The organism is Chloroflexota bacterium (genome assembly GCA_026706485.1).
Lineage (GTDB): Bacteria > Chloroflexota > UBA11872 > UBA11872 > UBA11872 > JAJECS01.
In genome coordinates this window covers 1-445,156 of sequence record JAPOYR010000004.1, presented here as the reverse complement: position 1 = coordinate 445,156, position 445,156 = coordinate 1, and the positions used below count along the sequence as shown (strand labels likewise).

385 protein-coding genes, 8 tRNA genes and 1 pseudogene are annotated in these 445,156 nt (G+C 68.6%); 217 read left to right on the top strand and 177 right to left on the bottom strand.

Annotated elements, in window-relative coordinates; genetic code table 11:
• Positions 1 to 402: 402 nt before the first annotated feature.
• From dnaB to OXG79_04515, 9 genes are all read left to right on the top strand, one after another.
• A complete protein-coding gene (dnaB, locus tag OXG79_04555) occupies positions 403 to 1,737 on the top strand; it encodes a replicative DNA helicase (GenBank protein MCY3783038.1) in 1,335 nt (444 codons plus the stop codon).
• 20 nt (positions 1,738 to 1,757) lie between these two features.
• Positions 1,758 to 2,936, top strand: a complete 1,179-nt coding sequence (locus OXG79_04550; GenBank protein MCY3783037.1) for an iron-containing alcohol dehydrogenase — start codon at positions 1,758 to 1,760, stop codon at positions 2,934 to 2,936.
• 230 nt (positions 2,937 to 3,166) lie between these two features.
• Positions 3,167 to 5,809, top strand: a complete 2,643-nt coding sequence (secA, locus tag OXG79_04545) for a preprotein translocase subunit SecA (protein MCY3783036.1) — start codon at positions 3,167 to 3,169, stop codon at positions 5,807 to 5,809.
• A gap of 11 nt (positions 5,810 to 5,820) precedes the next feature.
• Positions 5,821 to 6,952 (top strand): peptide chain release factor 2 gene (gene prfB / locus OXG79_04540; GenBank protein ID MCY3783035.1). Its coding sequence is split into 2 segments (ribosomal slippage): positions 5,821 to 5,904 and positions 5,906 to 6,952, totalling 1,131 coding nucleotides; the frame shifts between segments, so codons are not numbered across the junction.
• Positions 6,949 to 8,250, top strand: a complete 1,302-nt coding sequence (locus OXG79_04535; protein ID MCY3783034.1) for a peptidase MA family metallohydrolase — start codon at positions 6,949 to 6,951, stop codon at positions 8,248 to 8,250. Before prfB ends, OXG79_04535 begins: the two co-directional genes overlap by 4 nt.
• 66 nt (positions 8,251 to 8,316) lie before the next feature.
• Positions 8,317 to 8,997: an ATP-binding cassette domain-containing protein gene (locus tag OXG79_04530; GenBank protein MCY3783033.1), complete on the top strand. Its 681-nt coding sequence runs from the start codon at positions 8,317 to 8,319 to the stop codon at positions 8,995 to 8,997.
• Complete coding sequence (ftsX, locus tag OXG79_04525) at positions 8,990 to 9,880, top strand: permease-like cell division protein FtsX (protein ID MCY3783032.1); 891 nt, start codon at positions 8,990 to 8,992, stop codon at positions 9,878 to 9,880. The genes OXG79_04530 and ftsX overlap by 8 nt, the downstream gene beginning before the upstream one ends.
• A gap of 11 nt (positions 9,881 to 9,891) precedes the next feature.
• Positions 9,892 to 10,593: an ATP-binding cassette domain-containing protein gene (locus OXG79_04520; protein ID MCY3783031.1), complete on the top strand. Its 702-nt coding sequence runs from the start codon at positions 9,892 to 9,894 to the stop codon at positions 10,591 to 10,593.
• Positions 10,594 to 10,703: 110 nt separating this feature from the next.
• On the top strand, positions 10,704 to 12,020 hold the full coding sequence (locus tag OXG79_04515; GenBank protein ID MCY3783030.1) for a S41 family peptidase: 1,317 nt from the start codon (positions 10,704 to 10,706) through the stop codon (positions 12,018 to 12,020).
• Positions 12,021 to 12,089: 69 nt separating this feature from the next.
• Here the strand turns inward: OXG79_04515 and OXG79_04510 are convergent, their stop codons facing one another.
• The 7 genes from OXG79_04510 to OXG79_04480 all read right to left on the bottom strand — a co-directional run bounded on the left by OXG79_04510 (position 12,090) and on the right by OXG79_04480 (position 21,316).
• Positions 12,090 to 13,178, bottom strand: coding sequence for a PASTA domain-containing protein (locus OXG79_04510; GenBank protein ID MCY3783029.1), 1,089 nt, complete (start codon positions 13,176 to 13,178; stop codon positions 12,090 to 12,092).
• 80 nt (positions 13,179 to 13,258) lie between these two features.
• Complete coding sequence (smc, locus tag OXG79_04505) at positions 13,259 to 16,846, bottom strand: chromosome segregation protein SMC (protein MCY3783028.1); 3,588 nt, start codon at positions 16,844 to 16,846, stop codon at positions 13,259 to 13,261.
• Between the two features lie 3 nt (positions 16,847 to 16,849).
• Complete coding sequence (gene rnc / locus OXG79_04500) at positions 16,850 to 17,575, bottom strand: ribonuclease III (protein MCY3783027.1); 726 nt, start codon at positions 17,573 to 17,575, stop codon at positions 16,850 to 16,852.
• 102 nt (positions 17,576 to 17,677) lie between these two features.
• Positions 17,678 to 18,631 carry a branched-chain amino acid transaminase gene (locus OXG79_04495; protein ID MCY3783026.1) on the bottom strand — a complete coding sequence of 318 codons (954 nt, stop codon included), beginning with the start codon at positions 18,629 to 18,631 and terminating at the stop codon, positions 17,678 to 17,680.
• Between the two features lie 87 nt (positions 18,632 to 18,718).
• On the bottom strand, positions 18,719 to 19,255 hold the full coding sequence (locus OXG79_04490; protein ID MCY3783025.1) for a GNAT family N-acetyltransferase: 537 nt from the start codon (positions 19,253 to 19,255) through the stop codon (positions 18,719 to 18,721).
• On the bottom strand, positions 19,252 to 20,460 hold the full coding sequence (locus OXG79_04485; GenBank protein ID MCY3783024.1) for a CoA transferase: 1,209 nt from the start codon (positions 20,458 to 20,460) through the stop codon (positions 19,252 to 19,254). The genes OXG79_04490 and OXG79_04485 overlap by 4 nt, the downstream gene beginning before the upstream one ends.
• Before the next feature lie 31 nt (positions 20,461 to 20,491).
• Entirely contained in the window at positions 20,492 to 21,316 is an 825-nt protein-coding gene (locus OXG79_04480; protein MCY3783023.1) for a sulfite exporter TauE/SafE family protein, read from the bottom strand.
• Positions 21,317 to 21,395: 79 nt separating this feature from the next.
• Between OXG79_04480 and OXG79_04475 the strand changes: the two genes are divergently transcribed.
• The 4 genes from OXG79_04475 (at position 21,396) to tatB (ending at position 27,025) form a co-directional block, all read left to right on the top strand.
• On the top strand, positions 21,396 to 23,384 hold the full coding sequence (locus OXG79_04475; GenBank protein ID MCY3783022.1) for a glycogen debranching enzyme N-terminal domain-containing protein: 1,989 nt from the start codon (positions 21,396 to 21,398) through the stop codon (positions 23,382 to 23,384).
• 5 nt (positions 23,385 to 23,389) lie between these two features.
• Positions 23,390 to 24,277, top strand: a complete 888-nt coding sequence (locus OXG79_04470) for an alpha/beta hydrolase (protein MCY3783021.1) — start codon at positions 23,390 to 23,392, stop codon at positions 24,275 to 24,277.
• Positions 24,278 to 24,568: 291 nt separating this feature from the next.
• Positions 24,569 to 25,657, top strand: a complete 1,089-nt coding sequence (locus tag OXG79_04465; GenBank protein MCY3783020.1) for a tartrate dehydrogenase — start codon at positions 24,569 to 24,571, stop codon at positions 25,655 to 25,657.
• An 87-nt stretch (positions 25,658 to 25,744) separates the two neighbouring features.
• Positions 25,745 to 27,025, top strand: a complete 1,281-nt coding sequence (gene tatB / locus OXG79_04460) for a Sec-independent protein translocase protein TatB (protein ID MCY3783019.1) — start codon at positions 25,745 to 25,747, stop codon at positions 27,023 to 27,025.
• Positions 27,026 to 27,070: 45 nt separating this feature from the next.
• On the opposite strand, the gene OXG79_04455 is transcribed toward tatB, so the two are convergent.
• From OXG79_04455 to OXG79_04445, 3 genes are all read right to left on the bottom strand, one after another.
• A complete protein-coding gene (locus tag OXG79_04455; protein MCY3783018.1) occupies positions 27,071 to 27,487 on the bottom strand; it encodes a RidA family protein in 417 nt (138 codons plus the stop codon).
• Between the two features lie 57 nt (positions 27,488 to 27,544).
• Entirely contained in the window at positions 27,545 to 28,300 is a 756-nt protein-coding gene (locus OXG79_04450; protein ID MCY3783017.1) for a hypothetical protein, read from the bottom strand.
• 140 nt (positions 28,301 to 28,440) lie between these two features.
• Positions 28,441 to 29,661: a pentapeptide repeat-containing protein gene (locus OXG79_04445; protein ID MCY3783016.1), complete on the bottom strand. Its 1,221-nt coding sequence runs from the start codon at positions 29,659 to 29,661 to the stop codon at positions 28,441 to 28,443.
• 143 nt (positions 29,662 to 29,804) lie between these two features.
• Between OXG79_04445 and OXG79_04440 the strand changes: the two genes are divergently transcribed.
• Together OXG79_04440 and OXG79_04435 are read left to right on the top strand one after the other, a co-directional pair.
• Complete coding sequence (locus OXG79_04440) at positions 29,805 to 30,767, top strand: ABC transporter permease (protein ID MCY3783015.1); 963 nt, start codon at positions 29,805 to 29,807, stop codon at positions 30,765 to 30,767.
• Between the two features lie 11 nt (positions 30,768 to 30,778).
• Positions 30,779 to 31,753, top strand: coding sequence for an ABC transporter permease (locus OXG79_04435; GenBank protein ID MCY3783014.1), 975 nt, complete (start codon positions 30,779 to 30,781; stop codon positions 31,751 to 31,753).
• Between the two features lie 273 nt (positions 31,754 to 32,026).
• Here the strand turns inward: OXG79_04435 and OXG79_04430 are convergent, their stop codons facing one another.
• The 3 genes from OXG79_04430 to OXG79_04420 form a co-directional block, all read right to left on the bottom strand.
• Entirely contained in the window at positions 32,027 to 33,919 is a 1,893-nt protein-coding gene (locus OXG79_04430) for an ABC transporter substrate-binding protein (GenBank protein MCY3783013.1), read from the bottom strand.
• Positions 33,920 to 34,077: 158 nt separating this feature from the next.
• The gene (locus tag OXG79_04425; protein MCY3783012.1) at positions 34,078 to 34,878 is read right to left on the bottom strand and encodes a phytanoyl-CoA dioxygenase family protein; all 801 of its coding nucleotides are present in this window, start codon (positions 34,876 to 34,878) and stop codon (positions 34,078 to 34,080) included.
• Positions 34,879 to 34,922: 44 nt separating this feature from the next.
• Positions 34,923 to 35,873: an aldo/keto reductase gene (locus tag OXG79_04420; protein MCY3783011.1), complete on the bottom strand. Its 951-nt coding sequence runs from the start codon at positions 35,871 to 35,873 to the stop codon at positions 34,923 to 34,925.
• 130 nt (positions 35,874 to 36,003) lie between these two features.
• On the opposite strand from OXG79_04420, the gene OXG79_04415 reads away from it, so the two are divergent.
• Positions 36,004 to 37,101: a Gfo/Idh/MocA family oxidoreductase gene (locus OXG79_04415; protein ID MCY3783010.1), complete on the top strand. Its 1,098-nt coding sequence runs from the start codon at positions 36,004 to 36,006 to the stop codon at positions 37,099 to 37,101.
• Here the strand turns inward: OXG79_04415 and OXG79_04410 are convergent.
• Complete coding sequence (locus OXG79_04410) at positions 37,098 to 38,147, bottom strand: sialidase family protein (GenBank protein ID MCY3783009.1); 1,050 nt, start codon at positions 38,145 to 38,147, stop codon at positions 37,098 to 37,100. The genes OXG79_04415 and OXG79_04410 overlap by 4 nt on opposite strands.
• Before the next feature lie 156 nt (positions 38,148 to 38,303).
• On the opposite strand from OXG79_04410, the gene OXG79_04405 reads away from it, so the two are divergent.
• Positions 38,304 to 39,911 (top strand): sialidase family protein, encoded by a 1,608-nt coding sequence (locus OXG79_04405; protein MCY3783008.1) that lies wholly within the window; start codon positions 38,304 to 38,306, stop codon positions 39,909 to 39,911.
• A gap of 30 nt (positions 39,912 to 39,941) precedes the next feature.
• Here the strand turns inward: OXG79_04405 and OXG79_04400 are convergent, their stop codons facing one another.
• The 8 genes from OXG79_04400 to OXG79_04365 all read right to left on the bottom strand — a co-directional run bounded on the left by OXG79_04400 (position 39,942) and on the right by OXG79_04365 (position 48,241).
• A complete protein-coding gene (locus OXG79_04400) occupies positions 39,942 to 40,754 on the bottom strand; it encodes an endonuclease/exonuclease/phosphatase family protein (protein ID MCY3783007.1) in 813 nt (270 codons plus the stop codon).
• 259 nt (positions 40,755 to 41,013) lie between these two features.
• Positions 41,014 to 42,147, bottom strand: a complete 1,134-nt coding sequence (locus OXG79_04395) for a hypothetical protein (GenBank protein ID MCY3783006.1) — start codon at positions 42,145 to 42,147, stop codon at positions 41,014 to 41,016.
• Positions 42,148 to 42,300: 153 nt separating this feature from the next.
• Positions 42,301 to 43,149 (bottom strand): hypothetical protein, encoded by an 849-nt coding sequence (locus OXG79_04390; GenBank protein MCY3783005.1) that lies wholly within the window; start codon positions 43,147 to 43,149, stop codon positions 42,301 to 42,303.
• 468 nt (positions 43,150 to 43,617) lie between these two features.
• A complete protein-coding gene (locus OXG79_04385; GenBank protein ID MCY3783004.1) occupies positions 43,618 to 44,103 on the bottom strand; it encodes an HIT family protein in 486 nt (161 codons plus the stop codon).
• Between the two features lie 10 nt (positions 44,104 to 44,113).
• Entirely contained in the window at positions 44,114 to 46,909 is a 2,796-nt protein-coding gene (gene fdhF / locus OXG79_04380) for a formate dehydrogenase subunit alpha (protein MCY3783003.1), read from the bottom strand.
• 52 nt (positions 46,910 to 46,961) lie between these two features.
• On the bottom strand, positions 46,962 to 47,204 hold the full coding sequence (locus tag OXG79_04375) for a hypothetical protein (protein MCY3783002.1): 243 nt from the start codon (positions 47,202 to 47,204) through the stop codon (positions 46,962 to 46,964).
• A 1-nt stretch (position 47,205) separates the two neighbouring features.
• Complete coding sequence (locus OXG79_04370; protein ID MCY3783001.1) at positions 47,206 to 47,673, bottom strand: DUF4395 family protein; 468 nt, start codon at positions 47,671 to 47,673, stop codon at positions 47,206 to 47,208.
• Positions 47,674 to 47,677: 4 nt separating this feature from the next.
• The gene (locus OXG79_04365) at positions 47,678 to 48,241 is read right to left on the bottom strand and encodes a mechanosensitive ion channel (GenBank protein ID MCY3783000.1); all 564 of its coding nucleotides are present in this window, start codon (positions 48,239 to 48,241) and stop codon (positions 47,678 to 47,680) included.
• Between the two features lie 105 nt (positions 48,242 to 48,346).
• Between OXG79_04365 and OXG79_04360 the strand changes: the two genes are divergently transcribed.
• Positions 48,347 to 49,834, top strand: coding sequence for a hypothetical protein (locus OXG79_04360; GenBank protein MCY3782999.1), 1,488 nt, complete (start codon positions 48,347 to 48,349; stop codon positions 49,832 to 49,834).
• A gap of 122 nt (positions 49,835 to 49,956) precedes the next feature.
• Here the strand turns inward: OXG79_04360 and OXG79_04355 are convergent, their stop codons facing one another.
• Positions 49,957 to 50,694 (bottom strand): hypothetical protein, encoded by a 738-nt coding sequence (locus OXG79_04355; GenBank protein ID MCY3782998.1) that lies wholly within the window; start codon positions 50,692 to 50,694, stop codon positions 49,957 to 49,959.
• A 131-nt stretch (positions 50,695 to 50,825) separates the two neighbouring features.
• Between OXG79_04355 and OXG79_04350 the strand changes: the two genes are divergently transcribed.
• The 10 genes from OXG79_04350 to OXG79_04305 all read left to right on the top strand — a co-directional run bounded on the left by OXG79_04350 (position 50,826) and on the right by OXG79_04305 (position 59,352).
• A tRNA-Tyr gene (locus OXG79_04350) sits at positions 50,826 to 50,909 on the top strand.
• A gap of 49 nt (positions 50,910 to 50,958) precedes the next feature.
• Positions 50,959 to 51,035 (top strand) — tRNA-Asp (locus OXG79_04345).
• Positions 51,036 to 51,060: 25 nt separating this feature from the next.
• Positions 51,061 to 51,136: transfer RNA gene (locus tag OXG79_04340), tRNA-Ile, on the top strand.
• 49 nt (positions 51,137 to 51,185) lie between these two features.
• The gene (locus tag OXG79_04335; protein MCY3782997.1) at positions 51,186 to 51,392 is read left to right on the top strand and encodes a type II toxin-antitoxin system prevent-host-death family antitoxin; all 207 of its coding nucleotides are present in this window, start codon (positions 51,186 to 51,188) and stop codon (positions 51,390 to 51,392) included.
• Positions 51,393 to 51,658: 266 nt separating this feature from the next.
• Entirely contained in the window at positions 51,659 to 53,113 is a 1,455-nt protein-coding gene (locus tag OXG79_04330) for an SDR family oxidoreductase (GenBank protein MCY3782996.1), read from the top strand.
• Positions 53,114 to 53,268: 155 nt separating this feature from the next.
• On the top strand, positions 53,269 to 55,203 hold the full coding sequence (locus OXG79_04325; protein ID MCY3782995.1) for a purine/pyrimidine permease: 1,935 nt from the start codon (positions 53,269 to 53,271) through the stop codon (positions 55,201 to 55,203).
• 793 nt (positions 55,204 to 55,996) lie between these two features.
• Positions 55,997 to 56,398 carry a hypothetical protein gene (locus tag OXG79_04320; protein MCY3782994.1) on the top strand — a complete coding sequence of 134 codons (402 nt, stop codon included), beginning with the start codon at positions 55,997 to 55,999 and terminating at the stop codon, positions 56,396 to 56,398.
• 39 nt (positions 56,399 to 56,437) lie between these two features.
• A complete protein-coding gene (locus OXG79_04315) occupies positions 56,438 to 59,053 on the top strand; it encodes a hypothetical protein (GenBank protein MCY3782993.1) in 2,616 nt (871 codons plus the stop codon).
• A 133-nt stretch (positions 59,054 to 59,186) separates the two neighbouring features.
• Positions 59,187 to 59,261 (top strand) — tRNA-Met (locus OXG79_04310).
• A 4-nt stretch (positions 59,262 to 59,265) separates the two neighbouring features.
• Positions 59,266 to 59,352, top strand: a tRNA-Leu gene (locus tag OXG79_04305).
• Positions 59,353 to 59,571: 219 nt separating this feature from the next.
• Here the strand turns inward: OXG79_04305 and OXG79_04300 are convergent.
• Complete coding sequence (locus tag OXG79_04300; protein ID MCY3782992.1) at positions 59,572 to 61,605, bottom strand: hypothetical protein; 2,034 nt, start codon at positions 61,603 to 61,605, stop codon at positions 59,572 to 59,574.
• 427 nt (positions 61,606 to 62,032) lie between these two features.
• On the opposite strand from OXG79_04300, the gene OXG79_04295 reads away from it, so the two are divergent.
• Complete coding sequence (locus OXG79_04295; GenBank protein ID MCY3782991.1) at positions 62,033 to 62,302, top strand: hypothetical protein; 270 nt, start codon at positions 62,033 to 62,035, stop codon at positions 62,300 to 62,302.
• A complete protein-coding gene (locus tag OXG79_04290) occupies positions 62,299 to 63,690 on the top strand; it encodes a class I SAM-dependent methyltransferase (protein ID MCY3782990.1) in 1,392 nt (463 codons plus the stop codon). The genes OXG79_04295 and OXG79_04290 overlap by 4 nt, the downstream gene beginning before the upstream one ends.
• Before the next feature lie 119 nt (positions 63,691 to 63,809).
• Here the strand turns inward: OXG79_04290 and OXG79_04285 are convergent, their stop codons facing one another.
• The 6 genes from OXG79_04285 to OXG79_04260 all read right to left on the bottom strand — a co-directional run bounded on the left by OXG79_04285 (position 63,810) and on the right by OXG79_04260 (position 69,877).
• Positions 63,810 to 64,979: a sialidase family protein gene (locus tag OXG79_04285; GenBank protein ID MCY3782989.1), complete on the bottom strand. Its 1,170-nt coding sequence runs from the start codon at positions 64,977 to 64,979 to the stop codon at positions 63,810 to 63,812.
• A gap of 42 nt (positions 64,980 to 65,021) precedes the next feature.
• Positions 65,022 to 65,468 carry a hypothetical protein gene (locus OXG79_04280; protein ID MCY3782988.1) on the bottom strand — a complete coding sequence of 149 codons (447 nt, stop codon included), beginning with the start codon at positions 65,466 to 65,468 and terminating at the stop codon, positions 65,022 to 65,024.
• A 482-nt stretch (positions 65,469 to 65,950) separates the two neighbouring features.
• Positions 65,951 to 67,765, bottom strand: a complete 1,815-nt coding sequence (recQ, locus tag OXG79_04275; protein MCY3782987.1) for a DNA helicase RecQ — start codon at positions 67,763 to 67,765, stop codon at positions 65,951 to 65,953.
• A 49-nt stretch (positions 67,766 to 67,814) separates the two neighbouring features.
• The gene (locus tag OXG79_04270) at positions 67,815 to 68,249 is read right to left on the bottom strand and encodes a DUF2203 domain-containing protein (protein MCY3782986.1); all 435 of its coding nucleotides are present in this window, start codon (positions 68,247 to 68,249) and stop codon (positions 67,815 to 67,817) included.
• Positions 68,242 to 69,609 (bottom strand): hypothetical protein, encoded by a 1,368-nt coding sequence (locus tag OXG79_04265; GenBank protein MCY3782985.1) that lies wholly within the window; start codon positions 69,607 to 69,609, stop codon positions 68,242 to 68,244. Before OXG79_04265 ends, OXG79_04270 begins: the two co-directional genes overlap by 8 nt.
• A 46-nt stretch (positions 69,610 to 69,655) precedes the next feature.
• Positions 69,656 to 69,877 carry a hypothetical protein gene (locus OXG79_04260; protein ID MCY3782984.1) on the bottom strand — a complete coding sequence of 74 codons (222 nt, stop codon included), beginning with the start codon at positions 69,875 to 69,877 and terminating at the stop codon, positions 69,656 to 69,658.
• 142 nt (positions 69,878 to 70,019) lie between these two features.
• On the opposite strand from OXG79_04260, the gene OXG79_04255 reads away from it, so the two are divergent.
• Both OXG79_04255 and nuoF read left to right on the top strand, forming a co-directional pair.
• A complete protein-coding gene (locus tag OXG79_04255) occupies positions 70,020 to 70,550 on the top strand; it encodes an NAD(P)H-dependent oxidoreductase subunit E (GenBank protein MCY3782983.1) in 531 nt (176 codons plus the stop codon).
• The gene (gene nuoF, locus OXG79_04250; GenBank protein ID MCY3782982.1) at positions 70,550 to 71,848 is read left to right on the top strand and encodes an NADH-quinone oxidoreductase subunit NuoF; all 1,299 of its coding nucleotides are present in this window, start codon (positions 70,550 to 70,552) and stop codon (positions 71,846 to 71,848) included. Before OXG79_04255 ends, nuoF begins: the two co-directional genes overlap by 1 nt.
• Positions 71,849 to 71,851: 3 nt before the next feature.
• Here nuoF and OXG79_04245 read toward each other — a convergent pair whose 3' ends face one another.
• The gene (locus OXG79_04245) at positions 71,852 to 72,598 is read right to left on the bottom strand and encodes a PD-(D/E)XK nuclease family protein (GenBank protein ID MCY3782981.1); all 747 of its coding nucleotides are present in this window, start codon (positions 72,596 to 72,598) and stop codon (positions 71,852 to 71,854) included.
• Between the two features lie 125 nt (positions 72,599 to 72,723).
• Between OXG79_04245 and OXG79_04240 the strand changes: the two genes are divergently transcribed.
• Positions 72,724 to 73,500 (top strand): hypothetical protein, encoded by a 777-nt coding sequence (locus OXG79_04240; GenBank protein MCY3782980.1) that lies wholly within the window; start codon positions 72,724 to 72,726, stop codon positions 73,498 to 73,500.
• On the opposite strand, the gene OXG79_04235 is transcribed toward OXG79_04240, so the two are convergent.
• The 6 genes from OXG79_04235 to OXG79_04210 form a co-directional block, all read right to left on the bottom strand.
• On the bottom strand, positions 73,433 to 74,134 hold the full coding sequence (locus OXG79_04235) for a hypothetical protein (protein MCY3782979.1): 702 nt from the start codon (positions 74,132 to 74,134) through the stop codon (positions 73,433 to 73,435). The two genes, OXG79_04240 and OXG79_04235, sit on opposite strands and share 68 nt — an antisense overlap.
• Positions 74,135 to 74,240: 106 nt before the next feature.
• Positions 74,241 to 74,561: a metal-sulfur cluster assembly factor gene (locus OXG79_04230; GenBank protein ID MCY3782978.1), complete on the bottom strand. Its 321-nt coding sequence runs from the start codon at positions 74,559 to 74,561 to the stop codon at positions 74,241 to 74,243.
• 69 nt (positions 74,562 to 74,630) lie between these two features.
• Entirely contained in the window at positions 74,631 to 74,771 is a 141-nt protein-coding gene (locus OXG79_04225) for a hypothetical protein (GenBank protein MCY3782977.1), read from the bottom strand.
• A 382-nt stretch (positions 74,772 to 75,153) separates the two neighbouring features.
• Positions 75,154 to 75,852: a hypothetical protein gene (locus OXG79_04220; protein MCY3782976.1), complete on the bottom strand. Its 699-nt coding sequence runs from the start codon at positions 75,850 to 75,852 to the stop codon at positions 75,154 to 75,156.
• A 106-nt stretch (positions 75,853 to 75,958) separates the two neighbouring features.
• Positions 75,959 to 76,279, bottom strand: coding sequence for a metal-sulfur cluster assembly factor (locus tag OXG79_04215; protein MCY3782975.1), 321 nt, complete (start codon positions 76,277 to 76,279; stop codon positions 75,959 to 75,961).
• Between the two features lie 69 nt (positions 76,280 to 76,348).
• Positions 76,349 to 77,077: a metallophosphoesterase family protein gene (locus tag OXG79_04210; GenBank protein MCY3782974.1), complete on the bottom strand. Its 729-nt coding sequence runs from the start codon at positions 77,075 to 77,077 to the stop codon at positions 76,349 to 76,351.
• A 482-nt stretch (positions 77,078 to 77,559) separates the two neighbouring features.
• Between OXG79_04210 and OXG79_04205 the strand changes: the two genes are divergently transcribed.
• The 7 genes from OXG79_04205 to pheT all read left to right on the top strand — a co-directional run bounded on the left by OXG79_04205 (position 77,560) and on the right by pheT (position 87,877).
• Positions 77,560 to 79,380 carry a hypothetical protein gene (locus OXG79_04205; GenBank protein MCY3782973.1) on the top strand — a complete coding sequence of 607 codons (1,821 nt, stop codon included), beginning with the start codon at positions 77,560 to 77,562 and terminating at the stop codon, positions 79,378 to 79,380.
• Between the two features lie 530 nt (positions 79,381 to 79,910).
• Positions 79,911 to 82,811, top strand: coding sequence for a hypothetical protein (locus OXG79_04200; GenBank protein ID MCY3782972.1), 2,901 nt, complete (start codon positions 79,911 to 79,913; stop codon positions 82,809 to 82,811).
• Between the two features lie 141 nt (positions 82,812 to 82,952).
• Positions 82,953 to 83,147, top strand: coding sequence for a 50S ribosomal protein L35 (locus tag OXG79_04195; GenBank protein MCY3782971.1), 195 nt, complete (start codon positions 82,953 to 82,955; stop codon positions 83,145 to 83,147).
• Positions 83,148 to 83,159: 12 nt separating this feature from the next.
• Complete coding sequence (rplT, locus tag OXG79_04190; GenBank protein MCY3782970.1) at positions 83,160 to 83,513, top strand: 50S ribosomal protein L20; 354 nt, start codon at positions 83,160 to 83,162, stop codon at positions 83,511 to 83,513.
• Between the two features lie 13 nt (positions 83,514 to 83,526).
• Positions 83,527 to 84,345, top strand: a complete 819-nt coding sequence (locus tag OXG79_04185) for an RNA methyltransferase (protein MCY3782969.1) — start codon at positions 83,527 to 83,529, stop codon at positions 84,343 to 84,345.
• Positions 84,329 to 85,351: a phenylalanine--tRNA ligase subunit alpha gene (gene pheS / locus OXG79_04180; protein ID MCY3782968.1), complete on the top strand. Its 1,023-nt coding sequence runs from the start codon at positions 84,329 to 84,331 to the stop codon at positions 85,349 to 85,351. Before OXG79_04185 ends, pheS begins: the two co-directional genes overlap by 17 nt.
• Positions 85,352 to 85,354: 3 nt before the next feature.
• Entirely contained in the window at positions 85,355 to 87,877 is a 2,523-nt protein-coding gene (gene pheT / locus OXG79_04175; GenBank protein MCY3782967.1) for a phenylalanine--tRNA ligase subunit beta, read from the top strand.
• Positions 87,878 to 87,968: 91 nt separating this feature from the next.
• On the opposite strand, the gene OXG79_04170 is transcribed toward pheT, so the two are convergent.
• Both OXG79_04170 and OXG79_04165 read right to left on the bottom strand, forming a co-directional pair.
• Positions 87,969 to 88,232 carry a hypothetical protein gene (locus OXG79_04170; GenBank protein MCY3782966.1) on the bottom strand — a complete coding sequence of 88 codons (264 nt, stop codon included), beginning with the start codon at positions 88,230 to 88,232 and terminating at the stop codon, positions 87,969 to 87,971.
• 113 nt (positions 88,233 to 88,345) lie between these two features.
• Positions 88,346 to 88,693: a glutaredoxin gene (locus tag OXG79_04165; GenBank protein MCY3782965.1), complete on the bottom strand. Its 348-nt coding sequence runs from the start codon at positions 88,691 to 88,693 to the stop codon at positions 88,346 to 88,348.
• A 200-nt stretch (positions 88,694 to 88,893) separates the two neighbouring features.
• On the opposite strand from OXG79_04165, the gene OXG79_04160 reads away from it, so the two are divergent.
• Positions 88,894 to 89,025 (top strand): hypothetical protein, encoded by a 132-nt coding sequence (locus OXG79_04160; protein MCY3782964.1) that lies wholly within the window; start codon positions 88,894 to 88,896, stop codon positions 89,023 to 89,025.
• Between the two features lie 15 nt (positions 89,026 to 89,040).
• Positions 89,041 to 89,352, top strand: a pseudogene (locus OXG79_04155) (redoxin domain-containing protein).
• A gap of 7 nt (positions 89,353 to 89,359) precedes the next feature.
• Here the strand turns inward: OXG79_04155 and OXG79_04150 are convergent.
• From OXG79_04150 to OXG79_04130, 5 genes are all read right to left on the bottom strand, one after another.
• Complete coding sequence (locus tag OXG79_04150; protein MCY3782963.1) at positions 89,360 to 90,382, bottom strand: malate dehydrogenase; 1,023 nt, start codon at positions 90,380 to 90,382, stop codon at positions 89,360 to 89,362.
• A gap of 17 nt (positions 90,383 to 90,399) precedes the next feature.
• Positions 90,400 to 91,155: an aldolase/citrate lyase family protein gene (locus OXG79_04145; protein ID MCY3782962.1), complete on the bottom strand. Its 756-nt coding sequence runs from the start codon at positions 91,153 to 91,155 to the stop codon at positions 90,400 to 90,402.
• Positions 91,156 to 91,382: 227 nt separating this feature from the next.
• The gene (locus tag OXG79_04140; GenBank protein MCY3782961.1) at positions 91,383 to 91,850 is read right to left on the bottom strand and encodes a redoxin domain-containing protein; all 468 of its coding nucleotides are present in this window, start codon (positions 91,848 to 91,850) and stop codon (positions 91,383 to 91,385) included.
• A gap of 104 nt (positions 91,851 to 91,954) precedes the next feature.
• Entirely contained in the window at positions 91,955 to 92,281 is a 327-nt protein-coding gene (locus tag OXG79_04135) for a hypothetical protein (GenBank protein MCY3782960.1), read from the bottom strand.
• A gap of 128 nt (positions 92,282 to 92,409) precedes the next feature.
• On the bottom strand, positions 92,410 to 94,266 hold the full coding sequence (locus tag OXG79_04130; protein ID MCY3782959.1) for an ABC transporter ATP-binding protein: 1,857 nt from the start codon (positions 94,264 to 94,266) through the stop codon (positions 92,410 to 92,412).
• A 202-nt stretch (positions 94,267 to 94,468) separates the two neighbouring features.
• On the opposite strand from OXG79_04130, the gene OXG79_04125 reads away from it, so the two are divergent.
• The gene (locus OXG79_04125) at positions 94,469 to 95,680 is read left to right on the top strand and encodes an MFS transporter (GenBank protein MCY3782958.1); all 1,212 of its coding nucleotides are present in this window, start codon (positions 94,469 to 94,471) and stop codon (positions 95,678 to 95,680) included.
• A 63-nt stretch (positions 95,681 to 95,743) separates the two neighbouring features.
• Here the strand turns inward: OXG79_04125 and OXG79_04120 are convergent, their stop codons facing one another.
• From OXG79_04120 to recA, 9 genes are all read right to left on the bottom strand, one after another.
• Positions 95,744 to 96,616 (bottom strand): heme o synthase, encoded by an 873-nt coding sequence (locus OXG79_04120; GenBank protein MCY3782957.1) that lies wholly within the window; start codon positions 96,614 to 96,616, stop codon positions 95,744 to 95,746.
• Positions 96,616 to 97,503 carry a COX15/CtaA family protein gene (locus OXG79_04115; protein ID MCY3782956.1) on the bottom strand — a complete coding sequence of 296 codons (888 nt, stop codon included), beginning with the start codon at positions 97,501 to 97,503 and terminating at the stop codon, positions 96,616 to 96,618. Before OXG79_04115 ends, OXG79_04120 begins: the two co-directional genes overlap by 1 nt.
• Positions 97,504 to 97,516: 13 nt before the next feature.
• Positions 97,517 to 97,717 (bottom strand): hypothetical protein, encoded by a 201-nt coding sequence (locus OXG79_04110; protein ID MCY3782955.1) that lies wholly within the window; start codon positions 97,715 to 97,717, stop codon positions 97,517 to 97,519.
• A 129-nt stretch (positions 97,718 to 97,846) separates the two neighbouring features.
• Positions 97,847 to 99,316, bottom strand: coding sequence for a DUF3179 domain-containing protein (locus OXG79_04105; protein MCY3782954.1), 1,470 nt, complete (start codon positions 99,314 to 99,316; stop codon positions 97,847 to 97,849).
• Between the two features lie 91 nt (positions 99,317 to 99,407).
• Positions 99,408 to 99,656: a NifU family protein gene (locus tag OXG79_04100; protein MCY3782953.1), complete on the bottom strand. Its 249-nt coding sequence runs from the start codon at positions 99,654 to 99,656 to the stop codon at positions 99,408 to 99,410.
• Positions 99,650 to 101,338: a gamma-glutamyltransferase gene (locus OXG79_04095; GenBank protein MCY3782952.1), complete on the bottom strand. Its 1,689-nt coding sequence runs from the start codon at positions 101,336 to 101,338 to the stop codon at positions 99,650 to 99,652. Before OXG79_04095 ends, OXG79_04100 begins: the two co-directional genes overlap by 7 nt.
• Positions 101,338 to 102,294 (bottom strand): ribose-phosphate pyrophosphokinase, encoded by a 957-nt coding sequence (locus OXG79_04090; GenBank protein MCY3782951.1) that lies wholly within the window; start codon positions 102,292 to 102,294, stop codon positions 101,338 to 101,340. Before OXG79_04090 ends, OXG79_04095 begins: the two co-directional genes overlap by 1 nt.
• A 30-nt stretch (positions 102,295 to 102,324) precedes the next feature.
• Positions 102,325 to 102,759, bottom strand: coding sequence for a universal stress protein (locus OXG79_04085; GenBank protein MCY3782950.1), 435 nt, complete (start codon positions 102,757 to 102,759; stop codon positions 102,325 to 102,327).
• Between the two features lie 15 nt (positions 102,760 to 102,774).
• A complete protein-coding gene (recA, locus tag OXG79_04080; protein MCY3782949.1) occupies positions 102,775 to 103,800 on the bottom strand; it encodes a recombinase RecA in 1,026 nt (341 codons plus the stop codon).
• A gap of 146 nt (positions 103,801 to 103,946) precedes the next feature.
• Between recA and OXG79_04075 the strand changes: the two genes are divergently transcribed.
• The 3 genes from OXG79_04075 (at position 103,947) to OXG79_04065 (ending at position 106,791) form a co-directional block, all read left to right on the top strand.
• Positions 103,947 to 104,990 carry an alcohol dehydrogenase catalytic domain-containing protein gene (locus OXG79_04075; protein ID MCY3782948.1) on the top strand — a complete coding sequence of 348 codons (1,044 nt, stop codon included), beginning with the start codon at positions 103,947 to 103,949 and terminating at the stop codon, positions 104,988 to 104,990.
• Between the two features lie 150 nt (positions 104,991 to 105,140).
• Positions 105,141 to 106,283, top strand: a complete 1,143-nt coding sequence (locus tag OXG79_04070; GenBank protein ID MCY3782947.1) for a hypothetical protein — start codon at positions 105,141 to 105,143, stop codon at positions 106,281 to 106,283.
• Positions 106,284 to 106,338: 55 nt separating this feature from the next.
• The gene (locus tag OXG79_04065; GenBank protein ID MCY3782946.1) at positions 106,339 to 106,791 is read left to right on the top strand and encodes a RidA family protein; all 453 of its coding nucleotides are present in this window, start codon (positions 106,339 to 106,341) and stop codon (positions 106,789 to 106,791) included.
• Positions 106,792 to 107,305: 514 nt separating this feature from the next.
• Here the strand turns inward: OXG79_04065 and OXG79_04060 are convergent.
• Positions 107,306 to 108,367 carry an NAD(P)-dependent glycerol-3-phosphate dehydrogenase gene (locus tag OXG79_04060; GenBank protein MCY3782945.1) on the bottom strand — a complete coding sequence of 354 codons (1,062 nt, stop codon included), beginning with the start codon at positions 108,365 to 108,367 and terminating at the stop codon, positions 107,306 to 107,308.
• A gap of 119 nt (positions 108,368 to 108,486) precedes the next feature.
• Here OXG79_04060 and OXG79_04055 point away from each other — a divergent pair, with 119 nt between their 5' ends.
• Complete coding sequence (locus OXG79_04055; GenBank protein MCY3782944.1) at positions 108,487 to 109,560, top strand: Mrp/NBP35 family ATP-binding protein; 1,074 nt, start codon at positions 108,487 to 108,489, stop codon at positions 109,558 to 109,560.
• Between the two features lie 240 nt (positions 109,561 to 109,800).
• Here the strand turns inward: OXG79_04055 and OXG79_04050 are convergent, their stop codons facing one another.
• Together OXG79_04050 and OXG79_04045 are read right to left on the bottom strand one after the other, a co-directional pair.
• Complete coding sequence (locus OXG79_04050; GenBank protein MCY3782943.1) at positions 109,801 to 110,490, bottom strand: endonuclease III domain-containing protein; 690 nt, start codon at positions 110,488 to 110,490, stop codon at positions 109,801 to 109,803.
• The gene (locus OXG79_04045; protein ID MCY3782942.1) at positions 110,487 to 111,002 is read right to left on the bottom strand and encodes an adenine phosphoribosyltransferase; all 516 of its coding nucleotides are present in this window, start codon (positions 111,000 to 111,002) and stop codon (positions 110,487 to 110,489) included. Before OXG79_04045 ends, OXG79_04050 begins: the two co-directional genes overlap by 4 nt.
• Positions 111,003 to 111,135: 133 nt before the next feature.
• Here OXG79_04045 and OXG79_04040 point away from each other — a divergent pair, with 133 nt between their 5' ends.
• Both OXG79_04040 and OXG79_04035 read left to right on the top strand, forming a co-directional pair.
• A complete protein-coding gene (locus tag OXG79_04040; GenBank protein MCY3782941.1) occupies positions 111,136 to 111,360 on the top strand; it encodes a zinc ribbon domain-containing protein in 225 nt (74 codons plus the stop codon).
• A 180-nt stretch (positions 111,361 to 111,540) separates the two neighbouring features.
• The gene (locus OXG79_04035; GenBank protein ID MCY3782940.1) at positions 111,541 to 112,341 is read left to right on the top strand and encodes an SIMPL domain-containing protein; all 801 of its coding nucleotides are present in this window, start codon (positions 111,541 to 111,543) and stop codon (positions 112,339 to 112,341) included.
• A 120-nt stretch (positions 112,342 to 112,461) separates the two neighbouring features.
• Here the strand turns inward: OXG79_04035 and OXG79_04030 are convergent, their stop codons facing one another.
• Both OXG79_04030 and OXG79_04025 read right to left on the bottom strand, forming a co-directional pair.
• Positions 112,462 to 114,387: an ATP-dependent DNA helicase gene (locus OXG79_04030; GenBank protein ID MCY3782939.1), complete on the bottom strand. Its 1,926-nt coding sequence runs from the start codon at positions 114,385 to 114,387 to the stop codon at positions 112,462 to 112,464.
• Positions 114,388 to 114,397: 10 nt separating this feature from the next.
• A complete protein-coding gene (locus OXG79_04025) occupies positions 114,398 to 115,099 on the bottom strand; it encodes a PIG-L family deacetylase (GenBank protein MCY3782938.1) in 702 nt (233 codons plus the stop codon).
• Positions 115,100 to 115,194: 95 nt separating this feature from the next.
• Between OXG79_04025 and obgE the strand changes: the two genes are divergently transcribed.
• From obgE to OXG79_03970, 11 genes are all read left to right on the top strand, one after another.
• Positions 115,195 to 116,493: a GTPase ObgE gene (gene obgE, locus OXG79_04020; GenBank protein ID MCY3782937.1), complete on the top strand. Its 1,299-nt coding sequence runs from the start codon at positions 115,195 to 115,197 to the stop codon at positions 116,491 to 116,493.
• Positions 116,494 to 116,682: 189 nt separating this feature from the next.
• On the top strand, positions 116,683 to 118,449 hold the full coding sequence (gene thrS, locus OXG79_04015) for a threonine--tRNA ligase (protein ID MCY3782936.1): 1,767 nt from the start codon (positions 116,683 to 116,685) through the stop codon (positions 118,447 to 118,449).
• A 108-nt stretch (positions 118,450 to 118,557) separates the two neighbouring features.
• Complete coding sequence (locus OXG79_04010) at positions 118,558 to 120,342, top strand: ABC transporter ATP-binding protein (protein MCY3782935.1); 1,785 nt, start codon at positions 118,558 to 118,560, stop codon at positions 120,340 to 120,342.
• A complete protein-coding gene (locus OXG79_04005) occupies positions 120,339 to 122,120 on the top strand; it encodes an ABC transporter ATP-binding protein (GenBank protein MCY3782934.1) in 1,782 nt (593 codons plus the stop codon). Before OXG79_04010 ends, OXG79_04005 begins: the two co-directional genes overlap by 4 nt.
• Before the next feature lie 88 nt (positions 122,121 to 122,208).
• Positions 122,209 to 123,033: a hypothetical protein gene (locus tag OXG79_04000; protein ID MCY3782933.1), complete on the top strand. Its 825-nt coding sequence runs from the start codon at positions 122,209 to 122,211 to the stop codon at positions 123,031 to 123,033.
• A gap of 195 nt (positions 123,034 to 123,228) precedes the next feature.
• Positions 123,229 to 124,737, top strand: coding sequence for a carboxypeptidase M32 (locus OXG79_03995; GenBank protein MCY3782932.1), 1,509 nt, complete (start codon positions 123,229 to 123,231; stop codon positions 124,735 to 124,737).
• Between the two features lie 75 nt (positions 124,738 to 124,812).
• Positions 124,813 to 125,064 (top strand): type II toxin-antitoxin system prevent-host-death family antitoxin, encoded by a 252-nt coding sequence (locus OXG79_03990; protein MCY3782931.1) that lies wholly within the window; start codon positions 124,813 to 124,815, stop codon positions 125,062 to 125,064.
• Positions 125,061 to 125,462 (top strand): type II toxin-antitoxin system VapC family toxin, encoded by a 402-nt coding sequence (locus OXG79_03985; protein MCY3782930.1) that lies wholly within the window; start codon positions 125,061 to 125,063, stop codon positions 125,460 to 125,462. The genes OXG79_03990 and OXG79_03985 overlap by 4 nt, the downstream gene beginning before the upstream one ends.
• Positions 125,463 to 125,598: 136 nt before the next feature.
• Complete coding sequence (locus OXG79_03980; protein ID MCY3782929.1) at positions 125,599 to 126,708, top strand: amidohydrolase family protein; 1,110 nt, start codon at positions 125,599 to 125,601, stop codon at positions 126,706 to 126,708.
• Complete coding sequence (locus OXG79_03975; GenBank protein ID MCY3782928.1) at positions 126,689 to 127,054, top strand: Rieske (2Fe-2S) protein; 366 nt, start codon at positions 126,689 to 126,691, stop codon at positions 127,052 to 127,054. The genes OXG79_03980 and OXG79_03975 overlap by 20 nt, the downstream gene beginning before the upstream one ends.
• A gap of 25 nt (positions 127,055 to 127,079) precedes the next feature.
• Positions 127,080 to 128,198: a hypothetical protein gene (locus OXG79_03970; protein MCY3782927.1), complete on the top strand. Its 1,119-nt coding sequence runs from the start codon at positions 127,080 to 127,082 to the stop codon at positions 128,196 to 128,198.
• 862 nt (positions 128,199 to 129,060) lie between these two features.
• On the opposite strand, the gene OXG79_03965 is transcribed toward OXG79_03970, so the two are convergent.
• Entirely contained in the window at positions 129,061 to 131,145 is a 2,085-nt protein-coding gene (locus OXG79_03965) for an AAA family ATPase (protein MCY3782926.1), read from the bottom strand.
• Positions 131,146 to 131,150: 5 nt separating this feature from the next.
• The gene (locus OXG79_03960) at positions 131,151 to 131,351 is read right to left on the bottom strand and encodes a hypothetical protein (protein ID MCY3782925.1); all 201 of its coding nucleotides are present in this window, start codon (positions 131,349 to 131,351) and stop codon (positions 131,151 to 131,153) included.
• A gap of 194 nt (positions 131,352 to 131,545) precedes the next feature.
• On the opposite strand from OXG79_03960, the gene OXG79_03955 reads away from it, so the two are divergent.
• The 4 genes from OXG79_03955 to OXG79_03940 all read left to right on the top strand — a co-directional run bounded on the left by OXG79_03955 (position 131,546) and on the right by OXG79_03940 (position 134,961).
• A complete protein-coding gene (locus OXG79_03955) occupies positions 131,546 to 132,211 on the top strand; it encodes a GNAT family N-acetyltransferase (GenBank protein ID MCY3782924.1) in 666 nt (221 codons plus the stop codon).
• Positions 132,212 to 132,291: 80 nt separating this feature from the next.
• A complete protein-coding gene (locus OXG79_03950; protein ID MCY3782923.1) occupies positions 132,292 to 133,593 on the top strand; it encodes a homoserine dehydrogenase in 1,302 nt (433 codons plus the stop codon).
• Positions 133,590 to 134,654, top strand: coding sequence for a threonine synthase (thrC, locus tag OXG79_03945; protein MCY3782922.1), 1,065 nt, complete (start codon positions 133,590 to 133,592; stop codon positions 134,652 to 134,654). Before OXG79_03950 ends, thrC begins: the two co-directional genes overlap by 4 nt.
• Positions 134,655 to 134,778: 124 nt before the next feature.
• Positions 134,779 to 134,961 (top strand): hypothetical protein, encoded by a 183-nt coding sequence (locus OXG79_03940; GenBank protein ID MCY3782921.1) that lies wholly within the window; start codon positions 134,779 to 134,781, stop codon positions 134,959 to 134,961.
• Here OXG79_03940 and coaE read toward each other — a convergent pair.
• Together coaE and OXG79_03930 are read right to left on the bottom strand one after the other, a co-directional pair.
• On the bottom strand, positions 134,958 to 135,578 hold the full coding sequence (gene coaE / locus OXG79_03935; protein MCY3782920.1) for a dephospho-CoA kinase: 621 nt from the start codon (positions 135,576 to 135,578) through the stop codon (positions 134,958 to 134,960). The genes OXG79_03940 and coaE overlap by 4 nt on opposite strands.
• Positions 135,579 to 135,581: 3 nt before the next feature.
• Positions 135,582 to 136,286 carry an HAD-IB family hydrolase gene (locus OXG79_03930; GenBank protein ID MCY3782919.1) on the bottom strand — a complete coding sequence of 235 codons (705 nt, stop codon included), beginning with the start codon at positions 136,284 to 136,286 and terminating at the stop codon, positions 135,582 to 135,584.
• Positions 136,287 to 136,551: 265 nt separating this feature from the next.
• Here OXG79_03930 and ribD point away from each other — a divergent pair, with 265 nt between their 5' ends.
• From ribD to OXG79_03905, 5 genes are read left to right on the top strand one after another with little or no spacing between them, the layout of a single operon-like run.
• Positions 136,552 to 137,688, top strand: a complete 1,137-nt coding sequence (ribD, locus tag OXG79_03925) for a bifunctional diaminohydroxyphosphoribosylaminopyrimidine deaminase/5-amino-6-(5-phosphoribosylamino)uracil reductase RibD (protein ID MCY3782918.1) — start codon at positions 136,552 to 136,554, stop codon at positions 137,686 to 137,688.
• A 3-nt stretch (positions 137,689 to 137,691) separates the two neighbouring features.
• Entirely contained in the window at positions 137,692 to 138,351 is a 660-nt protein-coding gene (locus tag OXG79_03920) for a riboflavin synthase (protein ID MCY3782917.1), read from the top strand.
• Complete coding sequence (ribA, locus tag OXG79_03915) at positions 138,348 to 139,547, top strand: GTP cyclohydrolase II (protein ID MCY3782916.1); 1,200 nt, start codon at positions 138,348 to 138,350, stop codon at positions 139,545 to 139,547. Before OXG79_03920 ends, ribA begins: the two co-directional genes overlap by 4 nt.
• Positions 139,537 to 140,067 (top strand): 6,7-dimethyl-8-ribityllumazine synthase, encoded by a 531-nt coding sequence (gene ribH / locus OXG79_03910; GenBank protein MCY3782915.1) that lies wholly within the window; start codon positions 139,537 to 139,539, stop codon positions 140,065 to 140,067. The genes ribA and ribH overlap by 11 nt, the downstream gene beginning before the upstream one ends.
• 14 nt (positions 140,068 to 140,081) lie before the next feature.
• The gene (locus tag OXG79_03905) at positions 140,082 to 141,071 is read left to right on the top strand and encodes a DUF3500 domain-containing protein (GenBank protein MCY3782914.1); all 990 of its coding nucleotides are present in this window, start codon (positions 140,082 to 140,084) and stop codon (positions 141,069 to 141,071) included.
• A gap of 3 nt (positions 141,072 to 141,074) precedes the next feature.
• Here OXG79_03905 and OXG79_03900 read toward each other — a convergent pair whose 3' ends face one another.
• Positions 141,075 to 142,640 carry a gamma-glutamyltransferase gene (locus OXG79_03900; GenBank protein MCY3782913.1) on the bottom strand — a complete coding sequence of 522 codons (1,566 nt, stop codon included), beginning with the start codon at positions 142,638 to 142,640 and terminating at the stop codon, positions 141,075 to 141,077.
• Between the two features lie 123 nt (positions 142,641 to 142,763).
• On the opposite strand from OXG79_03900, the gene OXG79_03895 reads away from it, so the two are divergent.
• Complete coding sequence (locus tag OXG79_03895) at positions 142,764 to 143,873, top strand: aminotransferase class V-fold PLP-dependent enzyme (GenBank protein ID MCY3782912.1); 1,110 nt, start codon at positions 142,764 to 142,766, stop codon at positions 143,871 to 143,873.
• Between the two features lie 37 nt (positions 143,874 to 143,910).
• Here OXG79_03895 and OXG79_03890 read toward each other — a convergent pair whose 3' ends face one another.
• The 4 genes from OXG79_03890 to OXG79_03875 all read right to left on the bottom strand — a co-directional run bounded on the left by OXG79_03890 (position 143,911) and on the right by OXG79_03875 (position 147,408).
• A complete protein-coding gene (locus OXG79_03890) occupies positions 143,911 to 144,252 on the bottom strand; it encodes an RNA-binding protein (GenBank protein ID MCY3782911.1) in 342 nt (113 codons plus the stop codon).
• Positions 144,253 to 144,521: 269 nt separating this feature from the next.
• A complete protein-coding gene (locus OXG79_03885) occupies positions 144,522 to 145,937 on the bottom strand; it encodes an aspartate ammonia-lyase (GenBank protein MCY3782910.1) in 1,416 nt (471 codons plus the stop codon).
• Positions 145,934 to 146,998 (bottom strand): SAM-dependent methyltransferase, encoded by a 1,065-nt coding sequence (locus tag OXG79_03880; protein ID MCY3782909.1) that lies wholly within the window; start codon positions 146,996 to 146,998, stop codon positions 145,934 to 145,936. Before OXG79_03880 ends, OXG79_03885 begins: the two co-directional genes overlap by 4 nt.
• A 74-nt stretch (positions 146,999 to 147,072) precedes the next feature.
• Complete coding sequence (locus OXG79_03875) at positions 147,073 to 147,408, bottom strand: zinc ribbon domain-containing protein (GenBank protein ID MCY3782908.1); 336 nt, start codon at positions 147,406 to 147,408, stop codon at positions 147,073 to 147,075.
• 127 nt (positions 147,409 to 147,535) lie between these two features.
• Here OXG79_03875 and OXG79_03870 point away from each other — a divergent pair, with 127 nt between their 5' ends.
• From OXG79_03870 to OXG79_03795, 16 genes are all read left to right on the top strand, one after another.
• The gene (locus OXG79_03870; protein MCY3782907.1) at positions 147,536 to 148,048 is read left to right on the top strand and encodes an FmdB family transcriptional regulator; all 513 of its coding nucleotides are present in this window, start codon (positions 147,536 to 147,538) and stop codon (positions 148,046 to 148,048) included.
• A 12-nt stretch (positions 148,049 to 148,060) separates the two neighbouring features.
• Positions 148,061 to 148,528, top strand: a complete 468-nt coding sequence (gene dtd, locus OXG79_03865) for a D-aminoacyl-tRNA deacylase (GenBank protein MCY3782906.1) — start codon at positions 148,061 to 148,063, stop codon at positions 148,526 to 148,528.
• A 30-nt stretch (positions 148,529 to 148,558) separates the two neighbouring features.
• Positions 148,559 to 149,887 (top strand): histidinol dehydrogenase, encoded by a 1,329-nt coding sequence (gene hisD, locus OXG79_03860; protein ID MCY3782905.1) that lies wholly within the window; start codon positions 148,559 to 148,561, stop codon positions 149,885 to 149,887.
• 18 nt (positions 149,888 to 149,905) lie between these two features.
• Positions 149,906 to 150,529, top strand: coding sequence for an imidazoleglycerol-phosphate dehydratase HisB (gene hisB, locus OXG79_03855; protein ID MCY3782904.1), 624 nt, complete (start codon positions 149,906 to 149,908; stop codon positions 150,527 to 150,529).
• Positions 150,530 to 150,538: 9 nt separating this feature from the next.
• A complete protein-coding gene (locus OXG79_03850) occupies positions 150,539 to 151,279 on the top strand; it encodes a TlyA family RNA methyltransferase (GenBank protein MCY3782903.1) in 741 nt (246 codons plus the stop codon).
• A 30-nt stretch (positions 151,280 to 151,309) separates the two neighbouring features.
• On the top strand, positions 151,310 to 152,173 hold the full coding sequence (locus OXG79_03845) for an NAD(+)/NADH kinase (protein ID MCY3782902.1): 864 nt from the start codon (positions 151,310 to 151,312) through the stop codon (positions 152,171 to 152,173).
• 5 nt (positions 152,174 to 152,178) lie between these two features.
• The gene (gene recN, locus OXG79_03840) at positions 152,179 to 153,954 is read left to right on the top strand and encodes a DNA repair protein RecN (GenBank protein MCY3782901.1); all 1,776 of its coding nucleotides are present in this window, start codon (positions 152,179 to 152,181) and stop codon (positions 153,952 to 153,954) included.
• Positions 153,955 to 154,054: 100 nt separating this feature from the next.
• Positions 154,055 to 155,611 carry a hypothetical protein gene (locus tag OXG79_03835; protein MCY3782900.1) on the top strand — a complete coding sequence of 519 codons (1,557 nt, stop codon included), beginning with the start codon at positions 154,055 to 154,057 and terminating at the stop codon, positions 155,609 to 155,611.
• 18 nt (positions 155,612 to 155,629) lie between these two features.
• Positions 155,630 to 156,619: a MoxR family ATPase gene (locus tag OXG79_03830; GenBank protein ID MCY3782899.1), complete on the top strand. Its 990-nt coding sequence runs from the start codon at positions 155,630 to 155,632 to the stop codon at positions 156,617 to 156,619.
• A 6-nt stretch (positions 156,620 to 156,625) separates the two neighbouring features.
• The gene (locus OXG79_03825) at positions 156,626 to 157,519 is read left to right on the top strand and encodes a DUF58 domain-containing protein (GenBank protein ID MCY3782898.1); all 894 of its coding nucleotides are present in this window, start codon (positions 156,626 to 156,628) and stop codon (positions 157,517 to 157,519) included.
• Positions 157,516 to 159,354 (top strand): VWA domain-containing protein, encoded by a 1,839-nt coding sequence (locus OXG79_03820; protein MCY3782897.1) that lies wholly within the window; start codon positions 157,516 to 157,518, stop codon positions 159,352 to 159,354. The genes OXG79_03825 and OXG79_03820 overlap by 4 nt, the downstream gene beginning before the upstream one ends.
• 4 nt (positions 159,355 to 159,358) lie before the next feature.
• Positions 159,359 to 162,007: a VWA domain-containing protein gene (locus OXG79_03815; GenBank protein MCY3782896.1), complete on the top strand. Its 2,649-nt coding sequence runs from the start codon at positions 159,359 to 159,361 to the stop codon at positions 162,005 to 162,007.
• A gap of 15 nt (positions 162,008 to 162,022) precedes the next feature.
• A complete protein-coding gene (locus OXG79_03810) occupies positions 162,023 to 163,405 on the top strand; it encodes an HD domain-containing protein (GenBank protein ID MCY3782895.1) in 1,383 nt (460 codons plus the stop codon).
• A gap of 4 nt (positions 163,406 to 163,409) precedes the next feature.
• Entirely contained in the window at positions 163,410 to 163,646 is a 237-nt protein-coding gene (locus tag OXG79_03805) for a hypothetical protein (protein ID MCY3782894.1), read from the top strand.
• Positions 163,647 to 163,740: 94 nt separating this feature from the next.
• Entirely contained in the window at positions 163,741 to 165,387 is a 1,647-nt protein-coding gene (locus OXG79_03800; GenBank protein MCY3782893.1) for a GMC family oxidoreductase, read from the top strand.
• On the top strand, positions 165,384 to 165,842 hold the full coding sequence (locus tag OXG79_03795; protein MCY3782892.1) for a gluconate 2-dehydrogenase subunit 3 family protein: 459 nt from the start codon (positions 165,384 to 165,386) through the stop codon (positions 165,840 to 165,842). The genes OXG79_03800 and OXG79_03795 overlap by 4 nt, the downstream gene beginning before the upstream one ends.
• A 30-nt stretch (positions 165,843 to 165,872) precedes the next feature.
• On the opposite strand, the gene OXG79_03790 is transcribed toward OXG79_03795, so the two are convergent.
• The 11 genes from OXG79_03790 to OXG79_03740 all read right to left on the bottom strand — a co-directional run bounded on the left by OXG79_03790 (position 165,873) and on the right by OXG79_03740 (position 179,208).
• Positions 165,873 to 166,133, bottom strand: a complete 261-nt coding sequence (locus tag OXG79_03790) for a hypothetical protein (protein ID MCY3782891.1) — start codon at positions 166,131 to 166,133, stop codon at positions 165,873 to 165,875.
• Positions 166,134 to 166,333: 200 nt separating this feature from the next.
• Positions 166,334 to 167,137: a dihydroorotate dehydrogenase electron transfer subunit gene (locus tag OXG79_03785; protein ID MCY3782890.1), complete on the bottom strand. Its 804-nt coding sequence runs from the start codon at positions 167,135 to 167,137 to the stop codon at positions 166,334 to 166,336.
• Entirely contained in the window at positions 167,134 to 170,355 is a 3,222-nt protein-coding gene (gene carB, locus OXG79_03780; GenBank protein MCY3782889.1) for a carbamoyl-phosphate synthase large subunit, read from the bottom strand. The genes OXG79_03785 and carB overlap by 4 nt, the downstream gene beginning before the upstream one ends.
• Before the next feature lie 27 nt (positions 170,356 to 170,382).
• Positions 170,383 to 171,585 carry a glutamine-hydrolyzing carbamoyl-phosphate synthase small subunit gene (gene carA, locus OXG79_03775; protein MCY3782888.1) on the bottom strand — a complete coding sequence of 401 codons (1,203 nt, stop codon included), beginning with the start codon at positions 171,583 to 171,585 and terminating at the stop codon, positions 170,383 to 170,385.
• Positions 171,575 to 172,933, bottom strand: a complete 1,359-nt coding sequence (locus tag OXG79_03770; protein ID MCY3782887.1) for a dihydroorotase — start codon at positions 172,931 to 172,933, stop codon at positions 171,575 to 171,577. Before OXG79_03770 ends, carA begins: the two co-directional genes overlap by 11 nt.
• On the bottom strand, positions 172,926 to 173,546 hold the full coding sequence (locus tag OXG79_03765; GenBank protein ID MCY3782886.1) for a hypothetical protein: 621 nt from the start codon (positions 173,544 to 173,546) through the stop codon (positions 172,926 to 172,928). The genes OXG79_03770 and OXG79_03765 overlap by 8 nt, the downstream gene beginning before the upstream one ends.
• A complete protein-coding gene (locus OXG79_03760; GenBank protein MCY3782885.1) occupies positions 173,543 to 174,481 on the bottom strand; it encodes an aspartate carbamoyltransferase catalytic subunit in 939 nt (312 codons plus the stop codon). The genes OXG79_03765 and OXG79_03760 overlap by 4 nt, the downstream gene beginning before the upstream one ends.
• Positions 174,471 to 175,046, bottom strand: coding sequence for a bifunctional pyr operon transcriptional regulator/uracil phosphoribosyltransferase PyrR (pyrR, locus tag OXG79_03755; GenBank protein ID MCY3782884.1), 576 nt, complete (start codon positions 175,044 to 175,046; stop codon positions 174,471 to 174,473). The genes OXG79_03760 and pyrR overlap by 11 nt, the downstream gene beginning before the upstream one ends.
• A 434-nt stretch (positions 175,047 to 175,480) precedes the next feature.
• Positions 175,481 to 176,779 (bottom strand): adenylosuccinate synthase, encoded by a 1,299-nt coding sequence (locus OXG79_03750; GenBank protein ID MCY3782883.1) that lies wholly within the window; start codon positions 176,777 to 176,779, stop codon positions 175,481 to 175,483.
• Between the two features lie 92 nt (positions 176,780 to 176,871).
• Entirely contained in the window at positions 176,872 to 178,569 is a 1,698-nt protein-coding gene (locus OXG79_03745; protein ID MCY3782882.1) for a CTP synthase, read from the bottom strand.
• A 6-nt stretch (positions 178,570 to 178,575) separates the two neighbouring features.
• Complete coding sequence (locus OXG79_03740; GenBank protein MCY3782881.1) at positions 178,576 to 179,208, bottom strand: MBL fold metallo-hydrolase; 633 nt, start codon at positions 179,206 to 179,208, stop codon at positions 178,576 to 178,578.
• A gap of 122 nt (positions 179,209 to 179,330) precedes the next feature.
• Between OXG79_03740 and OXG79_03735 the strand changes: the two genes are divergently transcribed.
• The 19 genes from OXG79_03735 to OXG79_03645 all read left to right on the top strand — a co-directional run bounded on the left by OXG79_03735 (position 179,331) and on the right by OXG79_03645 (position 204,283).
• Complete coding sequence (locus tag OXG79_03735; GenBank protein MCY3782880.1) at positions 179,331 to 180,173, top strand: ABC transporter permease; 843 nt, start codon at positions 179,331 to 179,333, stop codon at positions 180,171 to 180,173.
• Positions 180,174 to 180,179: 6 nt separating this feature from the next.
• Positions 180,180 to 181,895 carry an ABC transporter ATP-binding protein gene (locus OXG79_03730; GenBank protein MCY3782879.1) on the top strand — a complete coding sequence of 572 codons (1,716 nt, stop codon included), beginning with the start codon at positions 180,180 to 180,182 and terminating at the stop codon, positions 181,893 to 181,895.
• On the top strand, positions 181,892 to 183,310 hold the full coding sequence (locus tag OXG79_03725; protein ID MCY3782878.1) for a glycosyltransferase family 2 protein: 1,419 nt from the start codon (positions 181,892 to 181,894) through the stop codon (positions 183,308 to 183,310). Before OXG79_03730 ends, OXG79_03725 begins: the two co-directional genes overlap by 4 nt.
• On the top strand, positions 183,307 to 184,896 hold the full coding sequence (locus OXG79_03720) for a glycosyltransferase (GenBank protein ID MCY3782877.1): 1,590 nt from the start codon (positions 183,307 to 183,309) through the stop codon (positions 184,894 to 184,896). The genes OXG79_03725 and OXG79_03720 overlap by 4 nt, the downstream gene beginning before the upstream one ends.
• Positions 184,897 to 184,902: 6 nt before the next feature.
• On the top strand, positions 184,903 to 187,182 hold the full coding sequence (locus OXG79_03715) for a hypothetical protein (GenBank protein MCY3782876.1): 2,280 nt from the start codon (positions 184,903 to 184,905) through the stop codon (positions 187,180 to 187,182).
• A 20-nt stretch (positions 187,183 to 187,202) separates the two neighbouring features.
• Complete coding sequence (locus OXG79_03710) at positions 187,203 to 187,424, top strand: Trm112 family protein (protein MCY3782875.1); 222 nt, start codon at positions 187,203 to 187,205, stop codon at positions 187,422 to 187,424.
• Positions 187,421 to 188,509, top strand: coding sequence for a radical SAM/SPASM domain-containing protein (locus tag OXG79_03705; protein MCY3782874.1), 1,089 nt, complete (start codon positions 187,421 to 187,423; stop codon positions 188,507 to 188,509). Before OXG79_03710 ends, OXG79_03705 begins: the two co-directional genes overlap by 4 nt.
• A gap of 72 nt (positions 188,510 to 188,581) precedes the next feature.
• Positions 188,582 to 189,754 carry a glycosyltransferase family 4 protein gene (locus OXG79_03700; GenBank protein MCY3782873.1) on the top strand — a complete coding sequence of 391 codons (1,173 nt, stop codon included), beginning with the start codon at positions 188,582 to 188,584 and terminating at the stop codon, positions 189,752 to 189,754.
• Positions 189,751 to 190,881 carry a glycosyltransferase family 4 protein gene (locus tag OXG79_03695; GenBank protein MCY3782872.1) on the top strand — a complete coding sequence of 377 codons (1,131 nt, stop codon included), beginning with the start codon at positions 189,751 to 189,753 and terminating at the stop codon, positions 190,879 to 190,881. Before OXG79_03700 ends, OXG79_03695 begins: the two co-directional genes overlap by 4 nt.
• A complete protein-coding gene (locus OXG79_03690; protein MCY3782871.1) occupies positions 190,878 to 192,023 on the top strand; it encodes a glycosyltransferase family 4 protein in 1,146 nt (381 codons plus the stop codon). Before OXG79_03695 ends, OXG79_03690 begins: the two co-directional genes overlap by 4 nt.
• Positions 192,016 to 193,755, top strand: a complete 1,740-nt coding sequence (locus OXG79_03685) for a hypothetical protein (GenBank protein ID MCY3782870.1) — start codon at positions 192,016 to 192,018, stop codon at positions 193,753 to 193,755. The genes OXG79_03690 and OXG79_03685 overlap by 8 nt, the downstream gene beginning before the upstream one ends.
• A gap of 11 nt (positions 193,756 to 193,766) precedes the next feature.
• The gene (locus OXG79_03680) at positions 193,767 to 194,963 is read left to right on the top strand and encodes a glycosyltransferase family 4 protein (GenBank protein MCY3782869.1); all 1,197 of its coding nucleotides are present in this window, start codon (positions 193,767 to 193,769) and stop codon (positions 194,961 to 194,963) included.
• Complete coding sequence (locus tag OXG79_03675) at positions 194,906 to 197,518, top strand: hypothetical protein (protein ID MCY3782868.1); 2,613 nt, start codon at positions 194,906 to 194,908, stop codon at positions 197,516 to 197,518. Before OXG79_03680 ends, OXG79_03675 begins: the two co-directional genes overlap by 58 nt.
• Entirely contained in the window at positions 197,515 to 198,645 is a 1,131-nt protein-coding gene (locus OXG79_03670) for a glycosyltransferase family 4 protein (protein MCY3782867.1), read from the top strand. The genes OXG79_03675 and OXG79_03670 overlap by 4 nt, the downstream gene beginning before the upstream one ends.
• A gap of 1 nt (position 198,646) precedes the next feature.
• Entirely contained in the window at positions 198,647 to 200,134 is a 1,488-nt protein-coding gene (locus tag OXG79_03665; GenBank protein MCY3782866.1) for an oligosaccharide flippase family protein, read from the top strand.
• Positions 200,134 to 201,291 carry a glycosyltransferase family 1 protein gene (locus OXG79_03660; protein MCY3782865.1) on the top strand — a complete coding sequence of 386 codons (1,158 nt, stop codon included), beginning with the start codon at positions 200,134 to 200,136 and terminating at the stop codon, positions 201,289 to 201,291. The genes OXG79_03665 and OXG79_03660 overlap by 1 nt, the downstream gene beginning before the upstream one ends.
• Positions 201,276 to 202,343 carry a glycosyltransferase gene (locus tag OXG79_03655; protein MCY3782864.1) on the top strand — a complete coding sequence of 356 codons (1,068 nt, stop codon included), beginning with the start codon at positions 201,276 to 201,278 and terminating at the stop codon, positions 202,341 to 202,343. Before OXG79_03660 ends, OXG79_03655 begins: the two co-directional genes overlap by 16 nt.
• Positions 202,324 to 203,172, top strand: coding sequence for a methyltransferase domain-containing protein (locus OXG79_03650; protein MCY3782863.1), 849 nt, complete (start codon positions 202,324 to 202,326; stop codon positions 203,170 to 203,172). The genes OXG79_03655 and OXG79_03650 overlap by 20 nt, the downstream gene beginning before the upstream one ends.
• 1 nt (position 203,173) lies before the next feature.
• Positions 203,174 to 204,283 carry a glycosyltransferase family 4 protein gene (locus OXG79_03645; protein ID MCY3782862.1) on the top strand — a complete coding sequence of 370 codons (1,110 nt, stop codon included), beginning with the start codon at positions 203,174 to 203,176 and terminating at the stop codon, positions 204,281 to 204,283.
• Between the two features lie 30 nt (positions 204,284 to 204,313).
• Here OXG79_03645 and dgoD read toward each other — a convergent pair whose 3' ends face one another.
• Both dgoD and OXG79_03635 read right to left on the bottom strand, forming a co-directional pair.
• Positions 204,314 to 205,462, bottom strand: coding sequence for a galactonate dehydratase (gene dgoD / locus OXG79_03640; protein MCY3782861.1), 1,149 nt, complete (start codon positions 205,460 to 205,462; stop codon positions 204,314 to 204,316).
• 315 nt (positions 205,463 to 205,777) lie between these two features.
• Entirely contained in the window at positions 205,778 to 206,974 is a 1,197-nt protein-coding gene (locus OXG79_03635) for a hypothetical protein (protein MCY3782860.1), read from the bottom strand.
• A gap of 112 nt (positions 206,975 to 207,086) precedes the next feature.
• Here OXG79_03635 and OXG79_03630 point away from each other — a divergent pair, with 112 nt between their 5' ends.
• Together OXG79_03630 and OXG79_03625 are read left to right on the top strand one after the other, a co-directional pair.
• Positions 207,087 to 208,469, top strand: a complete 1,383-nt coding sequence (locus tag OXG79_03630) for an aspartate aminotransferase family protein (GenBank protein ID MCY3782859.1) — start codon at positions 207,087 to 207,089, stop codon at positions 208,467 to 208,469.
• Positions 208,457 to 209,227 carry a methyltransferase domain-containing protein gene (locus OXG79_03625; GenBank protein ID MCY3782858.1) on the top strand — a complete coding sequence of 257 codons (771 nt, stop codon included), beginning with the start codon at positions 208,457 to 208,459 and terminating at the stop codon, positions 209,225 to 209,227. Before OXG79_03630 ends, OXG79_03625 begins: the two co-directional genes overlap by 13 nt.
• On the opposite strand, the gene OXG79_03620 is transcribed toward OXG79_03625, so the two are convergent.
• The 8 genes from OXG79_03620 to OXG79_03585 all read right to left on the bottom strand — a co-directional run bounded on the left by OXG79_03620 (position 209,224) and on the right by OXG79_03585 (position 219,626).
• Positions 209,224 to 210,639: a sugar transferase gene (locus tag OXG79_03620; protein ID MCY3782857.1), complete on the bottom strand. Its 1,416-nt coding sequence runs from the start codon at positions 210,637 to 210,639 to the stop codon at positions 209,224 to 209,226. The genes OXG79_03625 and OXG79_03620 overlap by 4 nt on opposite strands.
• A 1-nt stretch (position 210,640) precedes the next feature.
• Positions 210,641 to 211,756: a glycosyltransferase gene (locus OXG79_03615; GenBank protein ID MCY3782856.1), complete on the bottom strand. Its 1,116-nt coding sequence runs from the start codon at positions 211,754 to 211,756 to the stop codon at positions 210,641 to 210,643.
• A gap of 35 nt (positions 211,757 to 211,791) precedes the next feature.
• Positions 211,792 to 212,760 carry an NAD-dependent epimerase/dehydratase family protein gene (locus OXG79_03610; protein ID MCY3782855.1) on the bottom strand — a complete coding sequence of 323 codons (969 nt, stop codon included), beginning with the start codon at positions 212,758 to 212,760 and terminating at the stop codon, positions 211,792 to 211,794.
• Positions 212,761 to 212,836: 76 nt separating this feature from the next.
• Positions 212,837 to 213,967, bottom strand: coding sequence for a glycosyltransferase (locus OXG79_03605; GenBank protein ID MCY3782854.1), 1,131 nt, complete (start codon positions 213,965 to 213,967; stop codon positions 212,837 to 212,839).
• Positions 213,964 to 215,181: a glycosyltransferase family 4 protein gene (locus OXG79_03600; GenBank protein ID MCY3782853.1), complete on the bottom strand. Its 1,218-nt coding sequence runs from the start codon at positions 215,179 to 215,181 to the stop codon at positions 213,964 to 213,966. Before OXG79_03600 ends, OXG79_03605 begins: the two co-directional genes overlap by 4 nt.
• Positions 215,182 to 215,232: 51 nt before the next feature.
• A complete protein-coding gene (locus tag OXG79_03595; GenBank protein MCY3782852.1) occupies positions 215,233 to 215,688 on the bottom strand; it encodes a DUF5069 domain-containing protein in 456 nt (151 codons plus the stop codon).
• A 4-nt stretch (positions 215,689 to 215,692) separates the two neighbouring features.
• Complete coding sequence (locus OXG79_03590; GenBank protein MCY3782851.1) at positions 215,693 to 218,095, bottom strand: penicillin acylase family protein; 2,403 nt, start codon at positions 218,093 to 218,095, stop codon at positions 215,693 to 215,695.
• 4 nt (positions 218,096 to 218,099) lie between these two features.
• Complete coding sequence (locus tag OXG79_03585) at positions 218,100 to 219,626, bottom strand: hypothetical protein (protein ID MCY3782850.1); 1,527 nt, start codon at positions 219,624 to 219,626, stop codon at positions 218,100 to 218,102.
• 105 nt (positions 219,627 to 219,731) lie between these two features.
• Here OXG79_03585 and OXG79_03580 point away from each other — a divergent pair, with 105 nt between their 5' ends.
• On the top strand, positions 219,732 to 220,715 hold the full coding sequence (locus tag OXG79_03580; protein MCY3782849.1) for a Gfo/Idh/MocA family oxidoreductase: 984 nt from the start codon (positions 219,732 to 219,734) through the stop codon (positions 220,713 to 220,715).
• A gap of 236 nt (positions 220,716 to 220,951) precedes the next feature.
• Here the strand turns inward: OXG79_03580 and OXG79_03575 are convergent, their stop codons facing one another.
• Positions 220,952 to 222,124 carry a Fic family protein gene (locus OXG79_03575; protein ID MCY3782848.1) on the bottom strand — a complete coding sequence of 391 codons (1,173 nt, stop codon included), beginning with the start codon at positions 222,122 to 222,124 and terminating at the stop codon, positions 220,952 to 220,954.
• A 261-nt stretch (positions 222,125 to 222,385) separates the two neighbouring features.
• On the opposite strand from OXG79_03575, the gene OXG79_03570 reads away from it, so the two are divergent.
• The 11 genes from OXG79_03570 (at position 222,386) to OXG79_03520 (ending at position 231,566) form a co-directional block, all read left to right on the top strand.
• A tRNA-Arg gene (locus OXG79_03570) sits at positions 222,386 to 222,461 on the top strand.
• Between the two features lie 70 nt (positions 222,462 to 222,531).
• The gene (locus tag OXG79_03565) at positions 222,532 to 223,134 is read left to right on the top strand and encodes a TlpA disulfide reductase family protein (GenBank protein MCY3782847.1); all 603 of its coding nucleotides are present in this window, start codon (positions 222,532 to 222,534) and stop codon (positions 223,132 to 223,134) included.
• Positions 223,135 to 223,831: 697 nt separating this feature from the next.
• Positions 223,832 to 224,692, top strand: a complete 861-nt coding sequence (locus OXG79_03560; protein ID MCY3782846.1) for a phage major capsid protein — start codon at positions 223,832 to 223,834, stop codon at positions 224,690 to 224,692.
• Between the two features lie 162 nt (positions 224,693 to 224,854).
• Positions 224,855 to 225,082 (top strand): hypothetical protein, encoded by a 228-nt coding sequence (locus tag OXG79_03555; GenBank protein ID MCY3782845.1) that lies wholly within the window; start codon positions 224,855 to 224,857, stop codon positions 225,080 to 225,082.
• 13 nt (positions 225,083 to 225,095) lie between these two features.
• On the top strand, positions 225,096 to 225,902 hold the full coding sequence (locus OXG79_03550; GenBank protein MCY3782844.1) for a hypothetical protein: 807 nt from the start codon (positions 225,096 to 225,098) through the stop codon (positions 225,900 to 225,902).
• Positions 225,903 to 228,233 (top strand): hypothetical protein, encoded by a 2,331-nt coding sequence (locus OXG79_03545; protein MCY3782843.1) that lies wholly within the window; start codon positions 225,903 to 225,905, stop codon positions 228,231 to 228,233.
• 10 nt (positions 228,234 to 228,243) lie between these two features.
• Positions 228,244 to 228,924 carry an H-type lectin domain-containing protein gene (locus OXG79_03540; GenBank protein ID MCY3782842.1) on the top strand — a complete coding sequence of 227 codons (681 nt, stop codon included), beginning with the start codon at positions 228,244 to 228,246 and terminating at the stop codon, positions 228,922 to 228,924.
• A complete protein-coding gene (locus OXG79_03535; protein MCY3782841.1) occupies positions 228,924 to 229,937 on the top strand; it encodes a hypothetical protein in 1,014 nt (337 codons plus the stop codon). Before OXG79_03540 ends, OXG79_03535 begins: the two co-directional genes overlap by 1 nt.
• Positions 229,934 to 230,182, top strand: a complete 249-nt coding sequence (locus tag OXG79_03530) for a hypothetical protein (protein ID MCY3782840.1) — start codon at positions 229,934 to 229,936, stop codon at positions 230,180 to 230,182. Before OXG79_03535 ends, OXG79_03530 begins: the two co-directional genes overlap by 4 nt.
• A gap of 16 nt (positions 230,183 to 230,198) precedes the next feature.
• Positions 230,199 to 231,206: a peptidoglycan DD-metalloendopeptidase family protein gene (locus OXG79_03525; protein MCY3782839.1), complete on the top strand. Its 1,008-nt coding sequence runs from the start codon at positions 230,199 to 230,201 to the stop codon at positions 231,204 to 231,206.
• 99 nt (positions 231,207 to 231,305) lie between these two features.
• Positions 231,306 to 231,566: a hypothetical protein gene (locus tag OXG79_03520; protein ID MCY3782838.1), complete on the top strand. Its 261-nt coding sequence runs from the start codon at positions 231,306 to 231,308 to the stop codon at positions 231,564 to 231,566.
• A 319-nt stretch (positions 231,567 to 231,885) separates the two neighbouring features.
• Here the strand turns inward: OXG79_03520 and OXG79_03515 are convergent, their stop codons facing one another.
• Positions 231,886 to 232,881: a Gfo/Idh/MocA family oxidoreductase gene (locus tag OXG79_03515; GenBank protein MCY3782837.1), complete on the bottom strand. Its 996-nt coding sequence runs from the start codon at positions 232,879 to 232,881 to the stop codon at positions 231,886 to 231,888.
• Between the two features lie 687 nt (positions 232,882 to 233,568).
• Here OXG79_03515 and OXG79_03510 point away from each other — a divergent pair.
• The gene (locus OXG79_03510) at positions 233,569 to 234,744 is read left to right on the top strand and encodes a DEAD/DEAH box helicase (protein MCY3782836.1); all 1,176 of its coding nucleotides are present in this window, start codon (positions 233,569 to 233,571) and stop codon (positions 234,742 to 234,744) included.
• A 170-nt stretch (positions 234,745 to 234,914) separates the two neighbouring features.
• On the opposite strand, the gene OXG79_03505 is transcribed toward OXG79_03510, so the two are convergent.
• The 4 genes from OXG79_03505 to OXG79_03490 all read right to left on the bottom strand — a co-directional run bounded on the left by OXG79_03505 (position 234,915) and on the right by OXG79_03490 (position 238,708).
• Positions 234,915 to 236,429 (bottom strand): hypothetical protein, encoded by a 1,515-nt coding sequence (locus OXG79_03505; protein MCY3782835.1) that lies wholly within the window; start codon positions 236,427 to 236,429, stop codon positions 234,915 to 234,917.
• Positions 236,429 to 237,070, bottom strand: a complete 642-nt coding sequence (locus OXG79_03500; GenBank protein ID MCY3782834.1) for an L-threonylcarbamoyladenylate synthase — start codon at positions 237,068 to 237,070, stop codon at positions 236,429 to 236,431. Before OXG79_03500 ends, OXG79_03505 begins: the two co-directional genes overlap by 1 nt.
• Positions 237,071 to 237,095: 25 nt before the next feature.
• Positions 237,096 to 237,740 (bottom strand): NYN domain-containing protein, encoded by a 645-nt coding sequence (locus tag OXG79_03495; protein ID MCY3782833.1) that lies wholly within the window; start codon positions 237,738 to 237,740, stop codon positions 237,096 to 237,098.
• Positions 237,741 to 237,877: 137 nt separating this feature from the next.
• Entirely contained in the window at positions 237,878 to 238,708 is an 831-nt protein-coding gene (locus OXG79_03490) for a Cof-type HAD-IIB family hydrolase (protein MCY3782832.1), read from the bottom strand.
• Between the two features lie 201 nt (positions 238,709 to 238,909).
• Here OXG79_03490 and OXG79_03485 point away from each other — a divergent pair, with 201 nt between their 5' ends.
• Positions 238,910 to 241,828 carry a hypothetical protein gene (locus OXG79_03485; GenBank protein ID MCY3782831.1) on the top strand — a complete coding sequence of 973 codons (2,919 nt, stop codon included), beginning with the start codon at positions 238,910 to 238,912 and terminating at the stop codon, positions 241,826 to 241,828.
• A 238-nt stretch (positions 241,829 to 242,066) separates the two neighbouring features.
• Complete coding sequence (locus OXG79_03480; protein MCY3782830.1) at positions 242,067 to 243,386, top strand: YvcK family protein; 1,320 nt, start codon at positions 242,067 to 242,069, stop codon at positions 243,384 to 243,386.
• Here OXG79_03480 and OXG79_03475 read toward each other — a convergent pair.
• Positions 243,383 to 244,417: a polyprenyl synthetase family protein gene (locus tag OXG79_03475; protein MCY3782829.1), complete on the bottom strand. Its 1,035-nt coding sequence runs from the start codon at positions 244,415 to 244,417 to the stop codon at positions 243,383 to 243,385. The two genes, OXG79_03480 and OXG79_03475, sit on opposite strands and share 4 nt — an antisense overlap.
• 235 nt (positions 244,418 to 244,652) lie before the next feature.
• On the opposite strand from OXG79_03475, the gene OXG79_03470 reads away from it, so the two are divergent.
• The 4 genes from OXG79_03470 to OXG79_03455 all read left to right on the top strand — a co-directional run bounded on the left by OXG79_03470 (position 244,653) and on the right by OXG79_03455 (position 247,318).
• Positions 244,653 to 245,405 carry an SDR family NAD(P)-dependent oxidoreductase gene (locus tag OXG79_03470; protein ID MCY3782828.1) on the top strand — a complete coding sequence of 251 codons (753 nt, stop codon included), beginning with the start codon at positions 244,653 to 244,655 and terminating at the stop codon, positions 245,403 to 245,405.
• Between the two features lie 63 nt (positions 245,406 to 245,468).
• Positions 245,469 to 246,524, top strand: a complete 1,056-nt coding sequence (locus OXG79_03465) for a type I restriction enzyme HsdR N-terminal domain-containing protein (protein ID MCY3782827.1) — start codon at positions 245,469 to 245,471, stop codon at positions 246,522 to 246,524.
• Between the two features lie 10 nt (positions 246,525 to 246,534).
• The gene (locus OXG79_03460; protein MCY3782826.1) at positions 246,535 to 246,768 is read left to right on the top strand and encodes an AbrB/MazE/SpoVT family DNA-binding domain-containing protein; all 234 of its coding nucleotides are present in this window, start codon (positions 246,535 to 246,537) and stop codon (positions 246,766 to 246,768) included.
• Between the two features lie 109 nt (positions 246,769 to 246,877).
• Positions 246,878 to 247,318, top strand: coding sequence for a DUF5069 domain-containing protein (locus OXG79_03455; protein ID MCY3782825.1), 441 nt, complete (start codon positions 246,878 to 246,880; stop codon positions 247,316 to 247,318).
• Between the two features lie 65 nt (positions 247,319 to 247,383).
• Here the strand turns inward: OXG79_03455 and OXG79_03450 are convergent, their stop codons facing one another.
• Both OXG79_03450 and OXG79_03445 read right to left on the bottom strand, forming a co-directional pair.
• Positions 247,384 to 248,526 (bottom strand): mandelate racemase/muconate lactonizing enzyme family protein, encoded by a 1,143-nt coding sequence (locus OXG79_03450; protein MCY3782824.1) that lies wholly within the window; start codon positions 248,524 to 248,526, stop codon positions 247,384 to 247,386.
• Between the two features lie 24 nt (positions 248,527 to 248,550).
• Complete coding sequence (locus tag OXG79_03445; GenBank protein ID MCY3782823.1) at positions 248,551 to 249,243, bottom strand: TIGR00266 family protein; 693 nt, start codon at positions 249,241 to 249,243, stop codon at positions 248,551 to 248,553.
• A 206-nt stretch (positions 249,244 to 249,449) separates the two neighbouring features.
• On the opposite strand from OXG79_03445, the gene OXG79_03440 reads away from it, so the two are divergent.
• Genes OXG79_03440 through OXG79_03430 form a run of 3 tightly spaced genes read left to right on the top strand, consistent with a single transcriptional unit; the run spans position 249,450 to position 252,709 of the window.
• Positions 249,450 to 250,106, top strand: coding sequence for an RDD family protein (locus tag OXG79_03440; protein ID MCY3782822.1), 657 nt, complete (start codon positions 249,450 to 249,452; stop codon positions 250,104 to 250,106).
• A gap of 40 nt (positions 250,107 to 250,146) precedes the next feature.
• A complete protein-coding gene (locus tag OXG79_03435; GenBank protein MCY3782821.1) occupies positions 250,147 to 251,028 on the top strand; it encodes an MBL fold metallo-hydrolase in 882 nt (293 codons plus the stop codon).
• Between the two features lies 1 nt (position 251,029).
• The gene (locus OXG79_03430) at positions 251,030 to 252,709 is read left to right on the top strand and encodes an exo-alpha-sialidase (GenBank protein ID MCY3782820.1); all 1,680 of its coding nucleotides are present in this window, start codon (positions 251,030 to 251,032) and stop codon (positions 252,707 to 252,709) included.
• Here the strand turns inward: OXG79_03430 and OXG79_03425 are convergent.
• Both OXG79_03425 and OXG79_03420 read right to left on the bottom strand, forming a co-directional pair.
• The gene (locus tag OXG79_03425; protein ID MCY3782819.1) at positions 252,706 to 253,692 is read right to left on the bottom strand and encodes a Gfo/Idh/MocA family oxidoreductase; all 987 of its coding nucleotides are present in this window, start codon (positions 253,690 to 253,692) and stop codon (positions 252,706 to 252,708) included. The genes OXG79_03430 and OXG79_03425 overlap by 4 nt on opposite strands.
• 220 nt (positions 253,693 to 253,912) lie before the next feature.
• Positions 253,913 to 254,320 carry a hypothetical protein gene (locus tag OXG79_03420; GenBank protein ID MCY3782818.1) on the bottom strand — a complete coding sequence of 136 codons (408 nt, stop codon included), beginning with the start codon at positions 254,318 to 254,320 and terminating at the stop codon, positions 253,913 to 253,915.
• Between the two features lie 253 nt (positions 254,321 to 254,573).
• Between OXG79_03420 and OXG79_03415 the strand changes: the two genes are divergently transcribed.
• The 3 genes from OXG79_03415 (at position 254,574) to OXG79_03405 (ending at position 259,062) form a co-directional block, all read left to right on the top strand.
• Positions 254,574 to 256,028, top strand: coding sequence for a sulfatase-like hydrolase/transferase (locus OXG79_03415; GenBank protein MCY3782817.1), 1,455 nt, complete (start codon positions 254,574 to 254,576; stop codon positions 256,026 to 256,028).
• A gap of 191 nt (positions 256,029 to 256,219) precedes the next feature.
• Positions 256,220 to 257,638 (top strand): hypothetical protein, encoded by a 1,419-nt coding sequence (locus OXG79_03410; protein MCY3782816.1) that lies wholly within the window; start codon positions 256,220 to 256,222, stop codon positions 257,636 to 257,638.
• Positions 257,635 to 259,062, top strand: a complete 1,428-nt coding sequence (locus tag OXG79_03405) for a hypothetical protein (protein ID MCY3782815.1) — start codon at positions 257,635 to 257,637, stop codon at positions 259,060 to 259,062. Before OXG79_03410 ends, OXG79_03405 begins: the two co-directional genes overlap by 4 nt.
• A 34-nt stretch (positions 259,063 to 259,096) precedes the next feature.
• Here the strand turns inward: OXG79_03405 and OXG79_03400 are convergent, their stop codons facing one another.
• The gene (locus tag OXG79_03400) at positions 259,097 to 259,582 is read right to left on the bottom strand and encodes a hypothetical protein (GenBank protein MCY3782814.1); all 486 of its coding nucleotides are present in this window, start codon (positions 259,580 to 259,582) and stop codon (positions 259,097 to 259,099) included.
• Positions 259,583 to 260,951: 1,369 nt separating this feature from the next.
• On the opposite strand from OXG79_03400, the gene OXG79_03395 reads away from it, so the two are divergent.
• Entirely contained in the window at positions 260,952 to 262,112 is a 1,161-nt protein-coding gene (locus tag OXG79_03395; protein MCY3782813.1) for a Fic family protein, read from the top strand.
• A gap of 28 nt (positions 262,113 to 262,140) precedes the next feature.
• Here the strand turns inward: OXG79_03395 and OXG79_03390 are convergent, their stop codons facing one another.
• The 7 genes from OXG79_03390 to OXG79_03360 all read right to left on the bottom strand — a co-directional run bounded on the left by OXG79_03390 (position 262,141) and on the right by OXG79_03360 (position 269,093).
• Positions 262,141 to 263,439, bottom strand: a complete 1,299-nt coding sequence (locus tag OXG79_03390) for a hypothetical protein (protein MCY3782812.1) — start codon at positions 263,437 to 263,439, stop codon at positions 262,141 to 262,143.
• Between the two features lie 77 nt (positions 263,440 to 263,516).
• Positions 263,517 to 263,753 (bottom strand): hypothetical protein, encoded by a 237-nt coding sequence (locus tag OXG79_03385; protein ID MCY3782811.1) that lies wholly within the window; start codon positions 263,751 to 263,753, stop codon positions 263,517 to 263,519.
• Positions 263,750 to 265,432 (bottom strand): hypothetical protein, encoded by a 1,683-nt coding sequence (locus OXG79_03380; GenBank protein MCY3782810.1) that lies wholly within the window; start codon positions 265,430 to 265,432, stop codon positions 263,750 to 263,752. Before OXG79_03380 ends, OXG79_03385 begins: the two co-directional genes overlap by 4 nt.
• A gap of 165 nt (positions 265,433 to 265,597) precedes the next feature.
• A complete protein-coding gene (locus tag OXG79_03375) occupies positions 265,598 to 266,353 on the bottom strand; it encodes a polyprenol monophosphomannose synthase (GenBank protein ID MCY3782809.1) in 756 nt (251 codons plus the stop codon).
• Positions 266,354 to 266,449: 96 nt separating this feature from the next.
• Complete coding sequence (locus OXG79_03370) at positions 266,450 to 268,396, bottom strand: glycoside hydrolase family 127 protein (protein MCY3782808.1); 1,947 nt, start codon at positions 268,394 to 268,396, stop codon at positions 266,450 to 266,452.
• Positions 268,397 to 268,463: 67 nt separating this feature from the next.
• Positions 268,464 to 268,751 carry an NYN domain-containing protein gene (locus tag OXG79_03365; protein MCY3782807.1) on the bottom strand — a complete coding sequence of 96 codons (288 nt, stop codon included), beginning with the start codon at positions 268,749 to 268,751 and terminating at the stop codon, positions 268,464 to 268,466.
• A 9-nt stretch (positions 268,752 to 268,760) separates the two neighbouring features.
• Positions 268,761 to 269,093 carry a hypothetical protein gene (locus OXG79_03360; protein ID MCY3782806.1) on the bottom strand — a complete coding sequence of 111 codons (333 nt, stop codon included), beginning with the start codon at positions 269,091 to 269,093 and terminating at the stop codon, positions 268,761 to 268,763.
• Positions 269,094 to 269,307: 214 nt separating this feature from the next.
• On the opposite strand from OXG79_03360, the gene OXG79_03355 reads away from it, so the two are divergent.
• The 3 genes from OXG79_03355 (at position 269,308) to OXG79_03345 (ending at position 271,155) form a co-directional block, all read left to right on the top strand.
• The gene (locus OXG79_03355) at positions 269,308 to 269,763 is read left to right on the top strand and encodes a phosphoribosyl-AMP cyclohydrolase (GenBank protein ID MCY3782805.1); all 456 of its coding nucleotides are present in this window, start codon (positions 269,308 to 269,310) and stop codon (positions 269,761 to 269,763) included.
• Positions 269,764 to 269,809: 46 nt separating this feature from the next.
• The gene (locus OXG79_03350; GenBank protein MCY3782804.1) at positions 269,810 to 270,649 is read left to right on the top strand and encodes a hypothetical protein; all 840 of its coding nucleotides are present in this window, start codon (positions 269,810 to 269,812) and stop codon (positions 270,647 to 270,649) included.
• 149 nt (positions 270,650 to 270,798) lie between these two features.
• Positions 270,799 to 271,155: a tetratricopeptide repeat protein gene (locus OXG79_03345; protein ID MCY3782803.1), complete on the top strand. Its 357-nt coding sequence runs from the start codon at positions 270,799 to 270,801 to the stop codon at positions 271,153 to 271,155.
• A gap of 10 nt (positions 271,156 to 271,165) precedes the next feature.
• Here the strand turns inward: OXG79_03345 and OXG79_03340 are convergent, their stop codons facing one another.
• The 5 genes from OXG79_03340 to OXG79_03320 all read right to left on the bottom strand — a co-directional run bounded on the left by OXG79_03340 (position 271,166) and on the right by OXG79_03320 (position 278,860).
• The gene (locus OXG79_03340; GenBank protein ID MCY3782802.1) at positions 271,166 to 272,122 is read right to left on the bottom strand and encodes an adenosine deaminase; all 957 of its coding nucleotides are present in this window, start codon (positions 272,120 to 272,122) and stop codon (positions 271,166 to 271,168) included.
• A 76-nt stretch (positions 272,123 to 272,198) separates the two neighbouring features.
• The gene (locus OXG79_03335; GenBank protein MCY3782801.1) at positions 272,199 to 273,101 is read right to left on the bottom strand and encodes an aldo/keto reductase; all 903 of its coding nucleotides are present in this window, start codon (positions 273,099 to 273,101) and stop codon (positions 272,199 to 272,201) included.
• Positions 273,102 to 273,216: 115 nt separating this feature from the next.
• A complete protein-coding gene (locus OXG79_03330) occupies positions 273,217 to 275,610 on the bottom strand; it encodes a bifunctional (p)ppGpp synthetase/guanosine-3',5'-bis(diphosphate) 3'-pyrophosphohydrolase (GenBank protein MCY3782800.1) in 2,394 nt (797 codons plus the stop codon).
• Positions 275,611 to 275,622: 12 nt separating this feature from the next.
• A complete protein-coding gene (recJ, locus tag OXG79_03325) occupies positions 275,623 to 277,311 on the bottom strand; it encodes a single-stranded-DNA-specific exonuclease RecJ (protein MCY3782799.1) in 1,689 nt (562 codons plus the stop codon).
• Between the two features lie 46 nt (positions 277,312 to 277,357).
• Complete coding sequence (locus OXG79_03320) at positions 277,358 to 278,860, bottom strand: sodium/proline symporter (GenBank protein ID MCY3782798.1); 1,503 nt, start codon at positions 278,858 to 278,860, stop codon at positions 277,358 to 277,360.
• 247 nt (positions 278,861 to 279,107) lie between these two features.
• Between OXG79_03320 and OXG79_03315 the strand changes: the two genes are divergently transcribed.
• The 4 genes from OXG79_03315 to OXG79_03300 all read left to right on the top strand — a co-directional run bounded on the left by OXG79_03315 (position 279,108) and on the right by OXG79_03300 (position 283,157).
• Positions 279,108 to 279,950: a hypothetical protein gene (locus OXG79_03315; protein ID MCY3782797.1), complete on the top strand. Its 843-nt coding sequence runs from the start codon at positions 279,108 to 279,110 to the stop codon at positions 279,948 to 279,950.
• Between the two features lie 193 nt (positions 279,951 to 280,143).
• The gene (locus tag OXG79_03310) at positions 280,144 to 280,995 is read left to right on the top strand and encodes a hypothetical protein (GenBank protein ID MCY3782796.1); all 852 of its coding nucleotides are present in this window, start codon (positions 280,144 to 280,146) and stop codon (positions 280,993 to 280,995) included.
• Between the two features lie 110 nt (positions 280,996 to 281,105).
• Positions 281,106 to 281,894: a hypothetical protein gene (locus tag OXG79_03305; GenBank protein ID MCY3782795.1), complete on the top strand. Its 789-nt coding sequence runs from the start codon at positions 281,106 to 281,108 to the stop codon at positions 281,892 to 281,894.
• Positions 281,895 to 281,936: 42 nt separating this feature from the next.
• Positions 281,937 to 283,157 (top strand): phosphotransferase, encoded by a 1,221-nt coding sequence (locus OXG79_03300; GenBank protein ID MCY3782794.1) that lies wholly within the window; start codon positions 281,937 to 281,939, stop codon positions 283,155 to 283,157.
• Between the two features lie 75 nt (positions 283,158 to 283,232).
• Here OXG79_03300 and OXG79_03295 read toward each other — a convergent pair whose 3' ends face one another.
• From OXG79_03295 to OXG79_03285, 3 genes are all read right to left on the bottom strand, one after another.
• Positions 283,233 to 284,048: a hypothetical protein gene (locus tag OXG79_03295; GenBank protein ID MCY3782793.1), complete on the bottom strand. Its 816-nt coding sequence runs from the start codon at positions 284,046 to 284,048 to the stop codon at positions 283,233 to 283,235.
• 313 nt (positions 284,049 to 284,361) lie between these two features.
• The gene (locus OXG79_03290; protein MCY3782792.1) at positions 284,362 to 285,165 is read right to left on the bottom strand and encodes a hypothetical protein; all 804 of its coding nucleotides are present in this window, start codon (positions 285,163 to 285,165) and stop codon (positions 284,362 to 284,364) included.
• A 262-nt stretch (positions 285,166 to 285,427) separates the two neighbouring features.
• A complete protein-coding gene (locus tag OXG79_03285) occupies positions 285,428 to 286,603 on the bottom strand; it encodes a M20/M25/M40 family metallo-hydrolase (GenBank protein ID MCY3782791.1) in 1,176 nt (391 codons plus the stop codon).
• A 74-nt stretch (positions 286,604 to 286,677) separates the two neighbouring features.
• Between OXG79_03285 and OXG79_03280 the strand changes: the two genes are divergently transcribed.
• Positions 286,678 to 287,667 (top strand): Gfo/Idh/MocA family oxidoreductase, encoded by a 990-nt coding sequence (locus OXG79_03280; protein ID MCY3782790.1) that lies wholly within the window; start codon positions 286,678 to 286,680, stop codon positions 287,665 to 287,667.
• Here OXG79_03280 and OXG79_03275 read toward each other — a convergent pair.
• Positions 287,664 to 288,764 (bottom strand): Fic family protein, encoded by a 1,101-nt coding sequence (locus OXG79_03275; protein MCY3782789.1) that lies wholly within the window; start codon positions 288,762 to 288,764, stop codon positions 287,664 to 287,666. The genes OXG79_03280 and OXG79_03275 overlap by 4 nt on opposite strands.
• A gap of 339 nt (positions 288,765 to 289,103) precedes the next feature.
• Positions 289,104 to 289,613: a GNAT family N-acetyltransferase gene (locus OXG79_03270; protein MCY3782788.1), complete on the bottom strand. Its 510-nt coding sequence runs from the start codon at positions 289,611 to 289,613 to the stop codon at positions 289,104 to 289,106.
• 120 nt (positions 289,614 to 289,733) lie between these two features.
• Between OXG79_03270 and OXG79_03265 the strand changes: the two genes are divergently transcribed.
• A complete protein-coding gene (locus OXG79_03265) occupies positions 289,734 to 290,384 on the top strand; it encodes a GPP34 family phosphoprotein (GenBank protein MCY3782787.1) in 651 nt (216 codons plus the stop codon).
• 24 nt (positions 290,385 to 290,408) lie between these two features.
• Here OXG79_03265 and ilvD read toward each other — a convergent pair whose 3' ends face one another.
• Together ilvD and OXG79_03255 are read right to left on the bottom strand one after the other, a co-directional pair.
• Entirely contained in the window at positions 290,409 to 292,097 is a 1,689-nt protein-coding gene (gene ilvD / locus OXG79_03260; GenBank protein ID MCY3782786.1) for a dihydroxy-acid dehydratase, read from the bottom strand.
• A 337-nt stretch (positions 292,098 to 292,434) separates the two neighbouring features.
• The gene (locus OXG79_03255; protein MCY3782785.1) at positions 292,435 to 292,788 is read right to left on the bottom strand and encodes an L-rhamnose mutarotase; all 354 of its coding nucleotides are present in this window, start codon (positions 292,786 to 292,788) and stop codon (positions 292,435 to 292,437) included.
• 12 nt (positions 292,789 to 292,800) lie between these two features.
• Here OXG79_03255 and nudC point away from each other — a divergent pair, with 12 nt between their 5' ends.
• The 12 genes from nudC to OXG79_03195 all read left to right on the top strand — a co-directional run bounded on the left by nudC (position 292,801) and on the right by OXG79_03195 (position 303,719).
• Positions 292,801 to 293,712, top strand: coding sequence for an NAD(+) diphosphatase (gene nudC, locus OXG79_03250; GenBank protein ID MCY3782784.1), 912 nt, complete (start codon positions 292,801 to 292,803; stop codon positions 293,710 to 293,712).
• Between the two features lie 95 nt (positions 293,713 to 293,807).
• On the top strand, positions 293,808 to 294,056 hold the full coding sequence (locus tag OXG79_03245; protein MCY3782783.1) for a type II toxin-antitoxin system prevent-host-death family antitoxin: 249 nt from the start codon (positions 293,808 to 293,810) through the stop codon (positions 294,054 to 294,056).
• A complete protein-coding gene (locus OXG79_03240; protein MCY3782782.1) occupies positions 294,053 to 294,439 on the top strand; it encodes a type II toxin-antitoxin system VapC family toxin in 387 nt (128 codons plus the stop codon). Before OXG79_03245 ends, OXG79_03240 begins: the two co-directional genes overlap by 4 nt.
• Positions 294,440 to 294,715: 276 nt before the next feature.
• A complete protein-coding gene (locus OXG79_03235) occupies positions 294,716 to 296,791 on the top strand; it encodes an ABC transporter substrate-binding protein (GenBank protein ID MCY3782781.1) in 2,076 nt (691 codons plus the stop codon).
• Positions 296,792 to 296,873: 82 nt separating this feature from the next.
• Complete coding sequence (locus tag OXG79_03230; GenBank protein ID MCY3782780.1) at positions 296,874 to 298,025, top strand: ABC transporter permease; 1,152 nt, start codon at positions 296,874 to 296,876, stop codon at positions 298,023 to 298,025.
• Positions 298,022 to 298,972, top strand: a complete 951-nt coding sequence (locus OXG79_03225; protein ID MCY3782779.1) for an ABC transporter permease — start codon at positions 298,022 to 298,024, stop codon at positions 298,970 to 298,972. Before OXG79_03230 ends, OXG79_03225 begins: the two co-directional genes overlap by 4 nt.
• Positions 298,969 to 300,183: a sulfite oxidase gene (locus OXG79_03220; protein ID MCY3782778.1), complete on the top strand. Its 1,215-nt coding sequence runs from the start codon at positions 298,969 to 298,971 to the stop codon at positions 300,181 to 300,183. The genes OXG79_03225 and OXG79_03220 overlap by 4 nt, the downstream gene beginning before the upstream one ends.
• Positions 300,184 to 300,279: 96 nt before the next feature.
• Positions 300,280 to 301,215, top strand: coding sequence for an ABC transporter ATP-binding protein (locus tag OXG79_03215; protein MCY3782777.1), 936 nt, complete (start codon positions 300,280 to 300,282; stop codon positions 301,213 to 301,215).
• Positions 301,215 to 302,225, top strand: coding sequence for an ABC transporter ATP-binding protein (locus OXG79_03210; protein MCY3782776.1), 1,011 nt, complete (start codon positions 301,215 to 301,217; stop codon positions 302,223 to 302,225). Before OXG79_03215 ends, OXG79_03210 begins: the two co-directional genes overlap by 1 nt.
• 262 nt (positions 302,226 to 302,487) lie before the next feature.
• Positions 302,488 to 302,775: a putative addiction module antidote protein gene (locus tag OXG79_03205; GenBank protein ID MCY3782775.1), complete on the top strand. Its 288-nt coding sequence runs from the start codon at positions 302,488 to 302,490 to the stop codon at positions 302,773 to 302,775.
• Positions 302,776 to 303,024: 249 nt separating this feature from the next.
• Positions 303,025 to 303,315, top strand: coding sequence for a type II toxin-antitoxin system Phd/YefM family antitoxin (locus OXG79_03200; protein ID MCY3782774.1), 291 nt, complete (start codon positions 303,025 to 303,027; stop codon positions 303,313 to 303,315).
• Positions 303,315 to 303,719: a PIN domain-containing protein gene (locus OXG79_03195; GenBank protein MCY3782773.1), complete on the top strand. Its 405-nt coding sequence runs from the start codon at positions 303,315 to 303,317 to the stop codon at positions 303,717 to 303,719. Before OXG79_03200 ends, OXG79_03195 begins: the two co-directional genes overlap by 1 nt.
• Positions 303,720 to 303,753: 34 nt before the next feature.
• Here OXG79_03195 and OXG79_03190 read toward each other — a convergent pair whose 3' ends face one another.
• The 4 genes from OXG79_03190 to OXG79_03175 form a co-directional block, all read right to left on the bottom strand.
• Complete coding sequence (locus OXG79_03190) at positions 303,754 to 304,020, bottom strand: type II toxin-antitoxin system RelE/ParE family toxin (GenBank protein ID MCY3782772.1); 267 nt, start codon at positions 304,018 to 304,020, stop codon at positions 303,754 to 303,756.
• The gene (locus OXG79_03185) at positions 304,004 to 304,231 is read right to left on the bottom strand and encodes a CopG family transcriptional regulator (GenBank protein MCY3782771.1); all 228 of its coding nucleotides are present in this window, start codon (positions 304,229 to 304,231) and stop codon (positions 304,004 to 304,006) included. Before OXG79_03185 ends, OXG79_03190 begins: the two co-directional genes overlap by 17 nt.
• Before the next feature lie 226 nt (positions 304,232 to 304,457).
• Positions 304,458 to 304,550: transfer RNA gene (locus tag OXG79_03180), tRNA-Ser, on the bottom strand.
• Positions 304,551 to 304,577: 27 nt separating this feature from the next.
• Positions 304,578 to 304,667: transfer RNA gene (locus OXG79_03175), tRNA-Ser, on the bottom strand.
• Positions 304,668 to 304,850: 183 nt separating this feature from the next.
• On the opposite strand from OXG79_03175, the gene OXG79_03170 reads away from it, so the two are divergent.
• The 14 genes from OXG79_03170 (at position 304,851) to OXG79_03105 (ending at position 326,235) form a co-directional block, all read left to right on the top strand.
• On the top strand, positions 304,851 to 305,267 hold the full coding sequence (locus OXG79_03170) for a DUF309 domain-containing protein (protein MCY3782770.1): 417 nt from the start codon (positions 304,851 to 304,853) through the stop codon (positions 305,265 to 305,267).
• Between the two features lie 138 nt (positions 305,268 to 305,405).
• Positions 305,406 to 306,173 carry an SDR family oxidoreductase gene (locus OXG79_03165; GenBank protein MCY3782769.1) on the top strand — a complete coding sequence of 256 codons (768 nt, stop codon included), beginning with the start codon at positions 305,406 to 305,408 and terminating at the stop codon, positions 306,171 to 306,173.
• Positions 306,174 to 306,375: 202 nt separating this feature from the next.
• Positions 306,376 to 307,548 carry a S1 RNA-binding domain-containing protein gene (locus OXG79_03160; protein MCY3782768.1) on the top strand — a complete coding sequence of 391 codons (1,173 nt, stop codon included), beginning with the start codon at positions 306,376 to 306,378 and terminating at the stop codon, positions 307,546 to 307,548.
• Positions 307,549 to 307,593: 45 nt separating this feature from the next.
• Complete coding sequence (locus OXG79_03155; protein MCY3782767.1) at positions 307,594 to 310,053, top strand: ATP-dependent Clp protease ATP-binding subunit; 2,460 nt, start codon at positions 307,594 to 307,596, stop codon at positions 310,051 to 310,053.
• Between the two features lie 97 nt (positions 310,054 to 310,150).
• Complete coding sequence (radA, locus tag OXG79_03150) at positions 310,151 to 311,485, top strand: DNA repair protein RadA (GenBank protein ID MCY3782766.1); 1,335 nt, start codon at positions 310,151 to 310,153, stop codon at positions 311,483 to 311,485.
• Entirely contained in the window at positions 311,482 to 312,216 is a 735-nt protein-coding gene (gene ispD / locus OXG79_03145) for a 2-C-methyl-D-erythritol 4-phosphate cytidylyltransferase (GenBank protein ID MCY3782765.1), read from the top strand. Before radA ends, ispD begins: the two co-directional genes overlap by 4 nt.
• Positions 312,217 to 312,281: 65 nt before the next feature.
• Positions 312,282 to 313,133: a hypothetical protein gene (locus OXG79_03140; GenBank protein MCY3782764.1), complete on the top strand. Its 852-nt coding sequence runs from the start codon at positions 312,282 to 312,284 to the stop codon at positions 313,131 to 313,133.
• 32 nt (positions 313,134 to 313,165) lie between these two features.
• Positions 313,166 to 313,645 carry a 2-C-methyl-D-erythritol 2,4-cyclodiphosphate synthase gene (ispF, locus tag OXG79_03135; GenBank protein MCY3782763.1) on the top strand — a complete coding sequence of 160 codons (480 nt, stop codon included), beginning with the start codon at positions 313,166 to 313,168 and terminating at the stop codon, positions 313,643 to 313,645.
• A 33-nt stretch (positions 313,646 to 313,678) separates the two neighbouring features.
• Entirely contained in the window at positions 313,679 to 315,082 is a 1,404-nt protein-coding gene (cysS, locus tag OXG79_03130; GenBank protein MCY3782762.1) for a cysteine--tRNA ligase, read from the top strand.
• On the top strand, positions 314,974 to 315,810 hold the full coding sequence (gene rlmB / locus OXG79_03125; protein MCY3782761.1) for a 23S rRNA (guanosine(2251)-2'-O)-methyltransferase RlmB: 837 nt from the start codon (positions 314,974 to 314,976) through the stop codon (positions 315,808 to 315,810). The genes cysS and rlmB overlap by 109 nt, the downstream gene beginning before the upstream one ends.
• Positions 315,811 to 316,011: 201 nt before the next feature.
• Entirely contained in the window at positions 316,012 to 316,383 is a 372-nt protein-coding gene (folB, locus tag OXG79_03120; GenBank protein ID MCY3782760.1) for a dihydroneopterin aldolase, read from the top strand.
• Positions 316,384 to 316,574: 191 nt separating this feature from the next.
• The gene (locus OXG79_03115; protein ID MCY3782759.1) at positions 316,575 to 318,563 is read left to right on the top strand and encodes a hypothetical protein; all 1,989 of its coding nucleotides are present in this window, start codon (positions 316,575 to 316,577) and stop codon (positions 318,561 to 318,563) included.
• Between the two features lie 341 nt (positions 318,564 to 318,904).
• Complete coding sequence (locus tag OXG79_03110) at positions 318,905 to 321,280, top strand: hypothetical protein (GenBank protein MCY3782758.1); 2,376 nt, start codon at positions 318,905 to 318,907, stop codon at positions 321,278 to 321,280.
• 260 nt (positions 321,281 to 321,540) lie between these two features.
• Positions 321,541 to 326,235, top strand: coding sequence for a hypothetical protein (locus tag OXG79_03105; protein MCY3782757.1), 4,695 nt, complete (start codon positions 321,541 to 321,543; stop codon positions 326,233 to 326,235).
• 12 nt (positions 326,236 to 326,247) lie between these two features.
• Here OXG79_03105 and OXG79_03100 read toward each other — a convergent pair whose 3' ends face one another.
• On the bottom strand, positions 326,248 to 327,825 hold the full coding sequence (locus tag OXG79_03100; GenBank protein ID MCY3782756.1) for an extracellular solute-binding protein: 1,578 nt from the start codon (positions 327,823 to 327,825) through the stop codon (positions 326,248 to 326,250).
• A 305-nt stretch (positions 327,826 to 328,130) separates the two neighbouring features.
• On the opposite strand from OXG79_03100, the gene OXG79_03095 reads away from it, so the two are divergent.
• Both OXG79_03095 and OXG79_03090 read left to right on the top strand, forming a co-directional pair.
• Positions 328,131 to 329,222, top strand: a complete 1,092-nt coding sequence (locus OXG79_03095; protein ID MCY3782755.1) for a Gfo/Idh/MocA family oxidoreductase — start codon at positions 328,131 to 328,133, stop codon at positions 329,220 to 329,222.
• 3 nt (positions 329,223 to 329,225) lie between these two features.
• Positions 329,226 to 330,332 (top strand): Gfo/Idh/MocA family oxidoreductase, encoded by a 1,107-nt coding sequence (locus OXG79_03090; protein MCY3782754.1) that lies wholly within the window; start codon positions 329,226 to 329,228, stop codon positions 330,330 to 330,332.
• Here OXG79_03090 and OXG79_03085 read toward each other — a convergent pair.
• The 3 genes from OXG79_03085 to OXG79_03075 form a co-directional block, all read right to left on the bottom strand.
• On the bottom strand, positions 330,329 to 332,914 hold the full coding sequence (locus tag OXG79_03085) for an alpha-L-rhamnosidase N-terminal domain-containing protein (protein MCY3782753.1): 2,586 nt from the start codon (positions 332,912 to 332,914) through the stop codon (positions 330,329 to 330,331). The genes OXG79_03090 and OXG79_03085 overlap by 4 nt on opposite strands.
• Positions 332,915 to 332,979: 65 nt before the next feature.
• A complete protein-coding gene (locus tag OXG79_03080) occupies positions 332,980 to 334,545 on the bottom strand; it encodes a DUF2723 domain-containing protein (GenBank protein MCY3782752.1) in 1,566 nt (521 codons plus the stop codon).
• 24 nt (positions 334,546 to 334,569) lie between these two features.
• Positions 334,570 to 336,129 (bottom strand): DUF2723 domain-containing protein, encoded by a 1,560-nt coding sequence (locus OXG79_03075; protein ID MCY3782751.1) that lies wholly within the window; start codon positions 336,127 to 336,129, stop codon positions 334,570 to 334,572.
• 146 nt (positions 336,130 to 336,275) lie between these two features.
• Here OXG79_03075 and OXG79_03070 point away from each other — a divergent pair, with 146 nt between their 5' ends.
• Genes OXG79_03070 through OXG79_03060 form a run of 3 tightly spaced genes read left to right on the top strand, consistent with a single transcriptional unit; the run spans position 336,276 to position 339,231 of the window.
• Positions 336,276 to 337,991, top strand: a complete 1,716-nt coding sequence (locus tag OXG79_03070) for a PQQ-dependent sugar dehydrogenase (GenBank protein MCY3782750.1) — start codon at positions 336,276 to 336,278, stop codon at positions 337,989 to 337,991.
• 29 nt (positions 337,992 to 338,020) lie between these two features.
• The gene (locus tag OXG79_03065; protein MCY3782749.1) at positions 338,021 to 338,395 is read left to right on the top strand and encodes a hypothetical protein; all 375 of its coding nucleotides are present in this window, start codon (positions 338,021 to 338,023) and stop codon (positions 338,393 to 338,395) included.
• A complete protein-coding gene (locus tag OXG79_03060; GenBank protein ID MCY3782748.1) occupies positions 338,395 to 339,231 on the top strand; it encodes a phytanoyl-CoA dioxygenase family protein in 837 nt (278 codons plus the stop codon). Before OXG79_03065 ends, OXG79_03060 begins: the two co-directional genes overlap by 1 nt.
• 21 nt (positions 339,232 to 339,252) lie before the next feature.
• Here OXG79_03060 and OXG79_03055 read toward each other — a convergent pair whose 3' ends face one another.
• Positions 339,253 to 340,629 carry an aminotransferase class III-fold pyridoxal phosphate-dependent enzyme gene (locus OXG79_03055; protein MCY3782747.1) on the bottom strand — a complete coding sequence of 459 codons (1,377 nt, stop codon included), beginning with the start codon at positions 340,627 to 340,629 and terminating at the stop codon, positions 339,253 to 339,255.
• A 330-nt stretch (positions 340,630 to 340,959) separates the two neighbouring features.
• Between OXG79_03055 and holA the strand changes: the two genes are divergently transcribed.
• Entirely contained in the window at positions 340,960 to 341,943 is a 984-nt protein-coding gene (gene holA / locus OXG79_03050) for a DNA polymerase III subunit delta (GenBank protein ID MCY3782746.1), read from the top strand.
• Here the strand turns inward: holA and rpsT are convergent.
• Positions 341,940 to 342,227 (bottom strand): 30S ribosomal protein S20, encoded by a 288-nt coding sequence (gene rpsT / locus OXG79_03045; GenBank protein MCY3782745.1) that lies wholly within the window; start codon positions 342,225 to 342,227, stop codon positions 341,940 to 341,942. The genes holA and rpsT overlap by 4 nt on opposite strands.
• Positions 342,228 to 342,330: 103 nt before the next feature.
• Between rpsT and OXG79_03040 the strand changes: the two genes are divergently transcribed.
• The gene (locus tag OXG79_03040) at positions 342,331 to 343,383 is read left to right on the top strand and encodes a DUF933 domain-containing protein (GenBank protein ID MCY3782744.1); all 1,053 of its coding nucleotides are present in this window, start codon (positions 342,331 to 342,333) and stop codon (positions 343,381 to 343,383) included.
• Here the strand turns inward: OXG79_03040 and OXG79_03035 are convergent.
• A complete protein-coding gene (locus tag OXG79_03035) occupies positions 343,297 to 344,340 on the bottom strand; it encodes a dihydroorotate dehydrogenase (GenBank protein MCY3782743.1) in 1,044 nt (347 codons plus the stop codon). The genes OXG79_03040 and OXG79_03035 overlap by 87 nt on opposite strands.
• Positions 344,341 to 344,505: 165 nt before the next feature.
• Between OXG79_03035 and OXG79_03030 the strand changes: the two genes are divergently transcribed.
• From OXG79_03030 to OXG79_02980, 11 genes are all read left to right on the top strand, one after another.
• Positions 344,506 to 344,835 (top strand): XdhC family protein, encoded by a 330-nt coding sequence (locus OXG79_03030; GenBank protein ID MCY3782742.1) that lies wholly within the window; start codon positions 344,506 to 344,508, stop codon positions 344,833 to 344,835.
• Positions 344,805 to 345,650: an XdhC family protein gene (locus OXG79_03025; GenBank protein MCY3782741.1), complete on the top strand. Its 846-nt coding sequence runs from the start codon at positions 344,805 to 344,807 to the stop codon at positions 345,648 to 345,650. The genes OXG79_03030 and OXG79_03025 overlap by 31 nt, the downstream gene beginning before the upstream one ends.
• 51 nt (positions 345,651 to 345,701) lie before the next feature.
• Entirely contained in the window at positions 345,702 to 348,389 is a 2,688-nt protein-coding gene (polA, locus tag OXG79_03020; protein ID MCY3782740.1) for a DNA polymerase I, read from the top strand.
• 146 nt (positions 348,390 to 348,535) lie between these two features.
• Entirely contained in the window at positions 348,536 to 349,486 is a 951-nt protein-coding gene (locus OXG79_03015) for a GTP-binding protein (protein MCY3782739.1), read from the top strand.
• Entirely contained in the window at positions 349,446 to 350,018 is a 573-nt protein-coding gene (locus tag OXG79_03010) for a hypothetical protein (protein ID MCY3782738.1), read from the top strand. Before OXG79_03015 ends, OXG79_03010 begins: the two co-directional genes overlap by 41 nt.
• Entirely contained in the window at positions 350,015 to 350,770 is a 756-nt protein-coding gene (locus OXG79_03005) for an NYN domain-containing protein (GenBank protein MCY3782737.1), read from the top strand. Before OXG79_03010 ends, OXG79_03005 begins: the two co-directional genes overlap by 4 nt.
• A gap of 363 nt (positions 350,771 to 351,133) precedes the next feature.
• Positions 351,134 to 352,195, top strand: a complete 1,062-nt coding sequence (locus OXG79_03000; GenBank protein MCY3782736.1) for a site-2 protease family protein — start codon at positions 351,134 to 351,136, stop codon at positions 352,193 to 352,195.
• Positions 352,196 to 352,265: 70 nt separating this feature from the next.
• Entirely contained in the window at positions 352,266 to 353,099 is an 834-nt protein-coding gene (locus OXG79_02995) for an NYN domain-containing protein (GenBank protein ID MCY3782735.1), read from the top strand.
• Positions 353,100 to 353,111: 12 nt separating this feature from the next.
• Complete coding sequence (locus OXG79_02990; protein MCY3782734.1) at positions 353,112 to 353,972, top strand: sugar phosphate isomerase/epimerase; 861 nt, start codon at positions 353,112 to 353,114, stop codon at positions 353,970 to 353,972.
• Positions 353,969 to 355,126, top strand: a complete 1,158-nt coding sequence (locus OXG79_02985) for a hypothetical protein (protein ID MCY3782733.1) — start codon at positions 353,969 to 353,971, stop codon at positions 355,124 to 355,126. Before OXG79_02990 ends, OXG79_02985 begins: the two co-directional genes overlap by 4 nt.
• Positions 355,127 to 355,134: 8 nt before the next feature.
• A complete protein-coding gene (locus tag OXG79_02980; GenBank protein MCY3782732.1) occupies positions 355,135 to 356,526 on the top strand; it encodes an HTTM domain-containing protein in 1,392 nt (463 codons plus the stop codon).
• Here the strand turns inward: OXG79_02980 and OXG79_02975 are convergent.
• From OXG79_02975 to OXG79_02960, 4 genes are read right to left on the bottom strand one after another with little or no spacing between them, the layout of a single operon-like run.
• On the bottom strand, positions 356,523 to 357,608 hold the full coding sequence (locus OXG79_02975) for an imelysin family protein (protein MCY3782731.1): 1,086 nt from the start codon (positions 357,606 to 357,608) through the stop codon (positions 356,523 to 356,525). The two genes, OXG79_02980 and OXG79_02975, sit on opposite strands and share 4 nt — an antisense overlap.
• Before the next feature lie 2 nt (positions 357,609 to 357,610).
• On the bottom strand, positions 357,611 to 359,020 hold the full coding sequence (locus tag OXG79_02970; GenBank protein MCY3782730.1) for a c-type cytochrome: 1,410 nt from the start codon (positions 359,018 to 359,020) through the stop codon (positions 357,611 to 357,613).
• A 53-nt stretch (positions 359,021 to 359,073) separates the two neighbouring features.
• Positions 359,074 to 359,814 (bottom strand): hypothetical protein, encoded by a 741-nt coding sequence (locus tag OXG79_02965; protein ID MCY3782729.1) that lies wholly within the window; start codon positions 359,812 to 359,814, stop codon positions 359,074 to 359,076.
• 51 nt (positions 359,815 to 359,865) lie between these two features.
• Positions 359,866 to 361,020, bottom strand: a complete 1,155-nt coding sequence (locus OXG79_02960; GenBank protein MCY3782728.1) for an iron-regulated protein — start codon at positions 361,018 to 361,020, stop codon at positions 359,866 to 359,868.
• Between the two features lie 460 nt (positions 361,021 to 361,480).
• Between OXG79_02960 and OXG79_02955 the strand changes: the two genes are divergently transcribed.
• Positions 361,481 to 364,852 carry an O-antigen ligase family protein gene (locus OXG79_02955; GenBank protein ID MCY3782727.1) on the top strand — a complete coding sequence of 1,124 codons (3,372 nt, stop codon included), beginning with the start codon at positions 361,481 to 361,483 and terminating at the stop codon, positions 364,850 to 364,852.
• Positions 364,853 to 364,873: 21 nt separating this feature from the next.
• On the opposite strand, the gene OXG79_02950 is transcribed toward OXG79_02955, so the two are convergent.
• From OXG79_02950 to folE, 4 genes are all read right to left on the bottom strand, one after another.
• Entirely contained in the window at positions 364,874 to 365,755 is an 882-nt protein-coding gene (locus tag OXG79_02950) for a site-specific DNA-methyltransferase (protein MCY3782726.1), read from the bottom strand.
• A 279-nt stretch (positions 365,756 to 366,034) separates the two neighbouring features.
• Positions 366,035 to 367,420: a tRNA uridine-5-carboxymethylaminomethyl(34) synthesis GTPase MnmE gene (gene mnmE / locus OXG79_02945; protein ID MCY3782725.1), complete on the bottom strand. Its 1,386-nt coding sequence runs from the start codon at positions 367,418 to 367,420 to the stop codon at positions 366,035 to 366,037.
• Between the two features lie 338 nt (positions 367,421 to 367,758).
• Complete coding sequence (locus tag OXG79_02940) at positions 367,759 to 369,558, bottom strand: TIGR03960 family B12-binding radical SAM protein (protein ID MCY3782724.1); 1,800 nt, start codon at positions 369,556 to 369,558, stop codon at positions 367,759 to 367,761.
• A gap of 804 nt (positions 369,559 to 370,362) precedes the next feature.
• Entirely contained in the window at positions 370,363 to 370,980 is a 618-nt protein-coding gene (gene folE / locus OXG79_02935; GenBank protein ID MCY3782723.1) for a GTP cyclohydrolase I FolE, read from the bottom strand.
• 221 nt (positions 370,981 to 371,201) lie between these two features.
• Between folE and OXG79_02930 the strand changes: the two genes are divergently transcribed.
• The gene (locus tag OXG79_02930; protein ID MCY3782722.1) at positions 371,202 to 372,521 is read left to right on the top strand and encodes a hypothetical protein; all 1,320 of its coding nucleotides are present in this window, start codon (positions 371,202 to 371,204) and stop codon (positions 372,519 to 372,521) included.
• A gap of 212 nt (positions 372,522 to 372,733) precedes the next feature.
• Here the strand turns inward: OXG79_02930 and OXG79_02925 are convergent, their stop codons facing one another.
• The gene (locus OXG79_02925) at positions 372,734 to 373,693 is read right to left on the bottom strand and encodes a 3-hydroxyacyl-CoA dehydrogenase NAD-binding domain-containing protein (protein ID MCY3782721.1); all 960 of its coding nucleotides are present in this window, start codon (positions 373,691 to 373,693) and stop codon (positions 372,734 to 372,736) included.
• An 82-nt stretch (positions 373,694 to 373,775) separates the two neighbouring features.
• Here OXG79_02925 and OXG79_02920 point away from each other — a divergent pair, with 82 nt between their 5' ends.
• The 5 genes from OXG79_02920 to OXG79_02900 all read left to right on the top strand — a co-directional run bounded on the left by OXG79_02920 (position 373,776) and on the right by OXG79_02900 (position 379,232).
• Positions 373,776 to 374,726 carry a hypothetical protein gene (locus tag OXG79_02920; GenBank protein ID MCY3782720.1) on the top strand — a complete coding sequence of 317 codons (951 nt, stop codon included), beginning with the start codon at positions 373,776 to 373,778 and terminating at the stop codon, positions 374,724 to 374,726.
• A gap of 421 nt (positions 374,727 to 375,147) precedes the next feature.
• On the top strand, positions 375,148 to 376,293 hold the full coding sequence (locus tag OXG79_02915; GenBank protein MCY3782719.1) for a M20 family metallopeptidase: 1,146 nt from the start codon (positions 375,148 to 375,150) through the stop codon (positions 376,291 to 376,293).
• 54 nt (positions 376,294 to 376,347) lie between these two features.
• Positions 376,348 to 377,766: a dihydrolipoyl dehydrogenase gene (lpdA, locus tag OXG79_02910; protein MCY3782718.1), complete on the top strand. Its 1,419-nt coding sequence runs from the start codon at positions 376,348 to 376,350 to the stop codon at positions 377,764 to 377,766.
• A 129-nt stretch (positions 377,767 to 377,895) separates the two neighbouring features.
• On the top strand, positions 377,896 to 378,912 hold the full coding sequence (locus OXG79_02905) for a sugar kinase (protein ID MCY3782717.1): 1,017 nt from the start codon (positions 377,896 to 377,898) through the stop codon (positions 378,910 to 378,912).
• The gene (locus OXG79_02900; GenBank protein ID MCY3782716.1) at positions 378,909 to 379,232 is read left to right on the top strand and encodes a YbjQ family protein; all 324 of its coding nucleotides are present in this window, start codon (positions 378,909 to 378,911) and stop codon (positions 379,230 to 379,232) included. Before OXG79_02905 ends, OXG79_02900 begins: the two co-directional genes overlap by 4 nt.
• Here the strand turns inward: OXG79_02900 and OXG79_02895 are convergent.
• Positions 379,229 to 380,662, bottom strand: coding sequence for an amidase (locus OXG79_02895; GenBank protein ID MCY3782715.1), 1,434 nt, complete (start codon positions 380,660 to 380,662; stop codon positions 379,229 to 379,231). The genes OXG79_02900 and OXG79_02895 overlap by 4 nt on opposite strands.
• Positions 380,655 to 381,236, bottom strand: a complete 582-nt coding sequence (locus OXG79_02890) for a nitroreductase (GenBank protein MCY3782714.1) — start codon at positions 381,234 to 381,236, stop codon at positions 380,655 to 380,657. The genes OXG79_02895 and OXG79_02890 overlap by 8 nt, the downstream gene beginning before the upstream one ends.
• Positions 381,237 to 381,460: 224 nt before the next feature.
• Here OXG79_02890 and OXG79_02885 point away from each other — a divergent pair, with 224 nt between their 5' ends.
• The 3 genes from OXG79_02885 to nadA all read left to right on the top strand — a co-directional run bounded on the left by OXG79_02885 (position 381,461) and on the right by nadA (position 384,746).
• Positions 381,461 to 381,802: a hypothetical protein gene (locus OXG79_02885; protein MCY3782713.1), complete on the top strand. Its 342-nt coding sequence runs from the start codon at positions 381,461 to 381,463 to the stop codon at positions 381,800 to 381,802.
• A gap of 493 nt (positions 381,803 to 382,295) precedes the next feature.
• On the top strand, positions 382,296 to 383,327 hold the full coding sequence (locus tag OXG79_02880; GenBank protein MCY3782712.1) for an ATP-dependent 6-phosphofructokinase: 1,032 nt from the start codon (positions 382,296 to 382,298) through the stop codon (positions 383,325 to 383,327).
• A 351-nt stretch (positions 383,328 to 383,678) separates the two neighbouring features.
• Entirely contained in the window at positions 383,679 to 384,746 is a 1,068-nt protein-coding gene (gene nadA / locus OXG79_02875; GenBank protein MCY3782711.1) for a quinolinate synthase NadA, read from the top strand.
• Positions 384,747 to 384,874: 128 nt separating this feature from the next.
• Here the strand turns inward: nadA and OXG79_02870 are convergent, their stop codons facing one another.
• Positions 384,875 to 385,873 (bottom strand): sigma-70 family RNA polymerase sigma factor, encoded by a 999-nt coding sequence (locus OXG79_02870; GenBank protein ID MCY3782710.1) that lies wholly within the window; start codon positions 385,871 to 385,873, stop codon positions 384,875 to 384,877.
• Between the two features lie 198 nt (positions 385,874 to 386,071).
• Here OXG79_02870 and OXG79_02865 point away from each other — a divergent pair, with 198 nt between their 5' ends.
• From OXG79_02865 to OXG79_02850, 4 genes are all read left to right on the top strand, one after another.
• A complete protein-coding gene (locus OXG79_02865) occupies positions 386,072 to 386,686 on the top strand; it encodes a helix-turn-helix transcriptional regulator (GenBank protein ID MCY3782709.1) in 615 nt (204 codons plus the stop codon).
• Positions 386,670 to 387,887: a cysteine desulfurase family protein gene (locus OXG79_02860; GenBank protein MCY3782708.1), complete on the top strand. Its 1,218-nt coding sequence runs from the start codon at positions 386,670 to 386,672 to the stop codon at positions 387,885 to 387,887. Before OXG79_02865 ends, OXG79_02860 begins: the two co-directional genes overlap by 17 nt.
• Before the next feature lie 36 nt (positions 387,888 to 387,923).
• Positions 387,924 to 388,334, top strand: a complete 411-nt coding sequence (locus tag OXG79_02855) for an iron-sulfur cluster assembly accessory protein (GenBank protein ID MCY3782707.1) — start codon at positions 387,924 to 387,926, stop codon at positions 388,332 to 388,334.
• Positions 388,335 to 388,687: 353 nt separating this feature from the next.
• A complete protein-coding gene (locus tag OXG79_02850; protein MCY3782706.1) occupies positions 388,688 to 388,900 on the top strand; it encodes a hypothetical protein in 213 nt (70 codons plus the stop codon).
• A 74-nt stretch (positions 388,901 to 388,974) separates the two neighbouring features.
• Here the strand turns inward: OXG79_02850 and OXG79_02845 are convergent, their stop codons facing one another.
• Positions 388,975 to 389,715, bottom strand: a complete 741-nt coding sequence (locus OXG79_02845; GenBank protein ID MCY3782705.1) for an SDR family NAD(P)-dependent oxidoreductase — start codon at positions 389,713 to 389,715, stop codon at positions 388,975 to 388,977.
• Positions 389,716 to 389,792: 77 nt separating this feature from the next.
• Between OXG79_02845 and OXG79_02840 the strand changes: the two genes are divergently transcribed.
• On the top strand, positions 389,793 to 390,848 hold the full coding sequence (locus OXG79_02840) for a GNAT family N-acetyltransferase (protein ID MCY3782704.1): 1,056 nt from the start codon (positions 389,793 to 389,795) through the stop codon (positions 390,846 to 390,848).
• Positions 390,849 to 390,859: 11 nt separating this feature from the next.
• Positions 390,860 to 391,180, top strand: coding sequence for a Rieske 2Fe-2S domain-containing protein (locus OXG79_02835; protein ID MCY3782703.1), 321 nt, complete (start codon positions 390,860 to 390,862; stop codon positions 391,178 to 391,180).
• On the opposite strand, the gene ileS is transcribed toward OXG79_02835, so the two are convergent.
• Both ileS and OXG79_02825 read right to left on the bottom strand, forming a co-directional pair.
• Positions 391,177 to 394,371: an isoleucine--tRNA ligase gene (ileS, locus tag OXG79_02830; protein MCY3782702.1), complete on the bottom strand. Its 3,195-nt coding sequence runs from the start codon at positions 394,369 to 394,371 to the stop codon at positions 391,177 to 391,179. The two genes, OXG79_02835 and ileS, sit on opposite strands and share 4 nt — an antisense overlap.
• Positions 394,372 to 394,749: 378 nt before the next feature.
• Positions 394,750 to 395,472 (bottom strand): alanyl-tRNA editing protein, encoded by a 723-nt coding sequence (locus OXG79_02825; GenBank protein MCY3782701.1) that lies wholly within the window; start codon positions 395,470 to 395,472, stop codon positions 394,750 to 394,752.
• A 747-nt stretch (positions 395,473 to 396,219) separates the two neighbouring features.
• On the opposite strand from OXG79_02825, the gene OXG79_02820 reads away from it, so the two are divergent.
• Positions 396,220 to 397,917 carry a hypothetical protein gene (locus tag OXG79_02820; protein MCY3782700.1) on the top strand — a complete coding sequence of 566 codons (1,698 nt, stop codon included), beginning with the start codon at positions 396,220 to 396,222 and terminating at the stop codon, positions 397,915 to 397,917.
• A 353-nt stretch (positions 397,918 to 398,270) separates the two neighbouring features.
• Here OXG79_02820 and OXG79_02815 read toward each other — a convergent pair whose 3' ends face one another.
• From OXG79_02815 to OXG79_02740, 16 genes are all read right to left on the bottom strand, one after another.
• Positions 398,271 to 399,518, bottom strand: coding sequence for an amidohydrolase family protein (locus OXG79_02815; GenBank protein MCY3782699.1), 1,248 nt, complete (start codon positions 399,516 to 399,518; stop codon positions 398,271 to 398,273).
• 64 nt (positions 399,519 to 399,582) lie between these two features.
• On the bottom strand, positions 399,583 to 400,560 hold the full coding sequence (locus OXG79_02810; protein ID MCY3782698.1) for a hypothetical protein: 978 nt from the start codon (positions 400,558 to 400,560) through the stop codon (positions 399,583 to 399,585).
• A gap of 21 nt (positions 400,561 to 400,581) precedes the next feature.
• Positions 400,582 to 401,616, bottom strand: a complete 1,035-nt coding sequence (locus OXG79_02805) for a rod shape-determining protein (protein MCY3782697.1) — start codon at positions 401,614 to 401,616, stop codon at positions 400,582 to 400,584.
• Positions 401,617 to 401,753: 137 nt separating this feature from the next.
• Positions 401,754 to 403,085, bottom strand: a complete 1,332-nt coding sequence (gene murA, locus OXG79_02800; GenBank protein ID MCY3782696.1) for a UDP-N-acetylglucosamine 1-carboxyvinyltransferase — start codon at positions 403,083 to 403,085, stop codon at positions 401,754 to 401,756.
• Positions 403,086 to 403,095: 10 nt separating this feature from the next.
• Complete coding sequence (locus OXG79_02795) at positions 403,096 to 403,518, bottom strand: F0F1 ATP synthase subunit epsilon (GenBank protein MCY3782695.1); 423 nt, start codon at positions 403,516 to 403,518, stop codon at positions 403,096 to 403,098.
• Positions 403,519 to 403,685: 167 nt separating this feature from the next.
• Entirely contained in the window at positions 403,686 to 405,089 is a 1,404-nt protein-coding gene (gene atpD / locus OXG79_02790) for a F0F1 ATP synthase subunit beta (GenBank protein ID MCY3782694.1), read from the bottom strand.
• A gap of 14 nt (positions 405,090 to 405,103) precedes the next feature.
• The gene (atpG, locus tag OXG79_02785) at positions 405,104 to 405,970 is read right to left on the bottom strand and encodes an ATP synthase F1 subunit gamma (GenBank protein MCY3782693.1); all 867 of its coding nucleotides are present in this window, start codon (positions 405,968 to 405,970) and stop codon (positions 405,104 to 405,106) included.
• A 140-nt stretch (positions 405,971 to 406,110) separates the two neighbouring features.
• A complete protein-coding gene (atpA, locus tag OXG79_02780) occupies positions 406,111 to 407,643 on the bottom strand; it encodes a F0F1 ATP synthase subunit alpha (GenBank protein ID MCY3782692.1) in 1,533 nt (510 codons plus the stop codon).
• Positions 407,644 to 407,658: 15 nt separating this feature from the next.
• The gene (gene atpH, locus OXG79_02775; protein ID MCY3782691.1) at positions 407,659 to 408,201 is read right to left on the bottom strand and encodes an ATP synthase F1 subunit delta; all 543 of its coding nucleotides are present in this window, start codon (positions 408,199 to 408,201) and stop codon (positions 407,659 to 407,661) included.
• Positions 408,198 to 408,707: a F0F1 ATP synthase subunit B gene (gene atpF / locus OXG79_02770; protein MCY3782690.1), complete on the bottom strand. Its 510-nt coding sequence runs from the start codon at positions 408,705 to 408,707 to the stop codon at positions 408,198 to 408,200. The genes atpH and atpF overlap by 4 nt, the downstream gene beginning before the upstream one ends.
• Positions 408,708 to 408,745: 38 nt before the next feature.
• A complete protein-coding gene (locus tag OXG79_02765; protein ID MCY3782689.1) occupies positions 408,746 to 408,976 on the bottom strand; it encodes an ATP synthase F0 subunit C in 231 nt (76 codons plus the stop codon).
• Between the two features lie 24 nt (positions 408,977 to 409,000).
• On the bottom strand, positions 409,001 to 409,840 hold the full coding sequence (gene atpB / locus OXG79_02760) for a F0F1 ATP synthase subunit A (protein ID MCY3782688.1): 840 nt from the start codon (positions 409,838 to 409,840) through the stop codon (positions 409,001 to 409,003).
• Between the two features lie 3 nt (positions 409,841 to 409,843).
• Positions 409,844 to 410,053, bottom strand: coding sequence for an AtpZ/AtpI family protein (locus OXG79_02755; protein MCY3782687.1), 210 nt, complete (start codon positions 410,051 to 410,053; stop codon positions 409,844 to 409,846).
• Positions 410,054 to 410,499: 446 nt separating this feature from the next.
• Complete coding sequence (locus tag OXG79_02750) at positions 410,500 to 412,518, bottom strand: hypothetical protein (GenBank protein MCY3782686.1); 2,019 nt, start codon at positions 412,516 to 412,518, stop codon at positions 410,500 to 410,502.
• A gap of 168 nt (positions 412,519 to 412,686) precedes the next feature.
• Positions 412,687 to 413,358, bottom strand: a complete 672-nt coding sequence (locus tag OXG79_02745; protein ID MCY3782685.1) for a LysM domain-containing protein — start codon at positions 413,356 to 413,358, stop codon at positions 412,687 to 412,689.
• 3 nt (positions 413,359 to 413,361) lie between these two features.
• The gene (locus tag OXG79_02740; protein ID MCY3782684.1) at positions 413,362 to 414,735 is read right to left on the bottom strand and encodes a glycerate kinase; all 1,374 of its coding nucleotides are present in this window, start codon (positions 414,733 to 414,735) and stop codon (positions 413,362 to 413,364) included.
• Positions 414,736 to 414,915: 180 nt separating this feature from the next.
• On the opposite strand from OXG79_02740, the gene OXG79_02735 reads away from it, so the two are divergent.
• Positions 414,916 to 415,884 carry a hypothetical protein gene (locus tag OXG79_02735; GenBank protein ID MCY3782683.1) on the top strand — a complete coding sequence of 323 codons (969 nt, stop codon included), beginning with the start codon at positions 414,916 to 414,918 and terminating at the stop codon, positions 415,882 to 415,884.
• A 16-nt stretch (positions 415,885 to 415,900) separates the two neighbouring features.
• Here the strand turns inward: OXG79_02735 and OXG79_02730 are convergent, their stop codons facing one another.
• Together OXG79_02730 and OXG79_02725 are read right to left on the bottom strand one after the other, a co-directional pair.
• Entirely contained in the window at positions 415,901 to 416,773 is an 873-nt protein-coding gene (locus tag OXG79_02730; GenBank protein MCY3782682.1) for a DegV family EDD domain-containing protein, read from the bottom strand.
• Positions 416,760 to 417,377, bottom strand: coding sequence for a glycerol-3-phosphate acyltransferase (locus OXG79_02725; GenBank protein ID MCY3782681.1), 618 nt, complete (start codon positions 417,375 to 417,377; stop codon positions 416,760 to 416,762). Before OXG79_02725 ends, OXG79_02730 begins: the two co-directional genes overlap by 14 nt.
• 350 nt (positions 417,378 to 417,727) lie before the next feature.
• Here OXG79_02725 and OXG79_02720 point away from each other — a divergent pair, with 350 nt between their 5' ends.
• The 4 genes from OXG79_02720 (at position 417,728) to OXG79_02705 (ending at position 421,828) form a co-directional block, all read left to right on the top strand.
• Positions 417,728 to 418,309 carry a GNAT family protein gene (locus tag OXG79_02720; GenBank protein ID MCY3782680.1) on the top strand — a complete coding sequence of 194 codons (582 nt, stop codon included), beginning with the start codon at positions 417,728 to 417,730 and terminating at the stop codon, positions 418,307 to 418,309.
• Positions 418,310 to 418,365: 56 nt separating this feature from the next.
• Positions 418,366 to 420,096 carry an aconitase X gene (locus OXG79_02715; GenBank protein ID MCY3782679.1) on the top strand — a complete coding sequence of 577 codons (1,731 nt, stop codon included), beginning with the start codon at positions 418,366 to 418,368 and terminating at the stop codon, positions 420,094 to 420,096.
• Between the two features lie 22 nt (positions 420,097 to 420,118).
• Complete coding sequence (locus OXG79_02710; GenBank protein ID MCY3782678.1) at positions 420,119 to 420,955, top strand: HAD family hydrolase; 837 nt, start codon at positions 420,119 to 420,121, stop codon at positions 420,953 to 420,955.
• Between the two features lie 177 nt (positions 420,956 to 421,132).
• On the top strand, positions 421,133 to 421,828 hold the full coding sequence (locus OXG79_02705) for a helix-turn-helix transcriptional regulator (protein MCY3782677.1): 696 nt from the start codon (positions 421,133 to 421,135) through the stop codon (positions 421,826 to 421,828).
• A gap of 319 nt (positions 421,829 to 422,147) precedes the next feature.
• On the opposite strand, the gene OXG79_02700 is transcribed toward OXG79_02705, so the two are convergent.
• From OXG79_02700 to OXG79_02665, 8 genes are all read right to left on the bottom strand, one after another.
• The gene (locus tag OXG79_02700) at positions 422,148 to 424,004 is read right to left on the bottom strand and encodes a hypothetical protein (GenBank protein MCY3782676.1); all 1,857 of its coding nucleotides are present in this window, start codon (positions 424,002 to 424,004) and stop codon (positions 422,148 to 422,150) included.
• Between the two features lie 218 nt (positions 424,005 to 424,222).
• Positions 424,223 to 425,437 (bottom strand): methionine adenosyltransferase, encoded by a 1,215-nt coding sequence (gene metK / locus OXG79_02695; GenBank protein MCY3782675.1) that lies wholly within the window; start codon positions 425,435 to 425,437, stop codon positions 424,223 to 424,225.
• A gap of 53 nt (positions 425,438 to 425,490) precedes the next feature.
• Positions 425,491 to 426,762, bottom strand: a complete 1,272-nt coding sequence (ahcY, locus tag OXG79_02690; protein MCY3782674.1) for an adenosylhomocysteinase — start codon at positions 426,760 to 426,762, stop codon at positions 425,491 to 425,493.
• Positions 426,763 to 426,803: 41 nt separating this feature from the next.
• Positions 426,804 to 427,763, bottom strand: coding sequence for a PfkB family carbohydrate kinase (locus OXG79_02685; GenBank protein ID MCY3782673.1), 960 nt, complete (start codon positions 427,761 to 427,763; stop codon positions 426,804 to 426,806).
• 181 nt (positions 427,764 to 427,944) lie between these two features.
• Positions 427,945 to 428,832, bottom strand: coding sequence for an S-methyl-5'-thioadenosine phosphorylase (gene mtnP / locus OXG79_02680; GenBank protein ID MCY3782672.1), 888 nt, complete (start codon positions 428,830 to 428,832; stop codon positions 427,945 to 427,947).
• A complete protein-coding gene (mtnA, locus tag OXG79_02675) occupies positions 428,832 to 429,887 on the bottom strand; it encodes an S-methyl-5-thioribose-1-phosphate isomerase (GenBank protein ID MCY3782671.1) in 1,056 nt (351 codons plus the stop codon). Before mtnA ends, mtnP begins: the two co-directional genes overlap by 1 nt.
• Before the next feature lie 102 nt (positions 429,888 to 429,989).
• Positions 429,990 to 430,514 carry a hypothetical protein gene (locus OXG79_02670; GenBank protein MCY3782670.1) on the bottom strand — a complete coding sequence of 175 codons (525 nt, stop codon included), beginning with the start codon at positions 430,512 to 430,514 and terminating at the stop codon, positions 429,990 to 429,992.
• Positions 430,515 to 430,524: 10 nt separating this feature from the next.
• Positions 430,525 to 431,247 carry a hypothetical protein gene (locus OXG79_02665; protein ID MCY3782669.1) on the bottom strand — a complete coding sequence of 241 codons (723 nt, stop codon included), beginning with the start codon at positions 431,245 to 431,247 and terminating at the stop codon, positions 430,525 to 430,527.
• A gap of 126 nt (positions 431,248 to 431,373) precedes the next feature.
• Between OXG79_02665 and OXG79_02660 the strand changes: the two genes are divergently transcribed.
• The 4 genes from OXG79_02660 (at position 431,374) to OXG79_02645 (ending at position 434,535) form a co-directional block, all read left to right on the top strand.
• Positions 431,374 to 431,895 carry a helix-turn-helix transcriptional regulator gene (locus tag OXG79_02660; GenBank protein MCY3782668.1) on the top strand — a complete coding sequence of 174 codons (522 nt, stop codon included), beginning with the start codon at positions 431,374 to 431,376 and terminating at the stop codon, positions 431,893 to 431,895.
• A 292-nt stretch (positions 431,896 to 432,187) separates the two neighbouring features.
• The gene (locus tag OXG79_02655) at positions 432,188 to 433,084 is read left to right on the top strand and encodes a formylglycine-generating enzyme family protein (protein MCY3782667.1); all 897 of its coding nucleotides are present in this window, start codon (positions 432,188 to 432,190) and stop codon (positions 433,082 to 433,084) included.
• The gene (locus OXG79_02650; protein MCY3782666.1) at positions 433,081 to 433,722 is read left to right on the top strand and encodes a chloramphenicol phosphotransferase; all 642 of its coding nucleotides are present in this window, start codon (positions 433,081 to 433,083) and stop codon (positions 433,720 to 433,722) included. Before OXG79_02655 ends, OXG79_02650 begins: the two co-directional genes overlap by 4 nt.
• A gap of 66 nt (positions 433,723 to 433,788) precedes the next feature.
• On the top strand, positions 433,789 to 434,535 hold the full coding sequence (locus tag OXG79_02645) for an SDR family NAD(P)-dependent oxidoreductase (GenBank protein MCY3782665.1): 747 nt from the start codon (positions 433,789 to 433,791) through the stop codon (positions 434,533 to 434,535).
• Between the two features lie 52 nt (positions 434,536 to 434,587).
• On the opposite strand, the gene OXG79_02640 is transcribed toward OXG79_02645, so the two are convergent.
• The 4 genes from OXG79_02640 to dnaA form a co-directional block, all read right to left on the bottom strand.
• Positions 434,588 to 434,758 (bottom strand): hypothetical protein, encoded by a 171-nt coding sequence (locus OXG79_02640; GenBank protein ID MCY3782664.1) that lies wholly within the window; start codon positions 434,756 to 434,758, stop codon positions 434,588 to 434,590.
• Between the two features lie 147 nt (positions 434,759 to 434,905).
• Positions 434,906 to 435,775, bottom strand: a complete 870-nt coding sequence (locus tag OXG79_02635) for a ParB/RepB/Spo0J family partition protein (protein ID MCY3782663.1) — start codon at positions 435,773 to 435,775, stop codon at positions 434,906 to 434,908.
• Positions 435,765 to 436,505, bottom strand: a complete 741-nt coding sequence (locus OXG79_02630; GenBank protein ID MCY3782662.1) for a ParA family protein — start codon at positions 436,503 to 436,505, stop codon at positions 435,765 to 435,767. Before OXG79_02630 ends, OXG79_02635 begins: the two co-directional genes overlap by 11 nt.
• Before the next feature lie 393 nt (positions 436,506 to 436,898).
• Positions 436,899 to 438,257 (bottom strand): chromosomal replication initiator protein DnaA, encoded by a 1,359-nt coding sequence (gene dnaA, locus OXG79_02625; GenBank protein MCY3782661.1) that lies wholly within the window; start codon positions 438,255 to 438,257, stop codon positions 436,899 to 436,901.
• A 654-nt stretch (positions 438,258 to 438,911) separates the two neighbouring features.
• Here dnaA and OXG79_02620 point away from each other — a divergent pair.
• A complete protein-coding gene (locus OXG79_02620; GenBank protein ID MCY3782660.1) occupies positions 438,912 to 439,070 on the top strand; it encodes a hypothetical protein in 159 nt (52 codons plus the stop codon).
• Positions 439,071 to 439,078: 8 nt separating this feature from the next.
• Here the strand turns inward: OXG79_02620 and OXG79_02615 are convergent, their stop codons facing one another.
• On the bottom strand, positions 439,079 to 439,648 hold the full coding sequence (locus OXG79_02615; GenBank protein MCY3782659.1) for a VTT domain-containing protein: 570 nt from the start codon (positions 439,646 to 439,648) through the stop codon (positions 439,079 to 439,081).
• A gap of 234 nt (positions 439,649 to 439,882) precedes the next feature.
• Positions 439,883 to 441,484 (bottom strand): thiamine pyrophosphate-binding protein, encoded by a 1,602-nt coding sequence (locus OXG79_02610; protein ID MCY3782658.1) that lies wholly within the window; start codon positions 441,482 to 441,484, stop codon positions 439,883 to 439,885.
• A 465-nt stretch (positions 441,485 to 441,949) separates the two neighbouring features.
• On the opposite strand from OXG79_02610, the gene OXG79_02605 reads away from it, so the two are divergent.
• From OXG79_02605 to OXG79_02590, 4 genes are all read left to right on the top strand, one after another.
• Positions 441,950 to 442,396 (top strand): OsmC family peroxiredoxin, encoded by a 447-nt coding sequence (locus OXG79_02605; GenBank protein MCY3782657.1) that lies wholly within the window; start codon positions 441,950 to 441,952, stop codon positions 442,394 to 442,396.
• A gap of 120 nt (positions 442,397 to 442,516) precedes the next feature.
• Positions 442,517 to 442,774: a hypothetical protein gene (locus OXG79_02600; protein MCY3782656.1), complete on the top strand. Its 258-nt coding sequence runs from the start codon at positions 442,517 to 442,519 to the stop codon at positions 442,772 to 442,774.
• A complete protein-coding gene (locus OXG79_02595) occupies positions 442,771 to 443,772 on the top strand; it encodes a mannonate dehydratase (protein MCY3782655.1) in 1,002 nt (333 codons plus the stop codon). The genes OXG79_02600 and OXG79_02595 overlap by 4 nt, the downstream gene beginning before the upstream one ends.
• 253 nt (positions 443,773 to 444,025) lie before the next feature.
• Entirely contained in the window at positions 444,026 to 444,868 is an 843-nt protein-coding gene (locus OXG79_02590) for an SMP-30/gluconolactonase/LRE family protein (GenBank protein MCY3782654.1), read from the top strand.
• Positions 444,869 to 445,156 lie beyond the last annotated feature (288 nt).

The following is a 445,156-nucleotide window of genomic DNA, read 5'->3' as shown; positions in this document are numbered from 1 at the left end:
CTGGAACCCCGCCATGGCCAGCTAAACCCGTCACCGGCCACACAGTTGCTCTCCCATCTAGGGAGAGGGGACCGGACGGCGATCCGACCAAGCGAGCAAGCTGCACGGGCGGGTCTGAGACCCGCCCCTACACCAGACACCCAGAGCGGCTGCCGGTTCGACCGGGCTGGATGCCGGCCTTCGCGGGAGTGACGGGGGAACGTGGACCGCCGCACTCAGTGCCGATAAAGGGCGTGTTCGCCTTATGTATGGTAGTTTGGTTGACGAATCTCCCGGCCCCTGGCTGTGGATTGTGGGGGCGTGCCGCTAGTCCTCGATTGCGTACGAGAAGCCATGGCGGGTCGTTTCAGGCGTCGCTAATGTCGTGCCGCCATTGATCCGCGAACGGACGGTGTTGCCGCTGTGACGACCGAGATCGAACGACTGCCGCCCCAGGACCTGGATGCCGAGCGCTCGTTGCTGGGCAGCTTGCTGATCGACTCGGATGCCGTGAGCACGGTGAGCGGCAAGATCCAGCCCGACGACTTCTACCGCGAGCAGCACCGCGCCATATTCGAGGCCGTCACCAACATCGCTTCGCGGAACGAACGCTCGGACTCGGTGACGGTATCGGACGAGTTGCGCCGGACGGAGAGCCTGGAGCTCGCGGGCGGTCCGCCGTATATCGCCGACCTGATCAACGCGGTGCCCACGGCGTTCCACGTAGAGCACTACGCCTCCATCGTGCGGCGGACGGGCATCCTGCGGCGGATCATCCAAGCGGCGACGCAAATGGCCGGCGCGTCCTATCGCGCGGGCGCCGACCCCGACGACGTGCTGGACCTGGCCGAGAGCCTCATCTTCAGCATCGCCAACGAGATGGGGACGCGCGACTTCGAGTCGCTGCGCGCGGTGATGCACGTGTTCGAAGAGCAACTGATGTTCCGGCTGCAACATCGAGGCGTCCTGAGCGGCGTGGCGACCGGCATCGGCGAACTGGACCGGTTGACGGGCGGCCTGCAGCGCTCCGACTTGATCGTCCTGGCGGCGCGGCCCGGCATGGGGAAGACGGCGTTCGCCCTGCAATTGGCGCTGCACGCCGCCATGCACAACGACGTGCCGGTCGGCTTCTTCGCGCTGGAGATGCCGGGACATCAGCTGGCGCAGCGGATCGTGGGCAATCGCGCCCGCGTCGACTCCATGCGGATTCGGGACGGCGAGCTCAGCGACGCGGAGATTGCCAAGGCCGTGGAGGCTATGGCCGAGCTTGCCGAGTACCCAATCCTGATCGACGATTCGCCGTCGCTGACCGTGCTCGAGCTGCGGGGGAAGGCCCGGCGCATGCACCTGGAGCACACTATCGGGTTGCTGATCGTCGACTACTTGCAGCTGATGAGCTCGGCGACCTACCGCGACAACCGGGTGCAAGAGATCACCGAGATCACCCGCTCGCTGAAGTCGCTAGCCCGTGAGCTCAACATTCCGGTCGTGGCCTGCGCCCAGCTCTCGCGCGCCGTCGAGCAGCGACCGAATCCCACGCCCCGGCTTTCGGACCTGCGCGAGAGTGGGTCCATCGAGCAGGACGCTGACGTCGTAGTCTTCCTGCACGAGCCCGAGCGCGACGACGAAGTGATTGGAAAGCCCGTGGACCTGCGCCTGACGATTGCCAAGCAACGGAACGGGCCAGTCGGTGAACTGAACCTACGCTTCATTCGCTCGCTCGGGCGATTCGAGGAAGTCGCCGAGCAGTCGCTGTAGGGCCGCCAGAGGAGACCGTCATGGCCGATATGCCCCAGGGCCGAGACTTTCGCGTGCCACCCGTGATCCACGTGGGCGAGGGCGCCCTTTCACGGCTGCCGGAGACCCTGACCGACCTTGGCATCCAGCGCGCGGTGCTGGTGACGGATCGCGTGCTCGCCGGCGGACCATGGATGTCCGTCCTGCAGGCATATGCCGCCGAGGCCGAGGTCGAGTTGACCGTGGACGCCGCGCTCGGCGCGGAGCCCACGACGGACGACGTGGACCGCGCGCTGGGGCACATTCGCGCGAGCGACGCGGATGGCGTGATCGCCTTCGGCGGCGGCAGCGCCATCGATACGGCCAAGTCGGCGGCCGTCCTGGCGGGGAATCCGGGCGGGCTGCCCGACTACGAGGGCTACGAGCGAATTCCTCGTCCGGGGCTGCCGGTGATTGCGATCCCCACCACCGCCGGCACCGGCGCGGAGGTGACGCGCGGCGTGGCGGTCACGGACCCGGTGCGCGACGTGAAGATGCTGCTGATGAGCGCGCAGCTGGTGCCGGCGGCGGCCATCGTCGACCCCGCGCCGACCATCAGCATGCCGCCGGGGGTGACGGCCTCGACGGGGCTCGACGCGCTGACGCACGCCATCGAGGCGTACGTCTCCCGCAAGAGCTATCCCCTTACCGACGCGCTGGCCATCGACGCCGTCAAGCGCATCGCCGGGTCGCTGGTGCGGGCGTATGAGTGCCCGGACGACCTGGAGGCCCGCGACGCGATGGCGCGGGGCTCGCTGCACGCGGGCATGGCGTTTCACAACGCCTCGGTGGCGCTGGTGCACGGCATGTCGCGGCCCATCGGCGCCCTGTTCCACGTCCCGCACGGGCTCTCAAACGCCATGCTGCTGCCCGCGGTGATGGCGTTCAGCATTCCGGGAGCGGTGGCGCGCTATGCCGACATTGGGCGCGCCATGGGCGCGGCCGACGCCGGCGACACGGACGAAGCGGCCGCCGCGAGCGCCATGCGGATGGTGGAGGAGCTCTGCGCCCAGGTCGAGGTGCCGACGCTGGCCGCATGGGGCGTCGATCGCGAGGCCTTTCGTCGCGCCATGCCCAAGATGGCGCGCGACGCGCTGGCCAGCGGCAGTCCGGGCAACAATCCCCGGCTGGCCTCCGAGGCCGAGATCGTGGAGCTGTACGAGCAGGTGATCGGGCTCTAGGCCGCGCGTTTCGGTCGGCGGCAGTTGAGCTCCCGTTGTGGTTCGACTGGCTCACCACGAACGGGATGGCCAGTTGCCGATTGACAAGCGCGGATGGATTCCCGCCTTCGCGGGAATGACGAAGGGTTATGTGACTCGACGCCCGGTTGGCGATGCCACGGTTGGGCGGCGAATCCGCCGATATACTCGACTGACGTAACGGCCGCGAGCGGCCGGACCATCTTGCTGCCATGGCCCTGGGCATTCTGAAACACCTTGTCGGCGACGACGCCGAGCGCACCGCGCGACAGCTTCGACCTCGCGTGGGTGAGATCAACGCGCTCGAACCCGAGACGCAGCGGCTGTCGGATCGGGAGTTGCTTGGCGTCACCGACGAGCTGCGCGAGCGGCTGGCGTCGGGCGAGTCGCTGGACGACCTGTTGCCGGAGGCCTTCGCCGCCGTGCGCGAGGCTGTGCGCCGGCACACGGGCGAGCGGCAGTTCGACGTGCAGCTGATGGGCGGGATGGTGCTGCACGACGGCGACATTGCCGAGATGCGCACGGGCGAGGGCAAGACCTCGGTGGCGGCGCTGGCGGCCTATCTCAACGCGCTCGAAGGCCGCGGCGTGCACATCGTGACGGTGAACGATTACCTGGCGGCGCGTGACGCCGGCTGGTATGGCCGAGCCCTCGTGGAGCGGCTGGGGCTGACCGCCGGCGTGATCCAGCACGACCTGCCGCCCGACGATCGGCGCGCGGCCTATGCGGCCGACCTGACCTACGGCACGAACAACGAGTTTGGCTTCGACTATCTGCGCGACAACATGGTGCACGACCTGGCGCACCGGGTGCAGCGCGGGCTCAACTACGCCATCGTGGACGAGGTCGACAACATCCTCATCGACGAGGCTCGAACGCCGCTCATCATCTCGGGGGCCGCCGAGGAATCCACCGACCACTACTACCAGTTCGCAGGGCTCGTGACGCGGCTGGATGCGGCCACGGACTTCACCGTCGATCTGAAGCTCCGCGCCGTGTCGCTGACGGAAGTGGGCATCTCGAAGATGGAGCGGCTGCTCAAGGTCGACAACCTGTACGACGAGAAGTCCTTCCAGCTCGTGCACTACCTGGAGCAGGCGCTGCGCGCGCAGGTGATGTACACGCGCGGCAAGGACTACGTGCTGTTCGCGAACGGCCAGGTCATCGATGGCCGCGATCGCCGGGCCGAGGTGGTGATCGTGGACGAGTTCACGGGCCGCCTGATGCACGGGCGGCGCTTCAGCGACGGCCTGCACCAGGCGATCGAGGCCAAGGAAAACGTCGCCGTGCAACGCGAGAGCCAGACGATGGCCACGGTGACGTTCCAGAACTACTTCCGCATGTACGACAAGCTCGCGGGCATGACGGGCACCGCCAAGACGGAAGAGCAAGAGTTTCAGACCATCTATGACCTCAACGTACGGGTCATCCCAACGCACCGCGAGATGATCCGGGACGACGCCCCGGACCTGGTCTACGCCTCGGCCAGGGCGCGTGACCGGGCGGTGATCAATGGCATCGTCGCGTCCTACCGCGAGCGGCGGCCGGTGCTCGTGGGCACAACATCGATCGAGAAGTCCGAGGAGTTGAGCGGCATGCTGCGGCGCGAGGGCGTGGTGCACAACGTGCTCAACGCCAAGTACCACGCACAGGAGGCGCAGATCGTGGCCGAGGCCGGCCGGCTGGACGCCGTCACTATCGCCACGAACATGGCGGGCCGCGGCACGGACATCATCCTGGGCGGACGGCCCGAGGGGCGGTCGGCCGCACAGTGGCAGGCGGAGCACGACCATGTCATCGAGCTAGGCGGACTGCAAGTCCTCGGCACCGAGCGCCACGACGCCCGGCGGATCGACAACCAGCTGCGCGGTCGTTCCGGCCGCCAGGGCGACCCCGGCGCCAGCCAGTTCTTCGTGTCGCTGGAAGACGAGCTGATGCGGCGGTTCGGGTCGGACCGAATTCAGGGGCTGATGCATCGGCTCGGCGTGGAAGAAGACCAGCCGATCGAGAGCGGCATGGTGACGAAGGCCCTCGAGTCCGCCCAGACCAAGGTGGAAGCCCACAACTACGAGACGCGCAAGTACGTCATCGAATTCGACAACGTGGTGAACCGGCAGCGCGGCGTGATCTACCAACAGCGCGATCGCATCATCAAGGCCGAAGACCTGGTCGACATGGTGGGCGAGATGCTCGAGCGCGAAGTCGACCACCTGGTGGACGCACACGACATTTCCCCGCACACCGAGCCGGAGGAGCTGGAAGAGCTGGTGCAGTCATACCTGGCAATCACCGGCGGTCCCGCCCGCGGCCTGCGGGCGGACGACTTCGAAGGGCTGCGCGCGGACGACCTGCGCGAGGCGCTGCAAGCCCGCGCGCAGGAGGATTGGCACCGCAAGATCAAGGAGCTGCCGGACGACGCAGTGCAGCCGCTGCTGCGCTGGATCATGCTACAGAACACGGACTATCTCTGGGTGCAGCACCTGACCGCCATCGAAGACGTGCGGCAGGGCATCGGGCTGCGCGCCTATGGCCAGCAGGACCCGCTGGTGGCCTTCAAGCGCGAGGGCTTTCAGATGTTCGAGCAGCTGATGACCACGATGCAGTCCGACATTCTGCGGCGCGTGTTTCGGGCGCAGCTGCAGCAGCAGCTCCCGGCCAGCACCGTCCTTTCGCGGCACCGGGAGCAGGCCGCCGCAGCCGCGGCGGCAGCGCCCGCCGCGACTGCCGGCCGAGCCAACGGCAGCGGGGGTCAGGCGCCGCGGCTGACGCGCCGCGAGCGTCGACGCCGGGAGCGTGACGAAAAGAAGCGCGCCAAGCGCCAGGCGCGCCGAGGTAAGAAAGTCCGGTCGGGCTAGTCCGCCGCGCCATGCCATCCGCTCTCGACTCCGCCGACGTCTTGCAGTCCGCCCGCTCGCTGTGCGACCGGGTGCGTGACTTTCGGGGGCATCTTTGACCTCGCGGCCAACGCCGAGCGCCTGGCCGAGCTAGAGGCGCACATCGCCGAGCCCGAGTTTTGGGGCGACCAGATCCGGGCTCGCGACACCATGCGCGAGATCACGCGGCTAAAGTCGCAGATCGAGATCTGGGACGAGCTCGAAACGGCAGCCGCCGAGGTCCTGGAGCTGGCTGAGCTGGCGGACGCGGATGACGCCGACATGCTCGCCGACGTGTCGGCCGAAACATCCGCGCTGACACGCCGCCTCGACGCGCTCGAGACGCAGCTGCTGCTGGGCGGAGAATTCGACGACCACGATGCCTTCCTCTCGATCCAGTCCGGGGCGGGCGGCACGGAGAGCCAGGACTGGGCCGAGATGCTGCTGCGCATGTATTCGCGCTGGGCCGAGCGGCGCAAATGCCGCGCCGCCGTCATCGAGGTGTCACCCGGCGAAGAGGCGGGCATCAAGAGTGCGACGGTCCAGATCGAAGGCGACTTTGCCTATGGCTATCTGAAGGCCGAGCGCGGCGTGCATCGGCTGGTGCGCCAGTCGCCGTTCGACGCGGGTAACCGGCGCCACACCTCATTTGCCCGCGTGGACGTGATTCCGGTGCTGGAAGCGGCCGGCGACATTGAGATCGACCCGGCCGATCTCCGCGTCGAGACCTTTCGGGCCGGCGGTCACGGCGGGCAATACGTCAACAAGACCGACTCAGCGGTGCGCATCACGCATCAGCCGTCGGGCATCGTGGTGAGCTCCCAGAATCAACGGTCGCAGCACCAGAACCGCGAGGTCGCCCTGCAGGTGCTGCGCGCACGGCTGCTGGAACGCGACATCGCCGCCCGCGAGGCTGAGCAAGTGCGGCTGCGCGGCGACCTGAAGGCCGTGGACTTCGGCAGCCAGATCCGCTCGTACGTCCTGCACCCCTACCGCATGGTCAAGGACGTGCGCACGGGCGTTGAGGTCGGCAACGCGCAGGCGGTGCTTGACGGCGATCTCGATGTGTTCATCGACTCCTACCTGCGGGCGACGGCGCCTTCAACCGTGGAACGCCAGGCATGAGACGGCGCGTCGTCCGAGGCCCGCTCATCGCGCTGCTGGTAGCCCTGGCGCTCGTGGGGACATTGGCCACGCCGGCGGCCGCGGAACTCGATTCGGCGGTGCTCACCACGGAAGTGACGTTTGGCTCCGGCATCACATTTCACATGGAAATGCCCCATGCGGCCGCGGAGCCTGCCGGCGTCGAGGTGCGCTATGGGCTCCCGGACAGCATCGTGGTCCGCCGGTCGGCGGCGGAATTTGCGGTGGCCGACGGGCTCTTGCGCGCCACGTACGCCTGGGAGCCCCGCGACCCGCTGGTCGTCGGCACCGAGGTCGAGTACCGGTTCGTGATTCGTTCGGCCGATGGGTCGGAGTCTCGAACCGCCCCGGCGGCTGTGACCTACGTCGATGCGACGCTGCCCTGGACGACCGCCAGCGAAGGCCTGGTCGAGATTTGGTACTACGCCGGAGGCGAGGCGGTCGAGGCGGACGCGCGGGCCGGCATTCGCGCGGCCCTGGAGATCTTGCGCGACAGTTTCGGCGCCGAGCTGGAGCGACCGACACGGCTGTTCCTGTACGCCGACATCGCGACGATGCGGCGGGACCTGGGCGGTGGGGCGAGTCCGTGGGTCGGCGGCGCCGCGATTGCCGATTTGAATGTCACCGTGCTGCATGCCCCGGTGGTGAACCGCGATTCGCTCGACCTCCAGGCCACGGTTGCGCACGAGATCACGCATATCGTCCTGGAACACCGCACGCACAACTCGTTTGGCGGTCTGCCGGCCTGGCTCCACGAAGGCCTGGCCACAACCGTCGAGGCGGAGATCACGGAGCGATTCTCTTACGGCGACATCATGACGAGGCTCGTTGCCGAGGGCAATTTCGTTTCCCTACGCGGCATCACCGGCAGCTTTCCGGCGGACAGCCAGGCGGCCGTGAACGCGTATGCCCAGAGCAACTCGCTGGTGACGTACATCATCGAGACCTGGGGTAGAGAAGGCGTGGCCGCGCTGCTCGAGGCGTATGCGGGCGGCGTGTCCGACGACGAGGCGGTGCAGGCGGCGCTGGGCGTCTCGCTCCAGGAGCTTGATCGTGCGTGGCTGGGAACGCATGGGGTGGTGAGTCCGACATTTGAGTCCCTGGCGCAGCCCGAGGTCGCTGTGGCGATGGCGTCGCCGGACGGCGAGGGATCGTCGCCCGCCGGGCCGGCGCCCGAGCCCGTCGCTGCCGCGGCGGTCGCGTTTGCCTTGGTCGCGGCTGCGGCAACCGTGCTGCTTGTCCGGCGCGGACGCGTCGCGCGCGGATATGCTCGGCACTAACGTGAGCGGGGACCGCATATTGCAGCATCTCCGGGCACCAATCCGTGCGCGGCGCGGGCGACGGCCATGATCGTCCTGGAGGACGTGCACAAGGTCTATCCCAACGGCACCCAAGCGCTCAACGGCGTGAGCCTGGAGATTCCCGAGCGTGACTTTGCCTTCCTGGTCGGTGCCAGCGGCGCGGGCAAGACGACCATCATTCGACTCATCAACCGCGACGAGACCGTGACCACCGGCAGCGTGTTCGTGGAAGCCACCGACGTGACCCGGCTGCGGCGACGCGACGTGCCCCAGCTGCGGCGGCGCGTGGGCGTGATTTACCAGGACTACAAGCTATTGCCCTCGCTGACGGTTCGGCAGAACGTGGAGTTCGTGCTGAAGGCCACCAACGAGTTCGATCACCTGTCCGACGGGCTGGTGGAGGAGACGCTGGCAACGGTGGGGCTTACCCGGCGGACCAACCACTACCCACACCAGCTCTCGGGCGGCGAGCAGCAACGGACGGCCATCGCGCGCGCGCTGGTGCGACGGTGCCCGATATTGGTGGCGGACGAGCCGACGGGAAATCTCGATCAGGAATCCGGCTGGGAAACCATCCAGCTCCTCGTCCAACTCAACGCACGGGGCACCACGGTGGTGATCGCCACCCACAACCGGACGCTGGTCGACACGATGCGGCGGCGGGTGATTGAAATCGAGCGCGGGCGAGTGGTTCGGGACGAGCCCGAGGGTGGCTACTATGGCTAGGCTGCACGTCGCGCGCTACCTGCTCGGCTCAGCGCTCACGGGCCTCTGGCGCAACCGGACCATGACGGGCGGCGCCATCGTCACGACGGCCATCATGCTCATCACGCTGGCCGGGTTCCTGGCCATCAACGACACCCTGAACCAGATGGTGACGGCGCTGGGGCGCAAGAGCAACTTAATTGCCTATGTGCGCGACGAGGCGCGCCCCACGCAGGTCACGGCGATCATCGACGATCTGCGGACGCGGCCCGGCGTGGGCGAAGTCCAGTTCGTGTCCAAGGAGGACGCGCTGGCGATCTTCGAGTCGCGGTTCGTGGATCAGCGCGACATCCTGGACGTGTTGCAGAGCAACCCGCTGCCGGCCAGTGTGGAGCTCCGCCTCAACGATCCCTCCGTCGTCCCCGAGCTGGCGCAGGAGCTGCAGACGATGACCACGGTCTTCGACGACGTGGTGGTGCCGCTGGACGTGGTCGAAGAGGTGATTGGGATTTCCAACCTGGCCCGGGTGGCCGGCTCGGTGATCATCATCGCCCTGACCGGCGTGACGCTGTTCGTGATTGTCAACACCATTCGGATCGCCGTGTTCGCGCGGCGGCAAGAGATTGAAATCATGAAGCTGGTGGGCGCGACCGACTGGTTCGTGCGCGGTCCGTTCGTGGCCGAGGGCGCGATCATCGGCGGCATCGGGGCCGGCATCGCGGCCATTGCGCTGGTGGTGCTCTACGCCCAAGCCGCGCCGGTCGTCACGCGGATCGTGTCGTTCCTGCCGGTGTCGACGGACACCGACTTCGTGCGCAACCTGGCGGTCTTTACGCTGCTGGTGGGACTGATCGTCGGCAGCCTGGGCAGCTATTTCTCGGTTCGCCGCTACTTGTCGGTGTAAGGCGCGCCCGCGTGATCGTGCTGCAGTCGGTCACCAAGAGCTACGGCGACGTGCGGGCGGTGAACGGCGTGACGCTGGCGATCTCGCGCGGCGAGTTTGCGTTTCTGATGGGAACGAACGGGGCGGGCAAGACCACGCTGCTGCGCCTGATTTCCCGCGAGGAGCAGCCGGATGCCGGCGTGGTCCTCGTCGGGGGCGGCAATACCGCCGAGCTGACGGGGCCAAGTCTCACACGGCTGCGGCGGCGCATGGGCGTGGTCTACCAGGACACGCGCTTGCTGCCCAACGCCACGGTGGCCGAGAACGTGGCGCTGCCGCTCCGGGTGCGGGGCAGGGGTGGTGCTGATCTGACGTCCGACGTGAAGGCGGTCCTGGAGCGGGTTCGACTGGCCGACAAGGAATCGCGCTTCCCCCGGGAGCTTTCGGGCGGCGAGCAGCGGAAAGTGGCCATCGCGCGGGCGGTGGTCGCGAATCCCGAGATCTTGCTCTGCGATGAGCCGACCGAAAGCCTGAGCGCCGAGCGGGCGGCGGAGATCGTGGACCTGCTGCTGGACATCAACGCCGACGGCGTGACCACGGTGGTCGCCACGCACGACACGGGCACGGTGAACCGTCTGCGCCGGCGCGTGATCCATATGGGCGACGGCTGCGTGCAATCGGACACATTGGTTGGCTCCGCGGCGCAGCCACAGCCCACGAACGGTCCAGGCTAGGCCGACACTGGCATACTTGCTCCCCCCGGGAGCGCCAGCGTGGGCTGCGCCACCGACAGTGGCGTGGCGCTGCGCTAGGGTTTTGGGCGACATCGCCAAGGGCTCCTCGCATGAATCACAACCTGCGGACGGCCATGCTGCTTGCGGCCGCTGTCGTTGCCCTATGCGCGGTGTTCAGCGCGGGCTTCATTACCGGGACCATCGCCGGGGACCAGGGAATTCAGGCACGGGACCAGTTCGCCGGCGCCGTTGCCCCCGAACTGCCGGCTGACGTTGACGCCGACCAAGATCCTCGTCCGATGGCCTTTCCGACCGCGGACGCTCGGCCCGAGACGCCCGCCGAGTTCGACGACGTTGACTTCGCGCTCTTCTGGGAAGCCTGGAGCGTCATTCAGGACCACTTCTACGGCGGTCCTCTCGACCCGGAGGTTCTGCGGGAGGGCGCGATTCGCGGGCTGGCCGAGGCGACCGAGGATCAACACACGGTCTATCAGAATTCCGAGGAAGCCGAGCGCTCACGCGAGCGAATACGCGGCAGCTTCGTTGGTGTGGGCATCCGCATCGAGCTGCGCGACGAGACGCCGTTCGTGCTCACGCCGCTGCCCAACTCACCGGCTGAGCGCGCCGGGATTCGCGCCAATGAGTTCGTCGTCGCCGTCGACGGCGTATCCACGCGAGGTATGGCGCTGGACGAGTTCGGCCGGCGCGTGCGCGGCGAGGAAGGGACATCGGTGGTCCTCACGATGCAGCCCGAGGGGAGCGAGGAAACGCGCGATGTCAGCGTCGAGCGGGCGCGAGTTCTTGTGCCGTCGGTCACGAAGGATCGGTTCGACGAGATCGGCTATGTGCGTATCGCCAACTTCGGCAGCCGCACATCCAAGGAGCTCAGTGAGGCCCTGGACGAGCTCGAGGCGGAAGGCATCTCCGCACTCGTGCTGGACCTGCGCAACAATCCCGGCGGGCTGCTCGACGCGAGCGTGCGGGTGGCGGCTCAGTTCCTGGCCAGGGGCCAGACCATCCTGATCCAAGAACACCGCCATGAAGGCCGCACCCGCTGGCGGGTGCAGGATGAGGGTGGCGACACCACGACGCCGATCCTGGTGCTCGTGAACGGCGGATCGGCCAGCGCCTCCGAAATCGTGGCCGGCGCGCTCCAAGCGCACGGGCGGGCACAGCTGATGGGCGAGGAGACGTTTGGGAAGGGCTCGATGCAGGAGCTGCACCAGCTGTCCGATGAGTCCATCATGCGAGTGACGAGCGGCATATGGATCACGCCGAACGACGTGAATCTCAACGACTCGGGGCTTACGCCGGACGTGCCGCACGAATCCTCGGACGGGCCCTATGGCGGCGAGGATGACGCGCTCTTACAGGAGGCGCTGCGCCGGCTTGACGCCGACCGCATTCCGGACGTAGACCCAAAGTAGCCGTAAGCACGGCAGGCGGCCAACGTCGGGCGGGGGCGGGACACGCCTGCGCCGAGCCAGAGCCGCCGGTTATCCGCTTGGCGGAACCGCCTGCGGGTCCACGGGAATTGCCACCATGAGCCGCACGCTGAACCCGCGCGGGACACGCGCGCCGGCGCCGGGCTCCTGCTCCATGACCTGCTCGTCGGACACGCCCGCCGTGGGCAGCCGGGTGAGCGCGCCGATGAACAGGCCACGGTCGAGCAGCTCGCGCTCAGCCGCCGCGGCCGACATGCCGCGCAGCTCGGGCACCTCGATCTCACCCACGCGAACTACGGTCAACTCGACTTCGCCGCCTCGGGCGAGTGACGCGCCGGACGGGGGATGCTGGGACTCCACCACCCCGTTGGGCACGCTGCCGGAGTCCTTGTAGACCACCTCGGCCAGCGCGAGACCCGCAAGCTCGACCGCACGGCGCGCGTCGTCTTCGGAGCGGCCGGCGAGCGGCGGCACGGTGACGGTTTCGACGCCCCGGCTGAGGTGCAGCACCACGGCCGAGCGCCGATTGATCACGCTGCCGGCGATGGGATCCTGTCGCAGCACGTGGTCGGCCGGCACGTCGCGGCTGAACGCCGCGACCTCCAGCACCTGAAATCCGCCGGCGGCGAGCCGGGCGCGCGCCTCCGCCGCGGCGAGACCCACGACGCTGGGAATGGCCGCCTGCGGCAGTCCCAGGCTCAGCGTGGCCCGCAGCGGCTCCCCGGTGCTTCGAAGGCTGCCCGCGTCCGGCGTTTGGCGGCTGACCAAACCCTCTGCGACGGTTTCGCTGAAGTCTTCGTCGAACACGATGCGGAACTCGATGGCGGCTGCGGCGGACTCAGCGGCCGACCGGGTGAGCCCGAGCAATTCCGGCACGCTCGCTTGCGTGGCGCGGCCCTCGTCGGCTCGCGGAACCAGCAATGCCTCGGGGTTCGCCGCCTCCGGCGCCGGGGCGAGAAGAAGCTGGGCCTCGCCCAGGATCTCGTCGACGCCTTCCACCGGGTTCCCGATGACCGCCAAGATGAGGGAGAACGCCACAGCTCCGGCCGCCGTGACTCCGAGCAACAGCCAGGCGCGCGGCGAGGCGGTGCGGCTTTCGGGCGCCGGCCGGCGGGCGACCGGGACGCGTCGGCGGCCCATGGGGCGCCGCGGGGTGCGCGCGAGCAGCGCGGCCCATCTCCGGCTCGGGCTACGCCCGGTCATGCTGATTCCTGTGCCGGCTAGGTGAGGGACGGCGCCTTCGCGGTGGCTGCCCGGCCGTTCGCGGCTTGGTGACCGTTCGCCGCATGGTGACCGTTCACGCCGTTGGCCACGGCGCCGTTCAGCGACAGCGAGAGCAGGTCCGAAACGCCGTCCTCGTGCATGGTCACCCCGTAGATCGCAGCCGCCGACTCGACCGTGATGGCATTGTGCGTGATGACGAGGAGCTGGCTGCGGTCGGCGAGCTTGTGGAGCTGCCGGCAGAAACGCGCGACGTTGGCATCGTCGAGGGCGGCGTCGACCTCGTCGAGCACGCAGAACGGGCTTTGCCGCACATGCAGCAGGGCCATGATCAGCGCCGCCGCCACGAGGGCGCGCTCGCCGCCGGAGAGGGCGGCCAGCTCCTGCTTCCGGCGTCCGGGGAGCTTGACGTGGAATTCGACGCCGGTGGTCTCGACGTCATCGGGGGTCGTGAGCGCCATCGTGGCCGAGCCGCCGCCGAAGAGCTCGCGGAAGAGGCGGCTGAAGTGGGCGTTGATTTCGTCGAAGGTTGTGACGAATTGGCTGTGCAGCTCCCGCTGCAGGCGCGCCGTGAGGGCCCGCAGGTTCGCCTCCGCGCCCTCGAGATCGGCGATCTGCGACCGCGCATCGTCGACACGCGCCTGCTGCTCACGATATGTCTCGGGCGCCAGCGGGTTCAGCGGACCCAGCTCGGCGAGATCCCGCCTCAAGTCAGCGGCCCGCCGCTCGACGCGCCCGAGCGGCTCGTCGAGACGCTTCGGCGTCAGGTCCGCGAGACCCAGATCGTCGCAAGCTGAGCGCCGCAACTCGGCCTGCCGCTCAGCCAGCCGCTCCGTCTCACGCTGGGCCGCGGTGAGGTCCTCACCGACGCGTCGCTCTTCGTCCGCCCGCTGCGCGGCCTGCAAGTGGAGACGCTGCGCGGTCAGCCGGACGTCGAGCAGCTGACGCTCCGCGGCCCGCGAGGCCTCGCGCGCGGCCTCGGCCGCCGCGGCGGCTGCGTCGTGCTCGGCGCCCATGGCGTCGCACTCTTGGCGCGTCGCGGTGCGGGTGGCGGCGATCTCCTCGGCGAGCGCGGTCACCTGCTCACGCTCGGCCGTTACTTCTTGCAGTAATGCCGCGCGCGTGACGCGGCGGGCACGAAGCTCGGCCACGCGCGCCGTGTCGGCCCGATGCTCCGCGGTCGCCGCCGCGTGCTCGCGCTCCAATGCCGCGAGGTCGGCCGGGCCTCGTGCAGCCGAGCCTGCCTCCGCCGGCAGCGCGTTGAGCGCACGTTCGACATCGGCGCGCTCATCCGCCAGGCGTTTGAGCTCGGCGTCCAGCGCGGTTAGACGCGCCGCGGCGTCCGCATGCCGCTCCGCCAGCGTGGTTGCCCGGGCCGAGAGGCGTTCCGTCGCCACCGCGGCCACGGTGAGCGCCTCGCGCGCGGCGGCGTGCGCGGCGGTGCATTCGGCGCGGGCTTTGCGCGCGGCATCGGCTCGCGCCGTGGCTGCGCGCGCCGCTTCCGCTGTCGACTCCAGCGCCCGCGCCGACTGGTCGCGATCCCAGCCCGCTTGCGCGATGGCGTCGCCAAGGCTCTCCAGCCGTTCGGCGATGGGATCGGCTGTGGATTCCGTTGCGCCGATGCGAATTGACCCGTCGGCGTCAATGGCGGCGCCCGCGAGCGCCACGATCATGGGCACGGGACCGTTGGCGACGTGGTCCGCACGCAGACGCAGCGCCGCGTCAAGATCGGCCACGACGACGATCCGCCGCAGGAGACGGCGGAGCCTGTCGTCGCCAACGTTCACGTAGGCGTCGAGGCTGCCGAGCACGTTGGGGTCCGCCCGCATGTCGTCCGAGACTTCCGGCGCTGCGGAGGATTCGAGGAGACGCAGTCGCGCCGGGGCAAGGTCCAGGGCGCGAATGGCCGCGACGGCGGCCGATAGGTCGGCGCGATCGCGGATCATCCAGTCGTTGAGCGCATCGGACAGCGCCGCGTCGATCAGCGGCTCGTTGCGCGTGAGCGCGTCCGGCAGCAACTCGCGCAGCCGGCCCAGGACGCCGGGCACTCGCTCGCGCAGCGCCGCGTCGGTCGGCCCGGGTTCCCGCTGAGACGCCCGGGCAGTCTGCAGGGCGCGCCGCTCGGCCTGGAGAGTATCCAGCCGGCTGGCGCGGTCGGCCAGCAGGCGCTCGGCGGCCGCAAGGTCGTCGGCCCGCGCTTGCTGGGCCGCGTGCGCGACGCCAGCCTCGGCTTCGGCCGCCCGGTCGTCGTCAGCCGCCTGCTCGACGCGACTCCGCGCGTCCGCTACGTGCCGGGCGCTTGCCGCGGATTCCTGCTCGGCCGTCTGATGCGCCTGCGCCAGGCTAGCCTGCTCGCCCAAAAGGCGAGACTGATCTTTCGTCAGCTGCTCGGCGCGCTCGCGCACCATGGCGTCGCGGGCCGTGAGTTCCGCCAGCTTGCTTGCCTGCGCCTGCCGGACGGCGGCCGCGGCTCTCGCATCGGCCAATGACTCGTCGAGGCGTTCCAGTCGCCCGGCGCGACCTTCGACGCGCTGCACAAGCTCCTGGTATGTGCGTTCTTCCTGGGTGGATTCAGCTTCGAGCGCCGCTTGCCGCGCGCCGAGGGCTTGGGCGCGCGCGGGTACGTCGGCGGCGCGCGCCTCCAGATGCACCAGGCGTTCGCGCAACTGGTGCTGTCGAGCCTCCAGGGCGCCCAAGGCGCCGGCGGCCGCGGTTTCGTCTTCACGACACTGGCGCAGCTTGGCGTCATGGCTCTGCGCGTCCAACTCGGCCGCCGACGCTTGCCGTCGCAACTCGGCGGCGGGGGTTGCCGTGAGCGCCGCCATGCGCCGCGCCACGGTTTGCTCGCGCTCCTCGGCTTCGGCGATCTGTCGACCGACGGCGTCCAGCCGGTGCCGTAGCAGCGCAATGCGCGCGGCCCGCAGCTCGGATTCGAGCTCCCGACCATGCTCCGCGATTTCGGCCTGGCGCCGGAGGGTCTCAAGCCCCGGCTCGATTTCAGCCACGAGATCGCGCAGGCGCTCCAGGTTGCGGCGCGTCCCCGCGAGACGCCGCTCGGCCTGGTCACGGCGGGCCTGGAACCGGCCAATGCCCGCCACCTCTTCGAGGAAGCTGCGCCGCTCCTCCGGCCGCTGCCGGAGCGTCGCGTCGATCTGTCCCTGGCTCACGATCGAGGCGCCGCCGGCTCCGATGCCGCCCGCGCTCATCAGGTCGACAATGTCGCGGAGACGCACTCGTGCGCCGTTGAGCGTGTATTCGCTGTCCCCGGACCGAAACAGCCGGCGGCCAATGACGACTTCGGCGTATGGCGTGGGTAGCCAGGCGTCGGCGTTGTCGAACACCAGCAGGACCTCGGCCATCCCGGTGCGCGGACGCGACGCGGTGCCGCCAAAGATCATTTCCTCGGACCGGCGGACGCGAAGAGTTCGCAACGTCTGTTCCCCGAGCGCCCAGCGAATGGCGTCGGCGAGGTTGCTCTTACCCGACCCATTCGGGCCGACCACCGCGGTCACGCCTTGCGGCAGCTCGACGACGGTGCGCCGCGAAAACGTCTTGAAGCCTTGCAGCTCAATGCGTCGCAGATGCACCGCTCAGCCGCTCCCGTTCAACAGACGAAGCGCCGCGCGCGCCGCGTCCTGCTCGGCCCGCTGCTTGCTCGAACCTTCGCCCTGCGCCAGCTGCTCGTCGTCGACCGTGACGGCCATGCGGAAGCGGCGGTCGTGGTCCGGCCCGCTCGCGTCGACGAGTTCGTAGACCGGAGTCGCGGCGCGCTCGACGTGCAGTCGCTCTTGCAACTGGGTCTTGTAGTCCTTCTGCGGGCCGGCGCGGCCGCGGGCGCCCAGCGCGTCGCTGACGAATGGCGTAAGGAAGTCCCTTGCCGCTTCGAGACCGGCGTCGAGATATACGGCGCCGACCAGGGCCTCGAAGGCGCGGCCGAGCACCGAGGAGCGCTTGCGGGCGCCGGTCATTTCGGCGCCGCGCCCGAGCATCAGATGCGCCCCCAGGCCAAGCGTCTTGGCAAAGCCGGCCGCGGCGTTCAGATTGACGAGCGAGGCACGAGCCCGGGTGAGCTCACCTTCGTCATAGTCGGGATGACGCTGGAACAGCAGCTCGGTCGTCACGAGGCCGAGGACGGCGTCGCCGAGGAATTCCAGCCGCTCATTGGAGTCGGTTGGCGCCAGGTCGGCTTCGTTGATGAGCGAGCGATGCACGAGCGCCTGCCGCAAAAGGGCGGGGTTGGCGAACCGAACGCCCATCTGCGCCTGGAGCGCTATCGGCGCCTCGTGGGGCGCTGCGTCAGCCGCGGGTGCAGCCATGGGACGACCGGGCGGCGACTGAACGAAGGGTGCGTGGGACGAATGGACGAGTGGCCGTGCGGGGGAGCCGCGAACTCAGACGATGACCTCCTTGCCCCCCTGCTAGGTCTGCGCCGCCGGAACCGGATAGACCGGCGCACACCACGATCGATAGCGGGCGTTTCCGCCGCGCACGATGTCAAAGTATAAGTCCTGGAGCGCGCGCGTGACGGGACCGATGCCGCCGTCACCGATCACGCGCCCATCGACCTCGCGCACGGGCGAGATTTGCGCGCCCGTGCCCACCAGGAACAGCTCGTCGGCGATGTAGAGCTCGGTGCGGTCGACGCTGCGCTCAATGGTGTCGATCTGAAGCTCGTCGCGCGCGATTTGGATGACCGTACGCCGTGTCACGCCCTCGAGAATGTCATCGCTGACGGAGGGCGTGACCAGGACGCCGTTGCGCACGAGAAATACATTCTCGGCGGTTCCCTCGCTCACGTGGCCGTCCTCGGTGAGCATGATGCCTTCGTCGAAACCCGCCTCGACCGCCTCGGTTTTGGCCATCGCCGAGTTGACGTACAACCCGCTTACCTTGCCGCGAGCCGGAATCATGTTGTCGTTGATCCGCCGCCACGAGGCGATTGTGCAGCGAATCGGCCGCTCGACATCCAGATAGGGCCCAAACGGCACGACGAACATGGTGAACTCGTCGTCGATGAGCGCCGTGCCGTTTTCGGTCTGGCGAACCATGCTCAAACCGATTTGGCACGCCGCCTTGTAGACGAGCGGCCGCACGTACACGTCTTCCTGAAAGTCGCCCGACCGCACGAGCGTCCGGGCGATTTCCACCAACTCATCGTCGGTGTGCGGGATCTCCATACGAAGGATCTTGGCGGACTGTCGCATCCGCTCGAAGTGCTCAGGCGCGCGGAACAGGTACATCTGTTCGTCGTCTTCATTCCAGTATCCGCGGATGCCTTCGAACACGCCGGTGCCGTAGTTGAGCGCATGCGTCATGACGCTCACCTTGGCGTCGGCGAAATCCACAAACGAGCCCTGAAAGAAGGCCTTCACGGGCTGATCCTACGCGCGATGGGCGCACGCGGCGGCGTGCGACGGGCTGCCAATCAGCAACCGATTGAACCGCGGCGAGCTTAGCATTTAGGGTCGGGCATCCGGCCTTGCGCCGTAGCTTCGCCGGCGCAGGAAGACGAGCTCGCCACGCAGGTCTGTGGTCGCGTGGTAGGCGTGGAAGCCCCACTTCTCATACAAGCGGCGGGCGTAGGCGTTGGGACCGTCGACGCCGATGGTGAGCACGTCGGCGCCGCGCGCCTCGGCTTCGTTCGAGGCAGCACGGGTCAAGGCCTCGGCAATGCCCAAGCGTCGAAACGACGGCGCCACGATGAGCGTATGCAGATAGGCGGCCCGCCGTCCGTCCGCGATGCCGCGATCGAGATGTCGATGCCGGATCCACAACTGGCCGACGAGCGCCCCATTGAATGTCGCCACAAGGCCGGACTGGACGTTTTGGCGCTGCTCATCGAAATACCGCCGCAGCACGCGCCGCTGGGCGATCCGCCGCTCGGGACCCCAGAGCTCGCTCATGGCCTCGAGATCCTCCAGCGCGGCGCGCCGAATCTCGATCGGCGTGTCGATGGTCACCCGGTGCGATCCGTCGGCCGCGACTTCGATCGTCATGGCGACGGGGGTTCGGGGACGCCGATGGCGCCGTCGCGTTCGAGGCGCTCGAGCTCAGCGGCGTCCACCCCGAGCAACTCCCGCAGCACGGGACGCGTGTGGTCGCCCAAGGCGGGGGCCGGATCGCCGAGGTCGATCTCCACGCCAGTCGCCTTGATGGGGGCGCCCGGCACCGGCAGCCGGCCGACGTGCGGCTGGTCCATCTCCACGATCATGTCGCGGGCTCGCAGGTGGGGATCGTTCAAGAGGTCCGACATACGGTTGACTTTCGCACAGGGGATGCCGGCCTCGAGCAAGATTTCCAGCCAATGGTCCGTCCCATGCGCGCGCAGCACGCCCTCCATGGCAACGGCCAATTCTTCGGCGCGATCGGCCCGAAGCGCGTTGGTGGTGAATCGCGGGTCGTCCGCCAACGCCGGCGACTCGAGCGCGGCGCACAGCCGCCGCCAGAGCGCATCGTTGCCGCAGGCGATCACGATCTGTCCGTCGGCCGTGGCGAAGGTGCTGAAGGGCGCAATGGCGGGGTGCCGGTTGCCGATGGGGCCGGGGTCTTCGCCGCTGACCCAGTAGCGCGCCATGGCGTTTTCGACCACGGCCACCACCGCGTCCATCATGGCGAGGTCGACATGACAGCCCTCGCCGGTGCGTTCGCGGCGTTGCAGCGCAGCCAGCACCGCGATGGTGGCGTAAAGCGCGGGCACGATGTCGCCCAAGGAAGCCCCCACGCGCGTGGGACCGCCGCCGGCGGGCCCGGTGATCCCCATGAGACCGCCCATGGCCTGGATGATGACGTCGTAGGCCCCCCGATCACGGTAGGGGCCGACCTGGCCGAAACCCGAGAGCGAGACGTAGACGATGCCGGCGTTTCGCTCGTGGACCACGTCGTAGCCGAGACCGAGCCGTTCGAGCGTGCCGGGTCGGTAGTTTTCGACGAGCACGTCGGCGCGCGCGGCGAGACCAAGGGCCAACTCGACCGCCCGCGGGTGCTTGAGGTTGAGCACCACGCTCTCCTTGCCGCGGTTGATGCTGGCGAAGTAGAGGCTGTGCCCGTCGACGAAGGGCCCCATGCCGCGGGCCTCATCACCCTCGGGGCTTTCGATCTTGATGACGCGCGCGCCAAGATCGGCGAGCGTCATGGTGCAGAATGGCCCGGCGAGCACCCGCGTGAAGTCCAGAACCAGGGCGCCGTCGAGGAATCCGGCCATCAGGGACTCATCCAGACCCGTCGCCGCCGATTCACGACGCGGTTGAGCGCGCCGCGCGGATGCGCTGCAGCAGCCATCCCTGGACGCCAACCATGCGCTGCGCCGAGTAGAGCGCGAACACGGCGAACAGGATGCGCAAGCCGAAGGCGGGAATGAACTGGGCAAACTGCGCGCCCACGGCGCCGCCCACGATGCCCCCGGCGGCGATATAGAGGGCCCAGCGAAAGTCGACGTTGCCCTGGCGAAAGTGCTGCGCGGCTCCGGAAATCGCGGTGGGAACGATGACGGCCAGCGAGATGCCCTGGGCGACGTGCTGCTCGATGCCCATCACGATGACCATGGCGGGAACCATGACGATGCCGCCGCCCACACCCATGGTCCCGGCCACCAGGCCGGTGACCGTTCCAGCGATCAGCGCCGCGACGATGACCTGGAGCCCTTCCATCTGCCCGAACATGGCGGCGCTCTGCGCCGAGAGCAGCAGCCGAATCGCCGTGAGCATGAGGAGCACGGCGAACCCGCGCCGCAGGACGGTGGCGTTGAGGTGCTTGGTGAGCCGGGCGCCCACGACTGCGAAGCCGACCGACGTGCCGGCCAACGAGACCACGATGAGCCAGTCCATCCCGTGTGCGATCCAGTAGGGAATCACCGCGCTGATGGCGATCGGCACGATCATGGCCAGCGAGGTGCCATGCGCCCGGTGCTGGGTCATGGCCAGGATCGCGACCATCAGGGGCACCATGACGATGCCCCCGCCCACGCCCACAAGCCCGCTGATCAGACCACCGGTGAGGCCGATCGCGATGACAAAGGGGGCGGGCGGGCGCCGGGCAGGCGACGCTGGCGGAGACGACATGGGGTTGGCGGATTATAGGGAGGCAGGCGGGCGCCGCCGCGTATACTCTGGCGCCGCCGACGTGTAGATGGGGAGCGCCGTGTCCTCCCCGCCGCAGGTTCCCAACCTCCGCCTGGCTGCGTCCCTCTTCGGACAGCAGCTCGATCCCCTGCGTGAGCGCGAGTGGCTCGTCACGAACGGCCTTGGAGGCTATGCCGCCGGCACGGTGGGCGGGCCCGCCACGCGCCGCTACCACGGATTGCTCGTGGCTGCGGCTCCCCCGCCCAACGCCCGTTGGGTGATGGTGGCGGGCGCCCAGGTCCAGGCCACCGTGGGCGACGAGTGCTCTTGGCTGAGCACGCACGAGTACCTGGACGGCACGATCCACCCGGACGGCTACCGCCACCTGGCCGGATTCGAGCTGATCGGAAGTCGACCGAACTGGACCTGGAACGTTGCCGGGCAGACGCTGCGGGGCGACCTGTGGATGCCGTACGGCGCCAACCAGACGGTGATTCGCTATCGCAACGATGGCGAGGCGCCGGTCGAGCTGGAATGGCAACCGCTGGTGACCTTGCGGTGGTTTCATCAACTGGTCACCGGAGCGCGTGAGGTCGAACTTGTGCAGGCCTCGGACACGTGCGTGGTGATGACGTCAGGCGATGCGCCGCCGCTGGTCGTGGACCACAGCGGCTGGGAGTTCCATGTGGCGCCCGACTGGCACTGGAACCTGGCGCGCGCGATCGAGCGGGGCCGCGGCTTCGACGATCACGAAGACGCATTCACGCCGGGCGTCTTTCGCACGACTATCCAGCCGGGAGGCTCCGCCTCGCTGGTGCTGGCCGCCGGCGAGCCGGAGGATCTCGGCGACGTCGAGCGCGAGCCGTCCGCCACGGACCGGCGCGCCGCGGAACTGGTGGACGGGTGCGCAAGCGATCTCGAAGCCCAGTTGCGACTGGCCGCGGACCAGGTCCTGGTGCGGCGGGGCGGGCCGGCGCACGCCGCGCTGCCGAATACGGTGATCGCCGGCTATCCCTGGTTCGGCGATTGGGGGCGCGACACGTTCATCGCGCTTCCGGGTCTGTGCCTGGCGACGGGGCGAACCGACGTGGCGCGAGCCATCTTGGTGGCATACGCGAGCTTCGTGGACCAGGGCATGGTCCCGAACCGGTGGCCGGATGCCGGAGATGCTCCGGAATACATCTCGGTCGACGCGGCGCTGTGGTTCCTCCACGCCCTCGAGGCCTACGTGGACGCCACGGGCGATACGGAGATCCTGGAAGGGCTGGGCACCGCCGTGCTGGACGTCGTGGAATGGCACGTTCGCGGCACGCGCCACGGGATCCGCATGGACCCGGAGGACGGCCTGATCACCCAGGGCGCCGAAGGTCTGCAGCTCACCTGGATGGACGCCAAGGTCGGCGAATGGGTGGTCACGCCGCGACGCGGGAAGCCGGTGGAGATCAATGCGCTGTGGTGGCGCGGGCTGAGGTTTGCCGCCCGCGCGTTCGAAAGCCTGCAGTGGGACGCGGGCGATACCCGCGAGCTCGCGGACCAGGCGGCGGCATCGTTTGCGCGGCGGTTCTGGAATGCCGAAACCGGCTGCCTCTACGACGTGGTGGATGGGCCGTCGGGCGACGAACCAGCCATCCGTCCCAACCAAGTCATCGCATTGGCGGTGGCTCCGGATTTGCTGCCAGCGGCCCGGGCCGAGTCGGTGCTGCAGGTGGTGGAGCGGGACCTGGTTACGCCCGTCGGCCTGCGCAGCCTGTCGCCGGGCGACGCGGCCTATCGGCGCGAGTATGGCGGCGATCCGGTCCAGCGCGACGGCGCCTATCATCAAGGGCCCATCTGGAGCTGGTTGCTTGGCATGTATGTGCGCGCAGCCGTGGCCCTCGGTCGGACGCAGCGCGATCTGGAATGGATCGAAGGCGGCTTGGAACGTCACTTGGCTGAAGGCGCAATCGGCACAGTCAGTGAGATATTCCAGCCGGAGTCCCCATACGCGCCGGACGGCGCGTTTGCCCAGGCCTGGGGCGTTGGGGAGTGGCTGTGGGCGCTGCACGAGTTGCGGCGCGCTCCCGCGTGAGCCCAATGGATGATCACTGGCCGACCCTGAGCGGCAAGCGCGTCGAGTTGGCCTCGGGCGTGTGCCACTACCGCGAAGCGGGAGACGGCGGCCCGACCATCGTGCTGCTCCACGGCTTGGCCACCGATTCGCGCATCTACGGCCGCCTGCAATTGCTGCTAGCGGAAACGGCGCACACGGTTGCTCCGGACCTCCTTGGCTGGGGCTTCTCGGAACCCAATGAGGGTCTGGCGTTCAGCTTCGATACGGTTGACCGCACCGTGGCCCAGTTCATCGAGGCGCGAGGCCTGGAGGACGTCGTGCTGGTGGGGCACGAGATGTCGGGTCCCGCGGCGATTCGTTGGGCGGCGGCGAATCCCGGGCGGACTCGCGGCCTGGTGCTGCTCAACACCTACTACGGCTGGAACTCGGCTCGCATGCCGCCAGTGCTGAAGGTCCTTCACGCGCCAGTCGTCGGCGGCGTGCTGCAGCTTGCGATCGGCGCCTTGCGGACGAAGCTCTTCGACCCGCTGTACCGCTGGCAAATGGGCCGCGTCTGGGCGGCGCGAACTCCCCTCTCCGACGCGTTGACCCGCACGCTGTGCGAGACGATTTCGACGTCCGCGTTCGCACGCCGTGCGCTGCACCGGATCAATGACGAGTTGCCGGCTCAGATCAACGCCAACCAACGGCGCCTGGACATGCTGGCGCAGCTGCAGTGCCGCACGCTGATCGTGTGGGGTGGGCGTGATCCGTACCTCGGTCCCCACGTGGCGCGCCAATTCCGCCGGCTAATCCCAAATTCCGAGTTGCACCTCATCCACGACGTGGGGCATTACGTGCAGGCGGAGGCGGCCGAAGACGTGGCGGGCGCCATCGGCGCGTTCGTGGAGCGGTGCCGGGGCGAGGCCTAGCAGGCGGATCTCACATCGGGAGATGCGTTGGGGCCGGATTTCCTCGACTCACAAACGAAGTGCAACGCCTGGCGAAAGGGCGTCCGCAAGAAGTTGACAGGCGTTGTGCCCAATCGCCTGCCCCTTAGATTCCTCGCTTCGCTCGGAATGACAGATCGGACGAAGTGACAGATCGGACGGAATGACGGGCCGGTCGCGTGAATGGCGGGGCCGTGTTGCCGGCTGTCCGGATCACCCGCTCGAACTGCCTCCGTATACTCGCCAGCGCAGCTCCGCACCCAACTACGTGAGATGAGCACACACCGCATCGCCCTGCTTCCCGGCGACGGCATCGGCGTCGACGTGGTCCGTGAAGGGCAACTGGTCCTCGACACACTGGCCCAGGCGACCGGAGCCATGCGGTGGGACATGCAGGAATTCCCTTGGAGCTGCGACTACTACCTGGAGCACGGCCAGTACATGCCGGACGACGCGCTCGACATCCTGGATGGCTTTGACGCGATCCTCTACGGCGCCTGCGGGTTGCCGGACGTGGTGCCGGACGAAATTTCCCAGCACCAGGGGGTGCTGCGGGTTCGGCAAGGATTCGAGCTCTACGTCAATCTACGTCCGGCACGCCTGCTGCCCGGTCTGCCGACCCCGCTGGCGGGCAAGGGGCCGGGCGATTTCGACTTGTTGTGCGTACGGGAGAATTCGGAAGGGGAATATGCGGGATGCGGTGGGCGCGTTCACAGGGGCTCGTCGTACGAGGTGGCGCTGCAGACCACGGTGTTCACCCGTGAGGGTGTCGAGCGCATCATTCGCTATGCGTTTGACATGACCAAGCGCTTGGGTCGACGCCACGTGACCAACGTGACCAAATCCAACGCGCTGCAGTTCGCGCCGGTGTTTTGGGACGAGGTGTTCGAGGAAGTGGCCGCCGACTATCCCGGCATCACCACCGACCGGAATCTGGTGGACGCGGCGGCGGCGCGGATGGTGAGCAGTCCCGAGACGTATGACGTGCTCGTGGCGTCGAACCTCTTTGGCGACATCTTGTCGGACATCGGCGGCGCGCTGATGGGCAGTTTGGGCGTTCCGGCGAGCGCCAACATCAACCCCGAGGGCGCGCACCCGCCCATGTTCGAGCCGGTGCACGGGTCGGCGCCTGACATCGCGGGCCAGGGCATCGCGTCGCCGATCGCGACGATCTGGGCCACCTCGATGATGGTGGAGCACCTTGGCCATCCGGAGGAAGCCGAGCTGGTGATGGGCGCGCTGGGCGACGTGACGGCTTCCGGCGTATTGACGCCGGATCTTGGCGGCGACGCCACCACCACGGAGTGCGGCGCGGCCGTGCGCGACGCCTTGCGGGCTCGCGCGGTATCCGCCGCGGCGTAGCACCAACTCTTGTCCGCGCGCCCAATGACCCCTAGGATGGAATTCCTGCTTCACCGCGAAGCCCGCGCGACGCACTAGGCCAGCTTTATGTTCGGCGTCGGCCTCGAAGAATTCATCGCGATCATCATGGTCGCGCTCATCGTCTTGGGCCCCGAGCGGTTGCCGATCGCCATGCGCCACGTCGGTCGCTGGGTGCGCAAGCTGCGCGACATGTCGCGGGAGTTCCGACGCGAGTTCGCCGAAGAGTTCGCCTTCATCCAGGAGGAGATGAGCGAACTGCGCAAGGAGGCGGACGCCACCCGCAGCGAGCTGGCGGAAATCCGGCGCGAACTCGGCCAGACGGTCCAAGAGACCACCGACGAGGTCACGAGCATTAGGGACGACGTTGTGTCGGACGTGCAGGGCGCGGTCGATGCGGTCAGTGGACGGGATTCGGCTTCCACGCCGGCGCTCCCGCCTCCGGCCACGACCACCGAGAATGGCGCGGCGGTGGCGAACGGCGAGCAGAAGCCCGCGCGCATGCCGACGTTTGCCCCGAACCCCGCGGACGCAATGGCGCAGGCCATTTCGGAGACGTTTTCCGCCAACGGAGTCACCGCGTCGGAGAACGGGGCCGTGGACGCGGCGGAGGCGCCGGAGCCCGCCGCCAGACCCGACGCACCGCCAGCGCGGCTGGAGGCCTTTGCTCCCGACGTGGGCGAGCCGGAACGGCCGCCGGACCTGCACCCGGCGGCGCCTGTGCTGCCGCCGCCGCGGGAAGCCCTTCCCGAGCCGCCTGCCCCACCCGCCCCGGCCGAGCCGGCGGCATCGCCGGAGGCCGCGCCGTCGGTCGGCATTGGCAAGGCGCCCGAGCCTGGGCTGCGAAACCAGCTTGGCGGCTTCATGCGCCTGATCATCATGAAGGCGCTGGAAACCGATTCCGCGTTTCGCGAACAGGCGGAAGAGGCGCTGCGCGCGCAGGCGCGCGCCGACGCCGTGGCCGCCGCCGAGGGCGACGAAGACCCCGACATCCTGGATCTCGTGGCCGCGTGGGTGCGCCAGCGGCGCCAGCTCGTCGGGAGCGAGCACATCACGGTGCGGCAGAAGGCGCCCGAGTCAGCCATTGTCGAGCTATTCGAGTGTCCCTATGGGCTCAAGACAGGCGACGCGCACCCGGTGTGCGACGTGAGCAACGTCTACGACGCGGCATTTTTTGAGCAGTTCGACATGACGGCGATGTACGCCACGCGCATGTCGGACGGCGCGGCGCACTGCAAGCTGATGGTGGTCACCAACGAGCGCCTGAAGGCGGTCGAGCAGGGCGAGGCGGAGTCCGGGGCGGAGGGCGAAGCCGCCGAAGCCGAAGAATTGGCGCCGCCGGCAAGCTGAGACGACGGTGCGTGGGGCGCGCTCGAACGACCGGCGGTGATTGGCTTAGTCGACGACCGCGATGGTGGTGATCTCGACCAGCAGATCCTCGCGCACGAGTCCCGGGATAATCAGCAGGGTGTTGGGCGGGTAGGTGCCGTCGGGGTAGCACTCGGCGAAGGCCTCGCGGCGCGCGTCCAGGAAGGGTTGAACGGCGTCGCGTCCGACCACGTAGGTGGTGAACTGCACGACGTTCGCCCACGATGCGCCGGCGCTTTCGAGCAGCCGCCCGATGTTGCGGAACGTTTCGAGCGTCTGTGCATGCGCGCCGCCGTCACCGGTGAGGCTTCCGGCCGCGTCGAGGCCAACTTGTCCCGCCAGGTAGAGGGTCCTGCCGCCGGAGGACTCGGCCACATGGGAATAGGCGCCGATGGGCGGATGCACGCCGGCCGGGTTGTTGACCGATGGGTTGCCGTTGGGCATCAGTCGTGCTTCCTCACTCGGCGCGGAGCGTCATGCGCCGGCGATCCCAGGCCCCGATCACAGCTCGACTTCGCGAACCGGCGCCTTGTAGATCAAGTCCTCGATCTGGACGCGAAGCTCGGCGGCGGCGGATTCGAGATCGAACACGATGGACACCGTCTCCTCGCTGCCGGCCAGCAATGATTCGGCGAATATCAGCGGTCGGCCTTCGTAGGCGGGCTTGGGCGTGGTGGATAGCCCGTTCGTCCCCACTTCGTCAAAGCCGTAGCTTGCGCCGCTGGCGTCGATGAGACTCACGCGTTCGGGCGAGTACTGAATAAGCGCCGACGTGGTGTTTTGGAACCTGGCCACCACGACGACGTATACCCCGTTCTTCGGCATGACGTCGCGCCCGAAGTATTGCGGGATGGAGACCACGGTATACACGTCGAGGAGCGTGATTTGGAGATTCGTGTCCGAGACGGCCGTTTCTCCGACGGCGAGATCGGTGCTCTCGGGGGTCGGTTCGGACGTCGCCGGGGCGGCGGTGATCGCGGCGCCCGCGGCGGGAGTCGCCTCGCTTGCAGCTGCTTCGGTCGCGGTTGCCGCGGCATTTGTCGGGGAGGACCCCGCCTCGGCTGCCGCCACGGCCGCTGTTGGGGTCGGGGGCGCCGCAACACTCGAGCCGGCCCTGGCGCGCTCTTCAGCTTGCCGCGCAGCCTCGATGCTGGCGAGCAGCGCCTCTTCACCTGGGGCATACACGATCCGGAGGAGTGCAAGGCCCACGCCAACGACAATCACCGAGGCCACCAGGAACCGCACGCTGCCAGGCATGCGCGCAACGCCGGAGAGTAGAGCCGTCACGACTGCGTCTCTGCCCGAATTTTCACCGGCCATTCGTCCCGTCTACCGCCAGGCGCCGGATGCTCACGCGTGACGGTCGCATCCGATGCTAGGCAGGTAAGCGACGGGCGTCAACGCGCCGCCGCGCCGGGACCGTCGGCTGCGTCCGGCACCACGAGTCCTTCCGGGAGGGTGGCGCCGTCAAGATTGGCGCCGGCGAGGTTCGCACCGGCGAGCGCGGCGTCGGTCAGATCGGCGCCGCTGAGGTTGGCGGCCCGGAGATCGGCATCGGTCAAGATGGCGCCACGCAAGCTGGCGCCGGCAAGCAGCGCTCGACCCAGGTCCGCGCGGCCGAGCTTGGCGAAGCTCAAGTCGGCATCGGGCAGGTCGGCGAAGTGCAAGATGGCGTCTGTGAAGTCGGCGTGACGGAGGTTTGTCCCGCGAAGCCCAGCGCCATAGAGCTGCGAGCCGGCCAGCGTGGCATGGGAAAGATCGGCACGGTCGAGCGTTGCCGCCAGCAGGTCGGACCCGCGGAGATCGGCGCTGCGCCCAACCGTGGAATGCCCGGAGAGGTTGGATTCGGTGAAGTCGACGAAGCGCAGATTGGCCTCGCGGAGGTCCGCGCCCGTCAGGTCGGTGCGGCTGACCTCGGCGCTGTAGAGGCGGGCGCCGTCGAGCCGCACCTCCGAAAGCGCGGCGTCGCGGATCATGGCCTGGGTCAGGTTTGCGCCGGTGAGGGTGGCGCCGCTGACGTCGGTGCCGAACATCCGCGCCCGCGCCAGCACCGAGTCGGTGAAATCGGCCCCGGGCAACTTGGCGTCGGTGAACGACGCCCGCGTCAGGTTCGCATCGGTGATGATGGCTCCTGGGGCCGTGACGCCCTGCAGTTGGATCGAAGACGCCTCGACCCCTGCCATGTGTACGTCGGTGAGCGTGGCGTCGCGCAGCTCCGCCCACACCATCTGCGCGCCCGCGAGCGACGCGCCCACGAAGCGCGAGCGGTGAGCCGCGACGCCGGTCAGATTGGCTCCGTCCAGCCGCGCCCCGCTCAGGTCGGCATCGTCGAGGATCGCCAGCCGCAGATTCGCCCCTCGAAGGTCCGCGCCGACGAGACTCGCGCCGGCAAGATCCGCCCGCTGGAGGTGCACGCCGGCAAGCTCGGCGCCGCGCAGATCCACGCCGGGACAGCGGGTTGGCTCCTGGAGCCACGACTCGGCAAATTCCGACTGAATCACGCACCCGTTGACGATCGTGACGTTCTGGCTGAGGACGATGGCGACCACCAGACCGATCAACGCCGCCACGCCAGACGCCGTCAGCGAAATGACGACCGCACGAACCGTGGTTCCCATGAGATTGGCCACTCGCAAGAGCGTTTCGTCGGCGCGCCCCGCTGCAAGTTGCGGAGCGAGTATGCGCCACGTAGCATGACTGTGCTGGCCATCCGGCGCCGCGATGGCAGGCCAGGCATGCGTCAGCCCGTGGGATTGCCGCGATGACGCAATACATCACCCGGCGAGTATTGATATCTATCCCATTGTTATTTGGGATTTCTGTCATCACGTTCCTCATCATTAATATGGCGCCGGGAGACCCCTTGACCGCGCTCCTCAACCCAGAGGATCAGCTCTCAATCTCCGTGCGCGACGTCGAAGAGTTGAGGCGCCGACTTGGTCTCGACCGGCCGGGACCGGTGCGCTACGCGATCTGGCTCAAAGAGGCGTTGACCGGGAATCTAGGGTACTCATATCAGACAAAGCGCCCCGTGATTGAGATGATTATCGAAAAACTACCGGTGACCATTAGCTTGATGGGAACCGCGCTCGCACTTGCCGTTTCAATTGGGGTGGTATTCGGCGTGCTTTCCGCACTCAGGCAATACTCGATCATCGACTATTCCCTATCCGTCGTCTCATTCTTCATGATCTCAATTCCTCAGTTCTTCTTTGCTCTCTCCGGCATGTTGATCTTCGCGGTGTGGTTGGGCTGGCTGCCCGTCTTCGGCATGTGGACCGCCGGTCGGGATCCCCAGGTGGGGGATGTCATCCGTCACGCGATCCTGCCGATCTCGGCCCTGATGCTGCAGGACATCGCGGTGTACATGCGCTACACGCGAGCGTCGATGCTCGATACGCTTTCCGCGGAGTACGTGCTGACCGCGCGGGCCAAAGGGCTGAGCGAGACGCTCGTCCTCTGGAAGCACGTCTTTCGCAACGCGCTGGTGCCGCTGGTCACGGTTTTGGGGCTTTCGTTGCCCGCGCTCATCGGCGGCGCGCTCATCATCGAGACCATCTTCTCGTGGCCCGGCGTGGGCTCGCTGGCCTACACGTCGCTGCTGCAGCGTGACTATCCGGTGCAGATGGCCGTGTTGCTGATGGGCGCCACGGCGGTCCTCGCCGCCAACCTGCTCACGGACGTGGCCTACGCCTGGGTCGATCCGCGCGTGCGCCACTCGTAAGGCCAAGGCACGTGTCAACGGAGAATCCACCGAACGATCGCCCGCCACCATCCGAGGCGGAGGGCGGCGCGGCCGCCGCGACCGCGCATCGACGCCTGGAAGCGGTCGAGATCCTCGACCTTCCGCCCGAGCTTTCGCCCTGGACTCGGGCGCGGCGGCGCTTCATGTCGCACAAGCTGGCCGTGCTCGGGCTCGCCATTCTCTTCAATATGGTCTTGATTGCGATTTTCGCGGACTTCGTGGCCCCCTACGATCCGACGCGCAACCACCTGCACAAGCTGCTGGCCCCGCCGGACTCGTTGAACTGGCTGGGGACCGACCGGTCCGGTCGCGATACCTTCAGTCGGGTCGTCTACGGATCCCGTGTCTCGCTCTCGGTGGGCGTCGTGGCGGTGTCGATCTACCTGGCGATTGCGTTTGCCATTGGAGCTTCGGCGGGATTGGCGGGCGGTCGCGTCGACAACGTCCTCATGCGCTTCACCGATCTCATCATGACCTTTCCATCGTTCATTCTCATCGTCATCATGGCCGGCATTCTCGGCCCGAGCATCATCAACGTGATGGTGATCATTGGGATCTTCGGCTGGCCTGGACTCGCGCGTCTCATTCGCGGTCAGATCTTGGTCCAGCGCGAGCTGGACTACGTCATCGCGTCACAGGCGCTTGGGGGCAGCCTGCGGCACATCATCCGGCGACATGTGCTGCCCAACGTCGTCGGTCCGGTGTCGGTGGCGGTCACGCTGGGGGTCGCCGGGGCGATTCTTGCCGAGGCCGGGCTGAGCTTCCTGGGTCTCGGCATTTCGGAGCCGGCGGCAAGCTGGGGAACCATGATCAGCAACGCCCGTGGGATCGCGTTCATCGACGCCGCGCCGGCCCTGTGGCTGTCCCCGGGGCTCTCGATTGTCCTGGCCGTGCTGGCGATCTATTTCGTTGGGGACGGACTGCGCGACGCCTTTGACGTGCGGGGCAGCGGGTCGGGGAACTAGCGAAGGCGCTTCCTCAACAAGGCAGGTGTCCGGCAGCCCGCGCTGCGAGCAGCGTGGGATCGGCCGACCCCCTCACCCTAACCCTCTCCCACCGTGGGGAGAGGGGACCCGACCGGCTGCGGTTGAAGCTCCCAGGCTGCACGCAGCCTGGGCCACCGGGGTTACAAGGGCCATCGGAGCCTCAGTCCAAAAGCCACCGGGGCGACGGGGATTGCTCCCCGCCGCCCCGGTGAATGGGCGTCGAGCCGGCCCGCGGCCGGCTCGATCCATGGACTACCCGCTGAAGTCCGTGCCGTCCCAGCGCGGGTCGATCCACACCTTCTCGACCAATGACCGCACCGGCTGCGTGTAGGTGTGCTGCCAGAGCGGTCCCTGCACGCGGCGGTGATAGATGTTGCGCACCGATCCGTACGACATGGGGCCAACGACCATCGTGCCCCGTCCGTGGATGTAGGCCGCAATCTCGTACCAACGCTCCTGCAAGGTGGCGGTGTCGGTGGCCTCGTTGGCCTTCTCGTACAGCGCGTCCAACTCGGGGTCGCAGATGTTCGAGTGGTTGAAGCCGCCGTCGTCATAGACCCAGCCGCACTTCACCCGCTGCCAGCCGTCATTGAGCGTGTTGAAGCCGCCCATGTTGGCGATGACCATGTCGTGCGAGCGCTTCTGGTAGAGCTCCTCGACGACCGCCGAGACGTCGATCTTGAAGAACTCGACGTTGAGCCCCACGTCCGCCCAGTACTGCTGGAGCGCCACATCGCGCGGCCCGGGGTTGCCCCACTTGATGAACCTGATCGCCTGACTGGTGTCGAAACCAGATTCGGCGATGAGCTCGCGGGCCTCGTCCGGGTTGTAGGTCAACTCGCGGTAGGTGCCCGGCGGCGGGTCGGCGATCAGCCCGACGTGCGCGAAGCAGTAGTTGGTGAGGAACCGCGTTCCGCCGTCGAGGGTCTCGATGACGGTCTCGCGGTCGATGGCGAGAATCATCGCCTCGGTCAGCAACGAGATGTCGGTGTTGGCGAAGATCTCGGCGTCCCAGTTGAGGAACAGATTGGCACCGAACGGCGAGCGCTGCGGCAGGCCTTGCAGGTGCGCAAGCTGCCCGAGGCGCTGGAACGACTCCACGCTGCCGGCGCGGATGTAGTCCATCTCTCCGGCCTCGGAGGCCGCGTCGATGGCGTCGCGGTCGCCGTAGCGAATGATCTTGCCGTCAACGTACGGCGCGCCGTAGGCGAAGTCGGAGAAGGACTCCATTTCGAAGAACTGCCCCTCGACGAAGCGCACGGCCTTCATCGGCCCGTTGGCGATCGGCTTGGAGGCGTACTCCGTGCCCTCGAACGCGTCCTCGGGCGCGATGTTCTCGTAGATGTGCTTCGGGTACGGCGGCAGGTGAATGGAGCGGTCCTTGAGCGGTCGCCCCCACCAGCCGGGGTCGGGCCGCCGCAGCGAGACCCGCACGGTCATCTCGTCGATCTTGACCACACCGCCCGCGTCCTCGACGTTGTCGGTGGGGTTTTCCGCCCAGGCCTGCGCACCCTCGATGTCGATGTAGGTGATGTCGCCGAACTTGGCGCCATAGGCCGGGTGGATGGCCATGTGGAAGCCCCAGGTGACGTCGTCGGCGGTGACGGGCACGCCGTCATGCCACTTGACATCGGGGTTGATGTGAAAGTCGTAGACGCGCCCGCCCTCGACCTCATCCCACGAGTTGGCCACCCCGGGGCCCCAGCCTCCGGGCAGCGACGGGGTGCGGCCATCGCCCCACTGATCGCCGTACCAGAGCTGCAGCCAGACCACGTCGTTGACAAAGTGGTGGCTGCTGCTCCACTGGGCGTAGGGGTTCCACGCGTTGGACGCCGGGTTGCCCGTGCCCATGACCAGCGTGCCGCCGCTGACGGGGCCTGTCATCTCCTGCTGCATGGCCGGCGCAGGCGTGACGACGACTTCCTTGACAACCTCCTTGATGACTTCCTGCGTCACGACCCGCTCGACCTCGACCTCTTTGATCACTTCCTTGGTGATCACGGTCTCGACCGGGACTTCCTTGATCACTTCCTTGGTCACGACCTGCGTCTCGCCGCACGCCGCTAGGACAGCCGCGCCGGCCGCGCCAAACAATCCGGCAGCCGCGCCTTGCAACACGCGCCGCCGCGACACCGCTGTACGCATTCCACGCTTCATGACGCACCCCCCAAGGGCTTGCCGGACCGACGCCAGGCGCTGCCAAGTGAACAACCAGCGCCTGGGGACCCAGCACTGATACGTGAACATTACACCGCTGGCTATTTCGCGTTCAAATCAAAGCCGGCCGGCTCGGCAGGGCCGAATCAGGACCAGCGGCGCTCCGGCGGGTCGAAGACGAAGCCGTGGAACAGCGCGCGGCGCTCTGGCGGCAGGCCGGCGTAGAAGGCCTTGGAGTAGCTCCAGTGCTCGGGGTTGCCGACCATGAAGCCGTGCTCGTAGGCGTAGTAGAGCATGATGCGCGACGCGTTGGGATCGGTGCTGGGTCCGCGCGTGTGCCAGACGGCGTTGTGGAACATGAACGCCGTCCCCGGCGGGCCGCAAACCTGGATGGCGCCGGGCATGGTGTCGTAGCCCGCCTGCTGCTCGGACGACGGCTCGGCGGCGCTGCGATGGGAGCCGGGCACGAGGGTGAGGTTGCCCCGTCCGGGCTCGCGCATGTCCGACAGGTAGTAGCCCACCTTGAGCTGCATCAACGGCGTGGGCCGCCCGAGCACACGCAGGTAGCCGCCGTCGGGGTGCCACTGGGGCGGGCGGCCCGAGGCCCCAACCTCCCAGATGGCGTCCGAGGCGTGGAAATGCGGATTGCGGATGAGGAAGGCATGGACGTAGGGCATGAGGGGGCCATAGTCGATAAGGTCCAGCAGCGCCGGGTCGTCCTCGAGGATGTGAAAGATGCGCGTGTTCGGTCCCTCGACGTCGGTCATCCCATTGGTCGGCGTGCCGGCTTCGGCCTGATGGCGGCGGCGTTCCATGACCCGTTCGAGCCGCTCGGTGAGCAGGGCGACGTGGTCGGGGGCAAGGAAACCCGGCAGCACCAAATAGCCACTGGTCTGAAACGCGTAGATCTCGTCGGGGGTCGGGATCATTGGGCTGTCGGTGGTCACGGGCGGCTCACTCAGTCTTGCGCTGCATCGGAGTCGATCCGTCCTCAGCCGTCGGGCGAGTCACTCACCGCCGCTTCGATGGCGTCGAGCTCATCCGGACTCATCGCCCAGCCGACGGTTTCCACGTTCTGCCGGACGTGCTCGGGCCGCGAGGCGCCGGCGATCACGGAGGCGATGACCGGTTGGCGAGCGAGCCAGCTCATGGCCAGCTCAAGCAGGCTATGGCAACTGGCTTCGGCCACGGCGCGCAAGCGCTCGGTCTTGGCGACGTTGGTCGGCGTTCGCCAGCGATCGGCCTGGGAGCCTTCGGCGAGCCGCGTGTCGGCGGGCGCAGCTTCTCCGGGGCGGTACTTCCCGCTGAGCAGCCCGCTCGCGAGCGGGAAATAGGGCAGCAGGGACAAGCCAAAGGCCTCGCAGGCGGGGATGACTTCGGCCTCGACGCTTCGGTCGAGGAGGCTGTAGTGATTCTGCGCCGAGAGGAACGGGGTGACGTTGGCCCGCTCGGCGGCGGCCGCGGCGGCGGCAATCTGCCAGCCGGCAAAGTTGGAATGCCCGATGTAGCGCACCTTGCCCTGGCGGACGAGCAGATCGAGCGCGGACAGCGTCTCCTCGATGGGCGTGTTCGGGTCGGGCCGGTGCATTTGATAGAGGTCGATGTAGTCGGTGCGCAACCGGCGCAGGCTGTCCTCGACGGCCTGCAGGACGTGGCGACGCGAGCCGCCGACCTGCATGGGACCGTCGCCCATGGGCGAGGCGAACTTGGTGGCGATGACCGCGTCGTCGCGACAACCCTTGAGGGCGGCGCCCAGAAACTTCTCCGAGCGACCGTTCTGCCCGTAGCTGTTGCTCGTGTCGAACAGCGTGATACCGACATCCAGCGCGGCGTGGACCACGGCGCGCGTTTGCTTGCGATCGCACCGGCCGCCGAACTGATTGCAGCCGACGCCCACGAGCGAGACTTCCAACCCGGATCGTCCGAGCCGCCGGTAGTCCATGGGCGTCTCCAAGCAGCGGCAACTGGCCCGTATGGTCGGCAAGTATAGGAACGCCGCCCACACGATCGCCCGGTGCGGGCATCATGGGTACAGCAGCCGGGGCGACGGCCCTGAAGAGCGAGTGAACATCATGCCTGCGAAATATCGCGTCGGGATCATTGGGACGGGCCGCAGCGGCGGACTGATCGAAGACGAGCTGCCGGTGGGCGACCGCCGAAAACCCTACGGGCACTTCAGCGCCTACGAGGCGATCGAGGAGACCGAAGTGGTGGCCGTGGCCAACCGCGGGGCGGAACGGCTGCGGCGCTTCAGCGAGCGCTTCGGCGTGACGAACACCTACCTCGACTACCGGGAGATGATCGACACCGAGCGGCTGGACATCGTGAGCGTGACGACGCCCTCGTTCGCCCGCGCCGAGCCGCTGATCTATGCCGCCGAGCACGGCGTGCGGGGCATCTACAGCGAGAAGGGGCTGTGCGCCTCACTGGCCGAGGCCGACCGCATCCACCGCGCCTGCACGGCCAACGGCGTGGCGTTCAACTGGGGGGCGATGCGGCGGCATGACTTGGTGTATACGTCCATGCGGGATGCCATCGCCGCCGGTGAGGTCGGTGCGCCCCAATTTGCCGTCGTCTACGGCTACACGGACATCATCAAACACCACCCACACACGCTGGATACGGCCTCGATGCTCCTGGGCGACCCGCAGCCCATATGGGTGGAAGGCCGCCTGATCGATCCCGGCGATCCCTTCGACCCCGAGCCGCGGCGTCCGCCGCCCAGCTACGATCCGGCGGGACATCGGTATGTCCCGGTGGCGGGCGAGGAAATTGCCGACCCGATGGTGGGGTTCTTCCGGGTCGGGTACGCGACCGGCGCGGAAGGATATTTCATCCCCCGCCGGGGCCAGTGGGACATCGAGGTGCACGGCGATGAGGGACGGGCCGTGGTGTGGGATAACGGAGATTACTCCTCGGTGCGCCTGATCAGGGGCGAGTACGCCGACGTTCGGGAGCGCACGATTCGAGGGATCGCCGAGAGCCCCGCGGTGCTCACAATCCGCAGCATCATCCGGGAACTGGAGACCGGCGAGCGCACGACTGGGAACATTGACGTCACGATGCAGTCGGTCGAAGCGCAGTTTGGCATCGCCCACTCGCACCTCAACGGGGGCGCGCGGGTGTCCCTGCCCGTGGCCGACCGGACGCTCTACATTCCGGGCGGTTAGCCGCCTAAGTCGTCAACGTTGAGTCGCGTCCAGCGGAGGCGCTCGTAGGTCATTTCGTCGCCAGACTCGTAGATCAGCCCCACGGCGCCGTCGCCCAAGTCGCACAGGTCGGAATAGGCGGAGGGTCCGGGATGCACGACGAGCCCGCTCGACCAGGTGCGTCCCCCGTCGTCGCTGCGCCGCACGGTGAGCCGCTCGCGGGCCTCGCTGGCGGCGTTGGCGAAGACGAGCGGCGCGCCGGGACCGCCCGCGCGCACGGCCGAGGCCTGGCAATGGGGGTCGATGAGGTCGTGGTGCCAGTCATCCTCGGCGAACGACTCGCCGCCGTCCACGCTGCGCGCGTAGCGCCGGCGGTAGAGCGGCTGCTCGTCACGCCGGTCGCAGCGCCGGTTGAGATAGAGGCTGCCGTCGTCGAGCTCCACGACCACGCACTCGTTGGTGCCGTCGCCGGTGGTCGCGCCGATGCGCCAGGTCGCGCCTCCGTCGTCACTGAGCAGCAGGTGGGAGCGGCACCAGTCAACATAGCGCTCGTGCTGCACGCCGACGCCGTGATCGCACGGGATGACAAATCGTCCGCTCTGCAGTTGGATGCCGTGACAGGGCCCGGTGGCGTACCACGTCCAACCGGGCCGCTTGACCGCGCTAGTGATCTCGCGGGGTGATGCCCACGTTTTCCCGTCGTCGTCGCTGTGGGTCTGCCAGACGGTGCGCTGGGCTTTGTCCTGCCAGACGAGGTCCTCGGGGCCGTCATGGGGATTGCGGCAGAAGAGCAGCGTGATGCGCCCGGTGTCGCGGTCCACCACGGGGGCCGGGTTGCCGGCCACGTCGCCGCCGCCCGGAACGACAACACGCATCTCATCGAAATCGTCGGCGCCGCGCTCGCGCCGGCGGAGGACGGTGTCGATGTCGCCGGTGTCGTAGCGATTGTTGCGGCGACCCTCGGCAAAAGCCAGCACGGTGCCGGCGGTGGAGACCGCCAGCGCCGGGATGCGGAAGGTGTGATAGCCGTGCCGCCCGGAAATGAATAGGTCTTGAATTTCGTCCATGGCGCCGCCTCGACTCACGTGTCAGGCCACCAGGCCAGCATAAAGCGCCGGAAGTCAGCCCGTTGGCATGGCGCCCGGCTGGACGCGCGACAATGCCCGCGTCAGCGACGACCGCGCCGGTCGGACTCTTGATTCCACGGGCGCAGGAGAAGGACCGTGCTGCTACTCGAACGACACTCATTCGGCGAATCGATCGACCGGGTGGCGCTGCTGCCCGACGGTCGCTTTATCAGCTGGACGACCGAAGGTCCCGGCTTTTACATCGCGCTCGAACAGGGCATCTTCCACGACCCGTGGGCGCGGCAGGATCTCATCATCCGCTACGGGGCCCTTTCCAACGGCACGGTCACCTGGGACGAGCCGCAGCGCGTGATGGCGCTTCCCATTGGCTTCGGCTATTGGGGCAGCGGCCCGATCCTGGTGGACCGCGACGGCGTCATCCACCTCTTTGGCATGCGCATGCTCATCTGGCCCGAGGACATCGAGCGTCCCGGGCGCGACGAGCTGCGCTGCGACGTCTATCACGTCGTCTCGCGCGACGGCGGCGCCAGCTGGGACGGGCCGCAGCGCATCGACTACGGCCACCCCTACACCGGCGCGCTGCGCCAGGCGGCCCAAATCGACAGCGGCCGGATTCTGCTGCCGCTGGAGTACTACGACTGGGACCAGACGGAGGGCATGTATTGCTGCAAGACCTGCTATTCGGACGACGGCGGGCGCACCTGGCGCAACGACTCGACCGAACTGCACGTGGCCTCGGGCGGACGCCACAGCCACTCCGGCGCCAACGAGCCCACGGTGGCGCAACTGGGCGACGGGCGCATCTACAAGATCATCCGCACGCCGGACCGCTTCCAATACGAGTCGTATTCGGACGATGGCCGGATTTGGTCCGAGCCGAAGCGCAGCCGGTTCAAGGCGCCCAACTCGCCGGGCTATCTCTTGCGGCTCAGTGATGGACGCCTGCTGTTTACCTGGAACAACACCCAGGGGCCGCCGCTTGGCGGCGAGCACAAGGAGGTGCATTGCTCGCGGCACGTGGTGAACGTCGCGGTCTCACACGACGACGGGCGCACCTGGAACGGCTACCGCGAGTACGCGCGGCAAGCCCTGCCGGAGTTGCTGAACGATCAGGTCAGCTACCCGCGCATGCTGGAGCTACCCGACGGTCGCGTGCTGATGATGTTTAACCACATCACCGACGCCTGGATGCACGTGGTCACGGACTACGTGATCTTGGACCCCGACCGGCTCGACGAGACCGAGGACCGCGACGACTTCGAGCACGGATTGGACGGGTGGTCGACGAATGGCACCGCGGGGGCATCGGTGGTGGACGCGGACGGCGGACGCGTGCTGCGACTGCGGCACACCGGCGAGTTGCCGCTGGGCGTTGAGCGCAACTTTCCCATCGGCGCTCAGGGCACGCTGTCGCTCGAGGTGCGCCGCGACGAGGGCTCGGCCGGCGTCGATGTGGTGCTCGACGAGACTTTCTGGCGGCCCGACGACCGGCGTCCGGATGCGGCGATTGAGCACGCGCTGGACGAGGAGGCACTGCCTGCCGGCGCATGGACGCCGGTCACCATCCGCTGGGATGTCGCTGCCGACACGGCCATCGCGACTGTCGGAGGAACCGAGTGCACCTTGGCGATCCGAGACGGGCGCTTGGGCCTGAGCTATCTCACGCTGCACGGCCGGGCGACCGCTGCAGAAGGCGGCGCGACCGACGTGCGACGGCTGCGGGTGAAGGTGCAGAACGGCTGAGGCGACCGCCAACGTCCGGGGCCATCGCCGTCAGGCAATGGCGAGATCGACCCAGAGGCCCCAGTGGTCGGACGCGAACAGACCGTCCGAGCGATGCCGAGTTCCGAAGCGCCCTTGGTCCACGATGCGAAGCGGCGTGGAGTCGCGGCGGCGAGCCAGGACGTAGTCGATGCGGATTGGCTGCGCCTCGGGATGGTGCGCCCACGCGCCGTATCCGGACTCCACGGCCCACTGGTTGAACATGGCCGAGCTCGTGGGCCAGGTGGGCGGCGCCGTGGCAAGGGAAGGCACCGACTCGAGTCCGGCGGTCTGCATGAGGCTGAACAGGAGCGAGCTGTGCGGCTGCACGTTCAAGTCGCCCATCAGCACGAGCAAGTCGGAGTCGTCCGCCAGCGGAGCCAGCACGTTGGCCAGCTTCGGCACGGCAACCCGCTGGGCGGCGGGCAACGACGACATTGGCAGGTGCGTGGTCGCCAGCGTGGCCCGGAGTCCATCGATCTCCCACCGCGCGGTGAGCAGCCAGGGCTCGTGAAAGCCGAGGTCGGGAACGGAGTCGCGGTCGGCGAGCCGCAGCCGCGATGTGCCCGCCGGTGGGACGCGGGCCAGCAGCGCCGGACCCATCCGCGCGGATGGGTCCAGCGTCGGTGCGTCGATCCACTCGACGACGGGGATGCCGGTGTCGGCGGCGGCCTGCTCGGGCGTGGACTGGCCGGCCTCCCACGGCCGACGGGCAGCGCGGGCTTCGTGGAGGGCCACGACGTCGGGTTCGAGGTCGGCAAGCTCGACGGCGACGAGCGGGCGCCGGCGCTCCCACTCCCAGGAGAAGCCCCAGATGTTCCACATGGCGACGCGCAGTCCTGCCGGCGGGCGACTTGAAGAGCGGATCTCACGGCTCGCTGGGAGACGACTTGGGGGTGGATTCCCGCCCCGTATCGAGTACGGGGCAGGCTCTCCGCGGGAATGACGGATCAAGTTTCCCTACCCGGGTGCTCGTCGTGCGGCGATTTCGCCCTATCGTGCACCAACCGCCGCCCGGCGCAGGTGACTCCGACAGGGCGTACCAGCAGCCTTCGGGCGATGCGACCGATCGCGTGCAGCGCGGCTAGGCCACCACGAGCAAGTGAGGCGGCGCCCACATGCGCCAGCCGTTGGACGTGGGATCGAGGCCATATATCTGGCGCGGGGTCATCACGGGAGTGTCCGAAGCCCAGGGCGCGCGCGCGTTGTGCTGAAAGATCTTGAGGCCGCGCCACTCGATCTGCGGGTACGCCGTGGGGCTGGTGATGGCGTTGTATTTGTGCACCTTGGCGTTGGGGCTGCCGAAGCCATCGGCGTCGAAGACCAACTCGACTTCAGGGTAGATCTGGATGTTTCGCTTGCCGGGAACCATCGACCACGAGTCGGTGACGTCGTCAACGAACTGATGCACGATGAGCACTTTCTTGTGGGAGAGGCCCTCCTCGCGCACGTAGGCGGCCAGAAGGGCCTGGACCTGGTTGATGCTCTGGGCGGAGAGCATTCCAGTCGGCTTGCCCGGCGTGTCCTGATCGGGCTTGGTCACGAATTCGGGATCAAGCGCCACGTGCACGTTGGGATAGGCCAGATAGCCGGCGTTGATCATTCGCCGGATGAAGTAGGTGGGCGAGAGGCGGCCGATCTGGCTGTCAAGGATGACAGCCATGTTGCGATCCGCCGCCGGCTTGATGTATTCCTCGACCAGATCCACGCCCGACGCGTCGAGGAAGATCATGCAGCTGTCGTCCGCGCCCCGGCAGGAGCGAGCCAGGGCGTAGATCAGATGCGGCGCCACCTTGACCGGCGCTTCCGCGAACTCGGACATGGCGCGAACCCACGGCTCGACGCTGTGTTCCAGCTCGTCAAACGAATTGACCGCTCCGAGCATCCCGAGCACCGGGGCCACGCCGAAACTGCGGCCGTAAACCGAAAGCAACGAGTGTCGCTGCAGGACCGACAGCGGTCCGAGCGGCGTGGCCGGCAGCACGTGCGACCACCAGTCGCAGATGCCTGGATCGGGCTCGGCAGCCTCGCAGATGAGGCCAGCAATTGACTCCGGCGGTTGCGGAGGGCTGTTCTCAGCAGGGGGATGACGGCTGCCCGCCGCGCCGGAGGGCTCGGCCGGTGCCGATGCAGCGGCCACCCTCCCCAAGAGCGTGCCTGCCGCGCCTCCCGACAGCAGCCCCAGGCCCTGCCTGAGGAATGAGCGACGGTCGAACATTCCTTAGGTGCAACGATACCACCAAAACGGGAGTGGGATACAACATATAGGCGGGGCTATGGGACTTTCCCCATATCCAGTAGCCGCACGTCGACGATACGGCCCTGATGATCGCGGCCCCTATTTTGCGGAGCTAGCGTCGACGTCCGTTGGCTAGGCCACCACGACCAAATGCGGCGGCGCCCAGATGCGCCAGCCGGCCGGCGTTGGGTCGAGGCCGTAGATCTGACGCGGAGTCATCACGGGGGTATCCGAAAAGCGGGGCGCGTGCGGGTTGTGCTGGAAGATCTTGATGCCGCGCCACTCGAGCTGCGGGTAGGCCGTGGGGTCGGTGATGGCGTTGTATTTGTGGACCTTGGCGTTGGGCGAGCCAAAGCCGTCGGCGTCGAAGACCAGCTCAACCTCCGGGTAAACCTCAATGTTCTGCTTGCCGGGAACCATGGACCAGGAATCCGAGAGGTCGTCGACAAACTGATGCACGATGAGCACCTTCTTGTGCGAAAGGCCCTCCTCGCGCACGTAGGAGGCCAGAAGCGCCTGGACCTCGTTGATGCTATAGGCGGAGAGGGTCCCGATCGGATGGCCCGGCATGTCCTGGTCCGGCTGCGTGGCGAACTCGGGATCGAGCGCCACGTGCACGTTGGGATAGGCCAGATAGCCAGCGTCGATCATTCGCCGGATGAAATAGGTGGGCGAGAGGCGGCCGATCTGGCTGTCGAGGATCACGGCCATGTCGCGATCCGCCGCCGGCTTGATGTAGTCCTCGATCAGATCCACGCCCGACGCGTCGAGGAAGATCATGCAGGAGTCATCGTCGCTATGGCACGGGCGCGCCAGCCCGTAGATCAGATGCGGCGCCACCTTGACGGGCGCGTCAGCAAGATCCGACATGGCGCTGATCCAGGGCGCAACGCCGCGTTCCAGCTCATCGAACGAGTTGAGCGCTCCGAGCATTCCGAGGATCGGAGCCACGCCGAAACTGCGGCCGTAGACCGTGAGCATCGGCTGCGCCTGCAAGACCGACTGCGGTTCGGATGGTGTGGGCGGTCGCTCCAACCACGGTTCGCACTCGGTTGGAGCAAGGTTGGCGATATCGCAAATGATTTCGATGATCGACCGGCGGCCGGAATTTCCGCGCTCTGCGCCCGGCGGCGAGGCGCCTGGTGCGCCGTGGGCTTCGGTCGGACCCGACGCAGCGGCCAACCCTCCCCCAAGTACTCCTGCCGCGCCTCCCGACAGCAGCCCCAGGCCGCGCCTGAGGAACGAACGACGGTCGTGCATTCCTCAACCCTGATCGTACCAAATATTTCTTTATGCACACACAACATTTGGTGAAAATCCTTCATATCACCCCATATATAGTAGAAAAGCACTCATGTCATTCGGTATCAATGTCATATCTCTCACGACAACAAACGCAGTCACGCGGTCGCGGACCGGGCTTGCGCGATCGCCCGTGCGGAACCAGTCTCAGGACGAGCCGGGCGAATCGTCGAGGGCGGCGAGGCTGCGGCACAGGAGGGCCGCGTAGCGAGCACGTTCGTCGTCGTCTGCGCGCCCGCCGCGCGATTGGGTCACGCGGTCGCCCGTGTGGCGCGGGATCACGTGGGTGTGCAGGTGCCAGACGTCCTGGCCGCCGGCGGGCTCGTTGTTTTGGCGCACGGTCACGCCATCGCAGGGATAGCCGGTGCGCATGGCGATGGCGACGCGGCGCGCCACCTGGGCAACGCGGCTCGCCAGGTCGTCCGGGAGCGCGTAGAGGTTCTCGTAGTGCGCCCGCGGAATCACGAGCGCGTTGCCGGGGACTTGCGGACTGTCCGGGCTATGGCGCCGCGAGATTTGCACCACGACGTGCGCATCACGCCAGGCAGTGAATTCCGACTCGGCGCCGGCGGCAATGGCGCAGAAGGGGCAGTCGTAGCCGGGTGGGGCGTGTGAAACCGCCAATCGCGGCATGGGCCGGCGCCTAGGCCTGGGCGCTTGCGAGGGACCGCGACCGGCGGCTTGCCTGCGTTTCCAGCACTTCGATCTTGCAGGCGCAGATCTTGTATTCGGGGATCTTGGAAATCGGGTCGAGGGCGTTGATGGTGAGCAAGTTGGCGGCGGCTTCGACAAAGTGCCAACCCATATAGACGGTGCCCGGAGGGACACGGCGGGTGATCCAGGCGCGGGCCTCGAGGCTGCCCCGGCGGCTGCTGACGCGCACCAACCCGCTCTTGGGAATGCCCAGCCGGTCGGCGTCCTCGGGCGACACCTCCACGAGCGGCTCGGGATAGGCGTCGTCAAGCCGCGAGCGGCGGCTGACCGAGCCGGTGTGCCAGTGGTAGAGCACCCGGCCGGTGTTGAAGATGAAGGGATACTCCGCGTCGGGAATCTCGACGTTTTCAGTCCAGTCGACCGTCGTCATGGTGGCTCGGCCGTCACTGGTCGGGAAGCGGTCGCCGAAGAGCCACAGCGCCCCGGGATCGTTGGCGTCGTAGCACGGCCAACGAAGGCCGCCCTCGCGGTCGAGCCGGGCGTGGCTGAGCCCGGCGTGGCTGGGCGTGAGCCGCGCAATCTCATCGAAGATCTCCGCCGGCGTATTCAGGCGAGGGTCATAGCCCATCCGCCGTGAGAGGTCCAAGACGATTTCCCAGTCCTGTCGGGCTTCGCCGGGCGGTTCCAGGATGGATCGGACGCGTTGCACGCGCCGATCGGTGTTGGTGAAGGTGCCGTCCTTCTCGGCCCAGCTCGCGGCGGGCAGCACGACGTCGGCGATCTGCGCCGTCTCGGTCATGAAGATGTCTTGCACGGCCAGAAAGTCGATGTGGTTGAAGTGCTCGCGAGCGGCGTTGAGATCGGGGTCCGACATGAGCGGGTTTTCGCCCATGATGAACATGGCCCGCAGATCTCCGCTCCCCACGGCATCGGCGATTTCCATGGTGGTGAGGCCCTGGGCCGCCGGCAGGGCCACGCCCCAGGCCTTCTCGAAGACGCCGCGAATTCGCGGGTCCTCGACCGAGCGGTAGTCGGTGAGGTACATCGGAATGGCGCCCACGTCGCTGGTGCCTTGGACGTTGTTTTGGCCGCGCAGGGGATTGAGGCCGGTCCCGCGCCGGCCCACGTTGCCGGTGGCCAGGGCAAGGTTGATGAGCGTGAGACAGGCGTCGGTGCCATGCGTCTGCTCGGAGATGCCCACGCCCCAGTAGAACGCCGATTTTCCAGCTTGGCCGATGATGCGGGCGGCCCGCTCGATGTCCGCCGCCGGAATGCCGGTGAGCGCTTCCTGCCGCTCGGGCGTCCAGTCGCGGACCGACTCGGCGACGGCTTCGAAGTTGTTCACGCGCGCGGCGATGAACTCCTCGTCCACAAGTCCGTCGCGGATCACCACATGCAGCAGGGCGTTGTACATGGGTACGTCGGTGCCGGTGCGGAACTGCAGGTGCACGTCGGCCCAGCGGGTGAGCTCAATGGCGCGCGGGTCGGCCACGATGAGCCGGGCCCCTTCGCGCACGGCGGCCTTCATCTTGAGGGCCGTGATGGGGTGAGTTTCCGTGGTGTTCGAGCCGGTGACGAAGATCACGTCGTTTTCGGCGATTTCGTCGAGGGAATTGGTGAAGGCGCTGGTGCCCAGAGCGATGTCGAGCGCGGCCACCGACGAGGCATGGCAGAGCCGGGTGCAGTTGTCGATGTTGTTGGTTTGCAGAGCCGCGCGGGTGAACTTCTGCAGCAGGTAGTTCTCCTCGTTGGTGCACTTGGAGGATGCGTAGACCGCCACCGAGCCGGGTCCATGCGAGTCGCGGTGGTGCGTCAGGCGTCGTGCGGTGAGATCGAGCGCCTCGTCCCACGTCGCACGCCGCCAGCGGCCCTCGCCGCGCGCGCCGACTCGAATGAGGGGATGCGTCAGGCGCTCCTCATGCTGCGCGTAGTCCCAGCCGTAGCGGCCCTTGACGCAGAGCCAGCCCTGGTTCACCGGGTGATCGTCGGGCGAATCCACGTGCGTGATGGCCCCATCGCGGACATGGGCCGTGAGCCCACAGCCGACGCCGCAGAAGGAGCAGGTGGTCTCGACGACGCGGTCGTCGCTGAGCTGGCCGCGCCGCTCGGCTTCCCACTGGGCGCGGCCCTTGAGGGCGCCGCTGGGGCATACCTGGACGCAGTTGCCGCAGTAGACGCAGGTGGTGTCCATCATGCCGTCGTACTCGGCGGTGCCCACGCGGACCTCAAACCCGCGCTCGGCCGGCTCGATGGCGAAGGTGAACTGCACCTGGTCGCCGCAGACGTCCACGCAGCGCCAGCACATGACGCACTTGTTGTAGTCGCGGATGTAGTAGGGGTTGTCGACGTAGATCGGAAACGGCTCGCGCTCGGCGGCGGTGCCGACCGCGAGGCCGTATTCGGCACAGAGGTCCTCCAGCTCCGGCGCTTCGCTCAGGTCGACGCCGCCGAGCAGCAGGCGCAGCGAACCGCGGCGCGACGCGAGCACGTTGTGGCTGCTGGTGAATACGACCTGGCCCGGCTCGGCCTTGGCGCGGCAGGACGGCAACAGCTTGGACGCCTGGCGGTCAGGGGCGCCGGGCTCGGGTTCGGCGACGGAGCCGTTAGGGCTCAGGGATTGCTCCACCACGCACAGGCGGCAATTGGCCGAGGCCGCCATGTTGGGATGAAAGCAGAGCGTGGGGACCTCGACGCCGGCCGCGGATGCCGCATCCAGCAGCGTCGCGCCGGGCGGTACCGACACGCGTCGCCCGTCAATTGTGAGGCTGATGTCCTCGACCGGCACTGCCAATTCCCCGCACCCCTGTAACAACAGATTACGCCAGGAAAAGCGACGGTCACGGCTTGGGCGTCGGTGGTCCTTCGGGCGGATCTCGAAAGAGGAGCCGGAAAATGTATGCCAGCCAGGCGAGAGACACCAGGATCACCGGCGGTACGAGCACGGCGAGCAGCAGGCCGGTGTCGACAGCCGCCGCGCCGCCGGCGTCGGGCGCGGCGCCCGCGGGGCCGGCGCAGGTGGCCCCCATCAGCATGGTGAGCAGCAGCGCAGCGAGAGCTGCGGACGCCCGCGGCGAGGCCATGCTAGGGCTGCGCCGGTCCGGCCAGTCGCGCCAGCAAATCGGCGAGGCTGCGCAGCGGGCCACGATCGAGCGCCGCGTCGAGCGCCAGCGAGATGATGGCCACACCGACGAGCGCCCAGCCGAGCGGATGCATGCCCGCAACCACGAACATCACGCCAGCGAGGGCCACGGTGCCGGTCATGGCGTCGGCGCGATCGAACGCCGCTCGAGGCTCGGGCGCGCGTTGGCGCCGCGCGGGCGCGATGAGCCATCGGTGCAGGGCGCGCGGCAGGCTGAGGCAGCAATTCACCGATCCGGCGAGCTGCACGAGCACGCCGATGATGATGATCCACGGCGCGACCGCGGTGCTCGCCACGAATATGCCCAGCGCATACCAGGTCGCCAGCACGCCCTGGTGAAAGCGGCGCTCGGCCCGGTCGCCGGTCGAGACGTTGCCGGGCGCCTCGGGCGGCCGTCCTTCGGGATTCAAGTCGTCATTCGTTCTGCTCGGCGTCGTCCATCTCCTCCGCCGGCCCGTGCAGCGTCACGGGCTGTGCCATGAAGTCGACGCTGGCCAGCAGCACACGGCGGCCGTCGGGCAGGCGCAGGCGAACCGACCGGGGCCCTACTTCTTCCACAAACCCGCGAAAGCCGCGGATCTCGATCTCGGCTCCCACGCCGATCCGGCGCTCGGCCGAGACGATAACGCCCGAAATCAGGTTTCGCGCGATGTCCTGGGTGCCGAAGGCGATGCCGACCGACAATCCGCCAATGATCGCCAGCAGCACGTTGAGATTGAAGCCCACGGACGTGAGGGCGACGTAGATCCCAACCAGCACCACCAGCCAGGTCGTAAGGCGTACGATCCACGCCGAGGCCCGTTCGTCCATGTTGAGCCGCTCGCTCAAGTTGCGCCGCAGGAGCCGCCGCAACGGCAGCAGCGCAATCATGGTGATCGCGAGGATGACTACGATTTGGATGATGCCGAGCGGCGTCAGGATCTTTCCGTCGATCTCCGTGATCGGCGCGTTGAGCACGTCCAAGGTTTGCTGCCACATGTCCACGAGCGATTTCCCCCACGCTTGGTGTCCCGGTAACCGCTTCGAATGGTAGCCGCTGCCGGACGCCGGATAGGGCACGGAGGACCACCGATCCTAGCGGCTTTGGCGTCGGGCGCCCTCTTTGCGGCGAGCTTTCCACCGCTGTCGTGGACAGCCCTGGGTTTCGTTGCCTGGGTACCGCTGATGCTCGCCGTCCACGCGCCGGGTCGTTCGAATGCGGCGGCGCGGGTGCTGGCGGGACTCGGCTGCGGCACGCTCTTCGGTCTTCTGGCCCTGAGCATCGATCCGCCGGAGGTGATCACGGGCGCGGCGTGGGTTGGAGTGAGCGCGGCGGTGGCGGCGGCGTTCGGTCTCCTAGCGGGATTGCTAGCCGTACCGGTGCTGACGCCGCGCCTGCACGCGGCGCTGCGGGGGTGGGGCATCGTGTGGCTGCCGGCGCTGGTGTGGGCAGGCGTCGAGTACCTGCGGCTGGTGACGACGGCCGGCCACCAATGGGGCATGACCGCCACCGCGCAGATCGACGTCGCGCCGCTGCGGGCGTTCCTGCCGCTGGCCGGCATGTGGCCGGTCGCGATCATCGCGATGGCCACCAACGGCGCCATCGCGGCGCTGATCCTGGCGGCGCGGGGACGATGGACCGGATCGCGTCGGGCGCTGGGCTGGACCGTGGGCGCGGTGGCCGGTGCCTGGATCCTGGGCGGGATCCTGGCACTGCTGCCGCCGCCCGAATCAACCGGCACGCTGCGCGCGGCCCTGGTGCAACCGGGCGAGCACGTGCCGGACCATCCACTCACGCGGCCACTGATCATCCGCCGACAATACGCCGAGCTCACCGAGGTCATCACGGCGCTACACGGGCCACCGACCGTCGCGGCGCAGGGTGCGCAACTGGTGGTATGGCCCGAGGCCTCGGGCTGGGTGGATCCCCAGACGCCGACCGGGCAGACGCTGGCGCAGCAGGTGGCCGACGTGGCGGCGCGGTCGGGCACGACGATCGTGTGGCCCTATTTCATTCGCATTGACTGGGACCACACGCGCAACGAAGCCGTGCTGGTCTATCCGGATGGCCGGCTGTCGGCGCCCTCGACCAAGGCGCATCCGGTGTGGGTGATCGGCGAGCGCAGCATTACCGAAGGGCTGCATCCGGTCTACGAAGTCGACGGAGTGGCCGTGGGATTGGCCCTGGGGCCCGACGGTAGCTACACCGACGCCCTGGCGCGACTGGCCCGCGACGGCGCCCAGGTGGTGGCGGTGCCGACGCACGACTGGGCGGCCTATGCCGGCACGCAGCTGGCGCACCTGCGGGTGCGGGCGGCCGAGCACCGGCTGGCGATCGTCAAGGCCGACTGGCGCTACGGGTCGGCCATCGTTTCACCGGATGGGCGCGTCGTCGCCGCGACGCCGCTCGCCTCCCAACTGGAGACCATGCTCGCCGCCGACGTGGCGGTGACGACGCCGGGCTCGCCCTATAGCGTCAGCGGGGACTGGTTGGGGGTGGTGAGCCTCGTAGTGGCCGTGGGGGCGACCGGAGCCTCGATGGTGACGGGGCGCGTCGGTGGCCGACCGCCATCCTCTCGTTTCCCCGGCTAGGTGACGTCTGCCGAGTCCAGCCGGGTTTGGGGATGACCGGGCGCATCCTTTCCGCCCCCAGGTTCAATGTGGGGTGGATTCCCGCCTTCGCGGGAATGACGGAGGGGTTGCGGCTAGGTTTCCTAGCGGCGCGCGGGGATGGCGCCGGCGCCGCCGGAGAAGGCGCTGAGCGCGACGGCCGCCAGGATCACGGTGACCACCACCGGGTGCCAGCCGAGCGATTCGAGCGTGGCGGTGTAGACGGCGGCCGCGTGCAGCAGCCCGGCGCTCATCAGATACACGCCCAGGCGATCGGTCAGCCAGCCCTTGGCGAGCAGATAGGCCGTGCCCAGGTGGAGGCCGATCCAGAGCCACTGCTGGACGATCGGATAGACCAGGTCGCCGTCCACGGGGAGCTGTTGGATTTCGGGGGAGAGTGAGGCGTTGGCGCCAAACAGGGCGAAGCCGAGGGCGGGGGCCGCGGCGGCGGTGGTCACCGGGCGCGGCTCGCGCGGATAGGCCATGGCAAAGAGCACCAGCAGCAGGAGGATGAGCTTGACCATCTCCTGGACGTAGCCGGCGATCAGGGCTTCGACGACGCCGGTGAGCGGTCGAGCGTCGGCAATGCGGGCGGGGTCGATGTTTTGCGTGATGAGGTCCATGACGGCGGTCGTGGGCTCGCCACGCACCCACACCTGGGCGACGGCGTAGACGGCGGCTCCGGCAACGAATCCGAACCAGGCCGCGGGGCGGTCCGGCATCAGCGGCGGCCCGAGCCGGGACCAGAAGAGACCAAAGGCCAGCACGGCGACCACGGCCACGGGGTGAGGCAGGAAGAAATAGGGCGCGAGCACGGCTTGCTGCTCGGTGAGCCACTCCATGCGGCTAGCTAGCGAAGGCGGGCGGGCGCCCGTTGCTTGGTACCATGGCGGCGATTGGCGGGTGCGGCGGCTGAAGGGTTGTCGTGCCCGCGCGACTGTTTACAACGCAAGCGAACGGGTGCGCCTTTCGCGGGTCGGTGGGTGAGCGGCTAATACCACCGGACTGTAAATCCGGCGCCTTTACGGCTACGTAGGTTCGAATCCTACCCGGCCCACCGCCACCGTGGCGTCGGATACCATGGTGGGCGGCGCGCCCGCAACGCTGGTCCCGTGGTGCAGTGGCCTAGCATATCTCCCTGTCAAGGAGAAGATCGCCGGTTCGAATCCGGTCGGGACCGCCAGACACCCCCGTTGCGGGCCTGCCATGGGCCCATAGCTCAGCGGTCAGAGCAGCCGGCTCATAACCGGCCAGTCCCTGGTTCGAATCCAGGTGGGCCCACCAGCTTGATCAAGTCGAGAGGCTTTGCATTGATGATCGTCGACGGGCTGCCATGAAAGAGATCGAGGCCGCGAAGTTCAAGGAGCATTGCCTGGCGATGTTGGATGAGCTCGACTCTGGCGGCTTGATCGTCACCAAGCGAGGTAAGCCGGTGGCCCGCGTGCTTCCCTACGAGGGCGGCGACGCGGATCTGATCGGCAGCCTGCGGCACAAGATCGCGGTGCGGGGCGACCTGATGACGACCGGGAGTTGGCGCTAGGCCTAAGTCGGCTGCTGTTGTGGCCGAGCGGTCCAACTTGGGACGTAGGGCGCCGCTACTCCATCAGTTCGAGAGACCCTTCGACAAGCTCAGGGCGAACGGATGGGGTAGAGCCCACGGCCGTTCCAGAGCTTTTCCAGTTCTTGGCTGCCTGTGAGGACTCTGCCGGTGGTTGCGGAACTATTGGCACGATTCGAGTCCGGCATCGCAGCTAACGTGGGAGTGCGCCAACGAACGGACGCTCCTGGGTAGGGCGGAGGGTGTACGTGAGCCGACCCGAAACGATCCTGGTCACCGGGGCGACGGGGTACATCGGCGGGCGGTTGGTTCCTCGGCTGGTCGGGTCGGGTTGTCGGGTTCGGGTCTTGGTCCGCAGCCGGTCGCGAGTGGCCGCCCGTGCCTGGCAGTCGCAGGTCGAGGTGGCGGTGGGCGACGTGCTGGACGCGCAGGCGTTGTCGGAGGCGCTGGCGGGGGTCGACACGGCCTACTACCTGGTTCACAGCATGTCGAGCGGCGCCGATTTCCATGAACGGGACATGCAGGCCGCTCGCGCCTTTGGTCGGGCCGCGAAGGCCGCGGGCGTCAACCGGATCATCTACCTGGGGGGTCTGGGAGACCCGGCGTCGAGGCTCTCCCACCACCTGCGATCCCGGCAGTCCACGGGCCAAGCGCTGCGGGAAGGCGGCGTGCCGGTCACCGAGTTTCGGGCGGCCGTGATCGTCGGCGCGGGCAGCATCTCCTTCGAGATGATTCGCTACCTGGTTGAGCGGCTGCCGGTGATGATCTGCCCCAGGTGGATCTATTCGCGCATCCAGCCCATTGCCGTCGACGATCTGCTGGAGTACCTGGTATCGGCCCTCGATGCGCCGGAAAGCCAAGGGCAAATCGTCGAGATCGGCGGCAAGGACGCGGTCACCTACCGGGGCATGATGCTGGGCTATGCCCAGGCGCGGGGGCTCAAACGGCTTTTGCTTCCGGTGCCGGTGCTGACGCCCCGCTTGTCCGCTTATTGGGTGCATTGGATCACCCCGATTCATGCGGGGATCAGCTCGGCGCTGATCGAGGGTCTGCACAACGACGTGGTGGTGACCAACGATCTGGCCCGAAGGCTCTTTCCGGACGTGGATCCGATGGAATATGCCGGGGCGATTGCCCGCGTGATCGACGACCTCGACGCAGGCCGGATTGACACGTCGTGGAGCGACGCGCTGGGCACAGCGGAACGGAGCGAGCGTCCGGTTCGGCTGGATTCGCGCCATGGGACTATCGTCGAGCGCCGCCGCATGCGGGTGTCGGCGACGCCGCGAGCGGTGTTCCGGGTGTTTACCGGCATCGGCGGCGCGCGCGGCTGGTATTTCGCCACCTGGGCCTGGCGACTGCGTGGAGCGTTGGACCGCGTGCTGGGCGGCGTCGGTCTGCGGCGGGGTCGGCGGCATCCCGATCACCTGCGCATTGGCGACGCGCTGGATTTCTGGCGCGTCGAGGACCTGCGGACCGACCGCTCGGTGCGCCTGCGCGCGGAGATGAAGCTCCCGGGCCGGGCCTGGCTCCAGTTCGAGACGCGTGAAGCCGAGGACGGCGCGACGCACCTTGAGCAGACGGCGGCGTTCATTCCCAAAGGCTTGCCGGGTTTGGCGTATTGGTATGGCCTGTATCCGCTTCACCGCTGGATCTTTGCTGGACTGGTCAAGGCAATCGCCCGCCGCGCCGAACGGATGTGAATCGCCGGAGCCGATGGGCGCGCGGGGTGCTGGGTGAGTCCCCAGGCTGGATTAAATGAGATTCCGGCCTCCGGCGACCCTTGCACGACCCGGTAGGGACGGGTCTCAGGCCCACCCGACGCCAAGCATCCGGCGCGCGTTCAGATTCAGTGAGGGTGGATTCCCGCCTTCGCGGGAATGACGGAAGCCGGAATGACGGAGGGACTACGCAAACGGTCTGCCTCCGCGGGAATGACGAACCTGAGGCTGCGCACAGCCCGCTCGATCCATCGCCTGACACCGGTTCGTCGTATAGTGCGCCCAGACTTGCCGCGCGGCATGGTTGCGGGGAGGTTGTTCTGGCGGCGGCGACCCAGCAGCACCCACGCTACGAGGCGCACGAGAGTCCGCCGCTGCTGGCCTCGCTCGGGTATACCCTGCAATTCGGTCTGATCGCGTCCGCCGCCCTGCTGGTCACGCCGGTGATCGTGGCCAAAGCGTCGGGACAGAACGACGCCTACTTGGGATGGATGGTCTTCGCCACGCTGGTGGTCGTTGGCGTGGCCACGTTTCTTCAGGTTCGCCGGATTGGATTCGTCGGCGCGGGAGCCTCGCTTCCGCTGTTCACGGCGGCGTTTTCGATCCCCTTTTGCATTACGGCGCTGAAGGACGGGGGACCGGCAACGCTGACCTGGTTGATTCTCGCCTCGGCGGCGTTCCAACTGGTCATTTCCCGGTGGCTCTTCATTTTGCGGCGCATCGTGACGCCGACCATCGGCGGCACGGTGATGATGATTCTCTCCATCACCCTGGCATCGGTGGTGTTTGGATTGCTCGACGACGCCGCCGAAGTCGAACCCGTGGCGGCGCCGCTGACGGCCCTGATCACGCTCATCGTCGTCGCCGCGCTGACCCTGCGCGGTTCGCCGGTCTGGCGGCTGTGGGCGCCGATGATCGGCATCGTGGTCGGTTCGGTGGCTGCCGCGGCGTTCGGTATCTACGACTTCGACCGGGTCACGCAGGCGAGCTGGATAGGGCTGCCAAACGAAGGGCCCCAGCTGGGCTTCGACTTCGGCATCCCCTTCTGGACGCTGCTGCCGGCGTTTCTGTTCCTGGGCGTGATCATCTCCATCCAGGTGAACGGCGAATCCATCTCACTGCAGCGGGTGGCGCGGCGCGAGGACCTGGCCATCGACTTTCGCGAGGTGCAGGGCGCGATGGCCGGCACCGGCGTGTGCAATGTACTTGCCGGCGTCGCCGGCTCGGTGCCCACCATCGTCAGTCCCGGCATCGTGTCCTTCACCCAAGTCACGGGCGTCGCGTCGCGCCGGGTGGGGTACTTGATCGGCGGCCTGTTCATCCTGCTGGCGTTCTTTCCCAAGGTGTCGGGGCTGCTGAGCTCGCTGCCCGGACCCGTGATGGCGGGCTACCTGATCCTGGTGACCGGAACGCTGTTCGTGGACGGCGCGCGCACGGTGATCCAGACTGAGCAGAACCGCCAACGGCTGACCATTGCCGGCCTCTCGTTCTGGATCGGCGCGGCGTTTCAGTTCGGGCTGTTCAGCTTGCCGGACCTTGGCACGGTGTGGGGCACGCTGCTCAAGAGCGGCGTGACGACCGGGGGGTTCGCCGTGGTGGCGATGATCCTGTTCATGGAACTGACGAGCCATCGCCGGATGCGATTCGAGTCGAGGCTCCACATCGAAGTGCTTCCCGAGCTCTCGGCGTTCGTGACCAAGTTCGCCGACCGCCGCGGCTGGGACACCGCGATGAAGGACCGCTTGAACGCAGTGGCGGAAGAGACGCTGCTGACGCTGGCGCCGATGAAACTCAGTCTCGACGACGACGATGAAGACGATGACGACGGACGTCGCCTGGTCGTGGTGGCCTCGAGCGAGGGTCCGGTGGCGGACCTGGAGTTCATCGGCGGCGGCAGCGAGGAAAACCTGGAGGACCGCGTGCGCCAGCTCCAGCAGCACGACTCGGAGATCGTGGCCGAGAGCGAGCTCTCGCTACAGCTGCTGCGGCACTACGCCACGTCGGTGAACCACCAGCAGTTTCACGGCACGGACATCATCACGGTGCGCGTGGACCCGCCCGAGGCGGGGTAGGCCCTGACCGCGCGCCTGCGAGTCGCCTGACGGTAGCGGAACCTCTGGCGAGACTTGCGGTTAGCACACACGAACGTCCCGGACGAGTCTCCGCTGGCTGACGCCAAGCCGCGCTCGCAGCGGATGCGCTAGGCGTTCGAAGGGCGACGCCGCGCAGTCACGGCCATGGGGTCCGGCAGGAGTCCGGGCGCGACTGCCAAATGCGGCGCGCGGGCTGCGGCACCTGCCGACCCACCAGTCAGCGGTGTCGCACACCTCAGTGGTGAGTACATCTCGGTCCTCATGCGAACTGAACTTCAGTCGTTCCATTCGCTCGGCTCGCAGACGCTCGGTCGCCCGGAGACTCATGCCTGCGGCCTGCTCGCCATGAACTAACACTCACACATCAGGAGTACTGCAGATCGTTTCACATTAATCCACGCATATTGCCCCATTGACGCGTTACGAGTCTCTTAACCTAGTTCGCTAGTGTCGTGAATTTCATGTACTGATCCCAACATATTGCTATCTCCATTCAATGAGAAAGTGCGATCCAGATGATGTTGAATCTATAATTTGATTGTTGTAAGTTTCGTAAATTGATCCGAACATATCGCTATCTCCCTTCAATGAGAGGTTGCGTCCCGGGTGAGGTTGCGCCGAGTGTCGTGTCACGGCGCGCACGTCCAGTTGGGCCTTCCCGACCGCAAGTCGCGCTACGGCGTGAGTCACCGCTCCCCGTCCTGGACTCGGGTCCAACTAGGTAGCCGTCTGTAGCTCTCAGCTTGGCCGTTACCGCTCGTCGCATGACTCCATGAGCCTGGATCCAACCGCATCCCCCTGGCCCGGGGTGATCGCGTCCGTGGCGGTCTGCCTGTGGATCGCCGCCATCGGGGCGCTCATCGCCTACGCCGTCTTCCGGGACCGGCCGCGCCTGGTCTGGCCGTTCTACGCGCCGATTGTCGGCGTGGCGGTGGTGCTGCTGTTCACCAATCTCTCGGCGTATGCCATACCGGGCGCACCCTCGGCCTGGTTCGGGCTGGTCTTCCCATCCGCGGTGGCCCTCGTCGCCGCCCGACGCGTCAGCGCGCCAGGGGAGCGACCTCGCGGGGCCACGGCTGCGTTGCTGGCCGTGCTCGTAGTGGCCATCGGCGTGTTCGCCCTCGCCTACGCGAACCGGACCCACCAATCGTTTGACGCCCCCGCCTGGCACTAGGCGCTCGCCCACAGTCTTGCCCGCGGGGAGTTCCCGCCGGTGACCCCTTACGGCGTCGATGCCGGGATTGGCTACCACTACGGCGCCGATCTGCTGGCAGGCGCCATCATCAGCACGACGGGCGCCTTGCCCTGGACGGCTTTCGACGCTCTCTCGACGCTCCTGATCGTTGGGCTCGTCCTTGGGGTCGCCGGGCTTGCCTATGACACCGGCACGCCGCTGCTGTTGGCGCTTGGGATTGGCGCCACTATGGGGTTATTTCACGGAGCCACATTTCTCGGCTACCGCCCAGAGTCCTTCGACGGCCTCCCCTTCGATGCGAGCCCTCCCGCGCCTAGCCAGGCGTTCATTTGGATGCACTGGCTCCAGCGGCCGCTGGCCGTTGGTCTCGTCGTTCTCATCGCCGCGGCGCTTCATGCGGGAAGCGCGCGCCGGCACATGCTGCTGCTGGCTGTAGCTGCGGGGGTCTTGGCGCTGGGTGACGCCGCGGTCATGATCTTTACCTGCCTGGCGCTGGCGCTGGTGGGCGCCGGGCGCCTCATCTGGCTGCGCGGCCGCGAACGAATCGATCTTGCCGCGGCCCTGCTTGGGAGCGCGCTGCTCGTCGCGCTGGCTGGCGGCCCGGTTTCCGATGTGATCTTCGACCGCGGCGGTACCGCTGGACTGGTGCGCGTGGCCTGGGAGCGGTCCGCTGGTCATCTGCTCCTCTTCGAGCGGGCCGGGCCTGCCATCGTGCAGGTGGGGATCATCCCGCTCGTTGCGGTCGGCGCGTTCGCGGCCTGGCGGAAGCGAAGCGCGGGCCTGGCCTTGCTGGCAGCGGCCGGCGCCTTCGGGCTGTTGGAAGCCGAGGTGGTGCAGTCGCAATTCAAGTGGCACGACGCGCGCATCTATTGGCTGGCCGTGGCCGTTGCCACCATCGGCGCTTTGGCGGCCTTGGGCGCCGCGACGGGCGCGCTGGAAGGACGAGGGCGCCAATTCGTCGCCTCGGCGCTCATCGGCTTCGTCATCCTGGTGCCGATGGGCCTGCCGCGCGCAGTCTCGGGCGTCCGTCTGGCGCTGAACGATGTCGAGCTCAGGGATCCAGCCGCGGACGACTCGGGACATCACTATCGGGATCGCGCTTACTTCGGCGAGCACCTCGAGGCGAATTGGGAGTTCTACGCCTGGCTGCAGGATTCCCTGCCTACGGAGGCGCGCCTGCTCACCTCCATTGAGCATGCGCCGGTCAGCGCGTCGGCCGCGGGCATTGCGTCGCCTCTGTCCCACCGCGACTATCAGATGTTCCTCTTCGGCTACACCACCTGGCCCTACGAAGACGCGCTTCGCTTCCTGAATCGCGACGATCTCGCGGACCTTGGCATCACGCACCTGCACCTGACCGACGCCATGGCCGCAAACCTCGATCCATCCGCCAGTCGGCTGCTCGACGATCCGGCGCACTTCCGGCTGCTATCCGAGACCGCCACAAGCTCAGGCGCGCGACACCGGGTCTTCGAGGTTGTTCGCGGCGCCGGCACACCCCAGGTCGCGGCGTCGAGCTATCGCACCCTGCGCAGCCGCGTGCCGCCGAACGCGCCCGTCACCACGCTGGGATCGATGTCGCATGCGCAGGGGTTGATCGTGATGAGCGCATTCCCCGACCACGATACGCTGCAATCCTCGATTCCCTTGCGTTTCGAGCGCGCAACTCGGGTACCCCAGGTTGTGACGCTGACCGATCGGCCGGACACCGGCGTGGTCCTTCTGCGTGAGCCGCTGGAGCCGACCGCGCTGGGCGTGTCGCGCAGCGAGGCGATTTGGAGAGGTCATGGGCTGCGGGCCTACGACCTTGCGGCGGCGTGGTCGTCCGTGTGGCGCATCGGGTCCGACCGCGCGGGACTGCCGGGGCCGCAGCGCACCATCTGCGAGTCGGCTGGCGGGGAGGTCGATCTGCACCTGCTGGGCGAGCCCGGATCCACCGTGACGACCGGCACCGTAGACGCGACGCTCACCGGCCTGCCGCAGGTCGTGCAGCTCACGGTTCCCGACTGCGGGGCACTCGCCCTGAGCGCCGACTCGGCGATTCCCCCATTTGTCCAGATCCGGCCGCGTCACGCGGGCACGGCGGTGGTCGTGGATGCGCCCATCGCCGGCCTTGGCTTCGACGGCAGCGTGGACGGCGAGCGCGCGGTGCTCAACTTCTGGTACCGCAACCCGGAGGACATCGCCTTCACGACAGGCACCGAGTTTCGCCTCTACGAAGCCAGTCCGCTCGGGGTGGACCTGCAGCCGGACAATCCGAACCCGCGGACTGCGTCGCTGCGGTGGTGGCCGGGTCCCGTCGCGCTGCGGGCGCCCGAGCAGATCGCCCGTATCGAATTCGACGCGCGGCGACTCGAGATCAACGGCGATGCGGGCGGCGGCGCGGCGTCCAGCCTCACGCCGGGGAAAACCTACCTGCTGACGCTCAACGTGGCGGGCACGGACCCGAACTACGGCTTGGTGGAGATCCAGCAGGTCGTACCGTTAGCGCGCGTGGTGGTGGGAGAGTCCGGGGTGGCCTACGAGGTGCTGTCCGGCATCGCGACCATCGAGCACCATGCGCCCGGCTCGATTTACCAGCGGACGGGCTACGACGGTGGACTCGCCAAGGGGGCGGCTCCGACGCCGCGCTGAGTGGGCGGCTTCCCGCCATCGAAGGGCGTTCGATCTCCCAGGCTGCGCGATGGTGGCCAGGAGTCACGAAGCTTCCCCGCAGGGCTGCCGTGGTACCGTTCAAGCCCAGCCCAACGCCTGTGGCGCGGGGCGCGGCGGAGTAGCTCAGAGGTAGAGCAGGGGACTCATAAGCCCTTGGCCGCAGGTTCGATTCCTGCCTCCGCTACCAGCCGGCCGAGGTGGTGAAACTGGCAGACACGCAGTCCTCAGGAGGCTGTGAGCAACCGCTCGTGCGGGTTCGAATCCCGCCCTCGGCACCACGACAGCGACTGGCGTGCGGTATTTCAGCTCCGCCAGGACCCGGCTTGCCCGATACTGGATCAGACCGTGGACGAGTTGCCACACTCCGCTCGCGGCCACGGCCATCACCAGGCGCACCACCAAGCAACCGCCAACAGTTTCGTGGGCGGCCCGCGCGTTGGACCGAGACACGCTCTGTTCCACATGGGATTCTCAACGATGAGGTCGGCTTATCTTTTCTAGAACTTTCTATCTTCAAGTAGCCCAAGATTGAATCCGAATAAGTGGTCAAATACGATCCGGAACTGATTGACCAGAATAATCGCCTCATCCATCGGCGATTCCCCATTGTCGGGAAGATGATAAGCGGCTAACACCTTGAAAACATCGCCGCCGCCTACCTTCCGTCCATGGTCACTGCTTATCATGATTACCGGGAGATCATTCGAATCATAGTTGTCAAGAATGTCGTCAACCATCTTGATGATCTGATTGTTGATGTAAATCATCTGCCCAATATACGCACTGGGTACACTTGGATCATGAGCATCATCAAATCCCCCGAAGGCGCTGGTGTCTGAGGAGATATTTCCGTGTTGATCGAAATGAAAAGGATCGTGCGGTTTGACGATGTGTGCGAATACGAATTTCGGTCGCTCCACATCAATAGGATTGGTCAAGAATTCAAATGTTTGCAAAGTCCGTCCTGGGTGATACCAACCATAGGGAAGGCCAGGAGGTGGAGCCAAATGATGCCCAACAATCGGCTCTAGGGCAGTTGTGTGGACAAGCTCGCGCACGAAGGGTCCAGTCAAAAGTGATGCGACCGATACCTCGTAGCGAAATCCAACATCCCGTGTACTGGTGCGGACGCCCTCAGGTGTGAATGTGACCAGAACATCGGCCGGGGGTGCTTCATCGGTCCATTCATACCCCGATTCAAGATGCACGTATGTGTAGCCGAGTTGTTTCAAGATCGATCCGACCGCATGATATTGAATAATCATCTCGAGCCAGTCTACCTCGTTTACCGAGGCTTCAGGTTTCAGATTGTCGATGTAGTCAAGGTTGAGGATCGACGCAATTGCATATGCAGTTTCGACGTAGTTTCCCGTGGCTTTGGATGCGACAAAAAAGCCCCGACGCTCGAGCTCATGCAGAAAGCTACTGTTGTCATAGGAGCCAAGCGTGTCGTGGCGTCCGTATTCGTCGAGCACGATGTAGTAGATGTCGGGCCGCTGCTCGCTCGCGATTGGCAGGCCGGTGGGAAACAAATGGGCGGCTGGGTCAACGCGTACCGCCCCATCGGTCAGCGGCAGCCTGTCTCGTGAGGCGACCGCACCGCCAACGAGGCTGGCAGTGGGGAAAAGGACCAGCACCGCAGCAACCAGATTGAAGAACTGCGCCCACCGCGGGAGGTTGTTGGCGGCGCGGGCCGCCACGCCAACGGATGCCACGAGCAACACGACGGCAAGCGCAAACAGGACCGACTCATCAACTCGCATATCCAGCGCATTGCGAACGTGCCCATAGCCAAAGATGATCACCGTTGCGACCGCGGCGACCGCGGCCGGCCGGTGCCAGTCGCTGAGCAAGAGCCGGAGGCAAACGACGCTGGTGGTGACAACAACCAGCGCAATCATGAGCGGGACCATCGCCTCGATAACGGCGAACTGCTGTCGGTTGCTTGCCAGGAAATGCAGTATCGGCACGGCGGCGATCACCCACGGATACCATGGCGCCGAAAGAAAACCGCGTCCCGCGCTCGCGGCAGCAGGAGTGTTGGGCGCGACTCCGAGCTGTACGAGCTTCCCAGTCCAAGCCATGGGTCGCCGGGTCAGGCGCCGTCCAAACCTCCCAGCTTTGCCGAGTACCGCCGCCATACGTGGATGCGCGAGAACAGCGAGCAGGCCCAATCCCGCCGCCAACACGAGTCGCACGAGCTGGGACTGTTCACCTGCAATCGCCGCACGCAGCCCAGACCCGCTCTGCAGATGTGCAAAGGCGATCGGCCGGCCGCCGGCATCTGAATCGCCGCCGAAGGTAGCGTTCGCGAGCCCAGGCCGGGGATCGGCTAGCCCGTAAATGACGTGGCTGGCTGCATCCGTGTCGACCTGCAACTGCAGTCGCAGCTTCTGACCCGTCGGCACGCTATATCCGGGAAAGACGAGCGAGCGTGGCACGGGCCTGAATTCGGGAGTGAGATCAATCCGAGTCTGGCGCACCAACGCGTTGGTCACGGCGTCCACCAATGAGGCGTTCAGGGTGGCCACGCTGCCGCCTGGCACGGCTGAGGCCCAGATGCGGAAATGCCCTACGCGCCCATGCATCTGCCCCAGATCCTGCTGCACCCCCCAACCAGGCCAAACACCCAAAACTTCGCCGGACGGCACACCGCTGGAGGTCGCCGTGTATGTCACACGCGGACCTAAGCTCGCCAAAAGCCCGAGCGCGGCCAGGGCAAGAGCTAGCCAGACGGACTTAGCGAGCACAGGTCACGAGCAGCGAATGTCAGGCACCGGTAGCACGATTCGACGCAGACTCCGCACTCCAAACGGAGCACGAGGCCTTGTGACTGGAGGTCTTGGTCTTGCGCCTATGGTGAGCGTCGTCCACAGTGTGCCGGAAGTGCGGGCCGCGCGTGTCCAAAATCATAGCGGGGAGCCACTGACCTTGACCGTCGAGGAGTCGCGAGCGCCAATGCCGAATAGATCAAGTGGCGGCTTGGCCATATTGCTTCTCGGCCTTCAGATCACGCGGCTGGTCGTTGCTCAACTGGGCGGTCGCAGCTATATCGATCCCGGCAGCGGCAGCTTTGCGATCCAGATCATCATTGCGGCCGTGCTCGGCGGGCTCCTATCAGCGCGGCTGTGGTTCCGGCACGTGGTTGGACGAATCATTGGCTGGTTTCGCCGGTCGACGCCGGAGGCGAGCCCCGCGGCCGAGGAGGCCCGTCGAGACGACGGATGACCGCCGACCCCGAGGCCCGCCTGCCAGGGTCGTTTCGCGATCCGGCGGGGTTCATGTTCCGGCGCGACGGCGAGTTCCTGCGACAGGTCAACCGGTCCTACGAGTCGACGTTCCGCACCCTGATGGACTCAGGGCTGTATGCCAGCCTGGTCGACGACGGCCTGCTCATTCCCCACGAGACCGTGGACCTGGATCTGGCGCCGGAGCCCGGCGCCATGGCCGTCCTCCGTCCCGAGCAGTTGAAGTTCGTCTCCTATCCGTTCGAGTGGTCGTTTTCCCAGCTGAAGGCCTCCGCGCTCGCTACCTTGCGCGTGCAGCGCCGCGCGCTGGACCACGGCCTGTCGCTCAAGGACGCGAGCGCGCGCAACATCCAGTTGCACGCGGGTCGTCCGACGCTGATCGACACGTTGTCGTTCGAGCGCTACGAGGCGGGCTTTCCGTGGGTGGGCTATCGCCAGTTCTGCCAGCACTTCCTGGCCCCTTTGGCGGTGATGGCCTCCACGGATGCACGCTTGAGCGGCCTGCTGCAGCGCCACCTGGAAGGCCTGCCGCTCGATCTGGCGTCACGGCTGCTGCCGTGGCGCTCGCGGCTGCGGACCGGCTTGTTGATGCATCTCCATCTGCACAGCCGGGCTCAGGCGCGCGCGGCCACGGCCGGCCGGAAGCGCGCGGACCTGGCCGGGCGCATGAGCCGGCGACGGCTCGACGCCTTGCTGGAGAGCCTGGAGTCGACGGTGCGCCGGATTTCGTGGAAGCCCGACGACACGCCCTGGGCCGGATATGGCGACCAGACGAGCTATTCCGGCCGCGCCCTGGCGGACAAGCAGCGCCTGGTGGCCGAGCACCTCGCGACCGTGTCGGTGGATTCGGTGTGGGACATCGGCGGCAACACGGGCGACTTCAGCCGGCTTGCGGCGACGCTGGGCGTTCCCGTGGTGTCAATCGACAGCGATCCGGGAGCGGTCGACCTGAACTACCGGCGCATGGCGGCGGCTGGCGAAGCGAATCTCTTTCCAATCGTGGCGGACATCACGAATCCCAGCCCCTCGCTAGGGTGGGACAACCGCGAGATCGCGTCGCTGACCGCGCGGGGGCCGGCCGGACTGGTGATGGCGCTGGCGCTGATTCACCACGTGGCGATCGGCAACAACACGGGCTTCGACCGCCTGGCGCGGTTCTTCGCGGCGCTGGGGCCGAATCTCCTCATGGAGTTCGTCCCGCCCGACGATCCCATGGTGCTTGGCCTGGTGGCGATGCGGAACCACGAATTCCCGTGGTACACGCAGCCCGAATTCGAGTCGGCCTTCGGCCGCCACTTCGAGATCCAGCGGTCGGACGCGATTGCGGACTCGAAGCGCCGGCTCTATTCGATGACCGTACGCGGCTAGAAGAAGTGTGACCTAGGCCCTGTGCTTCACCCCAATCCGTTCGATAACCCCTTCGACAGGCTCAGGGCGAACGGATTGGAGTTGAGGTCCGCTTTTGGCGCAGCTTTCTCAGAGGTTCTCTAGGTCGGTGGCGAGAAGAGGTAGCGGTAGACAGCGGCCTGCCAGAAGTGGTCGGCGACCTCGCCGAGGCGGGTGAGGTAGATCTCGATGTCGAGGGTTTCGCGGTCTTCGAGGATGTTGAAGTTCGAGAGTTGCAGCGCCTCGGGTTCGTTCGGTCCGCGGTCGTCGACGAGCCGCAGGCTGTCGCGCCGCACCGCCGGGCCATCCTCATCGATCTCGGCGATGTAGAGGGGGTAGCGCGGGCTGTTGCCGTCAGGGGGCTCCGGGGTGATGTTGGCAAGCCAGTAGAGCTTCCCATTGCGCTCCGAACGAATGAACCGATGGATGCTGGACGGGGAATAGAACCGTGAGCCGTCGTCGTAGCGCAGCTCCTGAAACGGCGAGAAGCGGCGGCCGCCGTCGTCGGAGACGCTGAACCATTTCCGCCCCGGGGTCGTGGCGGTGTGGCTGGCACGGACGACGGTGAGCAGACGGCCATCGCGCAGCACGGCGACCTCCGGCTCCAGCACCCCGCGTGAGGAGCGCTCCGGCCCGAGGAACTCGATGTTCGATGCCTGCCATTCGCTCGACCGGGGCTCACGGCGCATGACGACCAGCCCGCCGCTGGCGTGCGCAGCCTCTAGCTCGGCAGGGTGCGCCACCAGGGGCAGATAGGCCGTGCCGTCGGGCGCGATGGTGATGGCCTGGCCCGGATAGGCGCGGTTGGTGGCGCAGAAGTCGGAATCGAAAGGATTCTCGGGATCGAAGTCCGGCCCTTCCTCATACCGGAGCAGCGTTTCGGGCTCGTCGTCAGCCCAGGCGAAGACGTGGTCGTTGCACGGGTGCCGGTGGGACCCCCAGGCATGGGTGTAGGCCGGCAGGCCGGGCCAGATGCGGCGCATGCGTATCTGGTAGCGCCGGTCGCGGGCGCGGTCGACGTAAATGCCGGGCGGAGCGGTGACGATGCCGCCGCCGTCGAGGTCCTGCACGATGCCGGGCAGGGTTTCGCGCTCGGTCCAGGTGCGGCCGTTGTCGGGTGAGGTGCGCTGCTCGAACTCGTGGTATTCGTCCGACGCGCCGCTGGTTTGAAACCGTTCGAGCCGCGTGAGGCCGGCGTCGATGTAGCTGACCGAATGCCACTGGGCGATGTCCTCGCCGGCGGCGGGCAGATAGCGTTCGCGGGGCAGCATGGTTGAGATCCGTCGAGCGGTCGTGCGGAGCGTAGCGAGCGGCTAGGTCACCTCGCCAGCGAGGCGGGCGAGGGCGGCTTTCCAATAGGCGCGCTTGGCCTCGACGTCGTCGCGGTCCGCGAGCTTGGAGTGCTGCACCACGACCTGGCTCTTTGACGGCTCCTTGGGATAGAACGCCACGTCGACGTGGGTGACGCCATCGACCCAGGTGATGCGGAGCGACTTGTTGGGGCGCGCGGTGCGGATGTGGGGCTCGTCGTCGCCAAGCCAGCGCCGCCGGGATTCTTCCTCCGCCCAGGCCTCGTAGAGCGTCTCGGCGGCGACCGGCAGCGTCTTGCTCACGCTGACCTGGTAGCCGCGCGGGGTCTGGTGCTCCTCACGCAGGCCGCGGATGCGCTCGTAGCCCACGGTGACTTCCTGGCTCCACCAGGGCGGGACATCGTGGTGGTCACGCAGATAGGCGGCGATGGCCGTGTGGCCGATGGTCATGCCGTCGGCGGCATCCAGGATGGCGCACCACTCGTCCCAGGTCTTGCCGGTTTTGGCGGCGACGGCGGCGTCGCTGACGGGTGGCTTGGCGATGGCAGGTTCCTCAACGCGGATTGGCGGCGGATTCGACCCTACGGCTGGCCTGGCCGGCAGTCAATGGCCTCCGCCGGCGGGCAGTAGGCCATTCGCACTCCGTCATTCCCACGGAAGGAGACCTATGCGAAATCGGTTGGGCGAAGGATGGTCGGAGGAATCCCACCTGCCCCCAGGCTCAGTGAATGGTGGACTCCCGCCTTCTCGGGTATGACGAAGGGTTACGCAAAGGTCTCCCTTCGCGGGAATGACGGAGGGGTTACGCAAAGATTTCCGGAGGCGGGAATCCATCCCCCGTGTTTCGCCAGACTTACCGAGGGATCAGATTGGGGAAGTCAACGCCTTATCCGTCGGATCGTGGGACTTTCCCCCAGACCAAATCCCTCGGACTACTCAGCATCCCTTGGAGCCGTGTACTCACGAATCACCTGGAGAAAGTCGTCGGCGAATTCCTCCAGCTTCGCTGGTCCGACGCCTGGGATGTCGGCGAAGCCCGCGTGGTCCCGGGGCATGGCGCGCGCCATTTCCTGGAGCGTCCGGTTGCTGAAGATCATGAACGCCGGGTGCTCCCTGGCTTCGGCCAAGCGGAGCCGCAATTCGCGGAGGCGCTCGAACAACTGCGAGTCGAAGTCGGCGCGGCCGTTGCCCTGGCCGCGCGCCCGCTGCTGGAGCTTCGCCTGCTCCGACAGGTCCTGCGCATCGCACCTGATGCGGCTGAGCGACAGCGTCTTGCGCCAGCGCAGGAAGTCATGGCCGGCGGGCGTTACTGAGACGGTTGCGAACTTGTCGGGACTCCGCTGCAGCAGCCCCTCGTCTTCCAGCAGGCCCACGATCTCCTTGAGATCGTCGCGGTCGTACCGGCGGGCGATGCCGTATACCGGAAGCTCGTGGTGCCGCCACTCCAACACCTTCTTGGCACGCGAGCCGCGCAGAACCTTGATGACGTGGGCGGAGCCGAACCGCTCGCCGGTGCGAATGACCGCCGATAGGACCATTTGAGCAATCTCGGTCGCGTCGAACGCCTCGCGCTCGGCCAGGCACACGTCGCAACCGCCGCAGTCGGTCTTGTCGTAGGTTTCGCCGAAATACCGCAGAACGAATGCCCGACGGCAGGTGCGCGCCTCGCCAAAGGCGATCATCTGGTCGAGCTTTTGGTGGGCCCGCTCGCGTTCGGACGGGTCCTCGATCTCGTCGATGAAGCGCGTGAACCTGGCCCGGTCGCCGGCGGAGAAGTACAGCACGCACTCACTCGGCAATCCGTCGCGCCCCGCTCGCCCCGTTTCCTGGTAGTAGCCTTCGAGCGTCTTGGGTAGGTCGTAGTGGGCGATGAGCCGCACGTCGGGCTTGTCGATGCCCATGCCAAAGGCGATGGTCGCCACGATGATCCGCGCCTCGTCCCGAATGAACCGCTCCTGCGTGTCCCGCCGGAGGCTCGGGTCGAGACCGGCGTGATAGGGGAGCGCCGGCAGGCCGTGCTGCGAGAGCTTCGTCGCCAGCCTTTCGGTGCCGTCGCGCGAGAGGCAGTAGACGATCGACGCCCCGTCGGAATGCCGGCGCAATTGCTGGACCAGATGGTCGAAGGGGCGGCGTTTGGGGCGGACGATATAGGTCAGGTTTTCACGATTGAAGCTCGCGATGAACCGCCGCGCCTCCGGGATCATGAGTTGCTCGGCGATGTCGTCGCGGGCCTTGGCCGTGGCGGTGGCCGTCAGCGCCATCACGGGAGCTCGGGGAAACATCGCGCGCAGCGATCGAAGGTTGCGGTAGTCCGGCCGAAAGTCGTGACCCCACTCGGAGATGCAGTGCGCCTCGTCGATGGCGATCTGCGCGACGCCGAGCCCTCGGAGGAACTCCTCAAATCCGGGAACCGCCAGGCGCTCCGGTGCGATGTACAACAGCTTGAGCCGCCCCGCCCGCGCCGCGGCATAGATGCCGCTCACTTCATGCGGCGGCACGGAGCTGTTGATGAACGCCGCCGCGATGCCGTTGGTTTGCAGCGCGTCGACCTGGTCCTTCATGAGCGCGATCAGCGGCGAGATGACCAACGTCAACCCGCGAAGACAGAGCGCCGGCAGCTGATAGCAGAGCGATTTGCCCCCGCCCGTAGGCATCAACACCAGCGAGTCGCGGCCCGCCAATACGTTGCCGATGATCTCGAACTGCATGGGCCGAAACTCGTCGTACCCAAAGCGAGCTTTGAGCATCTGACGAATGTCGAGTTCGGCGGTTCTTACGCCGCGGGACGTGGACAAGCTAGACGCCGGGCAACGGCTTGCGGTTGTCGAAGCCCTCGTCGGTGCCGTGCCAGTAGGCGATGTCCTCTTCGCCGAGACGCCAGCAGAGGTAGCAGTCCTCGCCGTCGAGCTCCGAGAGGAAGTCGATCAGTCCGGTGGCGGGGTCGCGAAGCAGGATGTCGCGGGCGCGCAGCCAGGCCACCAGCGGCTGGACGTCCCACAGCCCGGCGATGAGGCGTTGATGGGCCAGGCTCACATCCACCGCGCCGGCGTCGGACTCCTGGACGCGCTCAAAGGCCTGACGATCCGGGTCGGCTTCCAGCCAGATGCGCCGCAGCTTCGCCAGCACGGGCCGCGCCTCGACCAGCAGCTCGTTGGCCTCGCTCAACGTGTAGTGGCGAAGCTCCGGCTCTTCGGGCTCGTCGCCGTGCAGCGATTCGGGTTCGTCATGCATGGTCGGGCGCAGTATGGCGCAGCGGCCACATGGTGCGCTGCCGTTCGATCTCCTCCGTGGAATACCAGCGCGACCGGATGTTGCCCGCCAGGTAGAGGGACCCCGCCACGAGCACGCGTCCACCCGGAGGACAGATCTCCAGGGCGCGCTCCAGGGCGCGCAGCGGGTCGGGTTCGGCGGCGACCGCCGGATGCCCGGCCTCGCGGCCGGCCTGGGCGGCGACCGCCGCGGGCGTGGGCGGCTTGCCCAATACCTGGGGCTCGGTGGCGATCCACGCCTGGACCGTCGGCCACAGCGGGGCGAGGACGGCGGCCGGCGACCGATAGCCAACCGTACCGGCCACGAGGACGCCGGCGTGCGGCGGGCACTCGCGTCGCCAAAGCGCCGCCAGGGCACGGGCCTTATCGGGATTGTGCGCGCCGTCGAGGATGACGGGCGGGCCATCGGGGGACGGCATGCGTTCGTAGCGCCCGGGCAGGGCGGCCGCATGCGCGGTGTCATGGGCCGTGCGGTCGATGCGACTGAATCCGCTCGACGCCAGCGCCGCCAAGGCCGCGTCCGCCAGCCCATCGTTGGTTGCGCGGAAGTCGCCGGGGGCCGTCGGCCCTGTTTCGATGAGGGGCGCCCCGACCCGCTGCAACTCGTCGATCACCACTGCCCGCGCCGGCGCGGGCATGCCGCCCACGACCGTGGGCACACCCGGTCGCGCGATGCCGGCCTTGTGCCAGGCGATGCCGGCCAGCGAGGGGCCCAGGCTCTTCTCGTGGTCCATGCCGACGGTGGTGATCACGTTGAGCAGCGGGTCGCAGACATTCGTCAGATCGAAGCGTCCGCCCGCGCCGACCTCCAAGACCAGCACGTCGACACTGGCGCGGCGAAAGTATTCGAACGTCAGCGCCACCCAGACCATGCCGTAGGTCGGTGGCCGGCAGGGATCGGCGCGCTCGACGACGGGCCGAACCCACGCCGCCAGATCGGCCAGCTCGCCGGGACGGGCCAGCCGGCCGTCGAGCCAGAACTTCTCCAGCGGCGTCTGCAGATACGGGGTGACGTGCAGGCCGGCCGAATAGCCGGCGGCCCGCAATCCCTCCGCGATCTTGACCGCCACCGAGCCCTTGCCCGAGGTGCCCGCCACCAACACCACGGACAGGCCGGCTTGAGGATTGCCCAGCGCATCGAGAAAGCGATGCATGCGCGCCAGGCGTTCGCGGCCTCGCCGGCGTTGGTGGACCGGCGCGCGGGGCTGCGTGGGGCCGGCAGGGCCGCGGATGAGGCCGTTGATGTAGGCGGCAGCCTCACGGCCGGCGGCCAATTCCTCCGTGTCGACCGGCGCAGAGGGCTCGGGTCGCGGGTCAGCCATCGCCTGGTTGCTCCTGCCGCTCGGACATGCGCGCCGCGTCCGCCGGCTATGGGTCGCCGGACTCGTCGCGGGCGACACTTATCCAGAAGTCGACCAGCAGATGCTCGGCCTGAGCGCGCCGGTCGGTGGCGTTGCGCAGCGCCTGCATGTCGATGCCGTCCGACGTGACGGCGCCGTCGCGCAGCAGGTTGCCGACTGCCATCGAGGCTCGATTCCAGCTGGCCGCCAGACTGCGAAGCTCGCGGGCTTGCTGTTCCGTTAGCGCCATTGGGCCTCCCCAGGCGCCACGCTAGCACCACGCGTTCCCGCGCAGCGGACGGGGCGTTCATCGCGGGCTGCCGCGGGGATGGGTGCTAAACTCACCCGCCATTTTTCAGGTGATCGGACGCGCTGCCGCGCGCCCTTGCTGCATGGCCATTCACCACACTGAGCTCGAGACGCCGCCCGGCCGCGAGCCGCTGCCGGAGTCAGAGCGACCCAAGCTGGAAACGCTGCGGGAACAACTGCAGCCGCTCAAGGAGTTGCCCGGATCGTCCATCGAGGCGCTCTACGCCGCCCAGGAGCTGTTCTCGTACGTGCCGCCCGAAGCGATCACCTTGATCGCCGAGGAGCTGCGCATCCCCGAGAGCCAGGTGTTTGGCGTGGTGACCTTCTACACCATGTTCTCCCTCGAGCCGCAGCCGCCGTACGTGTTGCGCGTGTGCCGCGACTTGAGCTGTCACCTGGCCGGTGCCCCGAAGCTGATCGGCGCGCTCGAGAAGGAATTGGGCGTGCCGCGCGGGCACACCAGCTCCGACGGCCGGTTTACCGTGGAAGTGGTTTCGTGCCTCGGTCTGTGCGACAAGCAACCGGCCATGCTGGTCAACCTGGATCAGCATGGCCCGGTGATGCCGGACGACGTGCCCGACTTGCTCGGCGACCTGCGGAATGGCGCGGGCTGATGGAGCTGGTCGTCACACGCAACTTCGGCCGTCCCAAGTCCTGGTCGCTGGCCAGCTACCGCGAAGCCGGTGGCTATGAGGCCCTCGAGCGCGTCCTGAAGGAGATGACGCCAGAGGACGTGAGCGACCTCATCAAGGAGTCGAACCTCACGGGCCGCGGCGGCGCCTTCTTCCCTACCGGCCTCAAGTGGGAGTTTGTTCGCAAGGACCCCAAGACGCCGCGCTACGTGGTGGTGAACGCCGACGAGAGCGAGCCGGGGACCTATGTGAACCGCCTGTCCCTCGAGCTGGACCCGCACATGACCATCGAGGGCCTGATCATTGCCGCGTACGCCTCGAACGCCGAGCGCGGATACTTCTACATCCGCGGCGAATATGGGTTGTCGCACGAGCGAGTGAAGGCCGCCCTGCGCGAGGCGTACGAGGCCGGATATCTCGGGCAGGGCATCTGCGGCCGTGACGACTTCAACCTGGAGGTCGAGTTTCGGCGCGGCGCCGGAGCCTACATCGTGGGCGAGGAGACGGCGCTGTTCAACTCGCTGGAAGGCAAGCGCGGCAACCCGCGGTTCAAGCCGCCGTTCCCGACCAACTTCGGCGTGTGGGGGCTGCCGACCGCGATCAATAACGTCGAGACGCTGGCCGCCGCGCCCGCCATCGTGATGAAGGGCGCCGAGTGGTTCAAGGACCTCGGCATCGGCGACGCGGCGGGCACCAAGATGTATTGCCTCTCGGGCAACGTGGTGAACCCTGTCTGCGTGGAGCTGCCCCTGGGCGTCTCGGCCCGTGAGGTGATCATGGATCACGGCGGCGGCGTGCCGGAGGGGCGGACTCTCAAGGGATTCAAGCCCGGCGGAGCGTCGTCCGCGCCCCTGACCCCGGCCGAGATCGACGCGTCGCTTGAGCCCAAGTCCATGGCCGAGCTGGGCACGATCATGGGCACCGGCGGCGTGGTGGTGTTCGACGAGACCGCCTGCATGGTCGACGCGGCCTACCGAGACGCGCTGTTCTTCGAGGACGAGAGTTGCGGCTTTTGCATCCCCTGCCGCGAGGGCACGCCCAACCTGGTCCAGATTTGCGAGCGCATCATGCACGGCCAGGGCACGATGGATGATCTCGACCTGCTGGAGGAACTGGGCGCCAGCATGATGGCGTCGTTCTGCGGGCTGGGGCACTTTGCGCATCAGCCGGTGCGCGGCGCGGCCAGCCGCTTCCGCGACGAGTTCGAGGCCCACATCCGCGACCACTACTGCGCCGCGGGCACCTGTTTCACCGCGAACGGCAACGGCCGCGCGGGCTGAGCGCTAGGCATCCGTCGCGCGGAACGGACACCGGTCACGGAAGTCGCACCAGGCGCAGTGCGGCCCGGGCGTGGCGGTGAAACTGCCGGCCTCGACCCGGTCCGCCGTGTTTGCATAGCGATCCAGCAACGCGTGGCCGTAGTCGGGGTCCGGTTCCACCGAGATGGCGGCGTTGTCAGCCAGGAAATAGGCGTCCAGGCGCTCGACGCGGCGCTGGTGCACCTGCTCCACGCCCAGCGCGTAGGTGTGGAGCTGCGCGCGCAGGCGGTCCGGGAGCCGCTCCGGGCGGCGACCGCTCTTGTAGTCGATGACTGCCGCGCCTGATGGGGTCTCGTCCACCCGATCGATCACGCCTTCGATGGAATACCGGGCCTCGGGATCTGGACGAAACCGAAATCGCGACTCGAGCAGCACCGGTTGGCCGAGATCGGCGTGGTTGGCCGACCAATACCCGTCCAGTAACGCTTGTCCGTCCCGCCACATGTCAGGAAACCGCTCACGGTCGAGCTGCGGCGCATCGTTCCAGTAGTCCGCGTGCAAACGGTCGAGGACACCCTTGTCGACTTGCTGCCGTTGCTGCAGCCGCTCGAAGAGCCGGTTGAGCACCGTGTGCACGATCGCGCCCACGACGATCCGCGGCACGAAGGGCATCGGCACGCGCTCGACGTAGCGATAGCGATAGGCCGTGGGGCAAAACTCGAAGAGCGACAGCTTGGTGAAGCTGAGCCGGGTCGCGCGCCGCGCGCTCATGCCGGACCGTGGTGGCGCAGACCCGGCGCTCGGCGTCCAGCTACCGCCTGGGGCATGTCTGCCACGCGTGTCCGCGCCATGCGTCGCACCCCGCGTGGCTGCGTGTGTGCTGTATCCTGAGCGCCATGCGCCGCCGTCCACGGGCACTCCTCAGCCTGGGCGTTGTAGTCGCTTTCTGTACCGTCGCCGGCGTCGCACTCTTTGCCGAATTCGAGCGTCAAGCGGACGAGTGGAATGACGTTCGCCACGGCTTTTACGCCGGTCCAGTCTCGTTTGTGACGCAGCCGTTTCGAGTCCAACATGACTATTTGTCCCGTATCGACGTATGGGCCAAGATCGAAGGCGAAAGCACGGGGACGGTGGGCGACGTGCTTGCACGCGTGATTCCCCACGGGGCGGACGCTGCGATCCGCGAAAGCCGCATTGGAGTCCTCGACCAATCGACGGCCGGCGCCCCGCTCGAGATTCGATTCGCGCCGATTCCCGACAGCGGTGGAACGCTCTACATCCTTGAACTCACCGTCCTCAGTAGCCCGCCGCCGTTTGTGTTCTTTGGCATCACCGGCTCGGACATGAATCCGGCTGGTCAGGTGTCGATTAATGGCGATGCCTCTCGCGCGCATCTTGACCTTGCCATGCGGCCCTTTTGGACCGGTCGAGGCGGTCGCGTGCTGGAACACCTCGTCACGGCCGACCCGTGGCGATTATTCCTCATTGTGGACGCCGTGCTATGGGGCCTTCTCATCGTCTTTGCCGTGGCTGCCGCCTGGAGGGTCCAGGAATCCGGTCACTGGCGAGGCGTCTTCCGGCATACCGCCGGGCAGAGCGTGCTCATCACACTTGGCCTCGCCATCGGCGTCTTAGTGCTGTTAATGCTCCTATCGGCGAGTCCTCATGCTTAACCTCAATATAGTATCGCATAAGCAGCTCGTATAGTATCACGATAAGAATAGCCCCAAGCGTCATTTCTGACCCTTCTTCTATGAGATCTATCCACAGGTTATTAGACGCGCCTATGTCATGAGACAAGGTGACAAAAGCGAAAAAGCATGCGGCTGCAGACAGCATGGCCAATGCAGGAAGCCTCGACACCGACCGATAGATCACATTGCCCGCTAAAGCTACTGGCAGGGCTGCGAATGGCGCGACGACAACCTCCCAGCGCACCGTGGAGGAAACAAACTCGAACCATTGGACTTGGCTACCGAGAGAGCCTTTCCAATCGTAATGTTCCTCCGCCGCGATCAGCGCTGCGAGGCCCCCAGCACAAATCCAGCCGGACAGCCAGAGCCAGCGACGGCCGGCGGCCGGTCGGACCACTTGGGCAAGCGCCAAGGCGGCCACCATGCTCCAGAGCACGATCGAATAGGTATTGAGCGGCGTGCCCTCATAGTTCGCCTCCAGGGGGATCACCCAGTATGTGATCGGCACGCCCCCCCCAGGTCGCACTTGCACGGGCATCTCCCAGGCATTGAGTGGCGGCCAGTCGAGACGTCCGCGGGTGATGGCCGGCAGCACCGCCAGCACGCCATGCACCGCGATCCACGCCGCATAGAGCCGCCCGCGCCGCAACCCGCACGACCTCAGCGTCAGGAGCGGCTCCCACGCCCAACGCCAGAGCGCGCCACGCCCCACCTTGGCGCTACCGGCCCAGAATCCAGCGGACGTCCTCGCTCAGCATCTCCTCGTTCCACAAGGGGCTGAACGTGAGATCGAGATCCATGCTGCTCACGCCGGGCACCGCCTCCACCACCTGCTTCACCTGCTGCAGGATTTGCGGTCCGGCCGGGCATCCGGGCGTCGTCAGGGTCATTGTGACCGAGACGTCGTGGGCATCGGACTCGGCGGAGGCCAGCTCGATCTCGTAGATCAGTCCCAGGTCCACGATGTTGATGCCAATCTCGGGGTCGATCACCTCGCGCAAAGCGTCGCGAATCGTTTCTTCCGCCAAGGGTGCGCTCATCGTCGCCTCGTGCGAGATGCCTCTCATGCGCAAGCATCGCAGCCCTCGCCCGCGCAAACAAGACGCCCACTACGCGCGCTCGTACTCCGGGTCAAATGCACCGAGGATGCGGTCGCGCCAGCGGCCGCCCGCGGGCGTGGGCGGGAACTCACCGGTTCCGAGATCGCGCTCGGTGTTGCCGCAGAGGCTACAGGCGCCGATGCGCTGCAACTCCCGCCAGGTCTCCAGCGGTCGCGGCGCCCCAGAATCTAGTCGCCATCGGACACGATCAGATCGAAGCGAGCCCGGGCGTCGATGTCCCGCAGCACCGCGCGCAGCGCGGTCAGGTTGGCGTGGACATCGGAAACGACGGCCATGTGCATGAGGCGCGTTGAGCGGGGAATCGCGGCGCGCGAGGACGCAGCGGCAGTCGTGGAGATCCTCGCGGCGCGCCAGCGCAGCCGCGCCGGACCGGTCACGCTGGGCCCTGCTGGCCGCCCCGCCGCGACGGTGGGCAAGGTGCTGCGGCGCCGGGGGCACTCGCGCCGGCCGCGCGTCCAGCGGCCTCGGGTTGTGCGCTACGCGCGCGCCCAGCCGGGGGAGTTCGTGCTCGTCACGCTTGGCCGCGCCATCGGCGTCTTAGTGCTGCTAATGCTCCTATCCGCGAGCCTTCGTGCTTAACCTCAATATAGTATCGCATAAGCAGCTCGTACAATATCACGGCAAGTACAGCTCCAAGTAGCATTTCCGATCCTTCTTCTAGGAGATCCATCCACAAGTTATACTGAACGATTTCATGAGCTAAGCTGGCAATAGCAAAAATACATGCGGCTACAGACAGCATGGCCAATGCAGGAAGCCTCGACACCGACCGATAGATCACATTGCCCGCTAAAGCTACTGGCAGGGCTGCGAATGGCGCGACGACAACCTCCCAGCGCACCGTGGAGGAAACAAACTCGAACCATTGGACTTGGCTACCGAGAGAGCCTTTCCAATCGTAATGTTCCTCCGCCGCGATCAGCGCTGCGAGGCCCCCAGCACAAATCCAGCCGGACAGCCAGAGCCAGCGACGGCCGGCGGCCGGTCGGACCACTTGGGCAAGCGCCAAGGCGGCCACCATGCTCCAGAGCACGATCGAATAGGTATTGAGCGGCGTGCCCTCATAGTTCGCCTCCAGGGGGATCACCCAGTATGTGATCGGCACGCCCCCCCCAGGTCGCACTTGCACGGGCATCTCCCAGGCATTGAGTGGCGGCCAGTCGAGACGTCCGCGGGTGATGGCCGGCAGCACCGCCAGCACGCCATGCACCGCGATCCACGCCGCATAGAGCCGCCCGCGCCGCAACCCGCACGACCTCAGCGTCAGGAGCGGCTCCCACGCCCAACGCCAGAGCGCGCCACGCCCCACCTTGGCGCTACCGGCCCAGAATCCAGCGGACGTCCTCGCTCAGCATCTCCTCGTTCCACAAGGGGCTGAACGTGAGATCGAGATCCATGCTGCTCACGCCGGGCACCGCCTCCACCACCTGCTTCACCTGCTGCAGGATTTGCGGTCCGGCCGGGCATCCGGGCGTCGTCAGGGTCATTGTGACCGAGACGTCGTGGGCATCGGACTCGGCGGAGGCCAGCTCGATCTCGTAGATCAGTCCCAGGTCCACGATGTTGATGCCAATCTCGGGGTCGATCACCTCGCGCAAAGCGTCGCGAATCGTTTCTTCCGCCAAGGGTGCGCTCATCGTCGCCTCGTGCGAGATGCCTCTCATGCGCAAGCATCGCAGCCCTCGCCCGCGCGAACAAGACGCCCGCTAGGCGCGCTCGTATCCCGGCAGGATTTCCGTGCCCGGATATCCAACCGCGCGGCCCGCGGCGATCTCGGCGGTGTGGTCCCAGGTCACGGCATGCGGCTGGGCCGTCCACGCGCGTCGCGGCGCATCCCAGGTGATCTCGGTCCAATGGGCCTGGTTGTAAGCGTTGGCTTCGTACATCAAGCCCACGCTGCCCGCCCGCAGCACGCGGGTCGGCCCGACCTTCAGGTCCATCGGGGCGTGGATATGCCCGACGACCAGCAACGCCGGCGGGGGCGTCCCGGTCAAGCGGTCAAGCTCCGACGGATCGGTATCCGGCCACATGAAGTCGTCCAGATTGACGCCATTGGCGTGGCTGATGACCAGCAGGGGCCCGTTGTCGATGCTCAGGTCGAGTCGCTGCGGCAGCCCGGCTGCCCTCGCGCGGACATCCTCCGGCACCGCGCCCATGGTCCAGTCGAACACCTCGAGGATGCGGTCGCGCCATTGGCCGCCGGCGGGCGCTGGTGGGAACTTTCCGATGCCCAGATCGCGCTCGGTGTTGCCGCGCAGGCAATAGGCGCCGGACCGCTCGAGCTCCCGCCAGGTCTCGAGCGGACGCGGCCCGCCGAGGATTTGATCGCCGTTGGACACGATCAGATCGAAGGGCCCGTGGTCGTCGATGTCCCGCAGCACCGCGCGCAGCGCGGTCAGATTGGCGTGGACATCGGCGAATGCGGCAATGTGCATGAGGCGCGTTGAGCGGGGAATCGCGGCGCGCGACAACGCGGCGGCCGGCCTCCCGTTCCGGCGACTTTACCGCACGGCATCGGTGAGCCCGGTCACCACCCCGCAATCCCCCGTCGTTCCGGCGGACGGAGACGGTTGCAGAAGTGGACGGCACGCGCTCGCAAGCCTCGGATGCCCGATTCCCTGGCCCTTTGCCTTCGAGGGAGAGGGGATCGGGCTCGACCTCCAGCCTCCGCTCAAGGGACTAGGCAAAGGCCACCGGACACTTGAATCTTGCGTCGACCCGAGCACGGATACGCGCGGTGCGCCACGTGTCCGCCCGAGGCATCGAGACTGGTCTGCTCCGGTGACTTGGCAGCGCCGACGATTGCCCGTCACCTGGGCTTCGGCGATGCTTGCACGCGCTAACGCGGTGGGACAGCCGCCCGCGGACACCAGCGGAGCGTCTCGCCGCGCAGTCGCCTCCTCGGGAGGCATGGCCAATGACCATCCGTCCCGCTGCGCTCGTGGTCCTGGTCGCATGGGCGCTCATGGCGGCGGCGTGCGACGCGCCGGCGGATGCGCCTGCGACCGCGGGCGCGGCGCCGACGCACGCTTTGGCCGAGCCGTCCACACCCGTTCTCACGGCGGACCGGGCCGCAGTGTCGACTGCCACGCCCGCTCCGTCACCCGACCCAGCCCCGACTCCGGCCGGCGCACCGCCACCGACCCCAACGCCCAGCGTTAGGGCAGCGCCGACCGCCACGCCCGCGCCCGCTCTGAACCCAGACCGGGAGGTGCTGGTCGCGCTCTATCACGCGACCGACGGACCGAACTGGGCGAACACCGCCAACTGGCTGAGTGACGCGCCGCTCGGTGAATGGCACGGCGTGGTCACGGATCGAACAGGCCGCGTCACGCGGCTGGCGCTCGAAGACAATCAACTGATCGGCGAGCTACCGGTCGCGCTGGGAAGCCTCGGACGTCTGGAAGCGCTGTGGCTCTCTGGGAACCAACTTAGCGGGGAGATTCCGCCGGAATTTGGCAATCTCTCCCGGCTGCGACGGCTCGAGATTCGCTTCAACCGGTTGGGCGGAGCGATCCCGCCTGCGTTGGGCCAGCTCGCCAACCTGGAACTCCTGGATCTTCGTGGGAACCAACTGCAGGGGCCGATCCCGCCCGAACTGGGTCGACTCTCAAGACTGGCTGGGCTGGTCCTGCGGGACAACCAGCTGAGCGGGACGATTCCGCCGGAGTTGGGCCAGCTCGCCAACCTGGAACTCTTGGATCTTGGTGGAAATCGACTGGACGGGCCGATCCCGCCGGAGTTGGGTCAGCCGAGCCACCTGCAAGAGCTGGATGTCTCCCGCAACCGGTTGAGCGGGCCGATCCCGCCCGAATTGGGGCAACTCACCGAGCTGTACGGATTGGGGCTCGGTTCCAATCAGCTCAGCGGGCCGATTCCGCCCTCACTGGGACAGCTTTCCAATCTGGTCGGGCTGAACCTCAGAGACAATCGACTCAGCGGGCAAATCCCGCCCGAATTGGGCCAGCTTGCAAGCCTGGTCGGGCTGGACCTCCGCGACAACCAGCTCAGCGGGGCGATTCCTTCTGCACTCGGCCGCCTGGCCAATTTGGACGAGCTGTGGCTGAGCGACAACCAGTTGCGGGGAGCCATTCCTGCCGCACTCGGTCGCCTCACCAAACTGACGTCGCTGCGCCTCGCCGGTGGCAACCAGTTCAGCGGATGCATGCCCGCGGCCTTGGCCGAGCTACCGCGCAGCGACCTCCAAGAGCTCGGATTGCCGTTCTGCGCCGTTGCGGATCCGGCGTCGGCCGGGGGACTGCGAGCCGCCATCGCCGCCGACCGCGCGGCACTGGTCGCGCTCTATCGCGCGACCGACGGGCCCAATTGGGTGCACAGCACCAACTGGCTCAGCGGGGCGCCCCTCGGCGAATGGATCGGGGTCACTACGGATGCCAGCGGTCGCGTGACGGCGCTAGCGCTCGCAGAGAATCAACTCAGTGGTCCGATCCCGCCCGAGCTCGGCCGTCTGTCCAGCCTGCGCGTTCTGGTTCTTGCGGGGAACCGGCTGCATGGGCCGATTCCGTCCGACTTCGGCCGCCTCGGCCAGCTGGAGCACCTGCGGCTCGACCGCAATCATCTCAGTGGACCGATTCCGCCTGAGCTTGGCCAACTCTCGAATCTGCGGTCGCTCGAGCTTGCGTATAACCGGTTCACGGGCTGCATCTCCGAGGGGTTGGGAGACCTCGAGGAGAGCGACCTCGACAGGCTTGGTTTGCCATTCTGTGGGGCGAGTTGAGTATGGATGGGAGGGCCGGCGTGCGACGGGCTCCGTGGGGGGCGCTGCCAACGACGATCCGGGCCACCGCGTTGATGCTCCTGTTCGCATTCGCGTTCATGGCGGCCGCGTGCGACGCGCCAGCGGACACGGCTGAGAGGCCCGACTCAGCACCGACGACAGCCCCGGCGCAGCCGGCCACGCCCGTTTCCACACCTGAGCCGGCTCCCGCATCCACGGTTCCGCCAACTCCGGCGCCAGCGCCGGAACCAACGTCAACGCCAACGGTCACCCCTTCGCCCAACCCGACTCCCGAGCCAACCCCGTCGGTCGCTCCGTCGCCAACTCCCACGCCCGGCCGAAGCCCGACGCCTACGCCTGATCCAACACCGACGCCCAGCGTCGCGCCTGCGGCAACCCCCACGCCGGACCCGACGGAAGCGCCGACCGCGGCGCCCGCGTCCACCGCTGCCAGGGATCGAGAGGCGCTCGTCGCGCTCTACCACGCCACGGACGGACCGAATTGGACCAACAACAGCAACTGGCTGAGCGTGGCGCCGCTCGATGAATGGCATGGGGTCACGACCGATTTCGACAGCCGGGTCACGCAGCTGCAGCTTTCCGACAACCGGTTGCAGGGTGATATCCCGCCCGCACTGAGCCAACTCTCCAGCTTGCTCGTGCTGGACCTTCGCCAGAACCAACTCAGCGGGCCAATTCCACCTGAGTTGAGCCGTATGGCCAACTTGGCGCATCTCTGGCTCGGCGGCAACCGACTCACCGGAGCCGTGCCGCCTGAACTGGGAGACCTCGCAAACCTGCAAGCGCTGAACCTGATCGGCAATCGGCTCACCGGAGCCATTCCGCCAGCGTTGGGCCGCCTGACCAAGCTGGAATTGCTGGAGCTTTCCCTCAACCAGCTTGAGGGAACAATCCCGCCGGCGCTGGGCGATCTCGCCAATCTGAAGTGGATCGGGCTTTTCTTCAACCAATTGACTGGACCGATCCCGCCCGAGCTGGGCCGCCTCTCCAATCTGATCGCACTGGATCTCGGGGCCAACGATCTCACCGGCGCAATACCACCGGGGCTGGCTCACCTCTCCAACCTCGAAGTGCTGGGGCTCGGATCGAACCAGCTCAGCGGCGCAATTCCGCCGGCGTTGGGCCAACTCGCCAGCCTGACGGCCCTGAGTCTCGCGTTCAACGAACTCAGTGGCATGATCCCGGCCGCGTTGGGAAGTCTGTCCAAGCTGCAAAACCTGGAGCTCCTCGACAACGAGCTGACGGGACCGATCCCGCGCGAATTGGGCCAACTCTCAAACTTGAAGGTGCTTACCCTCGGGTCGAACCAGCTCGGCGGAACAATTCCGACCGAATTGGGCCGGCTCGAGGAACTCACGCATCTGCGTCTCGCCGGTGGCAACCAGCTCACCGGGTGCATCCCCGCGGCTTGGCAAGACATCGAGGACAGCGACGCTGGGGAACTCGGGCTGCCGTTTTGTGGGGCGAGCGGAAGCTCGAGTCCCGAATCGACGCCGACACCCGAGCCAGAAACGGCTCTGACGCTGGGACCCGCCACTGATCGAGAAGCGTTGGTCGCGCTCTATCACGCGACCGATGGACCGAATTGGACGAACAACAACAACTGGCTGAGCGACGCGCCACTCGAATTCTGGCGTGGCGTCTCTACGGTCGATGGACGAGTTACGGCAGTGTCGCTGCCGAATAGCCAACTCAGCGGGACCATCCCGGCTGAGCTGGCCAATCTTTCAAAGCTCGAAGTGCTGGCGCTTTGGATGAACCGACTGAGCGGGCCCATCCCGCCCGAACTAGGTCGCCTGACAAGACTCGTGAGACTGGAACTCAAGGACAACCAGCTCAGCGGGCCGATCCCGCCTGCGTTGGGCGATCTTGCGAATCTGAAGGAACTGCGGCTACACCAAAACCAATTGAGCGGGACGATCCCGCCTGAGTTGGGCAACCTTGCAAATCTGGAAGTGCTGCGGCTTTACCAGAATCAACTCAGCGGGCCGATCCCCGCTGAGTTGGGCCGTCTCGGCAACCTGAACGAATTGGGCCTAGATTGGAACCAGCTTAGCGGGCCGATCCCGTCCGAAATCGGCAACCTGACCGATCTGCAACATCTGAGCCTCCGTGGCAACCAGCTGTCTGGGGAGATCCCGGCCTCGCTGGGCCGGCTCGCCAACCTGATTCAGTTGATTCTCTCGGAGAACCAGTTAGAAGGGGCAATTCCGACAGAGTTGGGCAGCCTCGCCAACCTGATTCACCTCTACCTGGGCCGCAACCAGCTGTCCGGAGCAATTCCACCCGAGTTGGGCCAGCTATCGAGCCTCGCGACGCTGAGTCTTGGCGCCAATCAGCTCAGCGGGGAGATCCCGCCGGCCCTGGAAGGTCTCGACGCTCTGCAGCGGCTGTCGCTTGAGGACAACCAGCTGACCGGGCCGATACCACCCGAGTTGGGTCGACTTGCCAATCTGCTGGAACTGGTGCTTCACGAGAACCAACTCAGCGGGCCGATCCCGCCGGAACTGAGCGACCTCGCCAGATTGACCACTCTGTGGCTGGGTGGGAATCAACTGCAGGGAGCGATCCCGCCGGAGCTGAGCGACCTCCCCGGCTTGAAAGCCCTGTCGCTGAGTGGAAATCAATTGCAGGGGATGATCCCGGCCGAGTTTGGACGTCTCACCAACCTGGAATGGCTGCACCTCGGATGGAATCAATTGAGTGGGCAGATACCACCGGAGCTGGGGCGCCTGGTGAACCTGCGAGAGCTGTTTCTCGGCGGGGGCAACCAGTTCACCGGGTGCATACCTGAGGCTCTGCGCACTGCCGAAGTCAGTGACATTGCCGAACTCGGGCTGCCGTTCTGCGGGGGGAGCGAGGGTCAAGAAGTCGCGACGCTCGCGGTCGATCGCAATGTCGACGAAGCAACAGAGGCTGAAACCGAGGGTGAGGCCACGGCTGCGGCCACGCCCGAAGGCGTGGCGCAATCCGCCGAGTCGCCCACCGGCCTTCCCACGGTGGGGGACACGCGGCTTGGGGATGACGGGCTGGAGGTCACGCTGGATTCGGTGCAGCGGTTGGAGGAGTTGGCGCAGGTTCACGGCTCGGCGTTTCGGCCCAAGAGCGGCTTGTTCCTGGTCGTGACGATCACGTTCCGCAACACCAACGACGGCGGGAACGTCGTGATCTCCAAGACGAATATCCTGCTGATCGAGCCGGGCGGCAGCGAAATCGCCGTGGACACGGCGGGAGTCAATGCGCTTATCGCCATGCCGTCGACAGCAGTGGAAGGCCGCCCGCTGTTCCTGGTCGAGGCCGTGCCCGGCGGACTGACGGCCACGATTGCCGTGGTTTTCGACATCGACCCGAGCCTGGTAGACCTTGACATCGACATCGAGGGCTTCCGCTTCGAAGTGCCCAACCCCTAAGGACGCTGTGGATTGACTTGGCGCGGCGGCCCGCCTTCCGCTTCTATAGTTCGGACGTGACAAAGATTCGACGAGGGCCAGACGGCCGGCCCGTGCTACCCTGAAGCATCGCGGCGTGCAGCGCCGCGGTTTTGTTGTCCTATGCCAAAACTCAAAACACGAAAAGCCGCCGTTAAGCGGCTGCGAAAAACCGCCAATGGCAAGGTGACGTGCGCCAAGAGCACGGCGCAGACCCTGCGGCGCAAGAAGAGCAGCCGTGCCCGCCGCAGCAAGGGCCACGAGCAGCCCATCACCGGCGGTCAGCTCAAGCAGGCCAAGCGCCTGCTCGCCGGATAGAGCGGATCGTCGATGGCACGAGTGAAGCGCAGCGTTGCCAGCCGCAAGCGCCGCCGCCGCGTTCTCAAGGCGGTGCGGGGCCACAAGGGCGCGCGCAGCCGTCAGTTCAAGGCCGCCCACGAAGACCTGATGCACGCGCGGCAGTACGCCTACGCCCACCGGCGCACGCGGCGGCGCGACATGCGGCGCGGCTGGATCCTTCGCATCAACGCGCGCGCTCGCGCCCTGGGCATGACCTACAGCCAGTTCATGCACGGGCTGCGGCGGGCCAACATCGACCTCGACCGCAAGGTGCTGGCGGACCTGGCGCTCAACGAGCCCGAGGCCTTCGAAGACCTGGTGAAGGCGGCGCAAGCCGCCGCCTAGGCGCGGTGGGGCCGTGGCTCCGGCGCCGGTCATCCGCAGTGTCCGCAACCCGACGGTTGCCCATGTGCGTTCCCTCCAGCGCGGGAGCGCGCGCCGCCGCGCCGGCCACACGGTCGTCGAGGGACCGAAGCTCGTGGCCGAGGCGTTGCATGCGGGCGTAGTTGAGTCGGTGCTGTGCGTGGAGGACCCATCACCAGCCGCCGCGGCAGTTGTCGACGAGGCCGCAGCGCAGGGAGTTTCCGTGCGCCGTTGCACCGACGGGGTATTCAACGCCGTCGCCGATACCGAGACACCACAAGGCGTGCTCGCGGTGATCGCCGCGCCGGACCCTCCGCCGGTTTCGGGCCCCGCGCTGCTCCTGGTCCTGGACGGCGTGCAAGACCCCGGCAACGTCGGCGCCATGGTTCGCAGCGCCGCCGCGGCGGGCGCGACGGGCGTGATCTGCACCCCGGGTACGGCGGATGCCTACGGTCCCAAGGCCATGCGGGCGGGCGCGGGCGGACAGTTTCGCGTGCCCATTCGGAAAGCGGCCGAACCGGCGAACCTCGAGTCGCTCGACGCCGAGGCCGATCTGTACGCGGCCAGCGCCGACGCCGAGCTGACCTACCACGACATCGACTGGACGGGCGCCTGCGGACTGATCGTGGGAGCTGAATCGGCGGGTGTTTCGCCCGCCTGGCGCGCCGCGAGCCGCGCCGCCGTGCGCGTGCCGATGCAGCGCGAGATTGAATCGCTCAACGCGGCCGCCGCGGCCGCCGTTATCCTGTTCGAGGCCGCGCGGCAGCGCGCGGCCGATTCCACGAATAAGGACCCGAGTGCGCGAGCGCATTGACGAGTTGCTGACCGAGGCGCGGGCCGAGCTGGCGCAGGCCGGCTCCGACGCGGCGTTGGAAGCCTGGCGCGTGGCGCACTTGGGACGGCGCAGCGCGCTCACTGGCATCCTGCGGTCGATTCGTGATTTGCCACCGGAGGAGCGCCGGGCCGCGGGGCAGGCCGCCAACGCCGCGCGCCAGGACCTCGAAGCAGCGCTCACCGCCCGCCGCGACCGCCTGAGCCGTCGCGTCCATGAATCCGACACGGACGTCACCATGCCCGGCTATCCGGTGCGCCTGGGCCGGTTGCATCCGCTGACGCGCACGCTGCGTGAGATTCGCGCGGTGCTTGCGCCGCTGGGCTTCCGCGCCGTCAGCGGACCGGAGGTGGAGTGGGACCGCTACAACTTCGAGCTGCTCAACATTCCCGCCGACCACCCGGCGCGCGACATGTGGGACACCTTCCACCTCCAGCAACAAGCGCGGCCCGGCGATTTGCTGCTGCGGACTCACACCTCGCCGGTGCAGGCCCGCGTGATGGAGCAGGTGCGCCCGCCGGTGCGCGTGATCGTGCCGGGCAAGGTCTATCGCTATGAGAACCGCGACGCCTCGCATGAGTCGGAGTTCATGCAGGTCGAGGGGCTGGCCATCGACGAACACATCACCATGGCGGACCTGCGGGGCACGCTAACGCACTTCGTGCGGGCGATGTTCGGTCCGGACCGCGAGCTGCGGATTCGCGCCAGCTATTTTCCCTTCACCGAGCCCAGCGCCGAGGCCGAGATGTCCTGCCACGCCTGCGACAGCGGCGGCTGCTCAGTCTGCGGGGGCAGCGGCTGGATCGAGATTCTGGGCGCCGGCATGGTGCACCCCACGGTGCTTGCGAACGTGGGCTACGACCCCGAGGTGTATCAGGGTTTTGCCTTCGGCATGGGCGTGGAGCGCATCGCCATGCTGAAATACGGTGTTACCGACATCCGCAGCTTCTACCGCAACGACCTGCGGTTCCTCAGGCAGTTCCACTAGCTCATGCGAGTGCCCTACGAGTGGCTGTGCGAGCTTTCGGGCGTAAGCGCGCCGGTTGACGAGGCCGCGCGGCGGCTGACCGACGCTGGGTTCGAGGTCGCCGAGATTCACCGCGCCGGCGAGCACTGGGACCGGGTGGTGGTGGGCGAGGTCGTGCGAATCGACCCGCATCCGAACGCCGACCGGCTCAACCTGCCGACGGTGACCACCGGCGCCGACGAGATCCAAGTGGTCTGCGGCGCGTGGAACTTCGCGGTCGGCGACAGGATCGCCTTTGCGCATGAGGGCGCGCGGCTGTGGGACGCCTACTCGGACGAGCCGCGGCTGAAGGAGCTCAAGCCGACCAAGATTCGCGGCGTCGTCTCTCGCGGCATGTTGTGCTCGAACCGCGAGTTGGGGCTGAGCGACGACCACGAGGGCATCCTGATCCTGGAGCCCGACGCCCCGGTCGGTCGGCCCTTGACCGAGGTCCTGGGCGACGAGGTGATCGAATTCGAGCTCAAGGCCAACCGCCCGGACGCCCTCTCGGTGCTGGGCATCGCGCGCGAGGCCGCCGCGCTCTTTGGCGCCGAGGTCCGCTCGCCAATTCCCGACGCTCGGGCGAGCGACGGCGAGCAGTGGCCCTCGGTGCACCTGGAGATCGACGATCCGGCGCTCTGCGCCCGCTATTCGGCGGCGTTCGTGCGCGACGTGGAGGTGGGCGAGTCGCCGACGTGGCTGCGCAAGCGGCTGGAGCTGGCGGGCATGCGGCCGATCAACACGATCGTGGACGTGACGAACTACGTGATGCTGGAAACCGGGCAGCCGCTGCACGCGTTCGATTGGGACACCATCCGCGGGGGCATGATCGGCGTCCGCACGGCCCGGCCCGGAGAGCGGCTGGTGACGCTGGACGGCCAGGACCGGGAGCTAACCGCCGAGACGCTCTGCATTGTGGACGGCGAAGGCCCGGTGGCGCTGGCGGGCGTGATGGGCGGGTTGGCCACGGAGGTCACCGACGCCACGTCGACGGTGCTGCTGGAGTCGGCAACCTTCGATCCTGTGAGCATTCGCCGCACGGCGCATCGGCTGGCGCTGCGCAGCGAGGCCTCGCGCCGGTTCGAGAAAGACCTGCCCCCTGAGCTCACTGAACCCGCGCTGCGACGCTGCGTGCAGCTCATCGAGACGATCGGCGCGGGACTCGGGGAGTTCCTGTCGGCGGACGCCTATCCGGCGCCGAGCCAACCCGAGCCCGTTTCGCTCGAGTTCGACCGCATCGGGCGCCTGATGGGCCTGGTCTACGAACGCTCCGAAGTGCGGCGGTCTCTCGAAGCGCTGGCCTTCGACGTGACCGAGTTCGACGACGTACTGCACGTCCAGCCGCCATTCTGGCGCCGCGACGTGACGACGCCCGCCGACGTGGTGGAAGAGGTCGCGCGCCTGCTCGGCTATGACCGCATACCGAATACGCTGCCCACCGGCGGCGTGACGGACGTGGTGCCGGGCGAGCTTGACCCGCGCGACGACGAGCTGCGGGACGTGATGGTCGGCCTTGGATTCACCGAGTGCGTAACCTATGCGCTCACGAGCGAGGCCCGGCTGGCGCGACTGGTGTCGCCGGACCTGCTGGACGCCGATCCGGAAACGCCGCTGGGCGACCCCGAGACCTGGGAAATGATTCACCGTTCCGCGATGAACGACGCCGGGCGCGCGCTCACCGACCGGCTGCTGCCGTTGCATCGAGCGCCGCTGGCGATCCGCAATCCGCTGTCGTCGGATGAGTCGACGCTCAGGCTCACCGGCCTGTCGACGATGCTGGAAACCCTGCGCGCCAACCGCCGTCATACCGACCGAGATCTGCTGCTCTTCGAGTGCCAGCCGACGTTCCTGCCGCGCCCCGACGATCTGCCGGAGGAGCCGCTGCTGCTGACGGCGGTGATCGGCGAGCGCGTCAGCGCCGGGCGCTGGGACGAAACCGCGACCGTCGAGCTTCCGTTCGTTCGCGGACTCGTCGACGAATTGCTGGCGCGGTCAGGCGTCGACCTGTCCACGGTCAGCCACGAGGAGGTCCAGCACCCGACGTTCGCGCCGGGGCAGGCGGCGGCAGCAACGCAAGCGGGTCGGACGCTGTCCGCCTACGGCGCCATCGAGCCCGAGGTGGCCGCGGCCTATGACCTGGACGAACGCGCCTGGGCGCTGCTGGTGGACGTGGGCGCGCTGCGAGACGCGTCGGCCGGCCCGCCGTCGTTCACGGCGTGGTCGGAGTATCCCGCCGCGCTGCGTGACGTGGCCGTCGTCGTCGACGAGGCCGTGGCCCAAGCCGAGGTGCTGGAGACGATCCAGCGCGCGGGGCGTCCGTTGTTGGCCTCGGTGCGAATGTTCGACGAGTACCGCGGCGAGCAGATCGCCGCCGGCAAGCGCAGCCTCGCCTACGCGCTCAGCTATGCGGCGCCGGACCGGACGCTCACGGACAAGGAAGCGGACAAGGCGCACAACCGCGTCGTCCGAGCGCTCCAGCACCGGTTGGGCGCGGAGTTGCGGGGCTGAGGGCCGGCCGCACGGCCAGTGCATCCAGCGCGCGGCGAATTTTTGCGCGTCTCCGGCCGCGGCGCTGACCGCGTAGATCAGAACGTTCGAATCAACGAAGCGCATCGCGCCGGTGCAAGTCGCTGCGGGGGAGGTTGTCCGCCACCCGCAAACCGCCGCCGCGTGCGTGGATGGCGGCCAGCGTCTGATCCTGCAGTCGACGCAGGCGGTTGAACTCCGTCTCGATCACTTGCCCTTGCACCAGGGTCACCAGATAGTCGCGCATCAGCGCCGAAACTGACGTTCCGTGCTTTGCCGCCTTGGCACAGGCAAGCCGGTAGGTCTTCTCATCAACCGACACTGTGATGGTCTTCATCCGCAACGCTACCAAGCGCTACAGCACTCCCGCTGTGTGCCAGGCCAACGAATTCACCTTCTCTAGCTCAAGACTCCCACCGGAACCGGCGACTTGGAGCGGGAATGGTGGCGCTACAGGTCCTCGAACGTGACATTGGCGGCGTGGACTTCGTCGGCGCAGGCGCGGTCGATGGGGACCGGCGTGGGCAGGTTGTTCTTGGCGATGTAGCCCTTGTCGGCGAGCCAGGCTTCGACCTCTTCGCCGCTGACGTCGGCCAGCATGCGGCCGTCGACCACCACGCAGGGCGACAGCGGCTGACCGCTCTTGATCACCATCTCGTGGTAGTTCGTCGGGCTGTTGATGATGTCCTTGTCCTCGTAGCCGAGGTCGTACTTGTCGAGGACGGCGCGGACGCCGGCGCTCCAGCCGCAGACGGGCTTCAGATAGGCGACGATCTCGGGTGTCGACTGTGATGCCATGGGTTGTCTCCAGGAAAGTCCCGGCGGACCGGGAAGGTCGTCGCCCAATTGTGTCAAATCGGGGCCGTGGTCGGTAATGGTGGGGAATCCGCTCGTGGTTCGACAGAGCCTGCCCTGAGCTTGCCGAATGGCTCACCACGAATGGCTGGTGGCTCTGCCGCCGTCGGTCATACTGGCGCGAACGAAAGGGGAGCATCGACATGGCACGACTCAACCTCGGCGATGCGTTTCCAACGCTAGCGGGCGTGCTGGGCGACGGGACGCCGTTCCGCGTGCCGGACGACCTTGGGGATCGACGCACGGCACTGCTGTTCTACCGCGGCCACTGGTGATCGCACTGTCGCCGGCAGTTGGCCGGCTACAACTGGTTGCTCGACACCCTTGACGCGATCGGCGTTGACGTGGTGGGACTCTCGGTCGACCCGCGTGAGGACATTGCGGCGCTGACGGAGCGCCTGGGGCTCGAGTTCCCGCTGGTGGGCGAGCTTGCCTACCCCGACGCCCTCGACGCGGTGGGCGCCTACCGTTTCGAGCGCCGCCGCGCCTTCCAGGCCACGGCCTTTGTGCTGGATGCCAACCGCCGCGTCGAGGCGGCCGTCTACTCGGCCACCAACGCCGGCCGCCTCACGCCCGAAGAGCTGATGCGCACCTACGGCTAACCCCGCGTCAGCCCGCCAGGTGCGGGTTCACCGAGCCCCAATCGGCGACGGCCGGGATTAGGCCCATGCCGATCGTCTCGTCGCGCAGGTGCTGGAGGTGCGCATAGGCCGCGTCGAGTTCCGCCCGCTCGTCCGCGTCGCCTTCGGGCAGCCGCCAGGCAACCCCGCCCTGACCGAGCGTGGTGGGCATGGCCATCATGACGTTGGCGTACGGCTCGCCCGTGACGAATGCGCCGCAGGGCCACTCGAACGGCTCGCCGCCGCAGGCGGCCCGCACCATCATCGCGGTGAGGTGCGCCGGCGACTGGAATGAGGACCGTCCCCGCAGCTTGATGACGCGCGCGCCGCCGCCGAGGACGTGCTCGCGGATCGCCTGCCAGCCGTCGGCGTCCAACCCCACGCCGTTGGCTTCGGCCCCGTCGTTCACGATGTCGTTGAGCGGCACCCCGTCAATCTGGATCGCGCCCTTGTAGAGCGCCATTTCCTGGCCGTGCCCGCCGTAGGTGCGGCAGCCGTACACCCGGTGCTGCGGCACACCGAAATGCTGCGCCAGGCGCGTCTGCAGACGGGTGCTGTCCAGCGCCGCCAGCGTGGTGACGCGCTGCGGCGGCAGGCCCGAGTGCACCAGGGTCACCAGGCCGGTGACGTCCGCCGGGTTGAAGACGATGACCACCAGCTTGGCCTCGGGTGCGTGCTGGCTGATGTCCTTCCCCAGCTGCGCGGCGATCTCGGCGTTGCCGCGCAGCAGGTCCTCGCGCGTCATGCCCTCGCGGCGCGGCGCGCCGCCGGAGCTGAGCACGAAGGCCGCGCCGTCCAGCGCCTCGCCCGCGTCAGTCGTCCAGGTCACTTGCGCCTCGGGAAAGGCGCAGTGGTAAATCTCCTCGGCCGCACCCGCCAGGCCCGGTCCGTAGGGGTCGTACATGGCGACGGTGTTGGCCGTGCCGGTGGAGATCAGGGCTTGAACGAGGTTGGATCCCACGGCGCCCGCCGCGCCCATCACGGCGACCTTCTCGGTGGTCAGGTAGCTCACGCCGCCCTCCGCGCCCATCAGGCCCGCACCGCGGCGAGTTGCTCAGCCAGCGCGGCCTGCAGAATGCGGTAGTCGCTCGAGTAGTCGATCATCGTGAATCCCTGATCGATGAGCTGACGGGCCCGCTCCACGGTGGGCGCGGGCAGTCCGGCCGGCTTCCCGGCGGCCTGCGCCCCCGCCAGGACTCCGGCGATGGCGGCCGCGTGATCGGCGTTCGTGAACATGTCGGCGCTGGTGAGGCCCATGGACAGAGCCAGATCGGACGGCCCGATGTAGGCCACGTCCATGCCGTCGACCTCCATGATCGCCTGGGTGTTGGCCACGCCCTCCAGGTCTTCGATCTGGGGGCAAATGATCAGGTTGTCGTTGGCTTGCGCGGACCAGGCGCGGTCGATGGTGGCGCGAGAGGTTCCCGCCGAGCGGTGCCCGCGGGGCGGATAGCGCACGGCTTCGGCGATGGCCTCGGCCTGCTCCACCGTGCTCACGTGCGGTACCACCAGTCCCATGGCGCCGGCGTCCAGGATCTGTCCGAAGCAGGCCGGGTCGTTGGTCCAGGGACGCACCAGCGGCACGCATCCCTGCGACTCGATGGCCCGGAGTCCTTCCGTGATCATCCCCAGGTCCCAGGGCGCATGCTCGGCGTCGATCACCAGCCACTCGCAGCCGCCCACCGCCATCACCTCGGCCGCCAGCGGCGACGCCAGGTTGAGCCAGGAGCCAATGGACACTTCGCCTCGGCGCAGCGTGGCCAAGACCGGATTCGGAAATCTCACGAACGTCCTCCGTTCAATGCGGACTCACTGGCCCGATTGTGACGCACCGGGCGCCAGAACGGGCACTCCGACTGACGAATTCTTGACAAGCCTTCAGGGACGGTAAGACCGTTAGGGCGATTCCCCCAGTTGCTTCGGCGGCTGGGAAGAGGCCACCCCCGGGTGGCCTCTGGCCTTTTGTCGCCAAGAGCGGGATGCTCGTCCGCGGCAACTGCCGCCCCCGGACTTCAGCCCGATAGGCACGCCATCACGGGGTCGTAGTCGGGCAACTCGGCCACCTCTGGGGCGGTTTCGATGTGCGCGACCTTGCCGTCATCGTCGACCACGACGATCACGCGGTTGGCGATGTTCATGTCCTCGATGAGCACCCCGTAGGCGCTCGCCGTCGCTCCGAGCGGGTTGAAGTCGCTCAGCACCGGATAGCTCACACCCGACTGCTCGGCCCAGGCCTTGAGCGTCCAGGTGTTGTCCGTGGAGATCGCGACCGTCACGGTCCCCTCGCGCCCGCCGAGCTTCTCCTGGATGATCGGGAGCTGGTCGCTGCACACCGGCGAGAACGCCGCCGGCACGAAGTTGATGACCACCGTCGACCCGCGATGGTCGCTCAGCTTGAACGGCTCCGCGTCCCTGGGGGCCGTCGGAAGCTCGAAGTCCGGTGCCTCGTCGCCCACTTTCAACGTCTCCGTCTCAGACATGACACATCTCCCGCGGCAGTAGCTGCCGCGATCGTACGGGCCGCCGCCGTCGCCCACAAAACGGGGCTCTTTTCCTCAGACGAAGGAGCGCGCGTCGACCACCGTCAGGACGCTTCTTCCTCGCCGCGTTCCTGTCCTGCACTTCGCGGTGTCGCGCGCCCGCGCCCGTTCATGCCGACGAACAGTCCTTCGATCACGCCTTCGATGCGCGACGTCCGTTGGTCCAGTCCGTGCACGTCCGTCCGCAATTCACGAATCTCGGCCCCCAACTCAGTCCGCACGGTGTGGATATCAGTCTTCAACTCGGTCCGTACGGCGTGGACTTCGGTGCGCACATCTCTGATGTCGGCGCGCAGCCAGGCGGCGACGGCGAGGTTGAGGGTCGCCAGGGCAGCGCCCACGCTCAGAATGCCGATCAGCTCCGGCGTCATTTGGCTGCCGCAAGCCGGTTACTCGTCAACTCGATCCCTCCGCCGCGTCCGGCGACCCGCGCATCGCTGAGTCCCCGCCGCATTTTGGTCATTTTCGCAGCAATTGCAGCCGCTGGGAAGCGGGTCCGCTACCGATAGGCCGACGCCTGCATGCCGAACCAGGTGGCGTAGGTTCCGTCGCGGGCCAGCAGCTCCTCGTGCGTGCCGTGCTCGGACACCCGCCCGTCCTCGATCACGTAGATGCGGTCGGCCATCCGCACGGTGGAGAAGCGGTGCGAGATCAGCACCGCCATGTGGTCGGAGGTCAGCTCCCTGAATCGCTGGAAGACTTCGTACTCGGTGCGCGCGTCGAGCGACGCGGTGGGCTCATCGAGGATGAGCAGCTGGGCGTCGCGCATGTAGCCGCGGGCCAGCGCGATCTTCTGCCACTCGCCGCCGGAAAGCTCGGTGCCGTCGCCCCACCAGCGCCCCAGCGTGGTGTCGTAGGTGTCGGGCAGCCCGTCGATGGTCTCGGCCGCGCCGCTGCGTTGCGCCGCAGATTCCACCAGGGAACGCACGTCCTTGAGCGGCAGGTTGCCGTAGCCGATGTTGTCGTTGGCCGTGGCGTGAAACTGCACGAAGTCCTGAAACGTCACCCCGATCTGGCTGCGCACGCTGGCGACGTCGTATTCGCGCAGGTCCACGCCGTCCAAAGTGACCCGTCCGCGCGAGGGATCGTAGAGGCGGGTGAGCAGCTTGACGATGGTGGTCTTGCCCGCGCCGTTGGCACCGACCAGCGCGATGGTCTCGCCGCGGTCGATGGTGAGGTCGATGCCGCGCAACACCGGCTCGCGCACGCCGGGATAGCTGAAGTGGACGTCGTGAAACGCCATCCCTTGGCGGATCGGTCGCGGCACCGGTCGTTGCCCCGGATCGGGGCGAATGGTCGGCTCGAAGGCGAGAAAGTCGAACAGGTTGGTCAAAAACAGGTTGGCCTCATACATCGAGTTCACGCCGGAGAAGATTCGCCGCAGCCGCTCCTGGGTCTGCACCAGCGCCTGGTGATAGAGCGTGAGGTCGCCCAGCGTCAGCCGCCCCGCGATGGTGGCCAGCGCCACGAAGATGTACAGCCCGGACGCCGTGCCCGCGGACACGATGCCCAGTGCGAAGGTGATGCTCTCGCGCGACAGCGTGAGCTTGCGATTCTCGCGGTAGAACCGGGCAAAGGTGCGGCGGTATTGGTCCAGCAGATGGCCGCCCAGGTCGAACAGCCGCACCTCCTTGACCGTCTCGTCCGACGTCATCACGTAGCCCAGATACCAGAGCCGGCGGGCGTCGGGCGCGCGCCGCCAGTTCATCCGGTAGCGCGCGCGGGCGAACCACATGTCGGCGCCGAGGTAGGGGATGGACGTGACCGCAACCACCAGCAGAATCCACCACGCGAGCGCCGCCAGCAGCGCCGCCACCGAGACAAGCTGAATGAAGCTGCCGGCCAGCGAAAAGACGTTGGTGACGAGCCCGGTCGGGCGCATGTTGGCCTCGCGGCGGGCGCGCTCCAGCATGTCGTAGAACGTCGAGTCTTCGAAGTAGGCCAGGTCCAGCGTCTCGGCCTTTTCCAGGATCATGATGTTGATCCGGTTCGAGAAGCGGTCGCCCAGCATCGCTTGCAGCGCGTTGCCACCGTGATCGAGCGCCGTGCCGACCAGCGCCAGGGCCAGCTGCACTACCACCAGCAGGACTACGCGGTTGACCGATTCGCCCGACCCGCCGACGGCGATGGCCTCGACGACCGCGTCGATCACCAGCTTCGTGAGCCAAATCGTGGCCGCCGGAATGAGGGCGCGAACCGCCGTGACGGCGGCTACGCCCGCGGTGAGCCCCGGACTGGTTTGCCACACCATGGCCATCACGCGCGGCGTATAGGCGAAGGTGGCGCCGAGGGCGCGCGCGAACTCGCGCGGGCTGAAGGAAGCCCGTCCCGACGACCGCCCGTGCGCGAAATCCATGAGGGCGATGGGATCCGAGTCTCGACCTAGACTAGAGGCTAGCAGCGCAACCGCGCGGCTGAAGCAAGCGGAGACGTGCCATCGAACCCAGCAGGCGGGTTTGGCGGGGGATCACTGGTCGTGTGATTCCGGAGGCGCCGGCACGGAAGCTCGAGTTCGCCATACTCGCGGCCTAGTCGAAGGATTTCGGAAAATCCGCTCCGTGGCACCAGCGAACTCCGCGAATAACCACTCCGAAGGCGTCACGCGCTACGCCACTTGGGCCGCGCGGATGGTGGTGCTGGCGGCGTTCTTCGATCTCTTCATGCAGTTCCCGATCATGGCGCCGCACGCTCGGGACCTCGGCGCGTCGGCCACGTTGGTCGGCGTGATCGTCGCGGCCTACTCGGTCACGAATCTTTTCGGCAACCTAGCGGCCGGGTTCGTCCTCGACCGGTGGGGGCGCCGGCTTCCAGTGCTTCTCGGCCTGGGAATCACGGCGCTGGCCGTCCTGAGCTACGCGATTGTCCGCTCGCCGGAGCAGCTCTTGGCCGCGCGAGCGGTCCACGGCCTCGGGGCGGCCGCGCTGACGCCCGGGGCTTTTGCCATCCTGGGCGACCGCGCCGTGACCGAGCGGCGAGCGCGGGCGATGGCGCTTGCGGGCGCCCTGATCGCAATCCCGGCGATGATCGGACCGCCGGCCGCCGGGCTGCTTCGCGACGCGTGGGGCGCGAACGCCGTCTTCCTGGCCGACGGCGCCTTCGTGATGGCTACGCTCATCATCTTTGCGACGACGTCGCGAAGGGCATGGCGCCCGTCGGATTCGCGCACCCTCGCAAGCGACGCCGAGCCGCTTCCCGCCCTGTGGCGCAGCCGATTGCTGTGGTCGGCCTATGCCGCGCAATTCGCCATCACCGTTGGCGTCGGCGTCCTGGTGACGCACCTGCCCCTCGTGCTGGAAGACCAAGGAGAGACCGCCGCACGATCCGGCGTCAGCTTCGCGATCTACGCGCTGGTGTCGATGCTGGTGATGGCCAGTCCCATTGGAGGCGCGAGCGATCGCATTGGACGATTCATTCCTCTGATCGTCGGGCTCTTTGGCGTGGCCGCCGGGCTGGCCGTGGTCGGAACGTCCGCCGGCTATGCCGGAATTGCCATCGGAATGGCCGTTTTCGGCCTCGGGTACGGGCTCGTATTTCCGGCGGCGGCGGCGTTGGTCACGGAAGCCACCGGCCCCAGGCGCCGCGGGAGAGTATTCGGGGTCTTCTATGCGGTGTATTCGCTGGGCGTCGCCGCCGGTGCGGCCGGCAGCGGGCGACTGGCCGGGCAGTTCGAGGACATGGCCGGCCTGCCGTTCTTCGCGGCGGCCGTGGTCGTCCTTGCCGCGCTGCCCATCGTGGCAACGCTCAGGTATGCGACGAGATCGCGGGGGTGACCCGGCGTTCCGCCGAATCTTTGGACAGGGACGACCGCCTGTTCGATCGATGCCGATCCCGGCCTAGGCATACCAGGGCAGCATCGGTTCGACGGCCAGCACCAGGAATACCAGCGCGAGGTAGACCAGCGAGAACTTGTAGGCGCTCAACGCCTGCTTGGAGCCGGCGCCGTTGCGCAGGGGCCAGGAGGCATACATCCAGTAGGCGCCGAGCAGCGTCGCCGCCAGGGCGAACGCCAGCCCGCCGTAGCCGGCGGCCAGCGGCAGCCACGCCAGGGCCGTCAGCAGCAGGATGTACAGCATGATCTGCACGGCGGTATCGCGAGGACTGGCGATGGCCCCCAGCATCGGAATCCTGGCCGCGGTGTAGTCGTCGCGCAGAACCAGCGACAGCGTCCAGAAGTGTGGCGGCGTCCAGAAAAACACGAACGCGAACATGTAAAGACCGACAGCGTCGACGTGGCCTGTCACGGCAGCCGCGCCGATGAGCGGCGGGAACGCGCCGGCGGCGCCGCCGATCACGATGTTGTTCCATGAGCGGCGCTTGAGCCCGATGGTGTACACGAAGACGTAGACGGCGGCCGCGGCGAGCGTGAGCAGCGCGGCCAGGAGGTTGGTGGTGACCGCAAGGGCGACGACGGCGATCGCCACTAGCGCCACGCCGGCAATGACGGCCGCGGTCGGGCCGACCCGTCGCGACGCCACGGCGCGTTCGCGGGTGCGGCGCATCCGGGCGTCGATGTCGGGCTCCAACCCCTGATTGATGATGTTGGCCCCGGCGGCGGCCAGTGCGCCGGCGAGCACGACGGCCAGCAATACCGCAGGTTCGGGGCTGCCGGCGGCGGCTTTCCACATCCCGGCGGCGGCCGTGAAGACGAGCAGCAGGACGATGCGGGGCTTTGCGAGTGAGATGAAGTGGCGCGCCAGGTTGGGCATCAGCGGCGCCGCGGGTGGAGCGCCAGACCGAAATGAATGACCACGACCCACCAGAGCAGGGTGGCGAACGCCAGATGGAGCACGCGCAGCTCGGGATAGAGGCCGATGGCGATGGACGTGACGCCGACGGCGAATTGCGCGGAAGAGACGAGGCCCGCGGCCAGGCTCAAGGTGAAGGGAAGACCGAGTCCCCCGCGCCGCCAGACCTGCCAGGCGGTAAAGAAAAACGTGAGCAGGAGCGCCGAGGCCGCGGCCCGATGCAGCATATGCAGGGTCAGATTCTCGGCACCTACGCTCCCGTCGCAGAGGGGCAGGGTGGGGCAGCCGGCGCTGGAGTTGGTGCCCACGATGGAGCCTCCCACGAGCACCACGAAGGCCGTCGCGACCAGCAGCGCCCGCGTGCGCCGCACGCCGGGCAGCGCCGCGCGGGTCCAACCCAGCGCTTGCAACGCGCCGATGGTCAGCAGGGCCAGGGTGAGCAGGGAAAAGGTGAGATGGGCCAGGCGCACCATGCCGTGCAGCTCGGTGAGCACGGTGGCGCCCCCCAGACCGGCCTGGGCGACGATGGCCGCCAGCGCCCACAGGAACAGGCGGTTGGTTCGGGGGTCGATGGCCCGGCCGCGGAACCCGTACCAAGCGGCGAGCGCGGTGGCGATCATGGTCACGCCGGCGTAGACGCGGTGACCGAACTCGATGGCGGTGGCGCCCTCGAGCTCCGGAAGGATCACGCCCTCGCACAGCGGCCAGTCGGGACATCCCAGGCCGGCCCCGGACACGCGCACCCAGGCGCCATAGGTGATGAGTCCGATGGTGAGCACCGCGGCGCCCATGGCCCACTGCCCGGCACGGCGCACGTGAACAGCGAGTGGATTGTCCGAGGCGTTCATGGGGCCTGTGCTTCTATCCGGCTTGGTACGACACCAGGACCAGCACCGCGAGCAGCAGTGCCGGAAGCAGCGTCCACGAGATCTCGGCGGGGCGGCCGCCGACGACGCTGCGGGGCGCGGTGGATCGCACGCGCATGCGCAGCGCGGTGACGATAACGGCGGCCTCGACGACGGCGAGGATTCCGACGACGAGCCAAAAGCCAAGGGTGTGCATCAGGGCAAGGGTAACGAGCCGGCGCCGGTCGTGGCGGCCGACAACCGTATAAGCCGCGGCGCACGGTACAAGCGGGAGCGCAGTAGGTCGAGGTTCGGGTCACAACCGTTCACCGCCAGGGCGCGCCTTCTACTTGACGAGGCGCGTTTCGGGGTAGAACGCGGCCCAGGCGAACCAGAAGTGGTTGGCGTGAACTACCGGCGGTAGTTGGATGCCCTCCAGCGCTCCCGCCACGGCCTCGCCGGAGATTGACCACGTCGAGCCGGTCTCGCGGTCAGTGAAGGCCCCGTTCGCAGGCTCGAACGTCAACGTGCGGCCGGCGACCTCGCGCCCAAACGCCACCCCAGAACCCACGGCCTTGGCGTCGGCGATTGAGCGGGCGTCGAGCGCGCTGGCCGTGTCCGGTGACCAGAGGACGACCACCGGCACGCTGCCGACCACGTCGTTGACCACCTTCACGTCCTGCAAATGGGTGAAGGCGTAGGCCACGGCCTCACCGCCGAGCTCAATGGCCACCACCCGCTCCCCCGACCGCAAGCGGTCGTCCAGGTCTCCACGGAACAGAAACGGGCTGCCTCGGGCCGCGTCGTAGCCGGGGTAGGGATTGCGGCCGTAGTCGCGGCGAAAGCCGGTGTCGCGTCCGAGAACCACCCCATTGGGGAACGACGCCTTGAATTCCCCGTATCCAATGAGCTGCGCGGGCAGGGGGTCGAGAAAGTACCCGGCCAAGTCACCCACGATGCCCTCGCCGGTGAGCTGCTGCCACCAGGTCTCGGTGACGTCGTCCCACATGATGAGGTCACTGTTGCGCAGGTTGCCCGACACGCCGAAGCGCATGGTGGCCCCGAGCACCTCGCGGTCGAATACCAACGCCGAGTTGCACAGCGGGCAGAAGGTCACGGCGACGGGTCGTCCGCCGACCACGTCGTTCACGATCTCGTGCCAGGTCAGGATCTGGAGCGGATAGGCGCGAATCTCGCCGTTGGCGCCGAAGACCACCACCGGCTCGCGGTCGTCGAGCCAGGCATCGGCCTCGGCGGTGCCGACGAACGTGGGGCTGTCGATGGGCGGAATGCCGTCGCGCGGCACGCCGCCGGAAAGGATGTCCCCGTAGGACACCACGCTGAGGTCGAAGTTGGTCTGCCATCCGCCCGACCGCCAGATCTCGATCTGTCCCCGGTCATGCGACTCTGGCGCGATCAGGCGCGGCTCGCGTCGAGCGACGACGCTCCCCGGCAGGGTGATGGCGCCATCGGCGAGGACGATGTCAGCCGCCTGAACCGGCGTCGCCGTGGGCGCCGGCGCGGCTGTGGTGGGCGCTGCCGTGGCAGCAGGCGCTTGGGTGGTCGGAGCGGGAGTGGCCGGGGGTGGTGTGCTCGGCGGTGCGATCGTAGGCGGGGGTGACTGGGCTTCCGTCGTTGCGGCGGCAGTCGTGGGCGCTGGAATTTGAGCTACCGGGCTCGCGGACGGCGTGGGGGTGTCGTCGCTTGCTGCCGATTCCCCGCAGGCAGTCAGCAACACGCTCGCGCCGCTGCCGAGGGCAACGGCTGCGGCGCCGGTCAGCAGTCCCCGACGGCTAAGACTGGGCGTTCTCTTCATGCGGCGCTCGCGAATCGTGGCGACGACCGTGGGCTTCTCCCGACCCTACGTCCGCGGCGGCGCGCCGGTTGGGAAGTTACCGGACAAACCGTCAGGCCGACGCCGACGGCAGCAACTCGACGCCCCGCGCGGCACCGAGGGCCCGCAGCGGCGTCTCGATGGCGATGTCCAGCGTCATCATGCGGCGCGGGCATGTGGCGCAGGCGCCGGTGAGTTGCAGCCGCACGTAGCCGTCCGGCGTTGCGCCCCGATAGCGCAGCCCGCCGCCGTCGACGGCCAATTGCCCGGCTGCGTGCTGTAGGACTTGCGCAACCGCCGGCGCAGGAGCGCCGCTTACCACGCGCGCGCCTCGGCGGAGTGGAAGATGTCGACCCCGCCCCGCAGCGAGCCGTCCGGACCGGCCAGGATCGTCACCGGGCTGGCGAAGGCCGACTGCTCGGGATAGGGCGGCACCTGCACATCCCAGCCGCGCGCCCGCAGGTCCTCGTGCACCGCGTCGCCCAGGCGGGCGTCGGCGGTGACCCACGGCGTACTCGCGTCGATGCGCGGCGCGTCGATGGCCTCCTGCGCGCCCATCCGGTGATCCACGACGTGGGAAATGATCTGGGAGACGCAGTTCGTGATGCGGCGTCCGCCGGACGCGCCGACGGCGAGCAGCGGACGTCCACCGCGCGTGACGATGGCGGGCGTCATGTTGCTGAGGCCGAACGAGCGCGGCCGCAGGCTGTTCGGGCGCCCCGGCCGCGGGTCGAACCACCACATGCCGTCGTTCCAGCAGATGCCGGTGCCGCGCGGCACGATCTCAGCCCCCCAGGCCCCGCCCAGCGTGTTGGTCAGCGACACGAACATGCCGTCGCCGTCCGCCGTGCACAGGTGCGTGGTGGACGAGTCGCCCTTCAGGCGCTCCATCTCTCGGTCGGCCGCCATGTACGCCCAGGGATCGCCGGGACCGGCCGACACGGGCGCGCGCTGCGGATCGATCGCCTCGGCCTGCGCCGCTGCGTGCGCCTTGCCGACCAACTCGGCCCAGGGCGCGTCGACGAAGTCCGGATCGCCCATGTGCCGGAACCGATCACCCTGCGCCAGCCGCGACGCCCAGATGTAGGCATGCAGCCGGTCCGGATCTTTCTGCGTGCCGGCTCCGTCGTACGCCTGCTCGAAGACGTTGAGCGTGCCGACGGTTGTCGGACCCGCGCAGCCTGGTCCGGGCGTGACGACGGTGGCATCGCGATAGGCCGTTTCCAGCGGCTCCATCGCCCAGGCGCGGTACTGGGCCAGGTCGTCGCGGCGCAGTGCGCCGCCGTTGGCCACGCAGTCATCCACGATGGCCTTGGCCAGATCGCCGCGATAGAAGGCGTCCGGTCCATCGCGCGCCACTGCGTCCAAGCTGTCGGCCAGGTCGGGCTGCACCAGCACCGGCTCCTCGCCCACGTCGGCGCGGGGCGGGCCGCCGTCGGCGTAGTAGACGCGCCCCAGCTCCGCGCGGCGCTGCCCGGCAGCCGCGTGCCGGCCCATTTGCAGCAGGTCGAACCACGTCAGCCGGGAGCCGCGGCGCGCCAGCGCGACGGCCGGCTCGACCAGCTCCCGCCACGGCAGACGGCCGTGCCGCTCGTGCAGCAGTGCCAGCCCGGCGACCGCGCCGGGAATCGACATCGACGACCAGCCGATCAGGTTCGCGTCGTCGACCACTCCCGGCCAGAGAAAGGCGCCCAGGGCGCCCCGGCCGTCCAGCGGATACCGGTCAGGCGTGGCCAGGGCGGGCGACTGCATGGGAAAGGCCACCACGTCGGCGCCTGCTGGGCCGGCAACGACGGCATATCCACCGCCGCCGATGCCGCTCGACCACGGCTCGGCCACGCCGACGGCGAAGGCCGCCGCCACCGCCGCGTCAACCGCGTTGCCCCCCGCCTGCAGCGTGTCCAGGGCTATTGCGCTGGCCTCGGGGTGCTTGGTGGCGACTAGTCCGCGCGACCCTTCGACCTCGGACTTCTGGATCGAGACGTGTGTGCGCGCGGGATCCATCAGGCCACCGCCGTTTCCGAGAAGAGGGCGCTCACCGATTCGCCGGTATGGATACGCCGGATGGCCTCGGCCAGCAGGGGGGCGACCGGCAGCACGCGAATCTTGCCCTGGGGCCGGCCCGGGTCGAGTGGAATGCTGTCGGTCACCACCATTTCTTCCAGCGGCGACGCGTCCACGATCTCGTAAGCCTCGTCGGTGAACACCGGGTGCACGCAGGCAGCGTATACGGCGCGCGGCTCTTGTTTCAGGATTTCGCGCAAGCCCTCGCGGATGGACTGCCCGGTGACCACCTCATCTTCCACGTAGAGCACCGTGCGTCCGCGCACGTCGCCGACCAGCCCGCGAACCATGACCTCGGACGTGAGCGGGTCGCGGAACTTATCCAGCACGGCGAGCGGCGCCCGCAGCCGCCGCGCGCACTCGCTGGCGGTCTTGATGCGTCCGGTATCGCCCACGACCACGAGGTCGTCGAATCCCAGGTCTTCGAAGTATTGGGTGAGCAGCGGCATTCCGCTCAAGTGGTCGCTGGGGATGCTGAAGAATCCCCCGATCTGCTCGGCGTGCAGGTCCAGCGTGAGCACGCGGTTGGCGCCGGCGGTGGCCAGCAGGTCGGCGACCAAGCGCGCCGTAATCGCTACGCGCGGCTGGTCCTTCTTGTCGGAGCGCATGTAGGGGAAATAGGGCACGACGGCCGTGACCCGCGCGGCCGAGGCGCGGCGCAGGGCGTCGATGGTGATGAACAGCTCCATGACCGACTGGTTGACCGGCCGGCCCGCCGTTTGGACCACGAACACATCGGCTTCGCGCACGTTTTCCAGCACGCGGACAAAGGTGTTGTCGTTGCCGTACTCGAAGGTCTCCATGGCGCCCGGGGAGCAGCCCACCTCGCGGCAGATGCCCTCGGTGAGCACGGGGTGCCCGCGGCAGCCGAAAACCATCAGCCCGTTGTCGTGCATGCTCAAGCGCGTTCCGTGGAGAGCCACCGGTCAGCGGATCGGGTCGTAGCACACGGTGACCGGGATCGGGCTCTGGCGGAGCACGTGCGTCGCCGTGGATCCCAGGTCGCACTCGTGCTGTCCCAGAAAGCGATGCGTGCCGACCACGATCGAGGCTGCGTCGTGGCGCAGCGCCGCGGCGATGATCGCCGTCGAAGCCGCGCGCGCCTGGCACACCTCGGTTTGCACCTTCACGCGTCGATCGCCCACGTGCTCCTGGGCGGCTGCCAGGACCGACTCGGCCCGGACCAACGCCTGCTCGTCCGAGGTTTCCAGCGGCTGCTGATGACCGACCTCGATCACGTTCAGCAGCAGGAGCGGCCGTCGATGCCGTCGTGCCAGCAGCGCCGCCGTGCTGGTGACGATTTCGTCCATATGCCCACCGTTGACGGCCGCGGCAACCGGTCCCTGGCCGTCTTCGTCCACGCTGGCCGGCGCCGCCTACCCGGCGGCCGCCGCCACCGCCTCGTCCTCGGCGGCCGGGCCCAGTGTCGCCGCCCGCACCGCCTGGTCGACTCGTTCGGCCAGGTCCGGGTTCTCGCGCAGGAACGTCTTGGCGTTTTCGCGTCCCATGCCCAGCCGCGTGCCGTCGTAGGAGTAGTGGGCGCCGCTCTTAGTAAGGATCCCCTGCTCGACGCCGAGGTCCAGCAGGTCACCCTCCCGCGAGATGCCGGTGCCGTACATCATGTCGAACTCCGCCGTGCGGAAGGGCGGCGCGACCTTGTTCTTCACCACGCGCACGCGCGTGCGAGCGCCCACGCTCTCGGTGCCAACTTTGATCTGTCCAATGCGCCGGATATCGAGCCGCACCGAAGAGTAGAACTTCAAGGCCCGTCCGCCGGGCGTAGTCTCCGGATTGCCGAACATGACGCCGATCTTCTCGCGCAGCTGGTTGATGAAGATGACGATGGCGCGCGAGCGATTGATGTTGGCCGTGAGCTTGCGCATGGCCTGCGACATGAGTCGGGCCTGCAAGCCCACCTGCATGTCGCCCATGTCGCCCTCGATCTCGGCGCGGGGAACCAGCGCCGCCACCGAGTCCACGACGATGATGTCCACGGCGTTGCTGCGCACGAAGACGTCCGTGATCTCGAGCGCCTCCTCGCCGGTGTTCGGCTGCGAGACGATCAGATCGGCGATGTTGACACCGAGCTGTTCGGCATAGGCCGGGTCCAGCGCGTGCTCCACGTCCGTGAACACCGCCGTCCCCCCCGCTCGCTGCGCTTCGGCCACCGCATGCAGCGCCAGGGTGGTCTTGCCGGAGCTCTCGGGGCCGAAGACTTCCACCACACGGCCCCGCGGTAGCCCGCCCACACCCAGGGCAAGGTCGATACTCAATGAGCCGGTGGAGACCACCGGAATCGGGTCGCGGGCCTGGTCGTCCATGCGCATGACCGCGCCGGCGCCGAACTTGCGCTCGATCTGCGCGATGGCGGAATCGATGGCGCCCGAGCGCTCGTCAGACATGGGTTGCCTCCCTGGGGCCCGAGGCGCTCGCCGCGCCGCGTCATGGTAACCGAGGGTGCCTGGCCAGGCATCCGCCGCGCCGCCGGTTGCCGTCGCCGCGGTTGCGGGCTAGCTTGCAGCACGGCTCCGAATCCGAGGCCCTTGCGATGCTTCCGACGACGATGACCGCCGCCGTGCTCCACGGACCCGGCGACTTGCGGATCGAGACCCGTCCGGTTCCCAACGTCGAGCCCACCGACGTGGCCGTGGACGTGGCATTTTGCGGCATCTGCGGCACGGACCTGCACTACTGGGACGGCTGGACCTTCGACGCCTGGCTGCCCAACTACGACCAGCCCTGGGTGCCGGGCCACGAGTTCACCGGCACGGTCGTGGCGGTCGGCGGTGCGGTGCCGGACCTTCAAGTGGGCGACCGCGTGGTCGTCGAGCCGCGCACGCCCTGCCAGACCTGCGCGCCCTGCCGCAAGGGCATCACGAATTTCTGCACCAGCATGCGCGGCATGCGCGGCAGCGGAGCCTGGGCCGAGTACACCGTCGTCGACTACCGCAACGTCGTGCGGTTCCCGGAACACCTGGACCCGCAACTCGTCAGTCTCACCGAGCCGCTGGGCTGCGTGCTGCGCGGATTCGACCGCATCGACATCAGCGCCGGCGATTTCGTGTTCGTGGCCGGGGCCGGACCGATCGGCCTGCTGGCCATGCAGATGGCCAAGCACAGCGGCGCCTCCCGCGTGCTGGTGAGCGAGCCGCATCCCTCGCGCCGCGACCTGGTGGCGGAGCTGGGCGCGGACGTCATCCTGGACCCGACCACGGACGACGTGCCCGCGGCCGTGCGCGACGCCACGCGCGGCCTGGGCGCCGACATTTGCATCGAGGCCGCCGGCGTGAACCCGGCGTTTCAGGCCTGCATCGACAGCGTGCGCGACAGCGGCACGATCCTGGTGCTGAGCCTGGCCAATCCGGAGGCCACGTTCGACCTCAAGCCCTACGACCTGTTCTCACACGAGCTGCGCATCGTGGGCAGCAACACCCGGCTCAACACGTTCCAGCGCGCCCTGGACCTCGTGCCGCTGCTGGACCTAGAGCCCATCGTCACCGAGGTGCTGCCGCTCACGGAGGCCGTCACTGGCGTGCGCCGTGCGAAGGCGGGCGAGGGCGGGAAGATCGTGCTGGATTGCCGTGGGGGCTAGCCGTGGTCCCCAACGGGATCGTTGACTGGGTCCTTCGTCACTCGTTGACGGCGCAAAGATCGCAATAGGCCGATGGAACGCCTACGCGGGCCTCGACTGAGGCGCATCGGCCTAGTCGCCGCCCTGGCGCTCCTCCCGCTCACTCCGCTCGTGGCCTCGGTGGTCTTTCGGCTCGCGGTCGGGCCTGGCGTGTCGGCCTCTTCGACGCCCGTACTATTCGACACCTACATCAATTTGCGCACCCTTATCTGGTCCGTGCTGGTCGTGGCGATTGCCGCGGCGCTGGTACCGGCGGGCCTCATCTTGATGCGAAGACCGAGTGCGTCCGGCGCCTGGTCGCTCGGCCTGATCACCATCGCCGTGGGCGTCATCGGCACCGCCTACGCTGTCGCCGAGCTCGCCTTTGCTCTGCCGACAGTTTCACCCTTCTCGGTGCTCTTGGTCGCAGCCCTGAGTGTCGTGCCAGCAGTAGTGGGAGTCCGGTTGATGCGAACAAAGGGACTTACGAGTCAACAGGCGCTGGGTTTCATGGTAATGACGCTGGGAGCCGTCGGGTTGGCACACAGCGCTGGGTTGGTGCATTGGTTGGTAACTTCCGACTCGGAGATGTCAGTCCCCATAGCCGCTCTGATTGCCGAAACCGTGGCGCTAACCGTGGTGCCCCCGGCCGTGGGATTCCATTTCTTGCGAAGCAAACGGGACTCCCCCGTGAGGTCACTCGGAATCGTGGTCATCGTGCTGGGAATGATTGCAACTATCCATAAAGCCTCTCAACTCACGACTTCCCTTGCGACTTTCGAAGGGTGGTACGCCTCAACGACCGTGGATATAGCTTTGATCGTAGTGATGCTATTGGCATCGATAATTGTCGGAATTTTATTGATCCGAAATAAGACTATCTCCAACGTACAAGCGTTGGCCTTTGTGATCATCGCGATTGCAGTCATTGGATTCACCTATTGTGTATCTACATTTCTATCTACGTTACTTACGGGCCCGTGGATGCTTTATTTCCCGAGGACGTGGCTGCTTTATTTCCCGAATATTGGAGTAGCGATTCTTCTGTTTCTGCTGCTCGTCGTTGCGCTAAGTGTGGTGCCGGCGAGGGCGGGTGTGCTCCTCATGCGACGGACGCATGCTTCCGGACCCTGGGCGCTCGGCCTTGTGGCGATTGCGTTAGGCATCGTCGGGACGACGTTCAGCGCGGTGCAACTGCTCGCCGCGAGTTTCGCGCCCACGTCGCTCTTGCCCACTGTCGGGCTCACGCTCCTGAATACAGCCTGGCTGCCCTGAGCACGCCGGCGCCTACAATGCCCGGCCGCGGACGGCCGCGAGAAGAGGCGCGCGCATGTCATTTGAAGAACGCCTGACCGAACTCGGCATCGAACTCCCCGACGCGCCGCGGCCGATGGCCGGCTATGTGCCGGCGGTTCGCAGCGGGGCGCAGCTGTGGATCGCGGGGCAGCCGCCGGGTCCGGATTGGGGCGGCGGGCAGATCGGCCGGGAATATACGATCGAGCAGGGCGCTGCCGCGGCCCGCGCCGCCGGGCTGAACATCCTGGCCCAGGTGCGGCAGGCGGCCGGGTCGCTGGACCGGGTGCGGCAGGTCGTCAAGGTGGTTGGGTTCGTGAACGTGGCGCCGGGCATGGACCAAGCCCACCGAGTGGTCAACGGCTGCTCCGACCTGATGGTCGAGGTGTTCGGCGACGCGGGCCGCCATGCGCGCTCCGCCGTGGGCACGAGCACGCTGCCGATGAACATTCCGGTGGAGATCGAGGCGGTGTTCGAGCTGGAGGCATAGCGGCCGGTCGGGCTGCATGGGAAGACGTTTCCACAGCCAGATAAGGGCGGTTCACGAACCGCCCCTACCCGTGGGTCATTAGACTCAGCGGCCGCTAGATGCCCGCCTTCGCGTAAACGCGAACGGGCGGGTCTGAGACCCGCCCCTACCGAAGCACCCGGCGCGCCTACTGGTTCGACCGGACTGGATTCCGGCTCCCCGCCTGCGCGGGGACAGGCTTCGCGGGAATGACGGAGGGGACACGCAAGGGTCTGCTTAAGCAGGAACGGCCCGCTCGACGGCGGACCGTTTCTGCGTCTCCGAACATCAGGCCCGCGACCGCTGGCCGCGGGCGAAGACTCGCGCTAGCTCGCGCGCACCTTCTCTGTTCGGGGACCCTTCGGACTGGCATCGCCCATACAGATCACCCCCTTCGCGTTTCGGGATATTCCGGCCGGCAGCCGGTGCCCGTTATGGGGCAAGTGTACGTCACTGCCAGGCAAATGGTCGCGGGGACGCCCGTGAGCACTTCGCCCTACGACTGTTGCCCCTGCCCGCCAATCCCCCAGAGCTCGTGGCTTGGCTCCCGGGCCATGAGCCGCTGGCCGGCTTCCGAAACCGGCATGCCCTCGAAGAGCACGACGTTCATCAGCTCGACGATGGGCATTTCCACCCGCAAACGTTGGGCGAGCCGCAGCGCCCCGCGCGCCGCTTCGACGCCCTCGGCCACCATCACCATCTGCGCGGTGATCTCGTCCAGCGGCCGACCTTGCGCCAGCTGGCTGCCCACATAGTGGTTGCGGGATTTGGCGCTGCCGCAGGTCGCAATCAGGTCGCCCACGCCGGCCAGGCCGCTGAAGGTCAGGGGATTCGCCCCGGCGGCAACTCCGAGGCGGGTCATCTCGGCGAGCCCTCGCGTCATCAAGACCGCCTTGCCGTTCTGGCTGGAGCGCAGGCCGTCGGCCATGCCCGCGCCGATGGCGATGACGTTCTTGAGCGATCCGGCCAGCTCGACGCCGATCACGTCGTCGCTGGTGTAGGCGCGGAACCACGGCGCGCGCAACGCCCGCTGGACCGTCCGCGCCACTTCCGGGTCTGCCGATGCCACCACCGTGGCCGCCGGCTCGCGGGCGGCGATTTCACGCGCGAAGTTGGGGCCCGAAACCACCGCGAAGCGATCGGTCAGATCGCCGCCCACCAGCTCGGCCAGGGCCTCGGAGACGCGCGCGCCCGTCGGCGGATCCAGGCCCTTGATGCCACTGACCAGAATGGCCGACGGCGGCAACCAGCGCCCCAAGCGCTCCAGGTTCTCCGCCAGCCGCCGCATGGGAACGGCCAGTACCACCACGTCGGCGCCATCAAGCGCCGCCGCGGCGTCGTGGGTGATGGTGAGCGTGTCGGGCAGCGGAATGCCGGGCAGGAACCGCGTGTTTTCGCGGAGGCGCGCCATCGCGTCGGCCTCGGCCGGGTCGTGCACCCACAGCACGCACGCGCCGCCAACGTCGGCCACCAGCGCCGCCAGCGTGGTGCCCCAGCTCCCCGAACCGATGACGGTGACGCGCGTCGGAGTGCCCTCGATGATTGCGGTTGGCCGCACCAGTGTAGGCGTGGGCGGCCGCTTGGAACGGCGGGCAGGCCTGTTGGGCATCCAAGTCACGCCGCGTTAGCCTTGCCAGAACCGGCCGGAAATCCCAACGGCGGCACGCAGGAATCAGCATGGACCAGCCCACGGCGGATGTGCGCGAGGCGCTGCGCACGATTCACGACCCCTTCCTGGGCGCGGCGTTTAGCGAATACAACCTCGCGCGCGACGTACAGGTCACCGATGGCGCCGTTGCACTCGGCCTGGTGCTGCCGGTGCCGCTTGGACCGGTCAAGCAGTCACTCGACGCAGCCGTTCGCGAGCGGCTGGCGGGGTTGCCGTGGGTCGGCGGCGTCGACATTGAGTGGTCCAGCAACGTGACCGCGAATTCCGGCTTCGGCCAGTCCGGTCAGCCGCTGCAGGGCGTGAAGAACACCGTCGCCGTGGCGAGCGGCAAAGGGGGCGTGGGCAAGTCGACCGTGGCGGTAAACCTGACCGTCGCGCTGCAGGCCATGGGCGCCAGGGTGGGGATTCTCGACGCCGACATCTACGGCCCCAACGTGCCGGGCATGCTCGGCGTCGACGGGCGGCCGATTCTGGCCAACGACAAGATTCAGCCGCTCTACGGCTACGGCGTTCCCGTGATGTCCATGGGCTTTCTGGCCGACGAGGGCACCGCCATGATCTGGCGCGGGCCCATGGTGGCGCAGGCCCTGCGGCAGCTCATCGAGGACGTGGACTGGGGCCAGTTGGACTACCTGATCGTGGACCTGCCGCCGGGTACCGGCGACGCCCCGCTGTCGCTGGCACAGATCCTCCCGCTGGCCGGCGCGGTGATCGTGAGCACCCCGCAGGAAGTGGCGCTGCAGGACGTGCGCCGCGGCATCGCCATGTTCGAGAAGCTGCGCGTGCCGAATCTCGGCGTCGTCGAGAACATGTCCTACTTCCTCTGCGGCAACTGCCAGGAGCGGCACGAAATCTTCGACCACGGCGGCGCCGCGCGCGCCGCGGAGACGGCGGGGGTGCCGTTGCTGGGCGAGATTCCGCTGGACCCGCGCATCCGCAGGGGCGGCGACCAGGGCCGACCGCCCGCCGCGTCGGGGGCCGGCGACGCGCTCGGGTCGGCGTATTTCGACGCCGCGCAGCACATGACGGCTCAACTGAGCAAGCTCAACGCCGCCAAGCCGGAGCCTCTGCCGGTTCTCTAGACCTTTGCCCGTCGTTCCGAGCGCAAGCGAGGAATCCGCGGCCGATGAGATGGTCTCGACGGTAGGTCGCCGCCGGGCCCGCTTTGAGCCGAGATCACGATCGGGGCCGGCAAAGCTTCACCCCTGCGTCGGAGAAGGAACGCCTTAGATTTCTCGCTGCGCTCGAAATGACATCTTCGAGAGACCGTTTGCAGCCGTGAAACTCGCCGTCTGTTGAGATGCATTGGGAATGAAAGCCGCCTACCGCAAGCGCCCGCCACTCCCATAGCGACAGCCCATAAGTAAAGGGCACGATGGACAGTCGGGCGTCGAGCGGCAGTGCGCCTTGCCGAGCCGTACGAAGAGTCCGTGAGCCTCGGCGAGCTGCCAGGCATCCGGCGGCAGCGCCTCCAGGAGCAGCGCGCGTAGCGAGGCCCGGGGCACCGCCTTTGGAATGACGCCTAGCCGCTCCAGCGCGCGCTGGGTGTAGGTGTCGACCACGAAGCTCGGCTGGCGCGCGGCGTAGAGCAGGATGGCGTCCGCGGTTTCGGGTCCGACGCCCCAGATGCCGAGCAGCTCACGCCGCAGCGACTCCATTGGGGCGCGCAGCATGCGGTGCAGGTCGCCGTCGTGCGCCTCCCGCACGTGCGTGGCGAAGGCGTGCAGCTTGGCCGTCTTCTGGCGGAAGGACCCGCTCGGGCGCACCAGTTCCTGACACCTGAGTTCGTCGAGCGCCAGGATGCCGCCGATCGACAGCGCGCCGGCGGCTCGGAGGTTCTCGATGGCCTTGGCGGCGCCGGTCCAGGCCGTGTGCTGCACCAGCAGCGCGCCGGCGATCACCTCGAAGGGGTCGGCGTCGGTCCACCATCGCTGCGGGCCGAAGTGCTCTGCCAGCGCGTCCAGCAATGGCTCCAGCCGGTCGGCCAGCTCCGCCGGCGAGGGCAGGGTCACTCGATGCGAATGACGCTGTGCACGGGGTGGTCGTCGAGCTGCGCTCGGCCGTTGAGAAACACCAGCTCGATCAGGAACGCGCTGCCGATCACCTCGGCGCCCAGCTCACGCACGAGCTTCACGGCCGCCGCCGTGGTTCCTCCGGTCGCCAGCAGGTCGTCCATCACCACCACGCGATCGCCGACCTGCAGCGCGTCGCGGTGGATCTCCAGCGCATCGCTGCCGTATTCCAATTCATAGGTGATCTGGTGGGTGGCGGCGGGCAGCTTCCCCGGCTTGCGCACCGGCACCACGCCGCAGCCCAGCTGCACCGCCGCAGCGGCCGCAAACAGGAACCCCCGCGCCTCGACCGCCACCAAAGCGTCCGGCGGCGCCTCGCGGTACGGCGCCGCGAGCTGGTCAATGGCTTCGCGCAGCGCGTCCGGATGCCGCAGCAGCGGCGTGATGTCCTTGAACATGATTCCCGGCTTGGGGAAGTCCGGGATGTCACGTATGAACCGTTCCAGGTCCATGCACATGGCCTCCTTCCCGACCGCCCGCGAACGGCGGCCCGCACGAATTCCGAGGCGGCATCATGGCACGCCCCAGCGACTTCACGTGTGCGGCGTATACTCTGGCGCCGACGGACCTGCGCTGAGGACTTGCATGCCGGCCTACACCTACGAATGCGAAAAGTGCGGCGACGTGTTCGATATCCGCCGCAGCATGACCGACGAGAGTCCAGTCGTTTGCACGTCCTGTCGCAGCAAGCGCGTCCGCCGCATCTACCACGCGCTGGCCATGGTTGGGGCCTCGTCGTCCGGCAGCAGTGAGTCGCCGCCCGCATATGACGCGGGTGCAAGCTGCTGCGGCGGTTCCTGCGGCTGCTAGCTCCGACGCCCTAGCACATCAGCGGCAGCGCGGCGCCTCGGCGTGCGCATTTCGCGCGTCGGTGCCAATGGCCGTGGGAACGTTGTGTGGCGTATCCCACATGCGCGGGAACGATGTGGAACCGTTCGGCGTACTCTCTTCAGGACGGTGCCGCGCCGTTTTCCGCCGAAGGAGCTGGAGATGTTGAACCGTGCACGAGTCACCCTGGCCATCGCCATTCTGGCGCTGGCGGCCGTCATCGGCAGCGTCGCCGTCGTTGGCGCGGACTCGAACGGGACGTCCTACCTAGAGCCGCCGCGCACCCTCACGGTGAACGGCGACGGCGCGGCGTCCGCGGCTCCCGATATCGTCGATATCCAACTCGGCGTTGAGACGATCGACGAAGATCCAAAGACCGCCATCGACGACAACACCTCGACCATGCAAGGCGTCATCGAGGCACTGACCGATCTGGAGGTCTCCGAGGACGACATCCAGACCCGCAGCTTCAACATGTGGGTCGAGCAGATCTATGACAAAGACGGCCCGACCGGTGACTTCCTTTACCACGTGGTCAACCAGATCTCCGTGCGCGTGCGGGACATTGACAGCACGGGCGACGTGCTGGGCGCGGCGCTGGCGGCCGGCGCGAACACGGTGCGCGGCATCTCCTTCGGCGTGGAAGACACGCAATCGCTGGAAGAGGCTGCACGGGACGCGGCCGTCGACAACGCGGTCGCCAAGGCCGAGCAGTTGGCCGAGCGGCTGGGCGTCGCGGTCGGCAGCCCCCGGCATATCGCCGAAATCTCCGGTGGCTTCCCCGAATCGGTCCGCGTCGAGCGAGCGGTCATGCTGGAGTCCGCCAGCGGGAGCGTGCCCGTGTCACCCGGAGACTTCACGGTTCGCGTGTCCGTGAACATCATCTTCGACATCGAGTTGCCGGACGAGGACGGCGAAATGGATGGCGGCGACTCGGAGGAGGACGAGTCCGAGGAGAGCTAAGAGGCCTCAGAATAAGTCAGGACCCATGGCATCAATTGACCCCAATCCGTTCAAAAGCCCCTTCGACAAGCTCAGGGCGAACGAATTGGGGTTAGGCCACTGGCCGCGGGCAGCCCAGTCCTAGCGGCCGCCTGACCGGAAGAAGCGGTAGACGTCTGCCAGCTCGGCGGTGCGCCGCGCGGGCGGCAGCGAGTCCAGCACCAGGGCGCCGTAGCGGCGGGTGGTCAGCCTGCGATCCAGGATGGCCACCACGCCGCGGTCCTGGCTCGAGCGAATGAGGCGCCCCACGCCTTGCTTGAGCAGCAACGTGGCGCGCGGCAGGGCGAACTCGCCGAACCAGTTCCGGCCCTCGGCCCGCAGACGGTCGGTGCGCGCGGCAATGACCGGATCGTCGGGCACGGCGAAGGGCAAGCGCGTGATGATGACCAGGCTCAGCGCCTCGCCCGGCACGTCGACGCCTTCCCAGAATGACCGCGTGCCGAAGAGGACGGCATTGCCGGCCGCGCGGAACTGGTCGAGCAGCACGGGCGTGGGCGCCTGGCCCTGGCGCAGCACGGGGAATTCCAGCCGGCCCGAGAGCCGGCGCCACGCGTCGCGCAGCGCCCGGTGGCTGGTAAACAGGCAAAAGGCACCGCCTCGCGAGGCCTGCACCAGCGCCTCGATGCGGGCCGCGATGGCGTCGGCGTATGCCTCCGAGGCGCCACCGCCCGTCGGTGGTTCGGGGATGTCGCGCGGCAGATACAAGAGAGACTGGCGCCGGTAGTCGAAGGCCGGCTCGGTCACCATTCCCTCCGCACCGGCCAGGCCCAGGCGATCGGCCGTATAGGCGAACGAGCCGCCGACCGTGAGCGTGGCCGACGTGCCGATCACTTGCCGGCGGTCGGCCACCAGCTGCTTGAACGTCAACGCCACATCGATCGGGGCGGCGGTCGCGACGATGCCGCGCTCGTCGGACCGCTCCGCGAAGTGCACCCAATCCGGGTCGCCGACGCGAAAGACGCGGTCCGCGTCCATCGCCAACTCGCGCAGCCGGCGGCTCAGCCAGGCGCCCTCCTCACCGTCGGCAACCTCACCGACCGCCTCGGCCAGGTCGGTCGCCAACTCCGCCAGCCGGATCCCTGCGGGGATCTCCTCCCGGATTGGCGAGCGGCCCGCGCCCAGCATGCGCTCGACCTGGGCGAACGCCGCCGTGGACGCCTCCAGCGCCGCCCGAATGGTCCCGGCGCGCCCGCGACCGACGGCGTCGATGACCCGCCGCGTGTTGAGCATGCGCGAGGCGCGGCCGGCGTCAATCTCCGCCGCGAAGACGGAGGTTGCCGCGTCCTCCAGCGTGTGGGCCTCGTCGAGCACCGCCGGCGCGCCCTGCGGAAGCGGCATGCCGGTCCCGTCCTCGTCGCCCACCGATCGGAGCTTGGCGTCCACCAGCACGAGATGGTGATTGGTAATCACGATCTGGGCGTCGGCGGCCTGGGTCCGCGCCTTTTCGGCCCAGCACTCGCGCACGAAGGGACACAGTCGTCCCTCGCAAGTCTCCATTCCGCGCGTCAAAGCGGCGCGCAGCACCGGCGTCGCGCCCTCGCCCAGTTCGTCCATGTCGCCGCTGGTGGTGCGGTCGGCCCAGGCCCGCACCTCAGGCATGTGCCCCACGATTGCCGCGTCGGGCATTTGCGCCTGCGCATCCAGGGACAGCAGGCAGAGATAGTTCGCGCGGCCCTTCAAGCGCGCCACGGTCGGCGACACGCCCGTGAGACGGACGGCCAGCGGCAGGTCGTGAAACCAGAGCTGATCCTGCAGCGCCTTGGTGGCGGTGCTCACGATGGCCTGCGACTTCGAGCGCAGCAGCGGCGCCAGGTAGGCCAGCGATTTGCCGGTGCCGGTGCCGGCCTCGACGAGCGCATGCTGGCCGGCGGCGAGCGCACCTTCCACGAAGTCGGCCATCTGAAGCTGGCAGGCACGGGTCTCGAAGCCGGGAAGCAACCGTGACAGCGCGCCGCCAGCGCCGAACAGCCGTTCGAGCGACCGCCGGCCGTCGGTCGGTGCGTTCACGCGGTTGCCGCTACGGGAGGATTCGGGTCGTCGCCGACCTGCCGGCAATTGGCGCCGCCGCAAAGGCCTCGGCGAAGTCCACGCCCGCCTGGAGGCCGCGGTACGCCGACACCGTCTCGGCCGCCTCGGCGATGTCGATGCCTCGCTGCGTCACGTACCACTGCGCCAGCGTCTTGAGGTGCGCGATGGCCGCCTGCTTGGCGTCAATCGTGTCGCTCACGTCCACGTAAGTGTCGGGCGTGAAGCCCTCGAGCCATCGCGGCTCGTAGGCGAACACCGCGGGCGGCGCGTCGAGGGGGTCCTGCTCGGTGCGGGCGGTTGGCGCGGCGGCAAGGTGCGTCGCGTCGAGCGCCAGCCGCGAGATGTCGCGCAGGTCGTAGTGTGCGTCCACTGACGCCGGCGCGAGCAGCGCATTTGGCCGAAAGGTCCGCACCACCTCGACCAGTTGCATCCGCGTCACGGCGTCGTTGGCCACGCTGAAGTCCGAGTGGCCGAACCAGAAGAGTTCCGCGCCCAGGGACTTGGCCGCAGCCTCCGCCTCGGCGCGATGCGCGTCGGCCAGCTCGCGGGGCGGCAAATCACTGCCCAGGCTGTTGCCGTTGGCCAGGGTGCAGATCGCCACGGCGCCCCGTGATGCGACCACGCGCGCCAGCGTGCCGCCGCAGCATATCTCGGCGTCGCCGGGTGATGCGGCCAGGGCGAGGATGCGCATGAGTCTCCCTTGGCGTGACGTGGTCAGAGTTTAGCCGGGCGCCTCGGTGAATCTCGTGCGGCAGAATTGACCTGCGCCGCACCCGCGCCGGACTCATGCCTGATTCCACCGCCAATTTCTTCGACCAGGCCGGCGTCTACGTGCGCGCCGGGCGCGGCGGCGACGGCGCGGCGAGCTTCCGGCGGGAGAAGCACGTGCCGCTCGGCGGACCCGACGGCGGCGATGGCGGCCGCGGCGGCGACGTGCTGATCCGGGCGCGGGAAAACTTGCATGCGCTGACGCACCTGCAATACCAGCATCGCTTCATCGCGGGCAACGGCGCGCCCGGCCAGCGCAGCCTGCGCCAGGGGCGCGACGGCAAGCCCGTGACCATCGATGTCCCGCTCGGCACGGTGGTGTATGACGACACCGCCTCGCAGGTGCTGCACGACCTGGTCGAGGACGGCCAGGTCGAGGTGGTCGCCCACGGCGGTTCGGGGGGGCGCGGCAATGCGCGCTTCAAGTCGTCGCGGTTTACGGCGCCGGACCTTGCGCTGCGCGGCGCGGACGGGGAGGAATGCCACCTGCGCCTGGAGTTGGAGTTGATCGCCGACGTCGGTCTCGTCGGTGCGCCCAATGCGGGTAAGTCCTCACTGTTGACGCGCATCAGCGACGCCCGGCCGAAGGTCGCGCCGTATCCCTTCACGACGCTGCAGCCCGTCCTGGGCGTCGTCGCGGCCAGCGACACGCACATGGTCGTGGCCGATCTGCCGGGACTGATCGAGGGCGCCAGCGAGGGGGCGGGTCTCGGGGCTCAGTTTCTGCGCCACGCCAGGCGGTCGCGGGTGCTCATCCACGTCGTTGACGGCTCGGGGCTGGAGCGACCGCCGATGGAGGCGTTGGACGCCATCAATCATGAGCTGGCAAGCCACGGCGCCGGATTGGAGTCGCGGCCGCAGATCGTGGCCTTCAACAAGATCGACCTTGCCGAGTCTCGCGCCGAATGGAGCGCCTTTGCCGCGGCATGCCGCGAGCGCGCCTGCGAGCCGGTGGCGGTGTCCGCGGCGACTGGCGAGGGTATTCCGATGCTCGTACAACGTGCGCTGGGCGCGCTGGCCGAGGCACCCGAGCCGGAGCGTCCCCAGCCGACGGCCCCGCCGGTGCTGCGCCCCGAGCCGGTCCACGAGGCCCCGCGGCTGTTTCGTCGCGAGGACGGGGCCTACGTCATCCGCGACCCGACGCTCGAACGGCTGGCGCGGCAACTCAATCTGAACACCCAGGACGCGGTCGACTACTTCCAGCGCCGGCTCGACCGCAGCGGCGTCACCGCGCGCCTCGAAACGGCCGGCGCGGAGCCCGGCGACACAATTGTGGTCGGCGAGCTGGAGTTCGAGTGGGAGGCCGAGGGGCTGTGATAGCATCCCGCCATGGTGATTTGTAGCCGAAGCTCTCGCCCATCACTGGGTGAAATCCGCGTCACTACCTAGCCCCCGCCATGTCGCGGCCAGCGTGCCGCGCCGCGGGGGCCGCGCCCGGCACCGCCGGGCGATTTTGTTTTCTTGGCGGGGTTCGGCCCGCTCCCTACCTGACGAAGGATCTCTCCCATGAACGACACGCTCTCCCGCATGCGGCACTCGGCCGCGCACGTGCTGGCCACAGCCGTGCTCGACGTCTTTCCAGACGCCGAGCTCGGCATCGGGCCGCCCACGGACGAGGGCTTCTACTACGACTTTCTGCTCCCGCGCGCGCTCACGCCCGACGATTTGAAGCAGTTCGAAGCGCTGATGCGCAAGCACGTGGCGGCGGACTACCCCTTCGAGTACGCCGAGCATGAGCGCTCAGAGTTGCTTGAGCGGTTTCGCGAGGACGGCCAATCCTTCAAGGTCGAGCTGATCGACGACCTGGCGGTGGACGAGACGCTCAGCACGTACACGTCCGGGCCGTTCGTCGACCTCTGCCGCGGCCCGCACGTGGAGTCAACGGGTCAGATCGGCGCGTACAAGCTGCTGTCCATCGCCGGCGCCTACTGGCGCGGGGACGAGCGGCGACCGCAGTTGCAGCGCATCTACGGCACGGCCTTCGCGACGCGTGCCGAGCTCAAGGCGCACCTGCAGCGGCTCGAAGAGGCCAAGAAGCGCGATCACCGCCTGCTGTCGCGCCAGCTCGACCTGTTTTCCTTCAACCCGCTGGTCGGCGCGGGCCTGGTGCTGTGGCATCCGAAGGGCGGGGTCATTCGCGAGACGCTGGAAGACTTCTGGCGCGCCGAGCACCGGCGGCGCGGCTACGACCTCGTCTACTCGCCTCACATCGGCCGCAAGGAGCTGTGGGAAACGAGCGGGCACACGCAGTTCTTCGCGGACGGGCTGTTCCCGGAGATGGAGCTGGAAAACCAGACGTTCATCAACAAGCCGATGAACTGCCCCTTCCACGTGCAGATCTTCGCGTCGGGCACACGCAGCTACCGCGACCTGCCGCTGCGACTGGGCGAGCTTGGGTCGGTCTACCGTTACGAGCGCTCGGGTACGCTGCACGGGGCGCTGCGCGTGCGCGGCATGACGCAGGACGACGCCCACATCTTCTGCCGCCGGGACCAGTTCGTGGACGAGGTCAGCGGCGTCATCGACCTGACCCAGATGATTCTCGGCACGTTCGGGTTTTCGGACTACGCCATCGACGTGAGCGTCCGAGCCGACGACGACCGCGACAAATACGCCGGGGACGACGAGCTGTGGGAGCTGGCCGAGCAGGGACTGGTCGAGGCGTTGAACCGCCACGGCCTCCCGTTCCGCCGCGTGCCGGGCGAGGCGGCTTTCTACGGACCCAAGATCGACGTACATCTGGTCGACGCCATCGGGCGCACGTGGCAACTGACGACGATCCAGGTTGATTTCAATCTGCCGGAGCGGTTCGACATCACCTACGAGGCCGCCGACGGCAGCCGCGAGCGCCCGGTGATGGTCCACCGCGCCATCATGGGGACGATCGAGCGCTTCACGGCGATCCTCATCGAGCACTTCGCCGGGGCGTTCCCGGTTTGGCTCTCGCCCGTGCAGGCCGTGGTGATCCCCATCGCCGACCGGCACGCGGAATACGGCCAGGGCGTGGTCGAGCAACTGCGGGCCGCGGGCCTGCGCGCGGAGCTGGACGCGCGGTCCGAGCGCATGAATCGCAAGATCCGCGACGCGCAGCTGCAAAAGGCGCCCTATATGCTGATCGCCGGCGACCGTGACATCGCCGCGGGCCATGTGTCCGTGCGTCTGCGCACCGGCGAGGACCTCAAAGGCATGTCCCTGGACGCCTTCCTGGACGCCGTACAGCCCGTCGTCGCGTCGCGCGCGCACGACACCCTCGGCTTCGATGCCGCCGGCTAGCGGCGGTGACTGTGCGTCCGGAATTGCCCCAGCGCTAGTGAGACCTGTTTCGGGCCTGGCGGTCGGCCAGACTCGCCGGCGGGTCGAGGAGGGCAGTCACCGAGGACGATGAGCCAGCAGCCTGTGAACGTGCTTCGCACGGCTCGCCGCATGGCGTCCTATCTGCGCCCGCACTGGCGAGCGCAGGTGGGCGCCGTGCTGGCCTCGCTGGTGACCGTCGGCGCGGAGCTGCCGACGCCGCTGCTCATCAAGGCCCTGGTTGACGACGTCGCCATCGGCGGCGACCTGAGCCTGCTGCCGCCGCTGCTCATCGCCATCGGCGCGCTGGCCATTGCGGGGTCGGCTGGCTACGTCGCCGCCAACTACCTCTTCACGAGCGCGGGCGAGCAGGCCGCCAACGTCCTGCGTCGCGCGCTGATGGACCAGGTGCTGCGCCTGCCGCTGGCCTACTTTCGAGGGCATCGCACGGGCGACACGGTGACCCACTTCACCGCCGACTCGGCCGCCATCGCCGAGGCCTACGAGCGCGCCTATGGCCGAGGACTTTCCGCCGCCATTTCGGTGCTCGGGATCGTCATCGTCGTGGCGGTGATCGACTGGCGCTTCGGGGTGCTCGCCGCGGTGCTGGTGCCCGTGTACATGCTGCTGCCGCGGCTCCGCCAGGGGCACCACGTGCGCTCGGCGCAGCGCGTCCAAAACGCCACCGGCGAGCTGGGCGGCCTGGCCACCGAACTGATCGCCGGCATGCGCGACATCCGCGCCTTCAATCGCCAGGCGTGGTCGCTGGAACGCCTGCGGCGACTGCTCCGTGAGTTGCGCGATGCGCGCGTGTATCAGGGATTCGTCCGCGGCTGGACCTGGGTGACCACGACCATCTTCTGGATCGCCTATGCCTCGATCTTCCTCGTGCTGGCGGAGCCGATCTTCGGCGGCGAGGTGACGATCGGATTTGCGCTGGCCCTGGCGGGGTATCTCTCATGGCTCAACCGAGAGGTGACCCCGATGACCATGGCGTACGTCGACCTCTTGCACGCGGTCGGCGCCGCGCGGCGACTCTTCGATTTTCTGGACACGCCGGCGGAGGACGACGCCGGCGACGGCAAGCCGTTGACCGCGACCCGCGGCGATGTCGAGTTTCGCGGCGTCAGCGCGGCATACATGCCCGGGACGCCGGTGCTGACGGACGTGTCGTTTCGGGTTCCGGGCGGCTCGACGACGGCGATCGTGGGCCCGAGCGGCGCCGGAAAGTCGACCGTCGTCAACCTGCTGCTGCGGTTCCTCCAGCCAAGCGCCGGTGAAATTCGGCTTGACGGGCAGGAAATTGGCGCCGCAAGCGCGACGGAGACGCGTCGGCACGTGGGCGTCGTGTTCCAGGATCCGGTGCTCTTTCACGGGTCCATTGCCGAGAACATCAGGTTCGGACGCGATGGCATCGGCCAGCGCGAGGGTGCCCAGGCGGCCGCCACCGCCGCCGCGACCGACTTCATCGAGGCCACGCGCGACGGATTCGGCACCCAGGTCGGTGAGCGGGGTCTCCGCCTGTCCGGCGGCCAGGCCCAGCGCATCGCCATTGCGCGCGCCATCGCCGGCGATCCGCGCGTACTGGTGCTCGACGAAGCCACGTCTGCGCTCGACGCCGAAGCCGAGCACCTGGTGTTGCGGGGCCTGGAACGCGCGCGCGAGGGCCGCACGACGCTGGTGATCGCCCACCGGCTGTCCACGGTGCACCAGGCGGACCAGGTCGTCGTGCTCGACGAAGGCCGCGTGCTGGACGTCGGACGGCACGGCGAGCTCTATGCCCGCTGCGGCCTCTACCGCGAGCTGTGCGACCGGCAGATGCAACCGATCACCGAGGCGCGGGCGGATATCGTTAGCAGGGCGTACACGCCGTGATCGCCTCGGCGCCGAGCGTGGACGCGCCGCGAGCGTTGTCCGATTGGGCGATCGCCTCACGCCTGTGGGCGTATCTGCGCGGGTCGCGTCTCGACTACGCGATTGCCGCGGCGGTGACCGCGGGGAATTCCGCCGTGATGATCACGCGCCCCTGGCTGCTGCACGTCCTCATCGATGACGTGTTCGGTAAGCAAGACCGCGGCCTGCTGATCCCCACGCTGCTCGGGATCGCCGGCTGCGGCGTCGGACTCGGAATCGCCGCCGTATTCGGGCATTGGGCCCACACGCGGGCGGCCGAGGGCGCGATGTCACGCATGCGCCAAGACATCCTGCGACAGGCGCAGCGCATTCCCATCGGCGCTCTCCGCGGGCGACGGACGGGCGACATCGTGTCGCACCTCACGGCCGACGCGGCCGTGATCTCCACCGTCTACCTGCACGCCGGATCGGTGCTGTTCGCGCAGGCGCTGCGGATGCCCGGGTACCTGGTCATCATGTTCGCCATCGACTGGCGGCTCGGGCTGATCGCCGTGGCGACGCTGCCGATTCACGCGCTGATGGCGACCCGCGTCAGGGGACGGACGCAGGCAGCCGGCGCGCGGGTGCAGGGTGCGATGGGGCGTCTCACGGCGGTGATGACGGAGTTGGTTGGCGGCGCCCGCGACGTGAAGGCCTTCAACCGGCAAGGGTGGGCGGGCGAACGGCTCGATACCGAGACCCGTGGTTTGTGGCGGGCGCGCGTTCGGGTGGCGCTGCTCGAGAGCCTGGGGCAGATGTCGCACCTGGCCTACTGGGCGGCGTTGATCGCGATCTGGGCGTTGCTGGCCGACGCGGTCGTGGCCGGAACGGTGGCGGTCGGCTTCCTGGTGGCCTCGGGGCAATACCTGCTGCAAGTCGGAGGACCGGTGAGAAATACGTTGAACGACTTCGTCCAAATCCAGGTTGTGCTCGGCACCGCTCGCCGGGTGTTCGGATTCCTGGACACCCCGCGAGAGCTCGACGATGCGGCCGACCGCGCATTGGATGTGTCGGGAGGAGAACTCGAGGTCGAGAATGTCGAGTTTTCCTACGGCGACGACGACGTGCTACACCGGGTGACGTTCGGCGCCTCGCCCGGTGAGCGGGTGGCCCTGGTCGGACCGAGCGGCGCCGGCAAATCCACGCTCATCAGCCTGTTGCTCAAGTTCTACCAGCCGCGCGCGGGCCAAATTGCCATCGACGGGCAGGACATCAGGCAGGCCAGCGCGACGTCGGTGCGCCAGGGCATCGGCGTGGTGTTTCAGGACGCCACGCTGTTCGACGGCTCGGTGTCGCAGAACATTTCGCTCGGTCGCGAGACCGTTACCGAGGCCGATATCCGCCGGGCCGCGGTGCTGGCCAACGCCGACGATTTCATCACCGCCCTGGAGCACGGCTACGACACCAACATCGGCGAGCGCGGGGTGCGGCTGTCGGGCGGACAGGTGCAGCGCATCGCCATTGCTCGGGCCATCGTGGGCGACCCGCGGATCTTGATCCTGGATGAGGCCACCTCGTCGCTCGACGCCGAGTCCGAGTGGCTGGTGCAGCAGGGTCTGGAGCGGGCGTCCGCCGGGCGCACCACGCTCGTGATCGCGCACCGGCTCGCCACGGTGCGTCAAGCCGACCGCATCGTCTTCCTCGACGACGGGCGCGTGCGGGACGCCGGGCGGCACGATGAGCTCTACGAGCGCAACGACCACTACCGCCGGCTGTGCGACCTCCAGCTGCTTCGCGGTGAAGCGTCGAGTCCGGCCTAGGAGTGATTGGGAGCGAGTTCGTAAGCCTGTGCTCTAGCGGTCGGCTATTGTGCGCCCGGCAGTGTGGGCAAACCCTTGGACCGGCGACATGAGAATCCTGGTCGTGAACGACGACGGCATCCAGGACCGCGGACTGTGGGCGCTGGCGGAGGCGCTGGAGCCGCTGGGCGAGGTGCGCGTCTACTCACCGGACCGCAACTACAGCGGCGCCGGGATGTCCGTTGCGCTCACGCCCGAGTTCCATTTGCAGCGCGCCGAGCCGCCGGACGGCATCTGCACGAATGTTCCCGGTTTCACGGCGGACGCTTCGCCGGCCAACCTGGCGGCCCTGGGATGCGCCATCGGGTTCGATGGCGAGCCGGACGTGATCGTGTCCGGCATCAATCCCGGCTGGAACACGGGCGTGCAGGGCTATGTGAGCTCGGGGACCATGGGCGCGGCGCGCGTGGCGCTCGATCGCGGGTTCACCGGCATCGCCATATCCCACACCCCGCAATCGCCGGAGGACAAGCGGGCCATCGCCGCCGGGGTGGCGCGATTCGTCGCCGCGGCCCATGCGCACGGCGTGCTGCGACAGCCGCTGCTGGTAAACATCAACACGCCCAAGGGATTCGCGGCCACGGAGCCGGTATGGCTCACGCGGCCGGCGCCGTTCACGTTGTTCGCGGGTCTTCGCCCGACGGAGGATCCGATTGTCGACGGCGATCAGATCACCGTCCGCGTGGAATACGGCAGGATATTCGACGGTCCCGGGACCGACGACGACGAGACGGCGGCGCTGAAGGCCGGCGCGGTGTCGATTTGCGTCACCGACCCGTTCACGGCGGAGGTCATCAAGGATGACCCGTGGCCGGCGATCGCCCGCGCGTTTTCGCCCGCGGACAGCCACGCGGCCGATGCTCCCGCCAGGTGAGGGAAGAGGAGACCTGTCATTCCGAACGCAGTGAGGAATCCAAGGGCGTTGGTGCAGGCTCCGCGCGCCTTAGATTCCTCGCGTTGCTCGGAATGACGGAGTCGGTTGCTGGGGGTTTCGGCCGGGGTCCTGGCGGGGTGGATTCCCGCCTTCGCGGGAATGACGGACCTGAGGGAATGACGGAGGAGAGGACCTTTGAACCGAAAGCTTGACGAGCTGCGCCGGCGGCTGCGCGAAGTCGGCGACCTGCGCGCGGCGGCGGCGGTGCTGCACTGGGACCAGACCACCTACATGCCCCCGAAGGGCGCGGCGTCCCGCGGCCGGCACATCGCCACGCTGGAACGGCTGGCGCATACGGCATTCACCGACGCCGCCATCGGATCGTTGCTCGACGACTTGCAGCCATATGCCGACAGCTTGCCGCCGGAGCATCCCGACGCCGCGCTGATCCGCGTCACGCGGCGCGACTACGACCGCGACGTGCGCGTGCCGGCCGAATTCGCCGCCGCGCTCGAGGAGCACGCGGCGGCCTCGTATGCCGCTTGGATCAAGGCACGGCCCGCCGACGACTTTGCGGCCGTCCGGCCCGTGCTCGAACGCACGCTGGACCTCAGCCGGCAGCTATCGAGCTACACGCCAAACGCGGAGCATGTGGCCGATCCGCTGATCGACCGCCAGGACCCGGGCATGACCGCAGGCGAGATTTCGGTCCTCTTCGCGGAGCTGCGCGCGCGGTTGGTGCCGCTGCTACAGCGGATCGCCGCCGCAGATGCGAATGACGATTCCGCCGTGCGCCAGCACTTCCCGATCAGCGCCCAGCGCGATTTTGCCCGCCACGTGGTCGCGCTGATGGGCTTCGACTTCGACCGCGGGCGCATCGACGACACGGCGCATCCCTTCATGACCACCTTCGCCTCGGACGACGTGCGCATCACCGTGCGGGCCGACGAGCACTTCCTCGGCGAGCACCTCTTCAGCGCCATGCACGAGGCCGGCCACGCGCTCTACGAGCTGGGCGTCGATCCGGCTTTCGAGGGCACGCCGCTGGGGGACGGCGCCTCCAACGGCATGCACGAGAGCCAATCGCGGCTTTGGGAGAACTTCGTGGGACGCGGCCTGGAATTCTGGGAAGGGCAGTACGCGCACCTGCAGGCGACGTTTCCGCAGCAACTTGGATCGATTCCGCTGGACGTGTTCTACCCCGCGATCAACTACGTGCAGCCATCGCTGATTCGCACGGATGCCGACGAGGTCACCTACAACCTGCACGTGATGCTGCGCTTCGACCTGGAGCTGGAGCTGCTCGACGGGCGGCTGGAGGTGCGCGACCTGCCCGAGACCTGGCGCGCCCGCTACGCCCGCGACCTGGGCGTCGAGCCGCCGGACGACCGCGACGGCGTGCTGCAGGACGTGCATTGGTTCCACGGCACCATCGGCGGCTGTTTCCAGGGCTACACGCTGGGCAACCTCATCAGCGCCCAGGTCTTCGCCGCGGCTCAACGCGCGCTGCCGTACCTGCCCGAACGCATCCGCCGCGGCGACCTGACGACGCTGCACGACTGGCTGCGGCACTCGATCTACCGCCACGGCCGCGTGTTCACGGCCGCTGAGCTGATGCAGCGGGTCACGGGCGCGCCGATCGGCGTCGACGCCCTGATGGACCACCTTTCCCGCAAATACGGTGTGATCTACGGATTGGCATAGCCGAACTCTGCCCGACTGCTTGGGCGACGTGTGGAATAATTGACTGGTTATATTCACTGGTTGAAACGGAAGCCCATGCGTGAAGTTGCAGCCACCGAGGCCAAGGCGCGGCTGGCGGAGTTGCTGCGCAGCGTGGAGCACGGCGAGTCGATCGCGATCACTCGCCATGGACGGCGAGTGGCGCACCTGATACCAGCCGAAGTACAGGAGCGCGCGGAGTTCAAGGCGGCGGTGGACCGCTTCCGGCGGCGTCGCGCCCGTTGGCCGCGCATTGAGATGTCCACCGCGGAAATCCTGGCTGCCCGCCACGAAGGCCACCGCTCGTGACGGCGCTGATCTTGGACGCGTCCGTGGCTGCGGCCTGGCTCTTGGATGACGGGCGCGAGCCACGCGCGGACGCGGCGCTCGCGCTGATCGAGGAGAGCGGCGGTCTGGTCCCGCCGCTCTGGCACCTGGAGGTGCGCAACGTGCTGCTGACGGCCGAGCGGAGAGGCCGAATCGCCGCGGACCGGGTGCATGACCGGCTGGCGGGTCTGGCGGAGCTGCCGATCCAGACTGCCGCGGAGCCAGACCTCGATCAGGTGCTCGCCCTCGCTCGGACCCATCGCCTGTCGGTGTACGACGCCGTGTATCTGGCTCTCGCGCGACGACACGATGCGCCGCTGGCCACGCTGGACGCCGCGTTGGCTGGCGCAGCGGAAGCGGCGGATGTGCCGTCTGTCTGACACAAGGCAATCCACGCCGGCGCCTAAATTCCCGCAGTTGCCGGGCCACGCAGAAGTGGGCACAAGGTGGTCGATGCACGACGAGTCTTGACTACCTCGCCGCCCGCGCTCACCATCGGGGGCAAGGAGGCCCGCCATGGTCACCACCGCGCTACCTGAAGCTGAAGCCCGCACGGACCACCAGGCCAAGACGCCACTCAAGCTCATCGACGCCGATGTCCACAACTACGTCAACTCGATCGACGAGCTGCTGCCGTTCCTGGCGACGCGCTGGCATGCCTACATCGAGCAATCCGGATTCGAGGGACCGGGGGGCAACATTTACCCGCGCCTCTATGAGAATGCGGCGCGCCGCGACTCGTTCCCGCCCAGCGGCTGCTTGCCCGGCGGCGATCCGGACTTCGCCCGCGACCAGCTGCTGGACGGCTGGGGCATCGACGCCGCCATTCTGAACCCGCTGTATGTCGCGTCGTCGCTGCGCAATCTCGATTTCGCCAACGACCTCTCGCGCGCGGTGAACGAGCTGACGGCCGCGCGCTGGCTGGACCACGACCCCCGCTGGCGTGGATCGATCGTCGTCAACGTCGAGGACCCCGACGCGGCCGCCGCCGAGATCCGCCGCGCCGGTCGGGACCCGCGATTCGTGCAGGTGCTCCTGATCGTCCGCGCCGTCGAGCCCTACGGCCGGCGGCGATACCGTCCCATCCTCGCCGCGGCCAGCGACATGGGACTGCCGCTGGGGATTCACTTCGGTGGCAACCCCGGCCCCATCACCGCCACCGGCTGGCCGTCGTTCTACATCGAGGACCACACGGGCATGCCGCAGGCCTTCGAGGCCCAGGTGCTCAGCCTCGTGGCCGAGGGCGTGTTCGAGAGCTTTCCCGACCTGCGCGTGGCGCTGGTCGAGGGCGGGTTCGCCTGGCTGCCGGCGCTGATGTGGCGCTTCGACAAGAACTACAAGGGGCTGCGGGACGAGGTCCCGTGGCTCAAGAAGCTGCCCAGCGAGTACATCCGGGAGCATTTCCGGGCCACCACGCAGCCGATGGAGGAGCCGGACGACCCGCGCCACCTTTTGCAAATTATGGACATGATCGGGCGCGACGACTTTCTGATGTTCGCCACCGACTACCCACACTGGGACTTCGACGCGCCCGACCGGGCAGTGCCGTCCATCGTTCCGGACGACGTGCGCGAGGGGATCATGTCCGGCAACGCGGCGGCGTTCTATGACTTCGACCGCGCATGACGTGGGGGCGCTCGCCGACTTTGGCGAGCGCCGCGCACGCCGCGTGCAGGTTGGACGCCACGCCATCGTGGTGGTGCGCTGGGGCGACGAGGTCTACGCCCTGCGAGACACCTGCGCCCACCAAGGCGCGCGGCTATCGAGCGGCACGCTGGGACATCACGTCATCGCCGCCAGGGCCGGCGCGCCCATCGTGCTCGACCCGGATTCACGCGTGCTTCGCTGTCCCTGGCATGGCTGGCAATACGACCTGTGCACCGGCCGCTCGCTCCACGCGTCCGAGCGCGCCCGCGTGAGGACCTACCCCGCTCGCGTCGCCGATGGCCGCGTCTACGTGGACGTCGGCTAGCACGGACGCTGCGGTGGAGGCGGCCGTGGCCGCAATTCGCTCGTCGCGAGCCATGGTGGCGCTGGCGGTCGCCGGCGGCGGATCCGGCGTCATTCCACGCCTGCTGACCCGTCCCGGCGCGTCGCGCACGGTGTTGGAGGCGCAGGTGCCATACGGACGCCGCGCGTTAACGGAGTTGCTTGGGGCGGAGCCGGCGTCGCGCTGCTCGGCGGAAACCTCGCGCGAGCTTGCGCGGGCCATGTATGAGCGGGCGCTGCGGCTTCGTGAGACGCCCCATGCGCCGGTGCTTGGGCTCGGCGCCACGGCCGCCCTGGTCACCGACCGCGAGCGCCAGGGCTCACACCGGATCCACGTCGCCGTCGTCGACGGCTTTCAGTGCTGGGAAGCGAGGGTCCGGCTGCGCAAGAGCGCTCGCACGCGGGCGGAAGAGGAGGCGATTGCCGAGCACGTCATTCTGGGCACCCTGGCTGAGGCCATGGTCGGCGGCGGATTCGACATCGAGCTGCATTCGGATGAGCGCTTGCAGACAGGCGCGACCGTGCTGGCGCACTATCGGGACGTCATCGCGGGCGGTGAGCAGCCCTGGGCCACGGTCGATCACATTGACTGCCGCGTGAGCGCGGGAGGAGCGGTGCCCGGCGCCGTGGTGCCCGGGTCGTTCAACCCGCTGCACGAGGGCCACGCCGCGCTGCTGGAAGCCGCCCGCCGCCGCGCGTCCGGGAATGTGGCCTACGAAATCTCCATCACGAACGTCGACAAGCCGGCGCTCACCGCCGCCGAGCTCGACGCGCGGCTCCCGCAGTTTCGCGGTCGAGCGCCGGTGGTGCTCACGCGCGCGCCGACATTCGTCGAAAAAGCCCGCCTGCTGCCCGGCGCCGCGTTCGCGGTGGGCGCGGACACCGCGGCCCGCATCCTGGAGCCCCGCTACTACGGCGGCGCGGAGGCGCTGGCGCAGGCCTTGACGGAGTTGCGTGAGCTGGGCGCCCGCTTTCATGTGGCCGAGCGGCGCGTGGGCGAACGGCTGTTACGACTCGATGACTTGCGGGCGCCGCCGTCCGCCGCCGAAATGTTCGAGGCCATTCCCGCTTCGGAGGTTGGGGTCGACATCTCGTCGACCGAGCTGCGCGAGCGGGGTGGGGCCTAGCCGCGCTGGCGGTCGTCGATCACTTGGAGTCGCACCCGAATCGTCGTTCCGAATCCCCCAAACCGTCATTCCGAACGAAGTGAGGAATCTACGGACGTTGTGCGTGTTCCCCGTCCCTTTGATATCTCGCTTCGCTCGAAATGACATGGGGGTCGATACAACATTGCTGGGTCGACATGACATTGGCGGGTCGCGGCACCGGGTACCATCGGCCATCTGCATCTGTGCCGTTTCGACCTGGGGGACCGTGGCCGCCGACAACGTCCGTCCCCAACGCAGCCCGATTACACCACGCGGAGCGGTTATTCCGTGACGTCCGTGCCAGGACCGCTAGCGTGTTGTCTGGGTCTACAAGCCGCGTCCCGCCAATGCTCTTCCACGTAGCGTCGCGAACGACGCCCGCCTAATCCGCCCACACTGCTGTCTCAGCAATTCAATATACGCCGATGTCCACGCCTTAGAGAACTCTGGATCGCTCAACGCTTCCAACAACACATTCGAACATGCATCTCGGCGTTTCAGGCGATCGGCAGGAACCACCACCCACCGTGGCGTGGGAAAGCGAATGGCTAGCGCAAAGTATCCAACACTACCGGGAACCTCGGTCAGTGACCTAAAGTCTTCTTTGGTCAACTTTCGCCGCCGTGGGCGCCCGACCTGGGCCTCAATCTCAAAGTACATGGTCTCCATACCGCTGGTCGCCACGATATCTGGATGACCTGACCTATTGACCTGTTCGACTTGGAACTCCAACCTCAAGAGTACATGTGCGGCCAGTGCCTGAACCTTATAGCCGAATTCGGACGGAGAAACACTCAGGCGCAAATCCTCAATGCAATCCGTAGCCTTGTTATTGGATACGTCATCCATACCTGATTGCCAGGCTTGGCCCGCTGCTGGGCGACCAATTTGCCGGCTCAATTATTGCGTAGCTATCTTGATCAAATGCCTCCGGTATCATCTCCCCAAGGCGCTCCGTCTCTTGTGAGGCAACGATAAGTTGCACGTTACGTCCAAGTTCTTGAAGTCGATCGACCAGGATCCTTATGTGCGCTGTATCCAATGCTCGAGTGGGATCGTCTAGCATAACGAGGTAGACTTCAGTTGGAGTATCCTCGGTCTGGCTGAACGCGAAATACGGCACGAGGTGCAGTGCACTCTCTGCCTGCCCGTTCAACACACCCGTCGGGTCTTCTCTACCATTCGAGTCTTGACTACTGGAAACCCGCAGTTGCAGTCGCGGAAGTGTGGACTCGGCAATTATCAGTCGGTCATACCATGGATGCTGCGTTAGTGCGCCGAAAGCCTTGGAAAGCAACTCCGACACACGAGGGACGCTTTGCGCCAGTTTCTCCCTTAGCCGAGATTTGACAACTTCTTCAATTGCACGAACCGACTCTCCCAATGCGACGAGCTCTCCATAAGATCCGATAACTCTAGTAAGTTCCCGTCTTTCTCTCTGCAAGCGGTTCAGATGCGTCTGGATTTGGTGGAATCGACTCTCTTCTTCAAGCCTGTTTAGTTGAGCCGCTTTCAGCTCGAACCATGAGTCTTGGTTTTCGATCTGCCCTTCGATCTCCGAATCTCGCTCCAGATAGCTAGCGATAATCGCTCCAATGTCGCGTGTCTTATCTAGTTTGACTCTATCTTCGGCATGAAGATCGCTCGTGGCAGCGCTCACATCATCCATCAGCGAATTGCACCGAGACTCTTGTTCCTGAAGCCGCGCTTGTAGTGATTCAGACTGTGCAACCCGAGACTCAAGTGTGGCAACCGATGACATCACCGCTTCATTGGAGTTCTGGATCGTGCCCTGCAGAGCAAACTCGAGAGCTTCTCGGTCGTGATGAGTACTACATACTGGGCAAAGGGTTTCTGCCGCATCGCCGCGACGGATCAAATCTAGTGCATCGCGCACGATGCGCCCCGTTATCGATTCCGTTGAGGCCGCGTCTTTTGCACGCTCTAGCTTGCATCTGAGCTCCACGGGCGTCAGACCATCGAAGATCGACTCCAAGTCCGCCTGCGTCTTCTCGACTACAGACTCCTGCATTCTCATCTCAGCCCGCAGCTCACGCAACGCTTCCAGGGCACCCCTCTGAGCAGCTATCTCATCTCGCTCTTGCTCCAGATTCCCTTGGTCGTGAGTGCGCCGCTCGTCGAGCGACTGTGCTGCGCTATCGACCAAAGCGCCCAATGACGCCCCATCCAGTTCGTCGCTCGGCGATTCACCGGTAACGTCTTCGATGAAACGCCGAACTTTCTGTTCTGAAACCGCCATTGATGGGGAAAGCTCATTGCCCCAAGGCGGAGCATTCATGATCTGGCTCATGCGAGTCTGCTCTTCCGCTATCTGCCCATCCAGACTCTCGCGAGCCTCCGTAAGTTCTTCGGCTAGATCTTGCTCAGCCTCCGATTGATCCACCAAGAACTCTTGAATGTTACTTAGCAAACCCCGCGGGTGCGTTAGGCCGAGATAGTTGAGGACGGTCTTTTCGAATGGATTGAGATCCTCCGGTTGCCGACGGAGAGGTGCCGACTGAGCCGCGAATATGACATGCGTACCCTCACCAGCATCCACAGAGTCGAGTTGAGGCATAATCTCTCTTATATTGCGACGCTTGCCATGTTGGTCAGTGAGTACAGGATCACTAGTGCCGCGAGCGCCTAGATTCAATGTGCGTTGAAGTGTCCAGAGTTGGCGATCACGCTCTAGCGTGACTGTGACGCGGCAATCTCCGGAATAGTGCTGATTGCTTACTACTTCGTTTGGTCGAAATGCCGAGCCAAAGAGCCCCCAACGAATGGCCTCCACAATGCTGGATTTTCCGTTGCCATTCTGCCCGAGCAGGAACACATGGCGACCCTTGAAGTCAACTACCTGGGGTGACGCAAATCCCTTGAATCCCTCGATTTCAACACATTGAACTCTGAATCCGCGTGCCATCGACACTAGCTTCCTTCAAACTGCTCTAGCTGGCTTCTCACCCTGCCTTCACGTCGGTCTTTTTCGGCATCGAGGTAGTTCTTGACCGCTTCGGGACCGTCTCGATCGAAGTAGTCCGCCATTGCTGCCCACAATTCTCTAGTTTCCGGGGGCAATTGCTGGGTGATCATTCGACTGAAGGACTGGCTTGCCTGATCGTCTGGCATTCTTTGCTCCCATTCTATGTCCAGGGCACCTGCGTGTAGTGCCACTCATTTGCCGATCTGTGGATGAGGAGAATATCAGACCACCTCTGGTCCTGGTGCCATCGTTCAGCCTCGCCGGGGCTCCGAACACAGGAGCACCCCGCCACCGGGTACCATCGGCCATCTGCATCTGTGCCGTTTCGACCTGGGGGACCGTGGCCGCCGACAACGCCCGTCCCCCGCCGCAGCCCGAATACGCCACGTTGCGTCGTCCCGCCCGCAGCCGCGATTCCGGTCCGCGCGTCGTCGTGCGACCCGGCACGGCTTCGGATTGGGCGGCGTGCTGGGCCATGGACGTGTCCTACGAGACCGACCATGTGTGGCAGTTGCAGACGAGCGCCCAGTCCGACGTGTCGATGGTGGGTTTCGTGCAGGTGCGTCTTCCCCGCACCATCACCCTGCGCGATCCGCTGTGGGGCGGATCGGCCGATCCGCCGCAGCCGAAGCAGGGATCCCTGATCGTGGCCGAGGCCGGCGGCGGCGTCGATGGCTTCGTCCTGGTCGTGCCCGACGCGCCGCGGGCCGTGGACACCCTCTGGATGTTGGCGGTTCGCCAGCGCGCCCGCAGGGGCGGACTGGGTACGCGCCTGGCGCGGGCGGCGGTCGAGGCGGCTCGCGCGAGCGGTCGTCGTGCCCTGTGCACCACTGTGCAAGCCCGCAACTTTCCCGCCATTCGCATGCTCCAAGCGGCGGGGTTCGTGCTTACGGGCTACGACGAGCAGTACTACCCCTCGAACGACGTGGGACTGCGCTTTGCCCACCGCCTGACGGCCAATGGCGCCGGTCGCCGCGCGGGAAACCGGACGCCGGGGAGCCGATAGCACGCCCAGCGCCACACCTGGCGGGTATTCTGCCCCTTGCCGCCTCCCGTCTGGGTGGTGCGGGCCAGGGTGAGCCACGAATGTCCAGCGGGATAGGACTCGGCCTCCTCGGCGTTGGCAACGTCGGCTCGGCGGTCGCGCGCCACGTTCACGCGCGCGCCAAAATGCTCGAGCGGCAACTGGGCCGTCCGATCACCGTGCAGCGCGCACTCGTGCGCGATCCGAACAAGCCGCGCGACGCCTCGATTCCCCCCGATCGCCTGACCACCGACGCGGCGGCCGTGATCGACGATCCCAATGTCGACGTCATCGTTGAAGTCCTGGGCGGCGTCGAGCCCGCGCAGCAATACCTGCGCCGCGCGCTCGAAGCCGGCAAGCACGTCGTCACGGCCAACAAGGAGGTCATGGCCGCCCATGGGGTCGATCTCTTGCAGCTTGCGGCCGACCGCGGACTCGATCTCTACTTCGAGGCCAGCGTCGGCGGCGGCATCCCGCTCATCGGCCCGTTTCGGCAGGACCTGGCGGCCAACGAGATCGAGGAAGTGCACGCCATTCTCAACGGCACCACCAACTACATCCTCTCCCAGATGGCCGAGCACGGCCGGAGCTATGTCGACGCGCTGGCCGAGGCCCAGGAATTGGGCTACGCCGAACCGGACCCGACCAACGACGTCGAGGGCCACGACACGGCCTTCAAGCTGGCGATTCTGGCCACGCTGGCCTTTCGCGGCCGCGTCGCTCCGGCGGACGTATTTCGGGAAGGCATCTCGCAGCTCACCAAGGCCGACTTCACCTACGCCGCGGAACTGGGGTACAGCATCAAGCTGCTGGCGATTGCCAAGCGACGCGGCGACACGATCGAAGCCCGCGTCCATCCGGCGCTGGTCCAGCGCGACTTTCTGTTGGGGCAGGTGGAGGGCGTCTACAACGCCGTGCGCATTTCGGGCGACCTCGTGGGACGCGCGATGTTCATGGGGCGCGGCGCCGGTCCCGAGCCCACGTCGAGCGCCATCGTCTCCGACCTCATCGACCTCGGTCACAACATGCGCCGGGCGGCGCACAACCGGATTCCGGTGCTCCTGGACCGGCCGGTGCGCGTGGTGCCGATGGACGACGTGATCTCGCGCTACTACCTGCGCCTCTGGGTCAAGGACCGCCCCGGCGTGCTGGCGCGCATCGCGGCCATCTGCGGCGAGCACGCGATCAGCATCGCCTCGGTGCTGCAGAAGGAAGTGGATCCCGATGCGCGCCGCGCCGAGCTGGTGCTGCTCACGCACGACGCCCGCGAGGCCGACTGGCGGCCCGCGATCCAGCGCATCATCGCGCTTGACGTGGTGCCGGAGGTCGCCAGCGTGATCCGGATCGAAGACCTGCTCGAATGACGCTGAGCGTCCCCGCGGGCGTCATTGAACGCTACCTCGAGTTTCTGCCCTTCATGGGCAGCGCCCCGGACCTCACCATCGGCGAGGGCGGCACCCCGCTCGTCCGTGCGCCGGTCCTGGAAGACCGAACCGGAATTCGCGAGGTGTGGCTCAAGCTCGAAGGCTGCAACCCCACCGGGTCCTTCAAGGACCGGGGCATGGTCGTTGCCGTGGCCAAGGCGCTGGAGGCAGACGCGCGCGCGCTCATTTGCGCCTCAACCGGAAACACCGCCGCTTCGGCCGCCGCCTACGGAGCGCGCGCCGGGGTGACGACGGTGTGCGTGGTGCCGCACGACTCCACCGCCTCGGGAAAAATGGCGCAGACCCGGATGTTCGGCGCGCGGGTCGTGGCCGTGACCGGTACGTTCGATCACGCACTGACCATCGTGCGCCGGCTGGCCGAACGCGACGGCGTGGAACTCGTCAACTCGGTCAACCCGAATCGACTGGAAGGGCAGAAGACCGCGGCGTTCGAGATCGTGGACGCGCTGGGCGACGCGCCGGATGAGCTGTACCTGCCGGTGGGCAATGCCGGAAACATCGCGGCCTATTGGCGTGGGTTCGTCGGCTACCGGGAGGCCGGGCGGGCGACGCAGACCCCGGTGCTCCGGGGATTCCAGGCCGAGGGCGCGGCGCCGATGGTGCTCGGGCATCCCATCGACGACCCCGTGACCCAGGCGTCGGCCATCCGCATCGGCAATCCGGCCAACTGGGACGAGGCGGCGGCGGCGCGCGACGCCTCCGACGGATCGATCGAAGCCGTGCCCGAGTCCGCGATCGCGGATGCCTATCGGCTGCTCGCCCAGGAGATGGGCGTGTTCGTCGAACCCGCTTCGGCCGCCGGGATCGCCGGCTTGCTACAACGACGGGCGGGCGGTCCGGCCTCGGCGGAGCGTGTCGTGTGCGTGCTCACCGGTTCCGGCCTGAAAGACCCGGACACGGCCCTGCGCGAGTCCGACGACCCGATCGCGGCGCCCCCCGACCTCGATGCCGTGACGCGCGTGCTGGGGTGGTCGGACTAGGCCGAAACCGCCCAGTTCGAGCGCGCGACGGGCGGCGGGGCCGTCACTTGCTGGCGCTCGGCGCGCCGCCCTAATATCGGGCCGCGCTGGCTGTGCCGCCGACCAGGCTTGGGAGTTCCACAGGATGGGGCAGGAAGACACCCGCGAACGATCCGATCGAATCCGCCGCGAAGTCCGCGATCTGACCAACAAGGGACTTTCGCCGCAGGAAATCCTGTCGCTGTTCTATATGCGGGGCAAATGGCGCAGCCGCCTCTCCGAGGAAACCGAACCCGACAACGCTCCCAGCGAAATCGGGCGCGACTAGCCGGCCAGCAGGTCGATCCAGCGGGCGGTCACCTGGGTCCGCAGCTCTTCCAGCGAGCCGTTGTTGTTGAGGCGCACGATCGGTCGCCCGGGACGAAGGCGGCGGAATGCCTCGGCCTTCTCCTCGGGGCCGGCCTGCATGGCCAGGCGGGCCTGAACCTCGGCCGCTGAGAGTCGACCGCTGGCGGCGACGCGCTCGACCAGCACCGCCGGATCGGCCTCGACGAGCCAGAGTCCGTCCAGGCGAAGACCGGACGGTCCCTCGACCACGTTAATGGCTTCGATGAACGTGGCGGGCGCGTCGGTGGCCTCGGCGAGCAGCGCGTCGGTCGCCTCGCCGACGGCCGGGTACAAGAGGTCCTGGAGGCGCGTGAGCTTCTCGCGATCCGCAAACACCTCCCGCGCCACCGCGGCGCGGTCGATGCCGCCGTCGGGTCGTTGGGCGGACGGAAACGCCTCTCGCACTCGCCGCTGCACCGTCGCATCCGACTCCAGCAACGTGCGAACCGTCGCGTCGGAGTCGATCACTCGCGCCCCGAGCTCCCGCAGCATCGCGCCCACCGTCGACTTGCCCGCGCCGATGTTGCCGGTGAGTCCCGAGACTGGATGTTTGGCCACTCGTTAGCCCGCGTCGCGCACGATTGGCCACTTCCGGCGCCGAGCAATTTGATGGAGGCGATCGTTCGGCCACACCGCCACCGGGTGGCCGACGAGTTGCAGCAGGTCGAGATCGCGCTCGGTGTCGGCGTAGGCCAGGCTGCGCTCGAGGTCAATCGGCCGCTCGGCGTCCTGCCCCATGGCCATGACCCGCCGCACCTTCTCCGCGCCCGTCACCGTGTCGCCGATCACCCGACCCGTGACCTGGCCCGCGGCAACCTCCACCCGGGTTCCAATGACCACGTCAAAGCCGAGCGCCTCCCGGACCGGCTCCAAGAACGGCTCGTAGGTGGCGGACACAAGCGCGGTGCAATAGCCGTCAGCCTTGTGCTGCCGCACCATCTCGGCCACTCGCTCGCGCATGGACGGGCGAAAAATGGTCTCCCACGCATGCTGGACGAGGGCGGCCAGCTCTCGCTCGTCGATGCCGCGCACCGTCGCCCACGCGGCCGGCATCCAGCGCCGCACCATGAAATCGGCGCTCACCAGGCCGACCTTGCTCGCGAGGATGACCGGTAACTGGCGCACGATCATTCGCGTCTTGCGCCGTCTCCACGCGCCGCGTCCGCCCATCCACGACTCGATGGCCTGCCACACCTCGCCCGTGACGAGGGTGCCGTTGAAATCGAAGATCGCGGCGGCTTGCGGGGCCTGGACGTGGTCTCGCATGGGAATGGCGCTCAGCCTTGCGGTGTCGTCGCGGCAATGTCCCACACGAGCCTTCGGCGGGCATGTGCGCAACATCACCGTGAGCCGCGTCTATAGTTGACCCGAGACATCGGCGATTCGCGGAGCAACGGTCGCACTCCTTGGTGGGACGGGCTAACAGGTTCAGTTACCGGTAGATTCCCGCTCCCCGCCTTCGCGGGGACAGGCTTCGCGGGAATGACGGAGGGCTTCGCAAAAAAGGCTATCGCAGGGGGAAATCTCGTCGGTGACCATCACACGAGTTCATACGCCGCCCGCGATTGACCAGGAGACCCTGGCGCGGGCGATGCGCCGGGCCGTCGACCTCGCGCGCACCGTGCGCGGACGCACCAGTCCCCTGCCGCCGGTGGGCGCGGTGGTCCTGCAGGGCGACCGCGTGGTCGGCGAGGGGGCGACCGCTCCGCCCGGCGGACCGCACGCCGAGGTCAATGCGCTCACCGCAGCGGGCGATCAGGCCCGAGGCGGCACGCTGGTCGTGACGCTGGAGCCCTGCAATCACGTGGGGCGAACCCCGCCCTGCACGGAAGCCATCCAGCGTGCGGGGATTGCCCGGGTGGTCGCGGGTACGCGAGACCCGAATCCGCACGTAGCGGGAGGCGGCCTCGAGGCGCTGGCCGCCGGCGGCGTCGCCACGGACGTTGGGCTGCTCGACCGTGAGGCCGACGCGCTCATCGCGCCGTTCTCGACCCTGATCACCCGCGGCCGGCCATTCGTCACGGCAAAATGGGCAATGACGCTCGACGGCAAGATCGCCGGCCCGCGCGGAGGCGAATCGATTACCGGCGCCGAGGCCAGGGCCGAAGCCCACCGCCTGCGGGACCGCGTGGACGCGGTCGTCGTGGGATCGGCCACTGCGCGCATCGACGATCCGCGGCTCACGGTGCGACCCGAGCCGGCCGACGGACGGCAACCGCTGCGCGTGGTGATGGACTCGGCAGCCTCGCTGGCATCCGATGCGCGCATGCTCGGAGAGGCCGGGTCGACCCTTGTGATGACCGCGCGCGAGTCCGCCGCGGACCGCGCTCGACTTGAGCGCACCGGCGCCGAGGTCGTGCGCGTCGCCGGCGGACCGGAGGGCCGGGTCGAGCCGGCGGATGCGCTAGCGACCCTGGGCGCGCGGGGCCTGGCCCACGTGCTGGTGGAAGGCGGATCGCGCCTGCTCGGCGCGCTCGTCGCCGCCGACCTCGTCGATGAAGTCGTCGTGTTCATCGCGCCGTGCGTGATGGGCCCCGGCGTCCCGGCGCTGGATCCCCCGCCCGAGGCCGGCGGCTTCCTGCCGTGGACACTCGACGACCCCAGCGTGCGTCGACTCGGGCCGGACACCATGGTGCATGGTCGGCGCCCGGCAGCCGAGGGCGGCTGACGCATGTTCACGGGCATCGTCGAGGCAATGGGCGAAGTGGTCGAGACCACGAACCGCCAGGGCCTGCACCGACTCGTCGTCGCCGCACCGGTGCTCGGCGACGGCGTGGCCATTGGTGACAGCGTGGCGCTCAATGGTGTGTGTCTCACGGCGGTGCAGATCGAGCATGAACGCATGACGGTCGAGGTCGTGCCGGAAACGCTCCGCCGCACGAACCTGGGCTCGCTTGACGTCGGCGATGCCGTGAACGTCGAGCGCTCACTGCCCGCCGACGGCCGATTCGGCGGGCACATCGTCCAGGGACACGTGGACGGGACCTGCGCCATCGTCAGCCGCGAGCGGGACGGCGCCGGCGAGATGGTGACCTTCACGCTGCCGCCCGAGCACGCGGCCCAGGTCGTCCCCAAGGGCTTCGTCGCCCTCGACGGCGTGAGCCTGACCGTGGTCGATGCATCAACCGAGGAATTCCGGGTAACGCTGATTCCCCACACCCGCGGGCTAGTGACGCTGGGGGCGGCCGAGGTCGGATATCGCGCTAACCTCGAGGTGGACGTGCTGGCAAAGTACGTGGAGCGCGCCATGTCGGTGATGCCGCAGGAGGCCTCGCTCAGCCGCTCGCAGCTCCAGGCGTCGGGACTCCTGGACATGGAGACGGAAGCATGACCGGGACCGAGATCGAGACCGCAATCGGCCAGATCGCCGCCGGCGGGATCGTTGCGGTGGTGGACGACGGCCGCGATCCGCCGGACGTGGACCTCGTCGCCGCCGGCTCAACCCTCACCGAGGCGAGTCTGGCCGAGATTCGCGCCCTCACCACCGGCCAACTGCACACGCCCGTGGCGCCGGAGCGGCTCGACGCGCTGGGCATTCCGCTCATGATCGAGGCGGAGGCCAACCCCGTCGCTCGCTCGGCTGCATTCACCGTAACCGTGGATCTTGCCGACCAGGCGCCGCAGCCGGGCTCGCTGCCCGGCGTGGTGGGCACCATCCGCGCCCTGGCCGATCCGACACGCGATGCGGCGGCGTTTCGCAAGCCGGGCCACGTGGCGCCGCTTCGCGGCCGCAGCGGCGGCGTGCTGCGGCGCTTCGGTCACACGGAGGCCGCCATCGACCTGGCGCGCCTGGCGGAGTTGCCGCCGGTGGCGGTGCTCACCGCGCTGCACACGTCCGAGGGTCGCGCTGCCCGTCCCGACGACGCCCTGAAGCTCCTCAAAGGCCGCGACATTCCCTCGATCGCGATTAGCGAGATCGTGCGCTATCGCCGGCTCAACGAGCGCGTGGTGATCCGCGGCGCGGAAGCGGCGCTGCCGACGGCCGGCGGAACCTTTCGCGCGATCGCCTTTCGCGACACCACGACGAACGAGGACCACGTGGCCCTGATCAAGGGCGCCGTCGCCGGGGGAAGCCCGCCGCTGGTGCGGGTGCATTCCGAGTGCCTCACCGGCGACGCGTTCGGCTCGCTGCGGTGCGACTGCGGCGATCAGCTCGCCGCCGCCACGCGGCGCATCGAGGCGGAAGGCCGCGGCGTCGTGCTCTACATGCGCCAGGAGGGACGGGGGATCGGGCTCGCCAACAAGCTGCACGCCTATCAGCTCCAGGATGACGGCCTGGACACCGTGGAAGCCAACCACCATCTCGGATTCGCCGTGGACCTGCGCGACTACGGCGTCGGCGCCCAAATCCTGCGTGACCTTGGCCTGCGCGAGCTGCGCCTCCTCACCAACAATCCCAAGAAGACCGAGGGGTTTCGCGCCTACGGGCTCCACGTAGTCGAGCAGATCCCACTCAGCGTCGAGCCGGGGGAGCATAATCAGCGGTACCTGGAAACCAAACGACAGCGAATGGGCCATGGCGTCTGATCACGACCCGGCGCTGACCGACGGCGAAGTCATCGAGCCGCTCATGGACGGTGCGGGGCTTTCGGTGGGCATCGTCGCCGCCCGATTCAACGAGTTCTTCACCTCGCACCTGCTCCGCGCCTGCCAACGTGAGCTGCGACGGCACGGCGTGGCCGACGAGGACGTGATCGTCGCGTGGGTGCCGGGGGCCATGGAGCTGCCGATTACGGCGCGCGAGCTCATCGCCTCGCGCGACGTGGACGTCGTGGTGTGCCTGGGGTGCATCATTCGCGGCGAGACCACCCACTACGACCACGTGGCCCAGGAATCGGCCCGGGGCATCGCCCGCGCCGCGCTGGATACCGGAACGCCCGTGATTTACGGCGTCGTGACCGCCGAGACGCTGGCGCAGGCCGTGGACCGCAGCGGATCGCGTGCCGGCAATCGCGGCGGCGACGCAGCACTTGCCGCCATCGAAATGGCGCGCGTGCTGGCCGAGGTTCGCCAGGGCCGTCCGGTGGTTCCCGCCGCCGAGCTATGACGGCGGCGGCCGCCGTGACGTCGTACGCGCCGCAGGCGGCGTCGGCGATGACGGCGGCGGCGCGGGGATTCCTGGAATCGCTCGACGCTTCGCAACGGGCGGAGGCCATGTTTCCGTTCGTCGGGGACGAGCGCTTTGTCTGGCACTACACGCCTGTGCCGAGGAACGGCCTATCGCTCAATGCCATGCAGCCCGATCAGCGGGCCGCGGCCCTGGACCTGGTGGCCACGGGGCTGAGCCCGCGCGGCTGGCGCCAAGCCCAGCAGATCATGGCGCTGGAGACCATCCTCGACGAGTGGGAGCGCCTGCAGGGCCTATCCGTGCGGTGGCTCCGCGATCCGGAGGAATACCACCTCAGCGTGTTCGGCCAACCCGGCGACGACCGCTGGTCCTGGCGCGTGTGCGGCCATCACCTCCTGACCCACATCACCGTGGTGGCGGAAGCGCATCTGGCGTGCGTGCCGCTGTTCTTCGGCGCCAATCCGGCCGAGGTGCGTCACGGGCCAGAGAAGGGCCTGCGCATTTTGTCGGCGGAAGAGGACCTGGCGCGCGGCCTGCTCGAGCAGCTCACGCCCGACCAGCGCCGCATCGCCGTGGTCGATCCGCAGGCGCCCGACGACATCCTCACCAAGAACTATCGGGCGATCCAGCCCGGCATGGCGCCCCAAGGTCTTGCCCTGGGCGACATGGCCCAGGCGCCGCGCGAGCAGCTCGTGCGCCTCATCCGGCACTACGTCGACCGCTCGGCCGGCGAGATGGCCGCCAACGCCTGGCGCGACATCGAAGGCGCCGGCCTGGACGCCGTCACATTCGCCTGGGCCGGCCCCCAGGAGCGGGGACACGGCCACTACTACGCCGTGGTTGGGTCAACCTTTCTGATCGAATACGACAACACCCAGGACGGCGCGAACCACGTTCACTCGGTGTGGCGCGACTTCACCAACGACTTCGGCGGCGACGTGCTGGCCGAGCACTACGCCGAGTCCGCCCACCACCACGGGTAGGGCTCACACGCCGAGGGCGTAGCCCTCGCGCCGCGGGTCGGCGCCACCTTCCAGCCACCCGGCCGCGGACCGCGCGACGCCTTGCATGCCGCCCATGGCCTGGTCGAACGTCTCGACCGTTTCCATGCGGTGACCGCGCCCGCGCAGCGCCTCGACCACAGCCGGCCTGGCACGGGATTCGATCGTGACCAGATCGCCGTCGTGCGCGTGCAGGCGTGTCGCCTCGATCGCCGACTGCACGTCCAGGCCACCGGCCAGCATGCCGACCAGCACTTGGGCCTGCGCCTGGCAGATCGTGTAGCTGCCCGGGGTGCCAAGGGCCAACCGCGGCTCGCCCCCTCGAGTGACGATCGTTGGCGCGAGGGGCAGGGATAGCGGCCGGCCGCCGGACAAATGGTTGGGGCTGGTCGGGTCGCGGTCGCCCCAATCCAGCAGGTTGTTCAAGACGATGCCCGTGCCCGGCACCACGAGGCCCGAGCCGAACTTGCCGCCCAGGCTCTGCGTCAGGCAGACCAGGTTTCCGTGCGCGTCGCCGGTTGCCAGCGCCGTGGTGTGCTGCGGCGGGTGGATCTCGCCCCGGTTGCTGGTCCGGCTTGAACGGGCAGTGACGGCTTCGGCGCGAGTGCGCGCCACGGCGGCGTCGGTGAGCAAATCCATGAGCTCGTCGCGCGGCGCATTCGTGTGCCGGATTCGGGCCGTTGCGGCCACCCGGATCGCCCGCACCAGCGCGTCCAGGTATGACGGCTCGTCGTCGGCTTGCAAATCGTCTTCGAGGATTCGCAGCGTGAGCAGCATCTGGATGCCCTCGCTGGTCGGCGGCGGCGTGTGCAACTGGGCGCCCCTGAATGGGGCGGCCAACGGCTCGGTCCAGCGGGGCTGAACCTCGCGCAGGTCGTCCGCGCCGATCCATCCGCCCTTCGATTGCACGTGGCGCGCCAGCGCCGCACCGAGCGGGCCGTCGTAGAGGGCGCCCGGTCCGTCGACGGCGATTTGCTCCAGCGTTGCCGCCAGGTCGGGTTGCCGCAGCACCGAGCCGGCAGGTGGCACGACGCGATCCGGCGTGAACACGTCCAGCCACTCGGTTTGGGCCGCGTGGCGCTCGATGCAAACCTCCAGGAACTCGATGGCGAATGGCGAGAGCGGATAGCCCTCGCGCGCGAGCTCGATGGCGGGCTGCAGCACCTCCGCGGGCGACTTGCTGCCGTAACGGCTCAGCAACTCCCACCATCCGGCCAGGTTGCCGGGCGTGCCCGCCGTCTGGGCGGCGTTTGCCAGGTCTTTCCCGCGCCGGGCGTCCGTCTCGAGGCGGCGCGGCACCGGCGGCACGAAGTCGAGCGCGCGCACGCGCCGCTCGCGGGCCACGTAGCAGCAGGCCACGCCCATGCCGGCGAGGCCGGACATATAGGGCTCCGCCACGCCCAGCGCCGCCGCCGTCGCCACGGCCGCGTCGAAGGCGTTGCCGCCGGTCATGAGCATCCGCACGCCGGCGATGGTGGCCAGCGGCTGCGCCGACGCCACCATGCCGCCCATCGACCGCACGGCCGGTCTGCCGCCGGAAGGCGTCGGCATGGCTCAACCTTCCTGTCCGCAACTGGTGGTTGCCCATGTTCCGCCGTCCGGCGCGCGGTGTCACGCCGCCCCGCAATCGCCTACCATCGCCGGTGGCCGACGCACCACTCGAATCGAGCCACCATGACGCCCAACGACTCTGTGACAGCCGACGTTTATGCCGAATTGGGGCTGGAGCGGGTGGTCAACGCCCGCGGCAATCAGACGGTGCTGGGTGGGTCGCGGCTTTCTCCGCGCGTGCTGGCGGCCATGGAATCCGCCAACGCGTCATTCGTCGATTTGGACGCCCTGCTGACGCGCGTGGGCGAGTTGGCGGCAGAGATCCTGGGCTGCGAAGCGGCCTACCCGACCTCCGGTTGCGCCGCGGCCATGGCGCTCGGCACCGCCGCGTGCATGGCCGGCGACGACCAGGAGCTCATCGCCCAGCTTCCCGACACGACCGGCATGCGCAACAAGGTCGTTATCCAGTCACCCCAGCGCAATGAGTACGACCGCATGCCGAGTGTGGCGGGGGCGCAGCTGGTGGTGGTCGAGCCGCGGGACTTCGAGGCTTCGCTCACGGACGACACGGCGGCGGCGTTCTTCGTAGCGTCGTATGACGGACGGGGCGGCAGCGTGCTCCTGTCCGACGCCATCCCGATGGCGCACGCGCGGGGCATTCCGGTGATCGTGGACGCCGCCGGCAGCGTCAACCCTCCGCAGATGATGAATGAGGTCGTGAGCACCGGCGCCGACCTGATCGGCTTTGGGGCGAAGTACTTCGGCGCGCCGAATTCCACCGGCTTGCTGTGCGGCCGCCGCGATCTGATCCGCGCGGCGGCGTTGCAGGGCTTCATCGGCTTCGAGCTGCACGGCGGCAACGCATTTGGCCGCGGCTTCAAGCTGGATCGCGCGGAAGCCGTCGCCGTGATCGAGGCACTGCGGGAGTGGCGCAGTGGCGGTTACGAAGCCGTCCGCGACGCCAGCAACGCGCGCGCCCACGCCCTGGTCGAGCAGCTCGCCGGCGCGCCGGGAATGACGGTGCGAGTGGACACGGACATGGGACGGGCCGCGGTCACGTTCGACTCGGGTGGCGCGCACACGGCCGAAAGCGTCGCCACGGCCCTCAGCGAATGTCACCCGCCGATCTGGGCGCGTGTCGAAGGCGTGGAACTCGCGTTCCAGACGAACACACTCAGCGAAGACGATCTCGCGATCGTCGCTGCGAGCCTGCGAGAGATTCTGGAGAGTTAGACGCGGAGCTGACCGCGCCGCGCCGGACGCGAGCGGTCTAGTAGCGTCCGCCTCCGCCGCCGCCGTAGCCGCCACCACCGCCGCCGTAGCCACCGCCACCGCCGCCGTAGCCGCCACCACCACTACGCGGGCGAGACTCGCGCGGGCGCGCCTCGTTGACGGTCAGCGCGCGACCCATCAGGTCGGAGCCGTTGAGGGCCTCGATCGCCTGACGAGCCATCTCGTCGTCCATCATCTCGACGAAGCCAAAACCGCGTGACTTTCCGGTCACGCGGTCCTTGATCACCGTGGCTCGGGTGATCTCGCCGTATCGTGCGAAGAGCTCATGAAGCTCGTCATCGGTGGTCACGAAGGGCAGATTGCCCACAAAGATATTCATCCAGCTAAACCTTCCGCGGAACTCATGCGACGCTCGCCTGATCCGCCAACCTTGCCCGCCGCACACTCCGCGGTCGCAGCCAAGAATCCAACGTTGCAGGTTCCACGCGGAACCCGACACTGCGCAAACAGTACCACGGGATGCGGCGTTCGCCGCGACAATTTTTCGAATGATTTTCGGGGATCGCCTGCATACGGACCGATCCCACTCGGCGCGCGGGGCCACCTTGTCCGCGGCGAGCGATTGCCGATCGGCGTGGCGGACGGCTGTTAGCCGCCTCCACCGCCGCCCGCGCGCACGCCGGCCTCGGTCATGGGCGTGGGGTCCAGCGCTTCGGCAAGTTCATCGGGTGGGATGTCGGTCAGCCGCGCCGCGACCTCCGGCACGCCCTCGCCCGTGGCGACGGCCTCCTTGGCGATCTCGGCGGCGGCCGCATAGCCGATGCGCGGCGCGAGCGCGGTCGCCAGCATGGTGTTCCGCTCCAGCCAGTAGCGCAGCATCCGGTCGTCCACCTCCAACCCGCGGACGGCGCGGGTGTCGAACGCCCGCGTCACGTTCGTCAGGACCTCGATGGACTGGCAGAGGTTGTAGGCGATGCAGGGCATCATCACGTTGAGCTCGAGCTGCCCGGCTTCGGCGGCCCATTGGACGGCGGCGTCGTTGCCGAACACGTGGAAGCAGACCATGTTCAGGCACTCGGCCATGACCGGATTGACCTTGCCGGGCATGATCGACGACCCCGGCTGGAGCGCGGGCAGCCGCAGCTCGGAGATGCCGGTGCGGGGACCCGACGCCAGCAGCCGGAAATCATTGGCGATGCGACTCAGGTCGATGGCCAGCGCGCGCAGCGCCCCGGACAGCATGGCGAACCGCGCCATGCTCTGCATCGAGTAGAAGAGGTTCTCGGCACGGCGCACGTCGAGCCCCGTGACCTCGGCAATGACGTCGATGACTTCGACCTGGTATTCGGGCTCGGCGTTCAAGCCGCTGCCGACGGCGGTGCCGCCGAGGCTCAATTCCTGCACCTGGGCTTCGGCGTCGCGGATGAACGCCGCATCGCGTCGGATGGCCTCCGCGTAGGCCCCAAACTCCTGGCCCAATCGCACCGGCGTCGCGTCCTGCAAGTGCGTGCGGCCCGACTTCACGATCCCGTCCCAGTCGCGGGCCTTCTCCTCGAACGCGTCCGCCAGGCCGTCCAGTGACACATACAGATCCTGCAACAGCTTCAGCGCCGCAAGGGCGATGGCCGTGGGAATGATGTCGTTGGTCGATTGGGCCATGTTCACGTGGTCGTTGGGGTGCACGGGCGCATAAGCGCCGCGCTCGCCGCCCAGGAGCTCGTTGGCGCGGTTAGCGAGCAGCTCGTTGGCGTTCATGTTGTGCGAGGTGCCGGCCCCGGCCTGGAAGACGTCCACGACAAACTGGTCCTGGTGCAGCCCGTCCGTCAGCACCTCATCCGCCGCCTGCACGATCGCGTCCGCCAGATTCGCCTCCAGCCGGCCGGTGCGTCGGTGGGCGATGGCCGCGGCCTTCTTCACCACCACCGTCGCCCAAATGAATGCCGGGTGCGGTCCGATGCCGCTGATATCGAAGTTCTCAACCGCGCGCTGCGTCTGCACGCCGTAGAGCGCGCCGGCGGGAACCTCCAGATCGCCCAGGGGGTCCGTTTCGGTCCGTGTCGTCATCCGTCGTCCTTCCCGGTGTCGGGCTGTGGCGCGGCCGCAGTTGGCGGCAGTCCGCGCAAACGGTCGATCACTGCATCGCGAGCCTGCACCAGCACACGAAATCTTCCCAGGTCCGTGGGGGAAACGAGTTGAAACACGGCTTCCCGCTCACGCGTATAGTCCGCGACCGAAAGATTTGGACGGCGCTGCACCGCCGGCAAGTGCTCGCCGATTCCCAGTGCCGTCAGGAAATCTCCCTGCGTGCTCAAGCGCGCCGCCGTCGCACCGGCGTCCGCTCCAACGTCGATGAGTTCGGAGAAGTTTACGTGCGCCGTCAGGTCGGAGGAACCCGGATCGGCCAGCACGTCGTCCGAGGCGCGGTGTTGGCGGTAGGCCAGCAGCGTGCCCTGGCTGAAGCGCGGACCGTGAACCTCGGCCGCGAGGCCGCCGTAGTCGATGCCGGTCATGACCCAGCGGCGGGCGATGCGACGGACGTTGGCGTAAATCTCGGCCACTCCCTCGCGCATCTCAATGATTCCGCCGTCGGGAACGTCCTGGCCGTAGCGCCGCGCATAGGCCTTGGCTTCGACATCCGCCGCAGACGGCTCGAGGGCCGGGAGATCGTCGCTCAGGCCCACCCGCAGCTCGACCCAATCGCCGCCGTTGCGTTGCAGCAGCCGCACGGGCAGGGCGTCGAAGAGCTCGTTGCTGAGAATTGCGGCGGCCGGGCCGGCGTCGATTGCGTCCAACGACGGCACGAACGCGGCTGTTGGCGCCTGCTTCCGGGCCCGAGCCCGCGCTGGCGCGGAGCGCTCGACGCCGACGTAGGCCAGGTGCTCACGCCAAGGGCGCTCCTGGGCGGCCGACGCGATTTGGCAGGCGAGCGCGCCACTCCCGCAGCCAAGCTCGACCACCCGGAATGGTCGAGGTGCCCCAAGCGCCGTCCACACGTCGTCGAGGTGCCGCGCCAGGAGCATGCCGAAGAGCTGCGGGTGCACGGTGACGCTGGTGAAGTAGTCGCCGGCTCGGGACGGCACGCGGCTATAGAAGCCGTGGCGCTCGTCGTAGAGGGCCGACGCCATGAAGTCGGCGAACGAAATCGGGCCGTCGGCGGCGATGCGCCGGCGAAGTGACTCGAAAAGGGGGCTGCGGGACGCTACTGCAGGTTCGAGACGACGATGACGAAGGCGATGAGAAGGATCGCCACGGCGGCCCACACGGTCAGCGGCAATCCCAGCAAGGTGGTCGACGGCGTACTCGGCGCGGACTTGCGCGCGCGAGGCTCCGACGCGGCGCGCTCGCGCTCCGTCTGCTCGCGCAATCGGCGCAAATTCTCGCTGATCTTTGGCGCGAAGCGGCCGGACTCGTCGGGAGTGGCCGTCTCAGAGCTCAGGTCGGCTTCGGCTGTCTCGGGACGAGGCAGCTTTTCGCCGCAGTTGATGCACAGCCAGGCGCCCTCGGTGTTCTGATGGCTGCACTCTGGACACCGCATATGCACCGACCCGCGACGGCTTTCCCCTGGCGGCCAATCCTAGCACCCGCCCTCTCCAGCGATCGGTGCGAAACGCGCCAATCGCGGCGGGCATCGGGACGGCGGGCGGCGGGCTCGGTCGGTCCCGATGGTCCCCGTCAATATGCCGCGGCGTTTACCGGAAGATGCCGAGGATCGCTGGGACAATCCGGCGCGTTCGTATAATCCCGCTTGCGCCGCCGCATGCCGGCAACCCATGGCGGCCCAAGCTTTCCTCAAGGAGCCCCGCCGCGTGCCGACCTACGAATACGAATGCACCGCGTGCGGCCACAACTTCGACCTGGTGCAGAAGTTCAGCGACGAGCCGGCAACCCAATGTCCGGAGTGTCAGGGCCGTTTGCGCAAGGTCTTTCACGCGGCCGGCATCATCTTCAAGGGCGAGGGCTGGTACGCCACCGACAGCCGCTCCAGCGACGAAAAGAACAAGTTCAAGGACGATGGAAAAGCGCCCGCCGAGTCAGGTGACGCCGGCAAGGACAAAGCGGACAGCGCGGACAAGCCGGCCAAGGATGGCGCGACCAAAGAAGCGCCTGCGAAGGAGACGGCGGTGGCCAAGTCCGACGCGAAGGCCGAGCCGGCGAAGGGCGCCGCGTCCGATTGAGGCGCGATCCCCATGCGCGTCGTCATCCAACGAGTCTCGCGAGCCCGCGTGTCCGTGGGCGGCCGCGAGGTGGCGGCCATTGGTCCGGGATTCCTGGCGTTGGTCGGCGCGGCGGAGGGCGACGGTACCGACGACGTGCGCTATCTGGCGGAAAAGGTCGCCAATTTGCGCATCATGCCGGACGCGGACCGGCGCATGAATCGATCCGTGCTGGATACGGCGGGGGCCGTGCTGGTGGTATCGCAGTTCACCCTGATTGCCGAAACGCGCAAGGGCCGGCGCCCCAGCTTCACCGGCGCGGCCGCGCCGGCCATCGCCGAGCCGTTGGTGCAGGAGTTTGGCGCCGCCCTGGAGGCGCTGGGCGTGCCCGTGAGCCACGGCGAGTTCGGGGCCGCCATGGACGTCGAGCTGGTCAATGAAGGGCCCGTCACCATCATTCTGGATAGCCATGACCGACACATCGCGCGCCGCCGCGCTTAGCAAGCGGTCGAGCCCCGTCGTGGCCCAGCCGTGAGTATTCGTGTGATTCAGGGCGCCGACGCCGTGCGCCGGGAGCTGATCGCCAGGCACGGCGAGCTGGCCGTCGTCGACGAGGCGGCGCGGCAACGCGCGTCCGGGGTCTTTGGCGAGTCGCTGAGCCCGCGGGAGTTTGTCGCCAGGGTCGTCGAGCGCGTGCGCGCCGACGGCGACAACGCGCTGCGCGAGATCGGCGCCAAGGTGGGCGACCACATTCCATCGCGGTTCGAGGTCAGCCCGGCGGAGCTGGCAGCCGCGCGCGACAAGGCTCCGTCAGACCTGGCGGAGGATCTCCAGGTCGCCGCGGAGCGCATCCGGGCGTTCCACCAGCGCCAGATGCCGCGAGACTTCTTCGACGAGGTAACCGGCGTGGGGCAGCGCTGGATGCCGGTCGATCGAGCCGGGATTCACATTCCCGGCGCGTCCGGTCCGCTGGCCTCGTCGGTGCTCATGACGGCCATCCCGGCGCGCGTGGCCGGCGTGCGCGAGATCGTCGTCTGCACGCCCGCCGCCGAGTCCGGCATCGACCCCGTCATCGCCCTGGCCGCCCATGTGGCGCAGGTTGACCGGGTGTTCCTGGTCTCCGGCGCACAGGCGATTGCCGCCATGGCCGTTGGAACGGCGTCGGTGCCCCGCTGCGACGCAGTCGTCGCCCCCGGAAACGCCTGGGTGGTGCTGGCGACGCGCGAGGTGTTCGGGCTCACCGGCGTGAGCGTGCTGCCGGGACCCACCGAAACCCTGGTCATTGCCGACGCGACCGCCGATCCGGCGGATGTCGCGGCGGACCTGATCGCCCAGGCCGAGCACGGCGGGCCGGCCAGCCCAATCGCCCTCACCGACTCCGCCGAACTCGCCGACGAGATTACCCAGGAGATCGAGCGCCAGTTGGCGTCGCTGCCGCGCAGCGCCGTCGCCGCCGACAGCTTTGCCGCTCGGGGCGGCGTGGGCGTGGTGGCGGATCTGGACGAGGCCGTGACGCTTGCCAACGAATACGCGCCCGAGCACCTGTGCCTGCTGGTGGCCGACCCGCGGCGGCTGCTGGAAGGGGTGCGCAACGCCGGCGGCGTGTTCGTCGGCGCGGGCTCGCCCGAGGTGCACGGCGACTACGTGGCCGGTCCCAGTCACGTCATGCCCACCGGGGGTACGGCGCGGTTCGCGTCGCCGTGCGGGGTCTATGCCTTTCTGAAGTCCATGAGCGTGGTGCAACTCGGGGCCGCCGACTCGCAGCGTTTGGCGCCGGTGGCCGTGCGCATGGCGCGGGCGGAGCGGCTGGAAGGCCACGCGCGAGCCGCCGAGCGGCGTCGGAATCCCGCCGGGCCGTGACTACAATGGCGCGGCAACATGCGCACGAGGGGGTCGCCCGCATTGGCTGACCGCACCGCCTCCGTCCAGCGAACAACGGACGAGACCGACGTCACGGTTACCGTGGACATCGACGGCACGGGCCACTTCGAGGGATCCACAGGCATCGGGTTCCTCGATCACATGCTGGCCCAGATCGCCAAGCACGGCATGTTCGACCTCGACGTCACCGCCACGGGCGATCTCAACGTCGACGGGCACCACACAGCCGAAGACGTCGGCATCACCCTCGGCAAGGCGTGCAACGACGCCCTTGGCGATCGCGCGGGAATCGCCCGCATGGCGGACGCCACCGTGCCGATGGACGAGGCGCTGGCCAACGTGGCCGTGGACCTGGCCGGGCGCGACCATCTGTCGTTCGACGCGGAGTTCCAGCAGGACGCGATCGGCGATCTCGAGACCTCGCTCATTGAGCACTTCATCGGGTCGTTCGCTCGCCACCTGGGGGCGGCGGTGCACGTGCGGCTGCTCGCCGGTCGCGACGACCACCACAAGGCCGAAGCCATCTTCAAGGCGCTGGCGCGCGCCCTCGACGGGGCCACCGCGCTCGATCCGCGCCGCGAGGGCCAGGTGCCCAGCACCAAGGGCACCCTCGAAACCTAGCCTCGGCCGGTGAAGCACCGGCTGGATGTCGAGCTGGTCCGCCGCGGACTGGCCCCTACGCGCGCCCAGGCCCGGCAATACGTCCGTGATGGATTCGTGCGGGTCGACGACGCGCCCGTGCGGCGGCCGGGGCGCGCCGTGGCGTCCGATGCCGCCATCGAGGTTGACTCGGAGGCGTCGCGCTACGTGGGACGCGGTGGGCGCAAGCTGGCCTTTGCCCTGGACCACTTCGGCCTGGATCCGTGCGGGCTCCGCGTGCTCGACGTTGGCGCCGGAACCGGCGGCTTCACCGACGTGCTGCTCCAGCGCGGCGCCGCACGCGTTGTGGCCGTCGACGTGGGGCACGGGCAAATCGCGCCGGCCCTGCGCGACGATCCGCGGGTCGACGTGCGTGAAGGCACGGACGTCAGGGATCTCGGCGTAATCGATGCGGCGGTTGACGCCGTGGTCGTCGACGTCGCCTTCATCCGGCTGCGCGACGTGCTCGACTCTCTGGTTCGCGCGGCGCCGACGGCGCAGTGGATGGTCGTTCTGCTCAAGCCGCAGTTCGAGTTGCCGGGCCGATGCGTGCCCGCGGACGGGGTGGTCAAGAGCCAGGCGCAGCGCGATGCGGTGCTGCAGGACTTTCAGTCTCGGCTGGCGCACGCCGGCTATGTCGCTCTCGCGACCTGCCCAAGCCCGGTGCCCGGCGTCGGCGGCAACCGGGAGACGTTTGTGCACCTGGCGCCGCCGTGGCCCGCGCCCCACTAGAATGCGGCAACGTCGGCGACGGGCCATGCCATGCGCGTTGGATTGCTCTACCAGCCTCATATCGCGGCGTCGATTCGCCATGCCGACCGCGTGCGCGAGCGGCTTGGAGACCTTGGCGTCGATGCGTGGGCGTCGTCGTCGTTCGAGATCGTCGACGAACCGGACGCGATCGAGGGCTCCGATCTCCTCCTGACCTTCGGCGGCGACGGCACCGTGCTGCGCGCCGCGCGCACCGCGGCGCCGTTCGGCGTGCCCTGCGCGGGCGTCAACTATGGACGCATCGGGTTTCTCACCGAATTCAGCGGCGCCGACCTGGATGCCCGGTTGCCCGACCTCGTGGCGGGCCGCTATTGGATCGAGCCCCGGCTGCTCATCGACTGGACCCACACGGGCAGCGGCGGGGCGGAGATGCGCGGCATTGCCGCGGGTGACGTGGTGGTGGGCCGCGGGCGCATCGCCCGGGTCGTCGAGGTCGAGGTTCGCATCGACGACGCCGAGCTCACCACCTATACCGCCGACGGCGTGATCGTGGCAACGCCGACCGGCACCACCGGCTACACCCAGGCTGCCGGAGGCCCCGTGCTGCATCCCGAGGTTCGCGAGCTTGTCGTCACGCCGATCGCGCCGTTCCTCACGCCGGCCAACTCGATCGTGGTGGGCCGGGACGTGACCATCGACATCGGCGTGCGCACCACGCACGAGGCCACGCTGTCGATCGACGGCCAAACGCAATACATGCTGGACGCCGGCGATCGCGTGGTGTGCCGCGCATCCAAACACGTGGCCCAGTTCGCGAGGATGCAGTCGCGCAGCTACTTCTACGCCACGTTGGCGGAGAAGCTGCGCTGGCGCGTCCCGCATCAGCTCGCGCGTCCCTCGAACTCGGATTCCTAAGTCGCGTGCTGCTCCGGCTGCGCGTGCAGAACCTGGCCCTGATCGACTCTGTCGAGCTGGCGCTGGAGCCGGGTTTCAACGTGCTTACCGGCGAGACGGGCGCCGGCAAGTCGATTCTCATCGACGCGATCGACCTGCTGCTGGGCCGCCGCGCCCGGCCCGACGACGTGCGCGCCGGCGCGCGGGCGGCATACGTGGACGGCGTCTTCACGCCGCCGGAGAGCGCAGCCCTCGCCGCCACGCTGGAGGCGTACGGCATCGAGCCGGAAGAGTCGCTGGTCATTTCGCGGGAGGTGATCGTCAACGGCGTGGCGCGCTCGGTGGCGCGCGTCAACGGACGCGCCGTGCCGGTGCGAGCCCTCACCGAGCTGGGGCCTCACCTGATCGATATTCACGGGCAGGTTGAGCATCAGTCGCTCTTTCGGGCGGCGCGGCAGCTCGAGTACCTCGACCGCTACGGCGGCCACACGCGGGAGCGGAACGAGGTGGCCCGGCTGGTGGACCGCTGGCGCGACGTCAAGGCTGAGGACGCGGACCTGCGGCGGGACGCCCGAGAGACCGCGCGCCTGATCGACCTGCTGGCCTTCCAGGTGAATGAGATCGATGGGGCGGGCCTGTCGGCTGACGAAGACGAGGCGCTGCGCGTGGAGCGCCAGGTGCTGGCCAACGCGGAGCGCCTGCGCGAGCTGGCCGGCATTTCCGAGCGTCTCCTGACGGGCGATGACGCCGGGGCGGCGGTGGACCGCCTGGGCGAGGCGATGGCGACCCTGGCCGAAATCGCCGACCTCGATCCGGCGGTCAGGCCCGCGGCGGATCAGATTGCCGAGGCGCAGGCGGTGATCACCGACGCCGCGCAGTCCGTTGCCGCCTATGCCGCGAACATCGAGTCCGATCCGGACCGGCTGGAGGAAATCAACGCGCGGCTCGACCTGTTGGAAACGCTCAAGCGCAAATACGGCGATTCGCTCGCGGATGTGTTGGCGTTTGCCGAGGACGCCCGTCGCCAGCTCTCGGAGCTGGGCGCCGCCGACGACCGGCGGCGCGCCCTGGCCGATGAGCAGGCGGCGCTGGAACGCGAAGTGGCCCGCGCCGCTCAGGCCCTGCGGACGCGCCGGCTGGACGCCGCCGAGAGGCTGACGCGGGCGATCGCCCGCGAGCTGGCGGACCTCAACCTGCCCGATGCCGCCGTGGAGTTCCCGCTTCACACGCGGGCCGATGCCGCAGGGCTTGCATTCGGCGAAGGCGAGGAGCCGGTGGCATTCGATCGATCGGGCGTGGACCTGGGGGAGATGCAGCTCAGCGTGAACCGCGGGCAGCCGGTGCGGTCGCTGGCCGCGGTTGCCTCGGGTGGGGAGATGTCGCGGATTCTGCTGGGGCTCAAGTCGGCGCTCGCCGCGGCCGACGAGACGCCGACGCTGATCTTCGACGAGATCGACGTCGGCGTGGGCGGACGCAGCGGCGACGTCGTTGGGCAGAAGCTGGCGCGGCTGGCGCGGGCCCACCAGGTCCTGTGCGTGACCCACCTGCCCTCGGTGGCGGCTTTCGCCGACACGCACTTCGTGGTGGAGAAACACGACGACTCGACAGGCACCGTGACCGACGTTCGGCGGCTCGACCCTGACGCCGTGGTCGAGGAGATCGCCGCCATGGGCGGCAGCCGCACCACCGCCGGACGGCGCGTGGCACGCGATCTGCTGGCCGACGCGGCGGCGTGGAAGGACGCCGGCCGGGCCGAGTCATCCGGTGGGAATGCCACCGAGGCGACGGCGCGCCGATGCTAGGCTCGTAGCTACCTGCCCCGCCGGGGCAGGGCGCGTTTCCCGCGTGCGAAGCAGCGGAGGCCCCTCGCGCGCCGCACGCCCGGCATCGACCGGAGTTCGGATGATCAACGCCAGCGCTCGCCGGGCGGCATGGTCGGGCGTTGCGCTGCCGCGGCCCATGTTTCGCGGGACGGCCTATGGCCGGAAGGCGCTGGGCCTACGGCTGTTGCAGCTGGCTCGACGACGACAACGCGCCCGCGCGCTGGCCCTGGCGCCGCGCCTGGTCACGTGGGGAATCGCCGGCACGCTCATCATTGCCGTGCCGGCCGCGTGGCTGGGCGGTCCCGATCTCCTGGTCCCATCCGGCATCGCCCTCGCGCTGGCCGGTGTGGTCGTGCTGACCGGGGTGGCGCTCCATGTGCCGGCGCCCCACGACGTGGCGCTGGCCTATGACAACCGTGCGGGTCTGCACGAGCGCCTGTCGACGGCGATTGCCGAGCTTCGAAACGTCGATCCGGACGTGCGCGACTTGCAGCACGCTGACGCGCTGGCGGCCGCGGGTCGCCTGAAGCCCGGCGGGGCCATGCCCTACGGCGTGTCCAGACGCGATCTCTTGACCATGGCGCTGGCGGCCGCGGCGCTTGCGGCGTGGGTTGCCGCCATCTCCCTGACCCCGTTTTGGCGCACGATCAACCCGCCGCTTTCCCTCGACCAAGGCGACATCGAACAGTCCGACTCCGCGGCCCCGGCCCCGGCGGCACCCGGCGATTCGGCGGCTGCGCTCGATCCGACGACGGCCGCGGAGATCGAGCGCATGCAGGCGGCGATCGACGAGCTGCGGGCGCAATTCGATCCCGAAGCCGGCACGGCTGAGCAGGCTCTATACGAAGCATCCGAGCATCTGCGCCTGTCGGACGAGGGGCGGCGGCTCGGTCGCGAGCTTGGGAATCGCGAATATGCGGCCGCGGCGTCGGAGCTGCGCCGCCTCGCCGCCGAGCTGTCGCAGTTGAGCGCGGCCCAGAGGGAAGAGCTTGGTGAGCGATTCGGCGAAGCCGCCGCGGCGGCTGACGCGGATCCTCGGCTGGCGGAACCGATGCAGGAACTGGCGGACGCCCTGGAGAGCGGCCGGCTGAGCGACGCCCGCACCAGTTTCGAGGAGCTGGCCAGCATGCTCGAAGCCGTCGAGGCATCGGCTGCCGGCAACGCGGCGATGCAGCAAGAGCTTGCGGCCCTCGAGTCCGAACTGGCCGAGATGCTCGCCGACTCCGGGGCAGGCGCCGGGCTGCCCGGCGAATCCGCTCCGGACGGCCCCGCGATGCCGGGTCAGGGCGGCATGGCGGGCGACGGCAACGCGGCCATGGTGGACCAGCCCACGGGCGAAGGCGGCGGCCTGGGCGGCTCGGCGGCCGAGGGCCAGGAGGTGCCGGCCAACATCGAGGGCCTTGCCGCCAATCAACGGCTGGACGCCGAAGGGCGGCTCGAAACCGTGCCCATTGATCCGACCGCCGAAGGCCAGGAGACGGTCATGCGGCCCGTGCTCGAGCTGGGCACGGACGTGTCGCGGGAGTTCGAGCCCTCGGCGGGCAGCCGCGGCACGGCGGTGGGGCGTCCCGACATGAGCCGCGCGCTGCCGGCGGACCGGCAGATTCTGCTCGACCGCTACTTCTCGACCCCGTAGGGTGCCAGCATGACGACCATGACAACCGAACGCCGCGCCGAGCATCTCCGCGAGCTCGCGCACGGCATCATGTCCGAGGTTTCGCGCGTAATCGTGGGCCAGACCGAGGTCATCCGCGACACGGTCGTCGCCCTGATCGCCGGTCAGAACGTGCTGCTCGAAGGGGTGCCGGGGCTGGGCAAGACGCAGCTGGTGCGGACCCTCAGCCAGGTGCTGGATCTCAGCTTCAGCCGCATCCAGTTCACGCCCGACCTGATGCCCGCCGACATCACGGGCACGAACGTCCTGGTCGAGCCTGCTGACGGTCGTCGGGGATTTCGCTTCGAGCCCGGTCCGGTTTTTGCCCACCTGGTGCTGGCGGATGAGATCAACCGCGCCACGCCCAAGACCCAGTCGGCGCTGCTGGAAGCGATGCAGGAGCGGCAGGTGAGCGTGGGCCGCCAGGTCCACGCGCTCGAACGGCCGTTCTTCGTGATGGCGACCCAGAACCCGATCGAGATGGAGGGCACCTATCCACTGCCGGAGGCCCAGGTCGACCGGTTCATGTTCAAGCTCGTGGTGGACTATCCCTCGGGCGACGAGCTGGGCGAGATCATCGGACGCACCACGGGCGCCCAGGTCCCCGACGTATCCAAGGTCGCCACGGGCGACGACCTGATCGACATGGGCGAATTCGCCCGGCGCGTGGCGATCGCGCCGCACGTCGAGTCCTACGTGGTCACGCTGGTGAAGGCCACGCACCCCTCCGACGCCCGGGCGCATGACATGACGCGGCAGTACGTGCGCTACGGCGCCTCGCCCCGCGCCGCCCAGGCCCTGGTGCTGGCGGGGAAGGTCTACGCGCTGCTGGACGGCCGCTTCAACGTGAGCTTCGACGATGTCCGGCGCGCGGTGAAGCCGGCCATGCGCCACCGGATTCTGCTGAACTTCGAAGCCGAGGCGCAGGGGGTGACCAGCGAAGGCGTGCTGGACCAGATTCTCATGACCACGCGCCCGGACGGCGGCTGAGACACCATGGCCCGGCGGGCCGAACCGGCCTTCGCTCCGGAGGCCGGGCTGCGCGCCCAGCTCGAACGGCTGGCCGTGGTTTCCAACCGGCCCCATGGGCACCTCCACACGGGTGGGCGCCGCAGCCGTAAGTCGGGGTCGTCGATCGAATTCGCCGACTACCGATCCTACACGCCGGGGGACGATTTCCGGCAGATCGATTGGAACGTTTACGCGCGCAGCGACGAGCTGTTCGTCAAAGTCCGCGAATCCGAGGAAACGCTCGTCGTCCACCTGTTCCTGGATGCCAGCGCCTCGATGGCGACGGGCCGGCCGCCGAAGTTCGACGTGGCCCAGCGCCTGGCGGCGGCGCTGGGTTGGGTGGCGCTCACCAGCCACGACTATCTGGCCGCGACCCTGATCGGCGGCGACTCTACCCAGCACTTCCCGCCCCAGCAGGGCCGCGCGGCGGCGAGCCGCCTCTACGACTTTCTCGACGCCCAGTCGCCCACCGGCCCCACCCGCCTGGCGGCGTCGGCGCGGGCCCATGCCGCTCGCGGCGGGCCGCACGGGGTGGCGGTGCTCATATCGGATCTGCTGGCCGACGACGCCACCGAGGCCATCGGCATGTTGGTCGAGCGGGGCCACGAGCTTGTCGTGATTCACGTGCTCGACGGGCAGGGCGTGCAGACGGACTTTGCCGAAGAGGTCGAATTGGTTGACGTCGAGACCGGCGGCAGCCTGGAGCTCTACGGCGACTCGGCGCTCCTGGCGGCCTTTCGGGCCACCGTGGCGGAGTGGACCAGTGAACTCCAGGCCTTCTGCCACCGGCGACATGCGCGCTACATCCCCATCGAGTCGGAGTGGCCGGTCGAGGAGGTGCTGCTCCGGCGATTGCGGGCGCATCGCGTGCTGGCATGACCTGGGCCGCGCCCCTCGCATTTGGATGGCTGGCGCTCATGGCTCTGGTCGGATTGTTCTATATGCTGCGCCCCAAGCGGCAACGGGTCGCGGTGGCCTCGCTGCTGTTGTGGCGGCGGACGTTGCAGCGGGAGCGCGACGAATCGTGGCTCGACTGGCTCAAGCGCCACCTGCTGCTGATTCTCCAGCTGCTCCTCGTCGCGGCCCTGGCCCTGGCGCTGGCGCGGCCCGAGTGCACCGGCACGCGCACCGTCGGACCGCCGGTGGCGGTTGTGCTGGACGCGTCGATGTCCATGCAGATTGCCGACGTGGGCCGTCCCCGGATCGAAGCCGCCAAGGACCAGGCGATCGCGTTCGTCCGCACGTTGCCCGCCGACGTTCGCGTGTCGGTGCTCAGCGCCGAAGGCGCGCCGCGGCCGCTGGTGACGCACAGCGCCAACCGGTTCGAGGTCGAGGCCGCGATCGACGGGATTCGGCCAACCGCCGCCGAGGGCGCGATCCCCGGCACCCTGGACATTGCGCTGTCCCTGGCGCCGCCGGCCACCGGCGGAATGGTGGCGCTGTTCAGCGACGGCGCCTTCGAGCTGCCGCCGGGCCGCGCCTACGACGACGTGACGGCGTTCATCGTGGCGGGGGACGCGGCCAACGTGGCGCTGGAGGAGTTCGCCGTGCGCCGAGAGTTTGCGGAGGCGCGGGGCGTTCAAGGGCTGGTCGTCGTCCGCAATGACGGCACGCGCGCGGCCGACGTGGCGGTGCGCATCGAGGCGGCGGGCATCGGCGTTGCCGAACGCCAAGTGACCATCGAGCCCCGCGCCCGCGAGACCCTGCTCATCGACGACCTTGGCGCGGCGCCTGGCTACTCGGCCACCGTCCTGCGCGGCGACGACGGCCTGGCGCTGGACAACACCGCCTATGCGGAATTGAGCGATCCGCGGAACCTGCGGGTGCTCGTTGTCGGTGAGGAGACCGAGCCGATCGTGCGGGCGCTGCAGGCGTCGGCCAGGGTCACAGCGGCAGGGGGAACTCCCGCCGAGTACGACACCGAACGCCCGCACGATGTCTACGTGTTCCAAGGATGGCTGCCCGAGTCGCTGCCCAACGCCTCGGTGGTGCTGGTGAGTCCGCCGGACATCGAGGCGCTCGGGATGCAGGAACTCCCCGCGCTGGACTCCGCGCCCCGCGCGGCCCGGGACAGCGTGCTCCTGCGGCACGTGGACCCTATCGCGATCACCCTGCCGCAGGCGCGGCGCTACGGAGCGCCGGCCGAGCTTGCGGTCGACCTGGACATCGACGGCGGCGCCGTGCTGGCTCACGGCGTCATGGACCGGCGGCGGCTGGTGCTCATCGGGCTAGATCTGCTGTCCCCGAACGCGACCATCGCCCCCTGGTACCCCGTGCTGTGGAGCAACGTCTTGCAGTGGGCCGATCCGTTCAACCCGCGCGGGGGCGATGCGCCGCTCACCCCCGATCGGCTGGCGCGGTTGATTCCGCACCCGCTGGCCGACGCGTTCGAAGTGGTGCACCCGAGCGGGGCTCGGACGGAGTTCCCGGTCACGGCCCCCGCGGTGCTCGACGCCGGTGAGATTGGCACCTACGTCGTGCGGCAATACCGCGATGGCCAGGTGCTGGCGCAGACACGCCTGGCGGTGGAGCCGCCCGAGGGAGAAGTTGGCGCCGGTTTCGCCCAGACCATGACCGGGGCCGCGGCGCCCACGGCCGGCGCGACGGCAGGCGTGCCGGAAACCGTCCAGGTGTGGCCGATCTTCGCCGCGCTGGCGTTGTTTTTCCTGATCGCGGAGTGGTGGTGGTTCCACCGCGTTCGGGGATTGCGCTAGCGCCATGACGCTCGATCGCATCTGGCTGCTCGCCTTCCTGGCGCTCATCCCACTCGCCATTTGGATGACCCACGCGAGCCGCGCCCGGCTCTCGCGGCGACGCACGGCCCTTGCCGCGATCCTGCGCTCGGTGGCCATCGCCGCCCTGGTGGTAGCGCTTGCCGGACCCGGAGGCGGCAGCGGGCCGCCCGTCACGATCTTCGCCGTCGACACCTCCGCCAGCGTGCCGCTGGCCGATCAGGCCCTGGCCATGGGGCACGTTGAAGATTTCGCGCGGGCCTTCAGCTCCGACACGCCGGTCGGCGTCGTCCAATTCGCCGGTCGGGCCGCGGTGCTCGCTTCACCCGATCGGCTGGAGGAGGCCCCGCCGCTCACGGCCGCGGTGCCGACCGATGCGACGGACCTGGCGCAGGGGCTCTCGGCGGCCCTGGCCCTGGTGCCGGCGGATCGTGAGGGCCGGATCGTGCTCGTCACCGACGGCAACCCCACGGCGGGCAATCTCGACGCGGCGATCAACGCGGCGGTCGTGAGGGGCGTCAGCGTGTCCCCAATGCCGGTGGCGAGCGAGACCGGCACCGACCTGGCCATCGACGGCCTCGACGTGCCCCAGGCCGTGCGCCGGGGCGCCGCGGCCCAGGCGCAAATCACCGTCGTGTCAGGCCGCCTCACCAGCGCGCGACTGCGGCTGTGGAGCGCGGGCACGCTGCTCAGCGACGCCCAGGTCGAGCTTCGTCCCGGTCGCCAGACCTTCATCACGGATCTCACCGGCCTGCCCGACGGCTTTCACCGCCTGCGGGCGGAGCTGCTGGAGGACGCCGACGTGCGGCGGGCCAACAACGTGGCCGAAGCCGCCACCTGGGTGCAGCCCGCGGGTTCGATTCTGCTCGTCGGCGACGCCGTGGCGCCGGCGGTCCAGGGCGCGCTTGCGGCATCCGGGCTCGACGTCACCTCGGTCCGCCCGGCGGACCTCGAGTCCGCGGCGCTTCGGGATTTCGACGCCGTCGTGATGGCCGACACCGCCGCGGAGTCGCTGAGTCCAACCCTGATGGCCTCGCTGCGCGAGTACGTGCGGGACGGCTACGGCCTCGTGGTGACCGGCGGCGCCCGGAGCTACGCCGCCGGCGGGTATGAAGGAACGCCGCTGGACGAGGTGCTGCCCGTGTGGTCGAACCCAACCGAGGCGCGGCCCGACCCACGTCTGGCCATCGTGCTGCTGATCGACCGATCGTCGAGCATGTCCCGGGAGACGCCCGACGACAAGGTCAAGATCGACCTGGCGATCGAGGGGGCCGTGGAGGCGGTGGAGGTGCTCGACGAGGGCGACATCATCGGCGTGATCGCCTTCGACGAAAACTCGCAGTGGATCGTCCCGCCGCGCGCCATGGAAAGCGTCACCGATCTCTCGAGCGTGGTGGATGCGATCCAGCGGATTCAGATCGGCAATCTGACCGACATGTTCCTCGCCATGTATACCGCCCGCGAGCGACTGCAACGGGTCGATGCCTCCGTGAAACACGTGATTCTGCTGACGGACGGCAAAGCCCACCGCGGCGACTTCGAGGCGATGACTCGCTCGATGCGGCGGCGCGACATCACCATCTCGTCCATCGCCATCGGAGAGGACGCGGACAAAGATCTGCTGACCGAGGTGGCGCGATTGGGCAATGGCCGCTACTACTTCGCGCCCACGGCCAGCGACCTGCCGCGGGTGCTGACGCAAGAGACGCAACTGGCCGGCGAGTTCGCCATCGTCGAGCGGGAGTTTCAGCCGCGGCTCCAGACGCCCAGCCCGGTCTTTGCCGGCGAGCTCCAGGGGCAGGCGTTGCCCAACCTGACGGGCTACGTGCGCACGCGGGCCAAGCCCACGGCCGAGGTCGTGCTGGCCTCCGACAGCAACGATCCCATCCTGGCGCAATGGCAGTTCGGCCGCGGTCGCGCGGTGGCCTGGACGTCGGATCTTGGAGGCGACTGGGCCGAGGCTTGGTCCCAGTGGCCCATGTTCGCCGCCTATCTGCGCCAGGCGGTGGACTGGGTGATGCCGCCGCCCGACGGGACGCTCGCGGAAGGCCTGTACCCGGTCGTGGAGGCCACCGCCGAGCGCACGACGATTACGATCGACTCGCTGGACGCGGATGGACGCTTCCGGAACGGTCTGGACACGAGCGTGCGGCTGATCGCACCCGGGGGTGTGGAGCTGGCCTACGCCGCCGAGCAATCCGCGCCCGGCCGCTACATGCTCGACACGGCGAGTCCGTCGCCGGGCGTCTACGAGGTCCAGATCGAGCAACGAAGCGCGGGGGCGCTGGTGGCCAGCAGCCAGACGTCGCTCGTCGTGCCCGCGCGCGCGGAGTTTCGCAGCATCGAGCCCGACCTGGCGACGCTGCGCCGCATTGCGGCGGCGACGGGCGGCGCGATGGTCGAGACGCCGACGGATCTGGCCCGCACCGCGCTCCGCGCCACGCCCGGTGGTCAGCACCTGGGATGGCCGCTGTTTCTCACCGTTGGCCTGTTGTGCGCCGTGGCCGACATCGGCGTTCGGCGGGTTCGCGGCACGCCGCGCGAGGTCTGGGATCAGCTTCGGGAGCGTGTAGAATCGCTGCGTACGGCGCTTGGTTCGCTGCGCCGCCTGCCGCGCTTCCGACAGCGCCCCTAAACTCGTTTCAAGCCTGTGAATAACCCCATCGGGCGCCTCGCGCAATCATTCCAGCGGGCGGGGTTTGCCCTGTATCTGGTCGGCGGCCCCGTGCGCGACCGCATCCTCGGCCGCGAGTCGACGGACCTGGATTTCACCACCGACGCGCGGCCGCCCGAGATCAAGGTGTTGCTGCGCCGCGCCGGCGCCGACCACATCTATGCCGTCGGCGAGCGGTTCGGCACCATCGGCGCGATTTTCGGCGACATGCCGGTCGAGATCACCACCTACCGATCGGAAACCTACGAACCCGGCTCGCGCAAGCCGAGCGTGACGTTTGGGCGCTCGCTGGAAGGCGACCTTTCCCGGCGCGACTTCACGGTGAACGCCATTACGCAGGACATCGCCACGGGCCGCATCTTCGACCCGCTGGGCGGGCTGGGCGACATCGCGCGGCGCGTGATTCGGGCCGTGGGCACCCCCGACGACCGGTTCCGCGAAGACCCGCTGCGGGTGCTGCGGGCGGTGCGCTTTGCCGCCCAACTGGACTTCACGATCGACCGCGACACGGCCGCCGCCATGCGCCGCCAGGCCACCGGTTTGGGAACCATCAGCGCCGAGCGGATCGGGGCCGAAATGCACCTCATCATGGCCTCGGACCGCCCCAACCGCGCCATCGTGACGCTGCTGGAGCTCGGGCTGCTGGGCTTTGTGATTCCCGAACTGATCGCCATGCAGTCCACGGTCCAGGACGAGCGGCACGAGCACAAGGACGTGTTCGCCCACACGATGCGCGTGCTGGCCAACACGCCGAACCGCCTGGAATTGCGCTGGGGCGCCCTGCTGCACGACGTGGGCAAGCCCGCCACCAAATCCGTGCGCCGCGGGCGCGTGCACTTCTACGGCCATGCCGAGGTCGGCGCCCGCATGACGCGCGTCATCCTGGAGCGGCTGCGCGCCGACAACCGGCTGACCGATCGCGTCTGCCACATCGTGGTGCTGCACATGCGCGCCAACGGCTACGAGCCGTCCTGGACCGACGGCGCGGTGCGACGCTTCATCCGCGAAGCCGGCGAGGAGCTCGACAACTTGATCGCCCTTTCCCGCGCCGACATCACGAGCTATCGACCGCGGCGCATCGAGACGGGACTCGCGCGCGTCGCCGAGCTGCGGGCGCGCTGCGACAGCTTGATGGCCGAGCAGGACGTCACCGCCCTCGACAGCCCCCTGGACGGCCACGCCCTCATGGAACTGTTCCAGCGCCCGCCGGGCCCGTGGATCAAGCCCGTGAAACAGCACTTGCTCAATCTGGTGCTCGACGGTGAGCTGGCTCCGGACGACACGGACGGAGCGACCGAGATCGCGCGCGAGCTGGTCGAGCGCGAAGCGGACGTGCCGGCCGCACCGGTCAAGGCGTAGCGCCGTGGCGTCCGGCGTCGACCCGTGCGCCGCCGACCAATGGGAGCGCCTGCGGGACTGGCTCCAGCGCAAGATTGCGCAGATGGCGGAAGGCGATTTCGAGCGCCTGCCGCCGCAGTTCAGCGATGACGACGGGCGTCGGGCGACCGAGGCCTACGAGACGGTGCTGCTGGCGATGGAGGTCCTGGAAGGCCGGCGCGGCACGGCCGTCCGCCGATCCGACGCCGACGACGCGACCTGATCGGGGCCGCGCGCCCTTTCCGGTGGCCCAGGCTGCGTGCAGCCTGGGATAGCCATGCGCCCACCTCGCCGGTTGTCGCCCGCGACGCGCTAGCATGAGCCGTCTCGCGCACGAGCCCAGCGAAATGCCACAGGACCCTGACGCCACCGATGTGCTGATCATCGGCGCCGGCGCGTCGGGCGCAGCCGTCGCCTGGTCCCTGGCTCGGGCCGGCATCGGGGTCACCTGCCTGGAGCAGGGCGGATGGCTGGATCGCACCGACTATCCGCACGAGCTGCCGGATTGGGAGATGCATCGGAAGACCGATTTCTCCAACGATCCCAACGTGCGCGGGCGGCCCGAGGACTACCCGCTCAACAACGCCGACACGCCCATCGCGCCACTCATGTTCAACGCCGTGGGCGGCAGCACCATCCACTGGGCGGGCCACTTTCCGCGATTTCGGCCATCCGACTTTCGCGTGCGCACGCTTGACGGGGTGGCCGACGACTGGCCCATCGTTTACGAGGACTTGGAACCCTTCTACGAAGAGAACGACATCAACGTCGGCGTCGCGGGGCTCAACGGCGATCCGGCCAATCCGCCGCGCGGCCCGCGGCCGCTGCCGCCGGTGGCGCTCGATCCCGCCGCCTACGTCTTCATCGACGGACTCGAAAAGCTCGGCTGGCATTGGTGGCCGGCCGACGGCGCGCTGCTCACCGCGCCCTACGGCGACGGGCGCCAGGTGTGCAATCGCTGCGGTCCGTGCGACTTGGGGTGTCCGAACGGCGCCATGTCGAGCGCCCATGTCACCTACTGGCCCAAAGCCCTGGAACTTGGCGCGCGCCTGGTGACGCACGCCCGCGTGCGCGAGATCACGGTCGATGCCCGCGGCCGAGCGTCGGGCGCCGTCTACTACGACCGAGACGGCGTGGCGCGGCATCAAGCCGCGCGCGCGGTGGTGATGGCGTGCAACGGCGTGGGCACGCCGCGTCTGCTGCTCAACTCGGCCTCGGCGCTGTTTCCCAACGGACTCGCCAATTCCAGCGACTATGTTGGCCGGAACCTGATGTTCCATCCCATCGGCTTCGTCAGCGGTGAATTCGACGAGGATCTGGTTGGTTACCAGGGTCCGCTTGGCGTGCTGCTCCACTGCCAGGAGTTCTACGAAACTGACTTGTCACGAGGCTTCGTGCGCGGATGCCAGATGCAGTTGCATCACGATTTCGGACCGCTGAGCACGGCGCTCGGGGGGTTTACGGCGCACCGCGTGCCCTGGGGCGCCGATCACCATCGGGTGATGCGCAAGCGGCTCGGCCGCACGCTGTCGATCACAGCGATGACCGAAGATCTGCCGGAACTTCACAACCGGGTCACGCTCGACGAAACTCTCACCGACAGCCACGGGATCCCGGCGCCGAAGATCAGCTACACGCTGAGCGACAACACGCAGCGCGCGGTCGACTTCGTGGTCGGTCGGGCGCGTGAGCTCCTCGAAACCTGCGGCGCGCATGAGGTGCGGGAGCTGCCCTGCGTTCCCGAATCGGGCTGGCACCTGATGGGAACGGCACGGATGGGGAACGACCCGGAAACTTCGGTCGTTGACCGCTGGGGCCGCGCCCACGACGTGCCGAATCTATTCGTGGTCGACGCCAGCCTCTTCGTGACCGGGGCGCCGGTCAACCCCACCAGTACGATTCAGGCGCTGGCCTTGCGTACGGCAAGCTGGATCGGCGTCCACCACCGCGAGATCGCCGCATGAGCGCCGAGTTGCGCTTCCTGACCGGCGAGCAGTTGCGCCTGGCAACGGCCGTGCTGGACGTGATCATTCCGCCCGATGGCGAAAGCCCCGGGGCGGGCGGGGCCGGAGGCGCCGAGCGCCTGGACGCCATCCTGGCCGAGCGACCCAACGTCAGGCGCCCGGTGCTCGAAGCGCTGCGGGCGATCGACATCGCCGCGGGCCCACGCGGTTTTCTTGCATGTGAACCCGCGACCCGGCCCGATGTGTTGCGAACGGTTGAGACGGCGCAACCCGAGGCCTTCATCGCCTTGGTCGAGCAGACATACAACGCTCACTACACGAGTCCCAGGGTGCGCCGTGCATTGGGCTTCACACCCGAGAATCCGCAGCCCGAAGGATTCACGCAAGCCCGCCCCTTCGACCCCGCCCTGCTCGAAGGTGTGCGCGCGCGCAATCGGACCTGGCGCCGCGTTTAGCTTCGACAGCCCATGGCCGCCGGGATTGGCTTACGCCTTCTGCACGCCCAGGTCGCCCGCCCGCATTTCGAACTGAACCTTGAAGCCGGACTGTGCGGCTGCCGACTGGATGCGGCCGCGAATCGTGGGCTGTCGCTTCTTCTCTTGATCGGAGAGGCTGATGACTACCCATTCGCCACGCGAAGTCTTATCCAGACGGTCGACAATCTCACGAATCTCAGGGCTGATGCGACGAGAACGCTGGGGTCGCTGCTTCCAGTCGCCGGTTGAAACTACCTCTTTGACCTTCATCCGATTCTCCACTCCTGTCGAACAATCCACATTGGATCGGGTCATCATGGCACAAATAAATCGTCGGATGCAACTATCGGGCCAGAGTTGAACCTATCCGGGATGTAATCGCGGCAATTCTGGACGGGCTGCTGACAGTGCCTTGCACGCGACCTTTTTTGCGACCTTGCAGTGCGGCAATTGGTGCGCTGGCGGATGTTCTAATCGTGGGTCCATTCCCACGAGAGCGCGTCTTGACGAAAGACAGGTCCGTCCCTACATACGCGCTTGACGCCATGCGTGGTGCGGACGACGCAGGAGTAGCACACGCCAACGGCGCAGCCCATGCGAGCCTCGAGCGACGCAAAGACCGGGCGTTGACCGCGCTGTAATCCGAATCTGGCGCTGAGCCGCGACATGGCCTCGAGCATCGGCGTGGGACCGCACACGAACACTTGCTGGGACCAATCCCACCAGTCGGGAACCAGGTCCGTGATCACGCCCGCGTGGCCCTGCGAGCCGTCGTCGGTCGCGGTGAGGTAGGTGGCCGACTCATGAATCCAGTCCGCGGGAGTGACGCCCGCCGCATCGCGCGCGCCGCACAGAATGGTGGACTCGACGCCGTTGGCCGCGGCGCCGTCGGCCATCACCAGCAGCGGCGCCAGACCGATTCCGCCGCCGACGAAGAGCGCGCGCTCGGCGTTTGGCTGCCACTCGAACCACGTTCCGAGCGGGCCCAGCAAGTCGATGTCCGTTCCCGGATCTTGCCGCACGAGCCAGTCGGTGCCGCGACCCACGACATCGATCAGAAAGGCGATGCGGCCCTGCTCCGGCTCGACGCGGCTGAAGCTCAACGGTCGCCGCAGCATGGGGTCGTAGCTGCCGGGATCGCCGCACAGGGCGTGGGCAAACTGTCCGGCGCGGGCGGTCGCCGCAATACCCGGCGACTCGTAGGTACACCACCACAGGCGCTCGGTGATCCGCTCGTTGCGGACGACCCGCGCCGTCTCCTGGAGCGCCTTCACGCCGGGATTGGAGCCGCGCCGCGGTATTCGTCGATCGTGCGCACGTCATACGCCCCGCGCGTGGTGTCCAGCGCGTCCAGCAGCGAGCGCACCGTCTCAAGCGTGGTGAGACAGGGGGTGCGCGTCTCGGCGGCGGCCCGACGCATGTAGTGCCCGTCCTGCAGCGCCTGGCGTCGGCCCGTCAGCGTATTGACGACCAGGACGCTGCTGCCCGAGCGAATGAACTGCTCCACGTTTGGGGTGCCGGCCCGCAATTTGGCCACCGTGCGAGCGCGGAACCCGAGGTCGCGAATGAAGCGGGCCGTGCCTTCGGTGGCGACGAGCCCATACCCCAACTGGTCCAGGCGCCGGATGATGTCGACGGCCCCGGGCTTGTCGCGGTCGGCGATCGAGAGCAGCACGTCGCCTTCGGGCGGCAGCGCGTTGCCCGCCGCGATCATGGCCTTGAGCAGGGCAGGCGGAAACGCGCGATCGACGCCCATCACTTCGCCCGTGCTCTTCATCTCCGGTCCCAGATAGGTGTCCACGCCTGAGAGCTTGGCCATCGAAAAGACGGGAGCTTTCACGGCGAACAACGGGGGAACCGTGGCGAGGCCGGGTTCCCAACCAAGCTCGGCCAATGTCGCGCCGAACAACGTCTGCATGGCCAGGCGCACCATGGGAATCCCGGTGGCCTTGCTCAAGAACGGCACCGTGCGGCTGGACCGCGGATTGACCTCCAGCACGTAGACGTCGCCGTCGTACTCCACGTACTGCACGTTGACGAGCCCGCGCGCGCCGAGCCCGGCGCAGATGCGCTGCGTGGCTTCGAGAATCGCCGCCTGCGTCGCCTCCGACGCCGTGACCGGCGGATATACGGCGAAGCTGTCGCCGGAGTGCACGCCGGCCCGCTCGATGTGCTCCATGATGCCGGGAATCAGCGTGTGCGTGCCGTCGCAAATCGCGTCGACTTCGAGCTCGCGGCCTTCGAGGTATTTGTCGACGAGCACGGGGCGTTCGGGCGAGGGCTGCGTGACCTCGTGGATATAGCGTTCGAGCTCCTGCCGGTCGTCGACGATCTCCATGGCGCGGCCGCCCAAGACGTAGGACGGGCGCACGAGCACGGGATACCCTAGCTGCTCGGCCACGGTCACCGCGTCTTGCATGCGGGTCACCGTGGCCCCCGGCGGACGCAGCAGACCGAGCCGTTCGAGGAACCGGTCGAACTTGGCCCGATCCTCCGCCTCGTCGATGCTTCCCGGACCTCCGCCCGCAATCTCATGGCCCAGCGTGTAGAGCGGCTCGGCTAAGTTGATGGCCGTCTGGCCACCAAACTGCGCGATAGCGGGCGGCATCCCGTTGCGCCGGCCCTCGTTGGCGAGCACGTCAGCCACGCTTTCGACGTCAAGCGCCTCGAAATACAGCCGCGTGGACGAGTCGAAGTCGGTGCTCACGGTCTCGGGGTTCGAGTTGATCATCACGCTGGCGCGTCCCGCCGCTTGCAGGGCCCACGCCGCGTGGACGGAGCAGTAGTCGAACTCGATGCCCTGCCCGATACGAATGGGTCCGCTGCCGATCACCACCGCCGGTGAGTCGGCCTCGGGCTGGGCCTCGTTTTCGTGCTCGTAGGTGCTCCAGTAGTAGGGCGTGACGGCGTCGAACTCCGCCGCGCACGTGTCGACCATCTTGTAGACCGGCGTGATCCCGTAGGATTCGCGCCGTTCCCGCACGCGCTGGGGCAGCTCGTCCGCCAACGCGGCGATCATTTCATCGGAGAATCCCATCCGCTTGGCGTCCCACAGCAGATCGGCGGTCAGCGGTTCGTGGAGCAGGCGGCGCTCCATGGCGTGGATGCCGGCCATCTTGTCGACGAAGAAGATGTCGATGTGCGACCGCCGGGCGATCTCCGCCGGTTCGGCCCCGCGCCGCAGGGCCGCCATGATGGCCCACAGCCGCTCGTCGTGCGCGTGGTCGATGCGCCACCAGATCGCCTCGTCGTCGTCGGCCCACGCCGGGTCCTCCCAAAGGAGCGTGCGGCCGCCGATCTCCAGCCCGCGAACGGCCTTGTTGAGGCAGGCCTCGATGGTTCGCTCTATCGCCATCACCTCGCCCGTGGCCTTCATCTGGGTGCCCAGACGCCGGTCGGCGTGCTCGAACTTGTCGAACGGCCAGCGAGGGATCTTGGTCACGACATAGTCGAGCGCGGGCTCGAACGCGGCGCAGGTCCGCTGCGTGATCGGGTTGGGCAGTTCATCGAGCCGCCGGCCCAGGGCGATCTTGGCGGCAATGCGCGCGATCGGATAACCCGTGGCCTTGGACGCCAGCGCGGATGACCGGCTCACGCGCGGGTTCACCTCGATCACAGCGTAGTTGAAGGACTTGGTATCGAGGGCGAACTGGACGTTGCACCCACCCTCCACGCGCAGCGCGCGAATGATGCGCAGCGCCGCCGACCGGAGCATCTGATACTCCTTGTCGCTGAGTGTTTGGCTAGGGGCGAACACGATGGAGTCGCCCGTGTGCACGCCCATCGGGTCGAAGTTCTCCATGTTGCAGACGGTGATGCAGTTGTCGGCGCCGTCGCGCATCACCTCGTATTCGATCTCTTTCCACCCGGCCAGCGATCGCTCCACGAGAACCTGGCCGATCGGACTCGCCTGGAGCCCGCCGTTGACCACCGCCTCGAACTCGTCCTCGTGCCGGGCGAATCCGCCGCCCGTGCCGCCCAGGGTGTAGGCCGGGCGCACCACGAGCGGAAAGCCGCACGAACGCGCGAAATCCCAGGCGTCCGGCAGCGAGGTGACGGTGCGACTCTCGGGCACGGGCTCGCCGATGCGCTCCATCAGCGCTCGAAATCGCTCCCGGTCCTCCGCGTCCTGGATGCCTTCGAGCGGGGTGCCCAGCACGCGCACGTCCCAGGCGTCCAAGATGCCGGCCTCGCCAAGCTCCACGGCCATGTTGAGGCCGGTCTGTCCGCCCATGGACGCCAGCAGGCCCTGCGGCCGTTCCTGCTCGATGACACGCGCCAGCACGTCGCGCGTGATGGGCTCGATGTAGACGCGATCGGCGATGCCCTCGTCCGTCATGATCGTGGCGGGGTTGGAGTTGACCAGGATCGAGCGCACGCCCTCCTCGCGCAGGGCCTTGCAGGCCTGCGTTCCGGCGTAGTCGAACTCCGCCGCCTGACCAATCACGATCGGCCCCGAGCCGATCACCAGCACGCTCTCGAGGTCAGCCACGCATGCGTCCTCGGACCGGCAACGTCGTCAAGCCGCGCACCCGCCCGCGCCCTCGATCGCGTCGAGGAACCGGTCGAAGAGGTACTGGTTGTCCTGGGGGCCTGGGCTGGCCTCGGGGTGGTACTGAATGGAGAAGACCGGCAGGCGCTCGTGGCTCAGGCCCTCGACCGAGCCGTCATTCAAATTGACGTGGCTCACGGTGAAGCCGCTGTCGGCCGGAATCGAGTCCGCATCGACCTGAAAGCCGTGATTCTGTGACGTGATGTGCACCCGCCCATCCGTGAGGTCCTGCACCGGGTGGTTGGCGCCGCGATGGCCGAAGGGCAGGCGACTGGTGGTGGCCCCGATCGCCAGCCCCAGAACCTGATGCCCCAGGCAAATGCCCATCAGCGGATAGCGACCGATCATGGCGCGGACGGTTTCGACGGCCCGGTCGGCCTGCACCGGATCACCCGGTCCGTTGCCCACCACGACGCCGTCCGGCTGCAGGGCGTCGATGTCGCTCGGGGTTGAGCCATAGGGCAGCACGTGCACCCGCGCCCCGCGGCGGGCGAGCGAGCGCACGATGTTGGTCTTGACGCCAATGTCCAGGAGGGCGATGCGCGGTTCCCGGTCGCGCCTCCGGGGCTCCGGCCAGGGCGCCCACGGCGCGCTGGTGGCCGTGAACGGCTCGGGGACGGTGACTTCGGAAACAAAGGGCTGGTCGTCGTAGGGCGGCAAGTCCTGCGCCCGCTCGACCTCGCTCTCGGCCCAGACTGCGGCGCCGGGATGCGCTCCCCGCAGCCAGTGGAAGGTCGTAGCGCCGCGGGCCACGTCGCGGGGCGCGCGCACCAGCCGGCTCGGCGCCGGGCCGGTGCGGCGGATCACGCGCACCAACGCCCGCGTGTCGATGCCCATGATTCCCGCGATGCCGTGCTCGTCCAGGAACGCGCCCAAGCCGCCGGCCGCGCGCCAGTTGCTGGAGGTCGGCGCAAGCTCGCGCACGACGAGACCGGCGATCCATGGGCGGCGCGACTCCACGTCGTCGGCGTTCACGCCGTAGTTGTTGATCAGCGGGTAGGTCAAGGTCACGATCTGCCCGCGGTACGACGCGTCGGTCGTGATTTCCTGATAGCCCGTCATGCTCGTGTTGAACACCACTTCGCCCTCGGCCGGTTCGCGGCTGCCGAAGCCATAGCCGAAGAACACGTCGCCCGTGGCGAGCGCCAGCGCGGCGGGCTCAGCCTGCATGTATCAGCTCAGGAGCGGAGGCCGCGCGGTCGTAGACCACCGATCCGCCCACGATCGTCTGCTGCACCACGCCCTGCATGGGCAATCCCGCCAGCGGCGTGTTGCGCCCCTTCGAGCGGAACGCGCTCGGATCGATGACGGTCTCCTCGTCGGGGTCGAAAATCACTACGTCGGCGGGGGCACCGGGCGTGAGCGTTCCGCCGGGCAGTCCGTAGACCCGGGCGGGCGCGGAGGTGAGCATGCGAATGGCGAAGACCAGGTCCAACTGACCGGCGTGCACGAGGCTCAGCACGCTCTGCAGGGCCGTCTCGAAGACGCTGAAGCCGACGGCCGCATCGGCGTATTCAATGTCCTTCTCGTGCACCGCGTGCGGCGCGTGGTCGGTGGCGATGCAGTCGATGGTGCCGTCGCGCAGCGCTTCGAGCAGGCGCTCGGTGTCGGCCCGCTCGCGGAGCGGCGGCGCGACCTTCGTGTTGCCGTCATACGGCGGCAGGATCGCGCTCACCGGATCGTCCCGGCCGGCCACCAGGTCGCAGGTCAACGTCAGGTGGTGCGGCGTGACCTCCGCGGTCACGTTGGCCCCGCGCGCCTTGGCTTGCCGAATCAGGTCGACGGAACCGCCGGAGGTCACGTGCAGGCAGTGGTAGCGCCCGCTGGTCAGCTCCGCGAGCAACAGATCGCGCCCGAGCATGATCTCCTCGGCCTGCCGCGGGGTGCCCGGCAGCCCGAGCCGCGCGCTCACGACGCCCTCATGCATGGTGGTGCCGGCGGTCAGGGCCGGGTCTTCGCAGTGGTTGGAGACGGGGAGGCCCAGCGGACGCGCGTATTCCAAGGCGTGCCGCATCAGCGCGGTGTCGGCCAGCGGCCGGCCGTCGTCGGTGAACCCGACCACGCCGGCCTCGGCCAGGTCCACCATCTCGACCAGCTGGCGACCGTTCTGGCCGCAGGTGATCGCCGCCAGCGGCAGCACTCGCACGACGGCGTGTCGCTCGATCTGCTCCTGCAAGCCCTCGATCACGCTCCGCGAGTCGAGCACAGGATCGGTGTTGGGCATGGCGCACACCGTGGTGAAGCCGCCGGCCGCCGCGGCGGCGGTGCCGCTGGCGATGTCCTCCTTGTACTCGAACCCCGGCGTCCGCAGGTGTGCGTGCACGTCGACGAATCCGGGGGCGACCACCCGGCCCGCGGCGTCGATGACGCGCGGCGCGCCCAGCGGCAACTGGGCGCCGACCTCACCGACGCTCGCCAGCCGGCCATCGTCGATGAGGAGGTCGCCGACCCGATCGACCTCGTTCGCGGGATCGATGATCCGGCCCCCGCGAATGACCAGCGGCGTGTTCTCAGCCATCCAGGGCCTCGCTCAGATAGCGGCGCAGGGCCTCCTTGGCCACGTCGAGAATTGGCTCACCGTGTCCCACCGTCAGCGACGTGAACGGCAGCTCCAGCAGGCCGCGGAGCGCGTGCGGCGGCCGCGCCCGTGGGTGCGCGCCAACCTGGCCTTCGTTGTGCGTCCAGTAGCTCGTGGTCCCCAGCGCGTCGCCGACGAAGAGCACGCCGCGATTCTCGGGCCACAGCAGCGCGTGCTCGCCTTCGGTAATCGTGCCGAGCGCGATCGCCTGCAGCCCGGCGGGAAGCTCGGTGTCCGCGCCGTAGACGTGATCTGGGGCGATGGACTCAAGCTCGCCGATGTCTCCCTCGGGCGCCCAGACCTCGGCGCCAAACCGTCCGCGCAGCATCGCCGCCGCCCGCTCGTGAAAGTGGTTGGTGATGAGGATGTGGCTCACCCCGTGGCGCTCGATGGCGCCGATGGCGCGCGGCGGGTAGTCGCTGGGATCGATCAGCACGCATCCAGACGGCTGCTCGATGGCGTAGGACTCCAGCGAATACCGTTGCCATCCGACCGACCAATGGATCAGGCCGGGCAAAATTTCTCGCGGCCCGGCTCCCGCATAGCCGCTCATCGTCGCCCCTCTCCCGTGAGCAACAGGTAGAGCACCGCCATGCGCACCGCCACGCCGTTGGCCACCTGCTCTTCAATGACGGACTGCTCGCTGTAGGCCACGGCTGGCGAGATTTCTATTCCCTGGTTCATCGGTCCCGGATGCATCACCAGCGCGTGGCGCTGGGCACGCCGAAGCCGCGCCGGATTGACCGACCAACGGCGAGCATATTCGCGCAAGTCCGGCAGCAGGCCCGCCTGCATGCGCTCGCGCTGCACGCGCAGCGCCATGACCACGTCGGCACCCTGAATGGCGCGGTCCAGGTCGTGCTCGATGCGCACGTCGCCGGTCCCGTTGGTGAGGGACGCCATGGTGTCGGGCAGGAGGGAGGGCGGCCCGCTCAAGACCACCTGCGCTCCCATGCGCGCGAAGGCCCAGATGCCGGATCGCGCCACGCGGCTGTGCAGGATGTCGCCCACGATGACGAGCTTGCGGCCCTCCACGTCGCCCAGCCGTCGCCGCACGGTGTAGAGGTCCAGCAGCGCCTGGGTGGGGTGACCGCGGGTGCCGTCGCCGGCGTTGATCACGCCGCAGTCAAGGTGGCGTGACGCCAGCTCGGGCGCGCCCGCGCGCGAGTGGCGCACCACCACGATGTCGGCGCCAAGCGCCTGGATGGTCTGGAAGGTGTCGATGAGCGACTCGCCCTTTTCGACGCTGCTGCCCGAGGCGGCGATGTTGACCACATCCGCGCTCAGGTTCTTGCCCGCCAGCTCGAACGAGACGCGGGTGCGCGTGCTGGGCTCGTAGAAGACGTTGGCGATGGTGGTGCCGCGCAGCGTCGGCACGCGCCGGATGGGGCGCTCCAGCACCGCGTGCATGCGCTCGGCGGTGTCCAGGACTTCGGCGAACTCGTCGCGCGTGAAGTCGCTCACGTCCAAGAGGTGCTTACGCTGCAGGAGTGGCCTCCCGCGCCGCGCGCGTCACGCGCTCGATGTGCACGGCGTCTTCACCGTCGAGTTCCTGCAGACGCACGGTGACCCGCTCGTCGTCGGCCGTCGGGAGGTTCTTGCCGACGAAATCGGCGCGGACCGGCAGCTCGCGATGGCCGCGGTCGACGATGGCGGCGAACTGAATCGCGCGCGGCCGGCCAAAGTCGTTCAGCGCGTCCAGCGCCGCACGCAACGTGCGGCCGGTGTAGAGCACGTCGTCCACCAGGACCACGGTGCGGTCGGTCACGTCCACCGGAATGTGGCTGGGATGCACCGGCGGGCCGATGGACCGGCGGTCCAGGTCGTCGCGGTGCATCGTGGGGTCCACGGCGCCAGTCGGTACCTGCCGGCCCTCGATCGTCTCGATCAGGCCGGCCAGGCGTTCGGCAAGCACGGGGCCGGGCCGTGGAATGCCGACGAGGACGAGCGACGCCGCGCCGCGGTTGCGCTCGATGATCTCGTGGGCAATGCGGGACATCGCGCGACCCATGTCGGCCGCGGACATCACCACGCGGCGCTGCGCCGCTGCCACCTGCACCTCCCTATGTCTTCGTCCCCCGGTCCGCGTTCGCGAGACACAAAAAAAGGGCCGCGAAGGCCCTCTGTCCGCGCGCGACACCTACGGCGCCGACGGTTTGCCGCTTTCCGTCTCGCTGGAACGGATTAAAGGGCCCTGAAGTATAGCCGCTCCGGCCCGGTGACCCTAGGCGGATTACGGCTATGTAGTGGGCGACTTATCCACATTTTAGCGCCGAATTTTGGCCCGGCGCCGGCGGGCGCCCGCGGTTCGTTGGTTGCCCCGTTCAGATGGATTGCCGCCTTTGGAGACCATTGCAGGACCCAGCCAAGCTGACGGATGAACCGTCGAATCCTATCCGCCACCAGATTCAATGAAGGGTGGATTCCCGCCTTCGCGGGAATGACGGACTTAGACCCTCCACCACCGGCGAATCGGCGGCGACGCGTTTAGCCCGACAGGCTGAACGCCGGGTCGCGCGTGGCCACGGCCGTCCGATGCTGGCCGGTGCCGACCATCGCCACGGGAATGCCCGTGATCTCCTCGATGGTGCGGACGTACTGCTGGGCGTTTGGCGGCAGCGCGTCGTAGTCCTGCACGCCCTCGGTGGAGGACATCCAGCCGGGCAGGTCCTGGTAGATCGGGCGCGCGCGCCCGAGCGCATGTGTATCGGGCGCCAAGTCGACGCGCCGGCCGTCGATCATGTAGCCCTCGCACACGCGCAGCTTCTCGAACCCGTCCAGCGCGTCGATCTTTGTCAGCGCCAGGGCATCGACCCCGCTCAGCACGCCCACCGTGCGGATGGGCACCGCGTCGAACCAGCCGCAGCGCCGCGGACGCCCGGTCGAGGCGCCGTATTCTCCGGCGCCCACGTTGCGCAAGCGGTCGCCGGTGCTGTCGATGAGCTCCGTGGGGAACGGCCCCTCGCCGACCGAGGACGTGAACGCCTTCGCGATCCCGAGCACCTTGTCCAGCGCCTTGGGAGGAATCCCCGCGCCGATGCAGGCGCCGGCGGCCGACGGGCTCGACGATGTGACGTAGGGATAGTGACCCCAATCCAGATCGCGCATCACGCCCAACTGGCCTTCGAGCACGATGTTGCGGTTCTGGCTCAGCGCCTCGGCTACGAGCGGCAGCGAATCCACCACGTGGGGGCGCAGCGCTTCGCCCCACGCCAGCGCCTCGTCGACAAGCGCGCTGGGGTCCAGGGGTTCCAATCCGTAGGCCTCGGTGAGCAGCCGATTCTTCGGCTCGAGGATGCTCGGAATCCAGGTGGACAAGTAGTCGGCGTCGAGCAGGTCGCCGACGCGCACCCCAGATCGAGCCGCCTTGTCGGCGTAGACCGGCCCGATACCCCGTAGCGTCGTGCCCTGCACCAGCTCGCCGCGTTGCTGCTCCTCGGCGGCGTCGAGCGCGACGTGATAGGGCATCACCACGTGGGCGCGCTCGGCGATCTTGAACGTGTCGAACGAGATGCCGGTGGCCTCGCCGACCTCCCGCATCTCGTCGATCAGCGCCTGCGGATTCACGACCGTGCCCGGCCCGAGCAGGTTCACCGTGCCGGCGTGGAAGACGCCGGCCGGCAGCAGGTGCAGCGCATAGGTGCCGTAGTCGTTGACGATGGTGTGGCCGGCGTTGTTGCCGCCTTGGAAGCGGATGACGAGGTCGGCGCGCTCGGCCAGATTGTCGACGATCTTGCCTTTGCCTTCGTCGCCCCATTGCGCGCCGATCACGGCGATGGTGCTCATCGGGTGTCCTCTCGGTGGCGGCGCGTGCGATGCCACGCGCGCCGGGTCCTGCAGTTCATGGTCGTCTTCGAGGGGTCGGGCGGCGGCGACCCTCAGCCGGCCACCTCTGGCACCGATTCAGGCACGGGACTCCGCCCCTCGACGTGCCGCACCGCCGCCTCCAGGAATCCCCAGAACAGCGGGTGCGGGCGCGTCGGCCGCGAGGCGAACTCCGGATGAAACTGGCACCCGACGAACCACGGATGATGGTCCAACTCCACGATTTCCACCAGTGCGCCGTCAGGCGACAGGCCGCTGAGGGTCATGCCCTGCGAGCGCAGGATATCGCGGTAGTTGTTGTTGACTTCCATGCGGTGGCGGTGTCGTTCTTCGATGCTGGCGGCACCGTACACGCGCCGGGCTTGCGTGCCGGCCACCAAGTCGCAGCGCCACGCGCCCAGGCGCATCGAGCCGCCCTTGTTGGCCACGTGATAGTACTCCGGCATCGGGTGAATGGCCGGATGCGGCGTGTCTGGGTTGAACTCAATGCTGGTGCAGTCGTCGGTGCCCAGCACCTGGCGGACAAACTCGATCACGGCCACCTGCATCCCGAGGCAAAGCCCCAAGTAGGGCACTTTCTGGGTGCGTGCGTAGTGGGCCGCCATGATCTTGCCTTCGATGCCCCGCGGCCCGAACCCGCCCGGCACGATGATACCCGCGACCCCGGCCAGCAGGTCGTGGGGATCGCGGTCCTCAAGCTCCTCCGAGTCGACCCAGCGAATGACCGGCCGCACCTTCCAGGCGATGCCGGCGTGTCGGACGGCCTCGATGACGCTGAGGTAGGCGTCTGGAAGCGAGATGTACTTGCCGACAATGGCGATCTCAAGCTCGGGCACGGTGGGATCGAGCAGCGCATCGACCGTGGCGCTCCACTCGTCGAGCTCCGGCTCCAGGTCGTCCAGACCGAAGTGCTCGGTGATAAACGCGCCCAGCCCGGCCTCTTCGAGGACCAGCGGGACTTCGTAGATGGATGCCACTTCCGGGTTCGAAATCACGGCGCGCGATTCGACGTCGGCGAACAGCGCAATCTTGTCGACGAGCTCAGGCGTGAGACGGTCGTCCGAGCGGCAGACCACGACGTCCGGCTGGATGCCGATGCTCCGCAGCTCGCGCACGCTGTGCTGGGTGGGCTTGGTCTTCAACTCCAGCGTCGAACCGAGCCGCGGCACCAGGGTCACGTGCACGAACAGCACGTTGCGCATGCCGACCTCGCGGCGCAACTGCCGCAGCGCCTCGAGAAACGGGATGTTCTCGATGTCGCCCACGGTGCCGCCAACCTCGACGATCACCACGTCGGGGTCGTCCCCGTCGCCGACGGCTCGAATGCGCGATTTGATCTCGTCGGTCACGTGCGGGATCACCTGGATCGTGCCGCCCAGGAAGTCGCCCCGCCGCTCACGGGTGATCACGCGGTCGTAGACCGCGCCAGTCGTCAGATTGCTGGCCCCGGTGAGGCTTTCGTCCACGAACCGCTCGTAGTGGCCCAGATCCTGGTCGGTTTCGGCGCCGTCGACCGTGACGAACACCTCGCCGTGCTCGAGGGGGCTCATGGTGCCGGGGTCCACGTTGATGTAGGGGTCGAGCTTCATGATCGACACGCGCAGCCCACGGCTCTTGACCATGCGCCCGATGCTGGCGGCCGTGACGCCCTTGCCGATGGCGGAGACGACGCCGCCCGTCACGAAGATGTATCGCCGCTGGGACGGATGCCTTGCCGCCCGCCCGCTGCCCGTGGTTCCGTCGCGCGTCACGGTTCCCTAGTTCCTTCGTTCGAGCATACGCACATCAACGGGATCGGGAAGCTGTCGGCGGTTGGCGGTGAGGTTGCCGTCGGCCACGGGGTCCGCGCCGTGAAGCTCCCGCGCCACCAGTCGCCAGGGCGCCTCGGGGCTCGCGGCGTCGTCGCCGTAGGGAATCACGATGTTCGGCTCGATGCGAGAAACCGTCTTGATGATCTGGTCGGGCAAGAGAAATCCGTCGCCGCCGCGCACGCCGATCAGCAACACGTGAATCGTGCCCAATTCGTCCAACAGCGCGTCGACGGGGACGCTCGAGAGCTCGGGGACATGCCCCACCGAGACGCCGTCGACGTCAAACGTAAACAGGGTGGTCCGTCGATCGGCCTGGCCAGGCGCGGATACGCCGTGCACATACACGCCGGCAATCTCATATTCGCCAGGCCCATCGGCGACGTACGCCGTGAGGGTGCGATCGGAACGCCGCTGCGGCACGCTGGTCCCATGGTCGGCGTCCAAGTCGCTCAGCGTCACCACGTCGGCCTTGGGCAACGCAGACCGCTGCCTGATGCCGCTGGTGTGTGGGTCGGTGAGAACGGTAGCGTCACGGCCGCGGAGGCGAAAACAGCCGCCTCCCACCCAGGTGACGTCCATCCCCCTCCAATGGTGCCTGTGTGTTGGGCAACCCCAGAATCGGCGAATTGTAGCATGGGGAGCGATCCAAACCGGGCGTGACGTGCGCCCGCGAGTCGCCTAGCACGCGCATGGAGCACCACATGGCACGCGCCGCCGCCTTGCTCAAACCTTCGTGGGCGCGGCGCGTATGGAGCGCTGCTCGAGAGCTCGCGGACTATACGGACCTCTTGCGCAACCTGGTGGTTCGCGACCTCAAAGTGCGCTATCGCGGATCGATTTTCGGCTTCGGGTGGTCGTTGCTCAATCCGCTCCTGATGATGGCCGTGTTCACACTCGTGTTTCAGGTGTTGGCGCAATACGACGAAATCCATCTCTACCCGTTCTTCCTCATGTCGGCGCTCGTGCCGTGGCTGTTCACGGCGCAGGCGCTGACTTCCGCCATGCGCAGCATTACGAGCAACGCGCAGCTCATCAAGAAGGTTTACTTTCCTCGTGAATTGCTGCCAATGAGCGCAGTGCTTGCCAGCTTTGTCAACTTTGTGTTGGCGTTCGTCATATTCTGGATCATTGGTATATTTTTCGGCGTCGGTACTAGTCGCGCAATGCTGCTGATACCGCTGATCATGCTGTTGCAGCTTGCGCTTGTCATGGGTCTCAGTTTGATTCTTGCGATGGCCAACGTGTTCTTCCGGGATACGGAGCACCTGGTCGAGGTTGGATTGTTGGCATGGTTCTTCCTCACGCCCATTTTCTATCCAATTTCGTTTGTTCCCAACGTTACGTTCCTCGGGCTCGACGTGCACCGGTGGGTGTTCATGCTCAATCCCATGGCCACGCTGACCACCGACTACCGCTTCGCCATCATGTTCGGGTCCTTTCCCATCCGGCACACCATCGTCACCATTGTCGTGGCGGTGGTGGCGCTCGGCTTGGGCTGGTGGGCCTTTCGACGCTACGGCCACCGCTTCGCCGAGGAGCTGTAGCGCGTCGTGCCCGACCACCCACCGCCCGCCATCGAGCTGCGTGGCGTCCGCAAGCGGTTTGTCATCCGCCACGAGGCGGCCCGCACGTTTCAGGGAATGGCGCTGGCCCTGCTGGGACGGCGGCCGATGGAGCATGAGGAATTCTGGGCGCTCGATGGCGTAAGCCTCGCGGTGGCGCCCGGCGAGACGCTGGGGATCATCGGGCCAAACGGGTCGGGCAAGAGCACCATCCTGAAGCTGCTCGCCGGAACGATCCAGGCCACGGAGGGCCAGGTCACCGCACGCGGTCGGGTGTTCGGGCTGCTCGAGCTGGGGGCCGGCATGCATCCCGACCTCACCGGACGCGAGAACATCTTCCTGAACGGATCGTTCCTCGGCCTCAACCGGCGCGCGATTCAAGCGATGTACGACGACATCGTGGCGTTTGCCGAGCTCGAGCAATTCATCGACACGCCCGTCAAGCACTACTCGTCCGGCATGTTCATGCGGCTGGGGTTCGCCATCGCCATCCACGTGGATCCGGAAATCCTGCTGATCGACGAGGTGCTGGCCGTGGGCGATGCGCACTTCGCGGCCAAGTGCTACGCGGCCTTGGCCCGCGTGAAGCGCCGCCGCCGCACGATGGTGCTGGTGTCGCACGATCCCATCCAGGTGCGCCGGTTCTGCGACCGCGTGGTCTGGCTGGATCGGGGCAAGGTGCGCCAGACCGGCGATCCCCACCAGGTCATCCAGGACTACGTGCAGCACATGCAAGGGACCGCGACGCCCGACGACGCGACGGCCGTACGGCGCAACCGGGACGAACCCACCGCCCTACAGATCCGGGCGGCGGTCCTGCGGGAGAGTGCAACCGGACCCGAGCAATACACCGTGCTCCCAGGCGACACGGTCACCGTGGCCGCAGAGCTGGAGGCCGAGACGCACCTGACCGACGTGATTGTCGGCTGCGCGCTGCACCGCAGCGACGGGTTGCTGGTTGCCGAGTCAAGCACGGAGACCACCATCGGCCCGCTGGACGTGCCGCCCGGCCGCACCATCGTCACCTGCCGCCTCGGGCCGGTGCCGGTCGGCGTCGGCGCCTACAACATTTCGCTTCGCGCCTGGCCCGAGCTCAAGCGCCACCAGCCGTACCATCGGTGGGATAACGCCCTGACATTCTTCGTGGGCAAGTTCGCCGGCTATCAGCGGGGCGCGGTCGTCGTGCCCGCCCAATGGCGCGCCCGCGTCTCGCGGGATCATCCGCCGCTCGAGCGCGGCGATGCCCCGGTCGCCCAGCCGGACATGATCAGCGAGTCGCCGCGCCAGATCTGGCGCCACCCGCCCGCCGAGCTCCGCCTTGGCGACGGCGACGACGACTGGCTCGGCGAGGGCTGGCATCCGGCCGAGGAGTGGCCGCCCCGCCTCCGCTGGACCACGGATCGCGCGGTGGCCTTTGTCACCCAATCCGTGGGGCAGGGCACGTTGCGGATGTCGGTGTGCCGGCCCTACCACGACGTCGACGGCGCGAGCGTCCAGATTCGTCTCAATGGACGGCACGTGTCGACGCTTACGGTGCGGCACATGGACTTCGAGGACGTGATCGTGCCGCTGGATCCGGTGACCGGGCCCACGACGTTGCAGCTCGAAATCGTCGTCGAGGAGCCGCTGGTGCCGGCGGCGGTGGGCATTGACGACGACACCCGCGTCCTGGGGCTGGCCGTGCGCACGATCAGCGTGGAATGACCAGCGCCATCGCGGCCGAGGCGCCGCGGCAGCCGGCTCGGACGGTCGGCGGCGCCGGCGCCGGCGTGCCGTGCGTCCACGTCGTCGTCCTGACCTACAACTCCGGCGCGTTTATCGATCGATGCCTGAACTCCGTCCTGGACACGGACTATCCGGCCTTTGACGTCACCGTGGTCGACAACGACTCGACCGATGGGTCCGTGCGCAATCTGCGCCGGGACTTTCCGGGGGTCGCGCTGGTGGAGACCGGGGCCAACCTCGGTTTCTCGCGCGGCAACAACCTGGCCATGCGCGAGGCGACCGCCCCGTTCATCGCCCTACTCAACCCCGATACGGAGGTCGATCCGGGCTGGCTGCGGCCGCTGGTTGAGCGGTTGTGCACCGACCCGGTGGCGGGAGGCGCCGCGCCGAAGATTCTCTACCTGCACGACCGCGTTCCCGTGGAGCTGCACGCGCCGACTTTCGTGCCCGGCGGCGGCGACACGCGGGAGCTCGGCGTGCGCCTGTATGCGGACGCGTCCGAAGCCGCCCCGGCCGTCGTCAACCGAGGGGCCTATGGATCGGAGACCGACCACGACGGGGCCATATTTCGCTGGACGGGCGCGTCGGCGACGCTGGCCGTTCCCGTCGTCGACGGCAAGGCCCGAATCGCGCTGGACGTCGCCGCCGGCACCGACCGAAACGACGTCGAGCTTGCGGTGAAGGTCGGCGGCAAATCGCTTGCCGCGCTCCCGGTCGCCGCTGAGCGCACCCGCTTCGAACGCGACATCCCCGAAGATGCCGTCCGTGAATTCGCCCGTCCGGTCATCGAAAACGCCGGCATCAAGCCGCTGCCCGACGGCTCCATGCGCGATCGCGGCACCTTCGTGACCCACGGCAATGTGTGGCAAGCCTGGGACGGAGCGGACTTCGCCGCGCCCCGCGAGGTGTTCGCCGTTAAGGGCGGCGCGGCGCTCTTCCGGCGTTCGATGCTCGAAGCGCTGGACTTCTTCGATCCCGGCATCTTCATGTACTACGAAGACGCGGACCTCGCCTGGCGCGCGCGCCGCCGCGGCTGGCGCTTCTGGTACGAGCCGGCATCGGTCGTCCGCCACGCCCACGCGGCGTCCAGTCGCGAGTGGTCCCCCGCATTCATCCGCAACGTCGAATTCGGCAAGCTGCGCATGTTGGCAAAGAACGCGCCGTGGCGCTGTGCCGGCCACCACGCGGCGCTGGCGTCGATCCACGGAGGACGCGAGATTCGCCGCGGGCTGGCCGCGGGCGATGCCGAGGCGCTGGCGCGCGGACGCGCCCGGGCCTCGGCGCTGCGCGCGGCGCTGCGCGCCATGCCGGCCACGCTGCGATTGCGGCGCACCGAAGCGCGCCTGGGGCCGTTGGACGCGCGCGAGTTGCACCCCTTCTTCGAGCCCGAGTGAAGGCCGCCGTCTACAACCGCTGGCTGCATCAGCGCGGCGGCGGCGAGCGCCACGCCGCCATGGCGGCCGCCGTATTGGCCCAGCGCTTCGACGACACGCGCCTGGTCACGCATCGCGGCATTGCTCGCGAGGACCTGGAATCCGCCCTGAACCTCGATCTGTCGAACGTCCAGATCGAGGTCATCCCGGCCCTGCCGCCGAACCGCTTCGCCGAGTACACCTCGCAGTTCGACCTCTTCGTGAACGCCTCGTTCATGACTTCGCAGCCGTCCGCGGCGCGCCGCAGCCTGATGCTGGTGCTCTTCCCGTCGCCCATCGAGCGCGGTTGGACCGCGCGCCTGCGACGACGGGTCGGGGAGATGCTGATTCGGCAGCTGCTCCTGCCGGAGTGGTTGGACGGGTTCTACGACGTCCATCCGCTCGGCCGCGGTTGGTTCAGATACACCACGGATCGCGCCGTGGTGCGCATCCCCTGGCCGCCGGGGCGCACGACGGCAAACGTCGAAGTCATCGCCGGCAATTTTCGCCGCGACGAGCCGCTTCCGGTCCGGTGCCTCGTTGACGGCGAGGTGCTCGCTGAGCGCACGTTCGAGCCTCACCCGGGCGAGTTCGAGCGCTGGCCGTTGCGCGTCCATCGCTCGCGTGGGGCGAATGACCCGCTCGAACTCACGCTCGAGTCGCCGGTGTTCAACCCCGCCGACACCCTGGACGAGGCGGACAACCGCGAGGTGGGCCTGGCCGTCACCGACGTGCGCGTGCGCAGCCCGCGCCGGCTGCTCTACGAGCTGCTGTTCCGCCGCCTGCTGCCTGAAGCGGGCATCCGGCTGGAGGGCCTGCCGACCTATGGCTCGCTTGACTTCCTGGAGTCCTACGATCTCATCGCGCCCATTTCCGATTTCAGCCGGCGCTGGATGCGCCACTACTGGGATCGCGACGGTCCGTTACTTTTCCCACCGGTTGACACCTCATGGGCCGCGCCCCGGCGCCGTCGCCCCTCTATTCTTGGGGTGGGCCGGTTCTTTCGCGGCACGCACGAGAAGAAGCACCGGGTGATGATCGACCAGTTCATTCGCATGCGGCGCGAGGGCCTCGATGGCTGGACCTTGCACCTGGCCGGGCAGCAGAGCGAGCGCGATATTGACCTGGACTACACCCGTGACCTCAAGCGCCGCGCCGCGGGGCATCCCATCGAGTTCCATGTCGGCGCGCCGTTCGCCGACCTGCAACGGTTGTACGGTGAAGCGCAGATCTATTGGCACGCCGCCGGCCATGGGGAGCGCGAGTCGCGCCATCCGGTGAGATTCGAGCACTTCGGCATCACGGCGGTGGAGGCCATGGCGAGCGGCGCGGTTCCGGTGGTGCTCGACCGAGGGGGGCTGCCTGAAATCATCACCCACGGCGTGGACGGATTTCGCTGGTCGACGACGCGCGAGTTGCGTGACCACACATGGCGGCTCGTGCATGACGCCGAACTGCGCGGCCGCATGTCCGAGGCCGCACAGGCCGCGAGCCAGCGATTCAATGTCGCCGCCTTCACTCGGCGTCTCCACGGGCTAGTCGATGAGCTTGGGTTTCCCGCCGCGTAGCGAGCGATGCGCGCCACGTTTCGGTTCGGCGCACAACTGATGCGGCTGCACATGCCGGGTTGGATCGTGCAGCGTCCGGCGCTGGTGCTGTTTCTCCTTGCGCTGACGGTCTATCTGCTCACCGCCGGCGTGAGTCGCAACGGCGTCGGCTACAGCGCCGACGGGACGTTCGCCTTCGAGATGGCCAAGAGCGTGGTGGTCGACCCCGATCAGAAGTATCTGCGGGAGCATGGCGGCAATTTCTCACGCTGGGGCTTGGGCCTGCCGCTTGCCCTGATCCCGGTGGTTGCCGCCGCCGAGCCGTTCGCGCAAATCGCGCCGCAGCGCGATCGGCTCCCGATCCATGGCGGCGAGCACGAAATATTGCTGGTCAACTACGCGCCGCTCGGCGGAATGCCGCAGCCCAACAGCACCGGAGTCCTCGAACTCGGCCTGAAACCCGGACGCTACGACCGGCTGTCGCTGCTCACCCACGCCGGCCTGAGCGCCGACTTTGCCCAGGGCCTTCAAGTGGCCAGCCTCGTCCTCACGGCGACCGACGGGACCGAGATCGTGCGACCGATTCGGGTGGGCATCGAGACCGCGGAGTGGGCCTACGACCGCGGCGACGTCCGCGCCCGGATTCAGCATGAGCGCCCCTCGCCCGCCGGACGCCAGATCGGCAACGCGCGGGCGTACTACTACCTCGCGACCTGGGACCTTGCGGATCCCATACACTTGGAGTCCGCCCGACTGGAGTACGTGCAGCCGGACGGCAACCTTTACGTGGATGGCGTGGCCGCACGGCTGGTTGACGGCACGTGGATTGACGGGCCGGGCATCGGCCGGCGGTGGTCCGAGCGGCAGACGGTCGACTTCTTCCGACGCATTTGGGTGCCGCTGGTCAATGCGCTGATCACCGCCTTCGGCGCCGTTGTCGTGTTTCGCATCGTGCGGCGCCTGGATTACGGCGTGGACATCGCCCTGGCCATCGGCCTCGTCTATGCGCTCGGCACGATGGCCTGGCCCTACGCGGTCGTCGACTTCGCGGAACCGTTGGTGACCCTGCTGGTGCTCGTGTGCGTCTGGCTGCTCTTGATCTACAACCAGACGCAGTTGCGGCGGTATCTGTTGCTCGCGGGGACGGTGGCGCTCGCCGCGGCTGTGACCAAATACGTCTCCGTGATCGTGATGCCGCTGCTCGTGGCGGCCATCTTCCTGAACCACAAGCGGGGGCGCACCTGGCGCCAGGCGGGGCGCGAGGGCTTCATGCCGGCGCTCGCGTTTGCCGCGCCCATCATCGCGGTCGTGCCCGTGGGCCTGGTGGCGGCCGCCTTCCTGTTCGACGTGCGGCTGCTCTACGTCCACGAGCTGTGGGGAGGCATCAGCCGCGGGTGGCTGGGCCTGCCGATCGAGCTCGGGGTGCACGGACTGATTTCAAGCTGGGGCAAAGGCCTGCTCTGGTACAACCCGGTGCTCCTCGTGGCGATCCCCGCGATTCCCTGGTTCATCCGGCGCCACGGATGGCAGGCGTTCATTTTCGTCGCCATCCCCATCGGCTACCTGCTGCTCTACAGCAAAAAGGAAGTCTGGTACGGCGGCAACGCCTGGGGCCCACGCTATCTCGTGCCCATCGTGCCGCTACTCGTCATCATGGCCGCGCCGGCGATCGAGTGGCTGGCCCGCAAGGGGCGCCGCACGCTGCCGCGGGCAGCCTTTGCCATCGTGCTCCTGGCCAGCCTGGGTGTGCAGGTGATGGGCGTGAGCAAGGACTTTGGCTCCTACCTCGACCTTTATCAACAGCAGGTGGTTGGGGAGCTACCCGAGAACGGCGCGGTGTACGGCGGGGCGGCGTATCAGCCCTGGTCGGCCAAGCAGCCGGAAGGCGATTTCGTGGCCGTGCTCTACGCCCACCAGTTTTCCCCGCTGCTGGCGCATGCCTGGCTCCTGCGCGCCGACGCGACCAACCTCTTGGCGCCGGATCGGACCGATATGCTCGAAGACGCCCTGGCGCGCTCACCCTGGTCCCGCTTCGGGGTTGACGTGCGTCCGCCGCATCCCGAAAACGGGCTGGGCCTCGACTTCTGGTCGACCACGCTGATCGAGTATTACCTGGCCTATCCGGTGGTCCTGGCGCTGGTTGCCCTGGTGCTGGTGGCGCTGCAAGTGATCTCCGTCGGCGCGCTCGCCGCGGCCACCCACCTGCTCTGGCCGAACGGGACCCATGCCGTACGCTGGCGGCTCGCCATCGTTGGCGTCTACGGGGCCGTGCTACTCGCCTTTGACACGCTCCACTTCATGCTCTAGCGTCGAATCGAGGCTACGTGATGTCCGACTCCTCCAACGCCGACCTGATCCCCGCGGACTTTCTCGCCATTCTGCGCTGCGTGAACGACGCGCACCCGCGCGATGACGGGGTGTTGCGCATTGTCGGCGAGACGCTCGTGTGCACGGTGTGCGGCTACGCCTACAAGGTCGAGGACGGCATCCCGAACATGCTCTGGGACGAAGCGATTCCGCCGTCCGAATCAACCCCGGCGAGCCCGTGAACTCGGTCACCCAGGCCAAGGACCTCGTCCTCAAGTTTCGCCGCCACAAGGCGGTGGCGCATCCGGGCTTGGCGCGCTTCGCCTACCACTGGATGCGCGGCACCAGCGAGCTGCCCTATGGCCCGCTGAAGATGCACGTGGAGCCGACCAGCTTCTGCAATCTGCGCTGTCCCATGTGCCCGCAGAGCGTCGGGGCCAACGAGACCAACGGGTTCATGGAGATGGACCTGTTCAACAAGATCATCGACGAGGCCCGCCACTTCACCCGCGAGATCAACCTGTTCTTCCGCGGCGAATCCCTGATGCACAAGGGCATCTACGAGATGATCGAGACCTGCGAGCGCGCCGGGATCGCCGCCCACATCAACACCAACGCCACGCTGTGGCGCGACGACGCGATCGCCAATTTGCTGGAAGCCCGGCCCTCCAAGGTGACCATCAGCTTCGATTCCGGCGAACCCGAGACTTACGAGGCAATGCGCAAGGGCGCCACATTCGATCGCGTGCTGGAGCGCGTCTTGCGGTTTCTCGACGCCCGCAAGCGGCTTCCCGGCCCGAAGCCCTATGTCGTCATGCAAGTGATCCAGCTCTGGGAGAAGTCGATGGGCGTCGGCGCGCGTCCGGTGATTCCGGCGCACTTCACGGATCGCTTCGCCGGCTTGCCGGTCGACGAGTGGGACACCTTCTGGGCTCACGGCTGGGCGGGCACGCTGACCGACTCCGATTTCTACACGGCGCGCCCCCACGGCCCCGTCTACTACCCCTGCAACTGGCTGTGGAAGTCGATGGCGGTCTATTGGGACGGGCGCGTGCCGTCGTGCTGCGCCGACTTCGCCGAAGAGCAGATCATGGGCGACCTCAGCACGCAGTCGATCCAGGAAGTGTGGAACAGCGACGCCTATCGGGCCATCCGCGAGGCGCACACCGGGGGGCAACTGGCCGACTATCCGCTGTGCGCCGGCTGCGACGCCAAGTGGCAGGAAGACACCCCGCTCTGGCGGGCGTTTGCCGGCGCCCGGTCGGTGGCCACCACCGAGCCGCTGCCGGTGTTGCAGAACGGTCGCGCGAACGGCCACGCCGGATAGCGGTTCGCGAGGGCGGGAGACCTTGGGCTCGCCCGGTTGTGACGCCGTACGGTCGGTGCTAGCGTCGCGAGCATGCGCCTAACGCTGGTGTCGAACATTTTTCCGCCCGCCGTCGGCGGCCCGGCCACGCACGTGTATCACCTGGCCGAGTCGCTGCATCAGCGGGGCCACGCCGTGCGGGTGATCGCCGGCACCGACGATCCGGCGGGCGCGGTCAAGGTTCCCTATCCCCTGGTGCGGGTGTCGTGGAGCATGCCGGTGCCGATCCGCTACCTCCGCGTCATGTGGCACACCTGGCGCGCGGCGTTGCAGTCCGACGTGGTCTACATCAACGGCATCGAGCTCCCCGCCAGCCTCGGGGCGCTGCTGGCCGGCCGCCCGCGCGTGCTCAAGGTCGTGGGCGACTGGGCGTGGGAGTCGGCTATCCGCCGGGGGCTGACGTCGCTGGGCATCGAGCCGTTCCAGAGCGCCACCCATGGCGCGAAGACCCGGCTGTTTCGCGCGATCCAACGGTTCTACTGCCGCCTCGCCAGCGTGGTCGTCGTCCCCAGTGCCTACGTGGGTTCCCTGGTCGAGGGGTGGGGCGTCGATGCGCGCAAGACTCAGGTGATCCAGAACGCGCTGACCAGCACGCCGCGTCCCAACGAGGAGCCGGAGGCCGCGCGCCAGGGCCTGGGCCTGCGCGCCCCCGTGATCTGCAACGTCTCGCGGCTCTACGCCTGGAAGCACGTCGACGCGCTGATTCGCATGGTGCCGCGGTTCGACCACGGCGCCGCCCTGCTCATCGTCGGCGGCGGTCCGGAACAGTCCCGGCTGGAGCAGCTGGCGCGGGAGGTTGGCGTGACGGACCGGGTGGTCTTCACCGGTGACGTGCCCCACGACCGGGTGGCGACCTACCTGCGGGCGTCTCAGATATGCGTCCTCAACACGCAGTACGAGGGCCTCTCGCACACGCTGGTGGAGGCCCGCCACGTGGGAACGCCGATCGTGACCACCGACGTTGGGGGCAACCGCGAAATCCTGCGCCATGAGCACTCCGCGGTGCTGGTGCCGTTCGGCGATGAGGACGCATTCGTGCACGCCGTGAACGACCTGCTCGCCGACCCGGCCCACGGCGCGCGATTGGCCCAGGCGGCGCAGACCGGGCTGGAGCACTTTCGCTGGGACCGGCTGGTGGACCAAACGCTCGAGGTGCTGCGCGACGCCATCGACCGCCGGCCGGGAGCCGCCCGCGCCGTCGCATGAAACCCAGCCTGCTGATGCTCAGCGGCGATCGCGACGTAGCGGCGGGGCGGCGAGGTCCGTTCTACTACACGCTCGAAGGACTGTCGCGGGAGTTCGACCGAATCGACGTGCTGACGCCGAACGTTCGCCAGGCCCAACCGCACACGGTCCATCGCGTCGTGCACGTCCATCCGTCGACGGGCGGGCGGCTCTGGCACGCGCGCTGGCTGATCCGCCGGGCGCGCGCCCTGGCCGCCGAGCGGCGCTACCACCTGATCGTGAGCCACGACTACGGCATCTTTTCGAACGGCATCGCCGCCGCGCGCCTCAGCGGGCGAATTGGCGCGCCGTACGTCAGCGAAATCCATCACGTCCCGGCGCACCCGCGGCGCGCGCAGTGGTGGGAGTCGGCGGCCAAGCTCGGATATCGGGCCTACGTCGGATTCGCGGCCGGGCGCGCCCGCGCCATCCGCGTGGTCAACCGCGAACAGGTGCCCGAGTTGCTGCGACGGTGGGGCGTGCCGCCGGAGAATATCCTGGTGCTGCCGTCGGCGCACGTCGATCGAGAGGTGTTTGGTCCGGGCGACGATCCCCGGCCATACGCGCTGGGATTCGTGGGACGCCTGGTCGCCAACAAGGGCCTGGACTACCTGGTCAAGATCTTCGCGACCGTGGCGGCCGACGCCCCCGACTCGCGATTCTTGGTCGTGGGCGACGGCCCGGAAGCCAACGCCTTGCAGCGACGCCTTTCCGCGGCGGGAATCGGGGATCGCGTCGACCGCATCGCCTGGGTTGACGGTCCGGACGACCTGGCGGCGCGCTACCGGCAGATGGAAGCCCTGGCCTGCACGTCGCGCAGCGAGGGCGGACCTCGGGTGTGCCTGGAAGCCATGGCCTGCGGCACGCCGGTGTTCAGCACGCCGGTGGGGCTGATGCCCGAGATCATCGATCACGGCATGAACGGCTGGCTCTTGCCGTGGGATGCCAAGGCCGGCGGCGACCTGGTCACGCAGGTGCGCGGCACACGCGGAGCGCTGGCCAGCGCCGGTGCGGCGGCGCGACGGGCAACCGAGCCCTTTACTCGCGAGCGGATCCTCGGCGCCTACGCCCGGGCCTATCGCGACCTGGCGGCGGAATCGCTGCCGTGAGCGAGGCAGGACGTGGGCTGCGGCTGCTGATGATCACGCAGGAGCTTTCGACTGACAGCTCCATTCTTGGGTTCGCCCACCTTTGGGCGGGCGAGCTGGCCGGGCTCGTTGACCAGGTGCACGTTATCGCCGCCTCCACGGGCGCGGTGGACTTGCCGCCCAACGTCACCGTGCATGGGCTGGGCAAGGAAAGAGGGCGCGGTCGTGCGTCCCGCTGGCCGTTGCTGCTTGGCCGGTGCCTTCAGTTGATCGGCGGCGCTCGCGTGGACGGCGTGCTGGCGCACATGGTCCCGGCCTACGCCGTCGCCGCCGCCCCCTGGTGCATCGCGCGTCGGACCCCGCTCGTGCTCTGGTACGCCAGCCACGGCCTCACGCGAACGCTGCGCGCCGGCGTGAGACTGTCCAGCGCGACCATCACCTCAGCTCCCGAGAGCTACCCGCTGCCGTCGCCGAGCGCATTCATCGTGGGCCAGGGCATCGACACGGCCCGGCTCGCGGCCATGCCCATCCGATCCGAGCCGCCGGCGCGGCCCGTGATCGGCGTCGCCGGACGGATTACGCCGCTCAAGGGGCTGACCACGGTGATCGAGGCCGTCGCGCAGCTCCGCGACGACGGCGTGCCCGTCGAGCTGCGCGTCGCCGGCGAGCCGTTCTATCCCTCAGATCATGCCTACCTGGCCGATGTTCACGAGCGCGTGCGACAGGCGAATCTCACGGAGCACGTCACGTTTTTGGGCGGGCTGCCCAGCACGGACATGCCGGAGTTTTACGCCGGCCTCGATGCCTTCGTCGCCTGGCGCAGTGGAACTTCCCTCGACAAGACCGGATTGGAAGCCCTTGCCGCCGGCACGTTGCTGGTCACCAACAACGTCGTCTATCGCGCGGCGCTCGGCGGGTTCGCGGGCGACTTCCTGCTCGAGTCGTCGCCGGAGGCCCTGGCGAATGGCCTGCGACGGGCGCTGGCGCTTCATCCAGGTTTGCGCACGGCGACGATCGACCAGCTCAGGCAAGCGGTCATCGAAAACCACGCCGCGAGCGGCCTGGCGGGTCGGCTCGTGCAAGTGTTCGCGGCGCTGCGCGAGGGCCGCGATCCGCCGTTTCCGCGCACCGCGCCCGCCGCGAAGGTGGGCGAAGGTGTCTAGCGAGCGGGCGCGACTCACGGCTCGCGCCCGCTGGGCGTTGGAGCAGGCCTCGGATGCCTTCGAACGGCTCCTGGGGCGCGACGGCTACGCCCGCTGCCCCGAGCACGGCGTGGACCACACCGGCAAGACCGCGCGCGCCATCGTGCTCAATTGCGCCCTCGCCTCCGAGGACGCGGTCGATCGCTACATCGACCGCGCGGTGCGCGTGGCCCGCGCCGTCACCGGCCGGCTCGGCCAGGACGACGCGGCGGGCGGGGCCTGGGTGTTCTTTCCCGCCCGGCCCCACTACGCGTCGACGCTCCTCGTCGAGTGCGGCGAATGCGTGGACGCGCTGGCGACGCTGCTTGACGTGGCCGGCGACCGGCTGCCTGACATCGACCGCGCGCGCATCGAGGAGGCCATCCGCCTTTGCGCGGAGACCTATCTAGCGCCGTCGGTGGCCGGCGCGCCGGTCATCAGCGAGCGACTGTGCGGCGCGCTGGGTCTGGCGAGCGCCGCCGCCGTGCTGGGCGAGCGGGGGTGGTTCGACACCGTGCGAGAGACAGTGGCCGGGGCCCTTGGCGAGATGCGGCCCGACGGATCATTTCCCACCGCCGGCGACACCGCGGTCACCGACCACAGCCGGATCCTCGCCTTTGCTCGCTACGCCCTGACACGCATAGGAGACCGGGAGTCCCACGCAGAGGCGCTGCAACGGGGCGTGGACTTTCTGATCGACATCTTGCGGCCCGACGGCGTGAAGCCGCTGGCGCTCGACGGCAAGCGCTGGTGCTGGGACGCGGACGCCGAGGCCGGCACGGCGCCCTACGACGCCTACGCACTGGCGACGGACGGGCGTCCGGCGGCGCTCCGGCTGGCGGGAATCGTCGCGGCGCGCTCGGCCCAGGCCGTGGGCCCCGACGGGCTGGTCGATGCCTGCCCAACCGGCGCGACGGCCATTTCCCGCGTCGCGCATACCGCGGACCTCGCGTGGCTCGCGCGCGCCCACGCCGCCGCGGAGCTTGATGACCTCCCGACGAATCCCCCGCCACCCAAGCCTTCGCCGCCGATCCACCGTGCCGACGCCGGGGTGGTGCGCCTTCAGACTCGCCGCGCGTGCGCCATCCTGCGTGTCCGCAAGGAGCCGGCAAACGGCATTGTCGGGGCTCGAATTGGCGGTGGCGGCCTGGTCTACGTCGGCGACGTGGAGCGCGGCTGGGCCAATGTCCTGGCGCACGTCTGCGAACCCTGGATGCCCGAGGGCACATGGTTTCTGTCGTCCGCAGCCACGGCGGCGCCGGGCCCGCTCGACGCCGACGCGTGGTTTCGCCTGCGCCTCGCGCGGATGCACTGGCGCGGCGGCCGCCGCTGGCATGCCGTGCGAATGCTCTATCGCTTCCTCGGGCCGCCGGCGTGGGCGGCGGACGGCCAATTCGCCTCCATCCACGCGCTCGACGGCGAGGTCGGCTTCGACGACGACGGCGTGCGAATCGCTTCCTGCCTGGCGCGCGCGGACGGCGAGCCGCACCCCGCCTTGCACACCGAGCGCGCCTATCGCTGGAACGGCGACCGCTTGCGGGTCGCCGACGCCGTGAGCATCGCGCAGCCGATCACGGGACTTGCCTATCGCTACCCAGCGGCCATTGAATGGTTCGAGGTCGATGCCCCGACCAGCTGGCGCGTGAAGGACAACCAGGTGCGACTTGGACCGCTTGGCGCCGGCGTCACGGCGTCGATCCGCTACGAGATCTGAGGCCGAGCATCGTGCGCCTGATCTTCCTCGCCAATGCGCGCATTCCCAGCGAAAAGGCCCACCCGCTGCAGATCATGCACATGGCCGAGGCGTTCACGGCGCAGGGCCTGGAGGTGCTGTTGCTCCATGCCCGCCGCGCCAACATGGACGCCATGCGGCACGTCAACGACCCCTTTGCCTACTTCGGCGTTGCGCGGGCATTCGCCCTCATCGGCCTGCCCTGCATCGACCTGATCAAACGCGTCACGGTCGATTGGCCCGCACTCAGCCGTCGACCTATCCCGCTGCTGGCACACCTGATCCAACTCGCGACGTTCACGCTCAGCGCGCTGGTGCTCATGCGGCGACTCGGCGGCGGCGTGGTCTACAGCCGCGACCTGTTTCCCTTGACGCTGACGACGCTTCGCCGTCGCCCCGGCGTCCGCACCTGCTTCGAGTGCCACACGCTGCCGCGATCGGCGCCGTCGCAGCGATTGCACCTGTGGGCCGCGCGCCGGGTGGACCGCATCGTGGTGATTTCGTCCGCGCTGCGCCGGTGGTATCTGGAACGCGGCCTGCCGCCCGAGCGCGTGCTGGTGGCGCATGACGCCGCCCCCGCCGCCGCCTTCGACCTGGAGCCGAGGGCCACAGCGCGCCAGGCGCTCGACCTCGCCCCGAACACGCCGCTCGTCTGCTACGTGGGCCATCTTTACGCCTGGAAGGGCGTGGACACGCTCATCGCCGCCGCGGCGACGCTGCCCGAGTCCGTGCAGGTCGCCATCGTCGGGGGCGTGCCGCCGGACCTCGACCGGGTTCGCCGGCTTGCCGGCGCCAGGCGCAACGTGCGGACCACGGGCCATCGCCCACCGGCCGAGGCGCGGCGCTACCTGGCCGCGGCCGACGTGGCGGTGATCCCCTTCAGCGGCTCCACGATCATCGCGCGCGAGCACACCTCGCCGCTCAAGATGTTCGAGTACATGGCGGCCGGCGTGCCCATCGTGGCCAGCGATCTGCCGTCGCTGCGCGAGGTGCTGCGCCATGAACACAACGCGCTGCTCGTGCCTCCCGACGATAATGCGGCGCTGGCCGCCGCCATCGAGCGCCTCTTGAGCGACCATGAACTCGCCGCACGCCTGGCGCGCACGGCCCGGAATGAGGTAGCGGACTGCACGTGGAATCGACGCGCGGCCAGGATCGTGGACTTTCTCGACCTGTCGCGGCCGGCCTGACGCGCGCCGCCGCTCTGCTGGGGCGAGCGGCCGAGCGCCTGGAGCGCGCCGGCGCCAACCGGCACCGGCTGCTGGTGGCCATCGGCCTGCTCGCGCCGCTCCTGATCCTGAATCGCGGGATCCTGCTCGCGGGCGAGCCCTGGCTCGACTTCGACGTGCTCCTGAGCTATCAGCCGCGCTATCGCCTGCTGGCGGCGGGTCTCGCCGAGGGCCGCATTCCGCTCTGGACCGACGGCATGCTCGGCGGGTTTCCCGTGGCCTTCTCCGAGTTCGGCTGGTTCTACCCGCTGACCTGGGGCCTGCTGCGGGTCTTCGACCCCCTGCGGGCCTATTTCATCGAGACCTCCCTGGGTCTTGTCCTGGCGGCGGTCTCCGCCTACGGCCTCGGTCGCGTCTGGGGCTTGTCGCGCCGCGGCGCGTTTCTCGCCGCCTTCCTCTACGCCTACAGCCCCTTCGTCTTCGCCACATCCCGCTTCCTGAATTACGCCGACATCTACTTCGTCCTGCCCGCGGGGCTGGTCGCCATCGAACGCATGGCCCAGGGACGGCGGACTTGGGCCGTCGGCCTCGCGGTCATCACCGGGATCACGGGCCTGGCCGGGCATCCGCAGATCGCCCTGCTGTTCGTGTCGGCGTGGCTGATGTACGCCCTGTTCCGTTTGACCTGGACGTGGCGCGAGGCCGGGCGGGCGCCCGCCCTTGCGCTCGGGGCCTGGCTGCTGACGGCCGTCGTCGTGGGCCTCGCCCTGGGCGCCGTGCGCTTCCTGCCGACTATCCAAGCCACGGAGCTCTCCGGCCGTGCGGCCGGCCTCGAATATGCGATTGCGGCGCAAGGTTCGATCCCGCCTTGGAGCCTGGTGCTCGGCTACCTCTACCCGTCGTTCGAGATTCCGCGCGTGCTCGACGAGACGCTCAACGCCGAGGAGCTGCTCTATCTCGGGATTCTCACGCCCGTGCTCGCGGTTCTTGCATTGGTGGCCGCGCGCCGGCACCGCGTGGTGCGCTTCCTCGCCGTGCTCGTGGTCGTCGCCTGGGTGCTGGCGATGGGCGCCTACAGCCTGGGATTCCCGCTGCTGCACAAGCTGCCACTGTTCGGATTCTTCCGCCAGCCCGCGCGATTCGGGATTGTGGCGACGTTCGGCCTGGCCTTCCTCGCGGCCTACGGCTTCGAGTTGCTCCCCCGCCCCGACCTGGCCGCCGCGCGGGCGGTTGGCTGGCTGGTGCGCGCCTGGACCTGGCTGGCCGGCCTCATCGCGGTTGGCACCCTGGCCGCCACGATCACGCTCACCGGCTTCGCCTTCCTGATCGTGCCCTACGGCTACGACTACGTTGACCGGGTGATCGTGGGGTCCGAGGACCGGTTTCTCACCGCCGAACGCTACTACCGCACCTTCGACCAGCTCTACGGGCGGCTGGAGCAAGCATTTAGCCTCGCGGGACCCACGCCCCGACTGCTGCTGGTCACTGCGGTTCTCGGCGCGTCGCTGATTTGGGCCTATCGGCGCGGAATCCTCCAGGGCAGGCATGCGCAAATGGGCGTTGGGGCCGTGCTCGCGGTCGATCTGCTGTTGGCGCCGGGCCATGTCATTCCCACGGTGCCGGCCGAGTGGTACGACCGGCCCGCGCCGCTGCCGGCCGATTCCGCCGACCAGCGCGACGGCCGGCTTTTTTCCTATCGCGCCCAGGCCCAGAAGTTCGAGCTGTCGACGGCGACCGGCGATCGCCTGTCACGCAATCAGCGCGACCTGCTCGAGTGGGTGTTTCTCACCGCCACTCGCGCCCCGAACCTGGCATTGGACGGCGGGCCGAGGACGATTGACGGCTACGAAAACCTGATGCCGCGCAGCACGGCGCAGTTTCTGGCGTTTGTCGGCAGTGAACGCGCCATCGTGCCCGGCTTCGCCAGCGACGCCTCACTCGACGCCACCGCCCGCCTCGACATCCTGGAGTCACGTCTGGGCGCCCTGGCCGCGACAAACGTCCGGTACATCACGTCGGGGGTGCCGCTGCCGATCGAGGGACTGCATGAGGTGCATGCGGGCACGATCCCGCTTCCCGAATGGGCCGGCGTGGAGCAGCCGTTGTACGTCTATGAGATTCACGACTGGCGACCCGAGGCATGGATCGCGCGACGGTGGTCCGTGGTCGACGACGCCGAGTCCCTGCTCAAACAGCTCGCGGAGCGCCCCGACCACGCATTCGTGTCGCGCGAGCCCGGCATCGAGCCCGGTCAGGGCGCCAGCCGGTCCGATGTCATCGGCCCCATCGCCCGCGGCCCGGAGCGCATCGATCTCAGCGTCGACCTGGCCGCGCCGGGCCTGTTGGTGCTCAACGATGCGCCGTATCCCGGCTGGAGCGCCGAGGTGAACGGCCGGCCGGCGGACATTCTGACCGTCAACCTGGTGGCGCGCGGTCTCGCGCTCCCGGCGGGCGCGCACGAGATCCGCATGCGGTTCGAGCCGCCCGGGTTCGCGGCGGGCGTGATCGCCTCGCTGGTCGCCACGGGCCTGCTGGCGCCGATGCTGGCGTTGAGCGCCTGGAGGCAGCGGCGGTGAAGCTGGCCATCGTGGCCGACGAGCTGGACCCGACCAACGGCTGGGGGCGCTACGCCGGCGAGCTGGCGCGCGGGCTGATTGCGGCGGGCGTTGACGTGCGCTTGGTCACGCCCGGCGGCACGATGCCCGCCGACCTGCGCGCCCATCCCGACCACGCGCCGATCCCGTCGTTTCGCGACGGTACGCCCCACTTCGCACGCTTGCTCGCCCGGACCATCCGGCCCTTGTGGCGCGCGCTGCGGGGTGTTGACGCCGTCCACTGCATGGTCGAGCCCTATGCCCCCGCCGTGGCCCTCGCCGCTGGACTCCGCCCGCTGTTCGTGTCGCTCGTCGGCACCTATTCGGTGCCGTCCAGCCGGGTTTGGCTGGAGTCGCGCCTGCTGCGCCTGGCCATGCACCGCGCGCGGCGACTGATCGCCATCAGCCGCTATACGGAGCAGCGGGTGCGGCGGGACACGGGATTCACGCACTCCACGGTTGTGCCGCTGGCCGTGCGGGCGAATGAATTTGCGGTTCCCGACCCGCCGCCGGCGCGCGAGGCCGGGCTGGTGGTCGCGGTCGGTGAGCCCAAGCCGCGCAAAGGGTTCGACGTAGCGTTGGAGGCCTTCGCCGCGGTGCGCGCGCGCGTGCCGCAGTCGCGCTTCGTCATCGTGGGGCCGTACGCGGCAAGTTCGTCGTTCGTTGCGCGGCTCCGCGAACGCATCCACGGCTTGGGCCTGGAAGACGATGTGATCCTCACGGGAGCCGTGAGCCACGACGAGCTGGTGCGCTGGTATGCCCGCGCGTCGGTGGTGGTCATGCCCTACCGCTCGGTTGGACGCGACTTCGAGGGGTTCGGCCTGGTGCTGCTCGAGGCCGGCGCCTGCGGCGCGCCGGTGATCAGCTCGTTGGACTCCCCGGCGGAGGAGATCGTGGCGCACGGCGAGACCGGGTTGCTGGTCGCGCCCGGCGATGTGACGGCGCTGGAAACGGCAATGCTCCGAGTGTTGTCCTCCACGGACGAATGCGTGCGCCTCGGGGAAGGCGGCAGGGCCCACGCGGCGACCATGACCTGGGAGCGATCGACGGCCCAGCTCATCGACGTTTACGAGCAGACGCTCGGCCGACCCATTCGGCGAGGGTCATGAGATGACGGCTGAAGCTTCCGAACACGAGTCGCCCTCGACGCTGGGCGAGCGAGCCGTGCGCGGCGTGGTTGCGCTGGGCGTGCGCGAGGGCGGCATGAAACTCGTGTCGTTCACGGGCGACATCGCGCTGTACCGCCTGCTCACGACGGCCGATTTCGGCGTCGTCGTGCCGATTGCCTTTCTTGCCGGAATCATCAAGCAGTTCACGGACGTCGGGCTGCATCCGAGCGTGATCCAGCGCCGGGAGGATCCCGGCCGGTCCGACCTGCGCGCCGTGTTCACCTTGCACCTGGGGCTGGTGACCTTGGCCGCGGCCATCGTCGTATTCGCCGGCCCGCCGATGCTCACGGAGTGGATCGGCGTGGACGCGGATCCGTGGATGATCCGCATTTTCGGTATCTCCATCTGGCTTTCGGCGTTTCGGCTCGTGCCGGCGGCGCTGCTGGAGCGTCACCTGCGCTTTGGTCGCCTGGCGGCCGCGGACATCGCCGGCACGGTGTGGTACTTCGGCGCCGGCATCGGGTTCGCCATCGGCGCGTTCGAGGCCTGGAGCCTGATCATCGCCCACGTCGGGGCGAGCATCGTCTCGACGCTGGCGGTGGTCGTGGCGCAGCCGTGGGCGCCGATTCCAACCTGGCGACCGTCGGGTCTGCGGCACTACCTTCGATTCGGCGCCCAGTTTCAGGGCGCCCGCCTGGCCCTGATGGCCAAGGACTCGCTGATTCCGCTCCTGTCGCCGCGCACGGTCGGTGCTGACGGCACGGGTCTCCTGAGCTGGGCGGACAAGATCGCGTCGCAGCCGCTCACGCTGACGCAGCTGGTGTCCAGGGTCACCTTGCCCACGTTTGCCCGCATGCAGGACGACATCGAGCGTGTGCGGCGCGGCGCCGAGCTTACGCTCAAGTGGAACGCCATCGTGACGCTGCCGGCCTTTGCGGCGGTGATCGCCTTCGCGCCGGAGATCGCCATCTACATCTACAGCGAGCAGTGGCTGCCGGCGATCCCGGCGCTCTACGCGCTGGCCGCCAGCGCCGTCCTGGTGCCGATCAACGGTTTGCTCACACCAATCCTCGCCGCGCTCGGCCGGACGCGCGTCATTCTCGTGATCGCCATCGTCTGGGCGGTGGCGGCTTGGGCGCTGGCCATTGGCCTCAGCGCGGCCGGACTGGAGCTGCTCGCCATCCCGATTGCCCTGGCGGCCACCCAATTTGCGGCGGCGCTGGTGCTGCTGCCGCTGGCGCGGGACGTCTTCGACTTCCGCCTGCTGCGGCACCTCGCGCGACCGCTGGCCGCGGCTGTGCTGGCAGGCGCGTTCGGTCGCCTGGTCATGCTCCCGCTGCTGACCGACTGGGTGCTGCTGATCCAGGGCGGCATCGTGGTCGTGCTGCTCTATGCGGGTCTCATCTACCTGATGGATCGCGAGACCATCCGGCACGAGGTCGGCCTGCTCTTCCGGCGTCCTGAGCCCGACCCAGGCGATAGCCCCTGATGCGCGCCGCCATAAACCTCCGCAACGCCAACCTGATGGTCACCGACGGGCACGGCGAGAGCATGCGCAGCCTCGCGCGCGCCCTCGTGCAAACCACGGATCCTCACCGGCTCGACTTGCTCATGGATGCCCCGTCGCGCTACCCCGGTTTCGAGGGAGCCAACGCCAGGGTTTGCGTGCTGCGGCCCTTCAGGTTCGGCAACCGCCCTCTGACCCAAGCATTCGGCGGCGACCCCTGGTACCGTGCCCGAGTGCCGCTGGCCCGAGCCTGGCGCGCCGCCGACGTGTACCTCCAGAGCGCTCACGAACCCCCGCCCTTTGTCAGCGGTCCGCCCCATGTCGCGATGGTTCACGACGTGGCGTTCATGCGGCCTGGAGCCGAGGCCTTCTTCGACGCGCCGACACGCGACTACCTCGATCGGTGGACGGCGAGCAGCATTCATCGGGCCGCTCGCGTCCTGGCGGTTTCCGAATGGGTGCGGGACGAGGTCGCGCGGATATACGGCTTTCCGGCCGAACGGGTGGACGTGGCGCCCCATGGCGTTGACGGCGATCGCTTTCGGGCAGATGTCGACGCGGAATACGTCACCCAGACGGTGAACCGTCTCGGCATTCAGTCGCCGTATGTGCTGTTCCTCGGCACGCTGCAGCCGCGCAAGAACCTCGGCACGCTGGCCCGGGCGTATGTCGAGGCGCGGCGGCGCGGCCTCGCGCACACGCTTGTCCTGGCGGGCGTCCCCGGCTGGCGTTACGCGGATGTCGCCGCCGACCTCGAACGCATGAGCGGCAAGGGAATCCAGATCACGGGCGCCGTCGAAGCCCACGACCTGCCGGCGTTGCTGGCCGGGGCCTCGGCCTTTGTCAGCGTCGCCATCGACGAGGGCTTCGGCATGCCGGTGCTGGAGGCCATGGCCTCGGGCGTGCCGGTGGTCGCGACGAACCAAGGCGGACTGGCCAACGCCGCCGGCGATGCGGGGATGGCCGTCGACCCGCACGATTCCGACGCCATTGCCGAGGCGCTGCTGCAGGTCACGAGTGACGAGCGGCTGCGCGAGGACCTTCGGTCGCGCGGCCTGGCGCGGGCGGCGGAGTTCACCTGGACCCGGACGGCGCGACGGGCGTGGAAGTCTCTGGAGCAAGCATGCGCGTCCTCCTGATCGGGCCCGAATGGGACACGGGTCTATGGACCGACTATTGCGGCGCGGGGTTGGAGGCCGGAGGCCACGACGTGGCCACACTGTTCTATGGCCGCGACCTGGCACGTCCGGTGGGTCTCTGGGGCCGCGTGCGGCGCCGGCTCGCCGGGCCGCATCGGTTTCATATCGGGCGGGTGCTCGAGGCCATGCGCCGTGACAATCTTCGCGTGCTGGATGCCGCCGTGCGCCACCGCCCCGATCTCACCGTGGTCCTGAAGGGCGAGGTGCTGCTGCCGGAAACCGTCGAGCGCCTGCGCGATCTCACGTCGGGACCCGTGGTGCAGTGGTGTGGGGACGATCCCTCGTGGTTTCCCCACATCATGGCCGCCGCCCATCTCTACGACCGATTCTTCCTCGCTGAGCCGTCCTATGCGGCCGACCTCGCCCGGCACGGGGTGGGGGCTGAGTTCATGACCCATGCCGCCGATCCCGACACCTGGGGACCAGCACCCGACGAACTCCAAGACCCGCCGGAGTGGGACGTGGTGTTCGTGGGCGACGCGCGGCACAACATGGGGCATTTGCCGTCCACGCGCCTGCGCGTGGACCTGGTGGAGGCCGCGGCCCGCAGCGGCCTGCGCGTGGCGGTTTGGGGCCGCGGGTGGGAGAAGCTCGACGCCAACTCGCCGGCGCGGCAACGACACGAAGGGCTGACGCTGTTGCCCGCCGCGGCCGTGGCGCGAGCCTACCGCCGCGCCAAGATCGCGCTCAACGCACACCATGCCCAGATGCGCGAGGGCGTGAACATGCGCACCTTTGAGATTCCCGCCGCGGGCGCCTTCCAACTCTGCGACGCCAAGGCGCGGCTCGGCGAGCTGCTCGAGATTGGACACGAAGTCGCCGTCTACGAGGGCGTCGACGACCTGGTTGACCGGCTGCACCGCTACGCGGGCGACGACGCGGCGCGGGCGCGGATCGCGGAGGCCGGTCGCCGGCGCGTGCTGCGCGACCACACCTACACCGTGCGCATGGCCCAGCTCGTCGCGCGATCGCATGGCGAACCGGCCGCTTAGCGTGCCCGCCGGATTGCCGTCGCTGCTGTCCACGGCTCTCGCGGGACGCTCCGACCGCGAGCTCTTGCGACTGGCGATCGAGGCGCACCTGCATCAGCCGGCGATCGCGCTCTGGCGCGCCACCGAGTTCGCCATGCTGCGCGAGGTGGCGTTCGGTGCGCCGGTTCTCGATCTGGGCTGCGGCGGGGGCGCCGTCGCCGGAGTGGTGCTCCACGACCACTGGCCGCGCGACGGCCTCGAATTGCTCGCCAGCGAGGCACGCGCCGCCCGCGACCTGGGCGTCTACCGGGGCGTGATTCGCTCGGACGCGACGCGGGCCCCGCTGGCCGAAGGCGCCTATGCCACGGTTTTCAGCCAAAGCGTGCTGGAGCACATTCCGGACGACCGAGCCGCCGTGCGCGAGGCGGCGCGGGCGCTCGCGCCGGGCGGGCGGCTGGTATTCACGGTGCCTTCCCCGGCCTTCGCCGAGCGGATTCGCCAGGGACCCGGCGGTGAGGCCGCCCTGCAAGCGACGAACGACCGGCTGGGCCACTTCCACTACCGCTCGCTCGACGAATGGGCGGCGCTGCTGGACACCTGCGGCCTCGGCATCGTCGACACCGGCGGGCACCTACCCGCTCGCACGCAACACGCCTGGCAGCGCCTGGACGCGCTGATGACGCATCGGCTGGGCCGACGCCGCGTCCTGGATATCTTTCGGGCGCTGCACCGCCGACGCCTCGTCCACCGCAGCGCGTGGATTGCCGCGTGGACCGCGATGCTCTGGCGACCCTTCCGTCGGAAGGTGGACGATCCCGGCGGCTACCTGATCGTGGCCCAGGCGCCCTAGCATGCCGGCGCGTGATCGTCCGCGGGTGCTCCACCTCTCTCCGACGTGGTTCGGGGAGATTTCGGTCATCGGCGGCGGCGAGCGCTTTCCCCTCGAGCTCGCGCGCGCCATGCGGGAACGCGTGCCGACCCGGCTCGTCGCATTCGGCGGGCCACCCACAACCGCCGACGCCGCCGGGTTCCCCATCGAAGTGGCCCGCACCTGGCGCCACCTGCGGGACCGCCCGTATGACGCCATCGGTCCGGGCTTCATTCCCGCCCTCCTGTGGGCCGACGTCGTCCACTGCCACCAGGCGCGCACCGGGCTGACGGCGCTGGCGACACTGTTGGCGCGTCCGCTCGGGAAGCGCGTGTTCGTCACGGATCACGGAGGCGGCGGGGTCGGGTGGCTGCGGCGCGCTCGCCTGGGGCGCTGGGTCCACGCCCACCTGGCGCAAAGCCGGTTCGTGGTGGACACGCTGCCTTATATGGGCCGTCGCACGGCGATCGTCCACGGTGGGGTAGACCCACAGGTGTTTGCGCCGTCTGCGGCCAAGGCTCGCGGCGAAGTGGTGTTTGTGGGCCGCCTGCTGCCGCACAAGGGGATCGAGCACGCCATTCGCGCGCTGCCCGACGACGCGCATCTTGCCGTGTACGGTCGACCCGCCGACCTCGACTACGCCGCGTTCCTGCGGCGCGAAGCCGAGGGCCGCGCCGTCACGTTCCACGAAGACGCCGACGACCGGGAGCTCGTGCAGGCGCTCGGCCGCGCTTGCGTGGCGGTGATGCCCTCGGTGTTCGAGGACTTTCGCGGCCGCCACCAGCAGCATCCGGAGCTGCTCGGGCTGGCCGCGCTGGAGGCCATGGCCTGCGGCACGGCCGTGGTGGTTTCGCAGGCCGGTGGGATTCCCGAGGTCGTCGAGCCGTCCTACGGCGTCGTGGTGCCTCCGGGCGATTCGGCGGCGCTTCGCGCGGCGCTGGCGCCGTATACGTCAAATCCCGAGCATGCCGCGGCCTGCGGCACGCGCGCCCGCGAGCGGGTGCTGCGCGACTTCACCTGGAGCGCCGTGGCTGACCGGTGTCTGGCCGCCTACGGTCCGGTTCCCTCTCCCTCAGGGAGAGGGTTAGGGTGAGGGTCCGGCCCGTCCGCTCCTGAGTTTCCCCTATATGTCCGCCACCGCGCCGTCGGCGTATACGTCGGAGCCGAATTCCAGCTCGTGTGGCGGGTTCGCCGCGATGAAGGCCTCATCCAGCTCGACGCCGAGACCCGGAGCCTCCGGCAACGCGAAATGCCCATCGGCGAAGGCCAGCGGTTCCTGCAAGACGCTCTCGAAGTACGGCGGCTTGCGCGCATATTCGAGGATGAGGAAGTTCGGCGTCGCCGCCGCCAGTTGAATATTCGCCGCCGTCGCCACGGGGCCGTTGGGGTTGTGGGGCGCCATGGAGATGTAGTGCGTCTCGGCGTGCGCGGCGATGCGGCGCAGCTCGGAGATGCCGCCCGCGTAGCAGATGTCGGGCTGGACCACGTGCACGGCGCGCGATTCGATCAGCTCGCGGAACCCCCAGCGGGTGTAGAGTCGCTCGCCGGTCGCGCACGGCACCTCGGGCACCGCGGCAGTCACCTGGGCGTAGGCCGGCACGTTGTCCGGCGGGATCAGCTCCTCCGCGAACAGCAGATCTTGGTCGCGTACACCGTCGAGAAAGCGAACGGCCGCCGCCGGCGAGAGTCGCCCGTGAAAGTCGATCATCAGATCGAGCTCGGGACCCGCCGCGGCTCGAACGGCCGCTACCAATTCCACGGCGGCCTTGGCCAGGGCAAACTCGTTGAAGCCGCCTTCGAGATGCGGCGGCGCGATCTTGAACGCCGTGAAGCCCTGTCGCTGGGCGTCCAGCACCTGGTCGATTTCCGAGCCTCCCAGGTCGGCCCGGGCGTAGGCGCGGACGCGATCGCGCACTGGACCGCCGAGCATGCGGTATGCGGGCAGCCCGGCGACCTTGCCGGCGATGTCCCACAGCGCCATGTCGATGCCGCTGATCGCCGCGTTGAGGATCGGCCCGCCGCGGAAAAACGGGTGGCGATACATCTGCTGCCACAGGTGCTCGACGCGGGTGGGGTCCTGCCCGATTAGAAACGTGCCGAACCGCTCCACCACCTCCGCCACGGCCTGGTTCACCTTGAACAGGCTGCACTCGCCGGTGCCGTGGATGCCGCTGTCGGTTTCGATTCGGACGAAGGTCCACACCCGGTTGAGTCGTGCTCCGGGAGCGGCCGGCGCGCCGCAGTGCATGGTCTGAATGTCGGTGATTTGCATGGGTCTGGCTCGCGGAAACCGGCGCCGAAGCCTAGCGCACGGTCGGCGGGTTACTCCGAGTCGGCCCGCGCCGGAGACCCTTGGATGATTGGTTGACGTCCCGAATCCGGACCTCGAATCACCCTCATCTCCGTAATCAAATGCGGGGCAGGCTCTGCCCCTTTCCCATCAAGCGACCTTCGCAAGACCCGGCCAACTCGAGGATGACCGGGGAAACTTCATCCGCCCCCAGATTCAATGACGGGTGGATTCCCGCCTTCGCGGGAATGACGGAGGGGTTACGCAAAGGTCTCCCTTCGCGGAAATGACGGAGGGTTACGCCGAGGTCTTCACCGGAGCGGCCATGAGGGGCATGTCAACCGCGTCCGGTCGGGCCAATCGCAGGAAGAAGTGCCCCAGGCCGGCCGATCCCATCATGAAGTCGGGGCTGTAGTTGCCCGGCTCGTCCCCGCGCCAGCGGGCGCCCTCCGGTCCTTCTTCGCGGTAGGCCGCGGCGGCGGCGCCGAATTCCACGGCTCGCTCGAGCCACCGGTCGTCCCCGAGCACCCGCCACAGCTCGAGGAACAGCTCGGCGTTCCCGGCCAGCCCGTGGCACTGGCTGGGATTGGCTCGGACGTCTCCGGCGGCGTAGGTCGACTCGGCGGCGCGCAGCGCCAGGTCCTTGAGCTCGTCGTCCCCGAGCGCGGCAAATGCGCGGGCCGCGAAGAGCCCGACGCCCGGCGCTCCGTGGCACCACTGCACACTCGCCGGACGTTCGTCGCCCGGCCAGCGTCTCCACGTCGGCCCGGGTTCCGCGTGCGCGTCGATCCAGCGCGCCGCGCCCACCACCGCCTCCGGCAGTCGCGGGTCGCTCGAATAGCGGCAAAGCTCTGCCAGGAAGCAGGCAATGCCCGCGGTCCCATGCGCGAAGCCAATGCCGTCGAAGCTCCCCGACCGGCGATTCCAACGCCAGTACCACCCATGGTCATCCGTGCGCGCGCGCTGCAGCAGGTGCTCGCCCGCCGCGACGGCCAGGTCCAGCGCGCCGGCGTCGCCCGTGACCTGGTGCGCGCGCAACAGGAAGGTGCCCGTGCCCGACGCCCCCTCCAGCGGATCCTCGTCCTGATACGCGATGCCGCGAAGGGCCTTGACTCGCGTTCGGGCCAGGTCGAGCCAGCGCTCGCGACCCGTGCATTCGTAGAGGTGCAGAAAGGTCATGCCGTCGCCCGCCACGCCGAAATACAGGCCTGGATCGCGGTCGGGGGCGGTGAGCGCGCGTCGCGTTTGCGCCTCGATCCACAGCGCCCCGCTCTCAGCCACGTCGCGGAAGCGGGTCTCTCCCGTCGCGGCGAAGAGACTCGCGAGGAGGATGACCGGTCCGGCGGAGCCCGCGAACACGTCAGTGCCATAGGCGTCCTCGCCGAAGTAGGTGCGCGTGCGCCAGCGCGACCCGGCCACGTCCGGCTCGGCCGCAGCCAAGATGAGCCGTCCAACGTCGATCGCCAGGTCCAAGAACCGCTCGGTGTCCGGCATGTCGGCTCCTGCGAGGTCGCTGCGCTTGCCGCCAAGCCTACTCGGCGCACGCGACAAACCCCGCGGGCGGCGCGTACGCTGCCCACGTCAGACGTGCAGCAAAGCCCGTCCCATGGCTGAGCCCAACTCCCGGTCAAACGGCTCCCAGCACCCCGGCCTGTCCAACCTGATGGTCGACTTCAATCAGATGCAGGCCTTCATGGAGAACCCGCTGGTCATCGTGGAAGGCTCCGGGGTGCGGCTGACGGACGTGGAGGGCCGGTCCTACATCGACGGGATCGCGGGCATCGCCGCGATGCAGTTCGGCCATGGCAACCGGCCCATCATCGAGGCCATGCAGGCGCAGCTGGAGCGCGTCGCGTTGACCCTGCCCATCTACGCCACCAACCAGCCCGCGATGGAGCTGGCCGAGCGGCTTATCGATGTCTTCCCGCCGGAGTTCAGCACCGTCAAGTTCGTGAGCGGCGGTTCCGAGGCCAACGAGACCGCGATGAAGATGGCTCGCCAGTACCACAAGCAGACCGGGAATCCGGGCAAGTACAAGGTGATTTCACGCTACTCCAGCTACCACGGCGCGACCCTCGGCGCCCTGTCCGCGACCGGTGGAGCCGCGCGCAAGACGAAGTACGAGCCGCTTCCGACCGGATTCCTCAAGGTCCACCCGCCCGACTGCTTTCACTGCCCCTTCAAGCTCACCTATCCCGAGTGCGGCGTGCTGTGCGCGGAGATCGTGGACGAGGTGATTCGCAGCGAAGGCCCGGAGACCGTCGCCGCGTTCATCGCGGAGCCGGTCATCATGTCCGCCGAGGCCTTTGTGGTGCCGCCGCCGGAGTACTTCAAGATCCTGCGCGAGATCTGCGACCGGCACAACGTGGTCCTGATCTACGACGAGATCATCACCGGCTTCGGCCGGCTGGGCGAGCTGTTCGGCGCGGATGTCTATGGGGCGTATCCCGACATCATGACGGTGGGCAAGGGCATCAGCGGCGGCTATGCGCCGTTGGCGGCGGCCATCATTCGCGGCAGCATTTCCGAGACGTTCCTGGGCGAGCGGGACGATGGGGTGCACTTCAACGCGGGCCACACCTACTCCGGCAACCCCGTCTCCTGCGCCGCGGGCCTCGCCGCCCTGCAGCAGATCACCGGCGGCGACGTGCTGGACAACTGCCGCCGCCAGAGCCAGCGCCTGCGCCGGCACCTGGAAGACATGGCCGACCGCTACGAGGTCATCGGACGCGTTGACGGCCACGGCCTGCTCCTCGGCGCGGAATTCGTGGCCGACCGTTCCACCCGGGCCAGCTTTCCCGCTGATCGTCCGTTTGGACGGGCGGTCGGCGCCGAAGCGCGCCGGCGGGGCCTGATTGGCCGAGCCGGCGATCACGTGTGGGTATTCGCGCCGCCGCTTACGTCCACCGACGACGAGATCGACGAGATGGCGGCCATTCTCGACGCCTCGATCGCCGAGACGCTCGAGACCTACGAGTGGCCGGCCTGACGCCACAGGCCTTCGACGACCGGGTGGCCGGATATGCCGACTCGGCGTGCCACCGTTCCGGGCCGAGCCTGCCGTTGGTGCTCGAGTTCGCGAACGTCTCGCCCGAATACTTTGTGCTGGACGTTGGCACCGGCACCGGATTCGCGGCCCATGCGCTAGCGCAGCGGGGCGCATACGTGGACGCCCTGGACGTGTCGCGGCCGATGCTGCGCCATACGCGAGCGGCCGCCCCGGCGCCATTGCGCGCGGTGCGTGCGGCCGCCGGCAGCATTCCCGCGCGTGGCGGGAGCTACGACGTGGTCACGTGCCGCCACGCGCTGCATCATTTCGGCGACCCCGCCGACGCCATCGGCGAGATGGCCCGGGTCCTGCGCCCCGGCGGGCGGGTGGTCATTGCCGACACGCAGAGCCCCGACGATTCGTGGGTGGCTTCCGAAATGCACGCGATCGAGACGATCCGCGACCCCTCGCACGTGCGCAATCTGTCGGCCGCGGAGTTCCCGCGCTACCTCCGCGCCGCCGGGCTGGACGTGGCCGCCGACCGCGAGTGCCGTTCGCCCATGGACTTCGATCAGTGGGTGGCCCGCTCCGGCGGCACGCCGGCGATGGCCGACGAGCTATGGCGGCGGATGTCGGAGCCTCGGGTCGCCGCGGCCTTCGACGCTCATGTGGACGCGGGCGCGCGCCGCTTCGCTTGGCCGGTGCGCGTGATCGCGGCCGTGCGGCCCGTGTACCGCTTGGGCGCTAGCTCGACCTAGTAGGCCCCCCGCCCGCGCGCCACGACCCAGACGGTGCGGGCGAGGATGGAGATGTCGAGCAGCGGCGAGTAGTTCTGGATGTAGAACAGGTCGTACTCCACGTTTTCGACCAGCGGCAGATCGCCGCGGCCGTTGACCTGCCACCAGCCGGTGATTCCCGGAAGCACCGAGAGCCGTTGCCGCTGCCAGGATTCGTATTGGTCCACCACCCAGGGCAGTTCGGGCCGCGGCCCGACCAGGCTCATCTCGCCGCGCAGCACGTTCCAGAGCTGGGGCAACTCATCCAGGCTGGCGCGGCGGAGGACCCGGCCCACCCGCGTGACTCGCATGTCGTTGGCCGGCTTGTAGATGTCTTCGAGCCGCTGGCCGCTCTGCCGGGCCGCCTCGATCTGGGCCTCGGCGTTCGCGACCATGGTGCGGAACTTGTACATCGTAAAGAGCCGGCCGTTCTCGCCCACCCGGCGCTGGGCAAAGATGACCGGGCGCCCGGTTTCCAGCCAGACGGCCAGCGCGGAAAACGCCATCACCGGCGCCATCACCACCAGGGTCAGGAGCCCGAGCACCAGGTCGAACACCCGCTTGACCACCCGATCGAAGCCGGTGATCTCCGGCGCGCGCACGCTGATCATCGGGATGCCCCAGGTGTCCTCGGCCATCGTGCGCCCGGGCATCAGGTCGAAGACATCGGGCACCACGCGGATGCGCACGTCGGCGCGCTCCAGCGCCAGCACCGACTCTCGCAGCCGGCTGTGAGCATGGAGCGGCAGCGCGATGATCACGTCGTCGGGTCCATGCCGTTCCACGAGCGCCGGCAGCTCCTCCACAAGCCCCAGCACCGGTCGCCCATTCAGCATGGTGTCCTGCTTCTGCGCATCGTCGTCGGCGAATCCAATTACCTCGTAGCCCGACCAGGGCCGGTCGATGATGAGCCGGGACACGCGGTCGCCGACGGGACCGGCGCCGGCAATCAGCACCAGCCGCCGCGTGGCGGGCGAGAGGTGCCGCGTGCGCAGCGCCAGGTTGAGCAGCCAGCGGAAGTTGATCAGGATCGCCAGGTTGAGCACCACGAAGTAGACGAAGAGCAACCGCGACAGGAACTCGACCTTGAGCACGAAGAAGGCCGCGAAGAGGGCGCCCGTGGCCAGCAGCACCGCGAAGGTGATTGCGCGCGCTTCGAGCACCACGCGCATCACCCGTCGGTGGTCGTAAACCTTGGCGAAGCGCAGGAAGAACGGCCAGGTGACCGCGACGATGACGTACTCGCGCACGCCCAGCCAGTCCAGGTGCTCGCCGGCGCCGAAGCCGAACGGCAGCGCGTGCCGCAGCGCATCCGCCGCCAGCAGCGCCAGCATGGTCAACAGCACGTCGGCGATCGCGAGGAATCCGCCGACGGCGCGAGTTCGACTTAGCACGTCAGTTTGTCTGCACGAGTTCGCGGTATACGGCTTCGGTGGCGCGGGCCATGCCGTGGCGATCCTGCCGCCGGCGCATGCCGCACGCCGCCGCCTGCGTGATGGTGCGAGCCAGCGCCGGCTCTGTCAACACGCGCAGCGCCGCGCCGCCAGCCGCCGCTCCATCGCCGGCGTCCACCAGCAAACCCGTGTCCTCGTCGGAGATCAGATCGCTGGTGCCGATGGCCCGCGCGCCCACGACGGGCACGCCGGCCCACATGGCCTCCATGACGGCGTAGGGCACGCCCTCCCAGCGGGCGAGGTGCAGATAGACGTCCATGGCCGGCAGCAGGGTCCGGGCGTCGGGCACGAAGCCGGGACGCAGCGTGGCGTGCAAGAGGCCGAGGTCCGCGAGTCGCTGCTCCACCACCGTCTGCAGCTCGCCGCCGTTGATCCATAGCAGGCGGGTATCCGGACGCGCCGCGTGAATCACGCGGAACGCCTCGACGATGTCCATCGGGGCCTTTTGGGCGGTGAAGCGCGAGGTCGTGCCGACCACCGGCACATTGGGTGAAAGGCCAAGGCGTCGGCGCGCCTCGGGCTTCGACAGCGGCTCGAAGGGCTCGAAGCCATTGGGCACCAGGCGCACGCGCGACGACCCCAGAAGCCTTGCGGCCTCGTGCTGCTCACCGTCGGATAGGGCGATCACGCGATCGGTCATCGAGCCCAAGACTTTCTCGAGCCCGCGCGCCATGACGCGGGCGGCGCCGCCGGCAAAGTTCAGGTAGTAGAAGCCGTGCGGGGTGTGCACGGTGCGGACGCGGCTCCATCGCGCGGCGAGGCGCCCGGTGATTCCGGCCTTGGTGCTGTGGGTGTGGACGATGTCGTAGCCTCCCCTGCGGATCAGCCGCGCCAGGCGAACGATGGTCGTGGCGTCGGCCCACGGATTCAACGCCCGCAGCATCGGGATCTCCCGCACGGTCACTCCCGCCTCGCGCAGGTCGCTTGCAAACGAGGTGTCGCCGTGCGCTTCGGATCGCACCGCCGGACACGCCACCTCTACGGCCACGTCGGCCGGATCCAGCGACGTGGTCAGGTCGAACAGATGCCGTTTCGTGCCACCGATGGTGGCCTCCATCACCTGGAGAACGCGGATCGGCCGGCTGGCTGGCGTCAGAGTCGCCCTAACACCGATTCGCGCAGCCACGCGTACTCGGCCTCGAGGCCCTGGCGCACGGTCGTGGTGGGATTGAAGTCCAACTCACGGCGCGCCTTGCCGATATCGGCCTGGCTATGAAGCTGATCCGCCGGATTGGCGTCGGTGTAGATCAGCTCCGCCGGGCGGCCGACGACGTATTCCATCTCCTGCACGAACTCGTTCACCGAAACCGTCGGGCCGCTGCCGATGTTGTAGATCTCGCCGATCGGCAGTACGTCCAGCACCCGGGCCTGCGCCTCGACGGCGTCCATCACGTAGGTCAGCTCGCGCGTTTGCTCACCGTCGCCGTAGATCGTGATCGGGCGGCCCTCGGCGATGGCCTTCAGGCCGATGTGCGCCAGCATGTCCGGCCGCTGGCGGGGGCCGAAGAGCGTGTAGTAGCGCAGAATCACGACCGGCAGGCCGAAGAGCTGGCGAAACCCATTGAGCACGTGCTCGTCCATGAGCTTGGACATGGCGTAGAACGCGCGGGGATTCAGGTCGTGGTCCTCGGGCGTGGGCAGCTTCGGATTGAAGCCGTAGATCGACGACGTCGACGCGAAGCTGAAGAGCTCGACGCCGGACGCCAGGGCCGCTTCCGCCAGCCGCTGCGTCGAGAGGCAATTGTCGCGCATGTAGCGGCCGTAGTTGAACGCGGTCCATCCCTCGCGCACGCCGGCGCGCGCCGCGAGGTGGAAGATGAACTGCGCCCGGTCGGTCAGGGGCTGCAGGTCCAGGTCCATCAGGTGACCCTCGACGGTTTCGTATTCCGGGTGCGCCAGCAGCCGGCGCTCGTTGTCCCGCTTCTGCCGGATGTCGTAGGAGTCGGTGAACCCGTCCAGACCGATCACGTGGTGCCCCTCGGCGAGCAAACGCTCGGCGAGGTGGGAGCCAATGAAGCCGCAGGCTCCGGTCACGAGGCTGGTTGGGCGGTTACTGGACATTCAGGGTCTTCACGTCAAGGTGGCGCGCCCCACGCGCGCCTGCCTGAAAGTATATCGGCGTCGACTGCACCGCACTTCAGGCGCGTGCACCGAGCACCTCGTCGTACACGGCCCATGTGGCGGCCCGCATGCGGTCGAGGGCGAACGTCCCGCCGGCCCGTTGCGCACCCGCCGCACCCAGTCGGTGACGCGTGGTCTCGTCGCGGAGCAGGCGCGCCAGCGCTCCCGCGAAGCCGAACATGTCGCCCGCCGGGACCAGGATGCCGGATTCGCCGTCGCTCACCACCTCGGGCACGCCGCCCACGGCCGTCGCCAGCACGGGCCGGCCGGCGGCCATCGCTTCCAACAGCGCGAGGCCGAAGCCTTCCCAATCCGACGCCAGCGCCACGACGTCGCACGCGGCCAGCAGGCAGCGCATGTCGCTCCTGACGCCCAGCCAGCGCACCGCGCCGTCGACCTCGATGAGGTCGGCGAGGGCGTGGAGGTCGCGCTCGTAGACCTCCGACCCAAGCTGCCGTCCGCCCGCCAGCAGCAGCAGGGCGTCCGGTTGCTCGCGGTGCACACGCTCGAAGGCGCGCAACAGCATGCCGTGGTTTTTCTGCGGGTCGAGCCGCGCCGGGCACAGCACCACGCGGGCGTCCAGCTCAATGCCAAGCTCGGTCCGGGCGCCGGCTCGGTCCAACTCGGCGAACGGCGCCGCGTCGATGCCATAGCGCACCACCCGCGACTTGGCCGGCGGCGCGCCGCCGGTGGTCACGGCCCACTCGCGCACGGCGTCCGAGATGCCGATGGTGAGGTCCGGCAAGCGCGCGGTGCGCCGGTGGAGCCAGCGCCAGACCGGGTGCTCCAAGCGCGCCTCAAGGTTGTGCTTGGTCGACACCAGCCCGCGAACGCGCGCCGCGCGAGCGGCCAGCGCCCCGTACATGTCGGCCCGCAGCAGATGGGTGTGCACCACGTCGTAGCGGCCGCGGACGATGGCGGCGGTGAGCTGCGGCAGCCGCGTCCAGCCCCAGGCGCCGGCCATGGGGATGTGGCGCACCCGTCCGGCCAAACGCTCGGCGTCCGCGCGCAGGTCGTGGTCGCGGAAGTAGATCACGTCCTGCTCCATGCCGGCCGTGGACTCCGCGAGCAACTGCAGCAGATGGCCCTGGGCGCCGCCGACGGCCAGCGACGAGATGACGTGGACGATCCGGCGCGGGGCCGTCATGCGGCGGCGATCAGCGCCTCGTAGCGCGCCAGCGTGCGTTCCACCTGGCGGTCCAGGGTGAACCATTGCGCCACGCGCCGGCGGCCGGCCGCGCCGAGCTCACGGCCGAACGCCGGGTCCTCGACGATGAGCGACAGCCGGTCGGCCAGGCCCATGGTGTCGTCGGGATGCACGGCGAATCCCGTCTCGCCGTCGGGGACGATTTCCGGTCCCGCGCCGAGGGTCGACGCGATCACCGGCGTGCCAGCGGCCATGGACTCGATCAGCGTCAGATTGAACGGGTCCGGATAGGTCGAGGGCGCCAGCGTGACGTCCGCGGCGTGGTAGGCGTCGCGCAGCGTGTCTGCGTCAACCCAGCCCGGCAGTATCAGCCGGTCGCCGACGCCCAGCTCCTGCGCCATTTGGCGCAGCTTAGGCGCGTAGCGTGGGTTGTCGCCGGCAATGACCAGCCGCGCCTCGGGATTTCGCGCCTTCGCCAGGGCGTGAAGCGCCGCTTCGGCTCCCTTTTCGCGGCTCACGCGGGCGGCCAGCAGCGCCAGTGGCGCGTCATCGAGGCCAATCTTCGCCCGAAACCGCGTGCCGTCGCCCTGCGCCCACCACTCGGCGTCGACGCCGTTGTGCATCACCTCAGCCCCGCCGTAGCCGTTGGCGCGCAGCGCGGTCTGCAGCGCTTTGCTGATGACGAAAACGTGGGCGACGTACGACGACATCTGACGGTTGATGGCCGTATTGCGCGCCGGGTTCCAGCGGAACCGCTGGCACTTGGCGCAGTTGAACCACCGCTGGCGAAAGTCGACCCGGCCGCCGCTGCAGATGAACTTGATGCAGCAGAACAGCAGGAAGTCGTGCGCGGTGTAGGCCACCGGCGCGCCCGTGGCGGCCGCCGTCTCCAGCGACGCGAACGACAGGTGCTGGTGCACGTTGTGCGCGTGCACCACGTCCGGCCGAAAGTCAGTCAACGCACGGCGCACGCCGCCCAGCACCATGGGATTCATCATGGCCACCGTGCTACGGAATCGCTCCGGGTAGCGGGATTGGAGGCGCTGCACCTGCACCGGGCCGTCCGTCGTCTCGGTGGCCGCGTCGGGCCAGGTGGTCACCACGAGCACGTCGTGACCGCGCGCCGCGAACGCGCGCGCCAGGCGCTGCGCCACCACCCCCGCCCCGCCCCGGTTCGCGGGGGGATAGGTGTCAGCCAGTAGGGCAATGCGCATGGGCGCCTTCCGAGTGCGTATCCCTGATTCTAGGAACCCGGCGTCCGCCCGCTACTCGAACGGACGCCCGCCCGTCGGTACCTCTCGTCCCTCGTCGAGGTCCAGGCGATCGAAGTGCCGCGTGATGTCCGTGCGGTGCGCCTGTCCGCAGTCCGCCAGGAACTCCCGGAATTCGGTCCACGTCCAGCGATCGTTTTCGTCGTCGGGCGTGGCGGCCCACGACTTTCGGTTGAAGTCCTCGATCTCCTCACGCGTGCGCGGCGTCATGTGCTCGGCGATCCAGGCCCAGACGTCCGCGTCGGTCGGGCGGTCTCGCAACGCCTCAATGAATTCGTTGGCCGAAACGCCCAGGAACTGGAACAAGCGCTCCGACCGACCGGTCCGGGCCACGTACTCGCCCAGCGTCCCTGCCAGGTCCGCACGGCCCTTGTCGATGCTGCGCGGCAGAAACACGATCCCGCCGAGCTTCTCGTAGGGGCTGCGCGGCACCTCGCGCGTCAGGTCCATCGCATCACTCCTCTGGCTGCAACGTCCGCGTGTGGCTGATCGTTGTGCGCACATCGTCGCGTTCCAAGGGGACCTGGCGGTAGCGGCCCGCCAGCCAGTCGCCGAACTGGTCCGCATAGTGCGGGCTGCCCGGCTGCCCCGACGGTCCGGCCGCGTCCAGCGACCACAGGCAGGGCGGCGACTCCGCCACGTCCACGATCAGCCGATAGTTGGCGCCGCCGGTCGATTCGAATTCGGGCGACGACCCCGTGTTGCACACGACGAAGCCGTTGCCGCTCGAGGGCTCGCCACCGCGGTCGAGCAAGCGCCCCAGGTCGCCGCGGTCGGTCAGCAGGTGGGGCAGCCACACCTTGTGCAGCCCGCCCCAGCTCCACGCGGACATGTCGTCGCCGAGCCGTTCGGTGAGCAGGTCGAGAGCGCGGACCATGGCCGATCGCGCCGCCGCGTCACGCGCGTCCGCCGACGCAAACCACCCCGCCTCGTCGTCGCCCAGCAGGCCCAGCGACAGCGTGCCGATGCCTCCCGCCACGAAGGCCGCCGGATCGCCCACGGCCAGCGCCGAGGCGGCCGCCGAAAAGCGTTCCGAGGCCACCGCCTCGTCCCATTGCTGATGAAAGGCCTCGAAGATCGCCGCCGGGGCGCTCTCGGCGTCCATGCGGCAGTCCCAGGCGCGCAGCGCCGCGGCGGCCGCCTGCAACCGCGCATCGCCGCCGTCCAGGATGCGCGTCAACGCCTCGACGGAATTCACGGCCCGCAGCGACAGTGGGTCGTATTGCATAGCGGCCACGTCCTCGCGGCTGTGGGCCTCGCGCGACTCGATCATCTGCCGGATGCGCCGGGCACGATAGCCGCTCGGCGACGTATTGGAGAGCGGATACGGAAAGTCGGCTGGCGCCGGCAGGTTGTTGGCCGTCGCCACCCACCCGCGTTCGGGGTCGCGCACGCTGGGCATGCCTTCGAAGGGAGTCATCCCCGTCCAGGCGTCGGCGGGGTCCCAGCCGCGGCGATAGCCGCGCTCCACGCGCGACCGCAGCGGCACCTGGCCCGTCGCGCGGTAGCCGAAGCCGCCGTCCACGTCCGCGAGCACCATGCTCAGGGTCGGCGATACCCAGCCCCGCAGGGCGTCCTCGAGCTCGGCGCAGGAGCCGGCCCGGTTCCACTCCAGCAGCGCCGTCGGCCAGGCGCAGGGCAGCGCCCCGGCCCAGCGCAGCGAGACCGGCCCGGTGCCTTGCGCGAATCCCGGCAAGATGTCATCCACGATCGGACCGTTGCGCGACGACCGGATCGTCTCCTCGCGCACGCCCTCGCCGCGCACCGTGATTGACTCCACTCGCTCGCGCGCCGGTTCCCATTGGCCGTCGTAGAGGAAGGCGCCGGGATGCGCCGGGTCGGTGCGCTCCTGGTAGAGATCACGCTGCGAGCTGATGTTGTTGGTGATGCCCCACGCGACCCGCAGGTTGCGACCGAAGATGATCCCCGGCGCTCCCGCATAGCCGGAGCCGGCCACGTTGTACCGGCCGCCGACCAGGTGGACCTGGTACCAGCAGCACGGCGAGCCGAAGGCGATGTGCGGATCGCTGGCCACCACTCCGCCGCCGGACGCGCTGCGGCTCGGGCCGATGACCCAGTTATTGCTGCCGGTGCAGTCGTCGACCCCGCCCAGCGCGGGTTCCAGCGGGTCCGCGCCGCTGCCGGCGCCAGCGTACTCCCCAGAATGAAGGATCGTCTCGTCGATCGCCTCGGCGGTCATAAACGCGCGGTACAGCGGACCGTCGCCCAGCACGCGCCGCGCCACCTCGGGAATGGCAATGACGGGAAACCGCCCGGTCAGATACCAGCGGAACTCACCCAGCAGCGCGATGGAGTCCAGCGGCCGCCACGGCTCCGGCCGGTAGTCGAGCAGGTCGAACTCGATGGGCAGCCGGTCGCGGCACTCGTCGATGAACGCGTTCACGCCCGCCGCGAAGGCGTCGTAGCGCGCGGCCGTCTCGGCCGGCAGGCGGTCCGTTTCCTCCTCCGCGATTCGATGCAGCCCGACCGTGCGCACGAGCAGGTCGTAGTCGAACGCCTCCGCACCCAGGACTTCCGCCAGCCGCCCCAGCGCCCGCCGCCGCAGATAGTCCATCTGGAACAGCCGGTCCTGCGCCATGGCGTATCCGTAGCCCACGAAGAGGTCGGTCTCGTTCTCGGCGTAGACGTGCGCCAGGCCGCTCGTGTCTCGGTGAATCTCGACCGCCGCGCCGACAGGGCCTGACCGCTGTCCATCGGTCGCCGCCAGCCGGCTCTCGAGCTCCTGGTTCCACCAGGTCTCGAACTCGACGTCCGATAGCCCGGCGGCGGCGCGGACGGCGTCGATCGCCTCGCCGCGGCCTATCTGGTGCAGGATCCGGCGCGAGTCGATGGCCATGGCTCTACTCCCAGGCGTATCCGTACAGGCGTGATCGGAGCAAGTGAAAGCGCACGGCGCAGTCGTCCGCGGGACACACGTCACCGCCGGTCCAACGCGCCGGCGCGGCGGTGCTGTCGCCGCGCCAGGGAATGAAGTCGTCCTTGCCGAAGCCCTCCAGGACGTTGCCATCCGGGTCCAGCAACTCGGCGTGCAGCTCACCCTCGGCCACGGTCGACGTCGCGGCGTTGAGGATCAGCTGCTTGCCGCCGACGGGCAACGGGTGCGTGGTCAGCGTGCCCACCACGTCGCCGCCGGGGCCTGAGACGGCCGCCCAGTAGCGATTGACGGCCCAACTGGCGCGGCAGATGGCGGAGAAGAACGGCCAGATCGTCGGGCCCTTGGCCGCCGGGTCGCCGTGCAGCCCCTCGGTGCCCGAGAAGTACGCGTAGTGCCGCCCGTTGTGCTCGACCATGTGGTGCGAGGGCCACAGCATGCCGCCGCCGTAGTCGCCCAAGGCGCCTACCGCGACGGCGGGCAGGCGCACGCGACGGTCCCAGATGCGTCCGTCGGTGCTGCCGCCCAACTGCAGCTCGATCGTCTGTGTGCGGTTGAGGTAGATGGCGATCACGCCGATGTACCCGCTCCGCACCGGCGTGACGCAGAGCTCCATGATCTGGACGTCGTGCGGGTCGTAGATGTCGGGCTGGATGATGGTCTCGAAGGGACTCCAATCCGAGCCGTCGGGGCTCGTGCGCCGGGCCATCACCCGGCGGCCCTCGGCGAACACGTCGTAGGCCACCAAGCCGCCCGGATGCACCGGCTCGCCCAGCTTGTGCGTCGCAAAGTAGGTGCCGTCCGCGTCGCGGAAGACGTAGGTGGTGTCCGCCGTGTGCTTGGGGTTCTCGTAGGGGATGACCAACCTCACCCCGGGCACCGCGACTTCCAGGACCGGGCCTTCGCTCACCGCCCAGTTGATGCCGTCCGGCGAGAAGTAGCGATACATCCCGCGCGCCTGCTTCTCGCCCGGCGGCGGAGGCGGCAGCCCGCGAATGTGGCCCGGTCCCCCGCCGATGGTGTTGCCGGGATCGCGCATCACGAACATCTCGTAGCGGCGGTCGGGCTCGGCGTCCGGGTCGATCATCACGGAGCTGTACATGCTCGGCCCGCCAGACTCGAAGTCCAGCAGGATGTTGGTGCGTGGGTATCCGGGCTGCGGGCACAGGTCCAACTCAGGCCGCGTCCACTCCACGCCGTCTTCCGACGTGAGATAGGTCACTCGCCGGTAGTTCTCGAAATACCCGGCCGTGAGCGGCGTCGAGACGTGCCAGGCCTTCCACAGGCCGTCGATCGGGTCGTGGGCGAACGTGCCGTGGGCGAACACCGAGCCGCTGTCCCAGGGCATGGCCGGCGTCACCAACGGGTTATTGGGATCCAGCTCGCCCAACTCCTGCCGCCAGGCCAGCATGTGCTGCTCGGCGACGTCGTCGACCAGGATCATCGAGAGACAGTCGGTGCGCCGCTTGACGCTCGTGGGAAACGAGAAGGCCATAGTCGTCCTTGCGGGGGCGCCGCAGCGTCATTGGGTGTTCGGCGAGCGAATCTAGCAGAAACCCTCGGCGGCGCTCCGTGATACGTTGCGGCTATCTGGCCGACGGTGAGGAACGGGCCCATCGACACGGTACGGGTCGGCATGGTGGGCGCGGGCGGCCTGGCCAACATCGCCCACTACCCCTCGTTGGCGGCGATGCCCGACGTGGAAATCGTCGGCATCGCGGAGCTGAACGCCGAACGCCTGCAAGCGACGGCCGACAAGTACGATGTCGCCGGGCGCTATCGCGACTTCCGCGAGCTCGTCGCGCGGGAGAAGCCGGACGCGGTCTACGCGATCATGCCGCCGCAGTATCTGCACAACCTCGTGGTGGACCTGCTGGAGCTGGGCGTCCACGTGTTCGTGGAAAAGCCGCCCGCCCTCACCACCTACCAGACCGAAGCGCTCGCGTGGTACGCCGACCGCCACGACCGGCTGACCATGGTCGGGTTCAACCGGCGCTACATCGAAATGCTCCGACGCTGCCGCACGGCGATCACCGAGCGAGGGCCGTTGCATCAGTGCCTGACCGGGTTCCACAAATTCGAGGGCAGGCCCGACGGCTACGGCTATGGCCGCGGCGCCGGTTCGCACCTCACGACCGACATCGTCCACTCGGTGGACTCCATGCGTTGGATGGCCGGGGGGGAGGTGGCGTCGGTCGCCGCCGACAACCGCGCCGTGGACATGCCGTTCGTCAACAACCACAACGCCCTCGTCACATTCAGCACCGGCTGCACGGCCATTCTCACGGCCTCGCGTCGATCAGGCCGGCGGGATCACTATTTCGAGATGCACGGCCAGGGCGTCTCGGCCTTCTCGGACGACCAATGGCGCGCCACGATTTATCGTGACGGCGCCGCGGATGGCGAGTCCATTGACGCTGCGGAGGTCGGCGGCGGGTCGGAGGTGATCTATCGCTTCGGCTTCTTCGCCGAGAACCGGCACTTCATCGACTCGATCAAGGCCGGCCGCCAGCCCGACACGTGCTTTGCCGACGCGGTCAAGACCATGGACCTGGTCGATCGCATCATGCAGTCGCAGATATAGGGGGCCGGTCCACACCCCGGCGGGGGCTTTGCCTAGCCGTCAGTCCCTGTAGGGGCAGCCCTTGCGGCTGCCCGAATCGAATCGGACGGGCGCCCACAAGGGGCGCCCCTACAGGTTGGCGCGACAGTCGCCTCGGTGGGAGACGGTTGGGCCGTCCGGCCCCCTCTCCCCGCCGTGGGAGAGGGTTGGGGTGAGGGGGGCAAGGGTCTCGCCGGGGGGCTCCGGGCACGCGCCTCTCAGCCTGCCCGATTGCGATTTCCCAGCGGCAGTTCTTGCTGGCGCAGGTCTTCCTCGAACGGGTCGGGAATGGGCGTCCGGTCACGGCGGATCGACTCCTCCAATGCCTTCAGCGCTTCGGAGGCCACGTAGTAGCGCCCACGCGCCTGCCCCTGCGCCACCAAAAGGCCCGAATCGCTCAGCGCCTTCAGGTCGCGGCCCGCGACAACTATGCTGATCTCGGCGAAGTCGCGATAGGTCGCGTTGCGCACGCGGAAACCCTGCGCCGCGTCCCAAAGCGCGCCGAAGCATCGTTCCGGCAACCGACGGCGGGACAGCTCCCGCTCCAGCACCTCTGAACGACGTTCCCCTTCCGCCGCCCGACGCAGCAGCGTCCACGCTTGGCGGTAGTGCGCGGTCAGCACGAACCGGACCCAGGGTCGAGCATCACGCTGCGGCTGCCAGCCGCCGCCGCCGACCTCGGCCAGCACGCTGTAGTAGGCGTCCGTGTTCCGGCCCAGGTACTCCTCGATGCTGACAAACGCCGGCTCCAGCCTCCCCTCGCGCGCGAGCACCAGCGCCTGGAGTCCCCGCGCCATTCGCCCATTGCCGTCGCGGAACGGGTGGATCATGACCAGATTGAGATGCGCCATCGCGCCGCGGATTACTGCCGGTACGGCTGGATCTTGCTCGCGCAGCTCGACGACCAGTTCCTCCATGAGCCCGGGAACCTCGAAAGCGTCCGGTCCCTCGTACACGATGTCGCCCGATCGTTCGTCGCGAACGTATACCGGTCCGGACCGCCAACGTCCCGGTCGCAGGCCGAAGTCGTACTGCATCATCATGTAGTGCAGGCTCCGGATCAGCGACGCGTCGTACTCGAAGTGCGGATCGTCCGCGAGCTGCAAGACAAACGTCATGGCCTCGCGGTAGCCCTGAATCGCCGCCCACACGTCCTCCGGTGCGTCCAGCGGCTCCCCGCCGCCCACGGCCGCCACGGCGTCGTCCAGCGAGACGTTCAGTCCCTCGATGCTGTTGGAGCCTTGGATCGCCCGCGCGGACGCCACTCGCCGCAGCAGTCCGGTCCAGCGCCGCTGCTCGGAAACCTGACCGCGAAGCGCGAGGCGCAGCTCATCCACGCGGGCGCAAACGTCCGCTTCCTGCTCATCGAGCGGCGGGATGTGGAAGAGCATGTCGAATAGTTCTATTCACACCAACGGTCAGTCGTATTATATACAACTACAGATAATCTTGAATAGGCCTCTGAGTCGTTTAGTTGAAAACAATACGACAACGCCGGCGATGATACGGCCGAACGCGGCCGAGGCGTTGACCCGAACGGCCGCATGCCTGCCGGGTTCGCCGAGTCGCGGGTCTATGCCGGGATGCTCCGGGGAGTCACGAATCCCTTCCGTCCGGCCCGGCGAGCCATCTAGTCTTGTTGGCGAAGCTTTGGCCCCGTAGCTCAGTTGGATAGAGCGGTGGTTTCCTAAACCACGCGCCCCGGTTCGAGTCCGGGCGGGGCTGCCAGCCCGTATCAGCGGTCGGCGCCCTTGGCCTACCATGGGACTGCTGGGCTTGGCGCTGGGAGGTGGCCCCCATGAACCGTTGGGTGGCTCGAACCGCCGGATCGGCCGGTCTGGCGCTCGCGGCCGGCCTGCTGGCGCTGACGGCCGCCTGCGGGGAAGCCGGCGACGGCACCGATGCCACGGCGGTGCGGGACCCGGAAATCTCGGGCGAACCATTGCCGGACTTCACGCCCACAGCGCCCGACAGCGCGCTCGGGCTCCCCGCTCCCGAGGTCCGCGGCACGGATTTCGACGGCCGCAGCGTCGCCATCGTCAACGACGGGCGGATGAAGGTGGTTCTCTTCCTGGCCCACTGGTGTTCGCACTGCCAGGACGAGGTTCCCGAGGTACAAGCCTGGATCGACGGCGGCGGCAAGCCGGATACCGTCGACCTCTACGGCGTCGCCACCGCGATCGAGGAGGAGGGATCGAACTACCCGCCGGACGCGTGGCTCGAGCGTGAACGGTGGACGTCGCCGGTGCTGGTGGACACGAACGACACCGTGCTGCGCGCCTTTGGCCTCACGGGCTTTCCGACCTGGGTATTCATCAACGCCGACGGCACGGTGGCCCTCCGCATTGGCGGCGCGATTGGGGCGGAGCAGCTGACGGCATTGTTCAGAGGGCTGCGGTAGGTCGCGCGATCGGTTCGTTCTCCGGGTCGGTGGGGACGGATTGCTGCGTGCGGAGACGCTTGCAAAATCCGGTGAGGCGTAAGCATGGCCGCGCCCGCCGCCGGCGCGGGCCGCGCCTCGACCGCGATCCCACACTGCGCAGCCGGGGCCCTCTCCCGCCTCCGGCAGGGCCGGTCGCCGGAACAGGTCGCGAGACGCTTGGCCCGCGAGGCCGGGCAGCCCGTGATCTCCCCGTGCCAAAGCCAAGCTGGGCTGGCGCCAGGCCCGCATCCTTCGCCACTCCTGTCCGTACTCCATTTGCATACGTTACTAAAGTAACGTAGAGTTCCCTGTGTAAGCACGCACGCGGATGCGCCCGGCGCTCCGGACCCGGAGCCGCGCGAGTGGGTCCCGTGGGTGTGCGCCTCGGTCGGCGCCCGGTGTGGCCGGGCCGGCCCGCAGGCGGCGGACGCGCCTCGCAAGGCGGATGGACGCCCGTGCGGACCGGCGCCGGCGCTCCGGCGTCCCGATCGACGGGCGCCGCACGCTTCCGCGCGGCTGGAAGGCGGCGGTCCGGCAGCATCACCGGCAGGAGTCCGGCCCGGTGCCCCGGCCGCCGCCTTTGGGACGCCCTGTGCCCAGGGGTTCGTCTCTCGGATCCGCGCGGCGAGCCTTCATTGCTCCCCCGACGCCCGTTTGGGGCGTGAAAGGAGAGTCCATGGCGATTACGACAGGCGCCTCGATCGGAGACGTCGTCGACACGGTGATCGCCGAGGCGCGCCGGACCCAGATGCACCGCACGGTCATGGAGCCGCTGGTGCGCACCTACCGCGTGAGTCGCGGTGCTGGCGACACGCTGGAGATTCCCAAGTTCGGCACGGTCACGGCCGGCGCCCTCACCGAGGGCGTGGACATGACCAACCCGCAGACGCTGGCGACCACCAAGGTCACGATCACGCCGGCCGAGGTTGGCGCACAGATCGTGATCACGGACCGGGCGCTGCGCACCGCGCGTGAGGACATGGCGCGCGCCGCCGGCCGCGTGCTCGGCGACGCGGTGGCCAAGAAGCTGGACGCCGACCTGCTGGGGCTGCTGGACGGCTTCGGCACGTCGCTGGGCGCCACCGGCGAGTCCATCTCCATGGGTCACTTGCGCGCGGCGGTGTCGCGGCTGCACGCGGCCGCCGAGCCGGCGCCCATGCCGTACTTCGGCGTGCTGCATCCCTACCAGGCGCATGACCTGGCGGCGGACCTTGCGCCCGTGGGCACCTACCCGGTGCCTAGCGGCATCTCGCAGACGGTGCTCGAGAACCACTGGGTCGGTCGCGCCTTCGGGGTCGACCTCTTCCAGGCCGGCAACTTGCCGGTGGACAACGCCGACGACGCCAAGGGCGGGGTGTTCTCGCGCGAGGCGTTGGTCCTGGTGATCTTCAAGGACTGGGCCGTGGAGCGCGAGCGCGAGCGCGACGCCTCGCTGCGCGCCTGGGAGCTCAACGTCGTGGCCGACTACGGCTATGCGGAGTACCAGGACGCCTGGGGCGTGGAGATGTACTTCGACGCGGCGGCGCCCAGCAGCTAGGCCACGGGTGCCCCGGCCGAGATCGCATGCCGCGACTTCGGCGCGGCGCAGGGGCGGTTCACGAACCGCCCCTGCCTCCTGGCCCTGCGGGCCTCTTGGTAGGGCCGCCCTACGGGAATGACGACGGGCGCTGCATGGCGCCGGTGAAGAAGGGACGTGTGAATGTCTGGTCCGATCATCTGGATTCCGCGGGAGCGGCGGGCGCGGCTGGTGCACCGGTTTCGCGGCGCGACGCCGCATTCGCCGGTGGTGGTGGTGACCCCCGACGCGAGCGAGGCCGCCGACGCGGCGGCGGCGGCGCTCGAGCGGCAGCACCGGCGTTTGGCCGACCGCGGCAGCGCCTTCAGCGAGCGGCTCGACGCCCAGCGGCCGCAATGGCGCGACGCTTGATGGGTGGGCGGTCGTGAGCGTCACGCGAGCGGCGCTGCGGCAGGCCGTGGCCGCGCGGATGATGCGCACAGTGGTCGGCGTCGCCGGCGGCGGGTCCACCGTGGCGCTGGCCGACCCGGACCGGCTCCAAGACGCCGGCGCGTCGGACGAGGTGTGGACCGGCGCCTGGCTGCACATCACCGCGGGGGCCAATGCGGGCGAGGTCCGGCGCGTGACGGTCTACGACCCGGCGTCGGGGTCGGTCACGGTCAATCGGCCCTTCGCACAGCCCATCGACGGGACGTCGGCCTACGAGCTGCTGCGCCTACTCTCGCCGGCGGAGCTGCATCAGGCCATCGACGACACGCTGGCGCGCTGCTGGCGCCGAACGCTGGCCGACCTGACGTCGGTCGCCGACGCTCAGCGGCAGTTCCCGCTGCCGGCCTGGGTCACTCGGCGCCAGCAGGTCGTCGAGGTTTGGGAGCGTCGCGGCGAGCACCTGCGCGCGGTGGATTGGTGGCGGCTCAGGCGACGTCCCGTTGCAAGCCCTTCGCCGTTCTGGTTGGAGGTTGGGCACGCGCCGGGCGGCGCGTTGGTGGTCGAGGCGCTGCGTCCCTACGAGGCTCTGGCCAACAACCAGAGCATCACCGACGCCCCGGCTGACTGGGTGGTGGCGGGGGCGCTGGCGCACGCCTATCGCCGCCTGCGCCGGGACGCGGCGGCGGCGGATGTGGACCGCTTCGCCGTGCTGCAGCAGGAGGCCGCGCAAGAGTTTCAGCGGCTTTCCCGGCTCTACCAGCCCAGGGCCGTGCGGCGGGTCCAGCTCGGGGAGCGGCTGTAGATGACCAGGTCGCAGCGATCCCCCTTCCCCCATGACTGCGTGCTGCATGGGACGGGCCTGATGCTGGACGACGACGGCGGCCTGGCCTGGCGCGAGCGACGCTTGGAAGCCTTGCCGCCGCCCATTTCGGGGCCGGCCCGGGCCTATGCGCCGTTTCCTCCCGAGCATGAGGCCGCCTGGACCACCGGCGACCTGACGGGCGGCTACGGCGCCAGCACGTCGCCGGCGGAAGCCGGGCGGCAATACGCCCACGGCTTCGTGGACGCGCGCTTTCCCAATCAGATCATGCTGCCGCCGGCCCTCACCGAGAGCCCCACCAGCGCGGACGGCCCGGTGCGCGGCCATTTCGAGCTGGGCGGCGTGCTCTACGCGCTGATCGGCTCTGCCGTCTACCAATCAACCGACGGCGCCCGCTGGACGCTGGCGCACCAGTTTGGCGACGGCGTCACGCCGGTTTCGGCGGCTGTCTTCCAGGGCGCGGCGGCGGCGCCCCACGCGTTCGTCGCGGTCGGCGGCGGGCCCGGTGACGGTCCCTATTGGACGTTCGACGGCAGCGCCTGGACGCCCCATCCGGGAGTGCAGGCGAAGCCGACCGCCGTGCTTGTGACCACCGACGGCGGCGTGACCTACACCGATCAGACGGAGTCGGCCGAGGTTCACCTGAGCGGCTTGGCCGCGGGCGCCGCCTGGCTGCTCCTGGGATCCGACGCACCGTTCGACAGCGTGCGGCTGGACCCGCGCGAGCGGATCAACCGGCGCGCCACAACGCTCAGGGCCGAGTTCTGGACGGGCGCTGCATGGGAGCCTGTCGGTGACTGGGTCGACCGGACGATCGTCGAGTCCGCCACGCTGGGGCGCGCCGGCGCGGGAGAGTTCACGGAGCCGGTCACGTGGCGTCCCTCACGCATCGAGGGCATCCACGCCTTCTGGCTGCGCCTGTCGGCGACCGCGACGCTGGACGCCAGAACGCGGCTGCACGCCATTGCCGTGCACCAGCCCCGCAAGGCCGACCGGTTCCTCGTGGTCGGAGATGCGCTGTTGCGCTCGTCGTCGGAAGTGGGCTTTCCCCGGATTTCGCGCTCGGTGGACGGAGGCGGCGCCGCGACGTGGACGTCCGGCGAGTCGGTTGGCGGCCCGGGTCAAACCGTGACAGCGCTTGCGTCGCTGGGCGACCGGCCCTATGCGGTCAAGAGCGACGGGCTGTTTCGCCTTCGATCATCCGGTGAGGCGGCGTTCGAGGCGTCGTGGCCACGTCCGGCGGCACTGCGCGATTGGAGCGACGGCCGGGGAGGCGCGGTGTGGCGCGGGGCGTGGTGGCTGCCATCGAAGGAGGGGCTCTATCGCTTCGCGCCGGGCGCGTTCGAGCTGGTGGGGCCCGAGACGCTGCCAGACAACGACTCGCCGGTTCGCGGCCGCATCACCGCCTGCGCGGGCGACGCCTTTTTCTTGTACGCCGCCCTCCGCAGCGACAAGGGCATCACCTATCTTCTGTGCCACGACGCGGAGCGCGACGCCTGGCATCCGCTGGCCGACCTTGGCCAACGCGAATGCCGCCATATGTGGGTCTCGGACGTTCCGGGGCCAAACCCGCGGCTGTATCTCGGGCTGGACGACGACATTGGCGCGATCATCCTGCCGCGGCACACCGCCAATCCCTTGCACGACCCCCAGTGCCGCTTTGCCGCGTCGGGCGAGCTGCGGCTGTCGCGCTTCCACGGCAGCCCCGCCGCCCGGCGCACCGCGTTCCTCGGGCTGAACATCGACGGTGCGCGGCTGGGGCCAGACGCCTTTGTCGACGCCGCCTACCGGCTGGATGGGCACGGAGCCTATGCGCCGCTCGGTCGGTTCGCCACCGCCTCGGGCCAGCGGGTCGACTTCGGTTCGGCGGTGGCCGGAACTTCGATTGATCTGCGCCTGCGGCTCACGACACACAGCGACCGCGCCACGCCGGTGATCCGGGCCGTCACACTGGCCTACGCGGCGCGCACCGGCTTCCGGCGGGTCTTTGACTTCCGCGTGCGGCTTGCCGACCAGCTTTCGTTGCGAGACGGGGGCCGCGACCGTCGGACGGCGCGTGACCTCAAGCGGGCGCTCATGGCCGCGGCGGCTTCGGAGCTGCCTGTGGTGCTCACCACCCCGGACGGCGAGGCGCTGGAAGTGTTGGTGCGCGAGGCCGAGGTCCGCGCGACGGGCCGGCCGCTCGCATGGGCCATGCACATCTCCGCCACGGAGTACCGGCCGACCGCCGCCCATGGCCGGCATCGCCGCCTCGCGACCTATCGCCATGACCACCTGGCGGCCTATACCCACCGCCAGATCAGCCAGCTCTAAAGGAGGACCGATGCCAACGACGACGCTGAATCTCAACCTCACCAAGCCGCTGCCCACGGAGCGGTATGACGTGGGGGGCGTCAACGCCAACGCAGACGCCGTCGACGCGGCCTTCGATGCCGCCGCCGGGCATCGGCATGACGGCACGGCCGGGCAAGGACCACCCCTGGACAGCGACGCGCTCGCCGACGGGGCGGTCACGGACCCGAAGTTGGCGCCCGGCGCGGTGGTCACCGACGCCTTGGCGGACGCAGCGGTGACCGCGGACAAGCTGGCCGACGCCGCCGTGACGGCGGCGAAGCTGGCGCCCAGTGTCGGCGGCATCGCGCTTACCAGCGTCCAGGACGGCGCCGGGCGCAACGACACGCGCGTTTCCACCCTCCGCGCGGAAGCCGGTTGGAGTTTCATCTCGCTCGCCACGCTGCAGAGCGACGAGAAGGCCATCACCTTCGAATCGGCCTTCGGCTCGGCGCCGATCGTGTTCGTGTCGCTCCTTGGGGCGCATGGCGGCGCCAGCCCCCCTGAGTCCATTGACGACTTCGGCGATTACCACGCGCACCACCAGCGCTTTTCGAGAGTGTTCGCCAAGGACATCACGGCCAGCGGGTTCACCGCTGAAGCCGTCCGCGGGAGCGCGTCGCATGGACAGTGGGCGGGCTTTGCCTGGATGGCGCTTGGGGTGAACGCCTAGTGCCCCGCCCGGTCCCCGACCCCGCGCCCCTCCTCGGTGTGCATTTCTGGAATCCGGCGCGGACGCCGGGCTATCCCGTGCCGACCCTCTTTGTCGAGCATGTGTATACGCATCCCAGCGGCGGCCGCCAGCTGCACTGGCTGGAAATGGCGAGCCGCTGCCGCGTGCTGCGCGACGCCGGGCATCGGGTTTTGCTCAAGGTCAAGTACCGAGCCGGCGTCGATCAGCCGCGGACCGGGGCGGAGCTGGACGCCTATCTCCACGGGCTGGAGGAGCTGGCGCCGAATTTCGGCGGCATCGACGTGACCTTCGGCAATGAGCCCAACTGGCGGCGCTCCGAGGCCGACGACTCCGGCGTGAGCCCCGCCTGGATGGCGCGGGTGTTCAACGGCGCCGGCAACGAGCCGAGCGATCCGTGGAACGCCCTCCAGGTGTGGCGGACGCACGCCGCATCCCGCTGCCGCTTCTTCGTCACGCCCACGGGACCATTTGCCCCGCGCGACGGGCGGCCCAAGGCCGCGGTGGAGCAATCGCCGTGGGCGTGCTATACGGCGGAGTTTTGGGAGCGGTGCCGGGACGCGGCGCGAACGGCCTGGTCGCGGCGCTTCCAGGGCGTGGCGCTGCATGCGTACGCGCGCACCGGACCCAACGGCGACGCCCACGGGGGACGGCACGAGCCGTGGCGCGACCCGCGGGATCGACGGGGGCGGCGGTGGGGCTCCAACGTCTTGCAGACGTGGGACGAGACCCTGCGCACCGTCGGGCTGGCGCGCAAGCCGGTCATCATCGCGGAGTACAACGCGCGCACCGATGCGCCCTCCGCCGCGGCCTATCCGCCGGGCCTGCTGCCGAACGCCTTCGCCTACGCCTGCGCCGTGTTCGGGCGACGCCTCGAGGGTCTGGCCTGGTTCGTGGATGCCAACGGCGACGGCCAATGGCGCGATGAGGCCTTGACCGATGGCGTGGGGCGGATGGCGGAGGCCGACGCCGACTTTCGACGGATCTGGGCGTGACGAGCGGCGCACGCCCGACGCCCGACGGCAACGGCCGCCTCCTGGCGCGCATCGACGAGCGCACGGCGTCGATCCTGCGCGAGGTGGCGCTGTTGCGGGCGGACCTGGCGGCACACAAGACCGAGTCGCGCGCGACCTACGTGACGCGGGCGGAGTTTCGACCCATTCGCAGCGTGATTTACGGGCTGGTCGGCCTGACCTTGACGAGCGTGGGCGGCGGCGTTCTGGCCCTGGTGCTGCGATGAGGGGCGGGGCGAGCTGATGGCCTATCTGCCGCCGCTCGACGGCGTCATTCGCGTGACCTCGGTGTTCGGCCTGGACCGCGGAAGGTATCGCCACGGCGGAATCGACCTGGCGCTGCAGCGGGAGTCGGTGTACCGCCGTCCGGTGAAGGCGCCGGCGGCGGGAACGATTGAGGCAGTCTGGACGACGGACCGGCCGAGCACGCGGGAACCGTCGGTGCGAGACGGATTTCCCTACGGCAACGCCGTGGCGCTGCGCGATGACGCGGGCGTGCTGTGGCGCCTGCTCCACTTCGACGAGCCACCGACGGTCGGCGTGGGCGAGCGCGTGGCCGCCGGCCAGACGCTCGGGCATTGCGACTCGACGGGGAACAGCACGGGGCACCACGTGCATCTGGACGCCTCACCGCAAGGCGTCATAGACCCAGCGACCTTCCGCGTACGGGGCTCGCGGGTCGACCCGCTGCGCCTATACGCGGACGCCTACGCGCGTGACGCCGGTTACGACCCCGAGGTGCTTCGGCGGCAGATCACCCTGGAGAGCGATTGGAACCCGCTGGCTGTGAGCTTGGCGGGAGCCGAGGGACTGGCGCAGATCAATCCACGGCGGCACCCGGCGATGCGCGGGCGCACCTTCGACCCGTTCGCGGCGCTGGACTATGCGGCGCGGCTGATGGCGGCGCACCTGGATCACCGCGGCGGCGACTACCGCGAGGCGCTGGCGGACTACTACACCGGCCGCGGTTCGGACGGCGCGTTCCGTGCGCAGGGCTACCACTACGCCGACACGATATTGAAGGGCTTGGACATGGCACGTACGGCGGAGCTCGAGGCGCTGCGGCGAGACCGCGACGCCAACCACAGCCGCAAGCTCGCGGCGCTGGCGCACCTCGGCGAGGTGATCCAGGCGGCGCGCAGGGCGGGTGAAACCGCGTTCCGCCCGGAGGACTGGCGACGGGTCATGACCGCCGAGCGGTTCTATCACGACCCCGTGGCGCGTCCCGATCAGGCGACCGGCGCGGAGTAACGGAAATCAAAGACGCCCGCCCGCTGCGGAGTTTCGGCGGTCGGGCTTGGCGAGATGTGACCCCGTACCTGATACGGGGCAAGCGATGGAGGCAGTTGGATGAAGGGACAGCCGATGACGACGACTTACAGCCTGAAGCTGGGGGTGCTGCGGCGCTTCGCGCGCATCGTGAGCGCGGCATTCGTGGCCGGTGGCGTACCCGGCGCGGTGGCCGCCGTGCAGAGCCCCGAGATCTACCAGCTTGGGACGCAGCTGCTGGGCGCGGCGGGAGTGGCCGTGGTCGCCGGGACGCTCGCGGCGCTGGACAAGGCAGTGCGCGGCCGACACGGATCGTGGTTGGGGATGCTGCGACTGAGCTAGCGGTCAAGCGAGACGCGGCGACTACGCGTTCACTCCCACGACCCCTGGCTGGGTGATGGTTCCGTGGCGATCCGACATCGGAAACGGAATCCGCCACTCTGAATGCAGGAAGTGGTCGAGGAGTTGATACCTGGTCGCCGCGTCTCGCAAACGGCGGCTCAGCTGCCTATCCCGGGACCCTGGTGGGGCGTCCTCGGCGCGGCGGGGCTCCGGGCCTGGCGCGGAACGTGGGGCCGGAGCGGGAGAGTGAGTGACGAACGTGGGGAAGCGCCGGACCACGCGGACCCGGGGCTGGCCCACTTGGCGTAAGCGGCTGGTGCTAGGGGATTTCGGAGAGGTCGACGGGGCGGCGTTCGCGTAGGGAGACGTTGCAGGCGACGGCGACGCGCAGAGCCTCGAGTGCGTCGTCAACGGTGCTGGGCGACGACATGCGGCCGCGGGCGACATCGAGGAATGTCGCGATTTCGGCGGCGTAAGCGTCAGCAAAGCGGTCGTGGAACATTGCGTGGGGCGTGGGGTGAAGCGGCGGGCCGTTGGGTTCGAGGGAGCGAAGGGGCGCCTGGTCGTCCCAGCCGACCACCACGCTGTCGCGGGAGCCAAATAGCTCCATGCGCACGTCATAGCCCAAGGGGTCGTGCCGGGTGTAGCCGGCCAACCCGAGCGCACCGTCCGAGAGGGTGAGCGTGGCTACGGCCGTGTCAGCGTCGTCGTAGCGCTCGTAAACCGAGAAGGCGCGCACGGTGGCGTCGGCGTAGACGCGCGCGATTTCCTGGTTGGTGACAAAGCGAAGGGCGTCAAAATCATGGACGGCAAAGTCGCGAAACATTCCGCCGGAGCCGGCGATGTAGGACTCGCTGGCGGGTTCGGGATCGTGGCCAGCGGTGCGGAAGGTGTAGAGCGTTCCAAGCCCACCGGATGCGACCAGATCGCGCGCGGCCCGATAGCCGGCGTCGAAGCGGCGCTGGAAGCCCATGAGGACGGGAACGTTGAGGGCATGCACGCGGGACACGATGTCGCGGGCGCGCTCGAGGTCGTGCGAGATGGGCTTTTCGCACATGACCGGCACACGGGCCTCGACGGCCGCGCTGAGCAGGTCGGCATGGGCGGTGGTGATGGCGGCGATCACCAGCGCATCGACGGACGACAGGAGCGCGTCAATATCCGCGACCGCCTGCATATCCAGATCGGCGGCTACTGTGGAAGCAAGCGTCGCGTTGATGTCGTGCAGCACAACGGCAGAAACGTCGGGGTTGGCTGCCAGCCGTTCGGCGTGCGGTCGACCAATGCGGCCGACCCCGGTCACGCCCACGCGCATATCAGCGAGTCCGTTTCAAAAGTGGGAACCGGTCGAGGCGCCCAGGTTGATTGGGTGGACGGTACGCAGCGAATCGGCGGCATGGCAAGACCCGGCTCGCCGGCGCGCCGGCCGCGTTGGACAAGGCCTTGCGCAGTCGACACGGGTCGCGATTGGGGGTTCTCTGGATCGGCTAGTGCAGCGGCTGGCGAAATTGGCGACATTTGGTGAATCGGGACCCTCCCCATGACACCTCGGCGGTCTGTTAGGGTGAATACAGGCGCCACAATCGGCGCACCTGGGATTCACCCGGCGGCGGATTACCCCTCGTACAACTCCTGTCCGTTTGTCTCCTCGCCCCGCGCTGAATCGCCGTGTTCACCCTGCATCGCCCATGGAGTTCATGTCTGTATGTCTTTTGAATCTCGACCGACCCGGTCACGTCGTCCCCGCCGTTCCGGCGGCCATCCGGCCGTCTGCGCCGACTGCGACACATCGACCACCGTCCCATTCCGACCACGGCAGGACCGGCCGGTGTACTGTCCACCGTGCTTCAGCGCTCGGCGCAACGGATCTTCCGCCGCGCCAAGGGCGCGTGACTCGGAGCCGCGCTCTACGAGCACTCCTACCGCTGCCGACGCTCCCGACTTCTCATCAGCGTTTCCAGGGATTGCCCTGCGTGCGGCCAGCCGAGCCGCCCTTACGCGCATGGGCATCTCGGCGCCCACGCCCATACAGGAAGAAACCATCCCCCAGTTCCTGGCGGGGCATGACTTGATCGGGCAGGCGCGCACCGGGTCCGGGAAGACCCTGGCCTTCGCGGTGCCCCTTGCCGAACGCTGCGACCCGTCGGTCCGCCGGGTCCAGGCCCTCGTGCTCGTGCCCACGCGCGAGCTGGCCATACAGGTGGCCGGCATCGTTGAGGCTTTGGCCTCGCCACAGGGGATGCGCGTCACATTGCTCTACGGCGGCCGGTCGTTGCGGCCGGAACACACGGCATTGAAACGCGGCGCCCAGATCGTCATCGGCACGCCGGGCCGCACGCTTGACCACCTCCGGCAGGGCACGCTCGATCTGCGCGGCGTGCGGGTCATGGTCTTGGATGAAGCGGATGAAATGTTGGATATGGGGTTCGCCCGTGACGTTGAGGCCATTCTCGACCGGACGCCCCCCAGCCGCCAGACGGTGCTCTTTTCAGCGACGATGCCAAGCTGGGTGGCGCAGACGGCGGCCAAGCACCTGCGCAACCCGGTGACGGTTCAGGTGGACGCGAACGTGAATGCGCCGCCCACCGTCGAGCACCTGATTTACTCGATCAAGAGGCACGACAAGCTGGGCGCGCTCCGGACCCTGCTCGATGATCGAAAAGACGCGCCGGTCATCGTGTTTGGACGGACCAAGCACGGTGTGAAGAAGCTGGCCAAACAGCTCGCGGCGCTGGGCTATCCCGCCGGCGCGCTGCAAGGCAATCTCAGCCAGCGCGCACGCGAGCGCATGATGGCGGACTTCCGGTCTGGGACTACGCCGGTGCTCGTGGCAACAAACGTCGCTGCGCGAGGGTTGGACATCCAGGGTATCGAGCAGGTCATCAACTTTGACCTGCCCGACTCCGAGAGACTCTTCACCCACAGGGTCGGACGAACCGGCCGCATGGGCCGCTCCGGCGAGGCCGTGACCTTCGTCACGCCAGAAGAAGAAAAGAAGTGGCGGGAGATTGTGCGCGGACTCGGCCGCCGCTTTATCCGTAAACCGTGGAACGCGCAGCGGGCGATGACGCAAGGCCCAGATCAGACGCCGCAGGGGCGGCAGCGGGGGTTCCGCCGCGGAACGCCACGGCACCGCCCGGCCTTTTCCGCCCCCAACGCTTCAGCCATCTCCAGCTAGGCGCCAGACCTACGCAACCTCGGCCGCATTCGTGGCCGGCGACTCGAACCACGGCGAGGGTGGCCGCCGCCGCGCTGGTCCCCCTGGTCAGGACCGCGCGAACTCGCTACGGATTCCGCGACGGGATTGTCGGGATCGGCTAGCGGCGCACAGCGTGCATCGCCCCGCGCTCACGCGAATAGCGTGGGCGACACCACCGCCAGAAGCGCCAGGGTGCCGCCGACAAGGCAGGCGGTGACCAGGGTGGTGATTCCGACCGCGGGCCATACGAAGCGTCGCCAGAATCGAGGCCGGTGGCCGGAGAGCCCCGACCAGGTGGCCACGACCAGAAACACCCACACGAAGATATGGAGCATCACTTCGCCAATGAGCCCCCAGTGGCGTGCGTCCCGTGGACACATCTCGACAATTGAGCGACCGGTCCACGCGGTGCGCAGCGCCAGGTCATCGGCATGGGGCGTTGGCGCACCGCTGACCAAGGCTGCGCCCTCGGCGATCGTGTCACCGCTGTTCATGCCAAGAAACACCCAGGGGACTGGACCCGGCAGGGTGCCCACGGCCAGCGTGTAGACCTTCGCGCGGCTGTCGGGGATGGGATCGAAACCGAAGGTGGCCGTCGCGTTGCTGAAACGGGCGCCATGGACCTCGGCGCGGCTCTCGCGGATCGGGCGATCCGAGCCCTCGGGTGTCAGACGGGCGAAGATTTGAGCCGTTGCGCCAGGTGGACCGCCGTCGGCATACGCCCAGACGTCGATGCGTGAGAGGTAGTCCTGGTGCACCCTGAACGGCTGCTCAACCAACGTGATTGGGCCGGTGTAGAACCGTGGAGCGGTGAGTTCCCAACCGTCGCCTTTGAGGTATCGGTGCGACATCAGGGAGAACGCGCCAGCCGCCAGCAGCGCCGCGCCCACCGCGACCACCACCCAGCGCTCCCCCGCGGACATTTCGCGTGCCGCGTGGGCCGATTTCGGTCTGGCCAACATCTCCACGAGGATGACCGCCAGCGCGGCGGCGCCCACGATTTGCGCGGATTCTTCCATCAACTGTTGCCAAGCGGGAATCGGGATATTGAGCACGTTGAACGCGTCTTGGGCCACGGCTTCCACCAGGAGGACCGCCGCGAGCAGGGTGCACAGCCGCAAAGCGGGATGGCCGCGCTGATCCGTGTGGAAGACCCAGCCGGCCGCGGCGAGCAGCGGAGCGAACAGCGGCACGGCCACCACGAGCCAGCGGGGCTCCAGTGGCACCGTGCCACGCCCCAGGGTCGCCGCGTCAATCCAGGCCATGTCCGCGACGACCCAGTCTTTCCGACTGAGACCTTCCTCGAGCGCCACGAGCGCGGCCAAGACCGCCACGCTCAGCCAGCCGAGCACTCGCAACCACCTGCGCGCGTCCGCGGGCGTGGGACGGGCGAGTTGCGCGAGTCCCAGCGCGGCGATGACGGCCCAAACGACCACGGAGTACGTGTTTGCCAGCGAGACCTCCGTTTCGGCGTCCAGTTCCCTGAGCCAGGCGGCCTCTCCGAGCCATCCGAGGCGCTGCGCGTCACCCGCTGGAAGGAGCGCCAACGCGATATTTGCGGCCAAAAAACCAGCCAGCAGCCAGGCCCGGACGCGCGGACTGGCCGCCGGCACTGCTCGCATGAAGCGACGGGCGATCGCCGCAGCGCCAAATGTCGTGGCCATCAGGGCGCGCCGCTCGGCGTATTCGCGATGGTGGGCGCAATGCGGCGCAGGTCATCCCAGGAGACCGCGCCGGCACGGAGGATGCGCGGGCGGTCGCCGGTGAGATCCACGATGGTGGAGGCGGTGCCGCCAACAGGTCCGCCGTCCAGCAGCGCGTCCACGGCGTTGCCAAGCGCGGCGCGGGCTTCGGCGGCGGTGGTGGGCGGCGGGTCGCCGTGGCGGTTGGCGCTGGTGCCGGTGATCGGAGCGCCCGCCCGTCGACAGATCTCGCGCGTAACCGCCATGCCCGGCACGCGCACCGCCACCGTGCGGCGCGCGTCGGTGATGCGCGAGTCGATTTCGGGCCGGGCCGGGATCACCAGGGTCACGCCGCCCGGCCAGAAGGCGGCGCCAAGCTCGTCGAGAAAGGGCGCGTCAGTGCCAACGACCGCGACCTGCTCCGACGAAGCCAGCAGCACGGGCATGCCGGTTCCGAGCGCGCGGCCCTTGATGGCGGCCACGCGCGCCACCGCCTCAGCGTTGGTGATGCAGGCTGCCAGGCCGTAAAGCGTGTCGGTGGGCACCACCGCCACCCCGCCGCCGGCGATGACTTGGGCGCAGCGGTCGATGGCTGCCTCGGTGGGTAGCGTGGAGCGACTCATTGGCCGCCGTCCTGGGGCGGCCGACTCACCGCTCGCCGGAGGCCCGCCACGCTGACGGCCGCGCGATCGTGCCGTGGGAATCCAAGAGCTTGACGGGGAACTGACACTCAGGAAGCAGGGAGTGGTCAAGGAGTCGATAGCTGGTTGCCGCGTCTCGTAAGCGGCGGCTCACGTGTTGCTGCGGGTCGATCACATGGACGGGAAAGTTGAACTCCCGGCGCACCATGCGAATGACATCCACGAAGTCGGAGTCGCCGGTGACGACGAACGCGGCCTGGCTGTCGCGTTTGGCGGCGTCGCGCGTGAGATAGGCCGCCAGGTTGGCGTCCGAGCCCTTCTCTCGAGTCTCGATGACTCTGACGAACTCTTGCCCGTCTGATCGCGGGGCTGCCAGCGGCCGCTTCGCAGTGTTTGACTGGAAACGCCCCTCGTGAATGTCCAACTGTGGGATCGTGCGCAGCGCGCGCAGGTAGGTCTGCTGCCGAATCTCCTTCTGTGGATTATGGGATCCGCTCCTGATGAGCGCCGTGAAATAGCGGATGCGGCGGAGCGTGAATTCGGGCTCGAACAGGCAGAGGCTAAGAGCTTGCAGGTCAAGCCAGCGCCAAGGCGTGTGTCGCAGCGCCCGATAGAAGAGGTTGAATCCGTCCACGTAGAGGTTGGCGTCCACACGCGGAACGTAGCAGAGGCCGCCCGCAGGCGGCCTCTATCCCAGCCGCCGAAGCAACTGGGGTGGTTAGCCCTAGTTTACCACCGGAGAGCGAATGACACGTTGGATTTCAGGCCCGCGTGGCCCTCGTTGCCGTCTCACGGCGCCCCGTCCTCGCCCAGCACGAACCGTTCGATGGCCAGCGCCGTGCCGTCGTCCGCGTAGGTCCCGGTGACCCAATCGGCGGCGGCCCGCACGCGCGGATCACCGTCGCCCATGGCCACGCCGACGCCGGCCGCCGTGACGAGATCGAGGTCGTTCAGGTTGTCGCCGATCGCCATGGTCGCCTCGGGCGCAATGCCCAGCGCCCGCGCGAGCAAGTGCAGGGCCTGGCCCTTGCTCACGTCCTGCCCGATCGCTTCCGCGAAGCGTGGATGGGAGCGAGTGATGTCCAGCACCGATCGGAAGCGCTCATCGAGGTCGTTCACGATCGCCGGCACGTCGGCCTCGTCGGCCACGATCACCAGCTTGGTGGTACCGCGGTGCACGGCGGCCGCGAGATCGGGGATCAGGCGGATCGGCACGTCGGAGGTCTCGGCGTAGAAGCGGCCCTCGGGCGTGGCCGCCTCCATGTAGAGCTCGTCGTCGACGTAGGCGTTGATGTGCCAGCGGCGCGTCTTGGCATACGCCACGACGTCCAGCCCGGGTTGGACCGGCAGCACGCTCGAGTGCAGGGTCTCGCCGTTTTCGGGGTCGCGCACCAGCGCGCCCTGGTAGCAGATGATCGGCGCGGTGACGTCCAGGTCGCGGGCGAACCGCCGCGCCGAGCGAAACATGCGCCCGGTGGCAATGGTCACGGCCACGCCCCGCGCCTGGGCGCGGCGAATGGCCGTCCGCACCCGCGGCGTGACGCCCTGCTCGCCGCTGACGATGGTGCCGTCCAGGTCCAAGGCCAACAGCTGGATCGCGGGAGACGGGGATTGGCTCACGAGGGGAATGCCGCAGGGTTGATTGCAGGGGATAGTACGCGTCCGGCGATGGGCCAGGGTCTTTACGGTTGCCGCGGCCTGTGGGTACCGCGCGCCGACGCTGGCCGGTCGCCAGGGCGTTGGCCATACTGCCGTTGCGGAGTGCTGGCCGCCGCTGGCGGAGGCGCCAATGACTGTCCGCATCCCTGAGTGACGATCGCCATGCCACAGCTCCACCGGCGTGAACCCTGGCGCCGCCTGCGCGTGGCGCCGGCGGTGCTGGCCATCGTCGCCGCGGCCGCGCTGACCGTTTGGCCGTCGGCGGCGGCGCTGGAGTGCGAGGGCGTCCCCCTCGACGACGGCTGCCTTTTCACCATCACCGGCGGCGATACGGCTGATCCCAACGACGGTTTCGCCGTCACCAATGCCGGCGGCGTGCCGCTCTGGGACTTCGTCCGAGAGCGCGACCTGCAGGCCATCGGCTATCCCGTCAGCCAGCGCTGGGCGCGCGGCCCGTTCACCTTGCAGGCCTTCCAGAAGGTGATCCTGCAATGGGATCCCGGCAAAGGTCGGATGAACTACTACAACACGCTCGACGTGCTGGCGAATCGCTATCCCGACGTCGAGCTGCCCAACGTCCCGCCCCACCAGGTACTGGAGGCCGATCAGGGCGCCGACTTCGCCACGATCACCAAGAACCACCTGGTGCTGCTGGACCAAAACGCGGCCATGAAAGACCGGTTCCTGAGCGAGCCCGACTGGCTCAATCTCTACGGCCTGCCAATCCGCTACGAGGAGCGGGAAGTCAACGGCCATCCCCAGGGCCTGCAGATGTTGCGAGCGCAGCGGACGGTGTTCGTGATCTGGAACGTGCCCGCGCCGGGAACGACCGTTGGGCGCGCGAACCTGCAGAACGTGCCGGACAAGGTGAAGCGGCTGAGCAACGTGATCATCCCGGACGCGGCGAAGGCGCCCGTTGTACAGCACGAGATCGCCGGACTTCCCGTGTTCGCGCTGCCCACGACCGCGCCACCTCCGGAACCCACACCTGTGTCAACGCCGGCGCCGCCTCCGTCGCTGCCGCTCCCGCCGGCGTCCGACCGGGAAGCGCTAATCCGGCTCTACCACGCCACCGACGGACCAAACTGGGCCAACAACGCCAACTGGCTGAGCGAGCGGCCGCTCAATGATTGGCATGGCGTCATGGCGGACGAGTTCGAGCAGGTCATCGAGTTGCACTTGCACGACAACCGGTTGCGCGGGACCATCCCGCCCGCATTGGGCTTCCTCGGCAAGCTGCGCCGGTTGACGCTCAGTCACAACCAGCTGCGGGGCGCGATCCCACCCGAATTTGGCTACCTCGCCAGCCTCACCCAGCTCGACGTCAATACCAACCAGTTGAGTGGCGCGATTCCACCGGAGCTGGGGCGCCTTGCACTCCTGGAGCACCTTTGGATCCATCACAACCAGTTGAGCGGAGAAGTCCCACCCGCGCTGGGCGGTCTCACCAACGTGAGAACGCTGGGGCTCGAGCACAACCGGTTGCGGGGAGCGATACCTCCGCAGTTGGGCCTCCTCGCCAGTGTCGACTGGTTGGGGCTGCATGAGAACCAGCTCAGCGGGACGATCCCGCCTGCGCTGGGCCGGCTTGCCACCCTCGAGTTTCTGGGGCTCCGAAACAACCGGTTGACTGGAGCGATCCCGCCCGAGTTGGGCCAGCTTGCCAATCTCAAATGGCTCGGGCTCGAAGGGAACCAGTTGAACGGCGCAATTCCGCCGGCGCTGAGCCGCCTAGCCAATTTGGAACGGTTGCTGCTGGGCGACAACCAACTCAGCGGCACAATTCCTCCGGAGTTGGCAAGTCTCGCCAACTTGAAGGTGCTGGAACTCTCTTCCAACCACCTGGCCGGCGAGATTCCACCGGCGCTCGGCCGTCTCGCCAATCTCAGCAAGCTCAACCTGGAAGATAACCAACTCACTGGTGCGATCCCGCGAGCCTTGGGTGGTCTCGCCAACCTGGAATGGCTCGGATTGGGCGACAACCAGCTGCACGGGCCGATCCCGCCTGAGCTTGGCGGCCTTTCCAATCTTCGGTGGCTTTCGCTGCGGCGCTGTCGGCTCAGCGGGACGATCCCGCCTGAACTAGGCAACCTTTCGAACCTGGCGCATCTGCAGCTCCACGGGAACCAGTTGAGCGGCGCGATTCCGCCGGCGCTTGGCCGCCTGACCAACGTGGAACAGCTTGTGCTCAGTGCAAACCAGCTCAGTGGGACGATCCCCGCCGAATTGGGCGAGCTCTCCAACCTGAAAGGACTTCGGCTCTATTCGAACCAATTGGAGGGACCGATTCCGCCCGCGCTCAGCCGGCTGGCCGGCTTGGAGCAACTGTTGGTCATGCACAACCGGCTCACGGGGCGCATTCCGCCCGAGCTGGCGAGGCTCGCGAATCTGTCCGTGCTTGGGCTCGACTACAACCACCTGCGGGGTGAGATTCCGCCAGAGCTGGGGAGCCTTTCCAATCTGGCCGCCCTCCACCTCACCGACAACCAGCTGACTGGTGAGATTCCGCCCGAGCTGAGCCGCCTCGCCAATCTGACCAAGCTGGAACTCGGTCACAACCAATTGCGGGGTGAGATCCCACCGGCGCTGGGCCGCCTGGCCAACCTGAAGACCTTGATGCTCCATGAGAACCAGCTCAGTGGGGCAATTCCGCCGGCACTGGCGAACCTCATCAATCTGGAGGTGCTGAAGCTCAGTTCCAACCAGTTGCGGGGCGAGATCCCACCGGCGCTGGGCCAGCTCCACAATCTCGAACGGCTGGAACTCCCCGGCAACCAGTTGACCGGGACGGTTCCAGCTCAGCTGGGCAACCTGGAAAGCCTGGAACGGCTCGACCTCCACGGGAACCGACTCACCGGCCCGATCCCGGCCGAGTTCGGTCGCCTCGCCGCCCTTGAGGCTTTGCTCCTCCGAGACAACCCGTTGAGCGGCGAGCTCCCACCCGAGCTGGGTCGGCTGAACAACCTCAAACTGCTTCGGCTCGCGGGAATCTCGGTCACGGGGTGCATCCCGCAGGGGTTGCGAGATGTGGCGGACAACGATCTTTTCAGGCTCAACTTGCCGTTCTGCGAGGGTGGCTGAGGCTCACGCGTCCCCGGCGGTATCACGGCCAGCGCCATACGGCCCGGCGTCGGAGAAATGGCGCTGAGTCAAGCACAGCCGGCGCACGAAATTCGCCGCGAAAACACGCCGTTCAGGCGGCCGTGGCATCGCGCGAGGCGTATAATTGGCTCCCGGGCCACCCCGGGTTCTCCGCGCCGCCGAGTCCCAGCGTCGCGACGACGGCGGGCTCGTTTGTTTGCTGGAGGCTCGTCCGCGCATGCGCTCACGACGTTGGTTAACCCTCGGCATCGGCGTCAAGCGCTACATCCTCCTCATCTTCGCCGGCACGGTCATCCTGGCGCTAGCGCTGGCCATGTTCCTGGCCTACGTCTACCGCACCATCGACGTGCCGGGACCGGCCGGCTCGGTGGTCTACTACATGACCCTCCAGTTCATCGAGCATCCCTTCCGATCGCTGGTGGTCGGCGGGTTGGGGCTGGCGGGGGTCGTCGCCGGCGGGTTCCTTCTGGGGCGCACGGTGCTTTCGGTGGTCGTGAGCCCCGACGACAACATTGCCGAGACCCTCTACCAAAGCCGTCGGCTGCAGCGCGGTCCGCGCATCGTGGCCATCGGCGGCGGCACGGGGCTCGGCATCCTGCTGCGAGGGCTCAAAGAGCACACCAACAACATCACCGCCGTGGTGACAGTGGCGGACGACGGCGGCAGCTCGGGACGGCTGCGGGAGGAGTTTGGCCTGGCCCCGCCGGGCGACGTGCGCCAGTGCCTGGCCGCCCTGGCCGATTCCGAGTCGTTGATGAACGAGGTGATGAACTATCGCTTCAGCCGGGGCGGCGGACTCCAGGGGCACAGCCTGGGCAATCTGCTCATCGCGGCGACCACCGAGCTCAAGGGCGGGCACTTCGAGGACGGCGTGCGAGCGCTCAGCGACGTGCTGCGGGTGCGCGGGCGCATCCTGCCCTCCACGCACTCCGACATCCGGCTGGTGGGCGAGCTGGCCGACGGGCGCATCGTCCGCGGCGAGTCCAAGCTGCGGTCGTCCGGCCAGCCCATCTCGCGCGTATTCATTGAGCCGCGGCACGTGGCGGCCAATTCGGCGGCCATTCAGGAGATCCTGGCGGCGGACATGGTGGTGCTGGGTCCGGGAAGCGTCTTCACCAGCGTGATTCCCAACCTGCTGGTGGGTCGGCTGACCACCGCGATCCGCGCCTCGCGCGCCGTCAAGGTCTATGTGTGCAACGTGGCCACCGAGCTTGGAGAGACGGACGACTTTGGACCCGCCGAGCACGTCTACTGCTGCACGCGGCACGTCGGGCCCGATCTGTTCCAATACATGCTGGGCAACAGCAACACGCAGGTTGAGCTGCCCGAGGGCAGCGGCACCCGGCTGGTCACCTGCGATCCGGCCACGCAGGTGGAGCTGCTGGACGCGGGCGTGCAGGCGGTGCTGGCCGACGTGGTGGACCCGGCGGCGCCGCATCACCACGAGCCGCACGCGCTGGCGGCGGCGCTGATTGACCTCTACGAGCAGGCCTCGCAGAACAAGGCCACGCTGGTCGCGCTGGCGGAGACGCGCTAGACCGTTCGCCGCGCGGTGAACGCCGCCAGGGCGCCCAGGGCTTCGCCGCCCCAGGCGCTGAGCGGCACGTCCGAGAGAAGATCGCGGGTCACGGCGTGATACTCCTCGGCCAACGATTCCGCGTAGGCGCGTGAGCCCGACCGCTCGAGCAGCGCGACGATCTCCGCGGTGTCCGGCGGAACGTCCAGATCGGCGAGCGCGGTTCGCAGGCGGTCGCGGTCGGCCGGGGCGCCCTCGGTCATCGCGTGCACGATGGGCAGGGTCTTCTTGCGTTTCTGAATGTCGCTCTCGACGGATTTGCCGGTCGCGTCGGGGTCGCCCCAAATGCCCAGGAAGTCGTCGCGAATCTGAAAGGCGGCGCCTAGCGCCCGGCCGGCCTCGCGCACCGCCTCGCGCACCGTCGGATCGTTGCCGGCGAAGACCGCGCCCAGCTCCATGGACGTGCCGATTAGCGCCGCGGTCTTGAGGTCGATCATGCGCAGATAGTCCTCGACCGTCACCGCATCCTCGTCCTCATAGGCCATGTCCAGGTATTGCCCCTCGGTCATGCGTCGGCAGCCCAGGGTCAGCACTTCCACGGCGTCGCGCGCGGCGCGGGCGTCGTGCGGCGTGCCCGCCCGCAGGACGCTGAGCGTGGCGAGCACGTGCATGAAGTCGCCCGCGTCAATGGCCTTGGCTTGCCCCCACACCGCCCACACGGTGGGGCGGTGGCGCCGCAGGAGATCGTTGTCCATCACGTCGTCGTGCACCAGCGAGAAGTTGTGCAGCAGCTCCACGCCCGCCGCCGCCGGCAGCGCCGCCTCGACGTCGCCGCCCAGGGCCTCGCAGGTGAGCAGGCACAGCGTGGGGCGCAGCGCCTTGCCGCGATTGGCCTGCACCGGGTGGCCCTCTGCATCGACCCAGCCAAGCTGATAGCGCGCCATGGTGGCCAGTGGCGAATCCAAGCCGTTGAAGACCGCTCGCAACGCGGCGTCCACGTCGTCCCGGTAGCGCTCGAACAGCTCGGCCGGCGCGGCGGCGCTGGTGGTCATGGAAGGCCCACGTGCAGGGGAGGCGAGTGCTCGATCGTGCCGCGCGCCAAGCACCGAGGCAAACCGCGTCTCGGCGCGGCGAGTTTGCCGGCCTCCCGTTCGCCCTGAGCTTGTCGAAGGGCGTGGTTCGACAAGCTCACCACGAACTGGCACGAGGGCTCACCGCGAATGGATTGGCGGCAGCGCGATACGCTCCGAGCGGCGGCGATCACAGGCGGAAACTAATCCGGTACCGATGAATATTCGCGGATCGACGGCCTTGGTGACGGGCGCCACGGCAGGTATCGGCCGCGCGACGGCCATTGCCCTGGCGCGGGCCGGTGCGCGCGTGATCGCCACGGGGCGCGATCCCCAGGCGCTTGCCGCGATCCGCGATGCCACCGGCGGCACGGCCGTAGCCGCGGACCTGGCGGACCCGGCGGACATCGAGCAGCTGGCCGCGGCGGCGTTGGGGGAACCCGCGCCGGTGGACATCCTTGTCAACAACGCCGGCATCGGCTGGGAAGGACCGTTCGCCGCGATGCCGCCCGACAAGATCGACGACTTGGCGGCGGTGAACCTGCTGGGCGCGGTGCGGCTCACGCGCGCGCTGCTGCCGTCCATGCTGGAGCGCGGGCGCGGCCACATCGTGAACGTCGCGTCGATCGCAGGGCACGTGGGCGTCCGCGACGAGGCGCTCTACGCCGCCACCAAGGCCGCCCTGCTCGCGTTCAGCGAGGGCCTGCGCTACGAGGTCCAGCAATCCGGTGTGCGGGTGTCAACCGTGTCGCCCGGCGTCGTGGACACGGAGTTCTTCGCGCGGCGCGGCAGCCCGTTTCGCCGCCGCCGCCCCCGACCCATCCCGCCGGAGCGCGTGGCCGAGGCCATCGTGCGCGCCATCGAGCGCGAACGCGACGAGGTCGTCGTGCCCGGCTGGCTGCGACTCCCCATCTGGCTCCACGGGGTGTGGCCAGGGCTCTACCGGACGCTGGCGAGGCGGTTTGGGTAGGGCCAGACAATCCGGACGGCGAGTAAGATACGGGCCTACACACGGTATGGAGACTTGTTCATCGTGAGCGCTGTGCGGGATGTGTTGCCGAACATTCGCGAGCTCATCGAGCGCTATGAGGGAATGGGCATCACCGAAATGGAAACCAGAGCCAGCCTGATCAACCCATTGCTCAACGCTCTTGGCTGGCGCGTCGGGGACCTTGAGCAAGTTCGGCAGGAATACGGTTTCCAAGGCTCCGACAGCCGAGTTGACTATGCACTGATGGAGGCTGGAAAGCCGAGCCTCTTCGTGGAGGCCAAGGCGCTGGGCAAGAACTTGGGCGATCAAAAGTGGGCAAGCCAGATCGTGAGCTACGCCACCATGGCGGGCGTGGAATGGGTCGTGCTGACCGACGGCAACGACTACCGCATCTATAACACCCACGCGCCCGTTCCGGTGAGCGAGAAGCTCTTTCATGCCGTTCGGGTGACTGATGACAACCACAGCGTCAGTGAGGTTCTCGATTTGCTATCCCGCAGCGGGCGACCCAAGGACCGGCTGAAGGCACAGTGGCGCGCGCAATTCGTTGACCGGCAGGTGCACAAGGCGCTGAATAGGCTGTTCGGCCGCGTGCCGGATGAATCCTTCGTGCGCTTGCTGAGAGAGGGCGAGGCCGAACTGACGGATGAGGATGTGGCTTCAAGTCTGCGTCGGGTGCGGGCGCACTTCGAGTTTCCGCTGGTGCACGGCGGCGTGCCCGATCCCGAGCCTGAGCCGAAACCCAAGCCGAAGCCAGTGGACGCGCAGCCGAATCGTGTAACTTCGCGACTCGTTCGAGTTCGGCACCTCATTGCTGAGGGGATCATTCAGCCGCCGCTCGAATTGCAGAGTAGGTATCGCGGACAGGCCTACACGGCGCGGATAGAAACCGACGGCAGCATCAAGTTTCAGGAAAGGGTGTTCCAGTCGCTGTCACTTGCCGGAAATGCGGTGTGGCTTGCTGGCGGCTATCGCGGCAAGGGCCCTGCTGCTAACGGTTGGAACTTTTGGCGATTCACCGATTCCGACGGCCAAGTCAAGAAGATGGATGTCTTGCGCCAGCGGTACTTGTCTGGGGGCGGGTCCGATGGGTCGTGAGCACCGCCGCATGCCGGAATCAGGCATTTCATCCACGGGGCGGACCACCTTGCCGAAGGCAGTTCGGGAAGCCCTGGGCGTTGGACCAGGAGACCGCGTGCGCTATTTCGTTGTGGATGGCGAGGTGCGCATCCGTGCCGTGCGTCCAATCCAACATCTCTACGGCGTGCTCAGCCACGATGGTCCGCCGGTGACGCTGGACGACATGCAGCAGGCCGTCGTCGACGGTGCGACGGATCGGTAGGTCCAGCGCCGGTTGACAGCGGATCCTGGATTCCGGCCTTCGCCGGAATGACGGAGGGGGGCGTTCACCGCCTACACTCCTGCCCAATACCCGATTCGGAGACCACCCCATGGACCTCACGCGTGACGTGCCGCGCAGTCCCTATGCCTCGCTGGGCGGCATCGTGTTCTTGCCGCGCGCCATCGACAAGGCCCGCGCCGATGCGGCCGGCGCCCTGGGCGAATACCTGTCGCGGCACGGGTTTTCCGTCGAACTGTTCGAGTTCCTGGGCATCGAGGTCGACGACTTTCACACCGCGGTGGCAGCGAACGCCACCGACGCCGAGATGCTGGCGTGGGTCCAGGCCAACATGACCGAGCGGTCGGACGACGAGATCGCCGCCTGGAACGAAATGATGATGACTCGCGGGCCGCCGACGCCGGAGTGGGAGGCCTGGTACCGCGAGTTCCTGGATAACATCGGCCACGGACATCGCACCGACGTGACGCGGCACTTCGACCGGCTGGACCTGGACGAGGGCCGAGACGTGCCGCTGGGAGGTCGCCGCTAGGCGGTGCTCTTGACCCTCACCCTAACCCTCTCCCTGGAAGGGAGAGGGAACCGGACGGTCACTGCCTACTGGTCCACCACCGAGCCGTCCACGTGCAGCCGCGTGTGCACCTCGCGGGGCACGTAGGGAACCTTGGTGCGCGCGTCGGGCTTCAGCTCCACGCCGATGCCCGGGCGGTCCGGAATCAGCAGATAGCCCTGCCCGTCGTGCTCGGCGATACCCGTCACCATGTCCCGCTTGGGGAAATCGTCCTCGCCGCTGGGATATTCCACCAGCGCCAGGTTGGGAATGCAGGCCGCGACCTGCAATGACGCCGCCGTGCACACCGGGCTGAGCGGGTTGTGCGGCACCACGCCCACGTGCTGCGCCTCCGCCAGCGCGGCGATCTTCTTCATGGCCGTGATCCCGCCCACCACGCACACGTCCGGCCGCACATAGCGGGCCGCGTTGCGGCGCAGCAGCATGTCGAACTCCCACAGCGACGTGAGCCGCTCGCCGGTGGCGATGGGCACGGCGGTGTTGGCCGCCACGTAGGCCATCTCGTCCAGGTTGTCCGGCATCACCGGGTCTTCGAAGAAGAACGGGTGGAACGGCTCGATGCCGCGTCCCAGCTGCACCGCCTCCGCCGGCGTCATGCGGCGGTGGATTTCGATGCACAGGTCCACCTCGTCGCCGACCAGCTCGCGGTACTGCCGCACGGCGTCGATGGCGTCGCCGACCTTGCGGGCGTGGGTCTGGAAAAAGGGCCGCTCGTAGGGCTCGTCGAGGAATGGCGTGAGGTGCCCCACGGCGGTGAAGCCGGCGTCGCGGGCCTCGGCGATGCCGCGCAGCAGCTTCTCGCGCGTGTCGCCGAAGACGTGCGCATACACCCGGGCGCGGTCGCGCACCTGTCCCCCGAGCAGCTGATGGACGGGCGCGTCGAAGTGCTTGCCGGCGATGTCCCAGAGGGCGATGTCGATGGCGCTGATGGCCGCCATGACCGCCGAGCCGCGAAAGGCGCTCCAGCGATAGAGGTATTGCCAGTGATGCTCGATCCGCAGCGGGTCCTTGCCGACCAGGTAGCGGGCGAACTTCTCGATGGCGGCTTCCGAGGCTTCCAGGAATCCCCAGGCGCCGGCCTCGCCCAGACCCGTGAGCCCGCTGTCGGTCTCAATCTCGACCAGCAAGTACTGGTCGAGCCGAATGGATTCGACGCGGCGGATGCGCATCACCGGGATCGCGCCTTTTTCGGCCTAGTCCCCGCCGGCGCGCGGCTTGGGCAGGAAGCGCATGATGGCGCCCGCGAGGTTGGAGAGCGGCATGCGCTGCAGCCAGACCTTGCCGGGCCCGGTGACTGTGGCGAGAAACAGTCCCTCGCCCCCGAAGAGCATGTTGGTCACGCCCTTCACCCGCGTGATGTCATAGGTGACGCTGGGCTCGAACATGGCCAGGTGGCCGGTGTCGACCTTGAGCGTCTGCCCGGAGGCCAGGTCGTATTCCTGCACCTCGCCGCCGATGGCCGCGAACATGGTTCCCGGACCGGTGAACTTCTGCATGATGAAGCCCTCGCCGCCGAAGAGTCCGGCGCCGAGCTTGCGGTTGAACGTGACTTCGAAGGTCACCGACTCCTCCGCGACGAGGAAGGCATCCTTCTGCGCAATGATCGACTCGCCGGCGCCCAGCTCGATCGGGATGACCGTCCCCGGAGCTTCGGGCGTGAAGGCCACCATGCCGCCGCCCGATTGGCTGCTGAACTTGGTCACGAACAGGCCTTCGCCGGAGATCATGCGGCCGAACATCCCGCCAAGGCCGCCGGAGCCGCCGGTGTTCATCTCGATGCTCTCGTCCATCCAGGCCATGACGCCCGACTCGGTGAAGACGGTCTCGCCCGGTCCGAGTTGAACTTCGAGGTGCGGTGTGATCGTGCCCTTAATTTGGTATTGCATGGCGCTCTCCATCAGCCGGCGGGACGTAGTCGCATTGTAGGGGCCGCGCGCAGCGCCCTTTGTGGGCTGGGGCACGGTCGGGATCGCAGATTCCGGTGGGGCCGCACGGGTCACCCGACCTTTGGGCGCGGTGCGATACTGCCCGGCATGAGCCTTCGCTCTGCGTCGGGCGATGTTCGCCGGGCGCTTGTGACTGTGGACGTGCGATGACGCGAACCGGCGACGGCACCGCCAGCGATCCGGCGAGCCCCAGGCCCCCGGAGTCGGATACGGACGATCTCGGTCCGCCCGACGACGAGCCGCCGCGCCAGCCGCCGCCCCGCCCGGTGCTGTTCGGGGGCGACATGCGCCTCATCCTGCGCCGCGTCGGCGCCTGGTTGATTGATTTCACCATCGCCTACTTCGTGGTGTATGTGGCCGTGTCCGTCGCCGGCGTGGCCCCGACCGCGGAGGCCACCCCCGAATCCGATCTCACGGGTCTGGTGGTCTGGCTGCTGGCTGTGCCGTTCGTCTATCGCTGGGCCATGCAGTCCGCGCTTGGCTACACGCTGGGTAAGTTGGGCATGGGTCTGCGCCTGGTCGACCGCGACGGCCAGCCGCCGGGGCCCATCGCGGTGCTCAATCGCGAGGCGGTGCAGCTGGTCCTCCTCTTTGCCTGGCAGGTCGTGCCCCAGTCCGCGACGGAGCAAGTGCCGTTCTTGACCACCCTGCTCATCCTCGGTCCACTGGGCGACGTGTACTCCATGTTCCGCCGCCGCGATACCCGCGCCCTGCACGATCTGCCGGCCGGCACCCAGGTCATCCGCGTCGCCCGGGCCGACGCCTACGGCGCCTCGCGCGACGGCCCGCGACGCTGGTCGTGAAGCGCACGCCGATTCGCGAGGGTTGCGGCGGGAGCCTCACATGGCGCGGCTGATCGTCCTCAGTTGCGGCGTCCCCACGCCCATGCCGGGCCGGTGGGGAACGGCCTTCGCCCTGCAGGTCGGCCAGGAAACGTTGCTCGTCGACTGCGGCCCCGCGGCCACCCTCAAGCTCTATCAGGCCGGGCTGCGGGCCACCGATGTCAGCCGGGTGTTCTTCACCCACCTGCACTCGGACCACATGGCCGACTTTCCCTGCTTCCTCATGACGCGGTTCGATATGTCGATCGGCGGCGAGACGCCGTTGCAGGTTTACGGTCCGCCGCCGACGGCCGAATTCACACGCAGGCTCATGGGTCCGGACGAGGGCGTGCTCTGGCTGGACGTGGTCGCGCGCACCAATCACCCCATGAGCATCGGCGCCTACCACAGCCGGGGCGGCGCCGGCGATCGCCCCCCGCCGGAGATGCAGGCCCACGACATCGTGCCGGGGCCCGTCGCCGGCGGTGACGGCTGGTCGGTGTCGGCGGCGGAGGTGCGCCACGCGCAGCCCTATCTCACCTGCCTGGGATTCCGATTCGAGACCGACGACGGCGTGATCGTCTTCAGCGGCGACACCCGCCCCTGCGACGAGGTGATCGAGCTGGCCCGCGGCGCGGACCTGCTCATCATGGAAGCCGTGGCCCTGGCGGGCCGGCAGTGGGAAGGTTCGCTCTTGGCCGAGTCCGACACCGCGGGCTGCGCCGCGGTCGCCGCCGCCGCCGGGGTCAAGCGCCTGCTGGTGAACCACCAACCGCCCTGGCTGGCCGAGCCGCAGGCCCGCAGCCAGGCGATCAAGGAAATCAGTCAGATCTACGACGGCCCGGTGCTCTGGGGCGAGGAGTTGTTGGAAGTCCAAATCGGACCTGACGGATCCGGAGGTTGACATGAACGACGACTGGCAGTCCCTTTCACCGGTCTCCGGCGAGCCCTGGGCATTCACCACCGCGCCCTGGATCGAACAGGAGCCCGGCGTGGTGACCAGCCCGCCGCAGCCGGCGGACGACAGCCTGGCGATTTCAACCGCCGCGGCCTATCGAGACTTCGAGGCCGAGTTCGACTTCCGCTGGGAGATCCAGGGCTCGGACAGCGGCTTCGTGTTTCGCGGACGCCACGCGCGGCACTACTACCTGGTGCACTTTCCCTGCACCGGGCAGCAGTTCCGCGGCGCCCACTTCTGGGCCGCCATATCCAAGGTGGACGCCTCGGGCTGGGCGCGGGTGCTGCGGACCGAAGTCGTGCCCGGCATCCCCAGCGAGATCGGCCTGTGGCACACCGCCAAGTTGAAGGTGCAAGGCCCCGAGATACGTCTCTGGGTAGACGGCCGGGCCTTCCCCGTCGTCACCGACGACACCTACGGCGAGCCGGGCTACGTGGGCCTCGAGACCTACAACGGTCGGGACCCGGACGAGGTCAAGGAGTATTTCGGCGACGCCCGTGCGCGGGTGGGCTCGGGCAACAGCTTCCGCAATGTCCGCATTCGCGGCGAGCCCGCGGCCGCCCCGCCGTGGGACTCGTCCGTCGCGCCCGGTCCGGGCTGGCGGCATCCGCTGCCCGACACCACGCACGGCGCCTATCAGTATGTGGGCGGCCTGGTGCGCCTGGACTCGGGCGAGGTGCTCCTCAAGCTGGCGGCCTTGGACGCGCACACCACCGGCACTCGCACCACTCTGCTGCTGCGCTCGCACGACGCCGGGCGCACCTGGTCAGAACCCGAGGTGCTGCCCGACACGCTGCACGGCGCCACGCTGCACCCAGTCGACGGCGACCACGTCGTCGCATTCCTGATGCAGCACGACCCGCCCTTCGACCTGTCGATGGTCGAATCGACCGACGCCGGTCGCATCTGGAGCGAGCCTTCGAGCATCGGGCGCGTGACGTTCGACGACGATCTCGACATCGAGCATGCCTACTTGTCGAAGGTTGTTCCGCTGCGTGACGGCACCCTGCTGCGCTTCGGGTACAGCGTGGCCGTCGGGCCCAGCATGCACGGCGGTGTGACCCGCGACGGCTGGCGCTATGTCGGCGCTCCCGCGCCCGGATCATTCAGCTTTTGCGTGCGGTCCACCGATGGGGGACGCAGCTGGTCGCCGCCGATTCGCGTGGACGGTCCCAACCCGCGCCCCGGCATGCTGATGAATGCCCGCGAAACGGCCTCCGAAACCTCCGCCTGCGAGGTGGCGCCCAACCGCATCGTGGCGCTGATTCGCCCGGAGACTTCCCCGTGGATGTGGGAGATGTGGTCGAATGACGGGGGGCTCACCTGGAGCCCGGCGACGCGCGGGCACTTCCCCATGTATGCCTGCACCGACGCCATGACCGCCACGGCGAATGGCGCGATGGTCATCGCGGGACGGCACCCGGGCATCGGCGCGCAGCTGAGCCTGGACGGCGGCATGAGCTGGCAGGCCACCCGCATCGACACGCCCTTCTACGCCAACGGCGCCACGGTCGAGGTCGAGCCGGACGTGGTGCTTTACGTCTACGACGGCAAGTACTCGGACGCCCGCGTTCGCGCCCAGCGCCTGCGCGTCACGCCCGAAGGGCTGGAGCCGGCCGACGCCTAGAGCCGAACCACGACCCCGTCCGCCGCTGAGCGATACGCCGCGTCGATCACACGCTGGACTTCAAGTCCCACCTCGCCGGTCAGCACCTGGCTGTCCGGGCGCGTGACTCCGGAGGCGAAATCCTCGATCAGCGGCAGGTCGTGCAGCTCCGGCGCCGGGCGCGTCTCGCGCCGACGCTGCCCGTGCTGCGTCACGAAGCACTCGTCGCCGCGCGCATAGGGCACGTTGATATAGCCCTCGGTGCACCACACCTCGTAGTCCCCGCGCGCCGGATCGATGCCCCAGATCGAGGACAGCGTGGCCTGCACCCCGGAGTCGTAGTTGACGATGAGCGACAGCACGTCTTCCACGTCGCCGGCGACGCGTCGCCGGTCGCTGAAGGTCGCCACCTGCCGCGCCGGCCCCGCCAGCGACGTAAATGTCTGCAAACGGTGGCTGCCCAGGTCCATCAGCGGTCCGCCGCCGCCGACGGCGCGGATGAGGCGCCATGATTTGACATCGTCCAATGGCGGGTTGTAGGACGACGACGCGTTGCCATGCAGCGCCGTCAGCTCCCCCAGCTCGCCCGAGGCCACCAGCTCGCGCACGAAGGCGTTGATCGGGGTGAACTGGTGGTAGTAGGCCACGCCCAGCCGCACGCCGCGTTGCTCGGCGCGTTCCACCATGGCCTCCGCCTCGGCGGCGGTGGCGGCCATGGGCTTCTCGACCAGGACGTGCAGCCCGCGATCAAGCGCCGCCAACGCCTGCGCGGCGTGCAGATGCACCGGCGTCGCCACGTAGACCGCGTCGATAGGCGCCTGCCGCAGCATCTCGTCGTAGTCGGTGAATGCCCGCGGCACGTCGAATGCTTGCCGGTGCCGTTCCAGGGCATCTGGATCGCGGCGGCAGATCGCCGTCAGCTCGCCGGCGGCGTGCGCGCGAATGGCCGGGGCCACGGCCTTGGCCGCGATGTCGCCGAAGCCGACGATCCCCCAGCGCAGCATCAGGCGCTCGGATTCGACTTGCGTCGCGCTCCCGACCTCGTCATGCCGAGCGTCCCTCGTCGGTCACGCCGAGCGCCCCTCATCTGTCATTCCGAGCGCAGCGAGGAATCTAAGGGGCAACGGAAGAGGCGCAGCGCCCTTCGATTCCTCACGTTCATTCGGAATGACAGGAGGACCACTCCGAGCCTCACGCCAGCCGGCGCGGCTCCGGCCAGCCCGGCTACCCCCCGATCGCGCGCCACATCCGCAGGCCGGCGGGGCCGACCACCAGCACGAACAGGGGGTCGATGAACGCCCACAGCGTGCCGTTGCCCTGGTCGGTGAGCGCACCGAACCAGTTCCAGAAGAACCACAGGAACAGTCCCAGCGCGGCGTAGAAGACGACGTTCACTTCCAGCGAGGTTCGCGCGTCCGCCTCTTCGGCGTCCATGCGCCGTTTCCGCGCGTAGCTCCCGATCAGCACGATCACTGCGCTCACGGCCATGAACCAGTTCAAGACCAGCCACGCAGTGAACGGCTCATCGCCGCCGGGGTGATAGAGCGGCGTGATGATGAAGTGCACGCCCACGGCCAGGGCCATCAACACCTGATAGGCCGCGACGATCCGAAGTGCGATTTGTCTAGGCACCGCCATCCTCCCCGCTATGAACGACTGCCACGCGGCCTGCCGCTACCGGATGCGGGCCGACACCGTGGCCTGCTGCAACGTGGCCCAATGTAGTGGATGGCACCAGGCCTGTCTCGCCGCCGGAAGCGGACCGCCCGGGCCCTGGTTCCCGCGTCCGGCACGCGATAGTGCCCGTCGAGTCTGTGGGAGCCTTGCCAGAGTTTCTCCGCGCCAGCCTGTGCGACGCTAAGCAGTCTCGCGCCGTGGAGCCCCAATGCAACCCCAGAACCTGCTCGTCATCATGTCGGACGAGCACAACGCGCGCGTGCTCGGCTGCGCCGGGCATCCGCTGGTCCAGACGCCGCATCTCGACGCGCTGGCGGCCCGCGGCACACGCTTCACCAACGCCTCGTGCAACATCCCCATCTGCGTGCCGTCGCGGGCCAGCTTCCTCACCGGGCGCTACGGCCACGAGATTGGCGCCTGGGATAACGCCATGCCCTATACCGGCGACGCGGCGCCAAGCTGGGGCCACCGGCTGGGCGCCCTCGGCCGCCAGGTCACCACCATCGGCAAGCTGCACTACCGCAACACGCGCGACGACATCGGCTTGCCGGACCAGCGCCTTCCCTTGCACGTGATGTTCGAGCGCGGCGACGCGTTCGGCTCGATTCGCTGGAACATGCCGCGCGCGCGCCGCCAGCTCGAGAACGTTCACGCCGCCGGGCCGGGCGATTCGGAATACCTGCGCTTCGACGCCGCCATCGCCGACGAGGCCTGCACCTGGCTGCGGGACGAGTCTGGACGGCACGAGGAGCCCTGGTGCCTCTTCGTCTCCTTCACGCTGCCGCATTTTCCGCTGATCGCGCCGCCGTCCGACTTCGCGCGCTACCCACTGCACGACGTGCCGCTGCCGATCCAGTGGCAGCCCGACGAATGGCCAGATCATCCGCACGTATCGGCATTCCGCGAGGCGCGGATATTCACGCCCGGCGACTTCCCGGGCGAGGAGCCCACGCGCCGCGCCATCGCCGCCTACCTGGGCATGTGCACCTATCTCGACCGGCAGATCGGCCGCGTGCTGGACGCGCTGGAGGCGCGCGGCCTGGCCGACCGCACCCGTGTGATCTACACCAGCGACCACGGCGAGACCCTGGGCGACTACGGACTCTGGGGCAAGAGCGTGATGTACGACAGCGCGGTAGCTGCGCCGCTGATCCTGGCCGGACCCGACGTGCCAATGGGCGCGGTGCGCGACGTGAGCGTCTCGCTGGTCGACGCCTTTCCGACCATTTGCGAGGGGGTTGGCGTGCCGCTCGAAGCCGCCGACGCCGACCTGCCCGGCATGTCGCTGTGGCCGCTGGCGCGGGGCGAGGGGCCGGCGTCGCGCACGACGTTCGCCGAATATCACGCCAGCGGCTCGGTGTCGGGCGCCTTCATGCTGCGCGACGAGCGCTGGAAGTACGTGCACTTCCACGGCTTTCCGCCGCAACTCTTCGACCTGGCGAACGACCCGGAGGAGCGTCACGACCTGGCGGGCGATCCGGCGTACGCAGGCGATCTGCAGCGCTTCGAGGCGCAGTTGCGCACGATCGTCGATCCCGAGGCCGTCGAGGCCGAGGCCAAGGCGGCCCAGCGCCGGCTGGTGGAGCGCAGCGGCGGCGAGGCCGCTGTCCGCGCCGCCGGCCCGCAGATCAACTTCACCCGCGCGCCGGAGCATTTCCGGTAGGCGAGAAACGTGCTGGATCGGGCGCCACGCTCGCACGGCGCCGAACGGGAGATCCAGCACCATGAGCGCCGGTGTTGGCGGATTCGATGCGTCGTGAGGCCGGCCGCTGTAGCCTCAACGGTCCACCACGTTCGCTCGACCACTCAATCCGCGCCCATGCACCCTGACACGCTCCGCCCCATCACTTGACGATGGGAATCGCTGTCAGACAAGTGGTGGGTTGGACGGCTCGTCTGCTACTGCTGGGCGCGATCGTCTTCTGGTGGGGCGGGTATGTCGCCACTCACCTATTCAGCCTGGCGTTCCCGGACCTGCTTCCGCCGTGGGATCCCACCCTGGGCCGGCTGGATGCCGATAGTGAGGGAACGATCGCGAACACGGTTTCCGCCGTGACGTTGGCGACTGTGACGGGCCTTGCGCTCGCCGCGGCCGCTGTTGGCTTCCGCCGCTCGGCCGGCTGGATCACTGTCGGGGGATGGGCCGCGCTGGCGCTCACGACGGCGACTTTGACCTATATCGAGCTCTTGGTATCCAAGCGAGGTGGTCCAATCTTGGTTGTCGACTACGCGGACGACCTCGGGCTCCCATGGCCTGTCGTGGCGAGTCCGCTGGTCGTCGCTTTTATGCTGGCGATGTGGCTCTTTGTTCGCCGGGGTCTCGTCACGCGGGCAGGCCGCGCGCCACTGACGCTTGGAATCGCCTGTTGGGCGTTTGCCCTCCTGAACGATGCGCTCGAGGCGGGCCTACTCGCCGCGCGAGCGTCGGCACTTGCCCATGTGCTCGAAGAAACCTTGGAATTCAGCGGAGCCCTCCTGATCGGGCTGAGCGCCGTTATCGTCCTGCGCCAGGGCCGTCCGCCGCCATATCCCCTATTCGCCGGCCGCTGGCGCCGTTCGCTCGCGGCGTCGTTTGCGGCACTCGCGGTGCTTGGCGGCCTTGCGGTGGTTTTTCTCTTCCGCGCGCCGCTCGTTGAGGCGCCGGCGCCCTACACGCGTGCTGGCGCCTTCGACGTGACCCTCACCCGCCACGAAGCCGTCGTTCAGGAAATCCGCATGCCCGCCACGCCCGTGCATCGCCTCAGGCTCGTGCTGTCCAACTGTCAGCCATCCGGTCATACGGGAACTATCGCGGTCCGCGCCGCACCCACCGACACGCCCGACCGTATCCTCGCCCAGGGGTCGGTGCAGGTTCCCGCGGGCGATTGCCCCCGCTGGCACGACGTGGAGCTCCTGCCGCCACTCACTGCAGCCGAGGGCCAGCGGCTGGCACTGCAGGTATCGGCCGTGGTCGCCCCGGGTGCCGAGCTCCGCGTGGGCGCCACCAAAGGCGACCGCTACCGGGACGGGCGGCTCTGGGTCAACGGCGCGTTGGCTTGGCCGGATCAGAATCTGGAGTTTGTCGCCTACAGTGCGCCCGAACCCACGTGGAGCAAGCTGCTAGGCATTGGGCGGCTGCTCGCCACCGACTTCCGCTGGTGGCTGCTGGCTGCCGATCTGGGCATCGCGCTTACGGTGATCACCCTCATTCCGACTCTTCTCCTGGCAAGCATCCGCCCGCGCGCTCAAGACGCGCCCGGACTGCCTGACATGCACCGGCCAGCTACCCCATGAACCGACGCACCACCTGGCAACTGGTTGATTGGACCGCGCGGCTGCTGCTGCTGGGCGCAATCGTCTTCTGGTGGGGTGGGTACGTTGCGACTCACCTGTTCAGCCTCGCATTCCCGGAGCTGCTTCCGCCCTGGGACCCCACCCTGAGCCGGCTGGATGCCGACAACGAAGGCACGATTGCGAACTCGGTGTCGGCTGCCGGCTTGGCGTGCGTCACGGCGCTGGCGCTTGCCGCGGCCGCTGTCAGCTACCGCCGCTCGGCCGGCTGGATTGCGGTCGGCGGATGGGCCGCGCTGACCGTGACGTCCGCGGCCTTGACCTTCGAGGAGCTGGCCGAGTTCAAGGACCGCGGACCAATCTCCCTCTTCGACCAGGCCGGACGCACAGGCCTGCCGTGGCCCGTGCTGGTGAGTCCGCTGGTCGCCGTTTTCGTGCTGGCGATGTGGCTCTTCGTTCGCAAGGGTATGAGCGCGCGGGCGGCCCGCGCTCCGCTGACGCTTGGAATTGCCTGCTGGGTGTTTGCGCTCGTGCAGGAGGCGATCGGGCGCTGGATGCCCACCGGTGGCGCGGTGACGCTGGGGTACGTGCTCGAAGAAACCGCGGAGTTCAGCGGGACCCTGCTGATCGGGCTCAGCGCGGTCGGCGTGCTGCGCCATGGCCGCCCGCCGCCGTATCCCCTCTTCGGCGGCCGCTGGCGTCGGTCGCTCGTCGGATCGATCGCGGCGCTGGCCATACTCGGAAGCCTTGCGCTCGCGTTCCTCTTCCGTGCGCCACTGATCGAGGCGCTGGCCCCCTACACGCGTTCCGGCGCCTTCGAAGTGAATCTCAGCCGCCAGGAAGCCCTGGTCCAGGGATTCCGCATGCCGGCCACGCCCGTGCAGAGCCTCGGGCTCCTGCTCTTCAACTGCGAGTGGGAAGGTCACGGCGGAGCGGTCACGGTGCGCGTCACGCCCCTTGACACGCCCGACCGCACCCTTGCCGAGGGGTCGATCGAGGTCCCGGTGGGCGACTGTCCGCGCTGGAAGATGATTGAGCTCCAACCGCCACTCACAGCTGGTGAGGGCCAGCCGCTGGCCGCGCAAGTCGCGGCCGATGTCGCACCCGGCGCGGGGCTTGGCGTTGGCCTGACCAACGGCGACCGCTACGAGGACGGTCGCCTCTGGATCAACGGCGAGCTGGCCTGGCCGGATCAGAACCTGGAGTTTGTCGCCTACAGCGCGCCCGAGGCCACGCTCAGCAAGCTGGCCGCGATTTGGCGGCTCCTCACCACCGACGCACGCTGGTGGCTGCTGGTGGCGGACGCGGTCGTCGCGCTGACGGCAATCACGCTGATCCCACTCGTCCTCGTGGAGAGCGTCCGACCAGGGCCGCTTGGTTTCGGGCGGTTCGCGGCACGCCGAAAGGGGCACCAGCCGGCGGAGTGAACAACCCCGTGGCGCGGCCCAAACTCCACGTCGTTCAGCCGCTGCCGCGGCGCCAGCCGGCGCCGCGAGTCTCGATCGCCCAGGCGAGGCCGAGAACCACCAGCAATCCCGCCGCCAGCACCGCGATCGTCCACAGCCCCAGCCGGTGCACCACGAAGAGATCCGGCCCGATCAGACCATCGACCCACTGGCGGGCCAGCCGCAGGTGGGCGCCGATGAGTGAGAAGTGCGGATTCCACTCGATCTGCTCCGGACGCGCCCCGTGGTCCCAGAGATTGCGCCAGCCCGACTGGTAATCGAACAGCACGCCGAGCACCGACAGGCCGGTCGACCACGCGGCGAGGCCAAGCGTCGCCAGGCGCATGCCCACAGTCGCCGACGCCGACTGAAGCGCCAGTCCCACACCGAGCGCCAGGAACGGCGTGACGGTGGTGAGATAACGAGGTCCCCAGGAGACGCCGCCGAACCAGTCGTCGAACGACCCATAGCCGATAACCGCCAGCACCGTCAGCGCCAGCATGACCAGCCAGACCGGCCGACGCGACGTCGCGCCGAGGATCCCCCACGGCGGCCAGGGGCATGAAGACCAGCAGCCCAAAGCTGGGACTGGCCAGCACGCCGAAGATGCCGATATAGGCGCGGTCCGTCTGCCAGAGGATGGACGCCGTCCGATAGCCGACATCGAAGAAGTCGCCGGTTCGGTAGAGGTTCCAGAGCCCGATGCCCGGGATGGCCACGACAGCCCACGCCGCGGCAAACGCGAACCCGCGGGTTAGACCGACTCGCGACAGCGGTCGTTCGTTCAGCATGCTCAACACGCCGACTGCGGGCGCAAGGACCACGAACTCCGGTCGCGTCAATGCGGCGAGTCCAGCGAGGACGCCGGCAACGGTCCATACGCCAACTCCGGAGCGCGAACCGGTGACCGCGACAAACGCCAAGACGCCGAACAGCGCGGCGAGCGGGATGTTGGCGAGCCCCTGGGCGTAAACCCAGAGGGGGCTGGCAAACGCCAGCACCGTCGCCGCCGCCGCGGCATAGCGGGGTCGCAGGCCAAGATTGCGCCCCAGCAGAAACGTTGCGCCCACCAGCAGGGCGGCGATGGTCGGCCCGTAGAGCAGCGCCGCCACCGGCCGCACCGCGCTCGGCTGGGGAAACGTCGACGACGGGGGCGGTGGCTGCGAGTTGGTCCAGCGCGCAAGGAGCTCGGCCGGCGACATCCCCACCCACGAGAGCAGGCCGTAGCGACCGGTGGACCGGTCCATCGACGGGTGCCGCAGCGTCAGCAGCTGCTCGCGCGGGAACGGCTGCTCGCCAGACAAATCCGGGCTGCCGGATTCAACCAGCGCCCGGGCCGAGGCGTAGTTGGTGATCTCGTCCACGCTATAGGCATGGGCGCCCGAGGAAAGCGCATAGAACAGGCCCGCCAGCAGCACCAGCACCGCCGCGCGAGCCACGTCGAGGCGCGGCGAGCGCTGCTCCATGGCGCCACCGCCAGGGCTCGCGTCAACGGGCGACCGATTCAAGCTCCGCCATCGCGCCGCCAGCGTCACAGTACGCCCGGAGACCAGCATGCCGCGCGGAATCGCTCGCGCAAACGGAAGTCGAATCGGATAGTCGCCGCAACCGACGGTGCGACTGAGTATGGCCGCGCCCGGTCCGCGCTCGCCAGCGCGACGCGGAGACGCCCACCCATGCCGTGCGCTCCGGCTGGTAGACCGCTATCGCCCGGGCGCCCGAGCAGCCTCGGCAGGAGCCCCGCGACCGACGGCCCACGATCGGCAGCCCGACCTAATGGAATATCGCATTGGCTCAATGGAGTATTCCCTTGACAACCGCGAAACATCGAGTCATCCTTTACCAGAAGGGGCTGATGTCTTGGTGGATGCATGGATCTCTCGCTAGCCGCGGATGTCGGCAATATCGACACGGATTCTCTGTTTCGGCGCCTCTATGAGGTCCGCACGCTGATCCCCAGCGGCTATGAGCCCTATTTCCGCGAGCGTGCGCGCTATCTGAGCACGCTCGCCTCCGCGAAGGTGGAGGGCAACCCCCTCGGCTACGAAGAGGCCCGGGTCCTGTTTGCGGGCGAGGGCGATCCGGTCCGACCCGAGGAGCGCGAGCTGACGAACCTGTGGGGCGCGTATGAGCTAATGGAACAGCTGGCGGCGGACCCGACGGTGGGAATCGACCAGGGACTGCTGCGCGCCATGAACTCGCTGATCCTCGAAGGCTTGCCGGAGGAAACCTCAGGGCGCCGTGGGCAGTACCGCACCGGACCCAGTCTGATCGAGGACGCGGAATCGCGCGAGATCCGCTATCGGCCGCCGCCGCCGGCTTGGGTCCCGGACCTGATGGACCGGCTGGTCGCCCACATCCAGCGCTGGACGGCCGAGGAAAACTATCCGGCGCCGATCATCGCGGCGCTGGCGCACGCCGGCCTGGTCTTGATCCACCCATTCGAGGAGGGAAACGGTCGGACGGCCCGTCTGCTGGCCGACATGATCCTGCACCAGGCGGGTTGGTCGGCGGAGGGCATGTTGGTGCTGAATGTGGTGATCTGGCGCAACCGCGACGGCTACTACCAGGCGCTCCGCGACACGCACGGTCTGGACTTCCAGTCCGCGGTCGATGCGACGCCGTTCGCCGCGTTCCACACCGACGCCCTGAGCACGGCCGCCGCGATGCTCGAGCACTTTGTCGTGTCTTTCAAGGGGCGTCAGGACGCCTGGCGGGACGAGTTCGGCACGCGGCTGAACGAACGGCAGACGCTGGGCCTGACGTACATCATCGACACGGGCTCCGTGTCCAGCTCCATGTACGCGCGCCTGATCGGCGCGTCCCCATCCACCGCTTACGCGGACCTGACGCACCTGGTGTCCTGTGGCGCCGCCGTGCGATCGGGCAAGGGACGGAATACGCGCTATGCGGTGAATCCGGACCTCTTGGCCGAACTGATCGCCGCAGCCGAGCGGTCGGGTTGGGCGGATAGGTATACGAGGAAACGCCGCCGGCCCGACTCAGACGGCGGCGATGGCTCGGAGCGGTAGCTCGACGCTGCTGGTGGCGGATAGGCCGCTATCCCACCAGCGCGAACGGCCGGTACGTCCGCCGCGGACGCGCCACGGGACCGAAGCGGTCGTAGAGCCAGTAGGCCAGCGCCTTGATGGCGTGGTTGTCGCGGTCGATGGGCAGCTCCGAAATCGGGCGGTCGTCCCGCGCTTCGTGGTAGCGGTAGCTGCCGAACTCCTGCATCAGCGCGCGGCAGGCCGGCGCCACGGTGACCCGCGGCTCGCCGCTGGCCGGGTCGCGCAGAAACGTGCGCAGCCGGTCGATGCCGTCCTGGATCCGCACCGGGCGGGACCGCAGGCGCAACCCGGCCAGGGCCTGCCAGATCTCGACCTGGCTGGCGCTGGCGTGGTGCTGACGTCCGGCGACGTCGATCACCCCGCCGCTCACGCGCGGCCACCACCAGCGCCGCTTGCACTCGGCGATGACCTCGGCGGCCACCATGCGGCGGTGATAGACCTCGTCGATCACGCGCACGACGCCCGCCGCCTCGGTGACCGCGAGCACGGCATAGGCGCCCGCGTAGCCCGGGTCAATCGCAAGCTCAACAGTTTCGACAGTGGCCGGATCGACGGCGGCCACGTGCCTCGCCGGCTCGAACTCGGGAAATACCAGGGTCGCGGGCGGGCAGGGCACGCCGCCGAACCGCTCCCGAAACACCGCCGCCGGATAGGTCGCTTCGAGTGCCTCGATCTCGGCGTCGGCGCGCCCGCCTGGAAACAGCGCCCGGTTGGACCAGGTGGGGATGGAGAATGACGCCGCGCCGTCGGCGTTCACCACCTGCCAGGCGCTGAAGTGGTCGGCGTACCAGCCGCGCGAGCCCTCGAAGGTGCCGCTCAGCCACAGCCAGCCCCGGCGCTCCGCCACGCGGCCCCGCAGCCGCAGGTAGACCTCATAGGGCAGCTGGGCCGCCTCGCAGCCCAGGATTCCGTCGGGCGCCTCGCCGGCCAGCCGCGCCGGATCGCGGGCCGACTTGGTCACGATCCGCGCCCCGGTGCGCAGCATCAGCCGGCACTGCTCCGAGCTGGGAAAGCTCAGGCTGTCGACGGCGCCAACCGCCCCGAACGCCTCCGCCAGGTAGCGAAACTCGGGACGGCAGAGCTCGTAGTCCGGGCCCACCAGCCAGTAGAGCCGGCCTTCCAGGCAGCGGCCAAACAGCTCCATGGCGGCGCTGCGGCTCTTGCCGGCGCGCTCACCGCCGGCGATCAGGCGAATGCGCGCGGGTGAGTCGTGCGCCTGCCGCTGCTCGGCACTCGGCGCGTAGCCGATGCGCCGCCACAGCGCTTCACGCGCTGTCCACATCTTCACTCAGGCCGCTGCAGAATCCACGGCGTGGCGCCCGGGGGCGGTTCGCGAACCGCCCCTACCAGACTCCGGCACGGGCCTCACGCGCTGTGCGCGAGGCGGGCGCGAATCTCCTCCAGCAGGTTCACGAGCGCGTCCTCGGACGCCTCGGCCGAGCGGTCGAAGGCGTACTGCATCACCAATTCGGTGGCCCAGCGCTCGCCGTCGCGCGCCTTGTCGATGACGGCCGTGCATATCTGATCCGTGTGCTCCTCGGCCAGTTCGCGAAACCGGGACGGGAACTCATGCGGCGAGGGCCGCCGTCTCGCCGCCGTCACGATGCCGCCCTCTCTGCCGCACGGTCCATATCCGCCGCCGCGCCGCCATCTCGGCGCCATAGCTCGCGCCGGACCTCCGGATCGTCCAGCATCTCCTCGCGCAGGATCTCCGCCTGCATCTCCGCCGCGTTGGCGATGCCTAGCTTCTCCTGCATGGCCCAGCGCCGCGACGCCAGCTTGGCCGCCACCAGGTTGGCGGCGTAGGTGCCCTGGGCAATCTCGTCCGCCGGGGCCAGGGCCTCCAGCTTGGCGCGTACCGCGTAGTAGCCGTTGATATCGCGGGGCGACAGGCCCAGCCACGCGGCGTCCTCGTCGCCGTAGACGTAGACCGTCTCCCGCACCCGGTGCTCGACCAGGCGCCAGGCCAGTTGCACGATGCGCTCGAGCGCCTGCTCGGCGTGCCGCGTGATCTGGTTGAACGACAGGCGCGCCGCGTTGATCAGCTGGTTCAGGTAGTAGCCGCTCGTATTGCCGTCGGGCGCGATGCCGAAGAGCACCGTGGGCACGCCCGCCTGATCGATCATCGAACGCGTGAGGGCGATCAGCTCATCCAGATCGGGCGGCGTGCCCGACCACTGCAGCAGGCTCAGATCCTCGCCGGGAAACAGCGGCAGAATCTCGCCCGGCCGGAACTCGATCGGCGGCGGACGGCCGTCGTCGCCCAGCGCGCCGTTGCCGCCGGCGAAGCCGGTGAGCTTGGGTGTCGGATAGGCGTAGAGGTGCACCGCGTTCTGCTTCATCGTCAGCAGCCGGTCGAGGAGCGGCACGAGATGCTCCACCGACGCCAGCATGGACTCGCCGGCCTTGGCCGGATCGCGGCTGGGCGACTGGTTCCCGTGCGCCATCACGTAGGGGACCGCGCCGTAGGCGTGGCGGCCGCGCCGCACGAGATGACCGTCAACGAGGTAGGCGAAGTGCTCGCGGTCCCAATACTCGACCACGCGCACGCTGCCGGCGGCGGCCGCGGGACCCTCGCTCGCCGACTCACTCCCCGCCGGCGCCAGGCGGCCCGACCGGCGGTCTTCCACCAGGCCGTAGCGCCGCATCATGAGCCATTTCGGGCGCTCGGCGATCTCCAGGCAGGCCTCGATCCCGTCGTCGCCGATGAGCGGATAGAAGGTGAGCACGTCCACGTCGCGCCAGGCCAGCGGGAACGGGGCCGAGCGCTTGAAGCGGGTCGAGCGCTCGTTGAAGCCGGCGTCGGTCTCGGGACCGCCGTCGCCGCGGCGCGGATAGCCCGTCCACCGCTCGGGGACGTAGACCAGCTTCATCACGCCGGTACCGTCGGCCACCAGCGCGTCCACGAACATGCCGAAGATGTCGCGGCCGGCGTCGTTCTTCATGCGCCGCAGGGCGGCGGCCGTCCAACGCTCGCGGCGGGAGGCATTCGCCCGGCTCTCCGGCGTCTGGTCGGCCGGCGGCACGCTGATGGTCGGGTGGTTGGCGGTCAGGCTGCCCACGACCCGCTTGAGCTGCTCCCGCGCCAGCGGCGTCCGCACCTCGCGCGTCGTGGCCCGGTAGGCCGCCGGAATGTCGACCGGCTCTTCCATGAATCGCAGCCGCCGCAGCCGCTCGATGCGAGCGTTGCGCCCGCCGAACTCCGTCAGCAGGTGCTGCTCCAACTCTTGAACATAGGACTCGGACGGTGGGGGCAACGCGTCGGGGCGAAGCTCGGACAAAGGGGCCTCCCGGTGTCATTGGCGCCGTGCACGTAGCGCGCGCCGTCGTGCTACAGCCCCTATCCTAGAGCGTTACAATAGTAACTTCCAAAGCTATTTGGTAATCCAATAGCGTCCCACCAATGGCCTATCGAGACGCGGGGTGCTAGCTGTCGGGCGTCTCGCTCACGTCCCGCGCGAGCGGAACAGATCGGCGAGCCGCAGCCGCCAGATGACGAGCAGGTATTCGGCGATGTCCCGCAGGCCCAGCTTGGTCCGTCCGTGGTCGCGCTCGCGGAAGAAGACCGGCTCCTCGACGACGCGGGCGCCGCCGCGGCTCAGCCGGTGCAATAGCACGACGTTGAAGGCGTAGCCGCGCGCGCTGACGCCGCCGACATCCGCCGCCCGCAGCGCCGCGGCGCGAATGGCCCGATAGCCCGCCGTGCAGTCGTGCACGTGCCGCAGGCCCGCCACCCAGCGCGTCAACTGGTTGCCCCATGCCGACAGCAGCCGCCGGCGCAGGCTCCAGCGATCATCGATGCCTCCGCCGGCCACGTAGCGGCTCCCGATCACCACGTCGGCGCCGGCGGAAAGACGGTCCAGCAGACGGTGGGCGTCGGCGGGATCGTGCGAGAGATCGGCATCCATCACCACGATCGCTTCTGTGCCGAGCTCATCCAGCGCGTGGCGCATGCCTCGCACGTAGGCGTGGCCCAATCCGCGCCGCGCGCCTTCCAGGAGATGGACCCGCGGATCGCCCGCAGCGAACGTCTGCACCAGTTCACCGGTACCGTCCGGGCTGCGGTCGTCCACGATCAGCACGGCAGTGTCCTCGCCGGGGTGCAACGCGGTCAGCCGCTCGAGCAGCGGCGTGATGTTGGCTGCCTCGTTGTAGGTGGGGATGACGAAGCAGACGCGCAGGGCAGTCGGGGATGCTGGCATCGCCGCAGCATGCCACCGGACGCCGCCGGCTGCCATGACTTCCAATGGCGCCCGGCCCGAGTTTCCGCCTCGACCATTGAGCTCGCGGGCCAATCCCTAGCCCGAAGCGGCCTCCCTCCGCCGCAGCCACACATCCATGGTGCTCGGCCCCCGATTCGCCCAGGCGAAGTAGGGAATCGCGCGGATGGGCGCCCGACCCCTGGGCGCGCCGTTCGCACGGCTATCGCCCGACACTGACTGATAGAGCGCACCGCGCTCCGGAGTCCCCGGCAACGCGACGGCGGTCGTGTGCAGCAGCGTCATCCCCGGCAGTCGCTCGTCGACCGGCCCGGTGGTGACCGCCGCGTCGTCGGGCAGGGCGAAGGCGTCCTGCTCCAATCCCGGGCGGTCGTGGGATTCGACGCAATAGACCAGGGGTCCACGGGCCAGGGCCACGCGACCGACGTTGGCCGTCACGCGCGGGTCGCTCACGAGGCGACGCGGCGGCATGGGCAGCCGCAGCGTGACCCGGTCGCCTGGGGCCCAGACGCGGCGCAGAGCGGTGTATTCCCCGACGGCCTGCTGGGCCATCCCCTCACCCCAACCCTCTCCCTCACGGGGAGAGGGAGCAGGATCGGAGTCGGCGGGGACTACCTTAAGGCTGGCGGCGTCGCACCACCCGGGCACGCGTAGCCGCAGCTCCACCGGACCCTCCGGCGCCTGGCGCACGGCGAGCCGAATCTCGCCCGACCACGGGTAGTCAGTCTCCACCTCCAGCGACAGCCGGCCCGCGCCCGGCACATCGGCGTCCACCCGGCCCGCCACGAACTGGTGCACCCACAGGGCGCGCTCGGACACGCCGTAGAGGTAGCCCGGCAGGCTGGCAAGCAGGCGCGCCAGGTTGGGCGGGCAGCAGGCGCACTCGAACCACTCCACCCGGGCATGCCCCGCCGATGCGCTGAGCGGGTTGGGATAGAAGTAGTGCGCACCGTCCAGCGACAGCCCCGCCAGCATGCCGTTGTAGAGGGTGGTTTCCACCCAGTCGGCGTAGCGCGCCTCGCCCGTGCCGGCGAGCAGCCGCCAGTTCCACATCACGCCGGCCACGGCGGCGCACGATTCCGCATACGAGTTGCGGTTGGGCAGGTCGAAGGCGTCGCCAAACGACTCGCCGGCCCAGTGCGCGCCCAGACCGCCGGTGACGTAGACCTTCGTCTCGTAGGCGCTGCGCCAGAGCCGCTCCGCCGCCTCCCACAGCGTGCCGTCCTCGAGCTCCAATCCGGCGTCGGCCAGCCCGCACGCCAGGTAGACCGCCCGCACGGCGTGTCCCGCGATCTCCCGTTGCTCGGCCGCCGGCTCGTGGTCCTGCAGATAGCGATATCCGCCCAGCCGCGGCGGCTGCCGACCGCGCTGCTCAAGAAAGAATCGTGCCTGCTCGGCATAGACGTGCCGGCCGGTTTCGCGCGCCAACTCGACCAGCGCCAGCTCGATCTCGGGATGGCCGTCCGCCGTTTCACGGGCATCCGGACCAAACTCGGCGCGGATGTGATCGGCCAGCCGCACGGCCGCGTCCAGCAGCGTCGCCGCGCCGGTCGCGCGGTGGTGGGCGATGCCCGCCTGGATCAGGTGCCCGGCGCAGTAGAGCTCGTGCTTGTTGATGAGATCGGTGTAGCGCTGGTCGGCCCGCTCCAGGGCGAAGTAGGTGTGGAGGTAGCCGTCCGGCTGCTGGGCGGCGGCGATGTCGTCGACCAGCGCGTCCACCTGCGCTCGCAGCCGCCGATCGTCACGGCCCGCCAGCGCCCAGCTGGCGGCCTCAAGCCACTTGTAAACGTCGGACTCGTCGTAGTAGCGCCCCCGAAACGGCGCATCCACGCGGCCCGAGACGCGCCGGATGTTGTCCAGGCGTCCGGTGGCCTCGCACTGCGCATGCTGCGTGGGCAGCGTCACGTCGTAGAGCCGGTCCAGCCAGCCGCGCCAGAATCCGTCCCCGATCCACACGGCCCCGATCGGCACCGGCTGGACCGTGACTCCGGGCGTGCGGCGGGTGTCGGTGACGACGGCATTCATCGTGCGTCCCTGGTATTGGTCTTGTTTGCCACTACAAGCATGAATTCCAGTTTGCTAGCGCCGAGAGTCACCACCCCGCCGGCTTGGTGACGCTTCCTACCTCATCCTTCAGTGTGTCGGAAAACTGGCTCCGTCGCAGATGGCTCTTCCAGAGGCGCCTGACGTAGGTGGCGGCGTCCGCCAACTCTCTCGGACTGCTGGTCTTGGGGTCGGGATTGACGAGCGTGACTCGAAGGCCCAGGTCGTCACGCACGTACCGCATGGCCCCGGCGAAGTCGGCATCGTTGGACACGACCACCGCCTGCTCGTACTCGCCGTTGAATCCGTCCACCAGGAGACGGGTAGCTAGGTTCACGTCAGACCCCTACTCCTCCGAGTCCCTTACCAGAACGTGAGACGGTAGCCCCACCACCGGCTCCACCAGAGGGCGACGCTTGACGCCGGACCGGAAGACGCCGTAGTAGGCGTAGAAGCCCGGCAGCGTCGCCAGGGCTCTCAGGTAGATGAGCTGGCGACGGGGCTGATTGGGATTGCCGGGGCGAACATTGAGACGGGCCGTGAAGTAGCAGACCCTGCGGATGTCTTCTTGCGGAAAGAGCGTCTCGGCCAGCTTTCGCAGGTCGAGCCACCTGAAAGGCGTGTCCTTCAGGGCGCGGTAGTAGAGATTGAAGCCGTCGATGTAGACGTTAGTGACCAATCTCGACTCCCATACAAAGACAGAGACCGCCCTTCCGGGCGGTCTCGACCCTACCGGCGAAGCGATAGGGGTGGTGACAAAGCATACTACGAGCGGGCGGCCAGGCTCCAAATCTCCGTAGACCCTGGCGGTGTTGCATTGGCGCCCGCCGCCCCGCTGGAGTGAGCCCCGCTCGCGGCAGACTTCGCACAATCAGATTCACCGGAGGATCCTCATGGCCTGGAAACACCCACGCGAGCTCGACAGCACCGAGGAGCTGGAGGAATGCTGCGACATCGCTCTCGATTTCGAGCGGTTCTTCTCCGCCAGCGGCCAGGGGGTGCTGCCCGTCGTGGCCCAGGATGTCGACTCCCACGACGTGCTGGTGCTGGCCCACGTGAACAAGGCCGCCCTCGACCACACCTTGCGCGAAGGCGTGGCGGCGTTCTGGAGCCTTTCGCGAGATCGCCTGTGGGTCAAGGGCGAAACGTCCGGCAACCAGCTGGACATCGTCGACGTGCGCGTGAATTGCGAACAGAACTCGCTGCTGTATCTCGTCCGGCTGCGCAAGGGCGGCGTGTGCCACACCCTGGAGGACGGGGCAGCGCGCCACAGCTGCTACTACCGCCGGATCGTGGGTGACCGGTTGGAGCCAGTGGCGCGCGGGCGTGGGAAAAACCTGAGCGACTGACGCGGGTTTCGTCGGCCCGCACACCGGCGCCAGGTAATCTCGACCCATGCCCTCCCTCGAAACACCGCCTGAGATCGCCAAACATGTCGGCGAAGGCCAGTTCGGTCCGGCCTACCGGGTCATGCTGGCCGGCGACGCCCACGCCGCCGGATCGGTCGACCGGGTGCTGTCGCAACGCATGATCCGGCTTCACGCGGCGACCGCCGACTACCTCTATGGGTCCTACACGCCCACCACGTCGCGCTATCGCCCCGGATCACGTCCCGAGTTGGAGCGCTTCCTGCGCGCGGCGACCGACGGCGCCACGGACCCCGAGCAGATTGTCGACGGCATAGTCCGGTGGTGCGCCGACATTGCCGAGGCCGCCGACGATCTGGGTCTCGACGATTTTCTGCTGGGCGGCCACGAGGAGGCCATCGTCGAGCGGGGCACCGACTGGTGCACCGATTTGTCCCGTGTTGGCTGCGTTCTATGCCAAGTCGCCGGATTGCCGGCCAGGTTGGTGTGCCTCTTCAACACCTCGGCGGCATACAGCGGTCATGTGATCGTCGAAGTGCTGCGCCACGGACGCTGGGGCTGCGTCGATGTCGTGAACGGGGTCGTCTACCGGCACGGAGACGGCGCTCCGGCATCGGCATGGGAGCTCAAGCGCGCCCCGGACCTCATCGCCGCCCACCGGCGGCTTCATGGAGGCTACAGCTCGCCGGCGCAGTTCCTGGGCGCGGCCATCGTGAACTACTTCGTGTGGGAGGCCGACCGCTACGACTTCACGGTCAGCGGGCTCAACCCCTACACCCGCTCGATCCTGGAGCAGTCCATGCGCGGCTGGCCCGGCGGCCTCCGCTGGCTGCACGGTGAGGACGCGTCGGCCCGGGCCGCCCCTTAAACGTCGCCCGGCGCCGGGTAGCGAGGCCATCTTCGCGTCTAGGTCAGCATTGCCAGCCCGGAGCGCGGGTCCGCGACGGCGTGAGCCGCAGCCTGGGGCGCCGGGGCGCTGCTTCTCGAATAATGTGACGAGGGGTGGAGTCTCCGACTGTGGAGAAGCAGTTGCGAAAGCGCCGGAGCCTCGGTTCGCTGACCGCCGCGCTGGACCGGGCGACGACAAAGCAGGCGATGGCTCAGGCTCACTACAACCTTGCCCTCTTCCACGACAACAACGGTCGGGAAGCCCAGGCGATCCCCCACTACCGAAACGCGCTCGCACTCGGCATCGATCCGGGTTTAGAGGCGGAGGCGTACGCCTGGCTGGCAAGCAGCTTGTTCAAGACCGGCGCTCACACGGAGGCCGCCAGCAGCGCGCATCACGCCCTTTGCCTCACGCAGGACCCGGAACTCAAAGGGTTCCTCGTCCGGCTTCTACGGCGTATCGACCGAGCGGCATGCAAGCCGTAGTTCGGCGCGTCTAGCTGCCGCGGCTGGCGAGCGCCGCCACGCGAATACCGTCGAGCTCCTCAGCGGTAAACACCCCAGCCCGGAATAGGTTCAGGTATTCGTCCGAGACGCTTTGCCCAAACACCGTGAGGTCGTCCGAGTTCACCGTCACCGCGACGCCGTGATCGTGGAGCCGGCGGATCGGATGCTCCGAGAGCTCCGCCACCACGCCCAGCATCACGTTGCTGGTCGGACAGACATTGAGCCGCACGCCTCTGTCCGCGAGCCACCGCATGACGTCGGGGCAATCGGCGGCGGCAATGCCGTGCTGCACCTCGTTGAGGTCCAACACCTCGACCGTCCGGCGGACGTCTTCGGCGCTGCCGAACTCGCCCACGTGCGCCTTGAGCATCATTCCCTGGGCGCGCGCCTGCGCGTAGAGCGGCTGCACATCCTCGGGGGCGCAGGCGTCCTCGGTGCTGTAGAGATCGATGGAGGTAAAGAACCCGGACGCGACGGCCTCGGCGGCACGGTCCATGAGCGCGGCGTTGGATGCGTAGCGTCGTGAGAAGCCGAGTTCCGGCCGCAGTTGAATGCGGTCGGCGCATTGCTCGTCCAGCAATCGAAGAATGCGGATGTATCCGTGCAGGCCGTCGGGATAGAGGGGCACGGGCCAGATATCGAAGCTCATCTCGAACACCGACACGCCGTCGTCGACGGCGTCGGCCACGGCCACTGCCGCGGCAAGCTCCGCACCTTCGATTGTGCCGACGTAGGGGTCAATGGCCAACCGCAGATACTCCTGAAACTCCCCCAGGCCGTTCATGCGGCGCGGGGGTCTCAGCAGCGCGTGGCCAAGCCGTCGTTCGAGGCTCTCGATGCGGGCGCTGATGTACCCGTGCGCGTGGAGGTCGGTCTTCGGAAAGCTTCTAACAGCCGCGGCATCGCCGGCGCGCAGCGCCTCCGCGAAGCCTTCCCCGGTTCCCACTCGCTCACCACTCCATCGATCGGCCGACAAGGAGCACCTTAGTCACCAGGACTCTCTCCACCGTGTCTGGCGCTGCCTAGCCCGCGCTCGCGGGCGCCTCGCCGATGGCGTCCAGCCGGCGCTTGGCCTCGGCGTAGACATCCGGGGCCAGGGGACCGCGCCGCTCAGTCTCCAGGTTCTCCCGCAGGTGGTCCGGGTTCTTCGTGCCCACGATGATCGTGTGCACGTCCGGGTGGCTCAGCGTGTAGCGCAGCATGAAGGCTGTGCGGCTCTCGCCCTCGGCGCGCAACTCGTCCAGTCCGGCCTGCTCGAACTTCTCCCAGGCATCGGCCCGGCCGCCGCCTTCGCCGGGCTCGCCCTTTTGCACGCCACCGCGGATCACGGTCCCGATCCCAGCTTCAGCCGACGTGCTGATCCACGCCTCGTGCTCGCGGTTCAGCGCCGAATAGGGAATCTGAAACAGATCGAAGGCCCCCCACTCGATGAACGTCGGCAGGTTCGGCACCGAGGTCGACGTCGCGATGTGCCGCACCTTGCCCTGCTCGCGCATGGCGTTCAGCGTGTCCACCACGCCCTCGCGCTCCGATTCCTCGACGGACGCGCCGTGCAGTTGCATCACGTCGACGTAGTCGGTGCGCAGCAGCTCCAGGCTCTGCTCCAGCCCGCGCATCAGGTTCTCGCGCGTCCACACGTGCTGGCCGCCAGCGGGTCCCACGCAGCCGCACTTGGTGGCCAGGAAATACTCGTCCCGCCGGTTGGAGATGAACCGACCGATCAGCTCCTCGCTCCGCCCGTAGTCGTTGGACGTGTCGATATAGGTGATCCCGGCATCGAGCACTGCCGCGAGGATGGCCTCCGCCTCGGCATCGCTGGTGGGGCGCCCGCGCGTCCCCCCGCGAATCTCCATCGCGCCGAATCCCAGGCGCGTCACTTCCAGGCCCGTTCGTCCCAACGTCGCGGTCGCCAGTTGCTCGGCCATGACTTCTCCAATGGTGTGGTTCGTCGCTCGCCGGACTCGGCTCACGGTACCCCGTGCCCCGCTCGTGGCCATACCTCGTCGCCCCGTCAACTGCCGGGAGCCAGGGTCGTAGCGGCTACCGCGCCCGCGCACCCTCGCGTGAGACCGCGACCACGCTGCGGACGGTCTCGATGCGCCGCAGCAGCCGGGCCAGCTGGGCCACGCTGCGCAGCGCGACGGTGAGCCGGAAGGTGGCCTCGTGCCGCCGGTTGGTGCGCACCGACATGGTGGCGATGTTGAGCCCTTCTTCGCGGATGATGCCGGTGATGTCGTGCGTCAGCCCTTCGCGGTCGTGCGCCACCACGCGGATGCTGACCGGCAGGCTTTGCGAGTCGTCCTCGATCCAGCGCACCGGCACCCGCGCGTCGGTCTCGCCCGCCAGCTCGCGGCACGTGCGCCGGTGCACCTCCACCGCGCCGTTCTTGGCCACGCCCTCGATGCGTCGGCCGAGCCTCGGCGTGCAACAGCTCGCCAGTCGGACGGGCAGGTCGGTATCCGTCTCGACCAGCCGGTCGGCCCAGGACACGGGCACCAGGCGCTCGGGCTCGGACACGTTGCGCACGTTGGCGCAGCTGCGGCGGTGGATGCTGACCCCGTGGCCGCGGGTGATGAACCCCACGATGTCGTCGCCGGGCAGCGGATGGCAGCAGGCCGCCACCCGCGTGAGCAGATTGCCCGCGCCCAGCACGTTGACCAGCGGCTGCACCTCGCGCCGCTCGTCCGGCTCCAGCGTTTCCGGCAGCTCCGGCTCCGCCACCTCCGGGGTGAGCCGCAGCCGCGTCACGACCTGATGCACCGTGGTGGCGCCGTAGCCGACGCCGGCCAGCAGGCTCTCGACGTCCAGGTACCCCAGCGAGGTGGCAATCGCCTTCAGGTCGGCGTCCGGCACGTTCGCGACCCCGCCCTGACCCACGCGCCGCAACTCCCGGTCGAGCAGCGCGCGGCCCGAGACGACGTTCTCGGCCTTTTCGTGCCGCTTGAACCAGCGGCGAATCTTGTCGCGGGCATGCGCCGTGCGCACCTGCGACAGCCACGCCCGGCTGGGCCCCTTGCTGCTGGTGCTGGTCAGGATCTCCACCACGTCGCCGTTTTCCAGCTCGTGGTCCAGCGGCACCAGGCGGCGGTTCACCTTGGCCCCGATGCAGGAGTGGCCCACGTCGCTGTGGATGCGATAGGCAAAGTCCAGCGGCGTGCTGCCGATGGGAAAGTCCTTGACCTCGCCCTTGGGCGTGAAGACGAACACGGTGTCGCTGAAGAAATCGGTCTTGACGGCGTCTACAAAGGCCCCCGCCGAGTCGCCGTCCTCCTGCCAGCTCAGGATCTGCCGGATCCAGGCCAGCTTGTCCAGGAAGGCCTCGGGCCCAAGCGGGCCGCCCTCCTTGTAGCGCCAGTGCGCCGCCACGCCATACTCCGCGTTTTGGTGCATCTCGCGGGTGCGGATCTGCACTTCGACCGGCTTGCCGTCGGGCCCCAGCACGGCGGTGTGCAGCGACTGGTAGCCGTTTTCCTTGGGCGCCGAGATGTAGTCGTCGAACTCGACCGGGATATGGCGCCAGGCCCCGTGCACCACGCCCAGCGCGCCATAGCAGTCCTGCTGCGAGTTCACGATCACGCGGATTGCCAGAATGTCGTAGATCGACTCGCGGTCGGCGCCCTTGCGCCGGATCTTTCGCTCGATGCTGTAGATGTGCTTGACCCGGCTCTGGATGTGGGCGTCGATGCCCGCGTCGTCCAGGCCGCCGCGCAGTTGCTCCTGCACCTCGGCGATGGCGGCCTCTCGCGCGCGCCGCTCGGCCAGCAGCCAGCGGGCCAGGTCGCGGTAGCGATCGGGGTCCAGCAGCTTGAGCGCGTAGTCCTCCAACTGCCAGCGCCATTCCTCGATTCCCAGGCGCCCGGCCAGGGGCGCGAAGATCTCGAGTGTTTCCTCCCCATACCGGGCGCGCTTCTCGGCCGAATACACCCAGGCGGTGCGCACGTTGTGCAGGCGGTCGGCGAGCTTGATCAGCACCACGCGCACATCGCGCGCCATCGCCAGCAGCACCTTGCGCAGGTTTTGCGCCTGCTGCTCGTCCAGGCTCGCCACGGTGACGCGCTCCAGCTTGGTCACCCCATCGACCAGTTCCGCTACCCCGCTCCCGAACTGCCGCCTGATCACCTCCAGGCTCAGGCTGGTGTCTTCGACCGCGTCGTGCAGCAGGCCGGCGGCCACGGTGTCGGCATCGAGGTGCAGATCGGCCACCAGCATGGCCACCGCCAGCACGTGCTGGATGTAGGGCTCGCCGGATAGCCGTTTCTGCGGCGCGTGCGCCCGCTCGGCGGCGTCGTAGGCGCGGCGGATGAGCTCGCCGGCCTCGGGCTGATCGTCGGCGGGCGTGTAGGCGGCGACCCGCTCCAGCAACTCGTCGATGGCCAGCGCGGGCGTGTCCGCGCTTACCATCGGCGCCAGCGTGGCCGTCACTGAAACTGGCATGCGACGCCTCCGCTAGGCCGCCGTGTGGCGGATGTCGTCGATGAGCATTTGCAGCCGCGTCTCGTCATTGAACGTACGCAGGTTCAGACGAAACGCCGCGTCGCAGCGCCGGCCCGGCGGAATCTCGTGGCGCAGATCCGCCTGTCCGAACCAGATGCCCTCCACATCCGCGCCCAGCTCCGCAAAGCGCAGGACGAGATGCGTCGAGCCCACGACCCGAGTTTCGTCAATGGCCACATTTTCCACCACGAATCGCGGTTCGGCATGCGCCTCGCCGAACGGTCCCAGCTGTTGGGTCAACTCATAGGTCTCCCAGGTCACGGTGCGCGGGTAGACGCGGCAGTCGGCGTCCAACCGCGGCTCCGCCGGCGCCTGGACGCCCGCTCGCTCCAGCTCCCGAACCAGGCCGTCGCGCAGCGCATCCACGCGCTCGGGCCGCACGGAGAACCCCGCCGCCTGGGCATGCCCGCCCCAGGCGTCGAGCAGATTCGCCTGCGTTCCGAGGACATCGGCCAGCACCACGCCGTCCGGCGCCCGCGCCGATCCGCGCACGACGCCGTTCACATGCGCCCCCACGAACGCGGGCAGCCCCGTCTGTTCCACCAACCGGCCGGCGGCCAACCCGACGACGCCCAGCGGAAACTCGTCGCCGATGGCAAACACCAACGGCTCAGCCGGGTCGATCTGCGCCGAGGCCGCGTCAATCACGAGCTGTGTCAGTCGGCGGCGCTCGATGTTCAGATTGTCAAGCTCGTGCGCCAGCGATTCGGCCTCCACGGTGTGGCCGGCTCGCAGCAGCTGCAGCGCCAGATCGGCGCGCGCCAGGCGGCCGGCGGCATTGAGCCGCGGGGCGTAGCCGAAGGCAATGTCCGCGGCGCCAACGCGTGAGACGGGGCGACGGGCGATCTCGCCCAGCGCATGCAGGCCGCGGCGTTGGGTTTGGCGCAGCGCGTCAAGACCCTCGGCCACGAACGTGCGGTTTTCATCGCGCAGCGGCGCCATGTCCGCCACGGTCCCCAGGGCCACGAGATCGAGAAACTCTTCGGGATAGGGCAGGCGCTCCGGCATCTCCTCCGCCAGCGCCTGCACGAGCTTGTAGGCCACGCCCACGCCGGAAAGCCCCGGAAACGGATAGACGCCGCCCGGCTGATTGGGGTTCAGCACCGCCACCGCGCCGTTGTCCGCGCCGTCGCCTGGGTGGTGATCCGTGACGATGGTGTCAATCCCGTGCGACCGCGCCCGCGCAATCTCATCGGCGCTGCCGATCCCGCAGTCCACCGTCACCATAAGCCCCGGACCCTGCGCGCCGATCGCGTCAACCGCGTCGTGATTGAGGCCGTAGCCCTCGGTCAGTCGCTCGGGAATGTAGGGCGTGGCCGCGGCACCGAGCATTTCGAAGGTCTCCAGCAGCAGCGCGGTGCCGGTGACGCCATCGACGTCGTAGTCGCCGTAGACGTAGACGCGCTCGCCCTGCGCCAGCGCCTGCGTCACGCGCGCCACCGCCGCCTCCATGCCGTCGAGCAGATAGGGATCGTGCGGCGGCAGCGGACCGTCTAAGAACTCGCGAATCGCCGCCTCGTCGCCGTAGCCCCGGTTGTGAAGCAATTGCACCGCCAGCGGCGGCACGTCCTCCAGCCGCGCAAACAGCTCCTTCGGCGCGCGGCGGCGAATGTCCCACACCGCGCCCGTGAGGCTGCTCATGCCGGGGATCTGAAGTGCGGCATGGGGCCTAGGGTACTCCCGGCGTCTAGGCTGCGGCCTCGCGCTCGCCGATCACCCGGTCGAACGTCCGCACCGTCGCCGCCGCGGGCGGCGGCGTGAGCAGCGAAACCGCAACGGCCGCAATCATCCCCAGCACGAACCCCGGGGTTGCCGGGTGGATGTCCATCACGCCGCCCGGGCCTCCGGAGGATGCCCACCAGATCGAGGACACGAGCGTGCCGGTCACGATCGCCGCGCTCGCGCCCCAGAGGTTGAAGCGGCGCCAGTACAGCGCCAGGATCGTCACCGGCCCGAAGGCGGCGCCCATGCCGCCCCAGGCATAGGTGACCAACTGCAACACCGACTCCTGGGCCACCAGCGCCAGCACCGCCGCCACGATGCCGATCACGACCAGCAGTCCGCGGCCAATCCACACGCGCGCGTAGGCCGCGCGGGAATAGGTGAGCCGTCGAAGCACCGGCACGTCGTCCGCCGCGACCGCCGACGCCAGGAGCAACTGGGAGTCCGCCGTGCTCATGACCGCCGCGATCAACGTGGTCATCAGCAATCCCGTGATGACGGGATGGAAGAACGCCACCGCCACCACCAGGTAAATCCGCTCCGGGTCGGCCACCGCTTCCAGCAGGTCTAGTTCGGTAAGCGCGGGGAGCGCGATGACGCCCAACACCACCGCCGTGGCGTACATCAGCGCGATCCAGATCGTGCCGATCCGCCGCCCCGCGGGAATGCTCGACTCGCCTTCGATCGCCATGAATCGTTGCAAGATTCGCTGTGAGCCAAAGAAGCCCAGGCCCCATCCAACGGCGGAGAGCAGCATGACCGGCGTGACGGGATTGTTGTCGGGATCGGTCAGCGGATTCCAGAATCCCGGCGTGTCGGAGCCCGCGCGCAGCAACGACTCGCCCGCGACGACGATCAGCGCCAGCGGCACGATCATGAAGCCGACCAGCATCAACACCGACTGAAAGACGTCGGTGCGGGAGACGGCCAGGAATCCGCCGATGAACGTGTAGGACGCCACGGCGATCAACGTGATCAGAATGCCGGGGGTGTATTCGACGCCAAATTCGGATTCCAGCAGCTTGGCGCCCGCGACCAAGCCTGAGCTCACATAGAAGATGACAAAGAGAATCGTCAGCAACGCGGCCAGCGTGCGCAGGAGGTGCGAGGTGTCGCCAAACCGTTTCTCAAGGAATTCGGGCAGAGTCAGCGCATCGTCGGCCGCAATGGTGTAGCGCCGCAGCCGCTTCGCCACCACCGTCCAGCAGATCCAACTGCCGGCCACGAGGGCGACGACGGTCCACAGGTGGGTCACGCCCCCAGCAAAGGCCAGCGCCGGCAGGGCAAGGATCGTCCAGGCGCTCGTCGTCGAAGAGCTGGCGCTCAGGGCCGTGGTGAAGCTGCTGAGCTTGCGTCCGCCGAGCACATAGTCCGACATCGCTCGCATGCGCCGGGCGCGAAACACGGCGATGCCGATAAGCACCGCAAAATAGGCGATGAAGACCGCAAGTTCCCAGGCGTCCACCATCTGTGTCGACTAATCCCCCGGCTTGCCGACCGCCCCGCGCGGGGCGAACAGACTAGCCAACACCGATCCCGGCAGCAATAGTCAGAAGGGTGTTTCGTATAGCCTCCAAGTGAGACTCCCCTCTCCTGACGTCCCGGCTGCCGCGCTCTCCGAACGGCATTTCAACCGCGGCGGACGCCTCGGGTGAATGGTCCGCCGAGTCGGCGCCGGGATATCCTCGCGCTTCCCCGGTACCGGCAATGCGGAAATGATCGACTTCAACCGATCCTTCGTCACATGGACCATCGAGTGGGCCGAACCCGACCCGGTTTATGCCTATCCCGGCGGCTTCGTCGGGGAGCCGGGTGAGGCCACCACCAGCCGCGTTCAGATCGACGCTTGCTGCGAGATCGTCGATGAGGCGCGGGGCACGGCGTGCACGATCTTTCTCACCGCGCCCTGCCGCTCCGAGTTCATCATCGCCGACGACAACCTGTTCCAAGTGCCCAACGGCGAGTTCCGCGCCGCGGTCGGCGACGCGGTCTTGATCCCCATCGCCAACGAGCCCAGCTGGCATGACGAAGGCACGCGGCGACAGCCCGTCGGTGAGCGCTTCGCGGAGGTCGCCATCGACGTGCGCACCCGTGAGGCCGTGGCCCTGGCGTCGGACGACGCGGTCGTCGCGGCTTCGCTGGCGGGCGCGCGCCTCAATGCCCGGTCCACCTACCGCGACGGCTCGCACGGCCTGACCGTCACCGTCGAATACCCGATCAAGCTCATCAACCTGCACGCCGGCGGCGGCCGCTATCAGGTGTGCACCGGCGCGGTGGCGCTGCCCGATCTGACGACCTGGGACGGGCATGGCGTCGACCGGGTCTTCGTGGCCCACGCGGCCTTCACCGCCGACGACCACGTTGAGTTCGTCCTGCGTCGCAGCATCGACCTGGCCGAGCACGAGCTCGCCTGGGCGGCGGCCGTGCGCGGGCGCGACAGGTACGAGCGGCGCATCCCGGGTGATCCGGTCGATCGGCCGCCACCCCGTGCCGCCGGCTACTTCGAAACCTGGGAGCTCGCGGCAGACAACACCATCTGGCGGAGCTCGGAGGTCTAGCCGTGGCGCAATCCCGCCTAGTTGCCAGATGTGCCTCCGCGGATGCCCAAGCCCCGTTCGTGGTGAGCCTGTCGAACCACGCCCTTCGACAAGCTCAGGGCGAACGGATCGGCGGCTGCTTTCAATGTGTCTGGACCGCAAGCACGCATCTGTCGACCGGGCTGGCGGGGCGCATCTCTCGGGCGAGGTTCCAGTGATCGACTTCGCGCGCTCGCACTTCACCTGGGATCACCTGCCCCACCGGCCGGATCCGGAGTACAAGTATCCGGGCGGCTTCGTGGGTCAGCCCGGCGACGCCTACCACGTGCGCATCGGCTACGACTCCGTGTGCACGATCACCGGGGACCAGGGCGCACCCCCGCTGGAAATCTTCCTGCTGCAGCCCTGCCTGGCCGAATACACCATCGCCGACCGCAACCTGTTCCAGGTTCCCAGCCAGGAGTTTCGGGTGGCGCTGAGCCGCTCGCACGGCATCCCCATCGCCAGACGCCCGTCAACCGAGCGCGAGCCGACCGCCACCACGCCACACGCCGGCCGCTACGCCGGCACGCATTTCACGACCCACGAGGTTCCCGACGCGCAGACCACGCGTGACACCGGCGCGGTCGTGGACGCAGTCTTGGCCGGCCGGCGCTTGAACGCCCGCACCACGCACTACGAAAGCGCCCTCGGGCTCACCATCACGCTGGAATACCCCATTCGCACGATCAACATCGAGCGCACCAAGGGCGCCTTTCAGGTCGATACCGGGCCGATGGCGCTGCCCGATCTCGCGACGTGGGACGGGGCCACGGTGTCGCGGGTGTTCCTGGCCCACGCGGCCTTCAGCGCCTGGGACCGCACCGAGTTCATCCTGCGGCGCGAGGTCGAGCCGTTGGCATCCGAGCACTGGTGGTGGGAGGTGCGGGGCCGCGACCGCCGCGCCCTGCGCGACCCGTCCCGGACGCCCACCGAGCCGCCGCTGCCGCGTCGACCGCCGACGCTCTACAACGAGACGCTGGTCGTGACCGTCCGCAACGAGATCCTCGTCGCCCTTGACGACTAACCGACCCTCAATCGAGGTTCGAACGGCGGAATGACCCAAGCGTTTGACGCGTTTGGCGGCGCTGGACTAGCGTCAAGTCCAAGCGCGGGAGCAAAAGGCTGGTGAAGCGCATGAAGAGACTACGCTGGCGCTTTGGCGCGGTTCTCTTTGCCACTCTGATTTGCGGCATGCTCGCTCCGGCGCTCGCGGCAGGGGCCGGCGCCACGATTTCGCATGGCACGGTGGTCGGCCTTCAAGGAACCCCCCACCTTTGGATCGCCGATGCCGAGGGCGTCCTGCATTGGGGCGGCGATACCCGAGCCCTCGCCGGGCGCACCATCAATTGGGGCGACCGCGTCGAGGTCAGCTTGGCCGAACTACAGGATCTGGAGCGTGGCGATCCCTGGCTTTCGTTAGGCCTGTTGAAGGACGGCGACCCGATCTATCTCCCCAAATGGGAGACCGAGTGGGACGAGCCGCAGTTGTTCCACATCCAGTCAATCGCGGATGTCGAGCTGTTCGGCATCAACAGCGACAACTACGGAGACTTCGTACTTGACCGGTCGGCCTGGGAGTCCGAGTACGGATTCTCGGTCGACGACCTCCAAACGTCGTCACTCCCGCCGGCCACGCCGAATCCCTCGACGCAGGATGGCCAGTCAGCGGTGATCTCCGGCCAAAACCGGCAGGATGACGACGACGATGACGAGGATGACGACGACGACACGGCCACCGCGACCGATACGGCCACCGCCACGGCGACCGGCGATCAGACGGCCACCGCGACCGCCACCGCCACCGACGACGGCCTTTCGCTGACGGTCACGGGCACGGACGATACCGACGCCACGGATCTCACCGCGACGGCTACACCGACCGCTACGGCCACCGCCACCGACGACACGGAAACCACCTCCTGAATCCGGCGAACGGCCATCGTGTCGAAGTGAATCGGAGAGAACGTGTCGGGAATCTCCGCGATGCCGCCGTTGTCTCCGCCGGTCACTCTGCCGGAGGACGCTGAGCTAGCCGGGTTTTCCGACCTCTTCGACGGCGAGTGGGTCTGGCGCGCCCATTGCGCCTCGTTCGGCCAACCGGAAGATCCACCGCATCGCCTTCGATTGCGGCAGCTCAGCTATAACCCGCGCCGGCGCGCCGTGCTTACCTGCGCCGCGGAGTGGCTGCACGACGATTTCGTCACCCAGGAATCGTTTGCCATCGAACTGGCGCCCGGGCAACCGGCGCGCCTATTCCGCTATCCGCAAGATCCTCACCTGCCCGGATTGAGCGACGCCGCCTCCCCGGAAACCGCGTGCTCGCTGTTCAACAGACATGTGGTTGAGATCCCCGTGCGGCGCGTGCGTGTGAACGTTGTGCGCTACCGACCCGGCGGGCACGCCGTGCTGCGCCATCGAGTCGGTCAAGTGCGCTTCTACGTCCGGGTCATGCGGCCCGAACGCGTCTTCCGCCTGATGGAGGCGGCGGAGCTGGTGGCGCCGTCCGGGTTTGCGCTGCCGCGCCTGGCAGGCTGCTGGACCGAGGGCGGCGTGGTCTGGCTGTCCGAAATTCCGGGAACCAACGTCCGAAGGCTGATCCGCAAGGACGACGCGATCGACCCCAAGCTGATCCTCGACGCGCTGACCGGGCTCTGGAACATCCCCGATCCGGCCAACGGCCGGCGCCCATTCAGCCTCCGCGGCGCCTACCGGCGGGCGCGGCGCGTGTTTCGCCAGGTACTGCGGGACCACGACGGCCCGCGCCGAACCCTGCGGGAAGCAGTCGCCGCACTGGATCCGTTCGTTCAAACGTGGCAGCCGTCAGGCACCGCCCACAACGACTTCTACGACGACCAGATGATCCGCATCCCGGATGGCCGGTTGGCGCTGGTGGACTTCGAGGAGACCGGGCTGGGCGATCCGCTCCTCGACGTGGGCAACTTCCTGGCCCATACGCGTTGGTCGGCGAACTTCGGGCCCGAAGCCGAGGCCAAGGCCAGCGGCGCCTACTACCGCCGCATGCGCGAGGCCGCGCTGGATCGGTTCGGTTGGGACGAACGCGCGCTCAACCTGCGAGAGGCCGTGTGCATTTTCCGGGTCTGCACCAATCCAGTGCGGCATCTCGCGCCCGACTGGCCGCACCGGCTCGACGAGGGTCTGTCGCTCGCGAACGAGCTGGTGGCCTAGCGACCGCTCGCGCGCTGAAACATGCGTTCCCGGCCTCTGCGGACGGACCCGCTCCGCGGAAGCAAACTCACACCGTCAGGCGTGGCGAATCCGCACCCGGCCGAAGTGCGACGACCCCTGGATCAGCAGGTTCACGAAGCCCGCGTCCGGCTCTGGCTCGTCGCCGCCACTGACGCCGCGCCTGCGGCTGCCGATCGACCGCATCGGACCAATCCAGTTGCGCGGTACGGGGCTGCCATGTTCTCCGGCGAGGCGCGCCTCCAGCACCAGGCGCGAGAGCGTGTTGTTCACGTTTTGGCCGATACGCCACCAGACCGGCACCACCAGGTCCAGCCGTCCCGCGACGCACGTCACGTCGAGGATCGCCGGTGGACGTGTGATGTCGACGTAGCGCAGATCGACCGTGACGTCGCACAGCCGGCAGTTGATTTCGCCCCGCCGGACATCGCCCCGCGCGCGCAGCGTGCCCCCGGTATAGGTCAGGTCCACGTGGCTGTCCTTCCACCCCCGCAGGCGCACCGTGCGACGCGTGCGGATGGCTCCGCTTTGCCACAGGGCGCCGAAGGCAACGATCGCGAAGGCCAGCCAGATGCCCGCCTGCACGCCGCCGGTGAAATCGCCGTGATGACTCACCTGCACCAGGACTCCGCCGCCGACCACAAGCCATGGGATCGGACTGCGCGGGCCGAGATCATTCGCCCAGCTGAGACTAAAGAGGAGCAACATCATCGTCAGCAGGTCCCAGACATCGAGGACCCCGACCATGCGCAGGATGATCCAGAGAAACAGGACCATCCCAAAGGCCGCCCGCATGAAGCGGGGCGAGTCCAGCAGCTGGCGCCAAAACGGCCTGGCCATCATGTAGCGCCGGTCGCGCATGTCGTCAGGCATGGGATCGCCCACCGTGCGCGCGCCGAGGCGCGCGGGCAGTTCTTGAGGTGTACCGCGCCGAGCAGGCCCTAAGGCTGCGCTCGTCCTGTGACACGAGCCCGGTGTGGTGCATGCAGTGCTCCTCAACTCGGAGCCTAGCAAAGGACCGGATGCGTCGGCCCGAGACCGCCCTCCCGGTCTCAGGCCCGTGGCGTCAACTCTCGACGCCGCGAAACTCCGTCGCCGCGAGGGCGTAGCGCGCGGCGGGACGACGCAGGCGGTCGACCGACACGCCCTCCTCGTCCAAGTGGCCCGTCGCGGCGAACGCCGGTCGTCAGGCGTGGCGAATCCGAACCCGGCCAAAGTGCGACGACCCCTGGACCAGCAGGTTCACGAAGCCTGCGTCCGGCTCCGGGTCTCCGCCCTCGTTGACGCCACGCCTCTGGCTGCCGACCGGACGCATGCGCTTAAGCCACGAGCTGGTCCTTGGACTGCCATGTTCCCCGGCCAGCCGCGCCTCGAGCACCAGGCGCGAGAGCGTGGAGTTCACGTTTTGGCCGATGCGCCACCAGACCGGCACGACTAGGTCCAGCCGACCCGCGACGCACGACACATCGAGGATCGCCGGCGGACGCGTGATGTCGACGTACCGCAGATCGACCACGACCTTGCTCAGCCGACAGGTGATCTCGCCCCGCCGGATGTCGCCCCTGGCGCGCAGCGCACCCCCGGTGTAGGTGAGGTCCACGCGGCGGTCTTTCCACCCGCGGAAGCGCACCGTCCGACGCGTGCGGATGGTCCCGTTTTTCCACAGGACGCCGAGGGCAACGATTGCAAACGCCAGCCAGATACCCAGTTGCACGCCGCTGCCAAACGCACCGAGTTGGCTTACCTGCACCAGGATGCCGGCGCTGATCACAAGCCACCCGGCCGGGTGGCGCGGGCCGAGGTCAATCACCCAAGCGAGACCGGCGATGGCCAAGACGAGCGTCAACAGGTCCCAACCGTCGAGGACTCCCACCAAGCGCAGAATGACCCACAGGGCCATCGCGGTCCCCAAGACACCCGCCACGAAACGCGGCGATTCCAGTAGCTGGCGCCAGTACGGCTTGGCCATCGTGTAGCGCCGGTCAGACATGGGATTGCCCACTTTGCGTGAGCGCTTCGCAAGAGCGCCGGAAGAGAGAAACGGCTTCAATCCCACGCACATCCACGGTGAAATGGAAACTCATGCGTCTTACCAATGGAATACTCCCTTGCTCTAGGAGAGTATTTCAATGACACGACTTAGTCAAGAGAATAGTCCCTCGACACAAAGTCCTATTCCGACTAGCTCGAGCCGCCCGAGTTCGGGCTCACTACCGCCGAACGCCTGCCAGACCTGCTTCGGCGCCCAGGCGTCAGGTTTCTACGCCGCAGAATTCCATTGCCGCCAGCGCGTAGAGCCCGGCGGTCCGGTGCAGGCGCTCGACCGACACGCGCTCGTGGTCCGAGTGGGCCGTGGCGTACTCGGGGCCGCAGCAGACCACCGGCAGCGACGCGTCGTTGGCGTAGATGTTGGCGTCGGTCACCAGCCCCAGCCCAATCCGCGGCAGCGCGGCGCCGGTGGCGGTAGCGGCCGCGGCCTCTAGCGCACGCACCAGCGCGTGGTCGCCGGGCGTCTCGAAGGGTTCGTGCGGCGCGTCCAACGAATACGTCGCCTCCAACCCCGACCTCTCCTCGATGCGCCGGCAGATCCCCCGCAGCTCCGCCTTGATGTCGGCCGCCGTCAGCCCGTGCCGCCAGCGCCGCGTGCCCCGCAGCGTGAGGGGCGTGGGCAGACGGTTGGGATAGTCGCCGCCCGCGACCAGGCCGATGTCGACCCGCTGCCGGCCGCAGAGCAGATGCGGCGTCTCCGCCTCGAACCGCGCCTCCCATTCGGCGAATTCCTCCAGCATCGTGCCCGCCCAGCGGGCCGGATTGTCGGCGTAGGGCACGTGCAGCGTGTGCACGATGCCCCGTGCGCTGGTCAGCGTGATGCGGAACATCGCCGCGCCCAGCCCGGCCGTCCAGATGGCGTGCGGCCCCTCGGCGATGATCACCGCCGCCGCCGGAACGTCGCCCGCGTGAATGCGTTCCACCAGGCGCTTCGGTCCTTCCTTCTTGCCCACCGGCGTTTCGTGACCGACGACTCCCGTGAGCCAGAGATCCGAGCGCAACCGCACCCCGGCCCGACGCAGCGCCATCGCCGCGTGCACCATCGCCACCAGCCCGCCCTTCATATCCTCCGCGCCGCGGCCCACGACCCAGCCGTCCCGCATCTCCGGCGGGTCGCTGGCCCCGCGCGGGATCGTGTCCACGTGGCCGTTCAACAGCAGCGGACGCCCCGACTCGGATCCCGGATGACGCGCGTAGACGTTGGGTCGATCGGGAATGAAGCGGTCGACCTCGACCTCGAGCCCGGCCCGCTCGCAAAGGGCGGCGAAGTGCTCGCCGCCGGGACCCTCGGCGCCCGTCTCACTGGGAACTTGGACAAAGGCCAGCGTGTCCCGCGCGATGGCGTCGGCATCGAGTAGATCCAGAACCTGTTGATGCATCACGTGCGCATTCCGCCGGCGCGGGCCGCTCATACTAGACTCTGGGCGCGAACCACACCGTCCGGGAGCGAGCCATGCTCAAGGCCGCCATGATCGGGGCCGGGGGACGCGCGACGCGGGCGCACTATCCCGCGCTGGCCGACGCCGACGACGTGAGCCTCGAGGCCGTCTGCGACCTGGATCCGGAGCGCCTGGCGCACGCCGGCGACACCTACGACATCCCCCGGCGCTACATCGACCACCGCCGCATGCTCGACGAGGTCGACTGCGACGTGGTCTACGCCATCATGCAGCCCTATCACGTGTGCCAGGTGGCCGTGGACGCGCTGGACGCGGGCAAGCACGTCATGGTCGAGAAGCCGCCCGGCGCCAACTCGACCGAGGCAGCTCGCATCGCCGCGACGGCCGCCCGCAACGACCGGCTGGTTTGCGTGGCGCTGCAGCGGCGCTGGACGCCGCTGATCCGCGCCGCCAAGGCGCGCATCGAGGCTCGCGGCCCGATCCGCTTCGTCCTGGCGGGCATGCACAAGCACCCCTCACATCAGCCGCCCGAGTCGCTGCGGATCCCCGTGATGTACGACCGCGACATCCACATGATCGACTTCATCCGCTGGGTCTGCGGCGGCGAGTGGGACGAGGCGCACGCCCGCGTCGACAACGCCTACACCGAGTGGACGAACGCCACGCAGTCCGTCATCGCGTTCACGTCGGGCGCGCTGGCGGTGCACACGGCCATCGGACACGCGGGCAGCCGCTACTACCGGGTCGAGCTACACGGCAACGGCATCAGCGCCTACTTGCGCCCGCCGTCATATGGCGAAATCTTCGCCGACGGCGCCGACACCCCCGAGATTCTCGACGCCGCCAGCCTCACCGGCGACCCGCACGGGCAGCTGGACGACGGCGTGCCGGCGCTGCACCGTGACTTTCGAGACTGCATTCACGAGGGCCGGGAGCCGCTCACCAGCATCCACGACGTGGTGCACAGCATGCGGCTGCTGGAGCAGGTCGCCCGGCTCGACGCCCACGGGCAGCCGCTGGAGGATGAGTCCGAGGCGGGTTAGTCGGCCGTCTCGACGCCCTCCAGAGCCTGAAGGTAGGGGCCATAGCGGAACACGCGGTTGCGCCGGCTTTCGGTGATTTCCTCCAGCACCCCTATCCGGACCAGTCGGGCAACCAGGCGATTGGCGGCGGGATAGTTGGTCCCTGTAATTGGCGGCACATCGGCAACGGTGAGGAACGGCTGTCGGTAGAGCCGGCCGAGCACGCGATGGCCGTCGGCGGCGGCCCGACCCAGGCGCTCCGTGACCAGGGCCCGATGCTCCTCCCGCAGGGTCAGGATACGGCGCACAGTCTCCGCGGCCTCGCTGCTGACTGCGGCTGCGCCACGCAGGAAGAAGGCCAGCCAGCCTTCCCAATCGCCGCGGTCCCGCACGGCCTGCAGCCGGTCGTAGTACTCGCCGCGGTGCTGCCGGAAGAAGTGTGAGAGATAGAGCACAGGCTCCCCGAGGATTCCGCGCTGGCAGAGCAAGAACGTGATGAGCAGCCGGCCGACGCGTCCGTTCCCATCGAGAAACGGATGGATGGTTTCGAATTGCGCGTGGATCAATCCAATCTGGATCAGCACCGGTAACTCGCTGGGGCTATGGATAAACGCTTCCAGCGCGCCCAAGGCGTTCGGCACCACGCGGTGCGGCGGGGGAACGAACGTCGCTTCGTTTAGGGTGCATCCAGTGGGGCCGATCCAATTCTGCCTGCGGCGCAACTCGCCTGGTTGGAGCCGAGACCCGCGGACGCCTTCGAGCAGCCAGGCATGGATTTCGCGGATCAAGCGGACGGAAATCGGCAGCGTTTGCAATCGGTCCAGACCGTGGTTCATGGCCGTCACGTAGTTGATGACCTCGTCGACGTCGCGTGGCCGATCCGGCGAGCGGATCTGAGCCTCCGCGGCCAGCACGTCTTGCAGCGAGCTCTGCGTGCCCTCAATTTGGCTGGAGAGCACGGCCTCCTTGCGCACGTACATGAACACGAACAGGTCCGGATCGGGCAATGTCTGGATTGAGCCGTCGAGGCGGCCCAGCGCCTGGTCGGCCTGGGAGAGCAAGGCTTGAAGTCCGCCGTCCAATTGCACCGGGGGTTCCGGGGGCAGCGGGGATGGCATGAACGCCCGGTAGCCCTGCGGCTGCGCAACATACCTGCCAGCGCGCTGGCGGGCATCTGTTTCTTCGGAGTCGGAGATCTCGACTTGGGCGGCGGGGCTTTCCATATGTTCGGAAACGACAACAAGGATCGTGTGGCGATCCCATACTATCACTTCGAGAATATATGGGGAATTCCCCACTCCTTATTGTTACTACCAGTATCTATAGAGTTGCAATGCCGGCCATATTATCGGCAGCCGCACGTATGGAAGCCTTCGGCCGCCATATTGTCGCCAGCCGACACTATGGCCAGGGTCCGCCGGCGCTTGTCGGATGCCTGGCACGCGAAACTGCGGCCCTTAGTCTCCAACCCCGTCTCGCGACCGCTCCGCCTGCGGCAGGCGCAGCACAAAGAACACGCCCTGATCGGTGTCCTTGGTGGGATGGACGCCAAAGCCGAGCGAGAGCTTGAGCGCGTGATTGGCCGCCCGATCGCCGGCGCTGCGCGAGCGCACCTGCAGGCAGCCGAGGGTCGCGGCTCGCTCAATCAACTCGTTCTGCAGCGCGGTTCCCACGCCGCGGCGCCGCTGATCGTCGGCGACGCCGAAGGCCAGCACGTACGCCTCGCGCATGGGCTCGCCGCGCAGGGTCAGGCTCGCTCGGTCACTGTCGGGTCCGATTTCCTGGACGACAAAACGGAGAAACCCAACCACACGGTCAGACTTCACCGCGACCAGCGTGTGCTTGTCCAGGTGCCACTCGGCCTCATACGCGAAGTACTCGGCCTGGCCCACAGCATCGGCCAAATCGCGCGCCGCCTGCTCGCGCGAATCGCCAGGCCCGCAGTCCTCGATCACGATGCCGGTCATGTCCCACGCCAACGATGCAGGCCGGCGGCCAGCCGCCGCAACTCGAACACCGTCGCGGGTGGGGCGATATGCTAGCGGCAGGTTTGCGAGCTCTTTCAAGCACGCAAAGGAGCGTGACCGGTGCTGAGATTCGCCGAAGAGATCATGCTGCTCCTGCTCGACGACGAGGGCGGGGACTTCCTGCACGTCTCCGACTGGTCGCTGCGTTGCGCCCTGGCCGGCGCGGTGCTCATGGACCTGGCGTTGGAGAACCGCATCGACACCGACCTCAAGCAGCTCGTCCTGGTCGATGCGACGCCCGTCGGGGACGACCTGCTCGACCCGACGCTTGAAAGAATCGCCGCGGCCGACGAGACGTACGACGCCGCCCATTGGGTCCACCAGACGGCACGCGAATCCGACCAGATCCGCGACCGCGCGCTTGCTCGTCTCACGGAGCACGGCATTCTTGAGCGCCGGGACGAGAGCTTCCTGTGGGTGTTCAAGTCGCGGCGCTATCCGGCCGTGGACGGCAAAGCCGACCGCGAAGTCAAGCTGCGGATCATGGGCGTGCTGTTCAGCGACGAGATTCCCGACCCGCGCGACATTGTCATCGTCGCCCTCGCCGAGGCCTGCGGCATCTTCCAGGCGCTCCTGTCCACGCGCGAGCTGGCCACCGCGTCCGCGCGAATCGAGCAGGTGCGCAAGCTGGACCTGATCGGCCAGGCCATTTCGCAGGCCGTGTGGGACATCGAGACGTCCCTGGCCATGGCCATGCACCCGCCCATGTAGCAGCCGCCTCTCGGCGGTGGTTGGCTAGGGCGTGAAGACGCTGGTCACGGCCCCCGCGCTCGCCGACGAAACCTGCGCGGCATATTTGGCCATCACGCCGCCGGGATAGCGTGGGGGCGGCGGGGACCAGGCCGCAAGACGCTCCGCGATCTCGTCATCCGACAGCGCCACGTCCAGCCGGCGGCCCACGGGATCGAGGGTGATGCGGTCGCCGTCGCGCACGATGGCGATGGGCCCGCCGTGCGCGGCCTCCGGCGCCACGTGCCCGACCATGCGTCCGTGAGAGGCGCCCGAGAATCGTCCGTCGGTCATCAAGGCCACCGAGCCGCCCAAACCGGCTCCCTGCAGTGCGCCCGTCACCTGCAGCATCTCCCGCATACCGGGTCCGCCCACCGGTCCCTCGTAGCGAATCACCACGAAGTCGCCGGGCGCAATCTCGCCGGCCTCCAGCGCGGCGTAGCAGGCGGCCTCGCCGTCGAAGACCCGCGCCGGTCCGCTAAAGGGTGTCTGCTCTTGGCCGGAGACTTTGGCGACGCAGCCGTCCGGGGCCAGATTCCCGCGCAGAATGGCAATCCCACCGCTGGCCTTCACGGGCGTGTCGATGCTCGTGATCACCTCGCCGGCGGCGTCCGACCGCTGCGCGGCGTCGGCAATCTCCGCTACCGTGCGTCCGTCCACATTGCGCGCGTCCGCATGCAGCAGGTCGCGCGACGCCAGCTCGGCGGCAATCACGGACAGGCCGCCGGCCGCATAGACGTCCGACGCCACGAAGCGCCCGGTGGGCTTGAGGTCGGTGATGATCGGCGTGCGCTCGGCGATACGGTCGAAGTCCTCGAGTTCGAGGTCAACGCCCGCCTCATGGGCAATGGCCATGAGATGCAGCACGGCGTTGGTGGAACCGCCGGTGGCCGCCAATGAGGCGATGGCGTTCTCCATGGACGCGCGGGTGATGACGTCCCGCGGGCGCGCGTCGCGCCGCAGCAGGTCGACCGCCAGCTCGCCGGCGGCGACCGCGGCCTGGGCCTTGGCCGCGTTGGTGGCCGGCACCGCGTTGGCGCCCGCCGGGCTGATCCCCAGGAACTCCAGCGCCGTGGCCATGGTGTTGGCCGTGAACTGCCCGCCGCATGCCCCGGCGCCGGGACAGGCGGCGTCCTCAATGGCCAGCAGCTCCGCGTCGTCGATGCGCCCCGCCGCGTGGGTCCCCACACCTTCGAACACGTCCTGGATCGTGACGTCGCGTCCGCGGTGAACCCCCGGGGCGATGCTGCCGGTATAGAGCGCCAACCCCGGCAGGTTCAGCCGCGCCAGCACCATGGCGCCGGCGGGAATGGTCTTATCGCAGCCGACGAGCACCACCAACGCGTCGACGCAGTGCCCCCGCGCCGCCAGCTCGATGGAGTCGGCGATGACCTCGCGGCTCACCAGCGAGGCGCGCATGCCCTCGGTACCCATCGCCACGCCGTCGGAGACGGAAATGGTGTTGATCTCCACCGGCGTGCCGCCCGCCGCCCGCACCCCGGCCTTGACGTGCTCGGCCATCTCGCGATGGTTGAAGTTGCACGGCATGGTCTCGATCCACTGGTGCGCCACGCCGATGATGGGACGCCGCAGGTCCTCGTCGGTGAAACCGATGGCCTTGAGCATCGAGCGTGCGGGGGCGCGCGCCGGGCCCTGGGTCATGGCGGCGCTATTCGGTCGCGGCAGCGGAGGCATGGCAAGTCCTTCGAAAAGTCAGGAAAAGGGCCGCGAGCCAGTGCCCGCGACCGGTGGTGCGCTGAATCGCGCAGTCACAAATGATATACGCAACATCGAGGCCGGGTAGCGGATCACTCCGATTCCGTCATTCCCGCGGAGCCTGTCCCCGCGAAGGCGGGGAGCGGGAATCCACCCCCACGCCCACACTCGCCCGGTGTAGGGGCGCTCCTCGTGCGCGCCCGTTGCCCGGCTGAGAGACTCCTTCCCGATCGGGGTTCGGCTCCCTCTCCCACGGGGAGAGGGCCGGGGTGAGGGGATTCCGACCATCGCCGCCCACGCCGACCGGCCCGCCCGGTCAGTCCTGGTGGAACAGCTCCTCCAGCATCTCCAGCGGAACCAGGCCCGAGCTCATGTCCACGTCCAGGATGTCCGTGTGCAGCTCCTGCCAGCGCAGCTGGGACTCCGACTTCGCCAGGTACGCCGTCGCCGCGTCCCAGTCGTCGCACTCCAGCAGACCGATGGCGTGGTGGCCGAAGAGCACGATGGTGTAGTTGCGAATGCCCGCAACGGTATTCTCGGCCAGCAATTCGGGCCACACGTTGGCGTGGGTCTCCCGGTAGGCGTCGATCTTGTCGGGCTTGATCGGCAGGGCGAAAGCGATGCGCGGCATGACGTTCTCCAGCACTGGATACATGGCCGCTAGCAGCATGCGCCGCCGCCGGTGACTCGTCCACACACCTTCAGCGGAAACCGGCTGGACCGCGCCGAGCGCGAGCGGCGCGACCCGGCCTGGATCGCGCGGCGCGAGCGGGACCCCGCCAGCGTCTTCCTGCCGTTACGCCGCCTGAACGTCCTGGTGCGCGAAACCACCGCCACGCGCTTGGACTGGCGCCCGGGCCGCTGGCTGGCCGAGATGCGGGTGGACGGGCCGCGCTATCTGCTGGGGATCTCCGGCGGTGTGGCCCACTTCGCGGTGGATGTGTCGGACCATCCCGAAGACATCGACCAGGACCGCGAGCAGCGGTTCGCCGAGCTGCGCGAGGCCGCAGGTCTGCTCCCGGCATCCGAGGCCGGCATCGCCGCTCAGGCCAGGGCCAACGTGGACTGGCACGCGCGCCATCGGTTCTGCGGCGCGTGCGGCCATCCCACCGCCCCGCAGCGCGGCGGTCAGTCACGCAAGTGCGGGCACTGCGGTGCGGAGCACTTCCCCCGCACCGACCCGGTGGTGATCGTCGTCGTCGCCGACGGCGACCGCTGCCTCCTGGGCCAGTCCCACGGCCGGCTGTCGAGCCAGCGCATGTTTTCGGCGCTAGCCGGGTTCATGGACCAGGGGGAGTCCATCGAGGAAGCCGTCCGGCGCGAGGTCGCCGAGGAAGCCGGAATCCAAGTAGGCGCGGTGCGCTACCACTCGTCGCAACCCTGGCCGTTTCCCTCGTCGCTCATGATCGGCTGCCACGCCGACGCGCTCACGACCGACCTCCGCCCCGACGACGTGGAGATGCAAGCCGTCCGCTGGTTCGACCGGTCCCAGGTGCTCAGCGCCCTCGCCGGCGCCGATCCCGACCTCCGCGTCCCCGGCGAGTTCGCCATCGCCCACCACCTCATCCGCGCCTGGGCGGAGGGTGAGGTCTAACTGGCGCGGGCGCCTCCCCAAGTGTCCACCGGCGGTCGAGCAAACTCGTGGACGACGTCATGGTATCGACCATCTTCCTGATCTAGAATATGACCATGATTCGGATCAATATTGCCGAGGCCAAGGCGCATCTCTCGCGCTATTTGGGCCGCGTGGAGCGGGGTGAGACGATCCTGCTTTGCCGGCGCAACGTGCCGGTGGCCGAGATTCGTCCGTTGCCCAAGCCGCCACGCAAGCTCCGGCCCGTGGGTATCGACCGCGGGATGACCGTCCCGTCCAGCTTCTTCGAGCCTCTCCCGCCGGAGCTCATTGCCGCGTTTCACGGAGACGCTGACCCGGCGTGAAGCTGCTGCTGGATACCTGCACCTTCTTATGGCTGGCAGCTGACGACCCCAAACTGAGCCAAGTGGCGCGGGCAAGCTGCCGCAACCCCGCCAACGAGGTCTATCTGAGCTCGCTCTCGGCCTGGGAAATCGCCATCAAGCATCGGCTTGGACGTTTGCCGCTGCCGGAGCCGCCAACTCGCTATGTCCCCAGCCGACGCCAATGGCTCCAGGTCGAGCCGCTGCCGTTCGAGGAGGTCGCGGCCTCGCACGACGTGCTATTGCCGGCGCTGCACACGGACCCCTTCGACCGCGGTCTGGTCTCCCAGGCCATTCTCAACCACATGACCATCGTGACGCCCGACCCGTCCATCGCCCAATACCCGGCGCCCGTCCTCTGGTAGCGCCGAAGTTGCCACTTCCTACCGGGCATTCCGGCACCTTTCCAGCCGCCGTCAACCCAGCGAAGTCGACCACCGAGCTGCGTCGCCCAGGAGCTGCGCTCCTGGATCATTAGTCTTGGCAGCCGCCGGCAGTCGGCCATGACCCGAAAATCGCCGCGTCACGTGTGATCGGACGGCCGCTGGCGACTGGAAGATTCACCACTACGATTCGCAACGGTAGAACCGTACCCCGTACTATTGGCCCACGGTCCCAGACTCCAACGGCGGAGTAGTCATATGGGCGGCATTCTGCGCGGTCGGCTGATTCTCCTGATCCTGATTCTCAGCGTCGCCGCGGCGGCGCTCGCCTGCGGCGACACCGACCAGCCGCCACCCGTTGAAACAATCGTCACCGTCACGGTCGAAGTCCCGGTCGAGGTCGAAAAAGTCGTCGAAGTCGAGAAGATCGTGGAGGTCGAGCGCATCGTCGAGGCCACCCCGACCCCGGCGCCGACCGAGGCCCCGGCCCCCACCGGTCCGGCCATCTACAAGATGGGGCTGTTCGAGGACCCGATCTCGCGCAACGTCTGGAACTACCTGGGCGGACCGGCCGGGTCGGTCTGGACCGGTTACGTGATCGGCGGCTACGCCACGCAACTCTACGGCTATTCCGCGCAGCGGTTCGACTGGGTCCCGGTGGCCGCGGACGGCTTTCCAACGGCATTGTCCCAGGAGACCATCGACGGCACCGAGTATTGGACGACCGAGGTCACGCTCAAGCAGGGCGTGACCTGGAGCGACGGCGAGGAGCTGACGGCGGACGACTTCGTCTTCACGGTCAACACCGTCATGGACCTGCAACTCGGCGGCAACTGGGCCCAACTGGTGGACACCGCGTTCGTCGACCGGGCGGAAGCGCTCGACAGCCATCGGCTGAAGATCTATTTCAAGTCCACCGACGCCGACGGCAATCCGCAGACGCCCGGCCTCAGCGTGTGGCAGTTCGGCCTGGCATTCATGCCGATTCTTCCGGAGCACTACTGGGCGCCCGTGGTGGAGCAGGCCAAGCAGGCCGGCACGATGCCCCAGCAGATCGAAGCCCTATTCGCGCACGTGCCCGACGGCGAGCCCACCGCCGGCGGTCTGGCCTTTCGCCAGTGGGAGCCGGGCGCCTTCTTCGAGAACGAGACCGTGTCGAGTCATTTCCAGATGGGCGCCGTCGTCACGGAGTTCGCCAACGGCGCCTACCGGGAGACCAACGAACGCCTCGGCTACACCGAGGTCGCGTACGGCGAGGCTACCGGCGACACGGTTCTTGAGCTCGAGGTCGGTCCGCACTTTGAGACCGAGATCTTCAGCATCTACGGCAACCAGGACTCGGCGATCCTCGCCCTGACCACGGGCGATATCGACTTCCTCTTCAACCCGCTGGGTCTGGAGAAGGGCTTCCTGGACCGTGTCCGCCAGGCGCCCGACCTCGAAGTCGTGACCAATCTCGACAACGGCGTCTTCTACCTGGGCTTCAACACCCGCAAGGGCCCCATGTCCTTCAGGGAATTCCGGCAAGCCGTCGCGACCATGATCGACAAGGAATTCGTCGCGCAGTCAATTCTTCAGGACGCCGCGATTCCCATGTACGCCATGGTTCCCGAGGGCAACGCCTTCTGGCACAACGACGCCACGTCCAAGATCGGCCAGGGGCTGAGCCTGGGCGAGCGGATCGCGCAGGCAGTCGAGCTGCTGAAGAGCGCCGGGTTCACCTACGAGCAGGAGCCGGAGGTCGGCGAGGACGGCGATTTCGTGTCCACGCCCGGCCGGGGCCTGCGCATGCCCGACGGCTCGGAGATTCCACCGCTCGAGCTGATCGCGCCGAGCGCCGGCTACGACCCCCTGCGGTCCACCTTCGCCATCTGGATCGAGCGCTGGCTCACCGACCTGGGCATTCCGGTGCGGGCGCAGTTGGTCGGATTCAACGTTCTCGTCGACCGGCTCTTCAGCGAGACGGTGGCCGAAGACCTCGACATGTGGATCCTCGGCTGGGGCTTCAGCATCTTCCCCAACTACCTGGAGAACATCTTCCACAGCCGCCACGCCCCCGAGAACGAGGAGGGCGGCTACAACTGGGGCGGCTACGGCAACCCCGAATACGATGCCCTGGCCTTTGCCCTGCTGTCCGAGACCACCATCGAGGGCGCGCGGGAATTGGTTTACCAGATGCAGGAGCTGCTTGCCGACGACTTGCCCTATGTGCCGCTGTTCACCACGCCGAAGATCGACGTGTTCCGACCCTCGCGGGTCGAATATCCCTACACCTCGGTGCTCGGCGGCATGGCGCAGCAACAGGGGCTGCAACACGTCGTGCTGATCAAGTAGCGCTTGACCGCGCGAACCAGGCGGGCTGCATGGGCGTAGTCACGGCGTCTGCAGCCGATTCGCGATTTCGCGGGTGAGTTGAATGGCGTCGTATCTCCTGCGTCGCACCGTCCAAATCCTCCTCACCCTCTTCGTCTTTCTGACCATCGTGTTCTTTCTGGTGAGCGCTCAGCCCGGCGACATCACCCGCCTGTACTCCATGGACCCCAGCCTCCCGCCGGAGACCCGCGCGAACCTCCAGGAGCTCTTCGGCGTCAACGAGCCGCTGTGGAAGCAGTACCTGGTCCATCTCAAGAACACGGTCACCGGCAACTTCGGCGTTTCGTTCAGCCTCTATCCGAGAACCGTTGGCGACGTGATCCTGGAGCGTCTGCCGCGCACGCTGGTGCTGTTCGCGACAGCGACTGTGATTTCCTTCTACCTCGGGTTCGCGCTGGGCAAGATCATCGCCTGGCGCCGCGGCGGATGGGTCGAATACACCTCGACCCTCGGCGGCGTCTCGCTGTACACGGTGTTCACGCCCTGGTTTGGCCTGATGATGATCTGGCTGTTCGCCTTCAAGGCCGGCTGGCTGCCGATCGGCAAGTTCCTGGACCCGGTGGTGTGGCGCGATGCGCCGACCGACTCGAACACAATCTTCAATCTCATGCTGGCCACCGCCGCGATCCTGACTGTGGTGGCGTTTGCGATGGCTGTGGCGACCAAGAAGAAGCGCCTCGCCAAGGCGCCACTCATTCAGGCGGGGACCGTCACCGCGGCTGCCGTGGCTGTGATCGGCGTGTGGTTGGCGTCGGGCGTCGGATATCTGGCCTTGGACCTCGTCAAGCACATGATCCTGCCCATCGCCACGCTCACGCTGATCAGCTTCGCCGGAACCATGCTCCTGACCCGCAACAGCATGCTGGAGGTCATTCGCGAGGACCACGTGATGGTGGCCCGGGCCAAGGGATTGCCCGAAAAGGTCGTGCGTGACAAGCACGTCGCCCGCAACGCCCTGCTGCCGGTGGTGACCAGCTTCGTCTTCAGCCTCGCCTTCGCCATCGACGGCGGCGTCATCATCGAATCCATCTTCTCCTGGCCCGGCATGGGACAGACGCTCGTGTCGGCCACGGTGAGCGAAGACCTGCCGCTCGCCGTGGGCGCCTTCGTCTTTGTCGGCATCTTCGTGCTCGTGGCGCACCTGGCGGCCGATGTCCTCTACGCCTACCTCGACCCGCGAGTCCGCCACCGATGAGGCTCGACCTCGCGCGCGTTGCCTCCACGCTGGCGCTGTGGCACATGCGCCTGGCGCTGGCGGGCCGAAGCCTCAAGCAGAACTGGTCGCTATTCCTGGGCACGCGCATCGGCCTCTTGGGCCTGGCGATCATCCTCTTCTACCTGCTGCTCGCCGCGGCGCATCCGATCCTGATGCACACCATCTGGGACGAGCGCACCTACGATCCGATCATTGGCTACGCCTTCGACGAGCCCGTCCAGCCCGCGCCGCCGAGCCTGCGCCATCCGCTCGGCACCGACCCGCTGGGCCGCGACATCCTCAGCCAGCTCATGTTCAGCACGCGGTCCGAGTTCCTGCTGGGATTGCTCGCGGCGCTCATGACCGTGTGCATCGGCACGATGGTTGGCGCCATCGCCGCCTACTACGGCGGCTGGGTGGACACGCTGCTGATGCGCCTGGCCGACATCATGATCATGATGCCGGCGATCAGCATTCTCATCGTGTTGAGCGCCCTGTTCGAGGTCGGGCACCTGGAGTTGGCCATCCTCATCGGCCTGCTCTCGGGATTCGGCGGCACCGGCGTCGTGCTCAAGTCCCAGGCGCTGTCCGTCGTCGTCAAGCCCTACATCGACGCCGCCAGGGCCGCGGGAGGCGGAACGCTGCACATCCTGCTCGTCCACGTTGTCCCCAACCTGCTGCCGCTCTCCTTCCTTTACATGATGTTCACCGTCACCAGCGCCATCTTTTCGGAAGCCGTGCTGAGCTTCCTGGGACTGCTGGACGTGCGCATGAGCTGGGGCCTGATGATCCACACCACCGAATCCGCCGGCTATCTTCTGCAAGTCGGCGAGTACTGGTGGCTCATATTCCCGGCCAGCTTGTCCATCACCCTCCTGTGCTCGTCGTTCTACCTGCTCGGTCGCTCGCTGGACGAAGTCGTCAACCCGCGGCTGCGACGGCTATGAGCGGCCTCGCGCGCATTGGCCGCCGACGCTTCCTCCGGGCGCTATCCGCCGGAGGCGCGGCCGCGGTCCTGACCGCGTGCGGCGATACGAGCGAGCCCGAGGAAACGCCGGCTGCCGTGCCGGTCGCGGATGAAGCCACGAAGCCACAGGCCTCCGCGTGGTTCAAGGACACGACGCCGTTCGTGGTCCACGACGACGGCAAGAGCCTGGAAACCCGCCTGGAAAACATGGATGGGCTGATCACGCCCCACCGCTTCTTCTTCGTCCGCAACAACTCCGTCAGTCTTGAGGTGGACCCGGCTACGTGGCAGCTCTCGATCGAAGGCGACGCCGTTTCCAACCCCCGGACGTTCACCTACGACGACATCCGCGCGCTGCCGAGCCGCACGCTCGTCTGCTACCTGGAATGCGCCGGCAATCACCGCGCCATGTTCGGCTTGGTGCAGGGACGGCAGGCCAAGGGCACCCAGTGGATGACCGGGGGCGTGAGCAACGGCGAATGGGTGGGCGTGCCGATGCGCGAGGTGCTCACCCAGGCCGGGATCACCGATGACGCGGTCAGCGTGCTTCTCATTGGACTGGACGCCGAGTCGCCCGAGCAGGGGTTTCGCCGCGTCCTGCCCGTGGCCAAGGCGCTGCACCCGGACACCCTGCTGGCGTATTCGCTGAACGGCGAGGACCTCCCGCGCGACCACGGCTATCCCCTGCGCGCACTCGTCCCCGGCTGGGTCGGCAGCAGCAATGTCAAATGGCTGGGCCGCATCGTCGTCTCGAAGGAGCGCCTCTGGACGCGCAACAACACCACGTCCTACGTGCTCATCGGCGACGACTACGCGCCCGAGGGCCAGGCGCTCGGCAAGGTCGCCACGACCCAGGTCATCAAGAGCGCGCTGGCGCTGCATTGGCCGGCGACCCTGACCGCCCAACGGCACCGGATTCACGGCTACGCCCACTCGCCCCACGGCGCGATTCGCCGCGTCGAGTGGAGCCTCGATTCCGGCGCCACATGGCATGAAGCCGCGGTCCTCGAGCCGCAGGTGCAGTACTCCTGGGCGCGGTTCGAGTTCGAGTGGGACGCGCGTCCGGGCGGCTACACCATCATGACCCGCGCCACCGACACCGCAGGCAACACCCAGCCGGACCGGATCCCCTTCAACGAAAAGGGCTATCTCTTCAATCAGCCGGTGCCTCATCCGGTCAGCGTCACCTAGCGAAGAATCATGGAGACCCACCCGCAGCCGTCGGCCACTGAGCCAGCGACAAGCGTCGCCACCCCAGACCCGGTCCTCGCCGTGGAGGACCTCACCATGTACTACGCGACGCGAGCCGGCGACGTGCGCGCCGTCGATGGGATTTCGTTCGCCGTCCAGCGCGGGGAATCCGTCGGGCTGGTGGGCGAGTCCGGCTGCGGCAAGTCGTCGATCGCCATGGCGCTGCTCAAGCTCTTGCCCGAAAACGCCCGCCTCATCCGGGGCAAGATCCTGCTCAACGGCGCCGACCTCGCCCCGCTCTCCGACGACGAGATGCGGGCGCACCGCTGGAACCACATCGCCATGGTGTTCCAGGCGGCCATGAACGCGCTCAATCCCGTCTACCGGGTCGGCGACCAGATCATCGAGGCCCTGGACGCGCACATCCGGTCGACCCCCGAGATCTCCATGGAGCGCGTGCGCGAGCTCTTCGACCTGGTGAGCCTCGACCCGAGCTTCATTCCGCGCTATCCGCACGAGTACAGCGGCGGCATGAAGCAACGCGCCGGCATCGCCATGGCCCTGGCCTGCGAGCCGGACCTCCTGATCGCGGACGAGCCGACCACGGCGCTCGACGTCATCGTGCAGGACCGCATTCTCAAGGAGCTGCGGAAGGTCCAAGAGGCTCTGAACATGAGCCTGATCTATATCTCGCACGACATGGCCGTCATCGCCGAAGTCAGCCACGCCGTGGGCGTGATGTATGCCGGCCGGATCGTGGAGTGGGGCGAGACGGTAGATGTGTTTCACCGCCCCATCCATCCCTACACGCAAACCCTGATGTCCGCCTTTCCCAGCGTCACCGGACCCAAGCACAAGCTGGGAATGCTCACCGGCGAGCCTCCCAACCTGCTCGCCCCTCCTCCCGGCTGCCGCTTCCACCCGCGCTGTCCCTACGCCACCGATGTCTGCCGCTCGGAAGAGCCGCCAACGGTGCGCTCCGGCTCCCACTGGGCCGCCTGCTGGCACCCCCTCGACGGAGCGGCCGTCTGATGGCCACCGCAACGTCCGTCGGGACCAAGCCTTTGGTCAAGGTCGAGGGCCTTCAGAAGCGCTTTCCGGTCTCCACCGGTCTCTTCGAGCGCAGCCACAGCTTCGTCCACGCCGTGGACGGCGTCTCCTTCGAGCTGGCGCGCGGCGAAAGCTTCGGCCTCGTCGGCGAGTCCGGCTGCGGCAAGACGACCACGGGCCGCCTGCTGGTGCGGCTCGCCGAGCCAAGCGACGGGCGGGTGCTTTTCGACGAGAGCAGCGACGCGCCAACCGACATCACCCATCTCGCCGGCGCGGACCTCAAGGCCTTTCGTCGCCGGGCCCAAATGATCTTTCAGGACCCCTACGAGTCGCTCAACCCGCGCCGCACGATCTTCGACACCGTCGCCGAGCCGCTCAAGGTCCAAAACGCCTGCGGGCCGCACGAGTGCCTCGATCGCGTCTCCCGCATGCTGGAGATGGTCGGGCTCACCCCGCCCGCGGCCTACCTGTTCCGCTATCCCCACGAGCTGTCCGGCGGGCAGCGGCAGCGCGCCGCCATTGCCCGGGCGCTGGTCATCGAGCCGATCTTCGTCGTCGCCGACGAGCCCACCTCGATGCTCGACGTCTCGATCCGAACCGGCGTAATGCAACTCATGCAGAGCCTGGCCGACCGCCTGGGCATCAGCTATCTCTACATCACCCACGACCTGGCCGTGGCCCGCTACATGTGCTCCCGCATCGCCGTGATGTACCTCGGCAAGATCGTCGAGATGGGCGACACCGAGGCCGTGCTCCAGCAGCCCAAGCATCCCTACACCCAGGCGCTGCTGTCCGCCGTGCCGATCCCCGACCCCACCGTCACCCGCGCCCCGGTCCAAATCGCGGGCGGCGTCTCCAGGCCCGTGGACCCGCCGCCCCGTTGCCGCTTCTACGACCGCTGCCCCATCGCCGACCAGTTCTGCCGCGACAACGACCACCCGCCGCTCGAGGACAAGGGCTCCGGCCAGCTGGCGGCTTGCTACAAGGCGTAGGCCGCCGTTTTCGCGGGAGCTCGCGAACAGCTTGCCTATCCACCACTGTCATTCCGAAGCTCGGCGAGGAATCTAAGGGGCAGGCGGCTAGGCACAGTTGTGGCGGACGTGTCACGGCGCCTCGGCACGCGGTCGGGAGCCCGTCCTTGGCGATCGGAGTTGACAGACTGTAAACCATGGTTCACAGTCCATGTGCGCTGGGAATCGTCGGCGGCACAACATCGAACGCGCCAAACGCCTGGCGCTGGAGTGGAAGTGACCCATGGCTGAGATCTTCACTCGGTGGGATGTAACCGAACACCTGCAAACCAAAGAGGACGCCCGGCACTACCTCGAAGCCTGCGCCGAAGAGGATCCAGGCGACGGCAGCCTTATCCGAGCCGCACTCAACGACATCGCCCGCGCCCAAAACATGAGCCGCCTTGCTCGGGAAATCGGCATGACGCGCGAGGGGCTCTACAAGGCGCTGTCAGAGGGCGGCAATCCGTCCTTCGCCACCGTCATGCGCATCACCCGCGCATTGGGGATGCACCTGCAGATTACCGTCTAGCAGCCCGGCCTGCCGATGCCTGCGACGTCAACCTCGTTCACGACCACTAGCAGGACGAACATATGCCCATGAAAAAACCGCCCCACCCGGGACTGTCGGTGCGGTTCGACTGCCTTGAGCCGCTCGAAGACTAAGGCTCAGGCCAGTTGGTGACTCGCTCCAAGCCCAAGTATGCCCCTTTAAGACCAATATGACATCATGGTCATTTTGGTGGACGGCCCCGGCGGGAGGCGCAGTGTGACTAGACGGGTGAGCGTGGCACGAGCCAAGGCCGACCTGTCGGCATTGATGGCGGCCGTCGCGTACCAGGGACAGCACGTCGTGATCGAGCGCCGCGGCAAGCCCATGGCCGCGTTGGTGAGCGTTGACGACCTCGACCGGATCGAGCGGGAGCAGGCGACCGCGGCGCGGCCTCGGGGAGCGCTGGCCCTCGTGAGAGCCTGGGAAGACGTGGGCGACTCCGAGATCGACGCGATGGTCGTCGACATCTACGCCGCGCGGGAGCAAGACACCGGACGCGACGTGATGCTCACGGATTGATGTACCTCCTCGACACTGACGTTCTGAGCAATCTCCTCAAGCGCTCGCCCTCGATAACCCTGATTGCAAGTCTGGCCGCCGTGCCGCCGGAGCAGCAGTTCACCTCCAGCATCACGCTCGGCGAGTTGATCTACGGCGCGCAACGACGGGGGCCAGAAGGGGATGTCTTGCTGCGTCGGATCGAAGCCGTGCTCCTGCCGGAGCTGCCGGTGCTGCCCTTCGACGCCGCCGCCGCGAGGCGTTATGGCGTATTGCGAGCCGAGTTGGAGCGGTGCGGAACGCCCTTGGGCGATGCCGATCTACGCATCGCCGCCATCGCACTCGAGCGCGGTCTGAGCGTCGTCACCGGCAACTTGCGGCACTTCCAGCGAGTTCCGGGCCTGCCCGTCGAGAATTGGCTCTAGTCGAGAGCTTTCTGTTGGTGCCGGCGCCGGAGGGTCAACGGTAGACCCGGTCCCGTCCTGCGACCCTCAAGACCCGAACGCGCAACACCGGATCTTGGATGTCGCAGATCACGCCGCATCGCCCGATCCGATAGCGCCACAACCCGCCTATCGGTCCTGTAGATGCCTTGCCGCCCCGCCGCGGGTCGTCGCGGACCGTCACGAGTTCGTCCATGTACTCGACCACGCGACGCGCCATGCGCCGATCGAGCTTCCGAAGTTCCCTCAGCGCCGTGTCGGTGTAGTCAACCGTCCAGGGCAAGGTCGGCCTTCACGTCAGCCGCTGAGTGCAGCCCTTCCCGCCCTTTGCGCACGCGCTCGAGCACGTCGGCGGCTAGGTAGTAGTCCTCGAGATCATCGATGCCGCCTTCAATCAGCTCGCGCAGGTAGAAGGCCTTCGAACGCCCGGTTTGCGTGGCGAGGAAGCGCAGCCGCTCTTCGGTTTCGGGCGACAGGCGGATCGAGGTCGCCAATAGAAAGGCATTCCTGAATATAATGAATACAAGTAGCCATAGTATCGCAGCCAGCAGGACCAACATGAGAGATGTGGAAGCCGACGATGATGCGAGCCGGATCGCGCACGGCCCCCGGGGTGGCGGGGGCAACGAAGTCCACGACGAGACTACGGACACGGTGTAGCTCTACCGAGAGGCCTGAGGCGCGGCGTGTTCCCGCGCTAGCCCGCGGCGAAACCGCCGGCGGAGGAGGTGGGATTCGAACCCACGACCGAGGGGAGCACCCCCGGTAACCGCTTAGCAGGCGGCCGCACTAGACCAACTATGCGACTCCTCCAGGCGTTGGTGACGCGGAGACAGGATCTGGCGGAGGGGGTGGGATTCGAACCCACGAGGCGGTTGCCCGCCTAGTGGTTTTCAAGACCACCTCCTTAAGCCACTCGGACACCCCTCCAGCTTTACTGAAGTATAGCCCGGCCCGATCGGCGCGGGCCCGACGACGGCCGGTCACCGCCTTCGGCGCAACGCGTGTCCCGCGTCTCTTTCGTCACTTGACGCCGTTCACCGCCGGCGGGCACCGCCTCGCTATCCTGGCGCCGCGCTAACGGCGGCCCGGCAGGTGGCGAGGAGGAGCGACGTGTGCAGCCGGGTTTCCCCATCCTGTGGCTGCGACGGTCCGCCGGACGCGGCGCTGCGGCGTGGGGCGGCGCTCTTCAATCAACGAGAGTTCTATGCCCAGCATGAGGTGCTCGAAGACGCCTGGCGGGCCGAATCCAGACCCGTGCGCGACTTGTACCGCGGAATCTTGCAGGTTGGCGTCGGGTGCTATCACCTCTCGCGCGGGAACCATCGCGGCGCCTGCAACCTGCTGCGCTACGGCTTGGCGCGCCTGGAGCCGTTCGAGCCGAGGTGCATGGGGGTGGACGTGACGGCGCTGCGGAGTGACGCGGCGCGTGCGCTGGCGGTGCTCGAAGCGCTGGGACCGGACCGGCTGAAAGACTTCAAGGAGCGTCTGCTCCCGCGAGTGGCTTTTGTCGAGTCGACGTCTGCCTGAGAGCTGACGGATCCACTGCCGCGATCCACGGCGCCGCGTACGATGGCGCACCAAGGGCGTCGCCGCGATGTTCAGTCGAGGCTCCAGGCCGCGGGCGGCGCTGAACCGGGAGCCGCCAACAGAACGCAGGGGGACCAAATGGCGGGGGCACTGGCCATCACCGGCGCCGGACGGGGCATCGGTCGAGCGATCGCGTTGCGCATGGCGCGCGAGGGCTGGGCCGTCGCGGTGTCCGATATCAACGGCGACAGCGCCGCCGCCGTGGCCGCCGAGATCGAGCAGGCCGGCGTTCGCGCACGCGGAGACGCGCTCGACGTCACCGACCCCGACGCCGTCTCGGCCTGGGTGAACGAGGTGGACGCCGACTTGGGCGGACTTACCGGCGCGGTGGCGAACGCCGGCATCATCACCATCCAGCCGCTGCTGGAGGTCGCGCCCGAGGAGTGGCGCCGGATCATGGCGGTCAATCTCGACGGCGCATTCTTTTTCAGTCAGGCCGCCGGACGGGTCATGGCGCCGCGGGGTCGCGGCAGCATCGTCATCATCTCCTCGGCGTCGTCCCGCCGCCCATCGCTCTGGCTGGGGCCATACAGCACTAGCAAGACCGCCCTCCACGGGCTCACGCGCAACCTGGCCCTGGAGCTGAGCGAGCACCAGGTCCGAGTCAATGCCATCAGCCCCGGTCTCGTCGATACCGACATGTGGGAGAAGATCGACCGCGAGAGAGGCGGTCGCCAGGGCCGGGAAGCCGGCGAGGTGTTCGCCGAGATGATCAAGATGGTCCCCTTGGGCCGCGCGCAGGTACCCGAGGATGTGGCCACCGCCGCCGCATTCCTGCTGTCCGAGGAAACCGCGTACATCACCGGGCAAAACATCAGCTACGACGGCGGCTTCCAGATGCCCTGAGTCGGTCGCGCGCAGACGGCGATCGCTGGGACATGGCTCCTCGCGCGGTACCGCGACCCAGGCGCCGCCGTCCGACAGCCGCAGCGCAGCGCTCGGCGCGGCGTCAAACTCACCGGAAGATCGCCCGGAAACAGAAGGTGCCGTTGCTATACTCGGGTCCCAGACGACTTTTCTTCGATTCCGAAGTAATAGAGGTGCGCGCTTGACCACAACCGACGACGCGCCGGCCGCCGGCGCCGTCGCGGAGACTATGCCGCCGGACGACATGCCGGCGCTTGAGTCCATGGAAGCCTTGCTGGAAGAGGCAAGCGCGCAGCTGCCCAGTATTGGCCGCGGCGACGTCCTCGAGGGGGTCGTCGTCGGCATCGAGCCCGACGAGATCCTGGTGGACATCGGCCTCAAGGCCGAGGGCTTCGTGCCCGAGCGCGAGCAGTGGGACAACCGGCTCGAGGAGCCTCGCCCGACCTATTCGCTGGGCGAAACGGTGCTCGTCTACGTGGTGCAGCCAGAGGGCGACGGGCGCGCCATGCTCTCCTTCCGCCGCGCCGAGCAGGAGAAGGTCTGGCGCGCCACCGAGGAGCTCTTCGAAAAGGGCGAAATCATAGACGCGACCATTCTCGAATACAACAAGGGCGGCGTGCTGGTGGACGTGGGGCCGCGCGGCTTCGTGCCGCTGTCGCAGCTCACCAGCTTGCGGCGCGGCGCCAGCGACGAGACCGAAGACGAGCTGGCCGCGCGGCTGGCGGAGCTTGTGGGCCGCAAGATCAACGTCAAGATCATCGAGCTTGACCGTCGCCGCAATCGCCTGATCCTCTCCGAGCGCGTCGCGGAGCGCGAGGTCCGCTCGCGCCGCCGCGAGGTGTTGCTGGACGAGCTGCAGGTCGGGCAGGTGCGGCAGGGCATCGTGAGCAACATTTGCAGCTTCGGCGCCTTCGTTGACCTGGGCGGCGCGGACGGTTTGGCCCACATCTCCGAGCTCTCCTGGAGCCGGGTGGAAAGCCCCGAGGAGATTCTGAAGCCGGGCCAGGAGATCGAGGTCTACGTGCTGTCCCTCGACCGCGAGGACAAGAAGATCGCCCTCAGCCTGCGCCGGGCGACCAAGGACCCATGGCAGTCGCTGGAGTCCAAGTACGGCGTCAATGAAATCGTCGAGGGCGAGGTGACCAAGCTGGCGCCGTTTGGGGCCTTCGTGCGGCTCACCGACGGCATCGAAGGGCTGGCCCACGCCTCCGATCTCGGCGACGCGGCGCTCGATTCGATGCGCGAAGGCGACTTCGGCAAGTTCCAGATCCTGAGCATCGACGCCGGCCGGCGGCGAATCCGGTTGTCACCCTTACCCACCGAGGTCGCCGATAGTGCGACAATGGAGGCGTAGGCCACCGCCCACGGCTGATACCGGGGCCGCTGCAGGGGATGTCAGGTGAACGACCGCCTGAATAAGTTCACCGAGCGGGCGAAGAAAGTCTTGGTCTTCGCCCAAGACGAGGCGACTCGGTTCAATCACAACTACATCGGCACCGAGCATTTGCTGCTCGGGCTGGTGCGCGAGGGCGAGGGCATCGCCGCGCAGGTGCTCACCAACCTGGGCGTCGAGCTGAACAAGGTGCGCAATGCCGTGGAGTTCATCATCGGCCGCGGCGAGCGCATGGTCGTCGGCGACATCAGCCTCACGCCGCGCGCCAAGCGGGTCATCGAGCTCTCCATCGAGGAAGCGCGGCGGCTCGGGCACAACTACATCGGCACCGAGCATCTGCTGCTGGGCCTGGTGCGCGAGGGCGAGGGCATCGCCGCCGGCGTGCTCGAGAGCCTGGGCGTGAACCTCGAGAAGGTGCGGGCCCAGGTCGTCCAGCTCGTCAGCCAGAGCTCGACCGAGCGCGGCCGCGGCGAAGCCAAGAAGAGCGGCTCCAAGACGCCCGTCGCCGATCAGATGGGCATCGACCTCACCGCGGCGGCCCGCGCCGGAAAATTGGACCCAGTGATCGGGCGCCACGACGAGGTCGAGCGCGTGATCCAGATTCTCAGCCGCCGCACCAAGAACAATCCGGCGCTGATTGGCGACCCCGGCGTGGGCAAGACGGCCATTGTCGAGGGCCTGGCGCAGCGCATCGTCTCGGGCGACGTGCCCGAGTCGCTCCGCGGCCGGCGGCTGCTCACGCTCGACATGGGCGCGCTCGTCGCCGGCACCAAGTATCGCGGCGAGTTCGAAGAGCGGCTCAAGAAGGTCATCGACGAGCTCAAGTCGGCCAGCGACTGCGCCCTGTTCATCGACGAGTTGCACACCGTGGTCGGCGCGGGTGCGGCCGAAGGCGCGGTCGACGCCGCCAATATCCTCAAACCGTCCCTGGCGCGCGGCGAGCTGCAGGTCATCGGCGCCACCACCCTCGACGAGTATCGCAAATACGTGGAGCGCGACTCGGCGCTCGAACGCCGCTTCCAACCCGTCACCGTGCGCGAGCCGTCAATCGACGAGACCATCGACATCTTGACCGGCGTGCGCCCGCGCTATGAAGAGCACCACCGGGTCCAGATCACGGACGACGCGGTCAAGGCCGCCGCCGAGCTGGCCGGCCGCTACGTCACCGACCGCTTCCTCCCCGACAAGGCCATCGACGTGATGGACGAGGCGGCGGCCAAGGTCAAGATTCGCCACGGCATGCCGCCGCGCGCCGTGCGCGAGTTGGAAGCGAAGCTCGAGCAGATCACCAACGACAAGGCGCGCACAATCAACGAGCAGCGCTTCGAAGACGCCAACGAGCTGCGGCAACACGAGCAGCAACTGCGCATCGAGCTGAACGAAGCGCGGCAGTCCTGGACCTCCGAGCAGGGCGAAGGACCGCCGCACGTCGGCGAAGACGAGGTGAGCCAGGTCGTCGCCATGTGGACCGGCATTCCGGTCACCCGCATTCGCCAGGAGGAATCCGAGCGGCTGCTGCACATGGAAGACGTGCTCGCGCGCCGCATCGTCAGCCAGCAGGAGCCGATCCACGCCGTCGCCAGCGCCGTGCGCCGCGCGCGCGCCGGGCTCAAGGACCCGCAGCGGCCCATTGGCGCCTTCATGTTCCTCGGCCCAACCGGCGTCGGCAAAACCCTGCTGGCCCGCGCGCTGGCCGAGTTCATGTTCGGCAGCGAGGACGCCCTCATCCGCATCGACATGTCGGAGTACATGGAGCGCCACGCGGTTTCGCGCCTTGTGGGCGCGCCGCCCGGCTACGTGGGCTACGAGGAGGGCGGCCAGCTCACCGAGGCCGTCCGCCGCCGGTCCTACGCGGTGATCCTGCTCGACGAGGTCGAGAAGGCGCACCCCGAGGTGTTCAACATCCTGCTGCAGCTCATGGACGACGGGCGCTTGACCGACGCCAAGGGCCGCACGGTCGATTTCCGCAACACCATCATCATCATGACCTCAAACGTTGGCGCGCAGCACATCAAGCGCGGCGCGGCGCTCGGCTTCCACTTCGACGAAGGCGAGCAAGCCGACGAGGCTCGCTACAAGAACATGCGGGCCAAGGTGCTGGGCGAGCTGCGCAAGCTCTTCCGGCCCGAGTTCCTCAACCGCGTCGACGGCACCGTGGTTTTCCACGCGCTGACCCGCACCGATGTCGAGGCCATCGTGGATCTCGAGTTGGGCCGAGTGCGCCTGCAGTTGAGCGAGCACGAACTGGAGTTGGAAGTCACGTCGGAGGCCAAGTCGCTGCTGGCCGAGAAAGGCTACGACCCGGACTTCGGCGCCCGCCCGCTGCGACGCGTGATCCAGAATCTCATCGAGGATCCGTTGGCCGAGGAGTTGCTCCGCGGCGCCTTCGCCACCGGCTCCAAGGTGATCGTGGACCGTGCCGGCGACGAGCTCGACATCTCCACCCGAGCCCCTGTCAGCGCCTAGTCTGGTCCTATCCCCTCTCCCTTCCAGGGAGAGGGTTAGGGTGAGGGTCATTCGAGGCTAGGAGCAGGATGTCGACCACTGTCGCAAAGGCCCCCTGATGGCTAAGCCCCGCGCCACCTTCATCTGCGAGGACTGCGGCGCGCGTCACCAGCAGTGGAGCGGCCAGTGCGGCGCCTGTGGCGCCTGGAACAGCATCATCGAGCACCGCCCGCCGCGCGCGGCGGCGTCTTCGGCCTCGGTCGCCGCGGTGCCGCTGGGCGCCGTCGAGGACGATGCCGCGGCGCGGCGCTCCACCGGCATGAGCGAGTTCGACCGCGTGCTGGGCGGCGGCCTGGTGGACGGCGCGTTGATTCTCATCGGCGGCGACCCCGGCATCGGCAAGTCCACCCTCGTGCTGCGCGCCGCCGCCGCATTGGGGACCGACCGCCGACCCGTGCTCTACGTCGCGGCGGAGGAGTCGCCCCAGCAGGTCCGCATGCGGGCGCGGCGCATGGGCCTGGAGTCCAGCGCGATTCACGTCTATCCCGACACCGAGGTCGGCGGCGCGCTGGCCGAGGCCGAGCGACTGCGCGCCGGCCTCGTCGTCGTCGACTCAATTCAAACGGTGCGCGTCGAGGGCCTGGCCGCGGCTCCCGGCAGCGTCAGCCAGGTGCGCGAGGCCACCGTCCAGATCATGCAGTTCGCCAAGGCGTCACAAACCCCCGTGATGCTGGTGGGGCACGTCACCAAGGAAGGCACCGTGGCCGGGCCGCGCACCCTCGAGCACATCGTGGACACGGTGCTCTACCTCGAGGGCGACGACTTCCACGCCCAGCGCCTGCTGCGGTCGGTGAAGAACCGCTTCGGCCCGACGTTCGAGGTGGCGGTGTTCGAGATGCGCGGCGACGGCCTGCACGAGGTGCCCAATCCTTCCGCGCTCTTCCTGGCCGAGCGTGACGCCCGCGCGCCGGGCTCGGCGGTGGCCGTGCCGCTGGAAGGCACCCGTCCGCTGGTGGTCGAGATTCAGGCGCTGACGGCGCCGACCGCCTACGCCCTGCCCAAGCGCCTCGCCACGGGATTCGACCTCAACCGGTTGCACATGCTGCTGGCGGTGCTGGGCCGCCGCGCCGGCGTCCAGCTTGGCCAGCACGACGTCTACGTCAACGTCGTCGGCGGCTTGCGGCTGCGCGAGCCGGCGGTTGACCTGGCGGTGGCGGTGGCCATCGCGTCCAGCGCGCGCGACCAGGCGCCCGGGCCGCAGGTCGCGGCGATCGGCGAGCTGGGACTTTCCGGCGAGCTGCGCTCGGTGCCCTCGGCCGCGGTGCGCGTGCGCGAGGCCGAGCGCCTGGGCTTCACCCGCTGCCTGGTGCCGTCCGCCAGCGCCCGCAACGGCGCGACCGAGGGACTTGGGGCCGCGAATCTGGCGGAGGCCCTGGCCCTCGCATTGCCATGACCGCAGGCCCCGTGGACGCCGTGGTGCTGGCCGCGGGCGGCGCAACCCGCATGGGCGGCGAGGACAAGCTGCTGACGCCCCTGGGCGACGCGCCCCTGATCGTCTGGAGCCTGCGCGCCTTCGAGCAAGCGACAGAAATCCGCCATGTGGTGGTGACCGCCAGCCCGGCCAATCGCGACCAAATCGCCGATGTGATTCGCGCGGCGCGCCTGACCAAGGTTGTCCGCGTGATTCTGGGCGGCACGTCCCGCGCCGGATCGGTCCTCTGCGGACTTGAAGCGCTCGCGGACGGTGGCGTGGCGTTCGCCGCCATTCACGACGGCGCCCGTCCGTTCGTGACCCCGGACATCATCGCGCGCGGCGTCCAGGCGGCGCGGGCGCACGGGGCGGCGGTGGCCGCCGTGCCGTCCGTCGACACCGTCAAGCTCGTCACGCCCGCGGGCCGGGTCAGCCGCACGCTGCCGCGCGACCAGGTGTGGCTGGCCCAGACCCCGCAATTCGGTCGCCTGGACGACTTGCTCCAGGCCCACCGGCGCAATCGGGACCGCTTGGCCGACTTCACCGACGACGTGGCGTTGCTGGAGCACGAGGGCGTGCCCGTGCACGTCTTCGAGTCCGACGCGGGCAACGTCAAGATCACCCGGCCCGCGGACTTGCAGGCGGCACGTGTCCGGGTCGCGTCGATGCCCAGCTATCCTGACGCCATGACCGAACCTGACACTCAACAGTGATGGCTGACGCCAAGCAAGCCCCGGCCCCCGCCCCACGCCGTCGACGCCGAGACATTCGTGAGCGCATGGAAAGCGCGCGGCTGGCGTCGTGGGAGCTGCTCGAGGACCCCGATCTCGCGATCTTCACCATCGAGCGCCCTGACGGCGAGCCGTTCGCGGAGTTCGAGCCCGGCCAGTACACCCAGCTCGCCTTCTGGGATCAGCCGACGGACGACCCGCGCCCGCGCCAGTTCTCCATCGCGTCGACGCCCGCTGACCGCACCTCGCTCGAGTTCTACGTCATCCTGGTGCGCGACGCGGACGAGGACGGCAGCAACCGCCAGGGCGTCTTCACCGGCGCGCTCTGGCGCCACGTGCCCGGCGACGAGGTGCTCTACATGCCGCGCCCCGCCGGACGCTTCGTGCCCTCCCGGACCTCGCAGCACGACCTGGTGTGCGCCGCCACCGGCACGGGCCTCGCCCCGTTCGTTTCGATGGCCCGCGTGTTCTGGCAGGACTTTCAGCGCGACGGCCGCTTGCCGCGGCGTCTCACGGTCCTCCACGGCGTGTCCTACGCTAGCCAGCTGGGCTATCGCGCCGAGCTGGAGGAGCTGGCCTCCCACGCGGGGTTCGAGCTCCTCTACGTACCCGTCGTCAGCCGGCCTTCCCAAGACCCCGGATACGACGAACCCATGGGCCGCGGGCGACTGAACGATGTCTTGCGCATGATCTGCGGCGAGCCCGCCATCGGCCGCGTGGAGCCCTGGCTCCCTGCCGAGGTCCGCGACCAGGTGCGCGCGCGGCTCTCGGTCGCCGGCAGCGCGGCCTACCTGTGCGGCAATCCGGGCATGATCAGCGACGTGAAAGAAGTGCTCGAATCCAAGGGTTTCCCCACCACCGGCCGCGAGTCGCAGGTCATCACGGAGGACTACTGGTAGGCGGCGCGGAGGCGTCAGAGCCCCTGCCCGAGATCCGCGTGGGCCACGGCTACGACATCCATCGGCTCGCCGGCGGCCACCCATTGATGATCGGCGGCGTGCAGGTGCCGTCGGAGCAGGGGGCCCTGGGTCACTCCGACGCCGACGTGCTGCTGCATGCCGTCGTGGATGCCATCCTGGGCGCGCTCAAGGCTGGCGACATCGGCCGCCACTATCCCGACACCGACCCCGCCTGGCGCGGCGCCGACAGTTCCCGGTTCGCGCGCGAGACGGCGGCCCGCGCCCGCGACACCGGCTGGGAGCCGGTGAACGTCGACGCCACAGTCTTGCTGGAGCGGCCCAAGCTCGCCGAGCACGTGCCCGCCATCGAGAAACGGGTAGCTGAGTGCCTCGACGTCGCCGCCGACCGCGTCAACGTCAAGGCCGCCACGAATGAGGGACTGGACGCCGTGGGCGAGGGCCGCGCCATCGCCTGCCACGCCGTGGTCCTGCTGGCGCAGCGCCATCGGTAGAATTCGCCGCCGCATCGCCCACGGTCAGCCACGGTGACGCTTCACATCTCCGACACCCGCACGGGAGAGAAGCGTCCCTTCACGCCGCTCGACGAGACGGTGCGGATCTACGTCTGCGGCATGACCCCCAAGGCCCCGCCCCACGCCGGCCACGGCTTCATGTTCGTCCACATGGACGTGGTCCGGCGCTACCTGGAGTACCGCGGCTACAAGGTGCGGCACCTCCAGAACTTCACCGACATCGACGACAAGATCATCGACCGGGCGCGGGCCGTCGGACAGGACCCGCTCGAATATGCCGAGGAGCAGACGCGAGCCTACTTCGACGTGCTCGACCGCCTGCGCGTGCGCCATGCCCACGAGTACCCCACGGTCACCGGCTCGATGTCGGCGATTGTGGCGGCGGTGCAACATCTCATCGACCGCGGCGTGGCCTACGCCACCTCGCAGGGAGTCTACTTCTCGGTGCCTGACTTCCCCGACTACGGCTCGCTGTCCGGACGCACGGACGAACTCGGCGTCGAGGCCGGCGCGCGCGTGGAGGTGGACCCCGAGAAGCGCGACCCGCGCGACTTCGCGCTTTGGAAGCTCGCCCCGGACGACGAGATCGGCTGGGACAGTCCCTGGGGTCGCGGACGCCCCGGCTGGCATATCGAGTGCTCCACCATGATCCAGACCGCGTTCGGCAACCAGATCGACATCCACGGCGGCGGCGCCGACCTGATCTTCCCGCATCATGAAAACGAGATCGCGCAGTCCGAAGCCGGCAGCGGGGAGTCGCCGTTCGTGCGGCACTGGCTGCACACGGGGTTGCTGCAGACCGAGGGCGAAAAAATGGCCCACTCCGCCGGCAACTACACCACCCTGGCGGATGTGCTGGAGGTCGTGGAGCCGGACGTGCTGCGGCTCTTCTTCCTTTCGGTGCACTACCGCACGGCGATGGGCTTCTCGATGGAGGCCCTGCAGCCGTCCGCGTCCGCCTACGAGCGGCTGCGGAGCATTCTGCGCGCGCGCGGCGGCGATCCCTCTGGCGACGCGGAGACGCTGGCCGCGGCGTCTGGACAGGCCCAGCGCGAGTTCGAGTCCGCCATGGACGACGACTTCAACGCCCCACGCGCCATCGGCGCGCTGTTCGAGCTTGGGCGGTCCATCAACCGTGCCGCGCCGAGCGCGACGCCCGCTGCCGTGACCGAGGCCCAGGCCTGTCTCCGCGACCTTTTGGGCGTCCTCGGCATCGAGGTGGGCGAAGGCACGGCCGACGCCGCAGACGCCGCGCCGTACATTGAGCTGCTGGTCGAGATTCGCGGCATGGCGCGGGAGGCGCGGCAATGGGAGCTCGCCGATCGCGTCCGGGACCGTCTGGCGGACCTCGACGTCGTCCTGGAAGACGGCCCCGACGGCACGATTTGGCGCCGCAAGGCGCCGACCGACCCCTAGCCGGAGCCATCTGGGGCCGCCACCCCGTCCGCGAAGCGCTCGCTGCCGGCTACCGCCTGACGCGCCTGATGGTCGCCCGTGGCGCCGCCGAATCCACGGCGCCCCTGCGTGAGCTGGCGGGCGACGCCGGCGTGCCGGTGGCCTTTGTTGACGCAGCCGAATTGGACTCGCTGGCCTTCGGCGGCAACCACCAGGGCGTCGTCGCCACCATTGACTCAACCCCGAACGCCGCACCGCGTGACCTGCTGCAACCCCAGCCGGGACGCGCCCAACCGCCGCTGATCCTGGCCGCCGACCAGGTCGAGGACGTGGGGAACCTGGGCTCGCTGGTCCGCACGCTCGAAGCCTGCGGCGGCGCCGGGCTGATCGTGCCGCAGCGGCGCAGCGCGGCGCTGACCGGCGGTCTGGCCCGCGCCTCCGCCGGAGCGAGCCTGCGCTCGACCGTGGTCAACGTGACCAACCTCGCGCGGGCGCTCAAATCCCTCCAGTCGGACGGCGTGCGCGTCATCGGCCTCGACGCTGACGCCGAGACGCCGTTCGACGCCATGGCCTACGACGCGCCATGCTGCATCGTCGTGGGCAACGAGGCGCGTGGGATGCGGCCAAGCGTGCGCGAGGCGTGCGATGTAATCGTGCGCGTGCCCCTGCGCAGCGGCATCGGCTCGCTCAACGTCGCCGCCGCCGGCGCCATCGTCCTGCACCACATCGCCCGCCAACGAACCGAGTGACCCTTGCACAACCGTCACGCTTTCGTTCGACCCCCTCTCCCCTTGAGAGACCTCTGCGCATCCCCTCCGTCATTCCGGCGGAAGCCGGAATCCAGTCCGGTCGAGCCTGGAAACGAGCCGGATGCCTGGCGTCGGGCAGGTCCGGTTCCCTCTCCCTTCCAGGGAGAGGGTTAGGGTGAGGGTCTCCAAAGGCGGAAATCCATGAACACCGACGTCATCAGCCTCAAGGGCATGATCTTCTTCGCCTACCACGGCGCCCGCGCCGAGGAGCGCACCCTGGGGCAGCGCTTCGTGGTGGACATGGACGTTCACGCCGACCTGCGCGCCGCCGGCCAGTCCGACAGCGTCAGCGACACCGTCAACTACAGCGAGCTCTACGCCGTCGCGCAGGATGTGATGCAGGGGCAGCCGCGCAATCTGCTGGAGTCGCTCGGAGAAACGATCGCCGCGCGCGTTCTGGCCGAGTTCCCCCGCGTCACCCGCGTGCGCGTGCGCATCGCCAAGCCCAGCGTCGCCATCGCCGGCTCCATTCTCGCCGAAGCCGCCGTCACCATCGATCGCGCACGAGCGTAGGCCGCAACCACCGGCATTCGGCGGTGTCCAGATCCCGTTTGGCGACGACGCACTCTCGGCGATAGCCGAACCCGCACTTGCGAATCCGCTGGCTACCTGGGACACAGGTCCATTGGCGGAGTATATTTGCACTCCCTAGAATTGGTCGGTTTGCGCGAGTGCCTAGATACCTGCCTGGAATACGAACCCTCATGCCCAAGCTGTGCCTGGCTAGCCAACGGCGACGGCTGCGCCTCGCGGCTGCGGTGCTGGCCATTGCTTCGATAGCCGCGCTCACCGTCTGGCCATCAGCAGCGGCGCTGTCGTGCGAAGGCATCGCCCTCGACGACGGCTGCCTCTTCACCATCACCGGCGGCGACACGGACGATCCCAACGACGGCTTCGCGGTCACCAACGCTGACGGCGTGCCGCTGTGGGACTTCGTCCAAGCGCGCGACCTCCAGGCCATCGGCTATCCCATCAGCCAGCGCTGGGTCAACGGCCCCTTCACGCTCCAGGCCTTCCAGAAGGTGATCCTCCAGTGGGATCCCGGCCAAGGCCGCATGAACTACTACAACACCCTCGACGTGCTCGCGAATCGGTACCCCGACGTCGAGCTGCCCAACGTCCCGCCCCACCAGGTGCTCGAAGCCGACCGCGGCGCCGACTTCGCCACCATCACCCAAAACCACCTGGCGCTGCTGGAGCAGAACGCGGCCATCAAGGCGCGCTTCCTCAGCGAGCCCGACTGGCTGAACCTCTACGGGCTCCCCATCCGCTATGAGGAACGGGAGGTCAACGGCAATCCGCAAGGCCTGCAGATGCTGCGCGCCCAGCGCACGGTGTTCGTGATCTGGAACGTGCCCGCTCCGGGAGTCACGGTGGGCCGGGTGAACCTGCAGAACGTCCCCGACAAGGTGAAGCGGCTCAGTAACGTGATCATTCCGGATGCGGCCAAGGCGCCCGTTGCCCAGCACGACGTCGCCGGGCTCCCCCGCTTCACGCTGCCCACGACCTCGCCAGCGCCGGCATCCGCACCTGGGCCGGTTTCGACTCCGGCTTCCGACCGGGAGGTGCTGATCCGGCTCTACCACGCCACCAATGGACCGAACTGGAGAAGCAACGCCAACTGGCTGAGCGACGCCCCTCTCAGCGAATGGGACGGGGTTGCCACCGACGACTCCGGCCGGGTCACGCAGCTAGTGCTCACCTCCAACCGGCTGGCCGGAGTCTTGCCGCCTGAGCTGGGGCAACTCTCGAAGCTGAGGGTGCTGAGTACCCAATTGAATAGCCTGACCGGGACCGTCCCGCCCGAGTTGGGCCAACTGGCAAGCCTGGAAGCGCTGGATCTCGCGATCAACGACCTTGCGGGAACAATCCCGCCGGCGCTCGGCGATCTCGCCAACCTGAAGTGGCTTGGTCTTACTGGCAACCAGATAACTGGACCGATCCCGCCCGAGCTTGGTCGCCTCTCCAACCTGATCCACCTGGGTCTCGAGGCAAACCGCCTAACCGGTGCGATACCACCCGAGCTGGCCCAACTGTCCCGGCTCGTATGGCTGGCGCTTGCCGGCGGTAACCAATTCACCGGCTGCATCCCCGACCGGTTGCAGGATGTCGAAGAAAACGACCTTGCCAGGCTTGGTCTGCCCTTCTGCGGGGCCAGCGACGAGACAGCGGAGGTCGAGACCGAGGCCGAGGATTCGGCTGAGGTCACGGTTGAAGAGGTGGTGGAGGTCACGGTTGAAGGGGCGGACAGCGCCGAATGGCGCAGCTTCCTGCCCACGGTAGGCGACACCGTCCGCACAACATTACTTGGGTTCAAATTGACGCTGGTCTCGGTGCAACGTTTCGAACAGTTGACGCAGGCTCAAGGCTCACCGGTTAGGCCCCGGAACGGCCTGTACCTGGTCGTGACCTTCACGTTCACCAACACCAAAGACAGCGGAAACATCGTCGTCTCCAAGGAGAACATTTTTCTGTATGACCCGGACTACAACAGCATTCCTGTGGACTCCGAGGGTGTCATGGCGCTCAGCGGCATGGCCACGCCGGCATCGGAAGGCCGCCCGGTAGTCGAGGTCGAGAGCGTGCCAAGCGGCGAGACGGCCACGTTTGCCGTGGTGTTCGATCTCGTCCCGAGCTTGGTCGACCTGGCAATCGAAATCGAGGGCATCAGCTTCGCGGTGCCCAATCCCTAGGTGTACTGACCACAGCGGAGTGAGACGCGGCTGACGGATTCTTGGTTCAGGCGTGACCAAGATCCGGAGAGGGTCATGATGCACTCGCAGCCCACACCTACCGACGTGGTGGATGGCGGAGGAGCCGCCGTCACCATCGACCGCGCGCGGGAGTAGGCCGCAGCCACGGCGCCATTCCGTGTTATCGGCTCGCTCGGCGCCACCTGCGGTGCAAACCACACTCTCACTCTCGTTCGCTCGGTGCGGGCAAACTCCGGTCCGTGCGTGCGCTAGAGTTGCGCCGCCTGGCTGTCGGGCGGTTCGCGGGAGTGCCGGGCCGCCGTCACCTAGGGCAACGCCTCATGCCTGATCTGTGCCTGAGTATTCGGTGGCGACGGCTGCGCGCGGCGCTCGCGGTGCTGGCCATCGCCGTCATGGCTGCGCTGACCGTTTGGCCGTCGGCGGCGGCGCTGGAGTGCGAGGGCGTCACCCTCGACGAGGGCTGCCTTTTCACCATTACGGGCGGCGACACCGAGGATCCGGGCGACGGCTTTGCGGTGACCAACACCGACGGCGTGCCGCTCTGGGACTTCGTCCGAGCGCGCGACCTCCAGGCCATCGGCTACCCCATCAGCCAGCGCTGGGCGCGCGGCCCCTTCACCCTCCAGGCCTTCCAGAAGGTCATCCTCCAGTGGGACCCCGGCAAGCAGCGGATGAACTACTACAACACCCTCGACGTGCTCGCGAATCGCTATCCCGACGTCGAGCTGCCCAACGTGCCCCCGCACCAGGTGCTCGAAGCCGACCAGGGCGCCGATTTCGCCACCATCACGCGGAACCACCTGGCGCTCTTGGACCAAAACGCGCCCATCAAGGACCGGTTCCTGAGCGAGCCCGACTGGCTCAATCTCTACGGCCTGCCCATCCGCTACGAGGAGCGGGAAGTCAACAGCAACCCCCAGGGCCTGCAGATGCTGCGGGCGCAGCGCACCGTGTTCGTGATCTGGAACGTGCCGGCGCCAGGGACGACCGTGGGCCGGGTGAACCTGCAAAACGTGCCCGACAAGGTGAAGAAGCTGAGCAACGTCATCATCCCGGACGCGGCCAAGGCGCCGGTGCTGGCAAGCCAGGTGGCCGAGTTACCAACGTTCTCGCTGGAGACTCCCACGCCGGCCCCCCTTCTCGTACCCGTCTCGGAACGGGCCGCGCTGGTTGCGCTCTACAACGCGACCGACGGGCCGAACTGGACAAACAGCGCCAACTGGCTGAGCGAGGCGTCGCTCGATGTATGGCATGGCGTCACTACCGATCCCGCCGGCCACGTCACCGAACTGCGGCTACAGGAGAACGGATTAGGCGGAGCGATTCCGCTGGAGTTAGGCAGCCTCACCAACCTCCGCGAGCTTCACCTCACGGGGAACCGGCTGGAAGGGACGATCCCCGCGGCGCTGGGCCGCCTGACCAACCTGCAGGCGCTCTACCTCGAGTCGAACCAGTTGCGGGGGACAATCCCGGTTGAGTTGGGCAACCTCACTGCACTGGGAGGACTGTCGCTCGCGTCTAACCAGTTGAGTGGAGCGATACCCGCGGAACTCGGCCGCCTCTCCAACCTCGTCCAGCTATCCCTCTGGGACAACCAGTTGCGGGGGACGATTCCGGCAGAGCTGAGCCTCCTCACCAACCTGCGAGCGCTATACCTCGATCGCAACCGGCTGAGTGGAGTGATACCCGCCGAGCTCGGCCGTCTGAGCAGCCTGCACGCGCTGTACCTTTTTGACAATCGGTTGACTGGGACGATCCCGCCTGAATTGGGCGACGTGGCCAGCCTGCGGGAGCTTCGGCTCGATGCGAACCAGTTGACCGGGGAGATACCGCCCGGGCTAGGCCGCCTCTCTAACCTGGCACGACTCGATCTCAGCTCGAACCTATTCCGGGGGGCGATCCCGCCAGAGTTGGGTCGCCTCGCCAATCTCGAAGAGCTGAATCTCGGTGCAAACCATTTGACTGGGGCGATTCCGCCCGAGTTAGGTCGCCTCGCCAATCTCACCTTCCTTGAGCTCGGTGAGAACCGACTGAGCGGGGAGATTCCGTCGGAGTTGGGCAGACTGCCGAGTCTGTTGGGGCTGTTCCTCCACGAAAACGAGTTGCGTGGGGCGGTCCCGCTCGCACTGGGCCGCCTCGTCAACCTAGCGTGGCTGAACCTTAGTGATAACGAGCTGACAGGGGCGATACCCCCCGTGCTTGGCAATCTCGCCAACCTGAGAGTCCTGGCGCTCGAAGCAAATCAGCTCAGCGGCTCGATTCCTCCCGCCCTTGGCAACCTCACCAATCTGAATTTTCTGTTTCTAGGTGAGAATCAGTTGAGCGGCGCGATTCCGTCCGAATTAGGCAACCTTGTGAGCTTGGCTGCGTTGAGTCTCGACGCGAACCGGTTAAGCGGCGAGATCCCGCCCCATCTCGGGAACCTCGTCAACCTGGAATGGCTGGACTTGCAACACAACGAGCTGAGCGGCGCGATTCCGTCCGACTTGGGCAGCCTTGTCAACCTGGGACTTCTGCTGCTCGATGACAACCAGCTCAGCGGGGTCATCCCGTCCGAGTTGGGAAATCTTTCAAACCTGGAGGTGCTGAAGCTAGGCGGAAGCAACGAATTCTCCGGGTGCGTTCCCGCGGGATTGCGCGGCGTGCCGGGCAGTGATCTTGCCGAGCTTGGTCTGCCGTTCTGTGAGACCGGCTGACCCCGCATCAACCTAAGGCGCCGAGCCGCTGCGGCGCTCTTCATCCCGGCGCTTGTCGAACTTGTAGGGGAGCACTTTGCCCGGCGACAGCCAGCGCCGTATGGGAGAAACATCCTTCGCCGCCGACCCGCAAAGTTGGTGGCGTTGAGGTCGCGAGCCACCGCGCCGGTGGTTGCCGCGCGCCGGGGCTTCGGCAATGCTTGCCGCAGTCCAACAACTAGTGAAATTCCCGCACAACGCCTCCGTGGGAGGCAGCGCCCATGACCGTTCGTGCCGCCGCGTTGACGCTCCTGCTCCTCGCCGCGTTCGCCGCGACGGGACGAGCGCCGACGACGGCATCCGCGCAAACGCCGTCAGCTGATCGGGATGCGCTGGTCGCGCTCTACCACGCGACCGACGGGCCGAACTGGACCCGCACCGCCAACTGGCTGACCGACGCGCCCCTCGGCGAATGGCACGGCGTCACCACCGACGACGCCGGCCGGGTCACGGAGCTGCGCCTGCCTGAGAACGGGCTGTCCGGAGAGCTCCCGCCCGCGCTCGGCAGTCTCGCCAATCTGCGCGCGGCGGACCTCAGTGGGAACCAGCTGGGCGGAGCGCTGCCACGCGAGCTGGGGCGCCTGGCCAGCCTGCGGCAGCTGTGGTTCAACGACAACCAGCTCAGCGGGGAGCTGCCGCCCGAACTCGGCAGCCTGGCCAACCTGACCCTCTTGGGGCTTGGCGGCAACCGGCTGAGCGGGGACATCCCCGCCGAACTAGGCAACCTCTCCAATCTACGCCAGCTGTCGCTCCGGGAAAACCAGTTGGCTGGTGAGATTCCGCCCGACCTCGGGCGCCTCACGGACCTTCGCGGGCTGAACCTCTCGGGGAATCAATTAACCGAGGAGATTCCGCCAGCGTTGGGCCGCCTCAGCAACCTGCAAGCGCTAAGGCTCAACGCCAACAAGTTGACCGGCGCCATACCGTCCGAGCTCGGCAACCTTTCCGAGCTGGAAACGCTCGCACTTTCGGACAATCAGCTAAGCGGTGCCATCCCGCCCGAGCTGAGTCGTCTTGCCAACTTGCGCCTGCTCCTCCTCGACCACAACCAGTTGACCGGCGCGATCCCCGCTGAATTCGGGGGCCTGGAGAATCTGCGCGAACTCCAGGTGCACCAGAACCGGCTCACAGGCGCGATCCCGCCCGAGTTGGTGCGCCTCGTCAACCTCGAAGTGCTGCAGCTCGGCGGCAACGACCAATTCACCGGCTGCATCCCGGCTGAGTTGGGGGAGATCGCGATCAACGATCTCGACGACCTCGGCCTGGCGTTCTGCGCCGCCGATCCCGAGGCGACCGTGACGCCCTCCGTTACCACGGACCGGGCCGCGCTGGTCGCGCTCTATCGCCTCAGCGACGGACCGAACTGGATCAACAACAGCGGCTGGCTCAGCGAGGCGACTCTCGACAAGTGGCATGGCGTCGACACGGACGAGAGCGGCCGTGTCGTCGCCCTATGGCTGGGTGAGAACGGGCTGCGTGGAGAGATCCCGGCCAGGTTGGGTCGCCTCACCAACCTGGAGCGGTTGATTCTCAGCGGGAATCACTTCCACGGGCAGATCCCGCCCGAGCTTGGCCGCCTCGTCAACCTGACATCGCTCGGACTGCGTGGGAACCAGCTCAGCGGGCCCATTCCACCTGAACTGGGAAACATCGCCAAACTGGTATGGCTGGACATCACCAACAACGAGTTGAGCGGGCCCATCCCATCCGAGTTGGGCCGGCTCGCCAACCTCGAGTCGCTTTGGCTCACGGGAAACCAACTAGAGGGAGAGATCCCACCCGAGCTCGGCAGCCTGTTCAAGCTGCAATCGCTGTATCTCAACGACAACCACCTGCAGGGCGCAATACCGCCTGAAATAGTCGGGCTCGCCAACCTGGAATGGCTGATCCTCTCCGGCAACCAGTTGTCGGGGCCCATTCCGCCGGAGCTGGGCAACCTCGCCAATCTCCAGGCGCTCTGGCTAGCTGATGGCAACCAACTCACCGGGTGCATCCCCGCGTCGTTGGAAGACGTGCCGCAGAGCGACCTCGCCTGGCTTGAGCTGCCGGTTTGCGATCCGACCGCCGCCGCTGAGCGAGCCGCCCTGGTTGCGCTCTACCACGCGACGGACGGACCGAATTGGACTACCAACACCAATTGGCTCAGCGACGCGCCCGTCGGCGAATGGCACGGCGTCACCACGGACGACGACGGCCGCGCGACCATATTGGACCTCCGAGAGAACGGATTGCGCGGCGAATTGCCGCCCGAGCTCGGCGATCTCTCTAACTTGAGAGTGCTGAGCCTGTCCCTCAACAACCTGCATGGCCGCATCCCCTCCGAGCTTGGCCGCCTGATCAACCTGCGAGAGTTGGATCTCTTCAGCAACCAGCTGCTTGGAACGATTCCGTTGGAGTTGGGGAATCTCACCGAGCTGCAATACCTCACACTCAGTCGCAACCAGCTCGGTGGCGTCATCCCTGCCGAACTGGGCCGTCTCACCAGGCTCGTGGATCTCTCTCTCGCAGAAAACCACCTGCGTGGGGCGATCCCTTCGGAGTTCGGCGGTCTCTCGAGCCTTGAAAGGCTGGCGCTTTCCATGAACCAGCTGAGTGGGGCGATTCCACCCGAGCTTGGTCGCCTCGCCAACCTGGTATTGCTCTGGCTCGGATTCAACGAGCTCACAGGAAGTATCCCGCCGGAGCTCGGGAATCTCTCAAACCTCACGTTGCTGCATCTCCGGACCAACCGGCTGTCCGGGGAGATTCCACCCGAACTAGGAAACCTGGTCCTCCTGGATGGCCTCCTTCTGGACGAGAATCAGCTCACTGGGCAGATTCCGCCGGAGCTAGCTCACCTCCGCCGTCTGAAAACACTCGAGCTCAGCCACAACCAACTCACAGGTCAGATTCCGCCCCAATTGGCTCTCCTCACCAATCTGGAATGGCTGTCGCTTCGTCAGAACCAGCTGCAGGGACCGATCCCTCCCGTATTGGGAAGTCTCGCCGAACTGCGAGACCTAAAGCTCGACAACAACCAGTTGCAGGGCACGATCCCTCCCGAACTGGGCAATCTCACCAACCTGTTAGGGCTGCATCTCGACGGGAACCGACTGCATGGGCCCATCCCAGTCGAGTTGGGCCGCATCCCCAACCTAAGCTTCGTGCGGCTCAGTGGCGGCAATGAATTCACCGGGTGCATACCCAACGCAGTGCGTGCGATCGAGTCCAACGATTTCCAGGATCTCGAGCTCTGGCCGTGCGGGATCAGCGAAGTCGCCGAGGACCGGGCGGCGCTGATCGCCTTCTACCACGCCACCAACGGTCCGGGTTGGACGAACAATCGCCACTGGCTCGGCGAGGCTCCCATCGGGGTATGGCACGGCGTGACGACGAATCCCGCCGGCCATGTGACGGCCCTGCGCCTGCAAAGCAACGAGCTATCGGGCGAACTGCCGTCCGAGTTGGGCGACCTTGCGCACCTGGAGGTTCTGGAGCTTTCGAAGAATCAATTGCGCGGGAACATTTCGCCTGACCTTGGCCGCCTCGCCAATCTGAAAGATCTCCGGCTCGGATCCAACCAGCTCACAGGGCCGATCCCGCACGAGTTGGGGCGCCTGGCCAACCTGGAGGTGCTGTGGCTGGCCGACAACCAGCTAACCGGGACGATCCCGATCCAGTTGGGGAATCTCGCCAAGCTGACCTACCTGTCGCTCCGGCAAAACCTGTTAAGCGGAAGGGTCCCGGCCGCATTGGGTCGACTTGACCACCTGAACGAACTGAAACTCCGCGGAGGCAATCGCTTCAGCGGATGCATCCCCGACGAGTTGCGGCTCGTGTCAAGCGGCGATCTCGACGACACCGGGCTTCTGTTCTGCGCCGAGGTCGGGATAGCTGCCGACACAGCCGCCCTCGTGGCGCTCTACAACGCCACCGACGGCCCGAATTGGACCACCAACACCAACTGGCTCACGGACGCGCCGCTCGGCGAATGGCACGGCGTCACAACCAACGACGCCGGCCGGGTGACGGGGTTGCAGCTTCCGCAGAACGCACTCGCAGGCAGCATCCCGCCGGAACTGGGCCTCCTCGCCAAGCTGCAGGCGCTCGACCTCAATCACAACCAGTTGACCGGAACCATCCCACCCGCCCTCGGCCGCCTCGGCAACCTGGAGGTCTTGAATCTCAGCGGCAACCGGTTGCGTGGCGCCATCCCGCCGGAATTGGGCCGGCTCCTAGTCCAGGACCGAACGGGGCTCGCGGGGGACCGGCTCCGTGAGGAGTCTGCGCCCGACCTCCCGAGCCTCACCAACCTCCGCGTGCTGAATCTCGCTGGCAACCACCTGCGCGGGACGATCCCAACCACACTGGGCCGTCTCGGCAACCTGGAATTGCTGGACCTCAGCGACAACCAACTGGGCGGTCCCATCCCCGCCGAATTGGGCACCCTCACAAACCTGGGAGGACTCTTCCTCTCGGGGAACCAGCTGCGTGGTGGCATTCCACCCGCATTGGGTCGTCTCGCCAACTTGGAGTCGTTGTATCTCGACTTCAACCGGCTAACCGGCCCGATCCCCGCCGAGCTCGGCAGCCTCACGAACCTGGGGGGCCTTTCGCTCGCCGGGAACCAACTGAGTGAATCGATCCCGCCCGAGCTGGGCCGCCTCGCCAACCTCGTGCAGCTATCCCTCTGGAACAACCACCTGCGGGGAACGATCCCAGCCGAGTTGGGCAGCCTAACCAACCTACATGGGCTGTATCTCGATGGGAACCAGCTCACCGGGGAGATCCCGCCCGAGTTGGCCCACCTGGCCAATCTGCAAGGGCTCTATCTCGGTGGAAGCAACCAATTCACCGGTTGCGTTCCCGCGGGGTTGCGCGAGGTGCCGGACAGCGATCTTGCCGAGCTTGGTCTGCCCTACTGCGAGGCCAGCTAACCCCGTCTCATCCTAGGGAGCCGAGCCCCGGCGCTTTTCCTCCCGGCGCTCGTCGAACTCGCGCAGCATCACGTTGCCCAGCGACGGCGGTCGGCGGTAGCCCGCCACATCCTTCGCCAGCGACCACTCATGCGCCTCCAGCTGGCGGGTAATCAGGTCGTCCGCCTGTTCGAGATATGCCTCGACCTCGACGTCGCCGCGGCGTACGGCTTCGATCGGGGCTCCGGTCAACACATGCCACGCCTTCGATCCAGGATTCGAGGGCGTCTGCAAGTCGTGCGCAATGGCGCCGCTCCAGGCGGTGCGGTCCGTGGGCAGGCGGTTGGGGTCGCGAAAGGCCGGCTCGCGCAGCACCGAGCGCCGAAACGGGACGGCGGCGTCGGTGCGCGCCAGCGCCCGCTGAGCCTCGGACTCCAGAAAGAACTGGGCCAGCCGCCAGGCCGGCTCGAGGTCTTCGCCGGCGCCATTGACGCCAACGCAGATCTCCAGCCCTTCCGTCACCGGAGATCCGTCCGTCCACGCGGGCAGCGGCGCCACGCCCCACGGAATCGTCGGCCGCACCAGCGGTGCGAAGTCGCTGGCGTCGACGTACAGCGCCACCTGCCCGCCGTTGAACGGCGTCCCAAAGCGCTCCTCGATGCCAAGCTCAATCTGCGACTGGCTCCGCCAGCGCGCCATGCGCCCTAAGGTGCGCGCGTGCACGGCCGACTGCATCGTGGATCGGGTCTGATCCGGAGTGAAGAACGCGTCCGCCCCACCAAGCCCTGCCGCACCGGCCATCGCGGCTCGCGTCACCCAGGGCACGGCGGCGAGGCCATAGCGATCCACGCGGTCTTCATCCGCCGCCGTGAGTCGTCGCGCCGCAAACTCGAACTCGGCGATCGACCATGGGTCCTCCCAGCTCGACGGCGGCTCGACCCCGGCCAACGCGAGGTGAGCCTCGTTGTAAAACACGCCGAGGTACGCCGCGCCGATGCTGAGAGCGGTCATCTCCCCGCCTGGCCCTGTCCGCGCCTCGATGGCAGCCGGCGCCAGATCGTCCAGCTCGAGGTCGCGCGCCACGAACTCGTCCAGTGGCGCCAGGTAGCCGCCGGCCGAAAGGTCGAACACGTCGTCCGCCGCCACCCGGACCACGTCCGCGTCAATGCCGTCGACCAGCCCGGCGCGCATGCCATCCCCGGCCAAGGCGTTGTCCAGCCGCACGTCGAGATCGACCTCGGGCTGCGCCTGCTCAAACGCCGCCAGCGATTGGCGCAGCGCGTTCAGCTCGGCGGGCGTCCCCCAGCCGGCGAATTGGATCGTCGTGCCGGCCGGAAGCGGCGTGGCTTCCGCCGCGGCGAGGGTCGTGGGCGCGGACTGCGTCGGGCTCGGCGTTGGCGTATACCGTGGCACGTTGACGACTTCGACCGGGAGCGGAGTCAACGGCGGCAGTTCCGTGTCCGCCGGACCTAGATCGCAACCCGTGATTCCGGCTGCCACGGCCAGCGGCAGGGCGCGCAGGATGGCGCGCCGCGAACAGCGGCCGGCGGCTGTGCGCGGCGGCGGATTGAGCGGGCGCCGAGCGCCCGGCGATGGGGATGGGTTCGCCACGTGCTGGAAGCCTCGGGGCCGCCCGACAGGCGAAGGCGCGCCGCTGCTTGAGATCAGGGACCGCCCGACGTGCGCCAGACCTAGCGCCCTGACGCAGGATAGCAGCGGTCCCCGGCAGCCCAGCCTCCGAAACACGCGCTCCCTCACGCTGCGCAACGCCCACCGCTCATCCCAGCGCACCGCCGGCCCTGGGCGTGACGCAACGACACGGCCCGACCGACGGCTCGCCGGTAGTCAGCGGCGCGCCCTCACGCTACCCTGCGGCCGCGGCCCATGACCGCCGGACGGCGGCTTCACCAGAGGCGATGACGATGTATCGCGCCGGCATCGTAGGGCTTGGCGTCGGCAAGCGGCACGCCGGCGCCTACACGGGTAGCGACGCGACCGATCTCGTCGCCATCGCCGACCTCGACGCCGCGCTCTTGGACGAGGTCGGCCGCACCTTCGAGGTGCCGCACCGCTACACCAGCCTCGAGGCCATGCTGGAGCACGAGACGCTCGACATTGTCAGCGTCGCCACCCCCTGCCAGCACCATGCGCCCATGGTCATCGCCGCCGCCGAGGCCCGCCCCAAGGCCATCATCTGCGAGAAGCCCATGGCGCCCGACATGGGCGGCGTCGAAGCCATGATCGCGGCCTGCGACGAGCACGGCGTCAAGCTCGTCATCAGCCACATGCGCCGGCAGCTCCCCCAATTCGCTCATGCGCGTCGGCTAATCGCCGAGGGCGCCATCGGCCGGCCCCTCGCCTGCACCGTGAGCGCCCAGGAAGGCGGTCTGCTGAACCAGGGCTCCCACGTCGTCGACCTGGTGCGCTTCATGCTCGCTGACCCGGCGGTCGAGTGGGCCGTGGGTCAGGTGCAGCGCGAAACCGACCGCTACGAGCGCGCCCTACCCGTCGAGGACCTCTGCGGGGGCGTCATCGCCTTCGAAGGCGGTACGCGTCTCGTGCTCGACGTGGACATCGGCGCCAACCCCACCATCGGCAACTGGGGCTTCGTGCTGGCGGGCGATGAAGGAGTGCTCCGCATCTCCACCCACTCGGCGCATGGCCGCGAGGCTTTCGACCTGCATCTAACGTCGTCCGCCCACGGCGAGATGGATCTTGCGTCAACGGAGTTCCCGGAGGTCGATCCCTGGGTCGCCCAAGTCGACAAGCTGGCCACCTGGATCGACGGCGGCCCGGAGCACGTGCAGTCCATCGCGCGCACCCTGCCGTCGCACCAAGCCCTCATGGCCATCTACGAGTCCGCGCGCACCCGCTCACGCGTAACCTTGCCGCTCTCGACCCGCCGCTCGCCTCTCGAGGCCATGATCGAGGACGGCCAACTGACCGTTCGCTATCCGGGCGCCTACGACATCCGCCATGCCGGGGTCTATCCCCCGGTGGAGGCCTGAGCCGTGTCCGCCGCATCTGCCCAGGACCGACCCCTGCGCGCCGCCGTCGTCGGCGCCCGCATCGGACGCACGCATGCCGCCGGCTACGCCGCCAGCGAGCGCGCCGATCTGGTGGCGATCTGCGACGCCATCGAGTCGCGCTGCCACGCGCTGGCCGACGCGCACGACGTGCAGGCCCGCTACACCGACTTCGAGACCATGCTGCGCGAGCAGCGGCCCGAGGTCCTCAGCATCGCCACCCCGCAGGCCACCCACGCGCCGCTCACCATCCTCGCCGCCAGCCGCTACAAGCCCGCCGCCATCCTGTGCGAGAAGGCCATGGCCGGCAATCTGGGCGAGGCGCGCGCCATGCTGGAGACCTGTGACAGGAACGGCGTGAAGCTCGCCATCGGGCACCAGGGCCGCTGGCTGCCGGCCTTCGAGGAGGCACGGGACGCAGTGGCCGCCGGTGATATCGGCGCCCCGGTCTTCGCCCGCGTGGGCTGCACCGTCGGCGGCATCACCAATCACCTCACCCATGCCCTAGACCGCATGCTCTTCATGCTGGGAGAGCCCGAGATCGAATGGGTGTTGGGCAACGTCCAGCGCGAGACCGACCGCTGGGAGCGCGGCTGGCCTAGCGAGGAAATGGCCGTGGCGGTCGTCGGGCTGGCCGGCGGCATGCGGCTGGGCCTGGAAAGCGAAACGCCCGACGCGCCGGGTCTGGAGGCCCACACCCACCTCATCGTGGGCACGGACGGTCTATTGATCGTGTCCCGGGACGGCCGCGGTACCGACTATGCCGTGCGCATCGTGGGCCGCGACGGACACACCCGCGACATCCCCGCCGGCGGCGGCTACTACGACGACGCCCGCCTACGCGAAACCGACGCCCTCGCGGCCTGGGCCGCAGGCGAGGTCGACGAGCATCGCGGCGACGCCCACCTCGCCATCAAGACCCAGGAAGGCCTCATGGCCATCTACGAGTCGGCCCGCATCCGCGGCCTCGTGCGCCTGCCGCTCAAGACCATGGCCTCGCCGCTCATCCAGATGATCGAGTCCGGCGAGCTCCCCGTGCGCTACCCCGGCCGCTACGACATCCGCCACCACACGGCGGGCTACCGGAGCTAGCCCCCCGCTCGCAGCTCGAAGGCGTGCGTCCCCGTGCGCACGGTCGTGCGCACCTCGCCGTCCGTGACCACGAAGCCAGCCGCGGCCACCGCCTCGGCGTCGTCCAGCGTCGTCTCGGAGTCCCGGTAGACCAGCGTCCCGCCTGGATCAGCCGAGCGCTCGAGCACGACTTCGGCTTCAACCCCTCGCGGCACCTCCACGTCCAGCGCCTGCCCGCCAGCCGTCCGCCGCCAGCGCACCGCGATGTCTCCGTGAGGCGTTGGGAACGTCCCCTCCACTCGCGGCAGTGACCCGGTCCGCGGGGCGATGCGGCAGGTGTCGAATCCCGGACTGGTCGGCGTGACCCCCAGCACTCGCGTCGAAAGCACGTAGCCCACCAGGATGCCGCCGGTATGCGCCAAGCTGCGCGTGGACATCGGTCGCACGAGGTTTTCGTCATGACGCTGGGCGTAGTCGGAGTCCTCGACGATGCGGTGGCCGCCGGTGAACGGGTCCCACAGCTCCCAGATCATCGGGTTGTCGGTGGACTCCAGCATCGGGCGATACCGCCGCTTGATGAGATCGAGTCCCTCGTCGATCAGCCCCGCGCCCAGGATCGCGTCGGCCACGTAGCCGAAGAACAGCGGCGTGGCCTGCACCAGGTCGTCGTATTGCTCCACGATCGCGCGCGCCACCGCCGCGCGGCGCTCCGGCGGCGCGATGCCGTAGAGGATGGCGTAGGCATTGGAGATATCGCTGTAGACGCCGTCCGCCCCGGTCGCCCGGTCGCTGTCGTAGAACAGCCCGCGATCCTCGTCCCAAAACCGGCGGCGCAGCGTCTCGCGCACGTCGGCGGCGATGCGCCGCCAGCGCTTGGCGTCGCGCGGCACGCCCACCCGATCCGCCAGCCAGGCCGCGTCCTCCAACCCGCCCACGTAGAGCGCGTTGGTGATGAAGCTGGCCCCGCGCAGGTCGTTGGCCGTCCAGTCCAGCGTGTTCTGCAGCGGCAGATTGCGCAGCAGGCCGTCGGCGTCGCGGTGCGGCTCATACCAGTCGATCTGGGGCGGCACGCTGCGATACAGCTCCTCCAGCACCCAGCGCCGCCCGGTGTGCAGGTAGTGCTCGCGAACGCGCATGCTCCACTGGAACAGGAAGTTGGCCACCACGTAGCGCTGTGGGTTCTCGGGCGGATAGACCATCTGCAGCATCCCGTCGCCGCGATTGCTCAGCGGTACCAGCCGCATGAAGCGGTCGGTGAGCGTCAGATCGCCATAGGCCGCGAAGCACATGTGCATCACGTGGCTGCCGTCGCCGGTGTTGAAGATCGCCCGCTCGCGGAAGCCCTCGTGCACCAGCGTGTCTTCGAAGTTGAGGTAGGCCGTGTCGGCGCAGGCGGTCCACAGCGCGCCGAGCAGCGGTTCGCCGCACTCGAAGGCGCCGCGCCGCTCCGCCGGATACACGTATTCGTCCACCGAGATCGACTCGATGTGCACAGGGGCGTAGTTGCTGCGCACGCACAGGTGCAGATAGCGAAACTGCTTGTATTCCGCCGGCTCCCACACCTGCCGGCCCTCGCGGGCCAGATAGCGATCGCCGTAGGGCGCGCCGGGCGGGATGCGGTTGTCGATGATTTGCTGGCCGTAGGTCATGTCCACGATGGCCCCGGCGGACGCCGTCAGCCGCACGCGGGGGAACCCGAAGAGCTGTCGCCCAAAGTCCAGCACGATGAACGGCGACCGGATGCCGTGCCCACGGGCGAACACGCCCTGCATCTGGGTCACGCCGTCCGACCTCATCAGAGCGTCGGCGTTCTCGATCGCCGCGTGCTCCAGCGGAAAGTGCACTTCCTGCACCAGGCGCTCCGGCAGATCGCGGACGGCCCCGCGGCTCTCCTCGATCACCTCGCCCGTGGCCGCCACCCGCGCGGGAAACACCTCCCGCTCGTCCAGCAGCGCCGTTTCCCGGGCCTCCAGCAGCACCCAGTCGTAGTCTCGGGTGGGGACTTCCCAGGCCGAGTCCCAGTCGCCGTCGTCGAACTCCGGCTGCATCCAGTCGGGCGGGTCGGCGGCCGCGTCAAAGACCTCCGGCGGACCCACCAGCGAGTGGATGACCTTGATCGTCCGGTCCCAGGCCTTGGCCTCATGCACCCGCCAGGCAGCGTCGGTGCCTATCGTCGAGGTTGCGCCGTCCGCATTCTCGGTCTCCAGCTGCGCCCAAAGGCCCGCGCGCTCGCCCACGCCATAGGCGTTGCCGCTCCAGCTCGCCCAGCCGTCGCCTTGGCGAGGCGTGGCGTAGTGATAGGCCCGCACGGCGATGGTGTTGGCGCCGGACCGCAGGTGCGCCGCGACGTCGTGGATGTCATAGCTCTTGCGGCGCGGGTCGCTGCGCGCCGGGCCGCGAGCGATGTACGTCCCGTTGACCCAGAGTGCGTAGCGGTCCGAGGCGGTGATGCGCAGCTGTGCCGTCGTGGGGGCCTCGGCGAGATCGAACGAGCGCCGCGCATAGAGGAAGAAGTGGAACGGCTTGCGCTCGCCCTCCACCCATATCCAGCGCCCGGTCCACTGCCGCACCGAACGCAACTCCGGCGGCGTCGCTGGATGCATCGGTTCCTCTCGTCCGCCACGCTATCGCGAACGAGTATGCGCAGGCGCCAACGGCAAGTCGAGCCTCAGCCCCCGCTCTTCGACGGCTCCGCCGGCAGCACCTCGTAGATCACGCCCCAGCGCGGCTCGACGGTGTAGGCGGCCTCGTATTCGGGCGTCGAGCGCTGGATATAAAGGCGCCGACCGCTGGCCAGGATGTCGGCCGCCTGATCGAATCCCATCGTGTAGTAGTCCGCCGTTCGGATGCGAATGCCTCGGTGGCCCTCGCGGAAGGCCGCGTAGCGTGCATACCAGGACGAGGTCCAGTTCGTCAGATAGATGCTGTCGGGCGCCATCTGCCGCATGATGCCGATGCCGATCATGGCCTGCTCCGCCGCGTTCTCACGCAGCTGCACGATGTTGTCGCGCGCCTCACCGGTGAATTGCTGCTGCACCCGCAGACCGGCGGCAAGCACCACCACTCCAGCGGCCAGCACGGCATAACGCGCCCATGACGGCGCGAAGCGTCGCACCGTCGGTTCAGCCCGTCGCAGCAGCCAGCCGGCGGCCACCGCCAGACACACCGCCAGCAGGGCATAGATCACCGCGAAGTACCGGGCGCTGTCAAAGAACGGGTATGAGGCCAAGATGAACCAGATCGTCGTCAGGCCGGTCCAGGCAATCCAGGCGGCCAAGCGCGCGCGCTGGCGGGCCAGCACCGCCCACCCCACCGCCGCCAGCGCCAGCCACCCCCAACCCAGCTCGCGCATCATGTCGTTCGCCAGCAGAGGCCAATTCTCCAGGAAGGTCACGAACCCGCCGTCGATGGGGGTGTTCACCGTCTCGGCCTCGCCCACCAGCCTGAGCGGCTGGTCAAAGACCAAGCGCAAGAAGTCTTCGACGGAGAGGCGCTCGATGTTTCTGGGATACCTCATGGGAACTGGAGTGACCAACGCCCGCAAGACGTAGAGCCACGGGAGCAGCCCAACGGCCACGGCGCCCGCAAGCGCCGCCAGCGACCGCGGGCGGGCGATGCCCGGAAAGCGCCGGAAGGCCACGAATGCGACCGTGGCCGGCAGCATGAAAACGCTGACGCCGTGATTGGTGAACGACAGTCCCGTCACGAATCCCACGGCGGCCAGGCGCATCACCGAGGGCCGCTCGTCATATGCGATCAACGCGCCGATGAGCAGGACCACGATCAGCGTTTGCAGGCTCATCGTCCCCGCCTGCGTCGCCTGCGCCCAGACGCTGTAGCCAGTCGTGAAGACGACCGTGGCCAGCAGGCCGGCCAACCGCGAGCGAGTGAGAACCGCCGTCGCCACGAACAGCGTCACGCCCGCGGCGATGGCGTACAGGGCATTGACGATGTTGGCCACGTGGGCCGGCTCGGCAAACCGCGCGACCCGGACCGCGGCATTAATACTGCCCGTCAGCAGCGGATAGCCCGGCGGGTGCGGGATGCCGCCGATATAGCCGAAGGTCTGGAACTGGCCCCAGTCACCCCCGGCCACATTGGTGACGGCACTGAGCCCATAGAACGCCGTCAGCACCCCGCCCAGGATGACCGCCGGAACGAAAAGCGGCGTTCGCAGCAGTCGCCGAAACACCGTCTCCCCCGTCGCCGGCCAAGCGCTCGGAGAATGCCACACGGAACGACGCCGCCCGCTGGCATCTTAGGATTTCGCCGGCAGCACCTCGTAGATCACGCCCCAGCGCGGCTCCACCGTGTAGGCAGCCTCATATTCCGGCGACGTGCGCTGCAGATAGAGACGTCGACCGCTGGCCAGAATCTCAGCCGCGTCGTCGAATCCCATCCGCCAGTAGTCCGCCGTCTGGATGCGGATGCCGCGGTCGTCCTCGCGAATGGCCGCGTATCGCGTATACCAGGACGATGTCCAGTCGGTCATATAGACACTGCCCGGCGCCATCCGGCGCATGAGGCCAAGGCCGACGTCGGACTGCTTCTCAGCTTCTTCGCGCAACTCCACGATATGGCTGCGCGCCTCGCCGGCGAACTGCTGCTGGACCCGCAAGCCGGCGGCAAGGACGACCAGAAGGCCGGCGGCAAGCACGGCAGAGCGCGCAAATGCCGGCGCGAAGCGCTTGACGGTCGGCTCCACCCATCGCAGCAACCAGCCGACGGCCACCGCCAGACAGATCGCCAGCAGCGCATAGATCACCGCGAAATACCGCACGCCATCGAACATCGGCATGGAGGCCAAGGCGAACCAGATGGTCACCAGTCCGGTCCAGGCAACCCAGACGGCCAGGCGCGCCCGTTGTCGCGCCAGCACCACCCACCCGAGCACCGCCAGCGCCAGCCAGCCCCAGCCAAACTCGCGCAGCGCGTGGTCGGCCAGCACGGTCCACTGCTGCAGGAATGCGAATCCGCCGTCGTCGATCGGCGTATTGATCGTGCGAACGTCGCTTACACGCTCGAACGGTCGGCCAACGACCATGTGCACGATCTCGTCGACGCCGAGCCGGGCAACGTTGTCGGGGTATCTCGTAGCAACGGGCACGAAGAGCCCCCGAATCACGTAGATCCAGGGAAGCAACCCAACCCCGATGGCTCCCGCTACCGTCGCCAGCGTCCGCGGGCGGGCGACCCCCGGAAAGCGCCGGCTCGCGACGAACGCGGCCGTGGCCGGCAGCATGAAGAGGCTGACGCCATGGTTCGTCAGCGAGAGCCCCGTCGCGAACCCCACCGCGGCCAGCCGCACGACCGACGGCCGGTCGTCGTAGGCGACGAGCGCGCCAACCAGCACGACGACGATCAGCGTTTGCAGGCTCATGGCCCCCGCCTGCGCGGCATGGGCCCAAATGCTGAACCCGGTGGTGAAGACAACCGTGGCCAGCAAACCGGCCAGCCGCGAGCGCGCGAGCACGGCCGTCACCACAAACAGCGCCACACCCGCGGCGACGGCGTAGCCGGCGTTGACGACATTCGCCACGTGGGCGGGATCGGCAAAGTCCTCGACGCCGGTCAGACGGTGGGCGAGGCGTCTCACGGGAAGGGCGGCGTGGTTCGCGAGGTGAATGCTGCCGGTCAGCAACGGATAGCCCGGCGGATGCGGAATCCCGCCCAGGTAGCCGAACGTCTGAAACTGGCCCCAGTCACCCCCGGCGACCCGGGTCGCGGCGCTGAGGCCGTAGAACACCGTCAGCACGCCGCCCAGGAGCACCGACGGAACGGTCAGCGGCGATCGCAGCACGCGGCGAAACACGGGCACTTCGAGAGGTCGGCGAGCGCTCGGAGAATGCCATACGGGGGAGCGCCGTCCGCCCGGGCATCAGCCGCCCAGTCCGGTGCCCGAGTCGCGGCCTGTCGGTGCTAGCATCCGGCCCGATGCCCCGGGTCGCCTCCGAGTCGCAACCGATGCCGTGCACCTGGCTCAAGCGCGCCGTCCAGACGCTCGTCGGCGTCGTGCTGCTGGCCGCGACGGCGCTCGTCGCCCTGCCGAACGCGCGCGCGGTCGAGGTGCCCGCGCACCTTCGCGTCGAGTCCGTGGTGGCCGAGGCTAACTTTCCGGTCGCGCTGGCCTGGACCCCCGACGGACGCCTCCTCTACACCGAAAAGTCCGGGGCCCTGCGCGTGGTGGAAGACGGGCAACTGCGCGACGAGCCGTTCGCCGTCTTCGAAGTCGACGCCTTTTTCGAGCGCGGTCTACTCGGCCTCGCCGTCGATCCGGATTTCGCCGCCAACGGCTACATCTACGTCTACTACACGCGCGCCGACACTGCCGGGCATCGCATCGTGCGCCTGCGCGAGGTCGACGGACGCGGCGTCGAACCCACCATCCTGCTGGACGAGCCCAACCCCACCGGCGCCGCGTTCCACAACGGCGGCAACCTGCATTTCGGCCCGGACGGCTACCTCTACGTCACGCTCGGCGAGAACCACGACTCCGGCCTGTCGCAGCGGCTCGACACCCCGCTGGGCAAGATCCTGCGCATCGACAAGGCCGATGGGCGGGCACCCCCGGACAACCCCTTCTATGACGACGGCGACCCGGCGTCGGCCAATGACGACCGAATCTGGGCGCTGGGACTGCGCAACAGCTTCGACTTCACCTTCCATCCGGACACCGGCGAGATGTTCGCCACGGAAAACGGTCCCCACTGCGACGACGAGCTCAACCGCATCGAGCGCGGCGGCAACCTTGGCTGGCGGCCCGAGTACGTTTGCGACGATCCCCACCTCGGGTTCACGGCCCCGCTCTGGCGCTTTAGCGACACCATCGCGCCCACGGGCATTGCCTTCCATCGCGGCAGCCTGTTCATGTGCGCCTGGAACACCGGCGAGCTCATGCGCTTCGAGGCCGCCGACCCCACCTATCGCGAACTGACCGCGGTCGAATCCTGGAACGGCGTCCCCTGTCAGGTCGACGTCGCGCCCGGTCCCGACGGCGCGCTCTACGTGACCGACGCCGGCTCGATCAGCCGTGTCGTCGCCGCCGCCGACTTCGCCGTGGACGGCGGACGCTTCTACAGCCAGGCCGGCAGCGGGCGGGGCGGGTTCGCCATCGTCGACGACGCCGACGCCGCGTTTTGGACCGCGTACCAAGACTTCGGCGGCGTCGAGGCGCTGGGCTATCCCGCCTCCCACCGGTTCGAGCTCAACGGGTTCCTCTACCAGGCCACGCAGGCCAGCCTTTTGCAGCGCCATCCAGTGACGGGCGAGGTGCGGCTGGCCAACGTGTTCGACATGCTCAGCGCCGCGGGATTCGACGCCTGGCTCGACGCCTTCCGGCAGATTCCGCTCAGCCGCGAGTGGGAGGGGGACCGGGGGCTCGCCTGGCCCGCCATCGTGGCGCGGCATTTGGCGATCCTCGAGCCCTACCCACCGCTCCTGGCGCGCTTCCGCGCCGTGCCGGACTGGATCAATCGCTACGGCCTGCCGATGGGCGTGCACGAGCTGGACTCGGTCGTCGTCGTGCGCGGTCAGCGCGCCGCGTTCCAGCTTTGGAAAGTGGACGTGCCGTGGGCTGCCCCGGGTACCGTCACCATCGTGCTGGCCGGCGACCTAGCCAAGGAAGTCGGTCTGGTGCCCGCCGAAGCGCAAGTTCCGGAACCGGTACCGTTTGGGGGATAATCGAGTGACGGGCACCCGTGGAGGTCGCGATGTCGCGTGAAGCGATCGCCGCCAAGCTCGATCTGGCCCTCGCCGAGCTTCGCGCCGGAACGTTGCAGGAGTCCACGCTCGCCGCCATTCGGGACGAGGTGGCGGCGGCGGAGGCGGCGACACAGGACCTGCTCTACCTGCAAGCCTCAGGCACCGATTTGAATTCCGAGGTAATCGGCATGCGCATCGTCCTCGACGGCGAGGTGTCCGACGGCCCGGGCGATCCCGACGATTGGCCCTATCAGACCGTCTTGGAAGCCGTCCGCGACGGCTGGCGCATCATCGACTTTCCCAACCTCGCCCTGCTGCTCGACGAGTCGCGCACCTACGCCTACGGCGCCGAGTTCGTCCTCGAAAAGATCCGGAGCGCCTGATGGACACCTCGCACATCCAGCCGACGTTGACCGATTCCGAAGTCCTCGACTTCTGCAAGAACGGCTACCTCCTGCTCGACGGCGTGGTGCCGGACGAGGTCAATCGCCGCGCGGTGGAGTTCCTCGACAACGACACCTACTTCGAGCCGACCGCCATCCTGGCCGAGGACTGGTTCATGGAAGGCGTGATCCTCAACCCGGCCGCCGCCGGCGCCATTCGCACGCTGCTGGGAGCGGAGTTCACCACGCCCGTGCTCATGAGCAATCACCGCGTCCACATGCCCCGCGAGGCGCAGCACTGGCATCGCGACGGCCAGTCGCGCTACGGCCCCTCGCTGCACTACCTCCAGGTCTTCTACTACCCGGAGGCCTGCACGCCCGAAATGGGCCCGACCGAGGTGATCCCGGGCTCGCACTACCTGTTCCAGCACGCCAGCTTCATGGGGCACTACGGCGGTATGCGCCACAGCGTCAAGACCGCCGCCTCCGCCGGCTCGATCTTTCTCACCGTCTACTCGATCTGGCACCGCCGATCCGCGTCCACCGCGCAGGGTGTCCGCAATCTCCTCAAATACAACTACTGGCGCACCGCGCCGCCCGTCCGCGACTGGATCATCGAGCCCGAATTCGACTTTCGGATGGCCGACTACACCTTCCCGATCACCACTCCTCGGCAGCAGTTCCAGGAATGCCTGGACGCGGCGGAAATGTTCTTCTGGCTCTGCGGCAAAGCGGACGAATACCGCACCATGGGCGGCCAGGGCTGGCCCCTGCCCGGCAACCGCAGCGCCCCGTCGGCAGGCTTCCCCGGCGACCCCACCGCCGTCACCTATTGAGGTGACCCGAGCCGGTCTCCGCTAGCTTCCGACCAGCCCGTCCGCCTCCAGGTCCCGCACGCTGGCGTCGAAGGCCTCGATCGTCCGGTCGATGTCGTCGTCGGTGTGCGCCGTCGACAGCAGGCCGCCACTGGTCATGATGTGCACCCCGTGGCTGTGCAGCGCGCGGCGCAGCGCGGCGCCGTCGTCGCCGGACATGCCGCTGCGCGAGGGCGTCCCGTTCATGGCCACGTGAAAGTAGGACGACTCGCCGTAGGCAATGGCCCCCAGGTCGTGCCGGTCGAACACGTCCTGAATTCCCCGCCGCAGCCGCTCGGTTTGGGCGTCGATCTGCGCGTGCACGGCGCCGTCGGCGATGTGCCGCAGCACCGCGACGCCCGTGGCCGCCGAAAGCGGGTTGCCGTTGAACGTGCCCGGATGCGCCATGCGCTGACCGCGGTCCCAGCGCGGATCGCCGCGCAGCTCCAGCCGCTGCAGGATGTCCGCGCGACCGCCCACACAACCGCCCGGCAGCCCGCCGGCCAGGACCTTCGCCATCGTCGTCAGGTCCGGCGTCACGTCGTGCAGCGCCTGATATCCGCCCGGCGACAGCCGGAACCCAGTGACCACCTCGTCCAGGATGAACACCGTGCCGTGCTCGCGGCACAGACCCGGCAGGGCCTTGACGAACGCCGGGTCGAGGGGCACCGCGCCCCAGCCCGCGCCCGTGGGCTCGACGATCAACCCGGCCACGTCGCCCTTGGCCAGCTCTTCCCGCACGCGGTCCAGGTCGGTTGGAATGCCCGTCACCGTGTCCTGCACGGCTTGGGGAATGCCAGCCGACATCGGCACCTCCAGGGGGTCGGACTGCGCCACGTGCGCGAAGTCGTGCCAGCCGTGAAAGTGGTAGTGGAACTTCACGATGCGCTCGCGCCCGGTGTGCGCCCGCGCCAGCCGCATGGCCATCAGCGTGGCCTCGGTGCCCGAGCCGGTGAAGCGCACACGCTCCACGCTCGGCATCAGTTCGCAGATTTGCTCGGCCCACGCAGTCTCGATCTCGTGGCTGGCGCCGTAGTGGGTGCCGCGGCTCAGCTGCGCAATGGCGGCCTGGGTGGGGATGGGATGCGCGTGGCCCAGAATCAGCGCGCCGTGCCCCATGGTGTAGTCGATGTACTCGTTGCCGTCGACGTCCCACTTCCGGGAGCCCTCGGCGCGGTCGACCATCACCGGGAATGGCGAGTGCACGCGCACGTCGTGGGTCACACCGCCGGCGATCACCCGGCGAGCACGGGCGTAAAGCTCCTGCGATCCCGGATTCCCGTCCACGAATACCTGATCGATGCGGCCGCCCGTCGCCTGCGTCGCCACGACTGCCCCCTCGCTAACCACCGCCACAAACTGCTGTAGGCGTGCCAGCATGGGCGCGCCGCGTGCTGGTGTCAACGTCCGAGTGTGGGCTAGGTCAAGTCCGCCAATCCCTTAGCGCCTGTCCCCGCGCAGGGAGACCGTTGCAAGATCCGGTAGGGGCGGGTCTAAGATCCGCCCGACTCCAAGCATCCGTCGCGCCTTCAGATTCGGCCGGACTGGATTCCGGCCTCCGCCGGAATGACGGAGGGGCTATGCACGCGTCTCCGCAGGCGGGGTGGGGGAATCCAGCCCAGGCTCACTCTCCGCCAAACCGCGCCAAGCTCGCGGCACGGCGCGGCCGCGCCGTACCCTTGAGCGTTGGCAAGTGGGGAGGCCGCGCGGATGCTCTTCGTCTTCCTCGGTGCGCGCGAGCCCCGCATCCACGACGAGGCGCGCATCGCGCTCGGCCTCAGCGACGCCGACGACGACCTCTCGCTCACCCGCCTCGACGGCGCCGAAACGTCGCTCGTGGATGTGGCCCAGGCCTGCGGCGCCATCGACATGTTCGGCGGCCGCCGCAAGGTGCTCGTGACCAACGCCCAGGCGCTGGTCACGAGCGACAAGAAGGTCCTGCCCTGGCTGGCCGAGTTTGCCGGCGCCGGCTCCGCCGCGCCGTGCGATCTTGCGGCGCTGGCCTACGTGGACCTGGGCGACCGCCGCAGCCGCTCGCGTGTCAATGCGTTCTCCAAGCTGGAAGACGCCGGCGCGCAGGTGCGGCAGGTGCGGCCGCTGGACGAGCGCCGGGCGGCGCAGTTCGCGCGGCGGCTGGCCCAGCGCCAGGGCGTGCGTCTCGATGACGCGGCCGCCGAGCGTCTGGTCGAGATCGTCACGCCCGACGCCGGGCTGCTGGCCCGCGAGGTCGACAAGCTGGCCGCCTACGCCGGCTTCACCGGCACGCTCACCGTGGACGACGTCGACGCGGCCTCGGCCACCATCGGCGAGCACCGGCGCTGGGACTACATCAACGCCGTCTCGGCGCAGCACCCGCGCCGGGCGCTGGGCGTGCTCCACGACCTGCTGGGACTGCGAGCGCCCAAGCAAATGATCCTGGCCGATATCGGCACGGCCATGCGGCGCCTGGCCACGGCCAAGGCCGTGGACGACGCGGGGGGCGACACCAAGGAAGTGGCGCGCCGCGCGGGCGTGCCGCCGTTTCGGGCGCGCGAGTTGCACGCGCAGGCTCGGCGCACCTCGCCTCGGCTATTGGAGCGCATGTACGGCGAGGTGGTGCGCACGGATCGCGCGCTCAAATCGACCGGCAGCGAGGAAGACGCGCTGCTCGAAATCCTGACGGCCCGGTTGGCGACCCCGCCGGGTCGGCGCTAGGCGGCTTCCTCCGTCGCGCGCTGGCGCTTCACCAGCCGTCCGAGCCGACGCGCCGCCGCGTTCCGCGGAATGATCCCGCGCCGCGCCGCGCTGTCCAGCGCCGCCTGCGCGGCCCGCACGGCCTCCCCGGCCGCCGCGTCGCCCTCGTCGATGGCCGTTCGCGCGCGCCGGACCAGTCGCCGCACCGTCGAGCGCACGCTGGCGTTGCGCGCGCGCTTGAATTGCTCGCGCCGCACGTTCTTCGCGCGCGCGTGCTGACGTTTCAGTTCTTTGGGTGAGGGCATGGCCCAACCTGGCGAGAGAAAAGACGAGGCAGGCTGCGATCGCCTGCCGCCCTAATATACCAACGGACCAGGACATCCGGCCGCGTCGGTTGGGAGAAACTTCGTGCAGCCCACCGTGGCGCTCATCGGCCGCCCGGATAGCGGCATCGACCAGGTGTTCGACGCCGCCGTCGGCTCGCAGGTCGTCGATTCACGCGACCGCATGCCGCGCCGCATCGGCGCCTTGGGGCTGCACGACCGCCGATTGGAGCGCCTGGCCGAGGTCATGGGTTCGCAATCGGTGGTTCAGGCTCAGTTCACCCTGTGGCACTTTCCGGGACACGGGCTGGGACTCGGCGCTGATGTCAACCCCGCCTGGCTGGGAGAGCTGCGCACCGCCGACGTCCTCGGGTTCGTCGTTCGACCTGAATCGGGGGCCGACGTGGAGTCAGCCCTGCGCACCAGTACAGACGACCTGGCGGCCGAGCTTGCGCTGTGGGATCTCGAGGTCCTCGACGGAGCAGCCGCGCGCGCCCACGAACGGGCCACCAAAGGCCCGCGCCTCGAACGGCGCGAGGCGCAGCATTCCTTCGAGCTACTGAACCGCACGCGCGAGCAGCTTGCCGCCACGGCAGTGCTTGATCTTGAGGCCCTAACGCCCGACGACCAGCGCGCGCTGCGCGGCTTTGGGCTGTTCGCCGCCAAGACCCGCGCGGTGATTGCCAACGTTCCCGACCCCGACGCGCCCGCCGCGGCCCGCGCGACCGCCAATCTACCCGCCGTCGCCGTCGTCGCCGGTGAGACCGAGGCCGAGATCTGGTCCCTGGAGCCCGATGACGCCGAGGATTTCCGGGCCGATCTTGGCCTCCCCGGCACCGCCGCCGACCGAGTCGGAGCCGCCGTCACGCAGGCGGCCGGGCTGCACGTCTTCTATACCGCCAACCGCGCCGCCGCCACGACCTGGCTCTTGCCCGTCGGCGGCACGGCGCTCGAGGCCGCGGCCACGATTCACAGCGACTTTGCCCAGCGCTTCATCGGCGCGGACGTCGCGCCGTGCGATGAGGTCGTCGCTTCCGGCGGACTTGCGCCGCTACGCGCCGCCGGCCGTCTCCAGCGCGTCGGGCGCGACCACGTGCTCGCCGACCGCGACGTCCTTCAGATCCACTTCAGTCGCTGACGCCGCGGGCGCCGGCTGCACGGTTCCCACGATTTCCTGCAGCGAGTCCAGGCCGTGATCGCGGGCGTATGCCGCCAGGCCGTCGGTGATGGTCTCCGCCGTGCGCGGCTCGCGAAACGTCGCCGTGCCCACCTGCACCGCCGCCGCCCCGGCCAGCAGGAATTGCAGCGCGTCATCGGTCGAGGCGATCCCGCCGATGCCCACGATCGGCACGTCCACCACCTGCCGCGCCTCATAGACGAAGCGCAACGCCACCGGACGAATCGCCGGTCCCGAGACGCCGCCGCTGCCGGCGCCCAGGAACGCCCGCCGTCGCTCCACGTCGACCACCAGTCCCACGATCGTGTTGATGAGCGAAATGGCGTGCGCCCCCGCATCCTCAACCGCCCGCGCGATAGGCCGGATGTCGCCGGCATTGGGCGACAGCTTCGCGATCACCGGCAACTCCGTGCCGGCGAGCACCGCCGCCACCGTCGCCGCCGCGGCCTCGGGCGTCGCCGAGAAGTCCAGCCCGCCAGCCACGTTGGGGCACGACAGGTTCGCCTCGATGGCGCAGACGTTCGGCAGGCCGTCGAACGCTCCCGCTAGAGCGGTCCAGCTTGTCGAGTCGTGCGCCGACACGCTCACGACGACCGGACACGGCAGCTCGGGCCAGATCGGCGCCTTCTCGCGCAGCACGCCCGCGACTCCCGGATTCGGCAATCCGATGGAGTTGAGCATGCCGGCGGGCGTCTCGACCGTGCGCGGCGTCGGGTTGCCCTCACGGGCCTCCGGCGTGACCGTCTTGGTGACAATGGCACCGATCCGGCTCAGGTCGACCAGGTCGCGGTACTCGTCCCCGAACCCAAAGGTGCCCGAGGCCGTCAGCACCGGGGAGCGCAACACCAGACCGTCGCGATGGGACGGCGCGAGATTCACCGTCAGCGCGGGCGCGATCCCAGCCAGGGCCTTCCACACCGAATCAGTCGACCACGCGACGCTAGCACACGCGCGGCCGAACCCCACCTCCGGTGGCCCGCGCTGCGTGCAGCGCGGGATTGGCCACGGTTGAATCTCCCAGGCTGCGCGCAGCCTGGGCCACCGGCAAGCCCGCGTGATCGCCCTCGGCTAAACTTGCAGGCCATGGAGCCGTTCTTCCGCCACATCCTCGAGCGCACCGGCCGCGGCGAGCGCGTCGTCGCCGCGCTGGTCGTCGGCAGCCGCGGCTCGACCCCGCAGCGCATCGGCGCGCGCATGTTGTTCTTCGAGGACGGATCGAGCTGGGGCACCGTCGGCGGCGGCTGCGTCGAATCCGACGTGCGGGCCAACGCCCGTCGCACCCTGGCCGACGGCCGCGCGCGCAACATCGAAATCGATCTCGTCGACGACGTGCGCGGTGAAGGCGATGTGTGCGGCGGCACGCTCGACGTGCTGATCGAGCCATGGGAGGCCTCTGCCGCGGCGGCGGCATGATCACGGACGCGGCGGCGGCGGCGCTCGGCGCCATCGCCTCGCGCACACCCCAAGTCTTCGTCTACGTCGCCGGCGTGCGCCGCGTGCCGGGCGTCGACCTCGGCCTCAAGCTGCGGTTTGAAACCGATGATCGCCTCATCGGCTCGCTCGGGTCCGAGGCGCTGGACGGCGCCGTCGCCCGAGACGCGGCTGACGCCCTCAGGACCGGCGAGCCCATCACCCACACCTATGCCGCTGACGGCAGCCCGGCCTCGCGCCGCGCCGCGGCCTACGTCAAGGTGTTCTTCGACCCCATCGTCCCCACGCCGCGGCTCGTCATTGCCGGCGCCGGGCACATCGCCCAGCCGCTGGCCCTCTGCGCGGATCTGCTGGAGTTCGAGACCTGGGTCGTGGACGATCGCGCCGACTACGCCAACCGCGAGCGCTTTCCCACCGCCGACCGCGTCGTGGTGGACCCGATGCACGAATTCTTCTCCGAGTTGCGCGTCGATCCGGCCACCTACGTCGTGCTCGTCACCCGCGCGCATCGCTACGACGAGGAGTCGCTGCGCCAACTGCTCGACACGCCCGCGCCCTACATCGGCATGATCGGCAGCCGCCGCCGCGTGCACATCGTCCACCAGACGTTGCTGGCGGAGGGGATTTCACCCGACAAGTTCCGGCGCGTCTACGCCCCGATCGGCCTGGACATCGGCAGTCGCACGCCCGCCGAAATCGCCCTCGCCATCATGGCCGAGATCGTCAACCTGCGCCGCGGCGGCCGCGCTTCGCATCTCTCGCTGGAGCTTTTCCGAGCCGAAGGCGACCCCGCCTAGAACGATCGCGCAACCACGGACCGACGACGGCCCCTGCGTACACTGCCGCCCATGGCGACCGAGCAACGCCCGCGCCTGATCGTTCTCGACGTAGCGTCCCTGCTGCACCGGGCCTATCACGCGGTGCCCAAGCACTTCGCCACCGCCTCCGGCGAGCCCACGAACGCCGTCTTCGGCTTCACCACCACCCTGCTGCGCATCGTCGACCTGCTCGCGCCCACGCACGCCGCCGCGGCCTTCGATCTCCCCGGCAAGACCTTTCGCGACGACATGTTCGAGGACTACAAAGCCGGTCGGCCCGAGACCGACGAGGCCCTCGTAGTGCAGTTTGGCCGGGTGCGCGAGCTGCTGGAGGTGTTCGGCATCCCGTCGTACGACCTCGAAAGCTACGAGGCCGACGACGTGCTCGGCACGCTGGCGGTGCAGGCCGAGCGCGCCGGGTTCGACGTGTTCCTGGTCACCGGCGACCGCGACGCCTATCAGCTCGTGACGCCGCACGTGCAGGTGCTCAGCAGCAACCCGCGCACCGGTGAGCCGGTCATCTACGACGCGGCGGCGATCCGCGCGCGCTGGGGCGTCGAGCCGGACCAGGTCGTGGACTTCAAGGGCCTGGTGGGCGATTCCTCCGACAACATCCCCGGCGTCACCGGCATTGGCGAGAAGACCGCCTCGAAGCTCCTGCAGCAGTTTCGGGACATCGACGAGATCTACGCGCACCTCGACGACGTGGCGCCGGCCGCCCGGCGGCGGCTCGAAGACCAGCGTGACCAGGCCGAGCTGTCCCGCGAGCTGGCGCGCATCGTCACCGATCTGCCGGTCGAATTCGATCCCGACCGCACGCGCCTTTGGCAGGCCGACGCCGAGGCAACGACGGCGCTCATGCTGGAGCTCCAGTTCCGCACCCTGATGGACCGCCTGCCGTTCGGCCTCGCGGAGCCGGCGGCCCACGACGGCGCCCCGGCGACCGCCGAAATCACGCCGCAGATCGTCGACACTCTCGCGGCAGCCGACGAGCTCTGCGAACGGCTGCTCACCGTCGAGCGGGCGGGGGTGTTCCCGCTGCTGCGCGAAACCCGCGCCGGCCCCGAGCTCTGCGGCCTGGGGATTGCCTGGGACGGGGCCTCGGCCTACGTTTCCTGCACCCCGAGCGACGCAAGCCTCCTCCATTCGCTCCGCGTGTGGCTGGCTTCGCCGGACCACGACAAGCTCGCCTTCGACTCCAAGCTGCTGCTACGCGGACTCTCCGGCTGCGGGCTGGACCTCGGCGGGGTGCAACTCGACCTGTTGCTGGCGGCCTACCTGGTTGACGCCGACGCCACGCCGCAGACCATCGACGACCTGGCGTTCCGCCGCCTGGGCGAGACCTTGGCGCCGCCGATGGTCGACGCCCCGCCTCCGAACACGTTCGCGACGCTGTCGCCGGAGGAGATCGCGCAGCCCCTGGCCGTGCGCGCCGACGCCTGCCTGCGCCTCGCGTCCGGCCTGGAGCAAGACCTGGACGCCAACGACCTGACCTCCATCCTGCGCGACGTCGAGATGCCGCTGGCCACCGTGCTGGCCGCCATCGAGAGCCGGGGCGTGGCCATCGACGCCGACGCCCTGCGGGAACTTTCGCAGGCCATGCAGGGCGAGATCGAGACCCTGGCGGCAGCCATCCACGAAGACGCCGGCGGACCGTTCAACATCAACTCGCCGAAGCAGTTAGGCCCTGTGCTCTTCGAGAAACTGGGCCTGCCGGCGGGTCGCAGGACCAAATCGGGCTACTCCACCGCCAGCGGCGTGCTCGAGGACATCATCGACGCGCATCCGGTGGTCCAGCGGGTGCTCGACTTCCGCGCCATCTCCAAGCTCAAGTCCACCTACGCCGACGCCCTCGCCAACCTTGTCGTTCCCGAGACCGGGCGCATCCACACCAGCTTCAACCAGGCCGTGGCCGCCACGGGTCGGCTGTCGTCGGCCAACCCAAACCTGCAGAACATCCCCATCCGCACCGCGCGCGGACGCGAGATCCGGCGGGCCTTCGTCTCCGGCGCCGACGATCTTGCCCTGCTCGCCATCGACTACTCGCAAATCGAGCTGCGCGTGCTGGCCCACGCGAGCGAGGACGAGGCCATGTGCGCCGCGTTTCAGGAGGGCCAGGACATCCACGCCGCAACCGCCGCGCGTCTCTACGGCGTGGGCATCGCCGACGTGACCTCGGACATGCGGCGCCTCGCCAAGACCACGAACTTCGGCATCGTCTACGGCATCAGCTCCCAGGGGCTGGCGCAGCGCACCGAGATGACCTTCGAGGAGGCCCAGGCGTTCATCGACACCTATTTCGCCACCTATCCCGGCGTCAAGTCCTACATGGACCGCACCGTCGCCGAAGCCCACGACCGCGGCTATGTCCAGACGATGCTCGGGCGCCGCCGCTATCTGCCGGGTCTCAAGGCCCGCGTCTTTCACCAGCGGGCGGCCACCGAGCGCGTGGCCATCAACATGCCCATCCAGGGCGCTGCCGCGGACATCATCAAGATCGCCATGATCCAGTTGGACCAGGAGTTGCAGCGCCACGCCCTCGCGTCCCGCATGCTGCTGCAGGTCCACGACGAGCTGGTGCTCGAGGTGCCGCGGGACGAGCTCGACGCCGTGGTCCCACTGGCGACGGCCAGCATGACCCAGGCCTATCCCCTGCGCGTGCCCGTGGTCGTCGACGCGCGCGTGGGCGCCAACTGGCGCGACATGGAGGAGCTGTAGCCGGGGCCGGTGAGGCATCCACCCGTCGTGCGATACTGGGGTGTGGGATTGACGCCTCGCTGCCAGCGGCTGCTCATGGACGGCCATGAGTCCCACCACCGGTCACCGTGGCGTTCCCGAGTTGGTATATCCGCACCAGTTCCTTCGTGAAAGTCACGCTCGTCTACGGATTCCTCGGCGCCGGCAAGACCACGTTGCTGCGCCGGTTGATCCCGCGTCTCCAGCCCCTGGGCCGCATCGCCGTGCTCGTCAACGAGTTCGGCCGGGAGGGCATTGATCAGCACGTGCTGCGCACCGCCGACGTGAGGGTCCGCGAGCTCACCGGCGGCTGCATCTGTTGCGAGGTGCGCGGCGACCTGCTCGCGGCGCTGGTCCAGATCGGCCGCGAGGTGGCGCCGGAGCGGCTGGTCGTCGAGCCCACCGGCCTCGCCGCACCCTACATGCTGGGCCAGGTGTTCACCCAGGCCGAGGTGCGCGAGATCGCCCAGGTCGACTCGGTGGTCACGGTCGTCGATGCTGCCAGACATGAAGCCGCCCACCAGGCCTTCGGCGATTTCTACGTGGACCAGATGCGCGTGGCCGACGTGTTGGCGATCAACAAGGCCGACATCGCGACGCCGGAGCAGATCGAGACCGCGCGCGATGCCGCCCGCCAACTCAATCCCGACGCCGCCCTGGCCGTCACCAGCTATGCGGACGTCGACCTTGATCTCGTCCTCGCCGCCATTGCCGCGCCCCGCCCTGCCCCCGCTGAGGCCAACGGCGCCCACGGCCACGGAGAGCAACCCGAGCTCTCCACGCTCGGGCTCGAGCGCGCCACCTTCCAGCCCGAGTCGCTCGCGCGCGACCACCTCGACCGCTGGCTTGCCGCTCTCGCCCGCGGCGATTTCGGTGACGTGGTTCGCGCCAAGGGCATCGTGCGCGTGGACAACGCCACGTTGCTCGTCGACGTTGTAATGGGGGGCGTGGAGGTCCGGACGTTCAGGCCGACGCCGGCACGCTTCGAAATCATCGGCCGCAATCTCGATCCTCGATCCATGGAGAAGTTTCTCGCCAATGGCAACACGCACATCCCGAGCCCGTCGCTCACGCAGTAGCAAACCCGCCAATCCAGCGCCCGCCGAGGGCGAGGCCGCCGCGGCCGAGGCGAACGCCGACGAGTCCGCCGACAAGGCCAACGGCAAGTTGCCCTCGCATCTCACGCACCATCGCCGCATTGCCCGCAACCTCAACGGTCTGCTCGAAAACTACGGCGAGTTGCGGCGCCAGGTCGTCCAGATCGAGCGCACCTACAAGCGCGGCGACAAGGACCTCGACGCCCGCATCTTTCAGCTCACCACGCGCCTGGACGCGCTGGAGAAGAAGCTCAACAACTTCGATCAAGAGATGATCAGCGTCACCTTTGAATCCAACCTGAAGATCCGCGGCAACAGTGACGCCATCGAAGCCCTCTGGGACGCGCTGGAGGCCGGCGGGGGCGCCAAGGCCGTCGCCAAGCGCCGGCGCGAGGCCGCGGAGCGCGAAGAGGCGCGTCAGGAAGGCATCGAAAAGCAGCTCCAGGAGATGCTCGACCAGAAACGCCAAACCAAGCCGACGCCCCGACGACGAAAGGTCACGAAAGCAACATGAAACGACTGTCACCCATCCCAGAAGACTTCGCGCCCGATGCCGAATCCGCAGGCAGCCCGGAAGACGACCTGCGGGCCCTGATGGATGAGTTGAAAGACGCCGTGTCGGCGCCGCGCGCCGCCGAGCGCGACCTGGCCGCCGCGGCCAAGGCCCTTTCCCGGGCCGCCGGCGCCCTGCACACATCGAATGGCGCCTCCGACTACGGCCCCAAACTGCGCCTGGGCGTCTTTCTGGACACGGCCAACCTGACGGATCGGGGCTCGGACGATCCCATTCGCGTGGACTTCGCCAAGCTCTTGGCCCATGTCACCGAGGGCCGCCGCACGGTCCACGCGCGCGCCTATTGCCCCATCTACGCCGACTTCAACGGCCGGCTCGAGCACCAGCGCTCGGTCGCGCCCGTCTGGGACATGGGCTACGACATCGTCACCAAGCCCATCAAGGTGTTTGCCGACGGCACCCGCAAGGCCGACCTCGACCTGGTCCTAGTCGTCGACGTGATCCGCCGCTTGCCGACCATGGACGTCGTGGCGCTCATGTCCGGCGACGGCGACTACGTACCGATGGTTGAATACCTGCGGGAGCACGGCGTGCGCGTCGAGGTGTACTCCTTCGCCGATGCGATTGCCGAAGAGCTGCGCCTGGCCGCCAATGCCTGGCACGACATCAGCGCCCTGACCTCCGTGCACGTGGGCGCCCCTGCCCCCAAGCGGAGCCGCAGCCGCGCCGGCGCGTCGGCCTCCAGCGCCTGACCGGCCATGGCGCCCCCACCGGACACGATATGAGCGGTCGCCGCCGGCGCCGACGCCGGTCGCGCCGAGAATCGTCGGGCGCGTGGCGCCGTCCCTGGCGCCGCATGCGTCGCTGGTTCACGGTAGCCCGCATCTGGGCCGTCATCTCGGTAATCGCCGTGATCCTGCTGGTCGCCTCGCTCATCATCACGCCGGGTCTCACCTCTGGGAACTAGCCCACCGTCGCCCCCGGGCGAGGTTTCGCCGCGGCGGAGACGCGGGGCGCGCGCCGCCCGCTCGCGCGGCTGGACCATTCTCCGCATCGGCGGCACTGCCATCACGCTCGACCCAAGCTGGCTCATCATCTTCGTCATCATCGCCTGGATGACCTCGGAGTCCGTGATCCCGGTGCGGCTCTTCGAATCCGCCGACCAAGCGGGCCTCGCGCCGCCACCGCCGGGATCGCAGGCGAGCTACTGGGCCGGCGGGCTGCTGGCCAGCGTCGTCTTCTTCGGCTCGATCGTGGCCCACGAGGCGGCCCACGCCCTGATGGCCGTTCGCCGCGGCATCGCCGTGCCCCGGATTCGGCTTTTCGTGTTCGGCGGCGTGGCCGAGATCTCCCAGGAGCCGCGCGCCGCTGGCCAGGAGTTTGCCATCGCCATTGTCGGCCCGCTCACCAGCGCCGCCATCGGCGGCGTGTTCCTGGCCCTGGCCCAGGTGCTGCCGCCGGCCACCGTGCCGCGCGTGACGGCGCAGTGGCTCGGCGAGATCAACCTCTTTCTGGCCGCCTTCAACCTGCTGCCGGGATTTCCGCTCGACGGCGGACGCGTGCTGCGGGCCATCGTCTGGGGCATCACGCAGAACGTGCACACGGCCACGCGCGTCGCCAGCCTGGCCGGCGCCGGGTTCGGCATCCTACTGATCCTCTTCGGCGTGGTGCAGTTCATCGCCTTTCGCGGCCTTGGCGTGCAGGCGCTGTGGGCCGTGTTCATCGGCTGGTTTCTCTGGTCGGCCGCGCGCTCGGCGCTGCGCGAGGGCGACATTCGGCGACGGCTCAGCTCCATGGTGGTGCGCGACGTGACGCGGGCCTTCACCCAAGCGCCGTTTCCTCTTGACGCGGTCATCGCCGAGGTCGAGTCACGCATCAGCGCCGAGAATGCTCCTCCGGTCTGGCCCGTGGCCGATGCCGCCGGCGACGTCTACGCCATGGTCGCCACGCGCGACATCGCCGCCGTACCGCCGTTTCTGCGAGAGACGACCCGCGTGGGCGATGTCGCGCGGGAGATCGATCCCGCCGACGTGCTCGAACCGGAGACGTCGCTCGACGGCGTGCTCCAGGACGCCCAGCGTCGCCATCGCGGCTACTACGTGGTCAACGCCGGCGGCCGGGTCGTTGGCTGGGTCTACGTCGGCGACCTGCTCCGCGCCGGACGCCAGAAGACCTAACCGGCCCGCCGAGCGTCTGCCGCGGTCCACTATCATCTAGGCAGTCCTGAATCGGCACTGGGAGCATGGCGTGGCCGCAGCGAACAAATCCGCCGTCTTGATTGATCTGGCCTCGTTGCAGGCCCTCGCCGCAAACGGCGGCGGGACGATCGACTTCCAGCAGCTGCGCGACCGGCTCACGGGCGACGCCACCCTCGTGCGCGCCACGGCCTACGGCACCGAGCACGAGGGCCAGCCCACCCCGCACCTGGACCTCGGCAGCCTGTCTCGGGCCGGCTACAAGCTCGTGACCAAACGGCTGCGACGCCGCGACGACGGCACGCTCTACGCCAGCGTGCACGTCGAAATGACCGTCGACGCCCTCGACCTCACGCCCTATATCGACCGCCTTACGCTGGTGACCACCGACCCGGACTTCGTGCCGCTCATCGAAGCCGTGCAGCGCCGGGGGGTGCGGGTGCAGGTCGTCGCCAGCGGCGCGGGGCGCAGCCAGCCGCTGGCCGCCGCGGCCGACGAGACGCTGGAGTTGGACGACTTGCTGTCCGACGTGGTGCGCCGCGAACGCCCGCGCCGGGATCGCCGGCGTCCCACGCCACCGCGCGCCGCCCCCGGCGAGACGGCGCGGGCGCGGGTACCCGATCGACCCGACGAGGAACCCCGGTCGCGCCGCGCCCCGCCGCGACCGCCCAATCGACCTGATGAGGAACCCCGGCCGCGCCGCGCGGCGCCCCCGCCGCCGCCTCCGCCGCCCGAGTCGCCTCCCCCGCCTCCGCCCACTGCCGCGCCTGAACCCGCGGCGGCAACGCCGGCAGCGGACCCTCCCAAACGACGAGAACGCCTCACCGCCCTGCCCGGAGAGCGGTTGAGCGGGCGCGCCGGGCCTAATCCCGACGCCCCGGACTAGCCCCGTGGCGCCGTGCGCGTAGGCATCGCAGCCACCATGTGGGGTGATGCGCCGTTTCGCACCGTCGCCGAGGAGGCCCGCGACGCCGGATATGCCGGGCTCGAAGGCGGCGTGACCGACCTGGTTGGCGACGCCCCGCTCGCGCGCCGCATCGTCTCGGACGACGGCCTTCCGCTCATTGGCGGACGCTTCGCGGCCAACTGGTTCGCCCCCGAGTACCACGACGTTGAGCTGGATCAACTCCGGCGCGTGGCCGAGTTCCTGGCCGACCTCGACGCCTCCTACGTCGTCGCGGCGGCCCACGCGGTGCCCGAACGCTGGGCGGCCGCGGGCCACGGCGATCCCGCCGAGGAGCTGCAGCCGGACCAGTGGGGCCACCTCGCCGAGTGCCTCGCCCGCGCCGCCGACATCTGCGCCCAGGAGTTCGAGCTCCAGGTCGTCGTTCGCAACCAGCTCGGCTCGCACGTGGAGACCAGCGCGGAGCTCGATCGCCTGCTGTCGCTCACCGACCCCACGTCGCTGATGCTCGCCGTCGACGTCGGCTACCTGTTTTATCTGGGCTCCGACCCGCGCGCCTTCATCCGCGACCGCATCGAGCGGGTAGCCTACGTCATCCTCAAAGACGTGGACGCCGATCTCCGCGACCGCCACCTGGCGCTGGGCGGCACGCTGCCCGCCTTCGTCCACCAGGGCGGCTTCCCGGAGCTTGGCGGCGGCCACGTCGACCTGGAAGGCATCCTGGAGATTCTCGGGAACAGCGACTATGACGGATGGCTCGTGGTGGATCAGGACCTTACGCTCCGCGATCCCGCCGCCAGCGCCCAAATCAGCCGAGAATGTCTCGTGCACCTGGGGCTCGAGCCCGAATCATGACGCGCGCGCTTGACCGCCGCTCGGTCGTGCGCGGCGCCGCCGGCTTGATGGGCGCCGGCCTGCTGGCGGCGTGCGGCGCGGAGCCGGTGCGCCGAACCGCCCCGAGGCCCCTTCCCCTGGCCAATGTCGAGCCCTGGGGCGCCAACGTCTTCCTGGATGAAGAGAACGAAGCCTGGAAACGCCGCCACAGCCTGGAGCTATTGCGCGACGCCGGCGTCCGCTGGATCTTTCAGCGCATCGGCTGGGACGCGGTCGAGTCGGTTGGCCAGGGACTGTTCGTCAATCCCCAGCGGCGCGAGAGCAGTTGGGACCGGTTCGACGACATTGTCGACCGCGCCCTGGAGCAGGGCATTTCGGTCGTGGCCCGCATCGACCGCTCACCGCCGTGGGCGCGGCCCGGTCGCGAAAGCCCCACCGCACCGCCCGAGGACCTTGCCGATTTCGCAACCTTTCTGGGCACCCTCGCCGAGCACTACCAAGACCGCATCCAGCACTACCAGATTTGGCACGAGCCCAACCTCGCCGCCAACTGGGGCGGCGCCGCGCCGGATCCGGCGGGCTATGCCGAGCTGCTGCGCGTGGCCCATGACGCCCTGAAGTCGGTCGACGACCGCCTCGTCGTCGCCGCCGCGCAGCTGGCCCCCACGCTGGAAAACAACCCGCGCGCCATCAGCGACCTTGCCTTTCTGCGGCAGACTTACGACCACGGCGCCGCGGAGACCCTGGACATCCAGGCGGCGGCGGCCTTTGGCATGCAGTACTCCCCAAATACGCCGGCGGACCCGCGCGTGCTCAACTTCCGCCGCGTCGAGCTGCTCCGCAACCTCATGGTGGAATACGGCCGCAGCGACGCCGCCGTCTGGCTCAGCGCCTACGGCTGGAACGCCGCACCGCCCGACCTCGAGGTCTCGCAGCCCGTCTGGCGGCGCGTCGAGGAGGCGCAGCAGGCCGCCTGGACCATCGACGGCGTGCGCTACGGCCTGAGTGAATGGCCCTGGATCGGCGTCTTCGGCATCTGGTTCTTCCGCCAGTCCTTCGCCGCCCTGGGACCCGACGACGCCTCCTACTACTTCCGCATGGTCGACCCGGATTTCACGCCGCGCCCGGTCTACCGCGCCGTCCAGGAAGCGGCCACCGGCCACACGGACCTCTAGCGGGGCTCGTGCGCCCGGCGTCATGGCCGGCCGGCTTCGACCGCGTCGCGTTGGCCGCCGCCCACCCGGTGAGCGCCTCCTCGGCCGCGGCCTTTCGCATCGCCTTCGGGCTCCTTGGGCTGTTCGCCGTCGGCCGCTTCGCCGCCCACGGCTGGATCGCCGAGCTCTATATCGAGCCCGAGCGTCACTTCAAATACCTCGGCTTCGAGTGGGTGCAGCCCTGGCCGGCCTGGGGCATGTATCTCCACTTCGCGCTGCTGGGTGTGGCCAGCCTGGGCGTGGCGCTCGGCTACCGCTACCGCCTCTGCATCGCGGCCTTCTTTGTCCTCTTCACCTACGTCGAGCTCATCGACAAGACGACCTATCTCAACCACTACTACTGGGTAAGCCTGGTCAGTTTCCTGATGATCTTCATGCCCTTGCACCGAACGGCGTCGCTGGACGCCCGGCGAAGGCCAGCGTGGCGCCGGGACACGATCCCCGTGTGGGTGCTCTGGACCCTCCGCGCGCAGCTGGGCGTCGTGTATCTGTTTTCGGGCATCGCCAAGCTGAATCCCGACTGGCTGCTGCACGCGCAGCCGCTGCGGATCTGGCTCTACAACAACGGCGACCTATTCCTAGTCGGCCCGCTGCTCAAGGAGGCCTGGGTGGCCTACGCCATGAGTTGGGCCGGGGCCGCATTCGACCTCACCATCGTGGGCTGGCTGTTGTGGCGCCGCAGCCGCCCATTCGCGTACCTCGTGGTCATCGCGTTTCACCTGGCAACGTGGGTGCTCTTTCCCATCGGCATATTCCCGTGGGTCATGATCTTGGGGACGCTCATCTTCTTCTCACCCGACTGGCCCCGGCGGCTGCTGGCGAGGCTCCGCCGCCGCCCACCGCCCAAAGAGGCCTTCACGCTGCGATCCGCCGCGCCCCCCGGCTGGACGGCCCGCGCGGCCGTTCTTGTCCTTGGCCTGTTTGCCTTGGCGCAAGTCATCGTGCCCTTGCGTCACTGGGCCTATCCCGGCGAGGTCCGATTCAACGAGGAGGGCTACCGCTTTGCCTGGCGCGTCATGCTGACGGAGAAGACCGGTCACGCCCAATTCCGCGTCACCGATCCCCTCACCGGGCAGGAGTGGCTGGCGTATCCCGAGGACTACCTCACGCCTCTCCAGGCCGAGCGCATGGCCTACCAGCCGGACATGATCCTGGAAACGGCGCACTTCATCGCCGACGACTTCAAGCGCCGGGGCCGCGACGTCGAGGTACGCGCCGACGTGTTCGTCACGTTCAACGGCCGTCCCGCCGTGCGCTTCATTGACCCCGAAGTCAACCTGGCGGGAGTTTCGCCGGGCCTGGCGCCGAAGCCGTGGATCCTGCCCGCGCCGGACGGCCCCAATACACCGCCCGTGTCCTAGCGCATGCTGTCGCCGTCGGTGTCGCTGAAACCGACCGCGACCCCCAGCAGGCTCACCACCTCCGTGTTGAGCGTGCGGCGAAGGTCCATCACCCGGTCATAGACCGCCCGCACCTGTGCCGGCCGGTCCACCACGGCGGCGCGCAGCGGACCCTCCACGGCGTCTACCGCCGCCAACGCGTCTTCGAATTGGCTGCGCATGCGCTCGTCCGCCGCGGTCGACAGCGGAGTGACCAGGTGCGAGACCCCGAGCCCGTCGTTGCCGGCGTCTCCCAGGTACACGTCGCGCATGCCCAGCACCGTCGCGCGCAAGTCGGCCAGACCATTGCCGCCCGCCCCACCGGGAATGGCCGCAAGGTCGGGACCGTCGCCCCGCAGCCCCAAGGCCGCCGCCAACTGCAAGTCCGTCAGTGCGCGGATGAGGAAAACCTGCGTCCGCACCACCTCGGCGACCGCCGCGCTCTCAAGCATCGAGCTCGACGACCGTCCGGTGAGGAAGTCCTGGTAGGCGGGGCCGCCATTCCGCGACACCGTCCACTCATCGACGATGGCGCCGGTTTCGGACGCAATCAACCCGCCGAGCGCGCGTACGTAGTCACAGCGCGGAGAGGCGGAGGCGGACAGGCGGGACACCGCGTCCGGGTCGAACACGACGTACTCGATCGCCCCAAAGCCCCGCTGCGTCGACGCCAGGGTGTTCCGCACCGCGTCCTCGGTCGCTGCGGGATTCTGTGCCAGCATTCGTTCAATTCGCTCGGGATCGATTGGCGACCAGTCGATCAGCCCGCCGGAGCGTCGGTCCGCAACCGGACCGAACGCCATCGCCGCCGATCGCAGCCACGCGCCGCGCGCGTCCCGCCACGCCTGGTGCGCGGATTGCAGCGTGCTGTCCGAGGGCACCGCGCACAGGGCATCAAGCGCCGCCTCGAGGTCGCCGGCCGCCGCGGCCGCCGCCTGGTACGTGGGCACGATCACCTGGTCCGCGAGACTGATCAAGACCTCGGAGTCGTCGGGAGCGCCCTCGCCGCATCCGACCGCCACCACCAGCAATCCCGCCGTCAAGAGCCGGCGCCATGGGTTCATCACTACAGTGACCTCAGAAACTGGAGCAGCGCGACGCGCTCGTCCCGCGTCAGGGCCATGAACCGATCGCGGGAGGCTTGCCCTTCGCCGCCGTGCCAGAGAATCGCCTCCTCGATGCTCCGCGCCCGCCCGTCATGCAGGAACATGGTGTGACCGTTGACGACGCTCACCAGGCCAATGCCCCACAGCGGCGGCGTGCGCCATTCGCGTCCGGTGGCCAGACCGTCGGGCCGCCCGTCCGCCAGCCCCTCGCCCATGTCGTGGAGCAGCAAGTCGGTGAATGGAAAGATGGTCTGGTTGCGCAGGGGCTCGACCGGGTGATCGTTCCCGGTGACGTGCCTGGGCGTGTGGCACGCGGCGCAGCCGGTCTGGACGAAGAGCTCCGCGCCCTGTCGCACGCGAGGATCGTCAACGTTGCGCATCGCCGGCACGGCCAGGGTCTGCACGTAGAACGCCACTTGGGCGAGCCGTTCGTCCGGAATCTCGGGCGCACCGCCGTTGGGCGCCGCCGCGCACGCGTCTTGCGCCGCCGGACAGTTTTCCTGCGGGAACAGGGTCGACGTGATCCCAATGTCACCCAGGAACGCGCCGGCGGCTTGCTGCTCCACCGTGGGCTGGTTGGCCTTCCACCCGAATCGCCCCAGCACATCCTCCCCGCGCCGGATGTCCCGAACCATGTTCGGACGGCCTGAGATTCCGTCGGCGTCGGCGTCGTCGGGGTCCGCGAGCTCCAGGATGCGTTCCGCCGGAATGGCCTCCAGCAAGCCCATGCCGATGACGGCGGAGGCGATGCGCGGCGAGATCATGATCGCCGGATCGTGCGGACCGAATGCAAGGTCCACGATGATGTACGTGGGCTTGCGCAGCGTGAACGGCGTGCCGTCCGGGTAGGCGCCGCCGATGATCTCGTAGCGAATCTCGATCCGCCCCTCCGGCGCGATGCCGATGACGGCGCGATCCTGCAGTTGGCCGCCGTAGACCGCGTCGTCAACCGGGCCGTTCGGCCCCGCAACGCTGAGCCGCAGCAGCAGTCCGCGCTCGGGATCTTCGTCATGGTCCGGAGGCTTGGCCCGGCCATCGCGGTCGTGGCAGGACGAGCACGACAGCGCATTGAACGTCGGGCCCAGGCCGTCGCGCGCTTCAGTCGACGCCGGGGCCGTGACCCAGTTTTGCGTGAAGAAGCTGTCGCCCACCTCGAAGATGCGCCGCTCCTCGTTGGCCAGGTTGCGCGCGGAGAGCTCGAACGCGTTGCTGCCGGCGCTGAACGCCGTCGTCGCCCCGCCCAACCGCTCGTCGAAAACCAAATCGAGGTCAATGCCCGGTCGGTCGGGTCCGCACGAGGCGAGCAATGCGCCCGTGAATACGACGGCCGCCAGCCGCCCGAAGGCGCGCCGCGCTCCGACCAGAACCACTGGCCCGGGGTCACCGCACCCAGGTCGCACGTGGCGGCGCCGCCCGCGCCGTCCTACCCCACATGCGACCTGCCGCGAGTGGCGGATGCGGTGACCATGGCTGTGAAGTGCCGTTCCACCCGGCCGGTCGTCAGCATGGCGCCGACGGCCAGAAGCCAGACGAAAAAGCCGGTTCCCACAATGGGGTGAATGATCGTCGCGGCATCGATCCAGATGAATTGCATAGCCAATCCGACCACGGCCGAGACGGGCGCGATGCGCCGGAGCTGTCCACCGACCTTCCACTGATACCGGGCGGCGATGAGCAGGGCCAATCCGGCCGCCACGAAGCCGATCTTGCCGGCGATCCAGTGCAAGGCGTCGAGCGCCTCCGCCGCGGCGCCGCCCGTGGCCGGCGCCGCGGGCGCCCCGACCGCCAGGGCGATCGCGCTTGCGCCCGAAACGCCCAAGCCGAGCCCGGCGACGGCGAGGAGATACGGCACCAGCGGCGTGCCCAGACGCTGGCGAATGATCCACGTCCGCAGCAGAAACCAAGCCCCGGCCACGAGCGCAATTCCCGCCACCACACGTCCGGCGCCGCCCAAGCCATAGGCGCCGCGCTGATCGGCGATGGCGGCCAGCGTCTCGGCCAGGGTGTCGTGGTCCGCGGCCGCCGACACCCGTCCGATCACCGAGACGGCCAGGGCCACCGCCGCAAACACGAGCAGCCCGCCCGCGTAGCGCGCAGCCGCGGCCGGAACTGAACCGGCCGCAGCCCCCGTCGGCAAGGGCGCGCGGTCCACGACCTCAGGCACCGGGCCGCACCGTTGCAGCCGCAGTGCCGGGTCGCGGACCACGTCCCGCCATTAGCTCACGCTGATGGTGATGCCGAGCGCCTGCGCCGCGCTGACGATCGTGTCCGTCTGCTCTTCCAGAGCGACGATGGCGTCAAGCACGGCCTTCCGCCCGGCGTCCGCGTCGGACACGCCCTCGAGCAGATGCTGATCGAACGGGGCGTCGATCGCCTTGGTCAGGTTCACGCTCAGCTCGATCTCCGCCGCCAGCTGCTCGGCGATCTCCGCGTCCTGGGCCTCGATCAAATCAAGGACCCCGGGACCGGACACCTGGCCGAAGTTGCCCAGAAACACCATCTGAATTCCCAGGGCGTTCCCGACGATGTCGGCCGTGGTGTTGTCGGAGAAGCAGGAGTGCTCGTCCTCCTGCGACCGCGCCTCGTAGGCCACGGTCATGCGCTCGCCCGCCAGCTCGCCGCGGCTCAACTCACCGATACCGGTGATGATCCGTCGCAACGCTTCGTCGGTGTCGACCGCGGTGAACTCCGCGCGATAGTTGTCTCCGCGGCCCGGCGCCCACGCGTCCACCATGTCCTGCAGATGCTGCAGCAGCAAGTCCGACGCCACGGCCAGGTAGGTGGCGCGGCGGTCGGCATTCGCGGCCGTGGTGAAGTCCTCGACGGACCGTTCACCCGGTCCGGCCGCGCTGAGGTCCTGGCCCCACAGCAGGAATTCGATGGCGTGCCAGCCGGTCGACACGTTTTCCTCGCCGCCCTCTTCATTCAGCGACACCAACAGGTCGGCGTTGATGACCGGGAAGGTCTCGGCGTCGTTGATGATGCCGGCGCTCGGGTTGTCGACCACGTAGTCGATGTACGCCTCGTCCAGCGGCCAGGCGTTGATCAGCCCTTCAGGACCATCCTCTGGATGGTCGATGGGGCCGTCGTAGAAGCGGAAGGCTTCGGTCGGCCCGTAGTCGTCACGGGCGATCAGCCACATGCGCTTGGCGGCCTCGAGATGCGCCGGCGTGGGCTCGGTCAGGAACCGGTCAATGGCCCGGTCCATGGCCTGCGCTGAGCTCAAGCTTTGCGCATAGAGGTGGTGGACGCCGTTGGCGTAGTTCGCCACCACGTCCTGCTTCAACTCGGTGGAGGGTCCGCTTTCGCCGCAGGCTGCCAACAGCCCGGCCATGAGACCCGCCACCACGACGAGAACGATTCTTCGCACGGCCCCTCTCCCATCCGCGTCGCGTCCACCGCTGGGGTTAGCGCCGACGCCTAAAGTTCTTAGCCTCTACTAAGAGACGGCCGTAGGATAGGCGAACGCCCGGAGTTGTCAAGGCGGCGCCCACAGCCGCAGGCCTCAATCCCCGTCGCCTCCGTCCGCGCGGGCGCATCGCCGTCCACGCTCCCACTCGCCGGGCAACCAGACCTCGCTCGCGCGGGGACAATCCACACGGGCGCCCGACCGCGCGGCTCGCTCCCAACGATTGGCCGGTTCCGCCCTCCGTCGGGCGCGCACACACCGCCAACGCTGGCATGCTGGGGGCGCCACCCGCACGAGACGACGCTTGCCGCACCGCTGGTCTATTCCGCGCCTAAGCCTGCCCGGGCTCGGTCATCGACTCCGCGGCCGCCAGAGGTCCAGAATCACGCGGGCCGTCCTCGCCGCCGTCGGCCTCGGGCTGGTGGGCGTGGTTACGGCCGCTCTTCTGGGCTGGGCCATCCTCACCGAGCGCGGTGTGACCTTTGGCCTCGCCGACCTGCCCGAGCTGCGCCACGCGGACGCTCCCGCCATCGGCGCCAACACCTTCCTGCATCGCGAAGCGGACCCGGCCAAGGTCGAGCGCGAGCTGGAGATCCTGGCCCGCGCCGGCATCGGCCTCATCCGGCAGGAGATCCCGTGGGTCGAGATCGAGCCTCACGCCAAGGGTGTCTACATCGACAACCACGGCGAAGATTCCTGGGCCAAATACGACCGCATCGTCGAGTTGGCGCAGGGCTTCGGCATCGAGGTGCTCGCCCGGCTCGACCGCCCCCCGGCCTGGGCTACGCCCGGCTTCGACCCGCAGGAAAATACGTCAATCCAGATGCCCCCCGCGGACTTCACCGACTTCGCCGACTTTGCCGCCGCGGTCGCGGCGCGATACCGGGGCAAGGTGAAGTATTTCCAAATCTGGAACGAGCCCAACCTCTTCGGCGAGTGGGGCGGGCAGCCGCCGGACCCCGCCGCCTACCTCGACATGCTGCGCGAGGTGGGTGCGGCCGTACGGGCCGCCAATCCCGACGCCGTCATCGTCCTGGCCGGACTGGCACCAACCATCGAAACCGGGCCCGACAACCTCAGCGACCTACTGTTCATGGAGCGGCTCTATCAGCTGGGCGCCAAGGGGGCGTTCGACGTGGCGTCCAGCATGTCCTACGGCCTGTTCACCGGTCCGCGCGATCCGCGCATCGAGGCGCCGCGGACGAACTTCCCTCGCGCCGTGCTCTGGCGCGAAATCATGGAAGCCCACGGCGACGCCGGCACGCCGATCTGGGCCTCCGAATACGGCTGGATGTCGCTGCCTCCCGGCTGGCAGGGGGATCAGGGCATCTGGGGCAATCACCCGGCGGCGGACCAAGCGGCCTGGACCGTGGACGGCATCCGGCGGGCGCGTGAGCAATGGCCCTGGCTGCCCACCATCACCATTTGGGCCTCGCGCTGGCCGCACGACACCCACCCGGACGACCCCACGCCGTTCTTCGGGCTGCTCACCAAGGACTTGCAGCCGCGCGACCACATGCTGGCCCTGGAACAGGCTTACGCCGCCGCGCCCGGCGCCGGCATCGGCCTGCATCAGGAAACGCACGCCGCCTTCAGCTTCGATGGACCCTGGCCGCGCGTGCCCAGCGACTGGGCCTCGCTCGGATTCCACCGCCAGACCGGGCAGCCCGACGCACGGCTGGAGCTGCGATTCGAGGGCGACTCCGTCGGCCTGCTCACTCGGCGCGGTCCCGACATGGGACAGGTGCGCGTACGCATCGACGGCCACAGCGCCCTGGCCGACGCCCTCCCGCGCAACGCCGCCGGCGAGGCGATTCTGAACCTCTACGCCCCTGAGGTGGAGCGCCTGGCGCGCATTCCCATCGCCCGCGGGCTGTCCCAAGGCCCGCATGTGCTCGAACTGACGGTGATGGCCGAGCGCGACCCGCAAGCGTCGGGCGGGCTGGTCATCGTCGACGGCGCGCTGGTGGGCAACTCGCGGCCGCTCTGGCCCTACGCCGCCGTCGCCGTCACCTGGGCGCTGGCGCTGGCCGCGCTGGTCTGGGCGATTGGCGGTCGCGCCGCGCGGGTCGCCGCGCGCATCCCGCGAATCGACATATTGGATCGGCGTCTGCCGCTCGGTCTGCACGTCGGCGAGGTGGCCGCCGTTGCGCTCGCTGTGGTGTTCGCCCTGCTGCCCGACGGCACGCCGGCATCCGCCTGGACCCTGGCTCGGCTGGTGCTGGCCGCGGCGCTGGGCGCGCTGGCATTGGCGCGCCCGCGTCACATCGCCATCGCTGCCGTCGCGGCAATCCCCTTCGTCGGCGTGATCGCGCGCACCGGCATCTACGACCGTCCGGTCGGCGAGACGCTCATCGTGATTCTGGTCATCGCCTGGGCCGCGCGCGCGCTGGCGCAGCGCCACTGGCCGCTGCATCGCCGCGGAGACTCCGACGGACCAGAGCAAGCCGCGTCATCGCCGCGTCCGACCCTCTCGCCCCTCGAGGGAGCGGGCGGACGTGCAGGGTTCATCTCCCGGCTGTTCCGGCGTCCGGCGCCCTCTCCCCTTGTGGGAGAGGGCGGGGGTGAGGGGTTAGCCCCACCGGCATTCCGGCGTCCGGCGCCCTCTTCCCCTGAGGGAGAGGGCAGGGGTGAGGGGTCCGCCCCCTCGTCTCTCCCGCGAAGGTGGGAATCCACCGTCGTTTACCGCTGGCTAGCAAGCCAGAGCGCGTGGCTCTGGCTTGCGCTCGCCGTCATCGCCGCCGGCGTCGCCACCACGCTCGCCGCGGACTTTCCGCGGGTCGCCTGGCGCGACCTGCGCACCGTCATCGTCGAGCCCGCGCTGCTCTTTCTCGTCCTGCTCAGCGTGATGCGCGACCGCGCCGACGCGCAGCGGCTCGGCGTGGCGCTGGTGCTCGGGGCCGTGGTGTCGGCAGTCGTGGCCCTGGCGCTCATCCCAACCGGCGCCGTCGTCACCGATGCCGGACCGCCGCGGCTGCGCGGCCTGTTCGGTTCGCCCAACAACCTCGCGCTCATTCTGGAGCGCGCCCTGCCCGTGACGGTTGGACTGGCGCTCGCCTTCGCGTCACGCCCGCGTGTTCGCGCCGCCGCCTGGGCAGCCGCGGCGCTGGTGCTGGCGGTGCTGGTGCTCACCTTCAGCCGCGGCGCCTGGATCGGCGCGCTGGCCGGCCTCGCGTTCGCCCTGTACCCCGTGTGGCGCCGCGCGCCACGCCTTGCCCGCATCGCCGCACCGCTCATCGGGGTCGGCCTGATAGTGGCGGTCGTCATCACCACCGGCGGCGACAACCTCGCGCGACTCCTGCGCCCCTCCGACGCGGCCACAGCCGCGCGGCCGCTGCTCTGGGACTCCGCCTGGCGCATGATCGCCGACAACCCCGTCCTCGGCGTCGGCCCGGACAACTTCCTCTACCACTACCCGGACTACATCCGCCCCGAAGCCTGGGCCGAGCCCAACATCTCGCATGCGCACAACATCGCCCTCGACACCTGGCTCACGCTGGGCATTCCCGGTCTCGTGGTCCTGGTCGGCGTGCTGGCCGCCTACGCCCGCACCTGGCGCACCGCGCTGCGGCGCAGCGCCGGCGGAAGCCGGGCGCTCGTCTACGGCCTCGGCGGCGCCATGCTCGCGACGCTCATGCACGGCGTCGTGGACAGCAGTCTCTATCTCCCCGAGCTCGCCGCCACCTTCTGGGTCGTCGTCGCGGCCACCGTCATCCTGGCCACGCCGCCCGCCGTCATTCCGAGCACAGCGAGGAATCTAGAGCCCTCGTCTCCCACGCCTCAGACCACTTAGCTTCCGGCGGTACACAGCCCCTCAGCCCGTGACGGCTGCCTCCCGCTCCTTGCCTCGATCCGGCGCACGATCAAACCCAACGAACTCCACCTCGGCGTAGTCCGCGAAGCGCCGCGCCATCACCGTCAGCGCCTCCGGGTTGTTGTCGATCAGCACGAACCGCCGGCCCAGCTCCAGGGCCGCCTCGCCCACCGTGCCGCTGCCGGCGAAGAAGTCCATCACCGTGCCGCCGGGCGGACATGAAGCCTGGATGATGCGCCGCGCGATGCCCACCGGCTTCTGCGTCGGATAGCCGGTGCGCTCCTTACCGTTCGTGGGCACGATGGTGTGCCACCAGGTGTCCGTGGGCAGCTTCCCCCGCGCCGCTTTCTCCGGACCGACCAGGCCCGGCGCCATGTAGGGAATTCGCTCGACTTCGTCCGTGTCGAAGTAGTACTGCTCCGGGTCCTTGGCGTAGACGAGGATGTTGTCGTGCTTCGGCGGCCATTTCTTCTTGGTGCGGCCGCCGTAGTCGTAGGCCCAGATGATCTCGTTGAGAAAGCCCTCCCGCCCGAAGATGCCGTCCAGCAGCACCTTGGCGTAGTGCACCTCGCGGTAGTCGAGATGCAGATACAGCGACCCGGTCGGCGCCAGCACGCGATGCGCCTCGAGCAGCCGCGGCTCGAGAAAGCCGAGGTAGTCGTCGAACGCGTCGTCGAAGGCCCGCGTCCCGAGCCGCTCGGTGCGGTAACGCTTGCCCTGAAAGCCCGTCCGGTCGCCTTCCGGGTCGCGCACGGTTCGCAGTTGCGTGCGCGACTGGGCGCGGCCCGTGTTGAACGGCGGATCGACGTAGATCAGGTCGATGCCGCCCGACGGCATGTCCTGCAGGATCGGCAGGTTGTCGCCGAAGTACACGCGGTTCATTGCCAGCCTCGCCGGTCGACGCGGTCCGATCCCCTGTCCCTCAATGAGCGCTTTGCGTAAACCACCGTCATTCCCGCGGAGGCGGGAATCCACCCTTCAGTGCATCCGGGGCGGAGAGGATTCGCGGGATCATCGTCGCGCTTGGCTGAGTTTCGCAAGGGCCTCTTGACGCGAGAGGGATAAAGCTTGCCCCGTACTCGATACGAGGGTGAGGGTGAAGTCCCCGGCCACCCCGCTTCTCACGGGTCTCGTCGGCTCGCACCTCTTGCGCCCGCACCCTCACTTGCCGATGCAGAACTTGGCGAAGATGGTATCCAACAGGTCCTCCGTCGCCGATTCGCCGGTGACCTCGCCCAGCGCCTGCACCGCGCCGCGCAGGCCGATGGCGATGAAGTCCGCGGGCAGCCCGCCGGCCACCGCCTCGCGCGCGCTTGCCAGCTCCTCCCGCGCGCGCTCCAGCGCCTGCTTGTGGCGCAAGCTGGCCACGGTTCCGAGGTCGGGATTGGGCGAGCCGTCGCCGATGAGCGTGCGCAACGCCGCGCGCACCCCGGCCACGTCGCCGTTGATCGCGCTCGTGCGGCACACCGGCGCCTCGATAAGCCCGGCAGCGTCGTTGGTGGTGGTCGCTGACGGCAGGTCGGTCTTGTTGAGGACGACGATGGACTGCTTCCCCGCCGCCGCCACCTGCCGCGCCGCGTCAAGGTCGGCATCCACCAGGGCGCGGGATCCGTCCAGCACCAGCGCCGCCACGTCCGCGGCGGCCAGCGCCGCCCCGCTGCGGTCCACGCCGATGCGCTCCACCGGATCGTCGGTCGGTCGCAGTCCCGCCGTGTCGCTGAGCCGCACCGGGATGCCGTCCAGGTTGAACGACTCCTCGACCACATCGCGCGTGGTGCCCGGGACCTCCGTCACAATGGCGCGCTCCGTGGCGAGCAGGGCGTTCATCAGCGACGACTTGCCTACGTTCGGGCTGCCGACCAGCACCACGCGGAATCCATGCCGCTGCAGCATTCCGCGATCCGCGCCCGCCAGGATCGCCTCCAGCGTCCCGTCGATTCGCTCGAGCGTGCGCCGCAGGTCGTCGCGCGGGACCGCCGGCACGTCCTCTTCGGCAAAGTCAATCTCGGCCTCCAACCGCGCCATCAGATCCAGGCAGGCCCGCCGCAACTCCCGCACGGAGCTGGAAAGGCGACCGCCGAGCTGATCCGCCGCCGCGGCCAGCGCCTCGGCCGTCGGCGCCGCCACCAGGTCGGCCACGGCCTCCGCCTGCGCCAGGTCCAGGCGACCGTTCAGAAACGCCCGCAAGGTGAACTCGCCCGGCTCGGCGGGACGGGCCCCGGCCCGGAGCACGGCGTCGAGCACGCGGGACGTAACCAACAGTCCACCGTGGCCCTGAAACTCCACAACGTCCTCGCCGGTATAGGAGTTCGGCCCCGGCATGAAGAGCAGCAAGCCATCGTCGATCACCGCGTGCGGCGGAGCCGGATCGATCACGTCCACGCGATGCGCATAGCGAGGACGCGGATGCTCGATCCCCTCGCGAAACCGCACGACCCGCTCGGCGACCCCGCGCGCCTCGGGTCCGCTGGCGCGCACGATGCCGATGCCACCCGGCCCCGGCGCCGTGGCAATGGCCGCAATCGTGTCGGTCAGCGCGCGCGTCACCGCCGCACCGTGGCCGATGTCCGGTCCCCTCTCCCTTGACGGGAGAGGGTTAGGGTGAGGGTGCAGGCCCGGAACGCCTTCTCACGCTCCGCCACGGATTCCCCCCTCATCCTGTCCTTCTCCCACAAGGGGAGAAGGGACTCGACGGCTCGCGCTCTGCTCTCTTCTGTCATTCGAGCCGCACCCATCGGTCACTCCGAGCCGCAGGCGAGGAATCTCAGATGCCCCACCTCGGCTGCCAGATCGGCAACTCCAGATTTCTCACTTCGTTCGAAATGACAATCAATGTTCGGCATTTCCGGAGGCACGAATTCCGACCGCCAACGCCCAGCCCCGCCTCAAGCCGGCGCAGCCGCCAGCCTGGCCTCCGACGGCTCCGCCGCGGCCAACGCGCGGGCGTATTCCCGTTGCAGCATCCGCTTGCTCACGTGGATGCCGATTTGGTCCCAGGGCAGCGGCTCGGCGGGATCGCGGTGGCGGTAGATCATCTCGTCCAGGTCCACCCCGGCGTCCGCGACGCCGGCGAACCACGCCTCCGCCTTGAAGTGCTCCATCCAGCCGTCGAAGCGGCAGCCGCGGTCCCAGGCGCGGCGAATCACGCGCCCCACGCGCCGGTCGCCCAGCGCCAGCAGCGCCTCGACCTGGCTCTCCTCGGTGTCGTGCCACATCAAGTGCACGTTGCGGTCGCGCACGATCTCGAAGCAGGCCCGCTGCTTGGCGCGGATCGCTTCCGGACGGTCCTGCGGATGCCATTGGAATGGCGTGAACGGCTTGGGGATGAAGGTCGACACCGTCACATTCACCTTCGCTTTGGCCCCGTGATGCCCCCGCCCCACGGCCATCACCCGGTTGGCCAGGTGGGCGATCGCGCGGGCGTCGTCCAGCGTCTCGGTGGGCTGGCCGATCATGAAATACAGCTTGATCGTGCGGAACCCCTGCGCGAACGCCATGTCGCAGGTGTCCAGCAGGTCCTCGTCCGAGATCTCCTTGTTGATGACCTGGCGCATGCGCGGCGTCGCCGCCTCGGGCGCGAATGTCAGGCTGCCGCCTCGCTTGCCGCCGCGCTGCAGCGCCCGCGCGATGTCGACGTTGAAGCTCTCGACGCGAGTGGACGGAATGCTCACCTGCAGGTAGTCGGGCGTGGAGTCCTGCACCTCGCCAATCAGCTCGTCCAGGCCGTCGTAGTCCACGGCATTGAGCGAGAGCAACGACACGTCGCTCTGCCCCGTCGCCGCCAGGCATTGGTCGATGGCCGCCGCCACGCCCTCCGCCGATCGCCGGCGCACCGGTCGGTAGATATAGCCGGCCTGACAGAATCTGCAGGCCCGCGCGCAACCGCGGTCCAGCTCGACGGCCACGCGGTCGTGCACCACTTCCGTGAGCGGCACGACCGGTTGAGACGGCGCGGGCACGGCGTCCAGGTCCACGAACTGCCGCTCGATCTGCGCCGGAGCGTCCGGGTGCAGCCGGTCGTATTCGATGAATCGCTGGCCGTCGAAGCGCGGCCGGTAGAGCGATGGCACGTAGATGCCTGGAATCTCCGTGGCGCAGTGGACCAGGAACGCGCGGCGCCAGTCCGGGCGCTCGCGATCGACATCCGCCAGGGCGTCGAGCAGGCGCGGCAGCAGCTCCTCACCCTCGCCGATCGCGATCAGGTCGAAGAAGTCCGCCATCGGCTCGGGATTCATCAGCGCCGAACCGCCGCCCAGGATCAGCGGGTCGCCGGGTCCGCGCTCGTGGCTCTCCAGCGGAAGGTCCGCCAGATCCAGCATCTCCAGCACGTTGGTGTTCCCGCTCTCGTAGCTGAGCGAGAACCCGAGCATGTCGAAGTCCGCCAGCGGTCGACGCGTCTCCCAGCCGAACAGCGGCAAGCCCGCCTCGCGCATCAGGTCCGCCATGTCCGGAAACGGCGTGAAGGCGCGGTCGCAGAGGTGCGGCGTGCGGTCGTTGACCTGCTCGTACAGCACCCCCATGGCGAGGTTCGACATCCCGATCTCGTACGCATCGGGGAAGCACAGCGCGAAGCGCGTCGCGGCCTCGTCCCAGGGTTTGCGTCGGGCGTTCAACTCGCCGCCCGTGTATTGCGCGGGCTTGGCGACGCGATCAAGGAGAGGCGCGATGTCGACGACGGGGTTCATATGACGATGGCCAAGGACTGCCGACACCTGGTCCGGCACCTTAGCATGCGCCCTCGGCCGTGGGTCGCTGGATGTTTCGGTAGAACGTGTGCGGGCAGCCGCAAGGGCTGCCCCTACAGCCGAATTCGTGGAGGGACGCCCCTCCTTGGCGCCCAATCCGGTCCCCTCGCCCTGGAAGGGAGAGGGCTAGGGAGAGGGTCATCCGAGGTTGCCCGGCGGGGAGAAAAGACGTGGGCTCGCATCCTTCGATGCGAGCCCACAGCGCGATACGTGTCCGTGATCGCGCCCGGTCGTCTGGCGGACCCGGGGACTAGAGTCCCAAGCGAGCGAACTCGCGAGTGCGGGATCTCAGGTGTCGGAAGCAGGCATCCGGGTCCGGCGTGACCTGCTGCCCCGCGACGACTCGCCCGTCACGCCGCGGGGCGCAACCTGTCAATTTGCCAGCGTCCCATCTCGACGCGAATGTTTCGCATCACGCCACCTTTGGCGGTGCTGGCCCGTCGATCAACCGCTGATCCGCGGGCCAGGGACGACCCGAGCAGCGCTGTTAACGCTGCGTGTACATCGTATACGAACTATCGGGCTCGGCGCAAGGCTGGCGTGAGTGGCGGTGTTGTTGCGGAGTGACCGTTGGTCGTGACGGAAAGGCCTCGAATTCCCGCGCGCTTCTGACGGATGGGATTGGGGTGAGGGGTCGGCGGCGCCACTAGCCGCGCCGTCAGTGAATCCCCCTCAACCTCACCTTCTCCCGCGAGGGGAGAAGGGACCGGACCCGACCCTGCGCGCCGAAGCTTGTTTAGTGCTCTAAGCCGGCTGGCCAATGGCGTGGAGAAATTCCGCGCGCGTGGCGGGGTTGTCGCGGAAGGCTCCGCGGGTCACGGTCGTCACCATGCGGCTGCCGGGCTTGCGCACGCCGCGCATGGTCATGCACAGGTGCTCGGCCTCCACCATCACCGCCACGCCGCCGGTGTCGAGCACGCGCTCGATCGCGTCGGCAATCTGGCTGGCCAACCGCTCCTGCACCTGAAGCCGCCGGGCCAGGTGCTCGACCACGCGCGCCAGCTTGCTGAGGCCGACGATGCGGTCGTGGGGCAGATACCCCACGGCAACCGTGCCGAAGAACGGCAGCAGGTGGTGCTCGCAGAGCGAGTGGAATTGGATGTCCCGAACCACCACCATCTCATCGTGCCCATGCTCGAAGGTGACCTCGAGATGCTCGTCGGGGTCGGTCCGATGCCCGTTGAGCAGCTCGTCGTACATCCGCGCGACGCGGGCCGGCGTGTCGAGCAGGCCGTCGCGGTCCGGGTCCTCGCCGACGGCGGTGAGGATTTCGCGCACGGCGGCCTCGATGCGCTTGTGGCGCGCGGCGAGCTCCTCGCGAGTGGGAAGCGGCGCCTGGGCGCCGTTGGTGGATGCGGTCATTCGATTGGTCCTGTGGGTGTGGTAGCCGCGGCGTGTGGACGCGCGATGGCGTCGGGCGGATCGTAGGGCCCGCCGAAGCGATCGGCGCGGCCGCCAGGCCCGACGCTGTGAGTATACGCAGGCGCCCGGTCGGGTCACGAAGCCGCCGGTTGTAGCGCAACCGGCGCGTGCGCGCCCGTCATAATCGGGCCGTCCACCCAAGCCCAGGGATGGCTGCGCCCATGCGCCCTGCGTCCGTCAAGGCCGTGACCTACAGCGCGATGTGGGCGTTCTTCGTGCCGTTGGCGGCCTCGCAGGTGCTGCAGCAGGTGCGGCACCCGCTGCTCGATGCGGGCATCGCGCGCGGACTCGAGCCGGCGGCGTCGCTGGCGGCCTTTGGCGTCGTCAGCGGCGTGGTGCAGATTCTGGGCGCGGCGGGCATCGCGGTGCAGAGCGCCTACTTGGTGCTGGTGCGCGGACGCCAGTCGTATCACTTCATGCGCCGCTACACGGCTGTCTACACCCTGGGCATCGTGGGCCTGACGCTGGTGACGGCGCTGCCGGGCAGCGGGCCGTGGTTCTTCGAGCAGCTGATGGGCACGCCCCCGGCGCTGACGCCCCGCGTGGTTCAGATGATGCAGATCGCCGCGCTGGTGCCGGTCTTCAATCTGGCACGGCTCTTCTATGTGGCGCAGCTGGCCCATCTGCGGCAGACGCGCGTGGTGTGGGTGGCGCCGGCGGTCAGCATCGCCTTGCTGACCGTCCTGGCGCTGGGCGTCATCCCCAATGTGCCGGTGGCGGCGAGCGTGGCGGGCGCGACGGTCTGGCTGGCGATCGCCGCCGTGGAGGCGGTGGTGCTCGGGTGGCTCGCCCACCGCGCCTCGCAACGCGCGCCCTACGGCGACGACCCGGGCGGACAGCCGCCCCTCGACGTACGCCAGGTGACCTGGTTCGTGCTGCCCCTCATCGCCACCCAGTTCTCGCTCGCGGCGGGCCTGCCGCTCACCAACGCCGGACTGCTGCGGCTGGACGATCCGGAGACCTCCGTGGCGGCCCTGCGCGTGGCCATGAGCCTCATCATGGTCAGCATGGCCGCGCTGGCCACGCTGCGGCAGGTGGTCCTGGTGATGGCGCAAGATCCTGTCGATCACGTGCGCGTGCGCACCTTCGTGGTCGGCATTTCGGCTGGTCTGACCGCGCTCATGGCGCTCATCGCCTTCACGCCCGTGGGACGGTTTGCGCTGGAGGGCGTGATCGGCGCGCCGCCGCACGTGGCCGAGGGGGCGCTGCCGGCGCTGCAGATCTTCGTCGCGGTGCCCGCCGTGATGGGGCTGCGGCAGTTCTACTCCGGCCTCACCATGCACCAGCGCCGCACGTCCCTGGTGGCGGCAGCCGCCCTCGGACGGCTGGTGCTCATGGCCGCCTTGCTGTTCGTCCTCGCGCCCGCCGCCGCGCTTGCCGGCGCCTGGGTGGGAGCCATGGCGCGCACGGTGAGCATGGCCAGCGAGTCGGCGGCGGCCTACGCGATTGGCCGGCGCTACGTCGGCCGGGCGGTTGGGTAGCTCCCCGCGTCGAGGTCGCGGATGACCCCCTCCCCCTGTTAAGAGACCTTTGCGTAGTCCTTCGTCATTCCCGCGAAGGCGGGAATCCACCCCTCATTGAACCTCGGGGCGGATGAAGTTCGCCCGGTCATCGTCAAGCTTGGTCGGGTATTGCTCGGGTCTCCGGTTAAGGGGAGGGAGCAGGACTCCAGCACGGAGAGGGTGTTAAGCGATCAGTCCCCGCGATCCTTCCGCAGCGCTTCGATGAGCGCATCGTTGCGGGCGGCAACGAAGCGCTCGAACTCGCCCGGTTCCCAGGTGAAGAGCCCCCGGCCCTCGCGCGCCCCGGTGTGGCCGGCGGCCACGGCTTTCTCCAGGAACGCGGGCGGCTCGTCGCTGGCGTCGAGGTCCGGCCCCAGGTAGGTGAAGATCTGGCGATACACGTCCAGCCCGGCCATGTCGGCCTGGCGCATGATGCCGAGCACCGGAATGCGCCGCGCCAGCACGCCCTTGATGAGCACGTCGATCTCCTCGGCGGTGGTGACGCCCTTGTCGATCAGGCTCAGGGCTTCGCGCGCGAGGGCGAACTGCAACCGGTTCATCAGGTAGCCCGGCAGCTCTCTGCGGATGTGCACCGGCTGCTTGCCGAGCGATTCGAGCACCTCGCGCAGGCCGTTAATCGTGGCCGCGTCGGTCGCTTCACCTGGAGCAATCTCAACGATCGGGAGCAGGTGCGGCGGGAGCATCCAGTGGGCCAGCGCCACGCGCTCGGGGTGCGCGCAGCCGCTGGCGATTTCAGTGATGCTGATGCTGGACGTGTTGCTGGTGAGGATGGCGGGCGGTGGGCAGAGCCGGTCCAGCTCCGCGAAGACGTCCTGCTTGACTTCCAGGTCCTCGGCCACGGCTTCCGCGCCGAACTCGGCCCCGGCCGTGGCGTCGGCGAGAGTCTCCGCAGCGCGCAGCCGTCCCACGATCACGTCCACGTCGGCGGCGGCGATCACGCCGGCGCGCACCAGGTCCTGCGCGTCCTCCCGCGCCTCGGCAATGGCCGCTTCGGCGCGGCCGGGGGCAGCGTCGTACAGCGACACCTCGAAGCCGCCGCGCGCCAGCTCGAGCGCGATCCCATGACCCATGCGTCCGGCGCCCACCACCACGGCCCTGCGCCCATTGCCTGCCGTTGAATCAGAAGTCACGGTTCCATCCCCCGCTGCGTTCCACCGGCACTATGAGCATAAGTCCCACGGGCCGGAGAGATACACTGCCGGCGTTGGCCGCATGACATCCACAGACACCACCGGGACGCCTTCCGCAGCCGGAGCGACGGACGGCCTGCTGGCCCCCATTGCCGCGGCCTTTGCCGTTGCCGCTCGTCCCGGAGTGCTCGGGCTGGGTTTGGCGGCGGGAGCGGCGATCGGTGCGCTCGGCGGCTGCGCCGTCGCGCTGGCCTACATCCGCTCGCCGGCGGCCATTCCGTTCATCGTCATCGCCGCTGCGCTCATCGTCGTCGCTTGGTCCATATCCGCGGGCGCCGTGGCGGCGTCGAGCCGGCGGGACGCCACGCTCGCGGCGGGCCTGCGACAAGCCTTCGGGCGAGCCGTAGCGCTCGTGGCGGCGGCCATTCCCGCCGCGCTGGTCGTGGGCGTACTGCTCGCGGCGCAGTTGGGCGTATTCGCCCTCACGCAGATGGGCGCCCGCGGGCCGCTGGGTGAGCTTCCGGACCGGCCGTTGGCGTTGATCGCGCTGGTCTACACGTTGATCGTTGCCATGAACGTGATGGTCATCGTCCCCACCGGCGCCCTGCTGTGGCTGGTGGTGCCGCACGTGATGGGCGGCGCGGGACCCGTCGCAGCGCACGCACGGGTGCGCGCCGCGTGTTGGATGCGTCCCGGCCTGGTGCTGCGCACCATGGTGGGCGTGATCATCATGGCCAGCGCCGCCGCCGCCGCGCTGCTCGGAATCGCGGCGCTGGGCCTGGTGGTGGCGTCGTTCGCCCAGATTCTGGGCGCGGGCGAGACCTTCCTGCTGCGATTCTCCGAGCCGCTGGTGTCGGATATGTTCATGACGGTGACCGTCGACAACCTGGCGGCGGTGGTGGTGATGGCGACCGGCTTCGGGGCGGCGATCGGCGCGGCCACCGGCCCCAGCAGCATGCTAGGGGTCGCGGGCGGGGCCTATCTGGCAAGGCACGTGGCGCCAGTCGAGCCGGAGGCTGATCCCGAGGGATAAGCTCCCGGCGCCGAGCCAACCTCTTGTCATTCCGAACAACGTGAGGCATCTAGCGTCTCTGGCCTCGCGGCCGGGGTCGTGAATCTGAGATTCCTCGCTGCGCTCGGAATGACTGATGAGGAGGATGCCGCCTAGCCGCAGGCGCCGAAGCCGCAGGACGGGCAGACGAGGCAAAGCCCCTGCGCGCGCAGCGGCGCGGCGCAGTCCGGGCAGGTCGGCGCCGGTGGCCGCATGACGGGCGGCGGCGCCGGCGGACGCGGCCGGACATCCCCGATGCGTGGAGGAGAAAGCGTCGCCGCCTGTTGGTCTTTGAGGGGAGCCATGGATGCAGTATAGCAGCATGTTCGGTATTTGTCTGGTAGTACGCCGGGCCGCCCCCGCGCCTATACTTCGGCGCCCCATCCACTGAGGATCAACGTCCATGTCCGCCCTCGTTTCGCGCCTGGCCGATCTGGTGGCGATCAACAGCGTCAACGCCAGCCTGCCAGGCGGACCTGGCGAGCAGGCGATGGCGGACTACGTGGCGAAGGCCGCGCGAGCCATGGGCGCCGAGGTGGAGCTTTACGAGGTCGAGCCGGGCCGTCCCAACCTGCTGGCCCGCATCGACCGCGCACGCCCCCGCACGCTGATGTTCGAGTGCCACCTAGACACCGTTGGGCTGGCCCCGATGCCAGACGCCTTGAATCCGCGCGTCGAGGGCGGGCGGCTCTACGGACGCGGCTCCGCCGATCCGAAGGGCTCGCTGGCCGCCATGCTCAGCGTCCTGGAGAGCGCCGCCGCCGACCCGACGTTTCCGGTCAACGTCTGGCTCGCCGGGTCCATGGACGAAGAGATCACCATGCGCGGGTCTCGGGCGCTGGCCGAGCGCCGGCCCGCCGTGGACGCGGTGATCGTGGGCGAGCCGACCAACCTGCAGCCCATCGTGGCGCACAAGGGCGTGCTGCGCTGGCGCGTGCGCACCACCGGCGTGGCGGCGCACAGCGCGACGCCGGAGCGCGGTCGCAACGCCATCTTCGATATGCAGACGGTGATCGGCGCGCTGCGCGCGGGCATCGAGCCGGGCCTGGCGAAGTCGTCGCACCCCCGCCTGGGCCCCGCGACCTGGAGTGTGGGCGTGATCGAGGGCGGCGAGGCGGTGAACGTGGTGCCGGACGCCTGCCAGATCGACTGCGACCGGCGGCTCCTGCCCGGCGAGGATCCCGACGCGGTGCTCGCCGAGGTGGACCAGGCGCTGGACGCGTTGCGTCAGGCCGACGCCGGACTCCGCGTCGAGCGCGAGCCGCCCTACGTCCACGTGCCGCCGATGGAGACCGGCGCCGACGAGCCCGTGGTGCGGGCAACCGCGCAGGCGCTGACTGAGGCCGGTCGCGATCCGACCCTGGCCGCCGTGGCCTATGCCACCGACGCCTCCATGCTGGCGTCCATCGGCGGGCTGCCCGCCGTGGTGCTGGGTCCCGGCGACATCGCGCAGGCGCACACAAACGACGAATGGATCGAGTTGGCCGAGCTCGAGGCGGCCGTGGGCGTCTATCGCGGAATCTGCGAGGCCTTTGCCGATGCGGCGTGATCGAGCGCGCCCGCGATCTACAATGCCGTCCGCTCGGAAGACCCTGACGATGCCATGCCGGTAACGGCGGATGTGTGCGTGCTCGGCGGCGGCCCTGGCGGCTACGTGGCTGCCCTGCGGGCGGCCGCGCTTGGGGCCAATGTCGCGCTGGTCGAGGCCGAAGAGGTCGGCGGCGTCTGCCTGCTGCGCGGCTGCATTCCCTCGAAGGCCCTGCTCCGCAGCGCCGAGGTCTACCAGCTCGCGCTCCACGCGGGCGCGTTCGGCGTCAACGTGTCGGGGGTCGAAGCCGACTATGCGGCCATGCGGGCGCGCAAGGACCGCATCGTGCGCCAGCTCGTACGCGGGGTGGGCGGCCTGCTGGACGCCGCCGGGGTCACAGTGGTGCGCGGCTACGGCACGCTGGCGGGCGCCGGCGTCGTCGAGGTGGATATGGGCGATCGCGGCGACCTGGTCATGGCGCCCAAGGTCATCATCGCCAGCGGCTCGTCGTCGGTGATGCCGCCGGTTCCTGGCACGGACCTGCCGGGCGTGATCGACAGCGACGGCGCGTTCGAGCTGGAAGAGCCGCCGGCCCAGATCGTTGTGGCCGGAGCGGGCGCCGTGGGCGTTGAGTGGGCCACGTTGTTCGCGCTGCTGGGGAGCGAGGTCACGCTGGTCGAGATGCTCCCCACGGTGGTTCCCAACGAAGACGCCGAAGTGAGCGCGGCCCTGCGCAAGATTCTTGTGCAGCAGGGCGTGACCGTGCGCGACGGCACCCGCATCGAGTCCATCGCCGAGCGCGAGGGCGGGCTGCGCGTGAGCCTGGCAAAAGACGACGAGACTTCAGAGGTCGACGCCACGCACGTATTGATGGCCACCGGGCGACGGGCCAATGCAATGAATCTTGGGCTCGATCGCATGGGCGTGACGCACAGCGGCCAGGGGATTCCCGTGGACGGCGCCATGCGCACCAACCGGCCCGACGTCTACGCCATCGGCGACGTGACCGGGCAGCGGCTGCTGGCGCACGTGGCCTCGCACCAGGGCGTGGTCGCGGCGGAGAACGTGATGGGCGGCTCGGCGGTCTACCACGACGACACCGTGCCGGCCTGCACGTTCACCCATCCCGAGATCGCCAGCGTGGGGCTCACCGAGGCCGACGCGCGCGAGCAGCACGGAGAGGTGATCGTGGGGCGCTTCCCCTTCCAGGCGCTGGGCCGCGCTCGAGCCTACGGCGATACCGACGGCTTCGTGAAGCTGGTGGCCGACGGCGCAAATGGACGGCTGCTGGGGATGCACGTGATCGGCCCGGCGGCCAGCGACATCATCGCCGAGGGCGCGCTGGCGCTGCAGCTCGAGGCCACGCTGACAGACCTGCGCGAGACGATCCACGCGCACCCGACCTTCCCCGAAGCCTCGGCCGAGGCGGCCTGGGCAGCGATCAACCAGCCGCTGCACCTGCCGCAGCGGCGCGCCCGTGCGCGCTCCTCCTGAGGTCGATTCCCGCTTCCGCGGGAATGGCGGCGCTGCCTTTCCTAGATTTGTAGGGGCGCCCCTTGTGGGCGCCCGCTGCGCCGCTGACCAGGGCAGCCACAAGGGCTGCCCCTACAGTTATTGACTCGAATGAACCAGGCGAAACCACCGACCGTAATCGCGGCCGGCGAGGTCATGGTCGAGCTGGCGGGTCCCAAGCCGCTGGCGCGGGTGGAAACGATCAAGCGCTCGAACTCCGGCGACGTGCTCAACGTGGCCGTCGCGCTGGGTCGGCTGGGCCTGCCGTGCGCGATTCTCACCAAGGTCGGCGACGATCCGTTCGGCGACTATCTGCTCGAGGACTGGGCCGGCCTCGGCGTTGACCAGCGCTACGTGACGCGGGGCGGCGGACCGACCGGCCTCTACGTCGCCGAGCACGCCGCCGACACCAGCTACCAGATCTGGTACTGGCGGAAGGGCAGCGCCGCGTCGACGATCGCGCCCGCCGACGTGGACCGGGTGGACCTGGGCGGCGTGCGGCTGGTGCATCTGAGCGGCATCTCGCAGGCCATTTCGGCGTCGTCTCGGGCCGCGACGCGGCGCCTGGCGGAGCGCGCCCGCGAGCGCGGCATCCCGGTCTCGCTGGACATCAACTTCCGCCCGCAAATCTGGTCGGGGGAAGAAGCGGCGAAGGCGATGCACGAGGTGCTGCCGGACGCGAACCTCGTGTTTTGCGGCGCGCCGGATGAGTCGCTGGCCGTGGCGGGCCTCAGCGACCCCGAGGACGCCGCGGGGTACTTCCTGGACCGCGGAGCGCAGGTTGTGGCGGTCACGATGGCCGAGAACGGCGCGTTCGCGGCAGATGCCGACGACACCGTGCGCTTGCCGCACGTGGCGCGGCGCATCCAGGGACCCCAGGGCGCGGGCGACGCGTTCGTGGGCGGATTCCTGGCGGGACGCCTAGCGGGCGCGGGCCTTGCGACATGCACGCGCTTCGGGACCCTGGTCGCGGGCCTGAAGGTCGAAAGACCGGGACCGCTGCACGGCCTGCCCCAGCGCCCCGAGATCGTGGCGCGCGCCGCCGAGCTCGGGTGGGACGACGTGCTGCGGACGCTCGATGTGCTGGAGGCAGACTCTGACCGGAACGCATCGGAGGTGACGGGATGATCGTGGTGACCACGTTGGAGATTTCCGGGCGGGAGATCACCGAGACCCTGGGAATCGTGCAGGGCAACAGCGTGCGAGCGCGCGGCATCGGCCGCGACCTCATGGCCGGGCTCCGCTCAATCAAGGGCGGCGAGGTGCGCGAGTATGCCGAGCTGCTGGCGCAGGCCCGACGCGAGGCGGTGGAGCGCATGGTGGCCCACGCCGAGTCGCTGGGCGCCGACGCCGTCGTGGGCACGCGCTACAACGCCGCCGACGTGATGCAGGGCGTGGCCGAGCTCTTGGCCTACGGCACCGCCGTCCGCACGGCGGCCAAGGACTAGTTCGCCGGCAGGTCGAGCTCGGGCGGCCATCCGAGTGCAGGCGCGTCGCCGCTGCGCTCGTAGGCCAGCGCGATACGCACGGCCGTCCGCTCGCGGTATTTGGGAGCCACGACCTGCATGCCCACGGGCATGCCGTCGGAGCCGCGGCCGCACGGCAGGCACACCACGGGCTCGTGCGTGCAGTTGAAGCACCGCGTGAAGCGACCCATCCAGGTGAAGTCGGTTAGGGCCTGCGCGATGGGCACGGGCGAGCGCGGGAGGGCGGGCACCACGAGAGCGTCCACCTGGCTGGTGGCGCGCCGGTAGTCCGCCAGCGCGTCGTCGCGCATGGCCCGCAGGCGTCCCAGCGACACCGCGGTGTCCCGGGGATCCAGGTCCAGGACTTCCAGTCCCGCCGCCAAGCGCTCACGTAGAGGTTCGCCGACCCGGGACAGGTCACCGCCGGTCGCCGCCGAGATCGAGGCGTGGGATTCGAGAATCATGATGCCCCAATGGGACTCGATCACCTGCGGCAGCGACGACAGCTCGACCGCCACCAACTCGGCGCCCAGCCGCGCCAGCGCGTCGATGGTGCCGCGCACGATTCGCTCGATCTCGGGGTCGATCTCCTCGAAGAAATAGCTGGACGGCACGCCGAGGCGCAGGCCGTCGAGTCCGGCGTCCGCGTCGGGCACGAGGTGCGTCAGGCTATTGGACTCGCCGATGCGCGCCTCGTCGTCCGGGTCCACCATGGCGCGCAGCATCAGCGCCGCGTCCAGGGTGGTGCGGGCCATGGGCCCCGGCGTGTCGAACGTCGGCGCCAGTTGGCGCACGCCGTCCAGGCTGACGCGGCCGTAGGTGGGCTTGATGCCGACCACGCCGCAGGCGGCGGCCGGCATGCGAATGGAGCCGCCCGTGTCCGAGCCGAGCGCGGCGAACATCATGCCCGCCGCGACCGCGATTCCGGACCCGCTGCTCGAGCCGCCGCTGACCCGCGACGTGTTCCACGGGTTGAGGCCCGGTCCAAACTGGGAGATCGCGCCGGTCGGGTGCAGCGCCATCTCGTCGCAGTTCAGCTTGGCGATGACGACCGCGCCGGCGCGCTTGAGCTGGCGCACGAGGGTGCTGTCCCGTTCGGCGATATGACCGTCGAAGACGTGGGAGCCAGCCGTGGTCGGCGTTCCGGCCACGTCGGCCAGGTCCTTGATGCCGATCGGGACGCCGTGCAACGGCCCGCGGTGGGTGCCGCCGACGATCTCGCGTTCCGCCCGCCGCGCGGCCTCCAGCGCCTGGTCGCCGAGGATCGTGGTCGTGGCGTTGAGCGCCGGACCCAGCCGCTCGGTGCGCGCCAGGCAGGCGCGGGTCACCTCGACCGGGCTGACCTCGCCATTGGCGATGCGCTCACCGATCTCGACCAGGGTGTACTGCCACAGCTCGGTGGCGTTAGTCACTCGCGTCGTCCCAGCCGAGCCAGTCGACCTCGGGCGCCGTCCGCTCCCGCGTGTCGGGCGGTGCGTTGGGCGACGGATAGCCGAGGTAGATGAACCCGACGAGCCGGTCCGTGTCGCCGATGCCCAGTGCCTTCCGGCTGGCGACGTAGTCGCACATCGCGCCGGTGCGCCACTTGGCCGCCAGGCCTTCGGCGTGGGCCGCCAGCAGCATGTTCTGCACCGCGCAGCAGCAGGCGGCGTAGTCTTCCAGGTCCATCACCGGGTCGTCCGCACGCGGGTGGCTCACGACGATCACGATGGGCGCGCGCGTGAGCTTGGCGCGGGCGCCCTTGATCTCGCCGGCGGCGATCGGATCGTTGGCGTCGAGCTCGTCGCGCAGGCCGTCGCTGATGGCCTCGCCGACCGTCCGACGCGCGTCCCCGGCAAGCACGTGAAACCGCCAGGGTTCGGTCATGCGATGGTTGGGCGCCCACACGGCCACGTCGATGAGCCGTTGAATGGCGGCCTGCGACGGCACGTCGTCCGTCAGGGCGTTGATGCTGCGGCGATCACGCAGCGCCGTAAGGGTATCCACGGCACCTCGAATGCTTGGGGCTGGCCGTCACGGGGTCATGGTAGCGATTCACACCGCACAGCGGCGCGTCGGCTCCGGTACGGTGGGCCGCCGATATTCCAGTGATGGCCAGCCATTGCCGCCAACCTGGCGACGTTCCCTTGATCACAGACGCTCGATTTCCCGTGGTGTAGGCTTGGCCGCCCAGCGGCGGGGCATCTGCTGCTGGTCATTGGGAGAACGACATGGCAGGAGACAAGCTTGTCATTCTGACCGTGGAAATCCAGCGCGAGGGCGAGCATTGGGTTGGCCGCTGTGTGGAGCTCGGCACGGCCACATTCGGGGACTCCGTTGACGAGGTTCACGAAGAACTTATCGATCTAGTCGTTCTCCACCTGAATGGGCTGGAGGATGCCGGGGAACGGGAACGGTTCCTCGAGGCGCATGGAATCAAGGTCTACGAGGATTCGGTGCCGCAGGAGGTTGAGCGGCCTGTGCCAATCAGTCGCGACGCCCCACTATTCACGCAGATACTCCCAATGCAGATCGACTCACCTCGCTCGACGGCAGCCATGGCCACGGCGTAGGAGGCGGGAGCCGTCTCCAGCCGTGCGGGGCTGCCCGCGATGACTTGCGCAAAGCTGGAGCGGTTGCTAGAACGCGACGGCTGGCACAAGGGTCGAGCGTCGAAGCACGGCGTCGTATATCGGAAGACCTTTGTTGTCGACGGTCGGGCCGAGACCCGAGTCACGGTCATTTCGACCAAGAAACACAAGCGGAACAAGCCAATCCCACGTGGCACCCTACGCGAAATCCTGGGGCCGAAACAGACCGGGCTCGGGGGAGACGGGCTCCGCAGACTCATCGACTTGCACGGCTGATACCGCCGGCGACGCGACTCCGGCAGCCAAACGTGGACACCCTTGTCGTAAGGTCAACAGGTCTGCGGGAGCCGCGTGCCGTGCGACAGTCGGCTGCAACACGCCCCCGTAGTTCCTAGGGGTCAAAGCGACCCACAACTCGGCGGCGGTACTCTTGGGCGGCGATGTCGAGTTTGGGCCTGGGTTGAGGCAGCGCGCAATGCGAATCGGCGTCCTCACCGGCGGCGGCGACTGTCCGGGGCTCAACGCCGCCATTCGCGGCGTGGTGCGCCAGGCGGAGCGCCAGGGCTGGACCGTGCTCGGCTTTCGCGAAGGCTGGGCCGGCGTGCTCGCCGCAGAGGCCGAGCCGCTGACAATCGAGGCCACGGACCCCATGCTGGCCGAGGGCGGCACGATGCTGGGCTCGTCGCGCACGAACCCGCTGCGCGACCCTGAGTCGTTCGCCAGGGCTCGCGCCGTGTTCGACGACCTCGAGCTGCGCGGGCTGGTGGTCATCGGCGGGGACGACACGCTGTCCGTCGCCGGCGCCATGGCGGCCGAGGGCGACGCCGTGGTGGGCATTCCCAAGACGATCGACAACGACGTGCCGGAAACGGACGTCTGCATCGGCTTCGACACCGCCGTCACCACGGTGTCAAACGCCGTGGGACGAGTGCGGACCACTGCCGTCTCGCATCGGCGCGTGGTCGTGGTGGAGACCATGGGACGCGACGCGGGCTGGCTGGCGGCGGCGGGCGGCCTGGCGGGCCGGGCCGACTACATTGCGGTGCCGGAGCGGTCCCTCGAACTCTCGACGCTGGTGTCGCACGTAGAGAGCCGCGCCGCCCGCGGCTTGCCGTTCAGCGTGATCGTCGTGGCCGAAGGCGCCGAGATCGTGGACCTGGAGGTCGACCCGGCTGAGGTCCACGCCTCGGACGAGTTCGGCCACGTGCAACTCTCGGCGCGCGGCTTAGGGTACGCGGCCGCCGGCGCGCTCGAACGCGTCCTCGGGCGCAGCGTTAATGCGGTGGTCCTGGGGTACACGCAGCGCGGCGGACCGCCCTCGCCCTTCGACCGCGTCCTCGGCACGCGCTGCGGAGTGGCAGCGGTCGACTACCTGGCATCCGGCGACCACGGCATGCTCACCGCCCTGCAGCGCAACCGCATCGTGCCGGTGCCCCTGGCCGACGTGGCCGGGCGCACGCGGTGCCTGGACGCGAGCTACCTGGCGTTGCTGGATTTGTTCGACTAGCGGGGGCAGGGGCATTCGGGCGGCCGGTAGGCGTTGACCCCCATCCCAACCTTCCCCCTTGCGGGAGACGCTTGCGTAACCCTTCGTCATTCCCGCGAAGGCGGGAATCCACCCCTCAATGAACCTCGGGGCGGAAAGGGTGCGCCCGGTCATCCCCCAGCCCGTCTGGATTTTGCAAAAGCCTCCTTGCAGGGAGAGGGAGTTTTTCGCGCGATTTCGTATCCCGGCGCGGCGCGTGCGAGAATCTCTAACCATTTCGGCTCGGCAGAGCCCATCGTCCGAACGCCCGTGCGTCGCCGGCGCGCAGTTCCAGCCGGCGGATCGACCGCAGCGGGCGCGGCGCCGAATGCCATGACTGTCGAAACTCCCTCCATCGAGGACACCTACCGCGACCTTCGGTCCAAGCTTGCCGACGTGGTGCCCGAGCCGGAGCTGGCGATTAAGGCCGAGCTGGCCTACCGCATCAATCGGCTCAAGCGCGAGCGCGGCGCCGTGATCCTGGGCCACAACTACATGGAGCCGGCGCTGTTTCACTCCGTGTGCGACTACACGGGGGACTCGCTGGAGCTCAGCCGCATCGCCGCCACCACCGAGGCGGATCCGATCGTGTTTTGCGGCGTCCGCTTCATGGCCGAGACGGCCAAGATCCTCAACCCCGATCGCACCGTGCTGCTCCCGGCGCAGCGCGCCGGATGCTCGCTGGCGGCGTCCATCACGGCGGCGGACGTGCGCGAGCTGCGCCGCCGCTATCCGGGCACGCCGGTGGTGACCTATGTGAACACCTACGCCGACGTGAAGGCGGAGTCGGACGTTTGCTGCACGTCCAGCAACGCGGCCCAGGTGGTGGAGTCGCTGGACGCGGAGCAGGTGATCTTCCTGCCCGACGAATACTTGGCCCGCAACGTGGCGGCGTCCACGTCCAAGCAGATTGTGTTTCCGAGCGCACAGCCGGTGCCCCAGGAACGCCGCGCGGCAGACGAGTCCAATGGCCTGCGGTACGAGATCGTGGGCTGGCATGGCCGCTGCGAGGTCCACGAGCAGTTCACCGTGCAGGACATCCGCGACGTGCGGGCGCAGTTTCCGGACGTGGTGGTGCTGGCGCACCCGGAGTGCAGCCCGGAGGTCGTCGCGGCGTCGGACTTCTCGGGATCGACCGGGGCGATGTCCCGCTACGTGACCGAGACCGACGCGCCCCGCTACCTGCTGCTCACCGAATGCAGCATGGGGGACAACATCGCCGCCGAGGTGCACGACAAGGAAATGGTCCGTCTCTGCTCGGTGCGCTGCCCGCACATGAACGAGATCACGCTCGAGGAAGTGCTGGCGTCCCTGCGCGAAAACCGCTACCAGATCGAGGTGGAGCCAAGCGTCCGCGCGCGCGCCCGGCGGGCGATCGAGCGCATGTTGGAGATCACCTGAGGCGGCGGACGGTCAAGGTGTCATTCCGAGCGTAGCGAGGAATCTAAGGCCGTCGACCTCGGGTGCGGAGATCAGGCGCCACGAGCCCGAACCTGGATTCCGGCCTCCGCCGGAATGACGGAGCTTCCTTAGCTCGCCAGGTACTCCCGCAGCGGGCGCGCCGCCTGTGAGCGCTGAAGCTTGCGCAGGGCTTCGACCTGCAGCTGGCGGATACGCTCGCGCGTGAGCCCGAAGTGGGCGCCAATTTCGTCGAGCGTCCAGGGCTCGTTGCCGTCCAGGCCGAAGCGCAGCGTCAGAATGGTGCGCTCACGGTCGGGCAGGATGGCGAGGGCGCGGTCGACGTCGTCGCTCAGCGACTCCACGAGCAGCCGCCCGTCCGGCGCCTCGGGCTCGGGATCTTCCACGAAGTCCGACAGCGGCTCCTCGCCGTCTTCACCCACGGGCTGCTCCAGCGACATGGGCGAGCGTCCGGCGCGCACGATCTCGACGATGCGATTGGGATCGAGCTTCAGCACGTCGCCCAGCTCCTCGGCCGTGGGGTTGCGCTCCAACTGCGTGGCAAGGTCCGGCGCGATGCGGCGGATCTTGCGCAGCGTCTCGACCACATGGACGGGCAACCGCACGGTGCGCGAGTCATTGGAAAGCGACCGCGTGATCGCCTGCCGGATCCACCAGGTGGCGTAGGTGCTGAACTTGAAGCCGCGGCGCCAGTCGAAGCGCTCGACGGCCTGCATCAGGCCCAAGTTGCCCTCTTGAATCAAATCGAGCAGCGGCAGGCCGCCCGTGGCGTAGCGCTTGGCCACGTTGACCACCAGGCGGAGGTTCGCGCGGGTCAGGTGCGCGCGGGCTGCGTCGTCGCCGGCCTCGACGCGCTTGGCCAGCGCCACTTCCTCCGCGGCCGTGAGCAGCGGCACGCGGTTGATCTCGTTGAGATAGAGGCGCAGCGTGTCTTCGATTGACGCGCCCACGCCGGGCTGCGGCACCGGGCTCGGCTCGGACGCCCAACCCCCACTGCCGCCCGACGACGCCTCGTCGCCGGCCGTGCTGTCACGCGGCTCGAGCTGCGAGAGCGCATCTTCCCAAGCGTTCGGGGCGGGAGAGGCCGACACGTCAGTCGCGGGTGCCACCGGGGGTTCCTCGGTTCACAGCAGGTGTCCGCAAGTGCGCGGGCACCGGTCACTCGATGAAGGCATTCTACACGTTTTTACAGATAAGTCTGTACAAACTGTGCAAATTCCTACCTTCGGGGCGAGGATTTCGGTTGTTTGCCCCCTAGCGGCGGTGGTAGCTTCGATTGACGGCATCACACCCCCGGGGCCTGCCATTTGCGCACGTTAAGCCCCCGCGACGAGATCCTGCGGACGCTCAAAGTCGGCGGGGCCATGTTTGCGCCCGACATCGCCGACCGCGTGGGGACCGGCACGTCCGCCGTCCGACCGCATCTCGAGAGCCTGACGGCCGACGGCCTGGTGACGGCAAACCCCGTACGTGGGCGGCCGGGCCGGCCGCGCTATCGCTATCACCTGACGGCCAAGGGCCACGAGACCTTCGAGCGCACCTACGACGACCTCGCGTCGTGCATGGTCGACGCGGTGCTGGAGTTGGGCGGCGAGTCCCTGCTGCAGGCCGTGCTGGAACGGCACGAACGCCGCCAGCTCGACAAGTACATCCCCCGAGTTCGCGGCCTGCCGTTCGATCTCCGCGTGCACGAGGTGGCCCGCATCCTGGACGAGTGCGGCTATATGGTCGAGCTCGAGACCACGGACGACGGCTACCGCCTGCGCGAGCACAACTGCCCGGTTTCACGCGTGGCCGAGGGCTGCACCGCCGCCTGCGAATCGGAATTGCGCTTCATCCGCAAGCTGGTGCAGGCCGACGTCGAGCAGTTGGTGGTTTCGCCAAAGGGCGACCAGGCATGCTGCTATGCCATCCGCCGATGAGGACGGCCGCCGCGGCGTAGACGCTGCCGGGCGCATCTATCTCGACCACGCGGCGACCACGCCGGTCGATCCCGAGGTCATGGCCGCCATGCTGCCCTTCTTGACGACGCACGCGGGCAACGCCAGCAGCTTGTACCTGGAGGGCCGCGAGGCGCGCGCCGCGCTGGATGACGCCCGTGAGGCCGTGGCCGACGTGCTGGCCTGCGATGCGGCGGAGGTCGTGTTCACCGGCAGCGGCAGCGAGGCCGCCAATCTTGCGATCCGCGGCGTGGCCTGGCGCGCCCACGAGGCAGGACGGCGCCACCTGGTGACCAGCGCCGTCGAGCACCACGCGGTGCTGCACACGGTGCAACAGCTGGAGCGCCGGCATGGATTCGAGGCGACCTACGTGCCCGTGGACAGCGATGGACGCGTCGATCCCGCCGAGGTACTTGCCACGGTGCGAGGCGACACGGCGCTGGTCTCGGTGATGTACGCGAACAACGAAGTGGGCACGGTGCAGCCGGTGGCCGAGATTGCGGCGGCGCTGGCGGACCACCCGGCCCTGGTGCACACCGACGCCGTGCAAGCCGCCGGCAGCCTGAGCCTGGCAACGCCCGAGTTGGTCGTGGACCTGCTCTCGCTCACGGCGCACAAGGTGTACGGACCGAAGGGCGTGGGCGCGTTGTACGTGCGGCGCGGGGTGCGGCTGGCGCCGCAGATCGTGGGCGGCTCCCAGGAGCGCAACCGGCGCGCCGGGACGGAAAATGTGGCCGGCGCGGTGGGACTTGCGGCGGCGCTGACCCGCGCAGATGCCGAGCGCGCGGCGAGCAACGCGGCAAATGCCGAGCTCACAGGCGTCCTGTTGGCGGATTTGACGGACATCGCGGGAGTGCGCCTCACCGGGCCGACCAGTCGCCGCCTGCCGAATTCCGCCAGCTTCGTCATCGAGGGCGTGGACAGCGAGGCGCTGCTGCTGCGGCTGGACGCGGCGGGGATCGCGGCTTCCAGCGGCTCCGCCTGCACCTCGGCGTCGCTGGAGCCGTCCCACGTGCTGCTGGCCATGGGGATCCCGGCGGACATCGCGCGCAGCAGCCTGCGGCTCACGACGGGACGCTCGAACACCGACGCCCAGATGCGACGCGCCGTGGACATCATCGGTGAGGCCATTGGGCGGCTGCGGCGCAACGCCGATGCCGCCGCCGCGGTTTCGATGGCGTAGACTTCCGATGCGACAAGGTGCTGGGAGACGCGCGGGATGATGGATTCGCTGCCGATGGCCGCTGCGGCGCCGGTGCTGGCGATCACCGAGTCGGCGGCCGCGCAGTTCGAGCGCATGCGCGCCAAGCGCAACAAGCCCGAAGCGGTGCTGCGGGTCCGCGTGGTGCCGGATTCAGGCTGCGGCGATTTCCGCTACGCCATGGGGATCGAGCCCGGTCCGCGCGACGGCGACATGTCCATCGACGCGCACGGCATCACGGTTATCGTCGACCCCGCCAGCGTCGGACTGCTGCGCGGCTCGACGCTCGACTACAGCGACGCGCTGATCGACGGCGGCTTCAAGCTGCTCAATCCCAACGCCCAGAGCGCCTGCGGCTGCGGCCAGTCGTTCACCACCAGCGGTCGGGCCGTCACCAGCGAGCACAAGCGCGGGGTGCTGGGGATCTAGCAGGGGACGTCGCGCCGGCTACCAATCAGGTGGCTTGCGAATCTCCTGGCCAGACAAGAGATCCCAAATAGGCAAGGCCCCCGCTAATGGGGGCCTCGCTGCCAGCCAAGAGTGCACTTGGCTGGGGCAGTACTCAGTTCTAGCAGGCGACTCCGAGCCGAACAACCGATTCGCTGGCAACCAATCGCTCCAACTCCGGAGCGCCGGGGCCTGCGACCGGCCATGGACGGAGGGATTTACCACCATCCGCTTTGACCGGCGGTCATTGCGCGGTACTATCAGACAGCGCACGCCCTACGTGCGCAGCCAGGTCAATGTTGACCTGGGGCATTCCCGCGAGGAAGGGGGAACGCATGACCCACTACGTTGGTCCACGAGCGACCATCTCTGCCCGCACGGGCGAGCACATCTGCCCGCGTTGCGTCGGCCGTGGATTTCGCCGCTACGACGGAGGCGGGCGTCCGCTTGCGCGCGCGAGCTACGCCGGTGCAGCGTTCTGGCGCTCGTGCTCCCAATGTCACGGCACGGGTCACGTGCCGGAGGGTGTGACGTCGCTCGCGGCGTAGCGCTCGAATCGCGGTGATCCGCGAGCGCTCCGGCTCCCCGGCCGGAGCGCTCGTTTCATGTGCCGAGCTTGGCGTTAGAGCGAGATTCCGCCGTCGATCACCAGCACCTCGCCGGTGGTGAAGGTGGATTGGAGCAGGTGAATCACCGACTCGGCGACGTCCTCGGCCACGGCGGCGCGCTGCAGGGGCGTCTTTTCCACCGCCGCGTCCAGGAACTCGCGCCGGTCGTCGACCCAGCGCGTGTCGATGATCCCCGGCGCCACGGCATTCACGCGCACCTCCGGCGCCAGGGCCCGCGCCAGCGACCGGGTCATGGTGTTGAGCGCACCCTTGGACGCAGCGTAGGGAATCGAGCTGCCGGCGCCGGTGTTGCCCGCCACCGAAGACACGTTGACCACGGCGCCCGCGCCGGCGGCGCGCATGTGCGGTACGCAGGCGCGCGTGGCGTAGAACGCGCCGAAGAGATTCACGCCCATCACGCGCTGCCAGGCCGCCTCGGTGAGCGCGTCGAGATCCGGGTGGTCCACAAACACGGTGGTCCCCGCGCTGTTCACCAGGTAGTCGACGCAGCCCAGAGCCGCCGCGGCCTGCTCCACCATGGCGACGACGGACGCGTTGGACGCCACGTCGGCCTGCAGCGCCACGGCCTCCACGCCTTCGGCCTCGCAGTCGCGGGCGGTGGCGGCGGCCTCGTCCGCCGAGCGGGAGTAGTTGACGGCCACGCTCACGCCCAGCCGCGCCAGGCCGAGCGCGGTGGCGCGACCTACTCCCGTCCCGCCGCCGGTGATGATTGCCGCTCGACCCTCGATCGACATGCGCTCCTCCTGCTTGCCTGCCGGTAAAGGCGCTATTGTGGCACCGCTCTCCGTGGCATCGGGATGGCGCCGCCGACATGGAATCGACCCACTCCCTCAAGACGGGCGAGCGGCTCGACGTGACCACGCTGGGACCCGGCGAGGGCCGCGGCGACTCCGCCGTGAATCGCGAACTCTGGTGGTTCATCGTCCAGCCCTTCGACCCGTGGACATCGCCTGGCGAGAACGAGCTCGTCGCCCGCGCCCTCCGCGGCGCGACCGACGACTCGCTGCACGACGTCCTGATCGTCGGGCGCATCGACGGGGAAATCGTGGGCACGGTGTGGCACGGCACCAGCCGCAACACGCGCGAGGTCGGCGGCTACGGCTTCGTGCGCACCGACCCGGCCCATCGCGGCAAAGGCGTGGCGCAGACGCTGACGCGGTTGTCGGTCGAGAGGTTCTGGGCGGACGGCGGGCTCGTCATCTACCTGGGCACGGTTGCCCCCGACGCGGCCCACGTCTACGAGAAGCACGGCTACCGCCGCTACAACGGCATCGGCATGCGCGCGCTGCGGCCGGGCAGCGACCCGGAGACCTTTGACGACGAGTACTTCGCGCACGACGGCTCGGCCCCGCTGGCGCGCGACGCCGGATGGGGCGATATCGGCGGCTACCCGGCGCTGATGCTGTCGCCCGAGCCGAGGGACTGGCGCATCCGCGACTTCACCGAGGCCATCTTCTACGACCCGCCGGAGGTGCAGTCGGGATCGTGCCTGCGGCCGTTCGTCAGCTCCATGCTGCGGCGGGAGACGCACCCGGCCAACCGGTTCAAGGTGCTGGTGACGCGCCGCGACCGCCTCGTGGCCGCCGCCGGCCTCTTCACGCCGACCGCCGCGCCGCTGGACGGCAGCGCGACCCTGGAGGTGCTGTGCCATCCGGCCTACGGCGGCGAGTTCTCGTCATTCCTGGGCGCGGTGCTGGCCGAGGGCCGCGAGGCCGGCGTGCGCACGGTGCGCGCCTATGCCTCCGGCGAGAGCCGCACCGCCGCGCTGGCCGCGGTGGGCTTCTCCGCCGAATCGACCCTGTCGCGCCACCTGCAGTGCGGCGACCGCGCCGTCGACGTGACGGTGCTGCGGCGCGACCTGGCTTAGCCGTGGCAGAGATGACCTTTCACAAGGTCGGCGACGAAAAGATCCTGCCGCCGCCCGGCCAAATGGTGGCGGTGACGGTGGACTGGTCGGACGTGGTGATTGCAAACGTCGACGGCGAGTACCACGCCATCCAGGGCGTGTGCGAGCACGCAGGTGGGCCGCTGGGCGCGGGCTATCTGGTCGGCTGCCAGCTCACCTGCCCCCTCCACGCGTGGACCTATGACGTGACGGACGGCTGGCTGATCCGACCCCCGTGGGGCCAGCGCATCCAGACCTACGAGGTGCGCGTGCGCGAGGGCCAGGTCGAAGTGGCGGCGCGGGAAGAAAGCTAGTCGGGCGGGGCCGCGCGGCTCAATTGAATCCGGACCGGCAGGCCGTTGAGCGTGTGCTTGGCCTCGGCCGCGTCGGGCGGCGGCTCGCCGCCGTTGACCACAACGGCCAGCACCTCGCCCGCGATCCAGGCCTGGTGCTCCGCTAGCGTCGGTTCCACCTCACCGCCGCCACCGATCCAAAGCCGAATCCGGTCTGAGACCTCTAAGCCCGCGTCGCGGCGCAGGCCCTGGGTGGCGTGGACCAGCTCGCGCGCCAGGCCCTCGCGGGCCAGCGCGTCGTCGACGTCCGTCGCGACGGCCACGATCACCCCGTCCTGCTCGGCGACGCCGAAGCCCTCGCGCGGCGTGCGGCGCACGTTGAGGTCGTCGGGAGTGAGCGTCTCGACCGCGCCGTCCAGGTCCACCTTCAGCTCGCCGCGCTCATCCAACTCGCGCACGGCGTCGGCTGCATCCAAGGCGGCCAGCGCGGCGGCGACCTGCTTCACGCGTGGGCCGAAGCGCGGACCCAGCCTTCGGTAGTTGGGCTGAATCTGGAACTCGACCAGCTCATGCTCGGACGCCATGCGCTCCAGCGCCTTGACGTTTAGCTCGTCCAGGACGTGCGTCTCGAGCGCCTGCACCGCCTCCCAGGCCGCGTCGTCGGGCACCTGGATCAGCGCCGACCGCAGCGGCTGGCGCAGCTTGACGTTGGCGGCGTTGCGCGCGGCCCGACCGGCCCGCACCACCCGCTGCACCTCGGCCATGGCGGCGTCCAGCCCCGGGTCGCGCCGGTCGTCGCGGGCCTGCGGCCAGTCGGTCAGGTGCACGCTCTCCGGGGCGCTCGGGTCCACGCCGCGCACCAGGTTCTGGTAGATGTCCTCGGTCCAAAACGGCATCACCGGCGCCAGCAGGCGCACCAGCGTGGTCAGCACTTCGTAGAGCGTCTGGTAGGCGGCGCGCTTGTCGAGGTCGCCCTCGGACTTCCAATATCGCCGCCGCCCGCGCCGCACGTACCAGTTCGAGACGTCCTCGATGAATCGCCGAGCCGCGCGCTGGCCGCGGTGCACGTGGAAGGTGTGTAAGGCCTCGGTCATCGTGTCGATCAGCGTCTGCAGTTGTGACAGCACCCAGCGGTCCAGGTCCGGGCGCTCGGCCAGCGGCACCTCCGGCTGCGTCGGGTCGAACTCGTCCAGGCGGGCGTAGGTGACGAAGAACGCGTAGACGTTCCACAGGGTCAGCATGCGCCGCTTGACCTCGCCCGCCGGGCCGTATCCGAAGTTGATGTTGTAGAGCGGGTTTTGCCCGGCGTAGAGCCAGCGCATCACGTCCGCGCCCATGCGCTCGGCGGCCTCGCCGAACTCGATGGCGTTGCCCCAGCTCTTGTGCATGGCGCGGCCGGTCTCGTCGTTGAGCTTCTCGTAGACGAACACGGACTGATAGGGCGAGCGGTTCTCCAGCGTGACGCTCATGAAGAGCATGGAGTAGAACCACAGCCGGATCTGCTCGCGCATCTCGGTGATGAAGTCGGCGGGATACCAGCGCTGGAACTCCTCGCTGCCCTCCAGGTAGCCCAGGGTGGAAAACGGCACGATGCCGGCGTCCAGCCAGGCGTCGCCGACCGCGTCGATACGCCGAACCGGCGCCTCGCAGCCCTCGCAACGAATGACCACCTCGTCGATCCAGGGGCGGTGCAGCTCGCGCAGCCCGTCCAGGCCGGAAACCGCGCGCTCCTCCAGGTGGGCCTTGGAGCCGATGACGGTCAGGTGGCCGCAGTCCCCGCAGGGATAGAACGGCAGCGGCAGGCCCCAAAATCGTCGCCGCGAGATGTTCCAGTCGCCCATGTTGCGCAGCCAGTCGGCCATGCGCGCGCCGGCGTAGTCGGGGACCCAGTGGACCGTGGCGGCGGCGTCCAGCATCGGCTGGCGCACCTCGTCGGCGCGGATGAACCACTCGTCGTCCACGCGGAAGACCAGCTCTTCCTGGCAGCGCCAGCAGTGGGGATAGCGGTGCTCGAAGCGGTGCGCCCGGTAGAGCAGCCCACGCCCGCGCAGGTCGTCAATGACGTCGTTTGCGACCTGGCGCGCGTCGCGCCCGGTGAGCCGATCGTAGCCCTCCACGTAGACGCCGTTCTCGTCGATGGGCACGAGCACCGGCAGGCCGAGCTCCTGGCTGAGGCGAAAGTCGTCCTCACCCGCGCCGGGAGCGATGTGCACGATCCCGGTGCCCTCGTCGGCGCCCACGTCCTTCCACGGAATCACGCGGTGCTCGGTGTCGGCGACGGCGGGCAGGTGGTCGAACGGCCCGTCGTAGGTCCAGCCGAGCATGTCCGCGCCCGTGATGCGGCCGACGACCTCGTGCGCGTCGTCGCCGATCGCCTCCTGCAGCGTGGCTTCGGCCAGAAAGTAGCGCTTGCCGTCGGCCATCTCGACCTCGACGTAGGTCAGCTCGGGATCGACCGCGGCGGCGACGTTGGCGGCCAGGGTCCAGGGCGTGGTGGTCCAGACGAGCAGCCAGGCGTTGTCCCGGCCGTGCAGCGGCAACCGCACGTAGAGCGCGTCGTGGGTGATTTCCTGGTAGGTGTCGATCAGCTCGTGCTGCGAGAGCGCCGTGCCGCAGCGCGCGCACCAGGGCATGGCGCGCTGGGCCACCTCGATCCAGCCACGCTCGTGACAGCGCCGCAGGAAGCCCCAGATGTGCTCGATGTTGCTGTCGGAGTGGGTGTAGTAGGAGTCGTCCCAGTCCATCCACTGGCCCAGGCGCACCGACTGCGACGTCTGAATGGCGGAGTAGGTGTCGACGCGCTCGCGGCAGGCGTCGGCGAAGGCCTCCAGCCCAAAGGCCTCGATGTCGCGCTTGGTCTCGAAGCCCAGCTCCTTCTCCACCTCCACCTCGAGCCAGAGCCCCTGGCAGTCGAAGCCGTTCTGATAGCGCTGGTGATAGCCGCGCATGGCGCGGTAGCGCTGGTAGACGTCCTTGTAAGTACGGCCCCAGGCGTGATGCACGCCCATGGGGTTGTTGGCCGTGATCGGGCCGTCGATGAAGGACCAGCGCGGGCCGTCCGCGTTCTTGGCGCGCAGCTTCTCGAACGCGCCCGCCTCGGCCCAGAAGTCCAGAATGCGGCGCTCCATGGAGGGAAAGTCCAACTCGTCCGGCAGCGGCTGGAAGGGGGAGGCCGCGTCGGGTGGCTTGGCTGGAGGGTTGCTAGAGCTCACGTCGAAACCCCCTCATCGTGTCCTTCTCCTACGAGGGGAGAAGGGGCTCGACACGACGTGCTGAGTCCCCGCCTTTTGTTCGTTGGCGTCCCCTCTCTGTCATTCCGAGCCGCAGGCGAGGAATCTAAGGGGCGGACAGACAGCACAACGTCCTTAGATTCCTCACGTTCGTTCGGAATGACAGGTGAGAGCGGCCGGACTGAGACTCGCCCGGTCCGGCCCCCTCTCCCCTTGCGGGAGAGGGTTGGGGTGAGGGGTCCCAACAGCACTTGTCCGACATTCCGGCCCCATCCGTCATTCCCGCGAAGAGCCTGCCCCGTACTTGATACGGGGCGGGAATCCACCGAAGTCGATGTCGAGTCGCCGCAACTCATGCCGTCAGTCCGCCAGGGCAATTTCGAGACGCCGGTTGATGCGTCCCTTGTTGACCGCGTTGACGATGCGCACCGCTCCGACCTCGGCGGTGTTGGCCACGTGGGTGCCGCCGTCCGCCTGGCGGTCCAGGTCCACGATCTCCACGATGCGAATCTGGCGAATGTGCTCGGGGACCAGGTTCACATGAGTGCGGATCAGGTCCGGCAGCTGGAAGGCCTCCTCGCGGGGGAGGGTGTAGACCTTGACCTCGCGCCCGTCGGCCAGAGCCGCGTTGAGCTGGTCCTCGACCTCCTGCTTGATCTCGTTGATGCGGATGCCTTCGAGGGAGAAGTCCATGCGGGCGCGGTTGCCGTCGTCGGCGATGTTGCTGCCGGTCACGTCGGCGTTCCAGCCGGTCCAGACGATGCCCGAGAGCGCATGCAGCGCCGTGTGCAGCCGCATGAAGCGGAAGCGCCGCTCCCAGTCCAGGCTGCCCGTCACCAGCGTGCCCGGCTCGGGCGGCTCGCCTTCGACGGCGTGGGCGATATCGCCGGCGCGCCGTTGCACGCGGGTCACCGGCCAGACCTCATTCCCGGCGCGCAGCTCGCCGGTGTCGCTCGGCTGCCCGCCGCCGCGCGGGTAGAAGGCGGTGCGGTCGAGCACCACGCCGTCCGGACCGGCCCGCTGCACCACGGCCTCGAAGGTCCGCACGTAGCTGTCGGTGCTGTAGAGATCCTCGGTCGCCATCCTCACTCGCCGTCCCGTCATGCTCCTTGGCGCGCGGCGCCGCAACAAAAAACCCGTCCCCTCCGGGACGGGCTCATGACCCGCGGTGCCACCCGCGATTGTCCGGCCGACGCCGGACCACTCAACCGCCGCCCACCGTGGTGGACGACCGCGCCGCTAACGGGGCGCTACCCCGACCGGGTCTACTGGCTCGCCGGAGCGAGCGTTCGGCCGGCAGCTCAGGAGCGATGCCAACGGCGGCGGCCCCGCGCCCGGCTCACACCCACCCGGGCTCGCTCGGCGGTCCGATCGCCGCGACGTGTCTCCGTCAACGCCGATGTTTCTTCAGAGGTGAGTGTCGCCGGGGATCAGGGGTGGGTCAAGAGATTGGCGTTCTAGGTGCTGGGTCATCTTGACTCCGTCATTCCCGCGGAGGCGGGAATCCACCCCCGCTTACCACTCCAAACGACGTGAGGAATCAAGAGCGCCTAACCGCGCGCTGCCCGGTACGCCGGTGCGCCCCCGCTGCGCGCAGCGTGGGACCGGCCCGGGTCGAGTCTCCCAGGCTGCGCGTAGCCTGGGCCGACGGGCAGTGAGCCCTGGAAATGTCATTTCGAACGAACGTGAGAAATCTAAGGACGCTGCGCCGTCTCCGGTGCGGCGTAGATTCCTCGCTGCGCTCGGAATGACACTTCGGGGAGTTCGGAGTGTTCCGGGGCCTCCTATAGTTCCAGCGGAAGGCTAAGCCAGCCCGAAAGACAACACCCCATGCAGCCATTCGAGCTCTCGGCCGAGCATTTGGCCGCGGTGGAGCGGCGGCGGCGGATCGTGGTGCGCTATGACATCACCGGCGACCCCAAGGACTTCGTGGGCCAGCCGCCTCCGCCCGAGCAGCTGGCCAAGTGGTGGGACGCGCAGCTGAGCCTGCAGGACATGCCGGGCACGCAGATCGACACCATCATCTGGTGGTCGGAGGGCGGCCTAGAGGCTTCGTTCGAGAGCGACGTGCGTCCGGTCGGGGAGTGGATCAAGAACTGGGTCGCGGCCGGCGTCGAGATTCCGTCGCTGGCCCTCGAGCAGGCGCAGCGCCGCGGCATCGAGTCCTTCTATCAGCTCGCCATGAACGGCTACGACGTGGGCTGGGACGGGACCAAGATCGTGCCCATGAGGATCCCCATCAAGGCGGCGCATCCCGAGTGGCTCATGTGGCCCTACGGCCCCGTCGAGGGCGGCTACTTGAACTACGCCGAGCCGGGCGTGCGGGACCACATCGCCGAGATCGTGCGCGAGGTGGCCTGGCGCTTCGACCACGACGGCATCAATCTCGACTTCGCGCGCCTGGACATCCTGCTGCCGGCGGGGCAGCAGTGGGAGCTGCGCGAGCACCTGAACGACCTGATGCGCACGGTGCGCGCGGTGCTGCTGGAGCGGGAGCGCGTGCGCGGGCGGCCCTATCTGCTGAGCGTGCAGATCCCGCCCGACGTGGTGAGTTGCCACGCCACCGGCATCGACATCGAGACCTGGGTGCGCGAGGGGTTGGTGGACCTGCTGATCCTCGGCTGCCGCACCTTCGACGTGGACGTGCGCGACTTCCGCCGCTTGACCGCGGGATTTCCGGTGAAGCTGTTCCCGTGCATCGACGCGCACCATTCCAGCGACGGCTATTTCCATCCCTCGCTGGAGGTGCAGCGGGGCGCGACGGCCAACTGGCTGCACCAGGGCGCCGACGGCGTGTGCACCTTCAATTACCCCGACCGCACGCCGGAATCGGCCCGGCGCGCCGGCACCTACATCGAGCTGATGGACACCGACTACTGGCGCGGCTGCATGCAGGCGCAGCGCGAGCTGGGCGCGCCCGAAACGCTGCGGCGCACCGACAAGGTGTTCTTCGCCGAGCGGCGCGGCGGCGGGCACTTCATGATCCCGCCGCCCGAGGACTGGAGCACGCCGCGCGCGATGGCGCTCAATACCAACATGCTGGCGCCGCTGCCGGCGCTGCTGCCCAACATCCCCACCGGCACGCCGCAGCCCAAGGAGCAGTGGCCCGGGCCGCCCAATCAGTCGAGCGACTACCGCGACGGCAAGGTGGACACGTTCGTCCGTGTGTGGGTCGGCGACGACGTGAACGCGGAGGCCGAGGCCGTGCGCTCAATCACTGTGCGGGCGGTGCTGTCCGACGAGGATGGGTCGCACGGCCACCGGCTCGACCCGGTGCTGCTGGCGACCAAATACCGCGACCTCTACAACCGACCGCCGCTGACCGACGTGGTCGAGCGCATCGAGCTGCGGATCAACAACATCCTGCTGCCGCCGCCGACGGTCGAGGACGGGTGGCTGGTCTTCGAGGTCAAGCCGGCGTTCCTGGCGCACGGGGAGAACCTGGTGGGCGTGTGGGTCAACCCGCCGGACGGGACCACCGAGCGGCTCACGTTGGAGAAGCTGGAGGTCCACGTCGGGTATCGGTAGGGGGCGACCGGACCGGGCGGGTCTGAGACCCGCCCCTACACCAAAGTGAATTCGGCGCCCAATCCTGTGTCGTTCCGAACGCCCCTACCTGTCATTCCGAACGAACGTGAGGAATCTAAGGACGCTGTGCGTTCTCCCCACCCCTTAGATTCCTCGCCTGCGGCTCGGAATGACAGGATCGGTGGCCCATGCTGCGTGCAGCATGGGATCGGATTGGGCGGTTCGCGAACCGCCCCTACTCCAACTGTCGGGCGCGTCTTCGAGATCTACCGGACTGGATTCCGGGCCTGACCCTCACCCTAACCCTCTCCCTCGAAGGGAGAGGGGACCGGACGGGACCGGAAGGGCCTCCGTCAGGCGGCGAGGAGCCGCCGGTCGCGGGCGACCTCGCGGCCGCCCAGGTAGACGGCAATGGGGTCGCCCACGCAGCAGATGTTCTCGCCCACGTCGTCCTCGACCACCAGCACGTCGGCGGCGAGTCCCGGCTTGAGCGCGCCGGTGACGTCGCCCAGTCCGATGGTGCTGGCGGGCGCGTAGGTGGTGATGTTGATCGCCTCCACCGGCGAGAGGTCGAGCGTGACCGCGGCCGCGATGACCGTGAGCGCAAACTCGTCGTGCTTGGTGGTCATCACGCCGGCGTCGCTCGAGACGACCAGCGGCGTGCCGCTGGCGCGCATGGCCCGGTGGTAGACGCCGCGCGCGTGAAGCTCCTCGCGGTCAGACTCGGACATCTCGTCCAGGTGGTCGACCCCGCGCACGTGCTCGCGGCTGCCCGCGCCGACGGTCATGTGCACCGACTGCGTGGCGGGCTGAATGCGGGCCGCGGCCTCGGCGTCGAAGCGAAAGGCCCCGTGCTCCCCGGTTTCATCGAGCCACGAGCAGTGCTCCAGGGTGTCTACCCCGGCGTCTATTGCCAGGATGCAGCCGGTGGTGCCGAGCACGTGGGCCGCGACCTGCTTGCGCAGCCGGTGCGAGTCGTCCACCAGGGCCTGCAGCTCGGACTCGGAGTACTGCGTCATGCCGGGCGACGTGCCGGGCGTCATCATGCCGCCGGTGGCCATCACCTTGATGAAATCCGCCCCGGCCTCGACCATCGTCCGCACGGCCTCCACGACCTCGTCGCGGGTGTCGGCGCGCAGGCCGCACCAGTGCAAATGGCCGGCCGTGGTGGTGATGGGCGCGCCGCACACGAGCAGGCGCGGGCCGATGACGTGGCCGGCGTTGATCGCGTCGCGCACGTCCATGTTGAGGGTGAAGTAGCCGCCGGTGTCGCGCATGGTGGTGACGCCCGTCGCCAGGCCGCGCTGGGCGTTGCCGATGGCGGTGGCGATGCGCTCGGAGTCGGTGGCTCCCATGTGGATGCCGCGGGTGGTGGGATGGTCCGGCCCCGCGGTGAACTGCAGGTGTACGTGGGCGTCGATGAGGCCCGGGAGCAGCGTGGCGTCGCCGTAGTCCACGATCTCGGCGTCGACCGGGTCTTTTCGGCCGGGTGAGCCCACGGCGGCGATGGTTCCGTCGCGAATGGTCACCTCGCCGGGCCGGATGGGTTCGGCGCCGGTGCCGTCAATCAGCGTGGCCGCGCGCAGGATGAGGTCGGGCATTGGGTCATTCCCTCCTGGCGGCGCAGTGTAGCGGGCGCAAGGGTCGCGGTTGGTCAGCGCCTTCCTATCCTGACAGCCGGTCGTAGACCTCCGGATTCACCGTCCGCTCACACCGGCCGGTCTCCATGAACTCCCGCAGGTTGCGCACCGCGCGGTCGCCCATGCGGAACATCGACTCGTGGCTATGCGAGCCGAAGTGCGGCGTCAGGATCGTGCGCGGCGTGTGGAAGAACGGGTGGTCCTCCGGCGGCGGTTCGACGGCGAACACATCCGACCCAAGGCCGCCCAAGCTCCCGTCGTGCAGCGCCTCCACCACCGCCGCCTCGTCCACCAGGCGCCCGCGCGAGCTGTTGATCAGGAACGCGCCGGGCTTCATCAGGGCAATCTCTTCGCGCCCGATGATCTCCATCGTCTCGTCGGTCACCGGCGTGTGCAGCGTCACGAAATCGGACTGACGCAGCAGTTCGGGCAGCGACACGAAGGCCCCGTCGATCCCCGCCGCTTCGAGCCGCGCCGGGTCCGGATTGGCCGTGTGTACCAAGACGCGCATGCCGAAGCCGTGCTGGCAGATCGTCGCCACGCGGCGTCCGATGTCCCCGAACCCCACGATGCCCACCGTCTTGCCCGCCAGGTCGTTGCCCAGCAGCACGATGCGCTTGGCGAAGCCCTCGGTGCGCACCGAGGCGTCCGCCTCGAAGATGCGGCGCGCGAGCGTCCACATCATGCCCACGGAGTATTCGGCCACCGTCAGCGACATTTCGCCCGGACCGTTCAGCACCGCCACCCCGGTGTCGGTGGCGGCGGCCAGGTCGATGCTGTCCACCCCGGTGCCGACGCGCGAGATGCAGCGCAGCGTGCCGGCGTTGGCCTCCAGCAGCTCGCGCGTCCACGACTCGGTGCCGGCGATCACCGCCACGGCGCCCACCGCCGCCGCCGCCAGCTCATCGCCGTCGGCGAATATCGCCTGGCGCACCTCGTGGTCGCGTTCGAGCTCGGCCTGCGGTCCCGGGGGCATGGGAAACGTTTGCAGTACTAGTGTCATCTCAGCCTCGCTGGGCCGGTGCTACGGGTGCGAGATTACGATCTTTTGCAGCACGTCGAAGTGCTCCAAGGCGATCCCGGTGCCGCGGACGGTGCACAGCAGGGGCGTCTCCGCCACGTGCACGGCCACACCGGTCTCGCGCGCCACCAGCTTGTCCAGGTTACGTAGCAGCGCCGTACCGCCGGTCATCACCAGCCCCTTGTCGATGATGTCGGCCGCCAACTCGGGCGGGGTCGCCTCGAGCACGCTGCGAACGCCGCGGATGATCTGGTCGACCGGCTCGGCGATGGCCTCGGTGATCTCGTCCGAGGTGATCGTCACGGTGCGCGGCAGGCCCTGCATCTGGTCGCGCCCGCGCACCTCCATGGTTTCCGCGGGTTCCAGCACGATGGCGCTGCCGATGCGCATCTTGATCGCTTCCGCCGTGCGGTCGCCCGTCATCAGGTTGTATTTGCGCTTGATGTAGGTGCGAATGGCCTCGTCCAGGCGATTGCCGCCGACGCGCAGCGACCCCGAGCAGTCGGCCACGATGTCGTTGAGCGAGATCACCGCGATCTCCGTCGTTCCCCCGCCAAGATTCACCACCATGCTTCCGGAGGCGTGGGAAATGGGCACGTTGGCGCCGATGGCCGCCGCCAGCGGCTCCGGGATCAGGTGCACGCGCTTGGCCCCCGCCGCGATGCCCGCGTCCATCACCGCGCGTTGCTCCACCGTGGTCACGCCCGTGGGCACCGCCACCATCACCTCGGGCCGGAAGAGGCGGTGGCGGCCCGCCGCGCGCTCGATGAAGTAGCGCAGCATGGCCGCGGTGATCAGGTAGTCGGCGATCACGCCGTCTTGCAGCGGGCGCATGACGCGCAGGCTGCCGGGCGTGCGTCCCACCATCTCGCGCGCCGCGTGCCCGATGGCCTCGATGCGTCGGTCTTGCACCGACACCGCGACCACCGACGGCTCGTCGATGATCACGCCCTCGCCGACGAGGTAGACCAGCACGTTGGCGGTGCCGAGGTCGACCCCAAGCCGCTGCGAGCTTAGGGATCGGAACATTTGAGCAATCTCCGATGAAACCCCTTGCCCCTTGAAGGGGGAAGGTTGGGATGGGGGTCAACAACTGACAGCCCAAATGCGGCGAGTCGGTCACCCCGCCGGATTGCTGCGTGCGCTGCCCTCACGAGGGGTCGTTCGGACTTTCCCTAGCCTACCGTCGCCGTGGCCGCCGGACGGGGGCGGCGCTCAACCGTGATGTCGGCGCCAAGCTCTTGCAGGTCGCCGGGGAGGTCCTGGTAGCCGCGCTGGATAATCTCCGCGTCGTCGAGCACCGTCGTCCCGTGCGCCACCAGCCCCGCCAGCAGCAGGGCCGCGCCGGCGCGAATGTCGGTCCACAGCCGCACCTCACAGGCCGTGAGCGGCGATGGGCCCCGGATGCGGGCCGTTGGGCCCTCCACCGTCACGTCGGCGCCCATGCGCTGGAGCTGCCCGAAATAGCCCAGGTTGCCGTCGTAGACGCGCTCGATGATGGAGCTTTCGCCGTGGGCCTGGGTCATCAGCGTCCCCATGGCCGCCTGCACGTCGGTGGGGAAGCCCGGAAACGGAATGCACTGGATGGCCGTGGCGCTGAGCATCGGGCTGCCCGTGACCCGCACCGAGCGGTTGGTTTCGTGAAGCGTCACCCCCATGGCGGCCAGCTTCACCAGTACCGGCTGCAGGTGGTCGGGACGCACGTTGAGCAACTCCACGTCGCCGGCGCTGATGGCCGCCGCCACCGCCATCGTGCTGCCCACGATCCGGTCCGGGATCGCGCGCGCCACCGTGCCGAAGAGCCGCGATTGGCCCTGCACGCCGATCGTGCTCGTGCCCTCGCCGTGAATCTCGGCGCCCATGCTGCGCAGAAAGTGCACCAGCGCGATCACTTCCGGCTCGCGCGACGCGTGCACGATGGTCGTGTATCCGCTGGCCAGCGTGGCCGCCATCAGCAGGTTTTGCGTGCCCGTGTGGCTCGGGTAGTCCAGGTAGACCTGGCCGCCGACCAGCGGGTCGGCCACCGCCTGGTAGACGCCGCCGCCCAGCGCGATGGAAGCTCCCATGACCTCGAAGCCCTCGATGTCCACGTTCACCGGGCGCGTGCCGAGCTGGCAACCGCCCGGCGCGTGGCAGTCCACGCGCCCGAAGCGCGAGAGCAGCGGCCCGGTCACCTGGAACGAGGCTCGCATGGCGCGCACCAGCCGCGGATCCGGACGGGTTGAGTGCACGCCGCCCGCGGTGATGGCGACCGATCGGCGCTCGGTGTCGATCTCCACCTGCGCTCCGAGTCCACGCAGCAGCTCGGCCATCACCATGATGTCGGTGATGAGCGGGATGTCCTCGATGACGCAGGTTTCCTCGGTCAGCAGGCACGCGGCCATCATGGGCAGCACCGCGTTCTTGGCGCCGGGCACGCGATAGGCGCCCCGCAGCGACCGCCCGCCGGTGATCGCGACCCGCGTGGCGGGCGTGGTCGTGGCGGCGTCGGCCAGGGCTGCGGCCACGGGGCCGGCCTTAGCCGCGCCCTGCCCGTTGCGCGGTGCGGATGCGCGCCAGCGCCCGCAGCAGGGCCAGCCGTGCGCGGATCACCGTCGCGTCGTCTCCGCCCACGCGCGCCTCCTCCAGCTCGCGCAGCGCCTCGGCGCGGGCGCGCTCGGCCCGCTCCACGTCGATCTCGTCGGACCGCTCCGAGCCGTCCGCGAGCACCGTCACCGTGTCCTCCATCACCTGGAGGAATCCGCCCAGGATGGTGAGAAAGCGTTCATCGCCGCCGCTGCGATAGCGCAGCGTGCCGGCCTGCAATTGAGTCACCAGCGGGGCGTGGCGCGGCATCAGCCCGAGCTCGCCGTCGATTCCGGGCGCAACGACCATTTCGACGTCGTCCTCGCGCAGAACTTCCCGCTCCGGCGAGACGACGGTGAGGGTCAACCCAGCCATCTACGCCTCCTCGTCGAGAATATCAGAGCGCCTTGCGCGGGCCGCTTGGTCGTGCACGACGTTTAACAGCATCGAGTGGCTTCCCGTTCCGCGGCCACCATCGGGTCCCCTCTCCCTTGATGGGAGAGGGTTAGGGTGAGGGTGCATTCCGTTGCCTGACGCCGCGCCTAGCCTTCGGCCGCGAGCTGCTCGGCCTTCGCCACGGCCTCCTCGATCGTTCCCACCATGTAGAACGCCTGTTCCGGCAACTCGTCATGCTCGCCCGCGAGAATCTCCTCGAATCCACGGATCGTCTCCTCCACCGGCACGATCACGCCCGGCTGGCCCGTGAAGGCCTCCGCCACGTTCATCGGCTGGGAGAAGAAGCGCTCGATCTTGCGCGCGCGCACCACCGTCAGGCGGTCCTCTTCCGAGAGCTCCTCGATGCCCAGGATCGCAATGATGTCCTGCAGGTCCTTGAACCGCTGCAGCACCTGCTGCGCCCCGCGCGCCACGTCATAGTGGCGCTCGCCCACGATGCGCGGGTCGAGGATCTTCGACGTGCTCGTCAGCGGGTCCACCGCCGGGTAGATGCCGCGTTCCACGATGGAGCGTTCCAGCCGGATCGTGGCGTCCAGGTGGGCGAACGTCGTCACCGGCGCCGGGTCGGTGTAGTCGTCCGCGGGCACGTAGATTGCCTCGAGCGAGGTGATCGAGCCCGAGGTGGTCGACGTGATGCGCTCCTGAAGCTCACCCATCTCAGTGCCCAGCGACGGCTGATAGCCCACCGCCGACGGCATTCGCCCGAGCAGCGCCGATACCTCGGAGCCGGCCTGGGTGAAGCGGAAGATGTTGTCGATGAAGAGCAGCAGGTCGCGCCCCTCCTCGTCGCGGAAGAATTCGGCCAGCGCCAGGCCGGCCAGCCCAACCCGCAGGCGCGCGCCGGGCGACTCGTTCATCTGCCCGAACACCATGCAGGCGTTGCCGATAACGCCGGCCTCGGTCATCTCGCGGATGAGCTGGGTGCCCTCGCGCGTGCGCTCGCCGACGCCGCAAAACACGGAGTAGCCCCCGTACTGCACGGCGATGTTGTTGATCATCTCCATGATGATCACCGTCTTGCCCACGCCCGCCCCGCCGAATACGCCGGTCTTGCCGCCGCGCGTGAAGGGCGCGATGAGGTCGATGACCTTCAGCCCGGTGGCGAACACCTCCGCCTGCGTCGTCTGCTCGGTCAGCGGCGGCGGCGCCCGGTGAATCGGATACCGCGTCTCGGTGACCACGTCGCCCTTGCCGTCGATGGGCTCGCCGGTCACGTCGAAGACCCGCCCGAGCGTGGGCGCGCCGACCGGAACGGAGATGGGTCCACCCAGGTCGGCCACCGGCAGTCCGCGGCTCAGGCCTTCGGTCGGGCGCATGGAGACGCAGCGCACCCGGCCGTCGCCGACGTGCTGCTCGACTTCCAGCACCACGCGGTCGTCGCGGTCCGGGGCCTCGACCTCCAGCGCGTTGTAGAGCGCCGGCAGCTCGCCGGCCGGGAACTCGACGTCGATGACGGCCCCGATGATTTGTGCGATGCGTCCGCTCGCCATTTCCAATCCTTCCCTCACGCGCGCTGTGCCAGCGCGTTGGCGCCGGAGGCGATGTCGATGATCTCGCTGGTGATCTTGGCTTGCCGCAGTTTGTTGTAGGTGAGCCCCAGGGCGTCGATGAGCTCGCTGGCGTTCTCCGTGGCCGCGCGCATCGCCACCATGCGCGCGCTGTGTTCGCTGGCCGTGAGCTCGAGCAGCGTCTCGTAGAGCACCGTCTCGATGAACCGAGGCACCAGCGCTTCGAGCACCGTGGCCGGGTCCGGCTCGAAGATCACGTCGGCGTCGCGGGGATCGGAGTCCTCCGGCAGCACGACGGGCAGCAGGCGCAGCGATTTCGGTCGCTGCGTCAGCGTGTTCACGAATTCCGGGTACACGATCTGGACCTCATCGAAGTCGCCCGCCAGGTAGCCGTCCATCACCATCCGGGCAATGGGGATGATGTCCGCCGCGGTCGGCCGGTCCGAAATGTCGGTGAAGGCCGCCTGCATGGGCACCAGCCGCGCCAGCGACGTGCGCCCGCGCCGACCGATCACGATTACCGACACTTCCGCGCTGGCCCGCGACTCCTCGATGTCTTCCATCGCCTGTCGGACGACATTGGTGTTGAGCGCGCCGCACAGTCCGCGGTTCGTCGTCATCACCACGTAGGCGGAGTGCTCCACGGGTCGCGTTCGCAGCATCGGCGGCAGCAGGTCGTCGCCGGTGGCCGCCACGAGCTGCTGCATCAGCCCGAGCACCTCTTGGGCATAGGGTCGCGCGGCGTCCGCCGCGTCTTGCGCGCGGCGCATGCGCGACGCCGCCACGAGCTGCATGGCCCGGGTGATCTGCCGGGTGTTTTCGACGCTCCGAATGCGGCGCCGCAGCTCCAGCGGGTTGGCCATCGGCTAGCTGTCCTCTGCGTCAACCCCTTCCCCCTTCGAGGGGGAAGGTTGGGATGGGGGTCTTCCGGACAAGCCCTCAACCGGGTCCGCCGGGCCACTCCGTTCGATTGCCGCACGCACCGTAGTCACTAGGGGCTTTCCTAGCTGCCGGCCATCGCGGCGCGGCCCGAGAACGTGTTGGCCGAGAAGTCGGCGATCGCCGCGTCCAGCGCGGCCTCGTCGTCGTCGCCCAATTCCTTCGACTCTCGAATTCGGCCCAAGAGCTCGGCGTGGCCCGAGCGCAGGAAGTCGAGCAGCTCCTGCTCGAAGTCCGCGACCTTGTCGGTTGGCACGGCATCCACCGCGCCGGAGGTGCCCGCGTGAATGATGCAGACCTGCTCCTCGATCGGCGCCGGCACGAACTGCTGCTGCTTCAGCAGCTCCGTCAAGCGCTCCCCGCGTTCGAGCTGGTTGCGCGTGGCGCGGTCAAGGTCGGAGGCGAACTGCGCAAACGCCGCCACCTCGCGGTACTGCGCCAGGCCTAGCCGCAGCTGCCCGGCCACTTGCTTCATGGCGCGAATCTGCGCGTCGCCGCCCACCCGCGACACAGACAGCCCGGCGTTAATGGCCGGTCGGATGCCGCCGTTGAACAGGTCGGCTTCCAGGTAAATCTGCCCGTCGGTAATCGAGATGACGTTGGTGGGGATGTAGGTGCTCACGTCCCCTTCCTGCGTCTCGATGATCGGCAGCGCCGTCAGCGATCCGCCGCCCTGGTCGTCGTGCATGCGAGCCGACCGCTCCAACAGCCGTGAGTGCAGGTAGAACACGTCGCCCGGGTAGGCCTCGCGACCCGGTGGGCGGCGCAGCACCAGCGACACCTGGCGATAGGCCCAGGCGTGCTTGGTGAGGTCGTCGAAGATCACCAGCGCGTCCTGGCCGCGATCGCGGAAGTATTCGCCCATGGTGCAGGCCGCAAACGGCGCGATGTACTGCTGCGCCGCCGGCTGGCTGGCGGTGGCGGCCACGACGATGGTGTGCTCCAGCGCGCCGTATTCCTGTAGCAAGGCCACCACCTGCGCCACGGCGCTTTCCTTCTGGCCGATGGCGCAGTAGATGCAAATCAGGTCGCCGCCGCGCTGGTTGATGATCGTGTCCAGGGCGATGGCGGTCTTGCCAATCTGGCGGTCGCCGATGATGAGCTCGCGCTGGCCGCGGCCGATCGGAATCATGGCATCGATGGCCTTGATGCCCGTCTGCACCGGCGTGTCCACGTCCTGGCGCAGCGCCACGCCGGGCGCCACCTTTTCGATCACGTCCGTGTCGCTGGCGGTGATCGGCCCCTTGCCGTCAACCGCTTCGCCCAGCGCGTTCACCACGCGCCCCAGCATCTCGGGTCCCACGGGCACCTCGGCCACGCGGCCGGTGGTGCGCACCTCGTCGCCTTCCTCGATGGTCAGGTAATCGCCGAGGATCACCGCGCCCACGGTGTCTTCTTCCAGGTTGAGCGCCATGCCCATCACGCCGCCGGGAAACTCCAGCAGCTCGCCCGCCAGGCACTCGGAGATGCCCGTGACCTGCGCGACGCCGTCGGCGACCTCGAGCACGTTGCCCACGTTGGCCTGCTGGGCGCTGGCCTGAAAACCCTCGATCTCTCGCCGTAGGGCGTCTGCGATTTCTTGCGGGCTGATAGACATTCGCGTTCCTCGCGCCTAGCGCAACGCTCGGCCCAGCGATTGCAGCCGGGCGCGCACGCTCAAATCCAAAACATTGTCGCCGCGTCGCACCACGAAGCCGCCCAACAGGGCGGGGTCGGTCGTGGTGGTGAGGTGCAGCCGGCGGCCCGGCTGGGCCAGCCGCTGGCGCAACTCTTCCGTCTCGGTGTCCTGCAACGGCGCCGCCGTGGTCACGTGCACGCGGTCCATGCGGCGCTCGCGGTCGGCGACGCGCAAGAACCCGCGCTCGATCTCCGGCAGCGCGTCCACGTCCCGGCTCGTCACCAGCACGTGCAGCAGCCCGAGGCCGTTCACGCTCACGGAAGACCGGGCCACGCGGTCGACCAGGTCCAGTCGCTCGGCCAGCGGCGTCCCCGGGTTCTCGAGAAACCCCCGCACGGAGTCGTCATCGGCAATGGCCCGCAGCGTACGCAGGTCGCTCTCCCAGTCGTCCCAGGAGTCCTCGCGCTGCGCTGCGGCGACCACGACCTGCACGTAGGTGCGGGCGCGGCGTCGGCGCGCGGCTGCGCCCTGTCTCACCGGGCGCCCCCGTCGACGTCCGCCAGGGCTTCCTGCACCAGGCGGCGGTGCTCGGGATCGTCGATGGAGCGATCCAGCACGCTGGCCGTCGCGCTCAACACCAGCTCCGCCGTTTCTTGGCGGAGCTCCTCGCGGACCTGCGCCCGCGATCGGTCGATCTCCGCGCGGGCGTCACTGCGCAGCCGTTCCGCTTCCTCGCGCGCGCGCTCGACTTCGCGGGTGCGCAGCGCCTCGGCGCTGCGGGCGGCCTCGTCGCGGATCCGCTGGGCTTCGGCCTGGGCGTCGGCGAGCTCGGCCTGAAACTCCGCTCGCTCGCGCTCGACCTGCCCCCGCAGCGATTCCGCCTCCTGCAGGCTCTCGCTGATCCGCTCGCGGCGCCGGCGCAGCATCTGCGTGATCGGTCCGAACAGCAGACGCCGCATCAGATACAAGAAAATCACGAAGCTCACCAGCTGGAAGAGAATGTTCCAGCCGCTGATCCCCAGTGAGTTGATTAACCCGTCCATCAGCGTCGCCTCCGCCTACGCTTGCAGCGGTCGCCGTCCTAGCCGAACGCCAAAAGGATGCCGATGATGAACGCGTAGATGCCGATGGCCTCGGCCAAGCCGAGACCCACGATCATCGTATTGCGGATGTCGCCGGCGGCCTCTGGATTACGACCGATGGCGTTCATGGCCGCCTGCACCCCAAGACCGATTCCCAGGCCCGGCCCAATGGCGCCGATGCCAATTGCCAACCCGGCGCCCAACGGTGCCAGGTTTGCAGCTTCTTCCATGCGTCCAACCCCTCCTCGCGGCGTCTAGTGCGCCTCGTGACCCGACTCAGCCACGGCTTGTCCCGTGAACACCATGCTGAGCATGAAAAAGATTACGGCCTGAACCAGCCCGAACAGTAACTCAAGTACCAGGAACACGACCCCGATCAGCGGGATATGCCCCAGCGCGAATCCCGCCAGGATCGGTCCATTCAGCACTACCTCCCCGGCAAACAGGTTGCCGAAGAGTCGGAACGACAGCGAAATGACCACGAACAGCTCGATGAGGATGAACACCGGCGCCAGCAGCGCGACCTGGGACATCTCCTTGATGTGGCCCACTGGATTGTGCGCCCGGATGCCCGAGCCGTGGATGACGAGGAACGCCAGAATCGCCAGCGCCAGCGTCATGTTGATGTCGGCGGTCGCCGGTCGGAAGATCGGCGCGGCGATCTCGTGCGCCGGGTCGTGCGGGTCCGGGACCACCAGCCAGATGGTGCCGATGCCCGGGATCAGGCTGAACCAGTTGGCGACCAGGATGAAGATGAAGAAGGTGGCCCCGATCGGCAGCAGGCGCTGGGCGTATGTCTTGCCCACCGTCGACTGCACTAGCTCGTCGAGGAACTCGACCACCGCCTCGGCCGCATTTTGCAGGCCTTCGGGCACCAGCGCCCCCTCCGGATCCTGGCGGATCCGCCGCGACGCCAGCCAGGCCACCACCAGCAGCAGGGCCATGGTGATGAACATCATCAGCATGGAGTTGGTGAACGTGAAGGGCCCAAAGTGGCCCAGGGGCTCGGCCGCCGCGCTGATGTGAGGAGCAAGCTCCTCGCCGTTTCCGGCGAACCTGATGGCGTCGACCGGAGGTGGATTAACGGCGGCCATGCGCTAGCGATCCCCGCGCGACAACGCGGACATGATCCGGTAGAAGACGTAGGCCGAGCCGACGAGACCGAGCATCAATCCCACAAGCAAAAAGAGCGGGCTGAGGTCCAACCGCTCATCGAGCCACCGACCCCCGAGGATGCCCACAATGAACATTGCCCCGACCAGCGAGCCGAACTGGAGTGCCAGCGCCGCCGCGCGCAGCAGGCCCATCGCGACTCAGTCCGATCCGAGGACTTTGTGAAAACATTCACACCCTCGCGAGCCGGGCAAGTCTAGCAGAGGCGTCCTGGCCCAACAACGCGCCGCGCCCTCTTGCCCTCGCCGCCCCGCGTGCCTAAAGTGCACCCAGCGACCCATCCCCAATCCACCCAAGGACCACTGCCAATGATCGAGCGGCCGACCTCCTGGCGAGTGTCACGCACCGGGCTCGTGGTGCTGCTCACCCTGGCCACGTTGAGCCTCGTGCTGGGCACCTGGCTCTACTCGATCGTCGGGTAGAGCAACCGCCCGAAATCCGGTGGCCCAGGCTGCGCGCAGCCTGGGATGTCCGTCCGAAACCGGTCCCACGCGGCACGCAGCGCGGGCCGCCGTCCAGGACCTGTCATTCCGAGCGCAGCGAGGAATCTGGAGCTCGCAACCTCCGCTGAAGAGGCCGCTTACTCCCCGTCGCCGGCCGCGTCCGCGTCGCCGGCGACGGCTTCGTCCTCCGCCTCCGGCGGCTCGTCGACCCAGCGCCAGATCTCGCCGCCCAGCGCCATTGCGTACACGCTCTGGTCCTCGGCGAAATGCGGTGACGCGACGACCGTGAGCACCGCCAGATTGCTCAGGCCCTCGTTGATCGGCTGCCACGACGCGCCGCCCGTCGCGCTGCGGTAGACCCCGGCGCTGGTGGCGGCAAACACCCGCTCGTCGTCCGGCACCGGCGCCGGCACCACCGCCAGCACGGCTGAGCGCCGGCTCGCGGGGAAGGTGCCGCTCCAGGTATCCGAAATGCGCTCCGCCGGCTTGAACACCTGGCCCGCCGTGGCGAACATCCACCACTGATCCTCCGGGGTAAAGGAAGCCGGAATCCCCAGCGCGATCCACGGCGAGGCGGAGTCGTGCTCCACGAACCGCTCGAAGGTCGCCCCGCCGTCCCGGCTCAGGTGCACCGCCGCCGTGCGCTCGCCCAGGGTTCCGATGAACACCGTCTGATCGTTGGCAAAGTCGGGGCCGGTGGCGATGGCCGCAATGGTCTCACCGTCGAACTCGTAGTCAATTTGCGTCCACGAATTGCCGTTGTCGGTGCTCTTGTATCCCAGGCCCAGCGGGCCGCCCGCGAACACCGTCCGATCGCGCGCATAGGTGGAGGACACGCCAACCGCGCGAATCTCCTCGGTGTCGATGCCGCGGTCCATCTCGCGCCACTCGTCGCCGCCGTCCGTGGTGCGCAGCAGCCCGATGCTGGTCGCGGCAAACGCGATGCGGTCACGCTGGTAGTTTGGCGAAACGGCCAGGCCCGTCACGTCGGCCTCGGCGTAGTCCTCGGTGACCGGCGCCCACGATTCGCCGCCGTCGGTCGACCGGAACACTCCCGTCCCGGTTCCGCCGGCGAACATGGTCCCGTCGCGGGCCAGGGCCGGGCTGAGGGCCAGCGTGACCCAATTCTGGCTCGTGATGCCGTTGTTGGCCGCTTCCCAGGTTTCGCCCAGGTCCGTCGACCGATAGAGACCGGTCTCGTAGGTGCCGGCCCAAATGGTCGTCTCGCCGTCGTCAACCGTCACCGACACGCTCAGCACGGCGCCCACCTCGTCGCCGACCGTTCGCAGCGTCCAGGTCTCCCCGGCGTCGGTGCTCACCAGCACGCCGGCGTCGCCGGTCCCTGCCACGACGAGCTGATCCTCGCCGAAGTTCGGGGACATGGTGACGGCGTTAATCGACTGCGACGCCACGTCCTCAATGGCGGTCCAGCGACGCCCCCCGTCCGTCGAGCGCCAGAGGCCATGCTCTTCGGTGCCGATTACCACCACCCGGGCGTCGGTGAACGCGGGCGACAGCGCCACCGCCTGCACCGTGGCGGTGCCGACGGTCGACTTGCCTAGCTGCGTCCAGGTCCGACCGGCGTCGGTGGAGCGGCACAGCCCCCCGTCCACGATGCCCGCGAAGACCATCTGGTCGTTGGTGAAGTTTGGCGAGACCGCGACGGCCTGCACCGACAGCCCGGTGAGCCCGCTGCTGGACGGATTCCAGCTCCGCCCGCCGTTCGTCGACCGGAACACGCCGTCGGCGTCGCTGCCCAGGAAGGCCATGCGGTCCGTGTCGTAGGCCGGGGACAGGCCGATGGCCACCACGTTGGGCATGGTGCTCCAGAAGGCCAGCTTATTCCACGTGTCGCCGCGGTCGAACGACTTGAAGGCGCCGCCGCCGACCACGCCCAAGAAGACGGTGCCGTCCTCGCTCACCGCGGGTGAGGCGACCAGCGCCTGCACGTAGGGGCTGGTGAGGTTGCGGTTGGAAATCCGCCACGAGTCGCCGCCATCGTCCGACACGTAGACGCCGGACATCGTCCCGGCGAAGAGCCGCCGCGCGCCCTCGCCCTGATCGGCGCCGGCGATGGCGGTGATCGTGCCGCCGGCGCGGCCGCCGACGCGCTGCCATTCATTGACGCGTGGCGCGTCGTCGCTTGTCGCTGCCATCTACGTCTGTCTCCTCTTTCTCAAGGCCCCGTCCGGCAGGCGTAAGTGCGGATGTTCAACATCCGGTGGGTAAGGCGTGGTGTTCCGGCGCCAGAGTCGACGCCAACGGTCGCTCGACGAGCCCCGCCAGTCTACGGGCGTCCGCCGCCCGCAACAATCCTACCCGGCTCACGACCCGCCGCCCGGCACGTTGAGCTCCTGCCCGACGAAGATGTTGTTGGGGTCCGGGATGTCGTTGGCGGCAATCAACTCTTCAACCGTCACGCCCAGCGCCACGGCAATGGTGCTCAGCGTTTCGCCGGGCTGCACGATATACGTCGCCGGGAGCTCGGCCTCGGCGGGCACTTCCGCGTCCGGGGGCAGGAGCAGCACCTGCCCAATCGGCAGATTGTCGGGGTCCGGGATGTTGTTGAGCTCCAGAATCGCGCCCATGCTCACGCCGTAGAAGCCGGCGATTACCGACAGGTACTCCCCCGGCCGGACCGTATGCGTCTTGGGCGTGGGCGTGGGCGGCGCGGTTGGTGTGGGCGTGGGCGCTATCGTCGGCGTGGGCGTGGGTGAGATCACCACCACCGGCACGGCCGTCGGCACCGGCGTCTCGGGAATCGGCGGCGCGGTGACCATGGACCCGGCATTCGTCTGCGCGGCCGGCGCCCCGGCGGCGGCGAGCTGGTAGGAGTCTTCCTGCCACGCCAGGATGCGCCAGGCAATGAGCACGGCCGCGGCCAGCAGCGCCACGCGCAAGAGGCGAATCCAATGCCGGTCCAGCGGCGCCAGCGCGTCCGGGCCGGAAACCTTCACCCATTCGACGTCGGGAGGCGGCGCAGGTTCTTGCGACATCAGCTACCAGCCAACCGCAACGTAGAGGTCGTTGACGTTCGTGTGCGTGGGCCCCGTTTCAATCAGGTCGCCGGCGGCCGACAAGAACGCGTGCGAGTCGTTGTCGTCCAGGGCGCGGGCGGCATCGATGCCCGCGGCGCGCGCGCGCGCCACCGTCCCGCCGTCGACCAGGCCGCCGGCGGCGCTCGTCGGGCCGTCGGTCCCGTCGGTCGCCAGCGCCATCACCGCCGCGCCCGTCGTCCCCTCCAAGGCGATGGCCGCCGCCAGGGCCATCTCCTGGTTGCGGCCGCCCGTGCCCTCGCCGCGCACGGTCACCGTGGTCTCGCCGCCGAACACCACGCATCCCGGCCGGTTCACCGGCCGCCCGTGGCGGGCGATGTCCCGGGCCGTCCCCGCCAGTGTCAGCGCGAATTCCCGGGCTTCCCCTTCCACCGCCGACGTGACGTGCAGCGCGTCGAAGCCTCTCTCGCGCGCCGCCTGCACAGCCGCCTGCGCCGCCAGCGCGTTGTCGGCGATGATCACGTTGCGCACGCCCGCGAGCCGGGCGTCGCCGGGCTTGGGACTCTCCACTTCCCGTCCCGCCGCGCCGCGCTGGAGATGCTCGCGGATCGGCGCGGGCGCGGTCTCGCGCAAACCGTGGGTGTCCAGCTCCCGTAGCGCGTCGGCATAGGTCGTCGGGTCCGGCACCGTTGGCCCCGAGGCAATCACGTCCAGCGGATTGTCCACGACGTCGCTCAGGATCAGCGCCACCACTCGCGCCGGGTGCGCCGCCGCCGCCAGCCGCCCGCCGTGAATCACCGAGAGATGCTTGCGCACCGCGTTGATGGCATTGATTGTCGCGCCGCTGCGCAGCAGCTGGTCGGTGAGCTGCTGCAGCGCCTCGAGCGATACGCCCGGCGCCGCCGCGGGCGTGAGGCACGACCCGCCGCCCGAGATGCAGCACAGCAGGACGTCGCGCGGGCCGGCTTGCTGCGCCAATGCCAGCAGGCGACCCGCCGCGCGCTCACCCCGCTCGTCGGGATAGGGGTGGGACGCCTCCACGATCTCGACGGTGGCCGTCGGCGCCCCGTGGCCGTCCTTGACGATGACGAGCCCGCCGCCGACGCGGTCGCCCAGTTGCGCTTCGAGGGCCACCGCCATTCGGGCGCTCGCCTTACCCGCGCCCAAGATCACGACGCGGTCGATTCCCGCCCACGGCAGGGCCGTGTCGCCGACGTGCAGCGCCTCGGCGTCGGCGCGCACCATGGCCGTCACCGCCGCTGCCGGGTCCACGGCGGCAATCCCCGCGCGCCCGATCTCCACTAGCTGCGCGCGCAGCTTCGAATCCAGCGTCCGGCCCCCGGTAAATGCGCGGTGCGGTCGAGTGTACGCATCCACGCGCCGCCGGCTCCCTCTCCCAATGGGAGAGGGTCGGGGTGAGGGGAAAGCCGGCAAGCGGCCATGGCGCGGACGGCCTACCGTGCCGCACCCCACCGCCCTCGGGAAATGGTCAAGGGCCGTAACATTACTCAAGGTCCTTGAAACCCGCGCGCCCGCGCAGGCAACGGAATCCGACCGATGGGCGATTGTCGGTACTGCGGAGAGCCGGCGGGCTTCTTGCGCCGCCAGCACGGGGCCTGCGCCAAAAAGAACGCCCGCGCCGCGGCGGCCATCCGCGATCTGTGCGTCCAGGCGGCGCTGCGCGGCGACGATTTTGAAACTCTGCCCGCCAGGATTCGCGAGACTGCCGACGACGGCTTCATCACCATGTCCGACGCCGACCTGGCGGACACGCTGGCCGATGCCTGGGGCGACGCCGTCGAAGCCGCCATGGAAGACCACGTGCTCACCGGCCGGGAACGGCGCGGGTTGACCCGCTATCGCGACCAGTTCAGCCTCAGTCCCAGCCGGCTCGACCGGCGAGGCCATTACGACCTCTTCCGCAAGCTGGCGCTGCTCGACGTCATCGGCGAGCACGGCGTCATCCCCCGCTACGACCGCCGCGCGGCGCGGGCGGCGTTTGGCCGCGTGCCCTTCAATCTGATGAAGAGCGAAGCCTTGATCTGGCTGTTCGACGACGTGGGGTACCTGCGGCAGGTCACGCGCCGAGAATTCCGCGGCCAGTCCATGGGCGTGAGCGTCCGGGTGGCCAAGGGCGTCTATGTGCGTCCGGGCGCCTTCCGGGGCCGCCCCATCGAGAAAACCGAGATGGAGCGCACCGGCCACGGAATCCTGGGAATCACCACCAAGCACATCTACTTCAAGGGCGGCGACAAGAGCTTTCGCGTTCGGCTGGAGCGGATCGTCTCGTTCGAGCCTTACACGGATGGGCTGGGCATCATGCGGGACACGGCCCGCGCCGTGCCCGAGGCCTTCACCATGGACGGGGTCGACGCCTGGTTTGCCATCAACCTCATCGATGCGGTGCTGGACCTCGAGGACGTGACGCTGCCCAAGCGCGACTCACCGACGCTGGACGACATCGTGGACGCGGGACCCGACGACGACGCGGGCCTCTTCATCGCCGGCGCGGGCGCGTCGTTCTAGCGCAGTCGACCGCCGGTCACGCGGGCAACGCGCAGTACGCCAGCCCGATGAGCCCCGGCCCGACGTGCGCCCCCATCACCGGCGTAAAGCCCGTCACAAAGAGGTCGTCGGGCCGAATGATGCGCTGCACGTGCGCCGCCAGCTCGTGTGCCTCCGCTTCGTCCGAGCCGTGGTGCACCGTGATGCCGACATACGTCGCGCGCTGCGCCTCTTTTGACACGTGGTGCACCAGGCCCCGCACCGCCCGCGCGCGCGACCCGAAGCGCGCCCGCACGCCGATCGTGCTGTCCCCGAAGCGCAGCACGAAGGTCGACGGCAGGGCGTCCGCCACGCGCGCCACGATTCCGGGAACCCGTCCGCCGCGGGCGAGGTAGGACAGCGAATCGAGCACCGCGACGATCGCGCTGTGCGCCGCCGCCCGCTCCGCCGTCTCCACCACCTCGGTCGCCGCCGCGCCCCCGGCCGCCGCGCGCGCGGCCAGCAACGCGGGGAAGCCCGCCGCCATGCCGGCGCCGCCGGCTTCGACGATATGGACGGGCAGCCGGTCGGCGATGCGCCCCGCCGCGAGGTGGGCCGCCTCGGCCATTGTCGAGATGGGTCGCGGCAGACACACGCATACCGCCGCGCGAGCCCAGGCCGCCGCGTCCTCCAGCACGCCCTCGTATTCGCCCGGCGCCATCGTGCTCGTCGTGGGCAGCTCGGGGTCGGTGGTCAGGCGCTGCCAGAACTCCGCTTGCGAGATGTCGACGCCGTCGCGCAGCTCCTGCCCATGCCACACCAAAACCATGGGCGCCACGCCGATGCGCAACCGTTCGACCTCGTCGGGCGGCAGGCAGGCACTGGAGTCGGTGACGACCGCGACCGGTCGCCGGAAGTCAGGGCTCGTCACGATCGAGGAGGAAGCGGCGGGCCATCAGCCGGGCCAGGCCCACGTCCTCTTCGGTCCGCACTTTGCGATACCCGACCAAGCGGCCCACCACCACCACTCCCACGATCACCCAGGCCGTGACACCGATGGTCAGCGACTGACCGGTGAGGGACAGCAGCACCGCCGTGGCAAAAAACCCCACCAGGGCGCCGGGCGCCGAGTCGCGGAGCAGGGCCCGTCCCAGCACCAGGCCGGCAAACGCCAGGCACATCTGCCAGGCCCCCAGCGCCGCCAGCAGCGCGCCGGCCGGACCTATGCCCCGCCCCCCACGCCAGCGCAGGGTGATGGGCCAGATGTGCCCGCCCACGGCCGCCACGCCCGCGGCGGCGGACACCTCATAGCTCTCGAATCGTTGCGCGACCGCAACCACCAGCACGGGTTTGAGCGCATCCAGAAATCCAGCCGCCGCGCCCGGCACCGGTCCCAACCGCTCGATGGCGGCGGACCCGCTCACGCCCCCCGCCCCTTCGTCCAGCAAATCGTGGCCGCGCAGGCGGGCAGCCAGATACGCGATCGGAATCGATCCGATCAGGTAGCCCATCAAAACGAGCCAGAAAGCGGTCATGGCACCTGCTTACGCCGAGGCGTCGACGCCGCACCGGCAGGCTCGGAGTCTAGCAGTGTCCGCACTGTGGCCCCTTGCCGCCGGGACGGCAGCCAAGCTCGTTCGGTGGCCGCCCAGCAGGTTCCGACCATCGCCGCGCCTCCCCGCCGCGGGTGTAGGGGCGCCCCGTGTGGGCGCCCGCTCCGGCCGCAGCCGCGGGAGGCCGGTCCCCAGGGTGCTTGGGCGGGGGGCCTCCTCGGCCGGCCCCTTCCTCTCTCCGCGCCGCGGGAGAGGGTCGGGGCGAGGGCGAGCCTCCGGCACCCGTTCCCATATCCGATGATGTCTCCCGCAAACCGTCGCGCCCCGCCGCCATGCCTCTCCCCGACCCTGCCGACCACGAACCCATCCAGGGGCCGCGCCTGCGCTTGCGGCCAATCACGCCCGACGACCTTCCGGACCTGCTGCGCTGGCTCGGCGATCCGGAGGTCATGGCCTTCTACGGCCGCCCGCCGTCGAGCCTCGTCGAGGCCCGCGGCGAGTTTCTCGAACCCTCCAACTTGCCCTGCTGGCGATTCATCATCGAGGCCGACGGCCGCGCCGTCGGCGAAATCCAGTACGGCTACTGGTATGCCGATGTCACGTGGTCTGCCGGGATCGACATCTTCATCGGCGAGCCGGATGCCCGAGATCGCGGCCTCGGCACCGAGGCCATTCGCACCTTGCTGCAGTACCTATTCGAGACGAAGCGTATGCGCCGGGTGGCGATCGACCCCGAGCCGTCCAACCACCGCGCCATCCGCGCCTACGAAAAGGCCGGCTTCCGCTTCGACGGCGTCATCCGCCGCCACGCGAAGGTCGACGACCGCTGGGCCGACGCCGCCTTCATGACCATCCTGGACGAGGAGTGGCCCGCAGCCAAGGCCCGTTGGCAAGCGCCCGACGATTCCGCGTGAAATCTTGCCGCTCAGCCTGTTACAACTAATGAGCCGGCCATTTCGGGAGCCGCCCCATGCCGACGCACACCTATAGCTGCCGCCAGATCGTGGGCGGCGTGGCCGAGGGTCCGGCGCTGGTGGCCGACACGCGCATCTCGTTTTGGGGCGGTTTCGACCCCGCGTCGGGCGAGATCGTCGAGGTCGGCAACCCCTTCGAGGGCGTCAACATCGCCGGCAAGGTGCTCGTCTTCCGCTCCACCAAGGGCAGCTCCGGCACCTCGCTCATGCTGCGGCTGGCCAAGATGGCCGGCCACGCGCCGCTGGCCTTCATCAACACCGAGCTCGACGAGTTGAGCACGCTGGCCTGCGTCGCACTCGGCCTGCCATTGGTCACCGACCTCGACGTGGACCCCTTCGCCGCCATGCAGACCGGCGACATCGTGCGCGTGGACGCCGACCGCGGGGTGATCGAGGTGTCCACCGACCGGCCCGCGGCGCCACGGCGCGAAGCGGTGTCGAACGCCCCGGCCCGCACCACCATCGACCTGACCCCCGACCAGCAGGCCATGCTGGACGGCGCTCGCGGCGACTCGCGCGCCGAGCACCTGCGCCTGCTGGTGGAGTGGGGCGAAGCCGTCGGCGCCGAGCGCCTCATCGAAGTGGACAACGTGCTGCCGGGCGGACTGTTCGTCCCCAACCGCACGCTGGGCGAGCTCCCCTTCGAGCTCATCGAGGGCTACATCAACTACACCAAGGGCTGCCTGATCGACGACGTCGGGGGCGTCACCGCCACGGCGCACGCTAGCTTCATGGATCTGGAGCGCCTGGAGCAGTTCCAGCCCGACTTGCGGCAGGTTCCCGCCCAGCGCGAGCTGCTGGACCTCGGGCGTAAAGCCGGCGTCTCGATGACCTGGACCTGCGCGCCCTATCTCGTTGGCAACGTGCCCCTCAGCGGCCAGGTCTGCGCCTGGACCGAGTCGCACGCCGTGGTGTTCGTGAACTCCTTCCTCGCCGCGCGCACCACGCGCAACGGCAACGAGAGCGCGGCCGCCGCCATGGCCACTGGCTTCGTGCCCGAGTTCGGCGTGCTGCGGTCCGAGGGCCGCGGCGCGGACTTCGTCATCGAGGTCGACGTCGAGCTCACGTCGGACGCCGACTGGGGCTGCCTGGGCTACTTCGCCGGCAAGGTCGGCGGGCTCCGCATTCCGGCGTTCACCGGCCTGCCGTCGCCGCGGATCGAGTCGGCCCGCCAACTGTGCGCCGCGCTGGCCACGTCCGGCGGCGCCCCCATGCTGCACCTCGTCGGCGTCACGCCCGAGGCGCCCACGCTGGAAACCGCGCTGCAGGGTCGCGAGCCCGACGAGACGCTGGCCTTCGGCGCGGACGAGTTGGCCGCGGTCTACGACACCCTCACCACGGCCACCGCCGACGAGGTCGACCTGGTCTACTTCGGCTGCCCCCACGCGACCTTGCAGGAGGTGGTGGAGTTGGCCAAGGAGCTCCGCGGCAAAACGGTGCGCGACGGCGTGACGCTGCTGGTGTCCATGTCCTACGCCATCGAGGCGCAGGCGCGCCGCCTCGGCTACGCCGAGGAGATCGAAGCCGCCGGCGGCCGGGTGATGACCGACAGCTGCCCCAGCAATGCCCTTTGGCGCGAGTCGACGCGCATGGCCACCCCGGCCGTCAAGACCGGCTCCTACGCCCCCAACCTGCTGCAGTGCGAGGTGATCCTGGCCCCGATGCCCGAGTGCGTGCGCATCGCCGAAACTGGCCGCCGGTCCCGCTCGGCTGCCGCCCTCGTCTAGTTTCAGGCGCCAAGCGTTCTCCGTGACTGCTCGCGCCCCCCGGCGTCGGCCGCCGAACCGCGACGCCCCGGTCGTGTTGTTCGACCTCGACGAGACCCTCATGCCCGAAGAGCCCGTGGCCATGCGCTGCATCGTGGACACGGCGCGTCCAGCCGCCGACCTGCATGGAATCGACGCCAGGGACCTTGCCACCGCCCTGCGCGAAGAGGCTCGCAAGATCTGGCACACCTCTCCATTCCATGGGTTCTGCAACCGCGTGGGCATCAGCTCGTGGGAAGCGCTGTGGTCCGAGTTTCCCGGCGATGGCGCTGAGCTGGCGTACTTGCGGTCGTGGCGGGGGGCTTACCGGCTCGGCTCGTGGCAAGCGGCGCTGGAACGGTTTGGCATTGACAACCAGCGCCTCGCCCAGCAGCTGGCCGACGCCTTCCCGCCCTTGCGCGCGCAGACCCACCCGACGTTTGCGGATGCCGTGCCCTGCCTCGAGCGACTCTCTCGCGAGTGCCGCATCGCCGTCGTGACCAATGGGGTCCGCGACAACCAGTTGCGCAAGCTCGCCGGGGCCGGAGTCGACGACCTGCCGGAGCGAATCTTCGTCTCGAGCGACTTTGGCGCCGGCAAGCCGTCGCCGGCGTTCTTTGGCCACGTGTTGCACACGCTCAGCGTGGCGCCATCCGCGTGCGTGTTCGTGGGCGACAGCGTGACGAACGACATTATCGGCGCCAGCACCTGCGGCATCGCGACCATTTGGGTCAACCGCGATGGGCGAACCGATCCCCGCACCGCCGTCGCGCGCCAGGAAGTCGGTAACCTGCGCGACGTGGATATCGGCCTGATCCGCCGGCTGCTCCGAGACTTCTGAACTCGACCCCGCCTCGCTTCCGGCCCCTTCCCCCAAGCCGGGGGAAAGGTTGGGCTGGCGCTCAGCGCCGGCCAGCGGCAGACCACGCCGAGCCCGCTGCAATTTGCTTGCTGTGGCACAATAGTTACTGCTGTGACTTGGCGCGCTGGCTCGCGCCATATACATTGCCTACCCCTCATGGGAATCGCTGAAGCCGTCCGTCAGCTCCGCGAGCAGCGACGGTTGTCGAAGGCTGAGCTCGCTGCGCGCTGCGGGCTCGCACCCTCATATCTTTCGCGGCTCGAGAGCGGCGACTACAAGAGTCCAACCGTCGCCACGCTGGTAGCTATTGCCGGCGGGCTGGACGTGGATCCGCGCGAGCTCTTGGTGCTGGCGGGCTATGTGCCGGAGGACCTGGCTCGCACGCGGCGCCACCTGGCGGAAGAATCGATTGCCCGAGTCGCCGAGTCCGCCATTCGCTCGATCTCGCAGACCGTCAGCGCCTCCCTCAGTCCGGGCGCCATCGACGCCGTCAACGGCACGCTGAATGTGGATTCCGCATTACTTGCCGAACGCCTGCGTGACTATCGGCGCACGCAGGGGCTGAACCTGCGCGAGGCGGCCCGCCGCGCCGGCGTGCGCCCCTCCCAGGTGAGCGCCCTGGAAGCCGGCAAGCGCCCCGCCGGCGCCCCCGACGTGGTCGCCGTGCTCCGCGACGGCTACGGCATGAGCGAGCCACAGGTCGACGACCTCCTATTCGAGGTCAGCCTCAGCCACTATCTCGCCGACGATCTCGTGCTGTCGGCCGAGTCGCGCCGCATGACGCTGGAGTTCGTGCGCCTCGCCCGCCTCCGCGACCGCCAGAGCCGCCAAGACCAAGCCCACCGCACCTAGCAATCACCGGCCGGGCCTGTTCCCGAGCACGGGGATTTGCATAGTCCTCCGCCACTCCGGCGCACGCCGGAATCCAGGACCCCACCGCCTGCGCCCCCGTTCGTGGTTCGACAGAGCCTGTCCTGAGCCTGCCGAAGGGCTCACCACGAACGGATCCCGCCGTGTCAATCCGAGCGCAGCGAGGAATCTCCGCCTCACGACCCCGCACGCGGCATCCCGGGCGTGACCCCTCTGTCATTCCGGCGGCGAGCCGGCCCCGTTCTCGATTCGGAGATGCGGGTCGCCAACTACCGGCCCGGGCGCAACGGTCCGGCCAGCCCTACGTCCCGGCGACCGCCGGCACCACCGCGATTGCCGTCGTCGCGTCGCTGGACAGGCCGCCGGCCGTGGTGAAGGAGGTCCACGAGCTTCCGTCGAACACCCCCACCCCGCCGTCCGTCGCCACCCACACGCGCCCGTCGGCCGTTTCCGCCAGTGCGTGGGCGCCGTCGGCCGGCAGAGCCGAGTTTCCCGTCGTGTAGGTGGTGACCACCCCGTCGACGACGCGGCTCACGCCGCTCGCGGTCGCGACCCACACGTCGCCGTTCGAGGCGACGAGCAGGTCCCGCACTTCCTCGCTCCCAAGCCCTTCGCTCGTCCCCAGCTGGACCCACGTGACGAGGTTGGCCGAGTGCACCACGCCCTCGTTGAGCAATCCCAGCCAGAGGCGCCCGCCGCTGTCGACGGCTACCGACGTGATGTTGTCCCGGATCACCTCGGGAATCATCGCGCGGGTGATGAAGCGCGGCCACGTATCCGTCCGCTGGTCGTAGAGGGCCGCGCCCTGGCGAGTGGCGAACCACACCCGCCCGAGGCTCTCATCCACTACGAAGATGTCGCGCACGTCGAGATCCGGCAGCTCCGAGTTGTCCGGCCGCTTCCGGTCCCACGCCGCCGTCCCCGCCAGAATGCTCACGCCCTGATCCGGGTGCCCCATATAGAGCACGTTGCTCGCGCGGCCCCCGGCAATGGCCTGCACGTCGTTCGACCCCAGGCCCCGGTTGGTGGAATCCAGCGTGTAGACAACCCCCTTGCCATCCCGCCCGATCCTGCTCGCGCCCACCGGCGTTCCGACCCAGATCTGACCGTCGCCGTCCACGTGCAGCGCCTGGATTTGGTTATCCACGAGGTCCGTGTCCTCAGCCTTGATGCTGTGCCATGCGCCGTCGTAGACCGCCAGCCCCGCGTCCGTCGTGCCCACCACCACCAGCTCATTGGTGAGGCTCGGCGTGGTCGCCGCCGGCGTGGCGGCGGGAGTCGTGGTTCCCGGCGTGACAGCCCCGGCGGTGGGCGTTGGCGGTGGGGGCGGGGTCAGGTCGACGACTTCAACCTGGTACTCCGCGCCGTCGGTGAGCGGCGCCACCGCGTTGAAAGCCGAGATTCCCTGCCAAGTGTCATTGGGATAGAGGCGGTTGCGCAGATCGTCGCCCAGCAGCCGCAGCCGCACGCCGGCTCCCGGGTGATGCTCCAGGACCGCCGCCTGGAAATACTGCCGGATGAATCCGGTCGTAGCCGCGGGGATGTGCAGCGTGCCGGGCCGGTTCGTATCGATCCGCGCCTCCGTCTTGGGAAAGCCAAAGGCGTCCACGCCGCCGTAGGTCCGGAAGAAGTTCAGAAACCCTGTCCACACCCCACCCACCGAGAAGTTGGAGACCTTGTGTCCCCACGGTCCGTGCTCCTCGCCTGAGTTGTTGTTGCTGGTCCCGGGCTCCACGCCCATGTCCACGCTGCCGGCAATGCCGCCGCCGAAGTAGTCCCAGGCCAGCCGCCGTTCCATCACATAGATGCCGCCGAGATCGGTCCGCGGATGGAAGTCCACCACGCCCCGCTGGTAGTACTGGGTCAGCGCGCCGGTTTCCTCCTGGAACACCTCGGAGGTCGGCAACCCCCACCGCGTCAAACCGCCGCTGGAGTCATAGAAGGCCGCAAAGTCGGCGGTAAGCGTTTGCCCGGCGATCGTCACCTCGAGCCGGGGAATGTTGTGGCTCAGCGCCGGGTTCGCCGCGTCCGTCGTCCGCACCGAGCTGACCACCCGCACCGAGTCGAACCCCGTCGCGGACTGCGCCAGCAACCCGACCGGACCCACGACTCCGAGAGCCAGCAATGCCGCAAGCAGCAGGGTTCCGCCCAGTCGCATCGGGGTGCTCAGGCTCGCCGGTCGCCCCGCGTGAGGCCCCGGCGCCGAAATCGCGACTCGCCTGACCTGTTCCTGAATCGCTCGCCCGCCTGGTGACAGCACCTTCAGTATAGGCAGCGCCGCCCGAGCGTGCCGCGTGACGAAAGGTTCACGCGAGCCATCGGGGCCCGCCGCCTGCGCGCCGCACTTCGCAGCGCGACGCGCCCCGCGAGCGACGACTATCGCCCGACCAATCGCGCCAGCTCAGGGGCGCGATTGGTCTGCTCCCAGGGGATGTCGTCCAAATCGTCGCGGCCGAAGTGGCCGTACGCCGCGACCTGGCGGTAGAGCGGACGGCGCAGGTCGAGGTCGCGGATGATCGCGCCCGGCCGCAGGTCGAACGTGTCACGGATGGCCGCCTCGATGCGATCGTCGGACACGGTGCCCGTACCGTAAGTCTCAATATTCAGCGACAGCGGCTCGGCCTTGCCGATCACATAGGCCGCCTGCACCTCGAAGCGCGTCGCCAGCCCGGCGGCGACCACGTTCTTCGCGATCCACCGCAGCGCGTAGTTCGCCGAGCGGTCGACTTTCGTCGGGTCCTTGCCGGAGAAAGCGCCGCCCCCGTGGCGCGCCATGCCGCCGTAGGTGTCCACGATGATCTTGCGTCCGGTAAGACCCGCGTCGCCCATCGGCCCGCCCACCACGAAGCGTCCGGTGCCATTGACGATGATGCCGGTGTCGGCGTCGAGCAGGTCGGCGGGGATCGCCTCGCGGATCACGGATTCCTCGATGGCGCGCTCGATGGCGTCGTTGCCGATGTCGGGATCGTGCTGGGCCGCGATGACCACGCTGTCGACCCGCGCGGGCCGCCCGTGGCGGTATTCCACGGTGATCTGCGACTTGCCGTCGGGCCGCAGCCAGGCCAGTGTGCCGTCCTTGCGCACCTGGGCCAGCCGCCGCGCGGCGCGATGCGCCAGCGCAATAGGCGCCGGCATCAGTTCCGGAGTCTCATCGCAGGCGAAGCCATACATCATTCCCTGGTCGCCCGCGCCCAGTGCCTCGATGTCGTCGTAGTCGCCGTCGAGGGCCCGCACCTCCAGCGCCTCGTCCACGCCTTGCTTGATGTCGGCCGACTGCTCATTCAGAGCCACCGTCACGCCGCAGGTCTCGCCGTCGAAGCCAAACTCGGAGGCCGTATAGCCGATCTCGCGCACGGTGTCGCGGACGACGCGGCGCACGTCGACGGGGGCCTTCGAAGTGATCTCGCCGAGCACCAGCACCAGGCCCGTAGTTGTGGCCGCCTCGCACGCCACCCGGCTTTCGGGATCGGCGGCCAGGAACGCGTCGAGCACAGCGTCCGACACCTGGTCGCAGAGCTTGTCCGGATGGCCCTCGGTCACCGACTCCGACGTGAACAGCAGGCGCGGCGCCTGCATGAACGTATTGCTCAAGCTGCTCTCTCCCAATTGCGGGGCGCCGCCCGTCGCGGCCTCGGGCTGATCGCTTAGGTCCCTTCCTGCCAGCCGGACAGGTAGGCGGCCTGCTCTTCGGTCAGCGTGTCGATGGCCACGCCCATCGCCTCCAGCTTCAGCGTGGCGACCCGGCGGTCGATGTCCCCGGATACGTCGTACACGTCGGGCGCAAGGTCGCCGGCGTTTGACGCCAGGTACTCGATCGCCAGCGCCTGGTTGGCAAAGCTCATGTCCATCACGCTGGCCGGGTGCCCCTCGGCGGCCGCCAGGTTGATGAGCCGCCCCTGGGCCAGCAGGAAAATGCGGCGGCCGTCGGCCAGCCGATACTCGTCGACGAAGGGCCGGGCCTCATCGACCTCCACCGCCATGTCTTCCAGCGCCTCGATATTGATCTCGATGTCGAAATGCCCCGAGTTGGCCAGGATCGCCCCATCGGGCATGGCCTCGAAGTGGGGACGGTCGATCACGTGCTTGTCGCCGGTCACGGTCACGAACACGTGTCCCACCGACGCCGCCTCCTGCATCGGCATGACGCGGAAGCCGTCCATCAGCGCCTCCAGCGCGCGCACGGGGTCGACCTCGGTGACGATCACGTGGGCGCCCATGCCGGCCGCGCGGCTGGCCAGCCCGCGCCCGCACCAGCCGTAGCCGCCGACCACGACGTTGCGCCCGGCCAGGAGGATGTTGGTGGCGCGCACCAAGCCGTCGATGGTGGACTGCCCCGTGCCGTAGCGGTTGTCGAACATGTGCTTGGTCATGGCCTCGTTCACGGCCACGATGGGGTACTTCAGCACGCCCTGCTCCGCCATGGCCCGCAGGCGAATGACGCCGGTGGTGGTCTCCTCGGTGCCGCCCAGCACGTCGCCGATGACGTCCGTGCGGTCCGTGTGCAAGGTCGAGACCAGGTCGGCGCCGTCGTCGATCGTGAGATGCGGGCGCGTGTTCAGCACCGATTCGATGTGGTCGTAGTAGACCTCGGAGTCCTCGCCGTTGATGGCGTAGGTGGCGGCGCCGTACTCGTGGACGAGGGCGGCCGCGACATCGTCTTGGGTGCTCAGCGGGTTCGAGGCGCACAGCGTCACCTCGGCGCCGCCGGCCTGCAGCGTGCGCATCAGGTTGGCGGTTTCGGTGGTGACGTGCTGGCAAGCGCCGACGCGCAGACCGTCCAGGGGCCGCTCGCGCGCGAAGCGCTCCCGGATGCTCGCCAGCACCGGCATGGATTGATCGGCCCACTGGACGCGGCGGATGCCGAGTCCGGCGAGCCCGGCGTCGGCGATCTCGAACGAGCTATCCGATGCGGCCATGCGATTCTCCTTGTCGCGCGAGTCCAGTCGCCATCCGGCGCCTAGAACGCAACGAGCTCCTTGAACTCGGCGTAACGGGCTTCCACATCCTCGCGCGTAACCGCGGCCAGGCGCTCGACGCCAAACGCCTCAACTGTAAACGACGCCGCGACGCTGCCATAAACGATTGCCCGCCGCAGGTCGGCGTGCCCCCTCCCCCTTGCGGGAGAGGGTTGGGGTGAGGGGTCGTCCCCTCCGCCACCTCCGCGCCCCCCGCCGAAGGCCCCCGCCTCGGCCAAGCTGCCCAGCATGGCGCCGGCAAAGGCGTCGCCCGCGCCCGTCGGATCCACGACCTCGGGCAGGGGATAGCCCGGCGCGGAGAACCACTCGTCGCCGTGCGCCAGCACCGCACCGTACTCGCCCAGCTTCACGGCCACCGCCTGCGGGCCGAGCGCCAGGATGGGGCCGACCGCCTTGGGCACGCGCGTCTCGCGGCTGAACATCCGCGCTTCCTGGTCGTTGAGCACCACCAGCGCGCTGCGGCGAAATACCTCGGCCAGCTCGGCCGACTGGCCGCGAATCCAGTGGTCCATCGAGTCCGTGGCCACATACGCCGCCGGGTCTAGCTGCTCCATGACGCTCAGCTGAATCCCCGGCTCGATGTTGCCCACAAAGATGTAGTCCGCATTCGTCGCGGGGATGCGCGGGGTGAACGCGGTGACGACGTTCAGCTCCACGAACTCCGTGTCGCGCGTGTTGAGGTCCTCGTGATAGCGCCCGCCCCAGCGGAACGTCGCGCCCTCCACCACGTCGAGGCCGGCCAGGTCGACGCCGCGCGCCTCCAGCAACTGCCGATGGGCTTCCGGGAAATCCGTGCCCACCACGCTCACCAGCGCGGTTGGGGCAAATAGCCGCGCCGCCAGGGCGGCATACGTCCCCGACCCGCCCAGGACCCGCGTGACCTGTCCCGCCGGCGCCACGATGTCGTCGATGCCGACGGTGCCAACGATGACGACGCTCACGACGGATCCGGCTCCCTCTCCCCTTGAGGGAGAGGGCTGGGGTGAGGGGTGGTCCGGTCCGTCCTCCTCTCCCCATGAGGCAAAGGGCCGGAATGCGAGGAGCTCCGGTCCGGCTCCCTCTCCCTTGGGGAGAGGGCTGGGGTGAGGGGATTGGCCCCCACCACCCACGCCCGCGGGTCGTTCACAGATATCGCTCCACCAGCAGCGCCACCCGCTCTCGGACCTGGGGATCGATGGCCTCCGGCGCGGTGATGATGCCCGCGGCGAGCGCCGAGCCGCACTCGCAGTCCCGGGGCTGCCGCACCGCCTCGGGAATCGCCGTCCGCACCGCCCGCAGCGCCAGCTCGGCGTTGGCCAGGAGGTTCTGCACCACCATGGCGGCCGTCACCGGCTCCTCGCTCTCGTGCCAGACGTCGTAGTCCGTGACCATGGCCATGACGCCGTAGCAAAGCTCTGCCTCGCGGGCCAGGCGCGCCTCGGGCAGCGCGGTCATGCCGATCACGTCCACGCCCCACGAGCGGTACAGCTCGGACTCGGCGCGCGTGGAGAACTGCGGCCCTTCGATGCAAACGTAGGCGCCGCCTCGATGGACGTTGCCCCCGGCGCCCCCCACCGCATCGGCCAGGACGCTCCGGACATGTGGGCACAAGGGGTCGGCCATCCCCACGTGCACGACCAATCCCGGCTCGTCGAAGAATGTCGAGGGCCGCACGCGGGTGCGGTCGATGAGCTGGTCGGGAATCACCACGTCCAGCGGCGGGATGCGCTCGCGCATGCTGCCCACGGCGCTGACGGCCAGCACCCACTCGACGCCCAGCGACTTGAGCGCCCAAATATTGGCGCGCACGTTGAGGGCGGTGGGAGAGATTCGGTGCCCCCGGCCATGGCGCGGCAGGAAGGCCACCTCCACCCCGTCGAGCACGCCCACGACCAGGCTGTCGCTAGGAGCGCCGAACGGGGTGTCGATCTCGACCTCACGGCGGTCCTCCAGGCCGGGCATCTGATAGAAGCCGCTGCCGCCGATGACCCCGACTCGGGCGCGCGCATCTCCACCGACCACGCCGGCCACTACGCCACCGCCTCGACTGGTTCCCGCCAGGCGGCCAGCGTGGTCGCATACGGCGCCCGCGCGATACCGCGCTCGGTCACGATGGCGCTCACAAGCTCGTTCGGCGTGACGTCGAAGGCCGGATTGGCCACCGGCGCGCCGCCCGGCGCCCAACGCGCCGCGCCGTGCCCGCGCACCTCGCCCGCGCCGCGCTCCTCGATAGGGATCTCGTCTCCCGTCGCGGTGTCGAAGTCGATGGTGGAAATGGGCGCGGCGACGATAAACGGCAGCCCGTGCGCGTGAGCCAGCTGCGCCATCGTGTAGGTGCCGATCTTGTTGGCCACGTCGCCGTTCGCCGCAATGCGGTCGGCGCCGACGACTACCGCGTCGACCACCCCGCGCTGCATGAAGTGACCCGCCATGCTGTCCGTGATGAGGGTGTAGGGAATGCCCCACTGGTCCAGCTCCCAGGTCGTCAAACGGGCGCCCTGCAAAAGTGGCCGCGTCTCGTTGACCCATACCGAAATCTTCCCTTGGCGGTGGGCGGCCTGGATCACCCCCAGGGCCGAGCCGAACCCGGCGCCGGTCGCCAGCGGGCCGGTGTTGCAGTGGTGCAGGACCTGCGCGCCGGGCGCCAGCAGGCTCGCGCCGTGCGCCGCCAGCTCGAGGTGTCGCCGGTCGTTGTCGGCGGCCAACGCGTGCGCGCGCTCGAGCACCGCGCGTGCGCCGGCGCCCGAGTCGTCGGCGTGCGGCTCCGCCGCCGTCCGGACGACGCGGGCGGCCCAACCCAGATTCACAGCCGTGGGACGGGTCCCGGCAATGTCCTCGACCACCCGGTCCAGATGGTCCGCGAACGGGCCGTCAGTCTCGGCGTCGTACCGATGCGCTCCCAGGGCCACCCCATAGGCCCCCGCCATCCCGAGCGCCGGCGCGCCGCGAATGGCCAGGGTCCGGATGGCCTCCATGACCTGCGGCACCTCGGTGCAGTGCAGCACCTCGATCGCGTCCGGCAAGCGCCGCTGATCCAGGATGCGCACGGCGCCGTCGCGCCATTCGATCACCGGTGGGACAGCCATGGGGCAGGCAACTCGGGCGATGGCCCGCGAGTATAGCCATGGGTCCCGTCAGCCGCGTCGGGTACGGGCGGGTTTCAACCCCGCCCGCAGCGCCCCGCGAATCTAGTCCAGCCCGCGCCTCTTCCGGGCGGCCTCGTACACGTCCAGGCCTATCTCCCCGCGGGCGAACCGCGCCTCGATTGACTGGAAGGCGTCCACCGGCGTGGCCATGGACGGCGCGAGGTCGGGGCTGGGCTCGGTCGCGCGGGCCTCGGCCAGCTGCTGCCGCGCGGCCGCTTGAGATGGCGCGTCCGCCGGACCCTCGACGTACTCGTCGCCCTTCGTGGCGTCGGGGTCCGGTGGCGAGTCGGCGGGCGCGGCGAGCTTGTCCTTGAGCCAGCGCCCAACGTCGGCGGGGTCGGCGTCGGCCACCCAGGCCGTGATCTCCTCGTCCGAGGCCGCGGCGGCCGTCTGCGAGCGCAGGCGCTCCCGATGGACCTCCCGGTCCTTCTTCGACTGCCAGCGGCGCTCGATTGCATCGACGCGGGCGGCGACCTCCCGGTCGACCGCGGCTTCGAAGTCCTGCGGTGTCGCCTCGACGGATTCCTGGGTGACGGCGGCGGCGGCTTCGGCGGCGTGGTCGGTCATGGATTCTCCTTTAGGCAACGGCTTTGGCGCGGGCGGCGTAGCCCGCGGCCGAGAGGGCGGATTCAAGCTGGCGCTCCGGGTCGAGCTCGTCGGCGAGGGTGATGGCGTGTCCCAGGCGCGCAGCGAACATCAGCGCGTCGGTGGTGCGCGCGGCATAGGCCTCGTGGAGGCGCGCGACCCAGCGGGACAGCTCCCCGGCCAGCGCCGGCGGCGCCCCTCGCAGCAGGGTCTGCCACTCCGCGTCCAGGGCCTGGACGTCGGCGCCCGACGCCAGTCGACCGGCGCGCTGATAGCCCTCGCTGACTATCAGGGTGAGCAGGTCGTCGCGCGTGGCGACCCGGCAGTGGTCCCACTGCGCATCGCCGGTCGGCGCGGGATGCGGGCAAGTGGCAGCGAGACAGCCGACGGACCATTGGCTCCCCGGCGACCCGCAACGCGGGCAGTGCCAGTGGCCCTGCAGCAACAGCCCGCGCGCCAGCGCCTCGTCGTCGAACGCCTGGCTGATGTAGCGGCGGATGCCGGGAGCCACGCCCGCATCGGTCACGGCGCCCATGACCTGGCTCACCCAGGCATGCTCAAAGCGCTCGAACTCGGTGACGCCGACCCCATCGCGCGTTTGCGCCATCGCCGAGCGCAACGCGGCCGTCGGCACAGCGTAGCGGGCCTTGTCGGCGTGTCCTTCTGATTGGGCGGTGATGACGGCCGCGGCGCCGTCGATCTGCACGTCGAGCACGCGATCTCCTTCGCGAGTGAAGCCGGCTCGTCGCCCGGTCCTGGGGACTTGACCACTTCCGGCGCTGTACACGACTAGAGTACGCACGGGCTCCTGGATTGTCAACCATTCGCGTACAATGTCCCCATGGCAGGCGCGGAGGCTGGGCTGCGGTTTCCCGAGGCATTGCGCCGCGCCCGCTTGGCGCGCGGGCTGTCGTACCGGGACCTGGCGGCGCGCTGCGGACTGTCCCACTCCTTTCTGAGCCACATCGAGAAGGGCGAGCGCCGCCCGCCGCGCATGGCGCACGTGATGGCCATTGCCACCGCCCTCGACACGGTCACGCCCGCGTTTCTGCTCGCCGCGTTGGCGGACCGCCTGGGAGCCGAGGTGGCGCAACTCGTCATGCACCTGGCCCAGGACGCGACTGACGGCGACCCGCTGCCCGGCGCGCTGACGGAGATCGGCAGCCCAGACGCGATCGAGGCGCTGGCCGCGGCAGCCTCCCAGCCGGACGGCGAAGCCCGGGTGCGGCGGCTCCTGGCCTTTGCCGATCTACAGTTCGACGCCGACGTGCTGCGCCTGGGCTTCGGCGACGCCGCGAACCCCGTGGTCCTGAGCGTGGTGGGCCTGCCGGATCCAGCCGCGAGATCCGAGTGTTCCGACTAGCCCGCTCTCACCGATTGTTCCGCCCGACCCGCGGCCTCCCGCCCGCATGACCGCCGACCAGCTTCCCTCGTCGTCCCCCTGCTGCGTCCCGCAGCCTTCGAATCCTGCGGCGAGTCCGGCCCCCTCTCCCCTCGTGGGAGAGGGCTGGGGTGAGGGGAAATCCGGCGCCGCGCAGCAGCGGTCACAGGGCGACTCCCGCGAAACACCTCGTCATTCCGGCGAAGACCGGAATCCAGGCCCGGCCAATCCCAGCACCGCTTCCCACGAGGCGGGTCCGGCCCCCTCTCCCCTCGTGGGAGAGGGTTGGGGTGAGGGGAAATCCGGCGCCGCGCGCCCGGACGACCCCGCCCGCCTGCCCGGCGGCTCATTCCTGATGGGCTCCAACGACCCCGCCGGCTTTCCGGAGGACGGGGAGGGCCCCGTGCGCCGGGTGTCGGTGAGCGCCTTCCGCGTGGGTGCCTGCGCGGTGACCAACGCCCAGTTCGCCGCATTCGTCGACGCGACGCAACACGTCACCGACGCCGAGCGCTTCGGCTGGTCCTTCGTCTTCCACCTGCTCGTGTCCGAGGACGTCCAGCGGCGTCACCGCCAGCGCCCCGAGGCCACGCCCTGGTGGGTGCCGGTAACCGGCGCCACGTGGCGATGCCCCGAAGGCCCGGGAAGCACGCTGAACGGCCGCCATGACCACCCGGTGGTGCATGTGTCCTGGCGCGACGCGGCAGCCTTCGCCGCCTGGGCCGGCGCTCGCCTGCCGACGGAGGCCGAGTGGGAATACGCCGCGCGAGGCGGCCTGGAGCAGCGGCGCTATCCCTGGGGCGACACGCTCACCCCCCGCCGGCGGCACCGCTGCAATATCTGGCAGGGCGAGTTTCCGCGGCGCAACACGCTCGGCGACGGGTATCTCGCCACCGCGCCGGTGGACGCGTTCCCGCCGAACCGCTACGGCCTGTTCAACACCGCCGGCAACGTGTGGGAGTGGTGCGGCGACTGGTTCCACCCCACGTTTCACGTCCAGGGCCCGCGCGAGAACCCCGCGGGCCCGTCCACCGGCACTGCGCGGGTGTTGCGCGGCGGCTCGTACCTGTGCCATCGCTCCTACTGCAACCGCTATCGCGTCGCCGCGCGCAGCGCCAACACGCCGGACAGCTCGGCAGGAAACGTCGGCTTCCGCTGCGTCTGGCCGTCATGACGTCTGCCGAGCCGCCGGCCATGGGCCAGATCGTCATCCTCAACGGCGCCCCACGGTCGGGAAAGTCCAGCATCGCCGCCGTGATCCAGGACACCTTCGACGGACCGTGGATGAGCCTGGGCGTGGACGTCCACATGTCCGGCGTCATGCCGCGGCGCTATTCGCCGGGGATCGGGCTGCGCCCTGGAGGCGAGCGTCCGGACCTCGAGCCGCTCGTCGCGCGGTTCTACGCCGCACTCTACGAGTCCATCGCCGCCCACAGCCGCCAGGGTCTGAACGTCGTATCGGACTTCGGCCACCACGACGGCTTCGCCGTGCCGCGGGGAATCCTGCCCGACTGCGCCCGGCGGCTGCGCGGCCTGCCCGTGCTTCTTGTCGGCGTGCGCTGCCCAATCGAGGTCATTCTGGAGCGCCGTCGAGCCACGGGCTGGGGCGAGAGCCGGTCGGAGGGTTTCTCCGAGTCAGGCGCGGAACGCTGGCAGCGTGAAGTCCACCAGCCCGGTATCTACGACCTCGAAGTCGACACGTCCGCGATGAGTCCCCGGGAGTGCGCCCAGGCCATCCGCCAGCGCCTGGACGCCGGTCGTCTGCCCACGGCCATGCAGCGGCTTGCCGCCATGCCCTCGGGGCCGCCGTGAGTCCGGCGGGCGATGCGATGCTGGCGGAGAGTTTGGGAATCACGGCAGACCAAGGGGAACGCAGCTATGACAGCTGAGAGAGACGGCGTGCTGGCGGGCCAGACGGCGATCGTTACCGGAGGAAATCGCGGCATCGGCAAGGGCATTGCGCGCGCATTCGCCATGGCCGGCGCCGATGTGCTGCTGACAGCGCGCGACGCGGAGCTGCTCGCGGCGACCGTCGCCGAGCTGGAGGCCTACGGCGGCGTGGTGGTGGGCGTCCCGTCGGACGTGCAGGTCGAAGCGGACGTCGAGCGGGTCTTCGCCGAGGCCGCCGCTCGCTTCGAGCGGCTGGACGTCCTGGTCAACAACGCGGGTCTTTCGCTGCCGGCGCCGTTGCACGAGCACGCGCTCGACACCTGGCAAACGGTCATTGGGACCAATCTCACGGGAGCGTTCCTCTGCACGCGGGCGGCCATGCGCCTGATGCGCCCGCAGGGTCGCGGACGCATCATCAACATCGCCAGCATCTCGGCGCAGCGGGTGCGGCCCGAGTCCGCCGCCTACAGCGCCAGCAAGTTCGGCTTGTGGGGGCTCACCCAGGTCACGTCCCTCGAAGGCCGCGACCACGGCATCTCCGCCTGCTGCATCAACCCGGGCAATACGCGCGTGGAGCGGCGGGAAGAGATCGACACCGAGGAGAACCGCGAGCCGATGATGGGCGTGGAGTCGGTGGCCCAGGTCGCGCTGACCATAGCGTCGCTGCCGCCGCACGTTCAGTTGCTGGAGGCCACGGTGCTGCCGCTCCAGCAACCGTTCATCGGCCGCGGGTAGGGGCAGGATTGCAGCCTGCCAATCCGGTCGATCGGTTTCGCGCGATGTCGCCTTAGATCACCACCGACGTCACCACGAGCCCCACGATCAGCACCGCCAGAATGGTCAGGCTCCACGCCAGGTCGCGGCGGAGGAACGGCAGTCCCGGCAACTCCGTAGTCTCGCCACGAGGCGGTCGTGCTACCACCTCCACCGGCGCGTCATCGCCTGTCGCCGGGATCACGGTCGCCGGAATTCGACGCACGGGGTCCCGCCGTCGTCGGCGTGTCGAGCGTCGTCTCGCGCCCACGCGCCTTACCCGCGCCCTGCTGCTGGAGAAGGCGCCCGATTCATGCTCAGCCACACCGCGGAATGTTTCACGTGAAACATCCTAGGCCACCGTCAGCCGGTCGATGAGCTGGGCCAACTCTTCCTCGCTGTAGTACTCCAGCACGATTCGACCCCGTCGCTCACCGCCCCGCAGCCGCACCCGCGTGCCCAGGTTGCGCTGGATCCGTTCCAGCACGCTGCCGACTTCCCGGTTCCACGCAATCTCCGCTTCCGTCGGGCTCCTGCTCGCCGGCGCCTCGCGCGACCGATCCTCTCCGTCTCCGGCTGCCGCCCGTCGCTCCGCTTCCCGGACCGACAGCCCATCGTTCTTGATCGCCGCGAGCAGGCGCCTCCGCGCCGCCACGTCGGCCACGCGCAGCAGCGCCCGTGCATGACCCTCGCTGATCTCACCCGCACGCAACGCATCCAGCGACGCGTCATCGAGGTTGAGGAGCCGCAGGGCGTTCGCCACCGATGACCGGCTCACGCCCAACGCCTCCGCCACCCCTTCCTGGGTCACCTCGAACTCCTCCAGCATGACGCGGTAGGCCTCCGAGCGGTCCAGCGGATCCAGGTCCGTTCGCTGCAAGTTCTCCACCAGCGCCAGCTCCAACTGCCGGCGGTCGTCCACCGTCACAATCGTCGCCGGCACCTCACGCAGGCCCGCCAACCTCGCCGCCCGCCACCGGCGCTCGCCCGCCACCAGGAGGTAGCGGCCCGGGTGATCGTCGCGCGCGCTCACCATGACCGGCTGCAGCACGCCATGCCGCCGAATCGACGCCGCCAGCCCTTCAAGATCCTGCTCGCCGACCCTCTGCCGCGGCTGCCGTGGGTTCGGCTCAATGCTGCTCAGCGGCACCGAGCGCCGGGCGCCGAGCGTGTCGGCGAACACATTCTCCAGCCCGCGACCAAGAGCCCGTCTAGACGCCACGCCGCTCCACCTCGACCGCGAACGCCTGATAGGCGACCGCTGCGGGCCCTCTGGGATCGTGCTCGAAGATCGTTCGACGGAACCCGGGCGACTCCGCCAGCCGCACGCTCCGGGGAATCACCGCCTCCGCCACCTGATCGCCAAAATGCCCCTGCACCTCGCGCGCCACCTCCCACGCCAGATTATTGCGGCGGTCGAACATTGTCAGGAGATACCGCATCCGCGGGCCCTGGTCGCGCATTCGCCGCACGCCTTCCATGGCTTCCATCAGGCTCACCAGCCCTTCCAATGCCAGGTATTCGCACTGCACCGGAACGATCACCTCGTCGCATGTCAGCAGCGCGAGCAGTGTGGCGCCCTCCAACGACGGTGGGCAGTCGATAATGACGTACGCGTAGGCCTCCATGACGCTGGCCAAGCGGCTCCGCAGGACATTCTGGTCGCCCAGCACGTACTCCCCCATTGCTCGATCCCCCGGCATGAGCATCAAGCCGCGGCGCCCGGTCGTCACCGTCGCGCTCTCGATCGCGGTTCCTTCCATAAGCACGTCGGCAATCGTCGCTGACGCAGGCTCTTCCCGGAACAGTCGGCTGGTGCTTCCCTGGGCGTCGAAGTCGATCAGCAACACGCGATGCTCCCGCTCGGCAAGCGCTGCCGCGAGATTCACTGCCGTAGTGGTCTTGCCCACCCCGCCCTTCTGGTTCGCAATCGCGTAAGTGTTGGCTGTCAATCCACACACGTCTTCCGCTAGCGGATTCCTGATCTATACCAATTCTCGGAGCCGTAGGCGTAGGTGAGGGGAAGCCGTGGATTATGCCGGAGGGCGTGGCGGCGACTCGAAGCGATCAGGACGCTGAGGCGAAATTCATGGGAGTGGACGATTTGTGGGCGGACGTGGAGGGACGTGGGCGACCGTGACGAGGCGGACTGAGTGAGGCGATGTATCAACAATGACAAAGGGTTATCCACAGCGAGGCCTCAGTTGTCCACACGCAGGGTGGTGAAAAGGAGGCCAGCCAGCCCCACGCTTGTGAAAGGCGGTAGACGGAGATGCGAGGGGAAACCGGGTAAGTGGGGGATCTTTCCTGGAAGCTACCCACCGCAATTGTCGGGGGAATATCGGCTAGGCGATGTCCGCGAGCTGGGCGCGAATGGTCTCGATGTCGTTCTTGAGACGGTCGTCAAGTTGGATGAGCCGCTCAATCTTGCGGCAGCCGTGAAGCGCGGTGGTGTGGTCGCGGCCGCCGAGGGTTCGGCCAATCTCCGGCAGCGAAAGGGAGGAGTCGTTGCGAAGGAGATACATGGCCACCTGGCGGGCGTGGGCGGTGGGGGCATCCCGGCGAGACCCGGAGAGATCCTCGAGCGGCACGGTAAAGTGCGCCGCGGTGCGGTCGAGCACGTGGCGCGCGGCGATCGGGCGCGGGTGCGACGCGGCGCCCAGGCCGTCGAGGGCGCGAGCCGCCGTGTCCGGCGTCAGCGGCAAGCCGCTCAGCTCGGCATAGATCAGGGTGCGACGAAGGGCGCCTTCAAGCTCGCGCATGTTCCGGCGCACGCGGTGCGCCAGGAAGTCCGCCACGTCGGACGGCAGTCGGGCGCCCTCGCTCGCGGCGATGGTCTCCAGGATCGCCCGACGGAGATCGAGGTCCGGCGCCTGCAGATCGGCGACCAAGCCGGACTCGAACCGGCTGCGCAAGCGCGCGAAGAGACGGGGAATCTCCGACGGCGGCTGGTCGCTGCTGAGCACGATCTGGCGACCGCGTGAATACAGCGCGTTGAACGTATGGAAGACCTCTTCCTGTGAGGTCTCCGTCCGCGACAGGAACTCGACGTCGTCGATCAGCAGCACGTCGACCGAGCGATAGCGCTCGCGAAAGCGGCGTGCGCGGGCGCCGCGATCCTCGGTGCGGATCGAGTGCAGCAGGTCGTTGGTGAACGTCTCGCAGGGGACGTAAAGCACGCGGGCGTCGGGGTCGCGGGCCGCGATCGCGTGGCCGATGGCATGTAGCAGATGGGTCTTGCCCAGGCCCACGCCGCTGTAGATGAAGAGTGGGTTGTACGCGTGGCCCGGCGCCTCGCAGACGCGCAAGGCGGCGGCGTGAGCGAGCCGATTGGCGGTGCCGACGACAAAGCGCTCGAAGGTGAGACGCGGGTGCAGGCCGACCGACGGCCTTGGCGCGGACGCCTTGGGCGTGGGGTCGGCAAGTGCGGGCGGCGTGACCGGAGTCGCAGCCGGGCTGACAACAATAGTAACGGCCACGTCACGACCGGAAGCTTTCGACGCCGCCCGTGTCACCACATCGCGGTAGCGACGGTCGACGATCTCCTTGGCGAAGATGGTGGGGACGCCGACCACGAACTCGCCGTCGCTCGCCTCGACCAGGCGGGCACCCTGAAACCACGCGAGATACTCGGCCTTGGGTACCTCGAGCTGGAGCACGCCGAGCGCGGCTTCCCACGTTCGATTGGGGAGGACTTCGGCCAAGGGCGCGACGGCTCCTAGGGCATGACGGGAGGCTATAGGGTAGCCGCGGCCGCAGGCGCCCGCAACAGCCTGCCAAACCTGTTAGCGCCGAAAATTCCCGAAGTTACGATGACAATTCTTTAGGCACGCCGCAGCGGTGACGCCAAGCGATACAACGGTGCTAGGCGCCCAGCGGCGGTGACGGCTTTCGGAGCCGCGCGCGAACCGGGCAGGCGGATGGAGGCGCGCCCCGCCGCGCTGGAAGACCGGGGCTCGCCAACGGTTGTGGCGAGTCCGCCCTCGCCGGCCGTGCCGGGCTATTCGAGGGTCGGCTGCCGCTGACCGGCGCAGCCACCAGGGGCACCGGGGCGTTACGGAAGTATGGAACAAGGATGCGCGACCGCGGGTTGGCGCCGTGAATCGGCCCGCCAAATCGTGGCGCTGGAGATCGCTACTGGGTGTTGCACGTACTGCTGGCGGCGAACGGTGAGCCCAGCGATCCGGCGGCCAGTTGCCCGCTGACGCGCGGGCGACGACTGCCGATGGGTCCACGCCCCGAGGAAGCGTGACCAGGGCCGATCGCACGCTCGACTCACTGGTGGCGGGGAATGAATCGGGAGGGCGGCGATATACTTTGGGGCGTACGCGATCCGCGGCGAGGAAAGGTGGTCGACGATGCGGGTGATCACGGGCTTGCTGGCGGGCATTGGGTTTCTGGTGGTGCTGCTGTTCCTGGCGGCCATCGGCCTCTTCGCGTATGACGAGCTGAGACGCCGCGTGGCCAGCGACGAGGACGACTCGCCGGATGCCGCCGCGGATACGCCCGGAGCCTGAGGGAGCGCCTAGCCGCCGAGGAGCCCGAGCAACTCGATTCCCAAGGCCCCGGCGAAGGCGAAACCGATGTTCTTGATCGCGCGCCCCGGCCACGAGGCGGCGACGAACTTGACCACGCCAAACCGGCTGGCGCCCGCAATCATTCCCGCCACGTCGAACACGGGGTTGGGGATCATCGCCAGCACGAAGAGCGTCGCCACCCCGTGCCGGTCCATCCAGCGCTTGATCGCCGCATAGCCCCGCACGTTCTGCACGAGCCCGCGCCCGCTCCAGCCGATGTAGTAGCCGGACAGCTCGCCGATAGTCTGGCCGGTTGCGGCGACCAGCCCCACCAGCCACGGATTGAGGACCGCGCCGAAAGCGGCCACGCTCACCGCGCCGGGAGCCGGAAGGATGACCGTGGCCGCGGCGACGATAGTGATGACGAAGACCGCCAGGTACCCCAGCCCGGCGAACCGCTCCTGCACCTGCTCGCTGTAGACCACGGCCAGCACCGCAATGGCGAACACCGCCGCCAATCCCAGGATCTGGGCCGCGCGCCGCAGCCACGTCCGGGCGCTAGCCGGGCTAGCGGTCACGGAGCGCCGACCACCGAGGGCTCGTGAGTGGGCGTCCCGAGGGCCGAGGATGCCGGGTATGGGGGTCGGTAGGGGCGGGTTTCAAACCCGCCCTCAGGCGACGGTCGACCGATCGAACGCCCGGTGGCGCACAGCGAATTGTGAAGGCTGTGGCGCACCCAATCGTCATTCCCGCGAAGGCGGGAATCCATCCCCCACCCACGGCGAACTTCCGAATCACGTCACAAACGCTCGTCATGGAGAAACCGGAGCGAGGCGATATTCGATCAGCGTGGGGCCCGATCGCCCAAGGGCGCGGGCGACCGCCTGTGCCAGCGCGTCGGGACGGTCCACGGACTCGGCGTGTGCCCCATAGGCCCGACCCAGGGCCACGAAGTCCGGATTCCGCAGCCGCACGTCCACGCTGCGGCCGCCGAAGATGTTTCGAAAGTGCCCGTCGATGGCGCCGTAGGACTGGTCGTTGAACACCACCGCCACCACCGGCACGGTCTCGCGCATGGCGGTGTTCAACTCCTCGGACGTGAACAGAAACCCGCCGTCGCCGCTCAGCGAAACCACGGGCCGGTCGGGGCAGGCGATCTGCGCGCCGATCGCGGCGGGCAGGCTGAAGCCCAGCGTGCCGAAGTAGATCGGGAACATATATGAGCGCGGGAGGTCGACCGGAAAGAGCGTGGCCGCGTGGTAGCTGGTGAGCGTCATGTCGTTGACCAGCACCGCGTCTGCGGGCAGCACCTCCCGCAGCGCGCCCAGGATGGCCGCGGAGCGGGGATCGTCCAGGGCGTCCTGCGGCAGGCGGCGCAGCTCGTCCACCTGAGCTTCGACGCCGGCGTCTCCCCGCGCCGGCTGGTCGGGCAGCGCTTCCAGCAGCTCGCCGAGCGCCGTGGCGGCGTCGGCGTGCAGCGCCACGCTGACGGGGTGCCAGCGCCCCAGCGCGTCGGCGTCGCGGTCGACCTGGATCACCGTGTGCGCCAGGGGCATGCGCCCGTCCTCGGTCATGCGCGCGCCCAGTCGGCAACCGACGACGAGGATGAGATCCCGCGTGCGCAGGAACTCGTAGAGACTCTCGTCGCGGCGGTTCTTGCAGCCCAGGGCCAGCGGATGGGATTCCGGGATCGCGCCCTTGCCGGTTTGCGCGGTCAGGACCGGGGCGTGCAGGCGTTCGGCCAGAGCGGCGGCCTCCGGGCCCGCGTCCATGGCGCCGCTGCCCAGGAAGAGCAGAGGCGCGTTGGCCTCGGCGAGCAACGCCGCGGCGCGGTCCACGTCCTCCGGTGAGGGGGCACGGGGCACGACCTGCAGCGGCTCCGGCGCCGCAACCTCGCCGGTGTCGGTCAGCAGGTCGAGCGGAACCTCGATGCTCACCGGTCCGGGCCGGACGTCCGCCATGGCCCGCAGGCCTCGGTGAATCGCATGCGGGATATCGGCCACGGTTTCCACGAGTTCGTGATGGGCCACCAGCGCCCGCAGCAGACCCGATTGGTCGCGCAGCTCGTGCAGCTCGCCGGTCTCCGCCGGCTCCGACCGCACGCCCAGGGCGGTGGCGATATGCAAGACGGGTGACGACTCGCCGTAGGCCTCGGCCAACCCGGTCGAGGCATTGGTGATCCCCGGTCCGGTGATCGTGACCACGCACGCGGTGCGGCCCGAGGCTCGCGCGTAGCCGTCGGCCATGAAGGCCGCGCCCTGCTCGTGACGCGTAATCACCAGCCGCAGATCGGGCGCGTCCAGCAGCGCGTCATACAGCCCGCCGTTGTGCACGCCCGGAATGCCGAAGAGCGTGTCGATCCCGGCCCGGCGCAACCCGGAGACAACGGCTTGCCCGCCGGTGAGCTGCGGCATCGGAAAGCGCTCCGGGTCTGTGCGGATCGTACCGCGACGGTCGCCGGAGCCAGCGTAGCGCCTGCCGGGCAGGCCCAGGTGCGTGACTGCTCCGTCCTGCCGCGGGTTTCCCCCTCATCCTCACCTTCTCCCGCCAAGGGAGATAAGGACCGGACGGCCTTGGCGCCCGCCCGCCAGCCGCGTCGGCGCAAGGCCGAGGCCGCGACGCCCGACCCCGCACCGTCTCAGGAGAGGCCCCTGGCGGAGGCACGCTCTACGCCGGCCACAGCCTTGGGTCCGGCCCCCTCTCCCTGGGATGGGAGAGGGTTGGGGTGAGGGTCGCTCCGGTGGGGATGCGCGTACTGGAATGACGGACGCCCCATTGTCGATCGACGCTCCTCTTGAGATTTGCCCGGCCATCGACGCGTTCGCACAATGACCGCGACCCCGCCCAGCGGCAATCCTGAGGCTGCGAAAGGAAGACCCATGGCTGACATCACACGACGCGCGGACGCGGTGTGGACCGGCAATCTCGTCGAAGGCAACGGGGAGTTCTCGGTCGGCAGCGGCGCAATCGCGACCCAGGGCGTCACCTGGGCCGCGCGCACCGAGGAGCCCGAAGGCAAAACCAGCCCCGAGGAGCTGATCGCCGCGGCGCACGCCAGCTGCTACGCCATGGCGCTCTCGCACACGCTCACCGAGGCCGGGCACCCGCCCACGCGGCTCGAGGTATCGGCGGTGGTGACGTTCGCCCCCAAGCCGGGCGGCGGCATGATGGTGGCCTCGAGCGCGCTCACCGTGCGCGGCACAGTGGACGGCCTCGACGCCGACGGCTTCGCCGACCTGGCCGCCCAGGGCGAGGCGGGCTGTCCGATCTCCAACGCGCTGCGCGACAACATCGAAATCACCCTCGACGCCGCGCTCGCGGGCTAACGGACACTTGGCGGCGGGTGCTTTGGTAGGGGCGGTTCGCGAACCGCCCCTACGGGGCCTTGAGTCATCCAAGGGCCGGACGACACACGAGACGGGGATGTCGAAGGGAAAGAAGTACGAGTGAGCACAACCAACTGGCCCGGCGCGGCGGACCTGGAGACCGCCCTCGAGCACCTGCTTAACGCCATCGACCAGGGCCGCGGACCCGAGGTCGCCGCCGCCCTAGCCGAGGTCGACCGCCTCACCGCCAACCTGGACCGCACCGTGCCCGCCCGCCTGCGCCACTTCATGTCCCAACGCGCCTACCAGAAAGCCCTCGCGACGCTGCGCGGGGAGCCGACCGAGGGGCACAGGCCCGAGCAGGCAAGGACCACATGATCAAGCTCGGCCTGCGCTACGCCTCGACCTCCCGCGAGCACCTGCAGCTCGTGCGGCAGCTGGGCGTCGAGGGCGGCACGCTGCGCTGGATCCGCTTTCCCGGGGCGGAGGCCACCGGCGGCCGCGTGGATCGGGACGGGTTTCGGGCGCTGCTGGACCGCTTCGCCGAGTTCGACCTGGCGCTGGGCGGCATGGAACTCAGCCGTCCCCTAATCCAGGGCGTCCTGCACGGGGACTCGGAGCGAGCCCCCGCCGAGCTCGACGCCCTCTGCGAAACCGTCCGCCTGCTGGGCGATCACGGCATCGACCTGCTTACCTGCGGCTTCGCCATCGCCCATGCCGACGAGGGGCAGCACGATTGGCGCGGCTATCGCGACGAGCCGCTGGGCCGCGCCGGCGCCGTGCTGCGCACCTTCGACGCCGCCCGCCTCGACGCCGGCGACCTCGTCACCTGGGGCGGTCCCGGCGCCGACGGTCCTCGCGTGCCGGAGGATGAAGTCTGGCGGCGCCTCGACCGGTTCATGGACGTCGTCCTGCCCGTGGCCCGCGCCGCCGGCGTGCGGCTCGGCTTCCACCCCAACGATCCTCCGCTGCCGGTCTACCGCGGCGTCGCCCAGCCGTTCGCGACGCCTGAGGGGCTCGGGGTCCTGCTCGACCGCTACGCCGATCCGGGCGTCGGCCTGCTCTTCTGCCTGGGCACCCTGCAGGAGTCCGGCGGCGACATGACCGGCGCGCTGCGTCGCTTCGGCGCCCAGGGCAAGCTCTTCGCCATCCACTTCCGCAACGTCCGCGGCACCGTGCCGCGTTTTCACGAGGTCTTCCCCGACGAGGGTGATTTCGACGCCGCCGCGCACATGCGCCTGCTGCACCAGGCCGGCTTCGACGGCTACGTGATGCCCGACCACTACCCCGGCGTTCTCGGCGACACGCCCGACAACGACCTCTCCCGCGCCTGGTGCCTGGGCTACCTCCGCGCGCTGATCCAGTCCACCGCCTGATCGACCGGGTCTGGTCGCGGGCCGCAGTCTTGGCCTCTCCCTTCAAGGAAGAGGCAGGTCTCGGCACGGATGCCGAGACCGGAGAGGGTCAGACCCCGCCGCGGCCTTGGATCCCCCGGAGGCCCCCACCCCCAACCCTCCCCCCTGCTAAGGGGACGGGGCAAGACTGCTAGGAGAGGGAGCAGGCCGGTTGCCGCCCCGCTCGCGTCGGGGCATGCTCGCGGACGGGGCGCGGCGCACGGGGGCGAGGCTGATGGCGGCGGAATTTCAGGGGCCGGCGGAGCTATGGGTCGACCGACTGCTGTCGGCCGAAGGGCCGTCCATGGACGCCGAGGGGCGTCTCTACGTGGCGGACAGCCGCGAGCACACGCTGTGGCGGGTGTCGCGCCATGGCGGCTGCGAGCCGTTCGTGCGGCTGGCGGCGCCCAATGGGACGGCCGTGCATTGGAACGGCGATTGCTATGTCACCGACCTCTTCGGCTGCCGCATTGCCCGCGTCACGCCGTCGCGGGAGGTGTTCACGGTGGTCGACGAGTTCGAGGGCGGGCCGCTCGGCGGGCCCAACGATCTGACCTTCCATCCCACAGGCGCGCTCTATTTCACCGCGCCCAAGGGCCACTATGCCCAGGACCCGCCGCCCGGCCGCGTCTACCGGCTGGGACCGGGCGGGGACGTGCAGCTGGCGGCCGACGTGGCCTGGCCCAACGGCGTGAACGTCAACGCGGACGGCTCGGTGCTCTATGTCGCCGATTCGCACACTGGCGAGGCGCTGACGTATGACATTCGCGCGGACGGCACGCTGGCCAATCGCGGCGTGCTGGCGGATCTGCGCGAGGGCCAGGACAACTGGTGGGCGCCGGATGGCATGTGCCTGGACGTCGAGGGGAATCTCTACGTCGCGGTCTACGGCGCCTACCGCGTGCGGCGGGTGACGCCCGAGGGCGAGATCGACCTCGACATTCCCGTGGGCCATGAGAAGCCGGCCAACTGCTGCTTCGGCGGACCCGACAACGACGAGCTGTTCATCACCTGCCGCGAAGGGGCGCTCTACCGGGTCAAGATCGGAATTCCGGGCCTGCCGCTGTTCGGGCCGTGAGAATGATGGGCGGCGGATCGAACGCCGACCGCCAGCGTCCATCCAAGCCGCCCCTTCCCCCATACCGAGCCGCCCCCCTCCTGTCATTCCGAGCCGTAGGCGAGGAATCTAAGGGGCGGGGAGAACGCACTACGACCTTAGATTTCTCACTTCGCTCGAAATGACATTGGGCGCGCCCAAGGCTTCTCCCGCACCAAGAAGAGAAGCCGATCGCCAGTGGGCAGGAAGGCAGCGGGCGCCCACAAGACACCCCAGGTGCCTAAGGTGTCAAGCCGCGAGCGGTTCGAG

Bases quoted from the DNA above. Each gene is read 5' to 3' on its own strand.
- OXG79_02590 (MCY3782654.1), top strand. From the start codon at position 444,026: ATGGCGGCGGAATTTCAGGGGCCGGCGGAGCTATGGGTCGACCGACTG.
- OXG79_03335 (MCY3782801.1), bottom strand. From the start codon at position 273,101: ATGGCCGAGCAACTGGCGACCGCGACGTTGGGACGAACGGGCCTGGAA.
- OXG79_04355 (MCY3782998.1), bottom strand. From the start codon at position 50,694: ATGGAGTGGCTCACCGAGCAGCAAGCCGTGCTCGCGCCCTATTTCTTC.
- OXG79_04295 (MCY3782991.1), top strand. From the start codon at position 62,033: ATGCCGAATAGATCAAGTGGCGGCTTGGCCATATTGCTTCTCGGCCTT.
- OXG79_02905 (MCY3782717.1), top strand. From the start codon at position 377,896: ATGAACCAGGCGAAACCACCGACCGTAATCGCGGCCGGCGAGGTCATG.
- OXG79_03285 (MCY3782791.1), bottom strand. From the start codon at position 286,603: ATGCATCAACAGGTTCTGGATCTACTCGATGCCGACGCCATCGCGCGG.
- OXG79_04165 (MCY3782965.1), bottom strand. From the start codon at position 88,693: ATGGCATCACAGTCGACACCCGAGATCGTCGCCTATCTGAAGCCCGTC.
- OXG79_03255 (MCY3782785.1), bottom strand. From the start codon at position 292,788: ATGCTGCTAGCGGCCATGTATCCAGTGCTGGAGAACGTCATGCCGCGC.
- OXG79_03725 (MCY3782878.1), top strand. From the start codon at position 181,892: ATGACCAGCGCCATCGCGGCCGAGGCGCCGCGGCAGCCGGCTCGGACG.
- OXG79_03610 (MCY3782855.1), bottom strand. From the start codon at position 212,760: ATGTCCAGTAACCGCCCAACCAGCCTCGTGACCGGAGCCTGCGGCTTC.
- OXG79_03485 (MCY3782831.1), top strand. From the start codon at position 238,910: ATGCCACAGCTCCACCGGCGTGAACCCTGGCGCCGCCTGCGCGTGGCG.
- OXG79_03545 (MCY3782843.1), top strand. From the start codon at position 225,903: ATGACCAGGTCGCAGCGATCCCCCTTCCCCCATGACTGCGTGCTGCAT.
- OXG79_03165 (MCY3782769.1), top strand. From the start codon at position 305,406: ATGGCGGGGGCACTGGCCATCACCGGCGCCGGACGGGGCATCGGTCGA.
- OXG79_04410 (MCY3783009.1), bottom strand. From the start codon at position 38,147: ATGGACGAAATTCAAGACCTATTCATTTCCGGGCGGCACGGCTATCAC.
- OXG79_03635 (MCY3782860.1), bottom strand. From the start codon at position 206,974: ATGCCGGACACCGAGCGGTTCTTGGACCTGGCGATCGACGTTGGACGG.
- OXG79_02815 (MCY3782699.1), bottom strand. From the start codon at position 399,518: ATGCCCGACCTCATCCTGCGCGCGGCCACGCTGATTGACGGCACCGGC.
- OXG79_04480 (MCY3783023.1), bottom strand. From the start codon at position 21,316: ATGTCGTCTCCGCCAGCGTCGCCTGCCCGGCGCCCGCCCGCCCCCTTT.
- ahcY (MCY3782674.1), bottom strand. From the start codon at position 426,762: ATGGCCGCATCGGATAGCTCGTTCGAGATCGCCGACGCCGGGCTCGCC.
- OXG79_04265 (MCY3782985.1), bottom strand. From the start codon at position 69,609: ATGGCTGACCCGCGACCCGAGCCCTCTGCGCCGGTCGACACGGAGGAA.
- OXG79_02930 (MCY3782722.1), top strand. From the start codon at position 371,202: ATGCGCCCTGCGTCCGTCAAGGCCGTGACCTACAGCGCGATGTGGGCG.
- OXG79_03800 (MCY3782893.1), top strand. From the start codon at position 163,741: ATGAGCCGTCTCGCGCACGAGCCCAGCGAAATGCCACAGGACCCTGAC.
- OXG79_03710 (MCY3782875.1), top strand. From the start codon at position 187,203: ATGTCCGACTCCTCCAACGCCGACCTGATCCCCGCGGACTTTCTCGCC.
- OXG79_04040 (MCY3782941.1), top strand. From the start codon at position 111,136: ATGCCGGCCTACACCTACGAATGCGAAAAGTGCGGCGACGTGTTCGAT.
- OXG79_04035 (MCY3782940.1), top strand. From the start codon at position 111,541: ATGTTGAACCGTGCACGAGTCACCCTGGCCATCGCCATTCTGGCGCTG.
- OXG79_03375 (MCY3782809.1), bottom strand. From the start codon at position 266,353: ATGCCAGCATCCCCGACTGCCCTGCGCGTCTGCTTCGTCATCCCCACC.
- OXG79_03205 (MCY3782775.1), top strand. From the start codon at position 302,488: ATGGCTGAGATCTTCACTCGGTGGGATGTAACCGAACACCTGCAAACC.
- recJ (MCY3782799.1), bottom strand. From the start codon at position 277,311: ATGAGCAGCCTCACGGGCGCGGTGTGGGACATTCGCCGCCGCGCGCCG.
- OXG79_02650 (MCY3782666.1), top strand. From the start codon at position 433,081: ATGACGTCTGCCGAGCCGCCGGCCATGGGCCAGATCGTCATCCTCAAC.
- OXG79_03280 (MCY3782790.1), top strand. From the start codon at position 286,678: ATGCTCAAGGCCGCCATGATCGGGGCCGGGGGACGCGCGACGCGGGCG.
- OXG79_03455 (MCY3782825.1), top strand. From the start codon at position 246,878: ATGGACCTCACGCGTGACGTGCCGCGCAGTCCCTATGCCTCGCTGGGC.
- OXG79_04110 (MCY3782955.1), bottom strand. From the start codon at position 97,717: ATGCACACCCTTGGCTTTTGGCTCGTCGTCGGAATCCTCGCCGTCGTC.
- OXG79_03460 (MCY3782826.1), top strand. From the start codon at position 246,535: ATGCCGGAATCAGGCATTTCATCCACGGGGCGGACCACCTTGCCGAAG.
- OXG79_03095 (MCY3782755.1), top strand. From the start codon at position 328,131: ATGACGATGTATCGCGCCGGCATCGTAGGGCTTGGCGTCGGCAAGCGG.
- OXG79_03990 (MCY3782931.1), top strand. From the start codon at position 124,813: ATGCGTGAAGTTGCAGCCACCGAGGCCAAGGCGCGGCTGGCGGAGTTG.
- atpB (MCY3782688.1), bottom strand. From the start codon at position 409,840: ATGGCCGCCGTTAATCCACCTCCGGTCGACGCCATCAGGTTCGCCGGA.
- polA (MCY3782740.1), top strand. From the start codon at position 345,702: ATGGCGACCGAGCAACGCCCGCGCCTGATCGTTCTCGACGTAGCGTCC.
- thrC (MCY3782922.1), top strand. From the start codon at position 133,590: ATGACGCTGAGCGTCCCCGCGGGCGTCATTGAACGCTACCTCGAGTTT.
- OXG79_04205 (MCY3782973.1), top strand. From the start codon at position 77,560: ATGACCATCCGTCCCGCTGCGCTCGTGGTCCTGGTCGCATGGGCGCTC.
- nuoF (MCY3782982.1), top strand. From the start codon at position 70,550: ATGGAGCTGGTCGTCACACGCAACTTCGGCCGTCCCAAGTCCTGGTCG.
- OXG79_03630 (MCY3782859.1), top strand. From the start codon at position 207,087: ATGGCTGAGCCCAACTCCCGGTCAAACGGCTCCCAGCACCCCGGCCTG.
- OXG79_04485 (MCY3783024.1), bottom strand. From the start codon at position 20,460: ATGGCCGGATTCCTCGACGGCGCCCTGGTTCTGGACTTCACGCGGGTG.
- OXG79_04280 (MCY3782988.1), bottom strand. From the start codon at position 65,468: ATGACCATCGGCCACACGGCCATCGCCGCCTATCTGCGTGACCACCAC.
- OXG79_03105 (MCY3782757.1), top strand. From the start codon at position 321,541: ATGACCGTTCGTGCCGCCGCGTTGACGCTCCTGCTCCTCGCCGCGTTC.
- OXG79_04375 (MCY3783002.1), bottom strand. From the start codon at position 47,204: ATGGCCTCGCCGCGGGCGTCCGCAGCTCTCGCTGCGCTGCTGCTCACC.
- OXG79_03470 (MCY3782828.1), top strand. From the start codon at position 244,653: ATGAATATTCGCGGATCGACGGCCTTGGTGACGGGCGCCACGGCAGGT.
- OXG79_03510 (MCY3782836.1), top strand. From the start codon at position 233,569: ATGGGCATCTCGGCGCCCACGCCCATACAGGAAGAAACCATCCCCCAG.
- OXG79_03590 (MCY3782851.1), bottom strand. From the start codon at position 218,095: ATGGCCATCGACTCGCGCCGGATCCTGCACCAGATAGGCCGCGGCGAG.
- OXG79_03960 (MCY3782925.1), bottom strand. From the start codon at position 131,351: ATGCCAGACGATCAGGCAAGCCAGTCCTTCAGTCGAATGATCACCCAG.
- OXG79_03560 (MCY3782846.1), top strand. From the start codon at position 223,832: ATGGCGATTACGACAGGCGCCTCGATCGGAGACGTCGTCGACACGGTG.
- OXG79_03600 (MCY3782853.1), bottom strand. From the start codon at position 215,181: ATGCGCATTGCCCTACTGGCTGACACCTATCCCCCCGCGAACCGGGGC.
- dtd (MCY3782906.1), top strand. From the start codon at position 148,061: ATGCGCGTCGTCATCCAACGAGTCTCGCGAGCCCGCGTGTCCGTGGGC.
- OXG79_03665 (MCY3782866.1), top strand. From the start codon at position 198,647: ATGACGGCTGAAGCTTCCGAACACGAGTCGCCCTCGACGCTGGGCGAG.
- OXG79_04245 (MCY3782981.1), bottom strand. From the start codon at position 72,598: ATGAGCGCGCGGCGCGCGACCCGGCTCAGCTTCACCAAGCTGTCGCTC.
- OXG79_03355 (MCY3782805.1), top strand. From the start codon at position 269,308: ATGGCCTGGAAACACCCACGCGAGCTCGACAGCACCGAGGAGCTGGAG.
- rpsT (MCY3782745.1), bottom strand. From the start codon at position 342,227: ATGCCCTCACCCAAAGAACTGAAACGTCAGCACGCGCGCGCGAAGAAC.
- OXG79_04215 (MCY3782975.1), bottom strand. From the start codon at position 76,279: ATGAGCGCACCCTTGGCGGAAGAAACGATTCGCGACGCTTTGCGCGAG.
- OXG79_03505 (MCY3782835.1), bottom strand. From the start codon at position 236,429: ATGGCCACGACATTTGGCGCTGCGGCGATCGCCCGTCGCTTCATGCGA.
- OXG79_04120 (MCY3782957.1), bottom strand. From the start codon at position 96,616: ATGCCCAACCTGGCGCGCCACTTCATCTCACTCGCAAAGCCCCGCATC.
- OXG79_03920 (MCY3782917.1), top strand. From the start codon at position 137,692: ATGTTCACGGGCATCGTCGAGGCAATGGGCGAAGTGGTCGAGACCACG.
- OXG79_03245 (MCY3782783.1), top strand. From the start codon at position 293,808: ATGATTCGGATCAATATTGCCGAGGCCAAGGCGCATCTCTCGCGCTAT.
- OXG79_03975 (MCY3782928.1), top strand. From the start codon at position 126,689: ATGACTTCGACCGCGCATGACGTGGGGGCGCTCGCCGACTTTGGCGAG.
- OXG79_04455 (MCY3783018.1), bottom strand. From the start codon at position 27,487: ATGCCCAACGGCAACCCATCGGTCAACAACCCGGCCGGCGTGCATCCG.
- radA (MCY3782766.1), top strand. From the start codon at position 310,151: ATGGCTAAGCCCCGCGCCACCTTCATCTGCGAGGACTGCGGCGCGCGT.
- OXG79_03430 (MCY3782820.1), top strand. From the start codon at position 251,030: ATGAACGACGACTGGCAGTCCCTTTCACCGGTCTCCGGCGAGCCCTGG.
- OXG79_04365 (MCY3783000.1), bottom strand. From the start codon at position 48,241: ATGTGGCAGCAAACCTTGGACGTGCTCAACGCGCCGATCACGGAGATC.
- OXG79_03750 (MCY3782883.1), bottom strand. From the start codon at position 176,779: ATGAGCACCATCGCCGTGATCGGCGCGCAATGGGGCGACGAAGGCAAA.
- OXG79_04290 (MCY3782990.1), top strand. From the start codon at position 62,299: ATGACCGCCGACCCCGAGGCCCGCCTGCCAGGGTCGTTTCGCGATCCG.
- OXG79_03295 (MCY3782793.1), bottom strand. From the start codon at position 284,048: ATGCCTGACGACATGCGCGACCGGCGCTACATGATGGCCAGGCCGTTT.
- OXG79_04490 (MCY3783025.1), bottom strand. From the start codon at position 19,255: ATGACGATCGAAGTCGCGGCCGACGGATCGCACCGGGTGACCATCGAC.
- OXG79_03070 (MCY3782750.1), top strand. From the start codon at position 336,276: ATGCCGTGCACCTGGCTCAAGCGCGCCGTCCAGACGCTCGTCGGCGTC.
- OXG79_03435 (MCY3782821.1), top strand. From the start codon at position 250,147: ATGGCGCGGCTGATCGTCCTCAGTTGCGGCGTCCCCACGCCCATGCCG.
- OXG79_02700 (MCY3782676.1), bottom strand. From the start codon at position 424,004: ATGCGACTGGGCGGAACCCTGCTGCTTGCGGCATTGCTGGCTCTCGGA.
- OXG79_02645 (MCY3782665.1), top strand. From the start codon at position 433,789: ATGACAGCTGAGAGAGACGGCGTGCTGGCGGGCCAGACGGCGATCGTT.
- OXG79_04400 (MCY3783007.1), bottom strand. From the start codon at position 40,754: ATGTGGAACATCTGGGGCTTCTCCTGGGAGTGGGAGCGCCGGCGCCCG.
- OXG79_03270 (MCY3782788.1), bottom strand. From the start codon at position 289,613: ATGACCGGCATCGTGATCGAGGACTGCGGGCCTGGCGATTCGCGCGAG.
- OXG79_03275 (MCY3782789.1), bottom strand. From the start codon at position 288,764: ATGCCATCCCCGCTGCCCCCGGAACCCCCGGTGCAATTGGACGGCGGA.
- OXG79_03740 (MCY3782881.1), bottom strand. From the start codon at position 179,208: ATGGACGTCACCTGGGTGGGAGGCGGCTGTTTTCGCCTCCGCGGCCGT.
- OXG79_04130 (MCY3782959.1), bottom strand. From the start codon at position 94,266: ATGGATTTCGCGCACGGGCGGTCGTCGGGACGGGCTTCCTTCAGCCCG.
- OXG79_04535 (MCY3783034.1), top strand. From the start codon at position 6,949: ATGAGACGGCGCGTCGTCCGAGGCCCGCTCATCGCGCTGCTGGTAGCC.
- OXG79_02845 (MCY3782705.1), bottom strand. From the start codon at position 389,715: ATGTCGATCGAGGGTCGAGCGGCAATCATCACCGGCGGCGGGACGGGA.
- OXG79_03825 (MCY3782898.1), top strand. From the start codon at position 156,626: ATGGCCCGGCGGGCCGAACCGGCCTTCGCTCCGGAGGCCGGGCTGCGC.
- OXG79_04140 (MCY3782961.1), bottom strand. From the start codon at position 91,850: ATGTCTGAGACGGAGACGTTGAAAGTGGGCGACGAGGCACCGGACTTC.
- OXG79_02755 (MCY3782687.1), bottom strand. From the start codon at position 410,053: ATGGGCCTGCTGCGCGCGGCGGCGCTGGCACTCCAGTTCGGCTCGCTG.
- OXG79_04530 (MCY3783033.1), top strand. From the start codon at position 8,317: ATGATCGTCCTGGAGGACGTGCACAAGGTCTATCCCAACGGCACCCAA.
- OXG79_04210 (MCY3782974.1), bottom strand. From the start codon at position 77,077: ATGCACATTGCCGCATTCGCCGATGTCCACGCCAATCTGACCGCGCTG.
- OXG79_02795 (MCY3782695.1), bottom strand. From the start codon at position 403,518: ATGGCTGGGTTGACCCTCACCGTCGTCTCGCCGGAGCGGGAAGTTCTG.
- OXG79_04255 (MCY3782983.1), top strand. From the start codon at position 70,020: ATGGCCATTCACCACACTGAGCTCGAGACGCCGCCCGGCCGCGAGCCG.
- OXG79_03835 (MCY3782900.1), top strand. From the start codon at position 154,055: ATGATCAACGCCAGCGCTCGCCGGGCGGCATGGTCGGGCGTTGCGCTG.
- OXG79_04135 (MCY3782960.1), bottom strand. From the start codon at position 92,281: ATGACGCCGGAGCTGATCGGCATTCTGAGCGTGGGCGCTGCCCTGGCG.
- OXG79_04260 (MCY3782984.1), bottom strand. From the start codon at position 69,877: ATGGCGCTAACGGAACAGCAAGCCCGCGAGCTTCGCAGTCTGGCGGCC.
- OXG79_03815 (MCY3782896.1), top strand. From the start codon at position 159,359: ATGACGCTCGATCGCATCTGGCTGCTCGCCTTCCTGGCGCTCATCCCA.
- OXG79_04470 (MCY3783021.1), top strand. From the start codon at position 23,390: ATGGATGATCACTGGCCGACCCTGAGCGGCAAGCGCGTCGAGTTGGCC.
- OXG79_03965 (MCY3782926.1), bottom strand. From the start codon at position 131,145: ATGGCACGCGGATTCAGAGTTCAATGTGTTGAAATCGAGGGATTCAAG.
- OXG79_04510 (MCY3783029.1), bottom strand. From the start codon at position 13,178: ATGGGCCGCCGACGCGTCCCGGTCGCCCGCCGGCCGGCGCCCGAAAGC.
- OXG79_04450 (MCY3783017.1), bottom strand. From the start codon at position 28,300: ATGCCTGGCAGCGTGCGGTTCCTGGTGGCCTCGGTGATTGTCGTTGGC.
- OXG79_03940 (MCY3782921.1), top strand. From the start codon at position 134,779: ATGGGGCAGGAAGACACCCGCGAACGATCCGATCGAATCCGCCGCGAA.
- OXG79_03220 (MCY3782778.1), top strand. From the start codon at position 298,969: ATGAGCGGCCTCGCGCGCATTGGCCGCCGACGCTTCCTCCGGGCGCTA.
- atpD (MCY3782694.1), bottom strand. From the start codon at position 405,089: ATGGCGAGCGGACGCATCGCACAAATCATCGGGGCCGTCATCGACGTC.
- OXG79_04270 (MCY3782986.1), bottom strand. From the start codon at position 68,249: ATGCATGACGAACCCGAATCGCTGCACGGCGACGAGCCCGAAGAGCCG.
- OXG79_03480 (MCY3782830.1), top strand. From the start codon at position 242,067: ATGCGCTCACGACGTTGGTTAACCCTCGGCATCGGCGTCAAGCGCTAC.
- OXG79_02745 (MCY3782685.1), bottom strand. From the start codon at position 413,358: ATGTCGCAAGAACCTGCGCCGCCTCCCGACGTCGAATGGGTGAAGGTT.
- OXG79_04025 (MCY3782938.1), bottom strand. From the start codon at position 115,099: ATGCGCATCCTCGCCCTGGCCGCATCACCCGGCGACGCCGAGATATGC.
- rplT (MCY3782970.1), top strand. From the start codon at position 83,160: ATGGCACGAGTGAAGCGCAGCGTTGCCAGCCGCAAGCGCCGCCGCCGC.
- OXG79_04240 (MCY3782980.1), top strand. From the start codon at position 72,724: ATGCGCCGCCGTCCACGGGCACTCCTCAGCCTGGGCGTTGTAGTCGCT.
- tatB (MCY3783019.1), top strand. From the start codon at position 25,745: ATGTTCGGCGTCGGCCTCGAAGAATTCATCGCGATCATCATGGTCGCG.
- OXG79_03980 (MCY3782929.1), top strand. From the start codon at position 125,599: ATGGTCACCACCGCGCTACCTGAAGCTGAAGCCCGCACGGACCACCAG.
- OXG79_03715 (MCY3782876.1), top strand. From the start codon at position 184,903: ATGCGCGCCACGTTTCGGTTCGGCGCACAACTGATGCGGCTGCACATG.
- OXG79_04195 (MCY3782971.1), top strand. From the start codon at position 82,953: ATGCCAAAACTCAAAACACGAAAAGCCGCCGTTAAGCGGCTGCGAAAA.
- OXG79_04445 (MCY3783016.1), bottom strand. From the start codon at position 29,661: ATGGGAACCACGGTTCGTGCGGTCGTCATTTCGCTGACGGCGTCTGGC.
- OXG79_02620 (MCY3782660.1), top strand. From the start codon at position 438,912: ATGCGGGTGATCACGGGCTTGCTGGCGGGCATTGGGTTTCTGGTGGTG.
- OXG79_03735 (MCY3782880.1), top strand. From the start codon at position 179,331: ATGGCACGCGCCGCCGCCTTGCTCAAACCTTCGTGGGCGCGGCGCGTA.
- OXG79_04160 (MCY3782964.1), top strand. From the start codon at position 88,894: ATGGCACGACTCAACCTCGGCGATGCGTTTCCAACGCTAGCGGGCGTG.
- atpG (MCY3782693.1), bottom strand. From the start codon at position 405,970: ATGGCCAACCCGCTGGAGCTGCGGCGCCGCATTCGGAGCGTCGAAAAC.
- obgE (MCY3782937.1), top strand. From the start codon at position 115,195: ATGCCTGATTCCACCGCCAATTTCTTCGACCAGGCCGGCGTCTACGTG.
- OXG79_03195 (MCY3782773.1), top strand. From the start codon at position 303,315: ATGTACCTCCTCGACACTGACGTTCTGAGCAATCTCCTCAAGCGCTCG.
- OXG79_03765 (MCY3782886.1), bottom strand. From the start codon at position 173,546: ATGAGCGGCTATGCGGGAGCCGGGCCGCGAGAAATTTTGCCCGGCCTG.
- ilvD (MCY3782786.1), bottom strand. From the start codon at position 292,097: ATGCCTCCGCTGCCGCGACCGAATAGCGCCGCCATGACCCAGGGCCCG.
- OXG79_04095 (MCY3782952.1), bottom strand. From the start codon at position 101,338: ATGGATCCCGCGCGCACACACGTCTCGATCCAGAAGTCCGAGGTCGAA.
- OXG79_03645 (MCY3782862.1), top strand. From the start codon at position 203,174: ATGCCGGCGCGTGATCGTCCGCGGGTGCTCCACCTCTCTCCGACGTGG.
- OXG79_02850 (MCY3782706.1), top strand. From the start codon at position 388,688: ATGACCCACTACGTTGGTCCACGAGCGACCATCTCTGCCCGCACGGGC.
- OXG79_03305 (MCY3782795.1), top strand. From the start codon at position 281,106: ATGAAGAGACTACGCTGGCGCTTTGGCGCGGTTCTCTTTGCCACTCTG.
- OXG79_03830 (MCY3782899.1), top strand. From the start codon at position 155,630: ATGACAACCGAACGCCGCGCCGAGCATCTCCGCGAGCTCGCGCACGGC.
- OXG79_02855 (MCY3782707.1), top strand. From the start codon at position 387,924: ATGATGGATTCGCTGCCGATGGCCGCTGCGGCGCCGGTGCTGGCGATC.
- OXG79_04515 (MCY3783030.1), top strand. From the start codon at position 10,704: ATGAATCACAACCTGCGGACGGCCATGCTGCTTGCGGCCGCTGTCGTT.
- OXG79_03210 (MCY3782776.1), top strand. From the start codon at position 301,215: ATGGCCACCGCAACGTCCGTCGGGACCAAGCCTTTGGTCAAGGTCGAG.
- OXG79_04465 (MCY3783020.1), top strand. From the start codon at position 24,569: ATGAGCACACACCGCATCGCCCTGCTTCCCGGCGACGGCATCGGCGTC.
- OXG79_02885 (MCY3782713.1), top strand. From the start codon at position 381,461: ATGGCAGGAGACAAGCTTGTCATTCTGACCGTGGAAATCCAGCGCGAG.
- OXG79_03700 (MCY3782873.1), top strand. From the start codon at position 188,582: ATGCGCCTAACGCTGGTGTCGAACATTTTTCCGCCCGCCGTCGGCGGC.
- OXG79_04285 (MCY3782989.1), bottom strand. From the start codon at position 64,979: ATGCTGCCCCGCGAACGCTATCTGCCCGCCGCCGGCGAGGACATCGCC.
- OXG79_03845 (MCY3782902.1), top strand. From the start codon at position 151,310: ATGCGCGTTGGATTGCTCTACCAGCCTCATATCGCGGCGTCGATTCGC.
- OXG79_03770 (MCY3782887.1), bottom strand. From the start codon at position 172,933: ATGGCTGAGAACACGCCGCTGGTCATTCGCGGGGGCCGGATCATCGAT.
- OXG79_03225 (MCY3782779.1), top strand. From the start codon at position 298,022: ATGAGGCTCGACCTCGCGCGCGTTGCCTCCACGCTGGCGCTGTGGCAC.
- OXG79_03235 (MCY3782781.1), top strand. From the start codon at position 294,716: ATGGGCGGCATTCTGCGCGGTCGGCTGATTCTCCTGATCCTGATTCTC.
- OXG79_03870 (MCY3782907.1), top strand. From the start codon at position 147,536: ATGGTCCCCGTCAATATGCCGCGGCGTTTACCGGAAGATGCCGAGGAT.
- OXG79_04390 (MCY3783005.1), bottom strand. From the start codon at position 43,149: ATGCTCACGGTCTACGGCCGCAGTTTCGGCGTGGCTCCGATCCTCGGA.
- ispD (MCY3782765.1), top strand. From the start codon at position 311,482: ATGACCGCAGGCCCCGTGGACGCCGTGGTGCTGGCCGCGGGCGGCGCA.
- hisB (MCY3782904.1), top strand. From the start codon at position 149,906: ATGCGCACGAGGGGGTCGCCCGCATTGGCTGACCGCACCGCCTCCGTC.
- OXG79_03115 (MCY3782759.1), top strand. From the start codon at position 316,575: ATGCCCAAGCTGTGCCTGGCTAGCCAACGGCGACGGCTGCGCCTCGCG.
- OXG79_03025 (MCY3782741.1), top strand. From the start codon at position 344,805: ATGGGAGGCCTCTGCCGCGGCGGCGGCATGATCACGGACGCGGCGGCG.
- OXG79_03415 (MCY3782817.1), top strand. From the start codon at position 254,574: ATGCAACCCCAGAACCTGCTCGTCATCATGTCGGACGAGCACAACGCG.
- OXG79_02950 (MCY3782726.1), bottom strand. From the start codon at position 365,755: ATGAACCGCGTGTACTTCGGCGACAACCTGCCGATCCTGCAGGACATG.
- OXG79_04000 (MCY3782933.1), top strand. From the start codon at position 122,209: ATGAGAATCCTGGTCGTGAACGACGACGGCATCCAGGACCGCGGACTG.
- OXG79_02715 (MCY3782679.1), top strand. From the start codon at position 418,366: ATGCCGACGCACACCTATAGCTGCCGCCAGATCGTGGGCGGCGTGGCC.
- OXG79_03655 (MCY3782864.1), top strand. From the start codon at position 201,276: ATGCGCGTCCTCCTGATCGGGCCCGAATGGGACACGGGTCTATGGACC.
- OXG79_04230 (MCY3782978.1), bottom strand. From the start codon at position 74,561: ATGAGCGCACCCTTGGCGGAAGAAACGATTCGCGACGCTTTGCGCGAG.
- OXG79_03525 (MCY3782839.1), top strand. From the start codon at position 230,199: ATGGCCTATCTGCCGCCGCTCGACGGCGTCATTCGCGTGACCTCGGTG.
- OXG79_03885 (MCY3782910.1), bottom strand. From the start codon at position 145,937: ATGACGACACGGACCGAAACGGACCCCCTGGGCGATCTGGAGGTTCCC.
- OXG79_03520 (MCY3782838.1), top strand. From the start codon at position 231,306: ATGAAGGGACAGCCGATGACGACGACTTACAGCCTGAAGCTGGGGGTG.
- OXG79_03565 (MCY3782847.1), top strand. From the start codon at position 222,532: ATGAACCGTTGGGTGGCTCGAACCGCCGGATCGGCCGGTCTGGCGCTC.
- OXG79_03410 (MCY3782816.1), top strand. From the start codon at position 256,220: ATGGGAATCGCTGTCAGACAAGTGGTGGGTTGGACGGCTCGTCTGCTA.
- OXG79_03400 (MCY3782814.1), bottom strand. From the start codon at position 259,582: ATGCTGGCGCTGACGGTGCTGGCGGTTATCGGCTATGGGTCGTTCGAC.
- OXG79_04115 (MCY3782956.1), bottom strand. From the start codon at position 97,503: ATGAACGCCTCGGACAATCCACTCGCTGTTCACGTGCGCCGTGCCGGG.
- OXG79_02660 (MCY3782668.1), top strand. From the start codon at position 431,374: ATGGCAGGCGCGGAGGCTGGGCTGCGGTTTCCCGAGGCATTGCGCCGC.
- atpA (MCY3782692.1), bottom strand. From the start codon at position 407,643: ATGTCTATCAGCCCGCAAGAAATCGCAGACGCCCTACGGCGAGAGATC.
- OXG79_04105 (MCY3782954.1), bottom strand. From the start codon at position 99,316: ATGAAGAGAACGCCCAGTCTTAGCCGTCGGGGACTGCTGACCGGCGCC.
- OXG79_02670 (MCY3782670.1), bottom strand. From the start codon at position 430,514: ATGACCGACCACGCCGCCGAAGCCGCCGCCGCCGTCACCCAGGAATCC.
- OXG79_04430 (MCY3783013.1), bottom strand. From the start codon at position 33,919: ATGCGTACAGCGGTGTCGCGGCGGCGCGTGTTGCAAGGCGCGGCTGCC.
- OXG79_04055 (MCY3782944.1), top strand. From the start codon at position 108,487: ATGGACCAGCCCACGGCGGATGTGCGCGAGGCGCTGCGCACGATTCAC.
- OXG79_04415 (MCY3783010.1), top strand. From the start codon at position 36,004: ATGCCTGCGAAATATCGCGTCGGGATCATTGGGACGGGCCGCAGCGGC.
- OXG79_03895 (MCY3782912.1), top strand. From the start codon at position 142,764: ATGACGCCCAACGACTCTGTGACAGCCGACGTTTATGCCGAATTGGGG.
- holA (MCY3782746.1), top strand. From the start codon at position 340,960: ATGCTCTTCGTCTTCCTCGGTGCGCGCGAGCCCCGCATCCACGACGAG.
- folB (MCY3782760.1), top strand. From the start codon at position 316,012: ATGAACACCGACGTCATCAGCCTCAAGGGCATGATCTTCTTCGCCTAC.
- OXG79_03660 (MCY3782865.1), top strand. From the start codon at position 200,134: ATGCGCGCCGCCATAAACCTCCGCAACGCCAACCTGATGGTCACCGAC.
- OXG79_04420 (MCY3783011.1), bottom strand. From the start codon at position 35,873: ATGGACTACCGGCGGCTCGGACGATCCGGGTTGGAAGTCTCGCTCGTG.
- recQ (MCY3782987.1), bottom strand. From the start codon at position 67,765: ATGCTCAAAGCTCGCTTTGGGTACGACGAGTTTCGGCCCATGCAGTTC.
- folE (MCY3782723.1), bottom strand. From the start codon at position 370,980: ATGACCGCATCCACCAACGGCGCCCAGGCGCCGCTTCCCACTCGCGAG.
- OXG79_04395 (MCY3783006.1), bottom strand. From the start codon at position 42,147: ATGTTCGACCGTCGCTCATTCCTCAGGCAGGGCCTGGGGCTGCTGTCG.
- OXG79_03290 (MCY3782792.1), bottom strand. From the start codon at position 285,165: ATGTCTGACCGGCGCTACACGATGGCCAAGCCGTACTGGCGCCAGCTA.
- OXG79_04010 (MCY3782935.1), top strand. From the start codon at position 118,558: ATGAGCCAGCAGCCTGTGAACGTGCTTCGCACGGCTCGCCGCATGGCG.
- OXG79_03795 (MCY3782892.1), top strand. From the start codon at position 165,384: ATGAGCGCCGAGTTGCGCTTCCTGACCGGCGAGCAGTTGCGCCTGGCA.
- OXG79_03140 (MCY3782764.1), top strand. From the start codon at position 312,282: ATGGAAAGCGCGCGGCTGGCGTCGTGGGAGCTGCTCGAGGACCCCGAT.
- OXG79_02985 (MCY3782733.1), top strand. From the start codon at position 353,969: ATGACGCGCGCGCTTGACCGCCGCTCGGTCGTGCGCGGCGCCGCCGGC.
- OXG79_03890 (MCY3782911.1), bottom strand. From the start codon at position 144,252: ATGAATATCTTTGTGGGCAATCTGCCCTTCGTGACCACCGATGACGAG.
- OXG79_03900 (MCY3782913.1), bottom strand. From the start codon at position 142,640: ATGCCGACGCCTTCCGGCGGCAGACCGGCCGTGCGGTCGATGGGCGGC.
- OXG79_04335 (MCY3782997.1), top strand. From the start codon at position 51,186: ATGAAAGAGATCGAGGCCGCGAAGTTCAAGGAGCATTGCCTGGCGATG.
- OXG79_03540 (MCY3782842.1), top strand. From the start codon at position 228,244: ATGCCAACGACGACGCTGAATCTCAACCTCACCAAGCCGCTGCCCACG.
- OXG79_03615 (MCY3782856.1), bottom strand. From the start codon at position 211,756: ATGGAGGCCACCATCGGTGGCACGAAACGGCATCTGTTCGACCTGACC.
- OXG79_02880 (MCY3782712.1), top strand. From the start codon at position 382,296: ATGCGAATCGGCGTCCTCACCGGCGGCGGCGACTGTCCGGGGCTCAAC.
- OXG79_03320 (MCY3782798.1), bottom strand. From the start codon at position 278,860: ATGGTGGACGCCTGGGAACTTGCGGTCTTCATCGCCTATTTTGCGGTG.
- OXG79_03555 (MCY3782845.1), top strand. From the start codon at position 224,855: ATGTCTGGTCCGATCATCTGGATTCCGCGGGAGCGGCGGGCGCGGCTG.
- OXG79_03010 (MCY3782738.1), top strand. From the start codon at position 349,446: ATGGCAACACGCACATCCCGAGCCCGTCGCTCACGCAGTAGCAAACCC.
- rlmB (MCY3782761.1), top strand. From the start codon at position 314,974: ATGGGAGCTCGCCGATCGCGTCCGGGACCGTCTGGCGGACCTCGACGT.
- OXG79_03820 (MCY3782897.1), top strand. From the start codon at position 157,516: ATGACCTGGGCCGCGCCCCTCGCATTTGGATGGCTGGCGCTCATGGCT.
- OXG79_04090 (MCY3782951.1), bottom strand. From the start codon at position 102,294: ATGCACGACAACGGGCTGATGGTTTTCGGCTGCCGCGGGCACCCCGTG.
- OXG79_04075 (MCY3782948.1), top strand. From the start codon at position 103,947: ATGCTTCCGACGACGATGACCGCCGCCGTGCTCCACGGACCCGGCGAC.
- OXG79_02610 (MCY3782658.1), bottom strand. From the start codon at position 441,484: ATGCCGCAGCTCACCGGCGGGCAAGCCGTTGTCTCCGGGTTGCGCCGG.
- OXG79_03475 (MCY3782829.1), bottom strand. From the start codon at position 244,417: ATGACCACCAGCGCCGCCGCGCCGGCCGAGCTGTTCGAGCGCTACCGG.
- OXG79_03315 (MCY3782797.1), top strand. From the start codon at position 279,108: ATGATCGACTTCAACCGATCCTTCGTCACATGGACCATCGAGTGGGCC.
- OXG79_03215 (MCY3782777.1), top strand. From the start codon at position 300,280: ATGTACTACGCGACGCGAGCCGGCGACGTGCGCGCCGTCGATGGGATT.
- OXG79_03395 (MCY3782813.1), top strand. From the start codon at position 260,952: ATGGATCTCTCGCTAGCCGCGGATGTCGGCAATATCGACACGGATTCT.
- OXG79_03330 (MCY3782800.1), bottom strand. From the start codon at position 275,610: ATGCCAGTTTCAGTGACGGCCACGCTGGCGCCGATGGTAAGCGCGGAC.
- OXG79_03515 (MCY3782837.1), bottom strand. From the start codon at position 232,881: ATGCGCGTGGGCGTGACCGGGGTCGGCCGCATTGGTCGACCGCACGCC.
- OXG79_02835 (MCY3782703.1), top strand. From the start codon at position 390,860: ATGACCTTTCACAAGGTCGGCGACGAAAAGATCCTGCCGCCGCCCGGC.
- pheT (MCY3782967.1), top strand. From the start codon at position 85,355: ATGCGAGTGCCCTACGAGTGGCTGTGCGAGCTTTCGGGCGTAAGCGCG.
- OXG79_02595 (MCY3782655.1), top strand. From the start codon at position 442,771: ATGATCAAGCTCGGCCTGCGCTACGCCTCGACCTCCCGCGAGCACCTG.
- OXG79_04045 (MCY3782942.1), bottom strand. From the start codon at position 111,002: ATGGACCTGGAACGGTTCATACGTGACATCCCGGACTTCCCCAAGCCG.
- OXG79_04065 (MCY3782946.1), top strand. From the start codon at position 106,339: ATGTCATTTGAAGAACGCCTGACCGAACTCGGCATCGAACTCCCCGAC.
- OXG79_02605 (MCY3782657.1), top strand. From the start codon at position 441,950: ATGGCTGACATCACACGACGCGCGGACGCGGTGTGGACCGGCAATCTC.
- OXG79_02705 (MCY3782677.1), top strand. From the start codon at position 421,133: ATGGGAATCGCTGAAGCCGTCCGTCAGCTCCGCGAGCAGCGACGGTTG.
- OXG79_03950 (MCY3782923.1), top strand. From the start codon at position 132,292: ATGTCCAGCGGGATAGGACTCGGCCTCCTCGGCGTTGGCAACGTCGGC.
- OXG79_03880 (MCY3782909.1), bottom strand. From the start codon at position 146,998: ATGGCGTCGGCCCTCTACGACGAGCGCCACGGCTTCTATAGCCGCGTG.
- OXG79_02975 (MCY3782731.1), bottom strand. From the start codon at position 357,608: ATGAACCCATGGCGCCGGCTCTTGACGGCGGGATTGCTGGTGGTGGCG.
- OXG79_03790 (MCY3782891.1), bottom strand. From the start codon at position 166,133: ATGAAGGTCAAAGAGGTAGTTTCAACCGGCGACTGGAAGCAGCGACCC.
- lpdA (MCY3782718.1), top strand. From the start codon at position 376,348: ATGCCGGTAACGGCGGATGTGTGCGTGCTCGGCGGCGGCCCTGGCGGC.
- secA (MCY3783036.1), top strand. From the start codon at position 3,167: ATGGCCCTGGGCATTCTGAAACACCTTGTCGGCGACGACGCCGAGCGC.
- OXG79_03695 (MCY3782872.1), top strand. From the start codon at position 189,751: ATGAAACCCAGCCTGCTGATGCTCAGCGGCGATCGCGACGTAGCGGCG.
- OXG79_03110 (MCY3782758.1), top strand. From the start codon at position 318,905: ATGCCTGATCTGTGCCTGAGTATTCGGTGGCGACGGCTGCGCGCGGCG.
- OXG79_02765 (MCY3782689.1), bottom strand. From the start codon at position 408,976: ATGGAAGAAGCTGCAAACCTGGCACCGTTGGGCGCCGGGTTGGCAATT.
- OXG79_03575 (MCY3782848.1), bottom strand. From the start codon at position 222,124: ATGCTCTTCCACATCCCGCCGCTCGATGAGCAGGAAGCGGACGTTTGC.
- ribH (MCY3782915.1), top strand. From the start codon at position 139,537: ATGGCGTCTGATCACGACCCGGCGCTGACCGACGGCGAAGTCATCGAG.
- OXG79_03875 (MCY3782908.1), bottom strand. From the start codon at position 147,408: ATGCGGTGTCCAGAGTGCAGCCATCAGAACACCGAGGGCGCCTGGCTG.
- OXG79_03425 (MCY3782819.1), bottom strand. From the start codon at position 253,692: ATGCTGCGCTGGGGGATCGTCGGCTTCGGCGACATCGCGGCCAAGGCC.
- recA (MCY3782949.1), bottom strand. From the start codon at position 103,800: ATGTCTGACGAGCGCTCGGGCGCCATCGATTCCGCCATCGCGCAGATC.
- OXG79_03405 (MCY3782815.1), top strand. From the start codon at position 257,635: ATGAACCGACGCACCACCTGGCAACTGGTTGATTGGACCGCGCGGCTG.
- OXG79_02900 (MCY3782716.1), top strand. From the start codon at position 378,909: ATGATCGTGGTGACCACGTTGGAGATTTCCGGGCGGGAGATCACCGAG.
- OXG79_03440 (MCY3782822.1), top strand. From the start codon at position 249,450: ATGACGCGAACCGGCGACGGCACCGCCAGCGATCCGGCGAGCCCCAGG.
- OXG79_02810 (MCY3782698.1), bottom strand. From the start codon at position 400,560: ATGACACTAGTACTGCAAACGTTTCCCATGCCCCCGGGACCGCAGGCC.
- OXG79_04550 (MCY3783037.1), top strand. From the start codon at position 1,758: ATGGCCGATATGCCCCAGGGCCGAGACTTTCGCGTGCCACCCGTGATC.
- OXG79_03230 (MCY3782780.1), top strand. From the start codon at position 296,874: ATGGCGTCGTATCTCCTGCGTCGCACCGTCCAAATCCTCCTCACCCTC.
- rnc (MCY3783027.1), bottom strand. From the start codon at position 17,575: ATGGCTGCACCCGCGGCTGACGCAGCGCCCCACGAGGCGCCGATAGCG.
- OXG79_03500 (MCY3782834.1), bottom strand. From the start codon at position 237,070: ATGAGTCGCTCCACGCTACCCACCGAGGCAGCCATCGACCGCTGCGCC.
- thrS (MCY3782936.1), top strand. From the start codon at position 116,683: ATGAACGACACGCTCTCCCGCATGCGGCACTCGGCCGCGCACGTGCTG.
- mtnA (MCY3782671.1), bottom strand. From the start codon at position 429,887: ATGGCTGTCCCACCGGTGATCGAATGGCGCGACGGCGCCGTGCGCATC.
- OXG79_02725 (MCY3782681.1), bottom strand. From the start codon at position 417,377: ATGACCGCTTTCTGGCTCGTTTTGATGGGCTACCTGATCGGATCGATT.
- ribA (MCY3782916.1), top strand. From the start codon at position 138,348: ATGACCGGGACCGAGATCGAGACCGCAATCGGCCAGATCGCCGCCGGC.
- OXG79_03030 (MCY3782742.1), top strand. From the start codon at position 344,506: ATGGAGCCGTTCTTCCGCCACATCCTCGAGCGCACCGGCCGCGGCGAG.
- atpF (MCY3782690.1), bottom strand. From the start codon at position 408,707: ATGGACGGGTTAATCAACTCACTGGGGATCAGCGGCTGGAACATTCTC.
- OXG79_03595 (MCY3782852.1), bottom strand. From the start codon at position 215,688: ATGGACCTGACGCGCGAGGTGCCGCGCAGCCCCTACGAGAAGCTCGGC.
- OXG79_03000 (MCY3782736.1), top strand. From the start codon at position 351,134: ATGACCTCGGAGTCCGTGATCCCGGTGCGGCTCTTCGAATCCGCCGAC.
- OXG79_02915 (MCY3782719.1), top strand. From the start codon at position 375,148: ATGTCCGCCCTCGTTTCGCGCCTGGCCGATCTGGTGGCGATCAACAGC.
- OXG79_03930 (MCY3782919.1), bottom strand. From the start codon at position 136,286: ATGCGAGACCACGTCCAGGCCCCGCAAGCCGCCGCGATCTTCGATTTC.
- ftsX (MCY3783032.1), top strand. From the start codon at position 8,990: ATGGCTAGGCTGCACGTCGCGCGCTACCTGCTCGGCTCAGCGCTCACG.
- OXG79_04170 (MCY3782966.1), bottom strand. From the start codon at position 88,232: ATGAAGACCATCACAGTGTCGGTTGATGAGAAGACCTACCGGCTTGCC.
- OXG79_03085 (MCY3782753.1), bottom strand. From the start codon at position 332,914: ATGCATCCAGCGACGCCGCCGGAGTTGCGTTCGGTGCGGCAGTGGACC.
- OXG79_03450 (MCY3782824.1), bottom strand. From the start codon at position 248,526: ATGCGCATCCGCCGCGTCGAATCCATTCGGCTCGACCAGTACTTGCTG.
- OXG79_03350 (MCY3782804.1), top strand. From the start codon at position 269,810: ATGCCCTCCCTCGAAACACCGCCTGAGATCGCCAAACATGTCGGCGAA.
- OXG79_03005 (MCY3782737.1), top strand. From the start codon at position 350,015: ATGAAACGACTGTCACCCATCCCAGAAGACTTCGCGCCCGATGCCGAA.
- OXG79_03605 (MCY3782854.1), bottom strand. From the start codon at position 213,967: ATGACGGCCCCGCGCCGGATCGTCCACGTCATCTCGTCGCTGGCCGTC.
- dgoD (MCY3782861.1), bottom strand. From the start codon at position 205,462: ATGCAAATCACCGACATTCAGACCATGCACTGCGGCGCGCCGGCCGCT.
- nadA (MCY3782711.1), top strand. From the start codon at position 383,679: ATGACTGTCGAAACTCCCTCCATCGAGGACACCTACCGCGACCTTCGG.
- OXG79_02750 (MCY3782686.1), bottom strand. From the start codon at position 412,518: ATGGCAGCGACAAGCGACGACGCGCCACGCGTCAATGAATGGCAGCGC.
- OXG79_02735 (MCY3782683.1), top strand. From the start codon at position 414,916: ATGGGCGATTGTCGGTACTGCGGAGAGCCGGCGGGCTTCTTGCGCCGC.
- OXG79_02920 (MCY3782720.1), top strand. From the start codon at position 373,776: ATGACATCCACAGACACCACCGGGACGCCTTCCGCAGCCGGAGCGACG.
- OXG79_02840 (MCY3782704.1), top strand. From the start codon at position 389,793: ATGGAATCGACCCACTCCCTCAAGACGGGCGAGCGGCTCGACGTGACC.
- OXG79_04320 (MCY3782994.1), top strand. From the start codon at position 55,997: ATGAGCCTGGATCCAACCGCATCCCCCTGGCCCGGGGTGATCGCGTCC.
- OXG79_02940 (MCY3782724.1), bottom strand. From the start codon at position 369,558: ATGAACCCCGTCGTCGACATCGCGCCTCTCCTTGATCGCGTCGCCAAG.
- OXG79_03065 (MCY3782749.1), top strand. From the start codon at position 338,021: ATGTCGCGTGAAGCGATCGCCGCCAAGCTCGATCTGGCCCTCGCCGAG.
- OXG79_03650 (MCY3782863.1), top strand. From the start codon at position 202,324: ATGGCGAACCGGCCGCTTAGCGTGCCCGCCGGATTGCCGTCGCTGCTG.
- OXG79_04385 (MCY3783004.1), bottom strand. From the start codon at position 44,103: ATGCCGCGATTGGCGGTTTCACACGCCCCACCCGGCTACGACTGCCCC.
- OXG79_04440 (MCY3783015.1), top strand. From the start codon at position 29,805: ATGACGCAATACATCACCCGGCGAGTATTGATATCTATCCCATTGTTA.
- OXG79_02825 (MCY3782701.1), bottom strand. From the start codon at position 395,472: ATGGCGACCGAGGATCTCTACAGCACCGACAGCTACGTGCGGACCTTC.
- OXG79_03060 (MCY3782748.1), top strand. From the start codon at position 338,395: ATGGACACCTCGCACATCCAGCCGACGTTGACCGATTCCGAAGTCCTC.
- OXG79_03370 (MCY3782808.1), bottom strand. From the start codon at position 268,396: ATGAATGCCGTCGTCACCGACACCCGCCGCACGCCCGGAGTCACGGTC.
- carA (MCY3782888.1), bottom strand. From the start codon at position 171,585: ATGCAGGCTGAGCCCGCCGCGCTGGCGCTCGCCACGGGCGACGTGTTC.
- OXG79_02860 (MCY3782708.1), top strand. From the start codon at position 386,670: ATGCCATCCGCCGATGAGGACGGCCGCCGCGGCGTAGACGCTGCCGGG.
- OXG79_03585 (MCY3782850.1), bottom strand. From the start codon at position 219,626: ATGGCCTTCTCGTTTCCCACGAGCGTCAAGCGGCGCACCGACTGTCTC.
- OXG79_03055 (MCY3782747.1), bottom strand. From the start codon at position 340,629: ATGCTGGCACGCCTACAGCAGTTTGTGGCGGTGGTTAGCGAGGGGGCA.
- OXG79_02720 (MCY3782680.1), top strand. From the start codon at position 417,728: ATGCCTCTCCCCGACCCTGCCGACCACGAACCCATCCAGGGGCCGCGC.
- OXG79_03445 (MCY3782823.1), bottom strand. From the start codon at position 249,243: ATGCAATACCAAATTAAGGGCACGATCACACCGCACCTCGAAGTTCAA.
- OXG79_02820 (MCY3782700.1), top strand. From the start codon at position 396,220: ATGCAGCCATTCGAGCTCTCGGCCGAGCATTTGGCCGCGGTGGAGCGG.